A 461373-nucleotide genomic window follows, 5' to 3' on the forward strand; every position below is an offset into this window, starting at 1 on the left:
GTCCACAACAGTTTCCGCAAGCGGGAAAATATGTTGTCATTGGAGGAGTCAAGCTCAAGAAATTCAACAGTTTCCCCTTCTAATCTACGAGCAATGTTCTCAAAAGCTATGGCAGCTACAGAGGGAGTTTCTGATAATACTAAAGGTTCGCCACGGTTGGTAGAAACAATAACACGCTCATCATCAGGGATTACCCCGATTAGGGGAATAGCGAGAAGTTCCTGAACATCCTGCACAGACATCATATCATTTGCCCGGACCATTGCCGGTCGGATGCGGTTAATTATTAAATGAATCTTTTTCACTCCTTGTGCTTCTAGTAACCCCACTACTCGGTCTGCGTCCCGAACTGCGGAAATTTCTGGAGTGGTGACAATCAGAGCTTCTTTAGCTGGTGTAATGGCATTTTTAAAGCCCATTTCAATTCCTGCGGGGCTGTCGATAATTACATACTGGTATTTTTGGGACAGAGCATTTACCAGCAGTTTCATTTGTTCAGGTGTCACCGCATCTTTGGTACGATTTTGAGCAGCTGGCAAAAGTACAAGATTTGGTTGTCGCTTATCTTTCACCAAAGCTTGTTCTAGACGACACTCTCTCGCTAAGACTTCTACTGCTGTATAGACGATGCGGTTTTCTAGACCTAACAGCAAATCTAAATTTCTTAGACCAAAATCTGCATCAACCAAGGCAACTTGGCGACCTATTTTGGCCAAAGCCATACCCAGATTTGCGGAAACTGTGGTTTTACCCACTCCTCCTTTACCGGAGGTAATTACAATAATGCGAGTCATAATAGCAAGGGAACGATTAGGCTGTGTGGAAATAAGTAGGGGAGCGTAAATATTGATCTTGGTGAGCAGGCTGAAGGCAGGAAGCAGCGGGCAAGATTGAGTAGCTATTGATTAATCTTACTGAACTGACTGCGAGAAAAATCAATGGCTTTAGCAATGCGAATTCCTTCGGGTGTAATATGTGCCACTTCAGGAAAAAACTGGGTGAGTGATTTTTCTGGCGCTCTAGCTAAAGCATCGGCGATTCGCAATTGGGTTGGTTCCATTTGTAAAGCCATAATTAGACTTTGACGATTCCCCAGCGCTCCAGCGTGAGCAATTCCCCGTAGACGACCCCAGACTAGAATATCTCCATCTGCGACTACGATACCACCGGGATTGATATCTCCGAAGATAATTACCGTGCCGGGATGACGGATTTCTCCACCAGATCGTACAGTCATTTCTAGATAGAGAGCATCTGCTAGAGGTGTAGGAGTAGGTTGGGGATCAAAATTTAGGGATGTTTGGGGCTGAGTTTGTTCTACAGAATAACCTAATGTACAAGCTGCGATCGCTGTTTGCCTCCGACTAGTGGCCACTGATTTTAGCTGAAGTTGGACTTCTCTTAACGTTTCGGCCAGTTCTTGTAGTTGTCTACTATCTAATAAACGATCTTTTGCCACTAGATGTACTGGCGTATTAACTACCCGCAAGCGATCGCCAGCATTTAGCCGCTGCTTCATTTGTTCCCACATTTGCGACCAACTAAGTTCCGAAGCAGGTACTTGAGATTCAGTTGGCAAAATTAATAAAAGTCTTCCCTCCTCAGTTTTTAACTGGACTTGGATAAAATTATTTGCTTTCTGTTCTGGTAATGCTAACTCAATGCTGTTCAAATCCGTTAAGAGAGAATCAGATTCTACATCTGGTTGAGCAGTATTAGATTCTACATCAACAGCATGAGAATTTGTTTGTAAATGAAGGAGAACCGAATTTAACTCTGCATTGGGGATAATAGTATTATCTGCCTCTATTTCGGCAGTTTCAGCAATATTTACTTCTACATTAGCTGGCTTGGATATGGATTCTGCATCAGAAAATGAAGAACTTGACTCTGTTGTCAATTCCAAATCTTTTGGGAAATTAGTAGAATCAGAATTCATTGGTGATTGGGTACTCGATTTTGGATTTTGGATTTTGGTGAGTCAGCGCGGTCTTGGGGGTTTCCCCCATGAGCGACTGCGTTCGCCCTTGGCGTGCCGGAGGCATACCCGAAGGGATTTTGGATTGTATTTAATTAACTCCCATCTAAACTCTAAAATCTATCTCCGCGTCAGAGCATCTCTCCACCTTCCCATCTTCCTAATTACCCCATTCTTTTTGCAGTCAGTCTTTGATAACTTGTAGCCAAAGCATCAGCATTACCGACATTACCGGGAAATAACACCACTGGCAAGTTAGGAAACTGGAGATGATCAGATGGTGTGATTACCATTGAACAACCGGCTAAAATTTGACCAAGTAACCGGGCTGAAGTTAAAGCCAGTCCTGTACTCAAAACATCGTTGGAAGTAATACCACCCTTACTGATTAAAAATCCGATATCAGCTGGTAAACCTTTAACAATATCCATGAGTAAAGCCGAAACTGTAGCCCCAAAATCTAACCTGGTTTTGACATCTTTAAAAGATAATTCCTGACGGCTAGTGTAAACTACTGGTGTTTTACCAGCGTTATGTACTGCTTGGACATTTTCGAGAATCTCGGTTAGCAGTTTAGCAGATTCGTTGACTCCATCATCAAGTAAGCGTCCTACATTCACTTCTATTCCGACTGTCCCCTCTACCTGTAACAGCGATTCTAACTGTTGCGTTGTCTTTTTGACATGAGAACCCACTATCACTGCACCGGGTTTGCCACCACGCACGTATTCTGCCATATTTTCGGCGGCGATAGGTTGGGGGGGTAGGGCAGCTAAAGCTGTTAAAATGCTGGCAGCAGAACGGAATAAAAAGCGTTTTCCTTGACTTGCGGCTGTTAATACATCGAATGCAAAGGTGTTGAGGTCGGCTTGATTTTCTCCATCTACTACACCACACTGATTATCATGGAGTTGTAGCAAGCGTTCTAAACTACCAGCACGGATATCTGCAAGTAAAAATCTGGTGACAGTATCTTCTTTGATGCGTCCTTTGGTTTTTTCTTCTACGTACTTGGGAAGATAGCTGTAATTGTAACTAAATACGGAATCACGAGCAAATTCGGTTTCATGTACGGGAGTGGGAACACCATCAATAATTAAATAATGAATGCTGTCGCGGGTAATTCTTCCACCTTCAAAAAACGCAGGTACGAGAAAATGAGCATCAAAGGAACCGAGTTCTTCAGCAATGACATCGGTTTCTATGGGATAATGGCCGCGCAAAGTGGAGTCAGAACGACTAACTACGAGAAAATCGGCAATTTTTTCTGCTGCTAATGCGAGTTTGAGATTTTGACAAACTTCTCTGGTGACTGCTGCGGCTGATTCTGGGGTTAGGGAACGAGTATTGGTTAAAATAAAGAAAATCGGTGAATCGTCTTTTAAGCCCAAACGTAAGGTTTCCACATCCCACCGCATCAGCAATAAGCAACTGTGGACGGTTTGGGAACCGGTGGGATCATCATCAAGGACAATTATTTTGGGTTTGTTATTCATAAATATGTCAATGGTGGCAAATATCAAAAATATTCACTAACTTGTAAAGTTTGCAGATTGGCTAAATTATTTACTACTAAATCTTGGTTATTAGCAAACAGTTTTTTATTATCGCGCAAAATCTGTTCACTTTTTAAGGCGTGAAGCAAATCTTCTTTAATTACTTGCAGTGGGGATATTACTTTTTGTGTGTCGCTAATGTTACTTTGATCATTACCGGAGTAAAGGTGATTTAAGTAGGTATTTTATTCGGGTTTATTGTGATGATTGTAGTTGTATTCGGGAAGCCAGTTTTCATCTAAAATTTGTTCTAAAGAACCAATGGGTATAAGAAGAAATATGTCAATGGCAAGTTGAGAACGATCTGATGCTTCTTTTCTTGCATCTTGATAACATTCATCAAATATTTCTAAAATGTAAGGTTTTAAACTAGGACTATCTTTGAGTTCATCTTTTATCTGTGTACGAAATGTTCTAATTTCCCCTTTCCAATGTCCTTGATTACGTTCTCTTTCACTATCCCAATATTTGAGTTTTAGTAGATATTCAAGTAGGTTAGTTAATAAATTTTGAATTGTTCGTTTTTGACTTCTAGCTAAAGTTTCTAATTCTTCTAATAAATTCTCTAAATCAACAGCAGAAAATTGTCCTGTGCGAAGTTGGTTGATGGTTGTTCTCAGCCACAGGTAATAGTCTTGGTCGTATAAGGTTTGAGTTGTTGGTTCTGTTGATGTAACCATATACTGGCGAGGATTTTGCTATTTCTTTTATTTTAGCTTAATTTAGTTATGGGAAATAATGCAAGAATTTGGGATAAGTGATTTACAAGAAAGTTTATTAATTCCATTATGATGTATGAGCCATTTGAGATGTTTTACGAACTGATTTAATAGATGTTACTTTTGTTTTTGACATCTTCGTATTATCCCATTTTTCTACTGTAGGTCTATACAACCAATTATCTAATTTAGCATCATCAACATAACCTCTCAATTCAGGATCAGGCCAAATATGAAGACGATCCAAACAACCTACTTCTCTTGCTGCTTCTTCAATATCATTCCACTGTCGTTTGAAATATTCTGCCCATGCATTTCTAGTCATAATAGAAGTAGTAAATTCTAATCCCGCAGCTATCATTCGCTTGCCATTAGTTCCACGAGCATTAATAGGCTCCCAAAAGATGACTTCTGGGTTAAATTTCATTATTTCATACAAATGTTTTTTGAAATCATCTAAAGTCATGCTGGGAGGAGTAGGAGCGACTGCAACATACAATCTACACCCAGCTTCATAACCCTTGATTAAAGCTTTATAACGTTCAGAAGGCAAAGGTGCATTAGGTTCAATCTGGCGACTTAATTCATCATTTAAGTATGGTAAACTCATACCAACAATGATGTTAGGATGTTTGAGAATATCAAGGTCATTTACCCATAGAGGACTGCGAGTAAGAATTCTAACTCTTTTGTTATTTTGCAATAGAGCTTTAACAGCACCACGGGTAACATTAGCAGTTTGCTTGTTTTGATAAGGATCTGTACCAGAACAAAGAAGAACTACACCTTTACCTTCTGGTGTTTCGTGCCAAGTTGTCTTACGGCTTAGATTTTTTTCTAATTGCTCAGGTATTTCTTCACGAACAAAAAGGTATTGTCCCCAATCCATTTGAGGATCATTTACTCCCTGTTCTCTTAATTGCGCTTGTTTTGTACGAATTGCTGGAGTTGAAGGTACATAACAGAAGGTACAACCATGTAAACACCCTGATGCGATGTTAACTACATAATCACATAACCCTTTTTTATTAAGGGCGCTTTTTTGTAGAGGGTTTGCAATTTTTTCAGTGCCTTTGATGATGGACATAGTGTACTTCCAGCTATATATCGCAGAGTATAATAACCTGAGTTTTTACAAATCAGTTTTAAAAAACTTAGGTTGATTCAAAAAAGAAAGTTGATATTTTCTAGGTACTTTTATTATATCCGATTTTTTGTATTCTGATTGACTTCTACTTAGTAATTTACCATCCCTCCAAATTTCTATTTCTTTTTCATTAAAGTATTTACTTAAGTATTTATTGTATATTTTCTTGTTAGCTGGGTTTAAAGCCATAGTTCTTACTCTAATTTCTTGATAAGAAATACCATCAGGATTATTAAATATTAATTTCCCAACATCTTGATCTAGTTTATCAATACAAATTTCATAGGTATCTTTTGTAATATTTAATTCGAGTGAAAGTTGATTTTGATTATAAAAATCGGATGTTCTAAAGCCATATCCATATATTTCATAATGATATTGATAATCTAAATTATTCTCCAATTCAAAACAATCCTTTATTACTTCCAATGCTGTTAAATTCTGAGAAAGATGCAGCAAATAGTATAATACAATATTATCTCCTCTAGGAATAAGTGCAAAAGTAAATACATATTGTGACTGACCTTTTTCTATAAAAAGTTTCACAGTCTGGTCTCTTAAATAACACTGTTCTCCAATACTATTATCTTCTAGATTAGCAATTTCATAATAGTTATCTGCTTCAAGAATTTCTTGAAAACCTCTTTTCTGGCTTGTATATCTTTCACTCAAGAATCTTGTTATAAATCCAATCATGTAGGTATAAAGAATTTCCGAACCTTTAAGCTTGTTAATTTTTCTAATAGTTTTCATGGAAACATCTGTCCACCCAAACGGATCAAGTAAAAAGAAAGAATGTCCTTTACGAGATTCTACTGCAACAATGCAGGAATTTACTAAATTTTCAAATTCCCCATGTATGAATTCACATTGTTCTATTCTGTCACCGTACTCATGACTAAATTGATGTGGTCGTTCATCCACTAATTCTCCTAAACCTGCTTTTGGCATTGAATATGTTTTTAGGCAACTTAAATGATTTTTTTTATTATCTATAAAAATGAACTTGATATTTAAGGGTTCTGGGTAAATTCGTTTTGATTTTTTATGTGCTTCTCTTACAGCCTTGATGAGCCTGACAGGAGAACCTTCCCACTCGTTATTATTGTCTTTATCATTGTACATTCCACCACCACAAAAACCATCTATAAAAGTAAATGTAGTAACTCCACGCTTACCTTTTTTATAAAGTGTAATCACTAAGTTTTCAATGTATTGTTCAATAATAAGATGCTTGGCTTTAGTATGAGGATCTATTGGAGGAAGATAACTTCCATCAGCACTCCAGGTGGCTTGTGTTCCGCTCATGTTAAATAACTCCTAAAATTAAGATTTTTAGCTTTCTTACTAGTAACTTTATAACAAGTAAATTATTATACCATACAACTGATACACAAAAATTGATATTGTGCTACATAAAACTTTTATATAGAAGCGATATATAAGGATAAATAAATAAATAAATTCAATGTCAACCAATACGTTAATGGTAAAATTGTATTTTGATCTGTGCGATCGCTTATGCTAGAAAATCGCTTATCCTAGAAAATATATGAATTGCCTTATCTTCCTATTTAGGTCAGTCAACATGGATATCAGTGTAACTGTAAATGAAATAAAAGCCCTGAGTATTCCAGATAGAATCCGTATTGTACAAGAAATTTTGGAAAGTATAGCAGTAGAACAGGCTTATCTCGATTTAACAACAGCGCAAAAACGAGAACTTGATCGACGCATTACTGATTACGAAACAAATCCAGAGAATGTGATGACATAGGAGGAAATTAAAGCTTCAATTAGAGGAAAAGAATGAATTACGCTTTAGTCTTTCGTCGAGAAGTTGGTGAAGAACTAGATGAAGCGTATAATTGGTATCAAAATCTTTATTTTCCAATTTATGATAAACTATTAATTAACCCTTGTTATAACAATGAGGTATTCATGAAAAATATATTAACCAGCTTATCTTCTTCTCTCTACAACCAAGACTTTCATCTTTGGATAGAATCAACAATTGAAATATTACAACAAAAAAGATTTGCAGAATTAGATATAGAAAATCTAATTTCTGAAATAGGAAGTATGGGAAATAATGATAAGAAATCAATTAAAAGTAACTTGAGAATTTTGTTGATGCACCTTTTGAAATGGCAATATCAACCAGAAAAACGGACAAATAGCTGGCGTACAACCATTAAAGAACATCGTAACCGTTTAGAAGATGATTTCGCAGCTAGTCCGAGTTTAAAGAATTATTTTTTAGAAGTGTTTAATGAATGTTATCAAAAAGCGAGAGATTTAGCAGCATCAGAAACAGGTTTATCTATCTCTGTTTTTCCACTAGAATGTCCTTTTGATCCTAATTTAGTTCTCAAGTCTGATTTTTTTCCAGAATAATTTTAAAAGCCAAATACATAACTAATTGTACAGTATCTATCGGGCGGTGGTGTAGTTTGTAGAAGAGATAGCGCAATCGCTGTTCCTTGGATGCCCGTACCCCTACGGGGAAGCAAGCTACGCGTAGCGTCTCCTCAAGGAGAAGGGCTTTTGTTAGTTTGCTTATCCTAGAAAAGAAGACAAAAATCAATTATTTCTTAGTTTTTCGTCCAGAAGTTCGTGAAGAACTTAATAAAGTTATTTAAGCTTAACTGTCTTTAATTAGGAATAATCTTTTGTAATTTCATACTTATCTGTACATCAGGTTCCAAAAATTCATTAGCTTGAAGAATGTCATATAGATTTACATCTTCTTCTAACAAACAAGCATGACCGCTATCAGGTAATAATACTGTCTTAGTATTAGGTAAAATATCATCCAATCGTTCTACCTCACTGACAGAAGGTAAAAGACGATCACTTCCTCCAGCAATTAATAACACTTGTTGCGTTAGCCGTTGCAATTTTTCCTGATCAACATTAAACTCTCGCAATAACCATAACCGCCAGTTAATGGTTTCTGGTGGGACTGAACGCATAGCTTTTAGCAGTTCATGGCGATCGCTACTAGACATCCGTGCTAAAGATGCTAAAAACGGTAACAACCCTAATGCGCCAACATCATAAAACCATGATGGCACTAAGTCAGTTAGTTGAGATAATGAGTTTAGCCAAGGACGTAGTTGAAAAGCCGAAGCGGGATTAATTAAAATAATGCGCTTAAATAACTGTGGTGACTGGGTTGCTACTTTCATCGCCAAACAACCCCCAAATGACTCACCACAGAGGTAAACTGGTCGGTGGCAGCTTTTTTCTAATTCTGAGTGAATTAAGTCTAAAACGTTGTTTGTTAGCACATCCCAGGTAGTGAGGTCTTTTCTGGGGATCGCCAAGCATCGGACATCGAAGCCAAGTTCTAATCCAGCAGTTTGAGATCGCAACAATTGACCAGTTCCATCCATACCTGGTAAATAAACAAACAGCGGATACTCTGGTTGTAGTCGTTTCGGTGTCAGAAAACAAGGTTTAAGTTCAACGTGTACCATTTTACAAATAAGTGTGTCTTTATTTATTCACCTTGTTTAACTTTACCGTTTTACTCGCGCTGATGGTGAAAGACATAAACAAACCGAGAACATCACCAATCATCAACCTTTCCAGACAAAAATTAGCCAACTCTGAAATCCTGATTACAGAATTTAGTGCAGACTTCACGATTAGATATAAGTATGTGAAAGCGACAAAACCACCCTTCACACTTTCACTCAAGGTTGGTAATTGATGATTGGAAATAGGTATTTGGAAACGCTGTACTCTGTTTCCTTATTAATAACAAACTTGATGCTGCCATCTGGCAATTTTGCGGTGAAATGGTTCCGTAAGTTTGTTGAGGATAAATAAATCCCCATGAAGTTAATATTGAGGCAATTTTTACATTTATTTACTCTAACCTCAAGCAGCTTCAGAGAGAAATGTCTAAATTACAGATTCAACTATATTTTCTGAGTTGAGGTTAGTAAAGTTTCTATAAAGACAATTTATGACAATCATTAGCACAAACAGCTAACACCATGATTGTTAGCAAAAACCATCCCTAATGAGGCAATAAATTAGCTGGATTTATAGATATGACAAAACAATTCGTGAGTCGAGGAACTTTGCTAATATTAAATTGTAGTTTGAAAAAACCAGTTGCCATGTTATATAATTACGTGGTTTTACAGGCTTAACGAACAGAGAAAACAGTTTAATAATTTGTTTTTTTATTTTGCATGAATCTAGTGAATAAAACTGAAAAGACCTTTGTACTGACAACACCTCTATACTATGTAAATGATGTTCCTCATATTGGCAGTGCTTACACAACAATGGCTGCGGATGTCGTGGCAAGGTTTCAGCGCTTATTGGGACATCAAGTACTGTTAATTACGGGTACAGATGAACATGGACAAAAAATTCAGCGTTCAGCAGCTAGTTCTGGAAAAGCACCACAAGAATTTTGTGATGAAATAGTACCCAGTTTCCTGAACTTGTGGCAGGTTCTCAACATCCAATATGATCGCTTTAGTCGCACTACCGCTGCTAACCATCACGCAATTGTCAAAGAATTCTTCCAACGAGTTTGGGAAAATGGCGATATTTACCAAGGACAACAAAAAGGTTGGTACTGCGTATCCTGCGAAGAATTTAAAGAAGAACGGGAACTGCTAGAGGGCAAACGCTGCCCCATACATACTACCAAAGAAGTAGAGTGGCGGGACGAGCAGAACTACTTTTTTAAACTATCCAAATACCAAACCCAATTGGAAGAATTCTACCAGTCCAAACCAGATTTTATTCAACCAACAAGTAGACGGAATGAAGTTCTCAACTTTGTCAGTCAAGGTTTACAAGACTTTTCGATTTCGCGGGTAAATCTCGATTGGGGTTTTCCAGTACCAGTTGACTCCAAGCATACCCTTTATGTCTGGTTTGATGCGTTATTAGGTTATGTTACAGCATTGTTAGAAGCCGATACAGAACCAACTTTGGCCAATGCTTTAGAAAAATGGTGGCCAATCAATCTGCACTTAATTGGTAAAGATATATTGCGCTTTCATGCAGTTTACTGGCCAGCAATGCTGATATCAGCAGGTTTACCCTTACCAGAGCGAGTTTTTGGGCATGGATTTTTGACTAAAGATGGTCAAAAAATGGGGAAAACTCTAGGTAATACCCTAGATCCTGTAGCTTTAGTTCAACGTTATGGTAGCGACGCAGTTCGTTATTACTTCCTTAAGGAAATCGAATTTGGTAAGGATGGCGATTTTAATGAAGTTAGATTCATTAATGTTCTAAATGCAGATTTGGCAAATGATTTAGGTAATTTGTTAAATCGCACTTTAAACATGGTGAAGAAATATTGCGCTGGTAAAGTGCCGTCAATTGCTCCGTCAGCTATCCCGGCTGAAAAGTCTTTAAAAGCAATTGGCTTAGGTCTAGGAGAGAAGGTGAAACAAGCCTACGAGACACTAGCTTTCAATGAAGCCTGTCATGCTGTTCTGTCGCTGGTACAAGCCAGCAATAAGTTTATTGATGATCAAGCTCCTTGGACATTATATAAACAGGGAAAGCAGGAAGAAGTGGAAGCAGTGCTGTACACGGTTCTTGAATCAGTCAGACTAGCAGCTTATCTCCTTTCCCCGATTATTCCCAATATCAGCAGTGATATTTATCAGCAACTAGGCTGGGGAATAAACTTTAACGATCAAAAAGAAAGTTTAATGATTGCCCCTTTTACTACCCATGCAACATGGGGCGTATTATCTGAGCAACAACAGTTGGGTACACCTCAACCAGTTTTTAAGCGAATAGAAGCTTGAAAAAATGATTATTACTTTTCATTTTTGATTTAACCAAAAATTTGATCGGGGCTTGGTTAATTAGCCCCGGAAAAATATCATAAGCCACTCTAACAAGTATGTAAAAGTTAGTGATTTCTATCAAAAATAACAAGGATAAGAACTGAGGTATGAGAACAATGTTGAATAATTTGGAAAACGACTCTATATTCACGCCAGAACAGGTTTTAGAAAATCGTGGTCGTGTGGCTATATTTATTGATGGCTCCAATCTATTTTATGCGGCGCTGCAACTAGGGATCGAAATAGATTACACTAAGCTGCTGTGTCGTTTAACTGGGGGATCAAGGCTGTTGCGTGCCTTCTTTTATACGGGAGTAGACCGGACAAATGAGAAACAGCAGGGATTCTTGCTGTGGATGCGTCGCAACGGCTACCGAGTCATTGCTAAAGATTTGGTACAGCTGCCAGATGGCTCAAAAAAGGCTAACTTAGATGTAGAAATAGCTGTGGATATGATGGCGCTGGTCGATTCCTATGATACCGCAGTTTTAGTGAGCGGTGACGGCGATTTGGCTTACGCAGTAAATTCCGTCAGCTATCGTGGTGTAAGGGTTGAAGTGGTGAGTTTGCGGTCGATGACTAGTGATAGTTTAATTAATGTGAGCGATCGCTATATTGATTTAGAAGCCATCAAAGAAGATATTCAAAAAACACCGCGTCAAAGTTATCCATATCGACCTTTAGCTGGAATGGGTTTTTTGGATGACCATCGAGATAGTGAAGGACATTTAGAAATTCCAGAATAATGCAATATCAAGAAGGCAGGAAGAATGAGGGGAAAAATTCCGCAAAAAGCTGGGAAGCAGAGATTAAGAATCAAGGAGGACAATAAATATGGAGATATTAACTCCGGCTCTCCTTACTCTTTTTCACCCTGGCTTTTTTGTTCAAAACTTCTAGGTGGAAGTAAAACCAACTCCTCCTGCTTTTATTCATGGGATCATTGGCAATGTCCAGTTAATTGGTATTATCTACCTTTAACCTTATTTTTGGTCATTGGCTTATTTTCTTGTGGCAATCAATCACCTACTAAATCAAATACTGGGGATTCATCTCCACAAAAAGTAGATAGTAAGTTGACTTTCTTTGATGTTGCTTTAGAACAATTTGATGAAACAGGCAGACCAATTTGGAAAGTCAGAGCCAAACAAGCAAAATATACCAAAGAACAAGAAATAGGTGAAGCCGAAAATCCTGATGGTGAACTATATCAAGATGGTAAAGTAGTTTATAAAATTAAAGCTGATAAAGCGGACATCCAGCAAGATGGTAAACAACTCTTGCTCAAAGGCAAGATTATTGCTACAGATCCTGTAAATGGGATTGTTTTACAAGGAAATGAATTAGAATGGCGACCAAAAGAAGATTTATTAATTGTTCGTAATCAGCTAAATGGTACTCATAAACAATTGAAAGCTGTAGCACAGGAAGCAAAAGTTAAAACCCGTGAACAGCGTGTAGAATTTTCAGGAAAAGTGGTAGCTAATTCCACTGAACCACAATTGCAAATGCGAACTGAGCATTTAATTTGGCAAATCAAAACCGAAAAATTAATTAGCGATCGCACCATCGAAATTGACCGCTACAAAAATAATCAAATCACCGACCGTGGTCAAGGCAATGCCGCAGAAGTTAACTTAAAAACTAAAATTGCTACTATTCAACCCAAAGCCCAGATTCAGTTACTAGACCCACTTATGCAAATAACTAGTAACTCTATTACCTGGAATATAAGTCAAGAACTTGTCACCACAAATTCGCCCCTGCGCGTTTTTCACCAGACTGAAAATGTGACTGTGACTGGTAATCAAGGGAAAATGAAAATCCCACAAAAAATAATTAATTTAATCGGTAATGTCAATGCAGTAGGACAACGTCAGCAATCTTTAAAATCGAATACACTAACTTGGGATGTAGACAAAAAACTCCTAGAAGCCCAGGGGAATGTCGTTTATCGCCAAGTTGATCCAAAATTAACTTTCACAGGTGAAACAGCCGTCGGCAACCTGCAAACAGAAAATATTACCGTTAAAGGTGGAACTTCTAAAGGCAGAGTGCTAACGGAGATTATTCCCCAGGATGGAGGTTAGGAAGGGACGCGGGGACGCGGGGATGGGGAGACACAGGGACGCGGGGACGCGGGGATGGGGAGACACAGGGACGCGGGGACGCGGGGATGGAGAGACACGGAGACGCGGGGAAAATTAAGAATTACCTGTTCCCTGTTCCCTGTTACCTGTTCCCTATTTACGAATTACGAATTACGAATTTTTCAACAAGATTTCATTTCGGTTCCCTGCACCTAATTTTGGTAACGAATTCTCAGCTGAGTGAGGAGTCAGGGCATTAGGTATACCCGTAGATACTTGCAATTGTTTGACGAGATGTTGTAAAAGTTTATCTTGTTCAGTACGGAAACCGGATACATTACCACCACGATTAATAATCGCAAACCAGACTAAACCGCGATCGCGTGTAGGTAAAACTCCTGCTAAAGCACTCACATCATTAAGAGTTCCAGTTTTTATTACAGTCGCAATTGGTAAGTGTCGGCTGTGTAGTGTCCCTCGATGATCAAAACCAGACATGGGGAACAAGTCAGTCAAACTTAGCTGATGGGCTGATGCTTCCCTTTGTAGCGCCATGAACATAGCACAAACGGCTCTAGGGGAAATACGATTTTCGCGTCCTAGTCCAGAACCATTAATTAACTGAATTTCCGACTGTGGTACTTGAGCAAGATTAGCCGCCGTCGCTTTAACTACAGCTGCTCCACCCAAAGACTCAGCTAACATTTCTGCCATATCGTTATTACTGTAAACATTCATCTCCTTAATCAGTTGCTTTAAGGGTAAAGAGCGATGACGTACCAGTAAAGTTTGTTGGGGTTTGGGCTGTGCTTCTACTTTAACAGTACCAGCAATGACAACTTGGGGCTTGGGTGTTCCCTTAGGCATGATTGAGTATTGGTAAACCACAGAACGATTCCAAGTCTTGTGATTCAGGGCTTGCTTGAGCAATTGACCCGCCAAAAGGGGCTGACGTTGAAAATTCATGGCGAAATTGCCAATAATTACCAAATTGCCCTTTACTTGTTTAATACCGATTTTGTTGAGAGTATTACCCAGAGCGATCGCTTCTTCACCAACAAACATCGGATCATTACCGCCTGTAATCACCAAATCCCCCTGTACTACGCCATTAACTACCGGACCTGTGGCGCTGACCAAAGTATCAAATTGATGGTCTGGTCCCCAAGTTTTGAAACTAGCTAGTGAAGTAGCAATCTTAGTTAAAGAAGCTGCCGGTAAAGGTATAGTACCTTGGTGATTAGCCATCAGCATAGGACCTGACTGCAACCAAATTCCCTGATGTGACATGAGATCCTGGGCTATCAGTTTCGAGGTAATCAACTCTTTGAGATATTCCTGCACTGTCATAGCGCCTGCTGGATTGGGATCAGGAGCTATAACAAAGCCAGGGCTACTTTGCCAAGCCAATGCATCTAAAGCATCTAAAGGATTAAGCTTCACTCCAGCCATATCCAGCCAAAGGGAAACCAAACCTGAACCTAGTAATTCCAGCATATTTAATTCCTCTATCTTGTTTCAAATTTTTTATATTGTTTACTTTGCTGGGCGATCGCGCCTTTAAATTGGAGTTTTTTGCACTGGGAGTGCTTTTCAAGTAGAAAAGTAGTCAATAATGGACAGCTTAATATACAAGCTGTATTTATGCTAATCAGCAATAAATAAAGCTTATGCTGCGCGGTCTTTTAGAATCCAAAATCTAAAATCTAAAATCCCAAATCGTATCAACAAACTAGTGATAGTTTTCACCAGATGCATTTGTTTACCCTCTTTACCCTAATTAACTTCAGCCCGTTTTTTTAATTGAGTAGAGCTTACTTCCTTTCTGGGTGTGCTGCTTCCTCCTCCGAAGGAGTACCCATTTGATTAATGGCTGCAATCATCTGATACAACCGCCCCAAATCTCGCTGATTGAAGTATAAAATTAGGCGAGGTAGTTCAGATGTTTCATCTTGTCCTTCTTGAGGTAATATCTGACTTTTTTCAATTTTGCCTTTCACAAGAATGTCATTAAAATCAGTATTTAGTCGTTCTATCTCAGTTAGTGATAAATCTTGTCTGAGACGGATTACTAACTGATCACCAACATAGCGACTAGAGTGATAAACCTGGTAAAACTTAGTAATAGCATTACAAGCAACTTCCAGATTATCTGTAATGGTATATAAACTAGGATCATCGGGACTGACAAGCCCTGTTTTTACCAATTGCTGATCAATATATTTACTCCAAGAACGCCAGTAATCGCCACCAGGAGTATCTATTAAAACCAGAGGAACCGGACCAAATTTTCCCGTCTGGCTCAAGGTCATACATTCAAAAGCTTCATCTTGAGTACCAAACCCACCGGGAAATAAAGCCACAGCGTCACTTTCTTTAAGAAGAAACAGCTTGCGGGTAAAGAAATATTTGAAGTGAATCAGTTTTGGATCACCCTCAATAAAAGGGTTAGCCTGTTGCTCAAAAGGTAACTGAATATTTAAACCAAAAGAATTTTCTCGTCCAGCACCTTCTTGACCCGCTTGCATAATACCACCACCACCACCTGTCATGACCATGAATCCCAATTGAGAAACAGCGCGAGCAAATTGAAGTGCAATCTGGTACTCAGGAGTTTCTGGTGCTAAACGGGCGGAACCAAAAATAGTAATTTTGCGAACATGACGATAGCCATAAAAAAGCTGGAAACCGCCTTCCATGTCTGCTAGAGCCGCAGATAATATTTTCCAGTCAAGACGTTCAATTTCACTATCAGCCAGACGCATGATGGTAGCAAGTGCCTGCTGGATAAATTGCCGATGTTTTAAGGTCGGTAAACGATCTATTAATTCAGCCATATCGGCTTGGAGAGACTCTAAATAGTCAAACGACGCAGATGAGGTCATGAGCATAGCCATAATAATGGCATTATATTTTATCTAAATTTTGTGTGTAATTTGTCAGAAAAATACTAAAACCCGAATTTATCACCAGAGAAAAAATAATTCACGAAGAAGAATCTTTCTGTGACTCTGCGCCTCTACACAAGGCTAATTCATATTTTTACTCAGCAACAGCTAATTTTTTCCCATACTAAACTTGACTCTCTCGAGGATGCTGAATAGGACTGGTTGCAATCAACTTTCTACCGTAGCGAATAGCAATCCACCCTGTCACATACATAAACAAACCGTAAATTGCAGCGGGTATAGCCATATCAGGATTTTTGAGGATTCCGGCAGTAATTGCAAACGCTAGGGCGCTATTTTGAATGCCAACTTCAATGGTAATGCAGATTTGTTGAGGAGGATTAAGCTTGAACAGCTTGCTAGTATAAAATGCTGTCAAAGTTGAGATAGTGTTTAATAGCATCACACCGACTCCAACTTGGAGAATAAAGCCAGGAATACGGTTCCACTCACGAACGATGAGCATGAGAATAATCACCGCAAGTAAACCAACTGCTAGGCGGTTAGTCACTTTTTCCAGACGACGAGCAGGTTCTGGAAATATTTGTCGGATTACCATTCCCAAACCTATAGGCAGAATCGTGATCAGAAAAATTTGTACTATTGTTGCACCAATGGGTAGAGCCAGCGCGGCTGTTTCTCCAATGAAGTGTTGGTATGCTAGATTTCCGAACACCGGAATGGTAAATACTGTAATTAAACTACTAAAAGCTGTGAGAGTAACAGAGAGTGCAACATCACCTTTGGCGAGGAAGGTAAATATATTCGAGGATACCCCACCTGGACACAGTGCCACTATCATTAACCCCATAGCCATTGCAGGTTGCATAGGGACAATGTTAGCAATAACAAAACCAATTATAGGTAAAAAAACTAACTGACTAATCAAGCCAATTGAGACAGCTTTGGGATAGTTCTTTACACGTTGAAAATCTTTTGGTAAAAGAGATAAACCCATTCCTAACATAATGATGGCCAAGGCTATCGGTAAAACTACCGAACTCAAAAAGCTGACTTCCATAATTAATTTTGTATGAATTTCACAAAAATATAATATCAGACTCTTGAAAATGCCCAAATATCAAATATACAGGTTAAGGGAATCTGCAAGTACATATTCAGGCACATATTCAGGCACATATTCAGGCACATATTCAAGCACATAAAATATGGATGTATCTCGATCAGGAGACACATCCTAAGTAGCTTTCCAGCATCCCTAATTATTTGAAAAAAAGTTGTCTAGAGACGCAAAATTAGTGTCTCTAAAACTAGCTGATAAATATTTACCTAACACTAGAGAAAATGTTCAACTCAATAGTATTTCGTCAACAATTGAGTTTCAAAGATACTTCTCTAAAGTGCTAACTAATGTAGTTTTTGGCACAGCACCAACAACCATATCCACTTTTTGTCCTTCTTTAAAAATCATTAATGTAGGAATACTGCGGATACCATATGTACTAGCGACTTGAGGATTCTCATCAGTATTAACTTTGACTACCTTGAGTTGACCTTCATACTGTGATGCAATTTCCTCGACAACAGGAGCTACCATGCGGCAAGGTCCGCACCAGGGAGCCCAAAAGTCAACCAACACAGGAACATCACTGTCGAGTACGTCCTGCTTAAAACTAGAATCTGTAACTTGTGAGGCTGCTGACATTCCTAAAAACCTTTGGCTGTTATATTTATGAGTTTCGTGAAAATTCTACCATAGCAAAAACATCAGCTTGGGAGTGAAGGATGTATATTTGCAAAGAAGCTATGGAATTTATGCCTAAACATAAGGAACCGCCCGAACAGTAGTCCGGGCGGAGTGTGGTGTGAGGAGTGAACGGAAACATGCGTCTCCGCTATTTCTATTGTAGGCGACATATGGGATTTTTCCAGTGATTGTTGAGGGCGCTGGAAAAATTTTTTGGGGGCAGGGGGCAGGGGGCAGGGGGCAGTGGGCAGGAGGCAGGGGGCAGGGGGCAGGGGGCAGTAGGTAATTATTTCTCCGTGTCACCGCGTCACCGTGTCACCGCGTCACCGCGTCACCGCGTCACCGCGTCTCCCCATCTCCCCATTCCCCAGTAGCTTTACTTACCCATGCCTAATTGTTGGGCTTTTTGATAGACTTTGCCTTCGGTTAATAGGGAAGGAGCAATCACAACTTCAACTTGCTGCATTTCTTGAAGATTTTTGGCTCCTAATGTACCCATACTAGTTTTTAAGGCTCCGACAAGGTTATGAGTACCATCATCTAGTCCAGCGGGACCGGTGAGTATTTGCTCTAGAGTACCGGTAGTACCCACACGAATACGAGTACCACGAGGCAGAACTGGGCTGGGGGTGGCCATGCCCCAATGATAACCCCTTCCTGGGGCTTCAGCGGCTCTAGCAAAGGGAGAACCAATCATCACACCATCAGCACCGCAGGCTATACACTTACAAATGTCACCGCCTGTAATTAAACCACCATCAGCAATTACAGGGATATATTGACCAGTTTCCTGATAATAATCATCTCTGGCGGCAGCACAATCTGCGATCGCTGTTGCTTGCGGTACACCTACACCCAAGACCCCACGAGATGTACAAGCAGCACCGGGTCCAATTCCCACTAATACAGCCGCCGCACCAGCTTTCATCAAATCCAAGGTGACTTCATAGGTGACACAGTTGCCCAGTGCCACAGGAATGGGCATAGAACGGCAAAATTCAGCTAAATCCAGGGGGATGCTCGACTCTGGTGATAAGTGGGCTGTAGAAACTACTGTGGCTTGGATAAAAAATATATCCGCCCCAGCTTTTGCGACTACTTCACCAAATTTACTAGCACCGGCTGGAGTAGCACTCACTGCCGCAATACCACCTTGTTTTTTAATTTCCTGAATACGTTTTTCAATTAGTTCCGGCTTTATTGGTTCGGCATAGAGTTCTTGCATTAAGGCAACAAATTCCTCTTTACCCACGGAGGCAATCCGATCTAAAATCGGTTCAGGATCTGCATAGCGAGTTTGGATACCCTCTAAATTGATCACGCCTAAAGCGCCTAACTGGGACAAACGGACTGCCATATTGACATCGACAACACCATCCATTGCACTGGCAATAATAGGGATTTCTCGCTCAATATTGCCAATACGCCAGCTAGTATCTGCCAAACTCGGATCAAGTGTTCTGTTACCAGGGACTAGAGCAATTTCATCAATTCCATATGCTCTACGAGCTATTTTTCCCCGCCCAAGTTGAATTTCCACGCTTTCACTTTTCTCAAATCTGTTTAAGCTAGGGTATCAAATTGTGGGGATATTGGCAGGGATTTTTTCTAGGAGATAGGGCATGGGGTAACAAAAAATTTGTGTTTACTGAATTTAGAATTCAGGATTATCGTCTATTTTTAGCCTGAGGAGCGCCTGTATAGCCAGTCGCTACCCACAAAATAGCCCTAGCTCCATCACGGATGGATTTTTCAATAGGTTCTGGTGATTTTTCTGAAGGAACTGATACGGCTTGAAAATAAATACCCCGACTACCTAAAATAATTTCACCAATCACGCAAGCACGACGCATATGAAAGTCGGAAGTAATTAAATAAACTCTTTTAATTCCATGAGATTTCAAATCATCTACTAATGTGGTAAAATTAGTAACTGTATCTACAGCTTCATAGTCCAAGTGTAAACGTCGGGGATCAACTCCTGCTCTGGTAAATACTTGTTTAGTATATGTAGGTGGACTACCTCCAGTAATCCATATTGGTATATTGGGATGCTTACGAGCAAAATCTGCTGTAAATTTTTCCCTTTCTAAACGTCTAGTGGAACCACCCAAAACTAACATTGCTTGCGGTTGTACAAATTGGGTTTGTACTTCTTTATATCCCCACCATAGTAATAAAGGTAGGATAAAAGATATAAGTCGGAAAGATTTACCTGTAAACAGTAGCTTATTCAAGGCTCTATAAAGTAAGTCTGTGAAGACCAGGATTTTCTCTAAAAATTATAAAGTTATGCAGAGTAACAAGTTTAAGCAAATTATACCCAAATCAAGATTTGAGAAATTTTGATGTTGAGATGTATTAAACTACCCTATAAGCATACTATTGCTATCTTAGATGAATTATACTAACCCATACCCAAGATTCTATTATAGGGGTTGAAACCCATTTTATCGGATTATTTTAAGCTCAAAAAGGCAAACAGTATCAATTTGGTGAACTCATTAATATATTCATTTCACCTTCATACACAGATGTGAATTGTTACTAGGAGGGTTGTTAAAATTTTAGCCATTTTTAGCCATCTCATAACTGAAATGTTCATTCACTGTAAATTCTATCCGGATAAAATTTAGCTGAATATTAGCTGAATAATTTAATTTTCTCAACCCAATCAACAATTAAATCAGTTTTTGATCACAAAACAGTACTCAATTCTGCCAACAATATCTGATTTTGAAGTCAAAAACGGGACTGGTGCGACTTGAACGCACGACCTGACGCTTAGGAGGCGTCCGCTCTATCCAACTGAGCTACAACCCCAACTACGAAGCATTTACAATTATAGCAGTAGTTTTAGGAAGACTGCCAAATATTTTCCCAAGTCGCGCCACCTACTTCTAAACCACAAAGATGACTTTGTGCTTTGAGGATAATTTTAGATTTGCTTCCATTCAGTTCTCGCAATTCTAAATCTAGTTTCCCTTGCATTGTGTCTCGACAACAGTATGCTAACCCATTGGTTGTGGGTGCGCGTAGGGGTGTACCTGGTAAATCGGTAGTTCCTGTCAATTCAACCTCATAGTGAGAGTTTTTGGCTTGCATTTGCCATTTTCCCCAAGGATGAATTTCCCAGCTTACTTGTGAATTCCAGGGAACGAATTCATAAAATTTCCCTTGATAGTGTATACCAATCATGGCTACAGATTCCATCCACCACAATACACCACGTCTTCCGCCACCGGCAGTTAATGCTAAGTCTGGTTCCTCGTCAAAAGAATTACAATTAAGCCAAAACCATTTTTGAGGAAAAGCACCACCCCAATTTTTTTCTCCGTAAGCCGGGGCGTTGGTGAATTCATAGATTTTACCATTCCAGTCTATGAAACCGGTGGCTAAACCGTGAGCCATTAGAATTTGCCATCCCGGTTCAAATATCTGCGAAAATGATAACCAACCGGCGGTTGATTGCTGAATATTATTTTGATTGCCCCACGCATATACGGGTTTAATTTCATACTGCCAACGACAATAATTACCTGTTCCAGGATCTGTAATTATGCCTTGGTTTAAGGTAGCGGTGGCTTGATAGCCTTGTTGAATATGATGCTCAAATTCAGTCGGGATAAGGTAAAGGGGGGAAATTTGTAAATCCGTTTTTCCCCAATGACCTAAAGCTAAGACATCAGGACTCGCCCAAAATTTGTTGACATCAGGAAAAGTGCGACAGAGATATTCATCATTTATGCCCAGGATTTGGGCAGCACCGCCGCTGTAAGGCTGATTACCGATGGGATCTTCGATGGAGTACATAAAGGCAATAGTTTGCCTAATTTCGGGCAAGGTAACGCGATAATACCAGCCTTCAAAAAAGCGGCGACTACTTCCGTCCCAATGGTAGCCGCTGTGGGGTGTTTGGGTGAAGTCTGAGAAGTTTTTGGGAATGCTAATCATAAGTGTGAAGAGTAAAAAGATTTACCAATACTTAAGAAGTCTTTCAGAAATTATTGCGATACATTAATGAATTTCAACTTTAGTAAATATCGGCTACAGATAAAAAAACTCATGTTAGATTAAGAGCAAGGTACGAAAAGGTTAAAAGTGAAATACAAGCTTTTGAGTTAGAGCCTGTACCTCCCGCTCTAATGTCCTCGCAATTACTGTTAGGTTGTGGCTTCCTGTAAATGTGTTTTTGCCTTGATTTCATCTAGTTTTGATGGGAGGTTTTTAAACTCATAGCCAGAAGTGCCTGCCTAGTTAGAATAAAGGATACGCAATCCTGAGTAGTATATTGCGAATCGGGTTCACCTTAGTTGACGGATTATCTCATTTTATTAAATCATTGCTTGATAATGAAGCCGCTGTGAATTGCTGACGTGTATCTGTCGCAACTTGCAGCGGTTTCTGGTTTGATGGATTCTAATGATGAGAAGTCTCCTGGTGCAAGATATGAGATTAGAGCAAGTTGGTAGATTTTCCTTTCTCAATTCGGGTGTATGATATTATCTAGTTTGTAAGGTAATTATAGTCAGTTCTGGCGGACAAAATAACCTGCCGGGGAGATAAGTTCCTAAACCACGATTGACATATAGCTGATTTTTTCCTATTTTATGTAATCCTTGTGACCATTCCCAATGGTGGAGAATAGAATAATTTTTTCGTAGAAATGAGACTTTACGTCTAATTTTCATAGGTATTTTTCGCAATAGTTTTTTGTAATAAAGCACTGCTGGTCCCAAACCGGGAATAACGATTTGTCCACCGTGAGTATGACCAGATAATTGCAAATCTACGCGCCATTTTTGCAATGTTTCTGCTGTATCTGGGTTGTGGGATAGAACTATACGCGGTGTAGTAGGGTCTAGCTGATTCATGACTAGTGTAGGATTGAATTCCTGTGAGTAACGGTCTGCTAGTCCTACTAGTGGTAATTCTGTTCCTAATGGATAAGCAATTTCGTTCCAAAGGACATGAATACCAATGTTTGTCAGTGCTTTTGTAACTTCAGATTTTGAATTGGCATAGTATATATCATGGTTTCCTAATACAGCATAGATACCACAACGACTTTCCAGATGTTTAAGACTTTTTACTAGTTTGTGAATAGGTTCTGGTGTTGTAGTGATATAGTCGCCAGTTAAGAGAACTAAATCTGGTTGTTCTTGGTTACTGAGTGCGATCGCTCTTTCTAGCATTTTATCTGATAATCGCACACCATCGTAGTGAAAATCTGACATCTGCACCAGCTTTATACCTTGTAATGATGCAGGTAAACCCGCAATCTTAACCGTTAATTTCTCAATACTCAACGGTCCAGATAATAACCTGTGCATAAGGCGTTTAATAATTTTTAATAGTAGGGCTTATAGTCTAACGGAAATTAATTCGTTAATTTGTATCCATAGAGTAACTTTTTGGAAATTTCATGAAAGTTGTAGATTTTAGCGTATTTATACTTATTTAAGTTAAAGGGTACTTAAATTTTAGTTTGCTGTATACTGTATTACAGCATTTATTTTAATTCAAGATACCCAAAGTAGTTTATGCCATCATCTTTGCAGTCAGAATACATGAACTATGCAGAATTTGAGCAGCACGTAGCAAAACTTATTCACAAAGCTGGTTGGACAGTTGAAACTGCCAAACCTAACCAACCTGGACATGATTTAGTTGTTAAAAAAGGAAACTTAATTGGTGCTGTTCAGGTGAAATGGCTAAAAGGTAATGTAACAGCACCACAACTTTTAAAATTTGCCGATTATTTAGATTCTAACGAAGGTAAAAAATTTAATTTTGGTTGGTTTATAACTACAAAAGGTTTCGGTGGACCAGCATTAGCTTTAATTAGAAGCTGGGATAAAAATACTAAAATGCGCTGTGCAATTGCCTATGAAAATAAGATTGTAGGAGTTCATGGAGTTATAGAAATTGGAGGAACTGAAGACACAGAAGAAACCATAAAACTCGATCCTCCAAAAAAAGTTTATTTTGGAGTTTTTACCTGCAAAGGTGGAGTTGGTAAAACAACTGTAGCTGCACATTTAGCGGGAGCATTTGCTCTGCAAGGGTTTAATGTAGCACTTGTAGATTTAGATCCAGAACAAAATCTGCAAAAATTAGTAGGTGATGGTGTTTTTGTTCCCAATCCTAAAGGTGTTGGGACAACTATACAAGTTTTTGATGGTGAAGATTGGCATGAGGATGCAGCGCGTGATTGTAAAATAGTAATTTGTGATTGCTCACCTGCACTTGAACGAAATCCCAAAGAGCTAATTAATAAATTTGATTACTGTATCATACCAACAACTTTAAATCCGCTGGGAATTAATAAGCATGGAAAAGTTATTCAAGGAACTGTTGAAGAAATACGGAAAATTAACCAAACTGCTCATTTATTTGTCGTAGTTAATAATTTTAAAGATCCCAAATCTATCAAAAAAATGGATATCCTTAAAAGGACTTTTGCTGAGGCTTACAAACAAATTAGTAGAATTGATAAGAAATTTCATTGTATAGATCCAGAAAAAGTATGTATTCGCTCCAGTGATCAACTTTATTATTGGGGTATGCATATCCTGGAAAATCCAGATAATCCACGTAGTGAATTAGCATTTAATCTCATAGGTGGAAGATGCCATCCCCGTGAAGACTTTATCAACTTAGCAGATTACATTGAAACTAACGCTGGTATTGGGATACTCAGGGAAAAAGAGGATATTGAATTAAATTAGGTTTAGTTGCTGTCATCTAACACAACATCCCCGCTAAATTAAAAAATTCCCAAAAATTATTCCACAACCGCAGGTAGAGATGTTGATAAACTTTCTGCATTACTCAACTTTTCCCCTTGACCTTGGGAAGTGAAAACCTGTTTCAAAACCTGCATCAAGATGCGGGGATGGAAAAATGCAGTGGGTGGCTTTTGCATATGCATTATTTCTAAAAACAATTGATGAACTTCCGGGCTTTGGCTTTGCAGCATCAATACTTGTTCTAAATACTTCTGCATCAGTTTGTTGATTAAACTGGTTTCTCCTCCCTCTGTGGTAGACCAACGGAAATCCTCACCCGTAGCTATCGTCCAAGGTAAGTTAACTACTTTGTTGAATTGCTTTTGAAACTTGCGGGATAGACCAATTGAATTTCCTTGTTTACTTAAGCATTCATCCAGAGTTATAGCACCTAAAGCAGCGGTAGTCATACCTTGACCATAAACGGGATTGAAGCTACAGACAGCATCACCAACTACTAGAAAATTTTCTGGGAATCGAGACAGTTTTTCATAATGATGCAGACAGTTTTCTGTGCGTCTATAGGCGTAAATTGGTGAAAGGGGTTGAAGTTTTTTGATAGTTTCATAGATAATAGGTGATCGCAAACTACGCGCAAATTCCAAAAAACCTGCTTCATCCGTAGGTGGATAATCCCGACCCACACCGGCTAGTGTAATAATCAAGCGATTACCTTCGACTTGATAAATTACGCCCCCACGAGTACCAGGTGGTTGTGCTGTAATATTCACGCAATTCCAATCAGTTTGCAAATCAGCCGGAACCTGATACCAGCGGCTAGCGTAGCCTAAAAAAGCATTAACAACTGTTTCCTGGGGTGGTTCATAACCCATTGCTTGCAACCAATCAGGTGTGCGAGAATTTCTTCCAGTTGCATCCACCACTAAATCAGCAAATATCTCTACTTCCGGTTCGTTAGCAGTGCGTATCCGCACACCCGTCACACTAGCTTGATTGTTAAGTAAGCTAGTTACCTGTGTTGCTGACCGCCACTCTAGACGATCATTTGCAATTAAACGTTTACGGATAGTCAACTCCAGCAAATTGCGGCTACAGGTACGGGTAATTATTTGAGAACGAAAGCGGGAAACCCAACCACGAATACTCAACCACAGACAATCTGCTGTCCAGTCAATAGCTGGTGCGTCTGAAGCTGCTAATTCAGCGATGATACCAGGAAACAACTGTTCTATAATCTGCTGACCCCGCATTAGTAATGCATGAACATGAAGGTATTGAGGTACACCAGGGCGTTGTTTTGCTTGTTCGGCTGCTTCTTTAAGTTGATCCCGTTCTACAACTATTACACGGTCAAAATGCTTGGTCAGTACCTGAGCCGTTAGCATTCCCGCGATACTTCCTCCCATGACAACTGCGGTTGTTTCTGTCGCTATGCAACTATTGCTAGAGTTCATCTTGTAATTCACCTTTTTGGATACAAGTTTTACACAATTGCTTTGTTAATATAACAACAACAATAATAGCACTTTAAGGTTTCTCTCTCTCCCAAATTAAAATCTGTTGTCTCAGTTCTTCCATATCTAAATAATCATTCACAAAAGCTTTCCTTAAAAGTTCATGGGGAATAAATTTATCATATTTTTGCAGTTCTGGTGCTTCTGCATGACTAACTAAATGTTCTGCTGTAATTCTTTGTTCGCATAAAGAAGAAATTTCTGGATAAACAGACGAGAATTTATTCTTACCTAATTTCAAAGTCAAATAATAAGGATTTAGCCCACCAATACTATTGATTTCTAATGATTCTCGACAAAAAGAGTTAAGCAATCTTTCTAAAGTGCGGTAAGCAACAGTACCCATCCAAGGAAAGATGCAGCATTTATTTTTTTCCAAAAGTATAATGTTATGTTTATCTAATCCAGCATTTTGCGCTAATTTTCTAACTTCCTGCAAACGTAATTTAGCATTTTTTTGTAAATAGCTATATTCTGTATTTTCTAACAAAACCTGACGCATTCGTTGTAGAATTTTGGTATGAATATTACCGCTACTACCACGCCAATAAATACTAGCTTTACCCTCAGCTTGTTTAACAAAAATAGCCTTTTTTTTGAAGTCAACTTCTATAACTTCCCAACTTCTTCCAGCTAAGGCAAATTGATTACCAACAGGAGGTGGTATGACAATACCACCAATTTCCGTTGCCCCTTGTTTAACAACATATTCTTGATGATCAGCAAATACAGCATAAAACTGAAATTTATTAACTATTTTTTCTCCTAATAAACCAATAATTAATTTACCTTGTTCAGTTTTTTGAATGTGATTAATATCAATTAAATATCGTAGTAACAACTTATAATCATCCGTCGAAATATTTGCAAATGGGGATAAATTAAAAACTTCTTGGGCTAAAGCAGCAGGTGAAAGCTCCCCAGTTGCTTTTAAAATGCTCATTGTTTGATGATAAAGTAAACTTAAAGGATATTTAATTGGCTTGATTGGTTCTAGCCAACGCTCTTCTAAATAAAGTTGAATAATAGCGATACACTGTAAAAGTTGCCAAGGGATTTGTTCTGGTAAAGAAGTTTCTGATAATAGTTGTTTTTCTGAACAAACAAAACGCATATCCGCAAATTCACCTCTTCTACCACTTCTTCCTAATCTTTGTAAAAAACTAGCAACTGATAACGGTGATTCTAATTGTATTACTCTTTCTAATTCACCAATATCAATACCTAATTCTAGGGTTAAAGTTGCTGCTGTTACCGCAGGAGTATGAGGTTCACGCATAGCATTTTCAGCAGATTGTCGTAAAGTCGCAGAAATGCTCCCATGATGTACATGATATATATCTGGAAATCCTTCTTGTTTAGCTATTTGGCGTAGAGAAGAAATAATAGATTCTGTTTGGGTGCGGTTGTTAGCAAATATCAGACATTTACGAGATTTACTAAGATTGAAAATATATTGATCATATGCTGATTTTTCTAATTCTTTTTCAAAATAAAAATGCTCTATAGCTAATTTTATTTGGCGTTTTCCTGCTGCAATTTTTGGGGTAATTACTGCTTTATCTGTTCCTGAACTTAACCATGCTTCAGCCATTGAGTAATCACCCAGAGTTGCTGATAAACCAATACGACGAGGTTGTATTGTGGTAACTTTTGCTAAACGTTGTAGTTGACAAATAATTTGATAACCACGTTCTGAACCCATGAAAGCATGAATTTCATCAATAATGATAAAACGTAAATCAGCAAATAACCGGATTAGTTCATTATTTTTGTTAATTAATAAGCTTTCTAAAGATTCTGGTGTTATTTGTAGAATGCCTTGGGGATTTTTTAAAAGTTTATTTTTGCGACTTTGCCCTACGTCACCATGCCAAGAGTATACTGATATATCTGCGGCTTTTAATAAATCATTGAGACGTTCAAATTGATCATTAATTAAAGCTTTAATGGGACTAATATACAATGCGCCTATTGTAGTAGTTGGTTGTTCGTATAATAAAGTTAAAATCGGTAAAAATGCGGCTTCTGTTTTTCCCGCAGCGGTAGCCGCAGCAACTAGCAAATGAGCATCAGTTTCAAATATTACCTGACAAGCAGCAATTTGCACTGGTCGTAATTCTGTCCAATTGTGAAGATAAATATATTCTTGAATGAAGGGTGCAAGTCGGGAAAAAATGCTGTTACTCATACCAATTTTAAATTATTTTAAATTTTAGATAGAAGAATAATCCCAGGAATAACACCGAGTCTGATGCTAGTTGGCAGTTTAAGTAAGCTTACAGTAATCTAGTAACAAGGAGTAAACTTCTAAAAGTAACAAAGTTCAGAAGTTAGCAAAATGACAAATCAAGATTTAGGTGATTTTGCCAAAGAGACGCTCTTGGAACGCTACGAAGTGCAGCAGCAACTGGGTAAAAAAGCCGGACGAAGAACGCTGCTGACTCGTGATTTGCAAACCCAAGAACTAGTAGTAGTGAAACTACTTTCATTTAATGATGAATTTCAATGGCACGATTTGAAACTCTTTGAACGTGAAGCCGAAACTCTTCAAGCTATATCCCACCCAGCAATTCCCCGTTACCTAGATTACTTTGAGTTAGATACTCCTGACTACAAAGGATTTGCACTCGTACAAAGTTATATTCCCGCTGAATCTTTAGAAACACAACTGAAAGCAGGACGTAGTTTTAGTGAAGAAGAAGTCAAACAATTAGCGACAGCAATATTAGAAATTCTTAAATATTTACACGGTCGTCAACCACCTGTAATTCACCGCGATATCAAGCCTAGTAATATACTTTTAACCAATCGTTCTGGTAATAGTGTCGGTGAGGTTTATTTAGTAGATTTTGGCTCAGTGCAAACTATTGCTAGAACAAACAGCACAATGACTGTTGTTGGTAGTTATGGGTATATGCCACCTGAACAATTTAATGGTAAAGCTACTCCTGCTTCTGATCTTTATGGTTTGGGTGCAACTTTAATTTACTTAGTAACAGGTGAACATCCAGCCGATTTACCGCAACAAGATTTAGTAATTAAATTTGAAGCAGCAGCTAATATTAGTCCTGGTTTTAGCAGTTGGTTGCGGAAGATGACACAACCTATTTTGAGTAAAAGATTGGCTTCTGCTGAACAGGCTTTACACGCTTTAGAACTACCTAAAAATAAAACTCAAACTCCAGTCAAGATATCTAATTCAGTTTTAGTAAAACCTTTTGGAAGTAAGGTAAGTTTGCATAAAAATGCTGACTTTATGGAAATTGTTATCCCTCCATTGGGTGGATTTTCAAAAATTATTATGATGTTTTCCTGGTATTGTAAGGTGGTTTTACCGCTTTCATTTTTAATGCTTTTGCCAATCTTTAGAATCATTTCACCTCTGCTGATTCCAGTTAGTTTGTTAATATTATTTTTGGTCATATGTATGTGCTTTTTTGGAAATAAAATCCTGCATATAAATAGGACTAAAATTTTTTCATATTATGAATTGTTTGGAATTGAGCGACATCATCCACTTCCTAGTATGAAAAAAAATATTATTCGCTTAGAGATAACCCATACTTACGAAAACAATAGACCTCAGGCTTGTTTAATTATCTGGTCAGGAATGCTAAAATATAAAATTCATACTGGTGAAAATCATACTTTTGCTATCAGTACTTTAGAACTTGATTGGTTGGCGGAAGAGCTGAGTAATTGGCTAGAATTACCAATTACTAGAAACTAAGAAAATTCCTTGCTTACAAACTAAATTCAGATACATCTCCATCTATATTTTCACTATCACCAACAGTAGTAGGTTTAAAGTTAGAACCATGAACTAATTCAGTAAACTTAATTTCTGGGTTTTGATAAATAACATTTAACACACTAATAAAATCCCGAATAATTTCTCCTGGTGTGAGTAAAGCTTCTGCACCTAAACGACTAATAATTTCTTGGACAAATTCCTTTAATTCCCTATTTGTTAAGGTCTTTTCATAAGCAAAATTGAGGGCATGAATTTCTGTTAATCGTTGTAAAAGTGAGAAGATTTCTGTTTCAGTTAAAGGATTGAGTCGAATAACTGGACTCATATATTCTTGTACACCTGCTTGGGTAGAAAAACGACTTTCTTTTGTGCGTCTACGCCAAGCTTGGTCAGCAAAAAGTCCTCGATTTGGATCTTCTAAAAATTTAGTTGTTCCCCCAATAAAAATACCCAGATTTTCTGCTTTACATTGCATGGTGTCGTTGAACATTGCTAACAGTCTGTTGTAGTTCTTTTCACGAGTGACTGTCGTGGATATTTGATATAAATTGACGGCTTCATCTATTAAAATTAACATTCCTTTATAGCCTATTTCCGCTACAAATTTCGCTAAGAGTTTGATATAATCAAACCAGGTATCATCATCAATAATCACCCGTACTCCTAATGCGGCTTTAGCTTCAGTTTTGGTATTAAATTCTCCTCTCAACCAGCGTAAAGACGCATTTTTTAATTCATCATTATCTAAACGATAACTACGCCAATAAGCAATAATTACAGTACCAAAATCAAAGCCATGAACTAAGTCTTCAATATAGTGAACTACTTCCCGAATTTTCACTTCTACTTGCTCATCAAAACCTTCATCATTGGGATTTATGCCCTGTTCTTTAGCTACTTCTTGCTGAATTTTATTAATCCATCCTTCTAAAATAGAAATTAAAGCACCACCGTCAGGACGAGTTTTTGTAGCGAGACGACTCATCAATTCTCGATAAGTTGCTAAACCTTCATTGTTGCTTCCTGCTAGTTTGCGTCCAGTGGATAAATCAGCGTCAGCAACTACAAATCCTTGCTCCATAGCCCGGTTACGAATCATTTGCAGCATGAAGCTTTTACCGGAGCCGTAGTTACCAATGATAAACCGAAATGCGGCTACACCTTCGGCGATATCATTAAGATTATTTAATAGGCTATTAAGTTCTTTTTCTCGACCTACTGCTATGTGTTCAATTCCAACTCTGGGGACTACTCCTGCACCCAAGGAATTAATTAAAGCGGTGGAGATTTTTTTGGAAATTTTTGGTTTTGTCATGTAGTTGATTTTAGTTAATTTTTAAGGCTTCTGTAAATAGCCAGTATATAGTAGATGACAGTCTAAAAAGTCTTTTGGTGTCTAGGTTTTATAATCAGGATTAAATGTAAGATAAATGATCGTAGTGAGCGATTTATCGCTTTCTTGCCAGATTTTATCGGGCTAAAGCCCTTACTACTAACTTTTTTTATTCGGGTTTACTACTTTGAGAAAGTTATTTAATTGGATAAAACAAATTTAGTTGCTAGGTTTTTCATAGATTGCTATTACTTTTTTGACGTTGGGAATATGTTCTTGATAAATTTCTGGAATTTCTTCTGCTGTTTGTATAATCAGTTCCCCAATAGTATTATTAGCAATTTCATTTATGGAGTCAATTAATAAATTTGGCATGGTGATGTTGGCTTCAGCAATTTTTTTAATGGTAGGTTTGGGATTATCTTGCTCAACTATGGCTTTTAATACCTGGATTTCATATTCTGGCAGATTTTCCAGAAAATTAGTCCATTCTGTGGGTAAGTTATCTGAGGTGTTCAGTTCATAGTCTATGAGTGATATTGGTTCTAGTAATTGATCAAAAGGAAACAATTCAATATCGTCTTCTTCTGGATTTTCATATAAGTTTTCTTGATTGAGTGTTTCCATTTGTTGGAGTAGTTCCCAAACTTGACTTTGTAATAAGTCGCGTTCATTTTGTAACAATAGAACTTGATTTTGTAGTTGGTTGAGTTCAGCTTGTTGTGCTGTAGTTTGGTTCTGTAGAGAAATCAGACTATTGTCTAAATTTTCTTTATTCGTCTTTGTCTCGATAAGTAAGTTATTTCCTTGGACTATCTTCATTTCTAGTTCTTGAATTTCTATTCTTAGTTCATATAGTTTTTCTTCTAGTTGGGGTTTGAGTCTACCTAACAGAGTTAAACTACTTTCGATTTCCTGCTTTTCGGCTTGAAAGGCTTCAATTTGATTTTGGATCTGGGTTATTTCTGAACGTAAACCATGAGAATTCAATTCTAATCGGCGTTTTTCGGCTGCAAGATGAGAGCAGTCATTTTTCAATTCTTCTGTACTATTTTCCAAATCATGTACTTCAGTTGTTAAAATACTAATTTCTGATTCTAACTGCTTTTTTTGTCCGGCAAAATTGCCTAACTCTCGATGAAGACTATCTCTTTGATTACGACATTCTGCGATTTGATTTTGTAGCTGCTGAGATTCGCTGTAAAGTATACTGCGATGCTCTTCTATTTGTTTTATTTCTCTAGCAATACGAGATTTTAATCCTTCACGTTCTCTAATTATTCTATTTAGAGAACCTAAAATTAACATTTCATAATTCCTGCGTCGTTTATCAACAAATAAAGCGGCTGAATAGGTAGCTAATACAGTAATCATTCCTGTGATTAAGGCTTTAGTAAAATCCCAGTTGGGGACGAGACTTAGACCAAAACTGACACTAAAGGCTGCTATACCTAGAATTAAGCGATTACTGATGATTGCTGATTGCATCTTGCTTGTTTTTAGTGTATTGAAGTTTTCAGAATCATGTTTTACTAATGTCATTACTGCTCACATTTTATTAAATATATGGTTGGGTATGGTTGGGTATGGTTGAAAGTAAAAAACTTTGTGGTCAAGTTAGATATAAAGCCTATTTTTCTCCTTCCTGCTGCTGTATGTTTGCATAATATTGCTCTGTTAGGAGTTAAAAATTTCCGTCACTAGTGCAAGAAAGCAGAAGACCAAAATATTTACCATAAAAAGTTTTTACAGGTTTTTATTAATTAGTTATTTCTGTTAGCCTACACTAGTAAGTTGACTACAGGCTATTGTTATTTTCACCAAATACAGCTAACTCTGCTTTTAAGAAGTCTATAAATTGACGTGCTGTTCTGCCAGAACGTCCATTATGGCGAGTTGCCCATTGCAAAGCTTGGTATTCTAAATCTGAGGGAGTGATATTTATGCCTGTTTTTGCTGCTAAATGTTGGACAATTTGTAAATAAGTTTTTTGATCTGCGGCTTCAAAGGTTAGAGTGAGACCAAAGCGATCGCTAAATGACAGCTTTTCCTGCATTGTATCCCAAGCATGGACTTCCTCATGATCCTTGGGGGTAGGTCGATCACTAAAATACTCTCGAATCAAGTGACGACGGTTAGAAGTAGCATAAACAACTGTATTTTGGGGTCTAGCGGTTAAACTGCCTTCTAAAACTACTTTTAGGGCTTTAAAGGCATCATCATCCTCTTCAAAAGCAAGATCATCAACAAAAATAACAAATTTTTGGGGTACTCCCCGCAAATACTCGACAATTTTGGGTAAATCTTGGAGTTCTGATTTGGCAACTTCTATCAAGCGGAGGTTTCTGTGACGATATTCGTTTAACAAAGCTTTGATTAATGAAGATTTGCCAGAACCACGACTACCGTAAAGTAATACGTGCAGTGCGGACTCTCCTGATAATAAAAACTCTGTATTTTTTAACAAAGTATCTTTTTGCCACTCATAACCTACTAGTGTACTTAGCTTCACTGTATCAGCATAGCGAATACCCACAAACTCTCCGGCTTGCCAGCGAAAAGCACTGTATTCTGCAAATAAACCTGTTCCATATTGTTGATAATAAGCTGCTAAATCTTCTACGGCATCAGCCCAAGTTGTTAATTGCGGGAGAGAAGCCGGCAAACCTTGGTCAAACACTTTTTGAGGCTCTTGGTACCACACGACTGGGGAAACTGGCAAATGAGCGGCAATTTGCACCCACTCGCTTAAAATTGCACTGTTACATTCATAGAGACTTTGTAATATTTGTAAATCATTTTGGGTTGCTGCTACTAAAGCTGGGGGCAAGTCAGCAAATTTTCGCTGTTGAGCCAATTTGCTAAAGGGGTTATCAGCAATCAGAATTTGACTGATTAAGTATTCCTCCCAAGTTTGATTGCTGGCAGCTAAAGCTTGGAAATAGCTACCGTAAGCTTTGAGACAATCACGCCCATCTGCGTCAGTGTAACGTATTGCTTGTAACAGTTCCAGAAATGCGATCGCTACTTTGCCTTGGAGAACGGATTGGTAAAGTAAAAGAGAGGCAGCTTGACGCTGGAGGAATTGAACTTTGATATAAGACGAAGTGTGTGCCGTCGGCATTGCTTGATTATCCATCAATCAACTGTTATTTTCTACTGACCCTGAAAGTAAAATTCAAATCTACATAGGTTGTAATCATGAATTTAGGTATAGTTGCCGCTTTTGGCTACGGCATTTTATCGTTATTAGGTGGCATTATTGGCTACATTCAAGCTAAAAGTAAAGTTTCGTTATTAAGTGGTAGCATGAGCGGTTTGTTACTAATTTTTTCTGCCTACTGTCAACTTCAGGGACAAACCTGGGGTTTGACTGTAGCAGCTTTTATTACTGGTATTTTAATATTTTTCTTTGCGTTGCGACTAGCTAAAACACGTAAGTTCATGCCGGCAGGATTAATGATTATTTTGGGTATGCTGACATTGGCGGTAATAATTAATCAAATTTTTGTCTCTAAGTAGCCCCCTGATTCCATCTAGACTCCCCAACCCATAAAAAAAGTTTCTCTTACCTGCTTCTGTTTTGAAGTTTGTAACTGTGTTTCAATCACAATCAACATCCCTCTGAATATCAGTAATTATCTTAGTACTTTTGTTTTATCAGCGTGTAAAATTACTTTTATTACATATTACATAGTAGTGATAGTTGTAGCAGAACTTGCGATCACTAAAGTATAGGTGTAATATAGTGAACTTAATCTAGTTATCGTACACATGAGTTTTTTGTACTATATATTCTCAGTGTGTTTTTGCTCTATGGAGATTTCTAGCGGCGAAAGTACACCTTTACCTAGTTTATTTGTTGTGAAAAACCGTTACGAGTAAATGTGGTTACAGCACGGCAGCTATTATGCACCAAAGAAAATTGTTATGTCCGCTCACAAAAAGTCAACATCCTCAGTAGATAAATACTTCCGAGCCAATAACATTAACCACAAAAATAGATACAGTCGATTGTAAGTTGCAGGAGGTACAAACTAAAAATCAAAATATGGCTCTAGCGTAGCTACGCTATTAAATATCCAGCGGCTTTCTCTTTGAACTCCTGAATTCTGCTGTATGTAGCAGTCCTAAATGATTTGTGAGCCAATCTGCCCCTTGTTGCTTGTATCTACCAATCAGTTCACTAATTACAGAGGAGTGCTGTGTCCCAAATTTAGGATTTTTACTAGTGTAAAAATTCTATGTTATCTTGATTAAATTTTAAAGAAAAGATAAAGTATATTTTGCCATATTGGCAGGTTTTGCTAACACAAATGAGATATTAGTAGATCGTACAAATAGTTATTGATCTTCGTAGTTTTGTTGGTATCTCCCTAATCCTACTGGTGTTAAATCGACTTCGGCATAGATAATTCTCTAATCAATTTAAGAAACTAGGAAATAATAAATGTTATTATCACTGTCTTCTCAAAATGTTATCCAGTATCTGCAAAAGGTAGGGCTGCGTAGCGCAGAAGATGGCGCAAAATATGAATCCAAGTTACCGGAAAATAACCGAAAAAATCATAATTTATTGGTGACTTTGGCAAATAATCACAAACTGTTGGTGAAACAAGAACAACATATAAATTTGGATATTAGTCATCATGAATTTTTTAAAGAATGGCTATTTCACCAACTGTTACAGCAGTTTCCCATCCTTGGGAATATTTCTGAGATAACTTCATTAGTATTAAATTTTGATCAGGAAAATTCTATCCTCGTCCGTAGCTATTTAAGTGAATATACGGAATTAGAAACATTCTATCAAAATAACGGTATTTTCCCTATTGAAATTGCTATATCTATTGGTAATGCCTTAGCAGGTTTACATCGTACAACCTTCCAACAGCGAGAATATCGTGATTTTATGGCCACTGCACCCCAAGGACAGTTTCGCTATAATTTTTACAATCCGGCTCAAGGTATAAGCTCAATTAGTCCAGAGATTTTTGGCACAATTCCCACTGAAGCACTCAAGTTTCATGCTCTTTATCAGTGTTATGAAAGTCTAGAATCGGCAATTGCAGACTTGGCCTATGAATGGAATCCTTGTTGTTTGACTCACAACGATTTACAGTTGAACAATATTTTGGTTCATTCTCGTTGGGAACAGCTAGATAATTGCTTAGTAAGGCTGATTGATTGGGAAACTTGTACTTGGGGAGATCCAGCTTTTGATTTAGGAACTATACTAGCAAGTTATGTCAAAATTTGGCTTTCAAGTTTGATAGTAGATCCTACTCTAGAGTTAGAAGAATCTTTGCATTTAGCAATGATACCACTGGAAACTATTCAACCTTCAATCCTGGCTATCCTTCGTTCTTATCTGCATGGATTTCCCATGATTTTAGACTACAATCAAAACTTCCTTGTGCGTGTTATTCAATTTACAGGATTGGCACTGATTCATCAAATTCAAGAAATGATTGACAACCGTAAATATTTTGATAATACCAACTTGTGTATGCTCGAAGTTGCCAAAAGTTTACTAACTATGCCTGAACAAGCTGTGCTGACTATTTTTGGTGCTTCCGAGACAGAGATTCTGCAATCTGCAACTGGTAAAAAACTACCAAAACCAGCAAAAGAAACTCAACTAGTGCGGATTTATTACGAAAAAACTCGTCTGCGCGGTTGTTAGTATTATAAATTTTGAGGTGCAAATTAATTAATGCTAGATAGTTCTACAAATCAAATTCTAAATTCTTTGTTTGATATTGCTACTAATATCCAAATAGAGTCTAATTTTTGTATTCATCATCCCCATTATCAACCGTTTTCTTTGCCAACTACAGTAGCAAATAGATTTCAACAAAATTCGCCAGCTTTACAACAAAAATATCTAGCTTTACTACTACGTAATTTTCTCCATAGTATCTATTATAACGGTTCACTACAAACCACTTTAGAAGCCAACACTGGTAATATTAATTACTCAAAAATTCCAAATTTACAGCAAAATTCTAGTTTAGGTGTTGATTGGGATTTTTATGAGCAACTACATCAGAGTAATCACGGTACTGGTAACTATGACCCTGATTGGCAAGTGTTACGATTAGAACCTGATAGGAGTATAGCTGTAACTAAAGCTGGTTTGACATTGTATGTTGAGCCAGAATGCTATCTCAAATCTCGTAAAAAGTCTGCCAAGGTGGGTGATTCTATTGCTATATGGATGCCTAAAAATCGCTTACAAAATGGCTGTTATGTGGCGGTTAGCAATGTAGGCGAAGAACATCCAAATACGCCAAATGCTGATTTAGGAGTAGGGCGAATTTATTTTAATTTTACGCCATCTGGTGCGATCGCTCTCATGGACAGCCTCACAGAACAACTAAATAATACAGAAATTGCTTTTAGCTTTCAGGTTCTCTATAACCCCTCTGCATATGGGCGCTATGATGCAGGGGTACTCCATTTTGAACGACAAAATTATCCCATCATCCACAAAATTCTGCAAGCTGTTTATAAACAGCATCAAAGTCATTTTCAGCCAGAAATACCCTTATTTACCAAATTTTTAGCTCCCGGATTGAGTTTAGCAGAAGAACCAAGCCACAAATTTGCTGCACAGGAAAGTTTTGGACTAAACCGATGTCAAATTGTCGCTAATGCTTTGTTAGAAGCTTGGGAAAAAGGGAAAAATGCTATTGAAGAACGCATGCAAATTATTAACGAACACTTTGCACAGCATCTAATTGATGTACATCGTCCTTACCTCAATCCTGCTTCTGAAGATATATATCAACCCTTGAATTAAGAAAGATTGAAGTCCGAAAATCACTGCTAAATGTGAGTTTTTTAAATAAAAAATGCTGTATGTAAAGTACAATAAATTCCTATATAAGGCAATATGCCTACTTTTTTGTTTTGACTTGGGAATCTTGATTTTATGATTTTCAATTATCAGCGGGTTGTACGTTTTCAAGATACTGACGCAGCTGGAGTAGTTTATTTTGCGAATGTTTTGGGAATTTGCCATGAAGCTTATGAAGAATCATTAATATCTCTCGATATCAACTTAAAAACTTTTTTTACTAATCCATCTTTAGCTTTCCCGATTGTACATACTAATGTAGATTTTTTTAGCCCAATGTATTGTGGTGACAAGCTAATGATTAGATTATTACCTCAAAAAATTAGTGTGGATAAGTTTGAAATTAACTATGAAATCACGTTGAATAAGGTAATAGTTGCTAAAGCTATGACTCGTCATGTTTGTATTGATGTCAATAGCAGAATGAAGCAAGAGTTGCCTGATCATATCAGCAATTGGTTGGAAACTCATCGTAAAGACTTAGAGGGGGCTGAGAGAAGAAAGTTGCGGGAGGAAATTGTCTAATTTCTAATTGTAATTATTTGGTTTTCAGAAAATTCTCGGCAATTTCTTGAACTTGTTGACGGTTGATTTTACCTTGGGCATTTCGGGGTAAGTTTGGTAGGGGAATCCAATATTTAGGAATTTTGAATTTACTAACTTTTTTTTGAAGTTGGTTTTGAATTTCCAATGTAGAAGTATTCGAGTCTTTGGGTACATAAATTGCCGTTAATGCTTGTCCCCAATGTTTATCAGGTATGCCAATTATACAAATATCAATAATTAGGTTAGTTTTTCTAATCGCTGTTTCAACTTCTGCTGGATAAATGTTTTCACCACCTGTAATGATTTTGTCGCTGCTACGTCCGCTAATATGTAAATAGCCTTCTTCATCTAAAAAACCAATATCATCTACAGAAAAATTATCTTGATTTTCCCAAAGTTGTGGATAGTAACCTAAAGCCAGAGATTTGCTTTGAATATTTATATTACCTGTGAGATGATCAATTGTAACTTGGGCATGAGGTAAAATTTTTCCACTACTAATTATACCTTTGAGAAATTCATCTGGTTTAAGAGTGGCAATTTGAGAAGCGGTTTCTGTCATTCCATAGGTAGGTGATAGACGAATGTGATGAAATCGAGCTTTTTCTAACAGTTCATCCCATGCTGGCGCACCTCCTAAAAGTACTGTTTCAAATTGAGATAACCATTGAGTTGATTGGGGATTTTCTAGCAAGCGTTGTAATTGTGTGGGTACTAAAGATATAAAATAATCTGCATAATTAAGATTAGATTTTTGACAAAATTTAACTTCTTTAAATGTGCTAATAACTAAGTTACCGCCAGTGATAAAACTTCGCATAAATTGCATTAACCCACTAACATGATATAATGGTAATACACAAAAAGAATTAACTGTTTCTATTTGAAAATATTCTGTAAATCCTTGTACAGATGCCGTTAATGTTTCCCAAGTGTGAATTGCAAATTTAATCTTTCCCGATGAACCACCAGTAGGAATCATAATAGAATCGGTAATTGGTAATTGGTAATTGGTATTTGGTGATTGTACAAAATTATTATCCACTCCCCAAACTATATCTGGTTGGACTAAATTAAAAACTTGTTGCCATTCATCTTTTCCCCAGTCGGGATTACAGAGAAAAATTGGACATTTGGCAGCACAAGCGGCGATAAAGCTGGCTAAAAATCGCACTGGTTCCCGTTCAGCTAAAATAATTTTTGGTGCTGTTTTCTTCGATAATTGAGTTAATTCTAAATATAATTCATTTGCTATTTGCTGAAGTTCTTGGCTATCATCACCAATTAGCCAATGATGATTTTTGATTTTCTGTAAATAGTCTAGAGGTTTTTCCATAGACTTTGAGGAAAGGTTGAATCTGGTTGTGTAAAAAAGTGGTTAATACCAAAACCAACAGCACGATTATTTAGAGATAATTCTGCTGCTAATTGCAGTGCGGCTTCTCTAGCAATTGGGGTTTCAAATACAGATGAAAATACTGTATCAATATTATGTTGTTGGCAAAATTTTCTCAACCGAGATGGTGAACCAGCTATTCCCGGTTTAATCACAAAAATTCCTCGCCAACCTTGTTGATAATAGTGTTCGAGTTGTTGTAAAGTGGCGACAGATTCATCTAAAGCAATGGCTGTAGAATATGAATTACTCAATTCTAATACTTCTGCAAATTGATTCACAGCTAAAGGTTGTTCGATAAATTCTATTTTTGGTTGGAAATTATCGCAAGTTTGTAGCCATAATTTTGCTGATTTGTAGTTGAGTCCACCATTAGCATCTAAACGTAGTTTTGCCGAATCGGGTAAGTTTTGAATTAGTAAATTAAAGATTTCTAATTCTTGGGCAATATTATCTACCCCAATCTTCCATTTAAATGTTTTATATCCCTGTTCCCATAAACTTTGCCATTGATTTAAAGCGGCTTCTCCTGCTGATAATAAACCACTATAGGTGAGATTTTGAAGAGTGATAAATTCTGATGTTTCACCTAATCTTGATAAGGCTGATTCAAAAGCAAATTGACAAGCTGGTAAGTGATCTGGAATCGCCAAAATTATTTCTGATGTAATTTCTATTGGTAGTTGGTGACAAAAATCTAAAGCTTGTTCAATAGTTTCAGAACCAAACCAACTTATAGGGGAAATTTCTCCCCAACTAACTTTACCCTTAACATCAATTAGGCGAATAATTATGCTTTCGCGGATTTCCCAAATTCCATGATTTGTCACTACAGGACGAGTGAATTTGTGATTAATTGCACGCCAGGAAAATTGATAATTCATTACCCCAGCATAAATCCTACACCCAACAGCAAACAACTCCAGAAATGCACAGCGACAGCGATGAATTTACAGTTACTGACTTTGTCTGGTTGGTTGTGATTTTCTAAAACGTGGCGACATAATTTGAATGCAAAGGGTAAACTTACCCAACTTAACAGCGTCCAAACTGGAAAAATTCCTAATAAAACGAATAATAGATTAAAAGGATAGATACTAGCAGTGAACCAGACTAAGACTTTAGCACCTGTTTGAGTACCTAAGCGAACAATAGGAGATCGCTTTCCAGCCGCTATGTCATCTTTAACTTGGTGGAAGTGTGAGCAAAATAGAACTAAACTAGTAACAATGCCAACAATCACCGAAGCTGCTAAATTAGTGATTGACCAAGTTTGAGTTTGACTGTAGTATGCTGCTGACGTTCCCAAGGGGCCAAAGGCGAAAAAGCAGAGAATTTCCCCCAAACCCTGATATCCTAGACGAAAGGGAGGTCCCTGGTACATATAGCCCAAGCCGCAGCATAGCAGAATGATACCAATTACAGTTGGGTTTTGTTGTAGAAGTGCGATCGCTATTATCCCTAGCAAACCCGAACCTAAACATAAATTTCCTAGCCAAAACATTAACTGCTTGTTACCAGTCAAATTTACAAGGGAGTGATGTTTATTTTTATCAATACCTGTTTCTGCATCAAAAACATCATTACTGATATTTTCCCAAGCCAGAATTAAAATTGCCGCAGCAATAAATATTGAAAATATTGTCGGATTAAGAATCTTTGTTTCCGCAAATGCTACTGCTGAACCTACCCATATAGGCATAATAGCAACACTGTACATCGGCGGTTTGATTGCCGCCAGCCATAATTTATTCTTGGGTATAGAAATCTGATTTTGAGTCATCAGCTGTGATGAGTTAAATTGCTATAAATTTACTGCTCAGTTTAGATTTTATAATCTTGCGAGACATTTGACGCTGGTAAATTCCCAAAAAATGCTAATTTTGTGATTGCTGGTTAACCTGAAGATCATAAAACTTGGCTTTACATTTTGCAGCTAAAAATAGTATCAGTTCTGGGAAATCCCAAAACCCAGCAAGTCAGAGGCTGGTTAATGGTCACTGAATATGCTACCTATAGAAATACGACCATGACTTATTACGCTTTAGGAAGATAACTTAAAAAAAATTAACTTACACATCCATGACAATTTCACCATGTCGCAGCAGGTTCTTTGTAGATTATAAAGATTTGCATCAATTGCTGTTAGCAGTTCAGGAAAAGTGCTGCGAAAATAATACCCAGCAAATTGTGAGTATTTCTCTAGAGATTGACTTAATTGATCCTTTAGTTGTTTTAGATAAATTTTCCCAAGCAAATACCTTAAATTTTTACTTTGAAAACAAAAGTAAAGGTGAAGCAATTGCGGCAATTGATGCTATAGCAAAATTAGAGATTGGTGGGAAAGAGCGGTTTTATAAAGCTGAGGAATTTATTAGAAATTCTTTAAGTAAAGTAATTCATTTTGGGAATACTCGTCAACCCTTTACCGGAATTCATTTCTTCTGTTGCTTCAGTTTTTTTGAACAGCATCACCAACTGAATTATCCATTCCCTGCTGCTACTATTTTTCTACCACATTTGCAAGTAGCTATAAAAAATGAATGCTGCACCTTAGTCATAAATAGTATTATTAATTCTGATGCCAATATTCAAACAATATTACAAGAAATAAAAACCAAAATTGAAATTATCCAATCTTTAGAAGAAAATTACTCACTTCATAGTGATATCTTTCCTGTGAACTTACTCAAAAGAAATATTACCAATCCAGATAAATTCAAACATTCAGTATTATCGGTTTTAGGAAAAATCCAAGATAATCATTTAATAAAAATTGTTTTAGCGGATATTCTCGATGTCAGTTCAAGCAATGCTTTTAATTTATTCAAGTCATTAAATAATCTCCGACAACTCCATCCTAATTGTTATGTTTTTTCTACAAGTAATGGCAAAGGACAAAATTTTATTGGTGCTAGTCCAGAACGCTTAATTAGTATTCAAAATCGACAATTAATTACTGATGCTTTAGCAGGTTCTGCACCTAGAGGAAAAACGCCGACAGAAGATGCAGAAAATGCTGATAAATTAGTGAATAGCACCAAAGAAAAACATGAACATAAATTAGTACTTGATTTCATTACACAACGTTTATCTCAGCTAGGTTTGTTCCCCCAAATTCTATCACCACGTCTGCGACAATTATCTAATATCCAGCATTTATGGACACCCATTAGTGCTGTAGTTCCTGATAATGTTCACCCTCTGAAAATTGTCGCTCAATTACATCCTACACCAGCGGTGGCAGGTGCAGCTAGAGATATTGCTTGTGCAGAAATTCGCCGTTATGAAAGTTTTGAAAGAGGTTTATATGCAGCCCCTTTGGGTTGGGTGGATGGTTCGGGTAATTGTGAATTTATTGTGGGGATTCGTTCAGCGTTAATTGATGGCAATTGCGCTAGACTTTATGCAGGTGCTGGTATAGTCGCCGGTTCTAATCCTGATAAAGAATTTGCTGAGGTACAACTTAAATTGCAAGCATTATTAAAAGCCTTGGTTTAAATTGAGGATTTATGGATAATTATAAGCAGCAGATAATAGAACTTTTTAATTCTAGAACTGCCTATGATCAAGAAAAAGGTTCTCAGCATCCACGTGAAGCCAGTTTGTTACTTGAATCTGTACGAATTCAGCAAGGACAGAAAATCCTGGATATTGCCACGGGAACAGGTTTAGTTGCCATTCCCGCAGCTTTGAAAGTTGGTTCAGAAGGCTATGTAATTGGTGTAGATATGTCTCCTGGAATGCTAAATCAAGCCAGAGAAAAATTTGCAGTAGCAGGATTACAAAACATCGAATTTGTTGAAGCAGATGCAGAGTATCTAAATTTTAATGATGGTAGTTTTGATGTCATCTTTTGTTGTTCAGCAATTGTATATTTTACTGATATTCTTGCCAGTTTACAAAAGTGGCATCGCTTCCTAAAACCAGGAAGATTTGTTGCGTTTACTTGTCCTCCTGAAACTGCCTATATGGCATCTGTTTATGTGAATATCTGTACAAAATTTTTCGGCATACCCTTGACACATATTCTCGCACCACTTGGTAGTCCTGAAAAGTGTCATAACTTGCTAAAAAAGGCGGGTTTTAGAGATATTGAGATTAAAATTGAACCACGCGGAAGATATCGCAATTTCAGTAATCAGGAATTATCTAGTCAATTTTTAAATTTAATATTTAAAGGAAATCCACTGTTACTAGAAATATCACCAGAACAATTAAATCAGTTACAAGTTGAATACAAATCAGAAATAGAAAAACTAGTAACTGATCAAGGAGTTTGGGAAGATACTACAACCTTCTTTGTTAAAGCTAGAAAATAAATTGATTACATATTATTCCAAATCACGATGACGAAACGGTTTAGCATTTGCACCCGTGTAACTAGATACAATATGACCATCACCGGACATTTGATATTTATATGTTATCAAACCTTCTAAACCAACGGGTCCGCGAGGTGGCATTTGTTGAGTGCTAATTCCCACTTCTGCACCAAAACCATAACGGAAACCATCTGCAAAACGAGTTGAACAATTGTGATAAACTCCCGCTGCATTTACTAAAGCTTGGAATGTTTCTGCTGTTGTTATATCTTCGGTAATAATTGCTTCTGTGTGACGAGAACCATATTCGCTAATGTGAGTTATTGCTGCTTCTAAAGAATCAACAATTTTAATTGATAAAATTAAATCGCTGTATTCTGTTTTCCAGTCTGTTTCCGTTGCAGCCGCAATATTATCTAAAATTTGCAAAGTGGGTTGATCACCTCTTAATTCAACATTCTCTGTTTGTAAAGCTGCGGCAACTTTGGGGAGGAAGTCAGCAGCAATGCTGCTGTGAACTAATAAAGTTTCAATGGCATTACAACCTGATGGATATTGAGTTTTGGCATCAACAGTAATATTAATGGCTTTGACAATATCAGCCATTTTATCTACATAAAGATGACAAATTCCATCAGCATGACCTAATACTGGAATGCGAGTATTTTCCTGGACAAACCTGACAAAAGAATTAGAACCTCTGGGAATAATTAAATCTACATATTTATCTAATTGCAAAAGTTCTAAAATCTCTTCTCTGGTAGTTAGCAATTGCACGGCATCAGGGTTAACAGCAGTATGAGATAAACCTTGTTTAATGGCTTTAACTATGGCTTCACAAGAACGTAAAGCTTCTTTACCACCTTTGAGAATGACACCATTACCGGATTTTATTGCTAAAGAAACAATTTGAATAGCTGCTTCGGGACGGGCTTCAAAAATGATTCCTAAAACACCCAAAGGACAAGTAATGCGTTTGAGAATTAAGCCTGTGTCAATTTCCCGGTGAATTTGCACCTTACCAACAGGATCATCTAACTTACCAACATCTCGCACCCCAGCGATCGCATCTCTTAACTTATGTTCATCTAACTGCAACCGTTTATAAAGGGGTTTAGCGATTCCTGCGGCTGTCGCTGCTTGACAATCAGCCAGATTTGCTGTCAATATTTCCTCTCTAGCTGATTCTAAAGCCAGAGCGATCGCTTCAATCGCTTGATTTTTCTCCTTAGTCGAAAGAACTCCCAGCTTACTAGCAGCTTGACGAGTTTTTTGAGCAATCTGAATTAAAGAATAAATAACTGGTACAGTAGTCATGGTAAAAATAAATTTATTTACAGTAGTAGTCAGTTTAGCAGTGATAATTTCTTACAGCACTAAAACCTTTTTGGACTTCATTAACCTGAAATCCGCTGTATGATAGCAGTGTATCCAGTTTACCGGGGAGCATCCCAAATGTGTAAGTTTATTTTTTATCTGAGCTTCCAACTGAATACAAAGCATAAAATAAACGAACCGCGAAGACGCGAAGAGCGCGTTCGCGTAGCGTGCCGAAGGCATAGGTAAGAGGTAAAACAGGTTTTTTGGGTTAGTTGCGTATATTTTTGCAAAATTGGGATGATCCCGTTTACCGAAAGTGGGTGGATAAAAATTGATGATTGCTAGTTACTTTCCTTCTGCCCCAGTTCACATGATCTAATGACCAAGTTGAGTTTTTGCCTGTTGCCAGAGAGCATCTAACTCTTCTAAACTGTAATCTGAAAAAGGACGTTCAATAACGTTTTCCATTTTTTGTAAACGTTGGATAAATCGCTGACTTGTACCTTGCAAACCTGCACTGGGGTCAAGATTATGCCATCTCGCAACTTGAATAATTGCAAATAGCAAATCACCTAACTCTGATTCTTGTCTAGCCGGTGTTTCCTCAGCTAAAGCCTGTTGAAATTCCCCTAACTCTTCATGAAACTTGCCCCAAACCTCATCAACATTATTCCACTCAAAACCAACATTAGCAGCCTTTTGAGAAATCTTCATCGCTGCATTTAATGGCGGAAGACTGCGCCGATAACGACTAAGTTTATCACTAAGTTTTTGCGCTTCTGGAGTTTCTCCCTTTTCCGCTGCTTTGATAGTTTCCCAATTTTGGTGTACCTCATCCATACTTTGCACCTTGACATCACCAAAAACATGAGGATGACGACGAATCAACTTTTGAGAAATACCCTTAGCCACATCTTGCAGAGAAAAATCACCAGCTTCACTAGCAATTTGCGCCTGTAGCACCACCTGTAATAATAAATCACCTAACTCTTCAGCGATCGCACCTTTATCCCCAGTTTGAATCGCATCAACCACCTCATAAGCCTCCTCAATCACATAAGGCGTAAGACTTTCAGGCGTTTGTGCCAAATCCCAAAGACAACCTTCCGGCGATCGCAATTTCGCCACCACCTCAATTAACTCCTGCAAAGCCACCAAAGACTCATTACCTTCCATAAAACCTCCTCTTCCCTCTGCGTTTACCTTTGCGTACCTCTGCGTTTTTTAACCGCCTTTACACCCCGCGTCGGTTTACGCTTCTTAATTTTGCCATTAGGAAGTAACCCTTGAATCCCTTGTTTCTGAAAACGTTTATAAGCCGAACCAGTCCAATCGCTGAGAGAATGACTCATCGCCCCAATTTCAAAGCCAAGAAACAGAGCAAAAAATTCTCCATAATAGAGAGAGAGCGATCGCCCTACACCACTCCAAACCTCCCCCCAGTTCAAAGCGACATTACCCAACTTCGCCAAAACCACCAAAACTATCAGCCCCACAACCACCAGAAAACTCGTCAGATACACCACCCGCAAAGTCGTACCAATAATCGGTCCATGGGATAAAAAAGAGCGATGACGCAGACTCTTTTGATAAGGTAGCCAAATCCAACGCAAAAACCCCCATCGCTGAAACTGACGCGAGTAAATATCCAAATCGGGGCCAAACATCAGCCCTCCAAATATAAACCCTCCCGCCACCAACAACGTCATATTACTGCTGCGAGTGGAAATCAAAGTCACACCCGCCACAAATGGCAAAGACCAGATAGTAATGCGATCGTGCGTCTGACCAGAAGGCATATTCAGTCCTGAGTTCTTTTAGCTAGGCGTTTAGCCCTTACTGAGTAAGTATAGTTCTTAAAAGCATATACAAAAAAAAATTCCCAAAGACTTGCAAAATTCCAAATAGCTATGTTATATTAAACAAGTGAGAAAAACGGGCGGTTAGCTCAGTTGGTAGAGCGCCTGCCTTACAAGCAGGATGTCATCAGTTCGAGTCTGGTACTGCCCATTTAAAGCAAAAACAAAATTCTAAATATAGCAGTTTGCAATTAGTTTGTGAACTGCTAAATTTTTTATGGCAGTAAATTCGTTTCGTCTTGTCAAGACACAACTGCATTATTTAACATACTCTACAAATTCCTTTTATATATCGTTGCACCCGCTTTTGTTACATTTCCTCTGGAAACCAGCACAGGCGGACTCCGGGAAGCCACTTCGTATCTTGACTGTATATAGCCAAGACTTCCAGTCACCAGTAGTTCCATAACTGATAAGCAAGCCCCCATAACGCTATCTATTATTTTTTGTCAAGTTATATTGACAGTTCGTAATAAACTTGTTATATTTGTTTACATAAAGTAACAACCCAAAAGAAAAACATTATGTATACCACCATTAACGAAAACGGCATTCTCAATAACTACTCCACTGAGCCAAAACTTTACTACGCAGAATATCCTACTAAAAAGCAACAAAACCGCTACGTCTTTCAAGGTGTAGTTGCAGTTTTATTTGTTTCATCTATAGTTTTAATTGCGTTAGGAGTTAGTTAATATTTTAAATTTTTAGTATTAGTGTCTAAATCGTCATTCTTATTTCTCCTATAAACCTCGGTTAGTTTCGCCGGGGTTTTTTTATTGCTTAATTTTCTTTCATCCAATTCTCTGGTTTTTCAAAGAGTTAGGACTTACGCAAGTGTCATACTCAAAATCTGTTGTAGGGTGCTTTACTACTGCATAAATCCTGCAAATAACTAGATTATTGATATCTGACGCACCCTACCAATGTGGCAGTTGCGTAAGTCCTAGAGTATTTTTGAATGTAACGCGATCTGATGAAAGCAGCGTCCTCACAATTCAATTCATCCCACGCTCCTAAGAGTGAGACGTGGGGCTTCTTGCTGCTTATGCTAAAAAGGGAGAATAGCCTATAAATATCCTCCCCTGGTCTCCCTATTTCTAATTAACTCCCCGTAATTTCCGAGTATTATCAACTAAACTCTGAGCAAATTGATCAAAGCGTTGAGATACCTTTTCATCCAGCAACTTACCTTCAGAGTTAAAAGCTGCATAAGCTTGTCCGATAGCTATCTGTTCGGGAATCACCCAACCATGCACCCAACGAATAATTAACCGTAGGTCATTGAGGGCGTTACTATTAGACTGACCGCCTAAAATACTAATTAATCCTGTTACCTTCCCCGATAGTTCTTCAAAACTCATCAAATCTAGAGCATTTTTGATGACACCACTAACGCTGCCATGATATTCTGGTGTGGCCAAAATCAAGCCGTCTGCATTGCGAACGGTATCGCGCAACCGTTGTACATCTGGGTATTCTGAATAATCTTTACCACCATTGCAAAAAGGTAGCTGCATTTGCCGTAAATCGAGAATTTCGACTTCTGCACCTAAAGCGGCTACTCGTTGTACTGCTACTTGTAACCCTAGCTGGGTATAGGAGCCAGGTCTTAAACTACCACCAATACCAACAATTTTTACCATAGTTCACCCACCAAACTAGAATTTTTAAAAGCGTAGTCATTATGATTATGACTATTTTAGTGATTGATTGCGTAATATGTCAAATTTTAGTTTCAGGAGAAACTGGATATTATTAGGAATAATCCTAGTTAACCAGCTATATGAGTTCAGTAGTAAATACGTGGGAATGTTTTTGTCTGGAAGTTAGACTAGATAAGAAAACCGTAATTTCCAGTTATTGGAATTTCTGCTAGAAGAATAGGCATAAAACCAAATATCAGCTTATGCCAAAAGAGAAAGGGTAAATATTATGACAAATGTTGGAAAAAAGGCATTGAAAAAACAGCGCTCAACAAAAGGCATTGCTTGGACTGGAGCTTTAGTAGCCAGTATGATCATGTTGCCAGGATTTGTTGGTGGTTCTCCCGTTTTAGCACAAAAAGCAGCGGCTAATTCTTTAAGTTATGGAGAATTGCTGCAAAAAACAGAGCAAGGGGAAGTTAAAAGAGTAGAACTTGATGAAACTGAACAAATAGCTAGAGTTTATTTGGCAGATCGAAAATCAGATGAACCACCTATACCAGTAAGACTTTTAGATCAAAATTCTGAGTTAATTAACAAACTCAAAGAAAAAAATGTTGAGTTTGGTGAGGTTTCCTCTGCTAATAGTAGGGCTGCTGTCGGGCTGTTAATCAATCTGATGTGGATTTTACCATTAGTAGCTTTAATGCTTTTGTTCCTCCGTCGTTCTACTAATGCTTCTAACCAAGCCATGAATTTTGGTAAGTCCCGCGCTCGGTTCCAAATGGAAGCGAAAACAGGGGTAAAATTTGACGATGTAGCGGGGATTGAAGAAGCGAAAGAAGAACTACAAGAAGTTGTGACTTTCCTCAAACAGCCAGAAAAATTTACTGCTGTAGGTGCAAAAATTCCTAAAGGTGTTTTGTTAATTGGACCTCCTGGTACTGGTAAAACTCTACTAGCAAAAGCGATCGCTGGTGAAGCTGCTGTCCCATTCTTTAGTATTTCTGGTTCGGAATTTGTAGAAATGTTTGTGGGTGTGGGTGCTTCCCGTGTCCGCGACTTGTTCAAAAAAGCTAAAGATAACGCTCCTTGTATCATCTTTATTGATGAAATTGATGCTGTAGGTCGTCAACGGGGTGCAGGTATCGGTGGAGGTAATGATGAGAGAGAACAAACCTTAAATCAGCTATTAACGGAAATGGATGGTTTTGAAGGTAACACAGGTATTATTATTATTGCGGCTACCAACCGTCCTGATGTATTGGATTCAGCTTTATTACGTCCTGGTCGTTTTGACAGACAAGTAACTGTTGATGCACCTGATATTAAAGGACGCTTGGAGATATTAGAAGTTCATGCACGGAACAAGAAATTAGACAAGAGTGTATCCTTGGAAGCGATCGCACGTCGTACTCCTGGATTCACTGGCGCAGACTTAGCTAACCTCCTCAACGAAGCCGCAATTCTCACCGCGAGAAGACGCAAAGAAGCCATTACCATTCTAGAAATTGATGATGCAGTAGATCGGGTTGTCGCTGGAATGGAAGGAACAGCCTTAGTAGACAGCAAAAATAAACGCCTAATTGCTTACCATGAAGTGGGACACGCTTTGGTAGGTACGTTAGTTAAAGAGCATGATCCAGTACAAAAAGTTACCCTCATTCCCAGAGGACAAGCACTAGGTTTAACCTGGTTTACACCCAATGAAGAACAAGGACTAATTTCTCGTTCTCAAATCCTAGCGCGGATTATGGCTGCTTTAGGCGGTCGAGCTGCGGAGGACATCGTATTTGGTAAAGCTGAAGTGACGACAGGTGCAGGAAATGACCTACAACAAGTCACAAATATGGCTAGACAAATGGTAACAAGGTTTGGGATGTCTGATTTGGGTCCATTGTCTTTGGAAAGTCCAAATCAGGAAGTATTCTTGGGGCGTGACTGGGGGAATAAATCAGAATATTCTGAGGAAATTGCTGCTAAAATTGATGCTCAAGTTCGGGCAATTGTTAATACTAGCTACAACAAGACCAAAGAAATACTACAAGAAAACCGCATAGTTTTGGAGCGTTTAGTCGATTTATTAGCGGAAGAAGAAACCATCGATGGGGATTTGTTCCGCAAGATTGTAGAGGAAAATACCCAGACTCTGGTGACAGATCAAAAGTTAGCTGTGCCGCATTAGGTAATCATTAAGGGTCAATGGTCTAGTTTAATAGACTATTGACTCTTCTGATGAGTGAATAACTTTTTTATGAAGAAATTAAGCTAAAATTAGGCATTAAAGAATTAAATTGCGCCATGTTTGATATATTGCCTTTCCGCTTTGAGATAGATAAAATTGCGATTGCAGGAGCTTGTGTGTGGTCTTTGGCACTGTATATCGGTTTTGCCTCAACTAGGGAATGGGTAACAACGCAATTAGAAAGGTGGTTTAACTTTGCAGAACGCTTTCTCTACACTAGTCAATCAGAATTTGAAAAGACACGTAAAGCCAGAGAATCCCAAAATGCTTTTTACGCCTCACTCTTTAGTATTGTGCCTTTTATAGTATTTGGTGCTTTATGTAATTGGGGTTTAGAAATCAGTTTAGGTGAAAGTTGGGGCATTAGTACCGGCATACTTGCTTGTATGGGTACAGGTATTTATGATTTGGGACGCAGAGATGGGGAATCATCGGATTAGACATCTCCAGGGCGTTGCTGAATAAGGGAATGATTGAGGCTGACGCGGGGACGCGGGGACGAGGGGACGCGGGGAAGGGGAGACGCGGTGATTATATATTGATGCAGATTCTCAAATCATCCCGCAATTATGCAACGCCTAAAAATTTTCTACTTCTTCTTTTACCAAAGTAGCTAACTTTTGTGCTGCACCACTTTCACCCCTAACACTGCGAAGTTTATCTTGCATAGCTGCCAATTTTTGGGGATTTTCTAAAAAGTCTAACACCATTTCTCCAACTTCTGAGGGTTGGAGTTTACCCAAAAGTTCTGGTACTATTTCTTCTTGCGCCCAAATATTTGGCCATGCTAATAAACCTATGCGTTTGATAAAAAACCAATTAATCAATTTGGCAAAATTTGTACCCACTCCCGGTAAATTAGCTAACAACCCTGGTAAACCATCCCAAGAACGCATAGAATCCATTTGCTGAGTAGGTAATAAAACAATCATTGGCACACCTAAAGCACCAAGTTCAGCGGTATTTGCACCGACTGTAGTTAAGCAAATACTGCACTGAGATAATAATTGATATGCTGGATTTTCTTGCCACAATTCGACAGTTAATCCTGTTTCTGTCTTCAATATTGGGTTATCTTTTTCGGGAATAATTAAGGACGCATTATTAGCACCAAAAGTTTGCATAAAAGGGTTTTTTTGGGAATCTCCAAAACTTGCTAAAGTTTGTAAATTCAAAGTTGGTGCAACAGGAATAACAAACTTTGTTTGAGGTTTTTTTGTGTGGATATATTCAGCAATAGCTAAAGTTAACGGTACACCTTGGGTTAATTTTGCGGCTTTTGAACCTGGCAAAATCCCAATCATTTCCATTTCGGGTTGGGGATTTGGAAGTTGGGATTTTATCTGATTTTCTGCGGCTGCTTCTAACATTAAATCGCCCACAACGGCAAATTTATGAGCATATTTAGGAGAGACATTTTCTGCAACTTTCGCTTTCATGACTCCAAACCTATCTATGAAATTGTGCCAACGTGCTTCCCATTCTGCGTAAACTACGGTTTTATATGCTAATTTTTTACCAATAATAACGGGAAAAATTTGATCTCCACCGAGAAATACCACTACACCTTTATTTCTCCATTCCCAATTTTCGGCGGTTTTTCCCCATAATAAAAACTGCCAAAAATGCTGAGGTGCTTGAACTCTATCAACTTCTAAGTAAGATTTAGCTATAGCAGGTTCTTTACCACTAGCATGGGGACAAGGTGATAATATTACAGAAATTCTCACTTGTGAACGGTCATTTCCTAATTGTTCTCTCAGTGCTTTGACAACGGGACGTACCCAAGTTGTAACTTCCCCTGGACCATTGGAGAGAATGACAATATCTACTGGAGTCATTTAATGATTACCTATCAAATTCTAAATTGGATGTAGGCATATAGTATCTAAAGTTTTGTGACATAGTTAATCAAATTAATAACAAAATTAAATAACAATGTATCATAGTAATTAGTAGCGTAAATATTTAATGCTTTCCTTGCTGTTTTTAAAGGATATCAGGTCAGCTACGCCCTAATTTACTAATAGCAGAATGTGGAAGCTTTAACAAGTAAACCTAGTTGGGTAAGACTGATGTCTAAGGAAAAAAAAGGTAATAAAGAAGCTAAAAAGCCTAAAAAAGATGCCAAGGACAAAAAGGAGAAAAAAGACCCAAACAGATATGATGGTTTAAGTAAATAACTGTTACCAACAGTAAATTCAAAAGAATTCCTTGTACCGTACAAAATGGGCTTAAGGCTCTTAACTTCTAATAGATTAATGGAATTGTCCGTGTAGATAGATGGATAATTCCATTTGATTTTTTAAAGTAAATATTAAAATTTTAGCTATCTATTATTAGTGTATATTTATGATTTTATGATCATAACCAATTTTCTAAATTAACCCCTTCAATTCTTAATAAATCAGAATCCATTAGAAACTAGAATTAAATCGCGGACAATTGCTGTCGCTTGGTAGAAGTTCGCTAAGAGGCATATTAAACATCAGGTTTTGCTATCTAATTTGGATCATAGCATCTTCTTAAATCTAGCCACATTGAGTAGCTATTTAGATATGGTTTCCAAGCGATCGCTCTCCCAACTTATTCCTAAATTGCGATTCCTGCGGAGCGCTATCTCTTCGAGTCCCGTCAGGGATACGCTATTGCTCTCCCACACCTCCCAAAACAGCTATATCTTCCCTTGACAAAATATTTTCATTTAATTAACATTAAATTATCAAATAATTTATTGAAATTATGATGTTTAGCTTAAGCGATATTCACCCCTTATCAGAATTTCAGCGAGGAGCAAAGATGTTTCTGGATAAGTTAAAAGAAACTCAATCTCCCATTGTGCTAACTGTGAATGGTAAAGCTGCTGCTGTAGTTCAAGATGCAGAAAGTTATCAAAAACTTATTGATAGACTTGAATTACTGGAATCTGTTGCAAAGATACGTAAAAGTATAAATGAGTTTGAACAAGGTGAGGGTATGCCCTTAAATCAAGCATTTGCAGAATTTAAGGAAAAATATGGCATACCGGATTGAGATTTCACCTAGTGCTATTGCTGATATTGAGAGTATTTTCCTATGGATCAAAGAGGATTCGCAGGAAAGAGCTTTTCGTTGGGTGCGGGGATGTTATGAAATTATGCTGACGTTGGAAAATTTTCCCCAACGTTGTTCTTTAGCTATGGAAAGTCAGTATATGGAAATTGAAGTTCGACAACTTCTTTATCAAAAACAATTTTTAATTTTATTTACGGTTCAAAACATTGAGGAAGAGGAAGGAGTTGTATATATTCATCGTGTTCGTCATGGTTCTCAGCAGAAATTGGAAAATATACAGGATTTATTAGAAGGTGAGTGATAGAATTTGAGACTAGATAGCGATTCCTGCGGAGCGCTTCGCTATCGCACACAACCCCCTAATTTTAAACGACCGCACTCCCAACTTATTCCTAAACAGCGATCGCTCACAACTCCCCCAATTTTAAGCGATCGCACACCAACATCCCCAAACGCGATCGCTCTCCCGACCAATATCCTAAACAGCGATTCCTGCGGAGCGCAACGCTTACGCATTAACCCTCAACAGGTAATAAAATAATAGGAATATGTACTAGAAAGTTCTGAAAATCATTGTCAGTGGAGAGGATGCTGTAGCTGCGACGATGAGCAACTGCACAAATCAAAAAATCAGTATTTGAACCCTGAATGCCTTTACTGCGGCAGATATTGAAAAACTCGGCGGCAAGTTCGTAGTCTTCAGACATGAGTTCTAAATCAGGGAAAGCTCGGAGGTAATCTCGCAGACGGGTAAACTGTTCAAAATTGCGGATTCCAGAAAGAATTTCTTGACGAATTGCGCCTAGTAAGGCAACTTGGTCATCAGTGATTAAATTCTGCAATATTGTGACTGCTGGGGAAGAATCAGGTGGTGTTTTCCGACGTAGAGCCAGTGACCAAACGGAAGTATCAACAATAATGCTCATGCTTGATGACGTTGCTGCTTATAGTTATAGCCTTCGTCATACTCGATAGTCCCAAAAAGGTCTAATACTTTAAGCCGCTTACGACGTTGAATATATTCGCGCAGTGCTGTTTCTACTAAAGAATCAATGTTCACCTGATTGTCAAGTGCCAACGCCTCTTTTAGTAAGGCTTCGTTGATGTTGAGCGATGTAGTCACAATCAATTCTGATCCTAAAAATGACTAAATAAATGGTAGCGCACTCTAGGTGATTAATTTCATTCATCCTGCGATCGCAATTCCAACTTATACCTAAACAGCGATCGCTCATAACTACCCCAATTTTAAACGAACTGCTTGCAGCAGCGCTTCGCTATCGCATTCCCAACATCCCCAAATGCGATCGCTCTCTCTTCACATACCCAAACGCGATCGCACTCCCAACATCCCCAAACAACGATCGCCCATAACCCCATAATTTTAAGCGATCGCTCTCCCCAACATCCCCAAACAGCGATCGCATTCCCCATATCCCAAAGACCGATTCCTACGGAGCGGTTGCGCTATCGCACTCCCACACCCCCAACAAGCGATCGCTAATCGCAATTATGCTTAGACTGTTTGGATTTGCAAAAATTTAGCATCTTCTTCCTTATGCAAAACCTTATTGTTAGGAACTGATTTGCTTTTGACAACCACAAATATCAATGCTTCCTCAGAGTCAACAGATAGAATACGATGACGTTCATTTGGTTCAATCATCATTACAGTATTTGGTTCAAGAGCAAATGTCGTATCTTCGATCTTGATAGTTCCATATCCTTGTAAAACAACATAATATTCACAAAAATCTTGATGGGAGTGGTAAACTTCACCAGCAGGGACTTCTTGAAAATAGTGACAATAACCTACTTCAATGGGTGATTTATTCCAATGACCACAAAACCAGCGATTTCCTGTATTTTGGTAAACTTGCATAGGATTCATCAGCAATTTTAATTTTTTGAAATAAGCCCCAAGTAAGCTTAGTACGTACTTGAGGCTTTACTTTACTGGCTATAGGGTGCGCCAGTTTATCTATTCATGGTCATTTGACTAAACTCTTCTACTTTGGGTTTTTATCGAAGCAGATGGTATAGTTTCAAGTTATTCTTATCAGGATTTACCAAATCATCCCCAAATTCAAAACAAAACCCTTTAAAACATCTTCCCCCGAAACCGTAGCAGGAGAATCCAAAACCTCAACCTCTTTTCCTGGTCTATAAATCTCCACTTGACGAGATTTCCGATTAATTAATATACCCAAACGCACACCATTATCTATATATTCATTCATCTTTTCCTGTGTAGTCTTCAAACTATCACTAGGAGAAAGTAACTCAATTACAAAATCAGGACAAATAGGAGGAAACTTTTGTTTTTCTTCTTCAGTTAAAGCATCCCATCTTTCTAACTTAATCCAAGAAGCATCAGGAGAACGATCTGCACCATTTGGTAACTTAAAACAAGTAGAAGAATCAAAAGCGATGCCAGTACCATCAGCATCAGTCCAATTCATTAATTGTTGAGTGATTCTTCCATTACGATTTCCAGTTTCTCCTCCCGTTGGTGGCATAATTATTAACTCTCCATTTGCATTTCTTTCAAATCTCAATTCGCGGTTGTTTTGACATAGTTGAAAAAACTGCTCATCAGTCATTTCTATTAATGATTTCAAATTGACAGTTAAAGCATTCATTGTCATATCCTCATTGAATGTTTAGGGAAAAATTTTAACTATCTCATACCCTATTCTATATTATTAGCTATCAATTTGTAGCTTTATTTTGTCATAATGTCTGGTTTTATACTGTCAACCCAAACTATAAATTGTCCAGTTTGCTGAATATGTCTGTTATTATATAACTAATTAATCATTTAGTTGTGTAAACAAAATTTAAAACACAGGTGAGAGAATCTTCATTCTTTGTTAAGATTTATTAATAAATATGTTGTTTTCTATATCATTTTGTGTCAGATATAGGGCAAAATCCCCACAGAATGGGAGTTTTCTGATAAAAAACTCTTATTGCCGAAAATAATTGAAGTTGCAAACGGCCATATTCACCGTGACGAACTTCGAGAGAACACGCCTGAAAGGAGCTTATTTGAATGTTTACCCAAGTCAAGTCCACTATTAGACATATTGCACCTGACGATTTACGGGGACGTAAGTTAATCAAGGTTGTCTATGTCGTGCTAGAATCCCAATACCAAAGTGCATTATCACAAGCGGTACGGGAAATTAACGCTAATCATCCCAGCGTAGCGATTGAAATCAGTGGATACTTGATTGAAGAACTACGCAACTCTGAAAACTATGAGGAGTTGAAACGCGATATAGCCGATGCTCATATATTCATCGCTTCTCTAATTTTTATTGAAGACTTAGCACAAAAAGTAGTTGCCGCAGTTGAACCCCATCGTGATAACCTAGATGTGTCGGTTGTCTTTCCCTCCATGCCCGAAGTTATGCGCCTGAATAAAATGGGTAGCTTTTCTTTGGCGCAGTTAGGACAATCCAAGAGCGTCATCGCTAACTTCATGAAGAAGCGCAAAGAGAAATCTGGCGCTGGTTTCCAAGACGGAATGTTGAAGTTATTACGGACTCTCCCCCAAGTGCTGAAATTCCTCCCCATGGAAAAAGCACAAGACGCGAGAAACTTCATGCTCAGTTTTCAGTATTGGCTAGGTGGTTCAGCGGAAAATCTAGAAAACTTTTTACTGATGCTGGCTGACAAATACGTATTGAAAGGCGCAGAAAAAGAAAGCTTTGCCGCTGCTAAGTATGAAGCACCAGTTGTTTATCCCGATATGGGAATTTGGCATCCTTTAGCGCCAAATATGTTTGAAGATGTGCGAGAATATTTAAATTGGTATTCTGTCCGCAGGGATATTTCCCGCAATCTCAAAGATCCTCTTGCACCATGTGTAGGCTTGGTTTTACAAAGAACTCACCTAGTTACCGGCGATGATGCACATTATGTGGCAATTGTCCAGGAATTAGAATCATTAGGTGCAAAAGTTCTGCCTGTGTTTGCTGGTGGTTTGGATTTCTCTAAACCCATAGAAGCTTATTTCTATGAACCTACAACTAAATTACAATTGGTAGATGCGGTAGTTTCTTTAACTGGTTTCGCTTTGGTGGGTGGACCAGCTAGACAAGACCATCCGAAAGCTATTGAGGCACTAAAACGGTTAAATCGTCCCTACATGGTGGCGTTGCCGTTGGTCTTCCAAACCACCGAAGAATGGCTAGATAGCGATTTGGGGTTACATCCCATTCAAGTGGCTTTACAGATTGCTATACCTGAACTTGACGGGGCAATTGAGCCGATTATCTTATCAGGTAAAGATGGGGCAACAGGGAAAGCGATCGCCCTCCAAGATCGAGTGGAAATAGTGGCACAAAGAGCATTAAAATGGGCAAACCTCCGCAGCAAACCCAAATTAATCAAAAAAGTCGCCATCACCGTTTTTAGCTTCCCTCCCGACAAAGGTAACGTGGGAACAGCCGCATATTTAGACGTATTCGGTTCAATCCATGAAGTCATGAAAGGACTGAGAAACAACGGTTACGACGTGCAGGACATTCCCGAAACTCCCCAAGAGTTGCTAGAACAAGTCATCCACGACGCACAAGCACAATACAACAGTCCCGAACTCAACGTTGCTTACAAAATGTCTGTGCCAGAATATGAAGCACTGACACCCTACTCCCAACGCTTAGAAGAAAACTGGGGACCACCACCCGGAAACCTCAACAGCGACGGACAAAATCTGTTGATTTACGGGAAACAATTTGGTAATGTATTCATTGGAGTCCAGCCAACATTTGGTTATGAAGGCGACCCCATGCGGTTGTTATTCTCCCGTTCCGCAAGTCCGCACCACGGCTTTGCAGCTTACTACACCTATCTAGAACGGATTTGGGGCGCGGATGCTGTGTTACACTTTGGTACACATGGCTCTTTGGAATTCATGCCTGGTAAGCAGATGGGGATGTCCGGTGATTGTTACCCAGATCAACTAATTGGCTCAATTCCTAATCTGTATTATTACGCAGCCAATAACCCCAGTGAAGCCACAATTGCTAAACGTCGCAGTTACGCGGAAACAATTTCTTACCTAACACCACCTGCGGAAAATGCTGGTTTATACAAAGGTTTGAAGGAACTCAGCGAGTTAATTGCTTCTTACCAAACGTTGAAAGATACAGGACGCGGTGTTTCTATTGTCAATTCCATCATGGATAAATGCCGCATTGTCAACTTAGACAAGGATATTGAGTTACCAGAAACCGATTCTAAGGATATGTCCTCGGAAGAACGGGATAATATCGTTGGTAGCGTTTATCGTCGGTTGATGGAAATTGAATCGCGGTTGTTACCTTGTGGACTGCACGTAATTGGTAAACCTCCAACTGCCGAAGAAGCGATCGCAACTTTGGTCAACATTGCTAGTTTAGATCGGCAAGAGGAAGAACTGCAAGGTTTACCCGGAATTATCGCTAATAGTCTGGGACGCAACATTGAAGATATCTACAAAAACAACGATGCGGGGATTTTGGAGGATGTCCAACTACTCCAAGATATCACCCTAGCTACCCGTGCGGCTGTCACAGCTTTAGTCCAAGAACAAATTGACGCAGAAGGTAGAGTTTCCCTCGTTTCCAAGTTGAATTTCTTCAACATGGGTAAAAAAGAACCTTGGGTAGAATCTTTGCATCAATCAGGTTATCCCAAAGTTGACACCTCTGCATTGAAACCCCTGTTTGAATATTTGGAATTCTGCTTAAAACAAGTTTGTGCAGATAATGAACTCGGTGGACTTCTCCAAGGTTTAGCCGGTGAATACATCCTACCTGGCCCCGGTGGTGATCCAATCCGTAATCCTGACGTATTACCCACGGGTAAAAATATTCACGCCCTTGACCCCCAATCTATCCCCACTTCCGCCGCCGTCCAATCTGCGAAAATCGTCGTTGATAGGTTGTTAGAACGGAACAAGTCAGAAAATGAAGGTAACTGGCCAGAAACCATCGCCTGTGTCCTCTGGGGTACAGATAACATCAAAACCTACGGTGAATCCCTCGCCCAAATTATGTGGATGATTGGTGTGCGTCCAGTTCCCGATGCTTTGGGACGGGTGAACAAGTTGGAATTGATACCTTTAGAAGAGTTGGGTCGTCCCAGAATTGACGTTGTAATTAACTGTTCTGGTGTATTCCGCGACTTGTTCATTAACCAAATGAATTTGCTTGACCAAGGTGTGAAAATGGCTGCTGAAGCTGATGAACCTTTGGAAATGAACTTTGTCCGCAAGCACGCTTTGAAACAAGCTGAGGACATGGGCATAAATCTGCGTCAAGCTGCAACTCGCGTTTTCTCTAATGCTTCTGGTTCTTATTCTTCTAATATTAACCTTGCAGTTGAGAATAGCACTTGGGATAGTGAAGCTGAGTTACAGGAAATGTATTTGAAGCGCAAATCTTTCTCTTTCAATTCTGATAATCCTGGGGTTATGGATGAGTCACGGGAGATTTTTGAAACTACTTTGAAAACTGCTGATGCAACTTTCCAAAATCTGGATTCTTCGGAAATCAGTTTAACTGATGTTTCCCACTATTTTGACTCAGATCCGACTAAGTTAGTAGCAAGTCTGCGTGCGGATGGTAAGAAACCATCTTCTTACATTGCAGATACAACTACAGCGAATGCACAGGTCAGAACTTTATCAGAAACTGTGCGTTTAGATGCGCGGACGAAGTTATTAAATCCCAAATGGTATGAGGGGATGTTGTCTCACGGTTACGAAGGTGTGCGGGAACTTTCTAAACGGTTGGTAAATACAACTGGTTGGAGTGCGACTGCTGGTGCTGTGGATAATTGGATTTATGAGGACACGAATGAGACTTTCATCAAAGATGAGGAAATGCAAAAGCGTCTCATGAATCTCAATCCTCATTCTTTCCGCAAGATTGTTTCTACTTTGTTGGAAATGAATGGACGCGGTTATTGGGAAACAAGTGAGGAGAATTTAGACAGGTTGAGGGAGTTGTATCAGGAGGTGGAAAATCGGATTGAGGGAATTGAGTAAACATTCTCAGTCTAGATAACGCGTAGCAAGTTTAGGGACACGGATATCTGTGTTCCTATTTTTTATGTATTTATGATGACAAATTAATCACCCAGAGTAACCAACTGTGTTGAGATTATTATTTCAGTTGATCTCTTGACATGACATCATATTGTGATATCATGGTAATTAGGTCGTAACCAAATACAAGTTAAAGAAAGGTGTTAACAAAACAATGGAACGTTCTGTAAAGCTAGGTTCAACGCTTTTAAACTTAATATGTGATGTCAGTAGCTTCATTGAAAGGTTGCAACTTTCTTTAGCTTTGCTGGCTTATGAACCAGTCGTAACATCACCGGGGAGTAATGAATGGATCTCAATAATAAACAACAAAAGATTTTAGAATTAATTTTTACAACTCCTGTACCAGCAAACATTATTTGGCAAGATATTGAAAGTCTATTTACAGCTTTAGGTGCTTATATTAGTCAAGGTAGCGGTTCACGAGTAGGAGTTAAATTAAATGATGTTAGAGGTTATTTTCATAAACCACATCCTGAAAAAGAAACCGATAAAGGAGCGGTTAAATCAGTGAGAGAATTTTTGACAAATGCAGGAATTGAACCATAACTAGTTAGTTATTTTATAATTTATCCATATTGAAGATTTGGGGCAATCAAAAAAATTGCCTCAACCACAACAAAATCGAGTTAGGGTTATTAAAGTTATGTTGACTTACAAAGGATATACAGCATCAATTGAAGTAGATGTAGAAGCAGGAATACTTTTTGGTCGTGTTCTAGATATTAATGATGTTGTTACTTTTAAAGCTAAAACTGTCCAAGAAGCACGTCAAGAATTTGAAACTTCTATTGATGGCTATCTAGCTTTTTGTAAAGAATTAGGAGAAGAACCTGATAAACCTTTTTCTGGAAAATTACCATTTCGTACAACTCCAGAACATCATCGAAAAATTTTTATTGCAGCTAAAAAAGCTGGAAAAAGTATCAATGCTTGGATGGATGAAATGTTAATCAATGCTGCTGAAAAATCAGTCAAAGCATAGATTATTATATGGATAATATAACTTTGTATCTACCTCCATCAATTAAAATAACTCATGATAAATTCTTTGAAATGTGCCAAATCAAGGAATTAATTAAATTTGAACGTAATGCTGATGGTAGTCTGATATTAAAGCCTTTGTTGGGTGGCATATCTAGCAATATTAATGCTGGGTTAACTACTCAATTAGCAAATTGGAACGATGACAAATCACAAGGTGTAGTTTTTGGTTCTGATGTCGGTTTTGTTTTACCAAATGGTGCTATTCGTTCTCCTAGTGCTGCTTGGATAAAGTTACAAAGATGGAATAATTTAACTAATGAGGAAAAACAAAAGTTTCCTCCTATTTCTCCCGATTTTGTAATTGAGTTACTTTCTCCTAGTGATAGTTTGAAGACTACACAGGAAAAGATGAAGGAATATATAGATAATGGTGTGCGGTTAGGTATATTAATTAATCGTAAATCTCGTCAGGTGGAGATTTATAGATCAGGTAAGGAGGTTGAGGTTTTGGAATTTCCTGCTACGGTTTCGGGTGAAGATGTTTTAAATGGTTTTGTGTTAAATTTGGGGATGATTTGGTAAATGTATTGGGGTAGCAAATATATTTTAATTAGATTGTCAGTATCCATAATATGACGTATCGTAACGCGCTTACTTTGGAATATTAATGCTGGATTATTTAAATATAAAACCCTTTACTCATAACATAAATACTCAACTGTTAATATAAGTTCATCTATCCATTCAATTAATAAAGGCTGGCTTCTATTCAATGGTAATAAAAGCAAAATTTGTGATGGTTTTAATAGATTAGAAATACCGTATTGAGAAGCAATTTGCATAGCTGCATATTCAGTTTGTTGATTTCTATGAGCATAAAAATTTCTGAAAGTAGGCAAATTCTTAAAAACAGTTAGTCCTCCAGAAAAACCTGATTGAATTTGAGTAATATTTGAACACCCAATCTGATTGCATATATCCATGATAACTGTTGGATCGTGCCAAGTAGGTTCAAGTCGGCGATGCCAAATTCCAGCATTATTAGGAGTAGCATGACGTTTTTTATTTGGTGGAATAACCAAACCAATTGCATCATTAAAGTTAGCTATTGTTGTACTAATTGTGATTCTTCTACCACTCACTGTTTTAGCTGATAATACACAAGATAGATAAAAAGAACGAGAAAAATTACTCCACGTATTTAAGGTTTCTATAGTTATATAGGTTAAGAGAGTTTCAACCTCCCTGTTTGAAGAAATAGATAGAATATTAGTTGATAACTGCTCTAGCCTAGTTAATCTTTTAATAGCTGCTTTCTGGAGTTTTATCAGGTTTTTATGTGGTCTCATTATACAATCTGTGGTTCTAGAGCCTGACAAAAATATTTAAACCTTATTTCTCTATGTCCTTTGGTGGTAGTTGCCGAAGCTGCTTTAACAAAATCAGAATATTTGCTTTTATCTTCGATTGAGTTCTTATTTTCTAAAACCTCAGATAATTGACTCAGATTAAATAGTACAATATCATCTGTAAAGCCATGTTTTTTTTCAACACTTCTGACTTCCATTAACTTAGGATTTGGGTACAAATGATGTATGACTGATAATAACAAGGCATAAAAATTGTAAGATTTTACAATTGCAGTTCTATGTATTTCTTTCCATTTCAATATCCAATAAAAGGCATTATCTATCTGTTGATTAATTTCTACCGAGTTTGGAAAATCATCTTCGTATTCTCTATATAATTTATCCAAGCCTGAATTAGAGAATCTTTCTATACCATAAAAAAGTGTAGAAATAATATCAGATAAGAATTCTGCATCATCCATTCGACTTAGTTCTTTTTCAGAAAAAACACCAATACTCTTAAGTGTTTCTGCATATCTATTCGACAATTCTGTTATGAACCACTTAAAAGATCCTTGAGATATCGCATATCGTTTTTCTTGAGCATTTAAAGGAACAGTATAAGAATTCATGCGTTTAAAAGTCTGTCTGATCTCGTCGGGAGTAGCATTAACAAAACTATCTATACCTAATTGATAGTTTAGGAATTTGCTTTGATCTTCTTCTTCTAATTGTGAAAACTTACGACCTCTAAACTGGCTATTGCCGGATATTTTAAATTCATCATTATAAAATGATAATATAGTAGTGCTTCTTTGTTGTCCATCTACAATTTCTTTAGTTGTTTTTCTAGTTTTTAAATCCGTTACTTGGTATATATATAGTTTAGGAATAGGGAAACCTAAAATCAAAGTGTCAATAAAATAAGACTTAGCTGCTGGAGGCCAAATTTTTCCTGATCTTTGATAATTATGATTGACTATAATTTTTTTCTCTTTCATTTGTTGACAATATTCTGATATTGTCATATTGGTTATAATAACTTGCATTAATATTGACTCCTTAAAATATCAATAGTCTATATTATAAGATATTCTTAGCCTATTTTAAAAATAAGAAAGTATATTTTAGTGAAAATAACTGCTGTGTGGATCGCTGTTTGGGGGATGTGGGGAGTGCGATCGCGTTTGAGGATGTTGGGTATGCGATAGCGTAAGCGCTGACTTGTCAGTTCGCTGTTTTGGAGATGTTTGGAGTGCGATCGCTGTTTGAGAATGTGGGGAGGTGCGATCACTGTTAGAAGATATAGTAGGAGATGCTGGTGCAATTAATGATGTTATTCAGGCATAATAACAGGAATAACCTGATTTTTATATTGACGATAAATCCTAAAATCACTATCTAAAGTGAAAATACTACTTCCTCTAATTAATTCACTCATTCTTACTAAACAAGCATCAGCTAAAGACATGGAAATTGATATTGTTTCATTAATTGCTTAATTACTGTTACTTCTTCACTTAAATTAAAAGGTATTTTAATTACTTCTGCTTCCAATAAAGATAAAATAGCACTTTCTCCTCCATGAACATTTTGTAATAAAAAACAAGATTCCGCAATAACCGATTCACAAGTAAATAAAGGAGGGCGTGAATTTTTCCATTTTTCTACTGTCCATTCATGAAAATTATCACTTTTATCAATAAAAGCAACTAAAGGAGAAGTATCTATAATAATTTCTGATTTCATTATTTACCAAATCCTTGAAGATATCTTTTATTAGTAGATAAATCACCAATACCACTTTCTACAGATCCAGCCCATTCTTTAGCTAAATCATAAGCTGAAACTTCTTGATTGTCTTGTGATTTTGGTTTTTTACTGTGCATAAATTCCACAAAATCTAAGATAGTTTGTTGCTGTTCAATAGTTAGATTTCTAAATTTCTCTAACAGTGTATTTTCTTGAATTATAGGTTTATTAATTGCTTGAGACATAGTTTTTCTACAACAATTAAACAATTTTCATTAACATTATATCAATTTTTTAAACCTTCTACAACTTATTTGTGCGATCGCTGTTTTGGGATGTTGGGAGTGCGATCAGTTGTTGGGGGATGTATGGGGTGCGATCGCTTGTTGAGAATGTGGGGGATGAGCGATCGTTGTTTTTGGGGTGTGGAGATGCGATCGCTGTTTGGGGATGTGGGAATGCGATCGCTGTTTGGGGTTTGGAGGGTGTGCGATCGCTGTTTGGGGATGTGGGGATGCGATCGCTTTTGGGGATGTTGGGAGTGCGATCGCTTTTTGGGGGTGTGGAGGTGCGATCGCTGTTACTGAATACTTTCAATTAATTTAATATTATTTCTCAACCATTCATTAACTAAAATTTGCGCATCAATATTTTTCTCTTGAGCGATTTTTTTGAAAAAATTATCAACATCTGGTTCAAGGTAAATAGGATAATGAAAAGTTGCATCAGGATGATAAAATTTACCTTGTTCAGCTTGTGAAAAATCATATTCTGCTTTCATAGCTTTCTTCCTTGATAATACTGCTGTTCATTAAAAGTTGCTTTCCGTGCTGAAATAATACGAATCAAACACGAGTCTTCATCTGTTTGTTCAAAAGTATGAATAACAACCCTTAAAATACCCGTTTCATCTAAACCTATAGTAATCCATCTGTCTTCATAATCACTATGTTCTTCATCATATAAACTTAACTGATATTGATCACGAAAAACAGTTGATGCTAAACGAAAATTGATTTGATGTTTACGAATATTCTGTTTTTCTTTTGCTGGATTCCAATCAAAATTATAACGCAAATTTATAAATTACAAGAAATTAAATAAGTTGATATCATAATTATAACCATAATTTTATACTTTAACAGTGTTATCGGTAGTTTACCGTAGGTATCACTGTTTGGGGATGTTGGGGGTGCGATAGCGAAGCGCTCCATAGGAATCGCTTTTAGGATGTGTGGGAGTGCGATAGCGCAAGGGCTGACTTGTCAGTTCGCTGTTTGGGGATGTGGAGAGGTGCAATAGCGTATCCCTGACGGGACTCGAAGAGGTAGTGATCCGTAGGAATCGCTGTTATAAACTACCAAACAATAGCAACTAAACCCGACGCAGTTATATTTTGGTCGCACGTCAATAACTGCACAATTTCACCTTGACTGGCTAAAGCTAACGCAGTTGCCGCAATTTGTCTATCGTGCATTTCATTAATAGCAGATAAACTCATAGTCATTTCAATTACATCTTGATCAAGGGGATAAATTACCACACGAGGATCAGCTTCTACTGCTAAAATTACATCTTTAGGAGCAGGAATAGATGTTCTACCTCTTTCTACAATCCAAACAGCTTCAGCTAAAGTAGTCGCAGGAATAACTAACTGTGAATTAGGATCACAAAGGATAACTTTAGCATTTGCACCTAACTTTAAATTACCTTCAAGAAACCAGATTAAAGCATGAGTATCTAGGACATATTTCATAATTTATTATGACCAGTCTAAACTGTCCTCACTATCCCCATGAAATTCAGCAATTTCAAAATCTGCTTCTGTTGACTGGTTATTACCAGAAAACATACCAAACTTCATCATTTGATTTTTCTGCTGATTTTTTTGCGATTTTAAAAAAGTGACAATAACCAGACTTTCTGAAATATCAGATGGTAATTCTTTAAGTTCTACTTTACCATCTTTGTAAATTCCTTCAATTGCTTGCAACATAATTTTTACCATGAGCCAATTTAGCTGATGTTATTACTTTAACTATACACTATAGATAAGCGATCACTGTTTTGCAATAGGAGATTCAGAAATAGCTAATAAACGTTTAGAATTGCTGGAAAACTTTGAACTTTTATCAATAAACGAAACTGTTATAACTCTTGCAGAACAATTTATTCATAAAAGTAACCTACCTTCTAAAGCTGCCACAGATGCAATACATATTGCACTAGCTACAATTCACGGTATAGATTATCTGTTAACATGGAATTGTAAACATATTGCTAACGCACAAATTCAGAAAAAATTGGCTCAAGTTAGTTTAGACTTTGGCTATGAAATGCCAACTATTTGTACACCTTACGAATTAATGGAGCGATAAATTATGTGGGAAGATGAAATTGTAGAAGAAATTCATCACATTCGAGAAGCCTACGCTAAGTCCTTTAACTATGATTTGCGTGCAATATTTTTGGACTTGCAAAAAAAGCAAAACTCAAGCAGACATAAGGTTGTTACACTACAACCAAAACTGAAGTCTAACAAATTATTGGAAGGCACAAAATCATAAGTAAATGCAATAGCGAAGCTGACCGAAGGTATCGCTGTTTGGGTTTGGGAGGAAGTGCGATCGCGAAGCTGACCGAAGGTATCGCTTCCTGGTAATCTAATTATAGAATGAGCAATATAATAATAGATATGTATGTCTGCTAAAGATATTTTTCACGAAGTTGTCAAAACAGCTTTACAAAAAGATGGTTGGTAAGTTACTAATGACCCACTTACAATTAGTGTAGGAGGAGTTAATCTTTCTATTGATTTGGCCGCAGAAAAGCTGATAGCCGCAGAACGGGAAGGACAAAAAATTGCAGTCGAAGTCAAAAGTTTTTTACAAAAATCGTCTGCTATTTCCGAATTTCATACAGCATAGAGTTGGTATTAGTTCCAGATTAACACCCAAACTTCAGGTAGGAAGCAGAAGGTAATTCATAATTATTTTTTCTCCTCTGCTTCCCCTGTCACCTATAACCTAATGGTGATGATGATGGTGAGTTATCGCTAACTCCCGATTAACTACCATTTCTTCAGCTTGCATTAATTCTGCAATATGAGCATTTGCCCATTCAGCAGCAATATCTAAGAATTGCGGATTGTCATTTACACAAGCCATTTGTAAATAATCAACATCAGAATGCTGTTTCTCTAAATCATGGATAATGTGGTGAACATCCAAAAGAGTTTCATGGTTTTCTGTTGCAAAACCAATAGGCATAAAGACTATCACTTTTGCACCCAATTGAATTAGGTTTTTAGCAGCTTGGGTAGCAGTTGGCTGTGTCCATTCAATTAGGGGTGTATCGTGGTTGAGCCAACCCACAGAAATTAAAGGATAACGGTTAATTAACTCATTTCTGACTAATTCGTAAAGCGCTTGACTTTCATCAATTCCCGAAGTAAATCCCTTGGCTTTGTGGGGACAACCGTGATTCATCAGCACAATACCGATTTGGGAAGGTAAATAAGCTGCGGCTACGTCAGCATTAATTTTTTCTTCCACCAACTGCGCCATCAATTTGATATATCCTGGTTCATTGTAGAACGAAGGAATATAGCGCATAGCCTTAACCCAATGTTCTTCACCATCAGCTAATTCTACAAGAGCATTATTAACTTGCTCAATAGCAATACCACTGGTGAAAATGGAATCTACAACCAAAAGTGGATAAATCAAGATTTTGCTAAAGCCTTGATTTTTAATTTCTGCTAAAACTTGATTTGGCAAAAAAGGAGCGCAAAAGTTAAAAGCTTTGAAAACTTGAACACCACCACCCCATTTGTGTTGTAATTCGTGTTCAATACCAGCCCTTTGCTTTTCAAAGATGGCATTGTGTGGGGAGATAAAATCGTGGTGTGTGTGTCCCCATTCATGACGGTCAAATAAAGCTAGAAGCTTTGCTAAAGGGGGATAAATCCAAGTAGGAACAGGTGCGAATTTCGCAGTCAGTAGATTTAAAGCTTGTTCGTTATAATTGGCAAAATCTTCGTAGCTTTCGACTTCGCCATAACCCATGAGCAATACTGCTACGCGGTCTTGGTTAGGTAGATGCTCGTGAGTATGTTGCAGTTTTTCGGGGGTTGCAACCACAATTAAATCCTCAATATAACCAGAATGCAGAGAGTGTAAACAGGAATCACATCAAGCCTTTTAAATACTTATCATTAAGACAAACGCGGTGACGCGGTGAGTTTTTTTGATAAGCAATTAGCCGATCTTGACATAACTGTATAATTCCCTATACTCATTAATTATTATCCCTTCCAGGGGGATAGGATAGACATAAACATAAAAATATACATCTAAAGATATAGTTTTGCTATTTCTTTACATAGGAGCTTAAGTATTTAGCAATGTCTCCGCAGGAATATATGAGAGCAAATTTCAGTAAAATTTCTCATATGGGCAGAAATCACCATATACTTAAACTTATATCATGTCCGTCTAATCAGTTACCAAGAAAACTCTCCGCGTCTCCGCGTCAGTCTAAATGATAAGTATTCAACCGGACATGATATTACTAGCTGTCTTGTGGCTTCTGTCTTGTATAGCAACGGACAGGGCGGTTAGGACACCAACTGATTATAAAACCTAGACACCAAAAGACTCTTCAGACTGTCACCTGTCACCTGTCACCTGTCACCTGTCACCTGTCACCTGCTATAGTACTAATCTTCTAAATCAATTTCTGCCTCATCATCATCATGATCATAGGGGATATCATCGAGGTCTATGATCTCAGAAATTTCTTCTACCGCATTAAGCTGATCTGATTCTACTGGTTCACGCGCTATTAAGCGTCCAGTGGATTTTAGCCATTCCAAAAGCACAAATTCATTACTTGTACGAATTACAGTAGCTCGTTGGTTGCGAGGTTGTTCATGCAAAGGACCGTTAAGCATAAAAAAATTCTTTTTGAATTGGAAAAACTATCTTGACAAGCAAATACTCACTTTACTATAATACCAAACTCGTTTTATAGTATATTTCCCCAGCCTAGCCAGGGAACATATGACAACTAACTCGCTGCTAATATCTCCCAACCAATGTAAGGCAATTTTGCGGCTATTGCTTTCACCTGTTCTGCATTTGCGACTAACTGTCCGCAAGCGTCCCAAGTTCCCGAAATAAAGGTGCTTCTCGTTCCTTCACTAAGGACAACTGGGGCGGTAAAATCACCAATTTGTACTTGCAATTTTTCCAAATCTATGGTAGTGGATGCTTGGGGATTAGCGGTGACTAATTCTTGGAGTTGTTTGACTGTTTCGCTGGGTGCAGTTACGCATGGTATGCCCATTGCAACGCAGTTACCAAAGAAAATTTCGGCGAAGCTTTCACCAATCAGGGCTTTAATTCCCCATTTTGCTAGGGCTTGGGGTGCGTGTTCTCTTGATGAACCACAGCCAAAATTACGGTTAACTATGAGGATGTTTGCGCCTTGATATTGGTTTTGATCAAATGGGTGTTCACCATTTAAGGCTTTTCTGTCATCAACAAACACGCCTTCTCCTAAGCCGTCAAAGGTGATGGCTTTTAAGTAGCGGGCGGGTATAATTCTGTCGGTATCGATGTCGTTACCGATAAGGGGAACGGCGTTACCGGATATTTGTTTTACTTCACTTACCATGATGTTTTGGGAAGAAACGAACCGCGAAGGCGCGAAGAACACGAAGGAAGAAGAGAAGAGTTTGAGAGAGATTTTTCCTGTGGGAAGGGCTTTTAGCCTGTCCTAGTTTGGGCGGGCAAGATGCCCACCCCACACGAGTTTTTTCACTCCCCTCCTCGCTTGCGGGGGTTGGGGGTGGGGTTACAGCAAGTCGCGCACGTCGGCGATTTCGCCTTTTATGGCTGCTGTGGCTACCATTGCGGGACTCATGAGTAGGGTACGACCGGAGGATGATCCTTGTCTGCCTTTGAAGTTGCGGTTGGAGGAGGAGGCGCTGATTTGTCTTCCTTGGAGTTTGTCGGGGTTCATGGCTAAACACATGGAACATCCTGGTTCTCTCCACTCGAAGCCGGCTGCTTGGAAGATTTTATCTAGTCCTTCGGCTTCGGCTTCTTTTTTGACTCTTTCTGAACCGGGAACTACAAACGCTTTTATACCTTTAGCTACTTGGCGACCTTGGGCGATTTTGGCGGCTTCTCTTAAGTCGCTGATACGTCCGTTGGTGCAGCTTCCTATGAAGCAAACATCTATTTTTGTGCCTTGGATGGGTTGACCTGGATATAAGTCCATGTAGCGATATGCTTCTTCGGCGATGAAGCGGTCTTCTTCTAGGAGTTCGCCGGCTGTGGGTACTTTTTCATCTACGCCTATTCCTTGACCTGGTGTAATTCCCCATGTGACTGTGGGGGGAATATCTTCGGCATTAAATATTACAATATTGTCATATTCGGCATCAGCGTTACTACTTAGGGATTCCCACCAATTCACGGCTTTTTCCCAATGTGCACCTTTGGGAGCGAAGTCTCTATTTTGCAGATAGTCGTAGGTAATTTGGTCAGGGTTGACGTATCCACATCTTGCACCGCCTTCGATAGCCATGTTACAAACGGTCATCCGTTCTTCCATGTTCATCTGGGCAAAGGTTGTACCAGCAAATTCGTAAGCGTAGCCTACGCCACCTTTTACGCCGAGGGTACGGATGATATGTAATATTACGTCTTTGGCGTAAACTCCGGGTTTTAAATTACCGTTAACTTCGATTTTGCGAACTTTGAGTTTTGATAATGATAGGGTTTGGGAGGCGAGAACGTCTCTAACTTGGCTTGTACCGATACCAAATGCGATCGCTCCAAATGCACCATGACTTGATGTATGACTGTCTCCACAAGCAATGGTCATTCCCGGTTGGGTGAGTCCCAGTTCGGGGGCGATGACGTGTACTATACCTTGATTACCTGAACCAATATTGTAAAAAGTTATGTCATTTTCTTGACAACTCTTTTCTAATGCCTGAATCATTTCTTCGGCCATGCTATCCACGAAGGGACGGGCTTGGTTTTCTGTGGGGACGATATGATCAACTGTGGCTATTGTCCGTTGTGGGAATAATACTTTTAAATCCCGCTCCTTGAGCATAGCAAAGGCTTGGGGACTGGTAACTTCATGAATAAGATGTAGTCCAATAAATAGTTGTGTTAGTCCTGATGGAAGTGTCCCAACGGTGTGTAAGTCCCAAACTTTATCAAATAGGGTTCCCTTGCTCATACGTCAATCTATGTTAAAGGAGTCGGATTTTTTATGTTATCAGAAAATTGTCCGCTGTGGACAAAAAGCTAAAATAATTAATCTAGGACTTACGCACTGTACAAACTTCAGATGATATGTATGAACAAAATTGCCTAGTTTCAGGCTTTTGGAATAGCATATTAGTGCGGTGCGTCAGATAGAGACAATCTGTTAGATGCTCAATTATCGGGTCTGACGCACCCTACAAGAGATAAAATTCATAATCTATATTTGATAGATTTTGTCAATGCGTAAGTTCTATAATCTATGAATAATGAAAAATCTTTTTTTTCTGATGTGAAACTAATCTTTAATCGAGTCCCGTGGGTCTAAATCTCCGTCACAAAACTTAATTACGAATTACGAATTACGTTAGCGTAGCTCTCCCGAAGGGAGCATTACGAATTATTTAATCAATTCCTCCAACATTACCTGCAAATCCTTTGTCAAATCACTCACTCCTTTTCTCAACGCCTGTTTGTTATCCTGACAATTCTCCCATCTTTCACTGACAGCAATTGGCTCACCTACAGTAATCATCGCTTGTTTTAAACCTAAACTTGGTCTTCCTGGTAAAGTAGAATCTTTAATCCGAGACAACATATCAAACATTAATAATGCTGTTTCGGCAAATCTCTCCGCAGTTGGGTTTTCCTGAATATAATTAGCAGTTACAGCCACAAAACTTTCGGCTATTCTCATGTGTTGCATTCTTAAATCAGCTTCTTCTGCTACCCAATCAGCCAAGCCTCGTTTGAAAGGAGGTAAACTTTGAATATCCTCGATATCATCCCGATAAATATAATTCCAACCGGCTTCTTCTAAGCGCCGACATCTATCAATAAAATTACCCTGGGGCTGAATATTAAAATATTGTTCTGAAATTTGTAAAGCTGTATCCATTAAACGGTGTAATCTGGTAATTAACACTTCATTAACAGGGTTTTTTTCTTCAGTGATGATTTCCGGTAAATCTCGATGATAGAAACGGCGATAAAATTCTTCCATCTCGGAAATTAAATATTCAGCTAAACGCAAAAAACGTTGATATAGAATTTCTTCTTTTTTCTGTCCCGTTAGACTAATTTCCGCAACGGGTAAACCGCTATCAGTTTCTAATTTAGATAACAGCCAATCTATTTTTTCCCAAGGTGGATTAACGTAACTATATTTAATGGCAATAGGAATAATAAAAACTTTCTCTTCCCGGTTGGCTTTTTGTAAATCTTCCACACACCAAAAACCCAATTGTGCTACACCTGGTTCTAGAGGACTAACTATACCACTATGACCATTTGTACCGCCTTCTGGTGCAACAGCAATAGGCATTTTTGCATTAGCAAATAAATCCCGCGCCATTTGAATAGAGTTTCGGTCTACTCGTCTTCCCCTACGAACAGGTACACCCCCAAGTCCAGAGAATAACCATCCTAACCACTTTCCCGCCCATAATGTCATTCCCCGTTCATACATAAAATGACTATGTAGTGGATATTGTAGAGCAATTCCTTTTTGACGCGCCACTTTGGGAACAATGCGGGTAAGAAAATATAACATAGTTAGAGGATCTTCTACCTCTGGGTGACGAAATGCGATTAAAAAGCGGATTTTCCCGGCTTGAAATTCTTGGTATAATTTAGCTAAGACTTCAGCATTCTTGGCTTCAATATTGACAATACCCGCAGGTAGCCAAGGTCTAGTTCTCACCCGCAGCGCAAAGGGGACAAACCAAGAGGCAATTTTCACTATGAGGGGGTTATGGCGTTGGGGAATGAATTTGAGTGGTGGTTGAGTAGAATGAATTGATTTAGGCAAGTTGTTCTCCTGAATTTCTGGCTAAAAAAGTGAAAAAATAGCGATCGCTTGATTGCTCAATTCTGATAACTTAATTATATGAATACAACACCAGACAAAAAACAATTTGCACCAGCCACCCAGCGCAACCGAGAAGCCATTTTAGAGGTACTTTTACAAGTATTACCTGCCAATGGAACTGTTCTAGAAGTTGCCAGTGGTACAGGTGAACACGCTGTGTTTTTTGCACCTAGCCTCAAACCCCGACAATGGCTACCTTCTGACCCTAACCCCATATTACGCGATAGTATTACTGCTTGGGCAGAAGAATTCAAGAGTGATAATATTTCTCAACCTTTAGACATAGATGTAGAGTTACCAATTTGGCCAGTGGAGAAAGAAACATTACCTGAATTATCCATTGTCGCTATAGTTAACATTAACATGATTCATATTTCTCCTTGGTCAGCTTGTTTGGGACTCATGGCTGGTGCGGGACGGATTCTTCCCCCAGGTGGTATTCTTTATTTATATGGACCCTACAAACAAAACGGTAAACATACCGCACCGAGTAACGAGGCTTTTGACGAGTCTTTACAGCTGCAAAACCCAGAGTGGGGAGTGCGTAATTTAGAGGATGTTATCAAAGCAGCTAACTCGCAGAATTTAATTTTGCAGAAAACTTATCCAATGCCAGCAAATAACCTGTCAGTCGTGTTTCGTCATCATTAATGGAGGTTAGCGGACTCGAACCGCTGACATCCTGCTTGCAAAGCAGGCGCTCTACCAACTGAGCTAAACCCCCGTTTTCAGTTCAAAAGTCTTTTTAATAATGAAGAGGAAGCAATTTTAAACCTTGACAAGATATTATCCTAATATTCATTTTTTGTAAATAGATGCACCAAAAAAATATTGTAGTTGTAGCTGCACTGTATAAATTCATTAGTTTACCGAATTTTGCCGAAATGCAAGAACCCTTGCTATCTTTTTGTCAGGAACAAGGAATCAAAGGCACAATTTTACTAGCTCAAGAAGGGATTAATGGTACAATTGCCGGTTCCCGTCAAGCAATTGATGCAGTTCTTAACTTTCTCCGTAGTGATACTCGGTTCACAGATTTAGAACACAAAGAATCATACACAGAAACGCCACCTTTTGAAAGAATGAAAGTGCGGTTAAAACCGGAAATTGTGACTTTGGGAATACCGGAAATTGATCCCAATGAAAAAGTGGGAATTTATGTCAGTCCTCAAGAATGGAATGATTTGATTTCTAACCCAGAAGTCACAGTAATCGATACCCGGAACGATTATGAAGTCAGCATGGGTACATTCAAAAGGGCTGAAAATCCGCAAACCCAGATATTCCGAGAATTTCCAGAATATGTAAACGAACAACTTGACCCCAGCAAACATAAACAAGTGGCTTTATTTTGTACTGGTGGTATTCGTTGTGAAAAAGCCTCATCTTACCTACTTTCTCAAGGCTTCGAGAAAGTATATCACCTTAAAGGCGGCATTCTCAAATATTTAGCAGAAATCCCTGCCGAAGAAAGTTTATGGGAAGGAGAATGTTTTGTATTTGATGAACGAATCGCAGTCCGTCACGGATTAGAAGCAGGCAGTTATGAGTTATGCTTTTGCTGTGGACATCCCATTGCAGAAGAAGATAAAACCTCACCTAAATACGAAGAAGGAATTTCCTGTCCGCACTGTTTTGATAATTTAACCGAAGACAAAAGAAAGAGACAACAGCAAAAATGGAAACAGCATAGCCAGCATATCATATCCGATTGAATACTTGTGATTAGGAATGACGCGGGGACACAGAGACACGGTGAGTTTTTTTATCAGCAATTAGCCGGACATAATATAACTTCATCTTTGCGAACCTCTGCGCTAACCTCCGCGTACCTCTGCGTTTAATTCTTCATTCCTAAAGTCAAACCATCAGCGATAGGAACCAAACTCAGAGTAATTCGTGAGTCTTGATGTAACTTTTGATTCAAAAAGCGAATCTTATTAGTTTGATTATCTTGAACTTCGGAATCTGCGACTTTACCAGACCAGAGGACATTATCAATGGCAATTAGTCCACCGGGTCGAATTAATTGGAGCGATCGCTCATAATAGTTTTCATAGTTCCCCTTATCAGCATCAATAAACGCAAAATCAAAACTTTCTGCTTCACCAGATGCCAGCAATTTATCTAAAGTTTCCAAAGCTGGAGCGATATGTAAATCGATTTTATCAGCTACCCCGGCTCGTTGCCAATAACGCCGAGCAATACTAGTATATTCTTCACTGACATCACAGGCGACAATCTTACCATCAGCCGGTAAAGCCAAAGCTGTGATCAAGGAACTATAACCTGTAAATACACCTACTTCTAAAGTTTTTTTTGCGCCTATCAGTTTCACCAACAACGCCATAAATTGACCTTGTTCTGGGGAAATCTGCATCTGAGCCATTGGTAATTGTGAGGTTTCCTGACGCAGTTGAGTTAATACATCTGGTTCTCGCAGGGAAACAGACAGTAAATAATTATACAGATTTTTTTCTAAACCAATTGTTTGTTTTGTCATCATTCAAAAATATGCCTGTCGTACATAGCACAAACGGATTTTGACACAGATGCACAGATGATATCACCTTCGTTACTTGCCTGCCTACTCTACCCGGATTTCTCCTCAACTTCTTTTATGTAGAGATGTTGCAAAGATGATTTTGGGTGAATTTATTTGCAAATTCCCTTCTAAAATTAGTAAATTAATTAAAATTGTTCTCTGTAAACATTATTACGCAACTAGCTTGTGTTAAAGGGGGTAAAATGAGCCGTCCAATTATTCTTGGAATTGTTGGTGACAGCGCTGCTGGTAAAACGACACTGACTAGAGGAATTGCTCAGGTACTTGGACCGGAGAATGTTACCCTCATATGTACAGACGATTATCATCGTTACGATCGCACACAACGAGCCGAAATTGGCATTACAGCCCTTCATCCTGACTGTAACCATTTGGATATTATGCAGCAGCATTTATCGCTGTTACGTACAGGACAGCCGATTCTCAAGCCAGTTTACAGCCACAAAACTGGGACATTTGAGCCACCACAATACATTAAACCTAATAAATTCGTAATTATTGAAGGTTTACTGGGTTATTCTACCCGTGCAGCCCGTGATGCTTATGATGTAAAAGTATATCTTGCTCCTCCCGAACCAGTTCGCGCTGCTTGGAAAGTTAAGCGGGATACACAAAAACGTGGTTATACCCCAGAACAAGTATTAGCAGAACTAGAAAAACGTGAACCAGACTCACAACAGTATATCCGTCCCCAGCGTCAATGGTCGGATATTGTCGTCAGTTTCTATCCTACAAAAGAGGAAGAAAATGAAACCAATGGTCATTTAAATGTGCGTTTGGTGTTACGTCCTTCTATTCCCCATCCAGATTTTACCCAAATTACGGACTCCGGTAATGGTGATTCTCAATCAGCCGTTCGTTTGGGACTAGATAGAGATATGGGTAAACCAGTGGATGTCTTGGAAGTTGATGGTCACGCTACCTTAGAACAGGTGACTAATATAGAGCATATTATGTGTTCGGATATGCCTTATCTCAAGAATATATGCGATCGCGAAATTAATCCAGAACTAGGTAAAATCGCGGGTACAACCGGAGAAACACTACAAAGTTATCCCCTCGCACTTACACAGTTAATCATTACTTACCATATGCTCAAAGCTACGCAGATTTATCAATAAGCAAGCCCTAAGTAATACTGAGCAAAATTAAAGATTTTGCAAACAGGGATAATTGGTCAAGCAAATAAGAGATAAATAAATATAGCCCTACCCAATTATCCTTAATCTAAAATCCCCAATTGGTATGACTTATTGCCTCAGAATTGCCGACTTACCCGAAAATGAGCGTCCACGTGAGCGATTAATGACACATGGCGCAAAAATCTTAGCCACTGCTGAATTAATCGCTATTTTGCTAGGTACTGGACAAGGTCCGGGTAAACTTTCCGCAGTTGGCTTGGGGCAGTATATACTACAAGAGTTGGGCAAACATCAGCGTGACCCTTTAGCCGCTTTAAGGGAAGTTACCCCAGCTGAGTTGATGGCAATTCCCGGTGTGGGTCCCGCAAAAGCCACAACAATTCTCGCAGCAATTGAATTAGGCAAACGCGCTTTTTTATCGCGTCCCTCAGATGGAACAGTAATTGACAGTCCCCTTGCTGCGGCTGCAACGCTTAGTCAAGACTTGATGTGGCAAAATCAAGAACGTTTTGCGGTAGTGTTATTAGATGTGAAAAATAAGTTTTTAGGAACAAAGGTAATTACTATTGGAACTGCGACGGAAACTTTAGCTTCTCCCCGTGACATTTTTCGGGAAGTGATTCGTCATGGTGCAACGCGAACTATAGTAGCACATAATCACCCGTCTGGTAATTTAGAACCTAGTGAAGCTGATATAGAATTAACAAAGCAATTATTAGCAGGTGCAGAACTTTTAAGTATTCCCTTGTTAGACCATTTGATTTTAGGGAATGGTACGCATCAGAGTTTGCGAGAAACTACAACTCTCTGGGATGATTGTCCCCAGGGTGATTGATGATGAGGTGTTGCTGATTAACCAAGCAACACTATCATCGAACTTAAGCACAACAGCTTAGAAACGGGTATCCAAAATTATCTGAATGGTTATCCAAGATAAAATAATCTGAATAACCGCAGATTCTTTTTATAAGCCATACCATACAGTGCGATCGCGTCAGCGCTGACTTGTCAGTTCGCCTATATTGTCGGTTGAGTTGTACAATTATATTTGCAATGCACCATCATTATTTAATCCCAGGACTTACGCAACTGGCACATTGGTAGGGTGCGTCAGACTGCATAAATCCTGCAAATAAACAGATACTTGATATCTGACGCACCCTACAACAGATTTTTGGTGTGACACGCAGCTTTAGTCCTAAATCCTTCTAAATTACAAAAGGAGTAATTATGAGTACCGAAACAGCCTTATTAAAAATCGTAGAAAATCTACCCAATTCTCTCAAAATTGAACTTTTACATTATGCCGAATATTTAATCACTAAATCTTCAACACTTCAACAAGCAGAAGAAAAAAAGCAAGTCGAAGATGTAACCGTTAAAAAACCGTTGTCAGGTTCAATGAAAGGAACTTTTGTGTTACCTTTGGCAGAAGATTTTGATGATCCTTTAGAAGAATTTCAGGAATATATATAATGGATTCTGTGTTGATAGATACTCATGTTTTTATTTGGTTAGCAGAAGCTGATCCAACCTTGCCCAACTCTATAAAAGATATACTTGAAAATACAGATAATGTTTTTGTTAGTATTGCTAGTTTTTGGGAGATATCCATTAAATTGAAAATTGGTAAACTCTCTTTATATTCTGACTTTAATACTATCGAAGATAGTTTTGCCACAACAAGATTTAAGTTATTATCTATTACCTTAAAAGACACTATTCAACTGTATAATTTGCCTTTACATCATAAAGATCCATTTGATCGTATTTTGGTATCTCAAGCAATTAATAATTCCCTAGTTGTAGTGAGTCGTGATCAAACTCTTGATAGCTATTCCATTCAGCGTTTATGGATATGAATCAGAGCTATTGCTACCGAGCGCTTTGCTATTGTGCAAGCGCTGAACACCACAGCTATACTAGAAATGGTGGCAACTGGAAATTACACCAATGACAGAACAACCCAACACAGACTCATTGAAAACACCGACTGATGAAATTAAACCCAAGTCGGAAAATGATTCTTGGAAAAAACGCATTTCTGGTGTTGTCAACAAAACCACAGCCAGATTAATCCAACTCCTACCCGTAGACCAAGTAACACAGACTATAGGACAATGGTTTACTGTTAGTGATGCCCAAGTAGCTGAGATTTTAGAGACCATTCGCGCTGAATTACCCACTACAGAAGCGCTGCTGCTAGGAAAACCCCAAGCGGGTAAAAGCTCTATTGTCCGGGGTTTAACGGGAGTTTCGGCAGAAATTATCGGACAGGGTTTTCGTCCCCACACCCAAAATACCCAACGCTATGCTTATCCTTCCAGTGATTTGCCGTTGCTAGTTTTTACGGATACGGTGGGACTAGGAGATGTAAATCAAGATACAGCAACAATTATTCAAGAGTTAATTGGTGATTTACAAACAGAGGCTACAGGGGCTAGAGTCTTAATTCTGACTGTGAAAATTAATGATTTCGCAACTGATACCCTGCGACAAATAGCTCAAAAATTGCGTCAACAATATCCAAATATTCCCTGTTTGCTGGTGGTGACTTGCTTACATGAAATTTACCCACCCCAAACAGATGATCATCCCCATTATCCCCCAGATTTTATAGAATTAAACCGAGCATTTACCCAAATAAAAGAGAATTTTACAGGTTTATATAATAATGCAGTTTTAATTGATTTCACTTTAGAACATGATGGTTATCATCCTGTATTTTATGGTTTAGAAGGACTGCGAGATAATTTAGCTGAACTTTTACCTGAAGCCGAATCAAAAGCAATTTATCAATTATTAGATAAACAAGCAGGGGAGAAATTAGGTAATATTTATCGGGATGCAGGAAGACGTTATATTTTACCTTTTTCGATTATGGCAGCTACTTTAGCAGCAGTGCCTTTGCCTTTTGCAACCATGCCTGTTTTAACAGCTTTGCAAGTATCAATGGTGGGATTATTAGGTAAATTATATGGGCAAACCTTGACACCATCTCAAGCTGGGGGTATTGTGAGTGCCATTGCGGGTGGTTTTGTAGCTCAAGCCGTAGCCAGGGAGTTAATTAAATTTATTCCTGGTTTTGGCAGCGTAATTGCTGCATCCTGGGCAGCAGCTTATACATGGGCTTTAGGTGAAGGTGCTTGTGTTTATTTTGGTGATTTAATGGGTGGGAAAAAACCTGATCCCCAGAAGATTCAAGCCGTGATGCAAGATGCTTTTGAAGGTGCCAAGGAGCGATTTAAGGGGATTCATTAAGGGGGAACTGCGCCAGTCATAACATGATTTAGCAGATGAATCTAGTAGTCTATAAAATAAATTTTGAGGGATAAAGAAAGACGCAAAGAGCGCGTCAAGCCTTAGGCATAGCTTCGCTTACCGCGTTAGCATTGCGTAGCAAAGGAAGAAGGAAAATTGACAGATTTATACTCAAAACTGTTAGGAACTTTAACTTTACCTTTTAGTAATGAAAAAACTAAGTTCTAAGCCTCTGTTTACGGGGAGAGGTTTGGAGAGGGGTTCCATATTTGGTTAAACTATGAAACGTTTACAGTATATTTACCCTTCAATTAGTTCTTGACAGACTACTAGAGACGATATTGCATTACTCCCATACCCATGTCAAAATTAACAGGAAATGAAAATAATTATTTGCCCTGGAATCCATGAACCAGAATTAACTACAAGTTTTATTACAGGAGGGTTAAATCTAGAAAATGATAGTTCCATTCAACAAAATCTCGTAGATATACTGGTTTTTCCCGGAGAAGGAATTTTAGCTTTATCAGCATTTCATATTTTACAGTTTTTGCGCCTTCACTTCCAGGACAGTCAGTTAAAATCGCCTGTTATCTTCATTAGCTTTAGTGCTGGTGTAGTTGGTGCGATTATTGCTGCCACCAAATGGCAACTTTTGGGTGGTCATGTCAAAGCATTTATTGCCATAGATGGGTGGGGGATGCCATTATGGGGGGATTTCCCAATTCATCGTCTGAGTCATGATTACTTTACCCATTGGAGTTCTGCTATTTTAAGTAGTGGGCAAGATAACTTTTATGCTGATCCACCAGTTGAACATTTATGTATGTGGCGATCGCCCCAAACAGTACAAGGACAGTGGGTAGATCCATCAATAGCTCTATCCACAAATTCCTTAAGTGCCACTGAATTTTTGCATCTGCTGTTAAAACGCTATGATTAACATTTCTTCCATCTTCCTGAAGCAGAGGCTGGGGATACCAAAAAATAACTTCTTGGGGTTATTCTTTCTACAAATTGATTTACTGGGAGAAGTTTCTGGATTTAATCCCACTTCACCAACAGATGTAAGTATTGAAAAGTAAACCCACCGTGTTAATCCAAATAGTCCGGACAACAGAGTTACCAAACAGGAGTGAGAAATAGAGAAAATAAGGGTGACAATGGCAATAAACACAGTTAAATCACTGATATTTCTTCCATGCATCCCTGCTCCCATCTGCTTTTGATCCATCTACCCTAGTCAAAATTCCTAGATATAGTAAATGTTTCCCACTGAACCTACTGCTGTTAATCACGGCTTTGGCGCACTGCTAAAAAACAAGAGTTTTATGCTCCTGTGGATTGGCCAATTGGTTTCCCAGTTAGCAGATAAGGTATTTTTTGTCTTAATGATTGCCTTATTGAAACTTTACCTACCTGCTAATGATGTAGATAATAGCGGTCGGTTCTATTTGTACATGGCATTTACCGTACCAGCAATTTTGTTTGGCTCCGCAGGCGGTGTGATCGTTGACCGTGTGCCGAAAAAACTAATAATGGTAGGGTCAGATGCGGTGCGTGGCCTATTGATGCTATTTATTCCCTTCCTACCCAGGGAGTTTGCGATTCTGTTGTTCTTTACCTTTGCCATTTCCACCGTCACCCAGTTTTTTGCCCCAGCAGAACAAGCTGCTATTCCTTTGTTGGTAAAAAAAGAAGGTTTAATGGCTGCCAATGCCTTATTTAGTAGCACCATGATGGGAGCATTAATTGTTGGTAATGCTGTCGCTAGTCCAATGTTGGATTGGGTGGAAAGCTTGAATAAAGGTTTTGGGAAAGAACTAGTAGTGGGTACTTTATACCTTCTATCTGCCTTGATTATGATGCCAATTCATTTTCAAGACCGCAAACCCATTGAGGAAGAAACAGTGCCAATTAATCCTTGGGCTGAATTCTTACAAGGCTTGCGCTATCTCAAAAAAAATCGGCTGGTATGGAATGCCATGCTGCAAATTGTTACTTTATACTGCGTGTTTGCCGCTTTAATAGAGTTAGCGATTGGTATGGCAGCAAAGTTACACTTAGAAGCTAGGGACTTTAGCTTTTTCGTAGCCTCTGCCGGAGTTGGGATGGTAATAGGTGCGGCAATTCTCGGACACTTTGGTCATAAATTACATCACAAACCCTTACCTTTAATCGGGTTTTTAATTATGGCGATTTCCTTAGGGTTGTTCACTTTTATTGAAAACCTGCCTCTAGCACTGGGACTCTGTATTTTTCTGGGTGTCGGTGCAGCTTTCGTGAATGTACCAATGCAAACTTTAATTCAGCAAGAAACTCCACCAGAAATGCATGGTAAGGTATTTGGCTTTCAAAATCATGCCATCAATATTGCCCTCACCGCACCTTTGCTAATTACAACAAAGTTAGTTAATGCCTTTGGTTTATCAGCTGTATTGTTAGGAATGAGTCTGGTTGTCGCTGCTGTCGGTGTTTGGGCGTGGCAAAATACCCGGCGGGTATTGCAAGATGTGATTTAAAAAATGTAAGATGATAATTGATATTTATATCTGTACTTGATATCTGTACTTAATAAATAGAAATTATCTCAGCATTTGCTGGAATTTTTCCATTAAAATGAAATTATAAATACAGAATCTAGGGCTTAAGTTTAGTTATATTTTGAGGTTAACCGTGCGTTCACAAAGTGTCTCCGCAGGAGAATCGCCTTCTCAAATCAGTATCCCACAATCGACAAATAACCAGCAGTCTCCTATTTCGCCAGCTGTCACCCCTAAACGTGAATCTGGCGGTTTTGCATTGCTAGATAGTCTTGTCCGTCATGGGGTTGAGTATATTTTTGGTTATCCCGGTGGGGCAATTCTACCAATTTATGATGACCTATACAAAGTAGAAGAAACTGGCAGAATTAAACATATCCTCGTTAGACACGAACAAGGCGCTTCCCATGCAGCTGACGGCTACGCCCGTGCTACTGGTAAAGTGGGGATATGTTTTGGTACTTCTGGTCCAGGAGCAACGAATTTAGTTACAGGTATCGCTACAGCTTACATGGATTCTATTCCCATGATTGTGGTGACAGGACAAGTACCCAGGGCGGCTATTGGTACAGATGCTTTCCAAGAAACAGATATCTACGGCATCACTTTGCCCATTGTCAAACATTCTTATGTAGTCCGTGATCCCAAAGATATGGCGCGGATTGTGGCGGAAGCGTTCCACATTGCCAGTACTGGTAGACCGGGACCAGTTTTGATAGATGTTCCCAAAGACGTAGCTTTAGAAGCATTTGACTATGTTCCTGTAGAACCAGGTTCGATCAAGTTACCTGGTTATCGTCCCACTGTAAAGGGAAATCCCAGACAAATTAATGCGGCAATTCAGTTGATTCGAGAAAGTCGCCGTCCGTTGTTGTATGTTGGTGGAGGTGCGATCGCAGCTAATGCCCACGCAGAAGTCAAACAACTGGCAGAATTATTTAATATCCCCGTCACTACTACCTTAATGGGTATTGGTGCATTTGATGAACATCATCCCCTCTCCTTGGGAATGTTGGGAATGCACGGTACAGCTTACGCTAACTTTGCTGTGACAGATTGTGATTTGCTAATTTGCGTTGGTGCCAGATTTGATGACCGAGTGACAGGTAAGTTAGATGAATTCGCTTCCCATGCTAAAGTCATTCACATCGATATTGACCCGGCTGAAGTAGGTAAAAACCGCGTTCCCGAAGTTCCCATTGTCGGTGATGTCAAAAACGTTTTAACTGATTTATTACGTCGATGTCAAAACGCAACTAGCCAAACTCCACCTCACCAAAATCAAGAATGGTTAAACTTAATTAACCGTTGGAAACAAGATTATCCTTTGGTTGTACCTCATTATCCTGATAGCATTTCCCCCCAAGAGGTAATTGTCGAAGTTGGTCGTCAAGCACCCCACGCTTTCTACACCACAGATGTCGGACAACATCAAATGTGGGCAGCACAATTCCTTAAGAATGGACCCAGACGCTGGATTTCTAGTGCAGGTTTGGGAACAATGGGTTTTGGTGTTCCTGCGGCGATGGGTGTAAAAGTAGCGTTCCCTGATGAAGAAGTTATCTGTATCAGCGGTGATGCCAGTTTCCAAATGTGTTTACAGGAGTTGGGAACACTAGCACAGTATGGCATAAATGTCAAGACTGTGATTTTAAATAATGGTTGGCAGGGAATGGTGCGTCAATGGCAAGAAGCCTTCTATGGTGAGCGTTATTCTTGCTCAAATATGGAAGTAGGGATGCCAGACATTGAATTTTTGGCTAAAGCCTATGGTATCAAGGGCATGGTGATTAGTAACCGAGACGAGTTACAAGATAAAATTGCCGAAATGTTGGCACACAACGGACCAGTGATTGTCAATGTCAAAGTTACCAGAGATGAAAACTGCTATCCTATGGTTGCGCCTGGTAAGAATAACGCGCAAATGATTGGCTTGCCTAAGCAACAACCGAAAATTGCAGTTGAACCAGTTTATTGTAGCCACTGTAATACGGAAAACCTACCTAGTTACAATTTCTGTTCTGAGTGTGGAACCAAGTTGTAGTTAGATTTTTAAGGGTTATGAAAATGATTTTCGATAATGTCTAAACCCTTTTAGAGACGTTCCATGGAACGTCTCTACATTTAAATTCATGATTGGTTTCACCAACACCAGATATCCAGATATAAACCTCGCCCAAGTTGAAACCTATAGTTTTTTCTATAGCGAAAACTGAAGTTTTCAAGATGGATGGGGTATGGGATGAAATCCAATACTTGTCGGTTAAGCTAAAAACATTAAATCAGGTAGGTTGGGGAGCCATCGCCTTGGACGGGTTTCCCGGCTTGTGGCGAATGGCGTTTGACGTTAGGAAACCCAACATTTATGGACTTTTGTTGGGTTGCGCTGTCGCTTAACCCAACCTACAAAAACTCTTAACCGAACCGTATTGGGATGAAATCCATTAATTTATCTGTCTTTATCCGCGTTTATCTGCGTGCATCCGCGTTAAACTATTCTATGCAGCTTCATATTAATCTAGTATAACGCACCAACTCATTGATAATATCTGCATTTTGGAGATGTCTAATTGTTTTGCGCTATCTATCTGTCATAATCATTTTTTAAATTGGTATTAATATGATTGGCAGAAAAATTTCCATTAGCATGATTTTGCTATTTCTCGGTATCCAAGTTGGAGTTACCCAAAAAATAGCGCAAGCACAAAGCCTAGTTACACAACCAAACACTACAAAATCAACTTGTCCTGCTCAACTGCAATCATCTATAGATGCTATTATCAATATTCCTAAATTTAGTCGTGTCCGCTGGGGAATTTTAGTAAAACCCTTATCATCTGGGCAATCTCTTTACAATCGAGATGCGGAAAAATACTTTATTCCTGCTTCTAACGCCAAACTATTCACAACAGCAGCTGCATTACTGCAATTGGGAGCAAATTTTCGGATTCGTACCTCTGTTTATCAAGATGGTGATGGTATTTTGCGTGTCGTCGGTAGGGGAGATCCTAGCTTAAAAGATTCTCAACTAACAGTATTAGCAAAACAGTTATCGCAACAGGGTATTCAGCAAGTCAATCAGTTAATTGCTGATGATAGTTATTTTCAAGGAGAAGTTGTAAATTCTAGTTGGGAATGGGAAGATGTACAGGCTTATTATGGCGCACCAGTAAATAGTTTAATTTTAAATGAAAATGCTTCTGTCTTAACATTTTTGCCGCAAACTATAGGTAAGCCACTAAAACTTAATTGGGCTGAACCTACAGAAGCATATCGTTGGCGGATTGAAAATAATACTGTAACTACTCCAGAAAATGAACCAAGTTTTGTGGAAGTAAACCGTGATTTAAAAGGACAGATATTAAGAATTCAAGGACAATTAGCGGTAAATTCTCAACCAGAAATAACGGCTTTAGCTATTTTTAATCCAGTTGAAAATTTTTTAAGACATTTTCGGCAAAGTTTAGGAAGAGAAAAAATTGCTGTACAACAAACATCTAGCAGCAATGGCGGTAAGAATGATCAGGAAATAGCAGCAATTGAATCTGCACCTTTATCTGATTTGATGGTAGAGACAAATGTCAATAGTAATAATTTGTTTGCTGAAGCTTTACTCAGGGTATTAGGTAGTAAACAGGTATTAACAAAAAATCAAACTACTGCTGATGCAGGGCTAAAAGTTGTCAAGACTACTTTAACTGAATTGGGAATTGAGCCAACAAGTTATATTTTAGCAGATGGTTCTGGTTTATCGCGCAAAAATTTAATTAGTCCAGAAGCCTTCATACAACTTTTGCAGCTAATGGGTAAATCATCTCAATCTGAAGTTTTTCGTGCTTCTTTACCTGTTGCCGGCATTAGCGGAACTTTAAAAAATCGCTTTCGCAACACATTAGCCGAGGGAATTGTTCAAGCAAAAACAGGGACAATGACTGGTGTAGTTTCCTTATCTGGATATATTAATGCGCCTAATTATCAGCCTTTAGTTTTCAGTATTATGGTGAACCAATCTGAACAACCCGCAAGTGTTGTGAGGAAAGCTATGGATGAAATTATAATTTTATTATCGCAGTTACACCGTTGTTGATATAGCAGAATTTAGGAGTCATTTTAAACATGGAAAAGTTATCAACTAAATCCAGTGTTGTTGACGATCTTACGAATTACGAATTAACTTAAGCAATACTTCCCCGTTTTCTCGCTTCTTTGTAGGAAATTCCCACATTTTTGATCCCGGCTTTAATCATTTGTCGTTCCAAAAGGGCAAAGAAACGGGCTTTATCACCACCTCTGACTACTGCTTGATTATGTGCCTCCGCAATTGCCACAGGATAACCGTATCCTTTTTGCACTTGTGCCAACATTAATCCTAGGGCTTGGTCAAACATGATTGTATTTTCTGCTACCCAAGCTGGAATTTCAATCCGGGCAATTTCCGTACCGACATGAACGTAACAAAAATAAATAGTTTGGTCTTCGTATAATTCTAAAATTCGGTTATTACTACGCCATAGTGGGCCACGTTGTCCCGGTTGGAGTTGGGTTGTCCATAGGGTTGTATCTCGCAAAGAATCAAAGACTTTACATGGTACATATTCTAATTGGTTCGGGCAATGGCTGACACAATCGGGTACTGGGTGGGGACAAGCCAACAACCGTAAAAAGTTCATGGCTTCGATATTGCGAGAGGCGCTCAGATAACCCATAATAGGAATTTGGGCAGCCCGCATCTGTTGCCAAGCCTCTAAAATGGGGGGTAAAATGCGATCGCGTGCATCCATCGGTAACTGTTCTAAAAACCAGTATATTAACGAACCATCGACCATTGCTAAAGCCGGGGCTTCTGTTTTCGCAGCACAAGCAAGTTCTGCTAATACCGTAGTTTCCGAAGCTGTGCGACGATGACTCATCCATTCCTCAGTTCTAATTCCCCACTGACGCGACATATATAAATCTTCGGGGCGGTAAAATACCTCCGGTAAACTATCTAATAAAGGGTGACGATTTTGACCATAATGTAAAACGACTCTACCAATATTTAGCAAGTAACAATAAGCAATTTCGTGATGATTAGGTGCTATTTGTGAACCATCGGTAGCGATGACAGTATGAATTTTAGGCGGGACAGGGATAGTAATACAGGTTTCTAGGGGTTCAATTGGGGTAGCATTAGCAAAGAGAATGCGATCGCGCCATTTTTTCTGACGTGCAATTAATTCCTCTTGACACTCAACAGCTTTTTGTAAATGTTGCTGTGCTAACTCCAAACGCTGACGACTCGCAGCCACTTCTGAAGTTAAATGCTGGCTAAAACCTTGCATTTGTCCCGATATTTTTGTTAAATCAAGCATAGTGGCTAAGTGTAATTGTGTGAATAGATGTAATATAGTTTTCGGTTAAAGACATATCATTAGGGAATCATGGGGAGAGTTTTTTTGATAAGTCATTAATCGATATGATATATAATTAATAACTGTATGCTAATAATTGGTAAAATAGCGTAATGAAAAAATGGAAATTAACAATTGCAACTTTCATATTAGGAACTATATTATATAGCCCGAAAGTGAGTGCTAAAAATTTGTCAAATATTTCCGAATTCAGAATAAAATCATCACTGTTAGCACAAAATAATCTTAAAGAAGCTGTAGTCTATTTCCATCGGGGACTTAACCGTCATACATCGGGAGATTTTCAAGGGGCAATTGCAGAATATAGTCAAGCATTACGGTTACATCCTAATTTTCCTGAAGTTTACTATAAACGTGGTTTTTCTCGCCATAAATTGGGAGATTTAAAAGGAGCTATTCAAGATTACAACCGATCCATAAGCATGAATGCTAACTATTCTGGTGTCTATAATCATCGAGGAATTTCTCGTCATGATTTAGGAGATTTGAAAGGCGCTATTGAAGACTATAATCATGCATTACTTCTTAATCCTAATTTTCCTGAAGCTTACAAAAATAGAGGAATTACTCGCTATCATCTAGGTAATCAGCAGGGAGCAATTACCGATTTAAAGACAGCAGCAAACTTATTTCAACAGCAAAGAAGAATTACTAATTACCAAGAGGTTATTGAGCTAATTCAGAAGATAGATCCTAAGTGATTTAACTTTCACCTACGGTCTATAATTGTAGTGAATCCTTACGAAACTGAAGTAATTTCTAGCGATTATAAATGAGCCATGAACACCTATTTTATAGTAAGTAGAGTCAGGTAAATAATTAAAGGTTTGTAGTCAGGTCTTTAGACCTGAAAGTAGGGCTAAAGCCCTAAATATAGTAAGTAGAGTCAGGTCTTTAGACCTGAAAGTAGGGCTAAAGCCCTAACTACGAGCCAAGTTCAGAATTTTTTCTTATTGCATCTCTCCAGTCAATTACAACCAAGTTGAAAAATCGTGAGCAAAATGAGAAAGTGATATTAACTGAATGCGTGAATCATTTTTTCCGGCTTCCCTTTCTGGCTGAGTATTATAACCCCAATCTGCCAAGAAAAGTTTGACATGATCTAAGTCTGATTGCTGTTGGACTAATTGTAATGTTTTCAGCCTGTCTTCAACAAACCATAAACTCACAGGTTGAGTATTTGCTTTATCAATTAATTCTCGCAGAGTTTCATATTTTGGGCGTTTTACTTCCTTTCCAAAAATCGCATCTGCTGGTAAATCAAGTCCTTCTTTTTGTAATAACTGTTGAACAAAACGGCCTTCTTTAGTAGTAACTATATATAACTGAACCGCACTCGCAAGAGTGATTTTTAGTCTTTCTATCACACCAGGATAGAATCTATGCAGACTTAACCAACCATCTAAATCCGTCTGAATCCAATCATCCCGCAGATTATCCAATTTTGTAGAAACTTCTTTCGCTTCTAGGTTATCTGCTACCAAAATTTGTGGGGTGATACTTGCCCATTCTTGGAGAATTTTATCATCAGAGAATCCGTTAATCAAGGCTTTAATTAAAACAGGCATTTCCCAACCCGTTTCAATTACCGGACGTAAGCGATAGAATCTTAAGGCTAAATCATCTGGTGGTATGTCATTAACCGGCGACCAAATTTGACAGTAGGTACGCCATGCTACCTCAAAATATTCAATTAGTCCATCACAAACCACTCCATCAAAGTCTAAAGCTAAAATCGTAGGACTATTCGCTGTCATTGTTTTGAGGATGAAAACTACTATTTTCAGCTTACCGCACCTTCAGACATGGATATGTAACAATTACAGCAGCAGTCAGTAGTTAGCTGTCAGCAGTTATTGCAGGTGACACTTCTAAATGGGTTATAACCGCAGTTAAAAGTAGTATGACTGAAACTATGAAGAAGGTATACGTTTGTTTGTAAAGTTGCTTTTTTATATCTAGACGCAAATACGCAATTACGTTATGCTTGGAATTAAAGCGAAAATTAGTGTATCTATGAAGAAAACTCAGGTGATAAAAATAGCTCTAATTCCCATCTTAGCAATATCTACCCTTCTATCTATATCAAAAACAGCATTAGCCGACTACTTAAGAAGTGAAGGTTTTGGTGGTGAGTATCGTTATGAGTTATGGTCTAGTGATGATAGTAGTGATTACTACTTAAAAATTTGGGATAAGGATGAAGATACCCAAAAAAATAAGTACTATAAAACGAGAAGCTTTAAATCGAGTAGAGAAGCATTAATTTATTTTGATTGTAACTACGCTCGTAATAGCTCACCTGAATGTCCAAAACAATAAACTTAAACAGAAAAGATTAACCTCAGCGTACATCTGCGTTTAACAATCACCCCTCTCAGCAAAAGAGAGGGGTAATATCATGTCCGGTTAAAGACTTATCATTAGGGAACCGCGCTCAAGACACGGGGACGCGGAGAGTTTTTTTGATAAGCAATTAGCCGGACTTGATATAAAAATGGGATTGAGTTCAGATTCTTGGGAGTAATGCTTATCTTAATTAAACCAAGACAAACTGGTTAGTATCAGTCAAATTCAAACTGCTGGATTGAATACCATTGAGAACAGCTAGAGTTTGATTGTTGAAAACAATTGCGGTATCCGTACCAACTTGATTTAACTGGAGTGTAGATGTGGTGATGCCTAAACTGGCCGCACCGTTAATACCAATGACATCAATACCAACCTGAAAGTCAACAATGGTATTAGAAGTGTTTGCTAGTTCAGCATTGACAATCCAAAATTGGTCATTACCAACACCACCAGAAAGCAAGTTACCACCACCTTCTTGAACATAGAATTGGTCATTACCATCACCACCCAAGGCGCGATCATTGCTACCTAACCAAAAAGTGTCATTACCAACACCACCAGACATCCGGTTGCCACCATTGCCATCAGTAGCATCAAAGGTATCATTGCCATTACTACCAAAAACGCGATCTGCTTGCAGCAGCGCTTCGCTATCGCTTTGGCTGACATAGATAATATCGTTGCCACTACCAAGGTTAATGCGGTTATTTCGTGCTTGAGCAGAAGTATTTAGGTCTACTTCATCTTCACCAGCACCAGTAAAGACAATATTGTTTTGACCATCGAAATTACTACCAGGAGTAGCAATTAATTTATCATCTCCTGGAGTTCCTGTCACAAGAACAGGTGGAAGAGCAGCATCAAGACTAAAGCTGAGAATTGAGCGCACAGGGTTATCAGCAGAAGGTTCTGGGAAGGAATTGATTGGATAGGAATTCACCCCCTGCACATTCACATTCAAAGTTTTGCCATCAGCAGAAATATCAAAAACGGTGTAATTGAAAGTATCGGGAGAATAGAAATCAATTGGTTGTCTGAGAGTGTCAGCATTAAGATCACCTTCCCGCACCACATTTTTCAATCCTGGGAAATTAGGATCTAAACCAACTGGGTTGACATTCGCGGCAATTTGATCTGCTGCCAGTTGATCAGCTAAAGATTTGATATTCTCAAAACTGTGGTCAGTAATTTCATCAGGACCAGTTGCACCTATGGGACTATCCACAATCGCTAAGGCATTAGGTAGAATTCTAATACTGTTGGGATCATTGATATTATCTAAATAAGTTAATTCATTCACCCGATTTTGGTGATCATCAGTGGCTAAAAAGACCACATTTTTAATGCCATTGTCAGCAATAAACTTGAGTAAATCATTGCGTTCTGCTCTATAGCCACCAATCCATGACTTACCACTATCTTCACCAGAACCAATTGCCCCAATTTGATCAATAGGATCAGATACAGCGACAAATTTCCAAACCGTGCCGTTATTTTGGGCATCCAACAGAGTTTGTTTTAACCAAGCTAGTTGAGTAACTCCTAACAAAGTGCGATCAGGATTATCGGCGCGAGATCCAGTATCTTCTGCTCCATCAGCAGTCTTCAAGCGCACATCACGGTAAGAACGAGTATCTGTGTTTATATAAACAAGATTCTTACCCCACTCTTGGGCAAAGAAAAGTTGTTGAGTGCCATCGGTACGAGGATCATTAGGCGCGGAAATGATTTGTTCTCGAATTGGCTGATAATCAGAATAAGCCTGTACGAGAGTTTGAAATCCCACGGTATCGTTAATAAACGTACCTGTTGTATTTACATCATCGGCGGTATTACTGGAACCATTTCCAGAAGCGGGAGCTAAAGCACTAGGCGCACCACCATTCATCAATTGTTTATTGCCTAGCTCATGGTTATCTAGGAGAGTATAGTTACCTTGAGAAGCAAACATTGTGGCCAAACTAGAAAATCCACCTTCGGATACTGGCTGGATGTTTTCTAGATATTTGCGGTGGTAATCATCTAAAGCCTGGGTAGGGTCAGTAACAGGATTTGCAGCAGCAGGAGATCCAGTGCTGGCACTTTCGTAAATAGTGTCTCCCAAAAACCCAAAGAAGTCTAAATTGAGGCTGCTAAAGTTTTCGGTAGAAACATAAGGACGCATTTTCCCATCAGCGTCACCACTAAAACCAAAGCGGACAGCAACACTAGCATCGGCATCTGGGGCGGTTTTGAAAGTACCCACAGGACTGATATCACCTGTTTCACTGACAAAACGATAGTAGTATTGAGTGCCACTTTGTAAAGCTGTAGCATCTATTTTGATTGTGCCATCGTGATCAAGTCCGTCAGTTCTGGCGGAAACGTTGTAGGAATAAGCGACTGTCCCAAAGTTAGCATCAGTGGAAACTTGGGCAATTAGGGCTACATTCTCACTTTCCTGGGTATCAGGATCAAAGGTACGAGTCCAGAGAATTGCATCATTGGTAGTTGCATCACCCGCAGCCACCGCAGAAAAGTCCACGGGTTCATTAATAATCATCCCTGGTGAACCGATTTCATTGCCATCATTAGCGGCAACAAAACCACCATTAACACCGATCGCACTTAGTTTGGAAATATCAGTGTTATTCAATGCCGCCGCATTGTTGAAGGAAGAGAAAGGACTAAGGGATACTTTCCTTAACCCAACCTAAATAATTCTATTTTTTGAGCTTAACCGACAAGTATTGAGTCCTAGAGGAATTGATCAGAGATCCCTTTTTAATCGGAAATAAATGCTGAAAAGCTTCCCCATTTCAAGGTTTTCAAGATTTGGGTATTTATATGAATTACAGCTTCAAATAGCCAGAAAATATTTGCTTTCTTGACTACATAATCGCTCTTCTAGCATTTATTTTCGCACTTGCAAGGATCTCGAATCAATGCCAAAATAAATCTTACTCTGCACCCTCAATAGGTGCAAAACCTTGACGTTGGATGTTTTCTGTAATTGTCCTTGGTTCTAGGAATTGCAGTAAATAATCTGGTCCTCCTGCTTTTGAACCCACACCAGAAAGTTTAAAACCACCAAAGGGTTGACGGGAGACAATTGCCCCGGTTATATTCCGGTTAATGTATAAATTCCCAACTTCAAATTCTGCTTGCGCTTGTTCAATATGGGAAGGTGTACGAGAATAAAGTCCACCAGTTAAAGCGTAATTTGTGCCGTTAGCAACTTCTAAAGCTTCTGAAAAATCCTTGACTCTAATTACTGCTAACACGGGACCAAAGATTTCTTGTTGTGCAATTATTCCATTTGCAGGTACTTCGGAAAAAATTACAGGACCGATAAAATAACCTTGAGTTGGTGCGGGTAATTCTAACGCAACTTTTGCTTCTTCTTTGCCTTTTTGAATATACTCCAAAATGCGTGATTGCGAATTAGCATCAATTACCGGACCGACTTGGGTACTGGGTAATTCCGTTTCCCCAATATTCAAAGATTTTGTTGCTTCTACCAATCTTTCCACAAAAGCATCATAAATTGGTTCGAGAACGATTACCCGTGAACAAGCAGAACATTTTTGTCCACTATAACCAAAAGCAGATTGGACAACGCCGACAACAGCCTGGTCTAAATCAGCACTTTCATCAACAATGATCCCATTCTTACCTCCCATTTCCGCAATTACTTTCTTGAGATGTTTTTGACCTGGTTTCAAGATTGCTGCTTCTGCGTAAATTCTACACCCTACTTCTTGAGAACCAGTAAAAGCAATGACGTGAGTATCAGGATGATTGACCAAATAAGCGCCGACTTGCGAACCCTTACCAGGAACGTATTGAAAAACACCTTTTGGTATTCCTGCTTCTATTAAAATTTCTGTAAATTTAGCAGTAATGACAGAAGAAGTTTCCGCAGGTTTGAGTAAAGTACAATTTCCCGAAACCAAAGCAGCAACAGTCATTCCGCAAGCAATAGCCAAAGGAAAATTCCAGGGAGAAATGACAACAGCGATTCCTTTCGGCTGGTAAATATAACGATTGGTTTCCCCAACAACGTCATAAATTACACCTTTATCCAACCGTTCCATTTCTTCAGCGTAATAAAGACAAAAATCAATCGCTTCCGAAACTTCCGCGTCAGCTTCTTTAACAGGTTTACCAACTTCTAAAACTATCCAAGCTGAAAGTTCGGCGCGTCGTTCCTCCATCAACTTAGCAGCTTGACGCAAAATATCAGCACGTTGTTTAACTGGTGTTTTCTTCCAAGCGGGGAAAGCAGCTTTAGCAAATTTCATTGCTTCCTCAGCTTGTTCAATATTTAGAAGTCCGATTTTACCAACAACTTCACTAAAATTAGAAGGATTAAGAGAATCAACAAAAGTTGTAGTATTCACATATTCCCCATTCAGCAAAGGTAGATAGGTTTTACCAAGTTGTTGACGGACATTTTTAAAAGCTTGATTTGATTTTTTTCGTTTCTCCTCTTCCGCAAAATCTGTATCTGCTACTCCTAAGAACCCACCCTCAGTCCCCGCAAATGAAGGGGAAGTTGGAACTGAAATTGGGGGTGCTAGTAATTCTTCAACGGGACGATTTTCTAGATTTTGGCGTAAAAAAGAACTATTTGCGGTGTTTTCTAATAAACGTCGAATTAAATAAGCCATTCCGGGAAGAAGTTCACCGTAGGGACAATAAACCCGGACACGATAACCTTTATCTACTAAGGCTTTGGCTATTTTATCACCCATGCCGTAGAGGACTTGCATTTCAAACCGACGACGGGGGACATTGAGACTTTCAGCTATAGCGATCGCACGAGATTGCGATCGCACGTTATGACTACCTATGGCAGAATAGACATACTGATGATTTTCTAACAATATCTGCGTAATGGTTTCAAAATTGGCATCGGTGGCGACTTTATTATTATAAACTGGTTGTGGCCAATGCTTTTGGGCAGCTTTAATAGTTTCTTGATCCCAATACGCACCCTTAACTAAACGAATTGTCAGAGGATAACCCCGTTGTTTTAACCAAGCAATGATATCTTTAGCGTCTTGTTCACTGTCACGCAGATATGCTTGTATTGTCATTCCAATATCTGTGCGTTGACGGAATTCTTCTTCTAATAACAGCTTTTTGAGAATATTGAAAGTAATATCTTTGTAGGCGTATTGTTCCATATCAAAATGGACTGCTGCTCCCAATTCTTGCGCCCGACGTAGTAAAATTCTAATGCGATCGCTAACTCGTTGTTCACTACCTTCAGCATCCAAAGGATCAAACTGGGAATAAAATGCAGTTAACTTGACAGAAACCTGGACTTTCGGGATATTTTCGCCGTCAGCTTCATCAATAGCCGGAATTTTTCCCCAATTTTTTGATGCTTCCACCAATTGCTGCATCAATTCCAAGTATCTTTCTAAATAAGATTGAGCTTCTATTTCCGTAATTACCGCTTCACCGAGTAAGTCAATGGTGAAAGCCATTTTGTCTTTTCGCAGTCTCTCAACAGTTTTGATGACTTGCTTAATATTTTCCCCAGAAATATACTTATGTGCTAAAGTTTCTACAGCAGTTCCCACAGTTGTAGCTGCTACCTGTGCGGGCATAGAATCAGGGTTAGCAAAGTTTAAAATGCTTTTTAAAGCTGCGGGTAATTCTACGGACTCATCTCCCAAATATTCTTGCATATGGGAGGCAATTTCTGATTTACTATGTAAAGCAGGTAAAGTGTCAATAAACCGAAATAATTGGACACGTAAGCCAGGATTACTCATAGCCCAAGCGAGTAATTTATCATCCCAGCGCATTTGATCCCGTAAAGCCGACAAAAATGAGCGATTTTCCCCAGTAGCAGCGAGAACCTGTTTAGCAATTTCTTGGGTCTTCGCTTCGTAAGTGCTGTTTTGTACTTGTAATACCATAAATTTGTGAGTAGTTAGTTATCAGTCGTCAGTTCCCAAACGACATTTTTTTGAAGTAATGTTGAATGATGGTGTAAAAATAGATTACGGTGTTATTTCTAACTTAGTTAACGCCATTTTGTAAACTTTCCTAGTAGTTTTAAATGTGGTTGTATTGAATATCTGGAAAAACTGGGCTTTAGTATCTTTGGGGTTAGGTATAATTTGCTTGGGAGGTTGTACAAAAAAGCCTACAAATGCACAATTAGAAGTATGGCGTAAAGAAGCAAGCGATCGCAATGCGGAAATTCTAGCAGATAAAGCCAAAAAGAACCCGCAGCGTCAGTGGAATTTAGTTATTCAAGGTGAGACAGCAAATAGTAAATCCGAAACCTTAAGTTGGCCGGAGTTGCTTAAGTTAGCTACAACCAATATTAATACCATTGATGCAAATAACATTGTTAACCCAAATCAAATATTTAAATTTCAAGGAATATCTCTATCTACACTGCTAAAAAACTTTGGTATTCCAGCAGGAGTGACAGAAGTAACTTTTTTGTGCTACGACGCTTATCATGTCACCGTAAACATAGAAGACTTACTTACTTACCCAATAATTTTAGCACTGGCAAAAGATGACAAACCAATTCAACGTGTCCAAGGTGGTCCCATTTATTTGGTTTTTCCCTACACTAAGTATCCTCAAATCAAACAAAAGTACAATGAAGGATATTGGGCATTCTATGTTACTCATGTTATATTTGGAACTGAAAAAGCATTAGTACGCGTAGGTAATAGTCAACTCAATTTAGCTGATTTTGATAAATTACCACAAATTACTCTGAACCAAAATGTTGGTTATCGCGTCTGGTGGCCTAGTAGCAAAGTTAAACTACATGGTGTCAGAATACGGGATGTACTTTCTCTAGCTGGAATACAACCTCAAAGTTCTGTAGTTGTAACTGGGAAACCAGAGATTTACCGTAAAAGTTCTGACGCAATGAAATTAACATCCAAGGATATAAATGACTGTAATATCATTTTAGCAACTAGGTGGGGTGAAGATAAACAACCGATTTTAGCAAAAATGGGTGGCCCTGTGACTCTGGCTTTTGGTGATGATTGTCCAAGCAAAACTAAAAATCAACCCTGGGTAACTTTTGTAGAAGAGTTAACTCCACAACCATGAAAATGTTTACTTTTTGTTCTATTCGCACTCAAATCATGGCTTCTACCACCTTGCTGATTCTTGGTTTGATTGGTGCGATAGTTGCGGTTTGGGTAAAAAGTGAAAATACCCTCTACCGTCAAGAAAAGTTGAATGATGCTAAAAGTATTTCTAACATTCTCAGTTATACATATTCTAACGAATTATCAGAAGAAAATTGGAGTCAAATCCGCTTAAATATAGATTTGATCTTGCGAGAAAATGAAGATTTTGTTTATATACTCGTCTCCGATAACCGTCAAGACAATCAAATTGCTGCTACTTCTCCTAACGAATATCAAAATCAATATATTCCTGATATTGTACCCTTAGATGTCACTAATATAGCCTTAAACTCCTCAACAAAGACTCGTGTAACACCAACATTTATCCTCAAAGATATTTATTTTGCAGGTCAGTTGCGGGCTAAACGTGGTGAACCAATAATTGAAGTGGCTTCAGATATTCGCACACTAGCTGGTAAAAAACTAGGCGTTTTACGAATAGGCCTATCTCTAAAAAAGGTAGATCGTGCTGTTACTAATGCAGTCAATCAGGCTTTGATAGTTGGTTCTATAGGACTCGGTGTCGGTTGGTTATGTGCCTACATCCTCGCACGACAGTTAAGTGATCCTGTCCGACGTTTGCAGTCCAGTGTAGCCCAAATTGCTGGGGGTGATTTACAACATCGTGCAGATATTAATAATCGTATAAATGAAATTAGTGCATTGGCGAATTCTTTTAATGAAATGTCCGAAACATTGCAAATATCCTTTAGTAAATTACAAAAAACTCTAGACTCATTTGAGAAATTTGTACCAGATAAATTTGTCTCTGTCATTGCCCCCCAGGGCATAGAAAATATTCAAGTCGGTATGGCTTCAACACGAAGAATGACAATTTTATTTTGTGATATTCGAGGTTATACTTCTATGTCTGAAGCAATGGCACCTATAGAAATATTTGTCTTTTTGAATGATTATTTAGCTTGTATGGGAAAAGCCATAGATCAAGCAGGGGGATTTATTGATAAATATATAGGTGACGCTATTATGGCATTATTTGATGACGATGCTACAGACTGCGCCCTCAAGGCAGCAATTTTAATGCAACAGGCTTTAGATAAGTTTAATTATGAAAGATTGCAAAAAGGATTGCCAATCATTGCGACAGGAATTGGTATTCATCGCGGTACAGTAGTCATGGGTACAGTTGGTTTTACCTCCCGCATTGATTCTACAGTTATTGGTGACGCAGTTAACGTTGCTTCTCGCATTGAGGGATTAACAAAGCAATATAATTGCAACATTTTAATTACAGAATCAGTAGTCAATAGTTTACTTAATCCAGAATTATTTTCTCTGAGACTTGTAGATGCATCAGTGAAAGTCAAAGGCAAAGATACAGCAATATCTATCTATGAACTACAAGTTAGTTGATACTCACTATTAAAACTTTAAACTTTAAACTTTAAAATTCCATATTTTGTAAATTCAAGGGCTGTTAGATCATAGTTTTTTATTCAAATATTACATTTGAGAACTCGTATTATTAAATAGTAAAAGCGCTTCTCTACCCCATCTAACAAAAACCATCCATACCTTCCCCACCAAGAATCAAACCAAAAAATTCCACTAGGCAGATGGGCTTCTGGTGCTGTGATATCAAATATAAAATCGTCGTAGTACATCCATTTATTGTCTTTTCGCCAACCAACTTTATCACCAACAGCATCCCAAACTTCTCGGCGAAATTTTTTATTTCCTCGGAGACTTTGATAAGTACGTCTTTGCACAGAAAAACCAAAATGGCCATGACTATGCGTTACCCATAATTGATCAATAGTGCGGATATCTTGACAAGGAAAATTAGCAATATCTTTTTCACTCAACCAACCCTCATTTTCTTTTTTTGCTACCGCTAAAATAACTCGTGTTGTTTCTTCATCAGCTTCTTTCCACCTTTTTTCTGCAAGTAAATCACGTAGTCGCGTGTAGTCCATCCCAACTGCGGAAATTAGTTTTTTGTGTGCTTGTCCAGAGGGTAGAATATTAGCCAGACCTAGTAACTCTCGAAACTCAAATACTGACTGGGGACGATTTTGAGGTTCTAATGTCATACCTACAAGAATAGCATCATTGATGCGATCGCTAATTTGTGGGTTCAATTGCTTTGGAGCTAAAAAAGTAGTATCTTCATTCCTATATTCAGCTGGCATAGGTACTTCTTTTGTCAATAAAGTATATAAAGTAGCCGCTAAACCATAAACATCTGTATACGCACCAAAATTACCTCTTTTTTTATACTGTTCAATAGGCGCATAACCATCAGTTTTCTCATTCGTCATACTTCTGACTTGTCCGATTGTATATTCTCTTGCTAAACCAAAATCTATTAAAACTACTTCTGATTTACCCCGACGTAAAATAATATTACTAGGCTTAATATCTCGATGTAAAAATCCTTGGTGGTGAATATATTCTAAAGCTTGTCCAATTTGATCAATATATAGTAGTGCTTCTTCCTCTGATAAAGCCCCATTCTTTTCCAGATATTTAGCTAAATCTTCCCCATCAATATATTCCATGACTATGCACCAAAGTCCATCTTCTTGTATGACTTCATAGACTTTGACAATATGGGGATGACTGCACCTCGCTAACCGCACTGCTTCATTAACAAACTTCACCTGTTGCTGTTGAAAATCTTCTTTATTTTGTTGAATATAATTGAGAGTTTTAATCACAAATAATTTACCTGTATCCCTTTCTCGGACGCTATAAGTAACACCAAATCCTCCGCTACCCAGCATTTTTTGGACAATGAATTTACCATGATTCAGATATTGATTGAGTTGCCAAAGTTTCATTGATTTGTTCTTGACAATATAGATATGTTGAATATGTTTGAGAATTTTTATAAAAAATAATTCACCTTGAGACTGTTATTTGTAACTATTGATGATAACAAAACTACTAGGCACTAGTATTTTACTAGACATGATATTACACCTGACTCCTGAATTATCCTGTAATTATGCTTACAGAAAATCTGATCCTGATTTTATCTTCTCATTGGCAGCACACAATCCAAACCTTCGGTGTTGATGAATTAGCAGCATATCAAGTCTTCAATTATCTAGTTACAGCTTATTCTAACCCTAGTCGTCAATACCACAATCTGGAACACATTTATCACACCCTGGGTACTATTGATACTTTGCAAAGTTACGCCCAAGATTTGCCCTCTGTCCAACTTGCAGCTTGGTTTCATGATGTAGTGTATGACACTCAAGCTGAAGATAACGAAGAAAAAAGTGCTGAGTATGCGGTTGAAATGCTCAATAATTTAGGGATTATAGCTAGTAATATTACTAAGGTTAAAAGTCTGATTTTGAACACAAAAAATCACAAAGCCAATGATTTAGACAGTCAAGTTCTCATTGATGCAGATTTAGGGATTTTGGCGGCTGAACCAATAAATTATCAAAAATATGCTAAAGCTATTCGTCAAGAATACGCTTGGGTGTCAGAGTCAGAATATATCAAAGGTCGGCAACAGGTTTTAGAAAGATTTTTACAGCGCCAACGTATTTACTTTACACCCTTAATGTTTAAAGTGGCTGAACCATCAGCCCGGTTAAATATTCAGGTAGAAATTGATACCCTAATAAAAACTACTGGGTCTAGCTTTCACTTAACATAACGCCTAGTTAACAGAGAACCTGCAAACCCATCGTTATATCAACGCAAAAACTAGACCCAGTATGAAATTTTAGCAGACTATCAATTCTTAACGTCTACCACGATAAGGAACCGCATTCAGGTAATCAATGTCAAATGCAGATAGCTTTTGTGCGTAGTTACCCTTACCAGAGACTGACGCAGCCAAATCTGCAAATTTGCGAGGATCTCCTTCTGCCAATCGTTTTTCCTTGGCCTTGCGGGTGTAGTATTTCTCGACAGTAAAGCGCCAATCAGTTTGGACTGTACCTGCTGTTTCTTGGAAGTCTACACCGTAACGGGGAGTTACCAAGTTAAAGGGACGATCTACGAAACGCTTGCGTTGGTAAGGTACAGTATTTTCACCAAAGCTGCTACTGTACTCTTCACTGTCTAATAAAGCATCAACAAAACCGCCAAAACCCTTGTTACAAATGACGATTGACCAAGCAATTTCTTCTTTTTTGTTGTAAGCACAACGACCCAATAAACGCTTGAGAGTGATGTCTACCAAACGGTAGTTGTTGTTCACAGAAACAACTAAACGATAGAAAGCTTCGGATTTAGCTAAACCGCGAATAAAGTCACGAACTGACAAAGAACCATTTTTCAGCTGAGATTCTAAAGTAACTTGACGATTAAACTTGAGAATTTCATGTTCGCTGAAAACTTGGCGATAACTTGCCCAAATGATACTTTGGATGTCAGAGTAAGAACTCACATCTTCTATACGGTAGATATATGGAGTATCTTCATTGGTGTCAGCAGCGCCGAAGCTGCTAACACGGTGATTTTGACTGCTTGGTTTGTATTGAAGTAATGGCAGTGCCATGCTGCGTTATTCCTCTTATTAAGAAATTAAACTTTGAAAACTGAAAGAGGCTTGATAAATCAGATTCCTCATTCACTCTTGATCTATTTTCCCGCATTAGGTTACACACCTATTTCCGAGATTTAGCGCACTGGAAAATTAGCGCTGGGACTAACGGAAACCGGAATACCTTGGGGCTTGTTTTCCCTAGTGGTATCGGGAATTTTAATGTTCGCAGTGCTAACTGGTGTGTAGGTGACAGTTCTAATGCTGACGGAATTAGCCATTTTCAAGAAGTCTTGGATACTTCCTGCCTTGTAGCGTGCATCTTCTAGCTTGTCACGCCAGTAGTTAGCATAGCGGGGTGTGACCAAATTAAAAGGTCTATCTTTATAGCGTCGTCGTTGGTAGGGAATAATATTCTCGCCAAAGCTGCTTTGATATTCTTCAGAATCTAGTAAAGCATCAACAAAACCACCCCAACCAATAGTAGCAATTTTGATTGACCAAGCAATTTCTTCATCTTTATTGTAAGGCGCACGTCCTAACAACCGCTTCAGTCCAATTTCAACCAACCGATAGTTGGAGTTAGTCTGAATTACCAAACTTTGAAAAGCTTCAGACTTAGCTAAACCCCGGATAAAATCCCGGACAGTAATTGCTTTGTTTTTTACTTGGGATTCTAAATGAACTTGGCGGTAAAATTTGAGGATGACGTGTTCACTGAAAAGTTGCCGATAAGCTGCCCAAATTAATTCTTCTACTTCTCCACCAAAGGCATAGTCTTCGATGCGGTAAATTGTGGGTGTATCTTCGTTGGGAACTTCATAACCAGAAACACGCTGGTTTTGAGAACTGGGTTTATATTCTAGTAAAGGTATTGCCATATTTGTCTGTTGTTATTTGTCAGTTGTCAGTTGTCCGTTACTCTTACGAATCACCAATAACTAATTTTTGGCGTTAGCAGGGATGTAACGATAAGGTAAGGAAACTGCTACAGATTGAATGGTTGGTTGTGGTGTACCGATTTCGCGGGAAGTATCGGGAATTTCTAGGTTACTAACGAAAGATTGGGCGGTGGCTAAACTACGTTGGTAGTTGCATTCGTTGGTAATAATTGTCCCGGCCATAATGAAGAAGCTGGCAGGAATTGCCCGACGGATATCTGCTGTAGTCAGTTCTCCTGATGTGCGGATACTGTAGTAGGAACGGCCAGCCATACCGCGAATGTTTTGGGTATCGCGCCAGTTAGCACCATAACGGGGGTTAGCCAGGTTAAAGGGACGAGATCCGAAACGACGACGTTGGAAGGGGACAATGTCATCACCAAAGTTGTCTAAATACTCGTCTGATTCTAATAAAGCATCTATAAAACCGTGTAATCCTTTGGTAGCAATCACAATTGACCAAGCAATTTCTTCGTCTTTGTTGTAAGCAGCCCGGCCTAAGAACCGTTTTAAGGTGATGTCAACTAAGCGATAGTTAGAGTTTGTCTCTGCTACTTGAGTTCGGTAAACGTCTGATTTACCTAGACCCCGAATAAAGTCGCGCAGGGTGATAGCACGATTTCGTAGTTGTGATTCTAAAAAGTTTTGCCGATAGCTTGCTAAAATCAGGTGTTCACTGAAAATTTGTCGGTATGCAGCCCAGATGATGCTATCAATGTCTTTATCTGAGGTAGCTCGATCTAAACGATAACTGATTGGGGTATCTTCGTTAGCAACTTCATAACCTTCTACTCGCTGGTTTTGCGATTTGGGTGCATATTCTAGTAGTGGTATTGACATCTTTACTTTTACCTTGTTATATGGTATATAAATCTGTTTACTAAGCTAAGGCCAACTGAATGCGAGCGCAAACGGCTTTTTCAGTATCTTTAGTCAGCATTAATTGAAATTTAGCCGAAATAGGCGGTTTAAGTGCAGCTACTTTCGCTAAAGCCTGTAAACCCACAATGGCAGCATAACGAATTGACCAGTCTGTATCTTCGCAGATAAACAGAAGTGTTTCTAGGGCACGATTAATGGCTATTTCAGCTTCAGAAATATCTAACTTGTGCCATTGTAAGTTTCCTAGTCCCTTAGCAGCAGCCCGGCGGACACTGGGGGCAAAGTCCGTCAGTGTAGTAGAGACGAGGATGTCTAAAGCACGGGGATCTGCGATCGCGGCTATTGTCCGAATCGAATAAGCCCGTGCGCCATAGTTATAATCATCAATTTGGTCTAGCAATTGTGGTACTGCTATTTCTCCCCATTCTGTCAATGCTGTTGCTGCCACTATTGCTGCTTCTGGATTGTTATAACCAAAGACGGCAATTAAGGTGGGAATTGCCGATGGATCTTTGGCTAATGCCAGATTTTTAACCGCTGTCACCATTTGGGAGGGTGTTTCTGCTAGGGTGACAGCCCGAATTAGTTCATCCATTTTTCAGTTGTCAGTAGCAAAAACCTACTTTGTGGGCGGGAAAGAAAGCCCCTACAAGAGTGAATCCATCAAATCCATGACTCGGATAGCTTGTTCAGATATACCAAAAGTATCAGACTGTTCTGGCAGTTGATACTCTAGTAATCCTTTTAAAGCAATCAGTTTAAAGCTATTTTCCACTTGTGCTTGGGCGATCGCTTCTGCTGCTGCCAAATACCCAATTGCCCCCAAGTCACCCAAAACAACGCGGCGCATTTTTAAATCACCTGTTGCCAAAGTTTTCACTAATAACTCCCCATAAATAGAGTCTTGTGTGAGTTGGTACATGGCTCTGGCTGCGGAGCATTGCAATCGAGGAACTGAATGCTTGAGAAAAGGCTGAATAAGGGAAATAGCCTCAGTTGCACCCATAGCTCCCAAGGCTTCTAATACTGCTGTATAGGGCTGGGTAAGGTGGGGTAGTCCTGGAACTTGTATAGCTTGGTCAACTCCCCCATCTAGCAGTTTTATCAGGGCTGGTAATGCTCTTTTATCCCTAAGCATCGCTAAAGATTGGGCTGCTGCTTCGCGGACATAAAAATCAGGACATTCTAAACACCTAATCAAACCTGGTACGGCTTTTAAGTTACCTAATTTACCAAGCGCCCTTGCCGCATTACGCCGTAAGGGATAACCACCCAGTTCTGTTCTGTCGGCTTCATCCTCTAACGCCGCGATGAGTGCGTCTATGGCTTCTGGCTGACTGACTCGGAACTTACCCAACCACCAAGCAGCATAATAGCGGAGACTTAAATCTGATGATTGCAGGTTAGCAATAGCTATCTCTGGTGTGAGATTTGGTGCATTCTGAGCAGAATATTCTTCTCCACTGGTTTCTATCATTGCCAGGAAGTTAGTTTTCTTCTGCTACAGTCAAAGTTTCAATTTTGACGATTCTGCCACCTAAACGGCTAATCCGTTGCATTTCTTCATTCATCCGACTGTAGGGTACGGTGATAAATACGCTACCACTGCGGCGAATGTCGAATTTATTTTTGTCGGTTTCTTGGTTTTGCTTTAAGCCGACAACTTCGTAACGAAATACACGGCTTGCAGACGAAGAAACGCTACTAGCACCAAGTGTGGTTTGACCGAACATTACTTCTATATCTCCTATGATGAGTTTTGTCGGTGAACAGCACCGGATCTTACGTTGAAATTACGCTGACAATTTTGCCGCCCACTCGATGAATTTGCTGCATTTTGTCTAAAAGGCGCTCGTAAGGGACAATAAATACTGTGCTGCTACGACGAACGCTGGGGTATCCTGGATTGCGAATGCCTGTAACTTCAACTCGGTAAGTGCGATTTGATTCTCCTACAGCATTACCTAAGTTTTGTTTAGGAGCATCGTCTGTAGATACACGGAAACTCCAATTATCGTTACTGCCAGAGGGTCCAACAACTGAGGAAGTCTTATTACTAGCTAATTCCCGTGCTAAACGAGATTTATCACCTTCGACTTGAGCAGTATCGCTGTTGGCATAACCACGATATAAACGGAACATCCGAGTAAAACCGGCTGCACTTTGTCCTGCTTGAAAATCAAAACCGCGATAGTAAGGAACTACGTTGTCACCAAAGCTGTTTTGATATTCTTCTGAATCAATGTAGGAGTCAATTTCCGCGTCGTAACCTTGGTTAATATATAAGTCTAAGTGATAAGTCACTTCCGACTCACTATATGGTGCGCGACCCAACAAGTGTTTATAGTTGAGTTCAATTAACCGAGTTTGGAAACTGTTGTAGAAGAATTTAGTTTTGTAGAGTTCTGATTTAGCGACGCTGCGGACAAACTCCCGCACACTTAAATTACCATCGCGTAGAAGTGATTCTGCACCAATCAGGCGATCTGATGCCAATATATAATCATTTCCTAAAACTTGCCGATAAACGGCACGAATTACGGATTCGACTTCTTCGCGGCTGGCGTAGGGGCGCATTTCAACCCTGCGTGCGTCGCTAAAAGGCTCTGTTCCTAGTCTGGATGCTGCTGTTGTAATTGCCATATTTTCCCCTTTATTGTGCCGAATGTTGGCTGAATAAAGCTTGGTATTTAATCCAATTTGCTATTTACTTAGTTAAGGCTGGCAATGGGTAATTGGTAATAACTTCCTCTTCCCTGTCACCTCTTGCCTTACTAACAACTTAAAGTATCTTTCTGTACATAAAACTATGCCCGGAGCCAGATCCAATTGCTAGGTGAACCAGAGTGATCATGTAAGGTTTTAACGCCACTTAATTTTTCGCTGGATATTTTCCAACTAACACAGTGACTCCCCATGAATAACTGGTGAACCCCTCTAGGGGTGACTCCATCTAGCAATTACATCCCTCTCCGGGCATGACGCTATCTAGCTAAGGGCGTTGATTGCGTAGTCAATGTAGGTGTTAGCTTCGTTAGCAGCTTGACCACTCAAACCATGATTAGCTTTGATTGATTTCAACGCTTCTACGTACCAGCTAGGAGACAAGTCAAATGCGCCATTGACTTCAGCCAAACCAGCAATTAAGAACTCGTCTAAAGGACCTGTACCACCAGCAACTAGGCTATAGGTGATGATGCGTAGGTAGTGACCAACGTCACGAGCGCACTTGGATTTACCACGAGCATCAGATGCAAATTGATTGCCTGGTGTAGAGGTGGTGTAAGGGAATTTGCTGTATACAGCTTGGGTAGCACCATCAATTAGTTTTTGAGCGTTAGCTGTCAAACCACGAGCAGCTTCCATGCTGGCTGCTGCACGGACAAGACGACCATTAACTGCTTGTAATTCAGTATTGCTTAAAAAACGTCCTTGGGTATCAGCAGATGCGATTGCTTCGGTAATTGGTGTTTTCATTAGTGAAAATCTCCTAGATAGTTTCTTGCTTGTTTTGTATGGCTACGCCACGCAGGCTATGGGAAAAGCTCAATTTAATAAGTTCGAGCTAATTTGTCATGAATTGTTAGGCAACAGCAGCCGCAGCGCGGTCAAAGTAGCTTGCCAATTCAGAAACCAAAGAAGTGCAATCACCTTTGGTGATACCGTTAGGATCGTTAACGATAGCGATTGCTGCTTCTTTCATTTTGCCAACACCAACTGCTACGGAAGCACCAGGAGTACCCAAAGCTTGGTATGTTTCGCGCAAACCATTCAAGCAACGGTCATCAAGAACACTAGAGTCACCAGCAATTGCTGCGTAGGTAACATAGCGGAGGATGATTTCCATGTCGCGCAGACAAGCAGCATTGCGACGGTTGGTGTAAGCATTACCACCAGGAGCGATCAAGTTGGGTTGCTCTTCAAACAAAGCACGAGCTGCGTTGGTAACGATAGCTGAAGCGTTGCTGGTGATGCGGTTAACAACATCTAAACGCTTGCTGCCGGAAGCTACAACTGCGGATAAAGCATCTAGTTGTTCGGTGCTGAGGAATTCGCCTCTAGCGTCTGCTTGGGATACAACCTTGGAAAATACATCTAATGTCATGGACTCTAATCTCCTAAATTATTTAGTTGAGAGATGTCTAAATTAAAACTGCGGATGTTTTATGAATTTAGAAATGGCTGACAGCAAATTATAATTAAACGAACTCTCTACTTGTCTTCTCAATTCTTTGGTATCTTATACCAGAAATTATGAGAATCAGCAGTCATTTTATGAGAAACAACTAAATCTGGTGAGTTAGCGGCTTCGTTTAACTTTTATTTGTTGTCTAACCCCTTCAGATTAGTTTATACAATGCTATAGATCCTTTATTTATTACAAATTATGAATAAATAAGTTGGAGCAATAAGATAAGTCTCAAATCCTTGATAGACAAGGACTTTGGCTGATAAAAAGTAGATATTTCTGTTACAAAACTTTATAATTGCCAGGGATGAGCAGGAATTTCAGGGCTTTTAATATTATTTAAAGATTCCTTAAAACCCTTACCACAAGCTTATTTTACCGATTGTGACGAGGATTACAGTTTCAGAAGGTTTTGTTAAACAATGTAAATGTTATATTTCTAAATATTTTTATGAGCCTTTGTAATAGTCCTCCCAGGGGAGATGGGGAGGTAGTTGATCATCCCCAATTATCGGCGACGAAGAATGTCTAGCAAGGTGATCAATGATTGAGGAAGGGTTGCGGTTACTTCAATCCAATCTCCAGATACGGGATGCTGTAACCTGAGTCGCCAAGCGTGCAGGGCTTGACCAGGTAAATTTACCCCCACGGAACGACCAGAACCATAAACTGGATCACCGACAATAGGATGACCCATTTTGGCGCTGTGGACACGAATCTGATGAGTGCGTCCTGTTTCTAATTGAAAGTGGATTAACGTGTAGTTACCCAAACGTTCTCGAATTTGCCAATGAGTGATTGCGGATCTTCCCCCTTGTTCTATGGGGATAATTGCCATTTTTTTTCTGTCTTGGGGATGACGACCTATCGGTAAGTCAATAATGCCATTTTCGGTTTTTGGCGCACCGTAAACTACGCCCAAATATTCTCTTCTGGCGGTTTTTGCTTTTAGTTGTGCTTGGATGTGTTGATAAGCGATATCTGTTTTAGCAATTGCGATCGCTCCAGTAGTATCCTTATCCAATCGATGGACAATTCCTGGACGTTGAACGCCACCGATTCCCGGCAAATTTGGACAGTGCGCTAATAACGCATTCACCAAAGTACCATCTCGATGGCCTGGTGCAGGATGAACTACCAAGCCTGCGGGTTTGTTGAGAACAAGTAAGTGGTCGTCTTCATAGAGAATATCTAAAGGGATATCCTCTGCTACCAATTCCAAAGGTTGTGCTGCTGGAATTTCCAGAATTATGCGATCGCCTGCTTTAAGATGAATTTTTTTAGATGTGCAAACTTTTTCATTAAGTTGGATATGACCCTGTTCAATTAACTGTTGAATACGAGACCGGGATAGGTCTGGTAATTCTGCGGACAGGTAACGATCCAGACGTTCACTTTTTTCTTCGACTTGGAGATTAATTGCGGTCACAGTAGATTGACTTTAAACTGCTAGATTGATGATGACTTTACTGATTTTAACAAGGTCAGCAGTTCCAGATTGCACTGGATACTGATTTTAAATTTTTAGGATTGCTGAGTACTATTAATTTTACTTTTTTACTTAGCACTGTTTCTGTGAATTAGAAATACCCATCCTGGGGCTTTTTCATGTTTGATAACACCATAAACATCCTGATAGTGAATTCTCGAAGCTGAAAGGAATAAAACTACTACTGTATTAGCTGTAAATTTTCCTCTCACAAGATATAACAGGTAAGCTTTGTTCTAGATATATCTATATATAATTTATATCTTGACACAGTGGCAGAGATTTATAGCTAAGAGTAGAAGTAAAAAAGTTACAGCTTTTACCAAAATCAGCTTTCTTTAACTTACAGGTAAAACAGCTTACTACGAAATCATGCTTTTTTTCAAAGAATTTAATGAGATTTTGTCTAAAAATAGACAATAAATATATTCTCTTAATTGATTTTGTGTCATTTAATTCATATTATTGGCAAGGACGTAAACCCTTCTAGAATGGACTACCAGTGAAATTGAATCATCATAAAAGTTGGAGTTTTTTTATTAACTTCAAGTTTTCACAATAGTTTTAAAATACTTTTTTATTTCTCTGATAAATCTAGAGTAACCTAAAGTTTAGTAAGTCATGACTGAGCATCTACTATTTAGCTAAAAGTCGCTATTTTTTAGGTATTTCTTACGTAAATGAGACGGCACTGCCAACAAAGACTAAATAAGATAGTTCTGGAATCTTAAAGGCGTGATTTTTATCGCTTATGACCATTTTTCGTTCTGCAAACCCGCAAAAAGGCTGTGAGATGTTCATTCCCAGGCAAAAATTCGGAAGTTTAAATCAGTAAACAGAGAAAATTAAACAGTTATCAGGCTGATGCTAGGGAATAGAAAACCACCACCTTCTTTGTAGAAAAGTCGAACCCGTCATCAAACTGATAAAAAACTCCTATTCGATTTTTGGCTTGGCAAGTTTGGTGTGGGGTGTGGGGTGTTGGGTATTGTGTGATCTGGATCAGGACTTGCTATACTCACCCCAATGTAAACCGTTATCTTGATTTGGCAGTACGTCCACTTTAGACCGGTGTGAATCCCCAACGGGTGATTCACAAATTGTAGTTAAAAATTTTTATTTGATCTTAGAGCCGTGCTAATGAAAACGCTTCCTATTAGTAGATACAGATTTTTCCAAAAGCTACAACCCCTATCTCTGTTAAAAAAAATCACCAGTAAGTCTGTGACTGGTTGTCTACAAGTATTTAGCACTTCTGGGGCTTGGTCAATATATGTACAAGAGGGCAAGCTGATTTATGCTTGTTACTCAGAACAAATGTTTGAGCCGCTATATAGAAACTTGCAGCGGTTAAGTCAACAAGACTCTACTCTACCGAGAGAAATTAATGAGCAGTTACAGACAATCTTTGAAAGAGGTGTAGAAAATCAATCGATACCGAATCCAGATTATTTAGCTATTTGCTGGTTAGTTAACGAGAAATATCTTAGCTCTTTACAAGCCGCAATGCTAATTGAGCAATTATCCCTAGAATTTCTAGATTCATTTCTGAAAATAGAAGAAGGGAGTTATGAATTTATCCCTGAGAGTTTTCTGGATGATCTCCCCAAGTTTTGCCATTTGAACTTGCGCTTATTAGTTGAAAAGTGTGAAGCGGGTGTAAAAATTTCGCGGGAGCAGTTTTGGCAACATAATCAGTCCAAGACACGCACCGCAACAGAAATAAAATTACCCCCCATCAGTAATAGACAAGTCTCTGGGGACAGAAACAAGCAAAATTACTCACGACCTACTGACAAGCGAAACTACACCATTTTTTGTGTAGATGATAGTCCAATGGTTTTAAATGCCATTAGAGGTTTTTTAGATGAACAAATATTTTCTGTTATTGGTGTTACCGATTCTTTAAAAGCTTTAATGGAAATTTTCCGTGTCAAACCAGATATGATTTTGCTGGATGTGACAATGCCTAATTTAGATGGGTATGAAGTGTGTTCTTTATTAAGGAAACAGGCATCCTTTAGAAATACACCTGTGATTATGGTGACAGAGAAACCTAGTTTGATAGATAGAGCTAAAGCCAAACTGGTCAGAGCTTCCGGTTGCATGACTAAGCCTGTTAATCAAGGTGACTTACTAAAAATCATTTTTCAGCACATGGTTTAAAACCCTCACAGTCAAGATTGCACTGGACGACATTCAGCTAAAATGCTGTGCATCTTCACAACCGCTCCAATTACTGCGATCGCAGGGGCGCTAAAACCAGTCTCTTCTACTTGCTCAACAATTGTTCCTAATTCACCAATTAATTCTTCTTGTTCTGGACGAGTACCCCATCGGACCAAAGCAATCGCTGTCTCTACACTTAATCCAGCCAATGTTAACTGCTCCACGATATAAGGTAGATTGTGGATACCCATATAAATCACAATTGTTTCTGAACCTTGCGCGATCGCTTGCCAGTTAATTGCCGGTCGATATTTACCCGCAGACTCGTGACCCGTTACAAATGTCACTGATGAACTATACAGACGATGAGTCAAGGGAATACCAGCATAAGCTGCGGCCGCAATTCCGGCTGTGATCCCTGACACAACTTCCACAGCAATTCCGGCTGCTACCAATTCTGCCATTTCCTCGCCACCCCGCCCAAAGATAAAGGGATCGCCACCTTTCAAGCGCACGACAATGGCATGATCCTCAGCTTTTTCAATCAGCAGTTGACTAGTTTCTTCCTGCAACAGTGAATGTCTCCCCATCCGCTTACCTGCGTTAATTTGCTCGGCTTGGGGATTGATCATCTCCAGAATTTGGGGACTTACCAAGGCATCATAAATAACAACATCTGCACATTGCAACAGGGCTTTTCCTTTTAAAGTCATGAGTCCGGGATCACCAGGACCTGCACCGACTAAATAAACCTTACCCAAAAACTTTTTCCTCTTGTTTTGATAAATTGCAAATTAAATCAGCTAGTTCCGCACTTACTCCTAAAGGCTGAACTAATTGAAATGTCACCTCTGGAAATTGTAATTTTAGCGCTTCTACTGATTTAGCGATCGCATCGGTTATGCCTCCAGTAAATAAAAAGTATGGCAGAATCGCAATTTGTCTATAACCACCAGCGACTAATTCTTTCACTCTTGATTCTAAATTCGGCAGTACGGACCAATAAGCAGCTATTGCTCCCAAACTCGCCGCCATATTTTCTACAGGCTGTTGGGAACCAGAACGACGGCTACCATGAGATAACAAAATTGATGCCTCTACTTTGATGTTAGCTATTGTCGGTTTCAGCAATTTCTCTAAATTGGGATGACTGCCTAAATATGGTTTTAGGTCAATGATCATATCTTGACCCAGTTCCTTTTCTGCCAGTGCTATTTCTGCGGGAATATCGGTCATCACATGAACTCCCGGCAAAAGAAATAACGGTACAATTTTCAGGCAGTTGCACCCACAGTCCAAAGCACTTTCAGCGAAATCTAGAATCTGCTGGTGTAAAGGTTGCTCATTTACTTCTAATGTCGCTGTCCCTACTAAATTTTCACTACTTGGTAACTTCTGACTCACAAGCTGGGCAAGTTCCTGCATAGCAATGTCTGGACGTGGATCACGACTTCCGTGAGATACCAAAAGATAGGCAGAAGGCATAGGTGCAAATTTAGTACTGAATATTAAGCAAATTTTAACCTGGTTAAATGAGCAGCCATGAAAAAAGTTCCGAGCCACAACATTTATCCATCATTTTCCACAATTGCCCCAAGTAGAGATGCGATCGCTCCTTCAATCCGTTGCCATCCGCTGGGTGAACTGAAATCAATTCCTAAAAATGTGTCGTTGACTTTGGTGCGGAGAACTAGATAAACAATTCCCGCAATCAAAACCGCACTGATGGCAGGGATATCTTGATCTGGGGGGAAGGAATACTTTTGCTTCAGAAATTCCAAAGTTTCAATTGCAACCTGATCTCGCACTGTTGCCAACTCCTGGGTTAACTCATTACCTTCCAGCAATTCCCAGCGCATAATTTCTTGGGTAATGGGTCGTTCTTGCAAGTCAGACAGGAAGTGCGTTAGCAGCAAAACCATCGAGTCAGTCAGTGATTTATCATCAACGACTGTTTGATCTCCAATTAATTCTTCCACCGTAATCCAGTAGTTACCTTCCTGTCCAAAGGTTTTTAGCAATGAGGGCAAATTCTCAAAATATCGATAAATCAAAACCTTATCAACCCCCGCTTCACGAGCGATCGCATTCACCCCCAGTTGCTTAAAGCCTGATTCTGCCAAAAGTTTACCAACCGCAGATAGAATTCGTGCTTTCGTCTCTTCTTTATCTCGCGCCATAAATCATTCTCATCTACTTGTCACCAACTGGTGACTATGATACTATGTCACTGTTCGGTGACTTAAAAGACTGAAAATGCAAAAAATTACCTTTGAGTTAGAGGTGTATTCTTTCCACATCGATTTTATTGGTCATGTTAACAACATTGTTTATATTCAGTGGATGGAAATTGGACGAACAAAACTGCTAGAAGCCGTTGAGATGCCAACACATAAAATTTTTCAGCAAGGGTTTGCTCCGGTTTTAGTTCAAACCAACATTACCTACAAATTACCGCTTTATTTGGGCGAACGTGTACAAGCAGAAATGTGGATCTCGGAACTAAAAAATGCCTCCGCTATTATGCAGTTTTGTTTCTATAACGAACAAAAAATATTAGCAGCAGAAGGATGGCAAAAAGGATTATTTCTTGATAAAGAAACAATGCGCCCAAGGCGGTTAAGTCCAGAGGAACGTTCTTTATTCTTGCCTTATGTACATTCAAAGGTAGATGCTCAAGGCGCTAATTCTCTAGTTTCTGCGCCGTAAAAAAATGATGATTGTTTCTTGTCTTCACTCGAATTCAGCCAAATCAAGCATCATAAAATTAGTGTGTATTTAAATCTATTCAATTTCAGAAAATCTGATTATGAATCTTGAACTCAAACGTCAGCGGTTATTGAAAATTCTGCTAATTGCCAGCATAATTTTCACAAGTATTCACTTCACAGATAATTATCTTTTCATTAAGCAATATCCACAACCAGCCTGGATTACTGCCGCTTCAATTTATCAATCTTGGCTCATTTTGACAGTTATAGGAATTACTGGTTATTGGTTGTATAAATATCGAAAATATTGGCTTTCTTATAGCTGTTTGCTGGTCTACTCATTCACAGGTTTAGCAAGCCCAGGACATTATCTTTTTGGAACTATGTCCCAATTTTCAGCAAAGATGCATCTCTTGATCTTGACTGATGGGTTAACTGGTTTAGCGATATTAGGATTTATTTTCTGGTCAGCACTAATCCTCAAACAGTGGCAGCAAAAACCTAGCCCAAATCATGATATCTAATCTTAAATTAAGACTCTGAAAAATTACGAATTACCGAATAGCTTTGTGGTTAAAGCATTCATGTGTTTCCACAATTGAGTTCCACCAGCCCAAGAGTGAGAAGGTAAGTTTCCTTTAGGTACTGACCAAAGAAACCAGAAATTGTGAGGAGGAGAATTAGATTTAGTCAAATTCCAACCAACAGTGGCGCAAAACTGCCCATAGTCGCTACCGCAACTTAGGTAAATTTGTGTTTGCACAGTGAAACCAAAATGCCCTTGGCTGTATTTTTTCCATAATTGATCAATTATCTGTAAATCTTCACCAGGAAAATTTTCTAAATCACTATTAAATAAATAGCTACCAACTGGTTTAGATAAAGCTTGACACATCACTATCCAGGTTTCTTGGTCTGCTTGTTGCCATTGCCTAGTAGCGAGTAAATTGCGTAAGCGCTTGTAATCAACTCCTGCATCTGAATATAGGGTATTAACTGGCTGTTGCTTAACTGGTTTTGATTTTGTATTAATTGCTGCTAGAACTTCAGTAGCAGATTGGTAGCGTTGGGGAAGGGCATTTTGCAGGAGTTTATCGAGAATTGCCCCCAAATTTTCTGTAACAGTATTGCCAAGAAGTAAATAATCTCGCCATACCCAGCGATCGCTAGTAACATCAAATAAATCAAAGGGAGAAATACCCGTTAATAAGTAAATACAACTTACTCCCAAACTATAGAGGTCACTCGCTGGTAAGGCTTTACCGCGCATTTGTTCAGGAGCCATATATTCAGCACTACCTACTGTTGTCCCAGTATTTACCAAAGCTGTAGCGGTGATTTGTTTAGCAACGCCAAAATCAATCAAAACTAAATTCCCGGTAGAAAGTTCTATAGTATTTGCTGGCTGAATCTGACTATTGGATACTGCTTTACCTCGCTTTGGTTTACGAAATAAAGATTCCATGTTACCAACAGTCATAGTAGAGCCTTGATTAAATATTGCAGTTTCAGAAATTTGTTGAGGAACGGCAATATCAATCGATCCTAAATTCTCCAGAATGCGTTTTCGCATGATATTTGCTGGCTTAATATCCCGGTGAATCACTTGTCGAGAATGAATAAATTGCAGTACGGGTAATAAATCTTGGAGCAATTGCCAAATATGTGCTTCACTAAATACACCTTGCTGTTGTAATTCCTGTGCTAATGTCTGTCCGGTAATTAATTCCTGCACCAAATACAACTGATGATCTTGTTCAAAATGTGCCAGCAACTGTGGAATTTGGGGATGTTGTAACTCATCTAATCGGACTGCTTCCTGACGAAATAATTCTGCTGCTTTATTAAAGCTGGAGGTATCAGCATCTAAAAAATAAAGTTGTTTAATCACACAAAAAGGTCGGGAGGGGATGTGTTCATCCACAGCCAAAAAAGTTATGCCAAAACCACCTCTTCCAATAGGATAAAGCGGGCGATAACGCTCTTTAAGTAATAAAGACTTACCACATTTAAGACAAAATTGAGCAGTCTCTGGATTTTTCGGGTACAGACAAGCAGTACAGAAACTCATCACAATGTAGAGATTTTCTAGATATATTTATTCAGTATTCCCAAATATCACTACTTTGGTTCGCCAAAAAAGAAGTTTAATGAATTTTTAAAATTAAAAATTAAACATATATATGAACGCAGCATCTTGTAGATAAGCTCCCAAGTTTAAACGCGAGAACCAATCTAAAATCCAAAATCTAAATTTGTTTGACTTATTGCTTTTCAGCTTTGTAAGTATAAAAGTTATCAAATGCACCTACAGTCTCAAATTTATAGTTAGGTAATAAATTGTCAATTTTTAGTTCAGTCTTATAGACGCTAAAAATAGCATAATTCTGTCTAGCTGTAGTTGCACTGATAATGTCTCGAATTTGGGGATTAGCTGAATCAACCAATTTATTGCAATTGACTTGGATGATATTTTGCAAGAAATTCGGTGTTTTTTTGCAAACATCGGCTTTTAAGTAAGTAGTCAAGCGTTGTACTGCATACTCTTCATATTCAGCCTGTTCAGGATTTGTATTCGCCATTGTCACTCCCAAAACAGCGATTCCTGCGGCTCCTACAGATGCAATCATCGTCCAAGCTTTCATATGTTTTCAATCTGATATAGTCCTTACACTGTCAAGACTACAAGTAAATTGAAAAAGTTCTGGAAAAAATGTGGATAATTTTTCTAAACTCGTGCTATAGTCAGATAGTGAATGGCGAGCGTAGCCAAGTGGTTAAGGCAGTGGTTTGTGGTACCACCATTCGTGGGTTCAATTCCCATCGTTCGCCCTATTATTTTAATAATTCCTATGCGTCTAATTGACCCCACAATTATCAAGAAGTGAATTTTACGACAGGGTCTAAATCCCTGTGTCAAAACTTAATTACGAATTAACCGGGACAGGCGCTACACCTGCCCTAGTAATTAAATTGTTAATTCCCACCAAGTTTTTTGACCGACTACACCATCTACCATTAAATTGCGCTGATTTTGAAAGGCTTTAATCGCTGTCTCTGTCAGGGGTCCAAAAATCCCATCGATACGGACACCATAGCCGTTGGAAACTAACAGCCGTTGCAAGATTCTCACCGACATACCAGAATTACCAAAATACAAAATCGGCATGGCTGGCCGATTATAGGCTTGGTATCGTGATAACTTTACACCTTCCTTCCCCATTGTTGAAATATCCAGGGAGTCACCTACCGTCAAGGAATCTATGGACAGGTGCTTTTGTCTGAGTTGCTTGAGTATCTTTTCTCGATTGAAAGTGAGTGCTGATATTTTAGGCTTCTTCCTTGCATTTGTCTCTATAAATTCAGGTGGCGTGATTTGAGGAGTGGGAACTAACTGAGATAACTGACTATTTGCTGATTTATGAACGCCATTTTCCAGATGAAATGGTCGCTGCTCCGGCAAAGGAGGTAAGGTTGGTTGTGTGGTGTTAAACACGCCCGTTATCAGCAGGCCAATTTCAGTCATTGTAGTTCATCTCATATCTTGCACCTATAAGGATAAACCAGGAGTAGACAAAGAAAGAGAGTGAAAGTATGACTCTAGATGAAGAAAATAATTTACGCAGTCAGAAGTTGCTTAAATTACAAAAATATCGATTATAAATTGGATGAAATATTGAGTCTCCGTTGATAATGACAGGCAGTTATTCTGTTTCAGAGATATGTATTGGGTTTTATAGCGACCGAACTGATTCAATAGTTTCAAATACTTGTGTTTTTTATCTTACTGGATTTTAAATGCATAAATATTGCCTAATTAAGTCATAATTCAGACATTTATTTTGTCAGGGAAAATCACATCAAAATTTTCCTAAATCCATATTTATTTTTGACAAACAAAGTTGCACTATAGCAATGGTATTTGAATCGATACAATACAAGCCTAAATAATTAAAAGTTTTGAGAAACAGCCTTAACTACGGTGTGGTTTCAACATTTGTTACTTTATGTAACATAAGTTGATTTTTTCGCCAACTTAGCGATCGCCATTTTTTACGAGATATTGGAGGCGATCGCTAAATTACTAAGCTAAACTGGATGGAAATAGAAAGCGAAACCTAGAACCGTATAAGCCGCTAAAAGCAAAGTTCCTTCCAACCAATTAGATTTACCATCAGAACTAATGCTATTGGCAATTAACACCGATACAACCACCGCCACTAATTCAAAGGGATTGAAATCCAAATCCATAGGTTGACCCATGAAACGCCCAGCAATCACTAAAACAGGGGCAACAAATAAGGCTATCTGCATACTTGATCCCACAGCTACAGATAGAGAAAGATCCATTTTATTTTTCATAGCCACAGTGACGGCTGTAGCGTGTTCAGCAGCGTTACCGACGATGGGAAGCAAAATTACCCCTGTAAATAATGCCGTCAAACCTAACTTAGATGTGGCTACTTCTAAAGTATCAACCAGCAATTCTGACTCTAAAGCTACTAGCAAGGTACATACTAGCAGTACAGCCGTCCAAAGCCAAAGATTTGGTTTTTCATGAGTAACTTCTGCTTCTGGTGCTTCTATTTCTGCTACACCCACATCATATAAATAGGCGTGGGTTTTCATAGAAAATAACAGAGTTAAGGCGTAAACTAGAATTAAGACCAGAGCAACAGCAAGGGAAAGATTTTGCAATGTTATTTCACTAATGCCCACAGAAGTGTAATTCATCGCTGTTGGTAATAGAATGGCAATAACTGCCAAATTCATTGATGAAGCATTTACCCGCGCCACAACCGATTGGAATGTTTGTTCTTTGTAACGGAGTCCGCCTAACAGCATGGAAAAACCCATGACTAGGAGTAAGTTACTGATAATCGATCCGGTGATACTGGCTTTAACTACATCTATTAGCCCAGCATTCAGGGCTACCAATGCAATAATCAATTCGGTAGCGTTACCAAAGGTCGCATTCAACAAACCCCCCAAGGAAGGTCCCACGACTACAGCAATTTCTTCTGTGGCTGTACCCATCCAACCAGCAAGGGGGAGAATTGCTAATCCAGCGGTGATGAAAACGATTAAGTCTCCCCATTCTAGAAAGTGAGCGGCGAGGGAAATGGGAATAAAAAGTAACAAGCCGACAAAAATGATGTTTTTAGCTGACATTTGGCATCTCGAATTTTGGGGATGAGTTACAAATACTGATGATCAATTGAAGCAATCATCTGTAACCAGATTCTAGGATACTTTTAACTATCGGTGAAACTATTCAAAAATTTTACTATTGTGATATTTTGATATAGCAACAAACAGGGCAGTTAGGACACCAAAAGACTTTTCAGACTGTCACCGGTCACTTCCTGTTATCTGCTATATCTTAAAACTCTGCAAATTTATCTGTAGCTGCAATTAAAGCATTACGAATTCCTGGTTCACTCATGGAATGTCCCGCATCAGGAACAACGATAAATTCTGCTTTTTTCCAGGCTTGATGTAATTCCCAAGCTGATATCATCGGACAAACTACGTCATAGCGTCCTTGGACAATTACAGCAGGAATGTGGCGGATGCGGTCAACATTTAAAAGTAGTTGATTTTCTTGTTCAAAAAATCCCTTATTAATAAAATAATGGCATTCAATTCTTGCAAAAGCCGCAGCAAATTCATCATTACCGAACGTTTGCTTAAGTTCTGGATCTATAAAAAGTTTACTTGTACTACCTTCCCAAATTGACCAAGCACGGGCTGCTTCTAGTTGAATTTGTAAATTTGGGCTAGTCAAACGTTTGTAATAAGCTGTAATCATATCTTCCCGTTCATTAACAGGAATGGGTTTAATGTATTCTTCCCAGGCATCAGGAAAAATATAACTAGCACCTTCTTGATAAAACCAGGATAACTCCTTTTGTCTTAACATAAAAATGCCCCGCAAAATTAATCCTGTACAGCGAGAAGGATGACTTTGACTATAAGCTAATGACAACGTACTTCCCCAACTTCCACCAAATACAACCCATTGTTCTATTCCTAAATGTTTCCGTAATTTTTCAATATCGCTGACTAAATCCCAAGTTGTATTTTCTTGCAATTCAGCATGAGGCTGACTTTGACCACAACCACGTTGATCAAACATTACTAAACGCCATTTTTCTGGGTGAAAATATTGCCGATAAAAGGGTGAACAACCACCACCTGGTCCGCCATGTAGTAATACTATTGGTTTTCCTTGGGGATTACCTGATTCTTGAAAATGAATTGAGTGTAAGTCTGAAACCTGTAAATAATCTTGGTGGTAAGGTTTGATCAGTGGGTAAAGTTCTGGCATTTTTTTATTTTTGGCAATTTGGCAGAGTTTCTAATTGTGGCATTGCTATTCTAGAGCCGCGAATGTCTTTGTGCGATAATTCCGACTTGCAGAATCCCTCGGACTACAACCGGGGGTCTTTTTAATGATGATGTCAGCTAATTAAGACCTGAGAGTTTCAATCATTTAGGCTACTGGGGAATGTCAAAATTTGCAAGATGACTTGGAACTGATAGTTGCGGACTAAATTTTTCAAACCAGCAATCAAGTCAGTTTTTGTTTGAGGAATTTGATTAATCAGATTTAGTACTTCTTCTTCATCACAACATAATGCGGCTTGGTGTAGTTCATTTAGCCAAGTTGAGGGCATAAGAGATAGGCTTTCAGACATTAAGGTTTTAGATGGCTGATCTTGAATATTGCTATCAATGGGTAACTGATAATTTTCTTCAGGGTATAAGTTAGGAGAAATTCCTTCTGCTGTGCCTAATTGGACTGGAATATCAAAATAGAAAGTACTGCCTTGATTGATATTACTGCTAACACTAAGATTACCATTCATTAAGTTGACAAACTTGTGGCTGATGGAGAGTCCTAATCCAGTTCCTTCTATAAAAGTTGTGCCTATGCTTGAATGGCTATGCGATCGCGGAGATTGTACAAAAGCATCAAAAATTGTGTTCAGTTCTTCTGCTGCAATACCAATACCAGTATCCTCGACGGCAAAGAAGAGACGCACAGGTGTTTCAGTAGGGGATTCACAGCCTTGGGACTGATCTGTTTTATCTTGTTGAAAATGCAGATTAGAGGGATAAATTGGGGCATTGTCACCATGATCAACTATTTTGCTGTTTCCTATTTCTACAAGTAGGCTGACACTACCTCGCTCTGTAAACTTAATGGCATTATTAAGCAAGTTAATCAGTATTTGGCGCAGTTTATTGGCATCGGTGATGATGTACTGAGGTAATTCTGAAGCTAGTTGAAGATGAAGTTGTAAGTTTTTAGCTGCGGCTTTCAAACGGAACATTTCTTGCAGGGATTGTAACAGCGCTATCAGGTCAAAGCTAGTTTCATTCAATACCATGCGTCCGGCTTCTATTTTGGATAAATCTAAAATTTCGTTGATGAAGTTAAGTAGGTGATGACCGCTGCGATGAATAATTTGGAGATTTTCTTGTTGTTCTGGACTGAGATAAATGTCACTTTTCATGACTTGAGTAAAGCCAAGGATGACGTTAAGTGGTGTTCGCAATTCATGGCTCATGTTTGCTAAGAAGATACTTTTTGCCTGGTTTGCGGCCACGGCTGCTTCTTTTGCTTGTTGAAGCTCTATTTCGGCTTGTTTACGAAGGTTAATATCTCGTCCAACTCCTTGAAATTCTACAAACTCTTCTTGCTCATCAAAAATCATCAGGTTAATCCACTGAGTCCAGCGAATTTCTTCACCGGCAATGACACGATTTTCAATTACTACGGTGGGATTTTCTCGACTCATGGAGTTGATAAGTTGGGCGACATACTCTCTATCTTCTTCAAAAACAACGGAGTAAAGATTATGTTCCAACAAATCATCTGGCAATCGCCCAAAATATCGACAAAATGCATCGTTTACAAAGGTTGTAGTGCCGTCTGGTTGATAGCGGATAATTAGTTCTGTTTGATCTTGAACGATGGCACGATAGCGATCTCTACTAGCGTGCAAAGCAGCTTGTGTTTTTTTCAATTCGGTAATTTCTTTACTAATGGAAAGAACGCAGGGTTTACCATCTAATTCAATTATTTCACAAGAAATAAGACATATTTTAATTTCTCCAGATTTTATCCGCCAATGAAATTCTTGGTTGTGTATAAATCCTGTTTTTTTAAGTGTTTGGGAAATTGCTTCTACCTCTTGAGGATTTACCAAAAGATTCATTCCTGCTGCTGTCTGACCGATAATTTCATCATAGGTATATCCAGCCAGTTGTAGAAAAGCATTGTTAACATCTATCCAAAGTCCATCTTCTAAAAGGTTAATGGTAATAGGATCAGGGCTATTACGAAAGATGGTGGTATATCTGCCTTCTAATTCCCACATATTTACTTGAACTTGCTCAAAGTAGTCTCTTAACTGTTGTGCCATCTCGTTAAAAGATTGTGCCATACGAGCCAATTCTCGTATAGGCTGATTTTGTGGTATTCGCTGCTGCAAATTGCCTTGTGCCATTAAAGATGAAGTCTCACTAATATTTAGGATGGGAATGGCCAGCCAACGTGTAATTAGAGACGTGAGCGCCATCGCTGTCATCACCGCCAATATTGCCAAATTAATAGTGCTTTGAGTTGTGGTATTGATATCCTTCATAAAATCAGATTTAGGCACAACTGTCACAATCAACCAATTCAATCCATACTTATTTTTATAAGGTTGAATCTGAGATAAATATGTTTGCTGATTTTCAGTAAACTGGCAATTTTGAATTTTATTTATCTGACTCCAATCGCCCATTTTTGATTTTATTAATCGACTACTAGATTGAATTAGTGGATGTTGGCTTTGTGTTGCTAAAAGTCTATCAAATTTACCACTACTAGTTTGAATAAAGGATAATTCTCCGGTCGAACTAGCAATTAGTGAACCATCCATTTCAGTTAAAAATACAATTCCTGAATGACCTATTTTTAACTGATTAAGAAAAGTATCTATTTCTCTTAAGAATAAATTTATGCCAAATACTCCAGTCAGTTTTTTAGTTAAGGAATTATAGATTGGTAAACTTGCATTAATTTTTAAATCCCGGCTATCACTAGCTGCATAAACAAAACTCCAAGTTGCTTTTTTTCTCTGTTTAGCTAATTTATACCAAGGGCGCTGTCTAATATCCCAATCGGGTGGATATTCTCCCACTTTTAGTAATTTAACACGCTCACCTTTGTCATTAACTGTATACTGTTGAAACTTTCTGAGATTCTGACTAGCTGTCACAATAATTTCGTGTTTATCATCTGTGGATCTAGCAATTAAAAAATTTCCCTTTTCGTTAGCATAAAGAATATTTTCAATATGATCAAGGTTGTATGTTTGCCCAATTAAATGCCGTTCTATAGCATTCATATTATTAATATCAAGATCACCATGTTTAACTTCATTAACATTAATCTGATTAATCAGTTGAGGTAATAACAGATAATTGTCTAGATAAAGATGGACGCGATTTCCAACTTCAACCATTAATTGCTGTGTGATTTTTTCTATAACTTGGTTACTTTTATGTAAACAAAAAAAGTTAGTGAGTCCGACTGTGATCACCAATAGCAATATCAATGGTAGTGTTAGAACCGTGCGAAGAGGAAGTGGAGGAAAGCGATAGTAATGCATAGATATTCGCAGCTTAAAATAGCAATATTACCAGTACCTGAGAAAAACAGGTAATAGGGAAATTATATGCGTTCAGAGGGAGCAGGAAGCAACTCTTAACAGAAAAAACTCATGTTTAAAAACATGAGATTGAAATAATGACACTGTTTTTTTCGTGCTACGCATCTCAAAAAACATCCTTTTTTTTGACTGAATTTTAAACTCAGAACTAAAGTTTTTTATTTGTTCCCTGTTCCCTGTTCCCTGTTCCCTTCTTTTGTAATACTAATTAAACAAAAGAAGATACACAGTAGGTGTTACGTCCTTGGGCTTTTGCCTGATAAAGTGCTTCATCTGCGGCAGCAATAAGCTCTTTGGGTGGAGTTTGTCCTTGAGGAATTATACTAGCAATGCCTATACTCAAAGTTACTTGATGAGTAGAGGAAAATTGATGAGGAATAGCTAACTTGTCTATGTTTTCTTGAATTTTTTTGCTAACATAAATTGCTCCGTCCAAATCAGTATTAGGCAGTAAAATCACAAATTCTTCCCCACCATAGCGAGCTACCAAATCCGCAGGACGTTCACAGGTTTTGGAGATCGCTTCTGCTACTTGTCGCAAGCATTCGTCACCGGCTAGATGTCCATAATAGTCATTGTAGGATTTGAAATAATCGATATCCCCAAGAAGTAATGACAAGGGTGCTTTTTCCCTTTTTAGTCTTTGCCATTCTTGAGCAAGTGATTGATCAAAACACCTACGATTGGCAATTTGTGTTAAACCATCTAAATTTGCTAACCGCAGCAATTCTTTATTGGCTTGTTTAAGAGCCTCTTCTGCCTGCTTGCGCCTAATGAATTCACTCAATTCTATAGCCACTGCATTTACCAACTCTACAAGTTTTGGATGATAGGCTAAAGGCGATCGCTTAAAAAAGCACATCACCACAAGTGTTTCTCCTTCTAGGCTAATTGGTACTGCAAATGCAGTTTTTAATCCGGCTTTGTTGGCCGATTCAACTCTGATAAACTCATCTTTCTGTACCTGTGAAATATCCTCAATCCATCGTGGTTGCTGAGTGGCTCCAACTTGGCCTATTAGTTGTACTCCATAGGAAAAAATGTATTTTGAACTTGCTTTGTGAAAGTTGTACAATTGCTGATCAAGAGAATCATAGGTAACTTGAGCTAGTTCCAATCCTGTACCATCTAAATTGGTAAGCCAAGCCTCCCCATAGTCCCAACCAATTACCTGGCAAACTTCACATAACACAGCATCCAAAGCATGATTTAAATTCGGGGCTTGATTAACTAAATTGATAGTTTTTAGTAGCAGTTGCAGTTTTGCTTCAGTTTGTTTTCGCTCTTCAATTTCCTTGCTTAATAACTGATTATGTTGATAAAGTTCCTGGCTTTGTCTAACAATAGTTAATTGATGCTGAACTCTGATTAATACTTCTTCGGCTTGAAAAGGTTTAGTAATGTAATCAACACCACCTACCTCAAATCCTTTAACTTTATCAGCAACGGCATCCAGTGAACTTAAGAAAATGACCGGGATATGACGAGTTTCATGATTTTGCTTCAGAATCGAACACACACTGTAGCCATCAATTGTTGGCATTTTGATATCTAACAGAATTAAATCAGGGGCTTCAATTTTAACTGTATCTAAAGCTACTTCTCCGCTAATCGCTTTTCTGACTTTGTACCCTTGCTGGCTCAAAATCGCAGATAGTGTACGCAGATTGTCTGGATGATCATCAACCACCAGTAAATTAGCTTTGTACGCAGATAGTTTTGTTTCTATTAGCGAAATGGAGGTAACTTTCCTGCTACTGTAACTCTCTTTACCTTCGATTTGGTAGAACATTTCTTACTAAAGTTTGGCAGTTTTAAGAAGATTTTTTTCCTAGAATCTGACCAATTTTTTCTTGTGGATAGCAGAGGCTTGATATCGAGTTGCTAAGAAGATACTCTCCGTCACGATACTTCATATATATAAATGATGATAATAACACAAGCTGAGTTTTTACGCTATTTGAACTTTTTGTATCCTTATATGATTTTCAAGTCCCCCAAGAAGGCATTTTGATTGGACAGTCAAATAATTCAAAATTCAAAATTCAAAATATTTATGCCTAAACATCCCGTAAGGAATACAGTCTGGACTTAGACTCTTGATAGTAACTCATTGAGAGTAAGGTAACACAATCTACGTGCAGAAGTATGCCCTTAGTAGGATAGAGGTATGAAAATAATTTGTCATGGTACTGTCCATAAGTGACACCAGTAAATGATTGGCATAATTAAGTTTTGTAACAGAGATTTAGACTCGGCGACGAAAAGCTATTTAAACCCGCTAATTTATGATCAAAAGAGAATTACTTTGCTTTTTTCTCAAAATATGATGTTGGTTAACAATAATTTTTTTGATTATAAAAAACCAAGTTTTATCATTTTTTTGTGACATTCAAAGCCTCTCTTTTTCTAGGAAATAGGTTAAAAAAATTTAGTTTATATAACCCACAAATTTATAGATAATATATATTCATGATTTATTTAACTAGGATAGCTATATTTAATTAGAGCTACAGATTGAGTAGCAAATATATTTTTGCCATCAGACTTAAAAATTATAAAAATCTATAAAAATCTATAAAAATCACACCTCAGTAAATTTACGGTATAAATATACTGAAAATTAATATTAAAATATTCATTAACAATTCAGTTATTCAAGATGTCAAATTTACCGCCCCAGTGTAAAAATTTATCAGTACACGTTGAATCCATCTTACAACTTATACAGCAAGAACCATCTTTGCGTTCCCAAGATATTACATCTGTCAAGCTTTCTTTAGATAAAGCGATTTCTCCGAAGTTTGAAATTGTCTTTGCTGGTGCATTTAGTGCGGGAAAGTCGATGTTAATTAATGCGCTATTAGAGAGAGAATTGTTGTACAGTGCAGAGGGACACGCCACAGGAACAGAATGTAAAATTGAGTATGCACCAGCAGATGCAGAAAGAGTAGTTTTAACGTTTTTGAGTGAAGTAGAAATTCGAGAACAAGCGATTTCTTTGTGTCAGGAATTAGGGTTTAATACAGTTGCAAATATTAATCAATCGGATGTGATTGATTTACTGCGACAAGGTTGTGAAGCAATTATTCAGCAAGAGGGTGGAGAAAGTAAATCGGAACGGGCTAAACAAGCAAAAGCATTAATTTTGTTATTAGAAGGATATATAACCAACCGCGATCGCATTAAGACAGTTAATAATGCTACATATTCAATGGAACAATTTAACTTTACTAATCTCAAAGAAGCTGCTGGATATGCACGCAGAGGTAGTAACAGCGCGGTTTTGAAACGGATTGAATATTATTGCTACCATCCTCTTTTACAAGATGGAAATGTCATTATTGACACCCCAGGAATCGATGCACCAGTAGAAAAAGATGCACAATTAACTTACAACAAAATTCAAGATTCAGATACGTCAGCGGTAGTGTGTGTACTCAAACCTGCTGCTGCTGGTGATTTGACAAAGGAAGAAACGGAACTGTTGGAAATGATGCGGGGAAATGCAGGAATACGCGATCGCGTTTTTTATATTTTCAACCGCATTGATGAAACTTGGTACAACACTCAACTTAGACAACGATTAGAAGATTTAATTAATGGACAATTTCGTGATAGCAAAAGAGTCTATAAAACCAGCGGGTTATTAGGATTTTACGGAAGTCAAATTAAACAGACAAATAGATTAGATAGATTTGGGTTAGATTCGGTTTTTGCAGAAAGTGTTAAAGGTTTGGATGGGAGGGAAGAAATACCTCAATTTGTCTATGCTTTTAATAACTATTGTGTTAGTTCGGGAAAACTTTCTCCAAGTCAATTCCGAATTTCTCTTAATGGCTTTGAAACTCCCAATGAAAACTATGTCCGCATTTTAGATGAACAAGGAATACTGCTTATTAATCAACTAATTCAAGATAGCGGTATTGAAGAATTCCGCACAGCAATTACTCGCTATTTAACTGAAGAAAAGCGTCCGCAATTGTTTAAAAATCTTGCAGATGATTTGGAAGATATTTGTATTAATCTGAAAAAACATTATCAAAGTTCGCAGCGAGATTTAGATAGTCAACCGCGAGAAATAGAAACGATGAAGGCGCAGGAATTACAACGCCTAAATCAGCAACTTCAGCAAGTTGGTAGAGACTTTAGTCAGCACATAACAGATGAAGTTAATGGATTAATTAATAATTCCTGTGAAGAGTTTGAATCTGATTTTCGCCAATTACAAACTCGGATGATTCGCCGTTTGGATGAGTTACTAGATACATTCTCAGTCGCTAATGCTTATCGACGTGCAACTGTCAGTCATCCTCGCAATGCAACTGCACCTTTATTAGCTATTTTAGTAGAGGCGTTTTATTACTTAGCCAATCAGTTGGAAGATATTTTAATTGAGTCTTGTGAACAATTAATTGCAAATCTATTCCAACGGTTAATTGATAAGCTTCAAAAGTCAGAATATTATCGCCAATTGTACCGTTTGTTAGGGAATGACGGTGGAATTGAACAACAAGTAAAGGTGATAGAAAAACAAGTTACTCAAGTGTTGGTCAGTGCTGCTAGTATAGAGTGTGATAGATTTGTGAGAGAAAGTCCTAGATTTTATGATGAAGGTACTTTTTCTATCTATCAATTTCGTCAAACTTTACAGCAAACTTCCCAAGGTTATGATGCAGAAAGTGTTGTAGAAGCCGAACCTGCAATTAGACAATTATTAAAGTTAGATTTTGAACCGAAAGTTTCTCATACGATTCGCAAATCTTTCCGTCAAACTATTAACCAAACTCTCAAAACTCAGTTGTTACCAATGGCTGAACAACAAGCAGATCATATTTTGCAACAGTATCCCTATGCGCGGGCTTATTTAGAAGCTACTTTAGAACAGGAAGCTGCGGAAAAAATTGCCAATAATCAGCGGTTATTGGGTGTTGTTGAACAAAAAATTGAGGATTATAATGGGGCTGTTTCTGATATTAACAATTGTTTGCAAGCGATGCAGTTATATGAACATCTTTTGCCTATAATTGATGTGATATCTTTTAATGATGTGGTTGTTGCTGATGAAGTAGTCGAGGTTTGATTTTAATTTAAGATTAATCACAGGTAAATGTGAGTATTTATCTGTGGTTTAATTATTTTTGTTTCACACTAAGTCGCAAATAACGTCAAGGAATAAATAGATATGGAAGATAAGTTTAAGTTAATAAATTGTCAGGATAATGATGTTGTTGAATTTGAAGAATATATGTATAGAGTTACTCAACTTAGACAAGCATTATATAAACTATCTAATTCTGATTCTGATTTAGCACAGCAGTTGCATCAATCCTTAGAAGAACGAGGAGTTTACATTAATAAATCTTATCAAACTTTGTGTGATGAAGGTATAGATTGCGAAATTTTAAACCTAGGTTCTCAAAACTGGAAAAAAGGTAAATTGCGATTTAAACTCAGCGTTGAATTTTATGTTGAAGATGATACAGTTAACGCTAACAATGATATGTTAATAATGACAGAACCAGATTCACCTCTTGATGATCTTCGTCGTATGATTAATGATAGTACCTTATAAATCAATTAGTTCTACCAAGCAGACTAAGTTTGTATCACCGCAATCTATAATCGTCAGGTATGTTTATTAATTGTATTTAACAAGTTCCCTGGTTCCATAACTGGTAAGTTTTGTGTTCGGGTTAAATCCCCATTACGAATTACGAATTACGTTCGCGTAGCGTTTCCGTAGGAAATATTACGAATTACGTTCGTGTAGCGTTTCCGTAGGAAATATTACGAATTACGTTCGCGTAGCGTTTCCGTAGGAAATATTACGAATTATTTAAATACTAATACAGAAATATCTAAAGCCATGTCTAACAATATCACCGAAAGAATCTACCAATTCAACAATGGACGCAACCCTGAATTTTTGAAATCAAAATACCAGAATATGCGTTCTGATGTATTCACATTTTATCGCGGAACTTGTCATTTATTTTATGAAGACTTTCCTCAAGATTCATTACTCAATACAGCCCCAGCAGTATGGATTTGTGGTGATTTACATTTAGAAAACTTTGGTAGCTACAAAGGTGATAACCGATTAGTCTATTTCGATATGAATGATTTTGATGAAGCTGTTCTTGCTCCTTGCACCTGGGATATAGTAAGATTTGTAGTTAGTATAATAATTGGTTGTCACGCTTTGGGAGTAAATGCTACAGAAGCATTGCATTTAAGTAATCATTATCTAGATGCTTACAGCGAAACTCTTTCTAAAGGACAGATAAGAAGTGTAGAGAAAGAAACCGCTAAGGGTTTAGTTAAGGATTTATCGGAAAGCTTAAAATCCCGAAAACGTTCTGAATTTTTAGATCAGCGTACGAAAGTAAAAAAAGGTAAACGGCGCTTAATTATCGATAATAAACATATTGCTGAAGCGACAGAAGAACAGCAAGAAAAGGTAAAAACATTAATTACATATTGGCATAAATCAACCAAGCAAGATCAAGATTTTTATCAAATATTAGATGTGCAAATCAGGATAGCTGGGACTGGTAGTTTGGGTTTAGAACGCTATATAATTTTGGTGGAGGGTGAAGGTTCTCCAGATCACAATTATTTGTTAGATTTTAAGGAAACAAAAACTAGTTCATTAGAACCTTATTTAAAAATACCTCAGCCAGAATGGGAAAGTCCAGCCGCAAGAGTTGTAGCTATTCAAAATCGGGTACAGGGAACTCCACCTGCATTGTTGGAAGCGATTGTTGATGGTGATAAATCCTATGTTTTGCGGGAATTACAACCAACAGAAGATAAGGTGAATTTAAATGGGTGGAATGGTAAATTGGGGCGTTTAGAAAAGCTAATTCAAACAATGGGTGAGGTGACAGCTTGGGACCAATTACGTAGCAGTGGTAGACAAGGTTCTGCTATTGCTGATGATTTAATTAATTTTGCTAACTCTTCTAAATGGCGTGAATCTATTTTAGAATATGCACGTAGCTACTCTGAACAAGTAGAAAAAGATTTTCGGGAATTTTGTCAAACATCATAAGTAGGGTTGGTAGAAAAAGTTGTTTATGAGGATAGGAAACAGGGAATAGTGTTTTGATCATTATTTAAGCACAAAGACTTATAACAAGAGAGTTTCAAGCTTGTGAAGAAATCCTGTACAATTGATTTCAACGACATTTTCAACTTTAGGCTAAGATAGACTTCGAGTTTATCGTTTCTATGCCTAAAAAACTTAAGATTAAGTCACCGAAATTCCCTAAAGCTGTCACTTTAACTTTTTACATCTTCGCTATCATGACTGTTTTGGTGGCAGCATTTCCTTGGTTGTACGAGATAAAAACTAAAGCCGGGATTGATATCTCACCTAAATATCACGCCGGAACATTTTTTGAGAAACATACTAACGGAATTTTTAGGTGTGAGTGGTTATATCCCTATCATTGTCAACGTTCTAAAAGTTAAATTGGAGTAATATCATGTCCGACTAATCACTTATCAAAAAAAATCTCCGCGTCAGTCTAAATGATAAGTATATCTCTGACGAGACGCTAGGCGAACAACCGGACATGATATAAGATGGTGGGCAATGCCCACCTCAAAAATTTAAGCCAATTTTTTCTCAACTATGCTGACATCAACGGCTAATTTTTGTCCTAATTTTAGTAGTTGGCGACAGTGATTTGTTTCAGATTGATTATTAAAGTTGCTGAGACACATGGGAATTATTTGACTATGCAAACAGCTAAAGTAGAGTTCTTGGGATTGTTCTAAGGAAATACCAAGATTTAGCTGATACCCTACATCTATCAGCTTTTCTAGGCGTTGGATATCTGTTTCAAATGCACTATTAGTATCATGTAAGACTTGCCACAGCGATCGCACAATTAACTGTTCTATTATTTGCTTACCTTCAGGATTATTCAAGTGACAACGCAGATGTTTAGCTTCAGTCGCAATTGCTTCTAATTCGCCAATATGATTCCAGCTTAATTGTGCTTCGCCGATGTCTTGTTCTAAAGACCTTAATGTCATCATACAGCGATAACCTAAAGCAATCTCCGCTGCAACTTGCAATTCTTGGGGAACTGCTAACTCATCTCGGTGAAAGGCCATAATCACACCGTAATTTTCCCGGTATGCTTGGGTATATAGCTGGTCTAATCTTGTCAGTGTTTCCTGGCTTAATAGCCGCATAATTCTGTGTCGTTCTTCGGCAAATAAATTTTGCAAACTAAAGGCTTCATCCCCAAATAGCTGCGTCATTACCAAGATAGCGTGTGCGGCGCTGGCTTGTTTTAATGATGCTAATAGCTGATCTTTCAATTGGCCGTAGTCACGTCTGCCGGTAAATTGTTGAATACAGCAATGAAAATCCCAGCCTCCCAAATGGAGAACAGCAAACACTAAATTTTCACTTTCCCAAGTAATTTCCGAGACTAATTTCAAATGTCCTACCGCCATAGTCAAAGATCCCATGCGTTGCATTTGGTAATCTAATTCATTAGCGGCATAACAATAAATACGCTTTTGGTGAGTATGAGGATGTTGATCTGGATCTTGTGGAGAAGATATATTTTTGTGATTGTTAAATAGGGAATTAATTGCGTAATGGGCAGCAACTTGCTTAAACCCGATTTGGGCTGTTAGCACCAATTGACGATAAATTTCTCCACCATGTTTAAAGTGTTCCACGTTGCTGGGGGCTAAACCCAAACGTTTGAGGAAGCCTTTTTCCAACTGTACACCTGCCACATCTCCGGCTAATTCTAAAGCACGGGCAGCATAACGGAGAATCTGTGTTCCTTCCGGGCGAGAAATTTCTTCAAAAAACCAACCGCAACTAGTGAACATCAACAAAGCATGACGCTGCATTTCCAATAAACGCAAAGCATCTACTTGTTCTGCTGCTTGTAGTTTTCGGGTTTGATGACGAGAAAGAAAACGGCTAATATTGGCAGGAGAGCGATCGCGCAGCACTTCAATATATTCATCCCTCGCTAACCAGGGATCATGAAATAATTGCCCACCATATTCTTCAAACACCTTAATCAACTGATCTCGTAGCCAATTTAAGGCATCTCGTAACGGCCGTCGCCATTTTTGATGCCATACACCACCTTCTCCACCGCAACCACAATCATCCTGCCATCTATCGACACCGTGGGCGCAACTCCAGGCGGTGATTGACTTTAATTCCACTTCCCAAGTCGGAGGATTTAAACTCAGATAATGAGCAAAGTTTGTTACCGTCCAACCATGACGGGGAAACTCGCCAATAAAAGCATAGGCTAAAGTTTTCTCAGTTCCCTTTTTATGATGTCCAAAGGTTTCCCCATCTGTGGCTACAGAAATTAATTGGGATTGACGATGATCCCCGCGCACTGCTGCACCAACCCTACCGGCGAAGTGATGAGAATTATAAACCACATCACTAAAACCCATATCCCGTGAAATCGGTCCATCGTAGAAGAAGATATCAATGTACGGTAAGCCTTCTATAGGTTCTGAGGTAGTTGCTTTAGTTGTACTCAACAAAGAAGATGCAATGCTGAGACTAGGCTTTAAATAACAACGATAGGGACGGGTGGGATCAATCTGACTACCACCGACTTCACACCATTCATGCTGGGGATCATTTTCATTAGCCAGAGGACGACAACGTTGTGCTTGGGATGGTGCTAAGACAATAAAGCGAATTCCTTCGGCAACTAAAGCTTCTAAGGTGGCATAATCTACAGCCGTTTCCGCCAACCATATACCTTCGGGATCACGACCAAATCTGGATTTGAAGTCTTCTTTACCCCAGCGAATTTGGGTATGTTTATCCCGTTCATTCGCCAAAGGCATGATGATGTGATTATATACTTGCGCGATCGCATTGCCGTGACCATGCAGACGTTGACTACTTTTAACATCAGCCTCCAAAATCCGCTGATAAACTGACCTATCGTAGCGTTCTAACCACGACATCAGCGTTGGACCAATATTAAAGCTCATGTACTCATAATTATTGACGATCCCCACCAACTCGTTGCGGTCATTTAGCACTCTAGCAAAGGCGTTGGGGCGATAGCATTCCCAATAAATGCGTTCGTTCCAATCATGGAAAGGAGTAGCACTCGGCTGGCGTTCAATCGCATCTAAATAAGGGTTTTCTCGTGGTGGCTGGTAAAAATGACCATGAACTGTTACATATACACCCTGAGATTTTTTAAGGGGATCAATATCAGCAATTTGTTGGGAATTTTGATGTAATGTTAATGTTGAGCCAGAGCTAACTGGCTGTTCAGCAGCGGAAGTCATGATATTTTTATCCAAAAAAAATTGTAATTGTAGCGAAAATCTGATTATGTATGCTTTTTACGGTGGTTTTTTCACAAAATCCGGTATAAACAACAGCTATGAAATCAGGCTAAATAAGTATTTTTGCCAAAATAGTTGAAATTTTCAAAGAAATCTGCATTATCGTGCTGCCATCTCCCGCAGATAAATACTCATCAACTATGGAATCAAGTTTCATGATGAAAATTTTATCACTGGCAACCTATCGGCTCAATAAAATTAATGGTATTTTAATCTATTGAAACCCATTTTTATTATAAAACCTAGGATTAAATCTATACTTTTGCAAGGAAAGATGGCAATGGCTAATTAAATCGCCATTTTATTTTATGTATCCCTCTTCTGTCACGAAGAGGAAAAGGGGCAGGGGGCAAGCTCACAAGGGTAGGTTTTTAATATTAACTGTGAAGGCAGGACTAGGAAGACAAGGAAGTATTGTAGACAAGGAAGATTTTATACCAGTAATGGTCTTTTGACGGGCTATTCTTGTTGCTAATAATATAGAGTTTGTCAAGTTTTCCGCCCTTGTCACCTTGTCAGCCTTGTCCCCCAAGTCTTGCCCTCATGACAATGTAAAAAACCTACACCTGCTCCCTTCCCCCCTGCCTCTTCCGGTCACCTACCTACAAGACTTTCTCAGCAAGTCCTACATATTTACACATAGGTAGTATAGTATCTAAATCAATCTTCTTCCCTTCACCCTCACTTATATTTTTAAACAGCACCGTAAACGCACCAGCCCCTAAACCATATTGAGGAAACATCCGATAACAAGGAATGTCAATTAAATCTGATTGATATGCAGATAAATGACTAACTTCTACAGCTTGAAAATGAGGAAATCTTTCTAAAAACCATTCACATACTTGCTCATTTTCTTCTGGTGAATAAGTACAAGTCATATAAGCTAAATAACCTTGAGGAGCTACAAGTTGTGCTGAATTAGCAATAATACGTTTTTGACGATTTGCACTTTTATTAATTGAAGTTGGATGAAAACATCCAGGTGCTTTTTCACCTTTAGCTAATAAAGATTGCCCCGTACAAGGAGCATCAACTATGACTAAATTACTTGATTGTGGAAACATTTCTGCAAAAATACTAGAATCTCGGTTGACCACCCCACTAGATTGAATCTGACAACGCTTCAAATTAGAAATTAGCATTCCTAACCGCTTACCAATCACCTCATTACTAATCAGCAAATTAGGTTTTAATGCTTGCCAAGCAAAAACACTTTTACCCCCTGGTGCAGCACACATATCAAACACCAAAGGTACTGATTGATTAATAGATAACAAAATAGAAGCAGAAAACACAGAAGAAAAATCCAAACAATAAAAATATCCTTGTTGATGTAAGGGATGTTGACCTGGTTTTTCTCCCAAATGCAACCTGTCTACAAATTTTGGTTGCCAACTCAGAGGTGTTTCTACCGAAAAAGGAGAGATTTCCGGCTGATCTTGACACCAAAGAATACAAGGTAAAAAAGGTTGAGGATTAACTAAAGCATCAATAAACTTTGCTTGTGCTTCTGAATCTTTAAATAAACGACGTGCAACTTTAAGTAATAAATTTGAAGGCTTTTCCATATCAAAGATTTGGGTAATTTTAGCTAATTAGAACAGTATTGAAACTGTTACAGCAGAACAATGCAATCAAGGTATTTGGCTGCATACTGAAAATATAATGACCACCATTTAGATTGCGTTTGCGAAGCGCGTCCAGCGCGGCTTCTGGCCTTTGGCTAGAAGCTAACCGTGTTTTGACACTTGCTAAACTAATCCATTGCATCGGAGAGGTCATGATCTTAGATAATTTTCAGCGAAAACTACGCCAAGAAGCAGAACTTTGGCGAGATGAAGGACTTATTAGTTCTTCCCAACACCAGCAACTAGCAGAACGCTATCAATTTAACAAGATAGAAGCAAATGCACGAGAAAGTTCTGGGTTCATGGCCATTGCTGTAGGTGGCTTACTTTTATCCTTAGGTGTAATCATCTTTGTAGCCACAAATTGGCAAACATGGTCACGAGAAGTCAAGTTTATCTTGTTAATGAGTTTGTTTTTGTCAACTGCTATCACTGGTTTTTTCACATGGAGACAACCTGCACTTGCTTTAGCTGAAGGTAAAAAGCCACAACGCAGCAAACGCTTGCTAGGAGAAGCTTTACTAATTCTCAGCGCCCTGATTTTAGGGGCAACTTTAATGCTGATGGCGCAAATATTCAATATTAGCGGTTCAGCTTCTGAGTTGTTTTTGGCTTGGGGGTTTGGCGTTTTAGTCATGGCCTATAGTCTATCCCTGAATTCTTTGGGAATTTTATCCATTATCCTGGTGCAAATCGGCTATTGGATAGGATTGGGAGAGTTTTTATCTTCTCCAAATGAGTTGACTTGGGCGCGGTTAGCAGTGCGGCATATGCCTCTGTTATCATGGCTGCTATTTGTTCCCTTAGCATATGTTTGCCGTTCACGGTGGATTTTTGGACTAGCAGTAGTAGCCTTTACTCTCTCGTTGCAATATAACCTCAACCCACTACCCCTGTTAACTTTTTCTGATGTAGTTCCTTGGGTGGCATCTTTTGCTTTAGCGCTCCCACCTGCATTACTATGGAGTTATGATGATTTGCTATTCCCAATCATCAATTACAGATTATTTCAACCCCTAGCCCGTAATTTAGGGTTGATATGTTTTGGGGTAGTCTTTTATCTGTTGTCTTTCCGTTGGCAGTGGCAATCACCAATTGATGGTAATTCTTTCTTGAATGGATTCCAATCTTTGCCTATTATTGACTTGGGGATTCTCAGCGGTTTGGCAGTATTGCAATGGTTATTTCTGTTGCGTCATCGAAATAGCCCACCCCGGAGAGAAGTATTTTTTACTTTCGCTGTCATTAGTACCTTTTTGGGTTTCATTGTCATAGTTCCTGTTTGGCATCAAGCGATTGGCCGGATTACTGAACTGGGCATTTTTATCTTTAATGTCCTGTTGGCAATATTAGCTTGGGGGCTAGTTCAAGAAGGATTAAAGTTAGGTAAAAGACGCTCTTTTTGGTGTGGGATGTTATTGTTTATCTTGCAAATTATCAGCCGAGTCTTAGAGTACGACACAGATGTACTTTTCAGATCACTTGTCTTTATTTCCTGTGGCTATTCTCTCATAGCTGCTGGCCAGTGGTTTGAACGTCGCTTATCTCCTGCTTCTAATTCTGGTACTAAGAAGCAATAGCGATTAACAGCACACCATATTTATTACTAAATCTCTGCGTTTAAATTCCTATTAGTCATTGGTTATTCACAACTGACAACTAACCAATTATCAATTAATTTTCATGAAAAGTAACTCACCTGAACCAAATAAAACCTTAACTCCAGAGATGGAATTTTCCGAAAAATTGACTTTTCGGGATTATCTAATTGCTACTGAACAGAAAGCCAATAAACCTCTCCCTATTTGGCGGTTAGTAGCGCCGTTAATGGTACAAATTGGCTTAATTTTGGCTGTTCCTACCCAAGCAATGTACACAGACATGACTGGGAAGCCAGTAATTTTGCAAACTTTACCTGTTAATACTAATAATGTGCTACAGGGATCTTCTTTGACACTCGATTATAATATTTCCCGGAGCGAAACTCTCAGAAGACTACCGGGCTGGACAGATTGGGTTAGGAAAAATTCCGTGAGAAACAGACAAATAGCGCCAGGGAGTACCTTATACTTGGTTTTGCAAGAACAACTATCTTATGATCGTGGTGTTCCCAGGGCTTGGAGACCGATACGAGTGAGTAGTAGTCTGCCTATGTACCTGCCCAATAATCAGGTAGCTTTAAAGGGTAATTATCAAGATGGGTTGATTAATTACGGCTTGGAAAACAATTACATCCAAGATGAACAACGGCAGCAAATTAATAATGATATCTTGCAAATACAGGAAAACCAATACGGAGAAAGACCAGCAATACTGGTACAAGTAAAAGTAGATCCTCAAGGTAATGCTGTACCGACGAGTATGTGGATTGGTGATCCTGCAAGCGATCGCAATTACCGCAGTTATCGCTTTTAATAGTTATCAGTTATCAACTTTGTTGCTGATATAGCAACAGACAGGGCGATTAGGACATCTACCAATGCTAAAACTTAGACACCAAAAGAGTTTTAGCACTGTCACCTGTTAAGAGTCATCTGCTATAACTGTTGGCTGATTTAGTCTTAGTGGCGTAAATTCCAGGCTGCACCAAAAGCAGCCCCAGCGCCTGCTAATAATCCAGTACTCATACCTTGAACAGTTGTTTCCACTATGTTTTGGGTCAGACATTCGCTGGTTACTGTATCAGCACGCCAGCACATTTTGCTTTCTGCCCATGCAGAGGTTCCGCCTAAAATGACACCAAATATACTACAGGAAACCACAAGGAATAACAGGCGCTTACTTTTGATATCCATAGATGGATGCGTAAAATAGAGAAGTGAGGTTTGGTTCTCAAATACTTTACATTCTTTTGGTAATTTATGAATAGAGAATAGGGATTGGAGGCAGAAGTTTTTGAATTTTGAATTTTGAATTGGTATAATTTATTAGCTAAACTCGAAGGCATATATGGTTAGTATAGTCACTAAACCAAGCAATATTCCCCCAGAAACTACCCTAGCTGAACAGCGAGTAGTTTTTCATAATATCAGTTGGTCAGCTTACGAGCAAATTTTAGCAGCATTAGGTGAAAGTCGTTCATCTCGACTGATTTATGACCAAGGTACTTTAGAAATTACGATGCCTTTAGAAGAACATGAAACTGCTACCAGATTGATAGAACTATTTATCCGCATTTTGGTAGTGGAAATTGGTTTAAAAATTAAAACAATGGGTTCAACTACTTTAAATCGTCCTGATTTAGAAAGAAGTGCTGAACCTGATAACTGTTATTATATCCAAAATCAATCTAAAGTCGCTGGTAAAAAGGTTGACTTAAACGAAGATCCGCCACCAGATTTGATTGTAGAAGTTGATATTACCCATACTGACATCAATAAACTTGATTTGTATGCCAGCATGGGTGTACCGGAATTTTGGCGTTATAATGGTCAAATTGTGAAAATTTATCAACTTCAAAATTATCAATATATTGAAGTAGAAAATAGTCCTACATTTTCTTGGACAATCAAAGAATATCTTTATCAATTTCTAAAGGATTGCCAAATAGATGAAGTGAAAGCTGAGAAATCTTTCCGTGCTTGGGTACAACAGCAAGTTCAATGTCAGAATCAGGATGTCCAAGATTAAAGGATGCACAGGATGAAGAAATACATAATTTGTCAGAATCAGGATACCCAAGATTAAAGGATTAACAGGATGAATAAATATATAATTTGTCAGAATCAGGATACCCAAGATTAAAGGATGTACAGGATGAGGAAATACATAATTTGTCAGAATCAGGATACTCAGGATTAAAGGATGTACAGGATGAATAAATACATAATAGTTGATTAAATCCTGGCAATCCTCAAATCCTATACATACTGAATCAGATTAGTCAATCTTTAAATTAAAGGGTAAACGGGCATAAATTCCTTGAGGGTCGTTCATTTTATTCAAAATTGAAATTTCCTGTTGGAATTTCTCAAATTCCGCGAGCAGGGGATTAATAGGTTTAATTTGAGTTTTCTCTATACCTAATTTTGCTTGTGCTTCTTCTAGTTTTCGCCCAAAGAAGCGTTCTTCAAAAGTAGTCACTCGTGGATACTCTTTCAATTCCCAATCATTGCCTAATTTTGCTTGTTTGGCTGCATATTCAATTGCTGCATTTAAACCCCCAATTTCATCAATCAAACCGATTTGTTTAGCTGCTGTACCTGACCAAACTCGTCCTTGGGCAATTTCTGCTACCTTTTGTTGGGGTAGTTTTCGACCTTGAGCAACTTTATTTAAAAACATATTGTAAATACGGTTAACGCTGCGTTGGTAAAGCGCTAATTCTTGGGGGGATTTGGGACGAGAAACGGTTTGATTATCGGCATACTGGGCTGTTTTTACTGTATCCCAAGTAATACCGTTGTTATTTCCTAACTTTTGACCATTGAACAGCACGCCAAACACGCCTATAGAGCCTGTGATGGTGTTTGGTTCAGCAAAAATACGGTTTGAGTCGCTGGCTATCCAATAACCTCCAGAGGCGGCAACATCACCCATGGAGACGATGACTGGTTTGACTTGGCGAGTTAGTTTGATTTCTCGCTGGATGACTTCGGCTGCGGAGGCGCTACCACCAGGGCTGTTAATTCGTAAAACCACAGATTTTACATTTTGATCTTGACGAATTTTGTTGAAGATTTTGGCGAAGCGATCACCTCCTATTTGCCCATCTTCGCCGCTACCATCGACGATTTCGCCTTCTGCATAGACAATGGCAATTTTATTGTCTGAGTTACGTTCTGTACCTATTGATTGATCCCTAACTTCGGCGTAATCACTAATATTAATTTGCCGGAAACTTTTAGCATCTTTATCGTTGGTAGTTAGCTTTTTCAAGTCATTTACTACTTCATCTATGTAAGCTACCTGATCTACCAAACCACTGGCTTTAGCGGATGTGGCTTCTAGGATAGCTTGATTATCTGCGATCGCTTGCAATTTCTCTGGTTTAATTTTCCGGCTTTTGCCTACAGATGTCCGCCATTCTCCCCAAATATCATCTAACAATTTCTGGGTTTGTTGCCGATTTTCGGGACTCAGTTTGTCTAATATAAACGGTTCTACTGCGCCCTTGAATTTACCTACTCGCACCACCTGAACACCAACGCCGTATTTCTCTAATGCTCCTGCTAAGAACATTGGTTGTGAACTCAAACCGTTGATTTCCATTAATCCTACGGGATTGAGGACGATATTATTAGCTACCGAACTCAGATAATATTCTTTTTCATTCCAGTCTGAGCCATAGGCGACAATTTTTTTACCAGAAGCCTGAAATTTATCTAATGCTTGACGGATTTCTTTGAGGGAAGCGTACCCAAGTCCACCTGTTGGGGATGACTTGGTAGCATCTATATAAACACCGACAATGCGGGGATCACGTTGGGCTTTTTCTAGAGTTTCTACAACTTTGCGGAGTGTAATGCTATCTTCATTTGTACCTGTTAGGGTTTTTTGCAAAAATTTACTGGAACTAGGTTCGCTATCTGTGATTTTCATCGATAAGTCAAAAACTAGCATGGATTTATCTTTGACTTGTGGCCCAGCATCTTTGGAAGTGGCGGCCACGATAACTAGGAACAATAAGCCTAGAGTACCGATACCAGAAAAAATAGTCAGTCCCAGTAAACTACCAATTAAGCTTGCAAAAGTTTGTTTGAGGAAATTATTCATTAGTTATTAGTAATTTAGTTATTAGTCATAGCAGGGAACGGGGGACAGGGTTGAAAGTCTTTCTGTGTCTGAGTTTTATGATCACAGTATGTCTTAACTTACCTAGCAACTGCTATGTTAGTCATTAGTCAGAAACCAATGACTAAGAAAAAACAAGTTGTTTACTTTATTGTATGCTGTGTAAACTGTTTGATTGCTGTAAGTGATACAAAGTTCTGTTACCAGTACAGAATAATACGGTGGTGATTTCGGCAATTAATACCTCTGCCAACTCTTGCAGTGCGGTTTCTGATACATCTGCGGCTTGTAGGAAGGGCATGGCTAAACCGGCGATATCTGCTCCTAGTGCGATCGCTTTGGCTACATCTAAGCCATGACGTAATCCCCCAGAAGCAATTAAAGGTATGTGGGGAAATTGAGCGCGAATGCTGGTAATACACTCTGCTGTTGGTAAACCCCAATCGGCAAAAGTCTTGCCTAAGCGACGCTGTAAGGGGGTTTCTGCCCGTTCGCTTTCCACTAATGCCCAAGATGTCCCACCCGCACCAGCTACATCAATTGCTTGTACTCCTACAGATATCAGTTTTTCTGCCATTACAGCTGAAATGCCATTACCTACTTCTTTAGCAATTACAGGTACTGGTAACTTACTGCATAAGTTAGAGATTTTGTCAAATAAGCCCCGGAAATTTGTATCACCTCTGGGTTGAATGAATTCTTGCAAAGGGTTGATGTGTAAGATCAAAGCATCTGCTTCTAAAATATCAATAATTCGCAGACATTCATCAACACCATACTGATAATTAAGTTGGACTGCGCCCAAGTTGGCAAATAACAGCACATCGGGAGCATATTTGCGAATAGCGAAGGTGTCAGCAACTTGGGGTTTTTCCACCGCTACACGCTGGGAACCTACACCCATTGCTAGTTTATATTGTTGGGCGATTTCTGCCAAACGATGGTTAATGATTCCGGCTCGTTTTGTTCCCCCAGTCATAGAGGAGATTAACAACGGTGCATTCAGGCTTTTTCCGAAAAAATTGGTGCTGATATCAATGTCTGTGCGATCGCATTCCGGTAAGCAGCAATGGGTAAAGCGATAGCGTTCTAGACCAGTGGTGACTTGTTGACATTGTACATCTTCCTCTAGACAGATGCGGATGTGATCTGCTTTACGACTTTGGGTTTCTGCTGGGTTGTTGGTAGGAAGGTTCACAGGTAATGATTCCAAGCTTTTACCTTCATTATTGTGACAGTCTCTAGAAAATTTGTAGGGGTTTAGCAATGCTAAATCCTTACTCGTCAAGCCTCATCTGCATAGCAAAGTAATTCATCATCAAAAGTATAATATCTTTCATTAAATCTTTACACTCAACTTTAGTAGCAACACTATAGACTTAATTATACCAAATCAAAAAGCATCACAACAAATACCCTTCCATAGCTACAAGGTGTAAATACTAATGGATGAACTCATATTACAAAGCAATCAGGATATATCCAATCCTCTTCCTGGACTGGAAAACAACAGTTTTTTGGATATTGTCAGTCCTTTTCAGACAACTCGTGGTGATATAGAAAATCTTCGTCTGTTGCGATTATCGATAATTGAGGCAGAACAATACTGGTCTAATATTATTCCTGAGAGGCTATCATATAGTGACATTTTTGGCTGGCAGCTTTCTAGTAATAATAGTGTTGTCGATCAATTATTAACAGTTCAACAAGCTACTCTATCTACAGTTACCATTAGTGCAACAGATGCAACTGCAGCTGAAACTATAGCTGGACAAACCGCAAATCCTGGTTTATTTACCCTCACCCGGACTGGAAATATCGCTTCATCCCTAACAGTTAATTACACAATTACTGGTACAGCAACTAATGGTACTGATTACCAAACATTAACCAAGAGTGTAACTTTTGCAGCGGGTTTATCGACAGCGATAATTAATTTAACTCCTAGTGATGACACCGTTTTTGAAGGTAATGAAACAGTTATCCTCAATTTGGCTAGTAGTGCAAATTACGGTTTAGGAACTGCAAAAACGGCTACTGTTAACTTAGTTGATAATGACAAACCAACAATTACCATTAGTGCTACAGATACAAGTGCAGCAGAAACATTAACGGGACAAACTACAAATCCTGGTAAATTTACCCTAACTCGTACAGGAAATAAAACTGCTGCATTAACTGTTAATTATTCTGTTGCAGGTACAGCAACAAATGGGACAGATTATAATACTTTAACTAAGACAGCTACTTTTGCGGCTGGTTCTACTACGGCGTTAATTGATGTCAACGTCAAAGATGATGCTGTCTATGAGGGGAATGAGACTGTTATTGTTACTTTAGCAAGCGGTACAAGTTACATTTTAGGAACTACAAAAACTGGTACTGTTAATTTAGTTGATAATGACAAACCAACGATTACTATTAGTGCGACAGATGCAAGTGCAGCGGAAACATTAACTGGACAAACTGCAAATCCTGGTAAGTTTACGCTGACGCGTACAGGGAATAAAACTGCATCTTTGACTGTTAATTATACAGTTGCAGGTACGGCTACTAATGGGACTGATTATAATACTTTAACGAAGACAGCTACTTTTGCGGCTGGTTCAGCTACGGTGTTAATTGATGTTAATGTCAAAGATGATGCTGTCTATGAGGGGAATGAGACTGTTATTGTTACTTTAGCGAGCGGTACAAGTTACATTTTAGGAACTACAAAAACGGCTACTGTTAATTTGGTTGATAATGATAAACCGACAATTACCATTAGCGCTACAGATGCAAGTGCAGCAGAAACATTAACGGGACAAACTACAAATCCTGGTAAGTTTACTCTGACTCGTACAGGAAGTACAACTTCATCTTTGACTGTTAATTATACTGTTGCAGGTACAGCAACAAATGGGACAGATTATAATACTTTAAGTAAGACAGCTACTTTTGCGGCTGGTTCTACTACTGCATTAATTGATGTCAACGTCAAAGATGATGCTGTCTATGAGGGAAATGAGACTGTTATTGTCAATTTGGCAAGTAGCGCAAATTATACATTAGGAACTGCGAAAACTGCTACTGTAACTATTGTTGATAATGATTCATTAACTAATATTAAGCCGACAATTACTATTAGTGCGACAGATGCAAATGCAGGGGAAACATTAACTGGACAAACTGCAAATCCTGGTAAATTTACTCTGACTCGTACGGGAAGTACAGCTTCATCTTTGACGGTTAATTATTCGGTTGCGGGTACTGCAACAAATGGGACTGATTACAATAATTTGAGTGGAACGGCTACATTTGCTGTTGGTTCTTCTACTACAATCATTAATCTTAATCCCATTAATGATTCATTGGTCGAAGGTGATGAAATAGTTATAGTTAACCTTACCAGTAATACAAACTATAATCTGGGAACGTTGAAAACTGCTACTGTTACTATTGTTGATAATTTGCCCAATCATACCGGATTGATTAACGACATCAACAAAGACGGTAAACATGACATTCTGTGGCGTGATTATAACGGTGGTGCAACACATTTCTGGAGTATGAATGGGGGTACTTTTTTAGGAGATGTTGATATTCCAGATTATCTCGATATGGCATGGCATCCTGTTGCTATGGCTGACTTTAATAATGACGGCAATATGGATATTGTCTGGCGTTATCATTGGGTTGAGAATACAGGACATGACCGCATCTGGTTAATGGATGGTAACAACCGTCTTGCTGAAGTAGGAATAGACCGAGTTGATGATAATAATTGGCATATTGTTGGCAGTGGTGACTTTAATTTAGATGGTAATGCTGACATTCTCTGGCGTAATTATGCAACAGGACAAAATGTTATTTGGAAGATGAGTGGGACAACACATACAAGTGAAGGTGACATTATTCTTGATAGTGTGACTGACTTAAATCAGCGCATTGTGGGAACTGGTGATTTTGATGGTGATGCAAAATCAGATATTTTATGGCGTAATGCAGCTACAGGGCAATTATCGATCTGGTTTATGAATGGAACAACTAAATCTAGTGTTCAAAACCTCTCTTCATCAGCTGATCTTACTTGGTCTGTTGCGGGTACAGGAGACATGAATAATGATGGTAAATCGGATATTATTTGGCGTAACCTTAACACAGGTGAAAATACTGTTTGGTTAATGAATGGTGCAAACTATGCTGGAGGATTAGATATTCCTGATGTACTAGAACGAAATTGGAATATTGTCGGTGATAGCGATCAAATTCCCATTTGGACAGCCGAATATTTTGGCAATAAAGAGTTAACAGGTACGCCTACTTCCACCGAAGGGTTTATCAATATTACTGGTGGCTTTAACCTTGGTTGGGGTTTAGGTGCGCCTCCCAATACTCCTGTTGATAATTTCTCTGCACGATACAAAACTCAGCAGTATTTAGGTGCGGGACTTTATAAAATTAATGTTGGTGCAGATGATAGTGTGCGGGTTTGGATTGGTAATGAATTAGTTATTGATGGCTGGGCAAATTTAGCTAGTAATCGCTCTGGCTATTTTTCATCTCCTGGTGGTTATTCTCCCGTTACCATTGAATACAAAGAAGAATGGGTATCAGCAGCACTGAATTATGAAATTGTCAAGTATCAACCATACAACAACTTTGGTGATCCTAATGGGATTGCCAACTCCTGGAATGCATCGTATTATCTTTTAAATGCTCAAGGAACGCCGATGATTGATGAGGCGCACAGAATTGGTACAGTCAATTTAGGTTCTAGTGTTCGTGGTGATGGACAATGGGGCATGAATGGTCAATATTGGGGTGCTGGTTCACCTGCGGCTAATGTTCCTGCTGATTTCTTTGCCATGCACGCTTATACTCGCAAGAACTTAGAAGCAGGACATACTTATAAAGTCTGGGTGAAATCAGATGACGGTTATCGGATGTGGGCGCATAAACTTAATGGCGGTGCTTTTAACATTACAAACAATGCATTGGGTGGCACATTTTTGAGTGATGCTTATGGTGGGAAGGAATTTACATTTGTTGCACCTGAGTCGGGAACATTTGATTTTCATACTGAGATGTTTGAAGGTGGTGGAGATGCTTATTTTGATTTGGTTGTGACGGATATAACTGCACCACCACCACCAGTTTGGGAAAACCCTCTACCTCCAGGTAGTTACACAGTGACGCAAGAATTTGGTAATGCAGGTCATACTGGTATTGATTTAGGCGCAAATACAGGGACTCGCATTGAAGCAGCAAGGAGTGGAACAGTTACATTTGTTGGTGTTGATCAATACGGTGGTAAATATATAGATATCGATCACGGTGGTGGTTTGAAAACACGCTACTTACACTTGTCAACTTTTGCAGTCAGTGTCGGAAATGTCGTTAATGATGACACTAAAATTGGTGAAGTTGGTAGTACAGGATGGTCTACCGGACCTCATTTACATTTTGAGGTTTGGCAAAATGGAGTTCGTCAAAACCCTAGAAATTACATTCAATTTTAGGATCAAATCGTAGGGAGGTAGGGGTTTAGCAATGCTAAACCCCCACAATATCAGATACAATTCCAGTCAATATCATGCAATTCCCCTATCTAGAAACATCCAAAATTAAGATAATTCATCAACATCAAAATAATTGTAGATTGTTACCTGTTAGTTAGTCGTTGGGTAAGGGTTTAGCAGTGCTAAACCCCTACGATATCGGGTAAAATGTTCGATAAAATCAAAATAATTCCTCAATCTAAAAATGTCCTACAATCCCCAAATTCACCATCGCCGTTCTATTAGATTGAAAGATTATGATTACACCCAAGAAGGTGCATATTTCATCACCTTATGTACCAAAAACAAACAATGTATTTTTGGTGATATCAAACAAGGGGAAATGAAATTAAATTTATTAGGGACAATTGCCCGTGACTATTGGCAAGAAATACCTCAACATTTCCCGCATATTAAATTAGATATATTTGTGATTATGCCAAATCATATTCATGGCATATTATGGATTATTGAGAAGATTAATACTATAAATCAACAAAGAAATTTTGGTAAAATGATTCCTGGTTCAATTCCTTGTGTGATTAGGTCTTATAAAAGTGCCGTTACTAAAAAGATTAATCAAATTTGTAATCAAAAAGTGATATCTTCGGTATGGCAAAGAAATTTTTATGAACATATTCATCAGAATGAAAAATCATTAGAATCTATTAGAAATTACATTATTAATAATCCTTTAAACTGGGAAAATGATCCTGATAACCTTGGTGAGATTTATTATGATGATACATTGTTATTAGATGTGCATTTTTAGGTTTAGGGTTGATCTGTGGGTGTTGGGAATTGTAAGGGTTTAGCATTGCTAAACCCCTACGTCTTGGGGATGATGAAAAGATGTGGGGAGTGCGATTATGTTCCTGGACGGGAGCGAATATGATCAGGTATATGATGACGGTCGCCTAATACTTCTAACAAGGGACCATTAACGTCAAATTTAACCATACTTACTGATGCGACCAAAATATTTACCCGATAGCGATAGCGTCCCAAATCAATTCCCAGTAAACTGCAAAGCATAATCCGAATCGTGGCTTTATGGGAAACTACTAAAACATTACCTTGGGGATATTTTTCTTGAATTTCCGCAATTACAGGCATAGAACGGTTAGCAATATCTACCGCAGTTTCTCCACCAATGGGTGCATTCCAAGCGGGTTCTGTCAACCAGTTCACATAATTTTCTGGGTAATTCTCTTGGACAAAGGATTTACTCTTGCTTTCCCATTCACCATAACTACCTTCTCTTAATCCTTCCCGCACCTGCATCTCCATCCCAATAGCATCACAAAATGGTTTGGCAGTGGCAATAGTGCGCTTCATCGGACTAACATAAACCGCTGACCATTGCAATTTTTTATAAACATCGGCAAAACTAGATGCCATTTGCATTCCTTCAGAGGTCAATTCTGCATTAGTTTCACCGCAGAAATTACCAGTTTGACTAAAAGTAGTTTCGCCATGTCGTAGTAAATATAAATTGAGTGTCATAGGGGATAAAAGAGCTTGTACAAAAATAAAATAGCATCAATCTCGCAATCGAGTCTGTGAAAACAGGACAAAGTAATCAGACAAAAAAAGTCAATTCCCTCACAAACTTTTCTCTTCGACTTCAAAAGTAGGGGATGATTGAGGCTGACGCGGTGATTATACATTAATTAATGCAGATTCTCAAATCATCCTGCAATTATGCAACGCCGAAAAAACCTGACAAAATTATTACTAAAGCTGCGTCTCACACCAAAAATATATTGTAGGGTGCGTAAGTATCGCTTTTGGGATGTAGGATGTGCGATAGCGAAGCGCTCCGTAGGAATCGCATAGTTGATAACTATAACTATTCTTCTTCAGCTAAAATCTGTGAAATATCCCGTGCAGAATGAATTAACCTCACAATTTCAATATACTCATCCCCTTCTAAATAAAAAATTAGATGCTTTTCAAATCCTCTAACTCCCCACTTCCGCAAACCAACTAAACGCGGATTTTTAACATTATAAACACTACCAATACCAGGTAGTTATGCTAATTGTGAAAAAGTCTGCCTCGTAGCATCAAAAAAACTTAATGCTGCATCAAAATTACTCTGGGCAATATAAGAAAACTGTTCGTCAATGTCAACACTAGCCTTTGGTCTAATTACAATTCGTCTAGTCATTGCTATTACTTGCGAAGTCTCTCAAGAAGCTGAGTGCGTTTTTGTTCCCACCACTCATCCGTAATCTCAACCGCTTCACCGCTATCTAAGCCTTCTAATAGTAATGTTTCTAGTCGTGCTTGTGCTACCTTTTCTAAGTCTTGACGAATCAAATGTCGAATATATTCGCTTGTGGTACTGTAGCCACATTTTTCAACCTGTTCATTGATAAAATCCCGCATAGAATCGGGAAGAGAAATATTTACTGTAGTCATAGCTAATAAGTCTTTAATATTTCTGATTCTTTAATTATGGCAAATATTGTCAATTTTTGTCAAATGTTTTGTAGGGATGTGGAGCGATAGCGAAGCTGACCGAAGGTATCGCTTATTTGTTATTATCTTGAAACTAAACTGCAAATACCAAGTCAACTAATTTCTGATAAAAATTATTACAATGAGAATTATTGCTAGAAGTACCCTAAGAGAATATTGGCAAAAACATCCTGATACAGAACAGCCTTTAAAAGCATGGTTTGATGATGCTTCTCGTGGACATTGGCAAAGTCCATCAGAGATTAAAGAAGTTTATGCTAATGCCAGTATTGTTGCCAATAATCGTGTAGTTTTTAATATTAAAGGTAATAATTATCGTTTAATTGTTCACATCCGTTATGAAATTGGCATTATTTTTATTCGCTTTATTGGTACTCATCAAGAATATGACAAGATAGATGCTACAATCATTTAAGGAGGTTTAATCTTATGAATTTGAAACCGATTAAAACTGCAACAGATTATCAACAAGCCTTAAAAGAAATTGAACAAATTTTTGAGGCTGAACCTAATACACCAGAATATGAAAAATTAGATATTTTAGCAACTTTAGTAGAAGTTTATGAACAACAAAATTATCCTATTGATCCTCCGTCTCCCATAGCAGCAATTTTATATTATTTAGAAAGTCGTAATCAAGGGGTTGACTCTTTTATTGAAAATTTAAAACGTTATGGAGTTAGTGAAGAAATAATTAATACTGCTTTAAATGAAATGACTCACAGATGATGGGAGTGCGATAGCGTATCCCTGACGGGAGTGCTTTGCACTCAGCTAACCTAAGGAAGGTATCGCTTTTTCATTGTGAAAATTATTAGGAATAATTATCTGCTAGTAACTAAATAATTAACCAACCGATTCAATTTCACCTGCATCATTGATAAATATAGATGAATCCATTGATAAAGATGAGATTATTTCACTAATTTTTTCCATTAGAGGTACTAAATTATCAGGACGAGTACTACGAGAGTTTAAAATAATAACTTTCAAAGTTTTATCAGTTAAATTTTGCTGATAAGGAAGATTTTTATCGGCTGTAATAAACACATCAAAAGGATGTTTTTCAGCTAAATCAAGAATTTGGTGATCGTTAAAACCACGCCATCCCATATCATTAACGTTATAAATAATATAACCTTTATTTAAAAAAGGTTGTTTAAGTTTTTTACTCAAAAGATTTTCATCTAGTAATATAATCATTAAGCGCAACGTTCCTGAGCAATTATCAATTTTGCTGCATTTTCCAAGACTTTCATAGTTTGAGCCTCTAGATAGGGAAAATCATTAATAAACTCAGCTAATCCACCCTCACCTTCGAGATAATCAAAAAATGTTTGTAAAGGAACACGAGTTCCCACAAATACTGGAACTCCACTCATAATTTCAGGATCGCAGTGAATAATTCCTTGAGTTTCTAATAAGTTGTTTAGGGTCATGTTTCCTTTAAGATATTATAACTTTATATTTTTTATTATAGCTTGAGTGGTATGTAAAGTACGACCTAGGAAGGGCTATTTTGGTGAATGATGGGAAGCAATCGCATTTGGGTAGTTTATAGAGAGCGATTTTTAGAGATGAAGTGTTATTTACAAGTATTCAATCCGCCCAAGCATTTCTTCAGGTTCAAGCAACTCCCAAACTAATATTAAACTCTGAATAATTTGCCCAATAGATTTAGTCTGTTGAGGACAATAAGTAATACCACAATGAGTTACAAACTGATTTAATTTCAAAAAATCCGTATCTTGAGTAAAAATAACTCTGCCTTGAGACAAAGAAAATTCTAACTGTGCCTCATCAGGTACAGAAATCAATCCTTTTTCTGGAGTAGTTGTCACATCAACTCCCCTTTTACGAAGTCCATCAGCTATAGCATTACTGACATTTTCATCTAAATGAAATTTGATTTTTCTAGCAATTAATTTGCTTAAGTTTTTGTTGCACTAAAGAAGGATTTTGCGCTTTGATTTCTCTAGCATAAATTTCATCTTCTTCTATGTCTTTCCTCATTTCTTCTAAATGATCGTAATAATAAGCTAATGCTGCATAAACTTCAGCTAAAGTGATATTAGGATATTGATAAACAATTTCATCCGGGGACATTCCCATTCGTTCATGCCAAATAACAATATTTTGTACTTTAATTCTATGCCCAGCAATGCGAGGCTTTCCACCACATATCCCAGGAGTAATTTCAATATGATTGACTATTACTGCTGTCATTACAGTTTTTTCCTGTTTTTCAGTCATTATTAGCAGGTTATAAAATATCATAATTATAGTACATTCTCAATGGTAAGCACAATCGGCTGGAGGGCTAGACCTAAGCTTCTTTTGATGATGTGGAGACGTGCAATAGCCTACCATATTGAAAGCAAGCTACACGTAATATTCCGCAGGAAAGCTGACCAAATTTATCGCTTGTCTAGTTTATGAAAAGAGATGTTAAGACTGCAAAATCTACAAAAATTAAACGTGGATCAAACAAAGTAAAAAACTTGATTAATCCACATTTATGACTATCTACCTAAAAAACGACTCGCCAACTTCATAGCATCAGCAATATCAACATCACCATCACCGTCTGCATCCAGGAATTTATTCAGCATGGGATTTCCTCCAGATTGCAAGAAACTCAAAACTAAAGGCACTAAAGTAGGTAATAATTGTTGAATAACTCCTGCATCTAAGCCAGTGCGCTGGGCTGCAACATCTGCTACTTGTTGTTGAATGGCTGGAGAAAATAGTGTATCGACGGCTTGGGAATCTGGAGAAGTACCTGCAAATTGATTCACCAAATTTTGTACAGCTTCTGTTCCCTCTGTAGCTTGTTTTTCTTGTAAAGATGAATGTATCTGTTTACCAACTACTGATAAAACTGATTGAATGGTGGAGGTATCAGCACCAGTGTTATTACTTATCTGTTGAACAGTATTAACAATACCGAGCAGTGAACCTAAACCGCCTTGTTGATTGGAATTACCAACAGCACCCAGAATTTGATCAAAAAGTCCCATTCAGTTTTTTCTCCATTTTTTCTGATTTTAGTAGTTCACCTAAGCAAATTTTCCTGAATCCACCAAACTTGGCTTTTTTATATTCTGGAGAAAAACACTTAAGCGATTAAGATCAGAAGCATCTAGCTCCTTAATATCTACTTATCCTTGCTATTCATGCCTCTGTCGCGCATAGTCACACTCATTGCTGGTCTGATTATCATTTTGGGGTTGGCCGTCTGGCTGATTGATTCCCTCTCACGGCTTTACTGGCAAATATCCTATTCTCCCCTATTAGGTAATCTGCTGCTGTTCTTGCTGATCGTACTGTTAGGAGGATTGGTTGCTGCGTTGATCTATTATGTGCTGATGCTGCAATCTGGGGAGAAAAAATCCCGCTATAACCGCAGACGAGTTACTCCGGCTCAAATTCCGGCGGCTAAATCGGATGCGGCTTCTACCACTCTCCAAGCAGTGCGCCAACAGGTAGCGCAAATTCAAGATGAAGTTACCCGCCAAGCTTTACTAAGTCGCACTAAGGAAATTGAAGCGAATTTAGCCAGGGGAGAAATTCAAGTGGTGGTGTTTGGGACGGGGAGTGCTGGCAAAACTTCCCTAGTTAATGCGATTATGGGACGGATAGTCGGTCAAGTAGATGCGCCGATGGGGACAACCCAAGTCGGGGAAACCTATTGTTTGCGCCTGAAGGGATTAGAACGCAAGATATTGATTACGGATACGCCAGGGATTTTAGAAGCGGGAGTAGCCGGAACAGAACGGGAACAACTAGCTAGGGCGTTGGCGACGGAAGCAGATTTACTGTTATTTGTGGTAGATAATGATTTAAGGCGTTCTGAATATGAGCCGTTAAAGGGTTTGGCGGAAATTGGTAAGCGATCGCTCTTAGTTCTCAACAAAACTGACTTATATACAGATGACGACAAGGAAACTATCCTCGCTCGATTACGTCAACGGGTGCTAGGATTTATTGCTTCTAATGATGTTGTGGCGATCGCAGCTAATCCCCAAACTGCACAATTGGAAACTGGCGAAACCTTCCAGCCAGAACCTGATATTATCCCGCTTTTACGACGTATGGCCTCTGTTTTACGGGCTGAAGGTGAGGATTTAGTTGCAGATAATATCCTTTTACAATCTCTGCGGTTGGGAGAAGAAGCTCGAAAATTGATTGATTCCCAACGTCGTCGTCAAGCTGATAAAATTGTCGAGCGTTTTCAGTGGATTGGCGCTGGTGTGGTGTCTGTCACTCCCTTACCAATGGTAGACCTATTAGCGACAGCCGCAGTTAATGCCCAAATGGTGGTAGAAATTGGCAGAGTTTACGGTTGTGAATTGAACATGGAACGAGGACGAGAACTAGCCCTATCTTTAGGTAAAACCATTGCTGGGTTAGGAATTGTCAAAGGCGCAATAGAATTACTCTCAACCGCACTACAACTTAATGTTGCCACTTTTGTGATTGGTAGAGCCATTCAAGGTGTGACAGCAGCTTATTTAACACGCATTGCGGGAAAAAGTTTTATTGAGTATTTTCGCCATGATCAAGATTGGGGTGATGGGGGAATGACAGAAGTTGTACAGCAACAGTTTCAGATTAATCGCCGAGATGAGTTTATCAAAGTATTTATCCAAGAAGCGATCGCTAAAGTAGTCAAACCTATCACAGACAGCTTTGAAGATAAAGAAGAAAACAGCAGCGATTCTCGATAAGTGATTATTCTCAATTCAGATCACTTTACCCAAACCCTTAAACCTTTACCTTTATATGCGTGTATTCCCAAAAATCAACTTCCTGGTATAAACCCTTAAGCAAATAATTAATCGTTTGATAAATCGACCTCAATGGAATGTACTTGATTTCACCCCTAATTAAATCTCCCCCCATGTTTAAGAGAAGCTAAAAAAGCCTGTAATTATCTTGTTTCCGGCTTTTATGAAGGAAGATGACCGTTAAGTAAAAGAGGTTTCTCCAACTTACCTCAATTTAAAAATACAAAGAATTATTTCTCAGTATTCCGGACAGTAACAGGAAATTTAGAAAAGGTATGTAACAACTAATATACAAATTTCTCAGTAACAAAAATATATGAATCAGCAAATAATTGGTAAATTATTACAAGGTCGTTACCAAATTGTTCAAAGTCTTGGTGCAGGGGTATTTGGACAAACCTACATCGCTGAAGATGTTGATTACCCAGAAAAACCCAGATATGTCGTCAAACAACTAAAAGTCAACAGCTATCAATCTACTTCCTATTTTGACTATCTGAGACTACGATTTCTGACCGAAACCGAAACTCTCAAGCATTTAGGAGGACATAACCAAATTCCTGAACTTATCACCTGCTTTGAAGAAAATGAACGATTTTACTTAGTACAAGAATATATTGCTGGACAACCTTTGTCAGTTGAATTAGATAGAAATAAACAAATGGAACGTCAGTGGAGTATTCCCGAAGTTATGGCGTTTATAGAAGATGCTTTAAGCATTCTTGAATTTGTTCACTCTCAAGGCTTTATTCACTGTGATGTCAAACCAGAAAACTTAATTAGACGTAGTTCAGATGGTAAATTAGTGTTAATTGACTTTGGATCAATTCAGCCAGTTGACTTTAGTACAGATGCAGAATTACCAATTTCGCAAATTCCCGTCACTTCCTTAGGTTACATCCCACCAGAACAATTTCTTGGACAAACACAACCCAATAGCGATCTTTATGCTTTGGGGATGATTGCTATTCAAGGTTTAACAGGCTTAACACCTTTACAATTAAATATTGATCCTGCTACTAATGAAATACCTTGGTGTCAAAATAATAATCAAACTGATGATTATCTTGCTGTTTTCCTCAGTCAAATGATTCGCTATAATTACCAAGAGCGTTTTCAATCTGCAAACGAAGCCTTATGGGTATTCAAGCACATCAGATGGGAAAATCAACAAGAAGAAATTATTACAACTAAGTCTTCAGTTTCTATAGAGAACTCTGTAAAAACTAAAAAAGATAAACAAAGAAAATCTGACCCATTATTAGCAGGAATGCGACTGGGATTAGCCATTAATTCTGTTGTAGTTGGATTGGGAGTATATGCTTTAGTTAATAACTCCCTCAGCTACTCAGAAGCAGGAACTTTATCTAACGCAATAGCAGAATATCAAGCCGGAGATTTAGAAAAAGCCATTAGTTTAGCTAAATCAATTCCCTCTTATAGCAATGTGTATCCAGAAGCTCAAGATACAATTACAGAATGGCAAAAAGAATGGCACAATGATACAGAAAATTATTTAGTAGCTGAAGAGGCTGTAAATGAAGGTAAATTATCAGAGGCTATGCGTGTTGTTCCTCAGATTCCATACACTTCATACTGGCGTACTAAAAGAGAAAAATTAATTGAGAAAACCCTCACTAATCTAGAGGAAAAAACACACACCTTATTAAACCAAGCCTACGCTAGTGCAGAAAACAGAGATTTCTCCGCCGCTTTAGAATATCTCCGTCAAGTTCCTCCAGAAAGTCCTGCTGGTGCTATTATCCAAAATAAATTAGCTGAATACAGTCAAAAAAAGCAAATGAGAGCAGGATATTTTTTACATACAGCTTATCAGAAAGCCTTGGTAAGTGACTTTTCTAGTGCGATAAAATTCTTAGAAAAAATTCCTCAAGATACTGATGTTTATCCTCAAGCTCAAATCAAATTGCAGGAATATAAGACAAAGCTAAAAATTCGGGAGAAAGTTCAAAATAATCTCAAGCTGAAAAAAGTTTTTCCTGTCAATCAATCAACTACATTTGGACAAATAGACTCAAATGCTAAAACTGCATATTTTTACTCACCCAATTCTCCACGAGAAATAAATATTAGCAGTTAGAGAACCTGATTTAAACTCATTTAAGATGATTTTTTTAAGAGTTTTAATTAGGTATTCGCATAATCGGTAAAATTATAGAGCGAGCTTTTTCAGTTGATAATTGAGCTTGTGCTTGTTTGATAGCATCTATTGCTTGTTGGTAATCAGGTTTGTATTTAATAGCTTGTTGATAAGATGTAATCGCTTCCTGATATTTTTTTAAATTTAATAGAGCATTACCTCGGCTATACCAACTTTCATAATGACTGGGTTGATAACGTACTGCTTTATCATAGGATGCTATTGCATCTGTGTATTTTTGTAAAATATATTGTGAATTACCTAAATTATACCACACATGATAATTATTTTTCTTCAAAGAAATTGATTTATTATAAGCTTCAATTGCTTCTGCATACCGTTGAGTTTGATGTAGTGACCAACCGATATTATACCAAGCTAGATAGTTATCAGGATTATATTTAATTACTTGTCTAAAAGAATCAATTGCTTCGGGATATCTTCGTAAAGTAATTAAAACATTACCTCTAGAAAACCAAGCTTGGTAATAATTGGGTTTGTACTGTACCACTTTATCATATGCCTTAAAAGCATCTTCATAGCGATTTAAATTCACTAGAGAATTTCCCCAATTATACAAAGCTGCTTCATAATCTGGTTTTAATTCTACCGTTTTTGTATATGCTGTGATAGCATCATCATACTGTTTTAAAGTTTGTAGTGTAAAGCCTTTTTTATACCAGATTTTATAATTATCTGGTTGTAATTCTATGGCTTGATTATAAGATTTAATTGCGTTATCATATTGTTTTAAATTTCTAAATGCGTCACCTTTTGCATTCCACATTTCTGAATAATCATTTTTTATTTTTAAGGCTTTATCAAAAGCAGCAATTGCTTCTGAATAACGCTGCAAACTTGCCAAAGCAAAACCTCTACCAGCCCAAGCCTCTACATAATCAGGCTGAATTTGAATGGCTTTATCATAGGATAATAGAGATTCTTGATATTTTTTTAATTCAAATAATGCTTTACCTTGACCATACCAGCCTTGAAAGTAATTTGCTTTAATATTAACTGCTTTCTCATAAACTACAAGTGCATCTTCGTAGCGATGTAACTGCAAAAGTATATTTCCTTGATTGTATAATTCTGTAGCATTCTTAGTATTGATTTTATTGAAAATAAAAATTGATGCTGTTCCACTAACTCCTAGTAAAAATATACCTAATATTAATTTAATAAATATATGTTTTTTTTGATGTGGCTTGATATGATTACTTGGAGCAGCAGGAGTTAAGGCTATTGTACTAGATGGTAATTTATTTAATTCCTGGAGTGCTTTTAATGCCAAGGTTGCCGAACCATAACGTTGACGAAAATCATAACAAACCATCTTATCTAAAAACTCTGCAAATTCTGGGGTGACTATGGCATGATTTCGCCACATAATTTCATTATTTTCGGCATCTTTTTCTATTTGTTCCGGGGATAATCCAGTAATTGCTTGAATAGTAATTATGCCTAAAGCATATATATCACTACTTAATTTTGGTGTTCCTTGTGCTTGTTCTCCAGGCATATAACCAGGTGTACCAATAGCGATAGTAGATGTTGTTTTACCTGTGGGAGCAATTACTTGGGTAGTTATTTCTTTAACTGCACCAAAATCAATTAAAATTAATTTATTATCCTGTTCACGTCTGAGGATATTGCGTGGATTAACATCACGGTGAATTACTTTTTGTTGATGTACAAAGTCTAAAATTTCTAAAATTTCTTGTAACAAAGTCACCACTTCATCTTGACTAAGAATTTTTCCAGGTGCTAACTCTTGACTAAGATCATGACCGATAATGAATTCTTGCACAAGATAAAATTCGGCATTTTCCTCAAAGTAAGCTAAAAGTTGAGGAATACAATCATGAGTTCCTAATTTGTATAAAACCTGTGCTTCTGTATCAAATAGTCGTCTAGCTGTTTCCAACGTTGCTGCATTAGTCGCTTGAGGCTTGAGTTTCTTAACAACACATTGAGGTGAACCAGGTAAATGAGTATCATAAGCGACGTAAGTTTCCCCAAATCCTCCCCCTCCCAAGTGGCTGATAATCTGGTATCTTCCAACAAGTGTGTTTCCTAACATTTCGGTTGCTGAGTTGAGTGCAATATTACCTAATTACATCTTGCCACAGGAGACTGGAGACTGGGGAGGTGGGGACGCGGGGACATGGGGACGCGGGGACATGGGGACGCGGGGACAATTAAGAATTCTCTGTTTACGAATTACGAATTACGAATTACGAATTATATGATTCCTATTAGTGATAACATTCATAGTTGGAAAAAGCCGATTATTACTTATTGGCTGATTGGCATTAATATTGCCATATTTATCTGGGAACTTCAACTAGATACAAATGGTGAATTAGGTTATTTTATTAATAGCTGGGGGATAATTCCAGCGCAGACTCATACAGCAATAACAAATGCAATTTATTATAATTTAGCAGCTTGGATAGTTGTATTTTGGCGGTTACTTTCTCTACCATTTGCATTGTTTTTACATATTAGTTTCAGTCAAATACTCGGTAATCTACTTTTTTTATGGGTGTTTGGTAAAACCATAGAAACAGTATTAGGAAAACAAGGATATTTATTGCTTTATGTAGTTGCTGGTATTTTTACTGGAATAGTGCAAATTTTCATGGAACCAACATTAGTCGTTCCTATAATTGGTGCAAATGGTGCAATTGCAGCTATTTTAGGAGCTTATTTGATGAAATTTTCTCAAACAAAAATAGATTCTATTTTACCTTTAATTATTATATTCATTCCTGTAGAAATACCAGCTTTTTTCTATTTATTTTGGTGGTTTATTCAGCAGTTATTTTATGGAATTGGGAGTTTAAATATTCCAGGTGGTGTGAATAATCTTGGTTATTGGGGACAATTTGCGGGATTATTTACAGGTGCCGCTTTTATGCGAATGGTGCAACGACGTTAAAATAATTCGTAATTAAGTTTTATGTTATGACGAAGTTTAACGAAGGAGTATAAAATAATTATCAGTGCGTTAAAAAACCTCCCTGATGGGAGGTAAAAAATATAGCGGAGACAATTTATAAACTTGGCGTTGCATAATTGCGGGATGATTTGAGAATCTGCATCAATATATAATCACCATATAATCACCGCGTCTCCCTGTCTCCGCGTCCCCGCGTCAGCCTCAATCATCCCCTTATTCAGCAACGCCATAAACTTAGACCACTACAGCACTGGCACCTCCTAAAGCCGCAGCAATACCGGAAACAACTGCTGTTGCAAACAACCACCAAGCAGCATTGGCGGCAGCTTTGCGCGTTTCCTCGGCTTGGCGCTGGGCTTGGTGTTTCACCTGTTCTAGGCGGTGTTGGGCTTCGTGCTGTAGGCGTTCGGCTCGTTGTAATACATTATTCCGGGTACGTTCAATTTGCTCAACAATGCGGTTGGCATCTTCTGCTGAGATATCCTCACGGGAACTCAAGAGGGCTACCAAGGTATCTCTGTTAAAAGATGAAAGGCGATCGCGCAAGGCATCAAATCCGGCTTGGGGATCATCAAACAATTGGCGGAGATCACGGGTAATGCCATCATAATTAAGTTCTGGGCGATCTAGAGAATTGAGATAATTACGAATAGTGGCAAAAACGCCCTCAATCACATCTTGAATCCGTCTTTGGATTCCCCGTACCTGTTCCACAAATTGGTCACGCACAAGGACAATATTATCCGCAATCCGAGCAGCATCTTCATCCGTCATGTCTTCCCGAATTTTCAGCAGGGAGATAATTGTTTCTCGGTCAAAATGCGAAAGGCGATCGCTCAAACTTTCCATTCCCACTCGTGGATCATGCAACAATAATTGCAAATCCCGCTTGATCCCTTCTGGGTTCAATTCTTCCTTCCCAGTCAGCCGTAAATACTCTTGCAGATAAGCTTGGAAATTTTGCACTCTTTGCTGTGTCCGGGTTGCAAGACGACGTGGCGCACGGACAATGTTCCGAATGGATGTCTGCACACCATCAATAATTTGATTAACTTGTTCCTCACTCAAATCTTGACGTTGACTCAGCAACTTGACCAAAGTATCTCTGTCAATATGTGATAAGCGGCGACGAATTGCCACAGCACCCTGTTGCGGATTTTCAAACAATCTCGTCAAATCCCGCTGAATTCCTTCAGGATTCAATTCCTCTTTACCAGTCTTTCGCAGGTAATCTGCAATCGTGGTAGTAACAGAGTCATATTGTTCTTTTGCTTTGTCTGCCACCAGTTGCGGTGTATGACGGATGCTATGCCATGATTCCTCAACCGCATCAATAATTTGATTAACTTGTTCTTCAGATAAATCTTGGCGCTGACTCAACAATTGCACCAAAGTATCTCTGTCAAAGCGAGACAACCGAGAACCAATTGCCACGATTCCCGCTTGGGGGTTATCCAACAGTCTTTTGAGGTCGGTGCGAATAGCATCAGGATTTAATTCTTCTTTACCTGTATTACGCAGATATGACTCAACATTGAGCCAGAGGCTTTCCGCTTCATGTTGTGCCTGTTGTGCCAGTCCTAAAGATTCACCCAAAGTGCGATCGCGCTGCATTTCCAATTCATCCAAAATCGGATCTAATTCCCGTTCTTGAATATCATTGCGTGCTAGGAGAATTTCTGCCATTTGTTCCCGTTGAACTTGTGCCAGTCGCCGGGATAGAGTTTGATAATCTGCTTCTGAATCTGCCAAAAGCGGTTGAAAATTCTTCTCAATTCCTTCTGATGTCAAATCTGCTTTCGGAGTCACCAACAGATAACTTTCAACTCGTCGTTGCAAATCTTGAACAATTTCTCTTTCTTCCTGGGCAGTTACTGTTACTAACACATTATCCCGCACAGCTACCAATTGGTCAGCAATATGGCTAATTTGTGTTTGCGTCAACAGTCCCCGCTGTTGGAGAATATTCACAAAATCTTGGCGAGATATTTTCTCTAATTCCCTACGGATTGTACCAGGGTCAGCAGCAGGATCATAAATCACATCTCGAAATTCTTGAGCAATTCTTTCCTGACTTAGTTGCCAAGCAAAGGTGTTACCCAAGTAGTTTTCAATATCGGCACGAATTGGGCTGTAAGGTTGTTCTGTAACTTGTTGAATTACTTTTTGTCTAGCAGTACCAAAGGTACGCAAAATTTTCTCCACATCCAAATCTGATAAATCTGCCCGACCCAACACCACACCCGTCAGTGCTGAAAGTGTCTGTTGAATAAAACCAGGTTTTTGTTCTGTTTCTTTGGTAGCGTGGGTTTCCGCAATTAGCTGCTCAAGTTTAGCATTGAGTTCATCTGTTTTAGTTTGTCCTGGGGGAAGTGATTTCAGATAATCCACCAACTCACCCACTCGGTCTGTGCTTGGTGCTTGGGTACTTACTACCTGTTGCCAAATTTTGTATAAAGCATCAGCAATGCGGTTAACTTCTTTTTTAGATAAATCGGTACGACTACTAACTAAATCGATAAAGCGCTGACGGTCAATGTTGCGGAGGTCAGGATTGTTAGCGATCGCTTTAAATTGTGGTTCATTGAGTAACCTTTCAAATTCACCCCGAATCTTAGAGATATCTATTTCTGGAGGACGTAGCTTTTCTATGTAGTCTTCTATATTCTCACGAATACTTGCTGGAGCAATGGTACTGCCAAATTCTCGCCTGACAGCCGATGCAGCCGCTTCAGCCGTTGCTACCACTTGCTGATTCACAGCTTTAGCACCGAGTGCAGCCGTAGCTGTTCCCATAATCGCCTGAAAACCAGAAGTGGCTGTATTCACCACTGAACCAATCAAGGAACCCACCGTAGTAGTACTTACCCAGACCAGTAATAAAAAGTATGATCCCCAAATAACCAATCCTAAAATTGCTCCTAAACTGGGATCTAAAATCAACAGACTCAATTTCACAGCCAAGAAACTAGCGATTAATAAGGCTACTGTAACTGTGACTAATGTCCAAATCCCCACCCCCGTACCAATTTTGCGAATAGTGCCGCCGAAACTTTCAATTTCATCTGACTCTGATGGATGCCCCAAATATGAAATACCAGCAGCAACCGAGAGATTGGTTAAAACTAATTGGAACGCGAACGCGAGAATCACACCAGAAATTAAAGCCACAAAAAAGCGGGGACCGGAAGTGAGTACCGATGCCTGTGCTGGTGTGACGTTAGCAGCGTTTACAGGCATCTGTGCCATCCACCATAAATGTTTGTACAGTTCCTGCATGATTTATATTTCCTGCCTCTAAGTTTAAATTTGAAAATTCGAGATTAATTCGAGATTAAATTTGAGAAATTCAATATGTCATTCATATTTGTTTGTGGCAATATCTAACTCCTCTAGTTCTTAGAATCCAGTAATTTAGGCATTATTAGTATCTCTCTAAGGTGTGAAAAGCTTATATGGCTTTGGGTAGAAGTTGTGAATTTTAATATTGTCAATATGTCTTGATTTTATTATTTTTTTAATAAAAAATATGTGGCTCTACCGCTGCTTTTATGTAAAATTTGTAAAACAATATTTATTGTAGATTGGTATTGTAGGTTGGGCTGTGGAACGTGAACGTTCGCGGAGAAATGGCAGGAAACACAACAATTAAGCAGGTTGGCGTTAAAAAAAATTGTCGTTAATCTTGAAAATTCACAGCAAAAAACTACCCTCCTCTGTATTCAGAGAGAGCAGTTTTTTAGAAATATACAAACCAATTATTTAGATATCTTCGTTTTCTAAGTTTGCTACTGTCACCGCATTCAGAGCAAAAGCTAAAACTAACGGCATGGGACACTTGTAGATAAATGTATAAATAACGGCTACAATGGTAATAACTACAGCCGTGATTGACCAAAACAGTTCCTGATTAGTTAATCCATTCTCTTCTTTAATCACTCTCAAAACATGAACCGGAATTGGTTCTGGCATTACTCCTCCAGGAGGAAATGCCCAATAGTTACCACGTCGCTCGACAAATAAATCTGTCCAGCCGTTTTCCATGCACCATGCTTCGATCCATTGAATAGAGTAATGATTCATCATCGGGATACCATTCCAATTGTTCAATTTGTGTAGTTAGTGAATATAAATCTATAGAAGATTTTTGACCAGCTAATTGATAGCTATAAGATTAACGCTAATTCCATATTTGTTAACTTTAGTTAAGCAGTTAAGACATAAGTTTAATATAAAAATCACGCCCAAATGCTGCTTCCCTTAATTAAAAGACTAACAGGCTATAACTGCTATTTCTAGCAAAAGATAATAAACTTTACTTGAAGTTAGCTATGTAAATGAATGTAAAGAATATTGTGATTCAATGCTAAAATATTAAGTAATTATAAAATCATCAAATACTTAAATTCAATATAGGAATAATATTTGATTTATGAAAAGATACGTAGGCTGCGTCAGACTCCATAAATTCTATTAATAAACAGATTTGTAATATCTGACGCACCCTACAATACCTAATTTTTTTCAAAAATTAAATATGACTTCTATATCAATTCTTCAAATTAAGAAATCCAAAAACTCATTCAGAGAGAACAGGAAGCAACTCTTAACAGGAAAAACTCATGTTTAAAAACATGAGATTGAAATAATGACACTGTTTTTTTCGTGTCACTCTCCTTGTAAAAACATCCTTTTTTTGACTGAGCTTTAAACTCTTAAACTTTAGTTTCTTATCTGTTCCCTGTTAAGAGTTCCCTGTTCCCTTCTTTTGTAACTGTTTTGCAGATGAAATCAGTGATTTCTTACAAAGTTTTCACCAAAAGCAACCAGCTAATTCACAAAATAAGGTATGCTCAAAATGGGTTAAACACTAACTTGGCTATTAAATATGTATTGGCGACAAGGGTTAGCATTACTTTTAGGAGTGATTATATGGTGTGTGACATTTCCAGCACTAGCCGACTGGAGTCACCCCCTATCATTTAGCAATGCAGAGTTAGGAAGACAAGATTTTTCGGGACAAAGTTTGCAAGCTGCGGAGTTTTCTAACGCTAACTTAGAGATGACTAATTTTACAGGTGCTGACTTGCGGGGAGCAGTTTTGAGTGCTTCAGTCATGACAAAAGCAAATTTACATGGAGCAAATTTAACTAATGCAATGATTAATGAAGTAAAATTGAATGGTGCTGATCTCAGTGATGCAATTTTGTTAGAAGCGCTTTTGCTCCGTTCCGTCTTTACTGATGTTAACATCACAGGTGCAGATTTTACGGATGCTATTTTAGATAGAGCGCAAATTAAAGAGCTATGTGCAGAAGCCAGTGGAATAAATTCCCAAACTGGTGTAGAAACTCGTGAGTCGTTAGGATGTCGATAAAACTTGGTATAATTGGTGGTGGACAACTCGCTTGGATGATGGGAGATGCAGCCAAGAAGCTAGGAGTAGAATTAATAGTACAAACTCCTAATCAAGATGATCCTGCTGTATCTATTGCTCAAAAAACGGTTTTTGCCGCAGTTGATGATGCAGCAGCAACGGAAATTTTAGCTTCAAAATGCAATATTATTACTTTTGAAAACGAGTTTGTCAATTTAGATGCTTTATATTTATTAGAGAAACAAGGTGTGTGCTTTCGTCCCAGATTAGCAGCTTTATCTCCTCTATTAGATAAATATCATCAACGTTGCTATTTACAGGATTTAGGATTACCAGTTCCGCAGTTTTTCGCTTTGGAAAATCCAGAAGATATTCAAACTAAAATAGAAAATTGGGATTTTCCTATTGTTCTCAAAGCTAGACGACATGGTTATGATGGACAGGGAACTTTTGTAGTTCATGATGTAGCTAATTTGTTAACAGTAGTAAATCAAAATAGTACACAGTTATTAGTAGAAGAATTTGTCCCTTTTGCCAAAGAATTAGCTATAATTGCGGCGCGTTCTGTAAATGGGGAAATTATCACTTACCCAGTTGTGGAAACTCAACAAGAACAACAGGTATGTCGAAGAGTAATTGCTCCAGCAGATATTACACCCCAACAAGCGGCAGAAATTCAAGCGATCGCACATACACTATTAAATAGTCTCCAAGCTGTGGGAGTTTTTGGCATTGAGTTATTTATCACCGCCAATGGTAAAATTTTAGTAAATGAAATTGCACCACGTACCCACAATTCTGGGCATTTTTCCTTAGATGCTTGTGAAACTTCTCAATTTGAGCAACACCTGAGAGCAGTTTGTGGTTTGCCTTTAGAAGATACCCAGTTAAACTGTAGCAGCGCAGTTATGGTAAACCTTTTGGGGTATGAAAACTCACACAGTAGCTATCAAAATCAGCGCCAACATCTAGCAAAGATTCCCCACTCTCACTTACACTGGTACGGAAAAACAGAATCTCGTCCAGGACGTAAACTCGGACATATTACAGTCTTATTACAGCAACAAAACCAACATACAGCGCTCGATATCATAGACAAAATAGAATCTATCTGGTACCCTTGAGAAAAATTTTCCTAAAAATTTGCTTATTCCACACACAAACTATTTTTGAAGGCTATAATGAGTTAGTTACACTACGACGTTGGTGACTGCCCACAAGTTTTTTGATCTATGTCTTTAAGAAACTGGGAGCCAAATGGTTCTTGTGGCAGTATACCAGGCTTGTACCTGGAAACTTTAAACGAGCAACACCCGTTCCCACCTGGTTTAACCAGGTCATAAACTTAGGCAAAACGGCGTCGCGGTGAACTTAAAATTTTTAACTCTCAGGTCTAAACAACTTGGGAGTTTTCAATTTTTACTGTAGTAGAGAAATCAGGGAAGAAAGAGCTAGAAAAAGACGACTTCCCAATAACTATGAGGTAAATATAAATTAATATATTTTAATATAAATTAATATAAATAGCACCGTGCAGATGTGTGAAATTTTTCACTACAAATCACATCAACCAGTGAACTTCCATTAAATGACTGATTGGGTAACTTCAGTTCATAAAAATGAAAATATGTATAAATTCTCCCTTACTTTAACCAGCATTTGGAGTTATAATAACAAAATTGGGTTAAATTTGGGTTACAGCTACAAAAAAATTGACAAAATACTCAGCTAAAACAGTGTTCCCAGCTTCGGTTTTTCACCTAGACAACGGTTTAACATTTATTCATCAGGAGATATCCACTACCCCTGTAGTGGCAGCTGATGTTTGGGTTCGTGCTGGAGCCACTTTGGAACCAGAGCATTGGTTTGGAATGGCACACTTTTTAGAACACATGATTTTTAAAGGTACAGCAATATTATCACCAGGGGAATTCGATTATAACATTGAAAAAATGGGTGGTGTGAGTAATGCAGCTACGAGTCATGATTATGCCCATTACTCTCTCACCACTGCTGCCTCTTATCTAGCAGATACCTTACCCAACTTAGGGGAACTGTTGCTCAAGGCCGCAATTAGCGATGATGAATTTATCCGTGAACGAGATGTAGTGTTAGAAGAAATTCGCGCTTGCGCTGATGATCCTGATGCAATAGGATTTGAATCGCTACTCAAAAACGTCTATCAAAATCACGCTTATGGACGTTCTGTGTTGGGTACAGAGCAAGAATTGATGCAGCATTCACCAGAAGCAATGCGTTGTTTTCATCGTTCCCACTACCAACCTGAAAATATGACAGTAGTAATTGTGGGAGGAATTGCTCAAGAACCAGCTTGGGAAATTGTCAATCAATCATTTGCCAATTTTAGCGATCGCTCTAATTGTCCCCGATCTGAGAAAATAGTAGCACCAGCAATTACAGGGATACGCCGTCAAGAATTGATTTTACCAAGACTAGAGCAAGCTAGGTTAATGATGGCATGGACAGCACCAGGAGTAGAACAACTTCGGGACGCACATGGTTTAGATTTCCTTTCCGTGTTACTAGCAGAAGGAAGAACTTCGCGCTTAGTCCATGATTTACGAGAAGAAAAGCAACTGGTACAGGCAATTTGTAGTGACTTTTCTTTACAACAAGAATCGAGTTTATTGACAATTACCGCCTGGTTAGAACCAGAATATTTAGAACGAGTAGAGTATTTAATCTGCCATCATTTGCATAACTTACAAACTACAGCTATTAGCGAAACAGAGCTGAATCGTATCCGAAGAATACTCTGTAATGAGTATGCCTTTTCTACGGAAACACCAAATCAACTTTCCAGTCTTTATGGCTACTACAATACTATCTCCCAAGCAGAATTAGCTGTTACCTACCCCCAGAAAATTCAATCATTTAACGCTCAAGAACTGCAAAAATTGGCGCAGCAGTATATTTCCCCCCAGAATTATGCAGTGACAATTCTGAAGCCATATTAGTTGTTAGTTAAAAATTAGCACTAATCACCAATCACTAATTACCAATAATCTCTAAATAAATAATGCCAACTATAGATAATTCTAATTCCACTATCCATCGCACCACATTAGCCAATGGCATTGTTGTCTTAGTGGCAGAAAATCAAGCTGCCGATATTATAGCGGGACGAGTTTTTGTGCGTGCTGGTAGTTGTTATGAAAATCGAGAGCAAGCTGGGTTAGCACATTTACTATCAGCTGTAATGACAAAAGGCTGTGATGGTTTATCTAGCTTAGAAATTGCCGAAAAAGTCGAGTCGGTAGGTGCAAGTTTAAGCACAGACGCAGGAACTGATTATTTTGTGCTGTCTTTAAAAACAGTAACTGCCGACTTTGCAGAAATTTTAACATTATCGGGGTTGTTATTGCGATCGCCTACATTTCCCGAAACCCAAGTAGAACTAGAAAAGCGATTAGCAGTACAAGATATTCGCTCCCAAAAAGAGCAGCCCTTTAGTGTGGCTTTTGAGCAAATGCGACAAGCAATGTACCAAGAACATCCATACTCAATGTCCGTTTTAGGTACTGAAAAAACTATTAGCAGCATCACTGGTGCAGACTTAATCCAGTTTCACCAAACTCATTTTCGTCCAGATAACGTAGTCATTAGTATTGCTGGACGTATTACACCCTCAGCAGCACTAGATTTAGTCGCAAAAGTTTTTGGGGACTGGATTTCTCCATCTGAACCACGTCATATACTAGATTTACCAGCAATTCCCGTCAAACCCCAGTTATGTCTTAAACCCTTAAATACTCAGCAATCAATCGTCATGCTGGGTTATATGGGTCCATCGGTGAGCGCTCCAGGATATGCAGCACTTAAATTATTATCTACCTACCTCGGCAATGGTCTTTCCAGCCGCTTGTTTGTAGAATTACGAGAAAAAAGAGGTTTAGCTTACGAAGTCTCTGCCATTTACTCTACACGGCTCTTTCCCGCCTCATTTGTGGTTTATATGGGTACAGCCCCAGAAAATACTAATATCGCTCTCCAAGGACTACGCCAGGAAGTAGAACGATTATGTAGTGCTGAACTATCGGACGAAGAACTACAAACAGCTAAAAATAAAATTCTTGGTCAGTATGCCCTGGGTAAACAAACTAACGGTCAAATTGCTCAAATATATGGCTGGTACGAAATTTTAGGCTTAGGAATTGAATTTGACCAAGAATTCCCAAAACTGATTAATAAAGTCACTCCTAAATTAGCAATGACAGCCGCTAATCGGTATTTACAGGAACCATATTTATCTTTAGTTGGTCAAGAAGAAGCAATTCAATCAGTTAATATTTAACAGCTTGACTCATACAAAGCGGTAATAGAGCGATCGCATCGCCCGCCTTTGGTATCACACCAAGGTAAGATAAGTTATCAGAAGATTTCCACCCAATTTTATGTTGTATTACTTACTTTTATTCATTGCCACACCTGTGCTAATTGGCTCCTCAGTCATGGTATCAATAGCAGCACCAGTCAAAATTGCCCAAGTCAACGCAGTCGGTAACATCAACCGCCCTACCCTGAAAATTGGTAGCCAAGGTGAACGTGTTTCCGAACTTCAAGCCGCCCTGAAACTACTGGGTTTTTATACAGGGGTAGTCGATGGTATTTATCAAGAAGGCACAGCTAGGGCTGTTTCTCAATTTAAACAAGCAGCTGGCTTAAATGCAGATGGTATTACCGATGCTATGACTTGGCAAAAACTTTTCCCCAATGTCTCGCCGGTTGCTGCCACTATTTCTTCTTCTCCACCGCAACCCACCGCAGTAAATAGTTTAACCGTTCCTACCCAAACCACTGGAAGCCCCAGAATCAACAACACATCTCCACCAAGACCAACTGTCCGTAATCAGCCTAATCCAAATTTTCAGCCCACTCCGCGAAATCAGCAAAATCCTAGTATTCAATACACCTCAGAAGGGTGGGCAATTTTGCGTTTAGGTAATCGTGGTTCAGAAGTGATAAAGTTACAAAAACTACTCCAAAATCTGGGCTTTTTGAAAGGTAGTATAGATGGAGACTTTGGTGCCACAACCGAAGCGGCTGTAAAAGCTGCTCAAATCCGGTATGGGTTACAACCGGATGGAATAGTTGGTGGTGCTACTTGGGAGGCTTTTTTACGCCGATTACCCCAACAACGTTAGACTAATCCGCAAATATTATCAATTGATATGAAACACTTTTTATTAACTTGGCTTGGTACTGCGATCGCCTTATTAATTACAGCTAAAATTGTTCCTGGATTCATTATCAAAACTTTTGTAGCTGCCTTAGTTGCTGCTATTGTCATTGGTTTGGTAAATGCCATTATTCGCCCAGTTTTAAGTTTGTTAGCATTTCCCATCACCTTAATTACCTTTGGATTATTTACATTTGTAATCAATGCTTTAACTCTTTGGTTGGCAAGTTCTTTAACTCCAGGTTCTCATTTTATAATTCAGGGTTTTGTCCCAGCTTTTTTTGGTTCAATTGTGCTGGCAGTTGTTTCTAGCATCATTAACTATTTTCTGCGAGTCGTTGATTGAAGGAAGCAATTTTAAACGCAGAGGTTCGCTGAGGTAAACGCAAAGTGACGCAGAGTTTTTATTGAAGTTTTCGCTTTGAATTTTGTTATCCTCATAAAGTCGAGATATTAACCGTTTTTAGTATAATAAATCCACGTTTCTAAATTACAGTTTGGGCAGGCAATAGCTATTGTCACTGTTCCCACTTCCCCTGGTAAGCGAAAAATTTGCTTAGGAATTAATAACCCCACACCTATAGAAGTAATTTCACCAGCAGCAAGAATAGCAGATGCTTCAGCGACACTCAGCGTTCCCATTCTTTCTTTAACAAATTTACTAGGGTTAGGAACACAAACACTAGCCAGCTTTTCTGCTGAGAAAGTTTTTAGAGGCAAATTATACACCCGACAAAAGTCTTTTAAACCAATTTCAGCAGCTTTAGATTCAATAGTAGCAATACCTGAAATCTCACATTGGCTAAGTTGATTTTCTCGAAAAATATTCTCAATTGCAGTGTTAATTAACAGCGATGAAATCCCTTTTTGACAACCAATACCTATCCATAAAACTTGTATCAATGACAAATCTACTTGCATAATTTACTTATTTAATCGTGTGATATTAAATTTAATCTTTTCTATATAATCTCGCAAAGACCTGATAAATAACCGTAAAATCACACCAAAGAATCATTGATTTTTCATAAATGTGAATTTTGATACATCAAAAATGATAAGTTTAATACTTTCGCTAAACATAAAAACCGATATATTCAGTACATCTAGCACAGTAGGAAACATCGAGGGAGAAACAAAGCAAAGGTAAAAGGTAAATTAAGTCTTCATATTTACTTTTTTTCTACCCTTGTAGCGTAAGCATTTCATCTTGATGTTTCACTTTCTTCTTTCTCCGTCGTTACAAACTCTCAACAGTTACGGCGGAGTTTTGCTGTCTGAGTTTCACCTAGAAGTTTTATTACTCTTGCGCCCCAGCTAGTCTTAAAATCCGCACAATTCCCTGATAGTTATTAAATTCGGCAATCATTAAAGCTGTATAACCACCTTTATTTCTTAAATTCACATCCGCCCCAGATGCAAGTAACATCTGCACAGCTTGACTATAACCTTCTGCGGCTGCCCACATTAAAGCTGTTGCCCCAGATGAATCTTGAAAATTCACATCTGCCCCTGTTGCTAACAGCAGTTTGAAGACTTCTGGATGGTTGCTGGCTATGGCTTTGACTACAGCCGTTTTACCGTCATCTGCCACAGCATTGATATTAGCACCATAGTCAAGTAGGGTTTTTACTGTTTCGGTGTGTCCTTGAGATACTGCTAATGTGAGGGCAACTTCACCAAAGTTTTTTTTATCCATATCAGCCCCAGAATGCAACAAAGCTGCAACTATTTCGCTGTGTCCCTGGAATGCGCCTACAAGTAGGGGTGTATCACCAAGATGATTTCTAATTTGGACATCTGCACCTCGTTGGAGTAATATTTGCACTACATCAAGGTAGCCTTCGACAACAGCACAATGCAGGGCTGTTTCACCTTCTTTATCTTGGTGATTAATTTTTGCACCTCCATCTAACAAAGCTGCAACAATATTACTGTTGCCTATGGCAGCAGCAGCTAACAGTGCAGTACCACCATCATGATTTTTTAAATTAGCATCAGCCCCGTTTAACAAGAGTGTTTGCACAATTTCTAAATATCCCAAATCTACCGCTGTCATTAAAGGTGTCTCACCTTCTGCATCTGGGATATTGACAACGGAGCTATTTTGTGATATGGCTTTGACAACTTCTGTCCAGTTGTGCTTGATTGCTAGTTTTAAAGCAGTATCATTATCTTTATCGGTAATATTTGCCTTAGCACCCGCAGCCAATAAGATTTGCACCACATCGAGATGACCTTTGACTGCTGCTGCCATTAAAGCGGTGCTACCATCTTCATTAATAGCATTTACATCTGCACCTCTGGATATTAACAGCTTAACAATATCGAGTTGATTGCTACTAGCTGCCAACATTAACGCCGTCAACCCATAGGTTTTTCTGGGTAAGTTGAGATTAGCGCCAAAATCTAGAAGCGATCGCACTATTTCTGCATAACCTAAATTCGCCGCAAACATTAATGCAGTCGTACCATGGCGATCGCACACATCTACCTCAACACCAGTAGCCAGTAACTCATATAGACTCTTGATATCGCCACTTTTGGCAGCTTTTAGTAGGAGATTATCTTTGTTTTCAGTCATAAAGGAAATTCCGATTAAACGTATATTATTTAATTTAGCGTCACTATTTAGTCTGAGATTGTTTAAGTACTTTGGCAAGAGGGAAATAGGAAGAGAAGATATTCCGGCGTTGCTGAATAAGGGGCTGACGCGGAGACGCGGGGACGGGGTGATTATATATTGATGCGGATTCTCAAATCATCCCGCAATTATGCAACACCGATATTCCATTTAATCCAGAACTTATGCAAAATATCTCTCAAAGCCTCTTTTCTCTGTGAACTCTGTGCCTCTGTGGTTAGTTTTTCCATGAGGTGTGCGTAAGTCCTATGATCAAAGTACTGAGTTCTCAGCCTTAAACTAAGGTATGCTAAGTTTTATGAAGATTTAATAATTGGAAGCAAACACAATGAGCCTCGAACTTTCTCCAGCAGTAAAATATGGTTTGAATTTCTTTCACCCAGTGATCATGTGGATACTACTAGCACTTTCACTGTATGCTGCCTACTTGGGTCTGCAAGTACAGCGTACCAGAAATGCTAAGGGCGAAGAAAAGAAAGAACTCATTCAAGGCAAATATACAATTAAGCACTACCAAATCGGCTCTATTCTTTTAGCTTTGATGGTAGCAGGTTCAATTGGTGGCATGGCTGTCACCTACATCAATAACGGTAAATTGTTTTTTGGTCCACACCTATTAGCCGGTCTGAGTATGACAGGTTTGATAGCATTTTCTGCCTCCCTCTCCCCCTTTATGCAAAAAGGAGCAAATTGGGCGCGTGTAACTCATATTTTGCTTAATTTCGGTATTTTAGGGCTTTTTATTTGGCAGGCTATATCTGGCGTAGAAATCGTCCAAAAAATTCTCACTCAAGCATAGTCAGGTGTCAGTGGTCAGTTGTATTGTGCTACTGACCATCGACAAATAAATCTAAATAGTTAGAGAAAATTAAATTAATTAATAGCGACAGAGAATTAGTCCTCACTTGTTATGAGACTTAACAGGAAAAGGAATACCCTGAGACTGATGAAAATCTTCCTGGACTTTGCGGGTTAAACGCCGGGAGACTTGGCGGACAATTTGATGAAGTAAGCGATCGCCTGTAGACTGAATTAAAGAATGGGGTAAGCGCTGAATAAATCTGGGAAAATAAAGCTCAACCATCAAATCTAATTGCCATTCTACCTTTGTCATCTCAGCGGCACTTTCTACCAATTGCAGCGACGCATTATAGTCTACATCATAGCCAGGAGCTTGGTAATCAGGGATAGGAATAGTCCGAATGCAGTAATTACCCTGTTCTGGATCTAACAATTCTAAACCAATTTTCGGCTCTACTTCATAACCAAAAGAACCAAATCGACCAATTACTAACGCATAGCCATTGTCTCCCAAAGGTTGAACTTTCATCGGTTCAGCGCAGCGTGTGAACCATGAAGAGTGAGAATCAAGATACTCAGCAACCTTACTCACAGGAGCATACATTTCCATGCAGTCTTGATGATGGCTGTGGAATCTGCTTATATTTAAATTAACTTCTTTAAATGCAGTTTCATCAATTGTTACGCTTGATTCCACAGATAAAACTGATTCATTTATTTCCACAGATGGATAATCCCAGTTGTTTGCTACCATAAGTGTGTTTTTTGTATAGATAGAAGTTTGTCTATATTAATGATTCCCAGTTCGGGAGAGTTTTTTCACACAAAAATCTAAATTTCACGAAAACCTCAAGAATCTGTCATCAACTCCATATAATCACTACAATAAAGAACGGAACAAGCACATATTAGTTTCCCAAGATAGCGCTAATTATGAAAGTATTTGTAGCAGGGGCAACAGGTGAAACAGGTCGTCGTATCGTCCAAGAACTAATTGCGAGAAATATTCCTGTCCGCGCCTTAGTGAGAGATCCAGAAAAAGCTAAGGCTATTCTATCTGCTGATGTCGAATTAGTTGTCGGCGATGTATTACAACCAGAAAGCCTTTCGGCTGGATTAGGTGATAGCACGGTAGTAATCTGCGCCACAGGTGCAAGTCCCAGTTTTGACCCTACAGCCCCCTATAAAGTAGATTTTGAAGGTACAAAAAATTTAGTCACTGCTGCTAAAGCCAAGCAGATTCAGCATTTTGTCTTGGTTTCTTCTTTGTGTGTTTCCCAGTTTTTTCATCCGTTGAATTTATTTTGGCTAATTTTAGTTTGGAAAAAGCAAGCTGAGGAATATATCCAAAAAAGCGGACTCACCTATACAATTGTTCGACCTGGAGGATTGAAAAATGAAGATAACTCCGATGTCATAGTTATGCAGGGTGCTGATACATTATTCGATGGTAGCATCCCTCGACAAAAAGTGGCTCAGGTTTGTGTTGAGTCCTTATTTGAACCCGCTGCGCGTAATAAAATTGTGGAAATTGTGGCTAGACTGGGAGAGACTCAGAAAAGCTGGAGGGAATTATTTGAACAGGTTAGGTCTTTTTGATTAAACGCAGAGGGACGCTGAGGTTAGCGCAGAGGTTCGCTGAGTTTTTATCCAAAATCAATGTTTGTTATGAGGAGTTAGGTTCTGAAAGGCTTTGAACTCAAAGGTGTAGAAAAACTGATTGGCCCTTTAGCGGCGCTGCTCGGTTTTGTGTATTTATTGCAGTGGTACATTGGGGGAGATTTACATTCGTCTTCTGAACCCCTGTTTAGCCAAAAGCAGCCTCCCTTGGTGATGAAAGATGGTGATCCTTATATTCGTGCTTTAATGCGAACTATATCCACAAGTGAGGCTAATAGCAACCGTCCCTATTCTCTCTTATACGGTGGTCAGCAAGTTAGTGATCTTAGCCGTCATCCAGAAATATGCGTCACCATTGTGGTAGGACCGAATACGGGTAATTGTTCCACTGCTGCGGGTAGATATCAAATCATTAATACTACTTGGTATCAAATTGCTCCTCGATATCATCCAAATCCGCCCATGCAGTTAATGTTTTGGACTAACTATAGCTTTGAACCGGAGTATCAAGATATAGTAGTTTATCGCTGGTTGAGTGATTCACGAGTTTGGGGAACTGATATTTCTCAACTCCTACGTCAGCAAAAGTTAAATGAAGTTTTACGGCGACTTTCTCCTACTTGGACAAGTTTAGGGTATGGGATAGAAACTAATGATAACACGCGCTTTTTACCTCAAGTTTATCAGAAATTATTGGCAGAAGAATTAAAAACTGCGGCTCTTCCAGAAACCGAAAATGTCACACCTTCTCCAGTTCCCCTCAGTCCACCAAAAAAGCTCAAAAAATAAACCTAATTACAAGTTAGTCGAGTTATGAAATCAGAAAATATCTGATATTTTTGACGAAGTCTAATGTGTTTTCTAAATGAATATTATGTCCAGCTTGATTAATTATTTTTAACCGGGAAAATTCACATCTCTGGGACATAGCTGTATTAATATTTACAAATTTTTCATCATACTCTCCAACTAGCAAAAGCAAGGGAATTTTATTTTCTTTTAGTTTTTCCCAGAGAGAAGGCTGATATCCATTACCCATGAATTGCAGTGACTTTACCAGTTCTAGAGGATTATTTTCTAACCTACTTTCTAGCATTTGTGGATATTGGGGATGATTTTTGATATTACCAAAGATTGGTTGATTGTACCAATTATTGAGAAAGTTTTGAAAATCGGTTTTATCAATAATTCGGTTTAATTTACTGGCTATTTGGTAATCTTTTTTAATTCTGGTTAATCTTTCTAAATCGGTTGGTAAACCTGGGGAAGCTGATTCTAACACAACTTTGAGAAATCTTTCGGGAAAGTGTAGCGTTAAATATAAGGCTAATCTTCCTCCCATTGAATATCCAATTAAGAAGCATTGGGATATTTTTAATTTATCTAATAAGTTGATTATCCCTTGGGCGACTTGTTGCATTTTATAATATTCATCTCCTCCCAAAATTTGAGTTTTACTATGTCCAGGTAAGTCGAGGTTCAGATAAGAAAAATCTTCACCTAGTAATTTTATAGCTTCATCAAATTCATTAATATTCCCCATGAAGCCATGTAAAAACAAAATTATTGGTTTGTTTGGGTGCTGATTTAAAGAATAGTGAAATTGATATTGATTCAGAGTCATAGATACCCTGGAAAATTCTAGTCTCTAAATTTTTTAACGTTATACCAGATTAATATGAAGCTACATAGAATAATTGAACGCCGATTCACGCAGATAAACGCGGATAAAGACAGATAAATCAATGGATTTCAGAATTATGTGCAACCTTACATAAAATTGGTGTTAGCCAGTAGGAAAAATTAAGGTAAAAATCTATCTAAAGCGGCTTTTAATTGTTCAATTTCCGACTCTATATTACCTTCTTGGGCCGCTCTAGCAATACATTCGGTTAAATGTTCATCTAAGACAATACGTGCTACTTTATCTATTGCCCCTCTGACGGCAGCAATTTGTAATAATACATCAGGACAAGGACTATTTTGCTGCACCATTGTTTTAACACCGCGAATGTGTCCTTCTATACGTGAAAGTCGGTTAACAATTCGTCGTAATGACTCTTCACTATGGACGTGAGGATGAACGGAATCAGCCTGGATAGAAGTATGATCTATGTGTTCGTGGTTGTGATCTTGAGTGTGTGTATGTTCTGCTGGTTGAGTTAATCGGTTTGAAGCATTCATGAGGATATCGAAATTCTGGTATTAGTTAAGATCCTAACCTAAAGTGATTTTGGATTGGTGGAAAAACCGCACCAGGTAAGGGCAAATTTCCATAATAGCCTGGTTACTCTATGATCTATTAACTTGATTACAGATAACTTGCTCTATATTCCTGATCAGAGGGTGTAACAATGTAAAAACTGCAATGTGTGGGGATTTTTATCTAAGCTGTAAAAATAAGTGTATGTAGCTTTGTCACGAAACAGCAAAAATTAGGCTTCTAGATTAGGTTGTGATTATGCAAATTTCCAAACCACTTCGGTATATCCGAAAATTCACTACTCATGTTGTAGCAATTTTTTTAGGAGTTCTGCTGACAGTTACTTGCTTACAAGTGTTACCATCGGAAGCGGAAACTGCTCCTTCTGTAGTCGCTCAAAAGTCTTCTATTGCTGCTATTGGTAGTAGTAGTTTTGTCACAGCAGCAGTGAATCGAGTCGGTTCAGCAGTTGTCAGGATTGATACAGAAAAAACTATTACCCGTCGTGTTGATCCTTTGATGGAAGACCCATTTTTCCGGCGGTTTTTTGGTGATAGTTACCCTCAACAGTCACCGACTGAGCAATTACGCGGTCTAGGTTCTGGTTTTATTTTAGACAAGAGTGGGATAATTCTTACCAATGCTCACGTAGTTGATCAAGCTGATAAAGTCACAGTTCGTCTTAAAGATGGTCGCACTTTTGAAGGTAAAGTTCAAGGCATTGATGAAGTGACAGATTTGGCGGTAGTCAAGATTAATGCTGGAAATGATTTACCTGTTGCACCTTTGGGTTCTTCGGAGAATGTCCAGGTGGGAGATTGGGCGATCGCAGTTGGGAATCCTTTAGGATTTGATAATACGGTAACATTGGGGATTGTCAGCACTCTCAAACGTTCCAGCGCTCAAGTCGGGATTAATGATAAACGCTTAGATTTCATTCAAACCGACGCTGCAATTAACCCTGGGAACTCTGGGGGGCCGTTGTTAAATGGTCAAGGTGAAGTGATTGGAATTAATACCGCAATTCGTGCAGATGCGATGGGGATTGGGTTTGCGATTCCTATAGATAAGGCTAAAGCGATCGCAGTTCAATTGGAACGAGATGGAAAAGTTGTTCACCCTTATTTAGGTGTACAAATGGTGACATTAACACCGGAATTAGCAAAACAAAATAACCGTGATCCCAATTCCATGTTTGCGATTCCTGAAGTTAAAGGTGTTTTAGTAATGCGGGTTGTACCCAATTCTCCTGCTGCAATTGCTGGTATCCGTCGTGGAGATGCAATTGTGCAGATTAATAATAAAGCCATTACCAGTGCAGAACAGTTACAAGCCGTGGTGGAAGATAGTCAATTGGGTGAAGTTTTGCAGGTAAAAATACAACGAGGAAATCAAACACAACAGCTTTCCGTTCGTACCGCTGAGTTGAAAGACCTTTCTTAATTAGTTTTGATGATAGGGGTATGTTTCGGTGTACCCCTTATACTAAATATTGTTATTATTCTATTTCTATACCATTAAGGAAATTGAATAATGTTAAAAATATTTGCTGACAGAGGTGGCACATTCACAGATATTGTTGCTATTACTAATAATCAAACTATTATAGACCGACTCTCAAAACATCCAGAACGGTTTTTAATTGTTCCTCTACCTAACCAACAATGGATAATAGTCTATAAATTACTGTCAGAAAATCCTGAACAATCTCAAGATGCAGCGATTCAAGGCATTCGGGATATTATCGGTATTTCTAACCAAGAAAGTATTCCTAATGAAGCAATAGAAGTAGTAAAAATGGGAACAACAGTAGCAACAAATGCACTGTTAGAAAGAAAAGGTGATCGCGTTGTTTTAGCTATTACTAAAGGCTTTAAAGATGCCTTAAGAATTGGTTATCAAAATCGTCCAAATATCTTTGCTCGGCAGATAGTTTTACCTTCCATGCTTTATGAACAGGTAATTGAGGTAGATGAACGCTATGATGCTCATGGCAATGAATTAATAGCCGTAAATATTGAACAAATTAAAAATGATTTACAAGCGGCTTATCACACAGGAATTCGTAGTTGTGCCATTGTTTTCATGCACAGCGACCGTTATCCCAACCACGAAAAACAAATAGCACAAATAGCTCAAGAAATCGGCTTTACACAAATTTCTATATCTCATCAAGTTAGCCCTTTAATGAAATTAGTTAGCCGAGGAGATACAACCGTAGTCGATGCTTATTTAACTCCCATTTTACGGCGCTATGTTAATCAAGTAGCCAGTCAGTTACCCAACGTGAGATTAATGTTTATGAAATCAGATGGAGGGTTAACAGACGCACAACAATTTCAAGGAAAAGATAGTATTTTAAGTGGTCCAGCAGGTGGTATTGTTGGTGCAGTTCAAACCAGTAAAAGAGCAGGTTTTGAGTTAGTAATTACCTTTGATATGGGCGGAACAAGTACAGATGTTGCCCACTTTAAAGGAGAATATGAACGCCAATTAGATTCCGAAATTGCTGGTGCAAGAATGCGAGTTCCCGTATTAGCAATTAATACCATTGCTGCTGGTGGGGGTTCAATTCTCTTTTTTGATGGTTCTAGTTATCGTGTTGGTCCCCAATCTGCTGGTTCCAATCCTGGTCCTGCTTGTTACCGACGTGGGGGACAATTAACCGTGACAGATGCTAATGTCATGTTAGGTAAAATTCATCCCCAATATTTTCCTTCTGTGTTTGGAAATACAGGCAATTTACCTTTAGATCAAGATATCGTCAAAAAGCTATTTATAAAATTATCCCAAGATATTACAGCCGTCACAGGTAACAATTCTACACCCGAACAAGTAGCCGCAGGATTTATTGCTATTGCTGTAGAAAATATGGCAAATGCAATTAAAAAAATCAGTTTACAAAGAGGTTATGATGTCACCGAATATGTACTTTGTTGTTTTGGTGGTGCAGGTGGACAAGTTGCTTGTTTAATTGCCGATACATTAGGAATAAAAAAGATATTTCTTCACCCTTATGCAGGAGTTCTTTCTGCTTATGGAATGGGTTTAGCTGATGTCCGAGCAATTAAAGAAGCGGGAGTAGAACAGCCTTTAAGTCAATTATTAATCCCGCATTTACAGCAGTTAATGAACTCTTTAGAAATTCAAGCCAGAAGTACAATTAACTCAGATGAAACTAGTAATAAAGAAGAAATAGTTCAAAAAGTTAATTTAAAATATGACGGAACTAATTCTACATTAAATATTAATTTTGCCGATGATGTGGCATTGATGCGAAAAGAATTTGAAACCGAACATAAATCTCGTTATGGTTTTATTCAATCACAGAAAACCTTAATTGTCGAATCTGCATCAGTAGAAGTAATTCAAAGGATGGATACTCCTGAAGAACCCTTAATTACTCGTAACCGTCCTCAAAATGTAGCACCTAAATCAGTTGAAAAAGTGAAGATGTTTACTGCTAATCAATGGTATGATGCTCCTATTTATCGACGGGAAGATTTACAACCAGGAGATAGAATTAGTCAACCCGCAATTATTGTCGAAAAAATCAGCACAATTGTAGTTGAAGCGAACTGGGAAGCCACATTAACTGAACGCAATCATTTAATTTTAGAACGTCTTTTTTAATTGTAGGTTGGGTTAAGCGACAGCGAAACCCAACAATATTTCCCTCGAAAATGTTGGGTTATGCCTACGGGATAAATTCTTCAATCCAACCTACCATTTTAGTTATACTCAAAATAGAAGATTCAAAATTAAAATGTACACCATATCTTAAGCAGATCCAATGGGAGCATCCCAAATGTGTAAGTTTATTTTTTATCTGAGCTTCCAACTGAATACAAAGCATAAAATAAACGAACCGCGAAGACGCGAAGAGCGCGTTCGCGTAGCGTGCCGAAGGCATAGGTAAGAGGTAAAACAGGTTTTTTGGGTTAGTTGCGTATATTTTTGCAAAATTGGGATGCTGCCGATCCAATTAGTTTATAAATATTCAAAATTCTCTATCAATTTATTAATTACAGTAATTAATGTTAGAATAAAAAAATAACTACTTGGTATCATATTATGATGATTACTCAAGAAATAGCATCGGAAGAAAACATCTCTCCAGATGTAATTTTTCCTCCCAGTGATTTATATAGTGATGAACCGACCGTGGAAACAGAACTACATCTACGACAAATAATTTTACTTTTCAAATGTTTAGAATGGTTATGGAAAGATAGAACTGATTTTTATGCTGCGGGTAATCTGAGTATTTATTATAGTCCGCATCAGAAAAAAACAGAAAATTTCCGGGGGCCTGATTTTTTTGTAGTCTTAGGAACTGAAAGAAAAACTCGTAAAAGTTGGGTAGTTTGGGAAGAAAATGGTAAATATCCTCATGTAATTGTCGAAATTCTTTCACCAACAACAGCTAAGATTGATAGAGAATCAAAAAAAGAACTTTATCAAGATACTTTCCGCACACCTGAATATTTTTGGTTTGATCCCTATACATTAGAATTTGCAGGTTTTCAGTTAATAAATGGAAAGTATCAACCTGTAAAAGCAAACGAAAAAGGATATTTATGGAGTGAACAATTAGGCTTATCCTTGGGAATTTATCAAGGTTTATTACGTTATTTCACACCAGAAGGAAATTTAGTACCTACACCTGAAGAAACCGCAGAAAAAGAAACTCAAAGAGCAGAACAAGAAGCTCAAAGAGCAGAACGTTTAGCAGCAAAATTGCGGGAATTAAATATTGATCCAGATACCATTTAACCAAAAATATAGGTTGGTTTTTGCTCCTCAACCCAACCTACAGTTTAATTTGAAGGTAATTAATTTATGTAAAAAAGATGTCTACCACATCTCAACCAGATCCAGTACGTTTAGAAATATTCAAAAACCTCTTTCAATTTAACGCCGAACAAATGGGGATTGTTCTGCAAAATACCGCAGCATCAGTGAATATTAAAGAAAGGCTAGATTTCTCCTGTGCTATTTTTGATGCTTCAGGATTACTAGTTGCTAATGCCCCCCATATTCCTGTACATTTAGGCTCAATGAGCGAAAGTGTCCGCAGCTTAATTAATGATAAAGGTGACACTATAAAAGCAGGTAATGTTTATTTATCCAATAATCCCTATAATGGCGGAACACATCTTCCTGACGTAACAGCAATTACTCCTGTTTTTGACACAAACGAAAAACAAATTATTTTCTATGTTGCTTCTCGTGGACATCAATCTGATATTGGTGGAATTACTCCTGGTTCTATGCCTCCTCACAGTACCACCGTTGAAGAAGAAGGAATTCTTTTTGATAATTTTCTCTTAGTTGAACAGGGAAATTTTCGAGAAATAGAAACAAAGCAATTACTCTTAAATCATATTTATCCTGCCCGTAACCCTAACCAAAATATAGCAGACTTTAAGGCACAAATTGCTGCCAATGAAAGAGGAGTTATAGAACTAAATAAAATGGTTTTGCAATACGGACTAGAGACAGTCAAAGCTTACATGAAATTTGTCCAAGACAATGCAGAAGAAGCAGTTAGAAAAGCGATAGATGTTCTCAAAGATGGTGCATTTATTTATGAAATGGATAATCATGCCAAAATCCAAGTAAAAGTCACTATTAACAGAATAAATCGAAGTGCTGTAATTGATTTTACTGGCACATCTTGGCAACTAAATAGTAATTTTAATGCTCCCAAAGCAGTAACTCAAGCCGCAGTTTTATATGTTTTTCGTACTCTAGTTGATGATAATATTCCTCTCAATGCTGGATGTCTTAAACCTTTAGAAATTATTATTCCTGAAGGCTGTATGTTAAACCCAATTTATCCCGCAGCAGTAGTAGCTGGTAATGTAGAAACTTCGCAAACTATTGTTGATGCTTTATATGGTGCTTTGGGTGTGATGGCTGCTTCTCAAGGAACGATGAATAATTTCACTTTTGGGAATGAAAAATATCAATATTATGAAACTATTTGCGGTGGTTCTGGGGCGGGGATTAATTTTGATGGTACTGATGGAGTTCATACACATATGACTAACTCCCGTTTGACTGATCCTGAAATTTTAGAAACCCGTTATCCTGTACAAATAGAAAGTTTTTGTCTGCGTGCTGATAGTGGTGGTAAAGGAGAATATTCTGGGGGGAATGGGGTAATTCGTCGCATTAAATTTCTAGAACCGATGACAGCTAATATTCTTTCTAACCATCGTTTAATTCATCCCTTTGGATTGAATGGTGGAGAAGGGGGAAAAGTCGGAAGGAATTGGATAAAACGTCGAAATGGAACTGAGGAGTATTTAGATAGTACGGCTACAGTAGAGATGCAAACTGGGGATGTTTTTGTGATAGAAACTCCTGGAGGTGGAGGATTTGGTAAGTCTTGATGAATGTAAGCAAAGCCAAATATAAACTTTACCTTTTCCCTAACTTCCAATTTTCACCACCGGGTAACTGAGTTAAATAATCATCAATTACAGCGGGTAATTCCTTCACGGAATAATCATAGATCAATTTCAATATAAATTTTGCTTGATGAATTATCTGTTCTTTATCTACCATTTCGGCGAGTTGAAAAGGGCTGTAAACACCATCCAAAACTTCCACGCTTGCATCGCGAATAGCTATATCTATTTCATGTTCAAGATAATCATTCCATTCATCTAAATTAATGTAATATGATTTCTTATTTTCTTTGAGATTAACATCTTGAATTTCTAAAACGGCATTTCTAATAGATGCAGCCCAAGAATTTGTTAACCTCTTCTCTATTTTATTTTTAATTAAATGTATCAGCAGCACTTTTAGAAAAGACTTAATTTGCCGTAAAATTGCCTTTTTACTCATCCCCTCTAATTCATCTACAATAGCTAAAGCATCTGCATAACGCTGTTCTAAAATGCTATTTCTGAGGTCTATTAATTCTTGTGTCATTGCTGTATTAACCTCAAATTAATTCAACACATCTACCCAAATTATACCTAAATATGCCAAAATAAACATAAATATTTTTAGGCTGGTTACTTTATCAAATCTTCCCAATATTTGCACATCGATAAACCTGCCTTTAGATCCCCGACTTCTTTGATAAATTATCATTATTTACCAAAAATCAAATTAAGAAGTCGGTGATTTTTGTTAATATTATTGAAAACATTATTCTATCCTCCTAACCATTCTTCTCTAGAAACTCCAGCCTGTCGTAGCAACCTTGATAACAAACCCACACTAATATCACCTTCATGCGGATTAGGAATAATTACAGTTACGTCCCCCCGTCGCATTTGTGGATGTCTCCCACCAGCATAGGGACCTTCAAAACCTAACTCACGCAAACGCTTGATCAAATAATTTTGAGAAACAGGAGTTAGTCTAGGCATTTTATACAAACTGTGTAATTTGATTTAAGTTAATATCCTCAATTACAGGAATGTCTAACCCTAAACGTAAACGCAAAGCTAACCAATCACTTAATGCTTCTCTTAATTCACGACGACAACCTTCTAATGTTTTATAATTTGCCCATACTCCCTGTAAACATGGAATTTCGCCCCAATAACTACCATCGTCTTCAATAATTTCATAAACTGCTAATTCCATTGCTTTATCAATGTAACTTGCCAGCATTTTAACTATTTCCTTATAAATGAAAATCAAAGTCATTACTCAGCAATTATTTTCGCGTTCAGCAAAGTAAAAATCCTATCCAGTTCTAATATTCCTGTTAATTCAGCCTCTTCTTTTGAGTTTAACATTCCTGCTTTATTCTTCTCAGAAAGCTCATCTAACCGAGATTGTAATTCTGAGCTAAATTTAAATAAATTCAAATTTCTAACTTTGCTGATTTCGATTCCTGAATCTACCCAGGATGATGGTTGAATCATCACTTGAGTAATTATGAGCGTATTTTTATTACTTTCGGGATGTTTATAGTTTAACATAATGAGATTATTTTTTCAGGATTAAACTAGTCAACCGTAAACTAACTGTTACATTGATATCTTTCACCATCTTTCATTAGCCTCCTACCCCGCCTGGGAATTTATTCCCAGTATAATAACCCTAGTCAGTTAAAACTGACTAAAATCCTTTTTCAGTCGTCTTTAGACGACTTCCTCTATTAGCCTCAGAATTCATTCTGAGGTGGTTATTGGGATTGCTACTTGAGAAAAATCACACATCACGCTACTCTTCATTAGCGTCAACAGTGAAACTCAAACCATGACAAACCACCCCCAAATACCCCCCTGCACCTGGAAACGTCCCATTGGCTTAGGTTGGGACAAACCCTACACCGTCCGTTATCCTAGTAATATTGATGATGGACCCTGGCACGGAATGCCTCTCGGTGGCTTTGGTGCAGGTTGTATAGGACGTTCTTCACAAGGAGATTTTAACCTGTGGCACATTGACGGAGGAGAACATACTTTCAAAAACGTTCCTGCTTGTCAATTTAGTGTTTTTGAATCTGGACAAGCTTACGCATTATCTACCCAACCACCAGAAGATGATACACTACAATCTTGGCAATGGTATCCACCTTCTCCCCTCTCTGTTGATGGTGTGAAATCAGGTACATATCATGCACTTTATCCTCGCAGTTGGTTTGTTTATGAAAATGTCTTAAAAACTCAATTAACCTGTGAGCAATTTTCTCCAATTTGGGCAAATAATTATCAAGAAACTAGTTATCCTGTAGCAGTTTTCTTGTGGAAAGCGCACAACCCAACTAATGCACCAATTACTATTAGCATTATGCTAACTTGGGAAAATATGGTGGGTTGGTTTACTAATACTTTGAAATCTCCTGAAGTGCGAGTAAGAGATGATGGTAGTCCAGTTTATGAATATCAACCAGCTTGGGGAAAAAGTCAAGGAAATTATAATTGGTTAGCAGAAGATGATAAATATTTTGGTTGTGTTTTAGGTAAAGTTGCTGATAACAAAACTGTCCAAGAAGGAGACGGAACTTGGTGTATTGCAACTGCAAAAAATCCCCAAGTGGAAATATTTCATCATTCCCGTTTTAATGCTGTGGGTAATGGTGAAGATGTTTGGCAAAGTTTCTCTAACGATGGTTCTTTACCTAATTATATAGATGAAAATCCCGCAGATGAAAATACAAGATTAGGTGCGGCTATTGCGGTGCGTTTCACTTTGCAACCTGGAGAAAATTTAGAAGTTTCTTTTGTCCTCAGTTGGGATTTTCCGATTACAGAATTTGCAGCGGGAGTGAACTATTACCGCAGATATACAGACTTTTTTGGTTGTAATGGTGAGAATGCTTGGCAAATTGCGACTACTGCACTTCAAGAATATCAAAATTGGCGATCGCTTATCCAAAATTGGCAACAACCTATTCTCAGTCGTTCTGACTTACCCGACTGGTTCAAAATGGCGTTATTTAACGAACTCTACGACTTAACCAGCGGGGGAACTCTCTGGAGTGCCGCGTCAGAAATTGATCCTGTCGGCCAGTTCGCTGTGTTAGAATGTTTAGATTACCGTTGGTATGAAAGTCTCGATGTGCGGTTATACGGTTCTTTTGGACTGTTGATGTTATTTCCTGAATTGGAAAAATCGGTAATTCACGCTTTTGCCAGAGCAATTCCCCAAAGTGATGATAGAACTAGAATTATTGGTTATTATCTGACTATCAAATCCGAAAGTCCTAACGCGGTTCGCAAAATCGCCGGTGCGACTCCTCACGATTTAGGCGCACCCAATGAACACGTTTGGGAAAAAACCAATTACACTAGTTATCAAGATTGCAATCTCTGGAAAGATTTAGGTTGTGATTTTGTTTTGCAGGTATATCGAGATTTTCTGTTTACCGGTGCAAATGATATCCAGTTTTTAGCAGATTGTTGGGATGCAATTGTGCAAACTCTCGATTATGTGAAAACTTTTGATCTCGATGGTGACAGTATACCAGAAAATTCTGGCGCACCTGACCAAACTTTCGATGATTGGCGTTTGCAGGGTGTGAGTGCTTATTGTGGTGGTTTATGGTTAGCGGCTTTGGAAAGTGCGATCGCTATTTCTAAGATTTTAACGAACCACAGAGGCACAGAGGACACAGAGGCACAAAGATTTATTTATGAAAGTTGGTTGAGTCAATCAAAACCAATTTATCAGGAGAAGCTTTGGAATGGTGAGTATTACCGTTTGGATAGTGAAAGTGGTTCTGATGTGGTGATGGCTGATCAATTGTGTGGGCAATTTTACGCTCGTTTATTGAGTTTACCAGATATTGTTCCCAGCGATCGCGCATTATCTGCCTTAACAACTATATATGAGGCTTGTTTTCTCAACTTCCAAAATGGTGAATTTGGTGCTGCTAACGGAGTCCTTCCCAATGGTTTACCAGAAAATCCCAATTCTACCCACCCCTTAGAAGTTTGGACAGGAATCAATTTTGGTCTTGCAGCCTTCCTTGTGCAAATGGACATGAAAAATGAAGCCATGCGCTTAACTGAGGCTGTAGTTAGGCAAATATACGACAATGGTTTGCAATTTCGCACTCCAGAAGCAATCACCGCTAATGGTACTTTCCGCGCTAGTACCTATCTCCGCGCTATGGCTATTTGGGGAATTTATTTGTATTTATAGTAATTAGGACTTACGCACTATACAAACTTACCATGATCTGAATGAAGGAAATTCCGTCGTTTTAGGCTTTGGGAATAACTTATTGAGTCAGGTGCGTCAGATAGAGGAAATCTGTTTATTTACCAAATTATCGAGTCTGACATGGTTGGTGAGCTTTGCGAACCACACCCTACAAGCGATAAAATCTACATCTCATATTTGGGAAACTTTGTCAATGCGTAAGTCCTAGATTTATTAGATTAAAAAAGTATCATCTGTAATAAGAAGATGTATATCTACAGGCTGTTATTATATTTTCCAAAAACTTCCGGAATCTGCAAAAAAAGTCAGTAATGGTAAGAGTCGAAAGTTTTAAATCTCAAAACTCATGTTGTAGCAGTAAAAAACGGCGTAAATCAACCCTTAAAAATCCCTGAAAAGCTTATGTAATCTGCTTTTTGAATTTTTAATTTCGAGAAAGTAGTACTAGTGCTTTAGCATATCTAATATCACTGTATTTAGTGATAAGTATAACAAGTATTATCTATTGTTTTAGAAAGAACCCCAATCCATCTGGTTATCATCGCGGGACACAATCAGTACAAGTGTAAAAACATACGTTTATCTTACTTAATTACTAACCCAAAAAATGCAACCACTATGTACTTAAAGGAAATACATGAAAATGAATACCAAATACAAAGTGAGTGAAATTTATAGTTTTAACTTAGAGGTGTGGGTAGAGTCGGACTTACATAGTAATGCTTGAATTGTAGATTGTCAATAAATTCCTGATTTAATTGTTTAGCCAATTTAAGCTGATAGGATGCTGATGGCTGATACATTTAGATAAATCGAGGTATAAAATGTTATAAAATTTTTAAAAGCTAATAACTACATAATCATCACAATTAACGATTTTTATTTCTATTTAATAAAATCATAATAGCAACAGTAATTTTACATATATCGGCTAGTTGTCTTCACAAAATAGAGTAATTTTATTAAAAAAAATCCATAAGCATTTGATGTCTGCTAACTGGCGTTTAGATGCTAAATTATATGTTTAAGTTTTGGTTAAGCCGATTACACTTTTTTATCAGCACACCTACTAAGGGGTGTTTTTTTAATTTAAATTTTTTTAGTGACAAACTAGGCGGATATACCATACCATGCAATAGTAGTCATAACCACTTAATATCTGGATTATCTGACTAGTTTATATGCAATCATTACTCCTCTTTTCCTAGCGGATAGCTGACATAGCTGTGGCTGTAAAGATTTTCAGATAAGACCTTCAGAGAAAACATATAACAATATATAATAACTAACCTCTTAAGACTAATTTTAATAAAAATCGCAAATTTGGTTATTTTCAAAAGTATCTAGAGTGGTTTATATATAAGCTTTTTCAAGAAAAAACAGGGAGATAATTTGCTAATAAAACGAGCATAATCAACTTTTTTAAAGGCAGGAAATAGGGGGTGTAACCCCTCATTTTTTTGGCCAATATGGGACAAAAATCAAAGCTGCACAATGCATAAGTGAATATCTAGAGACATTAAGTAAATTTAACTTATAGGACTGCCAAACTGGCAGATGACATTAGCGACAAAAAATAGTATAAATACGAATGTAGACATTGAGATTCAAATATGAATTATCTTCTCGGCAAAGTTAAAAATTCTGAGACTTTACTGAAAAGCTCTCCCAATGCTCGGCGGCCAGTTATACAATAATATCCAGTAAAAAATTATTGAATTAAGGGTTGTGGAATTCTCAAAAGACACAACTGCATCTACCAAGCCAGCTAACTTAGAGAAAAAAGGTAAATTCTACCTTTAATTCACTGGTAAGCAAAAACCAAAGCTGAGAAGTACTCAATGACGGTTGTCTTCATCAACAACCCATACCACTAGGTAACATCTACAAAACTGCACAGATAAACAGGGTCAATTACAGCAAAGTAGCAAACAGACTTGATTAAAAACAGTCAGGTTTTCAATCACAGGTCAGGATAATGAAAAAAATCATCAGGTCAAATGCAGTCGAAACATCAAGCCTACGGGGTAGCTTAGAGATAAACCTCTATGATTTACATCCTCGTCAGGCTACCATTGATAAAAGTTCCATACTTTCACAAACGGTAACTTTATCAACCAACCCAAAAAGTAGTGATATAGCAATTAATAAAACAGGTAACAGGTCTACATCCTTTCAGAATGAGGCACTCTCAGCCCTTCTGTATTTAGTTTGGTGGAGTAACTTAGATTTTTTGCTCAAGGCTGTGGTTTGGGTATGTACAGAAAAGATTGCACAAGTCAGTCATACCCAGGGAAAGCAAATCATAGCTTTGAAAGTTCGCATATTAAAGTTGCTCCCAAACATATGGGAAACTACCCAGATAGCAGCCAAAATTGCTAAAACTAAAACTCGTCTCCATAGTATCCAGATGCAGCGAAAACAACAGAGAAGTTTTAGGGATAGCTCTGATAAATGGAAGTTAAGGGAACTGCTCAGAACTGGGAAACTTTCTGGATGTGCCTGTTGAAAAAGTTATCTATTTTTTCAACATTCGCCACAAATCTACTACCAATATATTTCTGTAATTAATTCAACAACTGTCTTAAGGCTAGTACTCGACCAAACCACAATTGCTGGGTGAAGGCAAGCATGGGGAGAATATAACTTTTCTTTCTGTTGTGAACCCATCAAAGTTGGTGTTGTGGACTAGTATTGCAGTTTGTAAGCAGCAATTGACACAATAAAACTCGTAGAAACTTGACTAGTTTACTACCTTCAAAAAACTAACACTTACTATGAATCAAGACATTTCTGGCAATAGTAGCAACTTAGATAAGAAAATCCAACCTGAGCAGTTTGACCAAGTAATAGAAGCAATTCTAGCTGGTAAGTATTCATGGGCTTGTGTTTTAATGTTGCGGTTTGTTGGTTACAATCCTCTGCATTACATTCCTTATCGCACTTATAACCGACTCCTCAAAGAAAACTCCCGCATGAGTAGGTCAACTGCACAACATAATGAAAATCTCAAAATTGCTAAACAAGTGACAGAAAAAAGGTCTGAGAGTCATCTTGCACCTAGCTGTCTGAGCAAAATTAAAGATATAGCTTATCTGGAAGTAGGAGGTAAGCAAAAAGTAGAAGTACGTGGTAATCACAGGGAGAAGCGGTCAGCATAACTTGCTCAGAAAAAATTGTCAGTCGGATCATGTCAGTAATTGGTACTGTAGAGATGTTCCTAGGAAACGTCTCTACGATACATCAATGTAAAAATTTGCCATTCTGGCAAATATAGATTAGTAACATCCTATAAATTAGAAATAACAACTAAAAAGAGGTGCATGGTTAAAAGAACCCTTTTTACCAATAAAATCAACGCTTATATCTAACCATGAAATACATAATACTGACTGTTTCCGCAATCAGTTGTGCAAGGGGTAGATAACTTTTACACCAAGACTGATGAACAGTAACTACTGGTGGTTATTTTTTCTAGGAAGTCTGAGCTTTAAGAAATTGGGGTAGTGGCTTCCCCCAGTTAAAACTTGAAATAGTGACAGAACTTCTTCTACTCTATTGGGTATAACTTTAGTTTTTAAAACTTTAGTGCCAAAAGTAGGCTAGAAACTTGAAAAGTTACTGTGAAATCACATTCATGGCTGGTAGAAATCACTGGCTATTACGCTTTTATTTCAACTCTCGTAATCCTATGTTTGGCAAACAGGATTATGCTTGCTGTATAAACTGGCAATTTATATAGTAATTTATGGAAGCTGGCAAATTTAAACAGCTTCTTTTTTTGTAAAAAAAATAGCAACCCGATAGAAATTTTAAATCGGTTGTAACAAATGAAGATTTAAATAACAAATATAAAATTTATATAAAGTCTTTATTAAGATTTGATGAAGATTTTAATTTTTCTATAAACTTCAGGCGAAGATGTAGGAAAATTTCGGAATGAATCATAGTAGACTAAGATAAGAAGTGAAGAAATGTAGCGTTTTCTTTTAAGTTCTCTTGTGGAAAATTTCAGATTTATGACAATCTGCTGATGAGAAAATACTAGTGTTAGGCTAGTGTAAGAAATAGATAGTTTCCTTGCCTGATCTTAGCTACTTTTAGGCTTCAATCCTTAAAACAGGTTTTACCTCATTGTTGAGTTACTAAAACTCAACTTACTTAAATATTAGGATGTTCATATATAAACCTGTATGGCAGTGTTTAACAACATCCTTAAAATTAGAGCTACCACAAAGCTCCAAATTTTATGACTGTGAATTTCAACTAAGGGCAAATGGCTTTACAACATAATATGGTAGTTGCGCTAGGTATTAAGAAGGGCTAGAAATTCTGGCTTTTTAATATTCTAGGTGTGTTACTAAATACTGCTGTTTAATGGAAAACAGCTATCTTACTACATATTCTTCAAGGATGCTTACCACTGCTTATAAACCAATACTGTTAAGTTAAGGATAATTGTCGGTTGGTTAGAGCGACAGCCGAACCCAACACAGTCTTGAAGATGTTGGGTTATGCCTACGGCACGCTAAGAAAATGTTTCATTGCGATGCAACGCTGACGCGAACAACCCAACTTACACAATTTAATAGTTGTGGCTCTAATCTAACTTAACCGTATTTGCTTATAAACTATCTACTCCAGAAATTTTGGAGGGTAGTAAAAACCCAAACTCACATGATTTGCATCAGTTTTGTTGATGAAAATTACGCCGAATCAAAATTTTTTAATGTCGGATATTGATGGTTCAAAATTTGATTAGATTTTCAGCAAGCTAGGGGGGCAGAACGAGAATCTTAACTGCAAATCATGTCATAAATACTTAGTTAGCCTAAGTCCAGCTAATTAATTTTGCATCTGAATTTTATTAACAGATGTCAGGGATAAACTTGCCCAAATTTCACAACAATAGACGGCAACTGGTAAGAATTATGTCATTTTCTTCAAATCAAGACAAGGCTTTTGATATTTACGATATACACGAGAGCAAGTTTTTAACACCTTTTCAGCGAAAGGCACTGCTAAAAAACCTGCAATCTAATATACAACCCGAATATCGGCGACGAATTGAAATTATGTTGTTAGCAGATATGGGCAAATCTCAATCTCATATTTGTGAAATGATAGGTTGTTCTCAGGAAATGGCGCGGTATTGGATAGGTATAGCTGAGGCTGGTATGGCACATAAATGGAATGAGCGACCGATAGGTAGACCAAAGACTGTTAATCATCAATATATCGAACGGTTGAGGGAATTAGTAAGTAATAGTCCACGTGAATATGGCTATGCTTTTGGTTACTGGACTGCTCAATGGTTAAGTAAACATTTAGCGAAGGAATTGGGAATTGAAATTAGCGATCGCCACATTAACCGCTTACTTAAACAAATGGGACTTTCTACTAAACGGAAAAGTTCCCACCAACAAACAAATACTCAAACTCAAGATGCTGGCATCAAAATTGGCGATTTGCAATCTAGCTCTGAACCTAGTTTCCATTGGTCATTTAATTTGATTCAGACCAATAACTATTAGTGTTTTGGAGGTAAGGAAATGCCATCAGCGTTTTCTCGGTTACAGTTAGTTGAAGTCATCACCCAAACTTTGGGTGAGTCACTCTCAGCACAAGAACTTGAATATTGTGTTCAACAATTAGAAATTATCCAACCACCAATAGCCAAGCAGTTTTGGCAATCTACAACAGCAGCACCAGGAATTTATCTGGTTTTGTCTGGTAAAGTGCGGCTGTTAGATGGTTTGAATAATTTAATTTCCACTTGGACATCTGGTGCATCATTTGGGGAGTTGACGTTGTTTCCCGAACAGGAGTTTCGTTCTTATGTGGCTAGAGCTTCTGTTAATTTAAAGTTAGGTTATCTTCCCCAAGAGGTAATTGAGCAGTTTCCCGGTGTCAGCGATAGCTTGCTGATGAAGGCAGAAATCTGGGATACACTGATGCTATTCTGCCAGAATACTGCTATACCTCGCCATGAATCAGTAGAGGAGATGTTAAAAGCATTATCTTTGTTTGAAAGGCAAGATATAGGAACTGGTTTCCTAAACGCCAAAATCACCAAAGATATTAAGCTGTTGCTAGTGCGTAAGGGAACACTACAACATTCTCAAGGGCAAGTATTAATACCAGGTAAAATTTTTGTTAATTCCCAACAGGGAAGTTGGCAAGCAACCGAATCTGCGATCGCTTACATTCTCCGTCATGATCATTGGCTAACAGCACTAAAACACTGGCCGCAATTAGCAGAATTAATTAACAGTCCACAGTCTCTAGAAATTTCCATTCCCAAACCACCAAAGCTGAAAATTCCGAACAAAAGCCCTAATTTAATCCAATTTCCCCAATCAACAACCGAGACACAATCACAGCCGAAAAAACGCCAAGCTTACTTTCCTAGTCCTACTGTCACGGCGGGAAATTGGTGGCGCAAAGTTAGCAAACGTTATCCATTTTTTGAACAACAAAGCGCCTCTGATTGTGGTGCAGCTTGCTTAGTGATGATTAGTCGTTATTGGGGTAAAAACTTCAGTATTAATCGCTTGCGAGAACTTGCCAATGTTAACCGTGCTGGTGCATCAATGGGAAGTTTAACTACAGCGGCTGAAAGTATTGGCTTTGCTACTCGTCCAGTAAAAGCCAGCCTAGATAAATTAGCACAACAACCCCTACCAGCGATCGCACATTGGGAAGGTAAACATTATATCGTTGTCTATGAAATTACCCAAAAACGCGTAATTGTAGCTGATCCCGCTATCGGTCAACGCAACCTAACTATTGGCGAATTCAAAGCTGGTTGGACAGGTTATGCGTTGTTATTACAACCGACAAACTCACTCAAAGAAACCCCAGAATCTAATACAACCTTTTGGCAGTTATTTGATTTAGTTAAACCTCACTCTCAAGTACTTCTAGAAGTATTTGTGGCTTCGGTATTAATTCAAATCTTTGGACTGGTCACACCTTTATTTACTCAACTATTATTAGACCGAGTAATTGTCCAGGGTAGCACCATTACCTTAAACACCGTTGGTTTTGGGTTGCTAATTTTTGGCTTATTTCGTGTTGTCATCAATGGACTCAGACAATATTTACTAGACCACACAGCTAACCGGATTAGTGTAGCATTATTGGTAGGTTTTATTAAACATACATTTCGCCTACCTCTGTCATTCTTTGAGTCACGTTATGTTGGCGATATTGTCTCTCGTGTCCAAGAAAATCAAAAAATTCAGCGGTTTTTAACTGGGGAAGCATTATCTATTGTTTTAGATTTGCTGACCGTGTTTATTTATGTGGGATTGATGTTTTGGTACAGTCCACCTATGGCTTGGATGACCTTAGCCATTGTCCCACCTTTTGTATTACTAGCATTAGTAGCTACACCTTTTTTGCGTCGCATTAGCCGTGAAGTTTTTACGGCAGTAACAAAAGAAAATAGTTACTTGATTCAAAGTCTATCAGGGATTTCTTCTATTCGCTCAATGGCGATTGAACAAACAGTCCGTTGGCGTTGGGAAGAATTACTGAATAATTTGACGAAAAAAACCTTTAGTGGTCAAGTAATTAGCAATCAACTGCAAATTCTTAGTTCTACTATTCAATCCATAGCGAGTACAGTATTATTATGGTTTGGAGCTTGGTTAGTCATTCAAAACCAATTAACAATTGGACAGTTAGTGGCTTTTAATATGTTGCTAGGTAACATTATTCAGCCTTTTCAAAGACTAATTGTACTTTGGAATCAAGTCCAAGAAGTAATAGTTTCTACGGAGCGAATTAATGATGTTTTAGAAGCTGAACCAGAAGAAGATTTATCAGCCCAAACCCGCCAGATTTTACCCAGTTTACGCGGACGTATTTGCTTTGATAATGTGACTTTCCGTTATCATCCCGAAAGCGAGATTAACATCCTCGAAAATTTAAACTTTGAAATTTTACCTGAGCAAACTGTGGCAGTTGTAGGGCGAAGTGGTTCAGGAAAAACTACTCTTTCTAAGCTGATTTTGGGTTTATATCTACCGACAGATGGCAGAGTATTAATTGACAATCAAGATGTGACTAGTATTTCTTTACAATCACTGCGATCGCAAATTGGAGTTGTTGACCAAGAAACCTTTTTGTTTGGCGGCACAATTCGGGAAAATATTAGCATTGCCCATCCCGAAGCAGGACTAGAAGAAATTATTGAAGCAGCCCAGCTTGCAGGTGCAGATGAGTTTATTAAACGCATGGCTATGGGTTATGAAACCCAAATAGGTGAAGGTGGGGGAATGTTATCAGGGGGACAACGCCAACGCCTAGCTATAGCCCGCGCTTTACTTGGAAATCCGCGTCTTTTAATATTAGATGAAGCTACCAGTCATCTTGATGCAGAATCTGAGCGAATTATTCAAAATAACCTCAAACAAATTCTCCAAGGACGCACAAGTTTGATCATTGCACATCGCCTTTCTACTGTCCGAAATGCTGACCTAATTTTAGTTTTAGATCGCGGCGTTTTAGTTGAAAGTGGTACTCACGAAGCATTAATTGCCAAAAGAGGTCATTATTTCTATCTCAACCAACAACAACTAGCGCAAACAGGTTGATTTGAGGGGGATTGTATCCTCTTTGAATTTTTAATTGAAGCAAAGCGACGGTCATAAATCAACCATTTATCAGACCTGACTTCAAATCAAATTTAGAGACGTTGCATACAACGTCTCTATTATGTGTGCAACATTTTTACTCTAGTGTTAATTAGGGATTTTCTGTGCAGTTGAAATTAACCCAATAGTCCAAAATTCAAAATCCAAGATTGATTATGCCACAATCAACTTATAATTCATCATCAACCTTTGTCATACCTGAACAGGCTCAATCTTCTTCAATTCAAAAAGAGAAACAGACAACAGATCAAGCAAAAAATTGGTTTTATGGCACTGAAGAATTATTAGATGCTTTACCGAAAGCATGGACACGCTCAATGCTGTATTTGCTAATTAGCTTTACAGCAATAGCTTTACCCTGGACAATGTTTGCCCAAGTTGATGAAACTGGAAATGCTAGTGGAAGAATTGAACCCAAAGGTGCAACTCAAAAACTAGATAGTGCAGTCACTGGTAGTGTTATTGCTGTCAATATTAAAGAAGGCGAAACCGTTAAAGCCGGACAGGTTTTAATGGAAATGGAATCTGATGTTTTACGAAGTGAATTAAAACAAACACAAGCCAAGCTAGAAGGGTTAGTCAATCGTCAAGCACAAACAGAACTGATCAAAAATCAGGTTTTGCTGGCGATTAATATTCAAGAACAACAAAATCAGTCTCAAAAATTAGAAAAATTAGCTCAAGTCAATCAGGTTCGACAAAATTTGGATGCTAAGGAGAGTCTGTATCATTTACAAAAATTAGAAAAATTAGCTCAAGTTGATCAGGTAAAACAAAGCATAAATGCTACCGAAATTGCTTACAGGTTGGCCACAAGTCGTTTAAGTCGAGACTTTTTAGAAGTTTCTCGCTATCGTGTACTTTTACAGCAAGGCGTAATTCCCCAAACCAAAGTTGTCGAATTGGAAAAGATAGCAGAAGAAAGCCAGCGTTTGCAGGAAGAAGCAAAAGCTAATATTCAACAAACTCAGTTGCGTTTAGAAGAAGAATTGAGTCGCTATCAGTCAATTATGAGTCAAGCTAAGTCAGATATTAAGCAAGCAAAACTTCGTCTAGAAGAAGAGGAAAGTAGCTATCAAAGTGTAATTCAAGCAGGTAAGTTGACGTTACTTAAAAACCAGGAACAGCTTAAGGATTTGCAAACACAAGTTACTACAATTACATCAGAAATTGCTCAAACTAAGAGTGAGATTGTTTCCTTGCAGTTGCAGTTAAAACAACGAGTAGTGCGATCTCCTATTGATGGCATAATCTTTGAATTGCCTATCAAAAAGCCAGGATCTGTTGTTCAACCTGGACAAATGATAGCTCAAATTGCACCTAAAAATGCCGCTTTAATCTTGAAAGCACAAATGTCTAGCCAGGAAAGTGGTTTTGTTAAGGTAGGAATGCCAGTCAAAATTAAGTTTGATGCTTATCCTTTCCAAGAGTATGGAGTGTTAAAAGGACGTGTCACTTGGATTTCACCTAACTCAAAAATTCAGGAAAATAGCTCCAATCGTTTAGAAACTTATGAAGTGGAAATTGCCATGGAAGAACCTTATATCCAATCTGGCAATAAACGGCTATTTTTAACACCAGGTCAAACAGCAACAGCCGAAGTGATTGTTCGTCAACGTCGAGTTATTGACTTTATTTTAGACCCATTTAAAAAGCTGCAAAAAAATGGTCTGGAGCTTTAGTAATTAGCAATTGAGTCTAACTTCAGTAAGTAGATGGTAAATACGTTTAATTGGTGGGTTTGTTAACTGTTAGCATGATACTGTTAGCAGTTAACATTTAAATTACTTAAAAGTCTATTTTTTAGCTATTTGTGTACATAGAAAGGTTTAAAAATATTTCAGCTATTTCAGCATTTTTAATTAACTCTGCAATCTATCATTAGGTAGAGATAATATTTAATTTATTTAATTTATTTAATTTATTTGTTAAATCTAATATTATTCAAATACCTCAATAATTTTTAATTACCATATAAAATTAAGATAATCATGCCAAATTATCAGAACTGAAAATATTGCTACCTGAACAAAGTACCTAACCAAAATTAAACAAAATCTAGAAGTGAAAATTCAAAACCCAAACTTGGTATAATTGGAGGAATTAGATTATGTCACAGATGGTAATTGTTTCTCCTGAAGATATTCTTTACCACATCAAGATATCTTGCCAAATTCCTAATTTACTAGAGGCTATCGCTACCAGAAAAATTATTGCTGATACTGCTGTTAAGGAAGGTATTCAAATCGAGATAGAAGAACTACAACAGGCAGCAGATAGTCTGAGATTGGCTAATAAATTAATTAAAGCAGAGGAAACTTGGGCATGGTTAGAAAAATATCATCTTTCTTTAGATAACTTTGAAGAAATAGCCCACGCTAACTTATTATCTGCAAAATTAGCCACTCATTTATTTGCCGACAAAGTTGAACCGTTTTTTTATGCTCACCAATTAGATTACACCGGAGCAGCTACCTATGAAGTGATATTAGATGATGAAGATATCGCTCTAGAAATATTTTATGCTTTACAAGAAGGAGAAATAACTTTCCAAGAAATTGCTCGTCAATATGTCTCCAATCCAGAAATTCGTCGTGCTGGAGGATATCAAGGTATCCGGCAACGTAGCGATTTTAGACCAGAAATTGCGGCTGCTGTTTTTGCTGCAAATCCACCACAAATTCTCAAGCCAATAATTACACCTAAAGGAGCGCATATAGTTATGGTTGAGGAAATTATTAAACCACAGTTAAATGAACAAACGCGCCTAAAAATTATGGGTGATTTATTTACAAATTGGGTACAACAGCAAATTACAACCTTAGAAATTGTAGCTAAACTAGCAGAGGAGACACAGCCGCAATCTTCTCCAGAAAGATTAAGTGAAGCCAGTTAATGATGATGTCCGGTTAAATACTTATAATTAGGAGGGACGCGGAGAATTTTTTTCAATAGCAATTAGCCGGACTTGATATAACAGCTAAAATTATTTTTTCTCAAGTGTCGTTACTAATCATAAAGCCGAGAACCTCTAATGAATTAATCTGAGATTCTCGGCAAGTTATTAACTATCAAGTTTTGAATACAACTTTGTCAATCTGTTTTTTGAAATTACCCAATACCGACAATTTATTTAGAGCTATGTTTACTATTTTTCAATTTAATCCAGCTTAATTTAATATTGGAGAGTTTTAATTTTGACTCATCAGTGCCATGATGATTATCATCACCCAAGATACAGTTTTCTTTCAATAAGTTACTGTAAGTTTCATGGGGTATATATTCCAGAGGATCATAACCAGAAAAATGCAGAAATAAAACACAAGCCCAAGAATAATTACCCAAAATAATGGCTTTGATAATCTGTTGAAACTGTGTATATTTAAATATTTTATCTAGCCGTTGATTTTGATCAAAACTTTTTTGAATCATACCATTACCTCTTGGATGTGAACTGAAACTATTAACGCTAATTAGTGCTGAAAATTATGGTATACTTTTAAATATGCTTAAAATAGATTAAGCATATTTAATAAAGTAAGAATTACCACAAAGGAGTATAAATATCCTTAGATTTAGCATTGAGATAAGGACGTTGCAATTGAATTTTCTGTAATGAAAAATGCTTGAAAATGGATGCCAATCTACCTTCTGGAGTATTATCGTCTTGTTGCCAAGCTGCAATTAAACCGTTAGCGATAATTTGACAGCGATGTGTCCCAAAACTTTCTTGTTCCCCAAATTTTTGCTCTGGTTCTTCAGCGCAAGCTAAACCTGGTGCTAATAGCTTAGTAAACAAAGGTACTTGCTCAAAAAAATAGGATTTATTTTCTGCATAGACCCTTTCTAATACTGGGTGAACTACATCATATTGGTTTTTATTAAAGTAAAGCACGGCTGAGTCATAACGTCCATAATCGGACGGATTATATAGCGCTTTAAAGGAAAAAGAAATCGAAATCTTATTTAGTTGGGCTGTTAAACTTTCCATGACTGAGGCTGCCCCTTCTGGTGTTAAATTAAAGTAAATTCGCGTAATTTCATGATTATTTTGGGAGCCTGCATTCGCTACTGCCATATAAAATCCGTTTTGTACCACATTCTTAGGCATTCTAATAGATACAAACTTGCCCACAGTTACCTTTTGGTTTGTTGGTAACAGATGCAAATTAGGATCAACGTGCAATGTTAACCCATTTTTATGCACTGCCAATGTGCTATCCGTTTCTTCCCTGACTATCTGCCAGTTATGACTCCAGTAGCCTTCACTTTTGTTCCTGGTATGTAAGCGATCATAAAATTCTAAATCTACGCCGAATACGCTGTTATTTTCTAGATTTTGCGCCAATTGATCATTTGAGTTGATAGCGTCAGATTTGAGGTGAGGTTTTGAAGCAGCATTATAATAGACACTGTATAAAAAGTTTCGCAATTGTAATTTCAAATGCTGTTGTTGCATTTCCAGCGGTAACTGCTGAAAACGAGATACAACTGGCTCTGGCAATTCTAAGGATTTGTACTCTGGATGCTTGATACAATGGTGAGATTCAATTGTAATCTGATTCACCATATCTTGTAATGATGTCTGCAATTGCTTTGGCAACTCGGAAAGTTGACTATGTAGCGAATCTAATAGTTGCATGGGTCTACTAGGGTATGGTGTGGATTTAAGCAAGAGATAATGTGGGAATCAAGTCTGAAGCTTCCATCCCAAAAATGGTGATTATGGATGCTTGGGGACGACATAATAAACTCTTGGCAACTTGGAGAATGCAGATACCCGAATTATCAAAGGTTCTCTCATATTGCAGTTGGGCTTGAATAGACCTAATTAAGGCAAACCCGCAGAACTGCACAACTAGTGATAAGAAATCAGGACGATGCTCTAAAATTTGGGGGAAGTTGGCTAAATAAGACTGAATTAAGGTTGAGAGAGAAGGTTGTAGCAATTGCAAAGGAATTGCAGCTAAACGTAAGGATTCTTCAATAGGTGTTGTTTTATTAGTTACCATGCTATGCAGCCAGATTTGTAGGTAACTAGCAATTATGGCTCCTAAATCACTAGCAGGATCTCCCCAACCGCCCCGTTCCCAGTCAATTAAACGAATTATACTGTCGCTAAAGCCTGATTCTTGGTTAGTGATTGCTTCCCAATTTAAAGAGAGAAGAATATTGTTCAGCTTGAGATCATTGTGAGTTAAGCAACAAGGAGTAAAAGCATCACTCAAACTGGCGATCGCTTTTCCTAGATTATCGTAACGTTGATAGAGTGCAAAGAATTTCAAGCCATCAGCAGGAACCATACCAAATACTTCTGGTGTAATTCTATTTAATTTACCTGGGAGATTAGGAGTTATACTATCTGTCTCTCTACTGGCAGTTTGGAAGAATTCTTGATACTCTTGATGTTTGAAAGTTAGGCGATGAATTGATGCTAAAGTTGCGCCAATTGACCAAGAAATATCAGTGGCAAATAAATTCTCTTGAGCATAAAATTCAGCTAAATCACGATAATCATTGAGATAATTGAAAACGATGATAGAATTTTCCGCATCAAAATGAATTGCTGCTGATAAATATGTACGCAGATGACTAATTTCTGGGAACGTTTGGCAAAAACTATGCACTTGCCATTCATCTAGAAATTCACCACGAGTTTTACCTTCTTGGTTGAGACGCTCTTGCTTGACCAGAAGTTGACGACCATTGGGTAAGCTGACTAATAAATTAAAGTTTTTGGCAGGTTTTAGCTCAATTTCACTCAATGACTGTTCTTGCTGAGTACACAGTCCTTGGGAAATTAGATAGTTAAAAACATTTTGAGAGCTTAAGATAAATGGCATAGGATCAAATGATGATGAAACTATTTAAAAATGGCTGTTGTTGTGTCAATAAACTACAAAGACACCATAAGGCTATTTCAGTCGCAATTGTACACAATATTTTGTTGTTCATCTGGTTCAATTTTAAAGAAGTCAGATTTAATGTCGATTAATAGAATAATTCAGTCCTATTTTCTGTTTATAAATGAACTTGTTAGAAACGAAATAGCATCAATAGCTGCAATCACAAGGACAAACTCAAGAGCCTTAGCCCCAACTTCTAAAACTTGAGGACGATAGTTATCTTGACCACCAAATACAGATTGAGAATCTGTACTAGTTAGTTCATTAATAAATACTTCTGAATCGAGGGGATGCAGATCAGCGATGATGATTCGTGCCATTTATTTAATTTTGTATTTAATTTTGTAAACATGAGATTTTCTGTGATTGGCTCTCTTGGGTTATTGGTAATTTAGCAAACTTATGTTATTCACATAGATTACATTTACTTTTAATCCCAAGAGAGCCATCAAGCTTTAAAGTTAGCTATTAGTAGCCGTAACTGTTGCTGTGGCTGTAAGATTTAGCTAAGTAGGCGATATGACCAACTGCATATACATTCACGAAGGCTTCAGCTAGTTTTACCAATGTGGAATTATCACTGAAATGGTTGCTATAAGATCCACCGTAAACGGAATTGACATCGTTCATTTCGTTGAGAAAACTTTCAGAATCTTGGAAAAGTTCAGAACCTGTTACTTGTAGTTCAGAAAGTTGAATATTTGCCATGATTTCCTCCTAAAAGACTATTTTTGATTAATTAAAATTCGGCGTTTCAGCTATTAGTAGCCGTAACCGTTGCTGTAACCGTTGCTGTGGCTGTAAGATTTAGCTAAGTAGGCGATATGACCAACTGCATAGACATTAACGAAGGCTTCAGCCAATTTTGTTAATGTAGAAACATCGCTGACATAGCCGCCATGATATCCACCACCGAAGATGGAATTAACATCGCTCATTTCGTTGAGAAAGCTTTCGGAATCTTGGAATAATTCAGAACCAGTTGCTTGCAATTCAGAGAGTTGAATATTTGCCATGATTTCCTCCTAAAAGACTATTTTTGATGAATTAAAATTCGGCGTTTCAGCTATTAGTAGCCGTAACCGTTGCTGTAACCGTTGCTGTGGCTGTAAGATTTAGCTAAGTAGGCGATATGACCAACTGCATATACATTCACGAAGGCTTCAGCCAATTTTCCGAATGTAGACATATCACTGACATGGCTACCATAAGATCCACCATAAATGGAATTGACATCGGTCATTTCGTTGAGAAAACTTTCAGAATCTTGGAAGAGTTCAGAACCTGTTGCTTGTAATTCAGAGAGTTTAATACTTGCCATGATTTCCTCCTAAAAGACTGGTGTCAGTCGGTGTAATTGGTGGGTCAGTTAAGTTTCACTTCGCTTAACCGATACTCCTATTTTTATTCGGGAAACTCTAGAAAATCAATGTTTAGTTCTAGCTTTATTAGACATTAGTCATGAATTTATGTCTTTTTCTTAAACAAGAATTATTCTAGATCATAACTTTTGAAAGTTAGTCAACATCCACATAATATCGACATAATTTAAATATGTATCATCCAGAAGACTTTCAACTCTGTCACCTGCTATAAAAAAAATCGTGTGTTCTCATATTTATTAGAATATGAACACACGAATTATTAAGAATTAGTTTGATTATCAAGCAAAAATTTCAAAAATTCATTCCTTGCCGTAAATTTTTAAGTGTTTCATCTATTTCTGTTCTCCAAATGGCGATATTACCATTGACTTCTTTCATAACTTCTGCAAAATTATTCCTAGTTGCTGTATTTTCATCTTCTCCCATTTGGATTCCACCTTTAATCGTCCTCATTTCCCTCAAGCTTAATTCATTAAGCATCTGTACTTTACTACTAGGGCATAAGTCATAAATTTTGATGTTCATATTTGAATCACCTCCTTCCATGCTGTTTTGGATAGAATTCAAGCACATTTTCAAAAATCCTGCTCTTATATTTTGAACTCGTATCTTATAAATTCAAGGTTTTCAGAGTAATTTTCAAGACAGAATTTCAGGAATTTGGTCTGCAAAACTGATGGTTTTTGAGAATTTAAATTTTATATAAATAAAGGCGCGAACAATCGCGCCTACATTGATTAGCTAACAGCAAATAGTTTGAATTAATTCTGGGCTTGGGTTTAGGAAGCAGGAATCGTTATATCTATTGGTGTCACCTTTGCTGTTAACTCTGTTAAGGGAGGTTGAATGGCGGTTTGATTACCCACCACTAGAGTGACTAAATTTTCGGGCTTGAGGTATTTTTGTGCTACTCGTTTGACATCTGCTGTTTTTGTGGTGGTGACGGCTTTTTGGTAGCGAAACAGAAAATCAGCCGGATAACCATAATATTCGTAGCGCATCAACCGTGATAAAGTTTGGGCTGGGTCTTGAAAATTGAACACAAACGAGTTGAGTGTAGACTCTTTAGCAAATTTCAATTCTTTTTCTGTTACTTTTTCAGTTTGCAGACGTTTAATTTCTGTTTGCAAAGCTTTGATAAACTGGACTGTAGCATCAGAGCGAGTTTGTCCACCGGCGATAAACATTCCAGGATAATCGAAGCGGGGACTCCACATACCATATACAGAGTAAGCTAAACCTTGGCGCGATCGCACTTCATTAAATAATCTCCCCCCAAATCCATTTAATACCCCATTCATTACATCTAAGGCTGCATAGTCAGGACTATCGAACTTTCCACCTAGATGTCCAAGAAGAATATTACTCTGTGTCAGTTGGGGTTGATTCACAAAAAATACCCCACCTAAATTAGCTGGTGACACTGCTGGTAATTGGGGTTTAGCGATTTTAGAGTTGGGTTTCCAATCGCCAAATTGACTTTGAATGAGCGATCGCATTTTTTTGGCGTTAAAATCTCCCACAATCCCTAAAATCATATTATTGGGATGAAAGTATTCCTGGTAAAACTTCAGCAAATCCTCACGGGTAACTTTATCCAACGTCGCATATTCGACAGTACGAGCATAGGGACTATTTTGGCCATAGATTAATTTCCGCAGTTCCCGGCTGGCAATACTGCTAGGATTATCATTGCGCCGAGCAATACCACCTTTAGCCTGGGCTTTGATAAAATCCAACTTTTCTTGAGCAAAAGCTGGTTCTCGCAACACCTCAGCAAATAGCCCAAACACCGTTTCTAAATCTTCACTCAAACTGTCAAAACTAGCACTACCAGCAGCTTCACTCATACTAGTTTCTACTGAAGCCGCCCGTTGTTCCAATATCTCATTTAACTCATCAGGTGAATGCTTGAGAGTTCCACCAGTTCTCATTACTGAACCCACAAGATCAGCTAAACCAGTTTTCTCACCGGCTTCCCAACGGCTACCTGTCCTCACAAGCGCCGTACCACTCACCAAAGGTAGCTCATGATCTTCCATTAAATACACTACCAAACCGTTATCCAGTACAAACCGTTCATACTTAGGTAACTTAATTTCCGGTAAAGGTGCAAACTGTAAATCACTGTAATGTTTTGCTGCTGCTGTCGCCGCCCAAGAAAAATTAAACGTTAACAGTAAAGCAATCACCAAAGCCGAAACAAACCGCCAACTCTTGGAAAACTTCAATTTCTTACCCTTCATCTTTCTACTCTTGTTCTATTAGAAGAATATGGATGAAATGAACCGCGAAGGCGCGAAGGACGCGAAGAAAGAAAGAAGGAAAGAAGGAAAGAAGGAAGATTCAGTAATCTTACACTGGGAAGGGAGTAACAAGGCTTACGCAAAATCTCTTTTCAGCCCTCTTATCTTTGCGATCTTTGCGTCTTTGCGGTTTATTCTTCCGTATATCACTGCGTAACAGCTTATCTAAGTACCCAATTAGCAATCCTTATGATTGCTTCGACAACAACTTACCAACCGTCCGATTTTCCGGCGTAAATGTCGTTTGCGCTACCCGCTGAATATCCGCAGGAGTAACCGCCGCAATGTCATCTAACTGCTTAAACAAATTCCGCCAAGAACCAGTTTTTACTTCATATTCCAATAGTTGCTGCGCCATTCCCATATTGGAATCTAGACTTCGCAATAAACTAGCCCTCGCTTGAGTCTTAACGCGCTGTAACTCAATATCCGTGACAGGCTGGGTTTTCAAACTCTCAATTTCCTGCTTTAAAGCCACCGCCAATTCATCAACTGTGTGACCGGGAGCAGTGAGAGCATAAAATAACATCAAATTGGGGTATTTATCCCCCGGAAAGCCGCTGGAACCTTGAGCAGCTAGAGCTAAACGCTGTTTTTCTACCAATGACTTATACAATCTTGAGGTGCGTCCATCACTCAATAAACTACCAATAATTTCATAAACTGCATTATCAGGATGAGTAACTGCTGGACGGTGATAACCTTCTAAATACCAAGGTTGAGAAGGTAGTTGTAAGGTAAGTTCCCTGGTTTCGGTTTGCTTTGGTTCTGTGGGAATTTTGGGCTGGGCTTTAGGTTTAGCTTGATAACGCCCAAAGTAAACTTGTGCTAATTTTTTTACCTCAGTCGGGTTAACATCGCCGACAATAGCGATCGTTAAGTTGCTGGGGACATAGTAATTGTCAAAAAATTGCCTGACATTTTGCGGTGTTAAATTACGAATATCTTCGTCGTAACCAATCACCGGTCGTCTGTAGGGATGGACTTTGAAAGCAGTATCGATAAATTTCTCAATCATTAAGCCGATAGGAGAGTTTTCTACTCGCATTCGGCGTTCTTCCAAAATTACATCTTTTTCTTTATAAAACTCCCGAAAGACAGGTTCTAAAAATCGATCTGATTCCAGAGACATCCACAATTCCAACTTATTAGCAGGAAAACTGTAAAAATAACGGGTTGCTTCCCCTGATGTATTGGCGTTTAAGCCTACTCCTCCCGCTTGCTCAACAATTTGCCCCATTTCGTTTTGTTTAACTAATTTGAGGGCTTGAGTTTCTACTGATTTAAACTCAGTTTGTAATTTTGCTAAATCATCTTTTTTTCCTTGGGCTTTAGCAATCCTAACTTGGCTGTCTAATTGTTCTAATTGGTCTAGTAGTGGTTTTTCGGCTTGATAATCTGTAGTACCAATGCGTTTTGTGCCTTTAAATGCTAAATGCTCTAGAAAGTGTGCGACACCAGTTTGTCCATCTGGTTCATCTATGCCACCAACATCAGCATAGGTAAGAAAGGAAACTACAGGCGCTTGATGTCTTTCTAAAACAATAAATTTCAACCCATTATCGAGACGAAACTCTGTTAACTGCTTAATTACTCGATCTAAATAAGGTTGAATTGATGTTTGCTTGGGTTGTAGCGCTGTAGCGATTTCTGGCATTAACCCCCAACAACATATCATTATCGCCAAAGCAGTGGCAAACAGACGACGAAAGACTGGAGGCTGGGATAATTGATTGGATGATTGAGAGTGGGATTTGTTAGCACTACCGATGAACCAATCCAAAATCCAAAGTCGTTCGACTGACTTGTACTGAGCCTTGTCGAAGTAGCGCTTAAGCCGAAATCCAAAATCTAAAATTGCCTGATTCATAAGCAAAAATTAAAGTAAATTTACACTTCTTGAGAAATAAGCTAATTAGCAAACAGAGCGTTAATGTTGTATTAAGCTTTCTCTGCTTTTTGTATTTGATGTTAGACAATACTTGCTACAAGTCATGTTCCTGAGATATAGCAATAACTACCATGCGAGTTTTTAATTTTCCCCCAACATCAGAAGCGCAGACGCGCACCCGCATTCTTCAAGCGGCACAAAAGTTATTTGCTGCTCAGGGATTTGATGGTACAACTACTCGTGATTTGGCACAAGCCGCAGGTGTAGCTGAGGGGACTCTGTTTCGGCATTTTTCCAATAAGAAGGCGATTTTGGTCGAAGTAGCAACGAGTGGGTGGGTAGACATTCTCACAGATTTGCTCACAGAATTGAGTGAAATGGGCAGTTATCAGGCTATAGCCCAGGTGATGCGCCGGCGAATGTGGAATATGCAGAAAAATGTCGAGATCATGCGGGTTTGTTTTATGGAAGTGCAGTTTCACCCAGATTTGCGCGATCGCATTCAAACGGAAGTCATTGATAAAATGACTGATGTGGCTGAAGCCTTCTTTCAAACCGCTATGGATAAAGGTATCTATCGTCAGACAGATGCCAAATTAGTAGCTAAGGTGTTTTTAGGAATGTTTGCGATCGCAGGTTTTTCTGATCATACCCTCCTGGAACCTAACGCATCCCCCCAAGAAATGCAAAAAATGGCCGAAGGACTCGCTGATATTTTCCTCAATGGAGTGCTAGTTAAAGAATAGCTGGATCTGAAAGATGTCTAACACGCTATATGATCACGATTTGCAATTATGGATTTCGCAAACAATTCAGCAATTACAGAATCATGAATTTGAGTCGCTGGATATTGAGCATTTGATTGAGGAACTAGTTGACTTGGGTAAATCAGAGAGAAATACACTCAGAAGTAATCTCAAAATCTTATTAGCTCACTTACTCAAGTTGCAAGTTCAGCATCATGTACCCGATTCAATGAAAGCAAGTTGGTATACTTCAGTTGTTGAACATCGTCAGCGCGTTCTCGACAATCTGACAGATACCCCATCTCTCAAAAGTTTTTTAGTAGAAGCTGTAGAAAAAGCCTATCCTGATGGTCGTAAAATTGCAATTAAAGAAGGTAAACTTGCCAAATTTGGAGTTCGTGTACCGGAAGAAAGTGAGTATCCCCTCACCTGTCCTTTCTTAATTGAGCAAATTTTAGATGAGGATTTTTACGGTTAATTTAGGACTTACACAAGCATCACATTTAATATCTCTTGTAGGGTGTGTCAGACCGATAAATGATGATTCTCAACAGATTTTTAACATCTGACGCACCTGATTAATAAGCCAGTTGCGTAAGTCCTGTAATTAACAGGATTTAATTTCCGCTAATTTATCCTGTGCGCGTTTTTGGAAAGGTTGATAATTAATCTTTGCGGCTAATTCCTCACCTTCAGTTAAAGAATTAATCGCTGCGGTTTTATCTCCCATTTTTAACTGCACTTCCGCCAGAAAATAGATTAAATTGCGGCTTTGACTATAAATATCACCAATTTGCTGATAAAGATTTTGTGCTTTCTGGATAAATAATAAACCCTGTTTTGGGTCATCTTGCAATTTACCCAATTCCTTTAAAACATTAGCTTCCCCCAAGCCAGAACCTATTTCCCGGAAGAATGACAAAGCTTGTTCATACCGTGATAATGCTTCATCTCTCCGGTCGAGAAATTGCAACACATCCCCAATGGCTTTTAATGTGTTAGCTTCTCCCAAGAGATCGCCGATTTCTTGGTAAAATGTTAAAGCTTGTTCATACCGTGATAATGCCTCATCTCTCCTGTCGAGAAATTGTAATACATCACCTATGGCTCTTAGTGTGTTAGCTTCACCCGCGAGAGAACCTGTTTCCCGGTAGAATGTTAATGCTTGTTCATACCATGATAACGCCTCATCTCTCCGGTGGAAAAATTGCAACATATCCCCAATGGCTTTTAATGTGTTAGCTATCCCCAATCGAGAATTTGCTTCTTGGAAGAATATTAATGCTTCTTCATAGTGTGATAATGCCTCATCTCTCCGTTTGAGATAATGCAATGCATCTCCAATAGCTTTTAATGCGTAAGCTTCTCCTAAGCGAGAACATTTTTCTCGGTATAATGCTAATGCTTGCTCATACCGTGATAGTGCCTCATCTGAGCATTTCAAAAATTGCAGCACATCCCCAATAGATTGTAAAGTGTTTGCTTCCCCCAAAAGCTCGCCTATTTCCCGGTAGAATGACAAAGCTTGTTCATACCGTGATAATGCCTCATTTCTCCGGTCGAGAAATTGCAACACATCCCCATAAACTTTAAGTGCATCACTGAACAGTCTTTTCTCATTCTCCTTCGGAGATTTCCATTCTGTAATTAATCTTTCATATAGACTCAAACGAACGGCATTGTAATAACGCTTTCTCAAAAATTCATCACACTTATCATGATTATTTTCTGAATAATAAACACTAGAAAAAGCCTCAGCATATTTTCCCAACTCACAATAATGATAGAAAATTTCTAAATATTCTGTCACCGCTTCCAAATTATCATTATGTGCAAGTTGAGGTTTGCGGCGTTTTGTGTAGTAAGCTATAGCTAATTCATGGGCTTTAGTTCTGTCTTCTGGTCTTTGCTGTAAATAACTTTGAATTAAAGGTTGAAACTGAAACTTCCAAACACCTTCCTGTTTCTTTTCTTGCAACAGAGAACATTTTGCTAATTGTCGCAACTCTTTAGTTGTAATCGTCTCATCAATTAAGGCTGTTGCGGCACTTTCATCAAAACTCAAACGATAAACACTCACATTCAACAACAGAGTTTGTAATTTTTGATTTAACCGCTTAATACTAGCATCAATAATTTTACCAATACTCGATTCTGGGTCATCTCGATGTAAACCCAAAATCTCAAAAAAGTTTTGATTTAACTTCTTTAATTCTTCCTGTTCATCCAACAACAAACCAGCAACCAGTTTAATTAATAAAGGATGTCCATTAGTCCGCTTGACAAAATCTTCTAAATCTAATTCATCACCTTGAATTTGTAAATCCTTCAGCAAAGCCACCCCTGCTGATATCGAAAGTCCATCTAAACCCAACCATTGACAATAGCTAAGAGTATTATTTGGTAATGTCGGTTTTTCTCGACTAGTAACTAAAATTAAACTCCGACTATTCGACCCAAACCACCGTAATAAAAACTCACCATAAGTTGGATCTTGCCATTGACCATTATCATGCAGTAGGGTTTCTAAATTATCCCATACCAGCAAATATCGCCCATTTTGCAAACAATTACATAAGGCAATTATTAATTCTTCGTCTTTTTCTGGTACAGGTTGTTTTAACTGTTCTAATACCCACCTTCCCCAAATCCCAAAAGGATATGCTTGACTAAAACTCGTCCAAATTTTCTGATCAAAGTTTTGTAAATCATCATATATCTTTCCCACCAATGTTGATTTACCAAAACCACCAGCAGCAGTCACCCCAATTAATTTAATATTTGGTAAATTTAACCAATCTTGAATTTTAGCAACTTCTTTTTCCCGTCCATGCCAATAAGTAGCATCAGAACGGCGTTGATCAATAATATAACTGGTGAGATTTAACTTTGACCGTTCCCGTTCGGACGACTCTAGTCAAGGTTGTATGTAATTATTATTAATAGTGTTATTTCCAGTGTAATTTGTACCACCTTGATTAGTTACTTCATTTTTAGTTTGATAACCTGTGTTATTTTGACCATCAATATTCATCACCATGTGGCTATTATCTTGAATTTTGCCAGCATGAATTTCTTCAGCTAATTTCTTCACCTCTTCCGCAAACTGAGGATCATCATTCATTTCATCTTCTAAGTAAACCTCTAAGCGGGTTAAATCTGCCTTAGAACCTTGTTCAATTGCGGTGAGTGCTGTAACTGCTTTAGAATTACCTCGTAGCTTATCCCAAATCTTTTTACGCAGTTCATCCATTTTAGCCAGTGCGGCCGCTGTGAATTTTTCACCCAACTTACCAACACTAGACTCAAAGAATTTACTGAAAGCAAAACCAGCGATTGTCGCTGCTGTTAAGGTTACAGGATCAGCCATAACTGTGAATATTTGAGGTTTATTTTTAAAATATACAGCTTTTTCTAGCTTTTATTCAATCTCACAGTTTCTAATTCCGTAAATCTATAAAAATCCGATTCAAAACTTAACCGTCAGCAAAATTTTCGCTTGTTGACTCCATTGTTGTACCAACTCAACCGCAGGACATAAATCACGACGCTGTAATGTTGCGACTTGCAAACGCATAACTTGTTTATGTAATCTGTGAATGGGAATTTCCGCCAATTGTGCCACAGAAATCACACCAGCATGGAGTAATAAACCACAATATTGCGTTCCTATACTGGGAATACGAGCTAAATCAGCCAAAGCTAACCATTTACTGACATTTTGAATATTTATCTGTAACTTACTTGCCAATATTAGTTTTGCTTCTGGGGTTTTTCCTTGTTTGAGTAGTTCTCCTGTGGTAGTAATGTCACAATTTTGGAGTCGGGATTGTTCCTCTTGGTTTAGTCCAGGTAATTGTTCAATCGGCCAATTACCAGCTTGTAAGAAATTTCTATTATTTGTCGGTTTAGTAGTCATTTATTTTTTTTATCTCACGTATAGATGCGAAGGAAGAAAAAACTGCTGTAATCTTATTCTAAAACTAAGTTTAAGCTGACTGCTGACTGGAAAGTTAACCTGTAATTAATTCACCACGCAAAACGGTTACTGCTTGTCCAGATATAAAGACGCGGTTTTCACCAGGATAGTTTACCTTAACAACACCACCTCGACTAGAAGCCTGATAAGCCAAAAACTTATCCTTACCCAACTTATTACGCCAAAATGGTGCTAAACAACAATGAGCCGCACCAGTTACAGGGTCTTCGTTAATCCCTAAACCTGGTGCAAAAAAGCGAGAGACAAAATCGTACTCTGAGCCAGATTTGGCTATGCTAGTAACTATAATATCAGCCACAGGTAATGTTTTCATTAACTGGAAATTTGGCTGCATTTCTCGTACTAACTCCTCAGCTTCCACTTCCACCAAATAACCCAAAGAATTTTGATGAACAGATTTATAAGGTATTCCCAAAACCTGACTTAATTCTGCTGGTGCTTCTACAGGTTGTGAGTGATTAACAGGAAAATCTAACTCAATCCAACTTACTTGCAATTTGGCAATGAGTACGCCGCTTTTAGTATGAAAACGTGCGATTTCATCTGGTAACAAATGCCCTTTCGACCATAATACATGAGCGCTGGCTAGAGTTGCGTGACCACAAAGGGGAACTTCTACCGTCGGTGTAAACCAACGCAAATTAAAACCATCATCTTGTTTAACTAAAAAAGCCGTTTCTGATAAATTCATTTCCTGGGCGACTTTTTGCATCCATTCACTAGATTTAGGAATGTCTAAAATACACACAGCCGCAGGATTGCCAGTAAATGCTGTATCAGTAAAAGCATCAACTTGAGTAATGATTTGGTTCATAAAAATAACTATTTAAAACTTATAACTCAAAACCTGAATTTCTGTATTTTCCGGTAAGGTCTTAGAGTTAATCACTACAGTATCACCATTACTCCTTCTCACAGTTACGCCTGAGATCAAGTTAAGAAAATCATCTAGCGGTGTAATCTCACAACTAGCAGAATCAGCCGCCTGGGTGCGGTAATGGGTAGGAATTACTAACTTGGGATTTAAGACTCCAATTGCCTGTTGTGCTTCCTGAGCATTGTAAGCTTTAGCACCACCTCCTACAGGAATCAAGGCCAAATCAGGACGACCCATGAGGATTTTTTGCTCAATGGAAATAGGTGCAGCCGCGCCCCCTAAATGTAGAATATTAATTCCCCCTTGGTTCCACTTCCAAACGGTATTTTTACCAAATTGCTTGCCACCTTTGCGGTCATGGTCTATGGAAATTCCTTCAAACTTCAGACCTTTAAACTCATAAACACCAGGTTCATAAATCAGCTTGGGATTTCCTGGTAGTCCCTCTATTGCACCTTCATCTAATAGTTGACTGCTAATCAATACCAAATCAGCTGTAACTTTTGGCAGACGATATCTAGCCGTACAGCCCACAGTCCGAAATGGATTGACGAGAATTTTTACACCACTAGCTGTAAACAGAAAGCAAGTGTGACCCAGCCATTGAACAGATACACCACTAGATTGGGCATTAACCCGAAGGTGGGAACCTAAATTAGTAACTAATGCTGTCACCAAACCTGCCCCTGTATAGCCCATCAACTCTCGTCGTTTCATTAACTACTCTCTTGTCTGTAATTGTTCCAGAAAATTCCGCAGTAACTGCTTACCCGAAGAAGTCAGTACACTCTCTGGATGAAACTGGACTCCCTGAATGTGAGGATAGTTCCGGTGTTGTACTCCCATGATTGTGCCATCTTCCACCCAAGCGGTGATTTCTAATACTTCTGGGCAAGTTTCGCGGTCAATCACCAAACTATGATATCTGGTGGCGGTAATGGGATTTTCTAATCCTTGAAAAACTCCAACTCCAGTATGAGATACTTGGGATGTTTTACCATGCATCAACTCTGGTGCAGAAACGATTTTACCACCGAAAACCTGACCGATACTTTGATGTCCTAAACAAACACCTAAAATCGGTAAACTAGAGCCTAGTTCGGTAATTATATCTAAAGAGATTCCTGCATTTTCTGGACGACCAGGCCCAGGGGAAATTACCACGGCATCAGGTTTTAATGCCCGAATTTCATCTACAGTTATTTTATCGTTACGAAAAACTTTCAAGTCAGATGCTATCGGGAAATCTACGGCTAGTTCTCCCAAATACTGCACCAAATTATATGTAAAGCTATCGTAATTATCAATGACTATAATCACAATTTTTACCTAACTGTATTGGCATCAAAAATATCCATAACTATCAATCAGCATTTTAGAAGGCATATTTGCCAAATTCTTAAATGTCATAGTCAAAGCTACAGGTACAAAAATTATCTAAAAAGTGGTCATGATTAAAGCTACTAAAGGAGGGAGTAAAAGTGTAGCAGCTACTAATAGAGATACCAAAGCAGATACTAGCACAGCACCTGCTGCACAGTCTTTAGCAACTTTAGCTAAGTCGTGGTAAGTTTGCTTAACTGTTAAATCTACCAGGGATTCAATGGCTGTATTTACTAACTCCAGCGTCAAAACTAAACCGCTAGTAATAGCAATTATTGCTATTTCTACAGCTTGTAGATGTAAAAAAATACTTAAGCCAATGGCGAAAGCGCATACACTGAGATGGATACGGAAGTTACGTTGAGTTTGAAAACTATAGCTGATTCCAGCCCAGGCATACTTAAAGCTAACAAATAAATTAGAGGCTATCTGCCAGGAAAGTTCCCGTTCTTTTGACACAAGGGTTGGTAAGCGGTTTGGTGTTGATGGTGGCGAAACTTGTTGTGACATGGGCTGCATAACACAAAATATTATAAGGTGGGACTCTGGTTTAGTGAATTTTGGATTTGTGTCACCCACAAAGGGGGTTAGCGTAAACTGTGACTTTAGTCGATTATGAAAATAAAACCCAAAAATCTAAAATTGTTGATCAATTTTAAGGGAGCAATTCAACTTTGACGTAATTTTAAAGAATTTATGACAATAATATTGTAAAAATCGCCACCAAGAGTAAAAACTTGAGCCATGCCCATTATTCTAAGTCAATAATAATACTTACTCCCTTCAGTAATATAACTTGTTGTTTCAACATTTGCATCAAACTTTCTTCATCAGGATGATCCCAACCTAAAAGATGCAATAAACCATGAGCAGTTAACCAAGCTAACTCTGTGGACAAACTATGTTCCTGCTGTTGAGCCTGACGCTCTGCCGTATCTATAGACACAACAATATCACCTAAATACAAAGGTTGGGAAGCAAGCATTTCCTGACTTTGGGGTAAATCTGCCTCTAAGGAAGCAAAGGCTAAAACATCCGTGGGTTGATTTAGCTGACGGTATTCGGCATTTAATTCCTGAATTTGGGCATCATTGGTCAAACGCAGCCCTATTTCGTAACTGAGTGCAGGTGGAAGATCAGCCGTGAGAATTTCCAACCATTGATCAAACCAGGTTTCCAGAGTGTCCTCCGATACTGGCAGGTTTGGGGAAGATTCTTGCAAACAATTTTCTACATATAATGCAACCGTTGGAGGCACAAAATCTCCTCAGTTAACGAGTTAGGTAAGCAAGACCAACAAGCAGACTTAATAAGCCTACAGCAGTCAGTGCAAAATGTTTAAGGGATGTACCACCTTTTCTGACCATGTTTCTCATGGCAAGTTTGACGTAGCTGGGTTGAGGTTCTGTTGAGGGAGATTTACTCATAATTTTTTCACAATAATCTCTTTTATCACTTTAACAGGTATTTGATTTGAGACAATCGCTCATGCTCAGATAACCGAATTTCTAGAAAAATCGGCTATCTTGTTGATGATCTCAATGCTTTTCTCAATTATCCAGGATTGCTGTCTACCAGTTGGTTTTCTTGGCGCAAATAGGCTTGGATAAAAGCATCAATTTCGCCGTTCATAATATCCGTAATTGCTGTAGTTTCCGTATTTGTACGTAAATCCTTGACCATTTGATAAGGATGAAAGACATAGTTACGAATTTGGTTACCCCAGGAAGCCTCTACCATATCACCGCGAATTTCGGCAATTTCTTGGGCGCGTTGTTCTTTGGCGATGATCAATAACTTGGCTTTAAGGCGTGCGAGGGCTTTTTCTTTGTTTTGTAGTTGGGAACGTTCTTCTGTACAACGTACAGCCAAACCCGTAGGTAAGTGGACTATCCGCACTGCTGTTTCTACTTTGTTGACATTTTGCCCACCTTTACCACCAGAACGGGTTGTGGTAATTTCTAAATCCTTTTCTGGAATGTCTAACTTGACGGTGTTATCGATTTGTGGCATGACTTCCACCCCAGCAAAACTAGTTTGCCGTTTACCATTGGCGTTGAAGGGAGAAATCCGTACTAAGCGATGAGTACCCATTTCAGACCGCAAGTAACCATAAGCATAGCGACCAGTAATTTCTAAGGTTGCAGATTTAATTCCGGCTTCATCACCTTCTGATTCTTCAGATAAAGTTACTTTGTAGCCGTGATCTTCTGCCCAACGGGTGTACATCCGCATTAACATAAATGCCCAGTCTTGAGCATCTGTACCACCAGCACCTGCGTTAATTGTTAAAACTGCACCTTGAACATCGTAGGGGCCAGAAAGTAATTGCTGTAATTCCCATTGGTCAAGGTCACGATTCAGCTTGGTAATGGTAGATTCTGCTTCTTGCAAGAGTGCTTCGTCAGTTTCTAATTCTAATAGCTCAACAACTGCTCTGGTATCTTCTAGATTGGCTTGCCACTGATAATACTGTTCTAAGTGGTCTTTGAGGTCGTTGAGTTCTTGGAGTATTTGTTGTGCCTGGTTTTGGTCGTCCCAAAATTCCGGCTGGGCTGATATTTGTTCTAAATCGTGAATTTTGGCTTTGAGTGCAGGTACGTCAAAGATAGTCCTGGGTTTTACCCAGGCGGCCAGACAACGTTTCGATTTCGCGTTTGAGTTCTAGGACATCCATATTGTTTGCTCAAGTTGAGAGCTATCTTAATTTTAGTGATAGCTTTTGTGTAGCGTCTCCAAAATAAGCGTTATTGCTTTTAGCGGATAGCTTTTGATTTTAGTTATAACCCTAATTCTAGCTGTAATTGGGCAAATTCTGTGGTGTAAATTACCGAATAACTTTTAGGTCAATTTTTAGTTAAATTTTGTTTTTCCTTTCACTGATAATCAATACACATCTCCAAAAATTAAACAACAATTAAACAACAATTAAATATGTATGACCTCAAACCCCTGTAGAGACGTTCCATGGAACGTCTCTACAATATGTCTATTAATCGCGGCCATTAATGGCTATGAGCAACCGCAGAATAAAGATGAATAAGTTGATGTAGGTTAGATACATCGACAAGGCTGCGGGTAAATATTCATCATCGCGGTAGGTACGGGGCAAGATGTAGAAATCAACTACAGAAGCGCCAGCGAAAATAAATACACCTAAACCGGAGATACCGATTTCTAACCAAGATGGTGTGTAAACACCAAATAAGGCCAATACAAATTGGCTGAGGCAGACAACCACCAAGGCAATTACGCCTAGGGAGATGGTTTTTGTCAATGCCATACCATCTGATTCTGAGAGGTTAGAACCAATTTGACGGGCAGCAATGAAGGTGACACCACAACTGAGGGCAGCTATGCCTATACCTTGAATACCAACGCCTTGGGTTCTCAAAGCGACAAATACCAAGCCACTCAGGGTATATCCAGATAAAAGGCTGTAAATAGCTAATAGTGGTAAGGCTAGGCTATTGTTACCTTTGGATGCGACATTTTGGGCGACAAAGAAGAGAATTAACTCCAGAACTACAGCACCAAAGAAGGTGGGAAAGAATAATCCTGGATTGGAACGAATTACTCCTAAACCACCATAGGTTCCTAATGCGGTCAGAACTAGTCCACCTCCAACATAGGGGAGGGCGTTAGCAATGACATTGGGTCCAACTAGAGCGTTATTTTGAGCTTCGCGGAAAGCTTGACGAAAATTGCTGGTATTGCTCATATATAAAAACCGTAAATACAGGTTTATGAGGAAATGTGCTACTAATCTCTATTTTTACCAATAGTTGGACTAGAAACTAGGGCGGTAATCTAGAATTTAATTTTTGCAAAAATTTAGGTATGGCAAGTGACAGTGTAAAAGGTCTTTTGGTATCTAGGTTTTATTAATACCTACTGCTTCTGTAAGGGATATAGTTTTTGTCCTGACTACTTTTGCGGTTTCTATAAGTAATCGTGCAAGTTATCAGTTAACTGAGACAGCGGGATGTTCTCAATATTATTACTGAAAGTTCATAGTAATCCTGACAGATATAAAAATGCTATTACGTATAAATTAGAGATGACTCTACAAAAGTTCCTGAGAACAGATTAAAAGTAGATTTTTCTAAGTAATATTATGTAGAGATGCGATGATATTGAGATCAAGTTCAGTAAAACAACGATGGTTTATTATGTCTTGAATAAGGAAAATAATGACAGTTTTAAATCAAGTATACGCAACTCCATTCTTCGGAAAAAGGGGTTACTACAAAGGAGTTGATATGGCAGCAAGTGAGTCCTCTGTGCAGTATGATGGTATGGAGTTATTACACTTATACCACCAACATCCTTCTATTAAACTACGTAACCAACTTGTAGGAATACATCAGGGTTTAGTGAGGAAGATGGCTTATAAATTTAGACATCAGTGTAATGAGCCGTATGAAGATTTAGAACAAATTGGTTATTTTGGTTTAATTAGGGCTATTGAGCGCTTTAATCCCAGTCAAGGATATGCGTTTAGTTCTTTTGCCATACCTTATATTCGCGGTGAAATGCTACATTTTTTGCGCGATCGCTCTACACTATTAAAAATTCCCCGTCGTTGGCAAGAACTTGACAATGAAGGGCAAAAAATTCGTAAAGAGTTGACGATATCTTTAGGCCGTCCTCCCAAAGAGATTGAAATTGCTAATAAACTTCATATTTCTTTGCAAGAGTGGCAAGAATGCAAGTTGGCGGCTCAAAATCGGATGCCTTTGAGTTTGGACGCTACTTATGTTAATTATATGGATTATCAATTGACTTTGGGTGATATACTTCCCTGTTCCCGTACGGCTTTACTTCAACAACAAGAAGAAGAAAGACAATTACTACAGGGGGCTATGAGTTTGTTAGAAGATAACTCCCGCATAGCAGTTGAGTTGGTATTTGTAAAGGAACTTACCCGCAAGGATGCTGGTAAAAAAATCGGTGCTAGTCCTATCACCGTAAGTCGGTATCTGCATAAGGGAATACAAGATTTAATTGGCTATTTACACCCACAATCTGAGTCAGGAGTGATGAGTGCTTAGTTATTCATCCCATCAATCTTTGTCTGATAGCGTAGCCTGGCGTAATCCATATCAGGATTTATTGACTGGATTTAAGGATAAACAGGATGAATACAGGAATTTTATCCTCAATTACCAATTACTTTTTTAAACAAATTCCGTACCCAAAAACCCCTGATGGGTTAGGGTTTAGCATTGCTAAACCCCTACATGAATCAAATCGGAGGCTATAGATAACTAATAACTTGAGTTAGTTCGCAAAAGTATCATCCCATCCAATATTTCCCATATAAAATCCGGTAAATCCTAATTCAGACTATCTACTAGATTTCATATCTGCGATCGCTCCCCTGGTCATAGCTGCGATCGCTTTATCAGTCGCTTTGGGTAAGTGATAATATTTACCTCCGGCTGATTTTGCTAATTCCTTGGCAAAGCCAGTTGATACAAACTTACTCTCCGTATCAATTACCAATAATTGCATCCCTGAAGCCCGAATTCTGCCAGCAATATCTAATAATTCGGCTTTGATATCTGGTTTTTCACCTGGTTCTATGGGTTCACCTAAAGAACGAGCTAAAGGAATATTACCACGTCCATCCGTAATTGCCACAATCACAACTTGACCGATGTCCCCACCCATTTGGGCATTTACACCCACACGCACCGCTTGAGTTAAACCATGTGCGAGAGGAGAACCACCACCACAAGGTAATCTTTCTAAGCGATTTTTGGCTAAAGCAATGGAACGGGTAGGAGGTAATAAAACCTCTGCTTGTTCACCCCGGAAGGGTATCAAAGATACTTGGTCACGATTTTGATAGGCTTCTGTTAAAAGTTGCATTACCGCACCCTTAGCAGATTGCATTCTATTTAAAGCCATTGAACCAGAAGCATCCACAACAAATACCACCAAAGCGCCGGCTTTTCGCACCAACCGCTTAGAACGGATATCTCCCTGTTCGACAATGACTTTTTTATCTGGTTGTCTAGCCCGGCGTGATTTTTGATACGGGGCTGCGGCTCGCAATGTGGCATCTACGGCTATGCGGCGGGCTTTACCTTTGGGAATCATCGGCTTAATGTACCTTCCCCTATCGTCTGAGAAGATAATACTGCGACTTCCAGATTTACCTTGCCGTTGTGCCATTTGGGTAAAATAAAGCACTTCTGGATCAAGGATTACCCCTTCTGGATCAAAAATAAATTCTTCGGGAATGTCGGGTGGTTCTTGTTGTTCTTGGTCTTCTTCTTTCTCTTCTTCCTGTTCTTCCTCTTGTTCTTCTTCTGATTCCGACTCGTCTTGATTTTCTGGTGGTGGTGGGGGAGGTGGAGGTGGTTGGTCTGGGGGTGGTGTCTGAACTATAGTTGTTCTGGGAACTATCACCAATTCCACAGCGCGACGTAAATCTTCAGCGGTGACTGTGTTGCGTCCTTCCAAAGCTGCTGCGGCTTTAGCTACTCGTACCGCAAATAGTTCTGCGCGATGTCCTTCTACACCCCCGCGAATGGCTTCATTGACAAGGTAGGTAATTTGTTCTGGGGTAATGGTGACTTCTTTTAACCATTCCCGTGCTAAAAGTATCTGAGTTTTGAGTGAGTCTATGTCTTCGCTGTATTGTTGCAGAAATTCTGAAGGAGACTTGGAATATGCGATCGCTTGTTCAACTGCCTGTACTCTTTGATCTATACCCAGAACTCCGTCTGCTGATAGTGCGATCGCAATTCTATCAAGTAAATGTTCTCTTAAGGCTCCTTCTTCTGGGTTATAAGTCGCAATAAACAACGGCTTACAAGGATGTTGAAAACTTATCCCTTCCCGTTCAATTTGGTTACGTCCGTCGGATAATACTGATAAAAGTTGATTACTAATTTGGTCATCTAATAAATTGATTTCATCCACATACAGCACACCTCTGTTAGCTGTAGCTAGTAATCCCGGTTGAAAAATCGTATCACCTTGTTTAACCGATTGTTCCACATCCACAGAACCTAAAAGCCGATCTTCCGTAATTCCCAGAGGAATTTGCAAAAAAGGTGCAGGGATAATTTCCGTTTCTATCTCCTGTCTTTGTTCAGCTAAGAGTTTATCATCCCATTCTTCTGGATGGTTGGGGTCACAGTTGCTAACGGAATCTTTAACAACTTCAATTGGTGGTAATAAAGCGTGTATAGCACGCGCCATCACAGATTTAGCCGTACCACGACGACCTGCAATTACCACACCCCCCAAAACGGGATCTACTGCTGTCAACAGCAAGGCTATCTTAATTGCTTCTTGACCGACTACAGCAGTCAGCGGAAAAGCAGTCATTGTCGGGGTAATAGTAGGCGCAGGCATTGTTTCCTTAATAGTTATTATAGTTTTAGGATAGCAATTTCTGGCACATTTAGAATATATATAACGGCAATTCCTGAAGGAGCAACATATATGACTAAGATTCAGGTTAAACGCTTCACCATAGAAGAATATCACCAATTGACCGAAATCGGCTTTTTAAAAGAAGATGATCACATTCAATTAATTAATGGAGAATTAATAGAAATGGTATCAAAAGGTAGAGCGCATGAAACTTGTTTACGTAATTTATTGCGAGAACTTCCTAAAGTGATAGGAGATATAGCAACTTTACAATCTCAAGCCCCTATTAGCATACCACCCAAAAGCGAACCAGAACCAGATTTTGCAATCATCAAAAATCGTGATGATAATTATTTCTCGTCACATCCACAAGGGACTGATATCTTGTTAGTCATAGAAGTTGCAGATTCTTCCATAGATTATGACCAAAAGGTGAAAATACCACTTTATGCAAAGGCAGGAATTACAGATTATTGGATATTTAATTTATTAGATAATTGCTTAGAATATTACAGTGAGCCATATCAAAATAAACAAGATCAATTTGGATATGCAAATAAACGCATCGTTTTACCTAATCAGATTATATCTCTACCTTGTTTTCCTGATTTGCAGCTTGATTTGAGTAAAGTATTTCCACTAAATTATTAGATTCTATAAACTCTATATCTGCGACTTTTTTAAACAGTCGGTAATCTTCTTATTTATTAATAAATTAGGAATCCTTTAAGCATACCAAGTAGGTTATGAAAACCTTGTAGGTTGGGTTAGATGTGGTAATTAAATTATAACGCTCACAGATAAATCACCAAACCGCATCCGCATCTTAACCAAATATCCACTATAAGATATGTGTTTACTGATATATTATTAACAGGTTCATCCGTGCCACTTCCAAAAATAATTTTTATATATCATATATACATTGCTATATTACTCATCTGTAAAATAGTCGGAGTCTATCTTTTTGATTTCATAAATGGATACAGTTGATACACCAACATTATTATCAATCATTAATTGAGCTAATTCTTGTCCATCTATCAATACAATCTTACTATCTATTATCGATACATAGTCTTTAGCATCTTGGGAAAATTTAGAAGTAGTAATAAAAACTCCTTTTCTGGCACGTTGTCCATGTAAAGCACCGACAAATTTTTGAATTTCTGGTCTACCGACAACTGTATTATCCCAGCGTTTAGCTTGAATATAAACAATATCTAAACCTAATTTATCTTCTTTAATTATGCCATCAATTCCACAATCACCACTTTTACCAATAGCTCTTCCAGCATCGCGTCTTGAGCCACCATAACCCATTTTTAATAGTAAATCTACTACGAGACGTTCAAAAAAATCAGCAGAACAGCCTTTTACACGGTTAAGTAAATCAAGTTCTAGTTCTTTCTTAATTTTTTGATATCCAAATTCCAGAGATTCTTGAGGAGTATTTCCGGCAATTTCTTCAGCATCTAATTCAGATTTATCATTATCTTTTTTTGTTGTTCTAAATTGAATAAATTCAGGAAATTGATTGAGAAATTTGATATTTATTACTGTTGTATTTTTATCTAATACTTCCATCCCTCTATCAGTAATTTTAAAAAATCCTCTTTTGGGATCTTCTAATAAACCTGCTTTTTTTAAATGAGTTTTTGACCAACCTACCCGATTATCAAAAATTGCTTGTTGTCCACTAGGTAAGAGTTCTTTCCTTTCTTCATTACTTAAGTTAAACACATCAGCTAAATATGAAATTGCTTCCCTTAAAGAATGTTCTTTTCCATCACTTGCATACTTGAGTAAAGGAAGCATTACTAATTGAAAATCAGGAATTGCCATTTTTTTACTGCTGTCAAAAAATAAAGATGCTACTTGATACTTAATATCAACAATACATCATTCAATAAGTATTGACAACTACTTTAAACCTATGACATTATATAAATAAACAAAACAGAATTTGGTTTAAGTCTTAGTGGTGGTAATTTAGTATAACAACAATATTCCTACTTCTAAAACTGTAAACAAGACAAGCAAATTGATAACTTGGTAATGGAGAGTCATAAGAAAATAGCGTTTTCAGCTATTAATATCCATTACTAATGATGGTTAATTTACTTTTACTATCCAGTCAAAAATAAAAAAAATAGATACGCAATAATGACAAATGACACAATAGACAAACTTCTCACATTTCAAAATGAAAAACTTCTCCGTCAAGCCCTCACTCACCGTTCTTATGTCAACGAACACCCTGAAGAAGGGGAACACAACGAACGTCTAGAATTCCTCGGTGATGCTATCCTCAATTTCTTAAGCGGTGAATATCTCTATAAAAGTCACCCAGACAAAGGAGAAGATGAATTAACTCGTCGTCGTTCCGCATTAGTAGATGAAAAACAATTAGCAAAATTTGCGATTGAAGTAGGTTTAGACTTCAGAATGCGTCTAGGACAAGGTGCAATTCGAGATGGAGGATTTCAAAATCCAAATTTACTCAGTAGCACATTTGAAGCAGTGATTGGTGCTTACTATCTAGATAATAAGTGCAATATTGAAGCAGTTCGAGATATTGTAAAACTACTTTTTTCGTCTGTACCGGAGAATATTGTTATATCTCGTTCAAATGTAGACTCAAAAAATCGCTTTCAGGAATGGGTACAAAGCAGCGGTAATACAAATCCACCTAAATATGTCACAAATCAAATAGGTGGACAGTCTCATACACCAGTGTTTGAATCTGATGTATTTGAAGTAGTTAATGGATTAGAAATATGGCGTGGAAGAGGACAAGGACGTAATAAAAAAGATGCAGAAAAAGCTGCTGCTGAAGATGCACTAGCTAAATTGTAAAAAATGGTTATTAATTTAATTTAAAAATTAATACTCTCTGTGAAGTACCTAATCAAGCTCTAATTTGAGTATATTGAAGATAATAATCAAATCGTTCCCGCAGTTCTTCAATTGTCAAATTCTGAGTCCAATATTCTATTAAAGCGTGACCAAATGCTTCGGCGTTGCGGTCTGGTGTGTCTGGTGTGGTAGAATTTTCTAGTAATAAAGGCCAGAGAGATAGTAAATCAAAATTGCGTGATTGGGAATTATCAGGATTGAAAAGGGGAAAAAGTTCATAAGCCATTTGTAATTTACCAATGACTATAGGTAATTGTTCGACAGGAATTTTTTCTGCAAGAAGATAAGCAAGAGTGGGAGAACCTGTTGATAGAGTAGAAATAAATTGCAAAACAGGACTTTTAAGAAGTGCGGTAATTCCTTGAGTGGTTGCCATTTGAAAGGTATAATGATCGATAATTTTAGCTGCTGCAACTGTGCGGATTTCCAGATTACGTAAAAAGCGGGTGAGACGTAATTGTTTTGCGGGAGATATAGCTTCTACTAATCCCCAAGATAACACTTCTACACCCCAAGCATGACGACCAGTTTTGATATCACTAGTGACAATTGGTAATACTAAATTACAGAAATTTGCTAAAAGTTGTTTTCGATATTCTGTCGCTTCTCGAATAGAAATTTCTTTGGGTTTATTTCCCATTTCCCAATTATAAGGAGGTTCCCATTCACGAATAGGACGCAAACGATCTACTTGAGTAACAATAGTAATGATGGGTAAATCTGCGATTTCTGATTTGATATCTTCTAAAAAGTCTACATCCATCTGCAACGCTGGATCAAGTGCGGGAGTAACTAATAACAACAAATCAGCATTTTTGGCATAATCAATGACTAAATCCCGCAAATCATCACGTTTGACTTGTTCATAACCGGGAGTATCCCAAAGATTGAGAGTTTCTCCGCTTTCCGTTTCCCAATGATAATTCTGAATTTTATCTGTACTCGGTAACACATCAACTGCTGCAAGTTCATTTTGAAAAATAGTATTAATTAAACTACTTTTACCTGCACCTGTGCGTCCGATAATGAGAATATTAAGGGGTTTTTGCTCAACTGTTTCTGGAGGTTCAGCTTGCGTGATAATGTCTCGCAGGGTTTGGGTTTTACCTTGGGGTAGGGTGGGGGTAGGTAATTCAATTTTAGTACCTGCATAGAGTGCGATCGCTTGTTTGCACAAATTCCGTAAAGCCGCTTCTCGTAATAACTGGCTCAAATTTATCAATAATTCTTGAGAAGCGCGATTACTAACACCTGCACTCGCTTTTTTTGCTACTGCTGCAACAGGATTTAATACCCATTGCGCCCAATTCCAAGCTTGCCAGAATTTACGAGCAGATGGCTCTAACTTACGGTAGACTTGGTATGTTTGATAAGCTTGTCCAACGGTAACTTGATTAAGGACTGGTGATAATTTTTGCATCCATTGATCCATATCGTTTACAGTTCCACGAATTAAACCATAAACTTGGGGAATGTAAATGTTGAGTAAGGGATATTTTACTTCGGGATTATAGATATGGGAAATTGCTACTACTAAATCTTGACATCTTTTCCAAAATGTTTGCCAGTCTTCCCAAATAGGGGAATCATTTTGTGCTGCGGTAAGAACTTTTTGTAATTCTGCTTCTACTTGAATAGCGGTATCTCTTCCCGTTGACACATTTATATTATTGTCGTTGCTAGATTCCAATTCTTCCTGCACTTCTGCAAACACAGCTTCGATTTGATTGACAGCTGGTTTAGTCCAGTGTACCAGCAACCAACGCCAACCGACAAATACAAGAGTGAATAATGCCCAAATCCAACTTAGTCCCCAAGTGTGAATTTGCATTCCTGCGGAGATGAGTAGGAAGGAGACAATTACCACAATTGGTGAGATGAGGATGATCCATTGCCAGAGTTTTAAACGTATCATTTTTCAATACCTGTTTTGATGAAAGTTTTTATATCTTTATTGTCAAGGCAATACTGGTATTGTGGATGGTGGATTGATGCTTTACCATTCATGTTACCAGGGAAATAACATCCTATACAGATGTTAATATCATTACATGACAAATACGCAAGATAATTTTAACTATAACGATGAAAATCTGATCAAGGATAGGTTAAAGAACTCAGCAACTTACATTCGAGATAATATTCTCAAGAAACCCATTCTTGAGCAAAAATTCCCTAAAAGTAATGTGGCAGTCGCTGAAGTACAAATAGGTGATGTAATTTTTTGTTTAGGAACTCCGTCTAACAAGAAAACGCTACTTCCCATACCTATCGCAAAGTCAGAAGGAGGACAATTTGAGCCAAAACCGCACCCCCGCACCCAACAGTCCACTAATGTTGATGCGGAATACAAAATATTATCCGCAATTGCAAAACATCTAGAAATGAACTACAATCTGGAAGTAGAAGGGTATCTATATCTTTATACAGAGCTACACCCTTGCCCAAGTTGTGAAGATGTTATAGAGCAATTCAAGGATAAGTTTAGGAAGATAAAGGTAAAAGTATTTTGGGACTACCCCGATGCACCAAAAGTAAAATGGTAATACTGTTATAAAAATAACTCTAGTTAATTAAATAATCCAGAAAAAGTAGACTTATATGATAATACAATCAATTCAAAATAGAAAATATAAACAGAAAATACTAAATACAATTCCTGAAGAATTTCAATTGTTATTTGAGCAAATTAAGCAGGAACATTATGAAGAGTTATATGAACCAGAAGCTGATGGAACGGATTCACTCCAGGATGCCTTAAAAAAAGGTTTAGAATTGATTCTTCACAGTAATGAAAAATTGGCTTATTGTCGTTCTCTCTGGATGACACTGATCTTAATTCTATCTGTAGAACCTACTCTAGAATATTATGATCCTAATAATTTATTGCCAAAACAGGTTATCAATTTCATCTCATCTGTCTTGATCAAGAATATTAATAATAAAATTAATACTAAGATGATTGATAATTATGTACTTGATGAGTTAATAACTGAGATATTTAAATCTCATGAATCTTATTTTCAGCATAAAGAAGCGAATTTTCAAGAAATAAATGAAGCCTTAGATGTTTTTTATAATGCGATTAAAGTTATCAAACATGACCAATCAGTAGAAGCTATTTTAGAAATTTTATATGATTGCTTAGAAGGCTATGCCATTTTTCCAGGTTCTTATGGCAGACGTGAGTTGTTTGACTGGTGGTTATTAGATGTTGTACCAGCAAGCTATAATTTATTACCTCCTAAATCATTTTATGTAGTAGAAGGAGTAAAGAATAAGGAAGAAATTAGATTGCGTCAAACTAGATTAGTGAATAAAATAAGCAAAGAAATCAGGTCTGCTCTACAAGAGTTAGAATCAAAGAAACACAATAATTACATCTTTCCCACTCCTGGAAAACTAAGTAGTAGATCATTTAAAAATAGTGGTAAAATAGAATATCAATCAAAAATTCCTCAACCAGCGTATTCTTGATAGGGAATTAATAATAATTCGTATGAGTGAAAAAAAAGACAATAACCAAGACTTAATAGGTGCATTGGTGCAATCTCTCCAAAATGGTAACTTTGAAGAAGACGAAGAAGAAATTGCGACAGAAAAAGAAAGTTATGGAGAAGAACACATAACTCAACTACAAACAGCTTGCAATAATTTCCTCAAAAAAGATTCTTTTCAAGTAGGACAATTAGTGAAATGGAAAACAGACCTCAAGAATAGAAAATATCCTTATAAAAATCAGCCTGCTATTGTTGTAGAAATACTGGATGAGCATATTATTAGTCATGACGAAGAATCTGGTAGTCCCTATTTTCGAGAAAATCTCGATATCATTTTAGGAATATTGGTTGATGATGATACTTTTCTAACTTTTTACTATGATAGTAGAAGATTTGAGGCTTACTAAATTAAACTGAGATACAAGATAAAATCTTCATCATCATCTCACTTAGTTTGATCTGAATCCTAACTATTAGTGCGATGGCTACGCCCGCCGCAGGCATCGCTCACCCCAACTATACTAAACTGCTAATATATGCACTTTTTATAGCCAGTAACAATGCAAACTAATGAAAAAATCTCCCTTCCTGCTATGGGTTGCGGGACTTGGGCATGGGGAAACCAACTCCTCTGGGGATACAATGAAAGTATGGACGACCAATTACAACAGGTATTTAACCTGTGTGTGAGTAAGGGTGTCACCCTGTTTGATACTGGTGATTCTTACGGAACGGGAAGATTAAACGGACGTAGTGAGTTACTTTTAGGGCGTTTTGCAAGAGAATACGACGGAATAAATAAAGACAATATTTGCATTGCCACTAAGCTTGCTGCTTATCCTTGGAGATGGACAAGAAAATCAATTATATCAGCTTGTAATGCTTCTGCAAAACGTTTGGGTAAAAATGTCGATTTAGTGCAAATGCATTGGTCTACAGCTAATTATGCACCTTGGCAAGAAGTTGGTTTATTAGATGGTTTAGCAGATTTGTATGAACAAGGTTTGGTGAAAGGTGTAGGATTATCTAATTATGGTACAAAACGACTGCAATGGGTGCATAAAAGGTTTCAGGAACGAGGAATACCAATTAAAACTTTGCAGGTGCAATATTCACTTTTATCTACCTATCCAGTGACTGAATTAGGGTTAAAAGAAGTTTGTGATGAGTTGGGAATTAAATTAATTGCTTATAGTCCCTTAGCGTTGGGTTTATTAACAGGTAAATTTTCCGAAAAAGGTAATTTTCCTAAAGGGATTCGCGGTTTGTTGTGTAAACAATTATTACCAGGAATGAAACCGCTTTTAGGATGTTTGCAAGAAATAGCAAATACTAGAAATAAAACTATGTCTCAAGTTGCTCTTAATTGGTGTATTAGTAAAGGTACAATTCCCATTCCTGGGGCTAAAAGTGTAGAACAAGCAAAAGAGAATATTGGTGCTTTGGGTTGGTTTTTGAGTGATGGTGAAGTGATAGAGTTAGATAATGCTGCTGATAGGGTGGAGAAAAAAATGGTGCAGAATATTTTTCAGACCAAGTGAAAACGCGTATTTTTTTAGAGAAAGTGCTTACCGAAAGTAAGCACTTTTTCTATGGGCTTGTAATGATTATTCTTCTCTAAAAAACATTACCTTTTGAGTTTTTTTGGGTTGAGTTTTTTTGGGTAATTTATAATTTGGAAGTCCCTTAAGCGGCTACTAAACTGGAGATATATGCAGAAGAATCACCTTTAATAGCTTCGCTGTGTTTACCGTCAATACCAACAGGAAGATCACCTGCAATTGTTACTCGCTGCACACGACAGGGTTGATCTCCATAATCAGCAACAGTATAATGTTGAGTAGCGCAGTTATCCCAAAATGCCACATCTCCAACTTGCCAACGCCAACGCACAGTATTTTCAGGACGGGTTACATGGGATTGCAACAAAAGCAGAATATAGGCTGATTTCGTTGGAGATAATCCGCGAAGCTGTCGCACAAAACCACCGATAAACAAACCGCGCTCACCAGTTTCAGGGTGAAGTCTTACCACTGGATGCAAAGTTTCATATACAGTTGACGTGAAGACATCTCGGTAAGATTTGACAGTTTCAAATATGTCAAATGCTGTTGCATATTCATAAGCGTTACTGTGTACAGCCCAAAGTTGGTTAGCTAAATTACGCAAATGCTCTGGTAAATCTTGGTAAGCAGTCGCAGTGTTTGCCCAAATTGTATCCCCTCCTGCTGAAGGAATTTCTAGCACCCTCAATACCGAACCAAAAGGTGGACGATCTACAAATGTGACATCCGTATGCCAGTTATTTGCAAGGGCAACTGTACGGCTGTAATCTAAATCCAACACTTCTGGATGTCCAGGTAGAGAAGGAACTGTAGGATGTGCAGTAGTGATTTCACCAAAACGACGAGCAAAAGCTACTTGTCCGTTGGTATCAAGTTCTTGTCCACGGAAGAAAATGACTTTATATTCAACCAGCGCTTTGCGGATTTCATTGATGATGTCGTCACCAAGATTCGCACTTAGGTCAACACCTTGAATTTTTGCACCGATACGTCCAGCCACTGGCTCGATTTCTATGTTTTGATAACTCATAAAACGGTAATTGGTAATTGGAGATATCTAATCCCTAGTTGTTAGCGACCAATACTTGCTCAATATCCTTTGTTTCCTTGAAAGCTTTGTTGTGATTGCTAAAAAAAGCCAAACCTGCATATATACAGGCATCACCAGTATCAGCTATCAATACAATACTATGCCTAAAATTCAATCTACTAATCATCTATCGAGTTTTTGGAGATTATCTAGCATAATCTCACAATACCAGTTAAAAAACAAGTACCTAGCGAAAAATATACTTCTATAAATTTATTATTTACTAATAATTAGATAACCTAAATATAAAAACAACGAAGTGAAGCACTTTTTTTTCTCATGCTAATAACTACTCAAGAAAATACTGGGAATACTTACCTCAATCATCTTCAGTATGTAATTTTTCTTTTTAAGAAACTATGGCTGTGATACTCGAACTCCTTATAAAAAAAACAAAAATACCCCCCATTTCTGGAGGGTATTCTTCAGCTATCTGAATCTTTCAGAATTAACCGTTGATTGCAGGTGCGGTTAGAGCTACAGGAGCAACATCACCAGCAGCCAAATCTAGAGGGAAGTTGTGAGCGTTACGCTCGTGCATTACTTCCATACCCAAGTTAGCGCGGTTGATTACGTCAGCCCATGTACCAATCACACGACCTTGAGAATCAATGATTGATTGGTTGAAGTTGAATCCGTTCAAGTTGAAAGCCATTGTGCTGACACCTAAAGCGGTGAACCAGATTCCCACTACTGGCCATGCAGCCAAGAAGAAGTGAAGTGAACGGCTGTTGTTGAAGGAAGCGTATTGGAAAATCAAGCGACCGAAGTAACCGTGTGCTGCAACGATGTTGTAGGTTTCTTCTTCTTGACCGAACTTGTAACCGTAGTTTTGTGATTCGGTTTCGGTTGTTTCACGAACCAAGGAAGATGTAACCAAAGAACCGTGCATTGCAGAGAACAAGGAACCACCGAATACACCAGCTACTCCCAACATATGGAAGGGGTGCATTAAGATGTTGTGTTCAGCTTGGAACACGATCATGAAGTTGAAGGTTCCAGAGATACCCAAAGGCATACCATCGGAGAATGAACCTTGACCGATTGGGTAGATCAAGAATACTGCGGTTGCTGCTGCTACAGGAGCGGAGAATGCAACACAGATCCAAGGACGCATACCTAAGCGGTAAGAAAGTTCCCATTCACGACCGAGGTAGCAAGCTACGCCGATTAAGAAGTGGAATACTACCAATTGGTAAGGACCACCGTTATACAACCACTCATCTAAGGAAGCTGCTTCCCAGATTGGGTAGAAGTGTAAACCGATTGCGTTAGAGGAAGGAACAACTGCACCAGAGATGATGTTGTTTCCGTACATTAAGGAACCTGCAACTGGCTCACGGATACCGTCGATGTCAACGGGAGGCGCAGCGATGAAGGCGATGATGAAGCAGGTGGTAGCAGCTAACAGGGTGGGGATCATCAAGACTCCAAACCAACCGATGTAGATGCGGTTTTCGGTGCTGGTGATCCACTCGCAAAAGCGATCCCAGACGTTAGCGGTTGAACGCTGTTGTAAGGTTGTGGTCATGTGTTTATAATTGCGGTAATTTCTTACACTTTTTATGTGAACGAATTTGTATTTGCTCACACCAATAAACTTAACATGAATTTACGTTTTTCTCATATAGACTTTTTTAATTATTTTTGAAATGAGATAATAATTACTTATGCTTAGATTTCTAGTGTGTCGGTTGATGCAAAGAATTCCAGTTTTGACAAAACTGTTGTTAACACTCTTGAATTCTCAATAGTTGTATGATTTAAAAATCAAAGTATATGTAAGGCAAGCCACCTTTAGGAGCTAGTAAACCAACTGCGTAAAAGCATAAAGGTACTAAGACAAGTTTAATAGGCCAACTCAAATCTAATTTCAGCCCACGATTAAATACGTAAGATATGTTCATTAGCAGGCATAAAGCTATAAGTAAATAAGAGATTTGATATGGACTGATATTCAGAACTTCCAGATAGACTTTTTGAGCAAATTGTTCATCAGCGGTATGACCCCAAAGATGTTGAAAGACAAAAGTAGAGTCTTGGAGGTTAGGAAGACGGAACCAAATCCAAGAGGTAAAAACCATCATTTGTGTTAGAAACCAAGCAAAAATTATACCTAGAGGATTTTTCCAAAGGATTGCTAGAATTTTTAAGCGATCGCTCATGGCATCTGTGAGACGATGAACTCCTAAAGCTATGCCATGAAAAGCGCCCCAAACCACAAAACCCCAAGCCGAACCGTGCCAGATGCCTGCAACTAGCATCACAATTAATAAATTACCGCAGGTGCGAATCAACCCACGACGGGAACCCCCCAAAGGAAAGTAAAGATAATTCCGCAACCAATCCCCCAAAGTTATATGCCAGCGTCTCCAAAAATCGGCAATACTTGTACTGAAGTAGGGAAAGTTAAAATTTTCAGGTAGTACTAAACCGAAAAGCAAGGCACTACCACGGGCAATATCTACATAACCGTTAAAATCTAAATACAGCTGTAATCCGTAAGCAAAGGTAGCTAACCATAAATCATTGCTACCTGCCCTTTGTAAGTTACCAAAACATAAATCAACAAAAATTCCGAGATTGTCGGCAAAAATGCCTTTTTTTACTGCACCCCTTGCAATTAACCATAAACCGTCTGCCACTTTCTCAACACTAATAAATCTATCCGTATTGATTTGAATTGATAAATTATGGTAACGAGTAATTGGACCAGAAATTAGCTTAAAAAACAACAATTTATAGGCAGCAAATCTCAGAAATTTTTCAGCAGCTGGCGCACCACGATAGACATCTATTAAATAAGAAATACATTCAAATGTAAAAAAAGAAATCCCCAGAGGTGCAATAAATTTAAAGGCTGTATCGGGTGAATTTATGGACAAATTAAATAGTATTTGCAGTAAAATAGGCAGATACTTGAAGCCCAATAAAATTGACACATTTAAAAATATACCCAACCATAAAATCTTGAGCCGATGCTGATTCCAGTCAGCTTGAGAAAATCGCCATTCTTCATTAGAAATTTGCCAATTTTGAGAATGTTTACCTGGTGATGTATTTTTACCAATTTCTATCCCCAGCCGAAAGTTAATAAAAGTAAGTACTAATAGTAATGGTAAGTACTGAATTTGCCATGATGCATAAAATACAATACTAGCTATTAACAACGTCCATAATCGTATCTTTTGTTCAGATACATTCCAGTAAATTCCCAGAACACTCAGCAAAAAAATCCCGTAAAAAATTGATATAAACTTCATTTTTTAGTCATTGGTAGAGACATAAGTAGTCGTGCCAAATAAATTGCACATTTCGGTAAAGCAACAGGGAACAGAACAAGATTACAGGGATTTCTATTTTTTGGCAAAATGTATAATTAATTTTGCTGAGGTACTTATCTACTTCATAATCCAGGGAATCATGGGATCAATTGCCAGCTTTTGTGATACTTCATATGCTCCATAGCGGTTTAGGTGACTAGGATCTGAAAAGTAATCATTTGCCTTTAGCCAAATTTTGCTGAAATCTCGGTATATAAAATTGGTGTTAGTGGTAGATACATTTAACATATACTGTTGAAATTCTTGCTCATATTTTAGCCGCATTGGGTCTAAATATTCTGCTGTGAGCGGCATATTCACAAATACTAGAGAGATTTGATGATTTTTTGTAAATTCTAATACAGATTGTAAAGCCGTATCTTGCTTACCTGTTAGTAAAAAAGATTTATAGTCATTATCGTAATTTCCTGTTACTCTAGGGTGTTTTTGATAGTATGTAGCTGGATTAAATCGCATTGATAATGGCAAAAATCCATCAAAATCGACTGATTGTGTAGAGTTATCTGCTTCAACAGAATCAGGCATCAGTTTAATATTTGATGTTATTTGTTGATTGCTAAAAGGTAAATGATTAAGTTGTTTTTGCAATAAGCTTTTAATTTGTTCACGGTTTCTATAGCTAAAAGACAGCCCAAATAAAGACTTATTTAACCACTCATCGGCAGCTTGATAACTGTTAACTTCTGGTTTTATATCTTCTTGTGTGACATTTATTTCTGGCTTAATCAGTTTATTACTACTAATTCTGGTTGCAGCTTTCTCTAATACGTATGTATAGCCTTGTGATGCAGCAATAGAATTAAAAGTGATATCTTCTCTACCACTGTTAAAAGCCCTAGCACCATCTGCCCAAAGAATTAATTTAGGTAATTCCGAAGGTTCTAAAACTTTGTGAATGATGAAATCTACAACTTGTGCTGTTGCACCATTAATACCAAAATTAAATACGCCAATGTTGGGATAACCATGAGTTCCTAAAGCTTTAGAAAGGGCTACGGGATCAATTCCTCTAAGAGCGCGAGAAGAACCAATAATTAATACATCTGGAGGATGTCCAGTTGTTAACAACCTTTGTTTATACAGAGCTAATTGCTCATCTAATTGCCGAGCATTAAAACTTGGTATTGGAGATCGGGCTGCTAAAAGAATAGCCGTAGAGTTGGCTTTTTCTTTCAATGGTGCTGCTGCCAATGTTTCTGTTGGATCATCATTTTGGGTGAATCCAGAAGCATTAAATGTAGAATTCCCAAATTGAGCAGATTTTGTGTTTTCAGTGTTGGTAAAAAATCCAGTTTTCTGACGCTGATTTTTCCCTGATTTCAAAGATAACTGTGACGACGATGTAACACCAGCAAGCTTAGAAGAATTTGATCCAATCCGAGTAGTAACTTCACCCAACATCCAATCACTTTGAACTGCAAGAATAAATCCTAAGGCTATCCAAATTATGAACCCCCGAATGCCTTGTTCATCAGGGTGATGTTCGATTGACTGGGTTGCTTCCGTAAATAATTGAGTTCCCACCAGCAACTTTTTCAGTTTGTTGTTAGCAGTTTCTACCCAATCCTGTGCTACTTCATTCACAAAACTTTTAACTTCCTGGCTTGTTAAATCAGGACGCAAAATTGGCTCATTAGTTTCACTAGTCAGCAAATCACTTACATATTCAGCAGTGGCCGCAAATTCTGGTGTAGCTTCAGGTACTAATCGTTGACGATTGCCAAAATCAACCCCATGATTCCAAACAGGTTCTTTATCGCCAGCCCGACGACCATAAACACGTACACCAACAATACCGACAATGTTGAGTTGGCGAATAAATTGAGTAACCTTAGTGGCTACTTGTTGCCGTGTTGGGCAGATTGGCGCATCACACATTATGTGTAATAAATCACTTTTATGAAGTAACAGCACGCGGATACCGCCTGTTTTTAACCGCCAATCTATGTCAGGATTGAGTAAGCGTTCTAGTGAAAAAATAATCGCTGGTTCATCACCAGAAATACTTAAATCCAGTGTGGATGTTGCCAAAGCGGGATGCTTGGCTGCTGGTAAAGACAACCAATCTATCCACGAAGGTTGCTTTTCGCCTGTTTTTTGACCATATATGGCAGCTGCGAGAATACCTTGGGGTGCGATCGCTTCTAGCTGAGATAAAATTACCTGTAAGCAGATTTCCCGATCTGGGGCTGGGGCGGTTCCTAAAGGATCAAAAGCTGGGTTGCAAAATATATGTAAGGTGAATTCTTTCAGAGAAGCTTGGATAGAAATTTTGAATTCTGACAACACATCAGTTAACAGTCTAGAGATCGCTTGTAAATCTCCCCAACGCGCCCACTCTTTCAACATCATCGCTGGGGGCGTTAAATCCACTCTTAACCGCCAATCAGCGTCAGTTTCTCCTTTGACTTGAGAAACGATAACGGCATCTTCATAGCCAGACAGTTTAAGATTCCGCAACCTCTGGGCTATTGGTTCGGCTAACAAGGAAGCATCAGGGCTATAACTGGACTGACAAAATATCCAAAGGCGATTACCTGGAATCTGGGCTTCAGCGTGAGACTGATGTGGCTTAATTTTTACTTGTACTGCTACACCCAAAGTACTCAAATTTTCGCTGAGATAGCGAGCAATTGCATCTGGGTTGCCTTGACGAGCTAAACTCTCATTTGAGACAATGAGCGCTCCGCTGACTTGTCTCGATTTTGCTGCATCTGCTAACAGTTCTTGATGTACTTGCTCCAGATGGCGTTCTAATTGATTTAAGTACACCCGATGACACCATTCAGGATGATGCACCCCTTTTTTCCGACCATAGACCAATACTTGGTATATTGGGGATTGTTCTTCACTTGTGAGGCTATCTAAGTCTGTTTGCTGTAGTGCTTGGAGCAAGTCAGATAGAGTATGCCAACGTTGCGGACAGTCTGTACCTTCGCAAAGTATATGGAGGTCATTTCCTAGCAACCGGACTTTCACCCCGAAAGTGCTGATGCCTGTTGCTTGGCTTACCCATTGCACTAAGGTTTGCTGGCGATTAAGTAATACTGTTTTCATGGGAAGTTAACTTTAACAGGAAGCGAGTATTGGGGGATTTTGCCTGTACTTGTAAACTAGAAACATAGATTTATCACATTTTGCAGTTTTTTTTTAACAATTTTGTTACCTTTGTAGCTGGCAAAATGGGCAAAGATAGTCTTATAAGGTTACACGTCCTACAAAGATTGAGCTTTGCGTCTATTTTACTCATCTGTCAATCACCAAAAATTAGCAATGTCATCTGTAACCCAAAATACCTCATCCAATTCTGGACTAGATTTGATTTTTTTTACCATTCCCCAATCTTGTCTTCTCCAATTAAGCACAGTCCCTTTACTCATGCTACTCATAGCGGATAAAGCCAGTAGTAAAGCACTAGCATCTGTAGGGGAAGCTAGTGAAGAAGTGTTTCGGGGCGATCGCCTCCCCAACCTCACTTTCCCAGATGAATAGGAATTGAACCAATAATAACTATATATAAGCATTTATTGGCTCCAGTTATTCCTATGCAGCCGCAGCAAAAAAACTAGAATTGTAAACATTAATTGGCTTTACGAGAGCGAAGAATATGGGTTCCCTTTTATACTCTTCATCGCAAACAGCGAATGTCTACCCTATGTCGGAATTATTCTTGCGTCATCGTCTACAGGTAGTAGAGGAATTGTGGGAGTCTGTTCTTCGACAAGAATGCGGCCAAAAAATGGTGGACTTATTAAGGCAGTTGCGCGATTTATGTTCACCAGAAGGACAAGCTACACATGACCAAGCCGCTTCAGCAGTAGAATTAATTGAACAACTGAATATCAACGAAGCAATTCGTGCAGCTCGCGCCTTTGCTCTATATTTCCAGTTAATTAACATCATTGAGCAGGAATACGAACAAAAGCAACAACTAACCCGCTATTCTGATACAGAAACAACTGATCAGGAATATCTAGCGAACATAATTTATTCAACTAACCAAAGAGAAGACGACTTACCTGTCACCAAAGCATTAGGCGCAGATTCAGGAACACAAAGTTGGATAGATAACACGCAAATCAGCCAAAAAGGGACATTTTCTGCCTTATTTCCCCTTTTATTCAAACTGAATGTACCACCGCAGCAAATTCAACGTCTGATTTCCCAGTTGGATATCCGCTTAGTGTTTACTGCACACCCGACAGAAATTGTCCGTCATACTATCCGAGATAAACAGCGACAGGTAGTAGATCTGTTACAAAAATTAGATGAATTAGAAAATCGCTCTGGTGGCTATCCTTGGGAAGCTGCGGAAGTTAAAGAACGATTACTAGAAGAAATTCGTCTTTGGTGGCGTACAGACGAGCTTCACCAATTTAAACCTACAGTCCTTGATGAAGTAGATTATGCCTTGCACTACTTCCAAGAAGTCTTATTTGACGGTATTCCGCAACTATATAAACGCCTCAAATACTCCCTAGCCCAAACATTTCCTTGGTTAGAACCACCAAGTAGAAATTTCTGCTCCTTTGGTTCTTGGGTAGGCTCAGACAGAGATGGAAATCCATCGGTGACACCAGAAGTGACTTGGAAAACCGCTTGCTATCAGCGGAAAATGGTGTTGGAAAGATATATCAAATCAGTGAAACAACTGATTGAATTATTGAGTGTGTCCATGCACTGGAGTGATGTTCTCCCTGATTTGCTGGAATCTCTGGAGTTAGATCAATCTACATTAAGTGATGTATATGATGCTCTAGCACTGCGTTATCGCCAAGAACCCTATCGCCTGAAACTGGCTTATGTGCTAAGAAGACTGGAAAATACACGCGATCGCAATCTGGCTCTATATAATCGGGAGGTTCCACAAAATGAAAATGCCTCCATGTACCGTTCGGGAGCAGATTTCTTAGCAGAACTGCGGCTGATTCAAAGAAATTTGACAGAAACTGGTTTAGGCTGTCGAGAACTAGAAAACCTGATCTGTCAAGTGGAAATTTTTGACTTTAATCTCACCCAGCTAGATATTCGCCAAGAATCATCTCGTCATTCCGATGCACTGAATGAGATTCTCGAATACTTACAGGTTTTACCCCAACCATATAACGAACTATCAGAGTCAAAAAGGGTAGCTTGGTTAACTGGGGAACTGCAAACCCGACGGCCGTTAATTCCCAGCGAATTGCCATTTTCTGAAAAAACCAACGATGTTATTGAAACTTTCCGCATCTTGCGATCGCTACAACAAGAATTTGGCATCAGTATCTGCCAAACTTACATTATCAGTATGTGCCGGGAAGTTAGCGATGTTTTGGAAGTTTTAATCTTAGCCAAAGAAGCCAGATTGTTTGATCCCGCCATTGCTGTAGGTTCAATTCGAGTCGTACCTTTATTTGAGACAGTAGAAGACTTACAACGCTCAAGAAGCGTCATGCGTCAACTATTTGAACTCCCCCTATATCGCGCCCTATTAGCAGGGGGCTATGAAGCGATTAATTCAGAAATAGCTGAACAAACTTCCCAACCCCCCAATTCCCCATCATCTTCTATCCTCAACCCCAACTTACAAGAAGTGATGCTGGGCTATTCTGATAGCAACAAAGATTCTGGTTTTTTAAGCAGCAACTGGGAAATTCATAAAGCCCAAAAATCACTTCAGAAAATCGCCGAAGAGTATGGCGTTAACCTGCGTATTTTTCACGGACGCGGTGGTTCCGTGGGAAGAGGTGGTGGCCCTGCTTATGAAGCGATTTTGGCTCAACCAGGTCATAGTATTAATGGCAGAATCAAAATTACTGAACAAGGGGAAGTTTTAGCTTCTAAATATTCCTTAGTGGATTTGGCATTGTACCATGTCGAAACTATTACTACTGCGGTAGTGCAAGCTAGTTTACTGCGGACTGGGTTTGATGATATTCAACCCTGGAATGAAATCATGGAAGAGTTATCAGTGCGATCGCGCCAACATTATCGCGCCCTGATTTACGAACAACCTGATTTTATCGATTTTTTCCACCAAGTCACTCCCATTGAAGAAATTAGCCAACTACAAATTAGTTCCCGTCCAGCCCGAAGACCATCTGGGAAAAAAGATTTAAGCAGCTTACGCGCCATACCTTGGGTCTTTAGTTGGACACAAACCCGAATTTTGTTACCTTCTTGGTATGGAATAGGTACAGCTTTACAAGAATTTTTAGACGCGGAACCGGAAGAACACCTCAAATTACTGCGCTACTTTTATATGAAGTGGCCATTCTTCAAAATGGTAATTTCTAAAGCCGAAATGACCTTAGCTAAAGTAGACATTGAAATGGCACGTCATTACGTCGATGAATTATCTAACCCTGAAGATAAATCCCGGTTTGATCAAGTATTTGAGCAAATCGCTAGTGAATTCTATCTAACTAGGAATTTAGTCTTGAATATTACCGGACACAAACGACTTTTAGACGGTGATCCCATCTTGCAGCGTTCTGTACAGTTACGGAATGGGACAATTGTACCTTTAGGATTTATCCAAGTTTCTTTACTCAAGCGTCTACGTCAATACAAAAACACTAGCACCTCTGGAGTAATTCACTCTCGTTACAGCAAAGGTGAATTACTGCGAGGTGCATTGTTAACTATTAACGGTATTGCCGCAGGTATGAGAAATACAGGTTGATGGGTAATTGGTAAGCTCGTAGGGTGCGTTAGCGACAGCGTAACGCACCGATTAAATATCAATAAAGATGGTGCAAGTCTGAAAATAAGGTTAATTTATAGCAGTCGCCATAAAGTTTAAATGGTTGCTGTGATTTTGTTATCAGTCGTTCTAGAGAACAGTTAACAATTAATGCTCCTGTACTAATTATTGTAGAAGCTAAAAATGAAAATATTCTGAAGGGGGGACAAAATCAACTAAAAGACTGACTGTATAAGGTTCATAGCTCTTAGACCTTGTTGATAATACTTGCGCTTATTAGGATTAAGTCTCATTAATTGGGCTACTAAAGGTTGACAATTATCCATAAAACTGATCCAAGTATAACCATATAGACCAATATAAAAACTGCTATGTCGTCTGGTACTACGGCTGTTTTCTTTAACTCTTCCGACATATTCTTGTACTCCCTTGCGTTTAATTTGTTGTCCCTGAATTGTGGCTGATGTGTAGGCAATAGCTATTAATAAAATTAGTGAAATCAACCGTTCTCCCGTGACTTTCGTATCTTCTAAATTATAACCTCCTGTTTTAAAATCTCTAAACATTTCCTCAATATCAAAGCGTTGTTTATAAGCTGTAATAGCTGCTCCTAACTCTGGTAAATCTGTGAGAATAAACCATCCTTCTTTTGGTGCTATACCCTGGAGTTTCCTTTTCCATTTACAGGCTAAATTAAAATATCCAAAACCTCTAAGTTTCGTAACTTTAACTCCCGGCAAAAATAACGATAATCCCGGTGCTAATCCCAAATCTTTCAACTCTAACCAAATATCTGATTCTTTTTTGACAAATTCATTCTTTCTTAACCTTAAACAAAAGCTTAAACCTTGCTGCTTCAACCAGTTCGCTAATTTGACAGAACAGAATTCTCTATCTCCTAATACACATATTTTATATTTTTTTACTATCGCTAAAATCTCGGTCAACGCTTCTGTTTGTTGTTTGAGATTGCTATTTCCTTTTTGCTTCAATAATTCAAAATATATCGGTATTGCTCGTTTCTCCCACACCATGCTGATCATTAATAAATTTATACATGACCATTTAGTCCGGTCTATTACTAGATATATTGTTTCTTTCTCTTGAAGGTATGTCTCTAACCAGACTTCAATTATGGGTAACCATATCTTCTTTATTGTTAATTTTGGCAATGATAAAAATCTTTGTATTTTTCTGCGTCTACTTTCAAATTTTATGGGTATTGGTAAGGCATTCGCTAAACTTTCTAGACTTACCTGTTTAATTGACTGTAAAATCTGAAGCAGGATTTTTAACAATAGGTATTCTGCTAGACTTAATTGACTTCTGAGATGGTTTTGATAGAATGTTGGTATCATTTTCATTAGATAGGTCTTATTGACAATACTTGACCTATCTTTTTTTACCATAAATCGTCACATTCTTTACATTGCCTTGCTTTCAGCCTTGTTTGTCTCCCCTTCAGATATGCTTATTAAGTCATATCCAGATTGAATATATTGCAATACTTTATTAATTGAATCTATAGCATTATTTAACAATCCTAGTCTATAAAATGCACGTCCAAGAGCTTCACATTTTTCCCATTGATTATCTCTTTCTTTAATTATTATCTCAGCAGCTTTATCAAAATTTTTAATATTTAAATAATGATAATAAGCCTCAAAAGCAGTTAAAGCATCTTTTAGGGTTTCAACACTTTTAACACTTTTAGTCCAAAATTCTCCTGCTTGGGTATTTGCTTTTTCCCAATCTTCACTATTTCTCAATCTTTCTATTGCTTCTTTCCTAATTACAGTATGTAACCAATATTCATCATTATTGAATTCAACTAAAGCCCGCTCTTTCAAAACTTTAATAATTCTTTTATGCTGATTTTCATCTACATTCCAAAGTAAACTACATAAACCTTTTTCTGGTACAGTTTGCACATCTTGATAACGATAACATCCCATCCGACACAGCAAATTATAAGCATCAATATTAATATGAGCTAATCGTTCAAATTGTTCTTTAATTAAATTAGCTACCGCAGTTTCAACTTCTAAATTATCCTCAGTTTTATTATTCTGCCAATAAGCAACAACATCTCCCTGCGAATCATTATAAATTGTATTACATAATACCTTCATGGCTAAGGCATTACCACCATAAGCCTTATGAATTTCCTTTTTTAATATGGGAGTAAATACAGAAATATCCATATTAATTCCTTGATAATGCCAATACTCACGCCATGCTTCCACCGTTAAACAAGGCAGACTATACGGAGTAATATCCAAACCTTCACAAAGAGGCTCACGACTGGTAATTAAGGTAAGCGATTTAACTCTAGAATCGGTTAAAACTCGCAATAATTCTACATAACTGCGATGCTGTTCAATAAACTTTCCAGAAGGATCTAAAGCAGGTTCAATGATGGAAGTTATGGAGGGACTACACCACCCCCTCCTGTAGGCTTAAAAACCTATTTTATTGATAATTTTGCTCTAAACACCAATAACAACTTTCCAAAATTTGATACTAAGCCTGTAATGTCATCCTGGACAAAGGATTATAGCGATCCTGATCAGCAGTTTGAACGTTTAAATGGTAGTGTGGGTGGATTTTTATTAAAACATAAGTCTACTGGTGGCTGTCTCAATGCTCGTTATCTTTCTAATAATTCACAAATGAATGTTTGGAGTCCTTGTGCTGCGAATGATCCTGATCAAAATTGGATTTTTCCCGATTTAGGTAATGGCTTTTTTCATATCAAACGGGCAGGTACTAGACCGGATCAAAATTACTGTGTTGATATGCCATACCGTAAAGATGGAGGACGCATCCACATGATTCAATGTGATCCTAATAATGGTAATCAACGTTGGCGATCTAACTAATTGAATGATTGCTAAATTTTTTTATTTTTAGGGGTTTAGCATTGCTAAACCCTTATTTCACAAATAAATAGGCTAAATAAAAATTATGAGCCAAATAAATAAATGGTATTTTTTTCTAATTTATCTATTATTTTCTAATATATACCCTTCTATTTCTTTAGCGGCCGGAGGTGGAAATCCTATTGTATCCCCTGAATCCAATACGACACCAACTCCTGATACAGCCAATACTAATGTACCAACAAACACAAATACTACCGCAACTCCTTATACAGAAACTTCACCTTATTTAAACACAAATAATCAAAGTATTTCTGCTTTTAGTTCAAGTTTTAGTGGTTATAGTTCCTATAGTAATCAATGCGGTTTATCTATGTCCGGTGGCTATGTCAATAACGGTAATCAAGATAGTTATCAAATTTTAACTACTTTTAATACTAATCCCTGTACTAATCAAAGCAATTTAGAAAATATCAGACAAAAACATGAAACTAGCAGAGAAGTAATTAGAGCAAACGCTACTATTATAACTGTCTGTATTAATGCTAGATCAGAAGCAGTAAAAAATAGAATCAATCCAGATACTATTTGCAAACTTAATGATTTTCAAATGCCAAGAACTCCTTAATTTTTCGTTAGTCCACGCAGGTGAAATTGGCTTATTTAGTAGTAATATTCGTATTAGCAAATTATATCTTATATTATATTCGCATAAAACTTTTAAGACAACCTCTTAGAAACCTCACCCGCAAGCAAGGAGAGGGCTATGATCGAATCACAATCTTTTTGCCCTATATGACCGTAAAGACAAAATTATCTGATTACCATGACTAAAAAACGCATCCTAATTTGTACTTGTTTAGCGTTATCTTCTGGCTTGTTTGGTGGTTACATTGGTGGACAAATTACCTCAATGCTACACAATCAAAAATGCCAAAATCAAGCTTGGGGCTGGCAACAAATGTGTAATGCTTGGGTAACACCAAAAGCAATATGGCAGGGTAGCACAGCCGGAATTTGGACAGGTACAATATTAGGAGCGTTTGTTGGCGGTTCAGTAACACGCAAATCCAGTCATTAGTCAATTCAACTATCAGTTGAGGTCGGAGAAGATTGTAAATTACTTAAAGATTGCCAACTGTTAGTGCTAGTATCAAAACAGCGCCAATATCCTTTACGTTCGTCTTTATAGCAAAATAAGGTGCGATCTTGATCATCAAAATTATCAGTTAGAAAGTATACCATTCCCCGAAACGGATAAGTTTTACGACTCAGGCGTTTTGCTACAGCGTGATTCGGACATTCAACGATAAATACTGATTCTCCATTGATATCAGCCAAGGAGAAAATACACATCCGCAAAATTGCTCTTAGCCAACTTTCAGAATTCTCGAAATAATCATCGATAATCTTGTTAGTCAGCGCTTGTTCGAGGCTGCGGTCTTTGTTACGAGGAGTGTGGGCTTCAGACATAGCATCACCTAAAATGGCTACACCGCTGGTTAGAGATTAAACTAAAATTTCCAAAACTGACAAGTCTAGATTCACAAAGCTCATCAGTCAAGCAACACAGCCAGAGGTGGCAGAAAGACTGGTACAGTATACTTAATATCCCTAAGAGCTAATTGCCATGACTACTGAAACTACCACAGGTGCTGATGCTATTGATGTAGCGATCGCACGAGGAATTGATTTTGACGGTTCTCCCATTCCCGAAGCTAAATTAGAATTATACAGCCAAGTTATGGGACTGGAAGCAGGTAGACAGCGTAGTGGCGTATCCAATACCATGCGTTCCCGAATCGTCCGCATTGGTGCAAAACACATTCCCCAAGCAGAACTAGACCAAAAACTTGTTAATGCTGGTTTTGCACCTCTCAAAGAAAAAGAAATTGCCTTCTTCTACGGCGGTAAATAAGATCGGGAAAACTCCCAGCGTCTTTACCTCATTTTTTTAAAGTTCTCACCGTTAAAACCTGGGGTGGAGTGGAATCGGGTGGATAAATCAAATCTAGCTGCACCATGCGCCTCATTCCAGGTTGTAACACAATTTCTGTCAAAGGTTCCAACACTTGACCAGTGCGATGCCATAAATGCACATAACGCGTCTTTAGTTTCCCTTGCTCATCAGTATAACGCGATCGCACTGTCCCCCGAAAGAAAGGAAAATCTAAAGATGGTTTTCGGAAGCGGACACCACCCTGAGCTAATTTGTCTTCTTTTAATGGTGTTTCTAAAGTTACGGAAATAGTTTGAGCTTTAACAGTGTTATTACTTAAAGGCAAACTGAGATTATATTCTACGCCATAATTTCCATGTGCTTCATAAGCTGTATCTGTATAACGTACCAACATCTTCGCTGTTTGATTTTGTTCAGTACCCAATCTACCACCACGTAAACTAGCGATAGGATAGGAAATTGCTTGACCTGGTTCGGGAATCGTGAAAATGTCCGTTTTCGGACTATCTACTAATTTTGCTTCCCAGCGCGAACCTTGAGAAACACCCGCTACACGTCCATAAATTAATTGACCCCCTTTAGCATCTGGTGGTGTAGGAATTTTATCTCTTGGTCCAGCAAAATTACCGTTATTTAGTAAATCTTGCCATTCCGCCATAGTTGGCGCACGGTCAGAACCATCAGCATTTTTCTTAGCATACATTGCTAAACTAGCTGTATAAACTTTCCTATTACTACGCAACCGGAAAAAACTAGACCGACCATTGACAGGTTTTTCTAAATTTCGCACCGGAATAGGATGATTTAGCAACATCCGACTTTTTCCCGCAGGAATTACCAATTTAGCCGGAAAATCAGCTTGACGAACTCCCCGTAGCACATCAGCCACCGCCCTAGCACCTGGGCCTGAGAACACTTTACCATCATTATTTTCAATGTATGGAGCTAAAGTTACAAAAGGCGCATCTTGCATTAAATAACTCGCACCCTGTAACACATCTACCGTTACAGATTTTTTACCAGGATTATGCAAAATTATACCCAGGTAAAGAGTTTGCAAATCCTTGGGAGTGTGGCTATAGTGGTGAGCAAATAAATCAAACCGTCCTTGAAAGGGAAAATTCAGATGTGCTGCTGGAACTTTTTTCCCATTTGCTGGAAAGGTAGAAAGTAAAACGCCTTCAGTTTTCACCCATTCTGGACTATTACTGTTAAACACAGGAATGGTATCTAATTTCCCTGGTAAAGCACGCACTTCTCCAGCGATGATAATTTCTTGAGGTGCTGGTTTAGGTAAAGTTTGAGCATTTGCTAAGTTTTCGGTATGATTAGCGTTGAATGTTGTACATCCAATGCTTTGAGTAACAGCAAGTCCTGATAAAAGTATGAATAGAGTTGCAGGTATTTTATTTTTTGGCTGTGGAACTGGCATAATGCTTTTTTGAAGAAAGATGTATTCTCAAAGATGAACAATTTTAATTACAGATTCCTCGTAGCATATTTCTGATACCAGTTATTCTTTTTTAGAAAATAAGCTGTCGCGCATTTAAATTGTTGTTTGAGACAAGGAAACTCTTAACAGGGAACAGGGAACAGATAAGAGTTTGATGGCTTATTTTCTCACTTCACTAAATCCAATTTAGCTGCGTATTAGCTTATCTGGCATACTGACAATTACTACTCTACTATTATTAATAGTTATGGGATAAATTTGAAGTAACCTGGAAATTTCGACTCAGGAGTTAAATTGATGGATATACTCATTGAATCGACCAAGGATTTTGAGAAAGATTTAGAACAATTTACCGATACGGAGAAGTTTAGAATTATTAAAGAAATGAATTGCTATTTTGAACTTTTGTCATCTGAAAACAATTCTTTTTACCAAAATAGCGAACAACTTAGAAATATAAAACTTAATCACTCCTATGATTCCACGATATATTCTCTTAAAATTAATGATACACAAAGAATAATTTTAACTATTGATGATGATCCAATTTTTGGTTGTATATTAGTCACTTTATTTAGAATAGTTAATGCAGAAGATGCACAAAAGGCATATAACGCTATTGCAGAGTTTATTTATCAAGATTTTACAGTAGATGAAAATCTAGAAGTTAAAGTTACTTCTTTCTAATGCCACAAATTAAACCTCTTCTAGATGAATATGGCGTTATCTATGAAGCAATGAAGATTTTGCCAGAGGATTTAAAAATTGATTTTCTCGAAGCTTTAGCGGAATTAGAAGATAATGAATGTCACAGAACGCGAACGTTTCCCAAAACGAGATTACATAAAGTAACGGGTATTAAACAAGCAATATACCGTGCTGATATTGATAAAATCTCTGGGTGGCGTATTCATTTGCAATATATTGAGGGTAGAATTCATCTCAAAGATATTATTGGTGGACAACATCATGATAATGTCATTGAGGTAATTAAACTTAAAAAAGATCGATATGATTAATTCGTAATTCGTAATTCGTAATTCGTAATTCGTAATTCGTAATTCGTAATTCGTAATTCGTAATTCGTCATTTAGTTTTGTAAAAGAGATTTAGAAACCGCTACAAAACTTGCTGCTTGTTAGACCATTTCCTTATGAGGCTGCGCTGAATTTTGTAACCTTGTCTTTTCCTCCTCTGTGTTCTCTGTGCCTCCGTGGTATGGCTAACGCCACGCTTCGCGAACGTTCCTTTCTAAATTTGGCGCATCTTTATACAGAATTGGCATTAGTTGCAGAGGAATTAAAGTCCAGAATTAATTAGTTAATTAACAACATTATCCTAGAACATTATCAACATTTAATTTAATTTCTGGAAATATTTGTAAATCTAGAATATCACCACGCTGAAAAGTTTTAATTTCGCTATAACCATTTGCGCTAGGATAGCGATAAACTGTAATTACTTGTTCTTCAATATCGACTAACCAAATTTCCGAAATTCCGCTACTCGCATAAAGAGGAATTTTAACTTCTCTGTCATATTCAATGCTACTATCTGCAACTTCAACTAACAGTAATATATCTTCTGGTTGCGGGTGTCCAGCTTCATAAAAATCTGCACGGAGTTTGAGTAATGCTATGTCTGGTTGCGGTTCTGAAAGATTATTTAAGATAATGGGATTTTGTACAGCAACTATTACCTTGTTAGCCAGTAATTGTGAAAAAAGAGAATTTAAACGATTTACACAAGCAGTATGTCTTGTTCCAATTGGTGACATTTCAATAATTTCTCCATTAATTAATTCTACTCTGTCATCTTCTTTCAAAATGCCAGCTTTATTCATTTGGTGGTACTGAGAAATGTTAAAGCGTCGTTTGGCTAATTGTACAACCATGAGGAATCTCCTAGTTTGACTCTATAGCTTGACTATAGCAATCATAAATGAATTGTGAACACATATTTTATAGTGGATGTTGGGTTACGAAGCGGTTTGGTGATTTATCTATGATCTTTATCAATTAATTATCGCGTCTAACCCAACCTACAAAAGGTTCGCAATCGCTGCAAATATTGCTATATTCTTACATTACAAATAATCAAAAAAGACTTCTGGAACTAGTCTTAATTCTCCTGATTTAAATTTAGAAATATCTATCCATAAAGCGCGGTGCTTACGTTCTGGCGTTTCCGAAAAAGTGAGACTTTCGATTTGGTAAAATTTGGCATCTGCAAAATCACATTCGTAAAGTTGAATGATTTCATGTCCTTGTTTACCATCGAAAGTAAATAGGTTTTCTATACAATTCAAGTAGCGAATATTGGTTAAATCAGCTTGGATTTCTTCTTGGAACTCTCTTTCTAAAGCTACACGACTAGTTTCGCCGAATTCCACACCGCCACCTAAAGCCCGATAAAATGTTGATTGTTTTGTAGAGTCGTAACCTTCAGATACAAATATTCTATCACTATCTCGAATTAGTGCTAGAACAATAACGCGAATTTGACCTTCTTTATTCATTGTTTTGACTAATTATCGTAAATTGAGTAAGCGCGACTTTCACTATCTTCAACAGGCCAATCTGAGTTTTCGCCGCCGATATATAATTCTTCAATAGTGACGTATTCTTCACTTAACTGGGTGAGAGAATTGATTAAAATATCGAGTGCCATAGCATCACTGGTTCCTAAATCAAACCAACAACGTCCCCATTCTCCTTCATACTCAAACTCACCCATGTTGTGCATCAAAGATAGCAGACTTTTATCATAACCTTTGGTATCATAATTCAGATAACTGATATCAAATCCGGTATCTTGAACTTGGAGATTTTCGGCATTAAATGCGCCTAATTTACCCAAATAAAACCAGGAATTAAAAACTTCTTCTATATATTGTTTTTCACGTTGTGAGGGTACAGTGCTAAATCGCAACCAAATCCAGACATCAAAAGCATTAAACTCGCGGAATTGAATGTTCATCTTGGTAACTAGTAAAACTGAATAAAAGAAAAGTTAGTAGTCAGGGCTTTAGCCCTATCAAACCTAGCAAAAGAGCGAGAAATCGCTCACTACGACCAAAATTTTATCTGACATTTAATTCTATCTACCTGACTTGAAAATAAGACCCCACCCCTAACCCCTGCAAGCGAGGAGGGGAATAAGAAGTTGTTTTTCATGTGTTCTCGTGTACGCAGTTCATGATGGTTACTTAATGAGTAATTGCTAATTATGAATTACTTATGAATTACGAATTATCATAAATTTCGCAAGCGTTGTGTAGCTTGTTTACGTTCGTATTCAATTTGTTTGACTAGACTAGCGGGGAGTTGGGATTTTTTGGTTAAGGCTTTATCAAAATTAGCGATCGCTTCCTTCATCAAATTCTGGCTTTTTTCATTTCTTCCCTGTTCTTGGAGGATTTGGGCTTTGAGGTAATAGATTTCTGGGTTATCCGCAGTTGTTTTTAAGGCGCGATTGACATAATCTAAAGCTTGAGGGTATTGTTTCAAATCCCGGTAGGCTAAAGCAATACCCCGATTTACCAAATACCCAGGGGCGGCATTTTTTTCTAGCCGTTCAATTGCTTGATCTGGGTTTGTAAAAGGTAAATTCACCGCCAACAATAAATCCATGTAGCCTCGGATTAAGTTTAACTCTGGATCATTGGGAGCGATCGCTTCGGCATTACCTAAATATTCATAGACTTTGCGTAAGCGACTCAATGCTTGTGAAGCACCATTGACAGTTCCTTCACGACTGATAATTACCGCACCTTCCAAAAAATTCCCGACAGCACTGTATAAATTACCACGTAATGGGTCACTACTAATCAACTTCTGCCCAGTTTCTAGAGTTTGACGACTGTAATTATTAAGACTAGTCCAATCTTGATTTCCATAAGCTAAAGATGCTTTCATCGCATAAGCTAGAGGTTCATCAGGTTCACTAGAAAGGGCTTTGTCCAGAAAATCGGCTGCTGCTGGATAATTTCCCTGTTGAAAAATCGCCTTAAAAGCAGCTTCTGTGCGATCGCCAATTTTACGCGGTTCACTACTCCGAAACGGATCACCAGCCAAAGAAGGATTTACCCACAGATTTAGGGTAATAGCAGTAACAAAGGTCACTTTAGCAAGTACAGGAAATCGAAGCGAGGTTATTAATTGAGGAATAAAAAACTGTTTCAACATAAAAATCCTCAGAATAATTGCGGTTAAAATTGTCTTATCTATTACTTAAAATGCAAAAAATAGTCAATTCTCAACTTAAGTTATTACCGTCAAAACTTTCGACACCCTTAAACACTAAGTTACTTAGTACAAGATGTCAGTTTTTCTGGTTCCTTCTTCCTTCTTCCTTCGCGTCCTATCCCTTCGGGACGCTTCGCGAACGCGCCTTCGCGGTTCATTTAATCCGTATTCTTCTAGCCGCGACTCATAGTCCTTCAGACTTGGTGGTTTGCTAACTTTTTGGTAATCTTAACAAATGCTCTATCTTAGAAATTTAACCTATCACCCCACAGCTTGCCCAACAGCCATTCTCAAATCAATCAACTTAGACTTACCACCCCAACAACTAGGTCTAATTATTGGTCCCAGTGGTTCTGGTAAAAGCACCTTACTAGAGATTTTATCTGGACTAGCTGAACCCACATCTGGCGCAGCTTTCTGGCGAGAACAACAACTCATAGCCGAACAGTTACAACAATTAGCTGGGATAGTCTTTCAGTTTCCAGAAAGGCACTTTTGCGGTGGTACAATTTTAGAAGAATTGCGTTTAGGGCATCCAGAGTTAGGCTCAGAGCGAGTTCACCAGGCATTAAGCGAAGTAGGATTAGACCATTTATCACTCTCTACCTCTCCCCATGCTTTAAGCGGTGGACAGCAGAGGCGTTTAGCTTTAGCAGTGCAATTGATTCGCCAACCGAATTTACTCTTATTAGATGAACCCACAGCCGGTTTAGATTGGTCAATGCGTCGCCAGTTAGTAAATTTATTAGCGAAACTAAAAAAAGATTGGACACTGTTAGTTGTAACACATGACGCAGGGGATATGTTGCCAATAGCTGACAAGTGCTGGACACTCAATCATGGTGTACTAGAAGCAGTTGACCCAGCGACATTGGCAAGTAAACAAAAAGAACCAATAGTAAATTAAAAATTAACAATTACAACAGTAATAATGACTCTAGAATCTTTACCTATAGCCAGTTTACCAGAAATGGCAGAAATCTGGCAGCAAACTCTCAATTGGCAACCAACAGACCAACAACAAAAACAATTTCAACAGCTTTATGAATTAATTGTAGAAGGGAATCGGCAACTTAATTTAACTCGCATTACTGAACCTGAAGAATTTTGGGAAAAGCATCTTTGGGATTCTCTGCGAGGTATTGCGCCAAAACAGCAATTTATTTCTTCTCTTTCATCTGGTATATCTGTAATTGATATTGGTACAGGTGCAGGTTTTCCGGGTTTACCAATTTCTATAATTTTTCCCAATTGTCAAATAAATTTGTTAGATTCAACGCGTAAAAAAATTAATTTTATTGATTCGATATTAAGTAATCTTTCTCTAACTAATACTAAAACAATTGTAGGAAGGGCAGAAGAAATTGGTCAGGAAAATAAACATCGCCAAAGGTATGATTTAGCTTTAATTCGGGCTGTGGGTACAGCTTCCGCCTGTGCTGAATATAGTCTACCTTTAGTAAAACAGGGTGGTTTAGCTGTAATTTATCGGGGAACCTGGACACAAGAAGAAAGCCAAAGTCTAAAAAATGCTGCTAATCAATTGGGTGGAGTAATTGAATTAATTGAAGAATTTACCACACCTTTTACTAACAGCATTCGTCATTGTATTTATTTGCGAAAAGTGGTAAACACGCCAATTCAATTTCCCCGTGCTGTTGGGATACCGAGTCAAAAGCCTTTGTAAGTTTGGTAATGGGAAATTGGTAAAAAATCAATTAAGAATTATCCTAATTTAGTTGCGTCTGCAAAGCGTTGATTAATTTCATCCCAGTTGACTACATTCCACCAAGCTTCTAAATAATCAGGACGACGGTTTTGATATTTAAGATAATAGGCGTGTTCCCAAACGTCATTACCAAAAATGGGATATTTGCCTTTGCTTAAAGGACTATCTTGATTTGCGGTAGTTGTAATTTCTAATTTACCGTTCTTGCTGCGAACTAACCAAACCCAACCACTACCAAAACGACCAGCACCAGCTGCATTAAACTGTTTTTTGAAATCTGTAAAACTACCAAAGTTATCTTTAATTGCGGTTGCTATTTCTCCTGTGGGTTCACCACCGCCATTCGGTTTCATTATTCTCCAAAACATGGAATGGTTAACGTGTCCACCGCCATTATTTCTAACTGTAGTTCTAATATCTGCGGGTACATTATCGAGATTTTGCAGCAGTGCTTCAACTGATTTGCTTTTCAGTTTTGGGTGTTTATCTAATGCCTGATTTAAGTTATTCACATATGCTGCATGGTGTTTATCATGATGGAACTGCATTGTTTTAGCATCAATATGCGGTTCTAGTGCGTCGTAAGCATAGGGTAAGGGGGGTAGTTGAATAGCTGGGGTTTGTGGGGGTGATGTTTCTGCTGAAGCATAGTTATCTAAAAGAAAAGCACCACTACTAGCACCCAGTAAAACCAAGAAATGCCGACGATTTAAACTCATAAGCTTATTTGCAGTTAAGTTTTTGTAGATTTGCACACAGTTTTCACTGTTTTAGATCATAACTGCAAAAGCTGATTAAGGGATTGTGATTCACACCCCTTCCACAGTATCAAGCCCACATTCCGCACTTCGTTTTGTAATATATGAAGATTACGAAAATTGGGGTTAATGGTCGTTGAATAGCGAACTGCTTGCAGCAGCGCTTCGCTATCGCCAAAGGGCTATAATTCATACGTTTAAATACTGAATAATATCAACATTTTTTGTAAAATTTATTGAAGTATTAATGTATAACATTTTGAAGTGCGGAAAGCCGATTATAGTGTTCTCAAAAGATATATAAAATATGGTGCAGATTTACTTTACAACCCAGAAATTCGCCAACAAGTATTAGGAGTAACAGGAGTTATAACGAAAATATCAATAGATGTTGCTAATGAATTTATACTGCCACAACAAGCTGTGGTTTTTGATGTGGAAAATGATATTAATGCTTTTGTAGAATATTTGCGTTATGCAATTTTTGATGCTGCTGGTTTTGAGTCATATTGTATTCAAGAACTCAAGGGTTTAGTTGATAGCTTTAGACAAAAAGAAGGAACTTGGACAGGGGTAGCAATGAATGAATGGTTACAAGGAAATCTACTTTTATTAGCGGAAATACCGAATAATTTAAAATCACAAGAATCTAATTTAGAAGTTAGTGAAAGATTACGACAATTATCTATTGCATTAAAAACTATTGCATTAAAAAGGACTCATTCACAAGAAAGTTAATAACAATCTAAACTCAAACTAAATCCTGGTAATATCTCTTCACCTAATAATTCTGTAGGCAAATTTCGCAATTCCACATCTTTTCCTAAACTATAAATTTCTACTTGTTGCTGTTGAGGATTTATTAACCATCCCATTTTTACCCCTGCATCCATATATTCTTGCATTTTCTGACGCAGGGTTTTTAAATCATCTGTTGCTGACCTTAATTCAATGACAAAATCTGGTGCAATGGGGGGAAATTTGCGTTGTTGTTCAGGGGTGAGTGCTTCCCAACGTTCTTTTTTAATCCAAGCTGCATCTGGAGAACGGTCGCCGCCATTTGGTAATTTAAATATAGTGGAAGAACTAAAAGTGTAACCGAGTTTTGTTTGACGATTCCAAATACCTAAATCTATCATTAAATCAGCTTCTCTATTGCCGCTTTCCCCTCCCACTGGTGGCATAATAATTAACTCTCCTGTAGCTGTGCGTTCAAATTTTAAATCACTGTTTTTTTGACATAGTTGATAAAACTGTTCATCGGTAAAATCAACTGCGTTTAAGTTTAGTTTCAAAAGTTGCTCAATCATGATTGATTTTATCCACTACTTGAGAAATGGAGTTTCAGCACTATAATAAATATAGCAATTTAATTTACAAGTAGCAAATCAATCCCGACCATTCTATGAAAATGGAGGTTAAGACAAATGACACAGGAATTAATCGACCTCAGAAATAGTATTTTGGAAGCACGTTATCAAGATGCTTTAGCAATTGTCGATGAATTAGAGGGAATGAGTAAACAAGCTAACCTCAGACAAATTCAATCCTTTTTAAAAGTTTTACTAATTCATTTAATTAAAAATCAAATAGAACAGCGATTAACCAATTCTTGGGCTGCTTCTATTCGTAACTCTATTAGAGAAATTCAAAAAATCAATATCAAAGAAAATAAAAAATCCTATTACGTCAATCAAGATGAATGGGAAAATTTAATAGAAGAGGAGGTAATTGAAGATGCCATTGCTGATGCTAGTTTAGAAGTCATGAATGGTAAATATAGTCAGTTTCAATTATCTGAGTTAATAGATAGAACAGCATTAATTACAAATGCTTTAAAATTCTTGCACCTCACCTATTCTCATTCAGCGAAACAATTACCAACAGTAATTATACAAAACTGTTATCAATTACCAGGAGGGGAAAATTGGGGTTAGAAAATAGGGTATAGGGCGGGGAAACCCCGCCCCTACAGTTAACCGAAATTAACCGAAATGTTTGATGATTGCGTCAGCAAATTCAGAACACTTTAATGGTTCTACAGGTGGTTCCATTAACCGCGCTAGGTCATAGGTGACTTGAGAATTAGCGATCGCATCCCCTAATCCTTTTTTAACCAAATCTGCGGCTTCTTGCCAACCCATAAATTCCAGCATCATCACACCAGAAAGAATCACAGAACCGGGATTAATCTTGTCTAACCCAGCGTGTTTAGGTGCTGTACCGTGGGTAGCTTCAAAAATAGCGCAGGAATCGCCAATATTTGCCCCTGGTCCCATGCCTAAACCGCCAACGATAGCCGCAGCCGCATCAGACAAATAATCACCGTTGAGGTTCATTGTCGCCAGAATCGAATACTCATCTGGACGAGTTTGGATTTGTTGGAAGATACTATCAGCAATCCGGTCATTGACCATGATTTTCTCTTTCCATTTGCCGTTTCCGTGGGTTTCCCAAATGGTGTTAAGAGTTGTTTCTACTTCCTTGACAATTTGCGCTTTCTTCTCTGGAGTTAGGGAATCAAAACCAGGATCGATCATGCGGGCGTTTTCTTCTAAGGAGAGATTAGCGTTTTTCTCCTTGTTACCCAAAATCCAAGATTCCCGTTCTGTAACGCACTCTTGCCGAAATTCGCTGGTTGCTAATTCATAACCCCAATCACGAAAAGCGCCTTCGGTGTATTTCATGATATTGCCTTTATGCACCAAGGTCACTTGTTGCTTGTTTTTGGGCAATAACAAGGCGTGTTTGATAGCGCGACGGACAAGACGCTGAGAACCGGTTTTGCTGATGGGTTTGATGCCAATTCCCGCATCCAGAGGAATTTGCTTTTTACCATGTTCTGGAGTAGCGGGTATCAATTCCTCATTCAGAAATTTTATCAAGCGATCGCCAATTTCACTTCCCTGCTTCCACTCAATCCCCAAATAAATATCTTCCGTATTTTCCCGATATATAATTACATCCAGTTTTTCTGGAGTTTTGTGTGGAGATGGTGTACCAGCGTAATAACGGCAAGGACGCACGCAAGTATAAAGGTCAAAAATTTGTCTAAGTGCCACATTTAAAGAACGAATTCCCCCACCTACCGGAGTAGTTAAGGGGCCTTTAATGGCAACGCCATATTCTTCAATAGCTGTTAATGTATCCTGAGGTAAATACTGGTAAGTTCCGTATAAATCACAGGCTTCATCACCAGCGTAAACCCTAAACCAGCTAATTTTTCTTGTGCCTTTGTATGCCTTAGCTACCGCAGCATCAAGCACTTTTTCGGTGGCTGGCCAAATATCTATACCCGTCCCATCACCTTGAATAAAAGGGATAATAGGATTTTCAGGGACAACTGGTTCACCATTTTTGAAGGTAATTTTTGCTCCGGTTGTCGGGGGGGTAATCTTATCGTACATAATTCACACACTCCAAATGGAAGAATTTCCAGTAGAGGCGTATTGCAATACGCCCCTACTCTTTATACCTGAGGCGCAGATTATCCCCGGCTTTAACTGATACAGTATTGGTAGCTCAGGTGTAGGTTTCAGTTAAGCGATCGCTATTTTGTACGGTCAAAAATAGTAAACTACATTTCGCTATCTGTGCTTCATTTTGTAGAATGCCCAATAGCTGATTCGTTTATTCACGCTCACCGCTAACACGAGTAATGGCATGACAGACCCAATGATTTTATCAGGCACTGCTAATAACATCGACTCCCTGCGCCAAAATCTAATCGCTGGGTCCCAAAAAGTCCAACAACAAATCATCCCACAGTTAGCTGACTTGGGTAATGAGGGATTGGAAGTGTTGCAGGAATTTTTACTGAAACGTCGTGACACCCCAGCAACTTGGATTGATGGTAAGGCCTACCAAGTAGTCTACAACTCTGATGCACCTACAGCCAAAGAATTTCTAGAAACTAACTTTCCTGAAGGAATTGTACCTCTAAAATCAGACTGTGGGATCAGTTACAATTCTTTGCAACAGCTACTAACCCGTCAAGAGTTCCAAGCGGCTGACCTTCTGACAATCCAAAAAATGTGTGAAGTCGCAGGACCCACAGCTGTACAAAGAAAATGGTTGTATTTTACTGATGTAGATAATTTCCCAGTTCAGGACTTACAAACCCTTAATCATTTGTGGGTAGTCCACTCGGAAGGTAAATTTGGTTTTTCTGTACAACGAGAAATTTGGTTGGGGTTGGGTAAAAACTGGATTAACTTATGGACGAAAATTGGCTGGAAAAGCGGTAATAACTGGACACGCTACCCACATGAGTTTACATGGGATTTAAGCGCCCCTAGAGGTCATCTACCCCTCTCTAATCAACTGCGGGGTGTGCGGGTGATGTCTTCGCTTCTCAACCATCCGGCTTGGAATACGTAGGTAGTTGGATGGGACACAGGTAATGTATAAATTGATTGCAATGCTTGGATACATTTGAAGAGGTATGCGCTAAATTGGGCGTAGCTGAGTGAAATTATGGGTGTTGCTGAATAAGGGGATGATTGAGGCTGACGCGGGGACACTCCAGACGCTCCAGACGCGGTGATTATATATTGATTGATGCGGATTCTCAAATCATCCCGCAATTATGCAACGCCAAATTATGAATTTGTTTCACGCAGAGGTGCAAACAGGAAGAATTTGAGAAATGGAATGATTTCTGGGAATCAATCGAAAATCCAAAATTGTCTGACTTTCATACCTCGATTCAGCAAAGCTCTAAACTGAAAGAATGAGGTTTATTCGATTGAAAAATATTGATTTCACACAAAGACGCAAAACTATTTTTAGCATTTTTGCGTCTCTGCTCGAAATCAATTTTATTTCATTTCTATTTGCAAAGGCAAAATTACAGTAAAACTAGAACCAACTCCTACTTGAGAAACTAGCTTAATTTCACCTTGCAATAGTTTTACTAAATGCGAAACTATTGTTAAACCTAAACCACTACTATCAGGTAAGTGAGACTTTTGACTAGTGCAACGAAAATAGGGTTCAAAAATATGCTTTTGGTTTTCTGGTGTAATTCCAATACCCGTATCCTCAACGGTAAACTCCCATTTCTGATTATCTGATATATGACAAGTAATATTAATAGTTCCCGACTCTGTATAGCGAATTGCATTACTAACAAGATTTATGATAATTTGTTGTAATTGAAATGCATCTGTGGTTATTTTTTGATTTTTTTGCTCACAATTAACTACAAGTACCAATTTCTTTTCAGCAGCTAAAGGCTCAAGCATTTCACATACATTAGTAATGATTTCACAGACATCCGTTGATGTCAGTTCAAGTTTGATTTTGCCAGCCTCATACCGCGATACTTCTAATAAATCATTAATTAAACGTAGCAATTGTCTGCCATTACGTAATACTCGTTCAATATATTCGATATTGTGAGAATTTTCTTTTTCATCAGTTTTTTGATATTGACGTAAAAATAAATCAGAGTAACCAATAATCGAAGCTAGAGGCTGTTTTAAATCATGAGTTAGTAAAGAGAGATTTTCTCGATTAGTATTAACTAATCTAGTTAGTTCCTGATTGTGCAACATTAAAGTCTTATAAAGATGATCTAATTCTCTTAATCGTTCATCAACATAACTATGAAAACAGCGAGCAATTGCTTCATCAATTACAATGTTAATCAACCGAAAAGCCCGAATTATATCTTTAGGAGTTCCCTGCAACAAGTCTTCTTGTATTACATCACATATTATTGTTCTTAAATGATGATATTCCCTAGCAATTTCTTCTGAATTAAAGCCTTGTGCGGCTCTAATCACTCCATGTTCCCAACTAGCAGTGACAATTGACTTAAAATCATTGCTCTCATGTGTTGAAAGGACTGTTACTATTGCTTTCAATATATATGGAATGTGATTTTTAATTGCACTGAAGGATAGATTGTCAGCACTTTCTATCTGTTTATCTTTGCGAACAGCTATTACCCATTTATCTAAAATAAAATCATTTTTATCAGCCAACACTTGACTAAAATTCATTTGTTTAAATTCCGTGAGTCTAAAGTACACCAATGAGTTTAATTATTCTAGAAGAATATCTTCACAATTATTGATATATAGCAGTTCCCATGCTCGTGAGGTACAAAGTTTTTTAGTTTTAGGGAACAGGGAACTCTTAACAGGGAACAGGGAATAAATTTGTGTGTACTTCATTAGAATGGGAAACGCTATAAATTATGAGATAAATTACCTAGGATCGAAAATAGATAGCAACCAACTTGTCAACTAGAGCTTTGAAAATGCCATTAACCTCCTAAAAGATAAGAAGAGTACAATGAGAGTATCTAGAAGCAGCGCAGAGTTTATAGTTACTATTCCCTTATAATTATATAAAACTGCCAAATACAACGAATTAATTTGATAATGGCAAAAGTTGTTCTAGAAAGTATTAAGTGTAAATTTAACAATGTCACTGCTATCGAGGATATTAGCTTTGAAATTCCTGATGGTGAGTTTTGGGTGTTTGTTGGACCTTCAGGATGTGGTAAATCTACGATTTTGCGAATCATTGCCGGATTAGAAACTGCTACATCTGGTAATCTGTTTATAGGCGATCGCTTAGTTAATGATATCCCAGCAAGAGCGCGTGATGTAGCGATGGTATTTCAGAATTATGCTCTTTATCCCCACATGACAGTAGCGCAGAATATCGGTTTTGGGTTAGAAATGCGAAAAATTGACCCTAAAACGATTCAAGAACGGGTGTTGAAGGTAGCGCGATCGCTGTCTCTAGAATATCTTTTAGATAGGAAGCCTAAACAACTTTCTGGGGGACAGCAACAACGAGTAGCATTAGGGAGAGCGATCGCACGTCAACCACAATTATTTTTACTCGATGAACCTTTATCTAATTTAGATGCTCAACTACGAGATGATACTAGAGCAGAATTAAAACAGTTACATCAAGAATTGGGAATTACGACAATTTATGTCACTCATGATCAAGTGGAAGCGATGACTTTGGCTGATAAAATTGTGGTTCTAAATCGTGGACGAATTCAACAAATTGGTGAACCTCAAAGTATTTATGCTTTACCTGCTAATGAGATGGTAGCAACTTTTTTGGGTAATCCACCCATGAATATTTTACCAGCTATTTATAAAGGTGATAATTTTGATGTTAGCGGTCAATTATTAGCAGTTCCCAAAAACATCAAAGCAGCCTTAAGTTTACAACCAGAAGAAATTTGTAATTTAGGGATTCGTCCTGAACATATTTATATTAACAAATATATTAACAAATATATTAATGAATCTATTAACGAACCGCAGAGGTGCGGAGAATTCAGAGAGAAAGAGTTGGGAGGTTTGGTTGCAGAAGTGAAGCTGGTAGAACCTTTGGGACGAGAAACATTGATTCGTACAAGCTTATCTGGTTCTTCTGGTTGGCTAAATGTGCAAGTGGGTGGAGATGTGCGTTTACATCGAGGAGAACGGCTAAATTTGCAATTAGATTTAAGTCAGTTATTTGTATTTAATCCAAGTAATGGTAATAGAATTTTTCCCGTTGCTTGAGAATAATTCAAAATCAAAAAAGGTAGGTTGGAGAGTCTCCGTGTCTTCTTCAAGTAAGGAAACTCAACATTATCAAATAAAATTATCAAAACTTTTGTTGCGCTGTCGCTTAACCCAACCTACAAAAAATCAATTTAATATCAATTTAACAACTAAAAATTTATTTCAATCCTGTAGCTTTCAAAATCTCACTATCACCTTTTTTGACAATTAGAGTTGAAGGAGAATTTCCATCTTCTGTAATGGGTTGTTCTAAAATGTAAAGATAATCTCCATTTGTCCAACCTGTAACACATTTACCATCCCGACAAGAGATTTTTCCACCTGTTAAATTAATACATTTACCTTGAGAGTCACATCCTTTATAAGTCAAGTTTCCTGTATTATTAACTCCTGTCCAAGAGTCAGTATTTCCAATCGTAATTGTCCACTCACCATTACTTATAGTGTTGGATTTACTTGATTTACTATCTTCGGTTTTGGTGGATGATTTCTCATCTAGAACTTCCATGTTAGTAATGATAGATTCTTTGCGAGTTTTACCACATGGTTCAATACTTTGACAATCACTAACTGATTCTATTTGGTAAGAAGCACGTACTTTTTTATTGAAGAATTTTGCTTCTTCAGCACAAATCTCAAAGCTTGCACCTTCATTATATTCAATTCCTTTTTCATCTACTAATGTGACATAACATAATAAATCGCCATTTACTAATTCTTTGACTGTGCCAACTTCTGGTTGTTTGGGTACTTTTGTTTGTGGAATTTGACTTTTCTGAGTGGTACTGCTGACAGTTTGAGGTACAGATTTTGTTGCAGTTGAAGTATCAGCTTGAGTTTCTGTTTTTGGAGAAGTTTCCGGTTGTGATTGTGCAGTAGTATTAGTTGATGTCTCTATAATTCTAGTATTTGCATTAGGTTGTGAATTAGTACAACTGAAAAGAGAAATGCAGGAAAGAATTAAGGAAATGGTGTGAATTAATTTTTTCATAAGTAATTTTTACCAGTTTGTAAATACTAGATTTACTGGTTTGAAAGAATGTGATAATTCTGTTTTATCTATAATGTGACATCCAGCATAGATTTTTATGCTTCTACTGCAACGGCAAAGTGTAATAGTAAAACTCTTCATTCTTAATGTAATCTCGTGCTTCATAAAGTTTTTGTGCCGTTAAGTTAGAAATTTGAGTAGATAAAATTACTCGAACGGCTTTACTCTCTTTTGCATATTCTTCCGCAGCACTCATCAATAAATTTGCAATTCCCCTCCGACGATAGGACTCTTCTACATATAAATCGTTCAATATCCATACTCGTTTCATCGATACTGAAGAAAAGCTGGGATAAAGCTGAGTAAATCCAACTAATTTCCCATTGTCATTAGCTGCAAACACTACCGATTCATGATTCTGGAAACGTTCTTTAAGAAACTCTTTGACAGCTTCAAGATTTGAAGCTTGATTGTAAAAAATACGATACTGATCAAAAAGTACTGCAACATTGTCAAGATGATTAATATTAGCCAAGAAAACTTCCATTTATTTTCCTCATGGATAATTTAATTGCAAATTCAATGATATTGTTTTAGTATCATTTCCTTTAATTGACCAGACTACGACTAAAAAACGTCCAGCAATTATTGAATATTTACTAATGAATAGTCTGAGCTTTTATCAATTCCCCAGGGGCAAAAGCACCATTTTCTGTAATAATGGCTGTAATTAATTCGGCAGGAGTAACATCAAAAGCAGGATTATAAAAATCTGCTCCTGAAGGTGTCAAAATAGTATCACCAATTTGATATATTTCCGCTGGATTACGTTCTTCAATAGGGATTTGACTACCTTCAGCTAAGACAAAATCAATGGTAGAAAGAGGTGCGGCAACAAAGAACGGGATATTATGTTTTTGAGATACTATAGCTAAACTGTAAGTTCCAATTTTATTGGCCGTATCACCATTCGCTGCAATTCTATCAGCACCCACAATTACAGCATCAATCAAACCCTGTTTCATGCAATGTGCAGCCATACTATCAGTAATCACTGTCACCGGAATTCCTTCTTGCACACATTCCCAAGCTGTCAGTTTTGCACCTTGTAAACGGGGACGAGTTTCATCTGCAAATACTCGCGTTAGCCGTTCTTCTCTCCACGCAGAACGCACAACACCCAATGCAGTACCATAACCTGCTGTTGCTAAAGCGCCGGTGTTACAATGGGTAAGTATTGTTAATTTTTCTGGGGTTTTGGGTAAAGCTGCTAAACCATGATCACCTATAGCTTGACAGGTTTTTATATCTTCAGCGTTGATAGTTTGGGCAGTTTCTAGGAGAATTTGTTGAATTTCTGCGATTGTTCCTAGAGTTTCATAAGCAGTTTGCATCATTCTACCAATTGCCCAAAACAAGTTTACGGCTGTGGGACGGGTAGAACGCAACAATTGAGCAACTTTTTCTAATTGTTGCAAAAATTCGGTGCGATCGCTAGTTTCAATTTCCCTCGCACCCAAATACATTCCATAAGCAGCAGCAACACCAATTGCCGGCGCACCTCTAACAATCATAGTTCTAATGGCTTCGGCCATATCTTCGCTGCGATGAATTTCCACCACAGCATACTCATTCGGTAAACGAGTTTGGTCGATTAGTAAAACAGAGTTATTTTTCCAAACAACGGAATAAAGCATAAATAGGTAATTGGTAGTTGATGATTAGTACTAGTTATTTCCCGGTTTCTATTCCCTACTACTATGGGAAATAAGTAGTCATCATAGCAACTTTAGGGTAATTTTGAGCGATAGCGTTCAGCGCGACCTATGAATCGCTTTGAGTATACAGCGGATTCTTTTGTTATAAGGTATATCATAGCCCCCATCGCTTGCGGGGAGGGGGTTGGGGGTGGGGTTCTTGTACCTCATGACACTGGAAAGTGCTGTATCACAAAGTATAAAAAAACCTAAATAGTAATTTAAGAAGTTTTAGTTGCTACCCAACCACCAACCCAAAGTCCTGTATAAAATCTCAAGATATTGCCAAAACCAGCTTGCTGTAATAATTCCACTACTCTCATTTCTGAAATAGTAAAAACACCTTTTTTGATTGTTTCCAGTCCTTGTATTCTTTTTTCTGGGTTCATTCCCATTTGCTTCCAATAAACTTTAATAATAGAAATCATTCGCTCAAATTCATCAGTTTCTTTTTCACCAAATATGTCTACTAAAATGAAAGTAGCTGATGATTTTAGACGTTGGGAAATATTTTTAAGTAAAGCCAGTTTACTGCCATCATCAGGTAGGAAATGCATTACTAAAATACAAGTTGCTGCGTCATATAAAGAAGTAGTATTTAAATCCTGGGTATATCCTGCAAACAATTTAATTTGTTCAGATAATCCATATTCATCTATTTTATTTTGAGCAATAGATAGCATATTACTCGATGGATCTACACCTAGCATTTGCCACTGTGAATTACCTTTACTAAACTTGACTAATTCCATCCCACTACCAGCACCCACAATCAACAAATTAGCTTTTTCTGGTATATTTGCTTTTAGAATAGACAATGCCATATTGTGCATTGCTTCATAACCAGGTAAAGCCATTTGAATCATCGTGTCGTATTCATTGGTAGCAACTGGTGGGTTAGAGTCAAAATTTATAGTTTGTTCTGGCATTTGCTTTTATTGTTATGTTTAATCAGTCATTTGATTATACATCAACACAATAAACGAAATAATGCGATCTGAGGTTTAGCAATGCTAAAGCTTTACATAATGATTTTGATAATTTAAACAGTTAACAGAAGCATCAAATATCTGGTATTTATTTTTATCTTGAATATACATCAGCAGACATTTAGCAACATATTCTGCTAATTTAACAGGTACAGCATTACCAATCATTTGTTCTAAATCTGTTTTTGAACCTGCAAAAATAAAATCATCAGGAAAAGTTTGAATATAACTTCTTTCACGAGTAGTTAGGGGACGCAAATCTGGGGTTAATTCTGCAACATCTCCGGGATGTTGTTGATAATTTTTAGGTATTGGTCTATTCACACCTCTAATAGTTGGACTTGGTTCATCAATACTAAAAATAGCCCTTCTTTGATAACTTCGAGGATGTCGATAATAATATTCAATCCCTAAACTATTTCCTAAACAATCTCTAATAGTTGTAGGTTTACTAGATAAATTAGTTTCTAGATAAGTCTTTAAATTATCATCCTCACCATCTTTTTCTCCTATACAAAAAAATCTTTTTCTTTTTTGAGGTACACCACATAAACTAGCATCTAATACTTTTTCTGTTAAACCATAACCAGCAGATTTAAGAATTTGCCGAAATTCTTGATATTTGTTGGATTTTCTAAACAATTCTACATTTTCTAAGACAAACCATTGACTAGAAACATTCGCTACTATTTCCGCAAATGTAATACTTAAATCTCCTCTACCTAAATCCTCATTACGCTTACCTGCACTAGAAAAATCTTGGCATGGTGGACCACCAATAATCACATCTGGTAAGAATTGCTTAAATAGGGAATAATTATTATTTATCTGACTCAAATCATATTCACAAATTGGATGATCAAAGTTTTGCTTGTAAACATTTATTGCAGGTTTCCAGTTGTCAAAAGCAGCAACAATTTTAAATCCACCATTCTGAAATCCTAGCGATAAACCACCACAACCAGAAAATACATCTATGACTTTTAAGGAAGAGGATTCCATCTGTATATTCATTAAAGTTATCAAATGTCTTTTAATCTATTATCAAAAATTTCTGGATTGCTTAAAATAATAGCATCAAATCTTCTTTCAGGGCTTAAAAAATTCTGTCCTCCTCCTAAAATTATGTTATTAATTTCTTCTTTGGTAATTCGGGGTTGAATCAAATTATCACAAGTCATATAAGGTCTAGTATTAGAACCGCTTAAAGCAAAAGCTTTATCATTCTTCGTATTATAGGTTAATGTATCAATAATTAATTTATGATTTATTTTCCCAATTAGAGCAAATTCATATAACATCTTTGCTAACCATACTACAGAACGCATAGGTCTTTGTATGCTTTCTTCTGATTTAGCTAATCTTTTAGTGATATCAAAGAAAAGCCGAGTAAATCCGAAGTTGCTCCAAACAAAAATATCTAAGCAATTTTGATAAAGTTTGGAAGTTTTACCTACTGTTTTCCATATTGGTTGCATGACTAATGGAGATTGCATTTCAATATTATCACTTATTAAATTATCTAAACAATCTACAATTTGAGGAATAAAAGGCAATATATGACTTATACTATGCCAATCTTGAATCTGACTACATATAGGTTGTAGATAACTTAGTAATTTATCTCTTGAATTTTCAAATTCATGAGCAATACTCAAAGCAAGATAGACAATAGTATCGGGTCTGGTCACAATTTCACAGCCATATTGATTATCTGGTAAGCGATAAGTGGAATTGTCAGGTAATGCCGTTAATTTAATTTCTATACTTCGTAAACAAGCATTATCTTTATTCAGATCATGGGTCACTAAATCAACTCTTGGCAATTTACCAACTACTATTTTTCTATAAGGTACATAGTCGCTTTCAAAAGAAAAAAACAAATTAGGAGAAAGAGGACAAATACCCAATATTTGAGAAGTATCTATTTCTTGATGCTGAATTTTTAATTGCTTGTCTAAGGTTAAATAATTTAGTTTAAGTCCTTTTTCGTGCATATAACAAGCCAATGACACAGGAAAAGAATTATTAAATTGATTTTTACCCCAACTTTCTCTTTGAGAAAAGTCTCTATTAGAATGAATTAATCCAAATAAACCTACTTGTAAATTATCTGGTTGCATTAGATCAATTTTGATAATATGCTCACATAACAATTTCAGTATAAATTAATTTATTGATATTTAGCTGATTTCTCGATTTATAATCACTCATCATCAAAAAAGTACAGTAACTATTATCTATGCTCAATCAAACCTATACAACCGATGTCCTAGTTGTCGGAGGAGGAACCGGCGGAACTGCGGCGGCTATCCAAGCGGCACGAAGAGGCGCTAAAACCATTCTTGTGAGCGAATTTTCTTGGTTAGGCGGAATGCTAACCGCAGCGGGCGTATCTGTACCAGATGGTAACGAATTAGAAGCATTTCAAACAGGATTATGGGGTGCATTTATACAAGAATTACGCCAACGACAACCAGGAGGATTAGATAATAGTTGGGTGAGTTTTTTCAGTTATGAACCGCGTATAGGTGCGGAAATCTTTGCTGACTGGGTAAAGGAATTACCTAATCTACAATGGATATCAGACAAAGTCCCCTTAGAAGTGTTGCGTCAGGGAGACTGTATTACAGGTGTACGCTTTGCAGACTTCACTGTCAACGCCAAAATTATTCTTGATGGTACAGAATTAGGAGATTTATTAGCCTTAGGTGAAGTACCTTATCGTTGGGGTTGGGAACTAAAGTCACAATGGGGAGAACCTAGCGCACCAGAAAGTTGTAACTCGCTTACCGAAAAATATCCCATACAAGCGCCCACTTGGGTGGTTGTAATGCAAGATTTTGGGGAAAGTATCGCTCCAGAAACTGCCCCTGCTCCTAATTATGATCCATCCTTATTTATAGGGGCTTGGGACGACTATGGAGTAGAGAGATTTTTAAATTATGGTCGCTTGCCAAGAGGTCAGTTTATGATTAACTGGCCTATTTGTGGCAACGACTACGGCCAAAAAGCTAATCGGTTGATAAAGTCAGACTCAGATAGACGTGAGTTTGCCCAAGAATGTTTCTGGCATAGTCAAAACTTTGCCCATTTTATCCAAACTCAGCTTGGTCGGCGTTACGGTTTAGCAGAAGGTGTTTTTCCTAGTTTCTCTCCAGCTTTTGCGCTGCATCCTTACTATCGGGAAAGTCGCCGCTTAGAAGGACTATTTACTCTCTGTGAGCAGGATATTCTGCCATTAGCAGGGGGTAGAGTCGCAGCAAAATTTGATGATACGGTTGCTATTGGTAACTACGCCAACGACCACCATTATCCTGGTGATAAGTTCTCACTGCAACCTAAATCTATCCGCTGGGGGGGACGTTGGACTGGAACTCCCTTTACTATTCCCTATCGTTGTCTAATTCCAGTGACTACAGATGGTTTGCTGGTCTGTGAAAAGAATATTTCTGTGTCCCACATTGCTAATGGGGCAACCAGACTACAACCAGTTGTTATGAGTATAGGTCAAGCAGCGGGTATGGCAGCTGCTCTATGTTGTGAGTTAGAATGTCAACCCAGGGATTTGCCAGTTAGAACGCTGCAAGCAGCTTTATTAACTGATGAGCGATTGCCTTCGGCACTGCGCTCCGCGCAATCGCCTGCGGCAATTGTTCCCCTGTTTAACTTATCAACCAATCATCCAGACTGGCTAGACTGGCAAATTCATTATTTGGACAACCCAGAAGCATATCCCATTAGTGGTAATTGTCCTCGTTTATTGGTTAATCCGTATGATTACTTGAATCTTGATTGTTTCATAGGCATTTTTAATCGCCTAGAGCAACAACGCTACACATTTACTATCACCAACTCAACTGAATTTTCACCGAAAATTTGGCAGATTGTTACCTTGAAATCCCATATTGATGAGCAACTGCAAGCCCTTCCCCCTCAAGAAAAGCTCACTATCTGGGGACGAACAAACTCATCTGGTAACTGGCTACTCGTTGAATATATCGACGAAGTATCAAATTGATTTTTTTGCAGTCAAATACAATACTTTTTAACAAATTGTCCGGATGATCATACAAAAGTTAAGTATCAGTGAATTAGAGAGTTCTAAAATAGACATCTACTATGCGTGCTGCCATTTCACTTTTAGTATCGAGTCTGGTATTCGGCTCCTTAGCTTTTAACTGCGAAGCGGTACTCACTCGCCTTTCCTACCTGCTCATTGCTACTTCTGGTTCACAACAGCTACTCGCTGATAAGCCTAAAACTAGTCCTAACCAACCAGAAACGCCAGCACCTCATCGCGGTAGTGGGCGCAAAGAGTCAATGGGATATTCCAGAAATATCTATTCTGTTGTTTAACAACCGTAGCGTCAGTCCGCTTGTGGGAGAATTAGTTGCCAACAAGGGAATCAAATTACCGGATAACTGGATGTTCAACATCTCTTCCACGATTTGTCGAACAGAGACATAGACAGTTACAGCACTACACAGCTAATCAACCGTTTCAAATGTCATCTTCTTTGACAGAAATATAGACAGTTACAGCACTACACAACCGTTCCAGATTTCATCTTCTTTGACAGAGATATAGACAGTTACAGCACTACACAATTCAGCAACCGTTTAGTATTTTCTAAAAATATCTGGTAACTGCGGCTATCCTGGCGTGTATTAGTGAATCAGTGACTCATATATATGCTAGTCCAGCCTTCTTCAACCACTTCTACTTTGCACTAGGCGTATATAAGTTGGGAAGGCTCATGGCAATAGGGTGAGCAGGAAAAGCGGGTAAACAGGGGGAACAGGTGGAAAATCAGACTGTTCTTTCTGTAATTAACCCGTCTATGTTGGTGTGGTGGACTGCTAAGATTCATCAGCCTGAAGAAAATGAGTATTCATAGTTGACTTTAAGCTGGCTTATGAGCGATGAAATACCTGCTCACAAAGTGGGCTTGTATTTTCATATCCTACTTGCTCAACGCTCTAGATTATCTTATAGCAAGAGACAGGGCGATTAGGACACGAACTGATTATAAAACCTAGACACCAAAAGACTTTTCAGCCTCTTATCTGTCACTTGCTTGTTATCGTCAATCAATTTAAAAAATAAAGCGTTTTCACAGGGTCAACTTTAAAAATATCAAATAGGCTTAACCCGTCTCAACTCCTTTCCCTAATGGAGATGCTTGGTGTACAAGCAGCCTAACAGGGAAGGGATTTACAGACAGGTTTTAAGTTTAATTAACCTTTCGTGTTGCCGCACATCGTGGAAATAGCGATCGCTATTTTCATGCAATTATGAATTTATATTAAGAAAATCAATTCCGTAACATAAGCTACAGAATTTTTGCTATATTGGGAAGTGAAAGAATAGTTAACCATATATCTATAAAAAATACAGAGGAGTGTAGTTATGTCTATTCAAGAAAAATCCCGTGCGTTAATGGTACGTCAACATCAACAAGTTAAAAACCGTCAACAATCAATGTTGATGCGTGCCGCACAAGAACTTGGTCTTCCCGAAGAAATATCCCACTACTGGAACCCCATTCAAGGGAAGATAGATTCTACTACCCAAAGCCTTTATAGCAGCAGTCATGCTTCTATGAGCTAAGGTTGTGCATTTCGTGTGATTCCCAAATGACGAGGTTCAAAAAAGCCACCCCAGAGGGTGGCTTTAAAAGAGTTACTAAAAGTTACGGATTCTAAGCAATTAGCAATCGTAATACAAGAAGAATTCGTAAGGATGAGGACGCAACTGCATCTGCTTAACTTCGTTAGCCAGTTTGTAGTCAATCCAGTTTTGGATGAAGTCTTCGGAGAATACGCCTGTATCTGTCAAGAAAGCGTGATCGTTTTCGAGCGCTTCTAATGCCAATTCTAAAGAACCTGGAGTGGAAGGAATTTTCGCCAATTCTTCTGGAGAAAGTTCATAGATATTTTTATCTAAGGGTTCACCAGGATGGATTTTGTTCTTAATACCATCAATACCAGCACAAAGCATGGCAGCAAAGGCTAAATAGGGGTTAGAAGTGGCATCTGGACAACGGAACTCTAACCGCTTGGCTTTGGGGTTATCTCCAGACAGAGGAATCCGCACAGAAGCAGAACGATTACCTTGGGAATAAGCCAAGTTTACAGGTGCTTCATAGCCAGGTACTAGACGTTTGTAAGAGTTTGTAGTGGGGTTGGTGATTGCCAACAGTGCTGGTGCGTGCTTGAGGATACCACCGATGTAGTAGAGTCCCATTTCACTCATGCCAGCGTACTTGTCACCTGCAAACAGAGGTTGACCACCTTTCCAAATAGATTGGTGACAGTGCATACCGGAACCGTTATCGCCAAAAATTGGTTTTGGCATGAAGGTGACGGTTTTGCCGTATTTTCTGGCAACGTTCTTGATGACGTATTTGTAAGTCATCAACCAGTCAGCAGCTTCGATTAACTTACCAAATCTAAAACCAAGTTCGCACTGACCACCAGTTGCAACTTCGTGGTGTTGCTTTTCAATGGGTACACCACAGTCTTTCATAGTTAGCAGCATTTCTGTCCGCATATCTTGAAAGCTGTCTGTTGGTGGAACAGGGAAGTAACCTTCTTTGAAGCGGGTTTTATAACCGAGGTTAGGGCTTTCCTCTCTACCAGTGTTCCAACGACCTTCTACGGAATCTACGTAGTAGTAACCTGAGTTGGCGGTTTGGTCGTAGCGGACATCATCAAAGATGAAAAATTCAGCTTCAGGACCAAAGAAAGCTGTATCACCAAGTCCGGTAGAAGCGAGATAATCTATTGCTTTTTGAGCAATAACACGGGGGCAACGATTATACCATTCGCCTGTACGGGGTTCTTTAATACTACAAATGATACTTAGAGTTGGCTCTTTCATGAATGGGTCGATCCAAGCGGTGTTGGGATCGAGTACCATTGTCATGTCAGATTCTTCGATACCTTTCCAGCCCCGAATACTAGAACCGTCGAAAGGCACACCATCAGAGAATGAACTTTCATCAATTTGATCCTGGTACATGGTCAAATGTTGCCAAGTCCCTGGTGTATCGATGAATTTCAGATCAATCATCTGAATGTTTTTGTCTTGAATCATCTTCAAGACTTCTTTTGGTGTTGTCATTGTTACTCCTTCTGTACCCAATTTCCTAAAGTAAAACGAAAATCTGCCAAAGCATCTTCAGCCTGCTATGCTAACCCAAGTTGTGACACACCACCTGGAATATCGTAAATACTTGACTTGAGGTGATTTTGTAGTGTTTGTTACAGATGATCCCGATTACAGGTTATATTAACCTTTCTTCATCATCTGCACAAAACTGGAAATATCATCTCATGGGGGTCAACTTTGGCATAGAATCCTTAAATAGCGGATGGATCGTTTTTGTGCCGCATCTATTGTTTATGGCACAAAAGTTTACTGGTGCATAATAGCTGCCAAATAAATATCAAACCATAGATAGTTAATGATTGGGAGAAAAAAGAATGCGCGATGCAGTTACAACTTTAATTAAGAATTATGACGTAACCGGTCGTTATTTTGACCGGAATGCAATTGACAGCCTCAAGTCTTACTTTGAAACCGGTACAGCAAGAGTACAAGCGGCAGCTGCAATTAATTCTAATGCAGCGGCTATTGTTAAACAGGCTGGTGCTAAGTTATTTGAAGACTTACCAGAATTGATTCGTCCTGGTGGAAATGCCTATACAACTCGTAGATTTGCGGCTTGTTTACGGGATATGGATTATTACCTGCGCTATGCTACTTATGCCTTAGTTGCTGGCAATATGAATGTGTTGGATGAACGTGTGTTGCAAGGACTCCGGGAAACCTACAATTCTTTGGGTGTACCTATTGGTTCAACAGTTCAGGGCATCCAGATTATGAAAGATATCGTCAAGGCACAAGTTACAGCTGCGGGTGTGGCTAATACTGCTTTTGTGGATGAGCCTTTTGACTATATCACTCGTGAATTGAGTGAGATTGATGTTTAATATCTAAATTTTGGCGATTAGAAATCGCAGCTACACAATCAAAGTCCGTTTGCGCGGACTCAGTAGACATCGCACTTTGGCTTTTTGGCAAGGTGCGTTTACTTTTTTTAATATAAAAAATGTTTATTGATGCACAAATGTATTTAGTAGTATAAAATTTAAGACACACAGATACTTTTATACAAATCTTGATATGTTTATTCTTGATGATGTCATCGGAACATTAGTTGGAAAAGCAACAGATAAAGTCTTAGATAAACTAGATCACAGTGAAACTAGATTAAAGATTTTAGATAAATTTGGCTTGAAACCAGATGAACCACCTAATGATTTTGATGGAGTTTATGTCTATACTTTAATTGAGTATGGTGTAGGTAAACCAAAAGTTATTTTACAGTTATTTAAAGAAAAAGAAATTAAAGAAGAATTTCAGCAAGCATTTAGTCAAAATAAAAGTTTTAATAGTCAAACATTAGATGGCTTTATTCAAAGTTCTGATATTGGCGATAAAATCACAGACCAAAATATTGATTATCGTCGAGAATTGGCTGAATTTGCTAGATTATTCCTTGAAATTGCCAAACGATCTAGAACAGCAACGGAAATTTTACAAGACCATAAATTAGATAGTTTACAAAATAGTTTAAATCAAGTTCGGGAACAAATCAATCAACTGAGTTTACCAGAAATTCAAAAACAAATTGCTCAATTAGTACAAAGTCAACAGCAATTATTACCACCTGGAGAAATTGTCAGAGAAACAGCATTATCTAAACAATTAAAAAAATGGTTTGAAACACTGGGGTATAAATTTGAAACTTACAAAATCTTGGAAAAAGAATATTTTGAATGGATTATTAATATTCCTAAACGGCGAGGATATGATCGCATTTTGATTCACGGAGTTGAAGCAGAAGCGGGAATTAATGATATTAATGCAGTCAAACAAGCTGTAGAAACTCACAAGACTGATGAAGGTTGGATTGTCGCACCACGTCGAGTTAGTAAATTAGCCAGAGAAGAAGTTAAAAAATCTGAAAATGAACAGATTTTTTGTTATACCTTTGATGAATTAATCGAAGTCGATGCTGATTTTACTGGTTATTTTGAGTGGTTAGAAAATGAAGTTAAAAGCAGAGGAATTGATAAATATTATGTTCCCTTAGCTTGTACCAAAGAAGAAATTAACCCTAGAACTAAGCAGCGAATTGGCGTTAGTCATTATGGTCAAGAAGATGGTTGGATTGAGCGTTATATTAATGAATGGTTGGCTGACCCAGTAAAAGAACATTTATCCGTTTTAGGGGAATTTGGTACAGGTAAAACTTGGTTTGCTTTCCATTATGCTTGGTTGGCTTTACAAAAATATCGTCAAGCGAAAGCAGAAGGTTTACCTATTCCGCGAATTCCTTTAGTCATTCCTTTAAGAGATTATGCCAAAGCGGTGAGTATTGAATCTCTATTTTCTGAGTTCTTTTTTCGTAAACATAATATTGGTTTATCGGGATATTCTGCCTTTGAACAACTCAACCGCATGGGGAAATTGTTATTAATTTTTGATGGCTTTGATGAAATGGCTGCACGGGTAGACCGTCAAGCGATGATTAATAATTTCTGGGAATTAGCAAAAGTAGTTGGAACAGCAGGAACAAAGGCAATTTTAACTTGTCGGACTGAACATTTTCCAGAAGCGTTAGAAGGACGCACACTTTTAAATGCCGAATTACAAGCTTCTACTAAAAATTTAACTGGAGAAACGCCACAATTTGAAGTTTTAGAATTAGAAAAACTTGATGATGAACAAATTAAAAAAGTACTTGAGTTTAAAGCTAAACCAGAAACCGTTGCTAGTGTAATTAACAATCAACAATTATTAGACTTAGCACGTCGTCCGGTGATGATTGATTTAATTATGGAAGCATTACCGGATATTGAAGCTGGTAAGCCTGTGGATATTTCCCGTGTTTATCTCTATGCAGTGCGCCAAAAAATGGAACGGGATATTAAATCGGCACGCACTTTTACCTCAATAGCAGATAAATTATATTTCCTGTGTGAACTTTCCTGGGAAATGCTATCAACTGATAGGATGACTTTGAATTATAAAGAATTTCCAGATTTGATTCGTAGTTATTTTGGTGAAACGGTACAGGAACAAAAAGATTTAGACCATTGGCATCATGACATGATGGGGCAAACAATGTTAATTAGAAATGCTGATGGCGATTATTATCCTGCCCATCGGTCATTATTGGAGTTTTTTGTATCCTATAAATTGGGACGAGAATTAGGGATTTTAGCAGCAGATTTTCAGGATGTTGTGGAGGTTCTTCCCTACGACCAAGGAACAACAGATTTAAGTCAAACTTTCGGAAAAACTCTATTAGCCAAAGCTGTGTTAGATTTGATGTTTCCCATGTTGTCAACAACAGCAGATCAACGGTTATTAGCAGAGGTCAAAGCCACGAAAGGTAAAACAGAAATTGAAGCCGGTTTCAGTGGTAGTAATGCGGTGCAGTTGCTACTCAAAGATAGTCGGCTGGCTTTAGAAAAACAGGATTTGAGTGAGACAGTTATACCTGGTGTGAATTTTGGTTTGGCTAGTTTGTATAATGTCAACCTGACTGGGGCAAATTTAACAGAGACTTTTTTTGCTAAGGCATTAGGATCAGTTTATTCCCTTGCTTTTAGTCCAGATGGAAAATACCTGGTTACAGGAGATAGTGACGGTAGAGTTCAAATTTGGAATGCTCTAACAGGACGGGAAATATTGGCACTTTTAGGTCATAGCGATTGGGTTTACTCAGTAGCCTGGAGTGGAGATGGTCTAAGCTTGGCTAGTGGTAGTTTTGATAATACGGTAAAACTGTGGGATGTGCAGTCTGGGGACTGTGTGCAAACCTTAGAAGGTCATGGCAGTGGGGTTAGGTCAGTAGCCTGGAGTGGAGATGATCAGACCTTGGCTAGCGGTAGTGATGATCATACGGTAAAACTGTGGGATGTGCAGACTGGGGAATGTTTGCGGACTTTACAGGGTCATAGCGATTGGGTTTACTCAGTAGCCTGGAGTGGAGATGATCAGACCTTGGCTAGTGGTAGTGTTGATACAACAGTAAAACTGTGGGATGTGCAGACTGGTTACTGTGTCGGGACTCTACAGGGTCATAGCGGTGCGGTTTGGTCAGTAGCCTGGAATGGAGATGGTCTGACCTTGGCTAGTAGTAGTGGTGATAATACGGTAAAACTGTGGGATGTGCAGTCTGGGGACTGTGTGCGGACTTTAGAGGGTCATAGCAGTGAGGTTATATCAGTAGTCTGGAGTGGAGATGGTCTAACCTTGGCTAGCGGTAGTGATGATCATACGGTAAAACTGTGGGATGTGCAAACTGGGGACTGTTTGCGGACTTTACAGGGTCATAGCAGTGGGGTTATATCAGTAGTCTGGAGTGGAGATGGTCTAACCTTGGCTAGTGGTAGTTATGATCAAACGGTGAAACTGTGGGATGTCCAGACTGCGGACTGTTTGCGGACTTTAGAGGGTCATAGCAGTGGGGTCAGGTCAGTAGTCTGGAGTGGAGATGGTCTAACCTTGGTTAGTAGTAGTCGTGATAATACCGTGAAACTGTGGGATGTGCAGTCTGGGGATTGTATCGCCACCTTTGAGGGTCATAGCAATTGGGTAAACTCAGTAGTCTGGAATGGAGATGGTTTGACCTTGGCTAGTGGTAGTCATGATAAGACGGTGAAACTGTGGGATGTGCAGTCTGGGGACTGTATTGCCACCTTTGAGGGTCATAGCAATTGGGTAAACTCAGTAGTCTGGAGTGGAGATGGTTTGACCTTGGCTAGTGGTAGTTTTGATAAGACGGTGAAACTGTGGGATGTGCAGTCTGGGGATTGTGTGCAAACCTTAGAGGGTCATAGCAGTGGGGTTAGGTCAGTAGCCTGGAGTGGAGATGGTCTGACCTTGGCTAGTGGTAGTGGTGATAAGACGGTGAAACTGTGGGATGTGCAGTCTGGGGACTGTATTGCCACCTTTGAGGGTCATAGCAATTGGGTAAACTCAGTAGCCTGGAGTGGAGATGGTCTGACCTTGGCTAGTGGTAGTGGTGATAAGACGGTGAAACTGTGGGATGTGCAGTCTGGGGACTGTATTGCCACCTTTGAGGGTCATAGCAATTGGGTAAACTCAGTAGCCTGGAGTGGAAATGGTCAGACCTTGGCTAGTAGTAGTCATGATAAGACAGTGAAACTGTGGGATGTGCAGTCTGGGGACTGTATTGCCACCTTTGAGGGTCATGGCAATTGGGTTTACTCAGTAACCTGGAATGGAGATAGTCAAACCTTGGCTAGTGGTAGTAATGATAAGACGATGAAACTGTGGAATTTGCAGTCTGGGGACTGTATCGCTACCTTTGACCATAGGTTATATGCAGGGTTGAAGATTCAGGGAGTCAAGGGGTTAAGCCGGGCGGAAATATTGACTTTGAAGGCTTTGGGGGCTGTGGAGTAGGATGAATGCATTCCACGAGAACAGGATGACAGTAAACTAAAACTATGAGTTACTGAGCGATCGCTAGACATTAAATTATGGAAGAATTATTAACCCTGAAAGAATTGCTTCTGCAAGGAAATGTCCAAGAAGCATTGGTGATAGTTGAAGAATTAGAAGAAATGAGTCGAAATGATATTATTAAGACAATTCGCAGTTATGCAGTAATTTTATTGTTGCACTTGATTAAACAAAAAGCCGAAAACCGAACAACTCGCTCTTGGGAAGTTTCAATTAGAAACTCAGTCCGAGAAATTCAACGCGAAAATAAACGTCGTAAATCTGGAGGTTATTATTTAACCAAAGAGGAGCTTTTAGAAACTTTAGAAGAAGCTTATTTAAACGCTATTGATGAATCTTCCCTAGAAGTAAAAGAAGGTTTGTATGAACCAGAAGAATTAGAAAAGGTAGTTAATAAAAAAGAAATTATTCATCATGCTTTAAGTCTAATATTACCAGGAGAATCAAATTAATTGGTCAAACAAAGACTCGATACGCTATTAGTAGATTTAGGTTTATGTCCCTCTCGTCAACAAGCACAACGGCTAATTCAAGCTGGGGAAGTGACAGTAAATCAACAGATGATTGATAAAGCTGGGACTGAAGTTGATATTAAAGCCCAAATTCAAGTTAAAGAACGTCCTCCTTTTGTTTCTCGTGGTGGTGAAAAACTCGCTAAAGCTTTAGAATTTTTTGGAATTCCTGTAGCTGGACGTATGTGTTTAGATGGGGGAATTTCTACAGGTGGTTTTACAGATTGTTTATTACAAGCTGGTGCAATTCAAGTTTATGGAATTGATGTTGGCTATGGACAAGTTGATTGGAAAATCAGAACTGATGAAAGAGTAATTTTAAAAGAACGGACAAATTTAAGACAGTTAAAACCAGAAGATTTATATAATGAAAATGCGACGCTTCCTGATTTAGCGGTGGTGGATGTTTCGTTTATTTCTTTAACTAAAATTTTACCTGCATTATGGCAATTAACGCAAGCACCCAGAGAGGCTGTATTGCTTGTGAAACCTCAATTTGAGGTCGGTAAAAATCGTGTAGGTAAGAAAGGTGTGGTGCGTGATTCAAAAGATCATGCTGATGCAATTTTTCAGGTATTAAAAACAGCTTTGGAGTTAGGTTGGAAATATAAAGGTTTAACTTGGTCTCCTATAACTGGGCCAGCCGGAAATATTGAATTTTTGCTGTGGTTGGGAATGGAAAGTGAGACACCAGCACCCGATTTAGAGGTGATTCAGGAAATGACTAAACAAGTAGTGGATGAGTTTATAAAAAAATGATGCACAATTATAGGACTTACGCACTGTAAGAATCTGCCATGATGTGAATGAACGAAATTGTGTCGTTTTCGCCTTTGGGAATAACTTATTGAGTAAGGTTAAGGTGCGTCAGATAGAGAGAATCTGTTTTTTGTGAAAATATCGTGTCTGACGCACCCTACAAGAAATATAATTCATATTACATATTTGAGGAATATTGTCAATGCGTAAGTCCTAAATTATTAGAAATTATTAGAAATTATTAGAAATTATTAGAAATTATTAGAAATTATTAGAAACTATTAGAAACTTGGTAGGGGTTTAGCAATGCTAAACCCTGAGATAATTTAAATATCGTAAATCAAACACTCTAATGCGTCTGGATACATTTCGCAGTAGGTTTCTAGGGCTGTTTTACGATGTTTTGCTTGTTTTTGATGTGCCTTTTCAGCTTGTAATTCTTCGACAATATCCCAAGCTACTGCACAATTAGAGGAGTTACTTCCATTTTGATCACAGGTTGAACGAGCTTCTGCAATTGCTTCAAGAATTGCTTGCTCAATAGTTTTAGTGCTATTTTTGTTAGTATTACTAGCAGCTAAAACTTCGTTTAAAAATGTCATGACTTTTCACCCTTATTGTTGAGTAAGATCAAGATTTACTGCAAAGTTCAATCTGTACTTAAGTATTTTTTACTCAGCACTGTTTGGTTCTTGTTGTATGAGAAGATAGGAATGTAGAGAAAGTATTAGAACCAGTTAAGAAACTATTCTCAACGGTAACAATTTAAAAAAATATTTTTAGTTAATTTATATACTTTTTTGGACATGATCAAAAAGAAATGTCTTATTTATACCTATTCAAAATTTAGTCTGTAGTTGGGAATATGAAACTGTGCTAACTGAAATTAAACATCTCCAAAGGTTCCACCCAATTCTTGCCGTAAACGATACAAAATTGTATTTTTGTCAACCTGCGATAGAATTTCTTGAATAACTGTATCAGCGCCTAATTGTCCCCAAGTACAGCCTTTTTCTAGATATATTTGTGCGGCTTTACCGACAGTATAAGCACCATAACCGGCAATTCCACCTTGAGCGATACCTCCGGTGAGCTTTGCTATTGCACTCCCAGCAAAAGTAGTAATATTCACAGGACTATCACCACTAACTATAGCAGCGGTACTATTGCCTAAACCTAACATTAAACTACTGCCGATTTCTCCTAACAATAAACCACCAGAACTGAATAAAATGGTTTTTAATAATTTACTAGCTTCATAGCTTGTCATGGGTAAACCATATAATCTAGCTAAAGAACGAATCAAAGCTAAATCGGTGATTAAACCGCCAAGAATATCTAAAATAGGAATGGGATTTAAACCAATAGCGAGAGCTTTATATTTAGTAAATTTCCAAATGATATCTTCTGCTTCTTCTTCACGAATATCAATGGTTTTACTAGCTATAACTGCTTCTGCTTCCCTTGCTTGGATAAGTGCATTTAAAGCTAAAAGCGATCGCCCTTCTCTATTAAGTATATTCAGAATTGTTTGTTTCAGTTCCTCAACCTGCGGTGGTGGTGTTTCCCATTCATAACTCACAGTTCCATCTGGGTATTCTACTCTAACTTCCATTGATGCAGGTTCAGCCGCTACCATGACAATTTCATCAGGTAGTAGAGGTTTTTGTTGAAGATTTCCTGCACCCAATAGTTGTAAATTTTTGTAAATGGTCTTTCTGTCTGTATCTGGGTACAAATCGATTTTGTTAAAAACTAAAATCAGTGGTTTTTGGGCTTGTCGTAATTCGAGCAATCCTTGATACTCAGTTCTAGTAATATCTCCAGAAACAACAAACAAGATTAAATCTGCTTGACGAGCTACTTCTCTCGCCATTTGCGCCCTTGCTTCCCCTTCAATTTCGTCTAATCCGGGAGTATCAATTAATTCAACTAATACCTTTCCTCCTGGTTTCCAGCGTACTGAACGAGGCCATTGAGTTACTCCGTTTAGAGGGCCAGTTTGGAGAATTTTTTCACCTAGCAAGGAATTCAACACTGCTGATTTTCCGCGACTCACTAAACCAAAAGCAGCTATCCTGACTACGTTGGAGTCTAACTTGTTGAGTGTGGTAGTTAGAACTTCTATTTCTGGTTTTACTAAACCTGCTAATTTTTGGTTTGATGATAGCTGTCCTGACTTGCGGAGATATCCATACCAAGATAATGCCTGTCTAAGACTAGCACGGGCGCGGTTCAAATGGGTTTCTTGCAGGTTTCGTACTGCGTTAGGTTGAGACAAGGTGGCGCAAATAATAGATTACATATCCATTTATATCGAAATTTATAGTTTTTTATAAATTAACTTTGAATACTTCAGATATCTTAATTCAGAATGTAGGGCTGTGTTCACTATCCCAGCATTTATTATTTTCCCAACTTCTACCAGAATTTTCACATCGGGATGGATTGTTGATCCAAGGAATAGAGGTTGGGTAATACGAAGTTCCCATATTGCTTATATCACCTACGTCGATAGATATGGGAGAAGAGAATAAGGGTATGACCAGACGCAAAAACGCATAAGTATCAATAGGTATGGTTAGTATAAATACATAAACTATTATATTTTTAATAGACCAAGAGCTTTTGTAAGCAGGATTTTTAGAGTTCTTGTCGGTTTTTAATGTTTTGCGATTTTTGTATAAAAACATAAATAGTATCTTAACGTTGTTAGACTGCTCAAGGAGAAATTTGTTTCTTGAGAAGTCATTATTAAGCATTTCCACTTAAAAGTCAAAGATAAAAATAACAAATATTTAAATTTGCTGACTACTTAGTTATGCAATTTACTAAAAAATAAAAATCGTATTTGTCACTAAAATGGCTAAAAGTGCCGATTTATAAAGATTAAGGGTAATACGTAAGTAAACAAACTTATTGCATTAAAAGTAAATTAATACACTTAAAAATATTACGAGTTTTCAACTACGTATATTATTATTTTAGGATATAATTAAATGTAATTATATTTATTTATAATAAAAATGTAATATTATAGCGAGACAAAGTTACTATGCATCACTACAAAGGAAGTTAAAAAATAGGCAAAAATATACGTGATTGTTTTTTTGGATTTTTAGTTCTGTGAAGCGGTATTATGTTCTCCCAAATCAATATCTATGTTTCTAAAGAAGGATAATTTACCAGTTAAATTGTGCAACAATTAAAGTTAGGAACACCTTGAAAGGAGGTGGAACCATGACACATAAAAATATAAGAATTGTTTCTTTAATTCCTAGTGCGACGGAAATTATCGCCACACTGGGTTTGTCTAAAGCTATTGTAGGGCGATCTCATGAATGTGACTATCCCCCGGAAATAGCCAATGTACCTGTGTGTACTCAAGCACGTTTGAACAGCAATGCTCCCAGCAATGCTATTGACAATGATGTAAATAAAATATTGCAATCTGCTCTGAGTATTTATAAAATCAAGTTTGATGTTTTAGAGAAATTGCAGCCAACGCATATTATCACTCAAGATCAATGTGATATTTGTGCTGTAAGCTTACCAGAAGTTGAAAAAGCTGTCACTCAGCTTACCCACAGTTCACCGCAAATTATCTCTTTGCAGCCTAACACACTAAAGGATGTGTGGGGTGATATTGAACGAGTTGGTCACGCTTTTGATGTTGATTCAGTAAAAATACTGGAAAACTTAGAAGCAAGAGTTAGAATTTGTAACCGTAAAATTCAAGGGCTATTTATCACAGAAATGCCTACAGTCGCTTGTATTGAGTGGACTGATCCTTTAATGATGGCTGCAAATTGGATACCTGAGTTAATCAACTTAGCAGGTGGAAAAACCTTGTTTAGTGTTACGGGTAAACCTTCTGCACAGTTGGACTGGAAAACATTGGTTAATACTAACCCCGACGTAATTATTTTTATGCCTTGCGGTTTTGATTTACAAAAAACTCACGAAGAAGCAAAATTATTAACTCAACGTCCAGAATGGCAAAAACTGCACGCTGCTAAAACAGGTAGAGTGTTTGTGACCGACGGTAACGCTTACTTTAACCGTCCTGGTCCGCGACTGGCTGATTCTGTGGAAATTTTAGCAGAAATTTTGCACCCAGATATTTTTCAATATGGTTATAGAGGTACTGGGTGGGAGCCTTTATAAGACTGAAATTATCTCATTTAACCACCAAAAACAGCAATTCCGTAATACTTACTGCGTACAGCTACATTCGTTGTCTGCGCCCTTAACTAAGTAAATTGGCGTTAAAAATTGTCGTTGGGATAAGGCAGGGGGCTGCTCTTGCAGGGGGCTGCTCTTGCAGGGTGCAGGGGGAAAAAGGGTTTTATTCTGCCTACCTGACTTGAAAATAGATTTTCATCCCTCCTGGTGTACGCAGTTCATGATGGCTACTTATCTAAATTATTATGGCACTAATTGCGGGAATAGAGTTTTTGTAACATCGGTGCGTTAAGTGTTAAAATAGTTAACGCACCCTAACTAGTGATAATTAGCCTTGTAACTCTTCAACTTGGCCTACACGACGGATGTTAAGAATATCACTCATTTTCTTAATTTGTACAAATAAGTGTTCTAATTGTGAGCGATCGCGGATATCAATACCCAAATCCATTAAAGCCGGTTGTCCCAAAGCAGTTTTCACATTTGCATGACGCACATTGATACCTTGATCACTCAACCGCGATAAAATATCTTTTAATATTCCCACTCTATCAAGTGTCTCAATTTGAATATCAATAGGGTAAGTGTGAGGACGGCCGTGATTTTCTAAAGCTGAGTTCCATTTCACTGGGACTAAGCGTTCACATTCCACATGATCCACATTATGACAGCCTTGACGATGGATAGATATACCCCTTCCCCTTGTCACCACACCAATAATCCCTTCCCCAGGAATCGGCGTACAACAACCAGCCACATGATAAACTAAGCCTTCTACGCCAATAATTGGTGAATCACTAGCACGGGAAGTAGTTGGTGGCGTATCCCGTGCAGTTTTTGATGTTGATTCCTTGGGTAAAAACGGGATAACATCAGCCACCGGTTGATCTGCTTTCACCACATCTCGCCAGCGATTTAATACTAGGTTTAAAGTAATTTCTCCATAACCTAAACCCGCGAGTAAATCTTCAACACTGTGATAATTACACTTTTCGGCGACAGTCTGCATCGCATCAGATTTCAGCAAATTATCAAAACCAGTTTTACCAAGTTCCTTTTCTAATAAATCTCTTCCCCGCGCCACATTTTCTTCTCGGCGCGATCGCTTGTACCATTGTTTAATTCTATATTTCGCCGCCGAAGTCCTGACAAAATTTAACCAATCCAAACTAGGATGGCTATTCTTTTGAGTAATAACATCAACAATATCCCCATTTTGCAACCTTGTTGATAATGGCACCATCCGCCCATTCACCCGCGTACCTGCACAATGGTTCCCTACCTCTGTATGAATTCGATAAGCAAAATCTATACTCGTAGAACCGGGACTTAGAGGAACCACATCCCCCTTAGGGGTGAAGACATAAACATCATCTTCAAATAGATTGTCTTTAACACTATCTAAATATTCTTGCGCGTCTTTTAGATCACTTTGCCATTCCAGCAATTGCCGTAACCAAGTAAACTTTTCATCTGAACCCGTTAATTGGTTATTAGTGGAACCACCTGTTTCTTTATACTTCCAATGTGCTGCAATCCCATATTCAGCAACATGATGCATATCCACAGTCCGAATTTGCACTTCCAAAGGGCGACCGGTCAAACCAATTACCCCAGTATGCAACGACTGGTAACGGTTCGGTTTAGGCAATCCAATATAGTCTTTAAACCTGCCAGGAATGGGGCGAAAAGCATCATGAACCACAGCCAAAGCCCGATAGCATTCCTCATTAGTTTGCACAATTATTCGCAGCGCTGCCAAATCATAAATTTCATGAAATTCTTTTTGCTGCTTATGCATTTTTTGATAAATGCTATAAAGATGTTTGGGGCGGCCACTAATATCCAAACACTGGATTCCGGCTTGCTGCAACCGTTCCCGCAAAACGTTCGTAGTTTTAGCCAGTTTTTCTTCCCGCGCTGTTCGTTTTTCAGAAACGTGCTGCTGAATTTCACGAAAAGCCTCCGGTTCCAAATACTTAAACGCCAAATCCTCCAATTCCCATTTAACTCGCCATATTCCCAAACGATTGGCTAAAGGCGCAAAGATATCTCGCGTTTCCTGGGCGCTACGGCGGCGGCTTGCTTCTGACATATACTGCAAGGTTCGCATATTATGCAAACGGTCTGCCAACTTCACCACAATTACTCGAATATCTTTAGCCATTGCCAAAAACATTCGTCGGAAATTCTCAGCTTGGCTTTCAGTTTTGCTAGTGAAATTGATTTTAGAAAGTTTGGTGACACCCTCCACCAATTGCCGTACTTCTGCCCCAAAATGCTCTTCTATTTCTTCAATTGTAACTTCTGTATCTTCAACTACATCATGAAGAAATCCAGCTGCTATCATAGCAGGACTGCCGCCCAAATCTCTCAGCAAACCAGCTACAGCGACTGGATGGGCAATATATGCTTCTCCAGATTTACGGTACTGCCCTTGATGGAGTTGATAGGCAAATTGGAAAGCGCGACAGATTAAAACCATATCACTATGCGATCGCTCAATTTCCGGTTCGGTGTTTTTTGCTGATGTTTCTCGTAAACATTTCTTAAGCCATTCCGGAAGACTGACATCAACTGAAGAATTAAGAAGTAAGCTGCTCATACAAGAGAGATTATAAGTTTTTGGTGGATTAAGTGAGATATAGACGCAAATTACAGCATCTCCCCAGAAGATGCTGTTGCCCTACAGACGGGTAGAAAAAACAGTGTGAGGATGACTTTCTAATTGCCTGTGATCATCATCCATTGCAGGTGTCGAGGCATATAAGACTGAGTATCCATAGATGACAAACAAAGCCTCAAACTGTAATTCGAGGCTTTTAGTTTGATTAAGTCCTTAAAAAAGTTTATTCTAGAAGAAAATTTTCTTGACATTAATACTATCTTAACTAGCACTGGATGTCTCTAAATCTTGATAAATATCAGGAATTTGCAACATTTCTAGAGCAACTACGCTCTGATGTTAACAAAAATCAAGTAGATGCTCCTACCCTAAGGCAGCGTTTAGGCGCTTTGCATCAATTTTTTATCCAACAAATTGTGCCTTTAGGCGATGTAGAATATCGAGAGCAGTCTTACCAAACTGAAATGAGTAAGCAACTGCGTCTTCTGGAAATAGATGTGATGTTTTTCCAAGGTGCAAAGCAGTCAGCAACAGCACAAGCTAGGCTTAAAACTATTGAAGAACGCTTAACAACTTTAATTAGATATTGTCATGCCATAATCCAACCAGAGCAGAAGGGGGAAAAATAACGACTGCACTCCTTTTTCTTGGTCTAACTACATAATGCCACTTATAACTTACTTGAAACTGCTACCAAAGTAACAGGAAAGTGGTAGGTTGATTTCAGCAATAGTTTAACCCAACAACAAATTAGATTTTCGGAATGTTGGGTTGACGTGAAGAAATCCAACTTATGTAAGTGTAAAAATTATATGTTTGATAGAATACGTCGTTTTTTAAGTCAATTTTTTCATAATTCTCAAACAATCAATAATGAACCTGTAAATAAGGTAAGTTTGATTGTAATTATCCTAGTTGATATTTTCATTCTAATTAATGTTTTTACAGGTTTAGATGATATTAGTAGATGGCATCTCAGTCCATATCAAGCTTATCCATGCTATTCAGAATGGGATAGTTATAAAAAACAACCTACTATAGATAAAGATTATGAAATTATCAAGAGTTCATTGCCATACAATACAACTAGTCAAACCAAATTTAAGCAAAATTATCAACAAGAAGAACTAGGACATTTAGGTAAAGTTTCAGAAATATGTTTAAATTATGGTGAAGCTAAAGATCAACTAAATAATGCCGAAAATCGCCAAACTCTAATCAGCATAAATCAGACACAAGATAATATCAATAAATTACAAAAAGCAAATTTAACTATTAGGAATCAATATGATTCAACGCTATTAGAAAAAATTGCTGGACAGTCTTCAGGAAATTCAATTAATCAAGTTGCAGCAGAAAAAGCCAAACAAGAGTTAGATAAAAATAACCGCAAAATTTCTACATTTAAACAAAAAATAGCTAATCTGCAAAATCAACTGGTGACCAAACCAGAAACTATTAATTTCTTATCTTTTCTCAAAGATGAAACTAAATTTACAGAAGTTAAAAAAGGCTATGAAAACGCATCATTTTGGTATCCCAGTCTCCAACTGATATTTCAATCTATTTTTCTCATACCTCTAATTATTATCGCTTTATTAGCACATCAATTTAGCGTCAAGAGAGGATATGGACTGATAGCTTTAATTAGCTGGCATTTGCTGGTAATATTTCTAATTCCGTTGATTTTGAAAATCTTTCAATTTCTACAAATTGGCGTAATTGCAGAGTTCATTTTCAATATTATCAGTCAAGTCTTTGGTAGCTTGCTGTTTCTAATTAGTTATGTTTATATCTTTTTGATTCCTCTCGTTGGTTTTGGACTAATCAAATTCTTACAGACAGTTGTCTTTAATAATAAATCTCAAGCTACTAAAAGGGTTCAAAAATCACAATGTATTAACTGTGCAAAAACCATTAAAACTCATGATGCCCATTGTCCTCATTGCGGATATTATCAATATGTTGAATGCCATAATTGCCATAATTTAACTTACAAAAAGTTGCCTTATTGTTATCATTGTGGTGCTGATCAAAATCATAGTCATTCTTAAAGAACCCCACCCCAACCCCGCTTGCGAGGAGGGGGCTAAGATATATCTCATTCAAGTGCGCTATAGAACAACTATTTTCACTAATCTGATAGACTATCCTAAATTTAAGATTTTATAGAAGTTGTAGCGTCAGGCTAATAATTAACTATGAGTGAAGCCTTATTTAATGTTGAAAATCTCTGCGTAGCTTATCCCCAACGCCACGGAGAAGAAGCAAGCTGGGCGGTTGATAATGTATCTTTTACACTCCAAGCAGGTGAAAGAATGGGTTTGGTGGGAGAGTCTGGTTGTGGTAAATCTACTATTGGTAGGGCAATAATGAAGCTGTTACCTTCTTCTAGTCGTGTTGAAGGTCAAGTAAATTTTCAGGGACAGCCTGTTTTAGATTTAACACAAAATCAGATGCAGAAGTTTCGGGGTGAAGCGGTGGCTTTGATTTTTCAAGACCCAATGACGCGCCTTGACCCGTTGATGACAATTGGTAATCATTGTATTGAAACTTTACAAGCCCATTCACCGGAGTTATCAAAACAGCAAGCGAAAGAAAAAGCTTTAGCGACTTTGGCAAAAGTGAAAATTCCTGCTAGTCGTTGGAGTCAGTATCCCCATGAGTTTAGCGGGGGAATGCGTCAACGGGTGGCTATTGCACTGGCTTTACTTCTTAATCCTAAACTGATTGTGGCAGATGAACCCACAACTAGCTTAGATGTCACGGTTTCTGCACAAATTCTGCAAGAGTTAACGCGATTGTGTGCTGAGGAGAATATGGGATTGTTGTTGATTTCCCATGATTTAGCAATGGTGGGGGAATATTGCGATCGCATTGGGGTAATGTATCAGGGTAAAATGGTGGAAATGGGGAAAACGGAAACTGTATTTAAACAACCTCAACATGAATATACCCGTTCTCTATTAAAAGCAGCTTTGCATATTCAAGCAGTCAATGATAATGAAGAATTGGTAATTGATAATAGAGAAACAAGCCAATCACCAATTCTAAAAATCACAGAACTTAAGCAATATTATAGCATAGAACCGAATTTTATTGAACGCTTATTTAAAGGAGAAGGACAAACAATTAAAGCTGTAGATGGAATTAATTTGGAATTACATCCAGGGGAAATTTTAGGACTAGTGGGTGAGTCTGGTTGTGGGAAAAGTACACTTTCTAGAACTATCTTACAATTAATTCGTCCTACATCTGGAAAAGTCGAGTTTTTAGGACAGGAATTAACGAGTTTATCACGTCAAGAAATTCGTTCTTCCCGTAGACAAATCCAAATGATATTTCAAGATCCCCATGCTTGTTTAAATCCCGCTATGACCGTGGGACAAAGTATAGCAGATCCTTTATTAATTCACAATTTAGCTAATACTATACAAGCCAAAGAAAAGGTTTTATGGATGTTAGAAAAAGTGGGTTTAACACCAGCAGAACTTTATTATCAGCGTTATCCCTCTGATTTGTCTGGGGGACAACAACAACGGGTTGCCATAGCACGGGCTTTAATTACTCGTCCTAAACTGGTAATATGTGATGAACCAGTAAGTATGCTAGATGCCAGCGTGCAAACACAAGTTCTTGATTTGATGCTACAACTAAAGGCAGAATTTGAGTTAACTTACCTATTCATTACCCATGATTTATGGTTAGCGCGGTTTTTGTGCGATCGCATAGCCGTGATGAATGGTGGTAAAATTGTCGAACTAGGACAAACTAAACAGATTTTTTCTCATCCTCAACATCCCTACACCCAAACCCTGTTAGCTGCTGCACCTTTATTAGCAAGAGTATAAGGAGTTCAGGAGAAATAAGCAGAAAGAGGAAAATGACCAATCACCAATCACAAAAGTAATTAATGTCTAAAAATCCGTCTTCTAAACCTTACACAACCAATACCAATCAATCAGATAAATGGCAAGAAAGAGTAGCGCAAATAGCATATCGCTTTAATAAACAATATCAAAATCAAAAATTTGAAGTACCAGACGAAGTCCAAGCAATGCCAATATTTAGAGAATGGACTACTGGCATATTAAGTAATAAGATTGTATCGCCTTTTTGGGAAATTGCTCAACCTCAAAAAAACCAACATTGTTTAGATATTGGCTGCGGGGTCAGTTTTTTAATCTATCCTTGGCGAGATTGGCAAGCATTTTTTTATGGACAAGAAATTAGTAATATTGCCAGAGATACTTTGAATTCCCGTGGTTCACAGTTAAACTCAAAACTTTTCAAAGGTGTTGAGTTAGGTGCATCTCATCATTTAAACTATGTTTCTGGTCAGTTTGACTTAGTAATTGCAACGGGTTTTAGTTGCTATTTTCCCCTAGAATATTGGCAAGCTGTGTTACTAGAAGTAAAACGGGTATTGAAACCAGAAGGACAGTTTGTATTTGACATTCTCAATTCAGAACAACCTTTAGCTGAAGATTGGGCGGTTCTAGAAACTTATTTGGGTGCTGAGGTGTTTCTAGAATCTACGACAGACTGGGAAAAAACAATTAAGGCTACGGGTGCTAAAGTAATTAAACGGCAATTAGGAGAATTATTCGAGTTGTACAAAGTCAAGTTTTAAGAGAAAAATCAGGACATTATAGGACTCCTAAATCCTTCAGACTGCTGCGTGTAATTTCGATTCGGGCAGGTATATCATCTGGTTTATTGATGTCAATATTTGTGGCAAAAAAGTAGACGTTTTTGTTTTGTTCCAAATAGCCAACAAACCAACCTACTTGGGGTTTACTGCTAGTTAACCATCCCGTTTTAGCCCGCAGTGTGTAGTCTGGAGTTTTTTCCCACACCATAATGTCTTTCACAACATCCATTGTCCGTTTTGAAAAAGGTAAATTACCTTGATACAACCTTTGTAAAAAATCAATTTGCGCTTTGGGTGTAATTTTCAAAGGACCTTGCAGCCAAAAACGATCAATGTCTGCGGCAGTACCAATTTCACGGTTGCCATAGCCAACTTTATCAATCCATTGCTGCATTTGTGCATATCCAATTCTGCGTGCTAAAACTTGATAAAACCAAACAGTTGAATTCTTGAAGGCTTGACGTAAATTTGTATCCTGATTCCAAGTCTCAAAATCTCGATGAATTCCATCCCAAGTCAGAACAGCGACATCATCTTTAATTACACCAGTTTCTAAAGCCGTCATGGCGTTGAAAATTTTAAAGGTTGAAGCTGGAGTAATTGGGGTGGTATTACGTTGAGGATTGTGTTCATAGGTGAGGTTATTTTGGGAATCATAAATTATGATCGATCCTGCAACCCCAAATTTTTGGAAATGTCGCCCCAAGTCTGGGACTTTAACATTGACTTTTGCTGAATGTTCAGATGAGATAGAAGAAGGTTTTGCCAACACATAGATTGACCAGAAGTTAATGATGATTATGACTGTGAAGGCAAGAGTTAGAGATCGCCAAATACGAGACAAGATTTTCTCTCCATTTATATTGAATATAATTAACAGAATAACTGATAAATTTTACTGTAACAGTGTATTATTTGTGAAGATTTTAACAACAATTTTCCCAAATAGCAGCAATGATTATTCGCCATGCTAGAGAAACTGATTTACCTGCCATTGTAGCAATTTATAATGCTGCGGTTCCCAGCCGCATGGCGACAGCCGATTTAGAACCTGTATCTGTGGAAAGTCGTTTGGCTTGGTTTAAAGGAAGAGTCCCTTCACAGCGTCCTCTGTGGATAATTGAGACAGAAGGTTTAGTTACTGGATGGTTAAGTTTTCAATCATTTTACGGCAGACCTGCTTACCACTCAACTGCGGAAATTAGTATTTACATTTCCCCAAATTTTCAGGGATGTGGTTTGGGAAAACAACTGTTAACAAAAGCAATTTATGAAAGCCCAAATTTAGGTTTAAAGACTTTAGTGAGTTTTATTTTTGCTCACAATCAACCCAGTTTAGGATTATTTACATCTTTTGGTTTTCAACCTTGGGGACATTTGCCTAGAATTGCAGATTTAGATGGAGAAGAAAGGGATTTAATGATTATGGGATTACGGGTTAGTGAGTTACATTGAAAATCCAAAAGTTCAAGATTTATGATATTATCTTTAGTTCGTAATTCTCATGAAAATTGCTACACTACTCCCAACTAAACAAACACACCTAGAACATAGTCAAAGACATCTCAAATGAAGTCTGTTAGGATTGCCATATGCTAATTCTCCTCACCTTTTCTGAGAATAACCTAGAGTTATTCACCACTAGAGATGTCGATGTAGTACTGACAAAAATTGATAATTCTCGCAATATTTGGTTGCGCTGTATTAACTTCCGCGATCGCACTGGAACAGCTAGAATTATCAAGTATTTTGGACTTAATGCATCTCGTGTTGATATGATTTTCAACCATTCCTCCATAGGAATTGATGAAGACATAGAAGATTGTTTATTTAACAGCTATGAAATTCTGACTCATCACATAAAAAATCGGGAGTTTGAGGTAGCCCGTGGCAGTATTGTCGTAGGAAATAATTTTATCATAACCTTTGAAATTACGGAATTGAAAATATTAACCATACTCACTAACAATTTTCAAAAGCGAAATTTAGATATTCAAAAATGGGGAGTTGATTATATTCTATATCTGATTTATAAAGATATTTTGAATAATTACCATACTGTATTTGACTATATTTCTAGAAAACTTGATGATTTAGAAGATGAAGTTCTAGATAAATTGGGTGATGACTCAACGTATCAGAAAATTGCCACAATGAGGCAATCTACTCGTGTGGGAAGGCGCAATTTTCAAAGTATTAAATCACTACTGGTGATGATGGATTACGACGACTTCCAATGGATTACCCCACCTGTGAAGACACTATTTAATCAAGAATTAGTTCATCACATTGATAATCTCTGGCAAGAATATCTGGCTTTGAGAACCTGGATGTCAGAATTAATGGAAATTCAACGGGATAATGTCGCCAGCAAAACTAGTGAACGAATTAATCGTCTAACTATTCTCTCCAGCATATTTTTGCCCATCACTTTTATTTCTGGCTTCTATGGTATGAACTTCAAATATATGCCTGAATTAGATCAACCTTGGGCTTATCCTGCTATTATCAGCATTATGGTATTGATTGTGATTTCTAGTATTGTCTATGCTAAACGACAACGTTGGTTGTAGTCAGCAAGATTGATTACACTGCGGTAGAAATCCAGCTACCATTTCAAATTAGGTAAAAAGTTCCATGAAACAAGATTTTTTAATTTTTTAATTTTTAATTTTTAATTTTTAATTGTTTACACCTTATCCTTGGCTGGCGGCACAATACCAAATCTATTTAACCCGGCATCAATATTTCTCAATATTTTAAAATCATCTTCTGGTAAAGGATAACTATTACTACTAATAAAACCACCCATTGGCTGTTTTTCCAAAAATGAAAATGCTTGGCGAAACTGTTGAGGTTCTGCTTTAATTGGAGCATCAAAATGGCAGGAAATAATCCAATTAAAATCCCAACTGGCAACTTTATCAGCCCAATTTATTGTTTTTCTGGGGGCGCGATTTAAAATTAAACTTTGTAAAATTGGTGCAACAAATAAACGTCCATTTCCAGACAATACATCAAATGAAGTTTGCCAATTTTCTTGCCACTGGAAAGGGAAAAACCCAAAATAGGCTTTTCGAGAACGTTCTGGGGCTTTCTGGGCATCGCGGAACACTTGACCCCATGTCGGGATTGCTAACACACTCGGTTGAAAATACAAGGCAAATAATGTTACACGCTGCCATCCTTTACAGCGATTGGCTTGGGTATCGGTAACTATGTCAGAGGCTTTGTCTTTGGCGTGGTACAACAAGGGATAAGGATCGAGTTGGATGATGGCTGGTGGGTCTGCTGGTACTGAAATTATGGTATCTGTAAGTAAGAGGGTGTGCGATCGCTTGTGGAAAAAAGCCACCTCTGCAAACTTACCAGGCCCCAAATCAATTGCTCCCAATATGGCATAATCAAAATCATCTGCAAAAGGCGTTTCTTGGCTATTTTCTGGCAATACTTGAGTCCGTTTACCTGGTAAACCCAACCAACTCAACGGCAAATTTAGGGGAAAACTCCACTGTTCAGGTGCAACAAATACCTGTGCATTGGGGAAACACCGCGCAAAGGGGCCAACAAATACTTTATGTTCTATTCCTGATATAGTTGGCAAAATAATATACTTAACATCGCCATGTACGGCTACCAACTCATTTAGCAAACCGACACATTCTCCTGTTGGTGCCACAGGTGCATAAACCAACAAACCGCCATTTTCTAGCTTAACGACAGTCATGCGAATTGGCACAACAACATAGAAAATCCCTTGTAACTGATCAAAAGTCCAAATGGTATCTTTTACAACTTCTTTACGGATTGTTCGTCGTTGACCATAAGGGTAAATTGGTACAACAGGCCAGAACCGCCATGAAAAGTCCTGGGGATTAACATTTTCTATATTAACTATTTGTTCACCGTGAGTCACAAGGTTAAGGGCATCTATGTTGAAAGAGGCTATTTTTGCAGATATTTAAAACCATTGGGCAAAAGTATCCTTTTTTTTACCCAGTTTATGTATATGAAAAACCAGCCTGGTTTGAAGAATATCATGTAATCGACTCAGTTCACAACTCAAACTAATATCCACCAAACCCTGAAAATACAATTCTGGAGTTATATATTTTGATGCAAAAATAAACGGATTTATACGGCAATTAACTAAGTAAGTACTGAAAAGCAAAGTTGCCCAAAAACCTCTTTTCTTCTGCTTCCTGCTTTTTCAGAACGACAATTTTTAATGCCGACCTCCTTAAATACACACTAAATGTCATATTTAATTGTGGAAATAGAATTTTAACTGGCAATTCAATATAAAATCTAAAATTTAAAATCGCAAATCACCATGAAAAATCTAACTCCTAATTCTAGTTTCAGTGTTACCCTGCGTTTGCAAATTCCCAATCGGGTGGGGATGTTAGCATCTGTAACACAGGCCATTGCCGCTACTGGTGGTAATCTAGGACAAATTGATTTAATTGAGCAAACCCGCCAAGAATCTATACGTGATGTTACGGTTGATGCAGCTAGTACCGAACACGCGGAAACAATTGTTCAAGGTGTAAAAATATTACCAGATATTAAAGTAATCAGTGTTTATGACCGCACCTTTAATTTACATCGGGGTGGCAAAATCAGTATTGTTAGTAGAATTCCTTTAAGAAGTGTTTCTGACTTAGCAATGGCTTACACTCCCGGAGTCGGTCGGATTTGTACAGCGATCGCTCAAAATCCAGAGGAAGTGTACAACCTGACTATCAAAAACAACACCATAGCGATTGTCACTGATGGTAGTGCTGTCTTGGGTTTGGGTAATTTGGGACCTGAAGCAGCTTTACCTGTGATGGAAGGGAAAGCCATGCTGTTTAAGGAATTTGCTGGACTGGATGCTTTTCCCATCTGTCTGGATACTCAAGATACAGATGAGATTGTCAAAGCTGTCAAAAACATCGCCCCGGTATTTGGTGGTGTGAATTTGGAAGATATCGCTGCACCGCGCTGTTTTGAAATTGAAAAAAGACTGCGAGCAGAATTAAATATCCCGATTTTTCATGATGATCAACATGGGACAGCAATTGTCACTTTGGCGGCATTGTTTAATTCTCTAAAACTTGTGCAAAAATCTATTGCAGATATACGCATTGTGATTAATGGTGCAGGTGCGGCTGGGGTAGCGATCGCTCGTTTACTCCGCAAAGCTGGAGCAGAACACATCTGGATGTGCGATTCTAAGGGGATTATATCCACTACTCGTACAGATTTAACCCCAGAAAAACTGGAATTTGCCGTTAAAGCCCAAGGAACTTTAGCCGGTGCAGTCCAAGGTGCAGATGTGTTTATCGGTGTCAGCGCACCGGGAGTTTTGACACCAGAAATGGTACAAGGCATGACGAAAGATGCAATTGTGTTTGCAATGGCTAATCCCATTCCCGAAATTCAACCAGAATTAGCCCCTAAAAATGTCGCTGTCATGGCTACGGGTCGGAGTGACTACCCCAACCAAATTAATAACGTCCTGGCGTTTCCTGGGGTGTTTCGTGGGGCTTTAGATTGTCGGGCTAGTACGATTACTACTACTATGTGTTTAGAAGCTGCCAGTGCGATCGCTTCTTTGGTCAAACCGGCGGATTTGAATCGGGAACATATTATTCCTTCTGTCTTTGACAAGCGTGTTGCTAATGCTGTAGCTGCTGCTGTTCAACAAGCCGCACGGGAAGAAGGTATTGCTCAAAGTTAGAGTTTGTTAGTTTGTGGGATGGGCATCTTGCCCGTCCTGATGCTAAAATAGATTGAATTTTTTCTCTCGCAGAGGCGCGGAGTTGCAGAGAAAGTATAAGTTATTTGTATGGGATTTTGGGAAAAAATATTTTCTCAATTATTGCGGGTCTATTCTCATTATTATTGAGAATTTTGTCAATAAATTTACGAGTTTTGGTGATTTCAGCTAGGGGGCTTGACAGTGTTCCGAGTTTTGGGTATGCTAATGTTATATCTAGAAATCTGTTCGCGCAGCATATATAAGGTTTCTATTCATCAAGATAATTATTTCCAAAAGAAATCTTATATTTTTATTTACTATCTGGCTGATGAATTAACAGTTAGTTCATTTTTTACAGAAGGATGTACAGGATATTATTGAATGATTTTTGGTGAGGAGTTGGTGATTTTTATTTATCAGAATCAGGATTTCCAGGATTTGAAGATTTTCAGGATGTTATTGGATGATTTTTGGTGGGGAGTTGGTGATTTTTATTTGTCTGATAGCGAAGCGTGGCGTAGCCATATCAGGATTTCCAGGATGTGGGTTTAAAGTATGATGATAAATTATCATTCCTAAATAAAATCTGCTAAACAACTACCTAATTTTAAATTGTCTATATTTTCAAAATCACTATCATAGGTAAATAAAATTAAATCATGTTGAATTGCTGTAGATGCAATCCAAATATCATTAGTAGGTATAGGTTTTCCTTTTTTTCGTAATTGAGAATAAATGAGAGCATAATATTCTGATGTTTTCTCATCTACAGGAAATATTTTAACTCTAGGAGATTGCATGAATTTATCTAATTCATAACGATTAATTTCTGGTTTATTTCCTAATGCAAAACCTCCTAGTAATTCTCCAAAGATGATAGAATTGATGGCAATAATATCTACATTTGCAATTATTGTAACTGCTTCATTTTGATTACGTTTAAAAGCAGTATAAGCATTAGTATCTAGTAAGATTGATTTTATTGCCATAACTTTTGATCAATTTCATTAAATTGTTGAGTATTAAGTAAAAATTCAGTTTCATCTTCTTTTGTCCATGTTCCAGCAAGATAATCTAAATCATGGTAAGGATAGGAATTAGAAAGATGTTTTTCTGAAGTTTCCAATGTTTCTGAATGTTTCATTTTATTTATTTTACCAGTAAATTCTTTTATCAATTGATAAAGGTTATTTAGTTCTTGTTCTGGTATTTTGTCAATTTCTGCTTGAATCAGTTCTTTCATAGTCATAGCTTTTACTGCTGATGGGAATTGATTATATTATTATATCGTAATAAGTTATTTGTCTGATATGGCTACGCCACGCTTCGCTATCAGACAATTGAGAAATTCATATTCGGGAAAATTGTCGTAAACTTGGACAATATGCGGATGATAGCATTTTGATAAATCTAAGGCTTCCTTTCTAAACCTCTTTTGTCTTTCCGCAAAGTCTGGTTTTTCTCGTTGTTCGCGGTTGAGGGTTTTAATCACAACCAACCTGTTTTCTTCTGTATCTTCTGCAAGATAGGTTTCACCAAAGCCACCGCCACCGATGACTTTTTTAATGATATACTGTCCGTTCTGTAGTGCGGTGTTAGGTGTCCACATATTGTCTGAATCAGGATTTACAGGATTTAAGGATGAACAGGATTTAAGATATATGTTACATCTATTTGTATGTATTTAGACATCCTCTCAATTCCTCTCTGCGACTCTGCGCCTCTGCGTGAGAAAAAACCCTATTCCCCCTTCATAAATTCCAAATATCCCTTACTCAATTCCTCCACAGCCAAATCATAAAATTGCTTACCATGTTCTGGGGTTGCTAAATCTGGATTTGAACCCATACGGCCATCTGGATAACGTAAACGAAAATCAACAGCACTATAAATTTTATGTCCACTAGCAACTTCTGGAGAAAGATATGCTTTTTTAATTGCTTCTGGATAAACATATTGGGTAACAGCTACTTCGCTAGGGGTAGCATGAGAACCTTCTTGATTACCATATAATTCTTTAGCAAGTTTGTACACAGAACTACCCATAAACCAATTAGCAATTTGACATTGAACTTTTGAGGAATTGGGAATTTGTAAATCTTCTAAATGAGCGTAAGTTTCAGAAAAAGCAGCTTTGAGAGTCGCAATATTTCCCCCATGTCCATTAATAAAATAGAACTTAGTAAAACCAGCTTTGACTAAACAAGTTAAATAATCTTTAACTACTAAAATTAAAGTGCTAGGACGTAAACTAATTGTTCCCGGAAAAGCAGTATGATGTAATGCCATTGCCACATTTATTGTTGGTGCAACCATAGCTTGAGTTGCTTCCCCAACACCTTTTGATATAGATTCTGCACAAATTGCATCAGTACCAATTAATCCCGTAGGTCCATGTTGTTCCGTCGAACCAATTGGTAAAATAATTCCTTGAGATTTTTGTAAATAAGTTTCAACTTCCGTCCAAGTGCTTAAATGTAAGAGCATTTTGTATTTAAATCCATTCTGAAATCTATTATAAATGATTGTTTGTCTATTCAGTATTACTACTGAAATAAAAAATAAGTGACCATAGTGGATTTACTTAAATTGCAAAAACTATCAAAAATCAAATAATATCTTGCTAAATAGCGCCAATATTGATATTATTTTAAATAAATTAAAGTATAAATTCTTATGCTAAAGAGTTTTATTTCACAGTCTTATTTTCTGTTGATGTCTACGCTGACTTTGGGTTTCACAGTTGCTTCTCCTGATGATGTTCAAGCTCTCACCTTTGTTGATTCTTGGAACTTCAACAGCAGCAACTTAAATTCTAGTCAAGGTAATGGTACGCTAACAAGTAATTTCGTCCCTGCAAACATTATCTACTTTACAGGTACAACAATCAATGCTGTAGGTAGTGATCCTGCTGGTCAATCTTTTGGTCTGCAAGCTGGTACATCCAATGTTAATAATAGTAAAAATATTACACTTCAGTTTAATCTCTCACAATATTCCGACCCAATTCTAACATTTGCAACCCAGAAAACAAGTACAGGTTTCAATAATGATTTAGTTGAATGGTCTATTGATGGCACCACATTTTCAACAGTAGGAATTAGCGGCACAAATCCCTATAACCCCGCAATAAGTTTCGCTCTGCAAACTTTTGACTTCAGCAATGTTAATGCCATAGATAGTGCCTCTACAGCCTTTTTTCGCATTACTTTTGATGGCGCTACTTCTAGCGCAGGTAATAATCGAATTGACAATATACAACTCAATGCCACTCTAAATTCCACCCCTGTTCCTTTTGAATTCAATTCTGCTTCCAGTTTAATAATTTTAGGAGGAGCTTTTGGGTTACGTTATTGGCGTAAGCGCTGCTATGATCAGCAGAGAAATTCTCTATGAGGAGATGGAGTCGCAACAAGTTTTCAGGAATACGGATACAAACAATTTACTGATACTGCAACTTTAGTTCATAACACTCATTGCGAATCTCCAAACACAACTAACTCCGAGTAAATGATGAGATGTTTGTTTTCTGGATTGTCAACAATCCCAAGGAATAAAGAAAATATTGGCGCTTGACTAATCAAAGCAATAATGTTTTTTTACGTCTTTGGTAATTTCCCACATACAAGACATACCTGCGGGAAAAGTTACAAAATCACCTTTACCCATTTGCACTGGTTGTCCTCCATCTGGAGTTACAATTACATCACCTTCTAAGAAGTAACAAGTTTCTTGAGAATCATAAGTCCACGGGAATTTGGAAACTTCTTTTTGCCAAATTGCCCATTTATATACACCTAAATCGTTGAGATGTTCTTGAGTAGGTTGATGCTCGATTTTAATTTCCATGCGGTGTTTGATCTAGTTGTATTTAGCAGTAGGATTGAATATCTTCTCCACACTGATCTACTAAATAACACAATGCACGAAAACGCAAGCCTACAAATTCATCATACAGGGGATTTAGCTTACACATTGGGGGAATGTGAGCGATTTTACGACCAAAAACGATAATATCGCGTTCAAATGGACACTGAGCAGGAATCAGTTTGGCAATAAATTTAGCTAATTTGCGGTTCTGAATCTCCATTCCATCCAACTTTTGACGTATTGGTTGTAAGAAGTCAGATTTATTACCGGCTTGGTGGCTTTCTCCCATAGGGTTAATCAAAGTAGGGAGAATGATAGGTTGACTATTGGTTGTGATCATAATTGTAAATCCGGTTGTACTTAGATTGATGAAAGATATACCTTATTTGACTTACTCCCATGCAATTTGTTTCACAAATCTGCGTTCAAAAGATGGAAGATAAATTCAAGTAGGATCTTTTATATGGAATAAGCAGAGAACAGGTTTAACTAATGCTATTTAAACTCAGAGTATGTTGAAGAACTGTCCCGTTAAATACAAAATAACAAAGAAATAATAAAAATGGTATTACCTTAACTTATTAATTACTGATGTTGAATATTGCAATTCCATATATAGACGAGAAAATGCTTGAAAGTGGCTCTGGGCATAATTTTTATTATTAATTAATTTTCTAATCTACCTGCTTTTACTAGTATTTAGCAATGATAAGCACTACTTTTAGCGCCAAGAATATATATAAAAATATTATGTGGGTTGCATAAGCAAAGCATAAGCGTTGAACTTATGTCTAACTTTTTAGTTTTAACCAAGTCCTATTAGGATAGGTGTGAGGTTGAAAAACTTTGTAAAATATAATTAGACAACTCGCAAAATCCTTCTCCTTCAGCCGCAGTCGTTATATAAGCAGGTTGATACTGCAACTGATTTGCATATTGCCGCACATTGGCCACACCTACAGAAATAGGGAAATAGCGACTATTAAATAAACTCTCATCATTGGGACTATCACCAACAGTCACTATTTGTTCAGGTGAATATTCGGGGAAGTATTGACGTAGTACTTGCAACAATCCCACAGCCTTATCTTGTCCTTGGGGTTTAATGTGACACTGGACATTGCTGTAAGTAAATCCCCAACCCATTTGCTGACAAATACTATTAATATTTTGTAGTTCACTTAGGCTCAAACAAGCTACATCAAATGTCCAGTCAGTGACACGAAAGCGATTATCATCAGATTCTCTAATTTGGGGATATTGAATTTGTAATTTTTCAAAGACTTTGGCTAAATGTTGACGATGTGCAACTAAGTCAGAAATGGGGGTCAAAGCTACTGGTTGGAGATTTGGAGATAGGTAGAATAAACCGCCGTTTTCTGCCATAGCACCAGCAACTGGCATTAAGCTACTTAGTCCACTTACCCATCCGGCTGAACGTCCTGTGACAATCAGTACCTTTACTTCAGCTGTAGCTAAATTTTCTAAGGCTTGTAACAGTACTGATGTAAATTTTCCCTCGTTCGTCAAAGTGCCATCCATATCTGTGGCCACGAGACGAATATTCCTCAATTGCTGTAGATTCATCGGGGTCGCCAATGTGTCTGTACATTTGAAAATTACCACAATATGTAAAAAAATATTAACATTACAGTAATTTGATATCAAAGATTGGGGCATCCTAAACATTAGGAATCAAATCTTTCAGTTGTTAACCATGCTCAGTACAATTTTTCTAGCCCAGTCTTCAGGTTCCAAGCCTCAAAAGACAAACCAAGTAGTACAAGCAAGCGATTTTCAGATACAACCGTTATTGATGGTCGCCAGTGGAGGTCTGCTTTTAGCGCTAATTGCTATGATTATCTATAGCAAGGTTTTAGTGCGTAAGTACGAGAAAAAAGTCAAGTTTGAAAAATTTCGGACGCGAGAACTAGAAAAAAAGTTGAAGTTAGCGCTGGAAACCATTCGTAAAATGGAAACTAATCCAGATTTAGTTCACTCACGAGACTTTAACCTTGATTATTTGCGAATGCGGATGTCAGAGGAGGTGTTCCATTTTGGGATTGTTAATCAGGTTAAACTCAAGATTAAAGATAAAATTTCTTCTGCACTGCGGCCACATCAATCTCAACAGGGACAAGTCGGGATTGCCAGCAATACTGGTAAACAAGTAGATGAAATTTTTGATGTTGAGCATGAAACTGGTATTGCTCCCAACATTGTCAAGCGAGTGCTATTTCGGATTCAAATTCGGTTAATGAAGTTACCGACACAAGCTACTTCTACTACTATTAGTCAAATAATGGACTGTATAGAAACTTACCTCAGCCCTAGAGAAGATGATGATACCTGGCAACCAACTATTCAAGGTCGGATTGTCTATATGCATTGGGATCAAAAGGCTAAACCCACACCTCTGCTTGTTTTGGAACAATCTAATGAAGGTGTAAATGTAACTTTTCGGACTACTCGCCAACCAAATATTTCTGTACCCTAGTATGAGCAAACTTAAAACTTTCAGGTTTGTGTAAATAAACAGTAATTATGTATTCAAGGTGCAACTAGTGAACTTTCAACAACCGCAGAAGACTACATCTTGAAATTTATCTATGTTTCAAGGTGTAGTTAGCGAGGATGTTCAACCTCTTGTCCAGCTTTGTTACTTATAGCTACATTTTGGGCATCACGAGTTAAAAGACCATCTTCCATTTCGACGATGCGATCAGCGATATCTAAGATGCGGTTATCATGAGTTACTAACAAGATCGCAGTTCCCTGTTCTTTGGCTAGACGCTGCATAATTTCTACAACGTCACGTCCTGATTGTTTGTCTAATGCTGCCGTAGGTTCATCTGCTAGAACTAGTGGAGGATGATTGACTAAAGCGCGAGCGATCGCTATTCTTTGTTTTTGTCCACCTGATAAATTATCTGGGTAGTAGTTCATCCTTTCTGCTAAACCAACTGATCCCAGCATGGCTTCTGATTTACGAATAGCTGAAGATTGAGAAACTCTCGCATTTAATTCTACTGCCATTTGTACATTTTGCCTAGCCGTTAAAAACCCCAACAAATTATGAGCTTGAAAAATATAACCAATATTGCGTCGCATCCGTACCAGCTTACTTTGACTAGCTCCCAATAGTTCTTCCCCTAACAATTTCAAACTTCCTTCTTGTGCAGAACGCAAACCACCAATTAAGCTTAACAATGTAGTTTTACCTGAACCTGATGGTCCAGTCATAATTACAATTTCTCCAGCATATATATCTAGGTTAATATCAAATAAAATTTGTTTTCTGAGGACACCTTTTCCGTAGTAATGGTTAATATGTTTGATGGAGATGACAGGTTCTTTACTAATCATAAATTTAGGCGATATGGGATTACATGAAATTAGCTAGAGTTGAGAATAAATATTGGCTTAAGTGTTGCAAACTTTAGATCATAGACTATTAAGTAATCAGATATTTTGCTATTTCATATTTACTCAATTTTATCATATGCAATTTCTTCCTAGAACTTGATTTAAAAAATATCTGCTGGATCAGCAGAACGTAATTTACGCATAGCAATTATGCCAGAGATAAAACACATAATGATAGTTAATAAAAGTACCATAACAGCCCGATAATTACTCATAGCAACTGGTAAAAGAGTAGCATCTCTGGCAACTTTGTACATAACAAGAGCGCAAGCAAATCCTGGAACATATCCTAAAACTGCTAACATAAAAGCTTCTTGTAAAATGACTGTTAGCAAATAATTTTGTGTGTAGCCGATGGCTTTAAGGGTAGCATATTCAGATAAGTGATCTGTTACTTCTGTATACAGAATTTGATAAACAATTACAGTTCCGACAATAAAACCCATAATTGTCCCTAAAGTGAAAATAAAGCCAATAGCTGTACTACTTGCCCAATAATTTCTTTCAAAATCGATAAATTCTTGCTTGGTTAAAACATTAATATCTGTAGGTAAGTAAGTTCGTAAATATTGAGTAACTACAGCTAAATCTGCTCCTGGTTTTAATTTAATTAACCCAATATCAATTAAGCCCCGCTGTCGATTACTAAATAAGCGTAAAAAATTGACATCGCTGGTAATTAAATTACCATCAGCCCCGAAAGATGCTCCTAAAGTGAATAATCCTACTACTTTAATTCGTCTCCTTCTGACTTCTGCTGTCACCAACTTTCCCTGATCAACATCCTCAGCAATTGGTCCATATTCTAATCTAGAAGAACGGTCAAATAAAACAACATCAGGCAATTTAAGTTTATTTAAATTTTCATCTACACCAGGCAAATCAAAGACATTAACTTCTGGATTTATTCCAAAAGTAAGAATACTCCGAGGGCGGCCTGTAATCGGATTTTTCCAGCTTGTATAGTCTAAGTATATAGGATATACTGACTGTACTTCTGGTAAATCTAATGTTTTATATAACCGCCTTTGAGAAAAGGGTTTCATTGCTAAAACAGCATTAGATTGACTGTTAATCAGAACAATGTCACCTTTTAAACTCTCATGCATTCTCACGTTACTGTAATACAATGCATCTCGAAAACCCAGTTGCATAAACATTAAAATGTCAGCAAAGGCAATACCTGATAAAGCTACAACTAGGCGAGTTTTTTCTCTGGTTAGTTGTAGCCAGGACAGAGGGATTTTTTGACCCATTTTCTAAATTCCCCAGCAATTATACCAAGTTTGAATTTGAGATATTGAATTAAGAATTAGCTTGATAGATATCAAGGCAAGATTACTGTTTTTTCGTACCTTCATCAGTCTTAATTTCGACAACAACCTTAGCGTTAGTTAAACCAGAAACTCTCTGGCTATACTCTGGGGAAATTGCAATTTTAACTTCTACGACTCTGGCATCAACATCAGCTGCTGGATCTGTATTTAATACATCCTTTTTGCCAATTTTTCTGCCAATACTAGTGATTGTTCCCGTTAATTGCCCGTTAAATGCGCCATTATCACTGGTAATCGTAGCGAGTTGACCAACCCGGACTTTACCAATACTGTCTTCAGGAACTTCTGCAACAACAAACATCTGATCAGTTTGTCCAATTTCCGCAATGCCATTAGCACTCATAACTTCGCCAGATTTGGTGTGAATTTTTAAAATTTCACCAGGGCTTGGGGCTTTGACATAGCTTAATTGCAGTTCTGCTTGCGCTTTTTTAATCAGAGCGATCGCATTGCTAATTTGGGATTGTGCTATTTGCACATCAGTAGGACGCACATCTACCAACCTGTTAAACCTAGCCCTTTCTTCGTCTATTTGCTTTTGCAAAGTGGCTATAGTTTTGTTGCGATTAGCTGTGGCTTCAATTAGTTGCTGCTGCAAAGTAGCTATAGTTTTGACTTGAGTAGCTCTGGCTTCGGCAATTTGCTGTGATAAAGTTCCTAAAGCTTGTCTCAAACTAGCTTGGCTTTCACGTAATTGTTGAGTAGCTGTAACCGCACTTAAACGCCTTCTATCTCTTTCTTGCTGAGAAATAGCGCCTTCTTTGTATAAGAAGTCATAGCGTCCAGCATCAACTTCAGCATTGCGCTGTTCGGCGCGAATTCGGTTAATCGTAGCTCTGAGACTATCTTTTTGCCCACTGAGTTCAGCTTCTAGACGTTGAATACCGGCTTGTTGAGAAAGTTTTTCACCGCTTAACTCGGCAGCAAGACGGGCAATTGTGGCTTGTTGAGCATTTTTTTCTCCGACTAACTGAGCTTGTAAACGAGCAATTACTGCTCTTTGGGCTTGAATATCTCTTGGTGAAACTGCTGTGATTTGAGCTAAATTAGCACGAGATTCTTGCAGCTTGGCTTTTGCTTCTTCCACTGCTGCCATGTTAGTATCTCGACTGTCTAAAATAGCTAGAACTTGACCTTGCTGAACTCGCTGTCCTTCTCTGATTAAGAGTTGCTGTACTCGTGATCCTGCTGATAATCCAGAGTTGGGGGCAGCGACTTTAATCACTTCTCCACGTGGTTCCAAACGTCCCACAGCACTAATGCTGCTGACAGATGGTGCCATGGTGACAGAGGAAGTGAGTTTTTTTAACTGTTCGATTTTAGCTGTGGCTATAAACCCAGCAGCAATCACTACGGGAAGTGCTACAGCAACTTTCAACCAAACTTTAGATTTTTCCAGTCCCTGTTCCGTTGACTTTGGTTTTTCAGTCACCCTTGACATGGTATGTTGCTCGGTTATCTGAATTGTGCTGATGGAAGTAAAAAAAACAAATTAGCCGCAACTGATAACTGTGAATAGCTTCTGAGTATGAGACGTAATTGCACTATTCGTTAAGAGAATTCAAACTCTTGAATTCACAAACTCCAGCACTCAGATCCTATTTATTTCTCAAGGCAACCTGGTATAAATCTGGTAGGTAAAAGTAGATCGGCTTAAATAATTATTGTTGGTATAAGGCAGGAGAGAAGAGTTTTTTGATCAGCAATCAGCAGGATATAATGTTACATCCTAAATTCTTACTGAATGCTGACACTATAACAATGCAGACATCTTTTAGGTAGTAGACTATTACCAAGAGTTTCTACAACCGAAGAATGTGCTAAAAAATCTAAAATTGTCTTTTCAGAAAAGAAAAATTGGCATAGTCAAAGACCAATTGAAACATATCTGTCAAATAAAGCATTCCCAACATCAAAATTACCTTAACTTGATTATTAACCTGTGAGCTTTCTTTAGTCATTTACACCTAAAAAAAGAACAAATTATCTCTGGGTACATATTCTAAAAAGTAGCTATGTTAATATTCCCCCTACTGTTTTTGACTCCATTGAACTCTGGCTTAAATGAATTCTACATTTATAAGTTATGGGAAAACGTAACGGAGCTTACAGATAAAGATATGAGAAGTTAGGGAGATAGAAAATGGTTATTGTGGTAAGTCAAATAATACAGTGGTCATGTAATTTTCTGCCCAATCTTGACCAAAGGCTTTTTCTAGTACACGACGGGTTTTATCATTTTGTTGTTGCTGGCTACAATAGTTCTGTTGTCCAGCCAAAATTGAGGCTACTTTTTCTGGAACAACAGGACTAGATAGGCTTGCTTGACGACAATGAATGTCTAAAAAATCTTCTACCCGCGAAAGAAACATTTTTTCTTCTGCTGGGGAACTAGGACGAACAAACAGACAAAAATCAGAAAAGATATTTCCCCACTCCGGTAACTCTCGCGGTTGGGAAAAATTGAGTACAGTTAACTCGCTCAAGGCAGAATTATACTCTGCTGGTAAGATTCTATCTAAGCTTACAGGAGAAAGGTCTGCGATCGCAGCACTAATTTGACCTCTACCCCCAACTAAGTCACAACCAAACATAGGAATGTCATATTCTGGACGGGGAAACATGACGCAATGCAAAATATCTAGCATATTTCCCACCTTTGCCAGTTCTAAGTGCATTTTGCGGAACTGGGGTGTTTGATAGCAGCGATTTTCTATAATCAGTTTTTCGCCTTCTAGTCTACCTTCTACATATCCCAATTCAGCAGGCAAATTGTATGGTGATAAATCTAGATGTTTATGCCAAACTGTCTCAATACAATCAGCTAGTTGACGAATCAGGGGATGTTGTTGCTCACGCAATGAGGGATTAGACGGAGAAGACATATTATTGTTGGGCAATATCAATCTATTTCTGAGTTTACAGTCATTTTGACGTAAATTAACCACATCTTGAGGAAAGTTTCGCACAAGAACGCAGTTTGTAGGCCAGGTTAGCGACAGCGTAACCCACCATTAATTTTTAACTATTCAATGTTGTGAGGTTTCATGTTTGCTGACAACATCAACCATTTTGGTTATATACTAATCGGAGCGGCGGGATTCGAACCCACGACCTCCACTACCCCAAAGTGGCGCGCTACCAAGCTGCGCTACGCCCCGTCTACTTAATTTCAGATTCTAAGTTAGTTTTTGGATTTAGGGTTTATCCAAGTCTGTGAATCTAAAACTTATTTAAGTCACTCTTACGAGAATATCACAAGGTTAAGGAAAATAGCAAGCTTTTTCAAAAAACTTTGAAAATTTCTGTAGCTTGTACCAAATCTGAAACGGCAGAAGCATCCCATTTACCTTCCACGCAGCGTCCTGTATTCAGAATGAAGCGCAGACTATAAGCGTGAGCATAGCCTTCTACCTCCATCCATAATAAATCGCTTTCCGCTTCACAGGCAATTTTTTCTTCATCCATCAATTCTGCCTCTACATACTTAATGGTGTCGGCTAATTTTGCTAAAAGTCGGCAAAAGTCGTTTAATTCCGCTTCAGTTAATTCTAGCGCCCAGTCGTCTGTACCCACTAAGCCTTTAAATTCCTCTGCGTCAGGATTCCAGCCAATCCGCCAACCTATTCCGCTTTTGATAACTCGTTGCATAGATTCTTTTTTAACGCCAAGGGGTGCAGAGGAGATTCTTGCCTATTTTAATTTTGAACAGGATTAAAGATATTAACTAGGACTTGGACGAGGTTATTGCGCTGCTTGCGGGTAAGTTTAGCTATGGCGGTGCGATCGCTCTCAATCGGATTTTGCTGTAATGTGTCATTACCTGGATAGGAGATTTGATACATTGTTTCATTGGCATTGAGATAATCCGCCAAAGTCAACTTCCAATCTAGACGATATAAAGGTGATCTACCTTTTATATAAATGTGGTAGCGAATCATCCGACTGGCTAATGTATTATTCTCAGCAACTTTCTTAGTATCTTTACTGATATATTGATTTTCTTTCGGCAGGTCTGGTAATTGCTGATAAACTAGTTGCCAAACATCGCTAGGACTGATTCTCTGAGCTACGGCAGGTGAAATAGTAAATAAACTTGTACTTGCTGTACCTAAAATTATTACGCCCACTGTGATTAAGGTCATGATGAGGGCTGAGTTGAACCGCAAAAATAAAAGTTTTTTCTTTTTCATATGCACAAGATTCTGAGATGAAAGTAATACTGAGGATTTTTTACTCAGAATGGGTAATTTCATCTCAGTATTAGTTAACGGAGTTTTTTAAAGTTCGCCGATAATTTCTGGCTGAGTCATTTCGTCAGACATCTCCAAAATAGCTCTGAGTACAGGTTTCATAATCGCATCTTCGTTATTTTCAAAATCTTCATAACGCCTGCGTTTGGCTCGATTTGCTACTTGAACCGTAATCCGATAACGATTTGAGGCGGCACTAATAAGCTCTTCAGCACGGAGCATAATCTGAGACTGAGTTGTCTCGAACTTGGAACGCTTAAGCATAGTTAGTTACTTTTGAGATTCTACCCTAGTTTAGCAGCACTAAATTACATATCTGGGAAACAATAGCAGACTTTTTTAAATCTAATTATTTAAGTTTAACATTCACTCACATCTTAAAATATACAATCCAGCTATGCCTAAATACAACACCCTCAGTAGACAGAAATCACTTTTTCTTTTAATAGCCCTGAGTTTCACTACTTTTTTTCTATCACCAATCTCACCTTCAAGGGCAGAAAGTATACCGAAGCCTTCAGATGCACCACTGGAATTAAATTTACTCAATAAGCCACAAGGTTTAGTAATTACAGCTAACACAATTAATCCAGAAAGATTAACTATTCCTAGTTTATGGTGGGCAAAAGAAAATTCAGAAAATAAACTCTTAGATAATTGGATTGCATATCCAACTACTGAGCAACAAGCAGCCCGTATTGATTTAATAGTCAATCAGCAAATTTGGAGTTTATTAGACTATCTTGAACGTTACAACTTTGTGAACAAAATGGGCAGTATGGCTAGGAATTTTGGTTATAACATTCGAGTTTTTAATTATCAACAAGAACCCTTGGCAACTTACACTTGTAATTTTAGCAATAGTCCAGATTTATGTAAGATTCAAATGAGCAATCAAAGTAAGTTAGGCTTACGTCAGACCATTCAGGAAAATTAAAATAATTTTTAATTAGTAATTCACAATTTGTAATAATGCCGACCCCAGTGTACTCCAACATAATTGAGTTTTTTCAGAGGGAACAGGAAGCAACTCTTAACAGAAAAAACTCATGTTTAAAAACATGAGATTGAAATAATGACACTGTTTTTTTCGTGTCACTCTCCTTGTAAAAACATCCTTTTTTTGACTGCGCTTTAAACTCTTAAACTTTAGTTTTTTATTTGTTCCCTGTTCCCTGTTAAGAGTTCCCTCTCCTAACTATAAAATTTATTTTGCACGACTACTTAAAAGCGGGGGATTAAACCCTGAATTAGTTAAAATAATTTGCCATAGAGCCTCCGATATGTCATCCCAAGTTTTTCATTTTCATAAATAAAGACTCATACTGTTTTATCGTTGCCGATGGTAAAGGTAGTAAAAATTCACTTTTTTTGAGAATTTCTTGATTCTTTAGTAAGATGTGACTAAATGGTTCCTGAAGTTCAGCATTAGAAATATTTGTAGCCATAGGCGAATTAGTTTTAGTCAGTATTGCAATTTGCTTGGCTATATTTGGTTGCCAACAAAAATCAATCCATTCAGATGTTAAAGCCTTTTTTTCAACACCTGCGGGACTTACCCATAAATCTGCCCAAATTGCTGTTCCTGATTGGGGAATAACTACGGCAAGTTTGGGATAGCGATTTAGTATGGGGATGATGTCACTTGACCAACCAACTGCTAACCAAGTATCTCCAGTAATTAGCGGTTCTAAATAATTAGTAGAATCATAGAATCTTACCTGTTGATTTAAAGCCTGTAGTTCTGTTTTCAGGGCAGGAATTTGATCAAGATTTTCTGTATTATAAGATTTTCCCAGTTTCTTTAAAACCAAACCGATGACTTCTCTGGGTTGATTAAGTAGAGAAATGCGCGATCGCAATTCACTCCGCCACAAATCCTGCCAATCCTGTGGTTGCCAATCAAATTCTTTGAATTTATCACGATTATAAACAATTACTGTACTGCCCCAACGATAAGGCGCACCCCAAACCTGTCCTTGTGGATTTAGATTCCCTTGGTCATCGCGCCGTACTACTTTTTGCCACTTTTCATCTAAACCTGACCATTCTTTAATTTGTTCTGTTTCTATGGGTTGAATTAGTTTTTGTTCAATCGCAGCTTTTAACCAATAATCACCCAATGTCACCAAGTCAGCTTTTGGTGCTTTTTGACTGGGAATCAGGCTCAAAAATCGAGTTAATCCTTCCTGATTTTTAGCTTTTGGTTGCTGCCAAGTTTGTAATTGCTGAAATAAATTTTTAATCTGATTAATTGGAGAAAACTTTAGCTTTACCTCTGACTTTATACCTTTGCGAAATTTATTAACCACCTGACCTGGTATGGAACCTTTTAATAACTGTACGTTGAGTTGGATCTGGTTTTTTCCAGCGCACCCAATTAGCAGTTGAGAAAAGGCAAGTCCACTTGTGCCTAGCAAAAAAGTCCTTCGATCCATTGATTTTGAAATTTGGAACTATACTTAGTATATTAAGTAATTTTCAAAAAAGACATAGGATTTGTATTTGATTTTTGTTGAAGCAGCCTGCGCTTTACACTTAAAAAAACCCAGTAAAGATATTCATGCCTTGTTTAGCTTCGTTTCTGTTGTCCGTTAAGAGTTCCCTGTTCTCTTCCTAGGCAAATAAATATGGCTATATCTCTAGTCAGGCAGACATAAATCAAATCACAATGTTCGGTGAAATATTAAATAAATCATAAGTATAGTTAACATTGCCAGTAAATTGAATAACATAGAAAAACTATTTTCAAACTAGGGTATTAAATGGAGCCATTACAGAAACAGATACTGACCTTGAGCCAGAAATTAGATGCTCTTTGTCAGGTAATTGAAAAACTCGATCTCAAAGTATCTCAGAGGTTATCTGAGTGTTCTTTAGATCAAATACAGACAAAGGATAATTATCAAGAAAATACAGAAACTGAACGTTATCAGTTAAAAAGACATATTAGTTTTAGTGCAGAATTAGAGCATAAGGATGTTTTGATAGATGGAATTTGTCCAGACATGAATTTTCAACCTGGAAATAAGCAAATAACCCCAGAAATTCAAATTCAACGGCTGACAGCACAATTAACAGCAGCATACAATCGCATTGCTGCTTTGGAAGAACAATTAATGCGAGAAAGAATCCACTAATTGCTCATTGCTTACGGTTCATAATTTGACTATAACTGAATTGCTGAAGTTGGTCTTCAATAGCTGCCAGAAGTTGATCTTGCTGCCAATCGTGACTCAGATAGGCGGCTATACAAGCGGCTCCAGCACCAACACCTTCTTTAACAAAACCCTGCTCGTAAGCTTGGAGTTGGGGATAATGGGAATCAGCAAAACTCAATTTTGTAGCTAACAGGGGAGGTATTGTCTCACCCTGATTTGTGGTTTTTTTACCTAAGCTAAGGGCTAAATCAACTGTAGCAGCAGTGGGATCTTCTGCTACCCAACGGGTTGTACCCACAACTATTGCTTCTGGTTGCCACGTTAAAGAGTAAGTTTGAGCGATCGCTTGAATTAGAGCATAAACAGCCAGCATTTGTGTACCACCAGCTAATAAAACTCCACAACGACGACTTGCTGCGATCGCCATCCCAGCCACTACCACTTGCATGGGATCTCCTACCGCTGCCACAAGTTGTAAAGGGTCTATAGGATTTTGGATTTTTTTTAGACCTGTTTGCACCAGCGCCCACTTTTGTTCATGGTTACAAATAGGGTGGCTACTATTTACTTTCCCTGCTGCATCAATACCTAAACCAGATAAAATCGCTAATGCAGTTGTAGTCCCACCAACTACACACTCACTTAAAATCACATACCCATTTGAAATCTCAGCACTCAGTCGAGAACCCCACAACAAACCCTGTTTTAGCAGGTGTTTTACCGTTGCTATTTCCATAGCCGCACCTGTACTTAAACACTTCGCAGGACTTCCACCTAAATCAATCATTGGCACAGTCGGAATATTTAGCAATCCTGCATTAAATAAATACACTGGGATATTAAGCGCAGCAACTACAGCACGGGAAATTAACACTGGGGAAGCCCCCGCACTCAAAGGTGGTAAAGCAAACTCAGGCTGATGTTCGGCACCGTAATATAAAAATTCAGCATCCGCACAAGCCGTATATTTGCGATCCTCTGGAGTTAAACCTGCTGCCGAAATACCAGGAAGTAAACCAGTTTCTGTAAAACCTAAAATACAGGCAAAAACAGGTGAACTACCGCGATAACGCCCTAGCCATGCCTCACTCTGTTCTATTTGTGTATAAATCTTAATCATCATTAATCATCATGGTCATTTATCACTTATGCCAGGGAAGTTGTAATTCGTAATGCTCCCTTCGGGAGAGCTACGCTAACGTAATTCGTAATTCGTAATGCTCCCTTCGGGAGAGCTACGCTAACGTAATTCGTAATTCGGTTATTTATCCCCACGTCTCCCCATCCCCGTGTCCCCGTGTCCCCGTGTCCCCGCGTCTCCCCATCCCCGTGTCTTCCCAACTAACCCTCATAATCCATTAGTACTTGCACCCAGTGTGGTGGACGAGGAATCGGATTTCCCAAACGATCCAATAACAACCATGCTGCCAGATGTACCACAGATAGGTAAATCAGGTTGTTGAATGCTATTAATACTACTGCCCCCACTTGAATGAGAAACACACTTGGAGTCGCTAATATTTCTAACTTCAGAAATATCCACTCAATAATTTCTGTCACCTGGGTAATTACATAAACCCATAGGTCTTCACCTGACAAAACTGACAGCAACCACAAGCGAAAAAATACACCAAATGTACTTAAAAGCATACCTAAGGTGATAGAAACAATCCAGGGTACACGACGATACCACGTTGCCCCCAACAGCACACCCATTAATCCAAAGGGCATGACAAACAAAATACTGCGAACAGGCCCCATTAGCACCGCCAATAGTAAGCCAGAGGTGAGGGCAGCCATCCAAGCAGCACGTTTACCCCAGCGCAAGTAAACTAGTGCGATCGGTACTGGAAAAAATATCCGTAAAACTGGACCCAAAGGAAAATAAAAGTTAATAAACCAGATCAAACTAGCAGTACTGGCTAAAAACGCCGTTTCTACCATCCTCAAAGGGGCATCAACCTTCAGTAAGGGATGGGTTAACGGCTCTTGTTGATCTAACTGATGACCAGAAAGTGAAGATTCAGGGGATGGATTTTCCTCCGGTTCATCTGGCACAGAATCTAAAATACTCATACTGAACAAGATGTTAAATTATCATTTTTTCCAAAGCCGACAAATCGGGAATACACATTAAATCTTGATCCCGTACAATCAAGCCTTTTTTTTCCAACCTTGTCAATACTCGTGTCACAGTTTCCCGTGCCAGTCCACTCAAACTACTCAATTCTCGGTGAGGTAAATTGGGAATTTCTGTGCCTGTTTGCCCTCTTTTACCCTGTCCTTCTGCTAAGAATAGCAAAGTATCTGCCACCCGTGATTGACTATCCGATTCCCGCAGACGTAATCGCCGATTTACTTGCCGTAATCGCCGTGCCATTAATTGCGCCAATCTCAGTCCCGCTAAAGGTTCTGTGTGCAGTAACTTGACAAAATCTTGAGCAGGCATACTGCCAATCATCGTCGGAGTTAAAGTAATCACATCAGTAGAACGAGGAACTTCATCTAGTGCTGCCATTTCCCCAAATAATTCCCCTTGTCCAATAATATTTAGTGTGACTTCTTTACCTTCTAAATTGTATGTACGGATTTTCACCCATCCATCTACGACAAAATATACAGAACCACCCCAGTCATTTTCTAGCAGGATCACTTGATTGGCTGGGTGAGTACGGGTTACAAGATGGGTGAGGGCTTTTTCAACAATAGACTCAGGCAACCCTTCAAAAAAGGGTGCTGAAGTGATCCAAGTATGAGCGGTTGTCTGTAAGCTATATCGATCTTCCATTAGCAAATATTTATTAAAGCTGCTATCAACACAATAAGCAAGATCGCTGTTTTAAAAATAAGCTATCAAATAACAGCCGCTTTAAAAGAGGAAACTAAACTATGTTACACAAGAAAACGACAATATAGTTTTTTCTCAGCAATCTTCATCTTATCCATAAATTTCCATGATCGGTGATTACTTACCTCCAGTGCAGCATAACAAAAATAAATATTAACCCTGACGATGCAGTTGCATCTCTCAGTAATTCATCACATAATTGCCGTCAGAAGTCAGAGCAATAACTTTTGCCACTGAGAACTTCAGTAATTGTGAATACCATAAAAATCAAAGTACATTTCTAGCTAAGGTAATTTAACGTGACTTCCCGTGTAGATGAAATTCACAAACTAATCGCAGATATTGACAACTTACTTGCCAACAGTGGCAACCGCTTGACAAAACTACTGTCTGGTCAGGGATCGGAAGACAGAGAAGTTTTACACCGAGTTCGTGACTTTCTGATGAAACTCACTGATACTGAGGTATCTGAAGACAGCACACCTCAGCAATCTGCGACACAACCGCTATCATCTCTGTTGGCGCGATTTGTGGAGCAGGAGAATAATCAATCAGCATCATATTCTGATCAAATCCAACAGGAACAGAGCAGTGTTGTTGCTGGACAATTAAAAGATCAACTTTCGGTCTTGTTTGAACCCTTACAAGCAGAATTATCAGGACTGTTACAAGAAAGAGCGACTCTTGTACAAGAAATTAGGCAGCTAGAACAAAAGCGATTGCAAAACTACTCGTTAACGCAGCAGTTAGCAAATCAAGAGCAGATAATTGCCGAATTTTTACAAGTGCTAATAAATCGCCTAGTACCCAGTCTAACACCACATTTGAAACAAACCGTTTCTCATCCTCCTAGTTCTGCCACCGATGACCAGAACCAGAATTTAGAAGTCGCAACTGCCGCCATACCATCTAGTTTAGAATCAGCAGAAGGGTTAGACCGATTAGCTAGTCTGGCGAGAGATTTGGATCAACGCTTGTTGTCACTAGATGGAACTGTTAATGTTGTCTTTGGCTCTCTAGAGCGTAACATCAATACCTATCATCAGTCTCTATCCCAAGCGCTGGCAAGAATGCACAGCCAGGGGATGCAAGGTGAACAGTTGATGGTCAACTTTCTGAATAATTTGACTCAGTATTTACAACAACAATCCCTAGATCCCCAGCCTTTATTTTCTGGGGTAGATACTGACTTAGAGGTACAGCGAGTTTCGACTAGTTCTGAAATAGTAAGTCAACCTTCACCATTAATCCAGTTAGAAAATAACTCTTCATTTCATGCTGCTGCAATAGAAGACTCTACGACTGTGGAAAATCTGGATGCAGTACTGTCATATCTTACCAGCGATGAGTTTCTAGATTCAAACCCTGCTGTTACGACTTCAGAGGAATTACAGTCAGAGGGTGTTGAAGAAAGTCTAGATGCAGTACTTTCAGAAATTACCATAGATGATTCTGTCACTTCTACCTCAGAGGGTGTTGAAGAAAGTCTAGATGCAGTACTTTCAGAAATTACCATAGATGATTCCGTAACTTCCACCTCAGAGGAATTACAGTTAGAGAGTGTTGAAGAAAGTCTAGATGCAGTACTTTCAGAAATTGCCATAGATGATTCTGTCACTTCCACCTCAGAGGAATTACAGTTAGAGACTCCTAATGCAGTAGATCAACTTTACGCGAGTTTGTTTGGCACTGAAAATTCTACTATTTTCAGAGAGTCGATTGCTCCACCAATGATCACACCTGAGTTATCGGCTCCAGAAATAACGGAAACTCCCAATATTTCAGAACAGAGCCACAATCCCATGACAGAATTCTCTGATGCTCTCATAGATTCCACAGAGTCATCATCTGAGTTATGGGAAAGCTTGTTGTTAACGGAGGATACACAATCGGAAGCTGAAGTTACCACCACAGATACTGCTTCCATAGAACTCGACTCTTTACCAGATCGGACTGATACGATTACAGTTCTTACTGATTTACTAGTTGATGCCAGCAGTGACCAACAAGTTTTAGATGTGTTACCTCTTGAGGATAGTTTAGAAGTTACAACTGCGGAAACTCTCATCATGTCCTCATCAATCGAGGTGCAAACAGAGGAACAGGATTTACTTGTATCTGGTTACACGGCTGCTTCACCACAGGAAAATTTATTGTCTCTGGAAAATAATGAAGCAAAAATTGTTCCAGAAATTGTTCTAGACGAAGAGCAGTTGCAACAATTAAATCGAGATCTAGCGGATTTTGATTGGCAGTTAAATTCTGCCTCAGCATCTCCTATTAACTCAGAAAGGTTGCCAAATTCTCTCGATACAGTTGTAAAGATAACTGAAGAGCCTAACAACCAACCAGTAGAAAATACAGCAACAGTTGCTGTTCCTGATCTGGATCTTCCTCAATTGGAAGTTGGGCTAGATTTGAATCAGACAACTGAAAAAAAAACGGAAGTCACAATTTTTTTCCAGGATGCTTCTTTGCCTACCAGTAACAATTTGAATCTTACTGCTGATGTGGCAGTCACAGACCTGGATTCAATTTGGTATTTAGGAATTGATTTGGGTACGACTGGAATTTCTGCGACACTTTTGAATCGTTCCAGATCCGTTGTTTATCCTATCTACTGGTCAGCACAAACTCAAATAGGCGAAACTGTTTTTGATCAATCATTTCGCTTACCTGCAGAAGTTTACCTACCTACAGTTTCTATACCTCACACAGAGACTATTGAGCAGACAACACCTGCGGCTGTCGCTAAGGATAAAGTCTCTGATAATCTGGTTCAAAATTCTCCCCTACATGAATCGCCAGAAGAACCAAAGCCTCATCTTTATTCAACACATTTAAAGCCTTACTTACACGTAGCTATACCTTACAAGAATACCCAGCAAAAATGGGAACCTGTGTTGCAGTTAAATGAATTTTCAGCCGGACCGTTGATTTGGGTAGTGCGATCGCTCTCTAAACTATTATTAACTCTCAAATCTGATCAAACTAGTACTACTCCAGCTTTAATTGCTCATGCTGTAGGCATAGATACACAAACTTTCTCTCATATCATCAATAACGTTGCGGGTGTTGTTTGTACTTGTCCCACTAATTGGTTAGAACAATATCGCTTTAATGTGCGGGAAGCTATTCTTACCAGTAAACTTGTCTCCCATGCCCAACAAGTATTTTTTGTTGAGGAAGCGATCGCTAGTTTACTCCCAGAACTTGATAGCATCGATTCTCAACCAGTCCAAGTCAGTGACAATCAGGGCTTGCGTCCTTTAAAAACTAGCGAACATCCAATGCAGGGTAACACTCTAGCACTTAATATTGGCGCAACCTCTACAGAAATGGCACTGGTTGATTTACCAACTGACTTAGGCCAATTAACATACAGGGATTTTATGCTCCACAGTTTTGCCTATGCTGGTCAGGGCATTGAGCAGGATATTATCTGTCAGTTACTACTACCACCAAAATCTCGTCAACCTCGTGACCAAGCGCAAATTAACAGTAATCCTACTCAAAGACATTGGCAACCCTCTATTACTGGTTTAGATCAGATGCACTTGTCTAGTTTGGGGTTGGAAGCATTGGAACTACCGCGAGTTGGGGAACCGGATATTGCTGCTCGTCTTCGCTTCCAGCAGCGGTTAGAAAGTTCTCTATTAGGACAAGCACTGTTAGAAGCTGCTACTGCTCTAAAACTGATTTTGCAACATCAAGAATCTTTTACCCTAGAATTAGCTGATGAGTTATGGGTCTTACAGCGACGAGACTTAGAAAGCCAAGTATTCGTTCCTTATGTTCGTCGTCTCAACCGCGAACTCAATAAATTATTAGTAGCTCGTGGTATCCCTACAGAAGCTGTTAATCAAGCGATTCTCTCTGGTGGAGTTGCTTCTGTGGGTACAGTCAATCGTTGGTTAAGACAAAAACTCCCTAACGCTAAGATTATTCAGGATTTATATCTGGGTGAAAACGGCTCTCCTAATTGTAGTCGGGTTGCCTATGGACTAGCTATGTTGCCTCTATATCACCAGGTTTTAGAAATACCTAGGCAACAGTACACGGATTATTTCCTGTTTACTGAATTGCTCAAGCTTTTACCTGATAGTTCCCGTGGTGAGGTTATACGTTCCCTATCTTTTGGTGAAGTTCTGCAATTATTTGAAAGTCGCGGTATCAATACCCGCACTTGTCAACAACGATTACTGGCTTTTTTGGAAGGTGAACTACCTGCTGGTTTAATACCTTCTGTTCTCTCGGAAACTCTACCTAAAGATGCTGTGAGAATGCCTTTAGATTCTATTTGGTTGACCAAAAGCTCTCAGGAAAATCCAGATTATCAAGCGATCGCCTCTGCACCACTTTTTGAAAAACAAGGAAATCTTACTTATCGACCGAATTCTCAGCAACTTTTGTCTCTGCGCCACTATCTTGATGCTATCAAAGCCAGTAGTCTGCAATCATTAGAGGAACCATATACAGTTAATTTTGCCGTAACTGCACATCCAAAACATTAATTCTCTAAAAAAAACATCCTCCATAAGACATAAATAAAAGGATGTATAACGAGATGTCTAATGAACATTAACTGAACTATACGCCTACTTGAGAGTAAAAACACATTCTACTTAAAAGTGGGCGTATATTTTTACTGAACTTAATTCTCGTATACTAAGTATACTACTCAGAAACAGCAAGATTTATAACTCTATTAAGAGTTTTAAACAGCTGACTACTGTTCCCGTAGAATGTTGTAGCCACTAGCTAATTGCTGACTGATACAGATAAAAAACATCAAAACTTTAAAATACCCTGGCTTAATTAAAAGATTGTATGAATTTCTATATTTTTGCTTTTTGGGGTATGAAAAATTACTTATAATTAATTTAAATTTAAACTCTGAGATTTGTTTTCGTTTCTAAAAGATGCAAAAGACAAACGTAAATTGTGTCCCTGTCTACTCTTAAAAATAAAACCAAAAGTTACACTGTGGCTAATTTAAGTGTTCTGAACCATCTGACTGTAATTGATGTATCATCACAGTCCCTCCATCCATCAACTACTAGTACTACTAAAAGATTAATTGATATTCTTGGAGCCATTGTTGGCTTAATAATTGCATTTTTAGTCGCACTTCCCATAGCAATTGTCACTTTATTTAGTGATCCAGGTCCCATACTATATTCCCAAATCCGCTGTGGTTTAAATGGACGCAACTTTCGGATCTGGAAGTTCCGTTCCATGATCATTAATGCCGATAAACTGAAGTCTCTAGTCAAAAATCAAGCTCAAGGTCACATTTTTAAATCTACTGATGATCCTCGGATTACTCCTTTAGGTAAGTTTTTACGACGCAGTAGCTTAGACGAATTACCTCAATTTTGGAATGTTTTAATGGGAGATATGAGCATAGTTGGCACTCGTCCACCTACTCCTGATGAAGTAATTCACTATGAACCACATCATTGGGATAGATTGCGCGTTAAACCAGGCATTACTGGAGAGTGGCAGACTCATGGTCGTTCTCAAATCAAAGACTTTGAAACTATTGTCAATATGGATTTAGATTATCAACGTAAGTGGTCTATCACTTATGATTTGATGCTCATGTTTAAGACTATTTGGGTAGTTTTAAACAGAAGTGGTGCTTATTAAAAAATTACAAAAGAAGGGAACAGGGAACAGGGAACAGGGAACAAATAAAAAACTAAAGTTTAAGAGTTTAAAGCTCAGTCAAAAAAAAGGATGTTTTTTGAGATGCGTAGCACGAAAAAAACAGTGTCATTATTTCAATCTCATGTTTTTAAACATGAGTTTTTTCTGTTAAGAGTTGCTTCCTGTTCCCTCTGAAAGAATATTAACCCTTGACACCACTACCACTATCAGTTGGTACAATGTACCTCTGTAAAAATAAAAATAATAGCAACACTGGAGCAATAGAAATTACTGAACCAGCCGCTACTAATCGCCAATCTAAAGAAAACGTACCGGCAAGTTTAGCAACTCCCAAGGGTAAAGTATATAAACTTTCATCTTGGATAACAATTAAAGGCCATAAAAAGTCACTCCAAGCGCCAATAAATACAAAAATAGCTAGGGTTATTAGTGCTGGACGAATAGCAGGTAACATTATATGCCACCACAATTCTAGTTCTGAACTGCCATCTAAACGGGCAGCTTCTTCTATTTCCTTAGGCACGCCCATAAAAGCCTGCCGCAATAAAAAAATACCGAAGGCAGATGCTAAACTGGGGAAAATTATCCCTAAATAACTATTTCTCAACCCTAACTGCACTGTCAAAATATATAAGGGAATCATCACGATTTGGAAAGGAATCATGATTGTCGAAACCATACCAATAAAAATTCCGTCTCGTCCTACAAACGATAATCTGGCTAAGGGATAAGCCGCTAAAGCACAAAATAATAGATTTAATCCCACGGTTAGCACAGCTACCAATAGACTATTATATAGGTACTGACCAAATGGTAAAGATTCCCACACCCTAGAGAAGTTGTTAAATGTGGGTTGGCTGGGTAATAACTGCGGCGGTGATTGTAGGATGTTTTCTGTTGGTGATTTTAAGGCTGTGCTAATTAGCCATAACAAAGGGAAGAGTGTAAATAGTGCGATCGCTCCTAGTATTCCATAAATTAATAACGTTTGCAGCCGTGAATTTTTTAAGTTCAGCATTTTAATTTTTAATTTTTAATTTTTAATTGTTCAACTCCTCATCAACCCATTTTCTGTCACCACACCTTGTAAAGGCTGATCCCAACTATCTACAGGGAGTTGGGATAAATAGGCAAAATCAAAAACTACCCCCATAGTAGGTTTTTTAGACCCATCAGGAGAACTCAAAAACCGGTCATAATATCCCCCACCATAACCCAAGCGATAGCCTTGTACATCACAACCTACACAGGGAACAAGAATTAAATCTACTTCATTCATATCAATTATTTGCGCTTCTGGATGTGGTTCAGGAATACCATAAGCACCTGCATTAATAACATCATCAGGTTGCCAAAAATGCCAAACTAGGGATTTACCAACACAACGGGGAAAACTCCAGCGTTTTTCTGAGTTAGTAAAAAGTAAACTCAGGTCAGGTTCTTGTCGAAAGCTGAAAAAAGCGAGAATGGTAGTAGATTCAGTAAATAATAGCGAGTTTTGTAAATTAGAGGAAATGCGATCGCTCTTTTCTTTCCACTCTGATAATGTCATTGATTGACGCTTTTTGAGCAGAGTGCGGCGGAGTTCTGTCTTCTTTGACGGGGAATTAATTTTTGGCAATGTCCAATTTTAATGTTGCTGTTGTTTTTATTCTAGTCAAGCAAAAACCTGATGGAGTTAATTAAATCAAGTATTTTTTTAGGGTAATACTGTACTTAAAAATTCGGGGAGATTTAGACCCATAAGGGTAATGCAACCTCCCCAGATTTCAAAACCTTAATTCTTTCTTAGGTACTTATAGGCGCTCAGTCCACTGAAATTATTCAGCATTTTGACGGTACCAGTCGATGGTATTTTTTAGCCCTTGTTCAAAGCTAACTTGAGCAGTAAATCCAAAGGCTTGGTTTGCTTTTTCGATATCCAAACAACGACGGGGTTGTCCATTTGGCTGGTCAGTTTCCCAAACAATTTCACCTTCATACTCCATCAATTCTGCAATTAAAGTAATTAGGTTTTTGATCGATATTTCATAACCAGTTCCCAAATTAACTGGTTCAGAATCGTTATAGAATTTTGTACCCATGACAATACCCCGTGCGGCATCGGTAGAATACAAAAATTCACGGGTAGGAGAACCGTCACCCCAAACAGGAAGTTGTTTTTCTCCCTTAATTTGAGCTTCGTGAACTTTGCGAATTAACGCCGGAATGACATGAGAACTGCTGGGGTTAAAATTATCTTCAGGTCCATATAAATTCACGGGCAGCAAGTAAATACCGTTAAAGCCATACTGCTGGCGGTAAGATTGCAATTGGACTAAAAGAGCTTTCTTAGCGACTCCATAGGGAGCATTTGTTTCTTCTGGATAGCCATTCCACAAATCTTCTTCTTTAAATGGGACTGGAGTAAATTTGGGATAAGCGCAGATAGTACCCACACAAACAAATTTTTCTAAACCCACTTGATAGGCAGCATGGATTAGCTGGGTTCCCATGATCAAGTTATCGTAGAATAACTCGGCAGGTTTTTCGCGGTTTAGTCCAATACCGCCTACATGAGCTGCTAAGTGAATGACAATATCTTGCTGATCAACAGCACGTTGGCAATTTTCCCAAACTCGCAAATCACAATCATGCGATCGCGGTACTGTAATTTTCTCACGGTCTGCCCCGAACTGACACAGCTGATCTATCACCTGACGACCTAGAAACCCCGACCCACCAGTAACCAGAATTCGTTTGTTTTGTAGTTCTAAGACAGTCATATTTTTATCCTTGGCAAAGTTTGAATCAAAAGTGGAGAGTGCCTAGTTCCTGACGAATAGTAGCAATATCACGGGGGTGTTGTGAACCATTACCATTGGGAGACTTGCAACCTAACGCTTGTAAGTCACCTTCTACCATCAAAGCTACAAGTTCTTTAAACGTTACTGAAGGTTTCCAACCTAATATTTGCTGCGCTTTAGTAGGGTCACCAATTAACAAATCCACTTCAGATGGGCGCAGATAACGCTCGTCAAACTCGACATAATCTTCCCATTTGAGATCCACATAACCAAATGCCAATTCCAAAAACTCTTTGACAGAGTGAGTTTCCCCAGTCGCAATCACGTAATCATCTGGCTTGTCTTGCTGCAACATCAACCACATTGCTTTTACATAATCTTTGGCATAACCCCAGTCTCGCTTGGCATCTAAATTGCCCATATAAATATTTTTCTGTTTACCAGCAAAGATGCGAGCGACAGCTCTAGTGATTTTCCGAGTCACAAAGGTTTCACCTCGACGTGGTGATTCATGGTTAAACAGAATTCCATTGCAGGCAAATAAGTCGTAAGATTCACGATAATTCACTGTTTGCCAGTGGGCATAAACTTTAGCACAAGCATAGGGACTGCGGGGATAAAAGGGAGTTGTCTCACTTTGTGGTACGGCTTGGACTAAACCATACATTTCCGAAGAACCGGCTTGGTAGAATCTGACTTGAATTCCTGTGCGTTGTTGATAGTCACGGATAGCTTCTAATAAACGTAGGGTTCCCATCCCTACTGCATCTACTGTGTATTCTGGTGAATCAAAGCTGACTCTAACGTGAGATTGAGCGCCCAAATTATAAATTTCTGTAGGCTTGACTTCTTCTAAAATCCGGCGCAAGGTAGTACCGTCTGTCAAGTCACCATAGTGAAGTAATAACTTTACCCCTTCTTTATGAGGATCTTCATAAATATGATCAATGCGGTCTGTATTAAAGGTGGAAGTGCGACGAATAATACCGTGAACTTCATAGCCTTGTTCTAGTAAAAACTCACTTAGGTAAGAACCATCTTGACCAGTGATACCAGTAATCAACGCTCGCTTTGGTTGCATCATACCCAATTACCCCTTTTTGTTGTAAATGTTATTGAAGATAGGAAAGTTACAGTCCATCTGAGATAAAGTAACAGCTAATGGCTAAAATTGTCTAATAATAAACCTAAAAGTCTGAGTTGATATCTCATGGCAAATGTAACCTATTATACTTTATTCAAAGTATTTTAACAAGTTTAGATAATTTTTATGTAAATCAAAATTATTGGTATAAATTTATATTTATGCAAATCTTTATCAAAATTTTATTGATTATTGGTTTTTGTGAAGCTTGTGCAAAAGGTGGTAAGTAAGTGAGGGTGAATATTTATCGTTAGAATCAGGCCAGATGTAGAAGGTTTGAGTAACATTCATTTTTGTTCATTGATCAAAAAAGTCTTCCCATCTTTGTGTCAGCCCTAATTATAAGTCTTTAAATAGAAACAATATAAATTAAAAATCAAGTAAAACCGACTTGTGATAATAAGCAGAACAGCTTATCTGTAGAGCAACTCACGCCCCCAGATAAGCTATGAGTCTTTTCCTAGTATGCTCCGTTATTTTTGGGCATTATGACAACATCAATGGTTTTTAAGATGATCCATAAATCTAGCCAAAAATTCCTAAACTTGACATAGTGCAGATCTATTTGGACTCTCCGGGGGTAAGGAATATCATTACGTCCAGACACCTGCCATAATCCAGTAATTCCCGGACGGATGATTAAAATCTGATCAATATGACAACCATATTTTGGTAATTCTTCCGCTACTAAGGGGCGGGGACCAACAACACTCATATCCCCCGTTAAAACGTTCCAAAACTGGGGAAATTCGTCCAAGCTGGTAATTCGCAAGAAATGACCAATTTTGGTAATCCGGGGGTCTTTTTTGAGCTTAAAAGTACTGGAAAATTCTTGACGCAACTCTGGGGATGTTTCCATCATTTGGACGAGAATTTCGTCTGCATTGCTGACCATCGTGCGGAATTTAATACAATTAAATCGGCGATAGTTTTTACCAACTCTTTCTTGAACATAAAAAATCGGACCTTCTGAACTGACAGCAATCAGTAAGGCCAAAATTATGTAAAGGGGGAAAAACAAGATCAAGACCGACAGTGAAAACACAATATCAAACAGTCGTTTGGCAAACTCTCCGTTTAAACCCTGAAAAGACAAACCTCTAGGTTGTACCTTTGGCGGTTTAGTTTTTTTACCACGTTTTGCTAAAGTATGCGTCGAAGCATTGGCATCTTTACGTGGGTATCGCTTGCCGGAGAGGAGTGAGCTCTGGGCAGTCATCATACTCCTTAATAATCCACACCACACATAGTCCCGATCTTAAAGCTAAAAGGCAGTGATTCTGGGTAAAAATTCCCAAAAGCCTAGAAAAGAAATACAGAAATGTAGACTATTTAATCTCAAGAGGGTCTTTTTTCTTGACATTGATACAAAAAATCTAGATAGCGCTCTGCGAAGACTTGTCTAGAAAACTGGGTAGAGTGTAATCGTATATACTCATAATTAAAAAGATCCTGATAGACTTCAAACTTTTCTACTGCCTCCACTAAAGCTGCTACTGTTTGTGATCTGAAAAAGATACCTGTACCTGTGTCTACACAGGTACGAATATCTTGTACAGTCTCTAAAGCACCTCCGGCACCATACGCAATGACCGGAGTTCCACAAGCTTGAGCCTCAACTAGGGCAATGCCAAAATCTTCACAAGCTGCATACACAAATGCTTTAGCACGAGCCATGTATTTTTTGACTATATCATCGGGTTGCCATCCCAGTATTTGGATATGAGGATTTGCTATCTCACGCAGCTTTTTCATTTCGGGGCCTGTGCCAATCACCACCAATGGTCGTTTTAGTTGATTAAAAGCTTGAACAATCAAGGATACTTGTTTATAACTCACTAATCGGGAAACGATCAGATAAAAATCCTCTTTGTCAGCTAAAAAAGGACAATTTTCGATATTTACAGGTGGGTAAATGACTTCTGCTTCTCGCCGATAGCAACGCCAAATCCGCCTAGCTGTATGCTGTGAGTTGGCAATGAAGTAATCAACACGGTTGGCACTCAATACATCCCATTGACGCAAACTATGCAAGAGATATCTTGTCATCCATCCAATCCAGCCTTTTCCTAGTTTGCTCTGGTCTAGATAATCAAAAGTCAAGTCCCAAGCATAGCGCATTGGGCTATGACAATAACAGATGTGTAATTGGTCAGGAGTAGTGAGGATTCCTTTGGCGACTGCATGAGATGAAGACAGAATTACGTCATACTGCCGCAAATCTAATTGTTCGATGGCTAATGGTAACAAAGGCAAATACTTTTGTATACCTTTTTGGGCTAATGGGAAGTGTTGGAGAAATGTTGTCCCAATCTGATGTTTGTATAAATAACTTTCAGGATTACTGGATTCAAAATCTATGAGCGCATACAAATCAGCTTCAATGTGATTTAAAATTTCCTGGACAACGAGTTCTGAACCACCTGTGGCTTTAGGTGTCAGCCACTCATGAATAAGAGCATATTTCAAGGACACTGTTAATGTAGGGGGCAAGGGGCAGGGGTAGAAGCTATTGAGTTTTCAATTTCGATTTGATGAGGAAGCCGATGGTTCTTGATTAAACAGAAGATGCAATCCTAGCAAAGATGTTCCAAGATGATGCTGCAACCTGATAACCTCAAAGACGAGGGTGATGAAAGAAAATAACTGACATAGGAATTGGGGTTTTATGCGAATTCTGATTATTGGTGGTACTCGGTTTATTGGTGTGTATCTGACTCAGCTATTGCTGGAAACTGGACATGAGGTGGTGTTTTTTAATCGTGGTAATTCTCCAGCACCAATGGGAGTAGGACAAATTATAGGCGATCGCACTGACTCTAGCCAATTAAAAGCTAAGTTATCACCAGAAAATTTTGATGTGATTTTTGATAATAACGGTCGGGAACTGGCAGATACTCAGCCACTGGCAGAAATTTTTCAAGGACGAGTTCAACATTTTGTCTATATGAGTTCTGCTGGAGTATATCTTAAATCTGACCAAATGCCTCATCTAGAGGGTGATGCTGTCGATCCTAAGAGTCGTCACAAGGGTAAGCATGAAACGGAAGCTTACTTGCAACAATCGGGAATTCCTTTTACTTCTATTCGTCCCACTTATATTTACGGACCGAAGAACTATAACGAGTTGGAAGGCTGGTTTTTTGATAGAATTGTCCGCGATCGCCCGATTCCTATTCCCGGTAATGGAATGCATATCACTCAGCTAGGCCATGTCAAGGATTTAGCCCAAGCCATGACTCAGGTCATCGGTAACGAAAATGCTATCCAGAAGATTTATAATATCTCTGGCGATCGCTTTGTGACTTTTGATGGTTTAGCTCGTGCTTGTGCTGTGGCTGCTGGTAAATCAGCAGATGATCTGAAAATTGTCCATTATGACCCGAAAAAGTTTGATTTCGGTAAACGAAAAGCTTTTCCCATGCGAGTACAACACTTTTTTGCATCGGTAACTAAAGCGCAAATAGAATTAGACTGGCAACCTCAATATGATTTAATTTCTGGGCTGAAAGATTCTTTGGAAAATGATTATTTTCTCTCTGGGCGGGATAAATTAGAGCTAGATTTTTCTGTAGATGAAGAGATTTTAACTAATTCGTAATTCGTAATTCGTAATTCGTAATTCGTAATTCGTAATTCGTAATTCGTAATTCGTAATTCGTAATTCGTAATTCGTAATTCGTAATTCGTAATTCGTAATTCGTAATTCGTAATTCGTAATTCGTAATTCGTAATTCGTAATTCGTAATTCGTAATTCGTAATTCGTAATTCGTAATTCGTAATTCGTAATTCGTAATTCGTAATTCGTAATTCGTAATTCGTAATTCGTAATTCGTAATTCGTAATTCGTAATTCGTAAACAGGGAACACGGAGATATGGGAACACGGAGATATGGGAAAAGAAGACAATCTCTCTTTCTCACCGCGTCTCCCCATCACCGCGTCACCGCGTCCTCTTCTTCCCCATCACCGTGTCTCCGCGTCCCCGTGTCCCCGCGTCCCCGTGTCCCCGCGTCCCCGCGTCATCTAGTTGATTATTTGCAGGTATCAGATAAATTACACCTGATATGACGGTAAAAAAGACAGATACCCAGAAGGCAATTAAAGCTGGCTTTTGCCAAACTGGTGATAAAGGTGCAATGAGTAGGGATATGGCCACTATTTGACTAACTGTTTTCAGTTTTCCCCAAATATTTGCACCAGTGATAGTTGTTTGATTGACTCGCCAACCTGCGATCGCTATTTCCCGTGCTAAAATTACAAATACTCCCCAAGCAGGAATTTTTCCTAATTCCACTAATACTAATAATGGTGCTAACACCAACAATTTATCTACTAAAGGATCAAGAAATTTTCCTAATTCGCTAATTTGGTTAAGTTTTCTGGCTAAATATCCATCTAACCAATCGGTTAAAGCGGCAATTACAAATATTGTTAAACATATCCACCTGGCTTCACTTGTGGGATTATATAAACCGTAAAGTAAAAATGGTATTCCCAGAAGACGAGAGAAAGTAATCCAGTTAGGTAAAGTCATAAATACAGCACACCATTCATAAAATTCTGTTAGATTTACCTATTATCAATAAAAACGGTCAAAAAGTACAGGTGAAAGTTACGACTCTGAGCAGGTATGAAGACTTTACATATGATGTCAAAATTAGTTTAAATCCCAAGCAAAATAGTCAGTTTACCAAATTATTCCTTTCGATATACATTCATCCTATCACAAGCAAAACTATCGACAGAGATAGCGTAAATTTTATTTTGCTAAACCTATAATTGAAACCTTGTGAATACTCTTGAGGCATTTGACTCAATACTAGAAATATCATATACAGCAAGGTAAGTAATATGCATATTGATCAGATATTGCAACAAAAGGTATTAGCAAATACGACTACGAATCAGTTACTTCGCCGCGATATTCCACAGGATCAGGTACAACAGGATGGAGTAAATCTCACGGATTTAGCAATATCTTTAAGTCCTTTGAGCTTTATCTTGATTTGGGCTATTTTTCTGGTTATTTTGCAAAAAACCCGTTCTCATTTAGACAACAAGATAGTTTTTACTATTAATGGGTTGCAGAAAGTCCCTTGTAAAAACTGTAAATTTTTTTCCAATAACCATTATCTTAAGTGTGCTGTACAGCCAGATATTGTTCTCACGGAAGAGGCTATACATTGTTCTGAATACTGCCCTAGAAAAGTTAAATTTTCCGTAAATCAATTCTTTAATTAAGTCCAATTTTGGTGTCTTTGTTTCATATCAAGTTGGGCTAATTGCGGATAAAAAATTTTCCTTATACCCATGTTAGCCTTAATGATAAGTATATCTCTAAGGACAAGCTCAAGCGAAAAACCTGACAATTAATTAATTACAAAAAAAGGGAACAGGGAACTCTTAACAGGGAACAGATAAGAAACTTTAGTTCTGAGTTTAAAGCTCAGTCAAAAAAAGGATATTTTTACAAGGAGAGTGACACGAAAAAAACAGTGTCATTATTTCAATCTCATGTTTTTAAACATGAGTTTTTCCTGTTCCCTGTTGCCCGTTCCCTGTTCCCTCTGAATTTGGTGATTGATTATATTTCTCTATCAACTCCTTCACTTGAGCCATAACAAGTGGGTGTGGATCTGTTTGCAAGTGAGGGAGAATTTCTTGAATTACTCGCTGGGAAACTACACTCAAGTAGGAAATTGCCGCTTCTCTAACAAAACCTGTTGGATGGCGCAAATTTGCCAAAATTTCTGTGGTTGTCAGTCGAATATAACCAGCTTGAGCAAAATGAAAACAACAAGCTAAACACCAATCAGAAAGAAGATTTCGCTGATTAATTAGCTTACATAACCGTTCATTGACTGAAATATTTTCATATTGCCAAAACCCGGCATCGACAAGATACTTGAGCTTTTCTTGTTGTGGTCGTCGATCTAAAATGTTGAGCAATAGAGACTTGCAAGGCAAACTCACCGTATGGTCTAATATTTCTAACCCTCGTGCTAAATTCACCAACGATTGAGATTGAAGATGAAAAGCTGCGGCTTGCATTTTTTCTGCGGGGTAAAGCAGTTTCAATAAGAGTAACAATCGGTCTTTGACATCTAACTCTAATTCTAGAAGTGAGCGTTGCAGTAACTGCCCAATAGTCAAAATCCTCTCATTTCCTTGATAATATTCTAGAGAGTCTAGATTTTGAAAGTCTAGGTAAGCTGCATAAATCTCACCTAACAATCTTAATTCTTGCTCAACTAAAACTTCAACTCGACTTTCATAAAACCGATCTACAACACTTGTATTTTTTGCTTGTTGCTGAATTTTCAGTAAACTGCGGAGGATATAGTCTTTAGTAGTACCCCAGGATATTTCCAAATGTAGCCATAAAGTTTCTAATGCTTCTGGTGTGGGGATTTGAGCAATTGTCCGCCAAGCGTACATTCGCACAACTTCTGGTTTGTAAATATTTGTAGCTAGTTTTAATAGCATTGGAATGGCTTCATTTTCCAGACTCACCAAGCACTGCATAGCTGTAGTGCGAGTAGATTTGTAGTAAAGTGCTGCCAGCAGTGATGGATAGTATTCCTCTAAATTAGTGGCAGCAATCATTTCTAAGACAGCACAGCGTACTCGTAATGAGTCATCCTGCAATAAGTTGGGGAGGTGAACCCGTAGCGCTTGTAGGTAAACCACTTCTCTGAGCGCTCTGACTCCATTTACTCGTTCTCGTTCTAGTTTGTGGGTGAGCATCCGGCGCATAGTTGTGGTAGCTGCTGCCTGTTGCATGGATGTTCCCTGACGCAACAGTAAGGCGGCAGCCGTAGCGCGAATCAGTGAATGGTGTCGCGGTTGCAGATATTCTTCGAGAAGGCTTAAATTGGGATTTTCCTCAGCCAGCCACACGTAACGCATCGCCAAAGCAAATACTTCTGGATCTACTGTTCCTTGGGGTTGATCTAACAATAGACGGACTTCAGGCACGTACAGGGGTCTTGCACCTGCTTTGAGCATGACTTCTAGGCTTTGCGCTTGTAAATCTGGGGGTAACTTCAGTAGCAGGGGTGCTAAAACTTCTCCTGCTCCGGGAAGATCGATTTGCACTAAAAGTTCCAAGCAAGAGCGTTTATCGGCTGTAGTTCCTGTTTCTGTTTCTACTAAAGCTTTGACTATTCCTTGCTTGAAGGCACGTAAACCAACTGTGGAAGCACTTAATCCGCCTCTTTCTGCACTTAAGACTAATACATCAACATAGCGCGATCGCAATTCCCACACTACTTTTAAACAAGCCGCTGCTACAATTACGGTTTCGCCGATTAATATCCACTTTTGTAGTGGTTCAGGAATGAATTTTTTGGAGATAAATATAGTTCCAAAAATTACTGCTCCTGTTATACCTGAGGCGATCGCTTCGGCTGTACCACTGGATAAGGCCTGCATTCGGCTGCGAATCCGCTCAGGAATCGGTTGATAAAGTGCTGGACCACTACTAATCACAAAGGTATAACGCAGCAGTTCATCGCAAAATTTGAGACTGATTAAACCCCAGAAAAATCCTGGTTGTTCAATGGCTGGAAATAAGTTGAGAAGGGAAATTACCCCTGGTAATAAAAAGCCGACAGTAATTGGTAAGAGTGCCGCTGTGAAAAACACACCAACTTTTTCAATCAGTCGGCTAGAAATGAACCACTGAGTCACTAATTCACACAGTCCGACAATGCCACCAAATACACCCAAAAAGCTGGCTAATTGTTGTTCACCTAAACTAGAATTGAGTTCGCGTAGATACTGAAAATCTATTAACAGTCCAATGACTTGTAACAGGGCAAAAAAAGCAAATAATTGCCAAACGTAGCGTTTTAGGGGAGTTTCTAGGCGGCGGTGTCGAGAGGCTTGTTCTTCGGTGATGTGCCGTTGGGGAGTGTGGGGAAATGCTGTGGGATATTTATAAGTTAAATAAAATAAAATTACTGAACCTAAAAGAACAACAATACAAGCAATGAGAATGACTTGATTTAAATTGGCGAATTTGAGTAACCAAGGTAAACTAAACCCACTAATTACGTCGGCTACTAATATGCCACTACTGACTAATGGGTAAGTGCGTTTAATCTCACGAATGTTGAATAGTTGATTGGCAACAATAGAGGTGTTAAGGTCATTGACTACATAACAAGCATCTACCCATAACCTCAAGAGAAAGATGATAATTACTGCCACGTAGGGAATATGTATACCCCGATGTAATACTACTAATAACAATAAGGGCATGACCATCCCTGGTGCGATCGCCACAATCACCGCACGCAAGGGAAAAACTTTTTGTAACCAAGAATATAAAACTACCAGTCCCGCACCTGTGACTGCACTGGCAATATAAATCCAGGGTAGTTGTCCAGCACCATATTCATCTAAAAACATGGCTACAGTGCTATCCTCAGCCCACCTCAATCCCACGGATACAATTGTATAGAAGGCAAACATCATCCAAGTGCGTTCAACTTCTTCTGGTCGAAGATTCACCCACTTAAGTAATCGTGCCAAAACGCCTTTATTGGTAGTTAACCAGTGATTTTTTAATTCCATGCAGTTTTAATTTCTGGGGTAATCACAACGCAATGGCTAAGTAATTAGAATAACAGTAACTGAATAACAAAAATCCTGAACAACTGAGTATTATCTTTCCCACTCAGATGTCAGGACTATCATTTTTAGATAAATTTACAAGAATCTTGATCTGAATGAGCGTTTGGGGTCTGAAAACAATATACCTGATTTAAACACAGTCACTATTATTACCTGATATACCCAGCGCTCAAAACTATTTTGCTCAGAGGATTATTTTTTGGGAGAAATCAGCATCATCATATTTCGCCCTTCTTTCTTTGGGGCTTGCTGTAGTTCACCAAATGGCTCTAAATCTGTTGCCATTCGCTTAAGCAACTCCTCTGCTAAATCACTGTGTTGGATTTCTCGACCCCGGAACATCACAGTAGCTTTGACTTTATCACCATCTTTAAGGAAGCGTTCTGCTTGTTTAACGCGCACATTGTAGTCATGTTCTTCTATTTTGTAGCGCATCTTCACTTCCTTGACATCAGCCGTGTGCTGCTTCTTCCGGGCTTCCCGCGCTTTTTTCTCCTGCTCAAATTTATATTTACCGTAGTCCATGATTCGACATACAGGCGGATCAGCTTTGTCACTGAGTAGCACCAGATCTAGTTCTTTGTCTTCTGCTAGTTGTAGCGCTTCCTGTGGAGTGATAATTCCCAGTTGTGCGCCATCAGTGTCAATGACCCGAATTTTCGGGAAGCGAATCCGTTCGTTAATTTGGGGCAGATCGCGAGTTCTTTTTTTCTCAATCACAGGCATTATGATTTTTGGGAGCTTTTTAGTTAAGGATTGGGCTTGGTCTTGGTTTACTTAGTTTTGGTTGTTATGCCCCGACAGGCAAAATACACAAATGACTCACAACTGAACAAGGAGTCTATATTCTCTAGGATAGCGAATCCAGACAATAGTTGGATTGTCTGTTAAGTAGGTTGGCGTTAAAAATTGTCGTTATGACCAGGGAATAGGGAAAGGAAAACAGAGAAAAGGTTTTGGGCAACTTTACTTTTTGTTACATATTACTTTCCGAGAAGCCGCTCTGTGTCTACGGTTTTTTTCTGCTCACCTACTTATATTTCTCATTCTACTCACTTTGATATAATTTCCGATACAAAAAGCTAACTAATACTAACAAAAGCCAGCTTTTTTTCCTGCTTCACCCTAAAAGTGTCGGCACTGTCTAGTCCACAGGCTTTAAGATTGGGTGTATCTCACCCTACTATTAAGTATTTAGGTTTGGTTATCACCTAAAATATTTATCAATAATAGCATTTTTCTCTGTGCTGTCTCAATTTTTTCTGTCAACGAGTGGTCAGTGAGCCTGTGGTCACTGAGCTTGTCGAAGTGTCGAACTGTAGAGATAAATTTTGATTAAATGTGAGCATCTGTTAGCTTTTGCTAGTAAAATACTAACTAGCTGTTAACCCTACAATAGTTAATCTAAATCATATAATTTCAGCTAATATTTAGATATCATTACACGTTTGGTAAAGACTTTGACATTTTACCAATTAACAAATATTTCTTATCTCTGGGCTAAATGTATAAACAGGTTATCAAAAAAATTGTAACATATAATATTACATTGGACTCAAACAGTAATATATCTTGCATAACCACCGCTGCTAAAATTGAAATTGGTAGTGTTTCCAAGCTCATGAGTTGGAGGAATCTGTGACCACTGCGTTATCTTGGCAGCAGCGGGTTGGTAATCAAAGAGACTGGGTTTGGCGGGGTTGGCAAATCCGCTATACTTACATTCGTCCTCGTCAAAATCATCAAAACAAAATACCATTAATTTTGCTGCATGGCTTCGGTGCTTCCATTGGTCATTGGCGACATAATTTAGAGGTGTTAGGCGAATATCATACAGTGTACGCTCTAGATATGCTAGGTTTTGGCGCTTCGGAAAAAGTCCCAGCTAATTACAGCGTCGAACTTTGGGTAGAACAGGTTTACGACTTTTGGAAAGCATTTATAGGTCAACCAGTAATATTGGTAGGCAATTCTACTGGTTCACTGATTTCTATAGTTGCTGCTGCTGCCCATCCTGATATGGTGCAGGGTATGGTAATTATGAGTTTGCCAGATCCGACTTTGGAACAAGAACTCCTTCCCGCTTTTTTGCACCCAGTCGTCAGAGGAATAAAAGGTATTGTTGCTTCTGGTGTGATTTTGAAACCACTTTTTAATCTGGTACGGCGACCAGGCGTGCTGCGACGCTGGGCTAGTCTTGCTTATGCTAACCCAGAAGCTATCACCGATGAACTCATAGAAATTCTCGCTGGACCACCTCAAGACAGAGGTTCTACCCGTGCTTTTATTGCTCTCTTTAAAGCTTCAATTGGTATTAACTTTAGTCCCAGTGTCAAGAAAATATTACCAAACTTAACAATTCCTATCCTATTAATTTGGGGGAAAAAAGATAAATTTGTTCCCCCCGTTTTGGCTAGTGAATTTGCTCGGTATAACGAGAAATTAGAACTACTGTATTTAGAAGATGTTGGTCACTGCCCCCATGATGAATCACCAGAACAGGTTAACAAGGTGATTTTGAATTGGATTAAAAAAACAGTTCTGAGTGCTGAGTTTTGAGTGCTGAGTGCAGTACTAGCTAATTTCTACTTGACTAGTGTCAACAGATGTGCTGCCATTTACAGCACGAGCTACAGCAATCATCTTGTTGAGAATATCCTGACTAGGAACTTTACCTTTTAGTACCACAGTGCCGCTTGTTTGAGCAACCCAGAGGGTATCAACATCATCAAGTTGGGGATCTTCGTCAAACGCCAATGCTACCCGTTTGGCTAAACCGCTTTGGTCATATTCTCCATTCAATCCTAGACGTTCTGGAGGAACTGTTTGAGTATTAGTATCCGCACCTTCTGGTACTGCTTTGGGAGTCGGATTGACTTGTGCATTTTCCGGTTGTTGCATCCCAAAAAGTCTTTGTAACCAACCCATAAACAATTATCTCCTGGCGATAAGGTTTGTCAAATCAAAGTAAGTATAAACTTTGGAAAAAAAATGAGCATCTACCGCTAAAAGGATATTTACTTACAAATATTCCTAATCAGTTTATTTTTTATTAGGACTTACGCAAGTGTCACACTAAAAATCTGTTGTAGGGTGTGGTTCGGCAAGCTCACCAACCACGTCAGATATCAACAATCTGTTTATTTGCAGGATTTATGCAGTCTGACGCACCCTACAATGTGCCAGTTGCGTAAGTCCTGTTTATGTCCGGTTTTCATAATTGTCAAATCTAGTTCAATACCTTGTCCAAATTGGAAAAAGCCTTGATTTGTAGCGACTGTTGGGTTGTGGAACGTAAACGTATCCCTGCGGGACACTGCGTGAACGCGGAGCAATCAGCATGAAACCAAACAAATGCGTTGGGTTGTGCTGTCTCTTAACCAAACCTACTGAAAATTGACAAGGTATTGCTAATTACGAGATATTTCTTAAATAAATACTTTGACAAATATCATCTGAGGATGCAATAAGTGTATTATAGTAAAGGATTAGACCGAAAATTCACTGTGGTAGTAAGTCTAGCGCAGCCGTCAGTAACTCAGGTCTGCGTTAATCTCATGCTCCCCTAGCCTCTGTTGGCGAAAATGAAACATACTCTTTCTGTTCTTGTAGAAGATGAAGCGGGGGTTCTCTCCCGTATTTCCAGTTTATTTGCTCGTCGTGGCTTTAATATTGAAAGCCTTGCTGTTGGTCCGGCTGAACAGGGAGGTGTTTCTCGAATTACAATGGTTGTACCTGGTGACGATCGCGTAATTGAGCAACTCACTAAACAATTATACAAGTTAGTTAATGTCCTCAAAGTACTGGATATTACCGAAACTCCTTGTGTAGAAAGGGAATTGATGCTTGTGAAAGTGAATGCTACTAGCAGCAATCGTTCAGAAGTAATCGAAATATCTCAGATTTTTCGAGCTAGAGTTGTGGATGTGGCGGAAGATTCTTTGACTTTGGAAGTCGTGGGAGATCCTGGTAAAATGGTGGCAATTGTGCAAGTGCTGCAAAAGTTTGGTTTGAGGGAAATTGCCCGCACAGGTAAAATTTCGTTACCTCGTGAATCTGGTGTTAATACTGAATTGCTTAAATCTTTGGAAGCAAAAGTTTAGTTTCAGATGGTAAAATAAGCCTCACGCAAAGACGCAAAGGTTTTTCGTGTCTTTGCGTCTTGTTGATGAAAAAATTACTTTAAATAAAGCAGCAAATTTAATCCGGGAATTGTGCGGGAGAGAGTCCACAAAACCAGTGTGATGTAAAGTAAACCTAAACTCCATTGATACCAAGCCAGTGTAGCGATAATTCCGGGTAAATGTTCATCTCTTAACCGAATGTCGTTAAATCCTAACCGCACTAGATTATTTAAACTAAAATCATAGTAATTAAGCCAATTCCAACGCTGATTCCATAATAAAGGCATATATCTTTCGCGGAATGTAGGATTTCTAGGAATGACTGGTAAACGTCCAATTAATAATCTTAATTGTCGTAAAGTTCCATCTTCAGTAAAGTAGGAAGTATTCATTAAATCGTGATAACGTCCTTGTTGATAAAGTCGCCATAATAAAATGACAGGAATGGGAACTATAATAATAAATAGACAACCTAAAGTCAGCCAAGGCTGTTCAGTATTATGAAATATTCCTAAGAAGCTAAAAAATGCTAAACAGCTAAAGCTAGTGAATATGGAAATTGTTTCGTAAGATGTGGGAATGATGGGAACAGGACGCAGACGACGGTAACGGTCTATTAACCAAAATAATAAACCAAAATAAGAGATAGCTAATCCTCCCACGCCAAATACTAACCAAAGATTGGTTCCATAGCCACTTAATAACAGCAGTACACTCAACAACAACCAGTTAACAGCTTGAATTAACCATCCTCCTAGGGATATAGGTTCACTTGCAGCCAAGCGATCACTTAGTTTATGATAGGTTTCTGCATCAATATTTGCTAACGTTAGTAATTCAATATTATTACGAAATATTTTTATTAACCGACGTTCTTTAATTTCTTCGGCTTGGGTGGGAGAAAAACCGAGATTAATTAAACTAACAACGGAAGCATTATTAATATTTGTTGCTACTAAACGTTGACTTAATTCTATTAATTTTAGTCGTTGTTTTGTATATTCTAGTTGATTTGCATCAGGAATTTGCTGCTGCTGACGGAAATTTTGTCCCAAATTTCGCAAAATATTTTGATTACCTTGTAATGTAGGTACACAAAACTTTTTGCCAATTTCCCCAGGATTCCCCAATATTTTCGCTTGATTAGAATTAAAAATCAAGCCAGGTACATTTAAAAATGCGGTTGCTGCAAATCTAGTATCACTAAAATCAGCTTGGTTGAGAATACTTGCACCTTGCAAATCTACAGATTCATTAAATTCTGTTTCTCGAAAAGTTACAGATTGTTGAAAATTAGCTTCTTTCAATAAAAGAAATTGAGAAAAATCAGATTTATTAAATTGTGCTTGATTTGTAAATATTGCATCCGAAAAATCAGCTATTTCTTGCCAATAAGTACTATTAAATTTAGCTAATTCCTGAAATTGGGCTTGATTAAAGCTGGCATTTTTAGCAAAAATACTACCTTGAAAATTAGTAACTTCTTTAAAAGTCACTTTCTTAAAACTAGCCTTATCAAAAAAAATGCTTCCCTGAAAATTACTGACTTGATGAAAAATCGCAGAATTAAAACTAACTGGACGGCTGAATCTGGTTTCATTCCAGTTAGTCTCTTTGAGAAACTTCGCCCCTTGAGTATCTATAGATTGAAGAAAAAAAGTATTAGGAAATTGTACCTCTCCATTAAATCGAGTTTCTACAAAAGTCAAAGCACCGCGAAAGACAGAAATTTCACTGGAAGTATTTGACTGATAATCTAAAAGTGATTTGCAATCTTTAGAATTAGGAAAAGCAATTGCTAAAGATTGCAAACATACCAAACGTAAGTTTTCTAATTGTTCTTGTTCAGTAGTAGTGAAAATTGGTGCTATGGCTTGAAAATAAAGCGGAGTCCTTAAACCCAAATCTGTACCAATAAAATCCCCCTGAACTAAAGAATAACTCAAATCTAAACCCAAAGGTTTCGCACCATTTCTTTGCAGTTCTTTTCGTAAAGTTTGATAGAATTCCGCCTGAAAATTAGCATTTTCTGGACGTAAATCAATTACCATTTGTCGCAAATCAATTGTTAAATTACCTGCTGTTAAAATAGGACTCTTAATTCGTTCTTGTAATAACTCTAGAGTTAAAGGTATACGTTCTGGTTGTGCTGCGAAAGCCGGAAAAGGGAGAAAGAGTAAAACGCAGAGTAACACAAAGAAAAGCGCAGAGTAACACGGAGAAACTTGGCGAAACTCTGCGTTTAAACTCTGCGAAACTCTGCGTTTAAAAAATAGATTATGCAATTTTCTAGTTATCGTTAATTAGTAGAACAACTTTACCTGTAATGGAGCCATTTTCCAATAATTGGTGAGCATTTGCAGCTGCTTTGAGGGGAAATGTATTGCTAACTTGGATTTTTAACTTATTTTCATCTATCCAAGTGGCGCATTGTTGGAGAATTTCACCATGATGTTGAAGTGCTTCGATATTTCCTAACAGCATTGGTGTTAACATCAATTCAAAACCAATGCGAAGATTTTTGTTTCTTGCAACTTTCCAAACTGTATTAGCTTTGGGTTCGAGAATAGTAACAATATCGCCATAAGTCCGCACTGCGGGGAAAGTTTTATCGAAAATTTCCCCACCGACAGTATCAAAAGCTAAGTCTACACCTTCGCCGTTTGTCCAATTTAAGGTAGCTTGAACAAAATCAGTTTCTTTGTAAAAGATTACTTTGTCAGCACCGAGTTGAGTTACCAAATCTGCTTTTTCTTGAGAACTCACGGTAGTAGCGACATTTGCGCCTTTGAGTTTAGCTAATTGAATAGCGACATGACCAACGCCACCAGCACCAGCGTGAATTAAAACTTTGTCTCCTGGTTCGAGTCTACCTCTTTCATATAATCCCTCCCAAGCAGTGATTAAAACCAAAGGTGCTGCTGCTGCTTCCGCAAAAGAAATTGATTTAGGTTTAGAGGCAACAAATCTTTCATCAACAGTGGTATATTCGGCGTAATTTCCTTGGTGTGCGCCTAAACCGCCATAACAAAAATATACTTCATCTCCGGGTTGAAATTTTTGGACATTAGCACCGATAGCTTCAACGATACCCGCACCATCACATCCTAATATAGCTGGCATTTGTTCGGGGTAAAATGTACCTCGTTTCCGCAATTTGGTATCTAAGGGATTAATCCCAGCGGCTACTAAGCGGACTAAAAGTTCTGTATTTCCCGGTGTGGGTTTAGGAACTTCTTGTAATTGGAGAACTTCGGGATTCCCCGCTGCTGTCATTAAGACTGCTTGCATGATTATTTTTCTCCTAAGATAGAATGACAGAAAAACAGTTTTTATTTACCAAACTTTAATTTAAACTAAAGCCCCGCTACAGCTAGAACCACAACCCGCAGTACAGCCATAGCAATAATCAGCAGTTTGTATTTCACTTATTAAATCCAAACTATTAGCTGCTAATAATTTGCTAATTGTGAGGATTTCACCATTTCTAGTTTTTGCAGGTAAATTCATCATTTGATTAAAGTCGCAATCATAAACATTCCCTAAATAATCAACTGAAAGTTGATCAAGACACATTAATTTTTTAACTGTATCTGGGTTAAATTGCAACTCTAAAAACTGCAAATAGCTAGAGTAGATATTTTTTCGTTCTAAATGTGATTTCGTTCTACCTACAGGTAAGTTAGTGATGGTAAAGAGGTTGTTAAATCCTATATCAAAATGTTGTTGTAAGAAGGTTTTGTAAGCCTGTTCTAAATTTGTTTGTTCGGGAGTTAAGGAAAAATTTTCACTGTTTGGTAACTGGGGATTGTATACCAAATCTAAAGTTAAATTGGGATTTTTTCCATAACCAACTTGATTTAACAATTGCAAAGCTTTGATTGAACTATTAAAAACACCATTACCGCGCATTCTATCAACATTATCTGCTAAATAGCAGGGTAAAGATGCGACAATTCTAACTTGGTGTTGAGCAAAATATTCTGGTAAATCTCTAAAGCCATTAACAAAGTAAATTGTCAAATTTGAACGAACAATAACTTGTTTACCAGCTAATTTTGCAGCTTCTACTAGTGACTTAAAACCATAATTCATCTCTGGTGCGCCACCAGTTAAATCAACAATTTTAATTTCTGGGAATTTGTGAATTAATGAAATTAGTTGTTGACATATCTCTGGAGAAAGTTCTTCTTTTCTAATAGGACTAGCTTCTACATGGCAATGATTACAAGCTAGATTACAACGTTTACCAAGATTAATTTGTAAAACGTTTATATTCTTCTTTATCAAAGGTAAACTCAGTTTTTTTTGAAAAGGTGTAATTGCTGTTTTTACCATAATTTATGCCCTCATTAGTGTGTGTATTTTTAATCAACAGCAACCACCACCATTATAGTGCCATGTAGAGTCAGTAATCATGATTTCTGCTGGCTTTAAAGAGCCTAATTTGTGAGCCGTTTTATCACAAACAGCGGCGGGAATACCACGCTGAAGAAGATGACCTACTCCATCATCAAAAAAAGCTTCTATACCTGAATAAATTGCAGTTTTGCCAGTGAAAATACAAGCTCCATCTTCAGGAATATCTACTTTAAAAGCAACAGAATCTAGACTTTCTAAAAGTAGATTTTTTTCTAGTTGATAAGTTTGAGTATCTAGCAGCCGATAAGGGCGACGGGCGCGAATTTCAATTTGTCCAAAACCAGCTTTGATGATTAATTGAGTATATTCTTCATATGTGAGTGCGCCTGATAAACACATAGCTCGTAACCGTTCATCTTGTTGTAGATGTTCAGGAATTGGAGAAGTAGCAATAGGGTCACTCATTTGTAATCTTCCCCCTGGTTTTAATACCCGATATGCTTCTTTTAAAGCCAGACTTAAATCGGCTGGTTCAAAAATGTTAAATAGGCAATTTTGTGCTACTACATCAACAGCAACATCAGCAACTGGTAAATGAAAAGCATCTCCTGGAATAATTTGGACGAAACTAGTATCAAACCAAGGGTTTTCTTGAGCAGCAATTTCTAAATTACGTGTAGCTGCTGCACGCATTGCTGCCACTGGTTCCACAGCAATAATAGCACCAGGACGACGGGAAAAATAAGCAAATTGCAATGCTTCTAAACCACCACCAACACCAACATAGAGGACTGAAGGTTGATTTACTAATTCAGTGGGATGAACCGTAGTTCCACAACCGTAATTCATTTCCTGCATTGCTACAGGAATTTTTAGCCCTGGTAATTGCATGGATGTACTTTGAACACAACACAGTCCCACTTCTGGTATTTGAGCAACTTCGCTGTAAAATTGGGCGGCGGTTTCTAAATAAGTCATTGTTGTTTTTGAGAGTTAACTTTATATATACTAATTGTTGTATTAATATATAACCGCGTACTAAATAAGTTTTTACTGAGAAGCCATTAATTCATTTGTCCAACACATAACCGACACCACTTACAGTTTGCACGATACGTCTTTCGTTATTGGCTTCGAGTTTTAGACGTAAGTAACCAATGCAAACTTCAATAATATTGGCATCACCGATAAAGTTATAAGCCCAAACTTCTTCTAAAATGCGATCGCAAGTAATTATTTGTCGTGGATGCATAAGTAAATATTCTAGTAAATCAAATTCTTGGGTAGTTAACTTAACTAAACGCTGGCCTCTATAGACTATCCTGGTGCGTCGATTTAAAATCAACTCTTCAAATTTTAAGACATCAGTGGTTCCATCTTGTTGTTTATATCGCAAGTGCGTGCGAACTCTAACTAATAACTCCTCTATACTTAATGGTTTTTGTACATAATCGTTAGCACCAGCATCTAAACCAGGATTGCGATTGTTCACGTCTTCTTCAGGAGTTAACAAAATTATCGGCACATGAGCATCAGTATTTCGCAAGCAACGACAAATTTCCAACCCCGATGCACCAGGTAGCATCCAATCTAAAATAACTAAATCTGGATGAAATTTCTGGGTTGCCATGAGCGCCGTTAATCCATCGTAAGCGATACTAACTTGATAGCCTTCATAATTCAGTTCTGATTCTATAAACCGAGCCAATTTGACTTCATCTTCAATCAGTAAGATGTGCGTCATGATAATATTGATTATTTCAGCAAAGGATGATACTATTAACGCCAAATAAGAACTATTAGATGTGTTTGCTCAACACCTAATAGTTCTAAGTTAGCTTATTATAAAGCTGAAAAAGTAACAAGCGTAAGTCTGTAATTACCCATAATCGCCCTAGCACAGTCTTATCTAAGTAATAATAATTAAAATTACACAGTATCAGGTAATTGTAAATCAGGGGAAGCAAACCCTTACTTTTTCCTAGTCTGAGCAGGTAGACTCAGATAGATTCGACTTCCAGGGGTTTGGGCTTGATGGCAAATTTGAGTAAAAACATCTAGCAAAATCAGCAATATTACATATAATCAAAAAATCAATAGTTTTAAAATTTCTATCAATAGCAGGGAGACTGCATATTTTTGATCCAATACTCAAATATGCTTGCAAAATATTAGGAATTTCTACATTATATGAATCTGCATATTGTTCAGGCATTTCTATAGAAAATTCTAAATTAGGATGAACCAAAATATTTGGATGCATCCAATCATGATTCTGAAAATAATTATATGCACAAGCAGCTTGGCTATGGCATTGTGTTAACAAAGATGCACAGCCAAAAAAATATTGATTTTTACTCCCAAGCAGATAGTTAGCTAATCCTTCCCAAAGCAACAAGAGTGTATGACTATTGCGATATTCTTTAGCTATGCAAGCACGTCCAACTTCTACAGATGCCTGAAGCACAAAATTAGGAATTCCATGAAGATTAAATATGTCAGCAGCATCAAAACCTAAGCCTTTACCAGCCATTGTATAGGTTTGCATTCGATAAGTGCCAATTGTTTTACCAGTTTCTTTAGCAATGAGTATTAAATGATGGCAAACCTCATCGAACTTATCTTTATCCATTTGGGCTGTATTAGAACCAGAGAATCCCAAGCCTAATTCTCGATTAAAAACCTCAAATCGCAATCGGAAAATAGATTCTAATTCCTCCTCAGTCACGGCCAGTCGTAGGATATATTTTTCATTTTGCAAAACTGGAAAATCAGGAAGATGCAGTGAGTAATTGCTGTGCTGATAATACATTTCTATCTGGTTTCCTAGTTGTATTTGTGAAATATCATACTAAAACTGATCTACTAGGCAATAAATAATATGTATGAACTTCATAACATGAATCAAGATTAAAGATAGAGTTCTTTTATTATGAAGATTAATACTAAAAAAATCTGGCAATAAGATACCAATTTATCTAATTTATCTAATTTATAATTTAAATTACCTCATAATTAAAAAGCCCTCGAATATATGTGAGGGCTAAAAGAAGTTTGTGGTTTTATAGAGAATTTTTGGTATAGCTATTGACAGACTTAAAAGTCTCTAAAAATCCTGGAAAAATATAGGAATGATAAATGATATCTGATAGCTTGCGTGGCGTAGCCATAAAATTTTAAGTCTAGTAAGGTGGACAATGCCCACCCTACGTATATTTCAAAAATCAATTGCGATGATTATTGCTGTAGCGAACCCTTGTACCTGCCCAAAGTAACTTTTCTCGCAGAGTTTGATAATATGAATTGTTTTCCCGCAAAACAATAAACTTAGCCCGACAATCAGCCATTCGCACATCAACACGATGTCCCGGCCAAATTGAAGTAGACAACACCCCATCCATCCACAATTTTGTACTTAAATCGTAGTCCCCTAAAGGCCAAATACTGACCACAGAACCAGGAGGTAAAATCAGAGGACGACTAGAAAGACTCATTGGACAAATAGGTGTGATAGTAATTGCCTCCATCCCATCATGCATGATTGGTCCACTAGCAGAAACAGTGTAACCAGTGGAACCAGTTGGAGTAGAAACAATTAACCCATCTCCTACATATTGATCAACCACCTCACCATCTATTTCCATTTCTAGAATAGAGGTAATCATGCGGTCAGCAGAAGCAGGTTTAACACAGAACTCATTCAAAGCCAGGTAATGTTCAGTTACTGGTTCTAAATTCGTCCGATGACCCTCATAAACCGCTGCTTGTAACATCATCCGCCGCTGAATAGCATAGCGATCTTCAAACAGCCGATCCCAAACTTTTTCTGGTTCTTGAAACTCATCGACTGATTCAGTTAAAAACCCCAAATGACCACCCACATTCACACCCAGAATAGGGATACCAGCTGGGGCTAAATGTCTAGCACTGGTGAGAACAGTACCATCACCGCCAAGTACCAAAGCTAAATCAATTGGTTGACTGGCAGAAGCTAAGAAGACAGGATAAGGGTTATCCTTTGGTCCGCTTGGCCCTACCAACACTTGGCACTGACGATCTTCTAGTTGTTTAGCACAGAGTTCTGCCCAGCGTTTACTCTGGGCATCTCGCGCTTTATAAGCAATGATTACCTGCTTGAGTTGCACGCATTATTACCACTTCAGGAGATTGAACTGCTCCATATCGACGGTATCACGATTGCGATAAATAGCCAGCACAATCGCTAAACCAACCGCCGCTTCAGCAGCTGCCACGGTAATCACAAAAACAGTGAAAACCTGACCCTTAATTAATGTTGAGTCGAGGAAGTTGGAAAATGCCATTAAATTCAGATTAACAGCATTCAGTAACAACTCAATTGACATTAGCACTCGCACCGCGTTGCGGCTGGTAATTAAACCATAAATGCCAATACAAAACAAAGCCGCTGCTAGTAATAAAAAGTACTGAAGTTGCATGATTGGTGATTGGTAATTGGTAATTGGTAATTAGTGATTGGTAATTGGTGATTGGTAATTGGTGATTGGTGATTGGTAATTAGTGATTAGTGATTGGTGATTGGTGATTGGTAATTGGTAATTGGTAATTGGTAATTGGTGATTAAGTTATTCTTAACTTTCTCCGCGTCACCGCGTCTCCCAATCTCCGCGTCCCCCAATCTCCGCGTCTCCCAATCTCCGCGTCTCCCAATCTCCGCGTCTCCCAATCTCCGCGTCTCCCAATCTCCGCGTCTCCCCATCTCCCCAGTCCCTATTCCTCAGTTCCAGAACTGCTATTAGTTGATACCAGTTCCCTGGGTCGTTCTGGCAAAGTTAAGATAGATTGTTGTATTTGAGAAGAATCTAATTCATCTGGTAAATATTCCCGACGTGCCAAAATAATTGCTCCTACCATTGCCATTAGCAACAAAACAGAGGCTAACTCAAAGGGCAGCAAAAAGTCAGTGAAGAAATGTTCACCAATCAAAACTATAGAACTTTCACTAGCCACAGGAGAAGTGGTATAAGCCCAAGGAGTTGCCAAGACCATCGTACTCAACAGGATAAATAGTCCTATACTCACCACACCTGTGACTACTTTTCTTAGCCCAGCACTTGGCAACGGTGAAAAGTCTTGCCGCTTGTTAACCAACATAATGGCAAACAGAATCAACACGTTAATTGCACCAACATAAATCAGAATTTGTGCTGCTGCTACAAAATCACCATTTAGCAACAGATACAGTCCTGACATACTAATGAATACACCTCCCAGCAAAAAGGCAGAATAGACAATGTTAGAAAACAGTACTACACCTAGTGCTGCCCCAATCATCATCACAGCTAGTATGCCAAATGAAACGACCTGTACTCCTTCCGCTAGATTCACTTTTTTAGATCCTTTTAGTGTTTGATAAATGCTTACTAGTAATTAGTAATTGGGAAAAAGGTAATTGGTAATTGAAAAAAATATTTATAGCAGTTGCCAGACTCATGAGAACAACTTTAAATGCTCATATTCTGAATGGCTTGTATCATACTGTGCTATTCAGCCAGAGTTTTAAAAAGCTGATTACTGACTGCCATATTACTCATTACCCATTACCTATTACCCATTAACCATTACCATTTTCGACTAAGTCTTCTGGACGAGAACCAACACGAGGGGCATCAGCAGGTACACCGTGGGGTTCCATAACGCCTTTAGGTAAGTAAACTAATTCGCGTAGTGCAGTCACCATTGGATCGTCTGTAACTTTGTAAGGTAGTCGTCCTAATGCTACGCTGTCATAGTTTAATTCGTGGCGATCATAGGCAGCAAGTTCATATTCTTCTGTCATGGATAAACAGTTAGTTGGGCAGTATTCCACACAATTACCGCAGAAGATACAAACTCCAAAGTCAATGCTGTAGTGATTGAGCTTTTTCTTCTTGGTGGCTTTGTCAAATTCCCAATCGACTACAGGTAGGTTAATGGGACAAACACGAACACACACTTCACAGGCAATGCATTTGTCAAATTCGTAGTGAATTCTGCCGCGAAACCGTTCACCAGGAATCAATTTTTCGTAAGGATACTGTACGGTAACAGGACGGCGCTGCATGTGGTCAAAGGTAACAGATAGCCCCTGACCAATGTAACGAGCAGACTGTACTGCTTCTTTGGCGTAGTCACCAACTTGTTTCAGGAACTTGAGCATTTTTTGAGTCTCCTCTCTTTTCGATTTTGGATTTTGGATTTTAGATTTTAGATTTCAGATTCAATCCCTTCGGGTAATGCCTCCAGCACGCTTCGTGGTAGGCGCAGCTATGCCCGCCGGGCTTTACAGCAATCACTCATGGGGGAAACCCTTCCAAGGCAGTGGCTCCCCAAGACCGCGCTGCTTCACCAAAATCTAAAATCTAAAATTGCTTTAGCCGCCAAAGGCGACGGGAAAAGCTAATTTCAGTGCGGCGGTTAATAGAAGATTAACCAAACCGACTGGCAACAAGAACTTCCAGCCTAAATCTAACAGTTGGTCAATCCGTACCCGTGGGACTGTCCAGCGGATAAGGATGGCAAGAAACACAAGCAAATAGGCTTTAAGTACGGTCATGGTGATACCTAAAGAAGCAGTCACCACCTGGAGTACAGGGTTTGTTTCACTAACTCCCAGCACACTACCTATGAGGCTGACAGGAATGGGAAAATGCCAACCGCCTAGATACAAAATTGCTACGAGGAGGGAGGAAAGTATTAAGTTAATGTAAGAGCCTAGGTAGAATAGACCAAATTTCATGCCGGAATATTCAGTCTGATATCCTGCAACTAGTTCTTCTTCCGCTTCGGGTAAGTCAAAGGGTAAGCGTTCGCATTCAGCTAGGGCTGCTATCCAAAAAATGATGAAACCAAGTGGTTGTCGCCAAATATTCCAGCCCAAAATACCAAAATTAGATTGCTGATTCACGATATCAACAGTGCTGAGGCTGTTAGACATCATAGCGATCGCTAGTACACTCAGTGCCAAGGGAATTTCATAACTAATTGACTGTGCTGCTGCCCGCAAACCCCCTAAAAGGGCGTATTTATTATTAGAGGCATAACCAGCCATCAATAACCCAATGGGCTGAATACTGGATAAAGCAATCCACAAGAAAACCCCCATTCCCACGTTGGTAATGACGATATTTTCCCCAAAGGGAACAATTAGAAATGACAAAAATACCGGAATTACGACAATCACGGGTCCTAGGGTAAACAGCCAGCGGTCTGCTTGGGCTGGGACTATATCTTCTTTAAAGATTAGCTTCAGACCATCCGCTACAGGTACTAGTAACCCAAAAGGCCCTTGGTATTCTGGTCCAATCCGTTGCTGTGCAGCAGCAGAGATTTTTCGCTCTAGCCAGGTGGCAACTAGTACTCCCACCGTTGCACCAATCAGCATCAGGATCATTGGTAATGGCATCCAAATCGCTTTGGCTGCCCCTGGTGGTATTCCTAAATCCTTGACGGATTGTATAAAAGTTCCTTGGAGGTCAATTCCTGCATTCATGTTTACTACTCTTTACGTCAACTGAAGTCTGTTCGCGTTAGTTTTGCGAAGCAAAGTCTGAAATCAGATTTTTCCATCTTCATACTCTATTCTTCAGCCTTCATCTTTTATCCTTCGAGATGATGTCTGATTGTAGATTTGTTGCTAATTCCCATGTTTAGTATATCCTTGGATGGTTTGAGGCTCCTGAACCAAGATGACAACTTCTACTTATGGTTGGGATTGAGATTGGCTAATACTCGGAGATGGGGACGCTCCAGATGGGGAGAAATAATTACCCCCTGCACCCTGCCCCCTGCCCCCTGCCTATTTATTCCCTGTCATCATCTGCCTAGAGCTTGCGTGACGACGTAGGAGTCATACGGCAGACTACCACCAACACCAATACCCCATGTTACAGACAATACAAATTGGCCGCTTCCAGATGAGTAACGGTTTTTGAGTCTGTCTAAATTGTATGATGTCATGTCTGGCTAATTGCTGATCAAAAAACTCTCCGCGTCCCTGTTTGAGTTCTAATGATAAGCATTCAGCCAGAGATAATATCATGTTCCAGTACTGTCAGGTGTGATGACAATACTAAGTTCAGATTCTCGATTACAGATGACAGTTATGAATCTGTCCATCTATAGGCATGAATCCAAAGTCTAAAATCTAAAATTGGTTACTTAGTTAACGTTGGTCGATGGGAAGGTAAGGAATTTCGTGACGACCGTTGTAAACTTGGGTAGGACGGAAAATTCGGTTTTCTGCGAGTTGTTCTTTCCAATGGGCTAACCAACCAGCCACACGAGCGATCGCAAAAACTGGTGTAAACAAGTCTGTGGGAATTCCCATTTTTCTGTACACCAAACCTGAATAAAAGTCAACATTGGGATAAATCCCTTTGCCACTTAATTTTTCGGCAACTACCCTTTCCATTTCTTGGGCAATTTCATAGTACTTGTCGTAGCCAAACTTCTCGAATAGCTGTTCGGCCAAACTTTGTAAAATTGTGGCTCTGGGATCTTTTACCTTGTAGACACGATGCCCAAAGCCCATAATCTTCGCTTTACGTTGTAGAAGATCATCTACATAGGGGCGAACATTATCGACAGAACCAATTTCTTCCAACATCTGAATTACTTCTTCGTTAGCACCACCATGCAACGGTCCGCCCAAGGTTCCCACTGCACTAGCAACTACCGCGTAGGGGTCAGTCAGTGTAGAAGCTGTCACCCTGGCACTAAAGGTAGAAGCATTCATTGTATGCTCAACATGAAGTATCAAGCAGATGTCAAAAATTTTCGCTGCTAAAGGATCTGGTTCCTTCTCGTTCAGCATATACAAGAAGTTGCCAGAGTAGTCCAAATCATCCCGTGGCTTTACAGGGTCATTACCTTGTCGCATCAACTGGAATGCCGCTACCATCGTGGGAATAGTTGCCATTAACCGTACCACTGCATCCCGAATGTAGACCGGATTATGTAAGTCACGGCGCGAGTAAAATAAACCCAATGCAGCCGCAGAGGCTTGCAGAGCATCCATTGGGTGTCCACTTTCGGGAAAGCATTTCATCATGTCCCGAATGCGATATTTTATGCGTCTGTGGTAGCGAATTTCATGCTCAAACGCTTCCAATTCTTCCTTGTTTGGCAATTCACCCCAAATTAACAGATAAGCAGTTTCTAGGAACGTACTGTTTTCTGCTAATTCCTCAATCCGAATGCCACGATATTCTAGTATTCCCTTTTGCCCATCTACATGACTAATACTCGATTGGGCTGCGGGAATGCCTTCTAAACCAGGCTTGTATTCGCACACCGTCATGGCAACACCATTTGCTTTGTGAAATATCTAATCACGCTAACTTACCAGAAATGATTTTCACCATCACAGTTGTCGGAACTACGAACTATTCTATAAGAAAGGTCGCAAAACTGTCATAGCAGGTACTTGGGTGGTGTCAACAAGAACATTTGACTATAACCCAGAGGAGATCCAGTTTCTGGTAGTTTTATCCCAATCATACCTGCTTTTTTGAGGACGAGACTGCCTTTGGCTTCTCCCCAAAGCAGATTTTCTGCCCAATTGCTCAAACAAGGTTCATGTCCTACTAGAATCAACTGGGTTATATCATCAAAATTCCTGGGTTCTAACCAGTCTGTTAGCCAATTTTTGATGTTACTTCCTGGGGTGAGATGGTCAGATATTTCTAGCTGAGAACTGAGTCCAGCCTCAATGAGTATTTCTGCTGTTTGGTGAGCGCGAACTAGGGGACTGCTAAGGATTAAATGAAAGTGTAAATCTAGTTTTACTAATTTTTGGGCTACTTTCTCTGTTTTTTGTCTTCCTTCTTTAGTAAGTTGACGTTCTTCATCTTTTAGCCCTGGTTGATGTTCTTCAGCAATACCATGACGGAATAAATATAAGTTCATCAGTAGTCGTGCAAAATAAATTGTACATTTAGGAGAGGGAACAGGGAACAGGAAACAGGGAACAGGGAACAGGGAACAGGGAACAGGGAACAGGGAACAGGGAACAGGGAACAGGGAACAGGGAACAGGGAACAGGGAACAGGGAACAGGGAACAGATAAGCACTATAGGGATTTTTATTTGTTCCGAAAATATTCAATTAATTTTGCTCAGGTACTTAATTAAGTTCACAGCTATTTTATCGAAGATGATACAAAGATAGGGTGATGAGGAGAATAACTTTCTCACTCTTGCCTATTCCCAATTACCAATCACCAATCACCAATCACCAATCACCAATCACCAATCACCAATCACCAATCACCAATCACCAATTACCAATTACCAATCACCAATCACCAATCACCAATCACCAATCACCAATCACCAATTACCAATTACCAAGAATTGCTGTATTAATAGTCCAAGCATCTATTAGTAACAGCAGCAGGGTCAAAGCAAATAAAATTAAATACATCCAGGGTTGTGCTAAAGGACGAACATCTGTAGTGTCAATACCTGTTTTAGTTTGGACAATGTTCACCAAACGAGCAAATCCAGCTACACGCATTGGTAGTAAATAAGCTTTTCCGTCTTGGCTGAGGAAATAATAAACTATACCTCCTTGTCCAGTTGTCCGGGGTTTTAAGCTTTTGATATCTAACCAAGGTAGAGACCAACCTTTGCGAAAGAAGCGCGGAACCCAAATAGGGTAAGTCACTTGAATTCCCTGGTCATCTACTATCACTCTTTCAGTTAATACCGCATAAAGTCCCACAAAACCGATCATGATGCCTAGCCACAATAATTCTGGTGGTGTAGGTGCATCTGTTGCTTGGGCTAAAAAAGGTAAAGGAACTGTGAGTGCTAGATATAGACTCAACAGGGTGATTCTAATCAAGGGAGACAAACGGAAAATAGAAGTTGAGGTTGTTGTCACGGCTAAATCGCAGTTAATTTTAGTCAAAAGCTCTTCTTATTATTTTAACTATGACACTCTTTTTCCTGTTACTTGTTCAAGGTAAATACTTTTGTACGACAGTCCAACCAGTGAGGGACACCCAAGTAAACCCGGAGAATAGAAGGATATTTAAACCAATGTGTAAAGGTCTAGCCCAAGGTTTTCTAGAACCAATTTGAGTTGCACTAAAAGCCGATCCTAATACTAGTGTTACCACTATTAATCCAGCCATTAAGTGTGATGAGTGTCCCAATGAACCAAAATGTCCTAAAGTGCCAACAATACCAACGGCTAGAAGTAGTAGGACTAAGCTGACCATAGTGATACCGATTATATAGTGGAGCGATCGCAGGGCTGACCTTAGGTAACGCACTTGACCATAATTCCAGGGTAGTGAAACTCCCAAAGGTGGTTCTCCGGTAGTTCTCACCCTCAACATCCAAATACCAGTAATTGCTAAAAATAAATATGCCAGCAACGACAACCCCATAGACCATGCGGCGATTTTCCACAACCAGAGAAAAGAAGGTAGATGCATAGTACAAATTAAAACTTAAAATTTACAACTTAAAAAACTCTTGGTTGCTCAACCATTAATCTTACTCCCAGAAAGAGAAGATTACAGATTGATTGCGTCCCTGTTGTTTGGCGCGGTAAAGTGCCTGATCTGCTTGCTCAACTAAAGTTGATGCTGATACTTCAGCAGTAGGTATTTGGGCAGCGATACCGAGGCTAACAGTTACTATATCGCTGACTTTAGAAGCTTGGTGAGGAATTGCCATATCTGTAATTGCCACATGAATCCGTTGAGCGATCGCCAAAGCTCCTTCAATATTGGTCTTAGGTAAGATAACCACAAATTCTTCCCCACCGTAGCGAGCCACCAAATCCATTGAGCGACACACCACTTGTTTTGCGGACTGAGCAATTTTGATCAGACACTCATCTCCGAGTTGATGACCGTAGGAGTCGTTATAGCGTTTAAAATAATCCACATCGAACAACAATAAAGATAGAGGTTGCTGTTCTCGGTATAGTCGCTGCCATTCTTGCTGTAAGCGATTGTCAAAACAGCGCCGATTGGCAATTTGTGTTAACCCGTCAGTATTTACCAGTTGTTCCAGTTCCTGATTTGCTAGTCTGAGGTCATGTTGGGCTTGTTTCAGGTTTTCTTCGATTTGTTTGCGTTCGCTCACATCTAGCACAACGCCGTAAAATGCAATCTCTCCATTTTCTCGCCGTTCTGGTCTAGACCTGGCTTTTATCCACTTGATTTTTCCTGAAGGTGTGATAATACGCCACTCATAGTTAAAGGGAGACATAGTTTTCACACTGTGAGCGACTGCTTGCTGATAAGCAATGCAATCATCAGGATGAAACTGCTCAAAGCAGAGGTGAGGATTTTCAAGTACCTGCTCAACAGTCAGTTCATGAATATCCTCAAATTCATGACTTATATATTCATAATACCAAGAGCTGTCCAACCGCATGACCGTAATATAAATTACTCCTGGGCAAGATTCCGAAATCTCCTTAAACCTTTTTTCGCTGTTTAGTAAAGCTAATTCTGCTTGCTTACGGTTGCTGATATCTGTAACTCTTACCAAATCAATAGTTTTACCAGCTATGTCAATGCGTTTTACTGCCAGATTGCCCCAGAAATTCTTACCTTTTTTAGTTACATATTCTATTTCTTGACTCCAACAGCCTAAATTAGCTATATCATCCACAATTATTGCGATTTCATCATCAGTAAATTGCCGTTTTTGTAAAGTTTGCCCTTCAATGCCAATTAGTTCTTCTTTGCTGGCAACTTCAAACATTTCCACAGCGCGACTATTGCAATCAAGAATTAAGGGATTGGGAACATCAACGAGAAAAATAGCATCGGGAGAGGCGTTATAGATAGCTTCCTTGAAATCTCGACTTTTCCTGAGTTCTAACTCTGCTTCTTTGCGAGCGGTGATATCTTGAGATGTACCTAAAGTCTGTCTTAAACTACCATCTGCGGTTCTAGCAAACACCATATCTCGACTATAAAGCCAACACCATTTTCCTTGAGTATTTCTAACGCGATACTCTACTTCTACAAAATCACGATTTTGCAAACTATCAAGCTGTTGCATAGCCTCATAGACTAAATGTAAATCATCGGGATGACAAATAATAGGAAACAAATTAGCTCCCATTTCCTGAATTTCTGCGGCAGAATATCCTAATATTTCAGCAACATAACTATTCACGTAAACATTACGCTGCTCGATGTGGTCGTAAATATAAAGTAAGTTTGGCGTTAGTTCTGTAATTTTTTGAATAAAATGCTGACTTTCTAGCAGTTTATCTTCTATTTGTTTGCGCTCAGTAATATCTTGGCTTGTACCAAACAGCCGAATCACTTTTCCCTCAGCATTGAGTTCAGCCCTACCTCTACCTTCGGTATACCGAAAAGAGCCATCTGCATTGATAATTCTCAGTTCCAATTGATAGGATTCACCTGTAAAGAGAGCCCTTTTAACTGCCTGATTTAGTAGTTTGGCATCTTCAGGATGATAAAGCTGTAGATTTTCTTCGTAAGTAGGTTCACCCAATATCGGGTCACGTCCGACAATGTGAAATAGCTCATTAGACCAAGTAATTTTACCTGTAATTACGTCATACTTCCAGTTACCAATATGGGCAAGATGCTGGGCTTCTAACAACATGGCTTCACTTTTTTGCAAAGCTTCTTCAGCTTGTTTACGCTTACTAATATCAAGCAAAACTCCACGCCAAACAACATCACCATTCTGTTGCAATTCAGGGCGAGAATTTGCTTGTACCCACTTCAGTTTGTCCGCAGGAGTGATAATACGCCACTCGTAAAAAAATGGTTCTAGTTTTTTGGCACTAAAGGCAACAGCCTGATTATATCCAGCCCTGTCATCGGGATGAATTTGTTGAAAATAAAGACTAGAATTTGCTAAAATTTCTTCTGGTTCTAATTCTAAAAGATATCGACAACCCAAGCTGACGTACTCAAAAGTAAAAGATTTATCTGAATGCTGCACAAGGGTGTACATTGTTCCGGGGATATTAGACGCTAGTGTTTGGAGTAAATTTTGGCTATACTGTAATGCGTCCTCCATGTACTTGCGTTCAGTGATATCGTATAAAACGCAATGTGTCTTCACAAATTGACCTTCTAATTCCTGTTGAATGCGACCTTCGAGGAGAACGACTATCTCACCACCATCCTTTTTTGTTAAATACAATTCTGCACTGACCTTTTTATTGCATTTGAGATGTTCAAATGCCTCTATGAAATAGGGTTGTGTCTTCAGTGTCCACAACTCTCCAAAACTCCTACCAATTAACTCGGATTTGGTGTATCCCAATAAGTCACACAATTGTGAATTGACATCAATAAAACATCCCTGTTCATCGAGGGATTGATAAGCAACGGGGGAATTTTCAAACAAGCTTCTAAATCTGTGTTCGCTTTCTAATAAGGTATGTTCAGCTTGTTTACGTAATCTAAGCTCATTGTAGAGATCGGTAATATCTTTCATCACGCCAATAATGCAATCCTGTCCATCCAAAGATTGAACTCTAGCAGAGATGAGAACAGTTTGAATTTGCCTGGAGTAAGTATACATCCTTACTTGAAAATTCAGGATAATACTTTCATTAACTAGCGTCTGTCTGAAGTGGTGGAAATCCTCTAGATTTTCCCACATTCCCAATTCTGTACAGGTTTTTCCGATGATGTTTTCGGCGGTATCTCCCCAAAAATTACAAAAACTTTCATTAACATTTAAACACCTTCCTTCCTCTAATGTAGAAATCCAAACGGGGTCAGGAGTAGTATTAAAAATAGTCAAAAATTTGGTTTCCGATTCCTGAAAGGCTTTTTTGATTTGAACAGACATTTGGTTAAAGGATGTTGCGAAAACCTTCAGTTCTGCTATGGCAATATCTTCAGATAAAGATTCTTGCCACTCTCCTTTGGCCATAGCTTGACTAGCTTGACTCAACCGCAAAATCGGTTTAGCTATCCAGTATGCAGTGAGGCTACCTGTGCCAATGGCAATTACCAGCGCTAAACAACAAAACAGAAGGGTTCTGTGGGCATTAGCATGAATTTCTGCCATAAACTCTGATTCAGGAATCACCGTCACTACCAGCCAATTTAAGCCGTAATCATCGCGGTAGGGCGTAATTCTTATAAAGCATTTTTGCTCTAAATCAGGGCGGAGAGTGTGGGGTTTAGAAATAGCTTTCAAACTCCCAAACCGTTGCATTAAATGCTGGGTCACTTCGCGGATTACAGGTTCACGACTATTCAAGGCTTGGAGTCTCGTCGCTTTACCATTAACTATGGGGGCTGGGGATTCATCCTCGGAACTAGCAACTATTAGCCCTGATCTCTCTACGATGGAGATGTGACCTGATCTACGCGAATTCAGTGTTTTCAGAAATCGACTGATTTGTGAGAGTTCCAAATCAATACCGAGTACACCTAACAAATTTTCCTGCCCGTCATAGACTGGAGTACTGGCGGAAATACTGATGCGATCAGGTAAATCTCCCCAAGTGTAAATCGAACTCCAGATTGGCTTACCAGCCTTAACTGCATCTAAGTACCAAGCAGCATTATTCGTTTGTGGGTTTTTAATTGTACGTTTTAATTTGAGCCGATTACCCTGATTATCTACTGAATAGGAGCGAATTTCGCTAAGGTCAGATATGGGAATTTCTCCAATTCCTAACTTATTATCCAGCCCATAACCCGCACCAATAAATCCTCCCTTTTGACTACCAAAGTTAATATATGCAAAATTTAAAGATTGCACCTGACGATAAAAATATTTTCCTAAGGTGCTAAAATTGTTTAAGTCTAAGATTCCTGACTCAAAAGCATCTACATTTATGCGGTTTATTTCCTGGGCTTTCCCCAAATAATTATCTAAATGTTGCTCGATGCGATCATCTACCTCTGTCATCAATTGATCCGCTAAGTTCTCTACAGCTTCCTGTCCGCTACGGTAAGAAAAATAGCCCACCAGTGTTACTATCCCCACAGTTTGCAGAACAAACGGCACAATCAACAAAGTTCGTAGCGGCAGATTAGCAAATGGTTTGACAAACCATCTGACAGCGGTATCATTCATATTTCAAGGGCTAAGTAATAAAAAAGATGCTTGATTTCAATATTCTTTTGTCCCCCTTTCATTAAAGATCGAATAAATCAACGAATTTTCAAGATTACAGTCTAGGAAAAATAAAGGTTTCACTCTACTCTGCAAGAAGAGGGTTATTGCCAAGAGTAGTTCATTGATGTATGATATCTTACATTAATAATGTGTTAATAACCAATTATTTACACATTCTTCCGATCAGAAAAACATGACCGGTTGATTGAACCCTTGTTGCTTGCTACTGTAGAGTACTTTATCCGCACATAAAGGGGATCGTAGTTTCCCCAGTCAAGGTAAAACTTTCAAAGTCAAAGATATTTGTCTATATTTTTTACCAATATTAAGTGGGTGGGCGTTAAAAAATATAGTATAGACTTAACTCCCCAGTCCACTTCAATAATAAAAGATTAGGACTAAAGCTGCGTGTCACACCAAGAATCTATTGTAGGGTGCGTCAGATATCAAAAATCTGTTTATTTACTACATTTATGCAGTCTGACGCACCCTACCAATGTGCCAGTTGCGTAAGTCCTGAAGTTGTTCCTTTTCCCTCCCCTGTAGCGGTTAGGGTTAGGGAAGTGGGAGTCAAAGCCTCTCCAGTATTAAGAGTTATTGCTTATTTTTTCGACGGACAGCATTGACAAGAATGGGTATATTATTTGAAATTCAGTAACGCTGAATCAATTTCCATATACAAAAAAGGTACAAAAAAGGCTGCTGAATTCAGCAACCTTAAAATTGAGAAAAATTTTTTTAATCAACGGATGCTAATCCTAGGATTTGTAAGGGTTTTGTCGTATCTCCAAGTTTTGTATTTATGGAAGAATCCATCGAAGTAGTATGGATTGGGTTTATTTCTGTTGAGGAGTTTTGATTACACTCATCATCAGTAGATTCAGTGAGGGCTAGGCGATCGCACGGGATTGTATCCGATAAAATTGCACTGGCCATCATTCCTGTATGAATCTCCATCTGTGCTTCTATTGGAGCTTCAAAAACTAGTCTTTGTCCAGGAAACACTACTCTTTCAAAGTACCAATTAGGAATATTGGAGATGCGAGCCACCTGCATTTTACTCGTGGCATTGACATAGCAGCAGAGAAACTTTCCCGATTGCTCCGGTGGTAGAGGATCTAATATTTGAGCCATAACTGCTGAGGAGCTTTTACGCCACAATTCTACATTACATAAGCAAAACTAACATCGTCCGATCCCCATTTGCTGTAACTCCGACTACCAACTAGCATTTTCTGCATTATTTCTATCTAAAGTTATGTCTTTTTTATAGAAATTTCCTGACGATATCTAATCTTTACAAACTCCGTCAGGTGTTAATAGTTCTGTTAGATATTGTGTTGGCAAGTTGATCATGTATAAAGCGCGTCATCAGATTTTATACTCTTTGGATCAAACTAATTTAGGGGTTTAGCAATGCTAAACCCCTACCTAAATTATTATTCATATTTATTTTAAAATGGTTCTTCCTTGTCAATTCAATCATAACAAATCTAAAATCTTATGTCAACCCCCATACTCTCTTTTTGTGCTTTTGTGAGAATCAGGATTTTGAGGATTAAAGGATTAACAGGATGGGTTTCTTGTGGGTATCAGGATTTTAGGAGTTAGCAATTTTTGTCTGAATCAGCATACAGAAATACTATAAATAAATAAACAAATTTTAAATATCTAACGCACCTTAATAAATCATCCTGAAAATCCTCAAATCCTGTAAATCCTGATTCTGACAAAATAAAATCCTGAAAATCCTTAAATCCTGGAAATCCTGATATGGCTTGCGCCACGCTTCGCTATCAGACAAAATAGAGTGCGTCAAACTCTCAAATATCCAACGCACCCTAACAAACCATCCTGAAAATCCTTAAATCCTGGAAATCCTGATATGGCTTGCGCCACGCTTCGCTATCAGACAAATATTAAACCACAGTCTCCACAGGATTAACAACAAGTTTCTTCGCTGCTAAACGCTTTTTAGCTTTTCTCATCAATCCTAGAGCAAATAGAGAACCGACTGTGGCGATGGTTGCACCTCCGGGAGTGTCAAAGGGGACGGTGACTGATGCAGTCCCAACCGCATACACCACCGATTGATTTGGACTAAAATTAAAATCATCAATGAAGCCGTCAGCTGCTAAGGCACTACCAGAAACTGACACACCGTTAAACGAGGTAGCGAAGGCAGGGGCATGATCCAACGTTCCCGATATACCTAATGTACCAAGAGGAATCGGATAACCGAATGAATTTCCCACCACGTTTGTTAGGAAATTTATGAAATTAGTGTCGTTATTAGCACTTCCCCACCACGGTGAGTTTTGTATCTGCGACTGAAAAGTTGTGTAGCTACCAGTCACTGTCGTCACATCGTAGTCCACACCATTGAAATTAAAAATCAACGCATTTGCTGGAGATGCAGAACTAACCACAATACCAGTCACAGCACCACCAACCACCAAAGGCAAAATTCGAGATAATTTCATTACATTGTCCTTTTTTAAGGTTTGCAAATAACGTCAGTCACAAAAAAGGTGCTTCAAAGTCCAGAAAAAACTTGAATACCTAAGCATGGGGACATTAGCCGCATTGTAAAAAAACAACAACAATGATGTCTAGCTAATTTACGAGAATTTACATGATTTTTTCTCTGAATTTGTCGTATTTCACATCACCACAAAGTAACTGCCAATTGAGAGAGAATTTTTTATTTACCTTACACTAAGTAAAATTACAGTTAGATCAAAAAATTCAATTAGCAAAATAAAAATAAATATTGGTAAATTAATATTAAGCCCAAAAAATCCCCTAAAAATTAGCAAGATGGCAGTTGAAACAACTATGATGGAAAATCGAATCCTCTATGTTCGCCTTCCCTGTAACCCCATCTTTCCCATTGGGGTTGTTTACCTGAGTGATCACGTTCACAAGCAGTTTCCCTCTATTCAACAGCGGATTTTTGATTTAGGAACTGTTCCACCTTTAGATTATGGTACTGCCCTAGATGCCTGTATTGATGAATTTAAACCCACATTACTTGTTTTTTCTTGGCGTGACATTCAAATATATGCACCTGTAGGCGGACGGGGCGGAAATCCGTTACAAAACGCATTTGAATTTTACTATGCAAAAAACCCGTTGATCAAATTACGGGGTGCATTAGGCGGTTTAAGAATCTTTATCGCCTATTATGTAGAACTATGGCGGAATTTGGGACTGATTAAACGCGGTTTAAAACGCGCCCAGAGATATCATACCCAAGCCCGTGCAGTGGTGGGTGGTGGTGCTGTTAGCGTATTTTATGAACAATTGGGAAAAAGCCTACCCGCAGGAACAGTTATTTCTGTCGGTGAAGGAGAAACCTTGCTGACAAAATTCCTGGGTGGACAAGAGTTTAGAGAGGAACGTTGTTATGTGGTCGGAGAAAATCAACCACGAGAACGACTTATCCACGAACAACCTACACCCTTAGAAAAAACAGCTTGTAACTACGACTATATAGAAACCATCTGGCCAGAATTTAATTATTACTTGCAAGATCAAGATTTCTACATTGGTGTACAAACTAAGCGTGGTTGTCCTCACAACTGCTGTTATTGCGTTTATACTGTAGTTGAAGGTAAGCAAGTCAGAATTAATCCCGCTGATGAAGTGGTAGCAGAAATTCGCCAATTATATAATCGCGGTGTACGTAACTTCTGGTTTACCGATGCTCAATTTATCCCCGCACGGAGATATATCAACGATGCTATAGAACTATTACAAAAGATTGTCGATTCTGGCATGAGCGATATAAACTGGGCAGCATACATCAGAGCCGACAACCTGACACCAGAGTTGTGTGATTTGATGGCAAAAACCGGGATGAACTACTTTGAAATCGGCATTACCAGCGGTTCTCAAGAACTTGTACGCAAAATGCGAATGGGTTACAACCTGAGAAATGTCTTGCAAAACTGTCGGGATTTAAAAGCCGCTGGTTTTAATGATTTAGTTTCCGTCAATTACTCATTTAACGTCATTGACGAACGTCACGAAACCATTCGTCAAACGATCGCTTATCATCGGGAATTAGAAAGGATTTTCGGTGCTGATAAAGTAGAACCTGCCATTTTCTTTATTGGACTGCAACCCCATACCCACTTAGAAGAATATGCCTTTAAAGAAGGTATCCTCAAACCAGGGTATGATCCAATGAGTTTGATGCCCTGGACAGCTAAAAAACTTCTGTGGAATCCTGAACCATTAGGTTCATTCTTTGGGGAAGTCTGTTTACAAGCATGGCGACGCAACCCCAACGACTTCGGACGCGAAGTGATGAATATCCTAGAAGAAATATTGGGTTGTGCTGAGTTAGAAACAGCACTTTCTGCGCCAATAGAAAACCAAAATAAACAATTAGCAGGCGTATCATAAACAATAGAGCATGGGAAACAGGGAGGCAGAAGTTTTTAACAAGATGATGTGGAGGCGTTACTGCACAGAGAAGCGGAGCAAAATATGTCCTTATCTGCGCGTCCAAAGGTCTGAGTTCCCAAGCAGATCATAATCCCCCCATCTTCCCCTCTCCACGTCTCTTTGTTACTTGATTTGTCTCCTCACCGCCCCAACTCCCTATCTCCCCAACTTCCCATGTTAGAAGGTTCAATTCTCCAACAACTAGAAACAGCCCACCGTCATAGCACTAGACCAATTCGCTTTGGGGTGTACTACAAAAATACATTAGTAGCTCTATGTCACGCTTTAGAAGACCATATATTAACTGAAGACGGAGAGCCTTTAGTAATCACGGCCTTCCAAATGGGTAAATGGTATTTGCAAGAAGCGAACCGATATGCAGATATTGCTAAACGTAGCCGTGGAATTGCCATTATGGCATCTGCTGACGCTGGCTTTGCAGAACATTCCACTAGTCAGTTACCTAATGTTGATTTAGTGGCTATAGAAGCGGGTGATCCTGTAGAACAGGAGTGGCACTTAATTATTTTATCACCTAAATACACAGCGATGGTAATTTGTCAAGAATTATCAGAGGATGATTATGGTATTGGTGGATTACCGAAATCAGATTTAGAACGTAAATTTTATGGTTTATGGACATTTGAACCAGAGTTAGTGAGAGAAACAGCAGAATTAGTGATCGCTCACATCGAAAAATATAATCCAGAATTAGCCAATAAACTCAACAACCATAAACAAGCAATTCAGTCTGCACTTATTTCACCAAAAGACTTAGGTATAGTCGTCTCTCGCGTCGTTGATTACCTGCAAAATGAGCAAGAGAATGCCATTGTTCCCGCCCTAGATCGCAACTTGATTTCTAACGAAATCCAAGCATTTTTGCGAATGGCGCAATTAATGGATTTAGCAGATATCAACAATCCTATGGCTTCGGCAGAAGTCGTCGCAATTTGTGAAACAATGGGGCAATTGTTGGATTTACCCGCATGGCAAATCAAGAGATTGCGTCTTGCTGCTTTATTACACCGCATAGATCCACTGCAAAGAGCCGAAAGTGTCTTGACTCCCGGCGCATCTACAAATTACCAAGAAGAAGCCCCCAGCTGTCCTTTAACCTGTCCCTTAATCCCAGGGGCGCAAGTATTGCGAACAATGCCACGACTGCGGGCTATTGCCCAAATTATCAGTCATCAAAGCGAGTGGTGGAATGGTACAGGAGAACCCGCAGGTTTAGCTGGAGATGAAATTCCCCTAGAATCAAGAATTTTAGCCTTAGCAGCAGATTTTCAATGGCGAGTTTGTCAACAACAATATTCAAAACAAAGTGGACAAGATATATTTGCTCAAGCATTAGATCATTGTCGAAAAGAACAATCTACCCGTTTTGACCCTAAACTTGTAGATACCCTAACTTTGTTAGTCATGGGCTTACAACAGGGACTAGACTTACCCCTAATGACACCCAAGGTAAGTAGTAGTATGTGGTTACTTGATTCTAGATGGGACAGTCACAGCAAAAGTAGTCAGGAGATTGATAGTTACTCAAAATGAATATTGAAGCTATTAGATTAGGAAAAATCAAACAACTCCCAGGGGCAGACTTAGAAGATGAGGAACTATCCCAAATAGATTTAAGCCGCATCAATTTAGCTGGTGCTATCTTGGTGGGGACTAACTTTGCTGGTTCTAAACTGGAAGGTGGGCATTTAGAAGGTGCAAATTTAATGGGCGCTAATCTCCAGGAAACAGACTTGCGGGCTAATCTCATGGGAGCGAACTTAATGCAAGCAGACTTAACTAGTGCTGACTTGCGAGGTAGCAACTTGCGTGGTGCTAACTTAATGGGTGCTACACTTAGCGACGCATCTTTAGCAGGTGCTTTTTTAAGTGGTGCTAATTTGATGAGTGTCAACTTGCAAGGCGTTGATTTGCGAGGCGCTGACTTGCGTGGTGTAAACCTAACAGGGGCAAATCTCAAAGGTGCAGATTTGAGTCGGGCTGATTTACAAGGGGCGTTATTAAGTCAAGCTAACCTGGAAGAAGCCGACTTGCGGGGTGCAAACTTAGCTGGGGCGAATTTAACCGGGGCGAATTTACTTTGTGCAGAGTTAGAAGTTGCAAATTTGCAAGGAGTCAATTTAGATCGGGCTTGTGTGGTGGGTACAATCCTGGAGGTGGTTTATTAATGCTGATTTTTGCTTATGAATGATCTATCAAGTCGTTGGCAAGAATGGTTAACTGTATTCGCTTATTTAGGGATAACAGTATTGATTATTTGGCGTATATTTACATCTGAGAATAAATAAACCGGCGTTGTGAATGTAACGCACCCTAGTGATGTAGCAAGACTAAAATGATGCCATAGAAAATTAAATAAATATGACTTACGCAAGTGTCACACCAAAAATCTATTGTAGGGTGCGTCAGATATCAAAAATCTGTTTAAACCTAGTCCAAGTTGAGAACTGTAGTTTTTTAAAAGGGAACAGGGAACAGGGAAGAGTATAGAATTTGAGAATAAAACCCGATTAAAAAAACTATGGGTTTCAAAATAGACGCGGTTTATTTACTAGATTTATACAGTCTGACGCACCCTACCAATGTGCCAGTTGCGTAAGTCCTGATAAAATCAAGAATTTATAAATAGATGTAGGGGTTTAGAAATGCTAAACCCTTACTTGTTTTTCAAGAGTAATTCTTTTACGAATTTCTATCTTCCTCAATGCTAACTATAATCTTCTCAAAGATTACCGTGGTAGAAAAGCTAGGGCTAGACATGATAATTACTTCTTAAAAAAACTACAAATCATTTCACCAGGACTATTTGGTGTAAATTGAGATAAACTCCCATCTTTATTAACCTTAAATTTAGCACGACAATTGTAAATTTCTACAGGTGTTTTGACACCATCGACACTTACAGCAGCCCTATATTCCCAATATTTTTTAGCACTGCGTTTGATACTCAAAATGCAAATTTCCTGTCCATCATAATTACGACAGACACTAGCCCAAGCAGGAGATGCTAAAGAAAAAGAACATATTAATAGCAGTAAAATAACTAGGTATTTAATCATACACTTTTAATGCTTTACTCCTCATCCACCAAGCCAACCCACTCATAAATAGCACTCCCATTATTCCCTGTAAAGGATTATTATTTACACCTGTTACCCAGTCAGGAACTACTCCCGAATATTTCGTTAATTCTCCCACATTAATAATGTAATAACCCCAAACTAAACCACCATGTAAACCAATTGGTAAACCCAAACGTCCTTTACAAGAATCTTTCCCCCATACCTGCGTTAAACCTAGCAATACTAAAGCGGGGAATTGTGGTAATGTATGAATAATTGCCTCTAAAGGTTTAATAAAATGGGCAATAGCAAATAAAGTAGAATCTATCCACATAGCTATGGCTGGTTTATAATCTCGCTGTAACTCATCTAGTAACCAGCCCCGAAATAACAATTCTTCCGCAAAACCAACACCTAAACTGACTAACAACCCTTCTAAAACTATTTTTAGCAGAGAAACTTTTGGCTGTTGCCATACTAACCAACCTAGCAAACCCTGTAAACTAAATAAAACTAAAACACTAAGTAGTCCAATAGCTAACCCACGCAATGCATATACGCCATTTAAGCGTGTAAATTCTATTCCATAATAGCTTAATGCTTGCGATCGCTGATAAATTCGCTTACTCCAAAGCTTGAGTAGAAAAATAAACTCTGCATAAAGTAGTACTAATGTCAAGATACTTTCTAGGTTACTATCAGTAACTAGTTGATAAATCGGTATAGCTACGGGTAGCCATAATAATAACAAAACCAATATAAAACAGCCCAACCTAACAAGGAAAGGACGTTGGGCGAGTTGGATTTTCATCATCAATAAGTCAATCATCATTAGTCAACTATATATATATTTTTTTCTAGTGACTAATGATTGAGGGAGCATCCCAATTTTGCCAAAAAATACAGAGCGATGAGAAATCGCTGTTATATAAACAAATCCTACCGGACTATTTGCAAATTAGCCTAAGCGTACTTGGTCTGTATATCTTCAGCATTCTATTCTGTTATAGCGAAGCGGCACGAAGTGCGGGTTAATTTACACATTGGGGATGCTCCTCTGACTAATAACTATTCGTCAGGTTCAATGGTGCTACTCAAACCATGACTTTTCAGTGTTTCACAATAAAACTCAGCGTGTTCTAAAGCGCAGGTAATTACTAAGGCTAACCCGTTTTGATGGGCTTCCATCATAATACTAACAGCTTGGGGCTGAGTAATGCTCGGTACAGTGGTCATTAACACCTGAACTACATACTCCATAGGGTTATAGTCGTCGTTATGGAGCAAAACGCGATACCGAGGCGCGAGCTTGCGGGATGTGGAACGCTTCTCAATGGTTTCGACTGACACTACTCTTTGCTCTTTAATTCTTGATTTATGACAACTCTGTTAAGCAAATGCTTAACAGTTGTTTACTTAATTTTACAACATTTCTGTTCTAATTCCAGGCAGAAAAATTTTTGCTGTTAGGATACTGTTTGTGGTGAGAACGAAGAAATCATCAGCTTACACCCCATACTACATTTATAGTACAGAAATATCCATCACAAATGCTACCTTTCAACTTCTAAAATTAAGAAAGCTGCAACACATTTTTATTTTACTGCTGCTCCCTGATTATGGATATTAGCTGCAAATTTCAGCCGGGACAAATTGTATCGTTAGACTATGGTAACAGAAATCTTTATGCAGAAGTCATTCAAATAGTGATTTCTCGTGATTTGTGCTGGGTTCGTCCTTTACTTTTAGCTAACTTCGCCTACGAACTACCGCTAATCAACGATTTGCGAGATGCACCAGACTTGTTTTGGCCTGTAAATTTATTTCGGCCTGCGATGGATACAGAAGTGATTGCTCTATTAAGCCAACTTTCACCCAAGCAACCGAAAGCTGACATCGATTCAGTTGCACAGGATTATCTCAATCAGTTTATCCACCAATTTTGGCAATCATTCCTAGATAGTAAACAATTGTGATGTGATCACTACTAAATTTATTTGGGATGATTATCCCCAGCTAGGGACTAGCTTAACTCGACCAGCATCCATCTCTGCCATTAATAATTCTAGCGCTTCGTAGTCAACATCGGATATATAACCCAGTTGCGTCAGTTCTGAGTTGATTTCGTTTTCTATTTCTGGGGTTAGTTTTTTGATGTATAACGCTCTTTCCACCAGTTGACGAATTGCGTATCGAGTGTTCATAAGGAATAAACCAACTGTCATTGTTACTCATTATCCAAGATAAACCTCAGTATAAAAAGTGATCTGAATGCATAAGGTCTAGTGATCTAGATCACTATTGATTTTTAGATACACCCTTTGTTGTTAACCCTGTTTTTTGCTATTGGAGAAGGTAACAATTAGGGCTGACATCTAAATATACTTTTGCTCAAATCCGCTTGATTTACAGATATGACAGAGTGTATCACCATAGCCACAGAAAATTAATTTGCATTTGGGCTGTCTATGTTGATTGTTTTTTAACTCTTCCAAAAAAAATGTATATATAGATACATTTAGGGTTGTAATTATGAGAATCTTTAAACAGAAGCACTGATCAAATAAAGATTCAGCAAAGAAACCAAAGACGTATAGTCAATCTGGGAAAAACAGTTTATGTTCAAGAAAACTACGCTCTGCTCTACTGTTCACAAGCTTGAATCAGGATGTGACTATGTTGAAAACTCCTAAATTGCCAAAACTTACCGTTATTCGTCCCCAAGGCTGTTTAAATGCTACCAATGCTTGGGAATTTGAGCAAGATATGAAATTTGCTTTGGCAGAAGATACAAATACGACTGTAGTTGTAGATTTAGGCTCAGTAGAAGTTATAGATAGTGTAGGCTTAATGGCTTTGGTGTCTGCACTCAAGCTGTCAGAGAGTTTAGGACGGACTTTTCGGTTAAGTTCCATGTCCCCAACTATCAGAATAATTTTTGAATTAACTCAACTCGATCAAGTTTTTCAGATATTTTCAGCCGAATCCGAGTTTACAATAGTTGCCAGCCATATTTCACAACTCAATGTCCAGTGATTTCTGCCATATTGATATCAGCCTAAAGTTTAGGTGAGAAGTAAATTTTTGTAAAACAGTTGTACTTTAGGAAAATGAATGCGGTTAAAAGACCTAAATCAATGCTAAGTTAGGTCTAGTTAGCTGTAATTTAAAGTAGCTAAAAGAGAGCATCGGTGGCTGTTTTAGTTGAACAATTAATAACATCGGATATTTTAAAACCCGCTCGTTACTTGGGTAATGAGCGTTTAGCAGTACATAAGCCTTGGAATATGGCAACTATACGCTGGGTATTAACCTATCCAGAAGTATATGAAGTCGGTGCATCTAATTTGGGGCATATCATTCTATATAACATTTTGAATGCCCAGCCAAATCAGTTGTGCGATCGCGCTTATTTACCAGGGGCAGATTTAGCAGCAAAACTCCGGACTACCCAAACACCCTTGTTTGCTGTAGAGTCTAAACGCTGGCTAACAGAGTTCGATATTTTAGGTTTTAGTCTCAGTTATGAATTAGGGGCAACCAACATCTTAGAAATGTTGGATTTGGCAGGAATTCCGCTAACTTGGAGAGAAAGACAGGGAGAACAACTTCCCAATTCCCAATCACCATTTCCCTTGATTTTCGCTGGGGGACAGACAGCAACATCTAACCCTGAACCCTATGCTGACTTCTTCGACTTTATTGTTTTGGGAGATGGGGAAGAACTTTTACCAGAAATTGGCTTGGTATTAGAAGAGGGGAAAAAAGCTAGATTGAGTCGGGAAGAACTGCTGCTTGACTTAGCACAGATTCCTGGTGTTTATGTGCCTCAGTTTTATGAAATGGGAGAAGGTGGGGTAGTATATCGATTGCGTCCAGATGTACCAAAGCGGATTCTCCGCAGAGTAGCAACACCAATTCCTGCTTATTCCATTGGCTTAGTTCCCTACGTCGAGACAGTACACGATCGCTTAACAATCGAAATCAGACGCGGTTGTACTCGTGGCTGTCGCTTTTGTCAACCAGGAATGTTGACTCGTCCAGCCAGGGATGTAGAACCAGAAAAAGTAGTAGAAGCGATTGAAGCGGGAATGCGGGCGACAGGTTACAATGAATTTTCATTGTTATCTCTGAGTTGTTCTGATTATTTAGCCCTGCCAGCAGTAGGGATGGAAATCAAAAATCGGCTAAAAAATGAGAATATTTCCCTAACACTACCCAGCCAAAGAGTAGATAGATTTGATGAGAATATTGCTAATATCCTAGGGGGAACACGTCAAGGTAGTTTGACATTTGCGCCAGAAGCAGGAACCCAGCGAATGCGGGATATTGTCAATAAGGGTTTGACAAATGAAGAATTATTGCGGGGAGTAAAAACAGCTTGGGAACAAGGCTGGGATAAAATTAAGTTGTATTTCATGATTGGTTTGCCCGGAGAGACTGATGATGATGTATTAGGAATTGCGGAGACAGTCAGCTGGTTACAGCGAGAATGTTGGGCTAAAGGCAGAAGATCACTCAACTTTAATTTGACAATTTCTAATTTTACGCCCAAGCCACACACCCCTTTTCAATGGCACTCAGTTTCCACCTCAGAGTTTAAGCGCAAGCAAAACTTATTGCGGCAAGAATTCCGGAGAATGCGGAATATCAAGGTTAATTTCACTGATATTCGCCTTTCGGCAATGGAAGACTTTATAGGTCGAGGCGATCGCTCTTTAGGTAAAGTATTACGCCGTGCTTGGGAATTGGGTGCAGGCATGGATTCTTGGTATGAAAATGTAGAACAGGCATTTACAGCTTGGGGAAGTGCGATTGCTGAAGCTGGACTAGACTGGAAATACCGCTTAGTCGAAACCGGCGAATGGAATCTGTTTGCAGCAGGGGGCAAGGAGCAGGAAGCAGAGGGAGAAATCTTAACTCAGGACTCAGTACTCAATACTCAGGACTCGATACTCGGTACTCGTCACTCAGTACTCAATACTCCCCTGCCTTGGGATCATATCGACACCGGCATTGATAAAAAGTGGCTACAAGAAGACTTACAACGCGCTCTAGAAGCGGCAATTATTCCTGATTGCTCTTTTGAAGGTTGTTCTCATTGTGGTGTCTGTGGCACTGATTTTGGGCATAATATCGTTATTGAATCACCGGCAATTCCCCCATTTGCTGGTGATTTTATCCCCAATACCACCAAAGCACAACGCCTGCGAGTTTGGTTTGGTAAACAGGGTGATATGGCTTTGGTCAGTCACCTTGATTTAATGCGCTTATTTGACAGAGTAATGCGGCGTGCAGGTTTACCAATTTCTTTTACTGGTGGATTTCATCCTAATCCCCGGATTTCCCTAACCAGCGCCTTAGCATTGGGAGCCAATAGCAGCGGTGAAATTGTCGATTTTGAATTAACTCAACCAATAGATGTGGAAAGTTTTCGTGAGCAACTAGTAAGCCAATTGCCCACAGACATACCTATATATAATGTGGAAGAGATAGATTTAAAAGCTAGTGCAGCTACCCAAACTATGGAAGCGGCGGAGTATTTGCTAACTGTGTCTACAGTTGGGGAAGTACCAGCAACCGAATGGCAAGAATGGATTGCGGCTATCAAAGCTAAAAACGAGATTTTGTCAGAGCATACAACCAAATCAGGAAAACACCAAATCATAAATCTGCGCGATCGCTTGTTTGAGATCGAACTAGTAGAGGTAGACAACTCCCAAACAGAATCAAAAGCTGTCTTGCGTTATTTGGGCAGCTGTCGCCCTGATGGAGTAATATTGCGCCCTGAGCAAATCTTGTCTATACTAGAAATCGTGGTTAGTGCAGAATTTCACCTCCTGCATATCCACCGCAATCGACTAGTTTTAGGGATCTAATCCCTAGAGGGCAACTTGCTAGTAGTTGTCCTGATGTAGAACATCATGGAAATTGATTTTTAGCAAGGTTGCGTTAGAATGAAGTGAAGAGAAATTTTCTGGCGCTGCGTTGAATGACTTGGTTCACAACCCTGATACTCAGGGAGCGAAAGCAAAAATATGAGAGTGTAACTTCTAGGATTTTATTCCAGACCAACTGAGGCAGATTAAAGAACACTCTCTATAGCTACCTTGTGAATCACCAACTGACAATAGCTTTACGCCTGACATCTAACTCTATGCTTTTTACAACACCTGCACTAATACCATTGCCCTAGATGTTGAGGGTATTGCATTAGAAATCAACCACAGACGGTTGATTTAACTACTTAAAACTATATGCAGCCGTTCTGGAATAATCAGGCGTGTAAACGCAGTTACAGTTTTCATAGCTTCTAATTATTAGGAAGCTGCCCCAGATTTGCAATTTTTATTACCAGTAGCGCATTGTAGCAGTGACAGTAGGGACTAGAGGTATAACAGGATCTTCTTCTAATACCCGTTGGTGCTACCAATTTTTGAGGAACTTGAATGCCAAAACAAATTATTATCGCAGAGCAGCATCAGATTGCTGCCGTCTTTTCTGAAGATCAGATACAAGAACTAGTTGTAGCTACGGGGCATCACCAAATTGGTGATATCTACTTAGGAGTAGTAGAAAATGTATTACCAGGCATAGATGCGGCCTTTGTAAATATTGGCGATCCAGAACGCAACGGCTTTATTCATGTCACTGATTTGGGACCATTAAAACTTAAGCGTAGTGCCGCAGCCATTACTGAATTGTTGACACCCCAACAAAAAGTATTGGTACAAGTGATGAAAGAGCCAACGGGAACAAAAGGCCCAAGACTCACAGGTAACATTACCTCACCTGGAAGATACGTAGTGTTAATGCCCTATGGCAGAGGTGTGAATTTATCTCGGCGGATTAAGAGCGAAAGTGAGCGCAATCGCTTACGCGCCCTAGCAATTTTAATTAAGCCCGCAGGTATGGGTGTACTGGTGCGGACAGAAGCCGAAGGCAAGCCCGAAGAAGCAATTATTGAAGATTTAGAAGTACTACAAAGACAGTGGGAAGCAATTCAGCTAGAAGCTCAATCCACCCGCGCCCCTGCATTGCTGAATCGGGATGATGACTTTATCCAGCGCGTGTTGCGAGATATGTACGGCGCAGATGTGAATCGAATTGTCGTCGATTCCAGCACTGGGTTACGACGAGTGAAGCAGTATTTACAAAACTGGAGCGGCGGACAAACACCACAAGGATTGCTGATTGACCACCATCGCGATCGCTCTCCAATTTTAGAATACTTCCGCATTAGTGCTGCTATTCGTGAAGCCCTTAAGCCCAGAGTAGACTTACCTTCTGGAGGTTACATCATTATTGAGCCAACAGAAGCATTAACAGTAATTGATGTTAACTCAGGTTCCTTCACGCGATCTGCAACAGCTAGAGAAACTGTCTTGTGGACAAACTGCGAAGCGGCTACAGAAATTGCCCGTCAGTTAAGGTTGCGAAATATTGCTGGAGTCATTGTTGTTGACTTCATTGATATGGAATCACGGCGCGATCAACTACAAGTTTTAGAACACTTTAACAAATCTCTAAAAGCAGATAAAGCTCGTCCCCAGATTGCCCAACTCACCGAACTAGGTTTGGTAGAACTAACTCGCAAGCGGCAAGGTCAAAATATTTATGAACTGTTTGGGGAAACTTGTCCCACCTGTGGCGGTTTAGGGCATACTGTGCGTTTACCAGGAGAAATAGAAAACCGATTACCAATTCCCGCAGCAGATATACCAGAACGGTTTGCACCGCCACCGCCAAGAGAACCTCGTCTGTCAGCTAACCGCATTACAGAACCAAGGGAAAGGGAAAACTATGATGGCTTTGCGGAAGGAGTTGAAGGTGACTCAGAATTGAGTGCTATGCATCTGATTAACCATCCCAGCTATCAAGAATTGGGCGACAAGCGTCGTACCCGCACTCGCCGCAGTCGCATTGGTATCAATGGGGTTAACGGAAAAGATGAAGCCCGGTTGGTTCCTAATCCATTAGGTTTTGTGAACGATCAAGACTTGGATCTAGATACTGATACTGAACTAACAGCAATACCAGAAATTCCCTCTCTTCTGTCGGAAACGCGACGTGTTAGCGAAGTTCCTCTCAGAGAAGTAAGGGATATTACCCGCACACCTAGTCTGGGCAAATCTGGTTGGACAGAAAGAGCAGAGCGAACGAAAGTTAAGATAGATCCAGTTAAACCTGTAGTAGAACCTCCACATATTGTTGCTGTGGAAATGACACTTCAGGAACAAGATATGTTTGCTTTGATGGGAATTTCTCCTGGGGTAAAGTTAGACCAAGAGGTGAAGAATTCTAAATCAGTGATTTTTAATATTGTTCAACCTGGACAAGTACCAACTTCACCAACTGAATCTATTTCCGAACCAACTGTTTTGCAAAGAACTAGTCCTGAGGTGAGTGCAGTCAAAAAGCCTACACCGAAAGTCGAATTAGAAGAAGCATCCTTTCCTAAATTAGCAATCGAGCCATCTTTCCCAGATATACAGCGAACAGAATTTGAGACTTTTTCAGATGATAATGAAATAAATAGCACTACCACTGCTAATCGCCGTCGTCGCCGTCGTTCCTCAGCATTAGACGCAGATAAGTCCAGCCTAGAGGAAAGTTAACTGGACTTATGGACAGAACAGAGCCAACTGTTTGCTCAACTACGCTCTTAGATGAATATAGTTGGTTGGAGTTCTCCACCTGCTTAAGTATTCAAGGGGTGATTGCGGGTATAGATGAAGTTGGAAGAGGGGCTTTATTTGGCCCGGTAGTTGCGGCAGCTGTGATCTTACCAGAACAGGCTTGGTCAAGTTTGATAGCAGCTAAAATTAAGGACAGCAAAAAGTTGTCTAGTTCTCGAAGAACTCAACTAGCCCAGCAAATTCATGGGCTGGCTTTAGATTGGAAAATTGGTTATGCTTCAGTTGCAGAAATTGACAAGTTAAATATTTTACAGGCAACCTTGTTAGCAATGAAGCGGGCTGTACTGAAGTTGAAGATACAGCCTGCACTCTGCTTAGTTGACGGGAATCAGTTAGTAAAGGATTTATTTATACCACAACAAACAATCGTTAAGGGAGACGAGCGATCGCTCAACATCGCAGCTGCTAGTATCATGGCAAAAGTTTGGCGAGATGATCTAGTAGTGCGTTTGGCCTCAAAGTATCCCATGTATAACTTGGAGCAGAATAAAGGTTATGGGAGTCAGAAACATTTGCTGGCTCTGCAAAAATACGGGATTTCGCCTCTGCATCGTCTCTCTTTTCGTCCTTGTCAAATTCAGTTATGAAGCAGGGCGTAGGAGTAATATCGTGTTCAGTTCAAAACTTATAATTAAGGAACCGCGGGGAGAGCTTTTTGATAGGCGATGATCTGAACATGAAATAACACAAAAGATTACAGGTCGTAGGGAGTACAAAATTTAAATTACAAAATTTAAATCAAAATTAGGTATCAAAGCAGTTTTACTCCTGAATTCGGACGTATTAAGTCCGGTTAAATACTAATCATTAGAGATGAAACGGAGAGTTATTTTAATCAGCAATTACCCTGATTTGATGTACACTGCTTCAAAATTTCCCCGTTGTTTTGTTAGTCAAAGTTCAGGATTGGTAATTCAGTATGATCATCTGCAAGACCTGTTTTGTCGGTTTGTAATATTACCCAACGACGATAATCAGCTAGAAGGTGATGTAATAATCTTTGCTTAATAGTCAATAACACGCTTTTAAGCAAACCATTACCTGTGGTTTCTAAAATCGACCTTGGAGTCAGGGAAAATGGTTGAGGAATCTCCACCAGTACTTCTAGATCGGCTTTTCCTTGTAAGCGAGTCTCACTACCTAGTTGATAGGGCGATAAGTATCCTTTTAAATTAAGAGCAAAGCGTTGGTTGATATACTCAAAACCAAGGATTTCACAACCGAGTGATCGCAAATAAATTGTTCCCTGAGAATCAGCCCAAACTCTCATGTCTACTGTAGGTTGAATACTTAGTGACATAAAAGCCAGAGGACGCATTTTTAAGCGAAATACTTCTTCAGAAAGCTGTTGAATCCGGCTGTTATCAGCCAAAGTATTTACCAGACGTTGAGGCTGACGCAAGTAGTGGTGAATAGAAATAGGCTGCTTAGGGACAGCAATTTCGACCGATTGAGAGGCAGTAAACTTAGTACCCATGAGCAGATTACAACTTTTATTTTATAATTTTAATATTTTTTAATAACTTAAATTTGTTTACAAAAAACTATAACTTTATTAATTATCGATCAAACTTGTAACTTAAGGCTAAAAGTATGGCTGTAATCATAGAGAAAAGTCCACCTTTAGCGATCGCACATTTGGGGCCTCCTGGAACTTACGCCGAACAAGCTGCTTTTTTTTATCTCAACTGGCTGAAAAAAACTCAAGCAGTTGAGGCGACTTTATGTGCTTATCCCACAATTGCCCAGTCACTGCAAGCTGTAGCTACAAAGCAAGCCCAGTTAGCTGTTGTGCCTGTTGAGAATTCCATTGAAGGCAGTGTCACCATGACAATGGATACATTGTGGCAGTTGGAAACTTTACAAATTCAATTGGCTTTAGTGCTGCCTATTTCCCATACCTTAATTTCCTGTGCTGATAATTTAGACAGCATTGAAACTGTTTATTCTCATCCCCAGGCTTTAGCACAATGTCAAGGATGGTTAGGGCAGTTTCTACCCAATGTAAATTTAATTCCTAGTAATTCTACTGCTGAGGCTCTTCAGGGACTTAAACAGGGGGTAAAAACCGCAGCAATTGCCTCGCGCAGAGCAGCAGAACTTTACAATTTACCTATATTAGCGACTGGTATTAACGACTATCCAGACAACTGTACTCGCTTTTGGGTAATTAGCCAGAGCCAAGAAGATGCTAGTGAGCAAATATCTTCTACTCACACATCCATAGCTTTCAGCTTACCTGCTAATGTACCTGGCGCATTAGCTAAAGCTTTGCAAGTATTTGCTCACCTAAGTATTAACCTCAGTCGCATTGAGTCTCGTCCCACAAAACGCTCCTTAGGAGAATATTTATTTTTCATTGACATACAAACAAGTGCAACTCAAGTGCAAACAGCTTTATCTGAGTTACGTAATTACACAGAAGTACTCAAGGTTTTTGGTAGCTATGGTGTTACCTTAATCGATCATTCTTAATTCTTAATAGAGCCTGGGTTTGTGTATCGTACCGTAGGCTCTGTGAAAAATTAATTTTTAAATGTATCTTTAAGCACAGAACGTGCCGCCAGATGATTACGAGTAGAAGTTAAAATTTCTGCTTCCCGTTCTAAGCGAGCTGCAGTATCCTGTATTTCTAGCAATGCTTGCTGTTCAGGAGCAACACCATAAAGGTTACTGGCCACCCAATAGGATAACTCTGTTGGTAAATCTGGTAAATCTTCTGGTAATTCAATATTTTGTTCAGTTAACTTACCTGACAGACGAACGACATCTCGCAGAAGTTGTTCAACTTCAGAAGCCAAAGGTCGTAAATCTTGAGATGGTGGTTGGTCTTCAATCCATTCCACTAAACCAACTCGATAAGGTTTTTCGCGGACATACTCTAAAACGCGAAACCTTTGCTGTCCTAAAGTTAGCATCTCCATGCGGTCATCAGGCATTCGCTTGTAATGAATAATTTCTGCACAGCAGCCGACATTGGCAATTGTGCCTTTAACTGGATCAACCATCAAGACTCCAAACCTGCGATCGCTTTCCAAAATCGTGTTCATCATGATTCTGTAACGAAATTCAAAGATATGTAGGGGTAAAGGTCTAGTTGGAAATAGAACTACTTCCGGTAAAGGAAAAAGAGGTAGTTCACGGACTGCAATTTTAGAAGAAGATGTCATTGTTAGTTGAGTATAAATTTAACTTTTAAAAAATTTATTTTTTCCTACTTTCTCTGTAATTTTCTTATATTCTATCATTTATTCAATAGTGAATAAAAAGCCCTGAGTTGAAAAAGGACAAGGAAAAACGTATCTCCACGTCAATGCATCTTCTTCTCAGAGCATCTTTAGGATCAATTTATCCAAAATAAGGTAAACATTTATACTCCATAATTTCATTAGTCATTTGTCTAAATGCTCATGACTAATGATAGAAACAGTGCTGAGTGCTGAGTAAAAAAGTAAAATTAAACCGACTAATCACACTCATGTTTATTAGCATAGCGTCTCCTAGAGAAGCCCTTGCCTTTAGGTATGGAAAAAAGATTTATTTCGAGATGGGTAGCATCCAGAAATATACATCCTTACTTCAATCCCTTAGTTTTAACTATTGGGTCACTCAGCACTCCTGAATAATTTACAATTTGACTTCGATATCTACGCCAGATGGTAAATCCAACTTCATCAACGCATCGATAGTTTTAGAAGAAGGTTGGTAAATGTCAATAATCCGACGATGAGTGCGGGTTTCAAAATGTTCACGGGAATCTTTATCTACGTGGGGAGATCGCAGTACGCAATAGATCCGCCGTTTTGTTGGTAAAGGAATAGGTCCTATAGCTGTAGCGTTAGTACGGTTAGCTGTATCTACAATCTTCTCGCAAGATGTATCCAATAAACGTCGGTCAAAAGCTTGTAAGCGAATTCTAATCTTCTGCTGCTGTAGAGTTGCCATATGAGAGTTTTCCAGGTTCTGTGAATTTTAGATTTTAGGTTTTAGATTTTAGATTTTAGATTTTAGATGCCAAATCCAAAATTTAAGCTCCAAAATTGTTTTGAGGAAGAGAAAGGAGCAGAGATGGTGTAATGCATCCCTGCTCCTTGATTATGAGAAGCAAAAAGGTGCTAACTATTTCAGGATTTTGGATACAACACCAGCACCGATGGTGCGACCACCTTCACGAATAGCAAAGCGCATACCCTGCTCAATTGCGATCGCGTTAATTAGTTCCACTGTCATTTTGATGCGGTCTCCAGGCATAACCATTTCTACCTCTTTGCCCTCATCGGAGGTGTAGCTTTTGATTGTACCTGTTACATCAGTTGTCCGTACATAGAATTGAGGACGGTATCCAGCGAAAAATGGTGTTTTCCGACCACCTTCTTTTTCGGTCAGTACGTACACTTCACCTTCAAATTGAGTGTGAGGTGTAATAGAACCGGGTTTAGCAATTACCATGCCCCGTTCAATATCAGCCTTTTGAATACCCCGGAGAAGTACACCAGCGTTATCTCCAGCCATACCCTGATCAAGACTCTTTTTGAACATCTCGATTCCAGTTACGGTAGTAGCGCGAGTATCTCTGATACCTATGAGTTCAACGTTATCACCAACTTTGACTACACCACGTTCAATCCGACCAGTAGCAACTGTACCACGACCTGTGATGGAGAAAACGTCTTCTACAGCCATCAAGAAAGGCTTATCTACATCCCGCTCAGGAGTTGGGATATAGGCATCTACAGCATCCATCAATTCATAGATTTTATCTACCCAGGGGTTTTCTCCCCGTTGAGTCTTAGGATTCTTAGTCATTGCTTCAAGAGCTTGTAGACCAGAGCCTTTGATAATGGGGATATCATCGCCTGGGAAATCGTAACTAGTCAAAAGTTCCCGAAGTTCTAGTTCCACTAGTTCCAGGAGTTCTGGATCATCCATTAAATCTTCTTTATTCAAGAAGACAACCAAACTAGGAACACCCACCTGTTTTGCCAACAGGATGTGTTCACGAGTTTGGGGCATAGGACCATCGGTAGCAGCCACTACGAGGATGCCGCCATCCATTTGCGCCGCACCGGTGATCATGTTCTTCACATAGTCAGCGTGTCCGGGGCAGTCTACGTGAGCATAGTGGCGATCTGTGGTTTCATACTCAACGTGAGCGGTATTGATGGTAATACCACGTGCCTTTTCTTCTGGTGCGTTATCGATTTGGTCGTAACCTTTAGCTACAGCTTGACCATTAGCAGCCAAAGTCATGGTAATTGCTGCTGTTAAAGTAGTTTTGCCGTGGTCAACGTGGCCAACAGTACCGATATTTAAATGGGGTTTATTTCTTTCAAACTTTGCGCGTGCCATGAATGCTCGTTTCCTTTTTTAATTAAGCGTTCCCTTTACTTTTGGCAATGATAGTTTCAGCCACGCTGCGAGGCACCTCTTCGTAGTGACTGAACTCCATTGTAAAGATACCCCGACCTTGGGTTTTCGACCGGATATCAGTGGCATAGCCAAACATGGTTGCCAGTGGAACTTTAGATGCCACCTTAGCCAGTCCCTGTTCAGTGCTTTGGCTTTCAATCTGTCCTCTGCGGGCGATTAAGTCACCAATGACGTTCCCGATAAAGTCTTCGGGTACTTCAACTTCAACTTTCATCATAGGCTCTAAGATGACAGGTGAAGCTTTAGATACCGCTTCTTTCATTGCCATTGAGCCAGCAATTTTGAAAGCCATTTCCGAAGAGTCTACATCGTGGTAAGAACCATCTATCAAAGTAGCTTTGACATCAATGAGTGGATATCCAGCGACAACACCGGATTCACAACATTCTTTCATTCCTTGTTCGGCAGGTCCTACGTACTCTTTAGGTACGGTACCACCAACAACCTTGGAGACAAATTCAAAACCTGTGCCTGGTTCTCCTGGCTCCAAATTGATGACAACGTGACCGTATTGACCTTTACCACCACTTTGACGGATGAATTTGCCTTCTATTTTGTTTACGGCTTTGCGAATTGTTTCCCGGTAAGCTACCTGTGGCTGACCCACATTGGCTTCTACCTTAAATTCCCGTAACATCCGGTCTACCAGAATTTCTAGGTGCAATTCTCCCATCCCCGCAATCACGGTTTGGTTAGTTTCGGGATCGACACGAACACGGAAGGTAGGGTCTTCTTCTGATAGAGATTGCAGAGCTTTGGACAATTTGTCCATGTCATTTTTGGTTTTGGGTTCAACCGCTACCGAGATCACAGGTTCTGGAATAAATAGGGATTCTAGAATTACTGGTGAACCTTCATCGCAAAGGGTATCACCTGTTAAGGTATCTTTTAATCCCAAGGCAGCACCCAAATCACCTGCCCGCAGTTCATCTACATCTTGTCGGTCATCCGCTTTCATCAGCACTAACCGAGAAATCCGTTCTTTTTTATTCTTGCTGACGTTGAGAACGTAACTACCTTTTTTCAGCACACCAGAATAAACACGAACGAAGGTGAGGCGACCATAAGGATCAGCCATAATCTTAAATGCCAAAGCTGATAATGGTTCTTCATCATCAGCATGACGTTCTACAGGATCACCATTGAGTAGTGTGCCTTGAATTGGTGGGACTTCAGTTGGTGAGGGTAGATAATCTATCACTGCATCCAACATCAATTGCACACCTTTATTCTTAAAGGCTGAACCGCAAAGCACTGGTACTATTGTTCCAGCAATTGTTCCTTTCCTCAGAGCAGTGCGGATTTCTGCTTCCGTTAGTTCTTCACCCTCGAAATACTTGGTCATTAAAGTATCTTCGGTTTCCGCTACTGCTTCTACCAATTTTGTCCGATACTCTGTTGCTTTTGCTTGTAATTCGGCTGGGATTTCTGTTGTTTGGATATCAGTTCCTTGGTCATTTGTGTACATATATGCACACATCCGCACTAAGTCAATAATCCCTTTAAATTCTGTTTCACTACCGATAGGTAGTTGAATAGCAATAGCATTAGCTCTTAAGCGATCGCGCATCTGATCATGCACTTTATAGAAGTTCGCACCAGTGCGATCCATCTTGTTAATAAAGGCGATGCGAGGTACTTTATAACGGTCTGCTTGTCGCCATACTGTTTCTGATTGTGGTTGTACACCACCTACAGAACAAAATACAGCGATTACACCATCTAATACTCGCATGGAACGTTCAACTTCAATTGTGAAGTCTACGTGACCGGGAGTATCAATAATGTTAATTTGATGTTCTTTCCAACTGGTACTAATCGCAGCAGCAGTAATAGTAATTCCCCGCTCCCGCTCCTGAGCCATCCAGTCGGTTACAGCAGTTCCTTCGTGAACTTCACCAATTTTATGAATGATCCCAGAGTAAAATAATATTCTCTCTGTTGTCGTTGTTTTGCCCGCATCTATATGCGCCGCAATACCGATATTGCGTACTTTCTCTAGCGGGTTCGTGCGTGCCACAGTTACCTCCTATCGTTGTCGCCTCATGATATCTTGTATATTACTCTTTGTTAAGATTCTATACTTTTACGGAAAACCGTCTTTCTCAGGAAATTTTACGATATACCGCTTTCCGGTGGCGATATATCGCTGCTCTAATTAGTAACGATAGTGTGCAAATGCCTTATTTGCTTCGGCCATCCGGTGCGTTTCTTCCCGCTTGCGAATTGCGCTTCCTGTTTCGTTAGCAGCATCCATTAACTCGTTTGCGAGTCTGCTGGCCATTGTACGGCCTGGTCTAGCTCTAGAATATTGCACTAGCCAACGCAAGGCTAGGGTCGTACCCCGATCTGTCCGTACTTCCATTGGGACTTGGTAAGTTGCTCCACCTACTCGTCGAGCTTTTACTTCTACTAAAGGCGTTGCATTTCGCACTGCTTTTTCAAAGGTTTCTAAAGCACCATTACCAGTGCGTTCCTCGATTGTTTTCAAGGCTTCATAAACGATTCTTGCGGCAAGTGATTTCTTGCCATGACGCATGATCCGTCTGATAATCATGCTGACCAGACGACTGTTATACACTGAGTCAGACGGAACTGGGCGTCTTTGACTAACACCACGACGAGACATACTTCATCCTTAAATTCGGAATTTGGCAACGAAATTATATGCTATCAGAACATAGGAACCTAAAAGCGGTGTAAGTAGCCGCTTTAATTTCCTTGAATTTTTGGCTTTAGTTGCAGCAAAGCTGAACTGACTTACTTGCTGCTCCCCTACCAGACACGCAAGACGAAAACATTATAGACTTTAATATTTACATTAAAGTGCTGCTATCGCTGACTTTATTCTGCTTGAAAACTCTACACTTGCTCATTTAGCGCGGAGAGCAACTTTATTTATTTACCCAGCGGTTTTAGGCAATAAGGCGATTAATCGTGATTGATGCGATTAATCGCCTTTGATCTACTTTTTCGCTGCTTTTGGACGCTTAGTTCCATATTTGGAACGACCTTGCTTCCTATCTTTAACTCCGGCTGTATCTAACGTGCCACGGATAATGTGGTATCTCACGCCTGGTAAGTCTTTTACCCGACCGCCACGAATCATCACAACAGAGTGTTCTTGCAAGTTGTGGCCAATACCTGGGATGTAAGCTGTGACTTCAAATCCGGAGGTAAGTCTGACCCTTGCTACTTTGCGGAGCGCTGAGTTCGGCTTTTTCGGTGTAGTTGTGTAGACTCTGGTACAAACCCCTCGACGTTGAGGGCATTGTTTCAAAGCCGGGGACTTAGTTTTCTGACGCGCTTGTTCGCGTTCGGTACGTATTAGCTGCTGTATTGTTGGCATGAGTTACAGCGCGTGTTGCTGCTTATAGTCTATTTTAACAAATCCTGATTATAGCGTTTTTCATGATTTTTTGTCAATTATTATTTTGTTATGACATCAGTTATCAGTTGCTATGTTATGAACGTGCAAACTAAAATCACAATAGCTGATTTATCTTGTGAACGTTATGAGCTAACTACCACGTTTAGCAATATTTTCAAATTTTCCCACCATTGCTACTAGAGAATTCAGGAGTCAGAAATAGAGAAGGAATTTCCACAGCTACAGGTAGCTATCGCTAGTGGGTTATGGAAGCGAAAACCTCCACCCATCAGGTCTTCTGAATAATCCAATACTAACCCAGTAATATAATTCATACTTTGAGCGTCTAGGACTACTTGAGTTCCATTAACGTCAAAAACCTGATCTTCAACTTTGACCACTTGGTCAAAATAAATATCGTAAAACAATCCAGAACAGCCACCAGGCTTGACTTGCAAGCGAAACAAGATATTTGGCTGTTGCTTGGATTTTAATCGACCGATTTCATTTGCGGCTGCTAAACTCAATTGAATCATGGAATTTTTGTCGCACAAACCCCATAACCATATTAGAGGGAGTTTGACAATTCGGGGCAAGAAGTTCACTAAGAGCGGGAGAATGAGCCAATCATATCAAATTGGGCGAATTAATCTTTACTTATTTTTCAGTACGAGCATAGTCGTCTTGGTAGCGAATAATATCATCTTCACCTAAATATTCGCCATTTTGGACTTCAATTAAAACTAAAGGAATTACCCCAGGATTCTCTAAACGATGAACAGTGCATTGAGGTACGTAGGTTGACTGATTATTACTGAGTAAAACTTCTTGCTGACCACAAACAACTCTAGCTGTGCCAGAAACCACTATCCAGTGTTCGCTACGGTGGTGGTGCATTTGTAGACTAAGGCGATGTCCCGGCTTAACTTCGATTCGCTTAATTTTATATCCGCGCCCTTCTTCCAAAACTGTAAAAGAACCCCAAGGACGTAATTCACTAGCAGCAATACTTCTAGGATTGAGGGCTGCGTTCAGGGTGAGAGCGTTAGACTGGGTTGTTTCTGTAAATGAAGCCATAGTTACCTCAGATGGAGACATACAAAAAAGTTATTATTCTTAATAGTGGATTCAAGAATTTGACTTGATATTTAAATAGTGAAAATTAGCAATTTAATTTCACTTTGCTAACCATAGCAAAATTAGATGTTATGGCGTAACTCATTACCAGCAAAACTTTTGGGTCTATACTAACTCTTCATCAAAGAAAATGCCAGCTTGTTCTCAACTTCAAAAAAGGATCAAAAAGTTAGAATGCAAAATCATGAAAAATGTTTTTTATAATTTTGCATTTGAGGTGGTAGTTGGACTATGGTTCTGGGTTGAGAAAAATACCAATACCGTTATGGACACGAGCCGCAGTACTGGGGGAACGGTCAAGTAATTGCCCTCCCAAGTATAAACTTGTCGAACTACCACCGTCCAAATTTAGGGCATTTACACAGCCCATAACCTGCATTAACTTAGCGTGTTCAGCTAAGGTAGCCCCTGCTCCACCAGCGCGATTATGGACAGCGGCAACCATCAAATTACCTGTATTGGTGGTACAAATAGCACTGCGAACTGCTTTTTCAGAGATAAAAGCGGCGCTGAATTTTTCGGCTTTGGCATCGAGAACAATTTGCCGATTTTGAATCAAGAGTGGACCGGCTCCGACAATGTGGGGATAACGGCTAAAATCGGTGGGAGTAGTATTGCTAGTAATACTGACTTTTGTGCCAATAGGCAATTTATTGGCGTTAGTAGTAGCAGTACCGCGTAAAGTGAGGAGGTAGCCGTTTTGGGGAATGGGAACGGGGGTGACACCTGCTTTACCACCGGGTAGCTGATTGGTAATTTGGTCATTTTGGACAACTAAAAGCATTTCATTGTCTGTGAGAGGTGTATAAGTACTGCCCCAAACAGATGTATAACGAGCAATACCAGTTTGGGCATAGCCACTGTTAAGAAAAAGAATGGGTAAGGACTGGTTATTGGCACTGATTAAACTTTCATTTAAGGTGAGACGGCCAAAGTAAAATTGTCCTGAATCATTCCAAGCGATCGCACCCCTGTTTAAAATTGGTCCTGATACCCACTGATGATCCCGACGAATAGCCCCTAAAGGTAATTTATTATTGCGATTAAAATAACCACCATTAATACCAGCTACTGCTAAATAGCGCTGTGCAGTTTGAATTAAAGGAGCAGAGCCAGTTAGGCTGTCAGGATTTACCCACATAGGCTTGATTGTTAAACCTACTACACGGGGATTAATTTCTAACCAGACAACTGGAAAGCTATCTTTACCTAAGGTGACAAACTTTTGTTGCCAGCGCAAGCCCTTTGCCCAAGTGATATCCTTAGCTACCAAAGCATCAGGTCGAATATCTACAATTAAGCGATTGGGGTTAGCGATCGCACTAATACGCGGAGATAGGCCAAAGGGAACACTGAGACTGATAATAGTTTGATTGTTAACCATCTCCACTTTTTGAATCAGTGGGTCAGGAGTTTTTGCTAGTGGTAATTGTTTTAACTGGTTTGGCGGTAATATAACTGGCTGGGGAGTATAACGTTGAATTAAGGCAGAATCTGCGATCCCATCTAGAGTAATTGTCCACTCTCTATTTAACGGTGTAGAGGCTTGAGAAGTTGGTGCATTTGGATCAATAGGTCTTTTGATAGGCTGACCTTCTGCAACTTGCCAAGGAGTTGGACGATCTAAATCGACAACAAGTCTCTCCCCAGTAGATCTTTTTCCCTGACGGAAATCGTTGATTTTGGCTGGAGGGGTAGAAATCACCAGCATATTGCCATTAGCTTGCATCTGCCAGCCAGCTGTTTGTGCAAAACTAGAAATATCTAAATAACGATATCCTCCCTGCAACATGGCATTTAAAGCTAGTGGTGGTTTGATTGACGAAAACCACTCCACGGGTTGTTGAGCCGGGTTAGTAGTATTTAATAAATCTACCCCGATTAATTGTCTTAATGCCCCATCACTCAGATGAGTTGTCACCCTGCCAGTAGTTCCCGATTTCTGTAACCAAGCCCCTGCTAAAGTCCGACCGTTGAGAGAAATTTGATTACCAGATGGGATTATTTCTCCTGAAGCAGGTGACGGAGAAGTCAGAATGGGAACTGGTTGGGCATTAGTACCACAAGTAGCAGTTAACCACAGTGCTGTGGACAGAATTGGTGATACAGAGCAGCCAAAAAACCTATTGAGATTTAGGGTAATGGTATTCAAGTCTAGTTGTCGGCAAGAATTCGGCATTTTTACGATCCTTAACTTCAGTACTTATGAAAAGTATCACCCTAAGAGCTATCTGACCAATTATGAGAAAAGCTTAAAAAATTATGACTTTATTGGCAATAACCGTGATACCATTTAAGGTGGATTTTTATAACTAGTAAAAACTAGCAAGTATCTTTACCCCAAAACTACTATCATTTAATGTTCTAAATGACACTTTTTCTAAAGAGTCTATAATAGTAGTCCAGGCGTTTAAGGCCAAATTCAATAATCTTGCAATTTCACTGATGGCTGCCACTGTTGCAAATTCAGGGAAACCCATACTTCTAATGAGACTAGAAAGACTAGACAAGCAGCAAAAATATAGACAAAAGGAATATTTTAGGAATTCTCAAATGGGCATATAGTGTAATAGTTTCAAAAAGCATAGAAATACTTAGGTTCAACATCTAAATACAGATAATGTTAAAGAAACTCAATTGTCCAGACAAAGATAGCATTTCTAACAGTACATAAACACCTAAAACAATAACACGGTAGTTTTAACACGGGTAAACCATAAAGTAAACCCGAAGTTAAAATTTTTTTTCCCTAAATTTTCGTGATTATGTATTTCTCCATCGTTAAAGTTAGAAATTTTTCTTTTCGGCAGTAGCAATATTGGCAAAATCAGTAACTCAAAATTTCAGGAATAGAGTATGAATCGTCAATCGTTGAATCAGGGTCAGAACATTACATTGTCAGAGATGGAAATCAAAGAGACATACCAAGGACAAAGATGGTTAGTAGAAGAACGGGATGCTTGTGGTGTAGGATTTATAGCCCATCGCCAAAACCATGCTAGTCATGAAATTCTAGCAAAAGCCTTAACCGCCTTAACCTGCTTAGAACATAGAGGAGGATGCAGCGCAGACCAAGACTCAGGCGATGGTGCTGGTATTTTGACAGCCATTCCTTGGGAATTGTTTCCACAAGAAGGAATTAATGTTTCTGACACTGATAAGACGGCTGTGGGGATGATATTTTTACCCCAAGATCAGGAAGCTGCCCAACAAGCAAAAGCTAAATTTGAGCAAATAGCATCTGAAGAAAAATTCACTGTACTGGGCTGGCGAGTAGTCCCCGTACTTCCCGATGTATTAGGGGTGCAAGCAAGAGAAAATCAACCCCAAATAGAACAAGTTTTCCTAGCTTCGGCTCATAAAAGTGGTGATGAATTAGAAAGAGAACTGTATATCACTCGTCGTCGGATTGCTAAAGCGACCAAAAACATTTCTGAAGAATTTTATATTTGTTCCTTGTCCAACCGGACAATTGTCTACAAAGGCATGGTGCGTTCGGCAGTGTTGGGAGAGTTTTATGAGGATTTAAAAAATCCGGCTTTCAAAAGTGCTTTTGCAGTTTATCACCGCCGTTTTAGTACCAACACTATGCCCAAGTGGCCTTTGGCGCAACCGATGCGGCTATTGGGTCACAATGGTGAAATCAACACATTGTTGGGTAACATTAACTGGATGATGGCACGAGAAGCCACTTTAAATCATCCAGTTTGGGATGGACGTGCTGACGAATTTAAACCACTGGTAAATATTGATAGTAGTGACTCAGCCACACTCGATAATGTCCTGGAGTTGCTGGTGCGTTCTGGACGCAGCCCCTTGGAAGCCTTAATGATGATGGTTCCTGAGGCTTACAAAAATCAACCTTCTTTGCAGAATTATCCCGAAATAGTTGATTTTTATGAATATTACAGCGGTTTGCAAGAAGCCTGGGATGGACCTGCACTTTTGGTATTTAGTGATGGCAAAAAAGTTGGTGCAACACTAGATCGAAATGGCTTAAGACCGGCTCGCTATGTAATTACCAAAGATGACTATATAGTGGTAGCTTCTGAAGCTGGTGTGGTGGAATTCCCAGAAGCAAATATTCTTGAAAAAGGCAGACTGGGGCCTGGGCAAATGATTGCTGTGGATTTAACAAACCAGGAAGTTCTGAAGAATTGGGAAATTAAACAGCGGATTGCTAAACAGTATCCTTATGGGGAATGGCTGCAACAGTACCGCCAAGAATTGAAACAGTTAGTAAAACCGTCATCTGTTAATGGTAACGGTCATCATCCAACTGACAACGAGCAACTAATCACTGCCAAAATCGATAAACAAACTTTACTGCAACAGCAAATTGCTTTTGGCTACACATCAGAAGATGTGGAAATGATTATTCAGCCCATGGCTAATGTAGGTGCAGAACCAACTTTTTGCATGGGTGATGATATTCCCTTGGCGGTGCTGTCAGAAAAATCTCACTTGCTGTATGACTATTTTAAACAACGTTTTGCTCAGGTGACAAACCCACCAATTGACCCTTTACGGGAAAAACTGGTGATGTCTTTGACAGTGGAATTGGGTGAGAGGGGTAACTTATTAGAACCCAAGGCAGAACACGCCCGGAGACTAAAGCTAGAGTCGCCAGTGCTGACTGATACAGAGTTGGATGCAATTAAGTTATCAGGATTTGCGACGGCTGAGTTATCAACTTTATTCCCTATTGCTTCGGGGCCAGATGGTTTGAAAGCTGCGTTGGAATCTTTACAAAAACAAGCAGCAGAATCAGTTCAGGCTGGTGCGAAGATTTTGATATTGAGTGATCAAGCAGGTGCAGGAATTGGTGCAGAATTAACCTACATTCCACCTTTGTTAGCTGTGGGTGCTGTCCACCATTACTTAATCCGCCAAGGTTTGCGGATGAAAACATCGCTGGTAGTGCATACGGCTCAATGTTGGAGTACTCATCATTTTGCTTGTCTGCTGGGCTACGGTGCTGGTGCGGTTTGCCCGTATATGGCTTTGGATACTGTGCGGGATTGGTGGTCTGACCCGAAAACCCAACAGTTTATGGAAAGGGGTAAAATTAATCTGTTGACTCTTGAACAAGCGATCGCTAATTATCGTCAAGCTGTAGAGTCAGGTTTGCTGAAAATTCTCTCAAAAATGGGAATTTCTTTACTTTCTAGCTATCAAGCCGCACAAATTTTTGAAGCTATTGGTATCGGTGGCGATTTGTTAGCTTTGGGTTTCTGGGGGACTACTTCCCGAATTGGTGGTCTGAGTTGCATGGAACTCGCACAAGAAGTACTTTCTTTCCATAGCAAGGCTTTCCCAGAACTGACAACCAAGAAATTAGAAAATCTGGGCTTCGTTCAGTACCGCCCCGGTGGTGAATATCACATGAATAGCCCGGAACTGTCTAAGGCGCTGCATAAGGCTGTAGACGGTAAGCATTATGACCATTACGAAGTTTACAAAAAACATCTTCAAGGTAGACCAACAACGGCTTTGCGCGATTTGTTGGATTTCCAAAGCGAGCGCCCATCTATCCCCATTGAACAAGTAGAATCAGTTAGCGAGATTGTCAAACGCTTCTGTACTGGGGGAATGTCCTTAGGTGCATTGTCAAGAGAAGCACACGAAACTTTAGCGATTGCCATGAATCGCATCGGTGGTAAATCTAATTCTGGTGAAGGTGGCGAAGATCCAGTTCGTTACAATGTGTTAAATGATGTTGACTCATCTGGTCATTCACCCACTCTTCCCCATTTAAATGGGTTACGGAATGGTGACACGGCTGCGAGTGCCATCAAGCAAGTAGCATCAGGTCGGTTTGGTGTCACTCCCGGATATCTAGCCAGCGCCAAACAAATTGAAATCAAAATCGCCCAAGGTGCAAAACCTGGGGAAGGTGGACAACTACCAGGTCCAAAAGTAAGTCCTTACATCGCCATGTTACGGCGTTCTAAGCCTGGTGTAACTTTGATTTCGCCACCGCCACACCATGATATTTACTCAATTGAAGATTTGGCGCAGTTAATTTTTGATCTGCATCAAATTAACCCCAAAGCACAAGTTTCCGTGAAGCTAGTTGCAGAAATTGGAATTGGCACAATTGCGGCTGGTGTAGCCAAAGCCAACGCTGATATTATCCAGATTTCTGGTCATGATGGCGGGACTGGGGCATCACCTTTGAGTTCTATTAAACACGCTGGCAGCCCGTGGGAACTCGGATTGAGTGAAGTGCATCGGGTGTTGATGGAGAATAGTTTGCGCGATCGCGTAGTTTTGCGAGTAGATGGCGGTCTCAAGAGTGGCTGGGATGTCCTAATTGCAGCATTAATGGGGGCTGAGGAATTCGGTTTCGGTTCAATAGCGATGATTGCTGAAGGCTGTATTATGGCGCGGGTATGTCATTTAAATACCTGTCCCAAGGGAGTTGCTACTCAGAAAGAAGAACTACGTCTACGGTTTAGCGGTATCCCAGAACACGTTGTTAATTTCTTTTATTTTGTCGCTGAAGAAGCCCGTAGTTTATTGGCAAGACTTGGCTACCGTTCTCTATCAGAATTGATTGGGAGAGGCGATTTATTAACAGTGCGTTCTGATGTCAATCTCACTAAAACCCAAGCCCTGAATCTAGATTGCTTAACCAAACTACCAGATGCAAAACAAAATCGTAGCTGGTTGGTGCATGAAGAAGTCCACAGCAACGGTGCAGTCATCGATGATCAATTGCTGGCTGATATCGATATCCAAGCCGCAATCAAGAATCAAACTACTGTCAACAAGACGATGGCAATTGTCAATACTGACAGAACCGTAGGCGCAAGATTAGCAGGTGCAATTGCTTCCCAATACGGTGATAGTGGCTTTGAAGGGCAAATCAACCTCAATTTCACTGGTAGTGTAGGGCAAAGCTTTGGCGCATTTAATCTGCCTGGTTTAACTTTAACCCTGAGCGGTGAAGCTAACGACTACGTAGGTAAGGGAATGCACGGTGGGGAAATTATCATTAAACCCCCAGCCGCAGCGACTTATGACCCAGCACAAAATGTGATTGTTGGCAATACTTGTCTTTATGGTGCGACCGGTGGTGTGTTATTTGCCAACGGTTTAGCTGGAGAACGCTTTGCTGTAAGGAATTCTAAAGGTACAGCCGTCATTGAAGGCGCTGGGGATCATTGCTGCGAGTACATGACTGGTGGGGTGATTGTTGTCCTGGGTAAAGTTGGCAGGAACGTAGGTGCGGGTATGACTGGGGGACTGGGATATTTCTTAGATGAAGATGGTTCTTTCCCGGAATTAGTCAACAAAGCTATTGTCAAAACCCAGCGGGTAGAGACAGAAGCAGGTGCGAAACAACTTTATGAGTTAATTAAAACTCATTGCGATCGCACAGGTTCACCCAAAGCCAAACTAATTATCCAAAACTGGGCAGAATATTTACCAAAATTCTGGCAATTAGTTCCACCTTCTGAAGCCGACAGTCCAGAAGCGAATCCTGAAGCAACTTCAGAACAAAAACAACTAAGTTCTGTTTAATCCGTAGGGGCGGGGTTTCCCCGCCCTGAAAACAGGTGATTTACTTCTTGTTAGCAATTAACGCCTGGTTTTTATCTTGCAGTTCTAAAAGCTCAGGAATGGTAACAAACTTATAACCTTGTTTACGAAACTTACTGATAATTTCTGGTAACGCTGTGACGGTGTGAGAGCGATTACCACCTCCATCATGCATTAATACGATACCGCCTGGTTTTGCAGACCTAAAGACATTATTAATTAATTTGGGTACGGAGGGACGAGAGTAGTCTACTGAGTCAGCAGACCAGACAATAATGCCGTATTTATTACTTTTCGCATAAGCAACAACACCATTATTCATAATGCCACCGGGTGGACGAAACAAACTGGTTTTCACTCCTGTGGTTTGATAAATTATGTCTGTGGTTTTGTCAATTTCGTAAGCCGCCATTTGCGGGTTCATGTGGTGATACCAATGATGCCAAGTATGATTAGCAATGGTGTGACCTTCACTAACTACCCGCTTGGCTAATTCAGGATAATTCTTGACATTTTGCCCAACAACAAAAAATGTCCCCTTAATCTTATTCTTTTTGAGAATATCTAGTACTTGAATTGTGCTTTTAGGCCAAGGACCATCATCAAAAGTGAGTGCAATAACTTTGTCTTCTGGAGGGAGTTTAGCTTCCTTAATAATTGCCCCTTGAAACCGTGATGGTAAATCAGGAGCAATGCCTTTTGCTTGTGCTTCTTGCTGCCAACTATTGAGCATTATTGCCTTAAATTCTTCAATACGCTCCTGAGTGCTTACATTAGCAGCAATATCATTAACAAGCAAATTTTGGCTACTTTGGGCTTCAGATGCATTTGGTTTGACTAGCATCATAAAACCAATTCCCACAGTACCAGTTAGACAAACCAATGCAATTAATATTCCTTGCGGCCAAAAAAACGATTTATTTTGTTCCACTATATAGCTCCTTCAAGGGTTGAACCATCAGCCAGGGTTCTGACGGTAGGTTATAACACATTTTGTCTAGATATTAGATACTCAACGGCTTACTATCAATCATGAAAATTGCGATACAAAGTTACAGAAATTCCGCAATCTAGCATGATAAATTATACGCATTTGCCTAAAACGTTACCATTGAGCATTGAGCTAACCCCTTAAGTGATGAATCCCTGACTTTTGTAGTTTTGTCAACATAGTAGGTTAATGAATCAATGATTATTCCACAGAAATAGCCAATAAGAATAGAGTATCTAAACTAAAATAACGGCACAAACTATCAGTAACATCACCGTTAATGTATATTTTAAGTTTTTAGTTCGTTCCTTCTTTTTAAAGAAAAAATTAAATTTTTAAAGGCATATTGCTGTTTTTGGAAGTCTAGGAAATATTGAACCCAAAATCAACTAATCATAGTTTCCCATTATTAAGCTATAGTTAGTCGTTAAGCTAGATACTCTTCTAGAATATGGGGAAAATAATTGGATTAATCAAGAATTACCATGTGTATCAATTGCATGAAATAATTCTGATTTTGATGTTATTTTCTTCAAACTAAGTCGGTAGGCAGCATTAAAGATAACTATGTGTACAAAAATTAACATCGCTTAAACCTGTTTCTCTCTTACCTTACTCTAACAATAAATATTCACGCCCACCTACTTAATCAAATAACTCCTATGACGAGCAAACTAAATCCTTTGACACGTATTAGAGGAATAGGTTGTTTTAAAACAAAATGCGCTAATCATTCATAAAAGATATATACAGCAACGGACAGGGCGGTTAGGACACAAACTGATTATAAAACCTAGACACCAAAAGACTCTTCAGACTGTCACCTGCTATAACTAACCGATACCAGAGGAGCAGTAATACTGAGGTTAACTTTCGTTAACCATAGTATATGGGCTACTTCACCAATAACATCACAGCTTAGTTCTAATAAAAATCCTGCTCTAGTAATTATGTTGGAAATATAACTAAGAATGTTCCCGTCTTTTTAAGTCAATATTTCAAGTTTTTGTAAAACCTCCAGTTTCTTTTAATGTATAAAGAGGACGACCTTTAACTTCTTCGTATATCCGACCAATATATTCACCTAAAATACCAATACAAATTAACTGCACTGAACCGAGAAAAAACATCGCAATAGTAATTAATGTATAACCTATTAAATTAGACACTGGTGCAAATATCCGCCAATAAAGCACTAACAATATCATGATTAAAGCAATAGCAGCTGATAAAAGCCCTAAATAGGTAGCTAGTCTCAGGGGAACTCTGGAAAAAGAAATAATACCATCAATTGCTAAGGATAAAGATTTACCAAAAGTATATTTTACGTCTCCAGCATAACGGGGATTTCGCTCAAAAAGTACGGATGTTTGTGGGAAACCTACCCAAGCACGTAAACCACGAATGTAGCGGTTGCGTTCTGGCATAGCATTGAGGATATCTACTACTTGTCTATCCATTAAGCAGAAGTCTCCTGTGTCCACAGGGATATCAACTTTAGCCAAACGCTTGAGAATGCGATAAAAAAGATACGCAGTTAAGCGTTTTAGCCAGCTTTCTTTTTGACGAGATATACGTTGGGCATAAACGACTTGATATCCTTCATGCCATTTTTCAATCATCGTTAAAATTAATTCTGGTGGGTCTTGTAAGTCAGCATCCATGACAATGATGCTTTTACCTTGGACAAAGTTTAAACCTGCGGTGACGGCAATTTGATGTCCAAAATTTCTTGCTAGACTCAGGTAACGGACTCGACTATCATGATTGTGGAGTTCGCGGATCATACTCAAAGAGCGATCGCGGCTACCATCATCAATTAAAATTAGTTCAACTTCACCGTCTAACTGTGCCATGACATTAGTTAAACGGCTATACATTTCTGTGATATTCTCCTCTTCGTTGTAAATGGGGATAACTAGGGAGTAGATAGGTTGATTCACACTTATTGATAATTTAGATTCAGCCAAACTTTGTTTATCTCTAAATAAATATGAATTATTTTCATGCTGCTAAGTTTAAAAAAGATCATCTCATATTATTAATAATTTGGTTAGTAGGATTAGTTATAGATAGAAGTTGGTTTTTATTAGATGACTCTATTCCAGCTTATGATCAAAGCGCACATTTAACAGGAGCATTAAGTCATTATCATATTTTCGATAATTTCAATCTCTTATCCGGTGAATGGTGGTTATCTCTGTGGGAATTAACCCCTAGTTATCGCGCTCCTTTTGTGTATATTTGCACAGTACCTTTTTTGTTTCTCTTTGGCAAGGGATACGACCAAGCAACTTTAGTTAATTTATTATATTCAGCAATAATTATACTATCAGTATATCATCTGGGAACATATTTATTTAAAAATAGCAAAATCGGCATCACTGCCAGTATCTTTTGTTTATTATTTCCTGTTTTAGGAGCAATGAGAACAGATTATTTGCTAGACTATGGTTTAACAGCAGTCGTCATAGTAACTTTTACAGTTTTAACAATTTGGAAAGATAGTCACACTGGTTTAATATCATGGATATTAAGCCTGATATTGGGATTATCAATAGGATTAATCATGTTAGCTAAACCCACAGGATTTATTTTCATTTTAATTCCTAGTGTCTGGATATTAGTTAGCTTTATTAGAAACCGTAAATTTATTAAAATAATCCAAACTGGGCTATCTTTAACTTTAGCTTGGTTAGTTTGTGGGTTTTGGTATAGTTTAAATTGGTTAACAATTATCACTTCGGCTTTACACGCTAACAGTGTGGGAAAACGAGAGGGTGATCCTGCTGCAACAACTATTGCTGGATGGTTATATTATCCACACCTTGCACCAGAAGCTATAGGTTTACCAATATTGTGTGTGAGTTTTGGGATTTTATTGGTTTATCTAATTAAACATAAGTTTTCTCAGAATGCAATTAACACTAGCTTGCAAAACCCTGGTTTAAATTGGTTATTAATTTCTCTAGTTAGCAGTTACATACTTTGCACTTTGGGTACAAACAAAGATATTAGATTTATTTTGCCTGTATTTCCAATTATCAGTTTAATTTTAGCTTATTTTTTCAATTTAATAGAAAATAACAAATTTGATCAACTGAGGTTAGTAACTTTAGGATTAAGTATCATTGTTTTACTGAATAACTTATTTCCTTTACCCCTAATTCAAGCCTGGGGAGGAAAACATTTACCTAATGATGATGCTAAAAAATATCCCCTTTCGCAATTGATAGATGAAATTAACAAAACAACTCCTTATTTGCGCTCAACTTTAGGAATAATTCCGGTTTCAACATCGCAAATAAACGAGTTTACTTTAGACTATTTTGGTAAATTGGCAGATTTTCGTGTGTATGGTAGGAAATTAACTACAAAATTAGCTGATATCAACCAAGATTTGCAGTATTTCTCCTGGTATATTACGAGAGAAAATGAACCAGAACAAGAAGGAGAGAAAGGAGAAACTAAACGCAAATTAAAATCCTTAGTCGAATCTGATCCTGATTTGAAACTACAAAGTGAATGGGAATTACCAAATAAGGATAAATTACGATTATATCACCGCAAAAATCCTGATGTAGTTATCGAAAAATTGAATGATTCTGATACGTTAGTTTCTTTAGAAAAAATTGAAATTTCTAAGCAATTAATCAAAGCCAAAAATAATCCTGTTAGTTATCAAATTATAGGTAAATGGGATGATTTGCAAAATGGTTTATTGCTATTAAAATGGCAAAATCAACAAGGAGAATGGAATCATGATCATGGTATTGCTTTGGGAAATTTATACTGTGGATTGAAATGTCATCCCCAAGGAACTTTTAGAGTAACTGAGAATTTATCTACATTTATTCCCAAAACTCTACCTTTAGGTAAATATCAACTATCTGCACTTTATTTAGATAGAAGAAATGGCCAAACTACACCTTTAAATAATACTAATGTAATCGTCAATGTGACAGATAAAGGAAACATCGAAAAATCACCACCTTTAGATTTAATTTCTCGTATCTCCCAATTAACACCGGAATTACAAAATGGTAAATTGGAAAATATATTTGAACAGATAAATAATCTTAATCAATATGATCCCACGCAAGATTATTTAAAACAAATTGAATTTGCAGCTAATTATTACCTCAAAACCGCACCGGATAACCTCAATTGGCGTTATAGTCTAGTTTTATCACAACTGTTACAACGCAAAGCACCAGAATTAATTCAGAATTTAACAGAATTAACTAAATACGATAGCCAAAATCCTTATTTATGGACTTATTTAGGTTTTATACATTTGTATAGTTTTCAACCCAGAAAAGCTGAAATACCATTAGCTATAGCTGAAAAAATAAAACCAGACATACCAGAATTAAAGACTTTAAAAACTGTCACCAATATTATGAAATTCTTGCCATTAATTAACTTTTAAATATGAGGAATAAACACTGGTTATTATGGTTATTATTTACATCTTTATTCCTGTGGGTGATATGTTTAGGAAACTTACCTTTACGAGATTGGGATGAAGGAACTATAGCCCAAGTTGCCCGTGAAATTTACCGTAACCCAGTAGATAAAATGGTTTGGCTTTATCCCACTTTAGGAGGTGAACCATATCATAATAAACCACCTTTGATACACTGGTTAATCGCTGTTGCTTATTCTTTTGGTGGTGTAAATGAATGGACAACCCGCTTACCAAGTGCGGTATTAACTGCGTTGAGTGTGCCTTTACTTTACTCGGTAGGAAATTTCGTTTTTAACCAAAGTTTACCAGCATTATTTACTGCTTTAGTTTACATGACCATGTTACCTGTGGTGCGTCATGGCAGACTAGCAATGTTAGATGGTGCAGTTATTACATTTTTTTTGTTGTTATTATTTTGTATTTTAAAATCACGTCAGCAGCGAATTTATGCTTTAGGAATTGGTTTTTGTTTAGGGTTAATTACTCTCACAAAGGGGATGATAGTTTTGCTGTTGGGGGGAATTGCTGGGTTATTTATCCTAGCAAATAGACAGTTTTATTTATTTAAAAGTTTATATTTATGGCTAGGCATTTTATTAGGAAATGCTTTACCAATTGCTTGGTATATTGCCCAATGGCAACATTATGGTGAGAATTTCTTACAAACAAATTTTCAATCCCAAACTTTTGCCCGACTGGTAGAATCTGTAGAAGGTCATAGTGGACCTGTTTGGTACTATTCCATAGAAATACTTAAATATGGTTTTCCCTGGTTGTTGTTTTTGCCCGGAGGGTTATATTTAGCTTGGAGAAAACGTCAGACAACTTGGGGTTGTTTGATTATGATTGACACATTTATTTACTTTGGGACTATCTCATTTATGAGTACAAAACTGCCCTGGTATGTGATGCCTATATATCCATTTTTAGCTTTAGCAATTGGTGTTAATTTGAGCGAAATTTGGCAGGAAGGGAAGTTTAATATCAAATTTTTGGGAGGATTTTTTACTTTTCTAACTGTTGCTGGTTTGGGAGGTGGTGTTTATTTTATTTTTGCTGACCCACAACCTGCATTAATTATTATGAGTATTGTTTTAGCAATTAGTATGAGTATTGCTACATGGTTAGTTATCAAACGAAATCGTAATTTTATCCCTGTTTTATTTACTGGAATGTATTTAGTTTTATTGTTGTTAATGATTTCAAATTCTTGGATATGGGAATTAAATGAAGCGTTTCCAGTTAAACCAGTTGCTGCATTAATTCGCCAACATATTCCAGCAGGAACAACAATTTATACTTCTTTTAGTTATGGCCGTCCTAGTTTAGATTTTTATAGTGATTGTAAAGTGGTTGCTGTTTCTGTTGAGAGTTTGCAGGGAATGTTGGCGAATAAATCTTATTTGTTGTTAGATAAAGAGACTATGGAGAAAATGAATTTAAGTCAGAGTAAAGTTATAGGTGAAGTTAATGGTTTTACATTGATTTCACAATTATAGCAATTCCTATTCAAGTGAGGTACAAGCAGTAATAATTAAACAATAATTAAACACAGATGCACGCAGATAAACGCAGATAATTTTTTACTTCATGATAATTTGATATTTTAACCCAACCATTGATCTTTTCCATAATTAATCCATTGTTCTACAAGGCCAAAGCCGGATATTATCGTCATAAATAATAAAGTTTTATATTTTCTTTTTCCTGGAAAACAACAATATAGATATCCTAATGCTAGAAAAAAGAAAGGTATTGCGAATATATATCGTGCTAGACTAGCAAGGCGGTTTTGGCTAAAAAATACAATTAAAGAGTTAATTATTGAAAAATACATACAAAACCAAAATACATAATTATCCTGTAAACTTTGGGTAAATTTAGAGGTAATAATTTGCTTTTTTACACCACGGAACAAGGTAAATATGGATGTAAATATATATGCTAATGTTAAAACTGGTGGATACATGATTAAAATGTCCCAAATAAAAATTTTGGGAACAAATACCGAAGGCTGATAGTTTTTTATTTTCCAATAAATGACAAACAACGCAATTATGAAAATTATAATCGGCAGATATAAGCCTAATAAATCAAACAAAGGAGATTTAGGAAAAAATAGTAAGTCTAAATGCAATCCTAATTTTTTACCCCATAGTTTTTGATCATGAAATGGTGCAAAAAAGTCACCTCTTAATTGAAGGCATGAAAATCCATAAATAGAATATCCTAATATGGATGAAATACATATTGTAATGGTTCTAAAAATATGATTTATCCTAACTTGTTTGGTTAACAAAAATATGGTAATTAATGATAATGTGGAAGCAAATATCATTTGAATTAATACTGGACGAGTTAAAGCCATGAAAATAACAAGCAATGACAGCAGTATTAACTTGATTTTTTCATTTAGTTTATTTTCTTTTAAAAGTAGCCATATAAACAAAATTGCCAGTAGAGAAAATAAGCTTTCTGTGTAACCTATAACGCGGAAAATTGCCATAGGGTTGACAGTGTAAGCAAGAGTGATAATTAATGCCAAATATTGATTTTTAAAAGCTTTTTGAAATACCCAAAATACTAGAGGGGTGGAAATCAAAAAAAATGCTGTAGCTGTTATTTTCATCCCATGAGCAAATTGCTCTAAATTTTGGGGATGAAATATCCAACCTACTATAAAACCCCAAAGAGGGTAAAAAGCAGTGCAGGTATTTTGCAAAGCCATATTTGCATAAAGTTCAATATCCCAATAATAACTTCTGTGAGGTAATTGAGGGGGAATTGCACGGGGTAATTGAGTTGCAGAGAAAAATTTATGAAAAGCATCGGGGGAAATTATCATCCCCACAATTGCACAAACAATAAATGCACCATAAATAATTAAATAAGGTGTAATCACTATGGGGAATTTGCTTTTTTTCATATTATAAAAAGTTCCTTAATAATCTTAAATTTATGTATTTTGAATCTCGAAACGATGGAAATGTACTAAACTTATATTTTTAGTATTCATTTTTCAGTTTTAATTATCCCAAACAAGGTATACGTTTGAAGATAAAAAATTGAAATATTAGCAAATTCATAGTGGATATAGTTAGCAATAACTATTGCTAATATGCTAAATTAATGTAGATAGCTTTCTAATCAAAAATATGCAACTAACAGAAAAGCAATATTACACCCCAGAGGAATATCTGGAATTAGAAGCAACCGCTGACTACAAAAGCGAATACATTGAAGGACAAATTATTCCTATTGCTGGTGCATCCATAAATCATAACCGCATTACAGGTAATTTTTACGCCACGCTGAATTTTGCCTTTCGACAACAAGAAAATTACGAAGTTTTTATGGGTGATATGCGTCTGTGGATACCCCAAAGACTAATATACACTTATCCAGATGTGATGATTATTGCAGATCAGCCAGAATTTTTCAATAATCGCACGGATACAATTACAAATCCCCAGGTAATTATTGAAGTTTTATCTAAGTCTACCAAAGGTTACGACAGAGAAGATAAATTTGAAGCTTACAGAACAATTCCCAGTTTCCAAGAATATTTATTAATTGACCAAAACCGAATTCATGTAGAACAATTTTCTAAAACTGGCAAGAAAAGATGGAATTTATGTGAGTATGATGAAGAAGATGAAAACATATCTCTTGTCACTGTACCTTTTGAAATTTCTTTACAAGATTTATATAATAAAGTAAAATTTGAAGTTGTAGAATCTGAATCAGAAAATCATAGTTAAAACTTGTCGGATGATCATATTATCCACATAATATAATCCCATTATAACAACAGATGAATCGCCGAGTTAAACCAGAATACTTATTATTAGGCATCCTAATTATTATTGCCTTAATGCTGCGTGTGGGGATGGCTGTAAAATTCCCAAATATATTTTGGGCAGATGAAATTTTCCAATCCTTAGAACCTGCACATAGATTAGCTTTTGGTCATGGTATCGTTACCTGGGAATTTAGAGATGGTATTCGTTCTTGGGTATTACCAGGGATTTTAGCAGGTGTTATGAGTCTCACGTCATGGATGGGAGAAGGTTCTACTGGATATTTAATAGGAGTTAATATATTTTTATCTTTACTCTCCCTCAGTAATATCTTAGTTGCTTATTTATGGGGCAAAAAAATAGGAGGAACAATTACAGCTTTTATTTGTGCTTTTATTTGTACTATCTGGTTTGAATTTATCTATTTTTCCCCCAAAGCTTTTACTGAAGTTGTCGCTACTCATTTTCTCTTACCTGGAGTTTATTTAGGAGTTGAAAAAAATTCATTTTCATCTAGAAATCGTCTGTGTCTATCGGGATGTTTGTTGGGCATATCTCTAGCATTAAGAATTCATTTTATCCCAGCTATATTATTTACAGTAGTCTACATTTGTAGAAAAGATTGGCGTAATAAATGGTTGCCAATGATGTTAGGTATGATCGCTCCCATACTCATCTTTGGAACTGTAGATGGTTTCACATGGTCTTATCCTTTTCAATCTTTTTGGTTAAATATTTGGGTAAATCTTGTAGAAGGGAGAAGTAAACTTTATGGAGTTTCTCCTTGGTATGAATATTTTATTTTCTTATTTAAAAGTTGGTCTTGGTTATCCCTCCCTATTATTATTCTCGCGCTTATAGGTTCACGTCGTCTTCCTCTTTTAGCATGGTCAGCTTTAATTATTATTTTGTCTCACAGTTTGTTAGCTCATAAAGAATATCGTTTTATTTATCCAGCATTACCAATGGTAATGATATTAGCAGGAATAGGAACATCAGAATTAGTTTTAAGTCTGTCACGCAGATGGGATTCACTACCAAAAAAAATTATAGCAATATTCCTCTGTCTTGCTCTTTGGACTACGACTTCTATTGCTCTATTAAGCAGATTTAATATTTATAATTCTTTGAGTTTTTCTACTTTTGGAACTAATTTAGAAATTACACATTTGTATGGCGTAACTAATAATTTATTAGCTTTACAAAGTTTAAGTACACATAAAAATGTCTGCGGGTTGGGGCTTTGGGGTATTAATTGGGCTTTATCAGGAGGATATACCTATTTTCATCAAAATGTTCCTATATATCCAGTTGAGAAAGCAGCAGATTTCGCAGAGCTAAAAGCAGGTTTTAACTACATTATTGGTAATATTTCCATACCATCTCAATATCAAAACTATACTTTACAAAAATGTTGGCAAGGGACTTGTGTTTATAAGCGTCCAGGTTCTTGTAGCCAAATTATGGAACGTGATATTAATTCTGTTCTCAAAAAATCGGGAAATTAGTAGCCGCAGCAATTTATATTTAAAATTAACGTTAATTATTAAAAAATTGTGAAAGCTATTACTCTCCTGGGTTCTACTGGCTCAATTGGTACTCAAACCTTAGATATCGTCGCTGAACACCCTGATAAATTCCGAATCGTCGGATTAGCTGCGGGACGGAATGTGGAGTTATTCGCGGCGCAAATTCGCCAGTTTCGTCCCCAAATTGCGGCCATTTCTGCTGCGGACAAATTACCAGAACTCAAAGAAGCTATTAAAGACCTCAATCCTCAACCCATTTTATTGGCTGGGGAAGCGGGAGTGATAGAAGTTGCGCGTTATGGTGATGCTCAGTCCGTTGTAACGGGTATTGTTGGTTGTGCGGGTTTATTACCAACTATTGCAGCTATTGAAGCGGGTAAGGATATAGCTTTAGCTAATAAAGAAACTATCATTGCCGGCGCTCCTGTGGTGTTACCTTTGGTGGAAAAACACGGAGTGAAACTATTACCAGCAGATTCCGAGCATTCCGCTATTTTTCAATGTCTGCAAGGTGTTCCTAAAGATGGCTTAAAAAAGATATTACTCACGGCTTCTGGTGGTGCTTTTCGTGATTGGCCTGTGGAAAAATTACCAGAGGTAAAAGTTGCTGATGCTATTAAACATCCTAACTGGTCAATGGGGCGAAAAATCACTGTAGATTCGGCGACTTTGATGAATAAAGGTTTGGAAGTAATTGAGGCTCATTATTTGTTTGGAGTAGATTACGACAACATTGAAATTGTCATTCATCCTCAAAGTATTATTCACTCTTTAATTGAGTTACAAGATACTTCGGTTTTAGCTCAACTGGGTTGGCCAGATATGCGTTTACCTTTGCTTTATGCTTTATCTTGGCCGGAACGAATTTACACTAATTGGGAAAGATTGAATTTAGTAAAATCTGGTGATTTAACTTTCCGTGAACCAGATCATAAAAAGTATCCTTGCATGGGTTTAGCTTATGCTGCGGGTCGGGCTGGTGGTTCTATGCCGGCGGTTTTGAATGCAGCAAATGAGCAAGCTGTGGCGTTGTTTTTAGAAGAGAAAATTCACTATTTGGATATTGCGAAGTGTATTGAATTTGTGTGCGATAGTCATCAAAATGATAATAAACAAAATCCATCTTTAGATGACATATTAGCAGCAGATCAATGGGCTAGACAAGAAGTTTTCACAGCTACAGAAAAATTAGCAACTCAGCCACAGATAATTTCTGTTGGTTAAATATTTCCATCATCCTACACTCATCCTATCAGGTGCAGTGTAGGATTATTTTTTAAGAAAATAATGTAAATTATCATAAAAACTAGAATATTCAACTAGTCTAACGTTATTATATACACTATAATCAAATCAGCATAAGCACCCAAATAAGTCTGAGAATATTACAACCTCAGTCAAAGCCAAAGAGCAATTTTTAGAGTGCATTAAAGTGCAAGTGATTTTTTAAGTAAAATCACTGAAGAATTTATATTATTCAATACTGGATAGACTATGGCTAAAATGCAACTGCATTTCAACGGTAATTTTTCTCTTAAAAAAGAAGAAATTAAGAGAATACTTGATGCTGCTTCTGAAAAAGAAGGCTTAAAAGATACTTTACCAAATCTGATGACAAAAACAGGTTTAGGTAATGCTAAAGTTGGTAAAATTAAAAGTTGGGCAATTAGAGCAGGTTTAGTTAAAGATAATTATTTAAGTCCAGAAGGAAAAATAGTTTTAAAACATGATCCTTATTTAAAATCAATCATTACTGATTGGTTAATGCACTTTTATTTAAGTTTTGGTACTCAAGGTTTAAATAAAATCCCAGAAAATCCTGCTGAATGGGGAGGTTGGACTTATTTTATTTATACTTTTCTCCCTGAAAATTCAACTTTTAGTAAAAATGATTTATTTCAAAATAGTATTCCTATATTTGAAGAACTAGATAAAGAAATTCCTAAAAGAATCAAGTATGTTTTAAGAGCTTATGTTGAACAACAAGCATTAGCTAATTGTCAATTTATCCAAGAAATCAAAACAGATACATATCAAACAGGAAAAGCTAAACTTCCTAATACTTATTTGATAGGTTATTTTTTAGCTAAACTGTGGGAACGAGATTTTAATCAGGAAACTTCTGTATTAACTGATGATATTTTTGCTCAAAGGATGGGAATTTTACCAGTTTTAGGTATTCAATCTGAAACTTTACAACAACATCTGAATAGAATGGAATCTTTAGGAATTATTGAACAAAGACGCACCGTTTTACCTTATCAAATTATTCGTCGTTGGGATGATGCTTTAACTTTATTGGAAAAAGCTTATGTCAACAATAAATAATCTATCTCTTCAAGATGCAAAACCAACAGATAAACCTCATTTACTATTGTGGGATAATCCTAATGATTTGGAAATCACTCAACTTTTATTTAAAAATAATGCTCAACTTGTAAGTTATCGAAATAACTTATTAAGTCGCGTTGATAAGTAGTTAGACAAAATTAATTACATAGTTTTCTCCAAATTCTCTCAGAATTTTTCCAATCTTTGTAAGCATCTATAGGAATCCATTCATACTTAATAAATCGCCACAAAATTTCAATTAAATTCAAATGAGGGGAATAAGTAGGCAATTCAAAAATAGTAATATTACGCTCTTTCCATTCTTCAATTTTTTCAAAAATAGCATCACTAGTATGAATAGATGCTTGATCTACGACAATAAATGTTGGCTTATTTACTGTAACAAAAAAAGTATCAATACAAGCAATAACTACATCAGAGTTAATGGTTTGATATGAAACATAAGATTTAAGCTCATTTCGTTTATTCATGATTCCTAATACATTTAACCGCCGACTACGACAACTCGAAATATTTAATTGTTCCCCGATATCTTGCCACGCATAAGGGACAGAAGGAATTAGACAAAATCCTGATTCATCTAAATAATATAAATCAATTTCTCCCTTTTTATCCAATAGCTCTAATTTTTCTAATTGCACCTTTTTTTCTTGATATACTTGAGCTTCAGGCTTTCCTCCTACCGCTCTACGCATTCGATGCCAACTCATTTTTAATCTTTTTAATATTCTTTTAACTGTTTTTTTACTGCTTTTAATTCCCAATTCTTCTTCGATTTTTTGAACAACTTGTTTTAATTGCCTTGGATTTTCTTTTACTAATTCCTTAATTTTTTGTTCTTGTTCAGGATTGAATTTGGATTTAGCTCCCCTCCCTGATTTATTATATAATCCCACCATGCTTTCTGATTCCCATCTATCAAACCAGTTATAAATAGTTTTGTAACTTACTTGAAAAATTTTCATCAGTTCCTCTATTTTTACTCCTTGATTTGCTAGGATTAGACAATGCGCTCTTTGCCGTACTTGATGATGTCGACTTTGACGATAAATCCGCTCTAATAATTTAGCGGATAAAGGGTTTATTTCTCGAATAAATATCATTTTATTAAATATCAGAATATACTCATTATATCTTAATATTTTATGTTAGTTATTTGTGTAATTAATTCTGTCCATGTACTTATCGCTCAAAAACATGGATGTTAACTCGCTTAATTCCCTTAGTTGAACCTAATTATCATCTGATAGAATTAGCACCTAAAGGAACAGGAAAAAGTTTTGTTTATGAAAATATTAATAATAAAGTTTCTGTAATTAGTGGAGGAAAAGTAACTCCTTCTCAATTATTTATTAATGGAAAAACTAAAGAAGTTGGTTTATTAGGACGTTACGATGTAGTTGTTTTAGATGAAATTCAAAGTTTAACATTTGACAATCCTGATGAAATTATTGGACCTTTAAAAACCTATCTTGCTAATGGACGTTATAATCGTTCAGGATTTGCTGATATTGCTAGTGATTGTTCCTTAGTATTATTAGGTAATATTGAACTTGATGAATATCAACGTCCTAAAAATAAATATAATTTAATGGCTAATCTACCTAAATTTTTCTCAGAAACAGCTTTTTTAGATCGTTTTGCTGGTATTTTACCTGGTTGGGAAATTCCTAAATTTAAAAGGGAGATGATAGCTAATCAAATCGGTTTAAAAATGGATTTTTTTGGAGAAGCGTTATTATCTTTAAGAAAAGATGGTAGTTTTTATCAATATGTTCAACAACATACTCAATTTGATCATCATACTACTATTCGAGATCAACAAGCAATTCTCAAAACAGCATCAGGATTTTTAAAATTACTTTATCCTCATCTTGAATTAACTTTACAAGATTATCAACGTGATTGTTTAGAACCTGCTAGAGAACTTCGTCAACAAATTAGAAATTTACTACATAACTTAGATGATGAATTTAAGCAATCTGAAAAAGATATTTATGTTGATGTCAAATGATTTTTTAATTTAAAGTAAAAATTGAATTTAATAAAACTTTAATGAAATTTTTATAAATAAACTAAATTATTCGACATTTTCGCCTATAATAAATGGCTTAATTTAACAACAGTAATTTTCAAGGATGTAATATTATGATCATTACCTTAATAGTTGCTTGGATAATATTTGTTATACTTTGGAAATTAGTAAAAACCACTATCAAAACTGCTATTACTTTTGCAGCGATAGTGGTTTTATTATACTTTGGTTTTGGGATTACACCCCAAGATATTTGGCATAAACTATCTGAAATTACTCAAAATATTTCTCAAATATCTGTACGTAATTAATCCCAGTTCATAACCATTAATTTGGCATTGATTACTTAGTTTGATGTAGTAATTTTCGCCAATGCGGCTTTAAATGTGGGAGGTAGCTGACGCATAATTTTACCCCTTTCACGGTCTAATGCAACTAGCGTAACTTGGGCAGTCAGATATAATTGCTGCTCATCAGGTGAAACAATCTTATAATCCCAGTTAATTCTGACACCCGTTACCTCAGCCATACGGGTTTTTATCACTGCCATCATCCCTAATTGAAGTGACCGATGATAGCGTACTGACAATTCTACAACAGGCAAATCACAGCCTAAAGCTACTAAATCAGCAAAGTCAATTCCAATTGAGCGCAAACACTCTACCCGCGCTTCTTCCATCCAAGTTAAATAAGTACCATGCCAAACAATACCTCCATAATCGGTGTGGTGAGGCTGCACTCTGACAGGATATTCAAACCAATTATCAAATTCCGCTGTCGTCACCCTGTCAATGGCGCTAATTGGTGGTAATTGTGGTTGATTTGGTGTTTCTTCAGACATCTTTAATCTTTTGAGTAGCAACTTTGACAAGCTACTGAATAATTTGTTTGATTACATGGGTAATAGGTTAAATTCCTTCCCATTAGATTTTAGCAGACGCTGAAAAACACTTGACAAATCAGTAAAAAGACAGTCTATTTACGGTAACGGTGAATAGGTAATAGGTGTTCAAGAATTAAGCCCCATTACCTTTTTCCCAATTACCAACAAGTACAACCCATTTGCCATCGATTTTAACAACTTAAGACTTTTTGACAAGGGTCTTACTGCCCAGAGAAGTTTGCATGGACTGCTTGACAAGATTAGCTAGTTCCTGCAATTGGTGAATTGCTTCTGCACCTTCTAATTTCATTAGCTCGCGGTCATCCCGCATTTCTGTCCAAGTAATTCCGTAATCTGATACTAGAAAACGGATTAGGTGGCTGTCTCCCAAGCTCACCATAAATGAAGCACTATTCATTTGGTCGCCACAGGTATAGCAAGAAGCCAAATAACCGCTCCGCTCTAGTACTATCGCCAAGGCTTGTAGGTTCATTACCAAGTCTTGGACAAATTGTCTATGTTGATGTGCCAGTCTTAGAAACACTTTTTTCCTCCAGACACCATAGTCATTTGAGTTTCTTTTATATTTTCTTTAGATTTTCTCATTCTTTGATATTGTAAACTATTCATCACAATTACCAGAGAACAGTAAAGTCTGTAATTGGGTAACTTGCTTAGGGTAGTGGATAACGATTTTATATGTCGTATCAAATTATTCAATTTGCAAGATGATAATTTCAGGAATAGTCCCCAAAATTAATATTGTCTCTAGACATTTTTGTCGTTGTTGCTCCTTACTTACAGCAATCAGCCTTCAGCGTAACTCAAATTTGGTACTAGTCAACTACAAAAAAGCCGCATATTACACTTTTATAGGCAGTTTACAGCACCATTAGAGGTATTCGTTTACTCTAGCGCGACTTTTTAGATTTTTACTTCTATCTCTAGATTAGTGAAATTCTTCTTTACATTACTGAAGTCGTGCTGAATAAAAAAGTAAAATTAATTGCACCCAACAAGCAAAGGTCAGATAGAGATTGATCTCAATTCCTGTTAAAAATCAATCATTAGGGCTGATGCAAGGACGCGGAGACACGGAGATTTTTGAATTACAAGTAGTAATTAAGCGAACTTGATACTATATCTTACAGCATCCTTAATATATCAATAGAAGACTATCAGGACTTACGCAACTGGCACATTGGTAGGGTGCGTCAGATATCAACAATCTGTTTATTTGCAGAATTTATGCAGTCTGACGCACCCTACAACAGATTTTTAGTGTGACACTTGGGTAAGTCCTAACTATGTATTCTTCTCTGTGTGAGACAAAAAAGTTGTGGTTCATTTCACTCAAAATTCTTGTAATTATCCTTGCTGTAGGCTTTCTTAGAGAAGCCATCTAGAAGCATCCAGAGTCTCCGTGTAAGGAATACAGCAAGTATCAATCTACTATTTGCCACCAACCGAAAGCCGGTCCAATAAACCGGATAGTTATCCATGCTACTACCATTAAACCAATGCCTATCCAAGCCCCACGAGTAGTTAAATTCACAAATAGTTCGGCTTGAGATTTAGTGATGGGAACCCAAGGTAAGATAGGAGTGTCTTGACCGTATTGTTCGCCAAGTGTGGTTTTCCGACGTTTTGCTTCACCCATAATTAGCAATTAAAAATTCAATTTAGGTTCTTAGTATATCTTCCCAGGCATCAGGACATCTGTATCTTTTTTAAAAATAAAGTTTGTCCTCATCGTCAAGGCAGTTGCTCTAAATCGATCATAGCTGTTGGTATGAGCCTGTGCTAGGGATAATCGATCAGGCAGAATCTTGCTCATTAGTCTGAGAGAATAGACTGGGATCGAGATAGTTCAAACGTGCCAGAGGGCTGAGGGAAGCGAGAATTTGTGCGCCGTAGCTGCGATAAACCACACGACTATCAAGTAAAGCCACAATACCCTGATTTTCGCGCACGGGTGCGATCGCTCTTTGTAATTCATTCAAAGCCGTGGGTAACAAATAGAGACGAAACCAGTCTTGGTGCGATCGCTTGTAATGAGCCACCCTACCAGCCACCAAAGGATTTTCCAAAGATGGTAAAGGCAAAGTTGCAATCATTAACAACCGAGGTGCAGGTAAAACAGTTTGATGCTCTCGCCAATATTCCCAACCAGTGACTAAAATACCATTTTCATCCAAACAAGTTTTTTCCACCTGTACCCGCGAGCCAAATTCAGAAGCCAAAATTGCCCCCACTCTTGACTTAAGCGGTACATCTCCCACCAATACCACCGTTAGTCCCAGGGACGTAGCACTCAAACACAACAGAGTGCGAACTTTATGGATAAATGCGGCTTGAAATTCTGGCGTATTGGGTAGAGGCAACTTATAAGGTACATAAAGTTGAATAGCTTCCCCATGATTATCAGATGAGAACTTCAAGCAAGTTACATCATCTAATCCTAAACGCTGACGAAATAAAGGAGCCTCTGTTTCTGATTCCAACGCACCACCAACTAAGACTACAGGTTGCCGCTGCCAAATAGGAGAAAGAATTTTTCCTAACTCAATTGGGGCATAGTGTAAAGAAAATAAACCTTGCCGACGGGTAATGGTAGCCCAGAAAAGAGGAGGAGAACCAGAAGAAATCGCGAGAAAATCATCTGTAAAGTTTTGGAATGTCTGCCAGAATTCTTGCCAAGTCTTTGGTAAGTCTGTTATGGAATCTAAACTAGAATACAGACGTTGTAAAATCTCGATTTCCGTTTGAGAAATGAGATAACAGTCATAGGGATTGGTGGGATGCTGAAATAACTCATGTGTCAGTTGTACCCTAGCTTCACGAATTATTTCTGCTTGCTGAGGACAAGCCAGCATCAGCTGATCCCAATCATGGGATTGAATCTCTTTTGTGAGTTGATGACGCACCCAATCTTCCAAATCGTCAACACCATCAATAATTGTGGGAATATTTGGGGGAAATGGGTTTTGATTAGCAAACTGACCCTTTAACCAAGCTTCTGGGGAAGTTAACAACAGCCCTTGAAACTCAGGACTAGGCCAAGCGTCACCACTTCTAATCGGTTTGTTCGCTGGTAGCCATTGCTGTAGCCGGGGAATTTCTAATAACAGTAAGCGTTGTTGCACAGTTTCTGTGGCAACAATGATTACAGGACCATGCCACATCAAGGCAGAGGCGACAAAACTTGTGCGATATCGCCCTTGATAACCACAAACTGCCCCTACTTGAATTAAAGCACTACGTCCCAAGCGCAAGGCACGTGCTACCAACCTTGCCATCGTTAAGTGATGGGGCCAGGAAGGAAACCCTGCCTGCGATCGCAGGAAGTTATGTAGTGACAAATGAACTTCTGCTTCAATCACACGCTTTTCATCCCATAACAAGTGACTTTTTCCGAACTGCCCCACTTCTATTATGTTGTCATTAGTCAGTGGTGATTAGTAATTGGTAATTGGTAATTGGTAAACTCCCTCCTGTCACCTGTTCCCTCTTCCCTGTCACCTGTCCCCAATTCCCTATTCCCTAAATTATGCCAACTTACAAAGGAATTTCCAGCGAAGCCTTTAAACATCCTCTAGACCGTCAAGCCGAACAAGCCCTACGCAGCTTACCAGGATTTGATCTAATCGCTCGTAAATTTGTGGAATTTGTCTATGAACGCCCTCAATTAATTTATCTAATGGGCAACAACATCCAAGTCGGACCGCGCCAATATTCCACTATTTACCAGATGTTTCGGGAATGTGTACGAGATTTGGACATTTACCCCGAACCTGCATTGTTTATTTCACACAACCCCCAGGCCAACAGCTACGCTTTAGGGCAGGAAAATCCTTACATAGTCCTCAACACAGGGATACTAGACTTACTGAACGAAGCTGAGATTCGGACGGTGTTAGCCCATGAACTGGGGCATATTAAATGTGGTCATACCATTTTAATTCAAATGGCGATGTGGGCAATGAGTGCCGCTTCCATTATTGGTGAATTAACCTTCGGTTTAGGCAATTTCGTCAGTCAAGGCTTGATTTATGCATTTTTTGAATGGCGACGCAAAGCCGAATTAAGCGCAGATCGCGCAGCTTTGCTAGTCATGGATGATTTAGACCCAGTCATGTCATCCATGATGAAAATCTCTGGCGGTAGTAACAAATATGCTAATGAATGTAGTTTGCAAGAATTTATCCAGCAGTCTGAAAAATATCAAGCATTAGATGATGATGGTTTGAATCAAGTATATAAATTTTTGATGTATAATGGCGCTCAAGGCATGATGCTTAGTCATCCATTCCCAGTGGAACGCGTACATTATTTACGAACTTGGGCAGTATCAGAAGAATATCAGCAAATCAAGCGTGGTAACTATCAACAAACACCAGCAGATGGAGCAGTAAATGTCAAAGTTGAAACAACCGAAAATGAAGCCGACAAACTGCGAGAGCAAATTGAAAAATTGCAACAAGAAATTGACAAAATGAAAAAGTCAGATTAGATGACTGGGGACAGGTGACATTAAGAAGGGAATAAAAGGAAATTTGTCCATACCCAATCCCCAGTCCCCAGTCCCCAATTAACTTTCGGGTTCACAATCGGGAACACCTTCTCTAAATACTCGACTAGCAAGAATATCAACCGCTTCGATAGTAATTAAATCTTGCTTGTTCAACTTTTTACCACTGCTTAATAAACGATTAGCTTGACGCAAACGCGCTCTATCTATAGCATTACGGACACTGCGAGCATTGGCAAAATGGGGCATTGTCTTCCGTTTAATTAAATATTCTCTAAAAGCTGTTTCCGCTTCTGGGCTAAAACAATAGTTTTGACTTTTGACTATAGATTGGGCGATAATCATCAAATTATCAACACTGTAATCATTAAATTCAATATGAATCCCAATCCGCGAATTCATACCCGGATTACTATGAAAAAAATGCTCCATTTGGGTTTTATAACCAGCGAGAATGACAACTAAATCATCACGCTGGTTTTCCATCACCTGCATGAGAATTTCAATGGCTTCTAAACCAAAATCTCCTGGATGGTCTGGACGGTATAAAGTATAAGCTTCATCGACTAATAAAACACCACCCATCGCATTATTTAAAACTTCTCTAGTTTTGGGTGCAGTTTGTCCAATACCTTGGCCAACTAAATCATCTCGCGTTACCAACATCACGTGTTCTTTACGGATATATTCTAGGCGATAAAGAATTTCTGCCATTCGCATGGCTACAGTAGTTTTACCCATGCCTGGATTGCCTAAAAATGTCATGTGTAAACTAGGCGCACCAGCTGTTAAACCCAGACTTTTACGGATACGGTCAACCAACAACAAAGCGGCCATTTCCTTGATCTTGTTCTTGACCGACTTTAAACCGACTAACTCCTGGTCTAACTTATCCAGAATGTCTTGGACTTGAGATTCTTGAAAAGCCGCCTCTAAATCAATTTCGCTATCTTGAGTAACGGTAGTAACTGCTGCTGTTTCCAAAACTTGTTCACTCATGACCTATCACCTCTAGCAATGATTTTGATGATAGCGTTGACTCAGGAAATATAAAAGAACATAATACTAATGTGTCTTATATATTTTTCTTTATTATCAATTTCTGAGTTTAGTCATAGAGAAAACATTATCTCCTTAACCTCACATCCAATATAAAGACAGTCTGAGGGCTGGTTATTGGTCATTGGTAGTAGGTAATTGGTAAAATTTTACCCAGTCACTAATCCCCGTCCTTATAAGTAGGAAAATTATCAGGGTTTGACCCATACCTCAGCTTGACATCTAATTTAGGTTTTTCTCAACATGATGATTAAATTGATACAACGGTTTTTTGCATTGCTACTTGTTGTTAGCTGTACTTTCTTGTCTCCAGGACTTACGGTAGCTTCAGCTAATAATTTTTTTAGTTCTCCTCAAATAATTTTCACCTCAGTTGTCGAAGATATTAGCAACACTATTGCATTTTCTATTGATGATTTGACTCCTCAGGAACGCCAACAACTTCAAGCTGTACGTCAGCGGAGAAATAAGGAAATTTTTACAGCTTTAAATTCTGAACAACGGATACAACTTACTCACAATTTGCATACAGGTAGTGACCTTAATCAAGCTTTAGAAGCATTAGCTTTAAGTTCAGAACAACGGGATTTAATTAATGCTGTTATTGAATTTACTAATTTGAAATTGAAGGGGATTTTTGCTCATCATGATTTACTTGATAGCCATCAATAAAGCTTAGGAATTGGAAATAATAATTTATGCCAGTTGTGGGATTTTTTTGTATTTCTGCAACTGACAATAAGAATAGCAAGATTATTTTTCATAAGTGGTGATTTAGTAATTATGATTAACCAAAAATCAACTGACAATCAACAGAGATTAGAGAAATTTTTACACCATTTAGAAGCAGCCCGTCAATTACAGGATGACATCATGAAATATGGTCTGGATGCAGCTTATTTATATTGTGATGATGTTGATTTTGATGGTGATTGGTTGGAAACTTGGGGAGATGATAATGATCAGATTTCTATAGAGTCAGAAAAGACTATATAGAGAAGTAGAATATTGCTTTTTTAAATTTTTTTACTTGAAAAAACTATTAAATACTAGTAATCTATATAAAATCAACTCAATTTTTTAGGTGTAAATTTTTTGCAGCCACAAGAGATTAAGGAAATACTCAAGTCACTCATTGAGGAAGCATCGACCGTAGACCGCAACTTAGAAAAAAGGTTAAAACAGATCAATCGCTGGGTTAAAGATATCAAATCAGGTTCTTTGACTGCGAAGAAGTTTGTCCTCTTCTTTCTCAGACAGATAGTTAGGGATACTCGCACTTACCTTGACATCAAAAGTCTAGCTACTGAAGACGAGCAACAACAGTATTATCAGAGAATGAACCCCGCTGAAAGATATTGGTATAGTTATCTGTTTCCCAAATGGCTGGAAGAAGTTGACCCCAATTTGGAAAAGTGGAAACAAAAATTAATGTCTGGAGAATTTGATCAGCCAGAATTTCCCTTTGCACATCCTCGCTACTGGGCTGCTTTCATTTGTCAGGGGTTAAGATAAAACCCTCTTCTTCCCTTCTTCCTTCGCGTCCTTCGTTTCTTCGCGGTTCATTAATAAAAATTTAAGGGTATATCAGGAAAAACCCAACACACCCTTATGATAAATGAATTTATGAGGGCGGGGAAACCCCGCCCCTACGCAGCAACTTCAGCCAATTCAATCACACGCCCTTCGTAATCTTTCACCAAAAAATTCAAAGGCTTTTGATTGCGAATCTTAAACTTCAAACCTCGTGTTTCCACCCGCATTAAAATTAATTCCAGACATTCACGGTCAAAACAAACGTGACGCTGTTGATTTTTAATACCAATACTTGCACCAGTAATAATGTGCAGTTGAGTATTTTTCTTTAATTGATACCACAAACCATCATTGGCATTACTCATCGCTTTATTTGACCAACTGGGGCTGGTAGACATATACAACGGGTCTATCCCTGTCGCACCAATGGTTTGTTCGTAATTGTAGTAATAGTGCAAAGGTACTTCCGCCGCTGGCAAATCAAGTAACCCTTCATACAACTGTCGCGCAATTTCCAAATCCGACACCATGACAGTATGTACCTTGGGGGCGCTAGTGAGAAACATCCACATAGCCCCAGCATAAGCCGCCAACAGCATAATCATAATGCCTTGGGTAGAGAACAGGCTATCCAAGGGCAAGGACGGTAAAAACGAGCCTAGAGTAAAATGACTAACCAGGAAAGGTATCAAACTAGCTGCTATAACCATGAACAAACGAATATTATATGAGGGAGCCGCTTTTAGTATTGTCGATTAAGACTAACATTAAGTTCTTGTTTTTAGTTTATCTCATAGTCTGAGGCAGGGAACAGGGAGATGGGGTGACGCGGTGACGCGGTGACAATTAAGAATAATTTAATTACCTTTTCCCCAATCACCAATTCCCAATCACCAGTTACCCATTACCCTGTATATTTTAACCACTACTATTTAAAGGCTTGTGCAAATTCCTCACTTTCCTGAAGCTAATCACCCCCTGGTTAAGTCGCTGTTTCATCACAGTGACCAGGAACTACTGAGCCTATTTCAGCGCTATCCAGATAGTGGCAAGTATTTTACAGTGATTTTTTGCCGCTATAGCCCCATAGTTTACACCTTGATTCAACATTCGGCGCGATCGCCTGTACAAGCAGATTATTTGTTTGCTCTCACCTGGCGATACATCTATTATGAACTGGGTGGACTCGATTTAACTAACCCAGAAACAGGACAGGAAATTCTCACTTTGCAAAACTGGTTAATCAACATCACTGCTTTCTGCATTAATGAAATTAAATTACCGCCAACTGAAGCAATTCATTATTCTCTCCAAGCAACTTCACCGCCATTATGGTGTTATGTAGAACAAGCTTTAGATCAGCTGAAGCCAGTGCTACGCTTAATCGTGCTAATGGCGCAAACCTTTCACTGGAGTGAAACTAGAATTGCAGCTTATCTACAAGCTGAAGGAGAAAATATTTCTCCAGGAGAAGTAGCCAATTTTCTCCAAGAAGGTTATCGTATGCTAGAAGACAAATTACCTGCTGATATTCGCGCTATTTACCTAGGGGAAAACTTCACTCAGTCCTAACTTAGCTATCACCGCGAATAATGCTAGTACTGTACAAAAAAACTAAAAATTAAAAATTTTCAAAGCAGATTGTAAAAGCTTTTTAGAAGTTTTTAATCTTTAGTTAAATTATATTGTTGTGTACTAGATGCAGTTAAACACTAAAACTTTTTCTTAAACCTGCTACTTAAAGCCGGAATTTTACGGGTAAGTGTTATGAAACAGGGAAACTTTTTATCAGGGCATAGCATTTTAAATTTAAATTCTACTTTGGCAAAACAAAAAGTTAAAACATTAAAAAATGGTAGTTTTTATGTTTTAATATTTGTTTTTTTGCTCAGTCCAACAGTAGTTAATGCTATTGATATTACTAAACAGATCCATCGTCCTTTACATAATTCTGCAGAAGTACCATTAAGAGAAGAAGCTGATAGATTAGTGCGTCTAGGTAGACAACAATATGCTTCAGGATATGCAGAGAAAACGATTAAATCAGGATTACAAGCACTAGAAATTTATCACTCAATCCGTGACATAAAAGCTCAAGGTGAAACTTACGATTTACTAGCTAGTGCTTATATCCAATTAGGTAATATCCAAGAAGCAGAAGATGTTTTACGTCGTCGGATAGGAATAGCTCGTGATAATAAAGATTTTCAAAATCAGATTTTTGCTTTAAATAATCTGGGGACTGTATTGTTACAAAAAGGTGAAACGAAAGCGGCAGGACAAGTTATTAATGATGCACTAGTAATTGCTCGCAATCTAAGAAATATTGAAGGGCAGGGACTTTCTTTAAGTAATTTAAGTTTGGTAACTGCTAGATTAGGAGATTATAACCAAGCTATCAAATTAGCTGAAACTGCTTTAATTTTTCGCCGTCAAACTGGTGATGTTATTGGTGAAGTAAATACTCTGAATAATTTAGGTGAAGCCTATCTGATGGTAGGAGATTATCAAAACACCATAGGTAATTATGGAGCCGCAATGCGGTTAGCTAAAATCAATTTTGATCGTCCTAACCAATTACGAGCAATTGATGGTTTAGTTACGGCTCATGCTGCTGTTGGTCGCTATGAACGGGCATTAGAATTGTTAGAACAACGTTTGACTATTGCCAAATTTTTAAATAGTCCTACGGAAGAATTTAAATATTTTATTTCCTCTGGTGAACTTTATGAAAAAATAGGCAATTATGGCAAAGCACGTAATTTTTATCAACAGGCGCTTTCACTAGCGCAGAAATTAGACGACATTAAACAAGAAGCAAAATTGCTATATAGGATTAACGAATTGCCAAGACGTTAATCTTATTGATGATTAGTAATTGATCCGTAACTAATGAAAACTAGATTAAGGTGCTGAATGATGATACTCATTTGATGTGAAGTCACATATCCAATATTTACCCTTGATTTACCCTTGAAATATTGTTCTAGGAGTTACGCACTGTACAAAATGCAGATGATATGTATGAACAAAATTGGCTAGTTTCAGGCTTTTGGAATCGCATATTAGTGCGGTGCGTCAGATAGAGAAAATCTGTTAGATGCTCAATTATCGGGTCTGACGCACCCTACAATAGATAAAATCCATAATCCATATTTAATAGATTCTGTCAATGCGTAACTCCTATGTTCTATGCAACTTGATCTTCACAAAGCTATTACAAGTGATAAAAAACTAATTCAAGAAAACTGAACCATTTGCTTGAATTATCATGGCACTTTTATCCTGGTTAATATCAGTTGTTTCTTTAAATGTGATTTCTAAGGTTCCTTTTTCCTTAGCAGCTTTAGGAATCACCATGAGTAGTCCTCTGTCTTCTCGTTGAAATGTCACTGTTACTGGTGTGCTTAAACCTCTTAAATTCGTGCTTGACTTCCCTGCTAATATGCGTGGTGCTGTATCACCAATCACTTGGTAAGTGACATCTGCGCCAGTATCATTAATTAACATGATATTTGCTTTACTATTCGCCAACACAATTGTCGCACTGGGTTCTTGTCTTTGTTCTGGTGCTGGTGACTGTAACCTACTGTTAGGAGAACGGGTTTGTAATGCTTGTTCTGGGGGGATTATGGAGGTTCCTCGCTGAAAACCTCGTTGAGAAAGATTATAGGGACTTTCATTAAAAATACGAGGATTGGGATTAAGTACTGAGGGTAGTTCACCACCAACACCTAAGCCCATTTGATTTGGTAAGGGGGTGACAGGAATTAGTCCTTGTTTCATGAATTGCAGAGTTAAAGCATTGGGAGGACATCCAGCGGGAACTAATACCCGATTGTTATGTGGTTCTTCATAGAAAATTTTGGGACATGGATTAACTTTAGAAGTAATTTCTTTTGCCATAATTTTTTGCGGGATGGCTGGTAAACTAATCAGTAATCCACCACAAATAGTCCCAAGTAATTGAGAACACTTGTTAATATTCATTGTTTTTGATCCTGTAAAAATATTGATGATTAGAGGCAAGAAAATAGAGTTTAATCAAAAATTTTATAAATTACTTTTTTAATTTTGACAAATGTGATGCTTTCAAATTTTAACTAATTCGATAGTAATCTACTAGTACATTTATCTTCATCTATCACAAGAAACAAATGTTGATTTAAGAGTTAATTCTCAAGAGAGATTGGTAAAGTGACAATGAAGGTAGTACCTTTACCAAGGACACTATCAACTTGAATTTGACCTTGATGATGTTCGACAATAGCTTGTGCGATCGCTAAACCCAATCCAGAACCTGTAGTAGTGGCTGTAGATGTCTTAGCAATCTGATGAGTACGGGCAGGATCAACCCGATAAAAACGGTCAAACAATTGCGGTAAAGACTCGGAGGGAATTCCAATTCCTGTATCACTAACTTTAATTTGTAAATGAGAATTGGTGTAACGGAGTCCTATCACATCTATCCGTGTTAATTCTACTTTCACCTCTCCTCTAACTGGGGTATATTGCAAAGCATTACCAATCAAATTTGTACATAACCGCACTATTTGATCCCAGTTTCCCATTAGCATAAACCAATCTTCTAATAATTCGGGGTTGAGTTCTAAAGGAGGATCAACTAAATTCAGAGTCAGAGTAATTTCTTTTTCCGCAGCCAATAATTGTTGTTCTTCTACTACTTCCATTAACAAAGCATCAAGGGGACAATGTGAAAAAACATCTTTGCTAATACCACTATCTTGTCGTGCGAGAAAAAGTAAATCATTGACTAATCTACCCAAGCGCTGGGTAAGACGTTCTATGAGTTTTAATTGTTGTCGATAATGTACAGCATGATTTCCTTCTACCGCAGCTAATTCTAAATCAGCCAACGCAACTTGGACATTAGTTTGAATTAAAGCAATGGGACTTCTCAATTCATGGGAAGCATCAGCAGTAAATTGCTTGAGACGTTGGTAAGATTCACCGACAGGTTCCATGGCTTTACCCGAAAGAAACCAACCACTAGCAGCGACTGACAGCAACATTAACCCAGTACCCAAAGCTAAATCAAATATCAACTGACGACTAGGTTTAGTGACTTCAAACCAGGGATGACTTACGCGTAGATATCCTAGTACTTGTCTGCCATTTTCTATTCTTTGAGTGACTTGTCTTAATAAAAGTGCTGAGTCTTGAATGTTGAGTATTGAGTGAGGATTACTATCAGCCCATTGCCTCATTCCCAATACGCGCACAGTTTCCCCGTTAGAATTATTATGAATAGGAATATCTAAAGGTTCAGAGAGAGTTGACCAAAGTAATTTTCCCGTGGGGCTAAACCATTCTAGGTCAATGCGATCATCTTCTGTAGTATCAGCATTATTACGAAAACTAGCTTCTACGTTAACGCGGAGTTGATGAGATTGAAAGTTGATGGGTTCAATGACAAGCGATCGCTCGACAACTTCCACTACATGATTTAAAGTATCATCAATCCTTTCCACTAGGGTGCTGCGTACATATAAATACACTCCAGTAGCAAATAGTAGAAGCAATACAGCCGTTACAGCAGTATACCAGAGGGCAAGGCGGCGACGAGTAGCTTGAAACATTTTTACAACTCCGAGAAAATCTCCCAGATATTTGGCAAAATCTCAATTTTCTGTAAGATCAGTCCGACTGTTAAAGTTCACTTAACTAAAACTTACTATATTAATAGAGTCCCCTAAGTTAAATAGGTGATATCTAGTAGGATTTAAATAATTATGGCAAAATCCAAAAAGAGCAACCCTAGCACTAATCTAAGTGATTCACAATATTATATAAATCGTGAGTTAAGTTGGTTAGAGTTTAATAGTAGGGTATTACATGAAGCTTGCGATGCGCGTACACCTCTCCTAGAACGCCTGAAATTTTTAGCAATCTTCAGTTCTAATTTAGATGAGTTCTTCATGGTGCGGATTGCGGCTTTAAAGCAGCAAGTAGAAGCAAAAGTCAATCTACTCACTCCTGACGGTCGCACACCACAACAACAGTTAGATGATATTCGCCTCAAACTCAGTCCTCAAGTTACAAAACAGAACGAACAGTTTGAACAAGTACTGCAACCTCTGTTGGCAAGTGAGGGGATTTATATCCTCGATTACATAGAACTGAATCAAAAACAACGGAATTATCTAGATAACTATTTTGAAGAACAAATTTTCCCCGTTTTGACACCTCTGGCTGTTGATCCTAGTCATCCTTTTCCTTACATTTCTAATCTCAGTTTAAATCTAGCGGTAGTTCTCAAAAACCCAGATACAGAAGAAGAATTTTTTGCGAGAGTCAAAGTCCCCAAAGTCTTACCGCGATTTTTGCCCTTACCTCCAGATTTGGGAATTCGTCAAGATGGACAACCCGTTCACTGGTCAGGTGTACCATTAGAACAAGCGATCGCACATAATTTAGAATCTCTATTTCCGGGGATGAATATTCAAGAATATCACCCCTTCCGCATTACTCGTGATGCTGACCTAGAATTAGAAGAAGATGAAGCAGAAGACCTGTTATTGGCAATTGAACAGGAACTCCGCAAACGTCGTATGGGTGGCACTCCGGTACGGTTAGAAATTAAATCCCAAACTCCAGAATCTGTGCGTTCCAGGTTATTACAAGATTTGGAATTAACCGAAAAAGATATCTATGAAGTAGACGGTCTTTTGGGATTGCGAGACTTAATGTATTTTATGGCTTTGCCTCTTCCAGAACTCAAAGATACACCACGTCAATCTGTAGTACCTCCACGCTTACAACGCCTCAGAGAACCAAGTGTAGATCCAAATGTATTGGAACTGGAAGAAGGAAAAGACTTTTTTTCCATAATTCGGGAAAAAGATTTGCTGGTACATCATCCCTATCAATCTTTTTCCGGAACAGTAGAACGCTTTATTGCTAGTGCTGCCCATGATCCCAATGTGTTAGCCATCAAAATGACTCTTTACCGCACTTCTGGTGACTCACCGATTGTGAACGCCTTAATTGCTGCTGCTGAAAATGGTAAACAAGTTTCTGTGTTGGTGGAATTAAAAGCGCGGTTTGATGAAGAAAATAATATTTACTGGGCTAGGCGTTTAGAAAGAGTTGGTGTTCATGTTGTTTATGGTTTAGTGGGGCTAAAAACCCATAGCAAAATTGTTCTGGTCGTGCGGCGTGAAAAAGACCGGATACGCCGTTATGTGCATATTGGTACGGGCAACTATAATCCGAAAACAGCTAGACTGTATACCGATTTAGGATTGTTTAGTTGTCGGGAAGAATTGGGCGCTGATTTAACAGATGTGTTTAACTTTTTAACGGGATATTCTCGCCAAAAGTCTTATCGAGAAATATTAGTAGCCCCAGTCAATATGCGCGATCGCTTTCTTGAACTAATTAACCGAGAAATCGAAAATGTCAAAAATGGCTTTTCAGGTCGCATTGTCGCTAAAATGAATGCCCTCGTCGATCCGCAAACCATCGCTACTTTATATGCAGCCTCCCGCGCTGGAGTTCAAATTGATTTGATTATCCGTGGTATTTGCTGTTTGCGTCCAGGACTCAAGGATATCAGCGAGAATATTCGCGTTATTAGCATCATTGGCCGATTTTTAGAACACTCTCGCGTTTTTTACTTTCATAACAATGGTCAAGAAGAAATATATATTGGTAGTGCTGACTGGATGCGCCGCAATTTAGACAGACGGGTAGAAGTCATTACCCCCATTAAAGACCAAGATATTGCTAAGGATTTGCAGGAAATTTTGGGAATTATGTTGGCAGATAATCGTCAAGCTTGGGATTTACAACCTGATGGGAGTTATATCCAAAGGCGTGCTGGTGAAGATTCTCCAGAAACTCATTCACAACAAACTCTGATGTCGATGGTATTACGTTCTGTCGGCATAATTTAAAATCCAATTGTCTCAGAAAAAAATTGTCCACACCTTAAAAAGGTACTAAATTAACTTCTTCAGGAAAACTTTATTTTTCTGAGCAATTCTTTAATGATTTTTCATATAAAACCCCAATATATTCAACCATAAGATAGAGTAAATACTGGCACTTATCCCCATAAACTATAAACATTAATGTCCATAATTTTTATTGCTGAAAATGTTAATGTTGTCTAGTCAGTCCTCTACCTTACGTGTTCTAGTGGTTGACGATCATGAACTGACTCGTTTAAGCCTAAAATTAGCTTTTACTTGCCAAGAGAATATTCAAGTAGTGGGTTTAGCAAGTAATGGTCAAGAAGCTATTGAAATGTTTCAATTTCTTCGCCCTGATGTGATTGTTTTAGACTTACATATGCCAGTTATGGATGGTTGGAGTGCATCTCACCATATTAAAGCTATTTCTCCAAACACTCAAATCCTAGCTTACTCTTCCATTGAAGAAGCTCATTTACAACGAACTAAAACAATGTCTGGCTTTGATGAAGTTTGCAAAAAAGAAGCTTCGACAACAGAACTCGTCGCTTTAGTCAGACAGTTAGGAAAACGTGCTGCTAATAGTTCCCTGTCGTGATCAACTGTGCAAATAGTTGGGTAATATCACGTCCAGTTGAATACTTATCATTTAGACTGACGCTCAAGACGCGGAGACACGGAGACGCGGAGATTTTTTTTGATAAGTGATTAGGCGGACATGATATGAGGAATATGGTTTTAGTAGAAGAAATTTATATGACTTTATATGACGCTAAATAGCGTCGGTTTGACCGTAAATCTACGGATTACCGACGCAATAATTATTAATTATAGCCCCAGTCCAGCTTAATTGAGTTCTGTTTCTGGAATGCTGCGTCTAAATTCATCGATTAGATCATCTAATTCTTCCAAAGCTTGATTCACGTCAACTCTCAAAGTCCCTAGATTGGGTTGTTCTAGTAGACTCAGCAGGTACTCACGCTTACTTTGAACTGATGCAACTCGTTCCTTTATTGTCTGAAGATCCATTATTTTTTTCCAATCTTTAACTATCTTCAAATTTAAAGTTAACGTAAAATGGGCTGAATTCTTATCTAATGTCTTCAGAATGATAAAACTAATATATGTAGGAATTATACTAATCTTAGATTATGTTAGGCAAACTTTCTTTAGGAACACTCGGTTTATCCGTAGGTGGCATACTTATCATCACGGGTTTTATTGCTTATGGTGTGGATAATGCCACACTCAATCTGATCGGATTTTTCTATGGCTTTCCTCTATTTCTAGGTGGTCTAGCGCTGAAAGCTAATGAAATGAAGCCTATACCCTTCACTCAAAAAACGACAAATTCAGTATTGGAACTACGGAAGCAACAAGCTACTGTAACTCAAAATAAAATCCGCAAAGACATTACGCGATATTGCTATGGTCAAGAAGCTCACTTAGATACAGCACTTGCTTACTTAGGTCTGAGTCCTAGCGATGAAGAAAGACCATTAGTGACTGGTTTGCGAGAAATCGAAGTTAATGGATCTTATTGTATTATTTTAGAATTTGATTCGCCTCTCATACCAATAGATATTTGGCACCAGAAACAAGAAAAAATGACCAAATACTTTGCTCCTAACGTTGAAGTAAAAATTACACAGCCAGGTGAAGATAAAATTGAACTAGCTTTAATTACTACTCAATCCTGAGTGCTGAGTGCTGAGTCCTGAGTCCTGAGTCCTGAGTCCTGAGTCCTGAGTCCTGAGTGATGAGTCCTGAGTGATGAGTCCTAAGTGCTGAGTCCTGAGTGATGAGTCCTGAGTGATGAGTCCTGAGTGATGAGTCCTGAGTCCTGAGTTATCTCTCTTTCTCCGTCTCCCCACTTCTCCGCGTCTCCACTTCTCCGTCTCCCCACTTCTCCGTCTCCCCACTTCTCCGTGTCTCCACTTCTCCGCGTCCCCACTTCTCCGTGTCTCCACTTCTCCGCGTCCCCACTTCTCCGTGTCTCCACTTCTCCGTGTCCCCGCGTCCCCGCGTCCCCGCGTCCCCCCTTCTCCGTGTCTCCACTTCTCCGCGTCCCCGTCTCCCCGTCTCCCCGCGTCCTCTTCTAATCACTTTTCCAAACGTACTGCATACCACTGCAAATATTTTCCGGGGCCAATATCTAACTCACAACTAGTGTCAATTAAATATTGTGCTTGCTCTGATAGCAACTTAAATTTTTGGACATCGGGAGGTAAGTGCTCAAATTTAAGTTGTTGCAAGACATTTTCTAACTTTTCTAATAATTCGGAAGTCGTCAGAAATTGTTCTGGTTGATTAGTTTCCAGAATCACAAAATTATCTTGTTGATACATTAATGGATTTGGCATTTATTAATTTACTCATTAAAGTTTGTTACTAATAAATAATAACTAAGATGGATAAACTGGTAAAGTAAAATGGAACCAGGCTCCACCATTGGGGGCTGAATCTACCCAAATTTGACCATAGTGCGCCCGGATAATGCGTTGGCATAAAGAAAGACCCAGTCCATAGCCATCTGTTCCTTGATCACGTTGTAGGCGAAAATGATTTTCAAAGATGCGATCGCGGTTTTCTTGAGGAATACCGGGGCCAGTATCGCCAATACTAAACTGTACTTTTTGAGTGGTGCGGTGTAGTCCAGCGAAGCTAATACAGCCCCCAGAAGGGGTGTATTTAATGGCATTATCCAAAAGATTGATTAGCACTTGGCGGATGCGTTCTGGATCTGCATATACACAAGGTAAGTCTTGAGGGATATCAGTTTCTATTCTTTGGGATTTAGCGATGTAGCGATCGCGCAATTCCTCCAAGACATCTAAACTAAGTTTACCCAATTGCAGTTTTTGTGGTGTGATCGGAAATTCTGTATCATTACCACGACCAACTTCTAAAAGATCAGCAATCATCCGATCAATAATCCTGGCTTGACTGCGAGCTTGTTTTAATAAATAAGCTGTCATAGCTGGTTTCAGACGTATAAAGTCACCTTTTTCGGGATTATAGTTAGATTGAAGAGTTTCGATAGCGATCGCCACAGCTGTCAAAGGATTACGCAGATCATGTGCCAAAATCGCAATTACTCTATCTTTAAACTGTAGCTGTTCTTCCAGTTTCTCTTTTTCCTGTTTCAGGTGAAAAATTTCGTCTGAAAGTTTGATTAGTTCGGCAGAAACGGCGACAGAACGAATTGTAGATTTAGGTGATGTCACCCAGACATTCTCATCTATACGTTCTTGTAAGTCTTCCTGTAACTTTAAGAATGCGTCTACAGCAGTTTGCCAGCGAGGCCACCAGGTTTTCACTTGGGCTATGATATTACTTCCAGCTAGGGTTTGCTGGGGTTCGGGATGAATTTTGACTAAAGCGGGGGTGGCTACCAATTTAAAATGTTCCGCTAAATATGGTTGCTGCCCGACATCAATGATTTGAAGTTCAAAACTATACTCAGCTTCTAATTCTTTTAAGTAGGCGCGAATTCGCTGCACCTGTTGTCGGGACTTTGGCCGTCCATCAACAAACAGCAACAGTTGGAGTGGAGCCTCAGAATAGATAGGCTGATCCTGGGAAACTTGCATGTAATCGTGTTTCAGCACTGGTAACAACCTGGCGACGCTTTACAGAAAGTAAAATAGACTGACGGTTGTCAATGATCGTTCTTTTCTTTCAATTTAATATCTATTTTAGATTTTTCGTACTCCTATCTGATCTGCGTTTTTGACATGAGAAAAATCTTTTTAGGAATTTTGCTCCCTTTTACGTTTGTTTCCATTCCTGGTAGCACCTTAGCTATGGAATACCAAGCCTCATTTGACCTGAGTCAAAATCTTACTTCAGAATCAGCATCTGAGAGCTTTTATACCACAGCTGCGCGGCTTGTACAGCAGCAGATTTATTTAACTGCTCGCATTGAGGAAGCATTGAACAGCCCAGACCCCAACAAAATGAGATCAGTGCGGGGGCAATTAACTATTTTTACTCATGCTGTGGATACTTTTCTCACAGGTCAGTACTCAAGTCCTAAAACATTGTGTACCCCAAAGGGAAATGTGTCTCAACAGTCTTCTGTAGTTGTGCAGTTAACTGAGTCCCAATCACAAATTTACTGCTCTTTGTACGCTTCTAATCAAGAATTGTGGAAGTTGTACCCAGTTGTAGATCGGTTGTTGTCTCGACGAGGTGAGTTAGCCTTAATTACAGCTTTACCCTTAGTTTCTGGAGAACATAAGTCAGATCCTGTGCTTTCCATTGCACGAATGCAGCGTCCTCATCTTGGTAATCCAGCAACACCTTTTTCTAATCGGGAACCAAACTTAACTTCATTCCCATTATCAGTAGTTGGTAGCACTGCAAAAACAGCTATAGCCAACTACGTAGAGCCTGTGCAACCTGCTATTGCTGTACCGGAAGAAACTATCAGTACTATCAAAACCGTTAATCAAATCTTGACAGCAGTCCAAAAAGCATTTCCGCAAAATATTAAATTTATCAATCCTCAGAAAGATGCGGCGGTACTTGACAGGTTTGCTTACGACATTGATTCCCAAGAAAAACAAACCTACGCTCAGTTTTTGCAGTTACCTAACACTGGAATCTTTCGGGTATTACCTGATTCAGCGTACCGTCGTCCGTTGAATTTTCCCCAGAATAGATTACAAGCCAGTGTCAGTGAGCGTTATCCTTTTCCCTCTGTAGGTGAGGTTAAGGAAGATTTTAGTCCTAGTTTAGCATTGAAGATGATTGGTGAGAACTTCCAGTTAGTCCATCAAGGGTTAAATTATGGCTTTATTATCGATGTGGGTGATGTACCCTTAGAAAAGTTAAATGGGAGGCTACAGGCTGTTTCCTCATCTACGGGAGAATTTTTGCTCAACTACCAGCCACCCAAACAGTTAGAAGCCTTACAAATAGACAGACAAAGGTTTTTAACAGGTAAAGATCAGAATTGGCAGCAAAATCAAATATTTTTAGCTGGTGCTACAGCCAAATTAAATCATACTTATTTAGTGCGATCGCTCCAATTCCAACTTCCCGCCACTATCTTAAATCGTCAATCCATTTCCCGCCCTCATAGTCGCATGAGGCAGCAATTAGGGCAAATGCCTAGCAGCGATACTATTATCGCTTTCCGTGCTGTGCGTCGCCGTCCTGATGGTAGCTACACCATTCTGTGGCGAGTTCTCAATCACTTGCCCGCACCGCAAATTGAAGATTTAGAGAACTACATAACAATACCTTCGTCAAATTGAAAAAAGCCTTGATTCGTAGGTTGGGTTGTTCGATTCAGCGTGGCTTTAGCCATAACCCAACAAATGCCTTTGGTTTTGTTTCGCTCAACCTACAGAAAAATGGCGAAGGTATTGTTATAGACAATCACTACAGGTATAAATTAAATTTAAATGTATACAGTCATAATTTTCATACTTTACTCCCATGACACTTAATATAGTCAAATCCCTAAATGAAAATTTTCTAGTTGACTGCATCAGTAAAGTATTTATCATTGCTTACAAAGAATCTACTCAGCAGTTAGAAGCAACATTAACTACTGAAGGATTAGAATGTGAAGTTCTTAGACAAGAACACAAACCAGAATATCAAGGTTTTTCTCGCAGTTATCTTTGTCTCATGAACCATCGTCGGGCTTGGGAAATAGCTACTCAGCAGACTCAGCCAACTATCATTATTGAAGCAGATTTTGTGCCAGTCCTAGGTTTTGGCAAGTGTCCATTACCTTTTAACCGCAATCAAACTGATGTTGGCATTAGTTGGCTATATACTTGTGCGCCCCAAGTGTATTCTGTTTCTCCTCATGGTCATGCTGAAGGCTTTTCCACCTCCGCAGTGGCTTATATTGTCACTCCCCAAGCTGCACGCTATCTCATAGAACTATCAGATGAAATTACAGAGAAAGTAGGAGCCTTTAACTACTCCACTTGGGATTCCAATATCGACTCATTTTTACGCGAAAGAAAACTAAAAAACTATATTCCTTGGCGTAACTACGGAGAACACGGTGGTTTACCTAATCTAGAACATTATCAAAATAATCTCAGTAAAACTCATCGTGCAGATGTTCTCTACAATCAACTTGCGTTTATACCTCTGTATGCGGTGGGTAAAAAAAATGAAACATTAGCATTTGTCTGGGTGCGATTCCAAGCCCGTCTTAAAGGAATTGCAAGGCTGCTAATTGGTCGATTTCTCCGTCCACAAGTTGCACAAACTTCAAGCTATCCTCTCCGGTTGCTCAAGTTTGCAATTTTCCGACACTTTACAGGTGTAGTTTAATTTTTAATCATAAGTCAACAATGCTAGGGTAGGAATTAACAATCCACTTGTGATTTCCTGTGCTGCCTTCTAAACGTCCAGTTATCTTTCTAAGTTTAGCCATTGTACTCTCTTCGTTAACAGCTTGTGCTAACGGCCCAGCCGCTAAAAATTTAGAGAATTCTTTGGCCGCAGATCCTCTGCTGCAAAGCAATCCTACGGTTTTTGGAGAAGCTAAGACGAAGGAAGTTGCAATCGCATCAACAGTTAAGTTACCTGCTGACTTCCCCAAAGATATTCCTATATATGCCAATGCCAAACTGGAAGAAGTCAAACCTGGGAATAGTTCAGAAAATAAAATATTAACTCGCTGGCTAAGTTCTGATCCCAGCAATGTTATCGCCAGCTATTACCGTACTCAGTTTCAAGGTAATAACTGGCAAATTTTGCAACAGCCAAAAGATGATACAGATGGAACTTTTGAGGTACAACGTAATAATTTACTTTTGAAAGTGACAATTCAACCAAAATCAGTTACTAACGCTGCACCTAATCAACCGCAAACAGCAACTGAATTAATCATTGAATTCGTTAATAATACAGCCACTACTCCAATTCAACCAAATACAAATCTTAGCGCAGTTCCCCAACCAGAAAATCCTCAGTTTATTGGTCCGGTATCACCCAATGTCAATGTAGTTGAGCAGCCAATCAACCAATCTGATACCTCTGAACCTCAAGAATTTACCGACTTGAATAAAGTACCACCAGAATGGCGACAATACATTCAAGATTTAGCAAAGTTAGGTGTACTGTCTATAGATTCCCAGACTTCTAAAAGCAACTCTACTGCTACAACTAACCAGTTGGAACCCAACAAAATTATTACGCGCCGAGAATATGCTCGTTGGCTTGTTGCTGCTAATAATGCTATGTATAGCAATAATCCCGCTAAAAAAATTCGTTTGGCCTCAGAAAGTAACCAACCTGCTTTTAGAGATATTTTACCTAAAGATCCTGATTTTCCCGCAATTCAGGGTTTAGCAGAAGCTGGTTTGATTCCTAGTCCTTTGTCTGGAGATGCAACAGCCGTTTTATTTCGTCCTGATGCACCTTTAACAAGGGAACAATTACTAGTTTGGAAAGTGCCTTTAGATACTCGTCAAGCTTTACCTGCTGCTAACTTAGAAGCAGTCAAGCAAACCTGGGGTTTTCAAGATACAGAAAAAATTGACCCCAAGGCGTTAAGAGCCGTTTTGGCAGATTTTCAAAATGCTGAACAAGCTAATATTCGGCGGGTGTTTGGCTATACAACATTATTTCAACCCAAGAAACCCGTAACTCGTGCTGAAGCTGGTGCTGCTTTGTGGTATTTCGGTACTCAGGGTGAGGGAATGTCAGCGACTGAAGCTTTGAAATTAAAATAATTCTTAGTTTGTAATTAAGTTTTTTAAAGGTGATTTAGACCTTGCCAAAAAACTTCCGGTTAAATAATACCATTACTGTACCTTGTTTTTTATCTTGATATTCCGCTATGCAATTAGATCCTGAAGCAGTAATTCAAAAACGTCAATTGGTGTTGCAGCATCTTCGAGAACGCAGGAAAGAAAGTAGACATGATCTGAGCCAGAAAGAGGGACAGACTAATGAAGTCGTGCCTTTAGAGTATTTTGTCAAGTTAGCAAATCTAGCAGAATCGGAAGCGGTTGCAACCACCACATCTGCCCTGAGAGACAATCACGAAGAGCAATTGATTAAGATTCGTGAACGATTAAAACAGGCTCGAGAGCGGCGGAAAAGTGTTAAACTCCGACCACCGGAGCCAGAAGAAAATGGTTCTGCATCAGAAGAGAATTTATCGTCTACCAAGACGGATGCTTCCCAGCGGAAGGAGCTTCTCCAAGATGTTATGTCAGATCACTTTCGTAATAATCTGAAATCATGGATCAGTAGTGTAGATCCTGACCTCGGTGTTAGCTCTACTTCAGTGGCTGAATTAGAAGAACAGCAGCAAGAAATAGAGTATCGCTATAAAATGCTTAAACTGTTGCTTAACATTACACAGGAAGAGTTAAACAAGATCGAAATATCTATTCGAGCAGCCAAGTCCTTAGAAAACTAATTAACCTTCTTTCCTCAAACTGGGAATCGAAAAAATAATTTCCTAATTTTCAACTCCAGTGATAAATTGCAAAAAAAACTATTAATTCAGTAAATCGGGTTCTTGTCGGACAATCATCTCATACAAAGGTTGAAAGCTAAACCAACCTAATTCATGGGAACCCACCTGGCTTTGGGTCAAACTAGCATACTCTGGTTTGATAAGGCTAGGTTTCCCAGCGGATTCCGCTAATAATTGAGCTTGACAAGAACGTTCCATTGTGATGAACCACCAAGCAGCTTCATCAATGGAGTGACCTACTGTCAGTAAGCCGTGGTTTTTGAGAATAATGGCTTTATTATTACCTAAAGTTTGGGCAATACGCCGTCCTTCTTTTGGGTCGAGGACAACGCCTGTATAGTCATCAAACAGGCTATGGTTTTGGTAAAATGCACAAGCATCTTGGGTGAGTGGGTCCAAGAGACGACCAAGACTAGACCAGCTTTTACCGTAGATAGAATGGGCATGGGCTGCGGCTACTACGTCGGGACGAGCCGCATGAACCTGAGAATGAATGGCAAAAGCTGCCCGATTGACTAGACGGTTGCCGTGAATTACTTCACCTTCATGGTTAACTAAGATTAGGTCGCTAACTCGAATTAAACCAAAGTGCATTCCGAAGGGATTGACCCAAAAATGTTCTGGGTTTTCCGGGTCACGTGCAGTTATATGACCGGCAACACCTTCATCAAACCCAAATCGGGAAAATAGGCGAAATGCTGCTGCTAGGCGTTGTTGGCGATGTAGTCGTTCTTCTTCAACGGTGGTAAATGTTGGTATTTGAGGTGTGTTTGGCTTTGTAGTTTGCATTTTGACAGTTACTTTTTTATATTTTTCTGTAGGGTTAATATTTATCTATTTTTTCAGATTTAACTAATATTTATTCTCATGTAAATAAAGGATATAGCAATTCCCATTCAAGTGAGGTACAAGCAGTAACAATTAAACGCAGCGAAAAGTTCCTCGAAGCCGGGTTTCCCGGCGTAGGAAACTTTTCAAGACAGATGGACGCAGATAGACGCAGATAATTTTGTACTTCATTAGACTAGGAAACACTATAAACTTGATTCATATTTTTTGTATATTTGTAGAGGCAATTTATGAATTGTCCTTACAGATGCTTTTACGGAACTTTGATATTAAATCTTTTGGTTTTTCGCCAGACAAAAGCAAACTTGCCAACAGAGTTAAATCTAAATCGGGTAAAAATTCACTTTTTGATATTTTCTCATACTTATCACCCTGCAGAAAATATAACGAAAATTGATGATTCTTCCAAAACCAAACTTCTGGTACACCCAAACCTTGATAAATTAATAAATCATCAATTCCTCCACTGGTGACAACTACCTCAATAGCCAGATCAGGAACAGATTTTTCAGAATCAAAACAATAACATTCATCTGGTTCAATACCTCTAGCGGATGCTTCCCTTCTAAAAGTAGTTGATCCTAAAGGATAAAAATCAATATCTTTTTCTATAAAATAGGTTTCTAATAATAAAGCAATTAGCTTTTTATCAAACTCATGGCGACGACTAGGAGACATTATTTCTAAAGTACCTTCTAAATATTTAAAGCGATAATGAGAAGTATTTTCAAATTGCTGTAACAGTGTCTCATATATATTCCAGTTAATCCCATTAATCAGTAAAATTTGGTCAGAATCAACATTATCTAATGCTGATTGACTCGTTAATTCTTCCCAGCGACTAAATTTTTCTAGTAAACCTAACATTGTCACTGCTCCAAACTTGCTTTAGTTTCAGATATAATTTCAGCAACTCGCCGATCTTTCTCTAATATATCAGTTTTATTACCAACATCCCAAAAAGGTTGTGCATCTGCTCTAGTTTGATGATAAAATTCCCTAAAATTATACTTACAAGCATTTTGATTTTCTTCTCAATGCTGCCACCATGCTACACATTCAGTAAAATCTTCATCCTGTATCAGCTTAATTGTAAGATTTTGTCCTTCTGGTAAGATTGCTTTATCATTATTGTTAAATATAATTACTTGTCATTTTTATCATCTGCCATAAAGAAGATAATTCTATCAATTATTAGAATTAAACGTAAGGAACTTGTAGCAGTACCAAAATTTGTTTGTATTCCGTGGCATATTCCATGACGATTAAGTTTATTTTCTTCATCTATTTCTGAATTATATTCTTTATATAAATAAGCAATCACTTTGGGGAAATTTTCATTAAGTAAATCTACAAATTTATTGTTCATCCAAATTTCTTCCTTCCATTTTCCTATTAATGAATTGACCGCTTTTTCTAGGCATGAGTCATCTAGGTTTTCCCAACAGATAACTCCTTCAAGATTAGCTTCTTTTGCTGCATCTTTTAATAATCCTTCTATTTGTGGTATTAGTGCGGATACACTCAAATAATATTTTTCTTTTAAATGGGCTGTTATTCCTTCTTTTAATATAGAAAATCTTTTTTGTACGTTGCTATTTCTTTTATTTTTCCAATTATCTAAAGTTTCTTCAATTCTTGATGATACCATTAATTTATCTGGTATTAGTTGCTGTTCATAGGCATCCTTTACAACTTGCGAAACCGTTTCACTGTCAAAAGTTGAGGTTGGTAAAATCCAATTGGGAGCAATGCTATTTTCAATTTCTATAATCATAAGTTTCATCATTAATTTGTTAGACACATTACAAAAACTATTTATTAAATCATGAATGAGAAAATTAGTCTATCAAGAACAAGTATTAACTTTAAAGAATTTTTAGCATTACCAAAATTAGTTATTCCTCCATGACAAATACCTTTACGATATAATCCATCATTATTAGGTATTTCTCTATCATCTTTGTACAAATTTTCCAGCATTTTAAATAACTGACTTAGCCTTAAAATATTTCCTATATTGTTAATGTGTTTTTGTCTCCAAATTAGTTCTAATGATTTAATTGCTCTATCAATGTCACGATTTGATAAACCATCACAATCAGAAATTTTCTTCATATTAGTAATATTAGTATTTTTTTCTATTATATCTCTGATAACGCCTTCTACTTGAGGAATTAAAGTTGAAACACTTAAGAAAAAATTGCTTTCGTTATGTGCTTCTAATGCTTCTTTCAGAATAGGATATCTATGTTGTACATTATTAAACTCTTTCCAAGAAGATAAGGTTGTATTTATTCTGTCAACAGTCATTAATTTGTTAATAAAAAATTCGTCTATATCATTTTTATCTCTTCTGCTTTTTGATCTGATAAAATCATTCCATATTATTAAGAAATCTTCTAATTGAGAGGACTGTTCAGGAAAATATTCCATTACAGCCTCATAGTCTGTGGGCATTTCTATAGTTGAAGTTGGTAATATCCATTCAAGTTCAATATCAAATTTTTTTTGTAATATTTCCTTTAATTCTTTTTCCAATCCATCTATCCAATCTATTACTGATTTTGAAAAATTGCCTTTAGAAATCTTAAACTTTATTTCCGAATATTCTTTATAAATATTTTTAATATTATCACACTCTGTCCAACATTGTCGAATATCTGATCCTTTTATATTACCAAGATTTTCTAAATCAATTTTATCTTCTAATGCTTGAGATTTTACCTGTGTAATCTCAAATTTAACATTGTTTATTAAACTTGAAATTTTATTTCTATCCGTTTTACTAATTTTAGATATTTTCTTTATTTCAGGTATTTCCTTTATTTTTGTACATAAATACTTTAATTTTTCCAAATCTTCTAAATCAGATATTTCCTTTATTTCAGACATTTCCTTTATTTTTGTACATAGATCCTTTAATTTTTCCAAATCTTCTAAAGCTTTTTTCCAAAGTTCTAAAGCTTTTTCCAAATCTTTTAAATCAGATATTTCTTTTATTTTTTTAGATAGATAATTTAATCTTTCCAAAGATTCTAAAGCTTTTTCCCAAGGTTCTAAATGTTTTTCAAAATCTTTTAAAGTAGCATACCTTACTTGAAGATCCATGATATTTGACCCTAATTAAAATTTATGCTGAATATAATAAACTTTGCAATTGATTCACAGCTTCCTTTAATTCCTGAACACCCCCAAATCGTTCAGCAATTTCCACTACATTACCATAATTATCAAACTCTCGATTAGCCTTAAAAGTCGTCGGAATATTAAACTCCTCAACCCCCTTCTCTGCATACTTATCCAAAAGTATTTCTCAAATTGTCCTAGGAGAAAGCAAAAGAACTAGCGATAAACGCCTCTTAATCCCGAAAAGCCTGATTGACAAAACACCAAACCTTGATAATAGAATAAGAATATTTAAAAAATAGAAGGAATGCGTCAGTTTCAACACCCTTCCCGGAGAGACAAATAAAATGATACCGCAGTCAAATAACTTGACAAGCAACACAAAACTTAAATTTTTTGCTTAATTAAAGCCGATGATGGGATTTGAACCCACGGCCTGCTGATTACGAATCAGCTGCTCTACCACTGAGCCACATCGGCGTACACAATTTAAGATTATAGCATTATTTACTTATGGTAGACCCAAATCCTAAAAATCGTATTAATACCGAACAATATGCCCGCCTGAAAGCAGAATCGGTAGCACCTTATCGTGGTTTGCGGCAATTTGTCTATATAGGTGTTGGCGCTTCCGGTTTTATTGGTGCATTTGTATTCTTTTTCCAACTACTCGCGGGTAGGAATATTGACACTACTTTACCCAACTTCGCACTGCAAGTAGGAATAGTCGCTCTGATGATATTTCTTTGGAAATGGGACAAAGGTCGTCAACCACCTCTGTAGCTGATAAAAATTCAATAAAAATAAAAATATATTCAGCACCAAACTACAATTTGGTTTGTAGTCTGGCGCTTTTGGTTTCCCAACTCAATCTACTGAGCTGTGACTAAATAGGGAGAGGAAATTGGTTGGGCCCTGCCAGCATTGACAAGTGCCTGGTAAACAAAGGCAGCAATTTCTGCTCTGGTAGCTTGACGATTAGGATCAAGTTGTTGAACGGTGGGATAGTTAATCACTAATTGCCGTATAGTAGCCGCAGCAACTGGTCCAGCGGCATAATTGGGGATTTGAGCAGCATCAGAGTAAAAGCTGAGAACAGTGTTATTGTTAGCAGCGAAGTTCAAACCATTAGCGAGAGCAACTAATGCCTGGACTCTGGGAATTTCCTGTTGTGGTCTAAAATTACCATCGGGATAGCCAGAGACAAATTGACTTTCATAAGCTGATTGAATTGCCCCATAAGCCCAAAAATTGCTTTTTACATCCTTGAAATTAATTGCTGGGCGTTTAGAGATGGGTGTTAAAGCTTTAGTGATAATGGTGGCGAATTGAGCGCGAGTTACAGGCTCATTTGGTTTAAAACTACCATCTGGGAAGCCTGCAATAATATTTTGGGAAGCCAAAGCTTCTATATAGGCTTTTGCCCAGTAACCTGTAGGCACATCCTTAAAAGTAGTAGGTTGACCTGTGGGTTGACCTGTGGGTTGACCTGTGGGTTGTCCTGCTGGTGGTTCAACAGTTGCAGCCACAAAATCTACTGCACCAAAAATTTTCTTTTCATTAATGTCGTTACCAACAGCAAGAATCCTTTGCGATTTGGTGGAATTGTTCAAATCATAACGAACGTTATCACGGATGAGATTATTACCAGGATTCTCATTAGTACCGAGGTTGGGGAGAGCATTGACAGTGGCGACAATTCCATCTCGCGTATTATTCTGAATTACATTTTTACGCAGTGAAGGTTGAGCCGATTCTGAGATAAAAATGCCGTCTTTGTTTTGGACAATTTGATTTTCTGTTACTAGAGGTGTGGAATTACCACCAATAGCCAAACCAAAACCCGTATCCTGAAATAAATTATTGCGAATTAATCCTTGGGCAGATTTAGCTATTGAAATCCCATTGCCTTGATTTTTAAAAAAGACATTATTTTCAATTTTGGGATTTCCTGTCCCTGTAACAAAAATCCCCTCTCTGGCGCTGTTCGCAAAAGTACTGTTTTTGATAGTGGGATTACTCGACTCTACCCACACAGCAGTACCTCTTTGATTGGGGTTGGTAACAGCGACACCCGTAATAATAGTGTTATTATCAGCCAAAATTGTAATATCTTGTCTAGCAAAGGTACGACTTGTGTAATAACCACCACCTATAATCAATGTTCCTTGACCTTTATTAGACTCATTTCCTTGGAGTGTTACTCCTGGTTTGAGTAACAACGGAAAGTTTTCTCCAGAGTCTTTGGTGTAACTTCCAGGGGCTAGTTGAATTATTGTACCGGGTTGGGCTTGAGAGAGGGCGAAAGTGATGGTTTTGTAGGGTGTGTTTATCGTAGTCCCTGCACCAGAAGTATTTGTACCATTTACTGGGTTAACATAAATAACTGTTGCATTTGCTGAAACTTGAGCCATTAAGATTGGAGTAGCAGCAGCATTTTGACTAAACGGTAGTAGAGAACCAGCCACAATCACTAGTAAAGTGGTGAAACTTGTGGGCAAGGATAAAGTAGAGATGCGAGAATTCCTATATTTCATTTTTATTTTTCTGCTTGGCTTAATTATGGAACTTTCAACACAGTCTAAGGTAACAGAGGTGTAGCTGTAAAACCCATGCAAAACTATACCCGATGATTAGCACTTCGTCAGCGAAAATTGTTATTAAAAAAATAACCCAGTTTAGTTATGATAGTTAGCAAGCCAGTTTATTTTATACATTCATATCATGTCCGACTAATCACTTATCAAAAAAAATCTCCGCGTAAGAGCGTCTCTCTGTCTTGAGCGTCAGTCTAAATGATAAGTATTCAACCGGACAGGATATCATGCCTACGGTGAGCGCAACGATCATAAAATTCAGACACAGAAAGACTTTCAAAGTCATTAAGATTTGAAAGTCCCTTGGTATGATGTTAGTCTCAGCCCTTAAACTGGGTAATTACTGAAACGTATAGAATAAAAAAGTACTTTTCTTATGATTGTGAAATTTCTTGATTGAATATTGCGTGTGAAGTGGTGAAAAATAGCTTCCTATTCATTTATCGCAGTTTCAACAAGTCGCCGATGATTTACCGAGTTTTTAATAAGCTAAAGTTTCTAAAGTTTCTCGTAAATACTTTTGGACTTGCTGTTCTAGGCGCAGACCTTGTAATTGAGTATCACACTCTAGTTGCCAGCGTTGGAAACCAGAACTAGCAGAGATTACATACTTAAGGTTGTGCCAAATTTGAGTATCACGAGAAAATTGGCTGGTGCTAGAAGCTGAAATTTGAGCCATAGTCCCTCATTCCTCATTTGTAATAGTTATTAGTTTGACGACTAGGTTTAAGTCCCTAACCATATCCTTTATAACTCTTAGCAGTTTACTTCTCATTGATTGAGCTTTCTAAGTCCAAATAGTTTTGGATGTTGGATTAATAATTTGTTTTATCCACGAGAGGAAAAACATGAACAGAGTAACCCAAACCTAAAGTCTGTTCTAGAAAGCAAGATGTGATTCTTGCGTAGCCCGAAAATTACAAATTTTTACTTAATCTTTTCTAAAGATAACGGTTTTAGAGGAAGAAATTCTGTGTAATTAGTCACTAAAACTGGCGTTTCACTCAGATGAATTTGCAAAAATAATACCAATTTTAAAAATGATTGAGACTCCTGGAAGCAGCAAACGCTGATGCGGCTAATCTTGCAAAATCTAAAATCTAAAATGGTATAATTTGTTGTTAATTAAACAGGAAATTTTTTAAAACTGTATTGAGTCATGAGTGCTGAGGTTTCTTTTTTTGAGTATTGAACCAAAAATAGCTTCAACCCAATACTCATAAATTCACTCAGCACTCAGCACTCTCTACTCAACACTACTTAGTTAGTGTTAAAGTACGACGCTTGGTTACCATCTGATAGGCTTCGATAATGTCACCTTCAGCCCAGTCATGGAATTTATCAATGTTGATACCGCATTCATAACCAGAGTTAACCTCGCGGGCATCTTCTTTCATCCGTTTGAGAGAGTCAAGAACACCTTCATAGATTACCTTGCTATGGCGACGAACTCGCACTTTGCAGTTCCGAACTAATTTGCCTGATTGAACATAACAACCGGCAACTGCACCACGACCAACTGGGAAGACAGCACGGACTTCTGTTTGTCCCAAGGATTCTTCCACCAACTCTGGTTCGAGAAGACCTTCAAGGGCCCCTTGAATATCTTCCAAGAGTTTGTAGATGATGTTGTATTCCCGCACATCCACACCCGCTTCATCAGCGGCTTGTCTAGCGCCACTGGCGTAGGTAGTGTTGAAGCCAATGATGACGGCGTTACTAGCAGCAGCTAAGTCGATATCTGTTTCTGTGATTTCGCCAGCAGTAGCTAACAGCATCCGAATTTGGACTTCGTTTTGGGGTATCTGCTTGAGAGAGCCGATAATGGCTTCTACGGAACCTTGAACATCTCCCTTCAGGATCAAGTTGAGTTCTTTCAACTCGCCTTCTTGGGCTTGAGCCGATAGGGTTGTGAGGGTTACACGTCCTTGTAACAAGCGGGATTGGCGTTGTTTGTCGGCGCGATCGCTTGCTAAGGCTCGTGCTTCTTTTTCGTTCTGGAAGACCTCAAAGTCGTCTCCAGCTGCTGGGACATCACTTAAACCCAGTACCTCAACGGCAAAGGAAGGACTAGCAATTTCGACACGTTTGCCTCTGTCATTAACCATTGCCCTGACTTTACCAAATGCCGAGCCAGCTACCAGCATATCTCCAACGTGGAGAGTTCCGTTCTGAATCAGCAAGGTAGCAACCGCACCCTTAGCTTTATCCAAATGAGCTTCAATTACTGTTCCCTTAGCCACACGATCAGGGTTAGCAGATAGTTCTCCTACCTCAGCTACCAGCAAGATCATTTCTAGGAGGGTATCCAGATTTTCGCCCTTGATAGCGCTGACAGGAACCATGATGGTTTCACCACCCCAGTCTTCTGCTGTCAGACCATAATTGGTGAGTTCTTGTTTAACTCGCTCTGGCTGTGCGCCTTCCTTATCAACCTTGTTGATTGCTACGACAATGGGGACTCCAGCAGCTTGAGCGTGGCTAATCGCTTCGATAGTTTGAGGACGAACCCCATCATCCGCAGCCACTACTAGTACGGCAATGTCTGTGACTCGCGCTCCTCTGGCTCGCATAGCTGTAAAAGCTTCGTGTCCAGGAGTATCGAGGAAGACAATCTGCTGTGGTTTGCCTTCATGTTCCACATCCACATGGTATGCACCAATGTGCTGTGTAATACCGCCTGCTTCACCAGCAGCCACCTTAGTTTTGCGAATTGAGTCGAGTAGAGTGGTTTTCCCGTGGTCTACGTGACCCATAATTGTCACAACTGGCGGACGACGGATTAGGTGTTCCAGGTCTGCCACGTCGATCATTTCGGTGATTTTCCGGGCTTCGGCTTCTGGTTCGGCGATTTCGACTTCTACTTCTAGTTCTTTGGCTACCAGAGTAATTGTCGGAATATCCAGATTTTGGGTGATACTGACCGCCATGCCTTTCATAAACAGGATTTTCACAATCTCTGTATCGGCAACAATCAAGCCTTCAGCCAACTCTTGTACTGTCAACGGTCCGATAACGACCAGTTTTTCTGGGCGATCGCGTTTGACTTCTACTTCTTGTTGACGACGGTTTTGGTCGCGGTAAGAACCAGATTTTTTATTTCTTGTAGTTGGTGCGGCAGCAACTAATGTTGGTTGCTGTGCTGGTCGAGTAGACTTGGGCTTAGGAGGACGGGCTATGGAAAGACTAACCTGGACGGTTGTTGCAGTTTCCAGACCATCTTCATCGAGTAAGTCGTCTTCCTCAAAATCATCATCGAGGATGGGTTTGACTCGCTTGCCTTTAGGTCCAATCTTCGCTTTTTCTTTAATCTCGTCAATTATTTCCTCTTCCTGCCACTTCTTCCCACCTTTAGCTAGACGAGGTGGTGTTGGGCGTTTTAAATCGAGGAGATCAGGTGCGATGGGTGTCTCATCCAGGCCTTCTTTCTTCGCTCCTGCTCCCACCATGTGTCTTGGTGGAGTGGCGATTGGTGCAGCAGGTGATTCACCAGGACGTGCTGGTCTTGGTCGTTGCACATCCGTTGATGTTCCAGGAGCAGATGGTCTACTTCCCCTCTGTTCCGGTTTTAGCGGTGATGGAGTTGAGCGATTCTGCCTTTGTGGTGCTGCCTGTGGGGTCTGGTCTGTTGTTGGCTTACCAACTTTTGGCTTGGGTTGGTCTCGGTCTCGTTTCAGGATCGGTTTGTCTGCCTGAGATAGCTGCTCATTGGCAGATTCGTTTTCCTCCAAAGGTCTTGTTGGTGGGCTTACCAGTTGTGGCTTTTGGGCTTTTTCTGGTTTTTGCCTTGGGGAAACTACTTTTTCTGGTTTTTCCGCTGCTATTTTTTCCGGTACTGGATTGGGATTAGGTGTTTGATCCGGTTCCGCAACGTTAGGTTTCTGCGCGGTCTCCGATTGATTCCGGGGTACAGGTCGAGTTGGTGCCGTCGGCTTCATGGGTGAGACTGGTGTAGCAAAAGGCCGTGGAGGTGAAGCAGAATTGGCTATGGCTGATGCCTCTGGCACGCTAGAGTAAACGTCATGCGGGCTATCAGACGAAGCAACTAGGTTATTGTTAGCAACTGACGCCTCTGGGGCGTTGGAGGTAGTGTTTCTCAATATTTTGGGTTTGCGAATTTCCAAAATTTGCTGTTTATTTGCTGCAGCAGGTCGGTTACGTCCGCCAGGTTGGGGCGAATTCGGTTTATGACTGTTTGTAACTTGTTCTTTTTTCGACGAGACACTCGTAGTTGCCAGTTTTTCTGCAGCCATACGAATCTGTTCAGCCTCGGATTCTGAAATCGTGCTGCTATGGCTTTTGACCGCGATGTCGAGCTGGTCGCAAATTGCTAGTAGCTCTTTGTTATCCAAATTCAATTCCTTTGATAATTCGTAGATTCTAACTTTGCCGTTGTTCATCCACTCTTTCCCCTTTAATTTACAGTTTTAGCGGATGGTTGCCTGGTTTGTGACATCTCCATCCTTTGATCACTGTTTTTTAGGTTGCCCTTGGTGATGTTGCCGGTGCCTCCAATTAGGAAAGAGAGATGTTTCGGTTTAACGCTGGCATCCCCACCTGGAGTGGTGGTTTACGAGCATCCACAACAATTTTTCTTGAAAAAACTTTTGTGGAAACCCCCGACGCCGAACTGCGCTTTAGCGCTACCAGGTTGCCATGCTAATGGTTTTTGTTTTGCTGATTCTGAGTCTTCCACAACACAATCAAGTAAAATTCGTTGGGAGTATTGTTTCGTCGTCTCTCTTTAATTTTAGAGAGTTGCTTGCTTTTTACACCAACTTACTATTTTGGTACTAACCCCAACGATACCAGAGGGTGTGATGAGAGTACCAATTGTTCGGCTTTCGTCACAATTGCTCTGGAGATTATCGTTGTCAAGTCGTTCCCATTAAATTTGGTTTTGGGTATTGTTTTCGGTTAGACGCTGCCACAATGTTTGATACAGTGTTTCTGGCACTGTTCCATGTAGCGATCGCCCTAATCTATTTTTCTTCTGAGCTGCTTGTAGGCAGCTAGTTTGCGGACAAATATAGGCGGAACGCCCCATGCCCTGATCTAATTGTACCTTTCCAGATGGAAAGACGCGGACTATCCGCCAAAACTCTTCTTTTAATCCTACTCGGCGACAACTAATGCAACGCCGATAATTTGGTTTCATCGGGTTTGTGTTCCATCAGGTCAGCTGTTTGTGGTTGCCAAAAATTAGTTTTAGTTATTTTGACACCTAACAAATGCTTTCCTGTCTATGTTTGATGGCTGACAGTTAACAGACAACAAACAACCAAAAGCACTTGAAAATTAATCTTCCTCTTTGGTGTCAAAATTATCTTCCTCTAATTCTAATTCGTATTGATTTTCATCCTCTAGTTCCTCCATATCATTTTCATCATCCTCCGGTTGATATTTTGCCCTGACAGCCATAAATTTAGCATCCTCTGCTACATGGTCATATTTAGCTTTATCTTTGATATCGATTTTCCAACCAGTTAAGCGGGCGGCTAGTCGGACATTTTGTCCTTCTTTCCCAATGGCTAAACTTAGTTGATCTTCTGCTACTAAGACGTGGGTTTGGCGTGTTTCTGGGTCCATCAGGCGCACTTCATCTACCCGGGCTGGACTCAAGGCGTTGGCGATGTAGGTAGCTGGGTCAGGAGACCAGCGGATCACATCTATTTTTTCCCCTCGCAATTCATTAACTACCACTTGAATGCGTGATCCCCTAGCACCGATACAAGCCCCAACTGGATCTACATCACGATCTAGGGTATCTACTGCAATTTTAGTCCGGGGACCTACGTAACGGGAAGGGGGATTAGCTTCTCTGGCTACGGCGACAATTCTGACTACTTCATCTTCAATTTCCGGTACTTCGTTAGCAAATAAATAAACTACTAAACCTGCATCGGCACGGGACACCAACAATTGTGGTCCACGTTGCTGACCTTGGGAAACTTTTTTGAGATATACCTTAAATGTGGCATTTGCCCGATAATTATCGTTAGGTAATTGTTCGCGCTTTGGTAATTCAGCTTCTACTTCTGGTTGACCAAAACCACTGGCAACTGCCAAAATCACAGATTGACGCTCAAATCGTAGAACTCTAGCTTGCAAAACTGTTCCTTCTAAATCCTGGAACTCTTCTTGCACCATTTGGCGCTGTTGATCTCGCAATTTCTGTGCCAATACTTGTTTGGTTTGCATGGCTGCCATGCGCCCAAATTCTCCTTGGTCTGGGGTGACATCTAGTACGACTGAATCTCCAGATTGAGCTTCTGGCGCTACTTGTTGTACTTCGTCTAAGGAAATTTGATGGTCGGAGTTGTTAACTGCTTCAACAATGGTTTTAGTAGAAAGAACACGAAATCCTTCGCCATCAATATCAAGTTCTACTTCAAAATTATCAAAGTAATCTTCATCGAATTGTTTGCGCTCTAAATTTTGGGCGCGACGATAGCGTTCATAACCTTTAAGTAGTGCTTCTCTAATAGCTGATTGAACTGCTAATCGGGGTAAGTTTCGCTCACGGCTGATACTTTCAATTAAATCTTTTAATCCAGGTAAAGTGACCATTGACATAAGCAAGCTCCTTCATTTTCATTTAATCACCCAGGACAATTTTGGATTTTAGATTTTGCCTTTTATAAGGATGTTTGTACAGTATCAAGTTGTATCAATATCCCACTTTACCCCTTTTGCCCAAGGGTAAATAATCTTCTCATAGTCACCCTTTTTCAAGGGATTTCAGGGAAGTTAAACGTGTTTGATACATCACCCATAACTTTTAAAATATCCTCTTACATTTTTATCTAAAACCCCTTAGCTAAAATCTAAAATCTAAAATTGATTAGTGAGGCTCATCAATTTGCACCCTGGTAATTAGGGAACGGGGAATTCCCACTGCACGACCTTTTTGATTTAAGTAAACTGTTGTTTCATCCCGGCGAATTAGGTGACCAATCCACTCTTGTTGTCCGTTGTGGGGTGGAGAAGTGGAGATAACTACAGGAAATCCTTTAAAGGAAATAAATTCCCTATCAGTCACCAGTTGCCGCGAAATACCAGGACTGGATATTTCTAACATATAAGCATCTGGAATTATCTCTGCTGCATCTAATTCGGTCTCTAAAGCACGGCTCATCCGCTCACAATCATCGAGACCAGTATCCTGTTGAGGATTACGAATATCTACCCGCAAAACTGGTGGACTTTGATTTGTGTGAAAAACAATGCCTACAATTTCTAATCCGAGTTCTTCTGCTACTGGTGTGGCTAAGTCAATAATTTGTGGAACTAAGGGATGAGTCATGCGAGAATTCAATAAAAAAAGTGGGCTTCGACCCACTTCCTGCGATAGGGATATCTTCCAAGAAGTCTTGTGACGAACCAATGTCGGTTCGCCCCTAACATGAGTGTAGCGTATTTTTTCCAGTTATCAGTTATCAGTTGTCTGAACAGATGTTGGCGATCGCTAGGCTAAGTCCGCAGGGATCGCATTTGTCGTGTTTGCTCGATTATCTGGTCTATATCTTCTTGAGATAAGCGTTGAATATAGTTAATTTTCACTTCTTCTAGAAAATCATTGAGTAAACTCTGAATTTCTCTGAGTACGTGTTTTTCCTGAATTTCAGAACTAAAAACAGTAACAAATTTTTCTATTAATTGGCTTGAAAGTTTTGCTGCTACTGGATCTTTAATGGTACTAACCAAAGCAATATATAAATTAGTGGTGATTTGAGTTGCTAGTTGCTCACTTAGCTGACTTTGTGCTTGTTCTACTCCAGGTAGCCTCAGCAAATTACGATAAAGCGGTACTTGTTGGAAAGCCGTTTCGATGTTGTGACGTAAAATAGCATTAATTTGCGGCTGAATCTTAGGTAATACTTGATTGACAATAGTTTGCACCAAAAGTCCTGCGATCGCTTCCACTTCATTGACATTATTAATATCTATGTAGCTACGTTCTTTTTCTGGATGCAACAGCCAGTGTGTGATCTCACCTCGCTGAATCGATCCCTGAACCTGGTTAATTACCCTCACTACGACAATTTCGGTGATTTCTTCGGCAAAATTGGCTACTATACCTTGATGAATTTGTCGCCTGAATAAATGCAAATTAATTAACTGTGCTTGATCAAGACGCACCAGTACTGGTATGGTTCGCAACCAACGCCAAAACGGAATTAGTAAAAATAAGTCATACCAACGCCACAAGATCGCTTCTAACCAGCTTAAATGGCGATTTTCGCGTTTGATATAGTAAGTACGTCCTAGGATATCTAAAGCAAATATGACTAAGAAGGGTAAATCAATTAGCCAGAAATCATCTAAAAATTCCCCATTTTCACCTATTTTGCGATAATAGTTGGTAGCAATCGCCGGGCGAATTTGCTGGTTGAAAAAATTGATTTCCTGAATCCAATCGTTTTTAGATAAGTATGCTGAACTCCAAAAAGTAGCAAAGGCGCGTTTTGCTGATTCTTGTCCGATGTGTTCCCGCATTCGGTTTTTAATTTTTTCCAGTGATCCACTTTTATTCGCACCTGCAAAGGGATTACTATCAATCATCTCACTGCTGAGACGGTTCATTTCCTCTAGCTTAATTTTTACCTCAGGTGAGTTTAACCCTGTTTGACTAATCTGTTTTTCTAATACACTGACTGTTTCTAAATATTTTTTCGTGTCTCGATGGGGTTCAATACCTTTAATAGAATCATAAATCTGCGTAATTTGGGGAATTCTTCGGAAATAAAAATCTCTCCATTGTACGTAACTTAAATCAAACAATACTAAACCTAAGTTAACTGTGGCAGTAATTGCCATTAATCTTTCAAACCACAAATGGCGTTGCTTTGGAGCTTTTAATTTACTCATCGATAGTTACTAATTATACACAGCTTATAATATTTATTCTCTTTAGCTTTGCTAATAAAACATCAAACCATTGATAGATGTTAAAAATCAATTGATTGATGTTGGTTAACAATCAATCAAATTCTAATTAATCAAAATTCATGAATATTTGAAAAATAAGAGCTTATAGAAACTTAAGATACTTTTGTTAGCATTTCCATTGTGCTGATTTCATCCAAAGGAGTTATGAAAATGTGGTGTGATTTGGGAAAATCAAGGGCAACCATTGCTGTTATCTGCGTAGTGGCAGTTAGCACTGTAATTTCAGATACAGCTTTTGCTGTCCGTCAGCGTAATTATAAGCCTCAGGAATTTCGGGCTGTATTGCATGGGTTGGGTTATAAAGTCAAAGTCACAAATGATTCACTGACTGACGAGGAAACTAAAAAAGCAATTAGTGAATTTCAAAAAGGCTACAAGTTAAATGTTGATGGTAAAGCAGGCCCAAAAACCCAGGCTTTTGCAGCCAACATTGTGCAAATTCTGCAAGGGAATTTGAATGCTGTGCTGAAGCCTAATCCTGTTCTGCCCCGGGATCAATTTTACAGCACTCGGTTGGAAGAATTAGTGAAGGAGTATCAGAAAAAAAATCAATTAACTGAAACTGGTATTGCTGATTTAGCACTCCGTCAGAAGTTGAATGAAGAGGCTAAGACTGTTATTGGTTTACCAACGCCATCTCCAAAACCAACAGCTAAACCGATGGCTAAACCAACCCCAATGTCATCTCCAAAACCAACTGCTAAACCGATGACTAAACCAACCCCAATGTCATCTCCAAAACCAACAGCTAAACCGATGGCTAAACCAACCCCAACGCCGTCACCAACACCAACAGCTAAACCAATGGCTAAACCAACAGCAACGCCATCTCCAACACCCACGGCTACACCAACCCCCTAACCCGGATTTATTTCTTTAGTAGGACTTACGCAAGTGTCACACCAAACATCTATTTTATGGTGCGTCAGATATCAAATATCTGTTTATTTGCAGGATATATCAGGTCTGACGCACCCTACCAATATGCCAGTTGCGTAAGTCCTGTTTAGGTTTGGGTAGAATGACGACGACGGTCATCACTAAGGATAAAAATATACTGAATGGTGAACTGTCTTTCCTACATCAGATAGTAAGCTGTTACACATTTAGTAACCCAGGTCTAAATTAAAAACTTGTACTAGTGCAGCGCGGCAGAAATAACTATCTAGTGAAAAAAGTTGACTGTGTAAGCTTTATTCCTTCTTGCTTTCTGCCTTCTGCCTCTTTGCACTAGTTTGGACATTAAATATCGAACTTTTTGAGCAATATAAATCTTGATTTCCTCCAAAATTCTTGGGGTGAATAAGGAGAATTTGGTACATTTTCTAATCTGTGAAAATGAAATTCAAGCTTTTTCGCCAAAGCAACAGATGTAAACTTTGCACCATCTGTAGATGATAAAAATGTTTTGATATTATCTCTGATGTGGTTAAACTCTGAGGGTGTTATACTCATCATTCTTTTGTATAATTCATCATAGTCTGAACCATCAAATTCTAGATAGCATTCCTGTGGAATGTGAGTGGCAATATCAGGAGCGCCGAAATATATAGGTATAGCCCCAGCAAAAAATGCTGAAAATATCTTTTCTGTGATGTATCCATCTTCTCGGCTGTTTTCAAAGCAAATGAGAAATTTGTAGTTTCTGAGTTTTACTAATTTATCATTGCCCATAATTGAGCCTTTCAACACCCCCTTCCAACCTCTGTTATTCCAAGGAAGTGTCTTATTCCAAACTCTTCCATAGGTATGAAAATCGTCACCAAATGCGTTGTCAAAAAAGTTGACTGCTTTTTCTCTTTCAATATCACCCTGTAAATTTCTACATTCTTTTTTATATCTTTGATGAACCATAGCTAGGGTATGCTCTGGTTGTTCTTGAAATTCTTGAATGGAGGAAAAGTCTTGAGGTCCTAAATAAAATTCATCGTCAGATCCAGTACTAGAACTGCTGATACCTAAAAATCCACCAAACAACTTTTTATATTTTGTACCATACATTTTTTTATATCTAGAGTAAGGTTCTGTAATTATCAGGATTGTTCTTCGCAGGGAAAAATTTGGTAGAAATTGGCCATTCATGGAAATAAACCAATCTGCTTCCTGGGGATTAGATGTGTAGTAATATCCCTGAGATTCCAGATACGATAATCCTGAATTTCCATGTATATCTTTCCCAGAAAGCAGTTGCTTTAATGCTCCTACTCCATCTGGGTTCTTCTCACAAAATTTCATGCCTCAAGTCCTTTATTAAACTTTCAAGATCAGAATGTAAACAGAAATAAGACTTATGCAACTGGCACATTAGTAAGGTGCGTCAGATATCAAAAATCTGTTTATTTACTAGATTTATGCAATCTGACGCACCCTACAACAGATTTTTGGTGTGACACGCAGCTTTAGTCCTAACAAATAAAGGTTAAGAAAATTACTGATTGTTCCGGTTGCAAAAAACAACAGTTATTGTCAGTTATGTTCTTAAATGATTTTCTTCTCAGTGTTGTTACTTATTTTACCTTATTGATCATCAAATATAGCATTACGGTCTTTGTGTTGTTGAATGGTGATTATGATAGTGAGGAGCGTAGCCAGGTTTACTCTTCATCTTCATCGGGTTCTAAATCTTCTTCTGTCAGTTCCTGATGAGGGATAGCGGCAATAATTGCATCTATTACTTTTGATACTTGTAATATTTCGATGTTTAAATCGGGAAATTTTTGACCTTTGGGAACGATCGCTCTTTTAAACCCCAGTTTTGCTGCTTCTTTTAAGCGCAGTTCCATTTGGGAGACTGATCTGACTTGTCCCCCTAATCCCACTTCTCCAATCAATACAGTACCAGGATCAACTATTCTGTCGCGGAAACTGGCGACAATTGCGATCGCTATTCCTAAATCTACTGCTGGTTCTTCTACGTTTAAGCCACCAGCAGATGCGACATAGGAATCTAATTTCGACATGGGTATCCCCACTCGTTTTTCTAGGACTGCGAGGATTTGCACTAAACGGTTATAATCTATGCCAGTCCCAGCCCGACGTGGTGAAGGGTAACTGGTAGGACTGACTAAAGCTTGTAGTTCTACAACTATCGGCCGTGTTCCTTCACAAGCTACGACAATGGCTGTACCTGGTGCGGGGTCGTCACGATTCCCTAAAAACAATTCTGAGGGGTTGTCAACTTCCCGTAATCCTTCTGTCACCATTTCAAATATACCAATTTCGTGTGTTGCACCGAAACGATTTTTTACTGTTCTTAATAATCGGTGAGAAGCAAAGCGATCGCCTTCAAAATACAATACTGTATCGACTAAATGCTCCAAAACTTTCGGTCCTGCGATCGCACCTTCTTTGGTGACGTGACCGACAATTAACATTGTAATATCTTCATGCTTTGCCACCTTCATTAAGGCTGCTGTACATTCCCGTACTTGAGCTACTGAACCTGGTGCAGATGTCAAAGCTGGAAAAAATACAGTTTGTATACTATCTATGACTGCCACATTTGGTCGCAGGGAGTCTATTTCCCGTAAAATTTCTTCTAAATCAGTTTCTGGCAATACATACAAGTTTGCACCTATACTATCTGGATCTATTATTTCTTCAGTATTTTCTGTTATTTCTTCAGTATTATTAGTTTCATCATTCTCAGTTACTACATTGAGAGTTTTTGACATTCCTAACCGAGAAGCGCGTAGTTTCACCTGTTGTCCTGATTCTTCCCCAGTGACGTAGAGGATGCGGTATTTTTGCGCCAATTGATTGGATACTTGTAATAGCAGAGTCGATTTACCAATTCCTGGATCACCGCCAATTAGCACCATTGAACCAGGGACAACCCCACCACCAAGTACCCGATCTAATTCTCCATAACCAGATTCCCAACGAGCAATTTGGCGATCGCTAATTTGATCAAAAGTAAGAGAAGCTCTTGCTTTAGCGGGTTTAGCTGATTTGTTAGCAGATTTAGCATTAGTTTGAGCAGCGTGCCAATTACCTACTCCCCCCCGATTAGGTACATCTACCCCAAAAGGACTGGCATTTTGTTCTATCAAAGAATCATAAGTGTCACAATTAGAACACTTTCCAAACCATTGGGAGAACTCTGATGCACAATTACTGCAAATGAAAATGGTTTTTGGCTTTGCCATGCTTAATTTTTATTAAAAAATCTTAATTGTTCCTTAAGTTTTATAAAAAACAGAAGTTCAATAATAGTAGGAGTTACAGCTTTTTTCTAATCAGTTGATGGAATGATATCTTAATATTATGGTATTAAAAATTCATCATGTAAGATTTTAGTTAGGGAGCCTAGGGAAACTTGGAAAGTCATAAAGAAAAAATCCTGGTAGTAGACGACGAAGCCAGCATTCGCCGGATTTTGGAAACGCGCCTTTCCATGATTGGCTACGATGTAGTAACTGCTGGCGACGGTGAAGAAGCTTTAGAAACCTTTCGCAAAACTGAACCAGACTTAGTAGTGTTGGATGTGATGATGCCAAAGCTAGATGGCTATGGTGTTTGTCAAGAATTACGTAAGGAATCAGATGTCCCCATCATCATGCTAACAGCTTTGGGGGATGTAGCTGATCGCATCACGGGATTGGAATTAGGTGCTGATGACTATGTAGTTAAACCATTCTCCCCTAAAGAGCTAGAAGCGCGAATTCGTTCAGTGTTGCGACGGGTGGACAAAACCGGGGCGACGGGTATTCCCAGTTCTGGGGTAATTCATGTCGGGAATATCAGAATCGATACCAATAAACGCCAAGTTTACAAAGGTGACGAGCGTATTCGCTTGACAGGTATGGAATTCAGCTTACTAGAGTTGTTAGTAAGTCGCTCTGGAGAAGCCTTTTCCCGTTCGGAAATCTTGCAAGAAGTTTGGGGATACACACCCGAACGTCATGTAGATACTCGCGTGGTGGATGTACATATCTCCCGTTTACGGGCCAAATTGGAAGATGATCCCAGTAACCCAGAACTAATACTTACTGCTAGAGGAACTGGTTATCTTTTTCAACGAATACTGGAACCAGGAGAGGAGTGAAGAAGGTGACAGGTGACAGGTGACAGGTGACAGAGAAAAAGCAGGGGGAGCAGGGAGGAGGGAGCAGGTGGAAAGATAAATATTCTTTCCCAATTACCAATTACCAATCACCAATTACCAATTACCAATGACTAAATCTGATCCCAATCGAGTTTTGCGGCGTTTACCCCTAGTCGTTGGGGGTTTAGGTGCTGTACTTTTGTTGATTAATCGGTTTTTGACACCAGAACTTACTAATTCCCAAGCGCGTGGTGATGTGCTGGGAGTTATTTTGAGTGCGGTGTTAATTTTAACGGGTTTAATTTGGCAACAGGTACAACCTCGCACACCTGAGACAGTAAAACTGATTGGGGAAGAAGGTTTTTTCTTAGCGGCAGATTTACCAGAAGCCTTGAAAACAGAACTAGCCTGGGCATCGCATTTATTATTAACTAATACAGTGACGCGATCGCTTATCGTTTACTATCAAGGTAAGGTTTTGTTACGCCGCGGTATTCTGGCTCCTAAATCTGAAGTTATACCAGGAACTATCTTAAAAAGAGTCCTGGAAACACAAAAGCCAATTTATTTAGTTGCTTTGTATGTGTATCCAGGCAAAATAGAATTTGATTATTTACCAGAAAACACACAAGGTGTAATTTGTCAACCCATTGGTAAAGAAGGTGTATTAATTTTAGGGGCAAATACTCCCCGTAGCTATACTAAACAAGATGAGAACTGGATTGCAGGAATTGCCGATAAATTAGCTGTTACACTTCGGGAGTAGTTAGTTTTAAGGTTTTGTAGTCAGCACTTTAGTGCTGAGAAAATAAGGAGTAAAGTCCTGACTACGCTTAATTAAGAATTATGCAAATAATTTACTGGTTATTAATAACGCTCATGATTGTGGGTGTAATTGGTTCTGTAGTGCCGGCTATACCTGGAAGCAGCTTAATTTTAATTGCCATTATTATTTGGGGAGTTGTCAGTAGTTCCTTTGCAGCGATTAAAATTCCCCTCATAGTGACAATTATTGTTCTACTTCTGAGTATGGCAGTAGATTTTTTGGCTGGCTACTTAGGAGCAAAACAAGCAGGTGCTAGTAAATGGGGGCAAATTGGCGCTTTGGTAGGATTGTTACTAGGATTTTTCGGATTATTACCCACATTACCCTTTGGCAGTCCATTATTAGGAATTCTACTTGGTCCGCTATTAGGTGCAATTATTGGTGAGTACATTTACTGTCGTGATTTAGGACTTGCAGTCAAAGCTGGGATAGGAATCACAGTAGGAACCTTGGTAGGGAATTTCATTCAGGGCATTCTTGCGGTTGGTGCGGTGATAGTTTTTCTATGGACAACATGGCCTCAAGTATACGGTGGGTAAAATTTAGTTACTTACTCGTATTGCTTAGGAATACATCTTCATCATAAGTTCATAAAAAAGTCATAGGTTTGTAAAACAGGCTGACTTGTACAGTACGGCAGCAATAACTACAACTTCATCAGAAGATAGAAAGCCGATAACATAAGCCTTCTATCTTTTTTATTGCTTGTCTGGCAGTCTGTGATAGCGAATATTGGCAGCAAAAGTATGTAGTAGGCAAAAACATTTCTATCATTGATACGACCAGTCTACTGACCTAAAACTCCCATAATCTAAGGATATTGCCATAAAACTACATCATGACGACTTAGGCTCAGTAAACAATAATAACTAGACTGAAAATGAAGATTATATCAAGATGGTTCAGTATATCTTGCATACTCTAAGTAATTATGTAATTATTACAGTGTAGGGAATGCAAGATGAACAAAAAAGCGGTAACACTACTTAATGTGTCATCCAACACAGCAATCCTACTCTACTTTCTACATTAAAGATGATTCCCACTTAGGGCTTAAGGGTATTTCCTGAACTTCTAAATAATTTCAGGATTGCTGTGGGGTAAAAAATCTGTTCGTTTCTGTAAATAAATTTTTGATAGGAGCCTGAAATTACAATGTTTAACTTCAAATCTCAACTTTTAGGCGCTGCTGCTGTACTACCTATAGTTGCTGCTGGTTTCTTAGGTTCTGCTGGTTCTGCTGAAGCTGCTGCACTCATAGGTGATTTTAGCTTCAATGGTGGTACAACAGTTAATCCATTTGCGAGCAGTACAGTTAAGTTGACAAAAGATGCTCTATACTTTGAGCCTCAGCCAATTACCCCAGTTGCTATTGCCTCTCAGAGCGGCGACTTTTCGAGTTTCAATTCAGCTAACATAGGTAATATTATCTCCTTCAGTGGAGATACTGCTGATAACCCATTTTTAGACCTCGGTAACCTTACTATACCTGGTATTATATTACCAGCTGAGAGTACTGCTTCTTTAACAGATAGCCTGAATACCTTTACTCTGGAATCTTCTGATTATAAGGTGTCACAAAGCGGTGCTAACGTTAGTATAGACGTTGAACTTTGGGGTTTCTTTACTAGTGCTACTGGAGAGATATCTAAGGGAGCAGGAAACATAACCTTCCAGAAAAATAATACGAATGTTACCGATGTAAATACTCTTCTTAACGGTGGTGGAACATTAACTACTGCGTCAGGTAGTGGTATGACCTTCTCTGGTGCTGCCTTCACCGCTACTTCTACTCCCGAACCTACCACAATGTTAGGTTTAGGTTTAGTTGCTGCGGGAATGACCGTAGCTCGTCGTCGCAAACTTGTAAAAGCGTAGTTTGAAAGACTACTTCTAATATCAAAACCTTAATTTTCGATCTGGTTGGAGTGCAACATTTTACCAACCAGGTCATTTTTTTGTTTGTAGAGATCCAGTTTTGCGTCAAACCAACCTACGCAATAGCTCTTTTCGCTTCCTTTGCAACTGCTTCTACTTCATCATTCACCAGAGTTTCTAAAATAGATTTAGCTTCCGCACCACCCAAATTAGCTAAAGCTTGGACAACTCTGTAACGTACTTGCCAATCTGGATTAATCACATAAGGAACCAAGAGGGGAACAGCTTCTATATCTCCCAACTCACCAAGTGAACTAATCGCAGCAGTTTGAATTAACCCATTATCTGAGGAAAGTGCTTCTTTAAGTAGTTCAAAGCTACGAGGATCACCCAACTCTCCTAAAGTAGCAATGATACTAAATTGTACAAGCCATTCCGGGGTGGTATGGTAAAGCTGCTGTAAATCCTCAAAAGCAGCTTGTAGTTTTAGCGCACCTAAACAATCTGCTGCTGCTGCTTGGACATCAGCCTCTGGATCACTGAGTAAATCTCGCAACATCTGCAAAGATAAATCTAAATCTTGGGTTCCCAGCGTATCCATTTGACTTACAGCCGAGTAACGGACACGAGAATTACTATCAGTTACGCCAATTTTAATTAGTTCCAAAGCGGCTTTCGGTTCTAGTTCCCGAATTTGATTGACTGCACGCAAGCGATCGCCTAAATTCTCAGAACTAAGTAATTCTTTTACGGATTCGGCAGAAATACTCATTTTTAATTATCTATCCTAAATTGTCAAATTGGTAATTGGGTTATCAACCTCCCCATTCCCTACTCAGCGGCCATGGTGCGAATAATGTCCCCACGAGTAAGAATACCAATAACTTGACCAGCATTGTCAAGGACAGGTAAACGGTGAACTTTGTGATCTTGGATCATTTTTGCAGCTTCTTTAAGAGATTTATCAGGAGTAATAGTCAGAGAGTTTTTACTCATAACTTCTCCTACGGTTTGTCCTAAAGCTTTATGCAAATCTCGTTCATAAGTACCAGGATTTTGTAAATAAATCACACTATCCAAAATCATGATATATGCAGGAGGAGTTACACCAGTTTCTTGCCACATTAGGTCTGTTTCTGATATGATTCCCGCCAATTTACCTGCATCATCAATTACAGGTAAACCGCTAATCCGGTTTTCTGCCAAAATTTGGATAGCTTCTTTTAAAGGAGTTTCAGGATGAACGACAATAGGATCACTGGTCATCACTTCAGCAACTGTTTTAGACATTTTTTTACTTACACCTTTTATAAAAGCCTTTTCAATTATTGTAGAAAATTGTGGGTAACAACTACATGAGGTTCATACATCTTTACTTGCCGAAAATGCTTAAATATTGCCCTGTTTATATTTTCTCAGCGCCTCAATAATTTCTAAATTCGCTTCAGGAAAAGTGAATTCATCTAGCTCATCCCACTTTACCCAACGGATTTCGTCACATTCAATTGCTTGGGGAACCCCGCTTAAATGGTAACAGTGATGAACATTTAAAGTAACTCGCAAATGTTTGTAAGTATGATCAATTGTGATGAGATTTTCTCCCACTGAGATTTCTATACCCAGTTCTTCATAAATTTCCCTATGAATACACTCTTCGATGGTTTCACCAGGTTCTATTTTTCCCCCAGGAAATTCCCATAAACCGCCCATTGTCCCTTCAAGACGACGACGATCAATTAAAATTTGCTCTTGGTTGTTCCAAATAACAGCAACACCAATAATTTTATGAGGCAGGGTAGATACTTCATTCATGGAATTCAATAGTTAGTAACTAATAAAAAACTCGACAGATTCACTTTCTTAATGTCGAGCTTGCACTTTTAGTAAATTTGCAATACGAAATTTTAACATTTATTAAATAAAAAACACCAATTAATAAAGTCCTGTTATTGGGATCACAAATTTGATACAGAATTTATTGAACTGGTGTTAATTAATTACTTTAGTCAACGACATCGTTGTGATTGACTTCAGTTCCTTGCAAGGTTGTATCAAAACTCATTCGCTGCTCGGCGTTACGCAGAAAGTAACCGCTAACCATAGCAGAGGCCAGTAGCCGTCCTAAGTTTTCTCGACTTGTGGTGACGGTGACACCAAAGTGTTCAGAAGGTAAGTTGCCCAAAAGTCCCATAATATTTCGTTCCATCACCTGAAAAACTTCTGAGGAAGTTGGTTTGGATAGTTGATTAACTGTTTCTGGGCTTAATGATTTAACATACTGCCATAGTAAATTACTAGTTTCGGACTCACTATCAAAAAATTCTGAGACTCTTTTTGGTTGGTTATTCACGTTTTATCTCCTTTACTACCACTATGAATGGCGGTATTTGTGACTGGAATAATCAATAACCTATCTTGTATTGAATGTAACCGACAATCATATATTCATGTCAACCAATTTAACAGGTTATTTTTGTCCAGGGAGTCGGTTAAACCGTACCAAAAGCGTGGTAATTTTGCGAATAAGTGATCAATGGTATCAAGTTCGTTTAACTACTTGTAATTTGTAACTCTCTGCTTCCCCCTCTGCATCAGTCTTAATTACAAGTGTTCATCTGAACTTGATATGATTGGTGATGGGAAAACTCTTTCTTGTGTTCCCCATCTTCCCAATCCTCTAACTAGCAAGATATTCATTGATATTGGTTTTAGACTTGCGAAGTTTTGTTAAGGCTTCGCGCTCAATTTGCCGAACTCTTTCCCGGCTGATATTTAGAAGTTCACCTATTTTGGCGAGAGTCAAGGCTTGTCCGTCGATTAACCCAAAGCGGAGTTTAATCACTTCCTTTTGTTGTGGGGTAAGTTCTGCCATTAAACGCTCTAAGTCATAAGATAAGGAAGATTGCATGACAAAATCTTCTGGAGATGCGCCTGTATCTTCTAACATTTCTCCGAGTTCGGTGTCGTAATTATCTCCTAGACGTAAATCTAGGGATAAAGGCAAACGAGCTTTTTCTAGACACTCTCGCACCTGTTTGGGTGTTAGTTCCAATTCTTGAGCTAATTCTGTAGCTGTGGGCGCACGTCCCAATGTTTGTGACAATTGGCGTTGTGCTTTTTTAATTTTATTTAATTTTTCGGTAATATGAATAGGCAAGCGAATGGTGCGGGCTTTTTCAGCGATCGCACGAGTGATGGCTTGACGTATCCACCAATAGGCATAAGTAGAAAATCTATAACCTTTAGTAGGGTCAAATTTTTCTACCCCACGTTGCATCCCAATGCTGCCTTCTTGAATCAAGTCGAGTAAATCGACATTGCGCTTAATGTACTTTTTGGCAACGGAGACAACTAGGCGCAAATTAGCTTCTACCATTTTGCGTTTAGCAATCTCACCATCTGCGATCGCTTCGTTTAATTCCGCTGGTTCTAATTTTGTCGCTTTTGCCCATTCTTCTATGGTAGGTTCACGATCTAACTGGAGAACAAGGTTGTCTCTGACTTCATTTAAGCTAGTAGACCGTTGTACCTGTTTACCAAAACAAATCTCTTCTTCGTGGGTGAGAAGTGGCACACGGCCAATCTCACGCAGATAAGTCCGCACAAGGTCTGTGGCTGTCTGAGCGGTCTTCATGGCGCTACTCTTTAGTGATGACGGGTTTGCTAGTAGGGTCATTGATTTATAAATGCCTTTTTAGGGTGCTATCCAGTCAAGCTGGGAAACCATTCTTAGGTTTGCGGCTTAAACGCCCGATGAACTCGGCTGCTCATACTTAGTCAAATAAGGCTATTAACTGCTAGACGTTACAGTTACTTCTTAGTAATCACAAGTACCTAGAGTTAGATATAAGGTAAGAAG

At 38.5% G+C, this 461373-nt stretch carries 410 protein-coding genes, 6 tRNA genes, 1 other RNA gene and 6 pseudogenes (1 of these 423 cut by a window edge); 170 read left to right on the forward strand and 253 right to left on the reverse strand.

Annotation, left to right across the window (positions count from 1 at the left end):
* The 7 genes and pseudogenes from minD to tcmP all read right to left on the reverse strand — a co-directional run.
* On the reverse strand, window positions 1-794 hold the 5' portion of the coding sequence (gene minD, locus ANA7108_RS0108020; protein ID WP_016950262.1) for a septum site-determining protein MinD. 13 nt of this gene lie to the left of the window's left edge; only the first 794 of its 807 coding nucleotides appear in the window; the start codon lies at window positions 792-794; its stop codon lies off the left edge, out of view.
* Window positions 795-898: 104 nt separating this feature from the next.
* The gene (gene minC / locus ANA7108_RS0108025; protein ID WP_016950263.1) at window positions 899-1939 is read right to left on the reverse strand and encodes a septum site-determining protein MinC; all 1041 of its coding nucleotides are present in this window, start codon (window positions 1937-1939) and stop codon (window positions 899-901) included.
* 203 nt (window positions 1940-2142) lie between these two features.
* Entirely contained in the window at window positions 2143-3474 is a 1332-nt protein-coding gene (locus tag ANA7108_RS0108030; protein WP_016950264.1) for a four-carbon acid sugar kinase family protein, read from the reverse strand.
* A gap of 35 nt (window positions 3475-3509) precedes the next feature.
* A pseudogene (locus tag ANA7108_RS31370) lies at window positions 3510-3695 on the reverse strand (hypothetical protein); the annotation flags it as partial.
* Between the two features lie 24 nt (window positions 3696-3719).
* Window positions 3720-4214, reverse strand: a complete 495-nt coding sequence (locus ANA7108_RS0108040) for a DUF29 domain-containing protein (protein ID WP_016950266.1) — start codon at window positions 4212-4214, stop codon at window positions 3720-3722.
* Between the two features lie 106 nt (window positions 4215-4320).
* On the reverse strand, window positions 4321-5340 hold the full coding sequence (locus tag ANA7108_RS0108045) for a radical SAM protein (RefSeq protein ID WP_016950267.1): 1020 nt from the start codon (window positions 5338-5340) through the stop codon (window positions 4321-4323).
* 45 nt (window positions 5341-5385) lie between these two features.
* A complete protein-coding gene (tcmP, locus tag ANA7108_RS0108050) occupies window positions 5386-6708 on the reverse strand; it encodes a three-Cys-motif partner protein TcmP (RefSeq protein ID WP_016950268.1) in 1323 nt (440 codons plus the stop codon).
* 280 nt (window positions 6709-6988) lie between these two features.
* Here tcmP and ANA7108_RS0108055 point away from each other — a divergent pair, with 280 nt between their 5' ends.
* Together ANA7108_RS0108055 and ANA7108_RS0108060 are read left to right on the forward strand one after the other, a co-directional pair.
* Complete coding sequence (locus ANA7108_RS0108055; protein WP_016950269.1) at window positions 6989-7177, forward strand: addiction module protein; 189 nt, start codon at window positions 6989-6991, stop codon at window positions 7175-7177.
* Between the two features lie 32 nt (window positions 7178-7209).
* Window positions 7210-7797 carry a DUF29 family protein gene (locus tag ANA7108_RS0108060; protein ID WP_016950270.1) on the forward strand — a complete coding sequence of 196 codons (588 nt, stop codon included), beginning with the start codon at window positions 7210-7212 and terminating at the stop codon, window positions 7795-7797.
* A gap of 257 nt (window positions 7798-8054) precedes the next feature.
* Here the strand turns inward: ANA7108_RS0108060 and ANA7108_RS0108065 are convergent, their stop codons facing one another.
* Window positions 8055-8882 (reverse strand): alpha/beta fold hydrolase, encoded by an 828-nt coding sequence (locus ANA7108_RS0108065; protein ID WP_016950271.1) that lies wholly within the window; start codon window positions 8880-8882, stop codon window positions 8055-8057.
* Window positions 8883-9608: 726 nt separating this feature from the next.
* Here ANA7108_RS0108065 and metG point away from each other — a divergent pair.
* From metG to lptC, 3 genes are all read left to right on the forward strand, one after another.
* Complete coding sequence (metG, locus tag ANA7108_RS0108070; RefSeq protein ID WP_016950272.1) at window positions 9609-11198, forward strand: methionine--tRNA ligase; 1590 nt, start codon at window positions 9609-9611, stop codon at window positions 11196-11198.
* Between the two features lie 158 nt (window positions 11199-11356).
* A complete protein-coding gene (locus tag ANA7108_RS0108075; protein WP_016950273.1) occupies window positions 11357-11986 on the forward strand; it encodes an NYN domain-containing protein in 630 nt (209 codons plus the stop codon).
* Window positions 11987-12010: 24 nt separating this feature from the next.
* Window positions 12011-13330 (forward strand): LPS export ABC transporter periplasmic protein LptC, encoded by a 1320-nt coding sequence (lptC, locus tag ANA7108_RS0108080; protein ID WP_016950274.1) that lies wholly within the window; start codon window positions 12011-12013, stop codon window positions 13328-13330.
* 171 nt (window positions 13331-13501) lie between these two features.
* Here lptC and ANA7108_RS0108090 read toward each other — a convergent pair whose 3' ends face one another.
* The 9 genes and pseudogenes from ANA7108_RS0108090 to ANA7108_RS0108130 form a co-directional block, all read right to left on the reverse strand.
* Complete coding sequence (locus ANA7108_RS0108090) at window positions 13502-14827, reverse strand: D-alanyl-D-alanine carboxypeptidase (protein WP_016950276.1); 1326 nt, start codon at window positions 14825-14827, stop codon at window positions 13502-13504.
* A 317-nt stretch (window positions 14828-15144) separates the two neighbouring features.
* A complete protein-coding gene (locus ANA7108_RS0108095; protein ID WP_026104053.1) occupies window positions 15145-16215 on the reverse strand; it encodes an LOG family protein in 1071 nt (356 codons plus the stop codon).
* 187 nt (window positions 16216-16402) lie between these two features.
* Window positions 16403-17299 (reverse strand): bile acid:sodium symporter family protein, encoded by an 897-nt coding sequence (locus tag ANA7108_RS0108100; protein ID WP_016950278.1) that lies wholly within the window; start codon window positions 17297-17299, stop codon window positions 16403-16405.
* A 321-nt stretch (window positions 17300-17620) separates the two neighbouring features.
* A pseudogene (gene trxA / locus ANA7108_RS0108105) lies at window positions 17621-17956 on the reverse strand (thioredoxin); the annotation flags it as partial.
* A gap of 406 nt (window positions 17957-18362) precedes the next feature.
* Entirely contained in the window at window positions 18363-19526 is a 1164-nt protein-coding gene (locus ANA7108_RS0108110; protein WP_016950280.1) for a GuaB3 family IMP dehydrogenase-related protein, read from the reverse strand.
* A gap of 127 nt (window positions 19527-19653) precedes the next feature.
* A complete protein-coding gene (locus tag ANA7108_RS0108115; protein ID WP_016950281.1) occupies window positions 19654-20223 on the reverse strand; it encodes a YdcF family protein in 570 nt (189 codons plus the stop codon).
* 512 nt (window positions 20224-20735) lie between these two features.
* Window positions 20736-20809 (reverse strand) — tRNA-Arg (locus tag ANA7108_RS0108120).
* A gap of 33 nt (window positions 20810-20842) precedes the next feature.
* Window positions 20843-21940 (reverse strand): tocopherol cyclase family protein, encoded by a 1098-nt coding sequence (locus tag ANA7108_RS0108125; protein WP_016950282.1) that lies wholly within the window; start codon window positions 21938-21940, stop codon window positions 20843-20845.
* Window positions 21941-22488: 548 nt separating this feature from the next.
* Complete coding sequence (locus tag ANA7108_RS0108130) at window positions 22489-23319, reverse strand: metallophosphoesterase (RefSeq protein WP_026104054.1); 831 nt, start codon at window positions 23317-23319, stop codon at window positions 22489-22491.
* Window positions 23320-23529: 210 nt separating this feature from the next.
* Between ANA7108_RS0108130 and ANA7108_RS0108135 the strand changes: the two genes are divergently transcribed.
* Window positions 23530-24717, forward strand: a complete 1188-nt coding sequence (locus ANA7108_RS0108135) for an AAA family ATPase (RefSeq protein ID WP_026104055.1) — start codon at window positions 23530-23532, stop codon at window positions 24715-24717.
* A gap of 56 nt (window positions 24718-24773) precedes the next feature.
* Here ANA7108_RS0108135 and ANA7108_RS0108140 read toward each other — a convergent pair whose 3' ends face one another.
* Both ANA7108_RS0108140 and ANA7108_RS0108145 read right to left on the reverse strand, forming a co-directional pair.
* Complete coding sequence (locus ANA7108_RS0108140) at window positions 24774-26192, reverse strand: NAD(P)/FAD-dependent oxidoreductase (RefSeq protein ID WP_016950285.1); 1419 nt, start codon at window positions 26190-26192, stop codon at window positions 24774-24776.
* A gap of 73 nt (window positions 26193-26265) precedes the next feature.
* Window positions 26266-28443, reverse strand: coding sequence for a DEAD/DEAH box helicase (locus tag ANA7108_RS0108145; RefSeq protein WP_016950286.1), 2178 nt, complete (start codon window positions 28441-28443; stop codon window positions 26266-26268).
* Window positions 28444-28593: 150 nt separating this feature from the next.
* Here ANA7108_RS0108145 and ANA7108_RS0108150 point away from each other — a divergent pair, with 150 nt between their 5' ends.
* Entirely contained in the window at window positions 28594-29985 is a 1392-nt protein-coding gene (locus ANA7108_RS0108150; protein WP_016950287.1) for a serine/threonine-protein kinase, read from the forward strand.
* A 13-nt stretch (window positions 29986-29998) separates the two neighbouring features.
* On the opposite strand, the gene ANA7108_RS0108155 is transcribed toward ANA7108_RS0108150, so the two are convergent.
* The 3 genes from ANA7108_RS0108155 to ANA7108_RS0108165 all read right to left on the reverse strand — a co-directional run bounded on the left by ANA7108_RS0108155 (window position 29999) and on the right by ANA7108_RS0108165 (window position 34481).
* On the reverse strand, window positions 29999-31324 hold the full coding sequence (locus tag ANA7108_RS0108155) for an ATP-binding protein (protein WP_016950288.1): 1326 nt from the start codon (window positions 31322-31324) through the stop codon (window positions 29999-30001).
* Between the two features lie 237 nt (window positions 31325-31561).
* Entirely contained in the window at window positions 31562-32884 is a 1323-nt protein-coding gene (locus ANA7108_RS0108160) for a tellurite resistance TerB C-terminal domain-containing protein (protein ID WP_016950289.1), read from the reverse strand.
* A 256-nt stretch (window positions 32885-33140) separates the two neighbouring features.
* On the reverse strand, window positions 33141-34481 hold the full coding sequence (locus ANA7108_RS0108165; protein ID WP_016950290.1) for an ATP-binding protein: 1341 nt from the start codon (window positions 34479-34481) through the stop codon (window positions 33141-33143).
* Window positions 34482-34543: 62 nt separating this feature from the next.
* On the opposite strand from ANA7108_RS0108165, the gene ANA7108_RS0108170 reads away from it, so the two are divergent.
* From ANA7108_RS0108170 to ANA7108_RS0108185, 4 genes are all read left to right on the forward strand, one after another.
* On the forward strand, window positions 34544-34864 hold the full coding sequence (locus ANA7108_RS0108170; protein ID WP_016950291.1) for a TMEM14 family protein: 321 nt from the start codon (window positions 34544-34546) through the stop codon (window positions 34862-34864).
* Between the two features lie 928 nt (window positions 34865-35792).
* Window positions 35793-37028 carry a phosphotransferase family protein gene (locus ANA7108_RS0108175; protein ID WP_016950292.1) on the forward strand — a complete coding sequence of 412 codons (1236 nt, stop codon included), beginning with the start codon at window positions 35793-35795 and terminating at the stop codon, window positions 37026-37028.
* A 30-nt stretch (window positions 37029-37058) separates the two neighbouring features.
* Window positions 37059-38147, forward strand: coding sequence for a T3SS effector HopA1 family protein (locus ANA7108_RS0108180; protein WP_016950293.1), 1089 nt, complete (start codon window positions 37059-37061; stop codon window positions 38145-38147).
* Between the two features lie 132 nt (window positions 38148-38279).
* Complete coding sequence (locus ANA7108_RS0108185; protein WP_016950294.1) at window positions 38280-38729, forward strand: thioesterase family protein; 450 nt, start codon at window positions 38280-38282, stop codon at window positions 38727-38729.
* Between the two features lie 13 nt (window positions 38730-38742).
* On the opposite strand, the gene ANA7108_RS0108190 is transcribed toward ANA7108_RS0108185, so the two are convergent.
* The 3 genes from ANA7108_RS0108190 to menA are packed head-to-tail and all read right to left on the reverse strand — an operon-like array spanning window position 38743 to window position 41929.
* The gene (locus ANA7108_RS0108190; protein ID WP_016950295.1) at window positions 38743-40086 is read right to left on the reverse strand and encodes a 2-succinylbenzoate--CoA ligase; all 1344 of its coding nucleotides are present in this window, start codon (window positions 40084-40086) and stop codon (window positions 38743-38745) included.
* Window positions 40071-41030, reverse strand: a complete 960-nt coding sequence (locus ANA7108_RS0108195) for an o-succinylbenzoate synthase (protein WP_016950296.1) — start codon at window positions 41028-41030, stop codon at window positions 40071-40073. The genes ANA7108_RS0108190 and ANA7108_RS0108195 overlap by 16 nt, the downstream gene beginning before the upstream one ends.
* Window positions 41030-41929, reverse strand: a complete 900-nt coding sequence (menA, locus tag ANA7108_RS0108200; RefSeq protein ID WP_016950297.1) for a 2-carboxy-1,4-naphthoquinone phytyltransferase — start codon at window positions 41927-41929, stop codon at window positions 41030-41032. The genes ANA7108_RS0108195 and menA overlap by 1 nt, the downstream gene beginning before the upstream one ends.
* Before the next feature lie 299 nt (window positions 41930-42228).
* On the opposite strand from menA, the gene ANA7108_RS0108205 reads away from it, so the two are divergent.
* The gene (locus ANA7108_RS0108205; RefSeq protein WP_016950298.1) at window positions 42229-43647 is read left to right on the forward strand and encodes an isochorismate synthase MenF; all 1419 of its coding nucleotides are present in this window, start codon (window positions 42229-42231) and stop codon (window positions 43645-43647) included.
* 11 nt (window positions 43648-43658) lie between these two features.
* The gene (locus ANA7108_RS0108210; protein ID WP_016950299.1) at window positions 43659-44468 is read left to right on the forward strand and encodes a class I SAM-dependent methyltransferase; all 810 of its coding nucleotides are present in this window, start codon (window positions 43659-43661) and stop codon (window positions 44466-44468) included.
* 12 nt (window positions 44469-44480) lie between these two features.
* Here ANA7108_RS0108210 and ANA7108_RS0108215 read toward each other — a convergent pair whose 3' ends face one another.
* The 3 genes from ANA7108_RS0108215 to ANA7108_RS0108230 all read right to left on the reverse strand — a co-directional run bounded on the left by ANA7108_RS0108215 (window position 44481) and on the right by ANA7108_RS0108230 (window position 47590).
* Window positions 44481-45788: a glutamate-5-semialdehyde dehydrogenase gene (locus ANA7108_RS0108215; RefSeq protein WP_016950300.1), complete on the reverse strand. Its 1308-nt coding sequence runs from the start codon at window positions 45786-45788 to the stop codon at window positions 44481-44483.
* A gap of 378 nt (window positions 45789-46166) precedes the next feature.
* Window positions 46167-46967: a nucleoside triphosphate pyrophosphohydrolase gene (mazG, locus tag ANA7108_RS0108225; protein WP_016950301.1), complete on the reverse strand. Its 801-nt coding sequence runs from the start codon at window positions 46965-46967 to the stop codon at window positions 46167-46169.
* Between the two features lie 23 nt (window positions 46968-46990).
* Entirely contained in the window at window positions 46991-47590 is a 600-nt protein-coding gene (locus tag ANA7108_RS0108230; RefSeq protein ID WP_016950302.1) for a metal-binding protein, read from the reverse strand.
* A 138-nt stretch (window positions 47591-47728) separates the two neighbouring features.
* On the opposite strand from ANA7108_RS0108230, the gene ANA7108_RS0108235 reads away from it, so the two are divergent.
* A tRNA-Val gene (locus ANA7108_RS0108235) sits at window positions 47729-47801 on the forward strand.
* A 373-nt stretch (window positions 47802-48174) separates the two neighbouring features.
* Window positions 48175-48345: a photosystem II assembly protein Psb34 gene (gene psb34, locus ANA7108_RS29540; protein ID WP_016950303.1), complete on the forward strand. Its 171-nt coding sequence runs from the start codon at window positions 48175-48177 to the stop codon at window positions 48343-48345.
* Between the two features lie 405 nt (window positions 48346-48750).
* Here psb34 and ANA7108_RS0108245 read toward each other — a convergent pair whose 3' ends face one another.
* Window positions 48751-49296 (reverse strand): NADPH-dependent FMN reductase, encoded by a 546-nt coding sequence (locus ANA7108_RS0108245; protein WP_016950304.1) that lies wholly within the window; start codon window positions 49294-49296, stop codon window positions 48751-48753.
* 289 nt (window positions 49297-49585) lie between these two features.
* Here ANA7108_RS0108245 and ftsH point away from each other — a divergent pair, with 289 nt between their 5' ends.
* Entirely contained in the window at window positions 49586-51481 is a 1896-nt protein-coding gene (gene ftsH, locus ANA7108_RS0108250) for an ATP-dependent zinc metalloprotease FtsH (RefSeq protein WP_016950305.1), read from the forward strand.
* Window positions 51482-51597: 116 nt separating this feature from the next.
* A complete protein-coding gene (locus tag ANA7108_RS0108255) occupies window positions 51598-51981 on the forward strand; it encodes a hypothetical protein (RefSeq protein WP_016950306.1) in 384 nt (127 codons plus the stop codon).
* 138 nt (window positions 51982-52119) lie between these two features.
* On the opposite strand, the gene ANA7108_RS0108260 is transcribed toward ANA7108_RS0108255, so the two are convergent.
* Window positions 52120-53382: a hypothetical protein gene (locus tag ANA7108_RS0108260; RefSeq protein ID WP_016950307.1), complete on the reverse strand. Its 1263-nt coding sequence runs from the start codon at window positions 53380-53382 to the stop codon at window positions 52120-52122.
* 195 nt (window positions 53383-53577) lie between these two features.
* Between ANA7108_RS0108260 and ANA7108_RS30140 the strand changes: the two genes are divergently transcribed.
* The 3 genes from ANA7108_RS30140 to ANA7108_RS0108275 all read left to right on the forward strand — a co-directional run bounded on the left by ANA7108_RS30140 (window position 53578) and on the right by ANA7108_RS0108275 (window position 54896).
* The gene (locus tag ANA7108_RS30140; RefSeq protein WP_016950308.1) at window positions 53578-53724 is read left to right on the forward strand and encodes a hypothetical protein; all 147 of its coding nucleotides are present in this window, start codon (window positions 53578-53580) and stop codon (window positions 53722-53724) included.
* 559 nt (window positions 53725-54283) lie between these two features.
* Entirely contained in the window at window positions 54284-54574 is a 291-nt protein-coding gene (locus tag ANA7108_RS0108270) for a type II toxin-antitoxin system Phd/YefM family antitoxin (RefSeq protein ID WP_237741498.1), read from the forward strand.
* A complete protein-coding gene (locus tag ANA7108_RS0108275; protein WP_016950310.1) occupies window positions 54558-54896 on the forward strand; it encodes a type II toxin-antitoxin system RelE/ParE family toxin in 339 nt (112 codons plus the stop codon). Before ANA7108_RS0108270 ends, ANA7108_RS0108275 begins: the two co-directional genes overlap by 17 nt.
* A 41-nt stretch (window positions 54897-54937) precedes the next feature.
* Here ANA7108_RS0108275 and ANA7108_RS30145 read toward each other — a convergent pair whose 3' ends face one another.
* From ANA7108_RS30145 to ANA7108_RS0108285, 3 genes are read right to left on the reverse strand one after another with little or no spacing between them, the layout of a single operon-like run.
* Complete coding sequence (locus ANA7108_RS30145; protein WP_158318353.1) at window positions 54938-55111, reverse strand: hypothetical protein; 174 nt, start codon at window positions 55109-55111, stop codon at window positions 54938-54940.
* Entirely contained in the window at window positions 55111-55521 is a 411-nt protein-coding gene (locus tag ANA7108_RS0108280) for a PIN domain-containing protein (protein ID WP_016950311.1), read from the reverse strand. The genes ANA7108_RS30145 and ANA7108_RS0108280 overlap by 1 nt, the downstream gene beginning before the upstream one ends.
* The gene (locus tag ANA7108_RS0108285) at window positions 55518-55718 is read right to left on the reverse strand and encodes a type II toxin-antitoxin system VapB family antitoxin (RefSeq protein WP_016950312.1); all 201 of its coding nucleotides are present in this window, start codon (window positions 55716-55718) and stop codon (window positions 55518-55520) included. Before ANA7108_RS0108285 ends, ANA7108_RS0108280 begins: the two co-directional genes overlap by 4 nt.
* Before the next feature lie 138 nt (window positions 55719-55856).
* Between ANA7108_RS0108285 and ANA7108_RS29545 the strand changes: the two genes are divergently transcribed.
* On the forward strand, window positions 55857-56099 hold the full coding sequence (locus ANA7108_RS29545) for a hypothetical protein (protein WP_144052366.1): 243 nt from the start codon (window positions 55857-55859) through the stop codon (window positions 56097-56099).
* Between the two features lie 12 nt (window positions 56100-56111).
* On the opposite strand, the gene ANA7108_RS27070 is transcribed toward ANA7108_RS29545, so the two are convergent.
* Both ANA7108_RS27070 and ANA7108_RS0108300 read right to left on the reverse strand, forming a co-directional pair.
* Window positions 56112-56477 (reverse strand): cupin domain-containing protein, encoded by a 366-nt coding sequence (locus ANA7108_RS27070; RefSeq protein ID WP_016950314.1) that lies wholly within the window; start codon window positions 56475-56477, stop codon window positions 56112-56114.
* Window positions 56478-56661: 184 nt separating this feature from the next.
* The gene (locus ANA7108_RS0108300) at window positions 56662-57237 is read right to left on the reverse strand and encodes a Uma2 family endonuclease (RefSeq protein WP_016950315.1); all 576 of its coding nucleotides are present in this window, start codon (window positions 57235-57237) and stop codon (window positions 56662-56664) included.
* 413 nt (window positions 57238-57650) lie between these two features.
* On the opposite strand from ANA7108_RS0108300, the gene ANA7108_RS0108305 reads away from it, so the two are divergent.
* The 4 genes from ANA7108_RS0108305 to ANA7108_RS0108320 all read left to right on the forward strand — a co-directional run bounded on the left by ANA7108_RS0108305 (window position 57651) and on the right by ANA7108_RS0108320 (window position 63266).
* Complete coding sequence (locus tag ANA7108_RS0108305) at window positions 57651-61637, forward strand: magnesium chelatase subunit H (protein WP_016950316.1); 3987 nt, start codon at window positions 57651-57653, stop codon at window positions 61635-61637.
* Window positions 61638-61985: 348 nt separating this feature from the next.
* Window positions 61986-62246 carry a type II toxin-antitoxin system HicA family toxin gene (locus ANA7108_RS0108310; protein WP_016950317.1) on the forward strand — a complete coding sequence of 87 codons (261 nt, stop codon included), beginning with the start codon at window positions 61986-61988 and terminating at the stop codon, window positions 62244-62246.
* A gap of 97 nt (window positions 62247-62343) precedes the next feature.
* On the forward strand, window positions 62344-62682 hold the full coding sequence (locus ANA7108_RS0108315; protein ID WP_026104057.1) for a type II toxin-antitoxin system HicB family antitoxin: 339 nt from the start codon (window positions 62344-62346) through the stop codon (window positions 62680-62682).
* Between the two features lie 8 nt (window positions 62683-62690).
* On the forward strand, window positions 62691-63266 hold the full coding sequence (locus tag ANA7108_RS0108320) for a Uma2 family endonuclease (protein WP_016950319.1): 576 nt from the start codon (window positions 62691-62693) through the stop codon (window positions 63264-63266).
* 113 nt (window positions 63267-63379) lie between these two features.
* Here ANA7108_RS0108320 and ANA7108_RS0108325 read toward each other — a convergent pair whose 3' ends face one another.
* From ANA7108_RS0108325 to ANA7108_RS0108340, 5 genes are all read right to left on the reverse strand, one after another.
* Window positions 63380-64033, reverse strand: coding sequence for a hypothetical protein (locus ANA7108_RS0108325; protein WP_016950320.1), 654 nt, complete (start codon window positions 64031-64033; stop codon window positions 63380-63382).
* On the reverse strand, window positions 64033-65082 hold the full coding sequence (locus ANA7108_RS28145) for a DUF262 domain-containing protein (protein ID WP_016950321.1): 1050 nt from the start codon (window positions 65080-65082) through the stop codon (window positions 64033-64035). Before ANA7108_RS28145 ends, ANA7108_RS0108325 begins: the two co-directional genes overlap by 1 nt.
* A gap of 47 nt (window positions 65083-65129) precedes the next feature.
* Window positions 65130-65360: a hypothetical protein gene (locus tag ANA7108_RS29550; protein ID WP_237741499.1), complete on the reverse strand. Its 231-nt coding sequence runs from the start codon at window positions 65358-65360 to the stop codon at window positions 65130-65132.
* Between the two features lie 134 nt (window positions 65361-65494).
* Complete coding sequence (locus tag ANA7108_RS27080) at window positions 65495-65782, reverse strand: type II toxin-antitoxin system VapC family toxin (RefSeq protein WP_237741500.1); 288 nt, start codon at window positions 65780-65782, stop codon at window positions 65495-65497.
* Window positions 65782-66030 (reverse strand): hypothetical protein, encoded by a 249-nt coding sequence (locus ANA7108_RS0108340; RefSeq protein ID WP_016950322.1) that lies wholly within the window; start codon window positions 66028-66030, stop codon window positions 65782-65784. Before ANA7108_RS0108340 ends, ANA7108_RS27080 begins: the two co-directional genes overlap by 1 nt.
* Window positions 66031-66101: 71 nt before the next feature.
* On the opposite strand from ANA7108_RS0108340, the gene ANA7108_RS0108345 reads away from it, so the two are divergent.
* Window positions 66102-66386, forward strand: a complete 285-nt coding sequence (locus ANA7108_RS0108345; protein WP_144052368.1) for a hypothetical protein — start codon at window positions 66102-66104, stop codon at window positions 66384-66386.
* On the opposite strand, the gene ANA7108_RS0108350 is transcribed toward ANA7108_RS0108345, so the two are convergent.
* The 4 genes from ANA7108_RS0108350 to ANA7108_RS0108365 all read right to left on the reverse strand — a co-directional run bounded on the left by ANA7108_RS0108350 (window position 66366) and on the right by ANA7108_RS0108365 (window position 67781).
* Window positions 66366-66566, reverse strand: coding sequence for a hypothetical protein (locus ANA7108_RS0108350; RefSeq protein WP_016950324.1), 201 nt, complete (start codon window positions 66564-66566; stop codon window positions 66366-66368). The two genes, ANA7108_RS0108345 and ANA7108_RS0108350, sit on opposite strands and share 21 nt — an antisense overlap.
* The gene (locus tag ANA7108_RS0108355) at window positions 66563-66862 is read right to left on the reverse strand and encodes a BrnT family toxin (RefSeq protein WP_015212917.1); all 300 of its coding nucleotides are present in this window, start codon (window positions 66860-66862) and stop codon (window positions 66563-66565) included. Before ANA7108_RS0108355 ends, ANA7108_RS0108350 begins: the two co-directional genes overlap by 4 nt.
* A gap of 280 nt (window positions 66863-67142) precedes the next feature.
* Window positions 67143-67541, reverse strand: coding sequence for a type II toxin-antitoxin system VapC family toxin (locus tag ANA7108_RS0108360; protein ID WP_016950325.1), 399 nt, complete (start codon window positions 67539-67541; stop codon window positions 67143-67145).
* A 6-nt stretch (window positions 67542-67547) separates the two neighbouring features.
* Window positions 67548-67781 carry a hypothetical protein gene (locus ANA7108_RS0108365; RefSeq protein WP_026104058.1) on the reverse strand — a complete coding sequence of 78 codons (234 nt, stop codon included), beginning with the start codon at window positions 67779-67781 and terminating at the stop codon, window positions 67548-67550.
* Between the two features lie 112 nt (window positions 67782-67893).
* Between ANA7108_RS0108365 and ANA7108_RS27085 the strand changes: the two genes are divergently transcribed.
* From ANA7108_RS27085 to ANA7108_RS27090, 3 genes and pseudogenes are all read left to right on the forward strand, one after another.
* Window positions 67894-68163, forward strand: a complete 270-nt coding sequence (locus tag ANA7108_RS27085; protein ID WP_016950327.1) for a hypothetical protein — start codon at window positions 67894-67896, stop codon at window positions 68161-68163.
* 3 nt (window positions 68164-68166) lie between these two features.
* A complete protein-coding gene (locus ANA7108_RS0108375) occupies window positions 68167-68352 on the forward strand; it encodes a hypothetical protein (RefSeq protein ID WP_016950328.1) in 186 nt (61 codons plus the stop codon).
* Window positions 68353-68484: 132 nt separating this feature from the next.
* Window positions 68485-68709 (forward strand): annotated as a pseudogene (locus tag ANA7108_RS27090) (element excision factor XisH family protein); the annotation flags it as partial.
* Between the two features lie 102 nt (window positions 68710-68811).
* On the opposite strand, the gene ANA7108_RS0108385 reads toward ANA7108_RS27090, so the two are convergent.
* From ANA7108_RS0108385 to ANA7108_RS0108410, 5 genes are all read right to left on the reverse strand, one after another.
* Window positions 68812-69927, reverse strand: a complete 1116-nt coding sequence (locus ANA7108_RS0108385; protein ID WP_016950330.1) for a ferrochelatase — start codon at window positions 69925-69927, stop codon at window positions 68812-68814.
* A 578-nt stretch (window positions 69928-70505) separates the two neighbouring features.
* Window positions 70506-70739, reverse strand: coding sequence for a DUF3134 domain-containing protein (locus tag ANA7108_RS0108390; RefSeq protein WP_016950331.1), 234 nt, complete (start codon window positions 70737-70739; stop codon window positions 70506-70508).
* 116 nt (window positions 70740-70855) lie between these two features.
* Complete coding sequence (gene leuD / locus ANA7108_RS0108395; RefSeq protein WP_016950332.1) at window positions 70856-71464, reverse strand: 3-isopropylmalate dehydratase small subunit; 609 nt, start codon at window positions 71462-71464, stop codon at window positions 70856-70858.
* A gap of 180 nt (window positions 71465-71644) precedes the next feature.
* Window positions 71645-73048 carry a 3-isopropylmalate dehydratase large subunit gene (leuC, locus tag ANA7108_RS0108405; RefSeq protein WP_016950334.1) on the reverse strand — a complete coding sequence of 468 codons (1404 nt, stop codon included), beginning with the start codon at window positions 73046-73048 and terminating at the stop codon, window positions 71645-71647.
* Window positions 73049-73474: 426 nt separating this feature from the next.
* Window positions 73475-74884, reverse strand: coding sequence for a 1-acyl-sn-glycerol-3-phosphate acyltransferase (locus ANA7108_RS0108410; protein ID WP_016950335.1), 1410 nt, complete (start codon window positions 74882-74884; stop codon window positions 73475-73477).
* 78 nt (window positions 74885-74962) lie between these two features.
* Between ANA7108_RS0108410 and ANA7108_RS0108415 the strand changes: the two genes are divergently transcribed.
* Complete coding sequence (locus ANA7108_RS0108415) at window positions 74963-75595, forward strand: DUF938 domain-containing protein (protein WP_016950336.1); 633 nt, start codon at window positions 74963-74965, stop codon at window positions 75593-75595.
* On the opposite strand, the gene ANA7108_RS0108420 is transcribed toward ANA7108_RS0108415, so the two are convergent.
* Window positions 75596-75668, reverse strand: a tRNA-Ala gene (locus ANA7108_RS0108420).
* A gap of 91 nt (window positions 75669-75759) precedes the next feature.
* On the opposite strand from ANA7108_RS0108420, the gene ANA7108_RS0108425 reads away from it, so the two are divergent.
* Window positions 75760-76659 carry a rhodanese-related sulfurtransferase gene (locus ANA7108_RS0108425; protein WP_016950337.1) on the forward strand — a complete coding sequence of 300 codons (900 nt, stop codon included), beginning with the start codon at window positions 75760-75762 and terminating at the stop codon, window positions 76657-76659.
* Window positions 76660-76784: 125 nt separating this feature from the next.
* On the opposite strand, the gene ANA7108_RS0108430 is transcribed toward ANA7108_RS0108425, so the two are convergent.
* Window positions 76785-77447 carry a class I SAM-dependent methyltransferase gene (locus ANA7108_RS0108430; RefSeq protein ID WP_026104059.1) on the reverse strand — a complete coding sequence of 221 codons (663 nt, stop codon included), beginning with the start codon at window positions 77445-77447 and terminating at the stop codon, window positions 76785-76787.
* A gap of 245 nt (window positions 77448-77692) precedes the next feature.
* Between ANA7108_RS0108430 and ANA7108_RS0108435 the strand changes: the two genes are divergently transcribed.
* The 5 genes from ANA7108_RS0108435 (at window position 77693) to ANA7108_RS0108455 (ending at window position 81913) form a co-directional block, all read left to right on the forward strand.
* Window positions 77693-78631, forward strand: coding sequence for a phosphoribulokinase (locus ANA7108_RS0108435; protein WP_016950339.1), 939 nt, complete (start codon window positions 77693-77695; stop codon window positions 78629-78631).
* A 124-nt stretch (window positions 78632-78755) separates the two neighbouring features.
* A complete protein-coding gene (gene radC, locus ANA7108_RS0108440; RefSeq protein ID WP_016950340.1) occupies window positions 78756-79487 on the forward strand; it encodes a DNA repair protein RadC in 732 nt (243 codons plus the stop codon).
* A 395-nt stretch (window positions 79488-79882) separates the two neighbouring features.
* Window positions 79883-80128 carry a DUF2281 domain-containing protein gene (locus ANA7108_RS0108445; protein WP_016950341.1) on the forward strand — a complete coding sequence of 82 codons (246 nt, stop codon included), beginning with the start codon at window positions 79883-79885 and terminating at the stop codon, window positions 80126-80128.
* Complete coding sequence (locus tag ANA7108_RS0108450) at window positions 80128-80514, forward strand: type II toxin-antitoxin system VapC family toxin (protein ID WP_016950342.1); 387 nt, start codon at window positions 80128-80130, stop codon at window positions 80512-80514. The genes ANA7108_RS0108445 and ANA7108_RS0108450 overlap by 1 nt, the downstream gene beginning before the upstream one ends.
* Window positions 80515-80605: 91 nt before the next feature.
* Window positions 80606-81913 carry a YcjF family protein gene (locus ANA7108_RS0108455; RefSeq protein ID WP_016950343.1) on the forward strand — a complete coding sequence of 436 codons (1308 nt, stop codon included), beginning with the start codon at window positions 80606-80608 and terminating at the stop codon, window positions 81911-81913.
* A 767-nt stretch (window positions 81914-82680) separates the two neighbouring features.
* Here ANA7108_RS0108455 and ANA7108_RS31375 read toward each other — a convergent pair.
* Complete coding sequence (locus ANA7108_RS31375) at window positions 82681-82803, reverse strand: hypothetical protein (RefSeq protein WP_158318355.1); 123 nt, start codon at window positions 82801-82803, stop codon at window positions 82681-82683.
* A gap of 35 nt (window positions 82804-82838) precedes the next feature.
* Window positions 82839-83147: a hypothetical protein gene (locus ANA7108_RS31380; RefSeq protein WP_016950345.1), complete on the reverse strand. Its 309-nt coding sequence runs from the start codon at window positions 83145-83147 to the stop codon at window positions 82839-82841.
* Between the two features lie 31 nt (window positions 83148-83178).
* Between ANA7108_RS31380 and ANA7108_RS0108470 the strand changes: the two genes are divergently transcribed.
* The 4 genes from ANA7108_RS0108470 to dacB all read left to right on the forward strand — a co-directional run bounded on the left by ANA7108_RS0108470 (window position 83179) and on the right by dacB (window position 88543).
* On the forward strand, window positions 83179-84435 hold the full coding sequence (locus tag ANA7108_RS0108470; RefSeq protein ID WP_016950346.1) for an MFS transporter: 1257 nt from the start codon (window positions 83179-83181) through the stop codon (window positions 84433-84435).
* Window positions 84436-84589: 154 nt separating this feature from the next.
* Entirely contained in the window at window positions 84590-86500 is a 1911-nt protein-coding gene (ilvB, locus tag ANA7108_RS0108475; protein WP_016950347.1) for a biosynthetic-type acetolactate synthase large subunit, read from the forward strand.
* A 182-nt stretch (window positions 86501-86682) separates the two neighbouring features.
* On the forward strand, window positions 86683-86853 hold the full coding sequence (locus ANA7108_RS0108480) for a hypothetical protein (protein ID WP_237741502.1): 171 nt from the start codon (window positions 86683-86685) through the stop codon (window positions 86851-86853).
* A gap of 223 nt (window positions 86854-87076) precedes the next feature.
* Complete coding sequence (dacB, locus tag ANA7108_RS0108485; protein ID WP_237741503.1) at window positions 87077-88543, forward strand: D-alanyl-D-alanine carboxypeptidase/D-alanyl-D-alanine-endopeptidase; 1467 nt, start codon at window positions 87077-87079, stop codon at window positions 88541-88543.
* An 88-nt stretch (window positions 88544-88631) separates the two neighbouring features.
* Here dacB and ANA7108_RS0108490 read toward each other — a convergent pair whose 3' ends face one another.
* Window positions 88632-89807, reverse strand: coding sequence for a DNA double-strand break repair nuclease NurA (locus ANA7108_RS0108490; RefSeq protein WP_016950350.1), 1176 nt, complete (start codon window positions 89805-89807; stop codon window positions 88632-88634).
* A 152-nt stretch (window positions 89808-89959) separates the two neighbouring features.
* Here ANA7108_RS0108490 and ANA7108_RS0108495 point away from each other — a divergent pair, with 152 nt between their 5' ends.
* Window positions 89960-90568, forward strand: coding sequence for a tetratricopeptide repeat protein (locus ANA7108_RS0108495; RefSeq protein ID WP_016950351.1), 609 nt, complete (start codon window positions 89960-89962; stop codon window positions 90566-90568).
* 270 nt (window positions 90569-90838) lie between these two features.
* Here ANA7108_RS0108495 and ANA7108_RS0108500 read toward each other — a convergent pair whose 3' ends face one another.
* Complete coding sequence (locus tag ANA7108_RS0108500; protein ID WP_016950352.1) at window positions 90839-91624, reverse strand: HAD family hydrolase; 786 nt, start codon at window positions 91622-91624, stop codon at window positions 90839-90841.
* Window positions 91625-91850: 226 nt separating this feature from the next.
* Here ANA7108_RS0108500 and ANA7108_RS0108505 point away from each other — a divergent pair, with 226 nt between their 5' ends.
* On the forward strand, window positions 91851-92189 hold the full coding sequence (locus ANA7108_RS0108505; protein ID WP_016950353.1) for a hypothetical protein: 339 nt from the start codon (window positions 91851-91853) through the stop codon (window positions 92187-92189).
* Between the two features lie 217 nt (window positions 92190-92406).
* On the opposite strand, the gene ANA7108_RS27095 is transcribed toward ANA7108_RS0108505, so the two are convergent.
* Together ANA7108_RS27095 and pruA are read right to left on the reverse strand one after the other, a co-directional pair.
* Window positions 92407-94854, reverse strand: a complete 2448-nt coding sequence (locus ANA7108_RS27095) for an alkaline phosphatase D family protein (protein ID WP_016950354.1) — start codon at window positions 94852-94854, stop codon at window positions 92407-92409.
* 304 nt (window positions 94855-95158) lie between these two features.
* Window positions 95159-98134 carry an L-glutamate gamma-semialdehyde dehydrogenase gene (pruA, locus tag ANA7108_RS0108515; RefSeq protein ID WP_016950355.1) on the reverse strand — a complete coding sequence of 992 codons (2976 nt, stop codon included), beginning with the start codon at window positions 98132-98134 and terminating at the stop codon, window positions 95159-95161.
* A 145-nt stretch (window positions 98135-98279) separates the two neighbouring features.
* Between pruA and ANA7108_RS0108520 the strand changes: the two genes are divergently transcribed.
* The gene (locus ANA7108_RS0108520; protein ID WP_016950356.1) at window positions 98280-99302 is read left to right on the forward strand and encodes a molybdopterin-dependent oxidoreductase; all 1023 of its coding nucleotides are present in this window, start codon (window positions 98280-98282) and stop codon (window positions 99300-99302) included.
* Entirely contained in the window at window positions 99299-100759 is a 1461-nt protein-coding gene (locus tag ANA7108_RS0108525) for an adenylate/guanylate cyclase domain-containing protein (RefSeq protein ID WP_016950357.1), read from the forward strand. Before ANA7108_RS0108520 ends, ANA7108_RS0108525 begins: the two co-directional genes overlap by 4 nt.
* Before the next feature lie 83 nt (window positions 100760-100842).
* Here the strand turns inward: ANA7108_RS0108525 and ANA7108_RS0108530 are convergent, their stop codons facing one another.
* Complete coding sequence (locus tag ANA7108_RS0108530) at window positions 100843-102189, reverse strand: serine/threonine-protein kinase (protein ID WP_016950358.1); 1347 nt, start codon at window positions 102187-102189, stop codon at window positions 100843-100845.
* A gap of 167 nt (window positions 102190-102356) precedes the next feature.
* On the opposite strand from ANA7108_RS0108530, the gene ANA7108_RS0108535 reads away from it, so the two are divergent.
* Window positions 102357-103025, forward strand: a complete 669-nt coding sequence (locus ANA7108_RS0108535) for a hypothetical protein (RefSeq protein WP_016950359.1) — start codon at window positions 102357-102359, stop codon at window positions 103023-103025.
* Window positions 103026-103112: 87 nt separating this feature from the next.
* On the opposite strand, the gene ANA7108_RS0108540 is transcribed toward ANA7108_RS0108535, so the two are convergent.
* The 10 genes from ANA7108_RS0108540 to ANA7108_RS0108585 form a co-directional block, all read right to left on the reverse strand.
* Window positions 103113-103874 (reverse strand): phycobilisome rod-core linker polypeptide, encoded by a 762-nt coding sequence (locus ANA7108_RS0108540; protein ID WP_016950360.1) that lies wholly within the window; start codon window positions 103872-103874, stop codon window positions 103113-103115.
* Between the two features lie 122 nt (window positions 103875-103996).
* Entirely contained in the window at window positions 103997-104740 is a 744-nt protein-coding gene (locus ANA7108_RS0108545; RefSeq protein WP_016950361.1) for a phycobilisome rod-core linker polypeptide, read from the reverse strand.
* A gap of 60 nt (window positions 104741-104800) precedes the next feature.
* Window positions 104801-105640 (reverse strand): phycobilisome rod-core linker polypeptide, encoded by an 840-nt coding sequence (locus ANA7108_RS0108550; protein ID WP_016950362.1) that lies wholly within the window; start codon window positions 105638-105640, stop codon window positions 104801-104803.
* A gap of 40 nt (window positions 105641-105680) precedes the next feature.
* A complete protein-coding gene (locus ANA7108_RS0108555; RefSeq protein WP_016950363.1) occupies window positions 105681-106277 on the reverse strand; it encodes a HEAT repeat domain-containing protein in 597 nt (198 codons plus the stop codon).
* A 51-nt stretch (window positions 106278-106328) separates the two neighbouring features.
* Entirely contained in the window at window positions 106329-107159 is an 831-nt protein-coding gene (locus ANA7108_RS0108560; RefSeq protein ID WP_016950364.1) for a HEAT repeat domain-containing protein, read from the reverse strand.
* Window positions 107160-107169: 10 nt separating this feature from the next.
* Complete coding sequence (locus tag ANA7108_RS0108565) at window positions 107170-107415, reverse strand: phycobilisome linker polypeptide (protein ID WP_016950365.1); 246 nt, start codon at window positions 107413-107415, stop codon at window positions 107170-107172.
* A gap of 49 nt (window positions 107416-107464) precedes the next feature.
* The gene (locus tag ANA7108_RS0108570; RefSeq protein ID WP_016950366.1) at window positions 107465-108325 is read right to left on the reverse strand and encodes a phycobilisome linker polypeptide; all 861 of its coding nucleotides are present in this window, start codon (window positions 108323-108325) and stop codon (window positions 107465-107467) included.
* A gap of 345 nt (window positions 108326-108670) precedes the next feature.
* A complete protein-coding gene (gene cpcA, locus ANA7108_RS0108575) occupies window positions 108671-109159 on the reverse strand; it encodes a phycocyanin subunit alpha (RefSeq protein ID WP_016950367.1) in 489 nt (162 codons plus the stop codon).
* A 106-nt stretch (window positions 109160-109265) separates the two neighbouring features.
* Complete coding sequence (locus tag ANA7108_RS0108580; RefSeq protein WP_016950368.1) at window positions 109266-109787, reverse strand: phycocyanin subunit beta; 522 nt, start codon at window positions 109785-109787, stop codon at window positions 109266-109268.
* Window positions 109788-110379: 592 nt separating this feature from the next.
* Window positions 110380-111300 carry an RluA family pseudouridine synthase gene (locus ANA7108_RS0108585; protein ID WP_016950369.1) on the reverse strand — a complete coding sequence of 307 codons (921 nt, stop codon included), beginning with the start codon at window positions 111298-111300 and terminating at the stop codon, window positions 110380-110382.
* Window positions 111301-112500: 1200 nt separating this feature from the next.
* On the opposite strand from ANA7108_RS0108585, the gene ANA7108_RS0108590 reads away from it, so the two are divergent.
* Window positions 112501-113526, forward strand: coding sequence for a response regulator (locus tag ANA7108_RS0108590; protein WP_016950370.1), 1026 nt, complete (start codon window positions 112501-112503; stop codon window positions 113524-113526).
* Between the two features lie 11 nt (window positions 113527-113537).
* On the opposite strand, the gene cobA is transcribed toward ANA7108_RS0108590, so the two are convergent.
* The 3 genes from cobA to ANA7108_RS0108605 form a co-directional block, all read right to left on the reverse strand.
* A complete protein-coding gene (cobA, locus tag ANA7108_RS0108595) occupies window positions 113538-114290 on the reverse strand; it encodes a uroporphyrinogen-III C-methyltransferase (RefSeq protein ID WP_016950371.1) in 753 nt (250 codons plus the stop codon).
* Window positions 114283-115014 (reverse strand): sirohydrochlorin chelatase, encoded by a 732-nt coding sequence (locus ANA7108_RS0108600; RefSeq protein WP_016950372.1) that lies wholly within the window; start codon window positions 115012-115014, stop codon window positions 114283-114285. The genes cobA and ANA7108_RS0108600 overlap by 8 nt, the downstream gene beginning before the upstream one ends.
* An 83-nt stretch (window positions 115015-115097) precedes the next feature.
* On the reverse strand, window positions 115098-115709 hold the full coding sequence (locus tag ANA7108_RS0108605; RefSeq protein WP_016950373.1) for a TetR/AcrR family transcriptional regulator: 612 nt from the start codon (window positions 115707-115709) through the stop codon (window positions 115098-115100).
* Window positions 115710-115785: 76 nt separating this feature from the next.
* Between ANA7108_RS0108605 and ANA7108_RS0108610 the strand changes: the two genes are divergently transcribed.
* Window positions 115786-116238 carry a thioesterase family protein gene (locus ANA7108_RS0108610; RefSeq protein WP_016950374.1) on the forward strand — a complete coding sequence of 151 codons (453 nt, stop codon included), beginning with the start codon at window positions 115786-115788 and terminating at the stop codon, window positions 116236-116238.
* Window positions 116239-116338: 100 nt separating this feature from the next.
* Window positions 116339-116764: a hypothetical protein gene (locus ANA7108_RS0108615; protein ID WP_016950375.1), complete on the forward strand. Its 426-nt coding sequence runs from the start codon at window positions 116339-116341 to the stop codon at window positions 116762-116764.
* Between the two features lie 23 nt (window positions 116765-116787).
* On the opposite strand, the gene ANA7108_RS0108620 is transcribed toward ANA7108_RS0108615, so the two are convergent.
* Both ANA7108_RS0108620 and ANA7108_RS0108625 read right to left on the reverse strand, forming a co-directional pair.
* Window positions 116788-118311 (reverse strand): serine/threonine-protein kinase, encoded by a 1524-nt coding sequence (locus ANA7108_RS0108620; RefSeq protein ID WP_016950376.1) that lies wholly within the window; start codon window positions 118309-118311, stop codon window positions 116788-116790.
* 193 nt (window positions 118312-118504) lie between these two features.
* Window positions 118505-118885 carry a DUF4359 domain-containing protein gene (locus tag ANA7108_RS0108625; protein WP_016950377.1) on the reverse strand — a complete coding sequence of 127 codons (381 nt, stop codon included), beginning with the start codon at window positions 118883-118885 and terminating at the stop codon, window positions 118505-118507.
* Between the two features lie 114 nt (window positions 118886-118999).
* Here ANA7108_RS0108625 and ANA7108_RS0108630 point away from each other — a divergent pair.
* Window positions 119000-119072: transfer RNA gene (locus tag ANA7108_RS0108630), tRNA-His, on the forward strand.
* Window positions 119073-119208: 136 nt separating this feature from the next.
* On the opposite strand, the gene ANA7108_RS0108635 is transcribed toward ANA7108_RS0108630, so the two are convergent.
* From ANA7108_RS0108635 to ANA7108_RS0108655, 5 genes are all read right to left on the reverse strand, one after another.
* A complete protein-coding gene (locus tag ANA7108_RS0108635) occupies window positions 119209-119766 on the reverse strand; it encodes a peptidoglycan-binding protein (RefSeq protein ID WP_016950378.1) in 558 nt (185 codons plus the stop codon).
* Window positions 119767-120329: 563 nt separating this feature from the next.
* Window positions 120330-121412, reverse strand: coding sequence for a calcium/proton exchanger (cax, locus tag ANA7108_RS0108640; RefSeq protein WP_016950379.1), 1083 nt, complete (start codon window positions 121410-121412; stop codon window positions 120330-120332).
* A 211-nt stretch (window positions 121413-121623) separates the two neighbouring features.
* The gene (gene pip / locus ANA7108_RS0108645) at window positions 121624-122571 is read right to left on the reverse strand and encodes a prolyl aminopeptidase (RefSeq protein ID WP_016950380.1); all 948 of its coding nucleotides are present in this window, start codon (window positions 122569-122571) and stop codon (window positions 121624-121626) included.
* 157 nt (window positions 122572-122728) lie between these two features.
* The gene (locus ANA7108_RS0108650) at window positions 122729-125911 is read right to left on the reverse strand and encodes a PAS domain S-box protein (protein ID WP_016950381.1); all 3183 of its coding nucleotides are present in this window, start codon (window positions 125909-125911) and stop codon (window positions 122729-122731) included.
* A gap of 268 nt (window positions 125912-126179) precedes the next feature.
* Window positions 126180-127763, reverse strand: a complete 1584-nt coding sequence (locus ANA7108_RS0108655; RefSeq protein WP_016950382.1) for a diguanylate cyclase domain-containing protein — start codon at window positions 127761-127763, stop codon at window positions 126180-126182.
* An 870-nt stretch (window positions 127764-128633) separates the two neighbouring features.
* Here ANA7108_RS0108655 and ANA7108_RS0108660 point away from each other — a divergent pair.
* From ANA7108_RS0108660 to ANA7108_RS0108675, 4 genes are all read left to right on the forward strand, one after another.
* Entirely contained in the window at window positions 128634-131054 is a 2421-nt protein-coding gene (locus ANA7108_RS0108660; protein WP_016950383.1) for a dynamin-like GTPase family protein, read from the forward strand.
* 102 nt (window positions 131055-131156) lie between these two features.
* On the forward strand, window positions 131157-131546 hold the full coding sequence (locus ANA7108_RS0108665) for a KGK domain-containing protein (RefSeq protein ID WP_016950384.1): 390 nt from the start codon (window positions 131157-131159) through the stop codon (window positions 131544-131546).
* Between the two features lie 294 nt (window positions 131547-131840).
* A complete protein-coding gene (locus ANA7108_RS0108670) occupies window positions 131841-133028 on the forward strand; it encodes a DUF2252 domain-containing protein (RefSeq protein ID WP_016950385.1) in 1188 nt (395 codons plus the stop codon).
* A 179-nt stretch (window positions 133029-133207) separates the two neighbouring features.
* The gene (locus ANA7108_RS0108675) at window positions 133208-133450 is read left to right on the forward strand and encodes a hypothetical protein (protein WP_016950386.1); all 243 of its coding nucleotides are present in this window, start codon (window positions 133208-133210) and stop codon (window positions 133448-133450) included.
* Between the two features lie 141 nt (window positions 133451-133591).
* On the opposite strand, the gene ANA7108_RS0108680 is transcribed toward ANA7108_RS0108675, so the two are convergent.
* Window positions 133592-136291: a DUF3536 domain-containing protein gene (locus ANA7108_RS0108680; protein ID WP_016950387.1), complete on the reverse strand. Its 2700-nt coding sequence runs from the start codon at window positions 136289-136291 to the stop codon at window positions 133592-133594.
* Between the two features lie 662 nt (window positions 136292-136953).
* Window positions 136954-137922: an RsmB/NOP family class I SAM-dependent RNA methyltransferase gene (locus tag ANA7108_RS0108690; protein WP_016950389.1), complete on the reverse strand. Its 969-nt coding sequence runs from the start codon at window positions 137920-137922 to the stop codon at window positions 136954-136956.
* Between the two features lie 212 nt (window positions 137923-138134).
* Between ANA7108_RS0108690 and ANA7108_RS0108700 the strand changes: the two genes are divergently transcribed.
* Both ANA7108_RS0108700 and ANA7108_RS0108705 read left to right on the forward strand, forming a co-directional pair.
* Complete coding sequence (locus ANA7108_RS0108700) at window positions 138135-139562, forward strand: DUF2157 domain-containing protein (protein ID WP_016950391.1); 1428 nt, start codon at window positions 138135-138137, stop codon at window positions 139560-139562.
* 103 nt (window positions 139563-139665) lie between these two features.
* Window positions 139666-140397 (forward strand): GDYXXLXY domain-containing protein, encoded by a 732-nt coding sequence (locus ANA7108_RS0108705; protein WP_016950392.1) that lies wholly within the window; start codon window positions 139666-139668, stop codon window positions 140395-140397.
* Window positions 140398-140543: 146 nt separating this feature from the next.
* On the opposite strand, the gene ANA7108_RS0108710 is transcribed toward ANA7108_RS0108705, so the two are convergent.
* Window positions 140544-140777, reverse strand: coding sequence for a hypothetical protein (locus ANA7108_RS0108710; protein WP_016950393.1), 234 nt, complete (start codon window positions 140775-140777; stop codon window positions 140544-140546).
* A 154-nt stretch (window positions 140778-140931) separates the two neighbouring features.
* Between ANA7108_RS0108710 and ANA7108_RS0108715 the strand changes: the two genes are divergently transcribed.
* Window positions 140932-141612, forward strand: a complete 681-nt coding sequence (locus tag ANA7108_RS0108715; protein WP_016950394.1) for a Uma2 family endonuclease — start codon at window positions 140932-140934, stop codon at window positions 141610-141612.
* 249 nt (window positions 141613-141861) lie between these two features.
* Here the strand turns inward: ANA7108_RS0108715 and sppA are convergent, their stop codons facing one another.
* Both sppA and fni read right to left on the reverse strand, forming a co-directional pair.
* Entirely contained in the window at window positions 141862-143697 is a 1836-nt protein-coding gene (gene sppA / locus ANA7108_RS0108720) for a signal peptide peptidase SppA (protein ID WP_016950395.1), read from the reverse strand.
* Window positions 143698-143863: 166 nt separating this feature from the next.
* Window positions 143864-144913 (reverse strand): type 2 isopentenyl-diphosphate Delta-isomerase, encoded by a 1050-nt coding sequence (gene fni / locus ANA7108_RS0108725; RefSeq protein ID WP_026104063.1) that lies wholly within the window; start codon window positions 144911-144913, stop codon window positions 143864-143866.
* Between the two features lie 247 nt (window positions 144914-145160).
* On the opposite strand from fni, the gene ANA7108_RS28150 reads away from it, so the two are divergent.
* Window positions 145161-149219: a Calx-beta domain-containing protein gene (locus tag ANA7108_RS28150; RefSeq protein ID WP_016950397.1), complete on the forward strand. Its 4059-nt coding sequence runs from the start codon at window positions 145161-145163 to the stop codon at window positions 149217-149219.
* Between the two features lie 244 nt (window positions 149220-149463).
* The gene (locus ANA7108_RS0108735) at window positions 149464-150030 is read left to right on the forward strand and encodes a transposase (protein WP_016950398.1); all 567 of its coding nucleotides are present in this window, start codon (window positions 149464-149466) and stop codon (window positions 150028-150030) included.
* Window positions 150031-150125: 95 nt separating this feature from the next.
* Here ANA7108_RS0108735 and ANA7108_RS0108740 read toward each other — a convergent pair whose 3' ends face one another.
* From ANA7108_RS0108740 to ANA7108_RS0108755, 3 genes are all read right to left on the reverse strand, one after another.
* The gene (locus ANA7108_RS0108740; protein ID WP_016950399.1) at window positions 150126-150764 is read right to left on the reverse strand and encodes a histidine phosphatase family protein; all 639 of its coding nucleotides are present in this window, start codon (window positions 150762-150764) and stop codon (window positions 150126-150128) included.
* A 529-nt stretch (window positions 150765-151293) separates the two neighbouring features.
* Complete coding sequence (locus ANA7108_RS30910) at window positions 151294-151431, reverse strand: type II toxin-antitoxin system RelE/ParE family toxin (protein ID WP_016950401.1); 138 nt, start codon at window positions 151429-151431, stop codon at window positions 151294-151296.
* A 5-nt stretch (window positions 151432-151436) separates the two neighbouring features.
* The gene (locus ANA7108_RS0108755) at window positions 151437-151685 is read right to left on the reverse strand and encodes a type II toxin-antitoxin system ParD family antitoxin (RefSeq protein WP_016950402.1); all 249 of its coding nucleotides are present in this window, start codon (window positions 151683-151685) and stop codon (window positions 151437-151439) included.
* Between the two features lie 181 nt (window positions 151686-151866).
* Between ANA7108_RS0108755 and ANA7108_RS0108760 the strand changes: the two genes are divergently transcribed.
* Entirely contained in the window at window positions 151867-152160 is a 294-nt protein-coding gene (locus ANA7108_RS0108760; RefSeq protein ID WP_016950403.1) for a type II toxin-antitoxin system HigB family toxin, read from the forward strand.
* A gap of 14 nt (window positions 152161-152174) precedes the next feature.
* Window positions 152175-152474 carry a type II toxin-antitoxin system HigA family antitoxin gene (locus ANA7108_RS0108765; protein WP_016950404.1) on the forward strand — a complete coding sequence of 100 codons (300 nt, stop codon included), beginning with the start codon at window positions 152175-152177 and terminating at the stop codon, window positions 152472-152474.
* Window positions 152475-152591: 117 nt separating this feature from the next.
* Here the strand turns inward: ANA7108_RS0108765 and ANA7108_RS0108770 are convergent, their stop codons facing one another.
* The 5 genes from ANA7108_RS0108770 to ANA7108_RS0108790 form a co-directional block, all read right to left on the reverse strand.
* On the reverse strand, window positions 152592-152948 hold the full coding sequence (locus ANA7108_RS0108770) for a DUF5615 family PIN-like protein (protein WP_016950405.1): 357 nt from the start codon (window positions 152946-152948) through the stop codon (window positions 152592-152594).
* Complete coding sequence (locus tag ANA7108_RS0108775) at window positions 152948-153184, reverse strand: DUF433 domain-containing protein (RefSeq protein ID WP_016950406.1); 237 nt, start codon at window positions 153182-153184, stop codon at window positions 152948-152950. The genes ANA7108_RS0108770 and ANA7108_RS0108775 overlap by 1 nt, the downstream gene beginning before the upstream one ends.
* Window positions 153185-153334: 150 nt before the next feature.
* A complete protein-coding gene (locus ANA7108_RS0108780; protein WP_026104064.1) occupies window positions 153335-153667 on the reverse strand; it encodes a DUF5615 family PIN-like protein in 333 nt (110 codons plus the stop codon).
* Window positions 153660-153998 (reverse strand): DUF433 domain-containing protein, encoded by a 339-nt coding sequence (locus ANA7108_RS0108785; protein WP_016950408.1) that lies wholly within the window; start codon window positions 153996-153998, stop codon window positions 153660-153662. Before ANA7108_RS0108785 ends, ANA7108_RS0108780 begins: the two co-directional genes overlap by 8 nt.
* A gap of 269 nt (window positions 153999-154267) precedes the next feature.
* On the reverse strand, window positions 154268-154765 hold the full coding sequence (locus ANA7108_RS0108790) for a DUF937 domain-containing protein (RefSeq protein ID WP_016950409.1): 498 nt from the start codon (window positions 154763-154765) through the stop codon (window positions 154268-154270).
* A 156-nt stretch (window positions 154766-154921) separates the two neighbouring features.
* Between ANA7108_RS0108790 and ANA7108_RS0108795 the strand changes: the two genes are divergently transcribed.
* Both ANA7108_RS0108795 and ANA7108_RS0108800 read left to right on the forward strand, forming a co-directional pair.
* Window positions 154922-156475 (forward strand): YcjF family protein, encoded by a 1554-nt coding sequence (locus tag ANA7108_RS0108795; RefSeq protein WP_016950410.1) that lies wholly within the window; start codon window positions 154922-154924, stop codon window positions 156473-156475.
* Between the two features lie 376 nt (window positions 156476-156851).
* Window positions 156852-158636 (forward strand): serine/threonine-protein kinase, encoded by a 1785-nt coding sequence (locus ANA7108_RS0108800; protein WP_016950411.1) that lies wholly within the window; start codon window positions 156852-156854, stop codon window positions 158634-158636.
* A 43-nt stretch (window positions 158637-158679) separates the two neighbouring features.
* Here ANA7108_RS0108800 and ANA7108_RS0108805 read toward each other — a convergent pair whose 3' ends face one another.
* Window positions 158680-160779, reverse strand: coding sequence for a serine/threonine-protein kinase (locus ANA7108_RS0108805; protein WP_016950412.1), 2100 nt, complete (start codon window positions 160777-160779; stop codon window positions 158680-158682).
* Between the two features lie 165 nt (window positions 160780-160944).
* Here ANA7108_RS0108805 and ANA7108_RS0108810 point away from each other — a divergent pair, with 165 nt between their 5' ends.
* The gene (locus ANA7108_RS0108810; protein ID WP_016950413.1) at window positions 160945-161640 is read left to right on the forward strand and encodes a rhomboid family intramembrane serine protease; all 696 of its coding nucleotides are present in this window, start codon (window positions 160945-160947) and stop codon (window positions 161638-161640) included.
* A 255-nt stretch (window positions 161641-161895) separates the two neighbouring features.
* Here ANA7108_RS0108810 and ANA7108_RS0108815 read toward each other — a convergent pair whose 3' ends face one another.
* Together ANA7108_RS0108815 and ANA7108_RS0108820 are read right to left on the reverse strand one after the other, a co-directional pair.
* Window positions 161896-164940, reverse strand: coding sequence for an MFS transporter (locus ANA7108_RS0108815; RefSeq protein ID WP_016950414.1), 3045 nt, complete (start codon window positions 164938-164940; stop codon window positions 161896-161898).
* 483 nt (window positions 164941-165423) lie between these two features.
* A complete protein-coding gene (locus tag ANA7108_RS0108820; RefSeq protein ID WP_026104066.1) occupies window positions 165424-165747 on the reverse strand; it encodes a hypothetical protein in 324 nt (107 codons plus the stop codon).
* Between the two features lie 802 nt (window positions 165748-166549).
* Between ANA7108_RS0108820 and ANA7108_RS0108825 the strand changes: the two genes are divergently transcribed.
* The 7 genes from ANA7108_RS0108825 (at window position 166550) to ANA7108_RS0108850 (ending at window position 172584) form a co-directional block, all read left to right on the forward strand.
* Entirely contained in the window at window positions 166550-167038 is a 489-nt protein-coding gene (locus ANA7108_RS0108825; RefSeq protein ID WP_016950416.1) for a pentapeptide repeat-containing protein, read from the forward strand.
* Window positions 167029-168162, forward strand: coding sequence for a 5-(carboxyamino)imidazole ribonucleotide synthase (locus tag ANA7108_RS0108830; protein WP_016950417.1), 1134 nt, complete (start codon window positions 167029-167031; stop codon window positions 168160-168162). Before ANA7108_RS0108825 ends, ANA7108_RS0108830 begins: the two co-directional genes overlap by 10 nt.
* Before the next feature lie 65 nt (window positions 168163-168227).
* Window positions 168228-168411, forward strand: a non-coding RNA gene (gene ssrS, locus ANA7108_RS28700) — 6S RNA.
* A gap of 363 nt (window positions 168412-168774) precedes the next feature.
* On the forward strand, window positions 168775-170016 hold the full coding sequence (locus ANA7108_RS0108835) for a pitrilysin family protein (protein ID WP_016950418.1): 1242 nt from the start codon (window positions 168775-168777) through the stop codon (window positions 170014-170016).
* A gap of 62 nt (window positions 170017-170078) precedes the next feature.
* Window positions 170079-171353: a pitrilysin family protein gene (locus ANA7108_RS0108840; RefSeq protein ID WP_016950419.1), complete on the forward strand. Its 1275-nt coding sequence runs from the start codon at window positions 170079-170081 to the stop codon at window positions 171351-171353.
* 100 nt (window positions 171354-171453) lie between these two features.
* A complete protein-coding gene (locus ANA7108_RS0108845; RefSeq protein ID WP_016950420.1) occupies window positions 171454-172203 on the forward strand; it encodes a peptidoglycan-binding protein in 750 nt (249 codons plus the stop codon).
* A 27-nt stretch (window positions 172204-172230) separates the two neighbouring features.
* Entirely contained in the window at window positions 172231-172584 is a 354-nt protein-coding gene (locus tag ANA7108_RS0108850) for a phage holin family protein (protein ID WP_016950421.1), read from the forward strand.
* Window positions 172585-172691: 107 nt separating this feature from the next.
* On the opposite strand, the gene ANA7108_RS0108855 is transcribed toward ANA7108_RS0108850, so the two are convergent.
* The gene (locus ANA7108_RS0108855) at window positions 172692-173159 is read right to left on the reverse strand and encodes a cobalamin biosynthesis protein (RefSeq protein WP_016950422.1); all 468 of its coding nucleotides are present in this window, start codon (window positions 173157-173159) and stop codon (window positions 172692-172694) included.
* Between the two features lie 379 nt (window positions 173160-173538).
* On the reverse strand, window positions 173539-174822 hold the full coding sequence (locus tag ANA7108_RS0108860) for an ankyrin repeat domain-containing protein (RefSeq protein ID WP_016950423.1): 1284 nt from the start codon (window positions 174820-174822) through the stop codon (window positions 173539-173541).
* A 388-nt stretch (window positions 174823-175210) separates the two neighbouring features.
* Between ANA7108_RS0108860 and ANA7108_RS0108865 the strand changes: the two genes are divergently transcribed.
* Complete coding sequence (locus tag ANA7108_RS0108865) at window positions 175211-175681, forward strand: DUF4079 domain-containing protein (protein ID WP_016950424.1); 471 nt, start codon at window positions 175211-175213, stop codon at window positions 175679-175681.
* A 102-nt stretch (window positions 175682-175783) separates the two neighbouring features.
* Here ANA7108_RS0108865 and ANA7108_RS0108870 read toward each other — a convergent pair whose 3' ends face one another.
* The gene (locus ANA7108_RS0108870; protein ID WP_016950425.1) at window positions 175784-176437 is read right to left on the reverse strand and encodes a DUF1997 domain-containing protein; all 654 of its coding nucleotides are present in this window, start codon (window positions 176435-176437) and stop codon (window positions 175784-175786) included.
* 179 nt (window positions 176438-176616) lie between these two features.
* Between ANA7108_RS0108870 and ANA7108_RS0108875 the strand changes: the two genes are divergently transcribed.
* Both ANA7108_RS0108875 and ANA7108_RS27105 read left to right on the forward strand, forming a co-directional pair.
* Complete coding sequence (locus tag ANA7108_RS0108875; RefSeq protein ID WP_016950426.1) at window positions 176617-177282, forward strand: SDR family oxidoreductase; 666 nt, start codon at window positions 176617-176619, stop codon at window positions 177280-177282.
* 150 nt (window positions 177283-177432) lie between these two features.
* Window positions 177433-178092, forward strand: coding sequence for a glycoside hydrolase family protein (locus ANA7108_RS27105; RefSeq protein ID WP_016950427.1), 660 nt, complete (start codon window positions 177433-177435; stop codon window positions 178090-178092).
* 22 nt (window positions 178093-178114) lie between these two features.
* Here ANA7108_RS27105 and menH read toward each other — a convergent pair whose 3' ends face one another.
* Together menH and ANA7108_RS0108890 are read right to left on the reverse strand one after the other, a co-directional pair.
* Complete coding sequence (menH, locus tag ANA7108_RS0108885) at window positions 178115-178927, reverse strand: 2-succinyl-6-hydroxy-2,4-cyclohexadiene-1-carboxylate synthase (RefSeq protein ID WP_016950428.1); 813 nt, start codon at window positions 178925-178927, stop codon at window positions 178115-178117.
* A 179-nt stretch (window positions 178928-179106) separates the two neighbouring features.
* A complete protein-coding gene (locus tag ANA7108_RS0108890) occupies window positions 179107-179487 on the reverse strand; it encodes a metal-sensitive transcriptional regulator (RefSeq protein ID WP_016950429.1) in 381 nt (126 codons plus the stop codon).
* A gap of 277 nt (window positions 179488-179764) precedes the next feature.
* Here ANA7108_RS0108890 and ANA7108_RS0108895 point away from each other — a divergent pair, with 277 nt between their 5' ends.
* The 4 genes from ANA7108_RS0108895 to ANA7108_RS0108910 all read left to right on the forward strand — a co-directional run bounded on the left by ANA7108_RS0108895 (window position 179765) and on the right by ANA7108_RS0108910 (window position 185907).
* Window positions 179765-180949: an HhoA/HhoB/HtrA family serine endopeptidase gene (locus ANA7108_RS0108895; protein WP_016950430.1), complete on the forward strand. Its 1185-nt coding sequence runs from the start codon at window positions 179765-179767 to the stop codon at window positions 180947-180949.
* A 90-nt stretch (window positions 180950-181039) separates the two neighbouring features.
* Window positions 181040-183139 (forward strand): hydantoinase/oxoprolinase family protein, encoded by a 2100-nt coding sequence (locus tag ANA7108_RS0108900; protein ID WP_016950431.1) that lies wholly within the window; start codon window positions 181040-181042, stop codon window positions 183137-183139.
* A gap of 441 nt (window positions 183140-183580) precedes the next feature.
* Entirely contained in the window at window positions 183581-184282 is a 702-nt protein-coding gene (locus ANA7108_RS0108905) for a Uma2 family endonuclease (protein WP_016950432.1), read from the forward strand.
* Between the two features lie 77 nt (window positions 184283-184359).
* Complete coding sequence (locus ANA7108_RS0108910) at window positions 184360-185907, forward strand: hydantoinase B/oxoprolinase family protein (RefSeq protein WP_016950433.1); 1548 nt, start codon at window positions 184360-184362, stop codon at window positions 185905-185907.
* Window positions 185908-185935: 28 nt separating this feature from the next.
* On the opposite strand, the gene ANA7108_RS0108915 is transcribed toward ANA7108_RS0108910, so the two are convergent.
* The 4 genes from ANA7108_RS0108915 to ANA7108_RS0108930 form a co-directional block, all read right to left on the reverse strand.
* Window positions 185936-186454, reverse strand: a complete 519-nt coding sequence (locus ANA7108_RS0108915; protein WP_016950434.1) for a DUF29 family protein — start codon at window positions 186452-186454, stop codon at window positions 185936-185938.
* Between the two features lie 227 nt (window positions 186455-186681).
* The gene (locus tag ANA7108_RS0108920) at window positions 186682-186900 is read right to left on the reverse strand and encodes a type II toxin-antitoxin system HicA family toxin (RefSeq protein ID WP_016950435.1); all 219 of its coding nucleotides are present in this window, start codon (window positions 186898-186900) and stop codon (window positions 186682-186684) included.
* A gap of 1 nt (window position 186901) precedes the next feature.
* Window positions 186902-187147 carry a type II toxin-antitoxin system HicB family antitoxin gene (locus ANA7108_RS0108925; RefSeq protein ID WP_026104068.1) on the reverse strand — a complete coding sequence of 82 codons (246 nt, stop codon included), beginning with the start codon at window positions 187145-187147 and terminating at the stop codon, window positions 186902-186904.
* Between the two features lie 35 nt (window positions 187148-187182).
* Window positions 187183-187461: a hypothetical protein gene (locus ANA7108_RS0108930; protein WP_016950437.1), complete on the reverse strand. Its 279-nt coding sequence runs from the start codon at window positions 187459-187461 to the stop codon at window positions 187183-187185.
* A gap of 280 nt (window positions 187462-187741) precedes the next feature.
* On the opposite strand from ANA7108_RS0108930, the gene ANA7108_RS0108935 reads away from it, so the two are divergent.
* The 7 genes from ANA7108_RS0108935 (at window position 187742) to ANA7108_RS0108965 (ending at window position 201712) form a co-directional block, all read left to right on the forward strand.
* A complete protein-coding gene (locus tag ANA7108_RS0108935; protein WP_016950438.1) occupies window positions 187742-190132 on the forward strand; it encodes a GH116 family glycosyl hydrolase in 2391 nt (796 codons plus the stop codon).
* A gap of 1999 nt (window positions 190133-192131) precedes the next feature.
* The gene (locus tag ANA7108_RS0108940) at window positions 192132-192662 is read left to right on the forward strand and encodes a hypothetical protein (protein ID WP_016950439.1); all 531 of its coding nucleotides are present in this window, start codon (window positions 192132-192134) and stop codon (window positions 192660-192662) included.
* Window positions 192663-192930: 268 nt separating this feature from the next.
* Complete coding sequence (locus ANA7108_RS0108945) at window positions 192931-193314, forward strand: HetP family heterocyst commitment protein (RefSeq protein WP_016950440.1); 384 nt, start codon at window positions 192931-192933, stop codon at window positions 193312-193314.
* Between the two features lie 1770 nt (window positions 193315-195084).
* The gene (locus ANA7108_RS0108950; protein WP_016950441.1) at window positions 195085-195687 is read left to right on the forward strand and encodes a helix-turn-helix domain-containing protein; all 603 of its coding nucleotides are present in this window, start codon (window positions 195085-195087) and stop codon (window positions 195685-195687) included.
* Between the two features lie 18 nt (window positions 195688-195705).
* Window positions 195706-198756, forward strand: a complete 3051-nt coding sequence (locus tag ANA7108_RS0108955; RefSeq protein ID WP_016950442.1) for an ABC transporter transmembrane domain-containing protein — start codon at window positions 195706-195708, stop codon at window positions 198754-198756.
* 215 nt (window positions 198757-198971) lie between these two features.
* Window positions 198972-200498: an HlyD family efflux transporter periplasmic adaptor subunit gene (locus tag ANA7108_RS0108960; RefSeq protein ID WP_016950443.1), complete on the forward strand. Its 1527-nt coding sequence runs from the start codon at window positions 198972-198974 to the stop codon at window positions 200496-200498.
* 428 nt (window positions 200499-200926) lie between these two features.
* Complete coding sequence (locus ANA7108_RS0108965) at window positions 200927-201712, forward strand: peptidylprolyl isomerase (RefSeq protein WP_016950444.1); 786 nt, start codon at window positions 200927-200929, stop codon at window positions 201710-201712.
* 233 nt (window positions 201713-201945) lie between these two features.
* On the opposite strand, the gene ANA7108_RS0108970 is transcribed toward ANA7108_RS0108965, so the two are convergent.
* From ANA7108_RS0108970 to ANA7108_RS0109020, 10 genes are all read right to left on the reverse strand, one after another.
* The gene (locus ANA7108_RS0108970) at window positions 201946-202248 is read right to left on the reverse strand and encodes a HetP family heterocyst commitment protein (RefSeq protein WP_016950445.1); all 303 of its coding nucleotides are present in this window, start codon (window positions 202246-202248) and stop codon (window positions 201946-201948) included.
* A 112-nt stretch (window positions 202249-202360) separates the two neighbouring features.
* Window positions 202361-203458 (reverse strand): T3SS effector HopA1 family protein, encoded by a 1098-nt coding sequence (locus ANA7108_RS0108975; RefSeq protein WP_016950446.1) that lies wholly within the window; start codon window positions 203456-203458, stop codon window positions 202361-202363.
* A 25-nt stretch (window positions 203459-203483) separates the two neighbouring features.
* Entirely contained in the window at window positions 203484-204659 is a 1176-nt protein-coding gene (locus ANA7108_RS0108980) for a phosphotransferase (RefSeq protein WP_016950447.1), read from the reverse strand.
* A gap of 167 nt (window positions 204660-204826) precedes the next feature.
* Window positions 204827-205042 carry a hypothetical protein gene (locus ANA7108_RS0108985; protein ID WP_016950448.1) on the reverse strand — a complete coding sequence of 72 codons (216 nt, stop codon included), beginning with the start codon at window positions 205040-205042 and terminating at the stop codon, window positions 204827-204829.
* Between the two features lie 148 nt (window positions 205043-205190).
* On the reverse strand, window positions 205191-205430 hold the full coding sequence (locus ANA7108_RS0108990) for a hypothetical protein (protein ID WP_016950449.1): 240 nt from the start codon (window positions 205428-205430) through the stop codon (window positions 205191-205193).
* 53 nt (window positions 205431-205483) lie between these two features.
* A complete protein-coding gene (locus ANA7108_RS0108995) occupies window positions 205484-205738 on the reverse strand; it encodes a hypothetical protein (RefSeq protein ID WP_016950450.1) in 255 nt (84 codons plus the stop codon).
* 53 nt (window positions 205739-205791) lie between these two features.
* Window positions 205792-206043: a hypothetical protein gene (locus ANA7108_RS0109000; RefSeq protein ID WP_016950451.1), complete on the reverse strand. Its 252-nt coding sequence runs from the start codon at window positions 206041-206043 to the stop codon at window positions 205792-205794.
* Between the two features lie 355 nt (window positions 206044-206398).
* Entirely contained in the window at window positions 206399-206653 is a 255-nt protein-coding gene (locus ANA7108_RS0109005; RefSeq protein ID WP_144052369.1) for a hypothetical protein, read from the reverse strand.
* 233 nt (window positions 206654-206886) lie between these two features.
* A complete protein-coding gene (locus ANA7108_RS0109010) occupies window positions 206887-208353 on the reverse strand; it encodes a pitrilysin family protein (protein WP_016950453.1) in 1467 nt (488 codons plus the stop codon).
* A gap of 247 nt (window positions 208354-208600) precedes the next feature.
* Window positions 208601-210283: a pitrilysin family protein gene (locus ANA7108_RS0109020; protein ID WP_016950455.1), complete on the reverse strand. Its 1683-nt coding sequence runs from the start codon at window positions 210281-210283 to the stop codon at window positions 208601-208603.
* Between the two features lie 152 nt (window positions 210284-210435).
* Between ANA7108_RS0109020 and ANA7108_RS0109025 the strand changes: the two genes are divergently transcribed.
* Window positions 210436-211050 (forward strand): TetR/AcrR family transcriptional regulator, encoded by a 615-nt coding sequence (locus tag ANA7108_RS0109025; protein WP_016950456.1) that lies wholly within the window; start codon window positions 210436-210438, stop codon window positions 211048-211050.
* Window positions 211051-211063: 13 nt separating this feature from the next.
* A complete protein-coding gene (locus ANA7108_RS0109030) occupies window positions 211064-211528 on the forward strand; it encodes a DUF29 domain-containing protein (RefSeq protein ID WP_016950457.1) in 465 nt (154 codons plus the stop codon).
* A 129-nt stretch (window positions 211529-211657) separates the two neighbouring features.
* On the opposite strand, the gene ANA7108_RS0109035 is transcribed toward ANA7108_RS0109030, so the two are convergent.
* The 11 genes from ANA7108_RS0109035 to ANA7108_RS0109080 form a co-directional block, all read right to left on the reverse strand.
* Entirely contained in the window at window positions 211658-213919 is a 2262-nt protein-coding gene (locus ANA7108_RS0109035; protein WP_369750740.1) for a tetratricopeptide repeat protein, read from the reverse strand.
* 48 nt (window positions 213920-213967) lie between these two features.
* Window positions 213968-214420 (reverse strand): hypothetical protein, encoded by a 453-nt coding sequence (locus tag ANA7108_RS0109040; RefSeq protein WP_016950459.1) that lies wholly within the window; start codon window positions 214418-214420, stop codon window positions 213968-213970.
* A 99-nt stretch (window positions 214421-214519) separates the two neighbouring features.
* Window positions 214520-214969, reverse strand: a complete 450-nt coding sequence (locus tag ANA7108_RS0109045) for a DUF4332 domain-containing protein (RefSeq protein ID WP_016950460.1) — start codon at window positions 214967-214969, stop codon at window positions 214520-214522.
* A gap of 94 nt (window positions 214970-215063) precedes the next feature.
* Window positions 215064-215864 (reverse strand): PhzF family phenazine biosynthesis protein, encoded by an 801-nt coding sequence (locus ANA7108_RS0109050; RefSeq protein WP_016950461.1) that lies wholly within the window; start codon window positions 215862-215864, stop codon window positions 215064-215066.
* A gap of 12 nt (window positions 215865-215876) precedes the next feature.
* Window positions 215877-216644, reverse strand: coding sequence for an MBL fold metallo-hydrolase (locus ANA7108_RS0109055; protein ID WP_016950462.1), 768 nt, complete (start codon window positions 216642-216644; stop codon window positions 215877-215879).
* A gap of 3 nt (window positions 216645-216647) precedes the next feature.
* Window positions 216648-217247: an aminodeoxychorismate/anthranilate synthase component II gene (locus ANA7108_RS0109060; RefSeq protein WP_016950463.1), complete on the reverse strand. Its 600-nt coding sequence runs from the start codon at window positions 217245-217247 to the stop codon at window positions 216648-216650.
* A 117-nt stretch (window positions 217248-217364) separates the two neighbouring features.
* Entirely contained in the window at window positions 217365-217820 is a 456-nt protein-coding gene (locus tag ANA7108_RS0109065) for a diacylglycerol kinase family protein (protein ID WP_016950464.1), read from the reverse strand.
* Between the two features lie 241 nt (window positions 217821-218061).
* Window positions 218062-218568 (reverse strand): rRNA maturation RNase YbeY, encoded by a 507-nt coding sequence (gene ybeY, locus ANA7108_RS0109070; RefSeq protein ID WP_016950465.1) that lies wholly within the window; start codon window positions 218566-218568, stop codon window positions 218062-218064.
* 13 nt (window positions 218569-218581) lie between these two features.
* Window positions 218582-218737, reverse strand: a complete 156-nt coding sequence (locus tag ANA7108_RS28705; protein WP_016950466.1) for a DUF3285 domain-containing protein — start codon at window positions 218735-218737, stop codon at window positions 218582-218584.
* A gap of 127 nt (window positions 218738-218864) precedes the next feature.
* Window positions 218865-219987, reverse strand: a protein-coding gene (gene prfB, locus ANA7108_RS0109075; protein WP_144052370.1) for a peptide chain release factor 2 whose coding sequence is annotated in 2 segments (ribosomal slippage) — window positions 218865-219914 and window positions 219916-219987 — 1122 coding nt in all. Because the reading frame shifts where the segments join, the coding sequence is not laid out codon by codon here.
* Between the two features lie 315 nt (window positions 219988-220302).
* Entirely contained in the window at window positions 220303-221031 is a 729-nt protein-coding gene (locus ANA7108_RS0109080; protein WP_016950468.1) for a Bax inhibitor-1 family protein, read from the reverse strand.
* Between the two features lie 541 nt (window positions 221032-221572).
* Here ANA7108_RS0109080 and ANA7108_RS0109085 point away from each other — a divergent pair.
* On the forward strand, window positions 221573-222364 hold the full coding sequence (locus ANA7108_RS0109085; protein ID WP_026104070.1) for an RNA polymerase sigma factor SigF: 792 nt from the start codon (window positions 221573-221575) through the stop codon (window positions 222362-222364).
* Between the two features lie 295 nt (window positions 222365-222659).
* Here ANA7108_RS0109085 and bchD read toward each other — a convergent pair whose 3' ends face one another.
* Complete coding sequence (bchD, locus tag ANA7108_RS0109090; protein WP_026104071.1) at window positions 222660-224684, reverse strand: magnesium chelatase ATPase subunit D; 2025 nt, start codon at window positions 224682-224684, stop codon at window positions 222660-222662.
* Between the two features lie 90 nt (window positions 224685-224774).
* Here bchD and ANA7108_RS0109095 point away from each other — a divergent pair, with 90 nt between their 5' ends.
* Window positions 224775-225356, forward strand: coding sequence for a Uma2 family endonuclease (locus ANA7108_RS0109095; RefSeq protein ID WP_016950471.1), 582 nt, complete (start codon window positions 224775-224777; stop codon window positions 225354-225356).
* A gap of 282 nt (window positions 225357-225638) precedes the next feature.
* Here the strand turns inward: ANA7108_RS0109095 and ANA7108_RS0109100 are convergent, their stop codons facing one another.
* Window positions 225639-226550, reverse strand: a complete 912-nt coding sequence (locus ANA7108_RS0109100) for a restriction endonuclease (protein ID WP_016950472.1) — start codon at window positions 226548-226550, stop codon at window positions 225639-225641.
* 336 nt (window positions 226551-226886) lie between these two features.
* Here ANA7108_RS0109100 and rnc point away from each other — a divergent pair, with 336 nt between their 5' ends.
* Window positions 226887-227564 (forward strand): ribonuclease III, encoded by a 678-nt coding sequence (gene rnc, locus ANA7108_RS0109105; protein WP_026104072.1) that lies wholly within the window; start codon window positions 226887-226889, stop codon window positions 227562-227564.
* A 52-nt stretch (window positions 227565-227616) separates the two neighbouring features.
* On the opposite strand, the gene ANA7108_RS0109110 is transcribed toward rnc, so the two are convergent.
* Window positions 227617-229539, reverse strand: coding sequence for a GTPase family protein (locus tag ANA7108_RS0109110; RefSeq protein ID WP_026104073.1), 1923 nt, complete (start codon window positions 229537-229539; stop codon window positions 227617-227619).
* A gap of 136 nt (window positions 229540-229675) precedes the next feature.
* Here ANA7108_RS0109110 and ANA7108_RS0109115 point away from each other — a divergent pair, with 136 nt between their 5' ends.
* From ANA7108_RS0109115 to ANA7108_RS0109130, 4 genes are all read left to right on the forward strand, one after another.
* Entirely contained in the window at window positions 229676-230170 is a 495-nt protein-coding gene (locus tag ANA7108_RS0109115) for a deaminase domain-containing protein (RefSeq protein ID WP_016950475.1), read from the forward strand.
* Between the two features lie 55 nt (window positions 230171-230225).
* A complete protein-coding gene (locus ANA7108_RS27110) occupies window positions 230226-231101 on the forward strand; it encodes a hypothetical protein (protein ID WP_016950476.1) in 876 nt (291 codons plus the stop codon).
* A 22-nt stretch (window positions 231102-231123) separates the two neighbouring features.
* Window positions 231124-231531, forward strand: coding sequence for a hypothetical protein (locus tag ANA7108_RS0109125; protein WP_016950477.1), 408 nt, complete (start codon window positions 231124-231126; stop codon window positions 231529-231531).
* Between the two features lie 153 nt (window positions 231532-231684).
* Window positions 231685-232665, forward strand: coding sequence for an aldo/keto reductase (locus ANA7108_RS0109130; RefSeq protein WP_016950478.1), 981 nt, complete (start codon window positions 231685-231687; stop codon window positions 232663-232665).
* 145 nt (window positions 232666-232810) lie between these two features.
* Here the strand turns inward: ANA7108_RS0109130 and ANA7108_RS0109135 are convergent, their stop codons facing one another.
* The 4 genes from ANA7108_RS0109135 to ANA7108_RS0109155 form a co-directional block, all read right to left on the reverse strand.
* Window positions 232811-233719, reverse strand: a complete 909-nt coding sequence (locus ANA7108_RS0109135; protein WP_016950479.1) for a TauD/TfdA family dioxygenase — start codon at window positions 233717-233719, stop codon at window positions 232811-232813.
* Window positions 233720-234227: 508 nt separating this feature from the next.
* Window positions 234228-235310, reverse strand: coding sequence for a photosystem II q(b) protein (gene psbA, locus ANA7108_RS0109145; RefSeq protein WP_016950481.1), 1083 nt, complete (start codon window positions 235308-235310; stop codon window positions 234228-234230).
* A gap of 232 nt (window positions 235311-235542) precedes the next feature.
* The gene (locus tag ANA7108_RS0109150) at window positions 235543-237042 is read right to left on the reverse strand and encodes an MBOAT family protein (protein WP_016950482.1); all 1500 of its coding nucleotides are present in this window, start codon (window positions 237040-237042) and stop codon (window positions 235543-235545) included.
* Window positions 237043-237180: 138 nt separating this feature from the next.
* Window positions 237181-240180 (reverse strand): DUF1574 family protein, encoded by a 3000-nt coding sequence (locus ANA7108_RS0109155; protein ID WP_016950483.1) that lies wholly within the window; start codon window positions 240178-240180, stop codon window positions 237181-237183.
* 216 nt (window positions 240181-240396) lie between these two features.
* Here ANA7108_RS0109155 and ANA7108_RS0109160 point away from each other — a divergent pair, with 216 nt between their 5' ends.
* Window positions 240397-240615 carry a hypothetical protein gene (locus tag ANA7108_RS0109160; protein WP_016950484.1) on the forward strand — a complete coding sequence of 73 codons (219 nt, stop codon included), beginning with the start codon at window positions 240397-240399 and terminating at the stop codon, window positions 240613-240615.
* Window positions 240616-240730: 115 nt separating this feature from the next.
* Complete coding sequence (gene ppc / locus ANA7108_RS0109165) at window positions 240731-243787, forward strand: phosphoenolpyruvate carboxylase (RefSeq protein ID WP_016950485.1); 3057 nt, start codon at window positions 240731-240733, stop codon at window positions 243785-243787.
* A gap of 236 nt (window positions 243788-244023) precedes the next feature.
* Here ppc and ANA7108_RS0109170 read toward each other — a convergent pair whose 3' ends face one another.
* Together ANA7108_RS0109170 and ANA7108_RS27115 are read right to left on the reverse strand one after the other, a co-directional pair.
* On the reverse strand, window positions 244024-245166 hold the full coding sequence (locus tag ANA7108_RS0109170) for an IS4 family transposase (protein WP_026103995.1): 1143 nt from the start codon (window positions 245164-245166) through the stop codon (window positions 244024-244026).
* A gap of 66 nt (window positions 245167-245232) precedes the next feature.
* Window positions 245233-246090, reverse strand: coding sequence for a hypothetical protein (locus ANA7108_RS27115; protein ID WP_237741504.1), 858 nt, complete (start codon window positions 246088-246090; stop codon window positions 245233-245235).
* 252 nt (window positions 246091-246342) lie between these two features.
* On the opposite strand from ANA7108_RS27115, the gene ANA7108_RS0109180 reads away from it, so the two are divergent.
* The 3 genes from ANA7108_RS0109180 to ANA7108_RS0109190 all read left to right on the forward strand — a co-directional run bounded on the left by ANA7108_RS0109180 (window position 246343) and on the right by ANA7108_RS0109190 (window position 247771).
* Window positions 246343-246690 (forward strand): RICIN domain-containing protein, encoded by a 348-nt coding sequence (locus ANA7108_RS0109180; RefSeq protein WP_016950487.1) that lies wholly within the window; start codon window positions 246343-246345, stop codon window positions 246688-246690.
* A gap of 85 nt (window positions 246691-246775) precedes the next feature.
* Window positions 246776-247318, forward strand: coding sequence for a hypothetical protein (locus ANA7108_RS0109185; protein ID WP_016950488.1), 543 nt, complete (start codon window positions 246776-246778; stop codon window positions 247316-247318).
* 198 nt (window positions 247319-247516) lie between these two features.
* Entirely contained in the window at window positions 247517-247771 is a 255-nt protein-coding gene (locus ANA7108_RS0109190; RefSeq protein WP_016950489.1) for a hypothetical protein, read from the forward strand.
* Window positions 247772-247776: 5 nt separating this feature from the next.
* Here ANA7108_RS0109190 and ANA7108_RS0109195 read toward each other — a convergent pair whose 3' ends face one another.
* Window positions 247777-248163, reverse strand: a complete 387-nt coding sequence (locus tag ANA7108_RS0109195) for a hypothetical protein (protein ID WP_016950490.1) — start codon at window positions 248161-248163, stop codon at window positions 247777-247779.
* Between the two features lie 157 nt (window positions 248164-248320).
* On the opposite strand from ANA7108_RS0109195, the gene ANA7108_RS0109200 reads away from it, so the two are divergent.
* Window positions 248321-248608, forward strand: coding sequence for a DUF4090 family protein (locus ANA7108_RS0109200; RefSeq protein WP_016950491.1), 288 nt, complete (start codon window positions 248321-248323; stop codon window positions 248606-248608).
* Window positions 248609-248636: 28 nt separating this feature from the next.
* Here the strand turns inward: ANA7108_RS0109200 and ANA7108_RS0109205 are convergent, their stop codons facing one another.
* Window positions 248637-250082: a DUF3370 domain-containing protein gene (locus ANA7108_RS0109205; protein ID WP_016950492.1), complete on the reverse strand. Its 1446-nt coding sequence runs from the start codon at window positions 250080-250082 to the stop codon at window positions 248637-248639.
* A 318-nt stretch (window positions 250083-250400) separates the two neighbouring features.
* On the opposite strand from ANA7108_RS0109205, the gene ANA7108_RS0109210 reads away from it, so the two are divergent.
* Both ANA7108_RS0109210 and ANA7108_RS0109215 read left to right on the forward strand, forming a co-directional pair.
* Complete coding sequence (locus tag ANA7108_RS0109210) at window positions 250401-250790, forward strand: hypothetical protein (RefSeq protein WP_016950493.1); 390 nt, start codon at window positions 250401-250403, stop codon at window positions 250788-250790.
* The gene (locus ANA7108_RS0109215; RefSeq protein ID WP_016950494.1) at window positions 250790-251122 is read left to right on the forward strand and encodes a hypothetical protein; all 333 of its coding nucleotides are present in this window, start codon (window positions 250790-250792) and stop codon (window positions 251120-251122) included. The genes ANA7108_RS0109210 and ANA7108_RS0109215 overlap by 1 nt, the downstream gene beginning before the upstream one ends.
* A 314-nt stretch (window positions 251123-251436) precedes the next feature.
* Here ANA7108_RS0109215 and ANA7108_RS0109220 read toward each other — a convergent pair whose 3' ends face one another.
* The 4 genes from ANA7108_RS0109220 to ANA7108_RS0109235 all read right to left on the reverse strand — a co-directional run bounded on the left by ANA7108_RS0109220 (window position 251437) and on the right by ANA7108_RS0109235 (window position 254290).
* Window positions 251437-251997, reverse strand: coding sequence for a Uma2 family endonuclease (locus ANA7108_RS0109220; protein WP_016950495.1), 561 nt, complete (start codon window positions 251995-251997; stop codon window positions 251437-251439).
* A 192-nt stretch (window positions 251998-252189) separates the two neighbouring features.
* Complete coding sequence (locus ANA7108_RS0109225; protein ID WP_016950496.1) at window positions 252190-252621, reverse strand: NUDIX hydrolase; 432 nt, start codon at window positions 252619-252621, stop codon at window positions 252190-252192.
* Between the two features lie 8 nt (window positions 252622-252629).
* Window positions 252630-253082: a DUF3531 family protein gene (locus ANA7108_RS0109230; protein ID WP_016950497.1), complete on the reverse strand. Its 453-nt coding sequence runs from the start codon at window positions 253080-253082 to the stop codon at window positions 252630-252632.
* A gap of 275 nt (window positions 253083-253357) precedes the next feature.
* Window positions 253358-254290: a Sll0314/Alr1548 family TPR repeat-containing protein gene (locus ANA7108_RS0109235; RefSeq protein ID WP_016950498.1), complete on the reverse strand. Its 933-nt coding sequence runs from the start codon at window positions 254288-254290 to the stop codon at window positions 253358-253360.
* A 295-nt stretch (window positions 254291-254585) separates the two neighbouring features.
* Here ANA7108_RS0109235 and ANA7108_RS0109240 point away from each other — a divergent pair, with 295 nt between their 5' ends.
* Together ANA7108_RS0109240 and rsmG are read left to right on the forward strand one after the other, a co-directional pair.
* A complete protein-coding gene (locus ANA7108_RS0109240) occupies window positions 254586-255257 on the forward strand; it encodes an ABC transporter ATP-binding protein (RefSeq protein ID WP_016950499.1) in 672 nt (223 codons plus the stop codon).
* Window positions 255258-255281: 24 nt separating this feature from the next.
* The gene (rsmG, locus tag ANA7108_RS0109245; protein ID WP_016950500.1) at window positions 255282-256037 is read left to right on the forward strand and encodes a 16S rRNA (guanine(527)-N(7))-methyltransferase RsmG; all 756 of its coding nucleotides are present in this window, start codon (window positions 255282-255284) and stop codon (window positions 256035-256037) included.
* A 38-nt stretch (window positions 256038-256075) separates the two neighbouring features.
* Here rsmG and ANA7108_RS0109250 read toward each other — a convergent pair whose 3' ends face one another.
* Window positions 256076-256798 carry a superoxide dismutase gene (locus ANA7108_RS0109250; protein WP_016950501.1) on the reverse strand — a complete coding sequence of 241 codons (723 nt, stop codon included), beginning with the start codon at window positions 256796-256798 and terminating at the stop codon, window positions 256076-256078.
* Window positions 256799-257101: 303 nt separating this feature from the next.
* On the opposite strand from ANA7108_RS0109250, the gene ANA7108_RS0109255 reads away from it, so the two are divergent.
* Window positions 257102-257575, forward strand: a complete 474-nt coding sequence (locus ANA7108_RS0109255) for a hypothetical protein (RefSeq protein ID WP_016950502.1) — start codon at window positions 257102-257104, stop codon at window positions 257573-257575.
* Here the strand turns inward: ANA7108_RS0109255 and ANA7108_RS0109260 are convergent.
* Window positions 257572-258147: a Uma2 family endonuclease gene (locus ANA7108_RS0109260; RefSeq protein WP_016950503.1), complete on the reverse strand. Its 576-nt coding sequence runs from the start codon at window positions 258145-258147 to the stop codon at window positions 257572-257574. The two genes, ANA7108_RS0109255 and ANA7108_RS0109260, sit on opposite strands and share 4 nt — an antisense overlap.
* A 117-nt stretch (window positions 258148-258264) precedes the next feature.
* Here ANA7108_RS0109260 and ANA7108_RS0109265 point away from each other — a divergent pair, with 117 nt between their 5' ends.
* Window positions 258265-258774 (forward strand): DUF29 family protein, encoded by a 510-nt coding sequence (locus ANA7108_RS0109265; protein ID WP_016950504.1) that lies wholly within the window; start codon window positions 258265-258267, stop codon window positions 258772-258774.
* Window positions 258775-258822: 48 nt separating this feature from the next.
* Here the strand turns inward: ANA7108_RS0109265 and ANA7108_RS0109270 are convergent, their stop codons facing one another.
* Window positions 258823-260244: an NADP-dependent isocitrate dehydrogenase gene (locus ANA7108_RS0109270; protein ID WP_016950505.1), complete on the reverse strand. Its 1422-nt coding sequence runs from the start codon at window positions 260242-260244 to the stop codon at window positions 258823-258825.
* 256 nt (window positions 260245-260500) lie between these two features.
* Between ANA7108_RS0109270 and ANA7108_RS0109275 the strand changes: the two genes are divergently transcribed.
* Entirely contained in the window at window positions 260501-261217 is a 717-nt protein-coding gene (locus ANA7108_RS0109275) for a GUN4 domain-containing protein (protein ID WP_016950506.1), read from the forward strand.
* Window positions 261218-261657: 440 nt separating this feature from the next.
* Here the strand turns inward: ANA7108_RS0109275 and ANA7108_RS0109280 are convergent, their stop codons facing one another.
* Window positions 261658-262845 carry a sensor histidine kinase gene (locus tag ANA7108_RS0109280; RefSeq protein ID WP_016950507.1) on the reverse strand — a complete coding sequence of 396 codons (1188 nt, stop codon included), beginning with the start codon at window positions 262843-262845 and terminating at the stop codon, window positions 261658-261660.
* Window positions 262846-263229: 384 nt separating this feature from the next.
* Here ANA7108_RS0109280 and ANA7108_RS0109285 point away from each other — a divergent pair, with 384 nt between their 5' ends.
* Window positions 263230-264381, forward strand: a complete 1152-nt coding sequence (locus ANA7108_RS0109285) for an ABC transporter ATP-binding protein (protein WP_016950508.1) — start codon at window positions 263230-263232, stop codon at window positions 264379-264381.
* 160 nt (window positions 264382-264541) lie between these two features.
* On the opposite strand, the gene ANA7108_RS0109290 is transcribed toward ANA7108_RS0109285, so the two are convergent.
* From ANA7108_RS0109290 to ANA7108_RS0109315, 6 genes are all read right to left on the reverse strand, one after another.
* Window positions 264542-265375, reverse strand: a complete 834-nt coding sequence (locus ANA7108_RS0109290) for a hypothetical protein (RefSeq protein WP_016950509.1) — start codon at window positions 265373-265375, stop codon at window positions 264542-264544.
* Between the two features lie 103 nt (window positions 265376-265478).
* The gene (locus tag ANA7108_RS0109295) at window positions 265479-265922 is read right to left on the reverse strand and encodes a GNAT family N-acetyltransferase (protein WP_016950510.1); all 444 of its coding nucleotides are present in this window, start codon (window positions 265920-265922) and stop codon (window positions 265479-265481) included.
* A 112-nt stretch (window positions 265923-266034) separates the two neighbouring features.
* Window positions 266035-267072 carry an S-methyl-5-thioribose-1-phosphate isomerase gene (gene mtnA / locus ANA7108_RS0109300; RefSeq protein WP_016950511.1) on the reverse strand — a complete coding sequence of 346 codons (1038 nt, stop codon included), beginning with the start codon at window positions 267070-267072 and terminating at the stop codon, window positions 266035-266037.
* A gap of 281 nt (window positions 267073-267353) precedes the next feature.
* The gene (locus tag ANA7108_RS0109305) at window positions 267354-268061 is read right to left on the reverse strand and encodes a class I SAM-dependent methyltransferase (RefSeq protein WP_016950512.1); all 708 of its coding nucleotides are present in this window, start codon (window positions 268059-268061) and stop codon (window positions 267354-267356) included.
* 84 nt (window positions 268062-268145) lie between these two features.
* Window positions 268146-269123 carry a DNA cytosine methyltransferase gene (locus tag ANA7108_RS0109310; protein WP_016950513.1) on the reverse strand — a complete coding sequence of 326 codons (978 nt, stop codon included), beginning with the start codon at window positions 269121-269123 and terminating at the stop codon, window positions 268146-268148.
* A 20-nt stretch (window positions 269124-269143) separates the two neighbouring features.
* A complete protein-coding gene (locus ANA7108_RS0109315) occupies window positions 269144-270244 on the reverse strand; it encodes a HindVP family restriction endonuclease (RefSeq protein ID WP_016950514.1) in 1101 nt (366 codons plus the stop codon).
* A 119-nt stretch (window positions 270245-270363) separates the two neighbouring features.
* On the opposite strand from ANA7108_RS0109315, the gene ANA7108_RS0109320 reads away from it, so the two are divergent.
* The 3 genes from ANA7108_RS0109320 to ANA7108_RS0109330 all read left to right on the forward strand — a co-directional run bounded on the left by ANA7108_RS0109320 (window position 270364) and on the right by ANA7108_RS0109330 (window position 273735).
* Complete coding sequence (locus tag ANA7108_RS0109320) at window positions 270364-272142, forward strand: FAD-dependent oxidoreductase (protein ID WP_016950515.1); 1779 nt, start codon at window positions 270364-270366, stop codon at window positions 272140-272142.
* A 101-nt stretch (window positions 272143-272243) separates the two neighbouring features.
* A complete protein-coding gene (patX, locus tag ANA7108_RS0109325) occupies window positions 272244-272480 on the forward strand; it encodes a heterocyst-inhibiting protein PatX (RefSeq protein ID WP_016950516.1) in 237 nt (78 codons plus the stop codon).
* Between the two features lie 1054 nt (window positions 272481-273534).
* Window positions 273535-273735, forward strand: a complete 201-nt coding sequence (locus ANA7108_RS0109330; RefSeq protein ID WP_016950517.1) for a hypothetical protein — start codon at window positions 273535-273537, stop codon at window positions 273733-273735.
* A 99-nt stretch (window positions 273736-273834) separates the two neighbouring features.
* Here the strand turns inward: ANA7108_RS0109330 and glnA are convergent, their stop codons facing one another.
* Window positions 273835-275250 carry a type I glutamate--ammonia ligase gene (gene glnA / locus ANA7108_RS0109335; protein ID WP_016950518.1) on the reverse strand — a complete coding sequence of 472 codons (1416 nt, stop codon included), beginning with the start codon at window positions 275248-275250 and terminating at the stop codon, window positions 273835-273837.
* Between the two features lie 362 nt (window positions 275251-275612).
* On the opposite strand from glnA, the gene apcB reads away from it, so the two are divergent.
* From apcB to ANA7108_RS0109355, 4 genes are all read left to right on the forward strand, one after another.
* Window positions 275613-276122, forward strand: coding sequence for an allophycocyanin subunit beta (gene apcB / locus ANA7108_RS0109340; RefSeq protein WP_016950519.1), 510 nt, complete (start codon window positions 275613-275615; stop codon window positions 276120-276122).
* Between the two features lie 193 nt (window positions 276123-276315).
* Window positions 276316-280635: a hypothetical protein gene (locus tag ANA7108_RS0109345; protein WP_016950520.1), complete on the forward strand. Its 4320-nt coding sequence runs from the start codon at window positions 276316-276318 to the stop codon at window positions 280633-280635.
* A 77-nt stretch (window positions 280636-280712) separates the two neighbouring features.
* Complete coding sequence (locus tag ANA7108_RS0109350; protein ID WP_016950521.1) at window positions 280713-281147, forward strand: DUF29 family protein; 435 nt, start codon at window positions 280713-280715, stop codon at window positions 281145-281147.
* Window positions 281148-281966 (forward strand): TlyA family RNA methyltransferase, encoded by an 819-nt coding sequence (locus tag ANA7108_RS0109355; protein WP_016950522.1) that lies wholly within the window; start codon window positions 281148-281150, stop codon window positions 281964-281966.
* 326 nt (window positions 281967-282292) lie between these two features.
* Here the strand turns inward: ANA7108_RS0109355 and ANA7108_RS0109360 are convergent, their stop codons facing one another.
* The gene (locus ANA7108_RS0109360; protein WP_016950523.1) at window positions 282293-282568 is read right to left on the reverse strand and encodes a Calvin cycle protein CP12; all 276 of its coding nucleotides are present in this window, start codon (window positions 282566-282568) and stop codon (window positions 282293-282295) included.
* A 284-nt stretch (window positions 282569-282852) separates the two neighbouring features.
* Entirely contained in the window at window positions 282853-284247 is a 1395-nt protein-coding gene (locus ANA7108_RS0109365) for a GTP-binding protein (protein ID WP_016950524.1), read from the reverse strand.
* Window positions 284248-285206: 959 nt separating this feature from the next.
* On the opposite strand from ANA7108_RS0109365, the gene ANA7108_RS0109370 reads away from it, so the two are divergent.
* Window positions 285207-286133 (forward strand): cobalamin-binding protein, encoded by a 927-nt coding sequence (locus ANA7108_RS0109370; protein WP_016950525.1) that lies wholly within the window; start codon window positions 285207-285209, stop codon window positions 286131-286133.
* Between the two features lie 346 nt (window positions 286134-286479).
* Here the strand turns inward: ANA7108_RS0109370 and ANA7108_RS0109375 are convergent, their stop codons facing one another.
* Window positions 286480-288756 carry a bifunctional (p)ppGpp synthetase/guanosine-3',5'-bis(diphosphate) 3'-pyrophosphohydrolase gene (locus ANA7108_RS0109375; protein ID WP_016950526.1) on the reverse strand — a complete coding sequence of 759 codons (2277 nt, stop codon included), beginning with the start codon at window positions 288754-288756 and terminating at the stop codon, window positions 286480-286482.
* 296 nt (window positions 288757-289052) lie between these two features.
* On the opposite strand from ANA7108_RS0109375, the gene patD reads away from it, so the two are divergent.
* The 4 genes from patD (at window position 289053) to ANA7108_RS0109395 (ending at window position 293410) form a co-directional block, all read left to right on the forward strand.
* A complete protein-coding gene (gene patD / locus ANA7108_RS0109380) occupies window positions 289053-289406 on the forward strand; it encodes a heterocyst frequency control protein PatD (protein WP_016950527.1) in 354 nt (117 codons plus the stop codon).
* A 183-nt stretch (window positions 289407-289589) separates the two neighbouring features.
* Entirely contained in the window at window positions 289590-290831 is a 1242-nt protein-coding gene (locus tag ANA7108_RS0109385) for a hypothetical protein (protein WP_016950528.1), read from the forward strand.
* A gap of 147 nt (window positions 290832-290978) precedes the next feature.
* Complete coding sequence (locus ANA7108_RS0109390; RefSeq protein ID WP_016950529.1) at window positions 290979-292628, forward strand: ABC transporter ATP-binding protein; 1650 nt, start codon at window positions 290979-290981, stop codon at window positions 292626-292628.
* Between the two features lie 62 nt (window positions 292629-292690).
* A complete protein-coding gene (locus ANA7108_RS0109395; protein ID WP_016950530.1) occupies window positions 292691-293410 on the forward strand; it encodes a class I SAM-dependent methyltransferase in 720 nt (239 codons plus the stop codon).
* 16 nt (window positions 293411-293426) lie between these two features.
* Here ANA7108_RS0109395 and blaOXA read toward each other — a convergent pair whose 3' ends face one another.
* A complete protein-coding gene (blaOXA, locus tag ANA7108_RS0109400; RefSeq protein WP_026104074.1) occupies window positions 293427-294275 on the reverse strand; it encodes a class D beta-lactamase in 849 nt (282 codons plus the stop codon).
* Window positions 294276-294385: 110 nt separating this feature from the next.
* Here blaOXA and ANA7108_RS0109405 point away from each other — a divergent pair, with 110 nt between their 5' ends.
* Window positions 294386-294886, forward strand: coding sequence for a GNAT family N-acetyltransferase (locus ANA7108_RS0109405; RefSeq protein WP_016950532.1), 501 nt, complete (start codon window positions 294386-294388; stop codon window positions 294884-294886).
* Between the two features lie 137 nt (window positions 294887-295023).
* Entirely contained in the window at window positions 295024-296004 is a 981-nt protein-coding gene (locus ANA7108_RS0109410) for a magnesium transporter CorA family protein (protein WP_016950533.1), read from the forward strand.
* Between the two features lie 116 nt (window positions 296005-296120).
* Here the strand turns inward: ANA7108_RS0109410 and ANA7108_RS0109415 are convergent, their stop codons facing one another.
* Window positions 296121-297347 carry a DUF4336 domain-containing protein gene (locus ANA7108_RS0109415; protein WP_016950534.1) on the reverse strand — a complete coding sequence of 409 codons (1227 nt, stop codon included), beginning with the start codon at window positions 297345-297347 and terminating at the stop codon, window positions 296121-296123.
* Window positions 297348-297764: 417 nt separating this feature from the next.
* On the opposite strand from ANA7108_RS0109415, the gene ANA7108_RS0109420 reads away from it, so the two are divergent.
* On the forward strand, window positions 297765-299156 hold the full coding sequence (locus ANA7108_RS0109420; RefSeq protein ID WP_016950535.1) for a malic enzyme-like NAD(P)-binding protein: 1392 nt from the start codon (window positions 297765-297767) through the stop codon (window positions 299154-299156).
* 596 nt (window positions 299157-299752) lie between these two features.
* Here the strand turns inward: ANA7108_RS0109420 and ANA7108_RS0109430 are convergent.
* The 4 genes from ANA7108_RS0109430 to ANA7108_RS0109445 all read right to left on the reverse strand — a co-directional run bounded on the left by ANA7108_RS0109430 (window position 299753) and on the right by ANA7108_RS0109445 (window position 301664).
* Window positions 299753-300166: a type II toxin-antitoxin system VapC family toxin gene (locus ANA7108_RS0109430; RefSeq protein WP_016950537.1), complete on the reverse strand. Its 414-nt coding sequence runs from the start codon at window positions 300164-300166 to the stop codon at window positions 299753-299755.
* Complete coding sequence (locus ANA7108_RS0109435) at window positions 300157-300426, reverse strand: hypothetical protein (RefSeq protein ID WP_016950538.1); 270 nt, start codon at window positions 300424-300426, stop codon at window positions 300157-300159. The genes ANA7108_RS0109430 and ANA7108_RS0109435 overlap by 10 nt, the downstream gene beginning before the upstream one ends.
* Before the next feature lie 48 nt (window positions 300427-300474).
* Window positions 300475-300786, reverse strand: a complete 312-nt coding sequence (locus ANA7108_RS27120; RefSeq protein ID WP_016950539.1) for a protein kinase — start codon at window positions 300784-300786, stop codon at window positions 300475-300477.
* 131 nt (window positions 300787-300917) lie between these two features.
* Window positions 300918-301664 carry a creatininase family protein gene (locus ANA7108_RS0109445; RefSeq protein WP_016950540.1) on the reverse strand — a complete coding sequence of 249 codons (747 nt, stop codon included), beginning with the start codon at window positions 301662-301664 and terminating at the stop codon, window positions 300918-300920.
* Window positions 301665-301853: 189 nt separating this feature from the next.
* Between ANA7108_RS0109445 and ANA7108_RS0109450 the strand changes: the two genes are divergently transcribed.
* Window positions 301854-302573, forward strand: a complete 720-nt coding sequence (locus ANA7108_RS0109450) for a hypothetical protein (protein ID WP_144052371.1) — start codon at window positions 301854-301856, stop codon at window positions 302571-302573.
* 180 nt (window positions 302574-302753) lie between these two features.
* On the opposite strand, the gene ANA7108_RS0109455 is transcribed toward ANA7108_RS0109450, so the two are convergent.
* The 3 genes from ANA7108_RS0109455 to ANA7108_RS0109465 all read right to left on the reverse strand — a co-directional run bounded on the left by ANA7108_RS0109455 (window position 302754) and on the right by ANA7108_RS0109465 (window position 304634).
* Complete coding sequence (locus ANA7108_RS0109455) at window positions 302754-303026, reverse strand: cupin domain-containing protein (protein WP_016950542.1); 273 nt, start codon at window positions 303024-303026, stop codon at window positions 302754-302756.
* 22 nt (window positions 303027-303048) lie between these two features.
* Complete coding sequence (locus ANA7108_RS0109460; RefSeq protein WP_016950543.1) at window positions 303049-303387, reverse strand: Mo-dependent nitrogenase C-terminal domain-containing protein; 339 nt, start codon at window positions 303385-303387, stop codon at window positions 303049-303051.
* A 479-nt stretch (window positions 303388-303866) separates the two neighbouring features.
* A complete protein-coding gene (locus ANA7108_RS0109465; RefSeq protein WP_042490955.1) occupies window positions 303867-304634 on the reverse strand; it encodes an HAD family hydrolase in 768 nt (255 codons plus the stop codon).
* Window positions 304635-304764: 130 nt separating this feature from the next.
* On the opposite strand from ANA7108_RS0109465, the gene ANA7108_RS0109470 reads away from it, so the two are divergent.
* Window positions 304765-305544, forward strand: coding sequence for a hypothetical protein (locus tag ANA7108_RS0109470; RefSeq protein ID WP_016950545.1), 780 nt, complete (start codon window positions 304765-304767; stop codon window positions 305542-305544).
* Window positions 305545-305672: 128 nt separating this feature from the next.
* Here the strand turns inward: ANA7108_RS0109470 and ANA7108_RS0109475 are convergent, their stop codons facing one another.
* The 8 genes from ANA7108_RS0109475 to ANA7108_RS0109515 form a co-directional block, all read right to left on the reverse strand.
* Window positions 305673-306413, reverse strand: a complete 741-nt coding sequence (locus ANA7108_RS0109475; protein ID WP_016950546.1) for a DevA family ABC transporter ATP-binding protein — start codon at window positions 306411-306413, stop codon at window positions 305673-305675.
* A 161-nt stretch (window positions 306414-306574) separates the two neighbouring features.
* The gene (gene devC, locus ANA7108_RS0109480) at window positions 306575-307729 is read right to left on the reverse strand and encodes an ABC transporter permease DevC (protein ID WP_016950547.1); all 1155 of its coding nucleotides are present in this window, start codon (window positions 307727-307729) and stop codon (window positions 306575-306577) included.
* Between the two features lie 82 nt (window positions 307730-307811).
* Window positions 307812-309251, reverse strand: a complete 1440-nt coding sequence (locus ANA7108_RS0109485; RefSeq protein ID WP_016950548.1) for an HlyD family efflux transporter periplasmic adaptor subunit — start codon at window positions 309249-309251, stop codon at window positions 307812-307814.
* A gap of 706 nt (window positions 309252-309957) precedes the next feature.
* On the reverse strand, window positions 309958-310695 hold the full coding sequence (locus tag ANA7108_RS0109495) for a phycocyanobilin:ferredoxin oxidoreductase (RefSeq protein WP_016950550.1): 738 nt from the start codon (window positions 310693-310695) through the stop codon (window positions 309958-309960).
* A gap of 202 nt (window positions 310696-310897) precedes the next feature.
* A tRNA-Pro gene (locus tag ANA7108_RS0109500) sits at window positions 310898-310971 on the reverse strand.
* A 124-nt stretch (window positions 310972-311095) separates the two neighbouring features.
* Entirely contained in the window at window positions 311096-311461 is a 366-nt protein-coding gene (locus ANA7108_RS0109505; protein ID WP_016950551.1) for a DUF1818 family protein, read from the reverse strand.
* Between the two features lie 47 nt (window positions 311462-311508).
* The gene (locus tag ANA7108_RS0109510) at window positions 311509-312003 is read right to left on the reverse strand and encodes a hypothetical protein (RefSeq protein WP_016950552.1); all 495 of its coding nucleotides are present in this window, start codon (window positions 312001-312003) and stop codon (window positions 311509-311511) included.
* An 87-nt stretch (window positions 312004-312090) separates the two neighbouring features.
* Window positions 312091-312327 carry a DNA-directed RNA polymerase subunit omega gene (locus ANA7108_RS0109515; RefSeq protein WP_026104076.1) on the reverse strand — a complete coding sequence of 79 codons (237 nt, stop codon included), beginning with the start codon at window positions 312325-312327 and terminating at the stop codon, window positions 312091-312093.
* A 133-nt stretch (window positions 312328-312460) separates the two neighbouring features.
* Here ANA7108_RS0109515 and ANA7108_RS0109520 point away from each other — a divergent pair, with 133 nt between their 5' ends.
* Complete coding sequence (locus tag ANA7108_RS0109520; RefSeq protein WP_016950554.1) at window positions 312461-313000, forward strand: hypothetical protein; 540 nt, start codon at window positions 312461-312463, stop codon at window positions 312998-313000.
* Window positions 313001-313349: 349 nt separating this feature from the next.
* Here the strand turns inward: ANA7108_RS0109520 and ANA7108_RS0109525 are convergent, their stop codons facing one another.
* On the reverse strand, window positions 313350-314501 hold the full coding sequence (locus ANA7108_RS0109525) for an extracellular solute-binding protein (RefSeq protein WP_016950555.1): 1152 nt from the start codon (window positions 314499-314501) through the stop codon (window positions 313350-313352).
* 327 nt (window positions 314502-314828) lie between these two features.
* Between ANA7108_RS0109525 and ANA7108_RS0109530 the strand changes: the two genes are divergently transcribed.
* Window positions 314829-315203 (forward strand): hypothetical protein, encoded by a 375-nt coding sequence (locus ANA7108_RS0109530; RefSeq protein WP_016950556.1) that lies wholly within the window; start codon window positions 314829-314831, stop codon window positions 315201-315203.
* Between the two features lie 4 nt (window positions 315204-315207).
* On the opposite strand, the gene cobT is transcribed toward ANA7108_RS0109530, so the two are convergent.
* From cobT to ANA7108_RS0109545, 3 genes are all read right to left on the reverse strand, one after another.
* Window positions 315208-316344 carry a nicotinate mononucleotide-dependent phosphoribosyltransferase CobT gene (gene cobT, locus ANA7108_RS0109535; RefSeq protein ID WP_026104077.1) on the reverse strand — a complete coding sequence of 379 codons (1137 nt, stop codon included), beginning with the start codon at window positions 316342-316344 and terminating at the stop codon, window positions 315208-315210.
* Window positions 316345-316565: 221 nt separating this feature from the next.
* Window positions 316566-317300, reverse strand: coding sequence for a DUF2232 domain-containing protein (locus ANA7108_RS0109540; RefSeq protein WP_016950558.1), 735 nt, complete (start codon window positions 317298-317300; stop codon window positions 316566-316568).
* Between the two features lie 13 nt (window positions 317301-317313).
* A complete protein-coding gene (locus ANA7108_RS0109545; protein ID WP_016950559.1) occupies window positions 317314-318012 on the reverse strand; it encodes a Crp/Fnr family transcriptional regulator in 699 nt (232 codons plus the stop codon).
* 359 nt (window positions 318013-318371) lie between these two features.
* On the opposite strand from ANA7108_RS0109545, the gene ANA7108_RS0109550 reads away from it, so the two are divergent.
* Together ANA7108_RS0109550 and ANA7108_RS0109555 are read left to right on the forward strand one after the other, a co-directional pair.
* Window positions 318372-322586 (forward strand): hypothetical protein, encoded by a 4215-nt coding sequence (locus ANA7108_RS0109550; RefSeq protein ID WP_016950560.1) that lies wholly within the window; start codon window positions 318372-318374, stop codon window positions 322584-322586.
* 472 nt (window positions 322587-323058) lie between these two features.
* Window positions 323059-323724, forward strand: a complete 666-nt coding sequence (locus ANA7108_RS0109555; RefSeq protein WP_237741505.1) for a sugar transferase — start codon at window positions 323059-323061, stop codon at window positions 323722-323724.
* A 202-nt stretch (window positions 323725-323926) separates the two neighbouring features.
* Here the strand turns inward: ANA7108_RS0109555 and ANA7108_RS0109560 are convergent, their stop codons facing one another.
* The 6 genes from ANA7108_RS0109560 to ANA7108_RS0109585 all read right to left on the reverse strand — a co-directional run bounded on the left by ANA7108_RS0109560 (window position 323927) and on the right by ANA7108_RS0109585 (window position 330150).
* Complete coding sequence (locus tag ANA7108_RS0109560) at window positions 323927-324763, reverse strand: carbohydrate ABC transporter permease (protein WP_016950562.1); 837 nt, start codon at window positions 324761-324763, stop codon at window positions 323927-323929.
* 30 nt (window positions 324764-324793) lie between these two features.
* Entirely contained in the window at window positions 324794-325357 is a 564-nt protein-coding gene (locus tag ANA7108_RS0109565) for a 5-formyltetrahydrofolate cyclo-ligase (RefSeq protein ID WP_369750741.1), read from the reverse strand.
* A gap of 208 nt (window positions 325358-325565) precedes the next feature.
* Complete coding sequence (locus tag ANA7108_RS0109570; protein ID WP_016950564.1) at window positions 325566-326510, reverse strand: GDP-L-fucose synthase; 945 nt, start codon at window positions 326508-326510, stop codon at window positions 325566-325568.
* A 25-nt stretch (window positions 326511-326535) separates the two neighbouring features.
* Window positions 326536-327615, reverse strand: coding sequence for a GDP-mannose 4,6-dehydratase (gene gmd / locus ANA7108_RS0109575; RefSeq protein WP_026104079.1), 1080 nt, complete (start codon window positions 327613-327615; stop codon window positions 326536-326538).
* A 520-nt stretch (window positions 327616-328135) separates the two neighbouring features.
* Window positions 328136-328894, reverse strand: a complete 759-nt coding sequence (locus tag ANA7108_RS0109580) for a sugar transferase (protein WP_016950566.1) — start codon at window positions 328892-328894, stop codon at window positions 328136-328138.
* A gap of 119 nt (window positions 328895-329013) precedes the next feature.
* Window positions 329014-330150: a glycosyltransferase gene (locus ANA7108_RS0109585; protein ID WP_026104080.1), complete on the reverse strand. Its 1137-nt coding sequence runs from the start codon at window positions 330148-330150 to the stop codon at window positions 329014-329016.
* A gap of 193 nt (window positions 330151-330343) precedes the next feature.
* Between ANA7108_RS0109585 and ANA7108_RS0109590 the strand changes: the two genes are divergently transcribed.
* Window positions 330344-331276, forward strand: a complete 933-nt coding sequence (locus ANA7108_RS0109590) for an NAD-dependent epimerase/dehydratase family protein (RefSeq protein ID WP_016950568.1) — start codon at window positions 330344-330346, stop codon at window positions 331274-331276.
* Between the two features lie 343 nt (window positions 331277-331619).
* Here the strand turns inward: ANA7108_RS0109590 and pgsA are convergent, their stop codons facing one another.
* Window positions 331620-332213 (reverse strand): CDP-diacylglycerol--glycerol-3-phosphate 3-phosphatidyltransferase, encoded by a 594-nt coding sequence (pgsA, locus tag ANA7108_RS0109595; protein WP_016950569.1) that lies wholly within the window; start codon window positions 332211-332213, stop codon window positions 331620-331622.
* Between the two features lie 317 nt (window positions 332214-332530).
* Between pgsA and ANA7108_RS0109600 the strand changes: the two genes are divergently transcribed.
* Window positions 332531-332920, forward strand: coding sequence for a hypothetical protein (locus ANA7108_RS0109600; protein ID WP_016950570.1), 390 nt, complete (start codon window positions 332531-332533; stop codon window positions 332918-332920).
* 279 nt (window positions 332921-333199) lie between these two features.
* On the opposite strand, the gene ANA7108_RS0109605 is transcribed toward ANA7108_RS0109600, so the two are convergent.
* Both ANA7108_RS0109605 and infC read right to left on the reverse strand, forming a co-directional pair.
* A complete protein-coding gene (locus ANA7108_RS0109605) occupies window positions 333200-336259 on the reverse strand; it encodes a hypothetical protein (protein ID WP_016950571.1) in 3060 nt (1019 codons plus the stop codon).
* 252 nt (window positions 336260-336511) lie between these two features.
* The gene (gene infC, locus ANA7108_RS0109610; RefSeq protein ID WP_016950572.1) at window positions 336512-337045 is read right to left on the reverse strand and encodes a translation initiation factor IF-3; all 534 of its coding nucleotides are present in this window, start codon (window positions 337043-337045) and stop codon (window positions 336512-336514) included.
* Window positions 337046-337957: 912 nt separating this feature from the next.
* Here infC and ANA7108_RS0109615 point away from each other — a divergent pair.
* Window positions 337958-338878: an alpha/beta fold hydrolase gene (locus ANA7108_RS0109615; RefSeq protein ID WP_016950573.1), complete on the forward strand. Its 921-nt coding sequence runs from the start codon at window positions 337958-337960 to the stop codon at window positions 338876-338878.
* A 15-nt stretch (window positions 338879-338893) separates the two neighbouring features.
* Here the strand turns inward: ANA7108_RS0109615 and ANA7108_RS0109620 are convergent, their stop codons facing one another.
* Complete coding sequence (locus tag ANA7108_RS0109620) at window positions 338894-339247, reverse strand: BON domain-containing protein (RefSeq protein ID WP_016950574.1); 354 nt, start codon at window positions 339245-339247, stop codon at window positions 338894-338896.
* Between the two features lie 656 nt (window positions 339248-339903).
* Here ANA7108_RS0109620 and ilvN point away from each other — a divergent pair.
* Window positions 339904-340422 carry an acetolactate synthase small subunit gene (gene ilvN / locus ANA7108_RS0109625; protein ID WP_016950575.1) on the forward strand — a complete coding sequence of 173 codons (519 nt, stop codon included), beginning with the start codon at window positions 339904-339906 and terminating at the stop codon, window positions 340420-340422.
* Window positions 340423-340496: 74 nt separating this feature from the next.
* On the opposite strand, the gene ANA7108_RS0109630 is transcribed toward ilvN, so the two are convergent.
* The 20 genes from ANA7108_RS0109630 to ANA7108_RS0109720 form a co-directional block, all read right to left on the reverse strand.
* Window positions 340497-342638: a pentapeptide repeat-containing protein gene (locus ANA7108_RS0109630; protein WP_016950576.1), complete on the reverse strand. Its 2142-nt coding sequence runs from the start codon at window positions 342636-342638 to the stop codon at window positions 340497-340499.
* Between the two features lie 94 nt (window positions 342639-342732).
* Entirely contained in the window at window positions 342733-343734 is a 1002-nt protein-coding gene (locus ANA7108_RS0109635) for a zinc-dependent alcohol dehydrogenase family protein (protein ID WP_016950577.1), read from the reverse strand.
* 60 nt (window positions 343735-343794) lie between these two features.
* Window positions 343795-344781, reverse strand: coding sequence for an arsenosugar biosynthesis radical SAM (seleno)protein ArsS (gene arsS / locus ANA7108_RS0109640; RefSeq protein ID WP_016950578.1), 987 nt, complete (start codon window positions 344779-344781; stop codon window positions 343795-343797).
* Window positions 344782-344814: 33 nt separating this feature from the next.
* Window positions 344815-345783: an arsenosugar biosynthesis arsenite methyltransferase ArsM gene (gene arsM, locus ANA7108_RS0109645; RefSeq protein WP_016950579.1), complete on the reverse strand. Its 969-nt coding sequence runs from the start codon at window positions 345781-345783 to the stop codon at window positions 344815-344817.
* 91 nt (window positions 345784-345874) lie between these two features.
* Window positions 345875-346549, reverse strand: a complete 675-nt coding sequence (locus tag ANA7108_RS0109650; protein ID WP_016950580.1) for a response regulator transcription factor — start codon at window positions 346547-346549, stop codon at window positions 345875-345877.
* Between the two features lie 237 nt (window positions 346550-346786).
* A complete protein-coding gene (locus ANA7108_RS0109655) occupies window positions 346787-347617 on the reverse strand; it encodes a GNAT family N-acetyltransferase (RefSeq protein WP_016950581.1) in 831 nt (276 codons plus the stop codon).
* A 412-nt stretch (window positions 347618-348029) separates the two neighbouring features.
* The gene (locus ANA7108_RS0109660; RefSeq protein ID WP_016950582.1) at window positions 348030-348950 is read right to left on the reverse strand and encodes an NAD(+) kinase; all 921 of its coding nucleotides are present in this window, start codon (window positions 348948-348950) and stop codon (window positions 348030-348032) included.
* A gap of 6 nt (window positions 348951-348956) precedes the next feature.
* The gene (nuoK, locus tag ANA7108_RS0109665) at window positions 348957-349262 is read right to left on the reverse strand and encodes an NADH-quinone oxidoreductase subunit NuoK (RefSeq protein WP_006199065.1); all 306 of its coding nucleotides are present in this window, start codon (window positions 349260-349262) and stop codon (window positions 348957-348959) included.
* A gap of 86 nt (window positions 349263-349348) precedes the next feature.
* Window positions 349349-349543, reverse strand: coding sequence for a hypothetical protein (locus ANA7108_RS28735; RefSeq protein ID WP_016950583.1), 195 nt, complete (start codon window positions 349541-349543; stop codon window positions 349349-349351).
* 11 nt (window positions 349544-349554) lie between these two features.
* Window positions 349555-350172, reverse strand: a complete 618-nt coding sequence (locus ANA7108_RS0109675; protein ID WP_026104082.1) for an NADH-quinone oxidoreductase subunit J — start codon at window positions 350170-350172, stop codon at window positions 349555-349557.
* Window positions 350173-350398: 226 nt separating this feature from the next.
* On the reverse strand, window positions 350399-350983 hold the full coding sequence (ndhI, locus tag ANA7108_RS0109680) for an NAD(P)H-quinone oxidoreductase subunit I (RefSeq protein WP_016950585.1): 585 nt from the start codon (window positions 350981-350983) through the stop codon (window positions 350399-350401).
* Between the two features lie 213 nt (window positions 350984-351196).
* Entirely contained in the window at window positions 351197-352315 is a 1119-nt protein-coding gene (gene nuoH, locus ANA7108_RS0109685) for an NADH-quinone oxidoreductase subunit NuoH (protein ID WP_016950586.1), read from the reverse strand.
* Between the two features lie 323 nt (window positions 352316-352638).
* Window positions 352639-352782: a hypothetical protein gene (locus tag ANA7108_RS30155; protein WP_158318357.1), complete on the reverse strand. Its 144-nt coding sequence runs from the start codon at window positions 352780-352782 to the stop codon at window positions 352639-352641.
* 205 nt (window positions 352783-352987) lie between these two features.
* Window positions 352988-354124 carry a citrate synthase gene (locus ANA7108_RS0109690; protein WP_016950587.1) on the reverse strand — a complete coding sequence of 379 codons (1137 nt, stop codon included), beginning with the start codon at window positions 354122-354124 and terminating at the stop codon, window positions 352988-352990.
* Between the two features lie 113 nt (window positions 354125-354237).
* Window positions 354238-354732: a phosphohistidine phosphatase SixA gene (gene sixA, locus ANA7108_RS0109695; RefSeq protein WP_016950588.1), complete on the reverse strand. Its 495-nt coding sequence runs from the start codon at window positions 354730-354732 to the stop codon at window positions 354238-354240.
* 429 nt (window positions 354733-355161) lie between these two features.
* Window positions 355162-355737, reverse strand: a complete 576-nt coding sequence (locus tag ANA7108_RS0109700; protein ID WP_016950589.1) for a hypothetical protein — start codon at window positions 355735-355737, stop codon at window positions 355162-355164.
* A gap of 49 nt (window positions 355738-355786) precedes the next feature.
* On the reverse strand, window positions 355787-356269 hold the full coding sequence (locus ANA7108_RS0109705; RefSeq protein ID WP_026104084.1) for a DUF4079 domain-containing protein: 483 nt from the start codon (window positions 356267-356269) through the stop codon (window positions 355787-355789).
* Window positions 356270-356330: 61 nt separating this feature from the next.
* Window positions 356331-360881, reverse strand: coding sequence for a PAS domain S-box protein (locus ANA7108_RS28155; RefSeq protein WP_016950591.1), 4551 nt, complete (start codon window positions 360879-360881; stop codon window positions 356331-356333).
* A 780-nt stretch (window positions 360882-361661) separates the two neighbouring features.
* Complete coding sequence (locus ANA7108_RS0109715) at window positions 361662-362057, reverse strand: DUF1830 domain-containing protein (RefSeq protein ID WP_016950592.1); 396 nt, start codon at window positions 362055-362057, stop codon at window positions 361662-361664.
* Window positions 362058-362842: 785 nt separating this feature from the next.
* The gene (locus ANA7108_RS0109720) at window positions 362843-363406 is read right to left on the reverse strand and encodes a hypothetical protein (protein WP_016950593.1); all 564 of its coding nucleotides are present in this window, start codon (window positions 363404-363406) and stop codon (window positions 362843-362845) included.
* A gap of 337 nt (window positions 363407-363743) precedes the next feature.
* Here ANA7108_RS0109720 and ANA7108_RS0109725 point away from each other — a divergent pair, with 337 nt between their 5' ends.
* The 3 genes from ANA7108_RS0109725 (at window position 363744) to ANA7108_RS0109735 (ending at window position 367567) form a co-directional block, all read left to right on the forward strand.
* Window positions 363744-365336 carry a photosystem II high light acclimation radical SAM protein gene (locus tag ANA7108_RS0109725; protein WP_016950594.1) on the forward strand — a complete coding sequence of 531 codons (1593 nt, stop codon included), beginning with the start codon at window positions 363744-363746 and terminating at the stop codon, window positions 365334-365336.
* Window positions 365337-365552: 216 nt separating this feature from the next.
* Window positions 365553-366932 carry a DICT sensory domain-containing protein gene (locus ANA7108_RS0109730; RefSeq protein ID WP_026104085.1) on the forward strand — a complete coding sequence of 460 codons (1380 nt, stop codon included), beginning with the start codon at window positions 365553-365555 and terminating at the stop codon, window positions 366930-366932.
* Window positions 366929-367567, forward strand: a complete 639-nt coding sequence (locus ANA7108_RS0109735) for a pentapeptide repeat-containing protein (RefSeq protein ID WP_016950596.1) — start codon at window positions 366929-366931, stop codon at window positions 367565-367567. Before ANA7108_RS0109730 ends, ANA7108_RS0109735 begins: the two co-directional genes overlap by 4 nt.
* Before the next feature lie 597 nt (window positions 367568-368164).
* On the opposite strand, the gene ANA7108_RS0109740 is transcribed toward ANA7108_RS0109735, so the two are convergent.
* The 3 genes from ANA7108_RS0109740 to clpS form a co-directional block, all read right to left on the reverse strand.
* The gene (locus ANA7108_RS0109740) at window positions 368165-368458 is read right to left on the reverse strand and encodes a hypothetical protein (RefSeq protein ID WP_016950597.1); all 294 of its coding nucleotides are present in this window, start codon (window positions 368456-368458) and stop codon (window positions 368165-368167) included.
* The gene (locus ANA7108_RS0109745) at window positions 368451-369290 is read right to left on the reverse strand and encodes a type II CAAX endopeptidase family protein (RefSeq protein WP_016950598.1); all 840 of its coding nucleotides are present in this window, start codon (window positions 369288-369290) and stop codon (window positions 368451-368453) included. Before ANA7108_RS0109745 ends, ANA7108_RS0109740 begins: the two co-directional genes overlap by 8 nt.
* A gap of 239 nt (window positions 369291-369529) precedes the next feature.
* Window positions 369530-369811: an ATP-dependent Clp protease adapter ClpS gene (gene clpS / locus ANA7108_RS0109750; protein ID WP_026104086.1), complete on the reverse strand. Its 282-nt coding sequence runs from the start codon at window positions 369809-369811 to the stop codon at window positions 369530-369532.
* A 269-nt stretch (window positions 369812-370080) separates the two neighbouring features.
* Between clpS and ANA7108_RS0109755 the strand changes: the two genes are divergently transcribed.
* A complete protein-coding gene (locus tag ANA7108_RS0109755) occupies window positions 370081-370437 on the forward strand; it encodes a hypothetical protein (RefSeq protein WP_016950600.1) in 357 nt (118 codons plus the stop codon).
* A gap of 30 nt (window positions 370438-370467) precedes the next feature.
* Here ANA7108_RS0109755 and ANA7108_RS0109760 read toward each other — a convergent pair whose 3' ends face one another.
* A complete protein-coding gene (locus ANA7108_RS0109760) occupies window positions 370468-370665 on the reverse strand; it encodes a hypothetical protein (RefSeq protein WP_026104088.1) in 198 nt (65 codons plus the stop codon).
* Window positions 370666-371137: 472 nt separating this feature from the next.
* On the opposite strand from ANA7108_RS0109760, the gene ANA7108_RS0109765 reads away from it, so the two are divergent.
* The 4 genes from ANA7108_RS0109765 (at window position 371138) to ANA7108_RS0109780 (ending at window position 377747) form a co-directional block, all read left to right on the forward strand.
* The gene (locus ANA7108_RS0109765) at window positions 371138-371497 is read left to right on the forward strand and encodes an STAS domain-containing protein (protein ID WP_016950602.1); all 360 of its coding nucleotides are present in this window, start codon (window positions 371138-371140) and stop codon (window positions 371495-371497) included.
* Between the two features lie 155 nt (window positions 371498-371652).
* Entirely contained in the window at window positions 371653-374340 is a 2688-nt protein-coding gene (locus tag ANA7108_RS0109770) for a TIGR03960 family B12-binding radical SAM protein (RefSeq protein ID WP_016950603.1), read from the forward strand.
* A 570-nt stretch (window positions 374341-374910) separates the two neighbouring features.
* A complete protein-coding gene (locus ANA7108_RS0109775) occupies window positions 374911-377079 on the forward strand; it encodes an Rne/Rng family ribonuclease (protein ID WP_016950604.1) in 2169 nt (722 codons plus the stop codon).
* A gap of 8 nt (window positions 377080-377087) precedes the next feature.
* On the forward strand, window positions 377088-377747 hold the full coding sequence (locus tag ANA7108_RS0109780) for a ribonuclease HII (RefSeq protein WP_016950605.1): 660 nt from the start codon (window positions 377088-377090) through the stop codon (window positions 377745-377747).
* A gap of 302 nt (window positions 377748-378049) precedes the next feature.
* Here ANA7108_RS0109780 and ANA7108_RS0109785 read toward each other — a convergent pair whose 3' ends face one another.
* A complete protein-coding gene (locus ANA7108_RS0109785) occupies window positions 378050-378637 on the reverse strand; it encodes a DUF1997 domain-containing protein (protein ID WP_016950606.1) in 588 nt (195 codons plus the stop codon).
* Window positions 378638-378753: 116 nt separating this feature from the next.
* Between ANA7108_RS0109785 and pheA the strand changes: the two genes are divergently transcribed.
* Window positions 378754-379635, forward strand: coding sequence for a prephenate dehydratase (gene pheA, locus ANA7108_RS0109790; protein ID WP_016950607.1), 882 nt, complete (start codon window positions 378754-378756; stop codon window positions 379633-379635).
* A 50-nt stretch (window positions 379636-379685) separates the two neighbouring features.
* Here the strand turns inward: pheA and ANA7108_RS0109795 are convergent, their stop codons facing one another.
* The 9 genes from ANA7108_RS0109795 to ANA7108_RS0109835 form a co-directional block, all read right to left on the reverse strand.
* Window positions 379686-380330 carry an LON peptidase substrate-binding domain-containing protein gene (locus tag ANA7108_RS0109795; protein WP_016950608.1) on the reverse strand — a complete coding sequence of 215 codons (645 nt, stop codon included), beginning with the start codon at window positions 380328-380330 and terminating at the stop codon, window positions 379686-379688.
* Window positions 380331-380787: 457 nt separating this feature from the next.
* Complete coding sequence (rpsJ, locus tag ANA7108_RS0109800; RefSeq protein ID WP_008232935.1) at window positions 380788-381105, reverse strand: 30S ribosomal protein S10; 318 nt, start codon at window positions 381103-381105, stop codon at window positions 380788-380790.
* Between the two features lie 174 nt (window positions 381106-381279).
* Window positions 381280-382509 (reverse strand): elongation factor Tu, encoded by a 1230-nt coding sequence (gene tuf / locus ANA7108_RS0109805; protein WP_016950609.1) that lies wholly within the window; start codon window positions 382507-382509, stop codon window positions 381280-381282.
* A gap of 22 nt (window positions 382510-382531) precedes the next feature.
* Entirely contained in the window at window positions 382532-384610 is a 2079-nt protein-coding gene (gene fusA / locus ANA7108_RS0109810) for an elongation factor G (protein ID WP_016950610.1), read from the reverse strand.
* A 138-nt stretch (window positions 384611-384748) separates the two neighbouring features.
* Entirely contained in the window at window positions 384749-385219 is a 471-nt protein-coding gene (rpsG, locus tag ANA7108_RS0109815; RefSeq protein WP_016950611.1) for a 30S ribosomal protein S7, read from the reverse strand.
* Between the two features lie 336 nt (window positions 385220-385555).
* Window positions 385556-385939, reverse strand: coding sequence for a 30S ribosomal protein S12 (rpsL, locus tag ANA7108_RS0109820; RefSeq protein WP_016950612.1), 384 nt, complete (start codon window positions 385937-385939; stop codon window positions 385556-385558).
* Window positions 385940-386166: 227 nt separating this feature from the next.
* Window positions 386167-386496, reverse strand: coding sequence for an iron-sulfur cluster assembly accessory protein (locus ANA7108_RS0109825; protein ID WP_016950613.1), 330 nt, complete (start codon window positions 386494-386496; stop codon window positions 386167-386169).
* A 121-nt stretch (window positions 386497-386617) separates the two neighbouring features.
* Window positions 386618-387037 carry a cupin domain-containing protein gene (locus ANA7108_RS0109830; protein WP_016950614.1) on the reverse strand — a complete coding sequence of 140 codons (420 nt, stop codon included), beginning with the start codon at window positions 387035-387037 and terminating at the stop codon, window positions 386618-386620.
* Window positions 387038-387326: 289 nt separating this feature from the next.
* Complete coding sequence (locus tag ANA7108_RS0109835; RefSeq protein WP_016950615.1) at window positions 387327-389276, reverse strand: phosphodiester glycosidase family protein; 1950 nt, start codon at window positions 389274-389276, stop codon at window positions 387327-387329.
* A 677-nt stretch (window positions 389277-389953) separates the two neighbouring features.
* Between ANA7108_RS0109835 and ANA7108_RS0109845 the strand changes: the two genes are divergently transcribed.
* Window positions 389954-394627, forward strand: a complete 4674-nt coding sequence (locus tag ANA7108_RS0109845) for a glutamate synthase-related protein (protein ID WP_016950617.1) — start codon at window positions 389954-389956, stop codon at window positions 394625-394627.
* A gap of 40 nt (window positions 394628-394667) precedes the next feature.
* Here the strand turns inward: ANA7108_RS0109845 and ANA7108_RS0109850 are convergent, their stop codons facing one another.
* Window positions 394668-395576 carry a polysaccharide deacetylase family protein gene (locus ANA7108_RS0109850; RefSeq protein ID WP_016950618.1) on the reverse strand — a complete coding sequence of 303 codons (909 nt, stop codon included), beginning with the start codon at window positions 395574-395576 and terminating at the stop codon, window positions 394668-394670.
* Window positions 395577-396634: 1058 nt separating this feature from the next.
* The gene (locus ANA7108_RS0109855) at window positions 396635-397579 is read right to left on the reverse strand and encodes a glycosyltransferase family 2 protein (RefSeq protein ID WP_026104089.1); all 945 of its coding nucleotides are present in this window, start codon (window positions 397577-397579) and stop codon (window positions 396635-396637) included.
* Window positions 397580-397629: 50 nt separating this feature from the next.
* On the opposite strand from ANA7108_RS0109855, the gene ANA7108_RS0109860 reads away from it, so the two are divergent.
* Window positions 397630-400068, forward strand: coding sequence for a glycosyltransferase family 39 protein (locus ANA7108_RS0109860; protein WP_016950620.1), 2439 nt, complete (start codon window positions 397630-397632; stop codon window positions 400066-400068).
* A gap of 2 nt (window positions 400069-400070) precedes the next feature.
* Entirely contained in the window at window positions 400071-401606 is a 1536-nt protein-coding gene (locus tag ANA7108_RS0109865; RefSeq protein ID WP_016950621.1) for a glycosyltransferase family 39 protein, read from the forward strand.
* A gap of 107 nt (window positions 401607-401713) precedes the next feature.
* Here the strand turns inward: ANA7108_RS0109865 and ANA7108_RS0109870 are convergent, their stop codons facing one another.
* A complete protein-coding gene (locus ANA7108_RS0109870) occupies window positions 401714-403033 on the reverse strand; it encodes a hypothetical protein (RefSeq protein ID WP_016950622.1) in 1320 nt (439 codons plus the stop codon).
* A gap of 229 nt (window positions 403034-403262) precedes the next feature.
* Between ANA7108_RS0109870 and ANA7108_RS0109875 the strand changes: the two genes are divergently transcribed.
* The 5 genes from ANA7108_RS0109875 to ANA7108_RS30160 all read left to right on the forward strand — a co-directional run bounded on the left by ANA7108_RS0109875 (window position 403263) and on the right by ANA7108_RS30160 (window position 407915).
* Entirely contained in the window at window positions 403263-403868 is a 606-nt protein-coding gene (locus ANA7108_RS0109875) for a Uma2 family endonuclease (RefSeq protein ID WP_016950623.1), read from the forward strand.
* Between the two features lie 53 nt (window positions 403869-403921).
* The gene (locus ANA7108_RS0109880) at window positions 403922-405415 is read left to right on the forward strand and encodes a hypothetical protein (RefSeq protein ID WP_016950624.1); all 1494 of its coding nucleotides are present in this window, start codon (window positions 403922-403924) and stop codon (window positions 405413-405415) included.
* Between the two features lie 48 nt (window positions 405416-405463).
* A complete protein-coding gene (locus tag ANA7108_RS0109885) occupies window positions 405464-406660 on the forward strand; it encodes a 1-deoxy-D-xylulose-5-phosphate reductoisomerase (RefSeq protein WP_016950625.1) in 1197 nt (398 codons plus the stop codon).
* Window positions 406661-406930: 270 nt separating this feature from the next.
* Complete coding sequence (locus tag ANA7108_RS0109890; RefSeq protein ID WP_016950626.1) at window positions 406931-407764, forward strand: DUF4007 family protein; 834 nt, start codon at window positions 406931-406933, stop codon at window positions 407762-407764.
* Complete coding sequence (locus tag ANA7108_RS30160) at window positions 407748-407915, forward strand: hypothetical protein (protein ID WP_016950627.1); 168 nt, start codon at window positions 407748-407750, stop codon at window positions 407913-407915. Before ANA7108_RS0109890 ends, ANA7108_RS30160 begins: the two co-directional genes overlap by 17 nt.
* Here ANA7108_RS30160 and ANA7108_RS27130 read toward each other — a convergent pair.
* A pseudogene (locus ANA7108_RS27130) lies at window positions 407916-408891 on the reverse strand (IS630 family transposase).
* A 92-nt stretch (window positions 408892-408983) separates the two neighbouring features.
* On the opposite strand from ANA7108_RS27130, the pseudogene ANA7108_RS27135 reads away from it, so the two are divergent.
* Both ANA7108_RS27135 and ANA7108_RS0109910 read left to right on the forward strand, forming a co-directional pair.
* Window positions 408984-409802, forward strand: a pseudogene (locus ANA7108_RS27135) (BREX system Lon protease-like protein BrxL); the annotation flags it as partial.
* A gap of 134 nt (window positions 409803-409936) precedes the next feature.
* On the forward strand, window positions 409937-410134 hold the full coding sequence (locus ANA7108_RS0109910; protein ID WP_016950630.1) for a hypothetical protein: 198 nt from the start codon (window positions 409937-409939) through the stop codon (window positions 410132-410134).
* A 35-nt stretch (window positions 410135-410169) separates the two neighbouring features.
* Here ANA7108_RS0109910 and ANA7108_RS0109915 read toward each other — a convergent pair whose 3' ends face one another.
* From ANA7108_RS0109915 to ANA7108_RS0109930, 4 genes are all read right to left on the reverse strand, one after another.
* Window positions 410170-410664, reverse strand: coding sequence for a thioesterase family protein (locus ANA7108_RS0109915; RefSeq protein ID WP_016950631.1), 495 nt, complete (start codon window positions 410662-410664; stop codon window positions 410170-410172).
* Window positions 410665-410905: 241 nt separating this feature from the next.
* Window positions 410906-411250 (reverse strand): DUF1815 family protein, encoded by a 345-nt coding sequence (locus ANA7108_RS0109920; protein ID WP_026104090.1) that lies wholly within the window; start codon window positions 411248-411250, stop codon window positions 410906-410908.
* Window positions 411251-412150: 900 nt separating this feature from the next.
* Window positions 412151-412366 carry a DUF2839 domain-containing protein gene (locus tag ANA7108_RS0109925; RefSeq protein WP_016950633.1) on the reverse strand — a complete coding sequence of 72 codons (216 nt, stop codon included), beginning with the start codon at window positions 412364-412366 and terminating at the stop codon, window positions 412151-412153.
* Window positions 412367-412523: 157 nt separating this feature from the next.
* Window positions 412524-414089, reverse strand: coding sequence for a helicase C-terminal domain-containing protein (locus ANA7108_RS0109930; RefSeq protein ID WP_026104091.1), 1566 nt, complete (start codon window positions 414087-414089; stop codon window positions 412524-412526).
* A 167-nt stretch (window positions 414090-414256) separates the two neighbouring features.
* On the opposite strand from ANA7108_RS0109930, the gene ANA7108_RS0109935 reads away from it, so the two are divergent.
* Window positions 414257-415219: a M48 family metallopeptidase gene (locus tag ANA7108_RS0109935; protein ID WP_016950635.1), complete on the forward strand. Its 963-nt coding sequence runs from the start codon at window positions 414257-414259 to the stop codon at window positions 415217-415219.
* Window positions 415220-415297: 78 nt separating this feature from the next.
* Here the strand turns inward: ANA7108_RS0109935 and ANA7108_RS0109940 are convergent, their stop codons facing one another.
* Complete coding sequence (locus tag ANA7108_RS0109940; protein WP_016950636.1) at window positions 415298-416236, reverse strand: AAA family ATPase; 939 nt, start codon at window positions 416234-416236, stop codon at window positions 415298-415300.
* Window positions 416237-416539: 303 nt separating this feature from the next.
* Between ANA7108_RS0109940 and ANA7108_RS0109945 the strand changes: the two genes are divergently transcribed.
* From ANA7108_RS0109945 to ANA7108_RS27140, 3 genes are all read left to right on the forward strand, one after another.
* The gene (locus tag ANA7108_RS0109945) at window positions 416540-416968 is read left to right on the forward strand and encodes a hypothetical protein (protein WP_016950637.1); all 429 of its coding nucleotides are present in this window, start codon (window positions 416540-416542) and stop codon (window positions 416966-416968) included.
* Between the two features lie 111 nt (window positions 416969-417079).
* A complete protein-coding gene (locus tag ANA7108_RS0109950; protein WP_016950638.1) occupies window positions 417080-417292 on the forward strand; it encodes a hypothetical protein in 213 nt (70 codons plus the stop codon).
* A gap of 99 nt (window positions 417293-417391) precedes the next feature.
* Window positions 417392-417811, forward strand: a complete 420-nt coding sequence (locus ANA7108_RS27140) for a hypothetical protein (protein ID WP_016950639.1) — start codon at window positions 417392-417394, stop codon at window positions 417809-417811.
* A 134-nt stretch (window positions 417812-417945) separates the two neighbouring features.
* On the opposite strand, the gene ANA7108_RS0109960 is transcribed toward ANA7108_RS27140, so the two are convergent.
* Window positions 417946-418542: a hypothetical protein gene (locus ANA7108_RS0109960; RefSeq protein WP_026104092.1), complete on the reverse strand. Its 597-nt coding sequence runs from the start codon at window positions 418540-418542 to the stop codon at window positions 417946-417948.
* Window positions 418543-418774: 232 nt separating this feature from the next.
* Between ANA7108_RS0109960 and ANA7108_RS0109965 the strand changes: the two genes are divergently transcribed.
* Both ANA7108_RS0109965 and ANA7108_RS0109970 read left to right on the forward strand, forming a co-directional pair.
* Window positions 418775-419404: a hypothetical protein gene (locus ANA7108_RS0109965; protein WP_016950641.1), complete on the forward strand. Its 630-nt coding sequence runs from the start codon at window positions 418775-418777 to the stop codon at window positions 419402-419404.
* Window positions 419405-419599: 195 nt separating this feature from the next.
* Window positions 419600-420691, forward strand: a complete 1092-nt coding sequence (locus tag ANA7108_RS0109970; protein ID WP_016950642.1) for a lipopolysaccharide assembly protein LapB — start codon at window positions 419600-419602, stop codon at window positions 420689-420691.
* A 375-nt stretch (window positions 420692-421066) separates the two neighbouring features.
* On the opposite strand, the gene ANA7108_RS0109975 is transcribed toward ANA7108_RS0109970, so the two are convergent.
* Complete coding sequence (locus ANA7108_RS0109975) at window positions 421067-421822, reverse strand: hypothetical protein (protein ID WP_016950643.1); 756 nt, start codon at window positions 421820-421822, stop codon at window positions 421067-421069.
* Between the two features lie 182 nt (window positions 421823-422004).
* Window positions 422005-423432: a cell wall metabolism sensor histidine kinase WalK gene (locus tag ANA7108_RS0109980; protein ID WP_016950644.1), complete on the reverse strand. Its 1428-nt coding sequence runs from the start codon at window positions 423430-423432 to the stop codon at window positions 422005-422007.
* A gap of 153 nt (window positions 423433-423585) precedes the next feature.
* Here ANA7108_RS0109980 and ppk1 point away from each other — a divergent pair, with 153 nt between their 5' ends.
* The gene (gene ppk1, locus ANA7108_RS0109985; protein ID WP_016950645.1) at window positions 423586-425751 is read left to right on the forward strand and encodes a polyphosphate kinase 1; all 2166 of its coding nucleotides are present in this window, start codon (window positions 423586-423588) and stop codon (window positions 425749-425751) included.
* A 202-nt stretch (window positions 425752-425953) separates the two neighbouring features.
* Window positions 425954-426367, forward strand: a complete 414-nt coding sequence (locus ANA7108_RS0109990) for a response regulator transcription factor (protein WP_026104093.1) — start codon at window positions 425954-425956, stop codon at window positions 426365-426367.
* 248 nt (window positions 426368-426615) lie between these two features.
* On the opposite strand, the gene ANA7108_RS0109995 is transcribed toward ANA7108_RS0109990, so the two are convergent.
* A complete protein-coding gene (locus tag ANA7108_RS0109995) occupies window positions 426616-426798 on the reverse strand; it encodes a hypothetical protein (RefSeq protein WP_016950647.1) in 183 nt (60 codons plus the stop codon).
* Window positions 426799-426920: 122 nt separating this feature from the next.
* Between ANA7108_RS0109995 and ANA7108_RS0110000 the strand changes: the two genes are divergently transcribed.
* The gene (locus ANA7108_RS0110000) at window positions 426921-427469 is read left to right on the forward strand and encodes a DUF2854 domain-containing protein (protein ID WP_016950648.1); all 549 of its coding nucleotides are present in this window, start codon (window positions 426921-426923) and stop codon (window positions 427467-427469) included.
* 402 nt (window positions 427470-427871) lie between these two features.
* Here the strand turns inward: ANA7108_RS0110000 and ANA7108_RS0110015 are convergent, their stop codons facing one another.
* Window positions 427872-428132, reverse strand: coding sequence for a chlororespiratory reduction protein 7 (locus ANA7108_RS0110015; RefSeq protein ID WP_016950650.1), 261 nt, complete (start codon window positions 428130-428132; stop codon window positions 427872-427874).
* Window positions 428133-428174: 42 nt separating this feature from the next.
* Window positions 428175-429380, reverse strand: coding sequence for a histidine kinase (locus tag ANA7108_RS0110020; protein ID WP_192815408.1), 1206 nt, complete (start codon window positions 429378-429380; stop codon window positions 428175-428177).
* 126 nt (window positions 429381-429506) lie between these two features.
* Between ANA7108_RS0110020 and ANA7108_RS0110025 the strand changes: the two genes are divergently transcribed.
* From ANA7108_RS0110025 to ANA7108_RS0110040, 4 genes are all read left to right on the forward strand, one after another.
* Entirely contained in the window at window positions 429507-431033 is a 1527-nt protein-coding gene (locus ANA7108_RS0110025; protein WP_016950652.1) for a hypothetical protein, read from the forward strand.
* A gap of 184 nt (window positions 431034-431217) precedes the next feature.
* Window positions 431218-432075, forward strand: a complete 858-nt coding sequence (locus ANA7108_RS0110030) for a hypothetical protein (protein WP_016950653.1) — start codon at window positions 431218-431220, stop codon at window positions 432073-432075.
* A gap of 59 nt (window positions 432076-432134) precedes the next feature.
* Window positions 432135-433481 carry an S-layer homology domain-containing protein gene (locus ANA7108_RS0110035; RefSeq protein ID WP_016950654.1) on the forward strand — a complete coding sequence of 449 codons (1347 nt, stop codon included), beginning with the start codon at window positions 432135-432137 and terminating at the stop codon, window positions 433479-433481.
* 107 nt (window positions 433482-433588) lie between these two features.
* Complete coding sequence (locus ANA7108_RS0110040) at window positions 433589-434176, forward strand: hypothetical protein (protein ID WP_016950655.1); 588 nt, start codon at window positions 433589-433591, stop codon at window positions 434174-434176.
* Between the two features lie 81 nt (window positions 434177-434257).
* Here ANA7108_RS0110040 and ANA7108_RS0110045 read toward each other — a convergent pair whose 3' ends face one another.
* From ANA7108_RS0110045 to ANA7108_RS0110070, 6 genes and pseudogenes are all read right to left on the reverse strand, one after another.
* Window positions 434258-435064, reverse strand: coding sequence for a class II aldolase/adducin family protein (locus tag ANA7108_RS0110045; RefSeq protein ID WP_255345026.1), 807 nt, complete (start codon window positions 435062-435064; stop codon window positions 434258-434260).
* Window positions 435065-435313: 249 nt separating this feature from the next.
* Window positions 435314-435952 (reverse strand): Uma2 family endonuclease, encoded by a 639-nt coding sequence (locus ANA7108_RS0110050; RefSeq protein ID WP_016950657.1) that lies wholly within the window; start codon window positions 435950-435952, stop codon window positions 435314-435316.
* A gap of 277 nt (window positions 435953-436229) precedes the next feature.
* Window positions 436230-436862, reverse strand: a complete 633-nt coding sequence (locus tag ANA7108_RS0110055; RefSeq protein WP_016950658.1) for a hypothetical protein — start codon at window positions 436860-436862, stop codon at window positions 436230-436232.
* A gap of 44 nt (window positions 436863-436906) precedes the next feature.
* A complete protein-coding gene (locus tag ANA7108_RS0110060; protein ID WP_016950659.1) occupies window positions 436907-438196 on the reverse strand; it encodes a hypothetical protein in 1290 nt (429 codons plus the stop codon).
* A 22-nt stretch (window positions 438197-438218) separates the two neighbouring features.
* A pseudogene (locus tag ANA7108_RS28745) lies at window positions 438219-438401 on the reverse strand (type I restriction-modification enzyme R subunit C-terminal domain-containing protein); the annotation flags it as partial.
* A 221-nt stretch (window positions 438402-438622) separates the two neighbouring features.
* Window positions 438623-438694, reverse strand: a tRNA-Thr gene (locus tag ANA7108_RS0110070).
* Between the two features lie 33 nt (window positions 438695-438727).
* On the opposite strand from ANA7108_RS0110070, the gene ANA7108_RS0110075 reads away from it, so the two are divergent.
* A complete protein-coding gene (locus ANA7108_RS0110075; RefSeq protein ID WP_016950661.1) occupies window positions 438728-438997 on the forward strand; it encodes a DUF3493 domain-containing protein in 270 nt (89 codons plus the stop codon).
* An 89-nt stretch (window positions 438998-439086) separates the two neighbouring features.
* Here ANA7108_RS0110075 and ANA7108_RS0110080 read toward each other — a convergent pair whose 3' ends face one another.
* The 7 genes from ANA7108_RS0110080 to ANA7108_RS0110110 all read right to left on the reverse strand — a co-directional run bounded on the left by ANA7108_RS0110080 (window position 439087) and on the right by ANA7108_RS0110110 (window position 449682).
* Window positions 439087-440751, reverse strand: a complete 1665-nt coding sequence (locus ANA7108_RS0110080) for a DUF1565 domain-containing protein (protein ID WP_016950662.1) — start codon at window positions 440749-440751, stop codon at window positions 439087-439089.
* Window positions 440752-441292: 541 nt separating this feature from the next.
* Window positions 441293-441490, reverse strand: coding sequence for a hypothetical protein (locus tag ANA7108_RS0110085; protein ID WP_016950663.1), 198 nt, complete (start codon window positions 441488-441490; stop codon window positions 441293-441295).
* 577 nt (window positions 441491-442067) lie between these two features.
* On the reverse strand, window positions 442068-445211 hold the full coding sequence (gene infB / locus ANA7108_RS0110090; RefSeq protein ID WP_016950664.1) for a translation initiation factor IF-2: 3144 nt from the start codon (window positions 445209-445211) through the stop codon (window positions 442068-442070).
* A 488-nt stretch (window positions 445212-445699) separates the two neighbouring features.
* Window positions 445700-445969 carry a YlxR family protein gene (locus tag ANA7108_RS0110095; RefSeq protein WP_016950665.1) on the reverse strand — a complete coding sequence of 90 codons (270 nt, stop codon included), beginning with the start codon at window positions 445967-445969 and terminating at the stop codon, window positions 445700-445702.
* A gap of 140 nt (window positions 445970-446109) precedes the next feature.
* Window positions 446110-447387, reverse strand: a complete 1278-nt coding sequence (gene nusA / locus ANA7108_RS0110100) for a transcription termination factor NusA (protein ID WP_026104095.1) — start codon at window positions 447385-447387, stop codon at window positions 446110-446112.
* Window positions 447388-447655: 268 nt separating this feature from the next.
* Window positions 447656-448117 carry a ribosome maturation factor RimP gene (rimP, locus tag ANA7108_RS0110105; protein WP_016950667.1) on the reverse strand — a complete coding sequence of 154 codons (462 nt, stop codon included), beginning with the start codon at window positions 448115-448117 and terminating at the stop codon, window positions 447656-447658.
* A gap of 167 nt (window positions 448118-448284) precedes the next feature.
* The gene (locus tag ANA7108_RS0110110) at window positions 448285-449682 is read right to left on the reverse strand and encodes a hypothetical protein (protein WP_016950668.1); all 1398 of its coding nucleotides are present in this window, start codon (window positions 449680-449682) and stop codon (window positions 448285-448287) included.
* Window positions 449683-449913: 231 nt separating this feature from the next.
* Between ANA7108_RS0110110 and ANA7108_RS0110115 the strand changes: the two genes are divergently transcribed.
* On the forward strand, window positions 449914-450624 hold the full coding sequence (locus ANA7108_RS0110115; RefSeq protein WP_016950669.1) for a peptidoglycan-binding protein: 711 nt from the start codon (window positions 449914-449916) through the stop codon (window positions 450622-450624).
* Window positions 450625-451005: 381 nt separating this feature from the next.
* Here the strand turns inward: ANA7108_RS0110115 and ANA7108_RS0110120 are convergent, their stop codons facing one another.
* Window positions 451006-451998, reverse strand: a complete 993-nt coding sequence (locus tag ANA7108_RS0110120) for a glycosyltransferase family 10 domain-containing protein (protein ID WP_016950670.1) — start codon at window positions 451996-451998, stop codon at window positions 451006-451008.
* Between the two features lie 359 nt (window positions 451999-452357).
* Window positions 452358-453911 (reverse strand): DNA repair protein RadA, encoded by a 1554-nt coding sequence (gene radA / locus ANA7108_RS0110125; protein ID WP_016950671.1) that lies wholly within the window; start codon window positions 453909-453911, stop codon window positions 452358-452360.
* A 170-nt stretch (window positions 453912-454081) separates the two neighbouring features.
* On the opposite strand from radA, the gene rpaB reads away from it, so the two are divergent.
* From rpaB to ANA7108_RS0110145, 4 genes are all read left to right on the forward strand, one after another.
* Window positions 454082-454810, forward strand: coding sequence for a response regulator transcription factor RpaB (gene rpaB, locus ANA7108_RS0110130; RefSeq protein ID WP_016950672.1), 729 nt, complete (start codon window positions 454082-454084; stop codon window positions 454808-454810).
* Between the two features lie 127 nt (window positions 454811-454937).
* Window positions 454938-455576 carry a cofactor assembly of complex C subunit B gene (locus ANA7108_RS0110135; RefSeq protein WP_016950673.1) on the forward strand — a complete coding sequence of 213 codons (639 nt, stop codon included), beginning with the start codon at window positions 454938-454940 and terminating at the stop codon, window positions 455574-455576.
* An 80-nt stretch (window positions 455577-455656) separates the two neighbouring features.
* On the forward strand, window positions 455657-456175 hold the full coding sequence (locus tag ANA7108_RS0110140; protein ID WP_016950674.1) for a DUF456 domain-containing protein: 519 nt from the start codon (window positions 455657-455659) through the stop codon (window positions 456173-456175).
* A gap of 616 nt (window positions 456176-456791) precedes the next feature.
* Window positions 456792-457514, forward strand: coding sequence for a PEP-CTERM sorting domain-containing protein (locus ANA7108_RS0110145; RefSeq protein WP_016950675.1), 723 nt, complete (start codon window positions 456792-456794; stop codon window positions 457512-457514).
* Window positions 457515-457629: 115 nt separating this feature from the next.
* On the opposite strand, the gene nblB is transcribed toward ANA7108_RS0110145, so the two are convergent.
* The 5 genes from nblB to ANA7108_RS0110170 all read right to left on the reverse strand — a co-directional run bounded on the left by nblB (window position 457630) and on the right by ANA7108_RS0110170 (window position 461148).
* A complete protein-coding gene (gene nblB, locus ANA7108_RS0110150; RefSeq protein WP_016950676.1) occupies window positions 457630-458286 on the reverse strand; it encodes a phycobilisome degradation protein NblB in 657 nt (218 codons plus the stop codon).
* Between the two features lie 59 nt (window positions 458287-458345).
* Window positions 458346-458804 (reverse strand): CBS domain-containing protein, encoded by a 459-nt coding sequence (locus ANA7108_RS0110155; RefSeq protein WP_016950677.1) that lies wholly within the window; start codon window positions 458802-458804, stop codon window positions 458346-458348.
* Window positions 458805-458903: 99 nt separating this feature from the next.
* The gene (mutT, locus tag ANA7108_RS0110160) at window positions 458904-459326 is read right to left on the reverse strand and encodes an 8-oxo-dGTP diphosphatase MutT (RefSeq protein ID WP_016950678.1); all 423 of its coding nucleotides are present in this window, start codon (window positions 459324-459326) and stop codon (window positions 458904-458906) included.
* Between the two features lie 190 nt (window positions 459327-459516).
* Window positions 459517-459864, reverse strand: coding sequence for a DUF760 domain-containing protein (locus ANA7108_RS0110165; protein ID WP_016950679.1), 348 nt, complete (start codon window positions 459862-459864; stop codon window positions 459517-459519).
* A 327-nt stretch (window positions 459865-460191) separates the two neighbouring features.
* A complete protein-coding gene (locus tag ANA7108_RS0110170; RefSeq protein WP_016950680.1) occupies window positions 460192-461148 on the reverse strand; it encodes an RNA polymerase sigma factor, RpoD/SigA family in 957 nt (318 codons plus the stop codon).
* Window positions 461149-461373 lie beyond the last annotated feature (225 nt).

Origin of the sequence: Anabaena sp. PCC 7108, assembly GCF_000332135.1 — a bacterium.
Lineage (GTDB): Bacteria > Cyanobacteriota > Cyanobacteriia > Cyanobacteriales > Nostocaceae > Anabaena.

Bases quoted from the DNA above. Each gene is read 5' to 3' on its own strand.
- minC (WP_016950263.1), bottom strand. From the start codon at position 1,939: ATGAATTCTGATTCTACTAATTTCCCAAAAGATTTGGAATTGACAACA.
- ANA7108_RS0108030 (WP_016950264.1), bottom strand. From the start codon at position 3,474: ATGAATAACAAACCCAAAATAATTGTCCTTGATGATGATCCCACCGGT.
- ANA7108_RS0108040 (WP_016950266.1), bottom strand. From the start codon at position 4,214: ATGGTTACATCAACAGAACCAACAACTCAAACCTTATACGACCAAGAC.
- ANA7108_RS0108045 (WP_016950267.1), bottom strand. From the start codon at position 5,340: ATGTCCATCATCAAAGGCACTGAAAAAATTGCAAACCCTCTACAAAAA.
- tcmP (WP_016950268.1), bottom strand. From the start codon at position 6,708: ATGAGCGGAACACAAGCCACCTGGAGTGCTGATGGAAGTTATCTTCCT.
- ANA7108_RS0108055 (WP_016950269.1), top strand. From the start codon at position 6,989: ATGGATATCAGTGTAACTGTAAATGAAATAAAAGCCCTGAGTATTCCA.
- ANA7108_RS0108060 (WP_016950270.1), top strand. From the start codon at position 7,210: ATGAATTACGCTTTAGTCTTTCGTCGAGAAGTTGGTGAAGAACTAGAT.
- ANA7108_RS0108065 (WP_016950271.1), bottom strand. From the start codon at position 8,882: ATGGTACACGTTGAACTTAAACCTTGTTTTCTGACACCGAAACGACTA.
- metG (WP_016950272.1), top strand. From the start codon at position 9,609: ATGAATCTAGTGAATAAAACTGAAAAGACCTTTGTACTGACAACACCT.
- ANA7108_RS0108075 (WP_016950273.1), top strand. From the start codon at position 11,357: ATGTTGAATAATTTGGAAAACGACTCTATATTCACGCCAGAACAGGTT.
- lptC (WP_016950274.1), top strand. From the start codon at position 12,011: ATGAGGGGAAAAATTCCGCAAAAAGCTGGGAAGCAGAGATTAAGAATC.
- ANA7108_RS0108090 (WP_016950276.1), bottom strand. From the start codon at position 14,827: ATGCTGGAATTACTAGGTTCAGGTTTGGTTTCCCTTTGGCTGGATATG.
- ANA7108_RS0108095 (WP_026104053.1), bottom strand. From the start codon at position 16,215: ATGACCTCATCTGCGTCGTTTGACTATTTAGAGTCTCTCCAAGCCGAT.
- ANA7108_RS0108100 (WP_016950278.1), bottom strand. From the start codon at position 17,299: ATGGAAGTCAGCTTTTTGAGTTCGGTAGTTTTACCGATAGCCTTGGCC.
- ANA7108_RS0108125 (WP_016950282.1), bottom strand. From the start codon at position 21,940: ATGATTAGCATTCCCAAAAACTTCTCAGACTTCACCCAAACACCCCAC.
- ANA7108_RS0108130 (WP_026104054.1), bottom strand. From the start codon at position 23,319: ATGCACAGGTTATTATCTGGACCGTTGAGTATTGAGAAATTAACGGTT.
- ANA7108_RS0108135 (WP_026104055.1), top strand. From the start codon at position 23,530: ATGCCATCATCTTTGCAGTCAGAATACATGAACTATGCAGAATTTGAG.
- ANA7108_RS0108140 (WP_016950285.1), bottom strand. From the start codon at position 26,192: ATGAACTCTAGCAATAGTTGCATAGCGACAGAAACAACCGCAGTTGTC.
- ANA7108_RS0108145 (WP_016950286.1), bottom strand. From the start codon at position 28,443: ATGAGTAACAGCATTTTTTCCCGACTTGCACCCTTCATTCAAGAATAT.
- ANA7108_RS0108150 (WP_016950287.1), top strand. From the start codon at position 28,594: ATGACAAATCAAGATTTAGGTGATTTTGCCAAAGAGACGCTCTTGGAA.
- ANA7108_RS0108155 (WP_016950288.1), bottom strand. From the start codon at position 31,324: ATGACAAAACCAAAAATTTCCAAAAAAATCTCCACCGCTTTAATTAAT.
- ANA7108_RS0108160 (WP_016950289.1), bottom strand. From the start codon at position 32,884: ATGACATTAGTAAAACATGATTCTGAAAACTTCAATACACTAAAAACA.
- ANA7108_RS0108165 (WP_016950290.1), bottom strand. From the start codon at position 34,481: ATGGATAATCAAGCAATGCCGACGGCACACACTTCGTCTTATATCAAA.
- ANA7108_RS0108170 (WP_016950291.1), top strand. From the start codon at position 34,544: ATGAATTTAGGTATAGTTGCCGCTTTTGGCTACGGCATTTTATCGTTA.
- ANA7108_RS0108175 (WP_016950292.1), top strand. From the start codon at position 35,793: ATGTTATTATCACTGTCTTCTCAAAATGTTATCCAGTATCTGCAAAAG.
- ANA7108_RS0108180 (WP_016950293.1), top strand. From the start codon at position 37,059: ATGCTAGATAGTTCTACAAATCAAATTCTAAATTCTTTGTTTGATATT.
- ANA7108_RS0108185 (WP_016950294.1), top strand. From the start codon at position 38,280: ATGATTTTCAATTATCAGCGGGTTGTACGTTTTCAAGATACTGACGCA.
- ANA7108_RS0108190 (WP_016950295.1), bottom strand. From the start codon at position 40,086: ATGGAAAAACCTCTAGACTATTTACAGAAAATCAAAAATCATCATTGG.
- ANA7108_RS0108195 (WP_016950296.1), bottom strand. From the start codon at position 41,030: ATGAATTATCAATTTTCCTGGCGTGCAATTAATCACAAATTCACTCGT.
- menA (WP_016950297.1), bottom strand. From the start codon at position 41,929: ATGACTCAAAATCAGATTTCTATACCCAAGAATAAATTATGGCTGGCG.
- ANA7108_RS0108205 (WP_016950298.1), top strand. From the start codon at position 42,229: ATGACAATTTCACCATGTCGCAGCAGGTTCTTTGTAGATTATAAAGAT.
- ANA7108_RS0108210 (WP_016950299.1), top strand. From the start codon at position 43,659: ATGGATAATTATAAGCAGCAGATAATAGAACTTTTTAATTCTAGAACT.
- ANA7108_RS0108215 (WP_016950300.1), bottom strand. From the start codon at position 45,788: ATGACTACTGTACCAGTTATTTATTCTTTAATTCAGATTGCTCAAAAA.
- mazG (WP_016950301.1), bottom strand. From the start codon at position 46,967: ATGGAAGGTAATGAGTCTTTGGTGGCTTTGCAGGAGTTAATTGAGGTG.
- ANA7108_RS0108230 (WP_016950302.1), bottom strand. From the start codon at position 47,590: ATGCCTTCTGGTCAGACGCACGATCGCATTACTATCTGGTCTTTGCCA.
- psb34 (WP_016950303.1), top strand. From the start codon at position 48,175: ATGTATACCACCATTAACGAAAACGGCATTCTCAATAACTACTCCACT.
- ANA7108_RS0108245 (WP_016950304.1), bottom strand. From the start codon at position 49,296: ATGGTAAAAATTGTTGGTATTGGTGGTAGTTTAAGACCTGGCTCCTAT.
- ftsH (WP_016950305.1), top strand. From the start codon at position 49,586: ATGACAAATGTTGGAAAAAAGGCATTGAAAAAACAGCGCTCAACAAAA.
- ANA7108_RS0108255 (WP_016950306.1), top strand. From the start codon at position 51,598: ATGTTTGATATATTGCCTTTCCGCTTTGAGATAGATAAAATTGCGATT.
- ANA7108_RS0108260 (WP_016950307.1), bottom strand. From the start codon at position 53,382: ATGACTCCAGTAGATATTGTCATTCTCTCCAATGGTCCAGGGGAAGTT.
- ANA7108_RS0108270 (WP_237741498.1), top strand. From the start codon at position 54,284: ATGATGTTTAGCTTAAGCGATATTCACCCCTTATCAGAATTTCAGCGA.
- ANA7108_RS0108275 (WP_016950310.1), top strand. From the start codon at position 54,558: ATGGCATACCGGATTGAGATTTCACCTAGTGCTATTGCTGATATTGAG.
- ANA7108_RS30145 (WP_158318353.1), bottom strand. From the start codon at position 55,111: ATGCGTAAGCGTTGCGCTCCGCAGGAATCGCTGTTTAGGATATTGGTC.
- ANA7108_RS0108280 (WP_016950311.1), bottom strand. From the start codon at position 55,521: ATGAGCATTATTGTTGATACTTCCGTTTGGTCACTGGCTCTACGTCGG.
- ANA7108_RS27070 (WP_016950314.1), bottom strand. From the start codon at position 56,477: ATGCAAGTTTACCAAAATACAGGAAATCGCTGGTTTTGTGGTCATTGG.
- ANA7108_RS0108300 (WP_016950315.1), bottom strand. From the start codon at position 57,237: ATGAATGCTTTAACTGTCAATTTGAAATCATTAATAGAAATGACTGAT.
- ANA7108_RS0108305 (WP_016950316.1), top strand. From the start codon at position 57,651: ATGTTTACCCAAGTCAAGTCCACTATTAGACATATTGCACCTGACGAT.
- ANA7108_RS0108310 (WP_016950317.1), top strand. From the start codon at position 61,986: ATGGATCTCAATAATAAACAACAAAAGATTTTAGAATTAATTTTTACA.
- ANA7108_RS0108315 (WP_026104057.1), top strand. From the start codon at position 62,344: ATGTTGACTTACAAAGGATATACAGCATCAATTGAAGTAGATGTAGAA.
- ANA7108_RS0108320 (WP_016950319.1), top strand. From the start codon at position 62,691: ATGGATAATATAACTTTGTATCTACCTCCATCAATTAAAATAACTCAT.
- ANA7108_RS0108325 (WP_016950320.1), bottom strand. From the start codon at position 64,033: ATGAGACCACATAAAAACCTGATAAAACTCCAGAAAGCAGCTATTAAA.
- ANA7108_RS28145 (WP_016950321.1), bottom strand. From the start codon at position 65,082: ATGCAAGTTATTATAACCAATATGACAATATCAGAATATTGTCAACAA.
- ANA7108_RS27080 (WP_237741500.1), bottom strand. From the start codon at position 65,782: ATGAAATCAGAAATTATTATAGATACTTCTCCTTTAGTTGCTTTTATT.
- ANA7108_RS0108340 (WP_016950322.1), bottom strand. From the start codon at position 66,030: ATGTCTCAAGCAATTAATAAACCTATAATTCAAGAAAATACACTGTTA.
- ANA7108_RS0108350 (WP_016950324.1), bottom strand. From the start codon at position 66,566: ATGAAAGCAGAATATGATTTTTCACAAGCTGAACAAGGTAAATTTTAT.
- ANA7108_RS0108360 (WP_016950325.1), bottom strand. From the start codon at position 67,541: ATGAAATATGTCCTAGATACTCATGCTTTAATCTGGTTTCTTGAAGGT.
- ANA7108_RS0108365 (WP_026104058.1), bottom strand. From the start codon at position 67,781: ATGTTGCAAGCAATTGAAGGAATTTACAAAGATGGTAAAGTAGAACTT.
- ANA7108_RS0108375 (WP_016950328.1), top strand. From the start codon at position 68,167: ATGTGGGAAGATGAAATTGTAGAAGAAATTCATCACATTCGAGAAGCC.
- ANA7108_RS0108390 (WP_016950331.1), bottom strand. From the start codon at position 70,739: ATGCTTAACGGTCCTTTGCATGAACAACCTCGCAACCAACGAGCTACT.
- leuD (WP_016950332.1), bottom strand. From the start codon at position 71,464: ATGGTAAGTGAAGTAAAACAAATATCCGGTAACGCCGTTCCCCTTATC.
- leuC (WP_016950334.1), bottom strand. From the start codon at position 73,048: ATGAGCAAGGGAACCCTATTTGATAAAGTTTGGGACTTACACACCGTT.
- ANA7108_RS0108415 (WP_016950336.1), top strand. From the start codon at position 74,963: ATGAATACAACACCAGACAAAAAACAATTTGCACCAGCCACCCAGCGC.
- ANA7108_RS0108425 (WP_016950337.1), top strand. From the start codon at position 75,760: ATGCACCAAAAAAATATTGTAGTTGTAGCTGCACTGTATAAATTCATT.
- ANA7108_RS0108430 (WP_026104059.1), bottom strand. From the start codon at position 77,447: ATGACAAAACAAACAATTGGTTTAGAAAAAAATCTGTATAATTATTTA.
- ANA7108_RS0108435 (WP_016950339.1), top strand. From the start codon at position 77,693: ATGAGCCGTCCAATTATTCTTGGAATTGTTGGTGACAGCGCTGCTGGT.
- radC (WP_016950340.1), top strand. From the start codon at position 78,756: ATGACTTATTGCCTCAGAATTGCCGACTTACCCGAAAATGAGCGTCCA.
- ANA7108_RS0108445 (WP_016950341.1), top strand. From the start codon at position 79,883: ATGAGTACCGAAACAGCCTTATTAAAAATCGTAGAAAATCTACCCAAT.
- ANA7108_RS0108450 (WP_016950342.1), top strand. From the start codon at position 80,128: ATGGATTCTGTGTTGATAGATACTCATGTTTTTATTTGGTTAGCAGAA.
- ANA7108_RS0108455 (WP_016950343.1), top strand. From the start codon at position 80,606: ATGACAGAACAACCCAACACAGACTCATTGAAAACACCGACTGATGAA.
- ANA7108_RS31380 (WP_016950345.1), bottom strand. From the start codon at position 83,147: ATGGATCAAAAGCAGATGGGAGCAGGGATGCATGGAAGAAATATCAGT.
- ANA7108_RS0108470 (WP_016950346.1), top strand. From the start codon at position 83,179: ATGTTTCCCACTGAACCTACTGCTGTTAATCACGGCTTTGGCGCACTG.
- ANA7108_RS0108480 (WP_237741502.1), top strand. From the start codon at position 86,683: ATGGATGGGGTATGGGATGAAATCCAATACTTGTCGGTTAAGCTAAAA.
- dacB (WP_237741503.1), top strand. From the start codon at position 87,077: ATGATTGGCAGAAAAATTTCCATTAGCATGATTTTGCTATTTCTCGGT.
- ANA7108_RS0108490 (WP_016950350.1), bottom strand. From the start codon at position 89,807: ATGCTTGATTTAACAAAAATATCGGGACAAATGCAAGGTTTTAGCCAG.
- ANA7108_RS0108495 (WP_016950351.1), top strand. From the start codon at position 89,960: ATGAAAAAATGGAAATTAACAATTGCAACTTTCATATTAGGAACTATA.
- ANA7108_RS0108500 (WP_016950352.1), bottom strand. From the start codon at position 91,624: ATGACAGCGAATAGTCCTACGATTTTAGCTTTAGACTTTGATGGAGTG.
- ANA7108_RS0108505 (WP_016950353.1), top strand. From the start codon at position 91,851: ATGCTTGGAATTAAAGCGAAAATTAGTGTATCTATGAAGAAAACTCAG.
- pruA (WP_016950355.1), bottom strand. From the start codon at position 98,134: ATGGTATTACAAGTACAAAACAGCACTTACGAAGCGAAGACCCAAGAA.
- ANA7108_RS0108525 (WP_016950357.1), top strand. From the start codon at position 99,299: ATGAAAATGTTTACTTTTTGTTCTATTCGCACTCAAATCATGGCTTCT.
- ANA7108_RS0108530 (WP_016950358.1), bottom strand. From the start codon at position 102,189: ATGAAACTTTGGCAACTCAATCAATATCTGAATCATGGTAAATTCATT.
- ANA7108_RS0108535 (WP_016950359.1), top strand. From the start codon at position 102,357: ATGCTTACAGAAAATCTGATCCTGATTTTATCTTCTCATTGGCAGCAC.
- ANA7108_RS0108540 (WP_016950360.1), bottom strand. From the start codon at position 103,874: ATGGCACTGCCATTACTTCAATACAAACCAAGCAGTCAAAATCACCGT.
- ANA7108_RS0108545 (WP_016950361.1), bottom strand. From the start codon at position 104,740: ATGGCAATACCTTTACTAGAATATAAACCCAGTTCTCAAAACCAGCGT.
- ANA7108_RS0108550 (WP_016950362.1), bottom strand. From the start codon at position 105,640: ATGTCAATACCACTACTAGAATATGCACCCAAATCGCAAAACCAGCGA.
- ANA7108_RS0108555 (WP_016950363.1), bottom strand. From the start codon at position 106,277: ATGGATGAACTAATTCGGGCTGTCACCCTAGCAGAAACACCCTCCCAA.
- ANA7108_RS0108560 (WP_016950364.1), bottom strand. From the start codon at position 107,159: ATGATAGAAACCAGTGGAGAAGAATATTCTGCTCAGAATGCACCAAAT.
- ANA7108_RS0108565 (WP_016950365.1), bottom strand. From the start codon at position 107,415: ATGTTCGGTCAAACCACACTTGGTGCTAGTAGCGTTTCTTCGTCTGCA.
- ANA7108_RS0108570 (WP_016950366.1), bottom strand. From the start codon at position 108,325: ATGGCAATTACAACAGCAGCATCCAGACTAGGAACAGAGCCTTTTAGC.
- cpcA (WP_016950367.1), bottom strand. From the start codon at position 109,159: ATGAAAACACCAATTACCGAAGCAATCGCATCTGCTGATACCCAAGGA.
- ANA7108_RS0108580 (WP_016950368.1), bottom strand. From the start codon at position 109,787: ATGACATTAGATGTATTTTCCAAGGTTGTATCCCAAGCAGACGCTAGA.
- ANA7108_RS0108590 (WP_016950370.1), top strand. From the start codon at position 112,501: ATGAAAACGCTTCCTATTAGTAGATACAGATTTTTCCAAAAGCTACAA.
- ANA7108_RS0108600 (WP_016950372.1), bottom strand. From the start codon at position 115,014: ATGCCTTCTGCCTATCTTTTGGTATCTCACGGAAGTCGTGATCCACGT.
- ANA7108_RS0108605 (WP_016950373.1), bottom strand. From the start codon at position 115,709: ATGGCGCGAGATAAAGAAGAGACGAAAGCACGAATTCTATCTGCGGTT.
- ANA7108_RS0108610 (WP_016950374.1), top strand. From the start codon at position 115,786: ATGCAAAAAATTACCTTTGAGTTAGAGGTGTATTCTTTCCACATCGAT.
- ANA7108_RS0108615 (WP_016950375.1), top strand. From the start codon at position 116,339: ATGAATCTTGAACTCAAACGTCAGCGGTTATTGAAAATTCTGCTAATT.
- ANA7108_RS0108620 (WP_016950376.1), bottom strand. From the start codon at position 118,311: ATGAGTTTCTGTACTGCTTGTCTGTACCCGAAAAATCCAGAGACTGCT.
- ANA7108_RS0108625 (WP_016950377.1), bottom strand. From the start codon at position 118,885: ATGAAAGCTTGGACGATGATTGCATCTGTAGGAGCCGCAGGAATCGCT.
- ANA7108_RS0108635 (WP_016950378.1), bottom strand. From the start codon at position 119,766: ATGACTGAAATTGGCCTGCTGATAACGGGCGTGTTTAACACCACACAA.
- cax (WP_016950379.1), bottom strand. From the start codon at position 121,412: ATGTCAGCTAAAAACATCATTTTTGTCGGCTTGTTACTTTTTATTCCC.
- pip (WP_016950380.1), bottom strand. From the start codon at position 122,571: ATGCCAGAACTTTACCCACTGATCAAACCTTACCACCAAGATTATTTA.
- ANA7108_RS0108650 (WP_016950381.1), bottom strand. From the start codon at position 125,911: ATGCATTACTATCGCTTTCCTCCACTTCCTCTTCGCACGGTTCTAACA.
- ANA7108_RS0108655 (WP_016950382.1), bottom strand. From the start codon at position 127,763: ATGTTCTACCAAATCGAAGGTAAAGAGAGTTACAGTAGCAGGAAAGTT.
- ANA7108_RS0108660 (WP_016950383.1), top strand. From the start codon at position 128,634: ATGTCAAATTTACCGCCCCAGTGTAAAAATTTATCAGTACACGTTGAA.
- ANA7108_RS0108665 (WP_016950384.1), top strand. From the start codon at position 131,157: ATGGAAGATAAGTTTAAGTTAATAAATTGTCAGGATAATGATGTTGTT.
- ANA7108_RS0108670 (WP_016950385.1), top strand. From the start codon at position 131,841: ATGTCTAACAATATCACCGAAAGAATCTACCAATTCAACAATGGACGC.
- ANA7108_RS0108675 (WP_016950386.1), top strand. From the start codon at position 133,208: ATGCCTAAAAAACTTAAGATTAAGTCACCGAAATTCCCTAAAGCTGTC.
- ANA7108_RS0108680 (WP_016950387.1), bottom strand. From the start codon at position 136,291: ATGACTTCCGCTGCTGAACAGCCAGTTAGCTCTGGCTCAACATTAACA.
- ANA7108_RS0108690 (WP_016950389.1), bottom strand. From the start codon at position 137,922: ATGGAAAAGCCTTCAAATTTATTACTTAAAGTTGCACGTCGTTTATTT.
- ANA7108_RS0108700 (WP_016950391.1), top strand. From the start codon at position 138,135: ATGATCTTAGATAATTTTCAGCGAAAACTACGCCAAGAAGCAGAACTT.
- ANA7108_RS0108705 (WP_016950392.1), top strand. From the start codon at position 139,666: ATGAAAAGTAACTCACCTGAACCAAATAAAACCTTAACTCCAGAGATG.
- ANA7108_RS0108710 (WP_016950393.1), bottom strand. From the start codon at position 140,777: ATGGATATCAAAAGTAAGCGCCTGTTATTCCTTGTGGTTTCCTGTAGT.
- ANA7108_RS0108715 (WP_016950394.1), top strand. From the start codon at position 140,932: ATGGTTAGTATAGTCACTAAACCAAGCAATATTCCCCCAGAAACTACC.
- sppA (WP_016950395.1), bottom strand. From the start codon at position 143,697: ATGAATAATTTCCTCAAACAAACTTTTGCAAGCTTAATTGGTAGTTTA.
- ANA7108_RS28150 (WP_016950397.1), top strand. From the start codon at position 145,161: ATGGATGAACTCATATTACAAAGCAATCAGGATATATCCAATCCTCTT.
- ANA7108_RS0108735 (WP_016950398.1), top strand. From the start codon at position 149,464: ATGTCCTACAATCCCCAAATTCACCATCGCCGTTCTATTAGATTGAAA.
- ANA7108_RS0108740 (WP_016950399.1), bottom strand. From the start codon at position 150,764: ATGACACTCAATTTATATTTACTACGACATGGCGAAACTACTTTTAGT.
- ANA7108_RS30910 (WP_016950401.1), bottom strand. From the start codon at position 151,431: ATGACTAGACGAATTGTAATTAGACCAAAGGCTAGTGTTGACATTGAC.
- ANA7108_RS0108755 (WP_016950402.1), bottom strand. From the start codon at position 151,685: ATGACTACAGTAAATATTTCTCTTCCCGATTCTATGCGGGATTTTATC.
- ANA7108_RS0108760 (WP_016950403.1), top strand. From the start codon at position 151,867: ATGAGAATTATTGCTAGAAGTACCCTAAGAGAATATTGGCAAAAACAT.
- ANA7108_RS0108765 (WP_016950404.1), top strand. From the start codon at position 152,175: ATGAATTTGAAACCGATTAAAACTGCAACAGATTATCAACAAGCCTTA.
- ANA7108_RS0108770 (WP_016950405.1), bottom strand. From the start codon at position 152,948: ATGATTATATTACTAGATGAAAATCTTTTGAGTAAAAAACTTAAACAA.
- ANA7108_RS0108775 (WP_016950406.1), bottom strand. From the start codon at position 153,184: ATGACCCTAAACAACTTATTAGAAACTCAAGGAATTATTCACTGCGAT.
- ANA7108_RS0108785 (WP_016950408.1), bottom strand. From the start codon at position 153,998: ATGACTGAAAAACAGGAAAAAACTGTAATGACAGCAGTAATAGTCAAT.
- ANA7108_RS0108790 (WP_016950409.1), bottom strand. From the start codon at position 154,765: ATGGGACTTTTTGATCAAATTCTGGGTGCTGTTGGTAATTCCAATCAA.
- ANA7108_RS0108795 (WP_016950410.1), top strand. From the start codon at position 154,922: ATGCCTCTGTCGCGCATAGTCACACTCATTGCTGGTCTGATTATCATT.
- ANA7108_RS0108800 (WP_016950411.1), top strand. From the start codon at position 156,852: ATGAATCAGCAAATAATTGGTAAATTATTACAAGGTCGTTACCAAATT.
- ANA7108_RS0108805 (WP_016950412.1), bottom strand. From the start codon at position 160,779: ATGTTAGGAAACACACTTGTTGGAAGATACCAGATTATCAGCCACTTG.
- ANA7108_RS0108810 (WP_016950413.1), top strand. From the start codon at position 160,945: ATGATTCCTATTAGTGATAACATTCATAGTTGGAAAAAGCCGATTATT.
- ANA7108_RS0108815 (WP_016950414.1), bottom strand. From the start codon at position 164,940: ATGCAGGAACTGTACAAACATTTATGGTGGATGGCACAGATGCCTGTA.
- ANA7108_RS0108820 (WP_026104066.1), bottom strand. From the start codon at position 165,747: ATGATGAATCATTACTCTATTCAATGGATCGAAGCATGGTGCATGGAA.
- ANA7108_RS0108825 (WP_016950416.1), top strand. From the start codon at position 166,550: ATGTATTGGCGACAAGGGTTAGCATTACTTTTAGGAGTGATTATATGG.
- ANA7108_RS0108830 (WP_016950417.1), top strand. From the start codon at position 167,029: ATGTCGATAAAACTTGGTATAATTGGTGGTGGACAACTCGCTTGGATG.
- ANA7108_RS0108840 (WP_016950419.1), top strand. From the start codon at position 170,079: ATGCCAACTATAGATAATTCTAATTCCACTATCCATCGCACCACATTA.
- ANA7108_RS0108845 (WP_016950420.1), top strand. From the start codon at position 171,454: ATGTTGTATTACTTACTTTTATTCATTGCCACACCTGTGCTAATTGGC.
- ANA7108_RS0108850 (WP_016950421.1), top strand. From the start codon at position 172,231: ATGAAACACTTTTTATTAACTTGGCTTGGTACTGCGATCGCCTTATTA.
- ANA7108_RS0108855 (WP_016950422.1), bottom strand. From the start codon at position 173,159: ATGCAAGTAGATTTGTCATTGATACAAGTTTTATGGATAGGTATTGGT.
- ANA7108_RS0108860 (WP_016950423.1), bottom strand. From the start codon at position 174,822: ATGACTGAAAACAAAGATAATCTCCTACTAAAAGCTGCCAAAAGTGGC.
- ANA7108_RS0108865 (WP_016950424.1), top strand. From the start codon at position 175,211: ATGAGCCTCGAACTTTCTCCAGCAGTAAAATATGGTTTGAATTTCTTT.
- ANA7108_RS0108870 (WP_016950425.1), bottom strand. From the start codon at position 176,437: ATGGTAGCAAACAACTGGGATTATCCATCTGTGGAAATAAATGAATCA.
- ANA7108_RS0108875 (WP_016950426.1), top strand. From the start codon at position 176,617: ATGAAAGTATTTGTAGCAGGGGCAACAGGTGAAACAGGTCGTCGTATC.
- menH (WP_016950428.1), bottom strand. From the start codon at position 178,927: ATGACTCTGAATCAATATCAATTTCACTATTCTTTAAATCAGCACCCA.
- ANA7108_RS0108890 (WP_016950429.1), bottom strand. From the start codon at position 179,487: ATGAATGCTTCAAACCGATTAACTCAACCAGCAGAACATACACACACT.
- ANA7108_RS0108895 (WP_016950430.1), top strand. From the start codon at position 179,765: ATGCAAATTTCCAAACCACTTCGGTATATCCGAAAATTCACTACTCAT.
- ANA7108_RS0108900 (WP_016950431.1), top strand. From the start codon at position 181,040: ATGTTAAAAATATTTGCTGACAGAGGTGGCACATTCACAGATATTGTT.
- ANA7108_RS0108905 (WP_016950432.1), top strand. From the start codon at position 183,581: ATGATGATTACTCAAGAAATAGCATCGGAAGAAAACATCTCTCCAGAT.
- ANA7108_RS0108910 (WP_016950433.1), top strand. From the start codon at position 184,360: ATGTCTACCACATCTCAACCAGATCCAGTACGTTTAGAAATATTCAAA.
- ANA7108_RS0108915 (WP_016950434.1), bottom strand. From the start codon at position 186,454: ATGACACAAGAATTAATAGACCTCAGAAATAGCATTTTAGAACAGCGT.
- ANA7108_RS0108920 (WP_016950435.1), bottom strand. From the start codon at position 186,900: ATGCCTAGACTAACTCCTGTTTCTCAAAATTATTTGATCAAGCGTTTG.
- ANA7108_RS0108925 (WP_026104068.1), bottom strand. From the start codon at position 187,147: ATGCTGGCAAGTTACATTGATAAAGCAATGGAATTAGCAGTTTATGAA.
- ANA7108_RS0108930 (WP_016950437.1), bottom strand. From the start codon at position 187,461: ATGTTAAACTATAAACATCCCGAAAGTAATAAAAATACGCTCATAATT.
- ANA7108_RS0108935 (WP_016950438.1), top strand. From the start codon at position 187,742: ATGACAAACCACCCCCAAATACCCCCCTGCACCTGGAAACGTCCCATT.
- ANA7108_RS0108940 (WP_016950439.1), top strand. From the start codon at position 192,132: ATGAAAAAAATCATCAGGTCAAATGCAGTCGAAACATCAAGCCTACGG.
- ANA7108_RS0108945 (WP_016950440.1), top strand. From the start codon at position 192,931: ATGAATCAAGACATTTCTGGCAATAGTAGCAACTTAGATAAGAAAATC.
- ANA7108_RS0108950 (WP_016950441.1), top strand. From the start codon at position 195,085: ATGTCATTTTCTTCAAATCAAGACAAGGCTTTTGATATTTACGATATA.
- ANA7108_RS0108955 (WP_016950442.1), top strand. From the start codon at position 195,706: ATGCCATCAGCGTTTTCTCGGTTACAGTTAGTTGAAGTCATCACCCAA.
- ANA7108_RS0108960 (WP_016950443.1), top strand. From the start codon at position 198,972: ATGCCACAATCAACTTATAATTCATCATCAACCTTTGTCATACCTGAA.
- ANA7108_RS0108965 (WP_016950444.1), top strand. From the start codon at position 200,927: ATGTCACAGATGGTAATTGTTTCTCCTGAAGATATTCTTTACCACATC.
- ANA7108_RS0108970 (WP_016950445.1), bottom strand. From the start codon at position 202,248: ATGATTCAAAAAAGTTTTGATCAAAATCAACGGCTAGATAAAATATTT.
- ANA7108_RS0108975 (WP_016950446.1), bottom strand. From the start codon at position 203,458: ATGCAACTATTAGATTCGCTACATAGTCAACTTTCCGAGTTGCCAAAG.
- ANA7108_RS0108980 (WP_016950447.1), bottom strand. From the start codon at position 204,659: ATGCCATTTATCTTAAGCTCTCAAAATGTTTTTAACTATCTAATTTCC.
- ANA7108_RS0108985 (WP_016950448.1), bottom strand. From the start codon at position 205,042: ATGGCACGAATCATCATCGCTGATCTGCATCCCCTCGATTCAGAAGTA.
- ANA7108_RS0108990 (WP_016950449.1), bottom strand. From the start codon at position 205,430: ATGGCAAATATTCAACTTTCTGAACTACAAGTAACAGGTTCTGAACTT.
- ANA7108_RS0108995 (WP_016950450.1), bottom strand. From the start codon at position 205,738: ATGGCAAATATTCAACTCTCTGAATTGCAAGCAACTGGTTCTGAATTA.
- ANA7108_RS0109000 (WP_016950451.1), bottom strand. From the start codon at position 206,043: ATGGCAAGTATTAAACTCTCTGAATTACAAGCAACAGGTTCTGAACTC.
- ANA7108_RS0109005 (WP_144052369.1), bottom strand. From the start codon at position 206,653: ATGGAAGGAGGTGATTCAAATATGAACATCAAAATTTATGACTTATGC.
- ANA7108_RS0109010 (WP_016950453.1), bottom strand. From the start codon at position 208,353: ATGAAGGGTAAGAAATTGAAGTTTTCCAAGAGTTGGCGGTTTGTTTCG.
- ANA7108_RS0109020 (WP_016950455.1), bottom strand. From the start codon at position 210,283: ATGAATCAGGCAATTTTAGATTTTGGATTTCGGCTTAAGCGCTACTTC.
- ANA7108_RS0109025 (WP_016950456.1), top strand. From the start codon at position 210,436: ATGCGAGTTTTTAATTTTCCCCCAACATCAGAAGCGCAGACGCGCACC.
- ANA7108_RS0109030 (WP_016950457.1), top strand. From the start codon at position 211,064: ATGTCTAACACGCTATATGATCACGATTTGCAATTATGGATTTCGCAA.
- ANA7108_RS0109040 (WP_016950459.1), bottom strand. From the start codon at position 214,420: ATGGCTGATCCTGTAACCTTAACAGCAGCGACAATCGCTGGTTTTGCT.
- ANA7108_RS0109045 (WP_016950460.1), bottom strand. From the start codon at position 214,969: ATGACTACTAAACCGACAAATAATAGAAATTTCTTACAAGCTGGTAAT.
- ANA7108_RS0109050 (WP_016950461.1), bottom strand. From the start codon at position 215,864: ATGAACCAAATCATTACTCAAGTTGATGCTTTTACTGATACAGCATTT.
- ANA7108_RS0109055 (WP_016950462.1), bottom strand. From the start codon at position 216,644: ATGAAACGACGAGAGTTGATGGGCTATACAGGGGCAGGTTTGGTGACA.
- ANA7108_RS0109065 (WP_016950464.1), bottom strand. From the start codon at position 217,820: ATGTCACAACAAGTTTCGCCACCATCAACACCAAACCGCTTACCAACC.
- ANA7108_RS28705 (WP_016950466.1), bottom strand. From the start codon at position 218,737: ATGAGTAAATCTCCCTCAACAGAACCTCAACCCAGCTACGTCAAACTT.
- ANA7108_RS0109080 (WP_016950468.1), bottom strand. From the start codon at position 221,031: ATGAGCAATACCAGCAATTTTCGTCAAGCTTTCCGCGAAGCTCAAAAT.
- ANA7108_RS0109085 (WP_026104070.1), top strand. From the start codon at position 221,573: ATGGCAGCAAGTGAGTCCTCTGTGCAGTATGATGGTATGGAGTTATTA.
- bchD (WP_026104071.1), bottom strand. From the start codon at position 224,684: ATGCCTGCGCCTACTATTACCCCGACAATGACTGCTTTTCCGCTGACT.
- ANA7108_RS0109095 (WP_016950471.1), top strand. From the start codon at position 224,775: ATGACTAAGATTCAGGTTAAACGCTTCACCATAGAAGAATATCACCAA.
- ANA7108_RS0109100 (WP_016950472.1), bottom strand. From the start codon at position 226,550: ATGGCAATTCCTGATTTTCAATTAGTAATGCTTCCTTTACTCAAGTAT.
- ANA7108_RS0109110 (WP_026104073.1), bottom strand. From the start codon at position 229,539: ATGATACGTTTAAAACTCTGGCAATGGATCATCCTCATCTCACCAATT.
- ANA7108_RS0109115 (WP_016950475.1), top strand. From the start codon at position 229,676: ATGACAAATACGCAAGATAATTTTAACTATAACGATGAAAATCTGATC.
- ANA7108_RS27110 (WP_016950476.1), top strand. From the start codon at position 230,226: ATGATAATACAATCAATTCAAAATAGAAAATATAAACAGAAAATACTA.
- ANA7108_RS0109125 (WP_016950477.1), top strand. From the start codon at position 231,124: ATGAGTGAAAAAAAAGACAATAACCAAGACTTAATAGGTGCATTGGTG.
- ANA7108_RS0109130 (WP_016950478.1), top strand. From the start codon at position 231,685: ATGCAAACTAATGAAAAAATCTCCCTTCCTGCTATGGGTTGCGGGACT.
- ANA7108_RS0109135 (WP_016950479.1), bottom strand. From the start codon at position 233,719: ATGAGTTATCAAAACATAGAAATCGAGCCAGTGGCTGGACGTATCGGT.
- psbA (WP_016950481.1), bottom strand. From the start codon at position 235,310: ATGACCACAACCTTACAACAGCGTTCAACCGCTAACGTCTGGGATCGC.
- ANA7108_RS0109150 (WP_016950482.1), bottom strand. From the start codon at position 237,042: ATGAAGTTTATATCAATTTTTTACGGGATTTTTTTGCTGAGTGTTCTG.
- ANA7108_RS0109155 (WP_016950483.1), bottom strand. From the start codon at position 240,180: ATGAAAACAGTATTACTTAATCGCCAGCAAACCTTAGTGCAATGGGTA.
- ANA7108_RS0109160 (WP_016950484.1), top strand. From the start codon at position 240,397: ATGTCATCTGTAACCCAAAATACCTCATCCAATTCTGGACTAGATTTG.
- ppc (WP_016950485.1), top strand. From the start codon at position 240,731: ATGGGTTCCCTTTTATACTCTTCATCGCAAACAGCGAATGTCTACCCT.
- ANA7108_RS0109170 (WP_026103995.1), bottom strand. From the start codon at position 245,166: ATGATACCAACATTCTATCAAAACCATCTCAGAAGTCAATTAAGTCTA.
- ANA7108_RS0109180 (WP_016950487.1), top strand. From the start codon at position 246,343: ATGTCATCCTGGACAAAGGATTATAGCGATCCTGATCAGCAGTTTGAA.
- ANA7108_RS0109185 (WP_016950488.1), top strand. From the start codon at position 246,776: ATGAGCCAAATAAATAAATGGTATTTTTTTCTAATTTATCTATTATTT.
- ANA7108_RS0109190 (WP_016950489.1), top strand. From the start codon at position 247,517: ATGACTAAAAAACGCATCCTAATTTGTACTTGTTTAGCGTTATCTTCT.
- ANA7108_RS0109195 (WP_016950490.1), bottom strand. From the start codon at position 248,163: ATGTCTGAAGCCCACACTCCTCGTAACAAAGACCGCAGCCTCGAACAA.
- ANA7108_RS0109200 (WP_016950491.1), top strand. From the start codon at position 248,321: ATGACTACTGAAACTACCACAGGTGCTGATGCTATTGATGTAGCGATC.
- ANA7108_RS0109205 (WP_016950492.1), bottom strand. From the start codon at position 250,082: ATGCCAGTTCCACAGCCAAAAAATAAAATACCTGCAACTCTATTCATA.
- ANA7108_RS0109210 (WP_016950493.1), top strand. From the start codon at position 250,401: ATGGATATACTCATTGAATCGACCAAGGATTTTGAGAAAGATTTAGAA.
- ANA7108_RS0109215 (WP_016950494.1), top strand. From the start codon at position 250,790: ATGCCACAAATTAAACCTCTTCTAGATGAATATGGCGTTATCTATGAA.
- ANA7108_RS0109220 (WP_016950495.1), bottom strand. From the start codon at position 251,997: ATGGTTGTACAATTAGCCAAACGACGCTTTAACATTTCTCAGTACCAC.
- ANA7108_RS0109225 (WP_016950496.1), bottom strand. From the start codon at position 252,621: ATGAATAAAGAAGGTCAAATTCGCGTTATTGTTCTAGCACTAATTCGA.
- ANA7108_RS0109230 (WP_016950497.1), bottom strand. From the start codon at position 253,082: ATGAACATTCAATTCCGCGAGTTTAATGCTTTTGATGTCTGGATTTGG.
- ANA7108_RS0109235 (WP_016950498.1), bottom strand. From the start codon at position 254,290: ATGTTGAAACAGTTTTTTATTCCTCAATTAATAACCTCGCTTCGATTT.
- ANA7108_RS0109240 (WP_016950499.1), top strand. From the start codon at position 254,586: ATGCTCTATCTTAGAAATTTAACCTATCACCCCACAGCTTGCCCAACA.
- rsmG (WP_016950500.1), top strand. From the start codon at position 255,282: ATGACTCTAGAATCTTTACCTATAGCCAGTTTACCAGAAATGGCAGAA.
- ANA7108_RS0109250 (WP_016950501.1), bottom strand. From the start codon at position 256,798: ATGAGTTTAAATCGTCGGCATTTCTTGGTTTTACTGGGTGCTAGTAGT.
- ANA7108_RS0109260 (WP_016950503.1), bottom strand. From the start codon at position 258,147: ATGATTGAGCAACTTTTGAAACTAAACTTAAACGCAGTTGATTTTACC.
- ANA7108_RS0109265 (WP_016950504.1), top strand. From the start codon at position 258,265: ATGACACAGGAATTAATCGACCTCAGAAATAGTATTTTGGAAGCACGT.
- ANA7108_RS0109270 (WP_016950505.1), bottom strand. From the start codon at position 260,244: ATGTACGATAAGATTACCCCCCCGACAACCGGAGCAAAAATTACCTTC.
- ANA7108_RS0109275 (WP_016950506.1), top strand. From the start codon at position 260,501: ATGACAGACCCAATGATTTTATCAGGCACTGCTAATAACATCGACTCC.
- ANA7108_RS0109280 (WP_016950507.1), bottom strand. From the start codon at position 262,845: ATGAATTTTAGTCAAGTGTTGGCTGATAAAAATGATTTTATTTTAGAT.
- ANA7108_RS0109285 (WP_016950508.1), top strand. From the start codon at position 263,230: ATGGCAAAAGTTGTTCTAGAAAGTATTAAGTGTAAATTTAACAATGTC.
- ANA7108_RS0109290 (WP_016950509.1), bottom strand. From the start codon at position 265,375: ATGAAAAAATTAATTCACACCATTTCCTTAATTCTTTCCTGCATTTCT.
- ANA7108_RS0109295 (WP_016950510.1), bottom strand. From the start codon at position 265,922: ATGGAAGTTTTCTTGGCTAATATTAATCATCTTGACAATGTTGCAGTA.
- mtnA (WP_016950511.1), bottom strand. From the start codon at position 267,072: ATGCTTTATTCCGTTGTTTGGAAAAATAACTCTGTTTTACTAATCGAC.
- ANA7108_RS0109305 (WP_016950512.1), bottom strand. From the start codon at position 268,061: ATGCCAGAACAAACTATAAATTTTGACTCTAACCCACCAGTTGCTACC.
- ANA7108_RS0109310 (WP_016950513.1), bottom strand. From the start codon at position 269,123: ATGGAATCCTCTTCCTTAAAAGTCATAGATGTATTTTCTGGTTGTGGT.
- ANA7108_RS0109315 (WP_016950514.1), bottom strand. From the start codon at position 270,244: ATGCAACCAGATAATTTACAAGTAGGTTTATTTGGATTAATTCATTCT.
- ANA7108_RS0109320 (WP_016950515.1), top strand. From the start codon at position 270,364: ATGCTCAATCAAACCTATACAACCGATGTCCTAGTTGTCGGAGGAGGA.
- patX (WP_016950516.1), top strand. From the start codon at position 272,244: ATGCGTGCTGCCATTTCACTTTTAGTATCGAGTCTGGTATTCGGCTCC.
- ANA7108_RS0109330 (WP_016950517.1), top strand. From the start codon at position 273,535: ATGTCTATTCAAGAAAAATCCCGTGCGTTAATGGTACGTCAACATCAA.
- glnA (WP_016950518.1), bottom strand. From the start codon at position 275,250: ATGACAACACCAAAAGAAGTCTTGAAGATGATTCAAGACAAAAACATT.
- apcB (WP_016950519.1), top strand. From the start codon at position 275,613: ATGCGCGATGCAGTTACAACTTTAATTAAGAATTATGACGTAACCGGT.
- ANA7108_RS0109345 (WP_016950520.1), top strand. From the start codon at position 276,316: ATGTTTATTCTTGATGATGTCATCGGAACATTAGTTGGAAAAGCAACA.
- ANA7108_RS0109350 (WP_016950521.1), top strand. From the start codon at position 280,713: ATGGAAGAATTATTAACCCTGAAAGAATTGCTTCTGCAAGGAAATGTC.
- ANA7108_RS0109360 (WP_016950523.1), bottom strand. From the start codon at position 282,568: ATGACATTTTTAAACGAAGTTTTAGCTGCTAGTAATACTAACAAAAAT.
- ANA7108_RS0109370 (WP_016950525.1), top strand. From the start codon at position 285,207: ATGACACATAAAAATATAAGAATTGTTTCTTTAATTCCTAGTGCGACG.
- ANA7108_RS0109375 (WP_016950526.1), bottom strand. From the start codon at position 288,756: ATGAGCAGCTTACTTCTTAATTCTTCAGTTGATGTCAGTCTTCCGGAA.
- patD (WP_016950527.1), top strand. From the start codon at position 289,053: ATGTCTCTAAATCTTGATAAATATCAGGAATTTGCAACATTTCTAGAG.
- ANA7108_RS0109385 (WP_016950528.1), top strand. From the start codon at position 289,590: ATGTTTGATAGAATACGTCGTTTTTTAAGTCAATTTTTTCATAATTCT.
- ANA7108_RS0109390 (WP_016950529.1), top strand. From the start codon at position 290,979: ATGAGTGAAGCCTTATTTAATGTTGAAAATCTCTGCGTAGCTTATCCC.
- ANA7108_RS0109395 (WP_016950530.1), top strand. From the start codon at position 292,691: ATGTCTAAAAATCCGTCTTCTAAACCTTACACAACCAATACCAATCAA.
- ANA7108_RS0109405 (WP_016950532.1), top strand. From the start codon at position 294,386: ATGATTATTCGCCATGCTAGAGAAACTGATTTACCTGCCATTGTAGCA.
- ANA7108_RS0109410 (WP_016950533.1), top strand. From the start codon at position 295,024: ATGCTAATTCTCCTCACCTTTTCTGAGAATAACCTAGAGTTATTCACC.
- ANA7108_RS0109420 (WP_016950535.1), top strand. From the start codon at position 297,765: ATGAAAAATCTAACTCCTAATTCTAGTTTCAGTGTTACCCTGCGTTTG.
- ANA7108_RS0109430 (WP_016950537.1), bottom strand. From the start codon at position 300,166: ATGGCAATAAAATCAATCTTACTAGATACTAATGCTTATACTGCTTTT.
- ANA7108_RS0109435 (WP_016950538.1), bottom strand. From the start codon at position 300,426: ATGACTATGAAAGAACTGATTCAAGCAGAAATTGACAAAATACCAGAA.
- ANA7108_RS27120 (WP_016950539.1), bottom strand. From the start codon at position 300,786: ATGTGGACACCTAACACCGCACTACAGAACGGACAGTATATCATTAAA.
- ANA7108_RS0109445 (WP_016950540.1), bottom strand. From the start codon at position 301,664: ATGCTCTTACATTTAAGCACTTGGACGGAAGTTGAAACTTATTTACAA.
- ANA7108_RS0109450 (WP_144052371.1), top strand. From the start codon at position 301,854: ATGCTAAAGAGTTTTATTTCACAGTCTTATTTTCTGTTGATGTCTACG.
- ANA7108_RS0109455 (WP_016950542.1), bottom strand. From the start codon at position 303,026: ATGGAAATTAAAATCGAGCATCAACCTACTCAAGAACATCTCAACGAT.
- ANA7108_RS0109460 (WP_016950543.1), bottom strand. From the start codon at position 303,387: ATGATCACAACCAATAGTCAACCTATCATTCTCCCTACTTTGATTAAC.
- ANA7108_RS0109465 (WP_042490955.1), bottom strand. From the start codon at position 304,634: ATGAATCTACAGCAATTGAGGAATATTCGTCTCGTGGCCACAGATATG.
- ANA7108_RS0109470 (WP_016950545.1), top strand. From the start codon at position 304,765: ATGCTCAGTACAATTTTTCTAGCCCAGTCTTCAGGTTCCAAGCCTCAA.
- ANA7108_RS0109475 (WP_016950546.1), bottom strand. From the start codon at position 306,413: ATGATTAGTAAAGAACCTGTCATCTCCATCAAACATATTAACCATTAC.
- devC (WP_016950547.1), bottom strand. From the start codon at position 307,729: ATGGGTCAAAAAATCCCTCTGTCCTGGCTACAACTAACCAGAGAAAAA.
- ANA7108_RS0109485 (WP_016950548.1), bottom strand. From the start codon at position 309,251: ATGTCAAGGGTGACTGAAAAACCAAAGTCAACGGAACAGGGACTGGAA.
- ANA7108_RS0109495 (WP_016950550.1), bottom strand. From the start codon at position 310,695: ATGTCTTCTCCGTCTAATCCCTCATTGCGTGAGCAACAACATCCCCTG.
- ANA7108_RS0109505 (WP_016950551.1), bottom strand. From the start codon at position 311,461: ATGCAACGAGTTATCAAAAGCGGAATAGGTTGGCGGATTGGCTGGAAT.
- ANA7108_RS0109510 (WP_016950552.1), bottom strand. From the start codon at position 312,003: ATGAAAAAGAAAAAACTTTTATTTTTGCGGTTCAACTCAGCCCTCATC.
- ANA7108_RS0109515 (WP_026104076.1), bottom strand. From the start codon at position 312,327: ATGCTTAAGCGTTCCAAGTTCGAGACAACTCAGTCTCAGATTATGCTC.
- ANA7108_RS0109520 (WP_016950554.1), top strand. From the start codon at position 312,461: ATGCCTAAATACAACACCCTCAGTAGACAGAAATCACTTTTTCTTTTA.
- ANA7108_RS0109525 (WP_016950555.1), bottom strand. From the start codon at position 314,501: ATGGATCGAAGGACTTTTTTGCTAGGCACAAGTGGACTTGCCTTTTCT.
- ANA7108_RS0109530 (WP_016950556.1), top strand. From the start codon at position 314,829: ATGGAGCCATTACAGAAACAGATACTGACCTTGAGCCAGAAATTAGAT.
- cobT (WP_026104077.1), bottom strand. From the start codon at position 316,344: ATGATTAAGATTTATACACAAATAGAACAGAGTGAGGCATGGCTAGGG.
- ANA7108_RS0109540 (WP_016950558.1), bottom strand. From the start codon at position 317,300: ATGAGTATTTTAGATTCTGTGCCAGATGAACCGGAGGAAAATCCATCC.
- ANA7108_RS0109545 (WP_016950559.1), bottom strand. From the start codon at position 318,012: ATGGAAGATCGATATAGCTTACAGACAACCGCTCATACTTGGATCACT.
- ANA7108_RS0109560 (WP_016950562.1), bottom strand. From the start codon at position 324,763: ATGCTGAACTTAAAAAATTCACGGCTGCAAACGTTATTAATTTATGGA.
- ANA7108_RS0109570 (WP_016950564.1), bottom strand. From the start codon at position 326,510: ATGACTGTCTTAGAACTACAAAACAAACGAATTCTGGTTACTGGTGGG.
- gmd (WP_026104079.1), bottom strand. From the start codon at position 327,615: ATGATGCAACCAAAGCGAGCGTTGATTACTGGTATCACTGGTCAAGAT.
- ANA7108_RS0109580 (WP_016950566.1), bottom strand. From the start codon at position 328,894: ATGACTGCCCAGAGCTCACTCCTCTCCGGCAAGCGATACCCACGTAAA.
- ANA7108_RS0109590 (WP_016950568.1), top strand. From the start codon at position 330,344: ATGCGAATTCTGATTATTGGTGGTACTCGGTTTATTGGTGTGTATCTG.
- pgsA (WP_016950569.1), bottom strand. From the start codon at position 332,213: ATGACTTTACCTAACTGGATTACTTTCTCTCGTCTTCTGGGAATACCA.
- ANA7108_RS0109600 (WP_016950570.1), top strand. From the start codon at position 332,531: ATGCATATTGATCAGATATTGCAACAAAAGGTATTAGCAAATACGACT.
- ANA7108_RS0109605 (WP_016950571.1), bottom strand. From the start codon at position 336,259: ATGGAATTAAAAAATCACTGGTTAACTACCAATAAAGGCGTTTTGGCA.
- infC (WP_016950572.1), bottom strand. From the start codon at position 337,045: ATGCCTGTGATTGAGAAAAAAAGAACTCGCGATCTGCCCCAAATTAAC.
- ANA7108_RS0109620 (WP_016950574.1), bottom strand. From the start codon at position 339,247: ATGGGTTGGTTACAAAGACTTTTTGGGATGCAACAACCGGAAAATGCA.
- ilvN (WP_016950575.1), top strand. From the start codon at position 339,904: ATGAAACATACTCTTTCTGTTCTTGTAGAAGATGAAGCGGGGGTTCTC.
- ANA7108_RS0109635 (WP_016950577.1), bottom strand. From the start codon at position 343,734: ATGCAAGCAGTCTTAATGACAGCAGCGGGGAATCCCGAAGTTCTCCAA.
- arsS (WP_016950578.1), bottom strand. From the start codon at position 344,781: ATGGTAAAAACAGCAATTACACCTTTTCAAAAAAAACTGAGTTTACCT.
- arsM (WP_016950579.1), bottom strand. From the start codon at position 345,783: ATGACTTATTTAGAAACCGCCGCCCAATTTTACAGCGAAGTTGCTCAA.
- ANA7108_RS0109650 (WP_016950580.1), bottom strand. From the start codon at position 346,549: ATGACGCACATCTTACTGATTGAAGATGAAGTCAAATTGGCTCGGTTT.
- ANA7108_RS0109655 (WP_016950581.1), bottom strand. From the start codon at position 347,617: ATGTATTATCAGCACAGCAATTACTCACTGCATCTTCCTGATTTTCCA.
- nuoK (WP_006199065.1), bottom strand. From the start codon at position 349,262: ATGCAACTTCAGTACTTTTTATTACTAGCAGCGGCTTTGTTTTGTATT.
- ANA7108_RS28735 (WP_016950583.1), bottom strand. From the start codon at position 349,543: ATGGGGAGACGCGGAGATTGGGAGACGCGGAGATTGGGAGACGCGGAG.
- ndhI (WP_016950585.1), bottom strand. From the start codon at position 350,983: ATGCTCAAGTTCCTGAAACAAGTTGGTGACTACGCCAAAGAAGCAGTA.
- nuoH (WP_016950586.1), bottom strand. From the start codon at position 352,315: ATGAATGCAGGAATTGACCTCCAAGGAACTTTTATACAATCCGTCAAG.
- ANA7108_RS30155 (WP_158318357.1), bottom strand. From the start codon at position 352,782: ATGACATCATACAATTTAGACAGACTCAAAAACCGTTACTCATCTGGA.
- ANA7108_RS0109690 (WP_016950587.1), bottom strand. From the start codon at position 354,124: ATGACGGTGTGCGAATACAAGCCTGGTTTAGAAGGCATTCCCGCAGCC.
- sixA (WP_016950588.1), bottom strand. From the start codon at position 354,732: ATGAACTTATATTTATTCCGTCATGGTATTGCTGAAGAACATCAACCA.
- ANA7108_RS0109705 (WP_026104084.1), bottom strand. From the start codon at position 356,269: ATGCATCTACCTTCTTTTCTCTGGTTGTGGAAAATCGCCGCATGGTCT.
- ANA7108_RS28155 (WP_016950591.1), bottom strand. From the start codon at position 360,881: ATGAATGATACCGCTGTCAGATGGTTTGTCAAACCATTTGCTAATCTG.
- ANA7108_RS0109715 (WP_016950592.1), bottom strand. From the start codon at position 362,057: ATGGCTCAAATATTAGATCCTCTACCACCGGAGCAATCGGGAAAGTTT.
- ANA7108_RS0109720 (WP_016950593.1), bottom strand. From the start codon at position 363,406: ATGAAATTATCTCGAATTTTGCCTTTGGTGGTTGGTGGTGCTGTGACT.
- ANA7108_RS0109725 (WP_016950594.1), top strand. From the start codon at position 363,744: ATGGCAGTTGAAACAACTATGATGGAAAATCGAATCCTCTATGTTCGC.
- ANA7108_RS0109730 (WP_026104085.1), top strand. From the start codon at position 365,553: ATGTTAGAAGGTTCAATTCTCCAACAACTAGAAACAGCCCACCGTCAT.
- ANA7108_RS0109735 (WP_016950596.1), top strand. From the start codon at position 366,929: ATGAATATTGAAGCTATTAGATTAGGAAAAATCAAACAACTCCCAGGG.
- ANA7108_RS0109740 (WP_016950597.1), bottom strand. From the start codon at position 368,458: ATGATTAAATACCTAGTTATTTTACTGCTATTAATATGTTCTTTTTCT.
- ANA7108_RS0109745 (WP_016950598.1), bottom strand. From the start codon at position 369,290: ATGATTGACTTATTGATGATGAAAATCCAACTCGCCCAACGTCCTTTC.
- ANA7108_RS0109755 (WP_016950600.1), top strand. From the start codon at position 370,081: ATGGATATTAGCTGCAAATTTCAGCCGGGACAAATTGTATCGTTAGAC.
- ANA7108_RS0109760 (WP_026104088.1), bottom strand. From the start codon at position 370,665: ATGAACACTCGATACGCAATTCGTCAACTGGTGGAAAGAGCGTTATAC.
- ANA7108_RS0109765 (WP_016950602.1), top strand. From the start codon at position 371,138: ATGTTGAAAACTCCTAAATTGCCAAAACTTACCGTTATTCGTCCCCAA.
- ANA7108_RS0109775 (WP_016950604.1), top strand. From the start codon at position 374,911: ATGCCAAAACAAATTATTATCGCAGAGCAGCATCAGATTGCTGCCGTC.
- ANA7108_RS0109780 (WP_016950605.1), top strand. From the start codon at position 377,088: ATGGACAGAACAGAGCCAACTGTTTGCTCAACTACGCTCTTAGATGAA.
- ANA7108_RS0109785 (WP_016950606.1), bottom strand. From the start codon at position 378,637: ATGGGTACTAAGTTTACTGCCTCTCAATCGGTCGAAATTGCTGTCCCT.
- pheA (WP_016950607.1), top strand. From the start codon at position 378,754: ATGGCTGTAATCATAGAGAAAAGTCCACCTTTAGCGATCGCACATTTG.
- ANA7108_RS0109795 (WP_016950608.1), bottom strand. From the start codon at position 380,330: ATGACATCTTCTTCTAAAATTGCAGTCCGTGAACTACCTCTTTTTCCT.
- rpsJ (WP_008232935.1), bottom strand. From the start codon at position 381,105: ATGGCAACTCTACAGCAGCAGAAGATTAGAATTCGCTTACAAGCTTTT.
- tuf (WP_016950609.1), bottom strand. From the start codon at position 382,509: ATGGCACGCGCAAAGTTTGAAAGAAATAAACCCCATTTAAATATCGGT.
- rpsG (WP_016950611.1), bottom strand. From the start codon at position 385,219: ATGTCTCGTCGTGGTGTTAGTCAAAGACGCCCAGTTCCGTCTGACTCA.
- rpsL (WP_016950612.1), bottom strand. From the start codon at position 385,939: ATGCCAACAATACAGCAGCTAATACGTACCGAACGCGAACAAGCGCGT.
- ANA7108_RS0109825 (WP_016950613.1), bottom strand. From the start codon at position 386,496: ATGATTCAATTGAGTTTAGCAGCCGCAAATGAAATCGGTCGATTAAAA.
- ANA7108_RS0109830 (WP_016950614.1), bottom strand. From the start codon at position 387,037: ATGGCTTCATTTACAGAAACAACCCAGTCTAACGCTCTCACCCTGAAC.
- ANA7108_RS0109835 (WP_016950615.1), bottom strand. From the start codon at position 389,276: ATGCCGAATTCTTGCCGACAACTAGACTTGAATACCATTACCCTAAAT.
- ANA7108_RS0109845 (WP_016950617.1), top strand. From the start codon at position 389,954: ATGAATCGTCAATCGTTGAATCAGGGTCAGAACATTACATTGTCAGAG.
- ANA7108_RS0109860 (WP_016950620.1), top strand. From the start codon at position 397,630: ATGAATTATTTTCATGCTGCTAAGTTTAAAAAAGATCATCTCATATTA.
- ANA7108_RS0109865 (WP_016950621.1), top strand. From the start codon at position 400,071: ATGAGGAATAAACACTGGTTATTATGGTTATTATTTACATCTTTATTC.
- ANA7108_RS0109870 (WP_016950622.1), bottom strand. From the start codon at position 403,033: ATGAAAAAAAGCAAATTCCCCATAGTGATTACACCTTATTTAATTATT.
- ANA7108_RS0109875 (WP_016950623.1), top strand. From the start codon at position 403,263: ATGCAACTAACAGAAAAGCAATATTACACCCCAGAGGAATATCTGGAA.
- ANA7108_RS0109880 (WP_016950624.1), top strand. From the start codon at position 403,922: ATGAATCGCCGAGTTAAACCAGAATACTTATTATTAGGCATCCTAATT.
- ANA7108_RS0109890 (WP_016950626.1), top strand. From the start codon at position 406,931: ATGGCTAAAATGCAACTGCATTTCAACGGTAATTTTTCTCTTAAAAAA.
- ANA7108_RS30160 (WP_016950627.1), top strand. From the start codon at position 407,748: ATGTCAACAATAAATAATCTATCTCTTCAAGATGCAAAACCAACAGAT.
- ANA7108_RS0109910 (WP_016950630.1), top strand. From the start codon at position 409,937: ATGATCATTACCTTAATAGTTGCTTGGATAATATTTGTTATACTTTGG.
- ANA7108_RS0109915 (WP_016950631.1), bottom strand. From the start codon at position 410,664: ATGTCTGAAGAAACACCAAATCAACCACAATTACCACCAATTAGCGCC.
- ANA7108_RS0109925 (WP_016950633.1), bottom strand. From the start codon at position 412,366: ATGGGTGAAGCAAAACGTCGGAAAACCACACTTGGCGAACAATACGGT.
- ANA7108_RS0109935 (WP_016950635.1), top strand. From the start codon at position 414,257: ATGCCAACTTACAAAGGAATTTCCAGCGAAGCCTTTAAACATCCTCTA.
- ANA7108_RS0109940 (WP_016950636.1), bottom strand. From the start codon at position 416,236: ATGAGTGAACAAGTTTTGGAAACAGCAGCAGTTACTACCGTTACTCAA.
- ANA7108_RS0109945 (WP_016950637.1), top strand. From the start codon at position 416,540: ATGATGATTAAATTGATACAACGGTTTTTTGCATTGCTACTTGTTGTT.
- ANA7108_RS0109950 (WP_016950638.1), top strand. From the start codon at position 417,080: ATGATTAACCAAAAATCAACTGACAATCAACAGAGATTAGAGAAATTT.
- ANA7108_RS0109960 (WP_026104092.1), bottom strand. From the start codon at position 418,542: ATGGTTATAGCAGCTAGTTTGATACCTTTCCTGGTTAGTCATTTTACT.
- ANA7108_RS0109970 (WP_016950642.1), top strand. From the start codon at position 419,600: ATGAAACAGGGAAACTTTTTATCAGGGCATAGCATTTTAAATTTAAAT.
- ANA7108_RS0109975 (WP_016950643.1), bottom strand. From the start codon at position 421,822: ATGAATATTAACAAGTGTTCTCAATTACTTGGGACTATTTGTGGTGGA.
- ANA7108_RS0109980 (WP_016950644.1), bottom strand. From the start codon at position 423,432: ATGTTTCAAGCTACTCGTCGCCGCCTTGCCCTCTGGTATACTGCTGTA.
- ppk1 (WP_016950645.1), top strand. From the start codon at position 423,586: ATGGCAAAATCCAAAAAGAGCAACCCTAGCACTAATCTAAGTGATTCA.
- ANA7108_RS0109990 (WP_026104093.1), top strand. From the start codon at position 425,954: ATGTTAATGTTGTCTAGTCAGTCCTCTACCTTACGTGTTCTAGTGGTT.
- ANA7108_RS0109995 (WP_016950647.1), bottom strand. From the start codon at position 426,798: ATGGATCTTCAGACAATAAAGGAACGAGTTGCATCAGTTCAAAGTAAG.
- ANA7108_RS0110000 (WP_016950648.1), top strand. From the start codon at position 426,921: ATGTTAGGCAAACTTTCTTTAGGAACACTCGGTTTATCCGTAGGTGGC.
- ANA7108_RS0110015 (WP_016950650.1), bottom strand. From the start codon at position 428,132: ATGCCAAATCCATTAATGTATCAACAAGATAATTTTGTGATTCTGGAA.
- ANA7108_RS0110025 (WP_016950652.1), top strand. From the start codon at position 429,507: ATGAGAAAAATCTTTTTAGGAATTTTGCTCCCTTTTACGTTTGTTTCC.
- ANA7108_RS0110030 (WP_016950653.1), top strand. From the start codon at position 431,218: ATGACACTTAATATAGTCAAATCCCTAAATGAAAATTTTCTAGTTGAC.
- ANA7108_RS0110040 (WP_016950655.1), top strand. From the start codon at position 433,589: ATGCAATTAGATCCTGAAGCAGTAATTCAAAAACGTCAATTGGTGTTG.
- ANA7108_RS0110050 (WP_016950657.1), bottom strand. From the start codon at position 435,952: ATGTTAGGTTTACTAGAAAAATTTAGTCGCTGGGAAGAATTAACGAGT.
- ANA7108_RS0110055 (WP_016950658.1), bottom strand. From the start codon at position 436,862: ATGATTATAGAAATTGAAAATAGCATTGCTCCCAATTGGATTTTACCA.
- ANA7108_RS0110060 (WP_016950659.1), bottom strand. From the start codon at position 438,196: ATGGATCTTCAAGTAAGGTATGCTACTTTAAAAGATTTTGAAAAACAT.
- ANA7108_RS0110075 (WP_016950661.1), top strand. From the start codon at position 438,728: ATGGTAGACCCAAATCCTAAAAATCGTATTAATACCGAACAATATGCC.
- ANA7108_RS0110080 (WP_016950662.1), bottom strand. From the start codon at position 440,751: ATGAAATATAGGAATTCTCGCATCTCTACTTTATCCTTGCCCACAAGT.
- ANA7108_RS0110085 (WP_016950663.1), bottom strand. From the start codon at position 441,490: ATGGCTCAAATTTCAGCTTCTAGCACCAGCCAATTTTCTCGTGATACT.
- infB (WP_016950664.1), bottom strand. From the start codon at position 445,211: ATGAACAACGGCAAAGTTAGAATCTACGAATTATCAAAGGAATTGAAT.
- ANA7108_RS0110095 (WP_016950665.1), bottom strand. From the start codon at position 445,969: ATGAAACCAAATTATCGGCGTTGCATTAGTTGTCGCCGAGTAGGATTA.
- nusA (WP_026104095.1), bottom strand. From the start codon at position 447,387: ATGTCAATGGTCACTTTACCTGGATTAAAAGATTTAATTGAAAGTATC.
- rimP (WP_016950667.1), bottom strand. From the start codon at position 448,117: ATGACTCATCCCTTAGTTCCACAAATTATTGACTTAGCCACACCAGTA.
- ANA7108_RS0110110 (WP_016950668.1), bottom strand. From the start codon at position 449,682: ATGAGTAAATTAAAAGCTCCAAAGCAACGCCATTTGTGGTTTGAAAGA.
- ANA7108_RS0110115 (WP_016950669.1), top strand. From the start codon at position 449,914: ATGTGGTGTGATTTGGGAAAATCAAGGGCAACCATTGCTGTTATCTGC.
- ANA7108_RS0110120 (WP_016950670.1), bottom strand. From the start codon at position 451,998: ATGAAATTTTGTGAGAAGAACCCAGATGGAGTAGGAGCATTAAAGCAA.
- radA (WP_016950671.1), bottom strand. From the start codon at position 453,911: ATGGCAAAGCCAAAAACCATTTTCATTTGCAGTAATTGTGCATCAGAG.
- ANA7108_RS0110135 (WP_016950673.1), top strand. From the start codon at position 454,938: ATGACTAAATCTGATCCCAATCGAGTTTTGCGGCGTTTACCCCTAGTC.
- ANA7108_RS0110140 (WP_016950674.1), top strand. From the start codon at position 455,657: ATGCAAATAATTTACTGGTTATTAATAACGCTCATGATTGTGGGTGTA.
- ANA7108_RS0110145 (WP_016950675.1), top strand. From the start codon at position 456,792: ATGTTTAACTTCAAATCTCAACTTTTAGGCGCTGCTGCTGTACTACCT.
- nblB (WP_016950676.1), bottom strand. From the start codon at position 458,286: ATGAGTATTTCTGCCGAATCCGTAAAAGAATTACTTAGTTCTGAGAAT.
- ANA7108_RS0110155 (WP_016950677.1), bottom strand. From the start codon at position 458,804: ATGTCTAAAACAGTTGCTGAAGTGATGACCAGTGATCCTATTGTCGTT.
- mutT (WP_016950678.1), bottom strand. From the start codon at position 459,326: ATGAATGAAGTATCTACCCTGCCTCATAAAATTATTGGTGTTGCTGTT.
- ANA7108_RS0110170 (WP_016950680.1), bottom strand. From the start codon at position 461,148: ATGAAGACCGCTCAGACAGCCACAGACCTTGTGCGGACTTATCTGCGT.